This window comes from Paenibacillus germinis, assembly GCF_013141785.1.
Lineage (GTDB): Bacteria > Bacillota > Bacilli > Paenibacillales > NBRC-103111 > Paenibacillus_E > Paenibacillus_E phytorum.
Map to the genome: position 1 here is coordinate 173,015 of NZ_WHOC01000019.1, position 461,373 is coordinate 634,387.

Here is a 461,373-nt window from a genome sequence, read left to right on the forward strand (position 1 = left end):
CCTGCCGCCACGTGCGGAATGTGATGTTTACGATATTTGCCCAAATAGGTACCATCCGCATCGATCACAGCAGCCGTATTGTAGTACGAAGCGATGCCTTCTCGCTCATAAATGGGAAGGATGATGACAACTCCGAGCTCCTTCGCCAGTTCCTGAAAAAGCATAGTCGTTGGCCCCTTCGGTATTTCCTCTGTGGCATCGTACCACCTAGTTGTTTGCTCTGCGCAGAAATAAGGGCCGTAGAAAATTTCCTGCAAAGAAATAATTTGTGCGCCCTGCTGCGCCGCATGACGAACCAATGCGAGATGCTTTTGTATCGCCGCTTCTTTGTGCTTGGCCACAGTCTCATCCCCATGCACATCATGCGAGGCTTGAATGAGGCCAATTTTCACCTTGCTCATGGCTGAAAGCCTCCCTTTTCCGTGGCGACCCGTCGTGCGGTGCGGTATAAAAGCTCCGTGCCAAGCGTAATGTCCTCTGGACTAGCATATTCTTTGGGATTGTGACTGATGCCTTCCAGACATCGTACGAAAATCATCCCATAGTCGCACACATAAGACATGGTGAGCGAATCATGGAAAGGTCCGCTCATCAACTCTGGCGGGGTCAACCCCATCAGTGCTGCTTCCTGATGCAGGCTTTGCTTGATCCAATTCGCGCAGTAGCGGGGTTCGCTGTTCGTATCTTCTCGAATCGTATACGTGAGACCATGCTCGCGCGACACATTCTCGATCACACTGAGCAGCTCCGCTTCAACCGCATTGCGACGTCGTAAATCAATGTCCCGCAAGTCAATGGTGAAGGATACCTTCTCTGGGATGATATTGCGGGAGTCAGGAAACACCGAGAGCGAACCCACCGTACCAACAGTCGGTGCACCTGGCTCCTGCCGCACTAACTCATTGAGCGCCACAATGATTTTGGCACAGCCTAGAAGCGCGTCTTGGCGCATAGACATCGGCACCGAACCCGCGTGCCCTGCGAAGCCGATCATCTCCACGGTGAGCCATAATGGACCAGAGATTCCGCTGACGATACCAATCGGAGCATCGAGTGACTCCAGAACCGGACCTTGCTCGATGTGCAGCTCCAGAAAAGCACCAATCCGACCTTCTTGGTACACATAGCTCTCGAAGTCAGCAGGGTCGCATCCGAACTGAACCAAAGCTTCTCTGCGTGTGATGCCATTTTTGTCCGTACGCTCCAACTCATTTGCTTCAAGCTTTCCGGTCATTCCACGAACGCCGAACAGTCCTTTGTTGAAACGACAGCCCTCTTCATCGCAGAAAGCCACAACTTCAATATTACATTCTGGCGTTATCCCTTCCTCCACTAGCGTTTGGACCACTTCAATCGCACCAAGTACACCTATTGCACCATCAAATCTACCGCCATAAGGCTGTGAATCCACATGAGAGCCTAGCATGAGAATAGGCGCGTCCGGATTGCTCCCCTTAAGTACCCCAATTAAGTTGGCGAATGGATCGATTGAAGCTTCCATCCCAGCTTCTTGCATCCAGCTTTTCACTAGTTCCACGCCTTCTCGATCTTCTTTGGACAAAGCAAGCCTGCATACACCCGTTTCCCCGATTTTCCCGATTTGAGCGAGCTCCTGAATACGCTGTTGCAGTCGTGAAGCGTTAATTTGTATCTGAGATGCACTAGGCAAGACCTATCATCCTTTCTCCTGATTGGCATCAAACACTGCAAGCAAGGTCTCAATGATAAAAGCAACATCCTCATCTGTCGAAGATAACGGTGGACTCAGTGTGAGAATGTTTGCGAATCCGGGCACCGTATCCCCGTTCTTCCCTATAAGCAAACCCTTTTGCTTGCAGCCTATAATAATCTTCATCACACGGTCAGCAGTCGCCGGAACCTTCGACTCTCGATCCTCTACAAGCTCGATGCCCATGGCTGATCCAAAAATACGTATATCGCCAACATTCGGGTGGTCAAGCAGCGGTTCCAATTGATCTCTAAACATGTTTCCGATCTGAGCAGAACGTGACACTAGATTCTCTTTTTCCAAAATCTCCATATTTTTCATCGCAACGACGCATGAGACCGGATTACCACCGAAAGTATTGATATGTCTTAAATGGCTGGTCGCTTCTTTATCTTTGAACGATTCATACAATTCAGCCGAAACAGCGGTTGCAGAAAGCGGCGAGTACGCACTGGTCAAGCCTTTGGCCATCGTCACGATGTCAGGTCTCACCCCATAATTCAGATGACCGAACTTCTCACCGGATCGACCGAATCCACAAATCACTTCATCAACAATGAGCAGCACATCATGCTTATCACAAATGCTGCGCACCATGGGCAGGTACTCGTCCGGAGGAACAATCATCCCGCCTCCCGTAATCACTGGCTCCACGATTACGCCGGCAACAGAATCTGCTCCCTCCCAAACAATCGCATCCTCGATGGCTTTGGCGCATTGAAAACTGCACGAACCCTTCGTCTGGCCAAATGGACAACGATAACAATAAGGCGGGGGCACATGCTGAAAGCCTACACCAAGCGGTTCATATTTCAACTTACGCTGCGCTTGCCCTGTTGCCCCCAATGCCCCCATTGAATTGCCATGATAAGCGCGATGCCGCGAGATGAACTTATGTTTGGATGGCTTCCCGTTCTGATGATGGTATTGGCGAGCAATCTTGAAAGCCACTTCATTGGCATCTGACCCCGAATTCGAGTAAAAAATCCTATACTCGCCATCCAGCCACTCATTCAATTTCGCCGCTAATTCAATCGCGGGCACATGGGATTGAACGAGTGTGGCATAAGCAATTTTCATCATTTGCTCAGCGGCCGCTTCCGCAATTTCTTTTCTACCGTGACCCACATTAACGCACCATAATCCGGACATGCCATCCAAATAACGATTCCCATCTACATCTGTAACCCAGCTTCCCTCACCAGAAGCAAGTATCATCGGATTCTCGTTATGTGCAGACATGTGATGCCACACATATTTGCGATCCTTCTCAAGCAGGTCCTCCTTCGTCACCAGATCACTAACCTCGTTAGCGCTCATAAGCCCAGCTCCCCTCTCCTGATGATGTAAAGAAGGATCGCAGACTACAGTCATCCACGATCTGCCTTCCTTTCCAAAACTCACTTGCCTTGTAAAATCGTTTTATCAATAGCCGCAGTCAAATCGGCCGGTTTCTTAATCAAGCCATATTTCAGCGCAATATCCGCTGTTCGTGTCACTGATTCATCTACGAATGAACCGACTTGATCATTTTTAAATCCTTCTGGCCTCACAAGCTTCGCCATCTCCTTCAGCATCGTCGTTTGGTGCTGTTTGGTTGTACTGCCTGCCGTTACACTTTTCATCACGATATCGACGACTTCGTCCTGATGCTCAATCGCATAATTCCAGCCTTTCATCGTTGCTCTCACGGCTTTAACTGCGAGATCATGGTTCTTGTCGACCCAGTCCTTCTTCGCAATGAGCGTATCCTCCAGCATCGCAACACCGGCATCATCAAAGTTAAACACATTCAAATCTGTCTCTTTCACACCGCTCTCAAGCACAACATAGTACTCGTTATAAATCGTTGCTGTCGCCACATCCAACTGATCCCCAAAGAATTGATCCATCGTGAAGCCCTGTTTCACCAATTGAATGTCTTTCTTCGGATCAAGTCCGTTCTTCTCCATAAAAGCAAGCACTTGGAACTGCTGGCTGCCCATCCATGTACCGACCTTTTTGTCTTTCATTTTGGCTGGTGCATCGATACCCGTTGATTTTTTGGATAATAAACGGTACGAACTCTTCTGCGTCACTTGCGCTAATGAAACGAGAGGTAATCCATTGTCACGGTTAACTAACAGAGAGTCAAAGCTCGATACGCCGATATCGACAGCGCCATTTATAACTTGCTGCTCGATAATGACATCCGGTCCGCCCGGAACAATTTCAACATCGATCCCTTCATCCTTGTAAAAGCCTTTCTCTTTAGCGGCATAGATTCCGGCGAACTGCGCTTGCGGCACCCACTTCAACTGAATTTTGACCTTCTTAAGAGGCTCTGCCGAAGGAGACTTGGTTGCACCTGCTGCGGTAGAAGCAACTGGCGTTGTGGTTGCTGATTTGTCAGAAGCACAAGCTGTGACGAGAACTAAAACCATGAACATACTTAACATCAAAGCCAATTTGCCAGTAAGGATTCTCTTTTTCAAACGAACCAATCCTCTCCTATTTATTTCTATGTATGTAAAGATGGTGTCATCCCTTGATGCTCATGTTAAATATTCATTTTCGTTTAGCGATTGGAAATTGACCACGGTATAAAGCGTTTCTCTACAAGTTGAATGATCGTATATAAAACAATTCCCAGGATAGCTGCGATGACAATACAAGCCCAAGCTAAGGGCATATTAGCCAGACGGATTTGGTCTGAAAGTAAGTAGCCTAAGCCACGAGATGCAATGAAAAACTCCCCCACTATCGCACCGATGATGCTAGTTGACATGTTGATTTTGAGAGCTGAAAATATCGCCGGTAAAGCCTTAGGTAATCTTAATTTGAGAAAAAGCTGTCTGGTGCTAGCCGCGTATGAAGTCATTAACTCTAGGTAGGACGGCTCGATGGAACGCAGCCCTTTGTAGGTGCTGACCGCCATTGTAGCCATCGTCATAACCGAAACGATACCCATTCGGGAGGCGACACCGTCTCCCAACCAATTATTCATGATGGGCGCAAGGGCCACGATCGGCACCGCATTGAGTGAGGCCATAATCGAAATCGCACCGGCTCCCGCTTGAGGCCGAAAGGAAGCTGCGACTGCAGCAAGCCAGCCCAGCAGCGACCCAATGAGAAAGCCGCCGATGATTTCAACCCCCGTGTACAGTGTGTAAATGAGGAGGATATCACCATTCTCACGCATGGCTGTGAGGATATCCGAAGGAATAGGCAGTTGATAGCGTTCTAAACTGAATAAGGTGTGTATCCCTCTGAATTGCCAAAGCAGCAAGAATACGAGACCGAAAAAATACGGGAATAGCTTCATTGGCTGCGTGAAAATAACCGTGTAGCCTGCTCGTACTTTTCCAGTGGAAGCTCGGGTTGGTTCCTCCAAACTCTTTAGCGTCGACACTGCAGCTTGTTGGTCTTTACTTAAAATGACCTCCTTCATGAGCCTCCCCTTCTGCTTTCGCGGAAATCAGGCTGCCATGGTGTCAGCCATCTTTCTAGGAGAACTAGCATTAGAAAGGTGGTAAAGCCAATGGCAATCGAGACAAGCACCGTGCACCAGAACATATACACTTGTGCAGCTCCGTAATATAGTGAGCTAACCATTAACACGCCGATTCCATCGGGAGCTCCCATCAGCTCAACGATAATGGAAGCTGTGATCGCCAGCGGAGCTGAAATCTTGAGCCCGGCGAACAGCCCTGGCAGCGCTGATGGCAGCTTGAGCTTCAGGTAGCTGTGCCAGGTTGATGCAGCTATGGAGCGCATAAGCTCCAACTGTTCAGGCTGCACACTGCGCAGCCCGCGAAGCGAGTTGATGGTGACAGGAAAGAATGTCACATAACCTGCCATGATGATCCGCGAAAGACTCGGATCATGTAGGATGCCGTACAGGATCGGTGCAAGACCGATGATGGGCACCATTTGAGAAGCGACCATGTAGGGAGTTAGCGTGTGTTCAACCGTTTTGGAGAGGCTCATGGAAATGGCTAGTGCGGCACCGAACATGGCACCAATCAGGAAGCCAGTCATCGCATTGCCGAATGTTGTGAAGCCTTGCTTGATGAGGGTAGGAAGATTGTCTTGTAAGGAGGTTATCACCTTATGCAAATAAGGTAGTTTGGAGTCGGGTTGTGAAACTTGAATCACGTTATGGAGCAGCCAAGCTAACACTTCCCAGAGGAGGAGCAATGCCGCTATCCAGCAAGCAATAACAGCAGCTTGATGCCATTGTCTATCCAATTTGATCATCAAGGGCAACACTCTCCTCGTAGAAGCAATTTCGGATGGAAGCGGTCAATGTATGGAATCGCTTCGATTCTCGGGTTTGCAAAGTGCGATCCTCTCCCAAATCGACGTGGTGAACAGAATGTACGCGACCGGGATTTGCCGATAAAACAATGATTCGATTGGATAAAAATACAGCTTCCGGAATACTATGAGTGACGAAAACGATCGTTTTGTTCGTTTTTCTTTTAATTTCAAGCAATTCGAATTGCAGTTTCTCCTTTGTGAATTCATCAAGCGCCGAGAAAGGTTCATCCATAAACAAAATAGGCGGATCCAGCGATAAAGCTCGCGCAATAGCCACTCTCTGCTGCATGCCGCCACTTAACTGCCAAGGGTAATAATCTTTGAATTTCGTCAATCCTACGGTTTCGAGGAGTTGATCGACCATGCTTCGATACTCCGCGCGACTACGCCCCATTACCTCTAAGGGAAGCTCTACATTTTCACGTACGGTTCTCCATTCGAAGAGCGTGGGATTCTGGAACACAATGCCGAATTTCCTGCGCAAACGAACTTCCCGCGGATGCTCCTTTTGTATAATAATTTGCCCGCTCGAGGGTTGGAGCAGGTCAGCCATAAGCCTCAGCAGCGTTGATTTACCACAGCCGGAAGGCCCAAGTAAGGATACGAATTCATTCTGGGCTACATCGAACGAAATGTCTTGGAGTACAGTCACTTGCTTTCCTTTTTTTCCAAACACCATGCAGACGCCATCCACCGAAATTTCCACCTTCTGCTGGGAAAGATCTGAATTCATTGTGTCCCTCCTCATTTGAACTTGTAGCTGCGTTATATAAATGTAATATATGATCACTATATATGTTATATTATATAACTTCTACGACGATTTACATTATACAAAGTGTTTCAAAATTAGACTCTGCATTTGACATAGTGTAAAACAGCTAATAAAAAAACCGCAGCATTGATATAATTTGGATCCCCCTACTCGTCTTTTTATCATGCATGGGAAGCAAGATGTTCATTTTGATGCTCACAAATATATTTATTACATAATATATGTTATGTAAACAAAAGTCATGCGAACAGCCCCACCTCACGTATAACCATAATTTGCTCATATTCTCTATTTCTTCATTCTGATAGAATATTTAAGTGACTACATATAACATCTAGGAGGAAATTCATGAGAAAGTTTATTCTTACAACCGCAATGGCGACAAGTCTCTTAATCAGCGGAATCGCAAATGCGGCACCTTCGAATCAATACGTCGCTACGGATGCTGACACTTTCTGGTCCATTTCACAGAAGTTCAATGTTCCATTAGCTGATCTCATCGCAAATAATCCAAATGTTAATCAGCAAAATATCTACGCAGGTGTTGTAATTAATCTTCCTGTTAAGGCTGCTATTAAACAGAGCTGGGAAGTTAAAGCAGATGCCATCATTGCAACAGGAATGAAGCAGCTTGGCACGCCATATGTATTTGGCGGCAGCACACCATATGTTGCTTTTGATTGCTCTGGCTTTGTACAGTATGCGTTTAATCAACACGGATTTAACCTTCTTCATTCGTCAGTATTGTTGAGTCAATTAGGAACGCCAGTAGATAAAAGCGATCTGCGTAAAGGTGATCTTGTATTTCTACAAGGAACTTATACAAGCGGAGTCTCCCATGTAGGTATCTATCTTGGAAATAACAAAATTCTTCAAGCTGGTACGATGGGTACGAGGGAAGTAAAGATTAGCACTTTCTTTGGTACTCCCTACTATGATGCACATTATTGGGGTGCACGTCGTTTAATTAACTAATATGAGAAAAAAGCCGGTTTTACCGGCTTTTTTTCGTTCTAGACAAGTTGTAAAATGTACTCTAGGCTATTACCGTGGGTTCAAGCACAGTAAGCCTGTTATTGTAAGTATCAAGGTTTACGTTCGCTCCAATGGGGATTGCTGCTTTATAAATGCCATGAGCTGTACTTACATTGGTCATGAGAGGTTTTCCTAGAGGAGCAATTACCCCAGTAATAAGATCGTTATAAGTCGTAGAATAAGATATGGAGCAATTCGTGCATTGTCCCATGACCACACCGACGCAATCTTGAAATTTCCTTGCCATTATTAGATGAGTCAAATGTCGGTAAATCACATTCGTTGCTTCGTGCGTCTCTTCTATGACAAATATTTTACCGGTCGTATCAATTTCATATGGAGTTCCAAGGGTATCCACAAATGAAGTGAGATTTCCCCCTACGATCGGACCTCTAACATTCCCCTCAATCAGACTGGTCTGCTGCATTCCGGGTGGATTCTGTATCACCCTTGGACTACTGAGAGTTGATGTAGCCGAATAAAATTGGTTGAAGTTATACGTTGGTGTGCTCGTGCTAAAGTCAATTAACAATAGACTTTGAAAAGTAATTAAATTGGAAAATTGGTATAGGATATTTAATAAAATCGTGATATCACTGTATCCAGTTACGATTTTAGGATTGTTTTTTATGATCGTATAATTAAGGTATGGCAAAATATCTTTGACCCCTGTCCCTCCTCTTGTCGGTAATATCATCTTTACACTGCGATTTTCAAACATACTCATAAGGTCTTCAGCACGCTGCTGCGCTGTTGAGGCCACAATGCCACCATAACCATACGCATATTTCCCTATTACTACTTTGAATCCCATATTTTCAATTGTTTTTATTCTTTCATCAATGATTGTTGCGTCAAGCGGACTTCCTAAAGTAACAATTCCGATGGTATCACCCCTTTGTAAAATGGGGGGCCTTATAGCCATAAATATGCCTCCTACCAAAGAGAACTTATTCAAAATTTGGATCCTACTTTGTAATCTCTTTGTTGCCTTATATGCACCACCCGAACTAATTATTACAACTCCTGTTCTATATCCCCATCCCTACTGGAATAAAAGCCGAAACCCGGTTCATTGCATCTTGCTTTTGTTTATCTCCGACATGGGTGTAAATCTGCGTGGTTTGGATGCTCGCATGTCCAAGTAATTCCTGCAAAGTTCGGATATCCGTTCCTGCCAGAACCTGCATCGTGGCAAACGTATGCCGAAGCTTGTGACTTGATATCGACTTCCCTTGTAGTTCAGCATACTGCTTCTTCAGCACCTCGAAATGCTTCTCTGCAATCGTTTGAATCATACGAACACTAATTCGCCGACCAAATTGAGAAACAAAAAAAGGCTGCTCCACCGAGCTCCTTGTATCCATTCGTTCGATTAATGCTTTATTCAGAACTTTAACCAGTTCGGCAGGAAGAGGGATGACACGCCATTTCCGCCCTTTGCCAAACACCTGCAGCGTACTCGTTGAACGATTGAAATCAGCGATGTTTAGTCGATGCAGCTCACTTACACGCAAACCTGCATAACTCATCAATAGAAACATGGCCACATTCCGGATCTGATACTTCCCCTCGATCGATTGTAAAAACACAGCAAGCAGCTGCTCGCTGAGAAACATGGGAATTTGGTTTTTCTCGACTTTCGATTTTTTCACGTTTAGTGATGGATTGCTCTGCACAATTTGGAGTTCGATCAACGCCGCGAAAAATGTCCGAATCGAAGATAAATAGCGATTACGCGCGGCATCCCCTGCCCCGCCTTGTCGCATTTTCGTCAAGAAGCGCATGATATCAATGGCCACAATCGTTGGCAATGATTTCTCTACGCTGGAAAGGAATAACCGAACATCCCCTAAGTAAGCTTGTTGTGTTCGTTTCGTAAAGCCTTGATCTTTCATCCATGAGTCAAATAGCTCCAAATACTCATCATCATACTCGTACACTTGCCCCAATCCTATTCACTCCGTCCGTTACAATCTAAGTTGCGTTAAATATAGATTTAGTGCAATTTTTTTGACAGCAAAAAACGGTCAATTTGCGCTTATCCCGTATAAAGAACAGCAGAATAAGCCTATTAACCGTTTTTCCGGTTTTAGTCTCGTGGGTATTCGACTTTCATAATGTCCATGAACGGAACTTTATCAATTTCACCATTCACTTCCATATGTACTCTACCGGTACGAGAATCCATTGTCGCTATGAGCCCGCGAACACGTTCTTCACGTCCCCAAACCGTCAGAACAATCTCGGAGTTCTCCTGCTTCGCTTCGGACAGTTGATTACCGATCTCTTCCAATACAAATTCATCCCGCGTTGGTCTTTTTGCTACTTTTGCTTTCGCCATCTCTCGTTCCCCCTGGATTATAAATCACCTTGCCGGCGATAATATTTCTTTAACACGTCCAACCTGTCCATCTGCTAGTCTTACTTTAATCCCATGAGGATGGGTAGGTGAATTGGTTAATAAATCTTTGACGATTCCACGTGTTAACTTCCCGCTGCGTTGGTCTTGCTTCAAAACAATATTCACTTCAATACCTGGAATCACATCTTTACGATTTTGGCCATTCATGCTGTGTAAGTCGCCTGCTTTCTTTCAATTGTGTGCTTTATTATAACATAGTTTCCCCCCATTCCCCATCAAGTTGCATACATTTGCAAAACCCTTTACAACAGCTCACTAAATCAATACGATTAATCTACATAATAAATTCGAAGTCGCGAATACAGAGGGAGAACCACTTATGAGTCGCTCATGGCCGTTACCTAACAAGCCCTGGATCATGCACCAAATCTGGAATGATTTACTCTTTGCTCATTGGCCCATTCCCATCGAAACATTAAGACCACTCCTACCCGCCTATATCCCTATTGATACCTTTGACGGAACAGCATGGATTGGTGTTGTCCCCTTTCACATGTCAGGCGTTGCACCTAGAGGAATACCTCCATTACCCTACTTTTCAGCTTTTCCAGAAATTAATGTTAGGACCTACGTAACCATCAACGGTAAACCCGGCGTTTACTTTTTCAGTCTAGATGCGCATAACCGATTCGCTGTTGAAGCAGCACGCTTCGCTTTCCATCTCCCGTACTTTTATGCTCATATTCAAGTTCAACATCGACCAGATAACACCATATTCTACGAATGTTTACGAAAAGATAACCGTGCACGACAAGGTGAATTTACTGGTGAATACCGCCCGTCATCCGACATACAATTAATAAATCCTGAAACTCTAGAATATTGGCTAACAGAACGTTATTGCCTCTATTGCACAGATCGACGTGGTAATGTTTATCGAGGAGAAATCAATCATGACCCATGGCCCTTACAATCGGCTGAAGCTTCAATCAACGTCAATACCCTCCCTAACTCTTTTGGGATACAACTACCAAATACACCACCGCTTTTACATTATGCTAAGAAATTAAAGGTTAAAATCTGGGCGCTTGAGAAGCTTCGCCATACATAAAAAGACGATATTCTACTTAAAAGATGTCGAAAATATAATTAATGACATTAATATTTAATGTAACTAATTCATATAAAAACCACATTTTAACGCGCTATTTCTATCATTTCGTGCCTTTTCCTATTGAAAAAAGCTTATTTCAGTTAAAATAATGACAGAGATGGCATTCATTAACGAGAGGCTGTGATTCAAGGATGATGATCAGTGGAATTTCTATTTTCCTTTTATTTTATATCGGAGGCTTACATGTATTCTGGGCATTTGGCGGTCAATGGGGAAGCAGAGTTGTTATCCCTGCTACAAGCGGTTCAGGAGAACTGACGTTTAAACCTGGCTTAATAGCGACTTTAATCGTAGCCATTCTCTTGTTTAGCGCTGCACTGCTGCTGGCTATTCAAGGGCGCTTACTTCCAGCCCTCCCTTCGTCTCCATGGATTCAATGGGGCTGTTGGCTTTGTGTCTTCGTATTTGGACTCCGGGCAATTGGGGATTTCAAATATGTGGGTTTATTTAAAAGGGTCAAACAGACTAGTTTCGCTACATATGATACATTTTTGTTCACACCGCTTTGCCTATGGCTTTGCTTCACATTTTATTACACGCTCTTTTATAGCTAATTCGCTTTCTCAACGATACCATGGAGCTTACACGGAGGGAATACACGATATGCCAAGATTCATGGACTATATGATCAGTCCTTATCCGCTTCGGATCATTTCATTGCCCATTGATTCCAGTAAATTAAAGCTGCAATCCTTGATTATCCTCGCTGTTGGGCATCTCCCAGGCCGTATATCATTTCGAGCTCATGCTAAATTTACCAAGTGGGCCATTGTCTATATTGCTGGTGGAAAGGGCTCCTATCAAGTCGATGACGGCGCCGTTCAACACATTGAAAGCGGCAGTCTGTTTTTCCTTCGACCAGGAGCCGTATATAATTATGGACCGGATGCAGACGGTTATTGGGATGAGTATTACTTCACATTCGAGGGAAGCCGTATTGCGGAATGGCTCAGTAGTTGGCTTACACATGTGGATTTGGCGAAGCAGGTTGGGCATGAAGATGCCGCCCAGCATAATCGGATCGAACGCATCTTTATTCTAATGGAAAGCGGTATACCCGATAATATCGACCGTGCTGCGTTGCTGCTTGAATCCTTGCTTTTTGAATTTATTCTGAAAGATCAGGTACCGGCAGAAACGACAAAAACACAGCAATTGATCGATCTCATGGCCGATCTCGGTGATTCATTGTTCCAGCCTTTTGACGCGGCGCTAATCGCAAAACGACACCATATCTCGCTTTCTACGCTACGGAGGATCGTCAGCGAATATACCGGTTACCCACTTGGAGCCTATATTCACCGTTTGAAAATGGCTGCAGCGAAAAACATTCTGCTGAATTCAGACGATACCGTAAAGGAGATCGCAGATTCACTTGGTTATAAAGATGTTTTTTACTTCTCCCGGTTATTTAAGAAATACGTAGGTGTCTCTCCCCTTATTTATCGGAACAATATGCAGCTTTAAATTTGTTTACATAATCATAGTTATGTAAATATGATTTTTATATAAAATAATCGTGTTGTCCCAGTACGACTTGTTATATGACAGCATATGATAAAGTAGAAAGAAAATCTTCCTACGGGGAGGTGAATCTAAATGACACTTACACTTACGGGTTGGATGCTCTATTCGATGTGGGTAGTTCTGGGTTTTATGGGGCTTAGCTTTTTACTAGGCTTATATAAAGCACTCAAAGCTGGAAGCTTCTCCAGCACTCTGATTCTGACTTATCTGCAAGATATGCTGTTCTATGTTTTCCCTTTATTTTTAATTTCCAACATGTTGTCTCTTGATCCAACAGGCTTCGTATTATTAATTGCTTATTACCTCGGCGCACTTGGACTTGTTCTCAAGTATCTGGCAAATTTCAAAAAATAAAATGTATCCGCATTCAAAGAATGCTATTATATGAGCTCATTTAAACCACTAGAGCAAAAAGGCCGCCGACTTGTAACGGTGGCTTTTTCATTTGGGAGCACCTATTGATAAAAAACTGAGGCTCCGCCGCGGGCTGTAAGCGCCTTTTCGGCGCTTATTGAGTAGATTCTTATTTGTATAAAAAAAGCAGTTTGCACCATGGCAAACTGCTTCATATAAACATTTTAAAATCGAGGTAAATTAGATAAATTGTTGCTTGGATCGCCATCTGGATAAGATCTGAGCGTTTTTTGACCTTCCCGATTCCTCCCCGTATTCACATCTTCAATCAGTCCTGCTTCTGTCATAGCAATGGCATTAGCAATATCAACCACCCTGCCATCTTGGAATTGAACCGCGCTGATGCCGCCATCTCCATAATGGACGGATTGAATAATAGCTTTATTGGGGTCTATCGTGTGTGGACCTGCACCATACTGCGTTCCATCACGCATAAAAGTACCATATTGGGTTGGTTGGCCATTCGCACCATAGCCGGTATATCCCCCTTGAAAGCCTACATTTCTCGCATCCGCGTGGTTGATCCCCGTGTTTCGCTGACCATATTCGGCATTCATGTTGCCTGAAGAACCTGGAACCGGCATTCCACCTTGGGAAGCCTGTGTTCCATTGTTACGAGCTTGAGGAATAAATGACTGCTGCCCATATTGTCCAGTTTGCTGGTACATCTGTACGTTTGGAATCGGTTGACCATTCCATGCAAAATTCCCATTATGGGTAGGTTCAACAGCATTGCTATAATTTTGAGAGGGTTCAAGCTTTGTATTAGTCAACCCATACGGTTGATTCTGCATCATCTGTTGTTGCATTGGTTGTTGCACTGGTTGTTGCATCTGTTGCTGCATCTGTTGCTGCATCTGTTGTTGCACAGGTTGTTGCATCTGTTGTTGCATTGGTTGTTGTCCACGTCGGCGTCGCGCCATAGATATCAGCTCCTTTGTTATTTCTATAAAGCGGCTTCCACCTATAGCATGCGTCACCTATATGCAGCTTATCCCTTTTAATCCAATTAACGCCGAAGCCCCATCATATTGCCAGAGGCGTATCGCCTAAGTCCTGTGTAAAACAAATAGATGCCTCCCAAGCAAAGCAGACCTGTCACTGCTATGGCACCTGATATAAAAGGAATATCCACCTGACGTAACAACCCAATGGGTAAGTAACTGATGAACCCCGCCGGCAACACAGTAAAAAGTGCGATTTTGCCCATCCCTCGAAATATGCTCGTTGGATACGTGGTGAATGTCAGGAGCCCATTATATAGCTGAAAACTCAGCCCATCTGAACTCCCTAACCAGAACGCAGGACAGTTCACAATAACCGTGAAAAACAAGAAAATCAGCGTCGATAACAACATGGCTAGACCAAATTTTATGAAGCCTATCATCGATTTATCTCCAAATGCGGCGTAAATGATAAGTGCGAATAAGACGTCCCCAATTGCACTTACCGACATGCGGCTGATTAGAACATGAAGCAGCACTGGCTTAGGCTGTGTTAAATAAGTATCAAGCTGTCCGGTTGCGATCAGATTCGAAATTCGCATAGCGTTACCGAAAAAAGTAGCCATAACGCCGAAGCCGCCAGCCGCTACAGCCCATAGCATCATCACATCCTGCAGTTCCCATCCATTCAATACAGGAAATCGGCCAAAATAAAGTCCCCAGAACACAATCCAAACCACATTATTGATAATCATCATACCAGCTGTGAGAAAGAAGCTCATCCGAAACTCCATAGCGCCAGCGAGATTTAGTTTCCAGCATTGCCAGACGAAACGAAGTAAACGCCCGAATTTACCTGGTTGATCAAATTCACTAATAGGTGTCAATTTGCGGCTATCCACCATTAACATTGAGCTTTTTCACACCTTTCCTATAAACCAATGAGACAATTATGCCAATGATTACAACCCATAATAGCTGTGTACAGAGCATTCTTGGCAATTGAATAGCATCAAAGGTCACTGTTGTCTTGGCCGGGATGTAGACAATGGCTTGAAATGGCAGCCAACGCCCTACCCTCTGCAGCATGTCGGGAAATAGCTCCAAAGGCATCAGCATGCCGCCAATCGTAAATAAAAATTTGTTGTATACGAATTCCAATCCGCGTGTCTCCTCCACCCAGAAAGAGCTTAGCGCTAAAACCATATTCAACATGAAATTAACTGTGAACCCGCACAGTGCCACAATAGGCAACCATAGTAACCCATAACCAAAATTAGGCGGACCCATAATAAGAAATCCTAACAAACCGCCAAGCGCCGCGTTGACGAGAAAACGAATCGCAGCTTCACTCATATATTCGACATAGTGAAAGGCGACAAAATTGACAGGCCGTACAAATTTGAAAACGATATCCCCGCTTTTCACTTCTTCCTCAACGCGTGAGCAGAGACTTGGACAGGCGAGGATCATCGATTCCGTTATAACGAGATACCACATAATCTGCTTGAAGCTGAAGCCTGCTATGGTTTCCGTTCCCTCGCCATGAAACGTTGTCTGCCATAGTTGAAGAAAAATATAAAGAATCAACAGCAGAAACAACGAGCGGATAAGAAAATCGGCCACATAAGCAAGTTGATTGCGAAGTGTGATTTTGCCGATAAAGGCATATTTAACCGATTTTCTCCAATTGTTCATGTTCTTTCTCCTCCTTACCGAAGTTCCCATACATACGCGTGATGATGTCCTCCATCGGCGGATCTTCAACCGTAACGTCGATGATCCGGTGCTCAGCCATGATCTGGGATAGCGCTGCTTCAATCGTTGTTTGACCCATATCGACAGAAAGCGAAATTCTTACACCACTTCGTTCGAGTACCTTCACCCCGACAATTTCTATGGAATCCGGCTCCTCTCCCAATACAAGACGGACTGTTTTTTGTGTCAAAAACTGCTGCTTCATAACCTCGACACGGTCATCAAAGACGATCCGGCCATGATTGATAACAATCGCCCGGTCACATAGCCGCTCAATATCACCAGCATCATGTGACGTAAGAAAAACGGTTGTTCCTTCTTCACGTTTTAACTCTAAAATAAGCTCGCGTATTCGCTGTTTAACGACAACGTCTAGCCCGATTGTAGGTTCATCAAGGAACAGCACCTGCGGGCGGTGCATCAAGGAAGCAGCGATCTCACAGCGCATCCGTTCGCCTAGCGAGAGCTTCCTCACTGCCGTATGCAAATAGGGTCCAAGCTCAAATCTCTCTATGAGATCATCACGCCGGCGTACATACTCGCTGCGCCGCAGCTCGTAAATACGGCTCATTAACTCGAAGGTATCGATGGGAGGCAAATGATACCAAAGCTGCGACTTTTGCCCGAAGACAGAGCCTATTCTATAACTCAGCTTCGTCCGCTCCTTCCATGGACAGCAGCCTAGAACTTCAGCCTGACCTGTTGTTGGATGAAGGATGCCTGTCAGCATCTTAATCGTCGTGGATTTCCCGGCACCATTCGGTCCGAGAAAGGCAAGTGTTTCCCCCTGATCAACGGAGAACGTTATGCCCTCTACGGCTGACTTGTCTACATATTCCGGCATTAACAATGCCCGAACACTCGCCATAAAGCCTTCTTCTTTTTTCTTGAGTCGAAAGGATTTCCCCAATTGTTCCACACGGATCGATGTCATCTCTATTCCCTCCACTTTTAATTCGGTAAAGCAAAAAAGACCTCGGTCCGTTTCGCCTAAACAGGCGGAACTTTCCGAAGGTCTTTTATCCCTTACGGTGTAACACGTTATGTATCCGTGTCGGCTTCGCTCGGTTCGCCACCTTTGTAGGTTCGGATCCCTAGAAGCCCTTCCGTTTATTTTCCACATATTAACACATGATGTCATGTACAGACAACACTTTTTTTGCGATCTCTCTAAGCAAAAAAAGCCTGTTGCAAATGCACAGACTTTTTACGCTAACTCTCTTACGTTGCGCTATTGGGATTGATGAGACTGCGAAGAATGTTGAGAATGCTGAGATTGTTGAGATTGTTGTTGAGATTGTTGTTGAGATTGCTGAGATTGTTGAGATTGTTGAGATTGCTGCGATTCTTGTGTCGTTTGTAATTCTTGTTTTAAATCTTCCGTCTTTTGCTGGGCTTGTTGGATTTGTCCCTGAAGATCTTGCAGCTGTTGTTCTGCTTCGGTCAGTGCAGCTTCAGTCGCCTGTGAATAAATCTCCTGAGCAACTTGCAGCGTTTGTTCAGCAGCTTGCTCTGCTTTTTGGGCAGCTTCTTTTATTTGCTCAAAGCCTTGTTGATTTTGTTGCGGCGTTTGTTGTTGTTGCATTGAGATACCCCCAGCTGAATTTTTCATACCCGATTAATTTTAGTAAATGTTCCTTTTTTTATTCCTATTGAATATACTCGCCTTTCATCGTCAAAATATCAGACAGCACAGAAGTCGGAATAATAAACTCTACAACGCCCATATAACCAGGAGAGACCTCGTATTTCTGGAAAGAGATAACGAGTTGACCATTCGTATTAATGTAAAAGTTTTGATCCTTCGTGATGGTTTTAAAGTATGAATTTACCTTATTAGAAACACCTTCAACCCAATAAATCTTCTGCGGGTCCCGCTTCATCTGTTCCTTCATTTGCTCCTTAACATTTTCACTAATAACACGGATATATGCTTCATCTTTAAACAAACTTGGCAAAGTGATCAGCAATTGTTTCTTCTTGTCGATTGTGTCGTATTTGAATGTTGTTGAGGAGGATCCGACCGTATTTACCACGTATCTTCCCACTGAAAGGATGTGATCGTTATCAGTTTTGATGACATAACCGCTTTCTACACCTACATGACCACCGCCATTTTCCTTCAAACTTTCCATCTCAATCATGAAATCAGCATATAACTTCTTGCCTTCTTCCAGATATTTGTTATTCAGAGTATTTTCCAAGGTTTTATTATCCAGATTCGTGATTGCAGGAACTTCTAAATTAGCTTTATAGGTTCCATCATTAAACTTATATTCTCTAAAAGTTAGCACTTTAACGAGATCACCAACGAGAGGCACCTCAGACAATGCATGGGCCAGTGTAGGACTAGTATTGATACCTGTGACAAATACGATAGCCGCTGCCGCAGCTGCAAATCCCCATTTAACATTGCTTTTTCTTTTCTTATTTTGTTTAATGGCTTGGTTTACGATAAAATCCAGTTCTTTTGGGATCGGAATATCCATATAGTGTTGTTTCATTTGTTCTATTTTCTCATTCAATTTAGTTGACCTCCTCTAACTTATCGTCGACCATTTTAATCCGAAGTAATCGAAGAGCTTGATACAATCGTGTTTTTATCGTACTGCTGTTTTCTTGTAAAACCTCAGCGATTTCATCAATCTTCAAATCCTCAAAAAATCTTAGTACGATCACACTTCGATAGATTGTGGGCAAATCATCCATTGCCCTTTCCAGATCGATGTTAGGATAGGCATCTTCACTGCCTTGCACATATGATTCCATCGTGATTTCATCAACGACTTGAATTTTCTTATGCTTTCTCAAGAAATCTAATGAAGTATTTACAACAATTCTGTAAAACCAGCTTTTTAAGGATGCGGTGTCTTTCAATGAGCCTGCTGAAGCAAAAGCCTTATGAATGGCGTCTTGAACGACATCGAGGGCATCATCCGAATTTTTCACGTAACTGTAAGCTAATCGATAAACATTTTCTTTATGTTCCGTAATGCATGCAATAAGCAACTTTTCTAACTTGCCATTCATCGTCATGAGTTTAAAAGACGCTCCTTTTTCTACGCGCGTATAAGAATTGGTCTTGTATATGCTAGGACGTGCGAGTGCGTAGAATAGTTTGGTACACTACATATTAGCACATGGCCATATGCTTCGAATCGACCTTCTTCTACCAATTTCCCTTACCCACTGCTATACTAAAAGCAAGAAGAAGCTAGTGAGGTGACATTTACCTATGAATATCATTAAAGTCAAAGATCGTCTTGAATTAGAAAAAAGAATCCCTACCATGCCGTGGTATATTGAAAAATTTATCAATTATAAGCTGCCAGACCTCTCTCCATCTTCATTACTTGAGTATGTGCGTGATTACGAAATCTTTCTATCCTGGCTGCTAGCCGAAGGATTAAGTTCTGCTACCTCTATGAACCAAGTTCCTCTGGAGGATTTGGAGAAATTACATATGGATAGCGTTGACAACTTTCGCATGTTCCTAGCAACTCGTAAAGCTCAGGCTAATGTGAAAACGACGATTAACCGCAAGCTTTCCGCTTTGCGTTCCTTATTCCATTATTTAAGTCAAATTGCCGAGGACGATAATTTCTACCCGCTTCTGAAGCGGAATGTGATGGCCAAAGTGGAGATCAAACGCTCACATAGGCCCAAGGACAGTGCCGCTAAACTCGAGGGCAAGCTGCTTCAAGAAGAGGAGATTGCCCAATTTATTGCGTATGTGCAGCATGGCTATGAGCACGATGTAGCTACCAATAAGCAAGCTCTCTACTCCTACGAGTTGAACAAAATAAGAGATACTTGCATCATTACACTCATACTTAATTCGGGGCTACGTGTATCGGAAGTATTCAATCTGAACGTCGATGATATTGACCTCAAGAAGAAGCTTACCTACGTATATCGCAAAGGTAAAAATGATGACACGTTCAAAACTCCCGTATACTTCCGTAATGAAGCTATTCAAGCTCTAACGGACTATATCGCCATCCGCTCAACTCGCTATAAGCCGCTCAAAAAGGAAAAAGCCCTCTTCCTTGCCATCGCAAATGGCAAAAAAGAGGGCGAACGTATGACGAAACGGGCTATCCAAGAACTCGTTATCAAGTACGCTAAGCGCTTCGGCAAGCCCTACCTGTCTGTTCACAAGCTGCGGCACTCGTTCGCCACAGATTATTACTTACAGAATGACTTGTACAAAACACAAGAGCAGCTCGGACATGCTTCCCCTGAAACAACGCAAATCTATGCGCATCTCACCGATAAAACAATGTCCGAAGCGATTGACAAACGACTGGAATCCTGAAGATTACTTCAGGATTTCTTCAATTTTAGCCAATTCTTCTGGCGTGAATTCTAGGTTTTTAAGTGCAGCTACGTTCTCTTCAATTTGAGACACACGACTTGCACCAATCAACGCTGACGTTACTCGCTCGCCGCGGAGAACCCAAGCTAGCGACATTTGCGCTAAGCTTTGGCCACGACTACTCGCTATCTCATTCAGTTGATTAATTTGAGCAAGTTTCTCTTCTGTAATATCTTTCGTGTTCAGGAATTGACTCTTCCCACCTGCGCGAGAATCACTTGGCACCCCACTCACGTACTTGTTCGTCAATAGGCCTTGTGCAAGCGGACAAAATGCTATGCTGCCTACGCCAAACTCATCCAGCACATCCTGCAAACCATTCTCAATCCAACGATTCAACATGCTGTAGGATGGTTGATGAATCAGCAGCGGTGTTCCCAGACCATTCAGAATGGTTACCGCTTCTTTCGTTTGCTCTGCTGTGTAATTGGAAAGTCCTATGTACAACGCTTTACCTTGACGAACAATTAAATCCAGGGCAGCCATTGTCTCTTCGAATGGCGTATTCGGATCCGGTCTGTGTGAATAGAAAATATCTACATATTCCAATCCCATTCTTTTCAAACTTTGATCCAAGCTGGAGACTAGATATTTCTTGGAACCCCACTCTCCATAAGGACCTTCCCACATGTGATAACCAGCCTTTGTTGAGATGATCAACTCATCGCGGTACGCGGCCAAGTCGCTTTTCAACACCTTACCAAACATTTCCTCAGCTGACCCTGGTGGCGGCCCATAGTTATTAGCCAAATCAAAATGGGTAATCCCTAAGTCAAAAGAGCGAAGCAGCATAGCCCTCCCATTCTCATGGAGATCTAATCCACCGAAATTGTGCCACAAACCTAATGAAATGGCCGGGAGCTTAAGTCCCGATTTGCCTGAACGATTATATTTCATTTCTGCATAACGCGTTGAGCTTGCTTGATAGACCATGTTTGTCCTCCTCAGAGTTATCGTAGATAACTTACTTCGTAAGCTTCCACTTGTGTTATCGTAGAAAACTTACTTCGTAAGTTTCTACCAAAGTTTCACCAGTAAACTGACTTCTTAAGTACTAGTATAGGTTAACCGAGACAACAAAAAAAGAACTGAAAAAAACGTGTCTTACTTACCTCAAGGTTAGTCATGCATTTATTTTACCTACAATCAGAAATAAAACTGCCGAATTCCTTCGACAGTTATTTCAAATTTATTTACATTTGCCACAGCCGCAATGACATTTACGTTTTGATTTGTGAGCCATTTTTCCTTTTGATTTCACAGTGGACTTTGCACTTCCGCGCAATCCACCACACCTCAGACAATCCGCAATACATTGATTTCGCCCAACTACAAATAATCGCGTACACACATTACGGCAAAAACGACCACAGTTAGGCATAGCAAGAACATTGCCCAGATAAACACCTTTAGGCATACCTAAACACCACCTTTTCAATTGGTGCTATATGGTATTCCATCCAGAGAACTATCGCTTGTACGATTACCCCATCTTCACGCATGCTATTTGAGCAAAGTAAGCACAAGCTCCGAGCCATTCATTTGCAGCCACTTCGTTTTGTCAAATGTGTTATGAATAATATCAACGAGCACCCCTTGAGCATCCACACCATCTAAATATCTTCCCAGAAAATGGATAAATACATCCAACCGACGAAGCTCGATCAGAAGAGGCAACAATACAATTTCTTCCTCTCTCAAATGAATCGATTGGCCATACCCCTTATAAAAGGCAGTACAATTGCGTCGCAATTCTTCTAACGGTAGAGTGGGATCGATAAGATCTGATAAGCAGACCGCTAGCTCCATCACTCGAACATCTAGCGTTACGAATTCAAAATCAAGTACGGCCGTAATTTGACCATCGGCATTAACCAGCATATTAGACCCGTTGATATCACCATGAACGAGTTGATGTGGAAGCTTCCGAAGATCAGGAATTGCCTTATAAAAAGCAGCAAATCGTCCAAATATATAGGAAAGCTCATCGCGCTGCTTCCTGAATGGTTCTGGTGGATGAAGACAGAACTCTTGAATCGCATCTGGCGTGCAGCGGGGATGGATATGTTCAATTTCATAGTAAGGTGGGTAGACAGGTTCAAGTTCCATGGAAATCGCAGCCAGAGCAGATGACAGCTTTCCGACAGCTACTCCGAATTGCTGCAGTTGATGCGTATTCCCCCAAGTAGGATTGCAGCCATCTGTGTACGTAAATAAGGCAGCCAGTTTGCCTTCCTTAGCGTCTAATCGAACAACAGTTCCCCCAGCTGGTAGCTCTACGGGCACAGGCACACGAAAGGGAAGCTTATCTTTTTCTTTATCTAAAGCCAAAAGAACACTATGCTCGAAAATTATTTTGTCCATGTCACGATGAGTTTCGTACAATCGAAGAACATAGGAAGTACCTTCCACGTCTACGAACCGAGTTGTATTATTCATACCTCCCGCGCCAACACGCATGGACCATGTTTGAGCTGGAAACCAGTATGTTGGCAGTGAGGTTAATTGCTCCTCTTGATCTTTGACACGCATAATTGCATTCCTCAACTCCTCTTTCTAAACCTGATTGTCACCTTCTACCGCAAATTCAAAATCCTCTACGTCATAAGCTTCGACTGGAATTCCTGCTTGAACCATACGTTCAATGAAATCTAGCTGGTCAGTTAGCAGAGCAGCCTGTTCTTTGATCGACGTCAGAATTAATTCGGTTTCAATCGGGTCGAAATTGTCCCCATACTCTTCATTGTCAATCGCAAATACAACCATCAAGGTGACATGCTCATTAATTGGCAAAGGTGGGCTTTTCCGCCATGGAACAGTTAATGCTTTTTCAATTTTTTTCTTATTAAACGCTTCTTCGAAGAAAGCAATCAGCTCACCAATCATTTGCTTAACGAAACCATCGTCTTCTTCCTCTAACATAATCGGCTCAGAGCCTGTCTGAAGCTCGTATAACTCCTGAATGCTGGTATAAGGTATCACATAAGTAACAGGCTGCCCAGGCAGCATTAATTGACCATGCACCGCTAGCATAACGGCTTCTATTATAAATGTTTTGCTCATCTTGTTCTCCCCTTTCTCTCTAACCTTGTAAAAGCATTATTTCGCTAAGAAGCTGAGGAATCCTCTTTTCACAACCTTCTTGGGCCAAACAAAACCGTCAGTTCTTATGATCGAGGTGACCAATTCGAACTAACGGTTTCTATTTCTCTTATAGGATGCCATCGATGACCTCATGATTCTCATAAATTGGCTGATACGGCTTCTTCGAAAAACGATTGGCATAGGCCGAAGCTACATAACAATCTGGTTTAATAACAGGAACCATACCGACAGATTCCACTCTACGCACCATTTCTTGGACGAATTTAGCTGTCCTGTTCTTATTTTCATCGTCACCGGCATCAATATGAATAAACATGTCGAAGGAAGCACCTTGATACAGATGTGGAAGAATAATGTTTTCCATATCCTGACGCTTAGACTCATCAAAATACATGGCAATCTCTTCACTCAAAGCAGTTTCCATCGAAAGCTTTTCCTTAATCGAATGTAGGGCCCGATGAACGATGACTTGACGATAACACGCCCACGCTCCTTTTCCTAACCGCTGGATAACTACACCGGTAATGAATTTCGTATGACCTGTGTGTACCTGACAATCCGTACCAATAATAAATTTGTAGGTTGCTACGGGGTCGTGACGCATGAATTGTAGAATACGATCGTGTACGGTATCTAGGTTAAGTCCTCTTTCCGTTGTGTTCCGAAATTCCAGTGGATGGGTCGTCGTCAAAGGTTTCAAAGATAAGGTTCTTCCTTTCTCCTTAGAATGAGGAAGAAGCGGATGCTGAAGCTGCATCCGCCCCTATCTATAGTATATGGCAAAATTCCTCTGATCGAACCATCACTTATCGTAAAACACTGCCGCCGAACAAAAATCGATTTTCCCATTGCTTCCCATCGATCGTATCCGTACGAACTCCACCGGATTCGATCGAATACGTATGCAGTATATTCCCATTTCCTAAATAAAGTCCAACATGCGTGATCGGTTCTGTAAGAACGTTCACGTTATCATAATCTGATGCTTTACTCCCTTTGTAGCTGCTGAAGAACATCAGATCTCCACGTTTCAAACTTGCCCAATCCTTCCTAACAGGACCTAACGATTTAACATAGTTGCCTTGTGCTTGTGAATCGCTAGGTACGGAGAATCGTAGAGCATCCCAGAACATCGTTTGAATGAAATCCGAGCAATCGAAGGTCGTGGTATCGTTGCGTTCAGAACCAAATTCATAAGGAGTGCCTAAGTAAACTTGGCCAGCTGCAATAACGGCTTCAATTTTTTCGGCGAGAGGTAGATTGGGTTTGATGACTGAGAAATCAGTGCTTATGTATTTACTATTTGTGCTTACATACCCGCTAGTTCCATTAGCGTCTTGAATTTTATACCAGCTGTCATTGACTTTTGCTGTTACGAGGATGTCCTCCCCTCTACTAAGCATCCGAATAACCTTGGAACCGGACTCAGATGCTGGAAGTGTGCGAAAGTTTACGCCATAGATGATTTCCGCATTGCTAGTTATTTTTATGTATTTGCTATTCGTTGAAACATAGCCGCTCACACCGTGAGCATCTTTAATTTGATACCAATTCGTCGTTACATAATCCGTGACGGTGACAATTTCGTTTGCTTTCAATAAACGTATAACATTGCTTGAAGTACTAGCTTGATCCCTGAAACTTACCCCCGAAACAATTTGTGCCTTTGTCGTTATCCCCTCATTTGCCTGAATGGCTGCAGGGACTACAAAAGTAAGCGCTAAAACAAGCATTCCGATAACCATTGTCCATTTTCTCATCGTGTCTTCCTCCATAGGTTGATTTCGCTCTAGATGTATCTGATTCACTGACGAAATGGATAATTTGAACTTGACACCTCCTCTATATCGTAAAAAGAATGACCCGTTTGCCTCAGCTGGGTCATCCTCTTCTTGTAGAAGGTTCCCATCGCATTTGGCGGCTGGCTAGCACTGTGCCTATGGCTCGAGAGCCCCTGTAGCTTTGCGTCCCAAACTTTCGATCGGTTTGCCATTTCGTTGTGATGTTAATTTTTTCTTTCGCATCCTTATTATAGTTTGAGGGGATTCTTCACGAATATAGGCGAAAGGTTGCGTTTCTTGTCGTACTCATAGTGGCTGCGTACCTATTGACGTCACGGTTTATTTTTCCAGTTTACGGACTTCCGGTTTTCGTGTTTGAGGCCAAAACACTTGCAAATTAGGGTCATTTTTCAACTTCACATTGCAGAGCTTCATTTCCCCTTCCTCGAGCTCAGTCACATGCCATGCATCCGGCTCCATTCCCTCCATGCTGTGCAGAAAAGCAGGAATTTGCTGCTCAGCCTCTTCTAATTCCGGCCAAAATTTAACGCCATAATAGGCTAAACCGTAGTGATTGACAAGTGTACATGTGAAAATCTGCTGCGATATTTTGTGCTGCAACACATAGGGCATCTTTCATTCCTCCGATAAAAAGGCACGTTCACCACAGAGGTGAATGTGCCTTCATTTTTATGATGACGACTTATAAATAAGCATTCTCATGCTTGGCTTTTAACATATTCCAACGACGTTCGACTTCCGTTTCGAATGATTTCAGGGAACCCTCATATTCAGGCTTCGTCATATGCTTCGTTTTCCCCATCGTCTTGAGCCAATCCGATAGTGGAATCTTCTTGCTCTTATCCTCCGGATTATACGTGATTGACGTAACCCCGTGCTCCACTTCATAGAGCGGGAAGAAGCAGGAATCTACCGCAGCTCCGACGATATTGGAGCCCTCCTGGTCATCAGACAGCCAATTGAGCGGACAGGCAATGAGAATTTTCCCATACACCAATCCCTCATTTTGGGCGTACCATTGTGCTTTCGCGGCCTTCTTCACAAGATCCTGCGGATACGCTTCCGACCCCGTAAATACATATGGAATATGGGTAGCGGCCATAATTTGGGCTGTATCCTTGTGATGGAACACTTTACCACCCTGATGCTTCCCAACGTTCGATGTCGATGTACGATGACCCATCGGCGTCGAATAAGACAACTGAGCTCCCGTATTCATGTACCCCTCGTTATCGTACTCGAGAATAATCATTTTATGATTGCGCAAAGCCGCCCCGATAGCAGGCCCCATGCCGATATCCATCCCGCCATCACCAGTGATCATCACGAAGGTGAAATCGTCCTTCAAACCCAAATGGTCGAGTTCGCCACGACGCTTGCGCTCCCAGAACATCTCCACAACTCCTGAGAGGGTCGCTGCGCCGTTCTGGAACAGGTTATGAATATATGTCGCTTTGTGAGCCGAATACGGATAACCCGTCGTTACAACCATCGCACAGCCTGTATGGAAGATCGAGACAATATCGCCTTCAATTCCTTTGAAAAACAGCTCCAAGCCGGAGAAAATACCGCAGCCTGGACATGCGCCATGCCCCGGAGCAATACGCTTCGGTTTCTTCGTCAATGCACGTAATGGCGGGATACGAACATTCAGCTTGCCCGTGTTCTCATCCGGCGTTACCGTTATGAGTCCCGTCTTCAAATCCTCATACTTCATCGGCGTCAACACCCTCTTCGGCGCTTTCGAAGGATCACCTGGCGTGTGGCCGTAGTAATCGAAGGGAACTTCCACCTTGCCGCTTTGTACAGCGTCAATGGCAAATTGGAACAAACTATGCCCGTCTTCGGCATAAAAGTCCTTGCCACCTAAGCCGTAGATTCGGCTTATGACAAGCGTATCTCTGTTCCCATGTGTGAACAGCGCCGCTTTAATTTCGTTGACCATATTGCCGCCATGGCCGCCATAAGAATCCGCGCGATCGCCAACAGTGATCGCCTTCACATTCTGCAAAGCTTCAGCAATCTGCTTTGCTGGGAATGGACGGATGATGTTCGGCGCGATCGATCCGGCTTTAATGCCCTTCTCGCGGAGTTGGTCGACGACGTCTTTGATGATTTCGGAAGCCGAATTCATCAAGAACACGGCGACTTCCGCGTCCTCCATCCGATATAACTCAAGAATCGGATAATCACGGCCTGTCAAATCAGCGTATTCCTGCCGTATACGATCATAAACACCTTCAGCGTTGTACATGGCCATGGACTGCTGGTAGCAGTTATTAATATAATCCGGCTCGTTCATATAAGGACCTACGGTAATCGGATTATTACGATCTAGCGTATCCGGGAAGCCCTGTGGCTTCTCACCTACGAAAGCATGCACATCCTCACGATGCGCGAACGTTTGTACTCTACGCTTTTGGTGGGACGTGAAATAACCGTCCGAAGCAACCAAAACCGGCAATCGAACTTCCGGATCTTCAGCCAGCTTTAAAGCTATGATATTCATGTCATAGACCGCTTGCGGGTCTCGACACATCACAATCGGCCATCCCGTATTTAAAGCATAGTACAAGTCAGAGTGATCCCCATGAATATTCAGCGGTCCGGATACAGAGCGGCATACCAAGTTCATCACCATGGGAAAGCGTGTCCCGGATTGAACCGGCATTTGTTCCAACATGTACAAATAACCGTTGGCGCTTGTCGCGTTAAATACGCGGCCGCCAGCAGTTGATGCGCCATAACATATGCCTGCCGAACCATGTTCACCGTCTGCTGGAATGAGCACGATGTCATGTTGTCCGTTGGACTTCATAAGATCTAGAAATTGGGCAACCTCCGTAGATGGAGATATCGGAAAGTATCCCATAACATGATAATTAATTTGATGAGCTGCATATGCCGCCATCTCGTTACCTGATTCATATACAATGCGCTGTTCGACCTTGGCTTGCCCTAATTCCTTCTTGATATCAATGGACATGCGAGTAGTTCCACCCTTCTCCCATAAATACTCTCTAAGAGTTTACAGCTAGATTGAATCGATGAGGCATGCGATTTAAGTCCGCATAACCATCTTCTTCCCGCTCACTAACGAGCGCTTCGGTCGGACAAGCCTGTACACATTTAAGGCAACCTTTACAATATTGATAGTCGATCCCCTGTAAGAACATTTGAGGACGCCCCTTCTTGTCGGGGAGTTCATCCCAAACGAAACAGAAATCCGGACACACATTATCGCACGAGGCACAGTGAATACATTTATCTTCATGGAAATGCGGCATCATCCCCGCACGTGAAATGCTTAAATCTTTCAGAATGCTGTTCCCAGGATTCGTAATGACACCACCAATGGACTGCGTTTCATAGCCAAGGACTGGCGTATCGAAACGAACGAAATCGGGCATCGTCTCCCCTTCTGGAAGCGCATACGTTTGGAACTTAACTTCATTGTATCCGCGGTCAAACGTTCGTAGGGCTGGTGCAACAGCAAGCGGATATTTCTTTTCTAACGATTTACGAATAACGCCTCTCATGACATCTGGATCAAGGAAATCACACAACCGGAATAGCGCACCAAGCATCGCCATATTCACGCGATTCTTCTCTTCTAATGAGATTCCAATTGCATCGATAACGGCAATGGTACCGCCTCGGAGCTTCATCTTTTCCTTCAACTCATCCGGTGTTTTTGTCGAATTCACAAGTACTGTACTATCTTCATAGATGCCACTGATAACGTTTACAGTTTTGGAAAGCGATTCGTGAAAAACACCCACAACATGCGGTCGTTCGACCGGTGAAGTATCCCGAATTCTCGTATCCATGTCACAAAACCTTATATGTGCTTTCACTGCCGATCCTTTCTTCTCTGAACCATAGGAAGAAAAGCTAACCCCGTTCAAACCCACCCCAACGACTCCCGCTTCCGCCAGCATCTTACCCGCTAGATTCGCGCCGAGTCCACCGATGGATTCCAGTCTAATCTCAAAAAAACCGAGATCGTTCAATTTAGGTAAAGTTACCATGCCAGGTCTCCTTTCAAAAATGAACTGCATAAAGAATGAATAGTATGAATAGTAAATCTACTCTCATTGTAACAAGAAATCTCTGGTAATCAACCTTTTTTTGAAGGGGCCATTCATAGTAAATAATCAATAATGAGGCCGCACCCTCCCAAATAGTAACTTCTCGGCCCTGTATTCTCGTCTTGAGCAGAATTATCTTTCTCGGCATCCTCACAATCCTCACATACGTCCACATAATCATCATCAATCGGATTAAAGACAACACCGCAAACCTGTGAGCACGACCGCATCCTCATCTCTCCTTGTTTGACAACCAAATTAGATTGTAAACGCTTGCATCTTCGTGTTTCTTTATTATACAGCGGTTTATAGGAATAACACCATAAGTCTTTATCAAATCTTTAGCATTCGAAATGCCCCATTTCCCTTGATAAGGTCAGTTTTTGTGAGATAATGTAGAAATAAAAAAGATACTGTCGGACAGCGGAAAGGATGGCATTTCATTTGCTCCATTCAATCATTTCCAATGAACTACATGGTCTCTTCTACATCATGAGTGCTATATTAATCCATCTAGTTCTTACCCCTATTTTCATTTACAAAGAATATCAGCGTAGATTTCTATTCGCAATTATTTTAGTCGTACTCATCTTTTTGTACTGGAAATTTGAAGACATTGATCCCTTAATTTATTCCCTCCATTTGTTTCCGATCAGCTTGATTGCAGTGATTCTGTTTATCGGATTTATACCAGCTTTTATTACCTGGACCTTATTTAACATAGGTTGTATGGTCGTCCTGAATTACTATTGGCAACCCGCTCTAATAAGCAGTGCTGTTTTATTAGTACTAGGTGGAATTCTCTTCAGAAATATAACAAATCAACCTACACTTAAGATGAAATTAACTTATGCAACGGGTATGCTGCTCGTGTACGAAGTATTGTATGCGCTATTATCGCTGAACATACAATCTCCTATTACTTTGTATGCTGCATACACCGTATTTTTTTCCTTTTTCTCTCTTTGGATGATTACATACTTACAATTTTTTGTGAAAAAGCATGAGATTCACAAACAGAGACTTGTCGCATTGGAAAAGGATCGAATGCTCGGCCAGTTTGCAGCCACCATTTCTCATGAAATACGTAATCCTCTCACGTCTACAAGAGGCTTTCTTCAGTTGCTGGATCAGAAAGAGCTATCCTTCAACGATCACAAACGGTATGTCGACCTTGCGTTGTCGGGTGTGGATCAAGCAAACGCCATCCTGGGTGATTACTTAAACTATGCCAAGCCGTCATCTAACTTACAAGAACAACTAGAACTCAAAGAAGAGATAGAAGCCATGCTGCGTTTCATCACGCCATTTGCTACAGATCACCAGGTCGCTATCCATATTAATCATGAAAATGAAGATCCCCTTTACATCCTAGGAGAATCCAAAAAGCTGCGCCAATGCTTGATGAATCTTGTTAAAAATGCGATTGAGTCCATGCCAAATGGCGGTAAAATTTCATTAAGCACCTGTAAGCTGCCTAATGCTGTACAAATTTTTATTTCTGATACTGGTGTTGGAATGAGTAAACAGCAATTAAATTCGCTCGGTATGCCTTTCTACACAACCAAAGAACAAGGCACTGGACTTGGGCTCGTCGTGGTCATGAGTATTATCAAAATGATGAACGGAAAAATCTCCTTCTCCAGCAATTTAAACCAAGGCACGCAATGCTCCATTTTATTTCAGCAAAAGTGATCACTCAGCGCCCTCCATTAACATACTTGATGATCTGTGCTATTCTGTTAAGACAAGTGATCATCATGACTGGTAAGGAGGGCTTTATTATGAATTCAGATTTCATTCCGATTAAATCACTTGAGGGCGACTTGAAAATGTCGCATAAGAAGAGGGATTTCGGTCTTACTGTCTCTTCCAAAGAGTTGATCCTTCACAAACCTCACATTAATTATTATTTCAAGTTGGAACATATAATTAGCATTATTCCATACGATCATTCAGCTCTCAAAGCCGTCACCTTCGTAAACTCGCGATCAGCCAATCAAGAATTCACCCATGTAGCACCTGGTTCTGATTACTTCCGCATTTATGTCCAAGCAGCTACCGTCCATAACCGCAGCGGACTGTTCGAAATAGGGCCAACCGATGTCATTATTCCCATCGCTCAAAGCCATATCTGAATATATGCAGCGCATCGGTATAACTATATTTTAGAACTCCTCCACAACAAAAAAGCAAGGGTGAAAAGAAAAGAATCTTTTCTCACCCTTGCTTTTTTTATTTCATAAGAGATTATCTTACAGCTTTTCTTTCTCGATGATAAAGGCTAGTAAGCGTTCGCAGCTCTCTTCGACCATCTCGTACACCTCTTGAAAATTACCCGTGTAATAAGGGTCTGGAACATCTTTAATGGAGCGATCAGGTGCAAAATCCAGCAATTTATGAATAGTAGCTCGTTTCTCACCTTCAACGAAATCAGGAGCAAACGATGCCAGATTAGTTACATTGCTCGCATCCATCGCAATGATATATGTATATTGAATAAAGTCATCGGACCTAACTTGCCTTGCTTTTAGACCCTCATGTTTAATCTGATACTGATCCAATATGTCCCTAGTACCTTGATGTGGGGGATGTCCAATGTGCCAGTCACCAGTTCCGGCAGAATCAATAGCAATTACAGCATCGAGACCCGCTTCTTTAACTTGATGACGAAAAACCGCTTCAGCCATGGGGGACCGACAAATATTTCCTAAGCAAACGAATAAGACCTGGATCATACTTCACCAAAGATGAGCTTTTTTTCACGCATGGTGAGCGACCTTGCCGGAATATCCAGCACAATTTTACCTTCAGAAAGTCCCCAAATACGTGTGGCAAATCTCTCCGCAAGTTCAACTTGGTGTAGAGTAGCAATGACGCTCATATTTCGATCTTTGCAAAGTGATTTCAAATCCTGCAAGATATATTCCGTAGATTTCGGATCAAGACCAGACACAGGTTCATCGGCGACAAGCACCTTTGGTCCTAGTATAAGCGCTTTAGCAATAGCAACGCGCTGCTGTTCACCACCGCTTAGTTGACCAACCTTCTTCTCTCCCTTATCAAGCAACCCCACTTTTTCCAAATAATCCATGCTGTCCACATGCTCATCTCTTGAAGTCATGCCGGTCAAAATACGCAAAGGTGTTTGATAGACACGACCCATCATGACATTCTTGACAGCGCTTTTATTTCGATTCAAAGCAGGCTTTTCTTCAAGAAATGCAAAATCTCTACCTAATTTGAAGCGTTCGAATGGACCTGGCTTCGAGATATCATTGGAGTTATAAATTAGCTGACCGCTAGTCCATTTCTCTTGATGACTTATACAGCGCAATAATGTGGTTTTCCCACTTCCGCTGCTCCCAATAACCGCAATGAATTCGCCTTCATCTACTTGAAAGCTCACTTGTGAAAGTACCTCATTGTCCGGAGGATATACTTTACTTAAATTACGAACTGTAAGCATGGCAATGTCTCCTTCGAGTAAGTCTATTCTTCGTCTTTCCGATAGAAAGACTCATTTCATATGCTGATCTTTTGGGAAAAAATCGCCACTCATTTCAAGCGATAAGCCTGAGTAGAGGGCGATTTTCTATTTCCCAAAGGATGTTATCTTAATCGCAAGATGTCGGAGCTTCCGCCGCGCCTGCTTCTACATTAATTTTATCCGAAATCGTATCACGAATGACCGACATAACAAGCTGCAATAAATAGTTGATGTCCTCTTGTGTTTGCTTGAATTCATTCACAATCGGAATCTCATCTAATTGATCCTGCAGCACTTCAATCTCATTCTCAATTTTCTCGATCATTTTAGCATTTTGGAAAGTCTCGAAAGCAACGACTTCCTTCTGTTTCTTTTTGATCGCACCAATTAGCACTTGAATATCTGGATTCGTAGCGATTTGCTTCTCAGCTTTTTGATAAAACTGTACCTCATTCGAAGTCGTTAACAATTCAGCCAATTCCTTGGCTTTGGATAAAATATCTTCGCGTACGATCATTTCCGTATTTGTAAATTCCTCTACTTTAAAAGCATGAGGCTCATTATCGTTATGTTTGTGATCACATTGAGACACTTCTAAACACGCTCCTATCAGTTTCAGCTTCAAATTAAATGGACATTTTCATGGGTTTGTGTACAATCTCACCCTTCAAAATCCAAGTCTGTGCATGCGTCACTTCCACTTCAACCATTTGACCAACTAAAGACTTGTCGCCAGTAAAATGGATCAATTTATTCGTCCGCGTGCGACCAGCTAGTACATCAGCATTATTCTTACTTTCGCCTTCAACAAGCACTTCAACGGTCTGTCCTAACAATCTCTCATTGCTCGCTTTACTGTGTTTATTTACTAGCTCATTCAAGCGATAAAGACGTTGTTTCTTTACTTCCATCGGTACATTGTCTTCCATATCGGCAGCAGGCGTACCTTCTCGCGGCGAATAAATAAATGTAAACGCGAAATCGAAGCCTACTTCCTCATAAAGAGACATGGTCTCATCAAACTGCTCATCCGTTTCACCTGGAAAACCAACAATAATATCTGTTGTCAGAACGACATCGGGCATCGTTTCTTTAATTTTACTGGCCAATTGTAAATAATGATCTCTGGTATATTTTCTGCTCATTCTTTTCAGAACCTCGGTATTGCCCGATTGAACAGGTAGATGTATATGCTCTACAAGATTACCGCGTTTACCTAACACTTCAATCAAGCGATCATCAAAATCTCTTGGATGCGATGTAGTAAAGCGAATACGTGGCACATCAATTTTACGAATATCGTCCATCAAATCAGCGAATGAATACGTAATATCCTCAAAATCTTTACCATAGGCATTGACATTCTGGCCAAGCAGCGTAATTTCCTGAAACCCTTGACGAGCCAAGTCTCTAACTTCAGCAAGCACGTCTTGTGGTCGGCGACTTCTCTCTTTACCCCGCGTATAAGGAACAATACAGTATGTACAGAACTTATCGCAACCGAACATGATGTTCACCCAAGCACGGATTCCTTCACGTTTTTTTGGTAAATTCTCAACGATATCGCCTTCTTTGGACCATACCTCAACGACCATTTCCTTGTTATAAAAGGCATCCTTCAATAAGGTAGGAAGTCGATGAATATTGTGCGTTCCGAATATCAAATCTACAAAAGCATGCTTTTGCATAATTCGATTCACGACCGCTTCTTCCTGCGACATACAACCACAAACACCAAGAACAAGGCCTGGTTTCTGTGCTTTCAGTGCCTTTAAATGGCCGAGCTCACCGAACACCTTGTCTTCGGCATTCTCCCGAATCGCACAAGTGTTGAGCAGTATAACATCTGCTTGGTACTTGTCCTCTGTCGTTTGATAGCCCATTTGCTCGAGTAAACCCTTCATTACTTCTGTATCATGCTCATTCATCTGACATCCGTAAGTGCGAATCAAATAATATTTATCTTTGCCGAACTCCTGCATGTCCTCAGGAATGGTGAAGTCATAGTGTACGGCTATCTCTTCTTTTCCGCGCTTCTTTGCATCTGTCAGTGAAGGAGGCTGAAAATATTGGGAATAATCCTTGTCGGATTTCACTTGGTTAGCCACTTTCTTTCCTCCTAAAAGTTTTGCTTTAGCAAAACTAACTTCGTAAGCATAAGCAGAGTTTTCGTAGAAAACTTTCTTCGTAAGCGTTAACTGAGTTTTGCTGGTAAACTGACGCAACTTTTATTATAGCATCTCAAGCCTACATAGTACAAAAGGAAATTAACATATATATGAATATTTACTTACAGAATTAATCGATTAGTTCAGCTAAATCGCCAGTTTTCACACCAGCAGCATTCCCCTCATCCGTGTCAATGTGCATGTCTAATGCATAATGATCAGATACACGCGCAATGACATTTTCGAAAATCAATGGCCGTTCTCCATTCACTTTGACACGCAGAAGCTGTTTATCTTGAATGCCCCATTTCTCAGCATCCGAAGTATGAAAGTGAATATGTCTTGCCGCGACAATTACGCCATGCTCCAAATCCACCTCTCCCTTTGGACCAATGACACGGAGGCCAGGAGAGTGTTCTATCTGTCCGGATTCACGTACCGGCGGGTTTATCCCTAAAGAAAAAGCATCCGTTCGTGATACCTCGATTTGTGTACTTGGACGGGCGGGTCCAAGAATACGCACTTTCTCGATCTTACATTTTGGTCCAACAATCGCAACCGTTTCTTGCGCAGCAAATTGTCCTGGTTGTGAGAGATCCTTAAACGTCGTCAATTCATATCCCTGACCAAATAAAATATCGATATGAGCGGGAGATAGATGTATATGTCTAGCTGAAACCCCTACAGGGACTGTTTTCATAGTAACCATCCTTTACCTTTTGTGATAGTAGCCAGTATTGCCGCTCAGCAAAAAAGGCATACGGAAAATCTCCATATGCCCTCAAGGTGTAACTATTATTTGAATTCAGTAAGCATTTTGCTGAAATCAGCTTCTGAAAGCTTAAGGTCTTGTTTCGAAAGTCCTTCTTTAGCAAAGCTTGGAATGGAATCTTCATAGCTCTTTTTCTTTTTGTTTTGATAGATAATACCAGTCAACATGGAGTTTGTTTCCATGATTTTGGTCATTGCCAACACACGGTTCGTATAATCATAATCCGGAATTTCATCCAGATCCACGATATTCTCTTTGAACCAGTCATACGTGTTTACTTTATTGAAAGTTACACATGGGCTAAATACGTTAATCAAAGAGAAACCTTTATGATTCAAACCAGCTTCGATAACAGCCGTTAACTGTTTCAAGTTACTGGAGAACGATTGTGCTACGAAAGAAGCACCGGCAGCCATCGCAACTTCTAAAGGTGAGATCGCAGACTCAATTGTACCTGATGGAACGCTTTTCGTTTTGAAACCTTCCGCACTACGTGGGGATGCTTGACCTTTTGTCAAACCGTAGATTTGGTTATCCATAACGATGTACGTTACATCAATGTTACGACGAATCGCATGTACAGTATGTCCCATACCGATTGCGAAGCCGTCGCCGTCACCGCCTGAAGCGATAACAGTCAAATCGCGGTTAGCCATTTTCACACCTTGTGCGATTGGCAAAGATCTACCGTGAATACCGTGGAAACCATAAGCATTGATGTAACCAGAGATACGACCGGAACAGCCGATACCGGATACGATTGCTAAACCTTCAGGCTCTAAACCAACATTAGCTGCTGCACGCTGAATTGCCGCTTGTACGGAGAAGTCTCCGCAACCTGGACACCAGTTTGGCTTTACATTGTTACGAAAGTCTTTTAATGTTGCCATGCTAAAGTCAACTCCTTACATTTTTGTTCAATTTCCGCTGGCAAGAACGGGTTACCGTTGTATTTAAGTACGTTTTTAATTTTATCTGCATGACCAACATGCAGTTTAATTTGATCTGCTAATTGTCCAGTTGCGTTGTTTTCAACAACGATTACTGTTTTCGCTTTTTCAACAAGAGGTCTAAGTTGCTCTGCAGGGAAAGGATGAATCAAACGCACTGTAGCGTGATTTGTCTTAATTCCTTCCAGTTCAACGCGGCTTCTTGCTTCATCAATCGTTCCACCGGTGGAACCCATTCCGATAATCAGAAGATCAGGATTCTCATGAGGAGCATCGAATTTAATAGCATCTGTTACTTGAATGTGTTTCAGCTTCTCAAGACGCTTATCCATCATACGTTGACGGTTTTCAGTGCTTTCCGAAGGACGACCGGTTTGGTCATGCTCTACACCTGTAACATGGTGAATACCATTCTTCACGCCAGGAATCACACGCGGTGAAACACCGTTCTCAGTGAACTCATAACGTTTGAACAATTGATTCGCTTCTTGTTCAGGAGCTTCTGATACTAGCGCGCCGCGGTCAATCACAATGCGGTTGTAATCTAGCATCTCTGCAGATTGTTTACCCAGGGAAAGCTGTAGGTCTGTCATCAGAATGACTGGAACTTGATATTTCTCAGCAAGGTTGAAAGCTTCAATCGTATCATAGAAGCATTCTTCAATCGTGCTTGGGGATAGAACGATTTTCGGGATTTCACCGTGAGTACCGTATACCATGGCATTCAAGTCGGATTGCTCTTGTTTCGTTGGAAGACCCGTACTTGGACCACCACGTTGTGTATCTACGATAACAACAGGCGTTTCAGTCATACCCGCCAGACCAATAGCTTCCATCATTAAAGATAGACCAGGACCAGCAGAAGCTGTTAGTGCACGAGCACCAGCGTAGTTAGCACCGATAGCCATTGTACATGCTGCAATTTCATCTTCCGTTTGGATAACAGTTCCACCCAATTTAGGAAGTGCTTTTTGCAAGTATTCCATAACTTCAGATGCTGGTGTAATTGGGTAAGCTGGCATAAAGCGGCAACCTGCTGCTACTGCTCCAAGAGCGATGGCATCATTACCGATCATGAACAATTTTTGTTGTCCGTCAGCAGGCTCAAGTTGGAAGTCAGCGATAGGTCCGCCAGCGAGTTCAAGTACAGATTCCGCACCTTTACGAACTGCTTCAATATTCTTCTCAACAACAGCTGCGCCTTTACGGCCAAATTCTTCTTCAACAGCTTTATTAAACACGTCAATCGGCAAGCCAAGTAGAGCCCATGAAGCGCCTGACGCGGCCATGTTCTTAAATAAGGAAGTTCCTAGTTCTTCTGCAATCGCAGTAATTGGAACTGGAAACAAACGTGCTTTAATTCCTTCAGGTAAAACGGGGTTAAACTTAGCATCTGCAACGATAACACCGTTATCACGAAGTTCGTGTGCATTGAAATCGATACTCTCTTGGTCGAAAGCGACCAGAATGTCCAAATCGTCTGAAATTGCGCGAATCGGTTTAGTGCTGATGCGAATCTTGTTATTTGTATGTCCCCCCTTAATCCGTGAAGAGAAATGACGGTACCCATACAAATAGTAACCGAGACGGTTCAATGCAGTAGAGAAAATGCGGTCTGTACTTTCGACCCCTTCACCCTGCTGACCTCCGATTTTCCAAGATAACTGACTAATCACCGTACGTCCACTCCTTTTGATTGTAGCTGCATGAAGATCTAAAAAAGCTAATTTGTAGAAATTTAAGATGACGCTATAAAAATTTTCTTTCACTTGTCATCCAAATTCTATGCCTTTACAGAGCAAATTGCAAGGGGTTTAAACGATTCTAAAACATAGAGTTTTTAGATCGAATCCATATCAATATTAGAATGATTCCCAACTTTCATTTCGGAAGATTGGTGAGCATGAAATTCCGCCAATTTCCATAGAGGAACGCCTCCACTTGTGTTTCCTTATAGTTTTTACATAAAGCTTCTATTATATTTCCGTACTGACCTACATGTCTCAAATCTTTCATCCATTGCTCAATCCCATCAAAATCCGATCCAAAGCCAATATTCCCTTCCCCACCCAATGAACAAACATGATCAATATGCTTTAGCAGTGCCGTAATGGGAACAGCTAAATTAGCGCAATCAACAAAGTAAGGAACAAACGTAATCCCGATCAGTCCTTGACACTGGATGATAGCTTTGATTTGATCATCTGATAAATTTCTTGGATGAGGACAAACTTTTTGAGCATTCGAATGGGATGCAATAAATGGTTTAGCATATACCTCAACCAATTCCCAGAACGCCGTAACTGATAAATGTGATACATCTGCTATTATACCCATAGTTTCTAATTCTTTTAACATCAGCTTGCCTTTTCTTGTAAAACCACTTTTACGCGGCTCCATAACACCATCTGCAGCCCAATTTGCATAGTTCCAAGTCAGACCAATACTTCTCACACCAAGATGGTGAAGAATCCTTAAATGGGTCATGTTACCAGCTAAAGCATCTAAGCCTTCAAGAGTGAGGATAGCTCCAATCTGTTCCTCCGCTTCAACAGCACGCCAGTCTTCTACATTCTGAATTAATTTCATTCCTGGATGACGAACAATTTTCCGATGAAATAAATCAACCATTTGCAAAATATGATCGAATGTAGGCTGCTGAATGGAGTCCGATAAATAGATGGCAAAACACTGAACTTTCACACCCGCTTGCTTAAGCCTTGGATAACTAACATCCAACTCCTGTTCTTCCTTATCGAAGTCCAGCTTGGGGTTCATATACAATTTCGTAAGCGCATCGCAGTGACCATCCATTATTCTCATCCTAGCAGCCTCCTATACACCATCTTCTAGACAACACAAAAACCCCTAAGCAGAGGTTTGATAGGCATTGTGAAAAACCTGTCTACTAGGTAAACAGGCTAGGTATTTTAGTATGGTACGGTTTATTACCTTGGCTCTACAATAAGTTTAATGGCCGTCCGATCTTCCCCGTCAATCACGATGTCTGTGAAGGCTGGTACACAAATTAAGTCAACTCCACTGGGCGCGACAAATCCTCTTGCGATAGCTACTGCTTTAATGGCTTGGTTTAAGGCGCCTGCACCTATAGCTTGGAGCTCAGCAGCTCCACGCTCACGCAAAACACCTGCCAATGCACCTGCTACGGAGTTTGGATTGGACTTTGCTGAAACTTTTAATACATCCATGAATAGTACCTCCTCGGGAATGATGGATAGATTCCATTACCCATCATATTCTCAAGGTTGAACAAACATGCTATCGTATCCAATTTAAATGTTCGCAAAATTTGGAATTATCTGCTAATCCATGAAAACTTGATCTTCATCATAACGGATAAGGTTAATTCCTTTTGCCAAACCTGTCTGATCGTTCAATTCAATCACAACAGCATGGAAATGCCATTTGCCTTCATCCGTTACGAATCGAACTGGAAGCTGTGTTTTGAACTTTTGCAGTACAGCATTACGTTCAACGCCTAGAATACCATCACGCGGCCCTACCATTCCTACATCGGTTACATAAGCTGTTCCTTGCGGCAAAACACGGTTATCATTCGTTTGTACATGTGTATGAGTACCGACAACTGCTGACACTTTACCATCCAAATGCCAACCCATCGCAATTTTCTCAGAGGTTGCTTCCGCATGGAAATCGACAAATACAAATTTATGTTTCTTCTTATCCGCTTCAAGAATTTCGTCCACTTTACGAAATGGGCAATCAATCGGCGGTAAGAATGTGCGTCCTTGCAAATTAATAATCAGTAATTCCTGATCTTTGACCTTAATGACCGTATGTCCTCTACCCGGTGTTCCAGGAGGAAAGTTAGCGGGTCGAACCATCTTCTCGTCACGATCAATGAAATCAAATATCTCTTTCTGGTCCCATGTATGATTACCCATCGTCAGAGCCTGAATGCCCATCTCATAGATTTCTTTAGCAATAGCCGATGTAATACCTTTCCCTGCAGCAGCATTCTCACCATTAGCAATGAACACTGCGTGAGGATGAGCTTGTTTTAATCTAGGCATAATATTCTTTAATGCTTTTCTTCCGACAGATCCTACAATATCTCCAATAAATACAATTTTCATAACAAATTAATAGCTCCTTTATAAACACTAGATGCAACGGCGTAAACGATGAATTCAATGACCAGCCTGAAAATAAGGAAAAGTGGCTATATCAGCCACTTTTCGCATTTGTATCTTATTTAGCGTATTCAACTGCCCTTGTTTCACGAATGACCGTAACCTTAATATGTCCTGGATAATCGAGTTCACTCTCGATTTTCTTCGTAATATCGCGGGCTAGACGGAACGCCTCGGTATCATCCACTTTCTCCGGCTGAACCATTACGCGTACTTCGCGACCTGCTTGAATGGCGTATGATTTCTCAACACCTTCGAAGGATTCCGAAATTTCTTCAAGCTTCTCCAGACGTTTAATATACGTTTCGAGCGTCTCTCTTCGTGCTCCAGGTCTTGCTGCGGATAAAGCATCTGCAGCTCCTACTAACATCGCAATAACAGAGGTTGCTTCCACGTCACCGTGATGCGAAGCAATACTATTAATAACGACTGGATGCTCCTTGTACTTCTTACCAATCTCAACACCGATTTCCACATGAGATCCTTCAACCTCGTGGTCTAGCGCCTTACCGATGTCATGAAGCAGCCCGGCACGTTTCGCCAAAGTTACGTCTACCCCGAGCTCCCCGGCCATCAGACCAGCCAGATAAGCTACTTCCATGGAATGTTTCAACACGTTTTGACCGTAACTTGTTCTGAATTTTAAGCGACCCAAAATTTTGATCAAGTCAGGATGTAATCCGTGTACACCAACCTCAAACGTCGCTTGCTCCCCATATTCGCGGATACGTTCGTCCACTTCTTTACGGGATTTCTCAACCATCTCTTCAATGCGTGCTGGATGAATACGTCCATCAGCAACAAGCTTTTCTAAAGATGTACGAGCAATTTCGCGTCGGATTGGATCAAATCCTGATAAAATAACTGCTTCTGGCGTATCATCAATAATAAGGTCGATACCCGTCAATGTTTCCAGAGCGCGAATATTACGTCCTTCACGACCGATGATTCGGCCTTTCATTTCTTCATTTGGCAGTGATACAACTGAAACGGTTGTTTCAGCAACATGATCTGCAGCACAACGTTGAATGGCGAGCGTGATGATTTCACGGGCCTTTTTATCGCCTTCTTCTTTGGCTTGCTGTTCGATTTCTTTAATAAGCTGTGCGGTTTCGTGACGAACTTCCTGTTCTACATTTGTAAGAATGATACTCTTAGCTTCATCCATTGTAAGACCAGAAATTCGCTCTAACTCCGAAACTTGGCTTTTATAAAGCTGATCAATTTGTGATTGTGTATCCTCGATCCGCTTCTCTTTGTTGGCAACTTGCTCTTCTTTACGCTCGAGAGATTCTAATTTTTTATCCAGCGATTCCTCTTTTTGCAACAATCGTCTTTCTTGTCGTTGAATTTCATTTCGACGTTCACGAATGTCTTTTTCAGCTTCGGACCTCAGTTTATGCACTTCGTCCTTTGCTTCCAGAACCGTTTCTTTTTTCAGTGCTTCTGCTTCCTTCTTGGCAGATTCTCTAATCTGTTCAGCGGCTGTTTCAGCACTGGAAATTTTCGCTTCTGCAAGAGATTTACGGATAAAATAACCAATCCCTAAGCATGCAGCTCCAACAATGAGAATGATCGCGATCCAGATGAATGGCATCATCTTGTTCACCTCCTCGTTGGTTTCTCCAAGGTGTTAGCCTGGGATTCCCTTCGGTTGTTTAATCCGATTTTTAATTGTTTGACTAGTCATACATACCCTACTTAATAAAGAGTATGGCTTTTAAATGAATGCGCACCGTGCGTTAGAGGCACTATAGTGCTAATAATCCATAATCAACAGTGTAAAAATTGGCGGTTTCTACATCTGTCCCCTCAAAATCAATGAATTGAGTATGATTTTGAATACATTATGAAAATATACACTGTTATTTTATCTTTTGTCGAAGAAGCTTGTCAAGCGAATGTCCCTGAGATGACGGAATAAGTATTTCCAGCACTCGTAAAACATTTAATGCCGTTAACTAAATAGACATATAATTAATGACATTAACAATCAAATGGGTCATCTGAGATTTCAAATTCCTCTTCACTCGATTCACTGCTTAATACCCCCAAAACCTTGTTGACAATAGAGCCTGTATAACCTCTCCGCATTAGAAAAGCTCCCGTCTTTCTTTTACGATCCATTGTCTTGCCTGAGGTTTGTTTCCATTTCGTTTGGCCCAACTTCATCGCCCCCGTATACTCATCATCGGGATTGATAGTCTCCATAGCATTTTTGACCAATTCTTTATCAATGCCTCTTTGTTGGAGCTCCTGTCGTATGAGATTGCGACCTTTTCGTTGCGAAATAATGCGATTATCTGTCCACATTTTCGCAAATTCTTCATCATTGATATAATTTTGCTGGACTAGCTTCTCACATGCCCATGCAATAATAGGTACTTCAAATCCTTTCTCTTTCAGCTTACGTTTTACTTCACTTAATGAATGTGGTCGTCTGCCTATCATGCTTATTGCCTTTATATAAGCCATATTCTGTTCCTCATCAAGCGTTATACTTTCGATTTCTTGAAGATGTATGGTTTCCCCTTTATTTAACCGATGCTTGATTAAAATGTCTTCATGAACTGAGAATGCGTATTCTTCATTTAAAAATATATTGTATCGATGCTTACCACGCTTCTGTTTCTCAACCTTGGTAATGATTAATAATGGTTGTTGCTCTTCACTATTCAAAACTAACCAACTCCTTCAATGAAGAAAGCACCTTAACACTAGGTTTAAGGTGCTTTCTTGTATGCTCATTTAAACTTATTCGAAATCTGGTTCCAATTCATCGTCTTCTTCGTCAACATTAAGAGGGATTGCTTTGATTAAATTACTGTTCTCTCGAATCCGCAATTCAATCGTTTCCGCAATACTTTTATTATCTTTCAAAAACTGCTTCGAATTCTCACGGCCTTGACCAAGACGCTCACCTTCATACGAATACCAAGCTCCGCTTTTATTAACGATATCCATCTCTGTTCCGATATCTATAATACTGCCTTCGCGTGAAATTCCTTCACCGTACATAATATCCACTTCCGCTTGTTTGAACGGCGGAGCTACTTTATTCTTAACGACTTTAATTCTTGTGCGGTTACCAACCATATCATTACCCTGTTTGATAGTTTCCACACGACGAACATCTAGTCGAACGGATGAGTAGAACTTAAGTGCACGGCCACCAGGTGTTGTCTCTGGGTTACCGAACATAACGCCAACTTTTTCGCGTAATTGGTTAATGAAAATCGCGATAACTTTGGACTTGTTAATCGCACCAGACAGCTTACGAAGTGCTTGGGACATCAAGCGAGCCTGCAGACCTACGTGAGAATCACCCATATCGCCTTCAATCTCTGCTTTAGGCACTAATGCCGCTACAGAGTCAATAACAATAATATCTACAGCACCACTTCGTACTAGTGCTTCAGCGATCTCAAGTGCTTGTTCACCGGTATCCGGCTGAGAGAGTAGAAGCTCATCTATATTAATACCAAGCTTGCTTGCATAAGAAGGATCCAATGCGTGCTCCGCATCGATAAAAGCAGCTTGTCCACCATTCTTCTGTACTTCTGCGATAGCATGTAGAGCTACCGTAGTTTTACCGGAAGACTCAGGTCCGTATACTTCAATAATTCTTCCGCGTGGAAACCCACCTATTCCAAGAGCGATATCAAGCGCAAGAGAGCCGGATGAAATCGTTTCAACTTGCATATGTGTAGATTCTCCAAGCTTCATAATGGAGCCTTTTCCGAACTGTTTCTCAATTTGACGTAAAGCATTATCAAGTGCTGCGCGACGATCTGACAAAACACTCACTTCCTTCTTCTATCATTATAGGTATATGATAACTTGTTTTCAGGTGTTTGCCAAGCATTTTTTCGAACATACATTCGACTTTTTAGCGAACAAACAAAAAACCGCAACAAAGTTATCGCTTTGCTACGGTTCTTCCGTTAACACTTAGTCTCATTATATGCGAACTCTAGCTATCTTTCAACTGTTTCCATAAATGATAGAGTGCGCTTTTGGCCGCTCTTTGCTTGATGGACTCCCGATTACCAGATAGCTGCAAAGTAATAACCCTTGTTGCTGCTTCTTTTTGAGCAAAACCTATATAAACAAGCCCTACTGGCTTGCCTTCAGACGGACTTGGGCCTGCTACACCCGTGACTGATAGTCCAAAGTCACTTCCGGCCAAAGTAATCAATTGCTCCGCTAAGAGGGTCGCTGTCTCGCTGCTAACAGCACCTGGAGAACCCTCCCCTTCCAGCACTTCCATTGGAACACCGAGGAGCTTATGCTTCAAGGCATTAGAATAACAAATAATTCCTCCAAGAAATGATTGGGAACTCCCCGGCACTGCTGTAATCAAATCACTTAGCAAGCCGCCAGTGCAGCTTTCGGCCACAGCAAGTGTCTGGTTCTTCTCGCCAAGCAATTGCAGCACAATCGTTTCGATAGGAACATCTTCGTCGGCATAGAGATGCTCTCCTAATCGCTTTCTAATCTCTAGTTCAGTCACTTGAAGTTTCCGTTCGCCATCCGAAGCTGTCTGTGCACGTGTTGTTAAGCGAATCGTCACTTCGCTTTCTTTGGCATATGGAGCAATCGTTGGGTCCGTTTGAGCTTCGATTAGATCAAGTAATTGATGTTCTAAGTTAGATTCACCAATGCCGGCAAATTTGAGCATTTTGGAATAAAGCGGAACCTCATCAGTCATCCTTGTACGAAGCCAAGGAGCCGCATACTTGGTGAACATCGGCTTCATTTCTTTTGGCGGGCCTGGTAGAAGAATAAAATGTGTCCCTTCGTATGTAAATGCAACACCTACGGCAAGCCCTGTTTCGTTATGTAAAGGATCGCTCCCCTCAATCATCATCGCTTGACGTCTGTTGCTTTCCACCATATGGATCCCGCGTGACTGGAACATATCTGTAATTGTTTTCATTGAAGGCTCATGCACAATCAATTCACGGCCTACAAACGCAGCAAGAACATCCTTGGTCAGATCATCCTGCGTAGGTCCAAGACCCCCTGTACATATAACGACATCAGCCCTTGAAACGGCTAATTTGAAGCTATCTAGCAATCTCTGTTTATTATCACCAACGACCGTTTGGAAATACATATCTACGCCAAGCGCAGCACATTCTCTGGAGAGAAATTGTGCATTCGTATTTACAATTTGGCCTAGTAAAAGTTCCGTTCCAACAGCGATAATTTCTGCTTTCATCTCGAATTCCCTCCTTAAAATGAGAAAACCTCTATCGAGGCCATTCAAAGATGAGCGACCGCGTTTAGAGGTAGGTTTTATCGCCAATAAGAAAGCGGTTTTCGGGAACCGAAAACTTATACCTTCTTATGTGGTAGAAAAAACCAATAGGATGCCCTATTATGCTTTTTCTGAAAAATCTATGACATGCTTATTCTTTACAAAGTACTCTACACCTGAATACACGGTAATAATTGCAGCTACCCAACTAGCTATAACATCAAAAGGGAAGTGCAGAAACGTAAAAGGAAAATTATTGATAAGTAGTGCAATGATGGCTGTAATCTGAGCTGCCGTCTTCGCTTTTCCCCATTTGCTAGCGGCCATCACAGTGCCTTCCAATAGAGCAATTTGGCGAAGTCCTGTGACAGCCCACTCTCTACTGATAATGACAATGACAATCCAAGCATCTACTTTACCCATTTCCACTAATGAGACGAGCACAGCAGTAACAAGCAGCTTATCCGCTAAAGGATCAAGCAGCTTGCCCAAGTTGGTTACAAGATTACGTTTTCTGGCAATGTAACCATCTAAACTGTCTGTACTCGCTGCAATAATGAAAATTAAAGCAGCAATAATCTGATTATACGTTATGCTAAATTCCTCTATCCGTATATGAGGGAATTTCACCTTAATCAACAGAAAAAACATGATAATAGGTACTAATAAAATCCTCGCCACGGTGATGCGATTAGCTAGGTTCATGCAATTACCTCCCCGGATAAGTCAAACTCATAAGAGTGGGTAATACGAACTTTAGCTAGCTCACCAATGTTAAGCTTTGCATTGGACACGAATACTTCTCCATCAATCTCAGGAGCATCAAATTGGGAGCGTCCAATGTATACATCACTTCTGCCATCGTATCTTTCGATAAGCACGTCAATTTCCTGTCCGATGCGGCGTCCGCCACGCAGATTCGAGATTTCACGCTGAATTTCCATAATCGCGTTCGCGCGATACTCTTTAACATCATCAGGAACTTGATCCGGCAAACGTGCTGCTGGCGTATCATCTTCCTTGGAATAGGCAAAAACACCAAGACGATCAAACTGAATGTCGCGAACAAATTGTTTCAAGTTTTCAAAATCTTGTTCAGTTTCGCCTGGGAAACCTACAATGAGTGATGTACGCAGGGCGACATCTGGAATAGCTTCACGAATTTTACGAACAAGTTCGCGCGTATCCTTCTGACGGCCAGGTCTACGCATCCGTTTGAGAATAGAATCTTCACTGTGCTGAAGTGGCATATCGATATACTTACATACCTTCGGATTTGATGCCATGACAGCAATCAATTCATCGCTAAAGAACCCAGGGTAAGCATAGTGCAGTCGCACCCACTCGATGCCTTCCACTTCACTAACCTTATTAAGCAAAGTAGGCAGCATGAAACCATCATAAAGATCTGTTCCATAATTCGTGGAATCCTGTGCGATTAGGCTAATTTCTTTAACGCCTTGTGCAGCAAGATTAGCTACTTCCGCAACGATGGACTCCATACTTCTACTTTTGAAGTTGCCTCGCATAATAGGAATACTACAGAATGTACATGCGTTATCGCAGCCTTCTGCAATTTTTACATAAGCTGTATATCGAGGAGTAGTCATAAGTCTTGGCAGGTCCGCATCATAATTAAACACCGGATTCCCAACAAGAACCGGTTTCTTTCCGCGAAGCGCTTCATCTACGATATGGTTGATTTTATCGAAATCTCCGGTACCCACGATGCCATCAATCTCAGGCATTTCTTCCATCAACTGCTTTTTGTAGCGTTGAGTCAAACAGCCGGATACGATAAGCGCTTTGAGATTCGCTGTTTGCTTTAGTTCTGCCATATCCAAAATTGTATTAACGGATTCTTCTTTTGCTGCATCAATGAACCCGCAAGTGTTCACGATAATGACAGTGGCATCTTCCTTGTTCTCAACAAGTTGAAAACCACGGCCATGAATTAATCCTGACATAATCTCGGAATCGACCAAATTCTTTTCGCATCCAAGAGTAACTACTTTAACCTTTTCTGTCATGAAAGAAACAACCTCCAATAGTCCTAAAAAACACTCCCTACCAGTATAATACAAGCCCTATAGGGTGTCAAAATGTAAAAACCCCCTACATGTAGGGGGCTACTCTCCAAAGAACATCGTATGTATGCCTATTTCAAGTTTACAAATTGCAAATCAAGAGGAATTTCCGCCTTACGCAGCAAGGCAATAACGGCTTGTAAATCATCTCGACTCTTCCCGGTTACCCGAATTTGATCCCCTTGGATTTGCGTCTTAACTTTAAGTTTGGAGTCACGAATTAGAATGTTAATTTTCTTCGAGTTCTCCTGATCGACACCTTGCTTCATGCTAATTTTCTGCCTTACGGTGGATCCAGCCGCTGGTTCTACTTTACTGTACTCGAGATTCTTAATCGAGATACCGCGCTTCGTCATTTTGGCGTGCATAATATCAAGGACATTCTGAAGCTTAAACTCATCATCTGAGGTGACAACAAGCTGGTCCTTATCCAATTTAATGCTGCTTTTACTACCTTTAAAGTCAAAGCGGGTAAGGATCTCTTTCTCCGCCTGCTGTATGGCGTTATTTAGTTCCTGCATATCCACCTTGGATACGATATCAAACGAGCATTCTGAACTCATCTTAGACAAAACATCCTTTCCATCAAATTACAATAGCATTATAGCAAGAAGCCGTAAAAAAAGAAACATCCTAAGCCCTCTCGGCCTAGGATACTCTTGGTATTATTCATTACCCGGGAAAGCGCAGGAAACGTCAAAATGCTAGTTTTTTTGCAAATTGAGCTGTACCCTCTTGGGGTTTGGAGTATCCCCGACAGGAACGATCGTACCATTCACAGTAAGCTCCAAAGCACTGGCTGCACCTACATTTAAATAGGCAGAACCGGTTAAATCAAAAGAGTCCGTATCACCGGCTTTGTAAAGTTTCTGTCTAAGCATTTCTTTACCGCCTGCCTCTGTAAGAGAATCCACACGAATCCAACAGGAACCTGTTATTTTCATCTGAATATTCAGATTGGAAGCACCGGTTATCGTGTAATTATCTACACCTTTCTCGCTGCTGCTAAACTTTACCTGAACAGATGGCGTTGGTGTCGGCACCGGTGTTGGAGTAGGAGTTGCAAGAGGCGCCACTTTACCGTCACCGGACGCATTCATTGTCGTACTTGGAGCAGTGCCAGTCGCAGGATTCGTAGAATCTGTGATTCTCGGAGATTGCGTTTGAGAAGGATTTTCATCCGCTGGCGTTCCCTTATAATTCTTGTATGTATAGTAATATACGATACCGAATATAAGCAGAATGAAACAGACAAACATCGTACCAGAAGCCCAGCGGCTCAATTTCTCGGTATTACGGACACTCGTTCTATTTTTACGAATCGTTTCTACAACTGGTTTCTCTACAGCTGGAGAGGGATTCGTCGTTTGATACATGCCCAGAACTTCAGTAGGGTCAAGTCCAACTGCTTCAGCGTAGCTTTTAATAAAGGCACGTACATAGAAGCTGCCAGGCAGAACCTTGTAGTTTCCTTCTTCAATCGCTTCCAAGTATCGTTTACGAATTTTCGTAACTTCTTGAAGATCGTCAAGCGAGATTTTTTTTTCCAGACGTGTTTTGCGTAAAATGTATCCTAGATCAGACATATGGTCACCTCCCCGCGGGATCTTCTTTATTTAATGACGTTACAGACTTTAAAAAGGTTCGGACGTATACGTAAATGAATCATAATTAATTTCTTCATCCGGGCTATTTCGCAGCTCAATAATATAATCGAAGTGATTATATGTGTATTCCGACTCCCGAATAAATATATCCGGATGCTCGATAACCTTAGTAGAAGGCATACCCATAATGTCCTGCAAAAGGCTGTAATGCTTCTCATTTGAACGTATAGTGGAAACAATTCCATCAATAATATATACATTATTTGGAGTCATTTCATCTTCCGATAGTTGACTGCGTACGGTTTGTCTGAGTAACGTAGAGGAAACGAAAGTCCAACGCTTGTTTGCGCATACACTTCCTGCAATAATCGATTCCGTTTTACCAACACGCGGCATTCCGCGAAGACCTACAACTTGGTTCCCTTCTCGCTTGAAAATCTCACCAAGGAAGTCAACTAAAAGCCCCAATTCATCACGAGTAAAACGGAATGTTTTGCGATCATCCGAATCGCGTTCAATATACCGACCATGACGGACAGCCAAAATATCAACAAGCTTTGGGGGTCTAAGAGCGGTAATAGTAATATTATCTACTTTTCTTAACATTTTACCCATTAAGTCAATTTTTTCTTCATCATTGGTTTGTAGAAGCATACCACGGGTACGATCTTCTACCCCATTAATGGTCACAATATTAATATCCAGCATCCCCATCAAGGAAGCAATATCCCCTAATAAGCCGGGACGGTTTTTGTGAATTTTGTACTCCATATACCATTCTTTAACGTCCAATCATTCCACCCCATCGCAATATCTGTAACGAACAAGTCGATACCTATTCAAGTAATTTCTACAATTTCCGTCAATGTCCTTCTTTTATCGCGTAAAAATACACAAATTTATTTCATTTTTAGTTCTTTAAGCTCTTGTTCGTTGTAAATCGTGCCACCTTTTTTCCATGAGCTGTTTTTCATCATAGCGAGACGATTGTCCAAAATTTGTGCCCAGTTAAGTTCAGCCGATACAGCTCCTGAAATATCCACAACCGATACTCCGATAGACTTAGCTTTCTGCACTTGTGCCTCATCTACTGGTGTATAGAAAATAATCGTGTTGGAGTGATGCTGCCTCGTTTGGAACGATAACTGCTGGAACCACTGTTCATTATTATCGAGTAAAACGATATGATCCGCCTCCTCCGAAGGTGCCCATGCAGAAGGTATAGGACGATCACTTCGAGTCACCCACTCCACGACAACGTTTTCTGCTAATAGGTCTTGGATCCATTTATTTTTCAAGGTCTCAATCTGTTGCGAATCAATTTGTAAGAACGAAGCTTGCTCGTTTACCTGACTTGTGATTCCTTTGACATCAAGTTGACTTTGTAATAATGTCCATTTACCCGTCGAAAGTCCTTGTCCAATCACCCCATTAGCAGAAGGAAACAGTTCATTACCAATGACATATATGTAATCATAATTGCTTGCTTTCAACTTTGCTATAACGCTTTCATCCAGTTGATTCAAATCCTTGATCCAATCAAAGGCTATAAAATTAGCATCTCTCCACTGCTGAAGCGCATTTCCTACCGACTGCTTAGCTGGCGCAGACATACTAGCTCCTGTCAGCATTAGCACAGATAATTTATTATCCAACAATTCCTGCTTAATGGTTGGAATTCCACGATTTCCACACCCTGCTACGATAAAAGATAAGAGCAATAATGCAAGCGCAAAACGTTTGATTGCCATGAAGTTACAATTCCTTTCATCCTTATAAAGCGTGCAAAAGCCTCCGAAAGAGGAGGCTTTCACATTGTACCCTATTGAATTGTAAAACGGTTATTAACCTTTGTCTACTAATTTTACCATGAGGCCGGCAAGTGTGCGCTTTTCTTGCTCATCCCCTGCATCCCACAGCTCTTTGAGCACTCGCTCTTGTTCATTTTCGGGGTCCACTTTATTTGCCAGAAATTCACCGATTTGAAAAGCGAGCTTAGAAATCGTTTCCTCACTCATCCCCGCATGTCCAGCCTGACTCACACGTTCAGCCAAAAACTCTTTCCACTTATCAAATACCTTAAGTACAGTAGCCATTGTAAGAAGCCTCCTTTGAGTTATGAGAAATGGTCATTACATACGTAATATTCGCTTCTCAGCTTAAAATTATGCGCGAGGCTTCCTACACTGTACTCAGGTTAACCATCCACCATTTGGACTTATGATTTGACCCGTAATATAACCGGATTCAGGCAGTGCTAGAAAGTATACAAGAGAAGCAACTTCATCAGGCAAAGCAAAACGGCCTACCGGAATTTCATTGGCGATCGCTTCTCGCTCCTCAGGTTGAAATCCTGCCATCATTTCGGTATGTACCGCACCAGGCGCTACGGCATTCACCGTCACACCAGAAGGAGCCAGCTCCTTCGCTAACGCCTTCGTGAAGGCGTTCAACCCACCTTTGGCTGTTGAGTATACAACCTCACAGGAGGCACCTGAGATGCCCCATATAGAGGATACGTTAATAATGCGGCCATACTTTTGTTTGACCATTGCCGTCATGAAAGTTTGTGTACAAAGAAAGGCGCCTTTAAGATTAACATTCATTACCAGGTCCCAATCTTCTTCGCTAACATCAGAAAGCATACCAAAGTGAGAAATCCCCGCATTGTTGACGATAATATCAGGGACCATGCCTCTTTGTTCCAGCTTTTCTTGCATTTTATTGATTTGCTCACGAGATTTTACATCCGCTGATACGGTTAACACTTTGGCGCCATGCTTCATGCAGGATCTGGCCACTTCATTAGCAGCTTCGTGTGATTCACGGTAGTGAATAACAACGTTCATGCCTACCGCGGCAAAACGCTCAGCAATCGCAGCACCAATTCCCCGGCTAGCTCCTGTTATAAGAACTGTTTGTTCACTGAATGGCTTAGGGAACGTCACGACGGCTTACGACTTTGCACAATCGAAATAGCAAGTCTGCTCCAGTCAAAATGCTCGCGGAACCGACGGTTCACGTCTTCAAGTGTAATTTGCTCGTAAACAGGTAATATATCGAATAAATCAATATCTTTGAAACGGTATTTAGTGAATTCATTCGCAATGGATTCCGGTGAGTTCATCATCCGTAGGAAATTACCAATTTTCTTCTTTCGACTCCGCTCGAAGGTGACTTCATCTAGTCCTGGATCCTTACGTTTCTCAACCTCTTCGCGTATGCGCGCTACAAGTTGGTCCGGATCTTTGGTATCTCCGCCAAGAATGGAGAAAGCATAACCCTCACTGCAATTATATTCATGACCAAAATTATCAGAAATCAATTGCTCATCATATAGTTCCTGATAAATATCAGAGCTAGAACTGAACAAAACATCTAACATTAATTTCGTAGTCAATTCTCTAACTAGTAAGTCTTTCCCACTTAAAGAAGGCGCAGGCTCCTTGAATCCGATTAAGCATTTTGGCATTGAAACAGGAAGTAATGTTACTCTGCGCGCTTCCTTCACTTCTAATGGCTCATCTGGGAAAAATCGTTGGATATTTCCTTGAGGCGGAAAAGTTTTGGCAGCTTGATTCTCTTTAACTAACGAAATAACCTCTTCTGGATCTACGCCTCCAACCACAAACAGGCTCATATTGCTGGGGTGATAGAATGTGTTGTAGCACTCATACAAGGTTTCTTTTGAGATTTCGGCAATGGACTCTACTGTACCAGCGATATCGATATGGATGGGATGCTTAGCATATAAGGATTCAATTAATCCATAATAGCTTCTCCAATCCGCATTATCTTCGTACATTTTGATCTCTTGACCAATAATGCCTTTTTCCTTTTCTACATTTTCATCTGTAAAATAAGGGTTTTGCACAAAATTAATTAATGTCGTTAAATTCGTTAAATAGTGATCCGTGGATGAAAATAAGTACGCTGTCCGATCAAAGCTTGTAAAAGCGTTAGCCGAAGCGCCGTTTGAAGCGAAAGTAGCGAAAATATCACCTTCAGGCTCTTCAAACATTTTGTGCTCCAGAAAATGAGCAATGCCATCCGGAACTTGTATTGCCTCTTTCCCTTCAACTTGAAAAAAGTTGTCAACAGATCCGAATTGCGTCGTGAACGTCGCATAGGTTTTCTGGAAACCATCTTTGGGTAGTACAAACACATGTAGCCCATTATCAAGCTTCTCGTGATAAATGGTTTCACCAAGGTGTGGATAAGGAATAACCTGCATCTTCTACTCTCCCTTCTGGTCCCGCAAAAAGTATATCGTATCCAGTTGAACACGCTTAGCAGCTTCTGCAATAGCCGTAATATCTACCTGCTCCACAGATTCAATCAAGCCTGAAACCGTACGTTCTTTTCCAGATAAAATAGCATTAAAGTCAAATGAAATTAATTCAAATGCGGAATCCTGAATTTCGCGCAGTTGATTGGCAATCATGGCTCGGGTTTGATTCCATTCAATATCACTGATCTCACCTTGCTCCATGGCAGTCAACTGCTTTTTTATGATATCAACCGCTTTCTCATAATTCGCCATTTCAATCCCCGATTGAATCGTCAGAATGCCTTTGTGACCATCAAACCGAGAAGAGGCATAATAGGCCAGACTCGCTTTCTCACGAACATTCGTAAACAATTTGGAGTGCGGGTAACCTCCGAGAACGCCATTATACATAAGAGCTACTGGGTACTGCTCATCTCGATACGAAATATTGGTACGCAATCCCATGTTCAGTTTCCCTTGATTAACATCCAGACGTTCAACGATTGTCTTCACATCACCTGATGCCCCCCGCGGGGCAGATGTTATATAGCCGACATCCTCTTTGCGTTCAATGGAGAATGCCTGCTTTACAATGCCCTCTACTTCAGAAAGAGTCGTATTTCCAACGACATAAATATCGATTGGTGCGGTTTGAAGCCAATGTTTATATTGTTCGTACAGTTGCTCAGCATTGATGGGGTCCAAATCATCGATTTTACCCAAAGGGTGAAGCCGATAAGGATCATCACTGCACATTTCTTCGATACAGCGTTCAGCTGCGTACCGAATTTTATCGTTAATGACTGATTCTATACGCTTCTGGAGAGTCTGCTTCTCAGCATCGACGTATTTGTTACGAAAATGCCCTTCTTCTAGGGCTGGCTTTGTCAAAGTTTCTCCAACGAAATCAAGTCCCTGCTTTAATAAAGATTGGGCTGATTTCACGAATCGGTCATTGATGATATCCATACGTAACTGAACAATTTGGTAATCGCCTCGTTTATAAATATCAAAGCCGAATCCTGCACCATATAAATCATCTAAATATTCTCGAAATTGCTTCGTTTCTGGGCGTAATTCCGTACCTCTACGAAGTACAAATGGTGTTAATGCGGTACTCGTGACCGTATCTTCCTCTAGAGGACGGCCTATGTACACTGAAATGGCAAACGTTTTAAACCGATCTGTCGGCAGCACATGTAAACGTATATGATTCCATGTAGTGCGCTCAAATTGTATATGCTTCAAAGGTCGGTCTCCCTTCTTTGTCCGTGATATAAATCCATTATATTCCTATACGAAGAGGAGAAGCAACCAAAGCTGGCTCCTTCTCCTTGTCCATGTCTAAATTATTTACAGAAGATATGCTTCCCAATAGTTTTGACTTGCGTCCTGCTCCAAATCCATTTGGATGTTGCCGTTACCGGGTTGAAATAATAGATGCACCCACCCGAAGGATCCCATCCATTCAGTGCATCTTTTACGGCCTTTTGCGATGATTCGTCAGGTGTTAACCATATTTGGCCATCCGCTACGGCTGTGAAAGCACCAGGCTGAAAGATAACACCAGAAACCGTATTTGGAAAACTAGCTGACTTCACTCGATTCAAAATGACGGCTGCAACGGCTACTTGGCCAATATAAGGCTCTCCGCGAGCCTCCCCATGCACCGCATTCGCCATAATCTTCAGATCCTGTTCAGACAAGCCCAGGTTATTCGAAGGCAGCAAATTGGCTGGTTTTTGATTTGAAGAAGCCGTTTCTTTGCCTGCATTGCTTTGTCTTCCTGTTGTTGGTGCTGTAGGCCTCCAATTCTTCGTAGCTTCCCACAGTTTAAGCTTGGTCTTGGGACCTACAACGCCATCTACTTTCATCCCAAACTCACCTTGGAATCGCTTCACTGCTAATAAAGTTTTATACCCATAATCTCCGTCTATACTGCCGCTATAGAAGCCAATGAACTTCAATCTGCCTTGCAGCTCGTTAACATCAGCTCCTGTGGCTCCATAACGCACTTCATTTTTACTAAACGTTTCTTCTGCAGGTGGATTGAACTTTCCCTTCAACTGAAAAGCGACAACTAGTACGAAAACAATACAAAATGTAAGTACAATTAATCGTTTATTCATTCCCCTTCTCAACCTCACTTTTCAAATTACAGCCTTTTCTTGCTTATTATGAGAAAGGGACTCTTTGTTTATACAAAAAAAAAAACACTCTCCTGAGGAGAGTGCTTGTACAATCGTCTTTTTATGTTAGGAACTGATCCGATTATGATGGTATTGTTCAATCGACATCAGCACCTCTCGAGGCTTACTGCCTTCGTAAGGGCCAACGACCCCTTTGGCTTCCATAGAGTCAACCAGCCTTGCTGCACGTGTATAACCGACTCTCATACGTCGTTGCAGCAGGGAAACAGAGGCTTGCTTGGCTTCCAATACAATTTGAACAGCTTGGTCGTACAGCTCGTCTTCAAATTCATTATGCTGCTCCGGCATTTCTTCCACATGCGGAACCATTTCTTCTTGGTAATTCGCCTGCTCCTGTGTGCGTACAAAGCCAACCACATGTTCAACTTCTTGGTCAGATAAAAAGGCACCCTGGATACGAACAGGTTTGGACGCGCCTACTGGTAAATAAAGCATATCCCCTCGACCTAACAGCTTCTCGGCTCCGACCATGTCCAAAATGGTCCTTGAGTCAACTTGAGACGAAACACCAAACGCAATACGCGATGGAATATTGGCTTTAATCACGCCAGTAATAACATCAACGGACGGTCGTTGAGTAGCAATAATTAAATGAATACCCGCAGCACGGGCCATTTGAGCAAGGCGGGTGATAGAATCTTCCACATCGTTAGCAGCAACCATCATTAAATCGGCTAACTCGTCCACGATAACCACGTAATATGGCAGAGGGACTGCTGTACCGCTTTCTGTTAACATCGCGTTGTAGCCCTCAATATTTCGCGTTCCGCTTTTCGAGAATAGTTCATAACGCTTTTCCATCTCTACGACGACTTTCTTAAGTGCTAACGAAGCTCGTCGAGGATCAGTTACAACTGGTGCCAGTAGATGTGGAATCCCATTATAGACATTCAATTCAACCATCTTCGGATCGATCATAAGAAACTTCACTTCATTAGGCTTAGCTTTATACAAAATGCTTGTAATAATCCCATTAATACAGACGGATTTACCTGAACCGGTGGCTCCTGCTACAAGTAAGTGAGGCATTCTTGCCAAATTTCCGACGATTGGTTGTCCAGAAATATCACGTCCAAGTACAACCGATAGCCGTGAGCTGGATTCTTGAAAAGCGGATGTTTCCATGACCTCACGCATGGTCACGATCGAAACCTCCAGATTCGGCACCTCAATGCCGATCGCAGCTTTACCAGGAATCGGAGCTTCCATCCGAATATCCTTGGCGGCAAGCGCCAACGCGATATCATCGGTCAAGGAGACGATTCGGCTGACCTTCACACCCACGTCAGGCTGTATCTCATAGCGTGTCACGGCAGGGCCTCTGACGACCTCTAGCACCTTGGCACGAACCCCAAAGCTCTCCAAGGTGGCTTCGAGCTTCCTTGCATTCGCTTTATAGTCGGCCATCTCACTGCCTTTGCCAACAGCAGGCTTCGCTAATAAATCAAGGGAAGGCATTTCATATGGCCGTGTTTGAACAATTGGCACATTCTCCTGAAATTCCAGCGTAACTGGCTCATCATCCGCATCAACAGCCCCTGCTCCCTGAACTTTAGAGGTCGGCGTTGTAGAGGAAGCTGCAGGATGTTTGACTGCCTGCTGAGCTTCTTGGAAAACCTGCTCTTGAAAATCACGAATAATAGGTGTGATTGGTTGATCTGAGGAGGGTGAATCTGATTCAGCAGCTTGCTTCGCGCCTGACTTATAAAGAACTTGCTCGGTTTCATCTACTGCATCTAAATCATTTAATTCATCTGCATTTGAATTATTCTCGACTGCAGCCTTTTTCCGACTTTCCTTATTAGGACGAAGCAGCTCCATGAAAAGTGGTGTCTTCTTCGCCCGTTTAACAGGCTGAAAGACTTCCTCATCGAATTCATCATCAACAGGAACATAAGAGGATTTCTTCGCCTTAGTTGCACTAGAACCTGCGGAGACTGTTTGGGGCTGACGTGCCTCGCGATCCTGCAGCCACTCTTTCATTCTATCTTTAAAATTTTGGCCAACATTACTGAATCGACCCTTCACGATATTGCCAACGTCTACGTAAGAAATACCTGTTGCCAGAATAAAGCCCATGACGAACAGCGCATATTGGATTAATCTCGCGCCCAAATAGTCGAACAGAAAGTAAAGGACACTGTACAGCATAGCGCCAATCATGCCGCCGCCAATACCATGCTCGAGTGCCGCTTTGCCTGCTTCTGTTGGTTTCAGACCATCTAACATGGCATTCCATGTTGATCCAATGACTTTACCAGACGTGAAACCGCCATCAGGATATAATTGAGCGAACAAATCAATATGATTTTTTATTAGCAGTCCAAGAATGAACAGCAGTATCCCTGCTTTCTTGGGCGTAACCATCTGTGGCCAGGCTCTCTTGATCATCGCATATAAGGCCACATATATGAAAATCAGAGGTATAAGTGAATACCACGTTCCCACAAAAAATCGAAAAAGGTAAATCAACGAATTCCCGACATGCCCTTGATGAGCAAGTGCAATGACCGAGAAGATTAGAATGAGAATACCATATAACTCGAATAACAAGCTTGTTTTTAGAGCCTTACCTTTTTTCTTGCGTTTCGCCACGCTTGCCACCCCCAAGTCCACATTATACCATATTTGACTTGGGGGATGATACAGGAAGAGCAAGCTAGAAAGTTAAAGTTGCCTCTACTACAGGACTATATGAAATAATAGTTCCAGGGGCATATTGATTATTCAAATAATCCTGAGGATTACAACTAAACAGCCTAACAATTCGTGCCTGAAAGCCACTAATCGGTTCAATTTGCATTTTAACTCCACCCTGATCGATTTCGATAAACTTGGGTTCGTAAGTCTCCATTCCTTCAAAAATCACATCCATCGGTATAACCGAGTAATGTATCATTGTACAATGCCTCCGCTCGCCGCTGCTTTCTTAATCTCTATTCGCTGATTAAGCTCTCGGATTGCATCACCGATACCGCCTACTTGATCTATCAAGCCATATTTAACGGCGTCTATACCAATGACCGTAGTCCCAATATCCCTTGTCAACTCGCCAGTCTTAAACATCAACTCTTTAAACTTTTCTTCTGTTACATTAGAGTGCTTCGTTACAAACCGCACAACACGTTCCTGCATTTTATCCAAATATTCAAATGTTTGTGGGACTCCAATAATTAAACCATTTAATCGAATTGGGTGAATCGTCATTGTTGCTGTTTCAGCAATAATCGAGTAGTCCGCTGATACTGCGATGGGAACACCAATGCTGTGCCCGCCACCTAGTACCAAAGCAATGGATGGTTTCGATAAAGTTGCAACCATCTCCGCGATGGCAAGTCCTGCTTCTACATCTCCCCCTACTGTATTTAAAATAATCATAACGCCTTCAATCTTCGGATTTTGTTCTGCGGCGACTAATTGCGGAATTAGGTGCTCATATTTGGTCGTTTTATTCTGGGGAGGGAGAACGATATGTCCTTCCACTTGTCCAATAATGGTGAGGCAGAAAATATTAGATTCGCCAGAAAGCGTATTAGTTTGACCTAACTGTTGAATGTTTTCGAGGACTGCGTTCTTCTTACCTTCTTCCGTTTCCGGTTCTTGTTGTTTCGGTCCTGTGGGTGCTGCCACTGAAAATCCCCCTTCGAGTTTTGCTTTTGCAAAAACAGCTTTGTAAGCTTAAACTGCATTGTGCTAGCAAACTTTGCATGTACTGTTCATAATCTCCCATAGTATGAATAAATTTGCGTACTTTCATGCATTCTCACCCTACGAACTATAAGAAAAAAAGCTCCCTCCAGTGATGGAGAGAGCTTTACTATTGCATAGGTTCAAGTGACTTGTTCGAGCCTAGACTTCCATGATAATAGGAAGGATCATCGGTCTTCTTCTGGTTTGTTCATATAAAAAGCGTCCGAGAACATCTTTCACGTTTGTTTTTAAAGATGCCCATTCATTTACATTTTCATTCATTAATTTCGTTAACGTATTCGTTACGATACGATTGGCTTCTTCCAAGAGACCCTCAGATTCACGTACATACACGAACCCGCGAGAAATAATATCTGGTCCAGATAAAATTTTGCCATCTTGTTTGCTGAGTGTAACTACGACCACAAGGATTCCGTCCTGAGACAGTAATTTACGGTCACGCAACACAATGTTGCCTACATCTCCAACACCCAGTCCATCAATCAGAATGTTGCCGCTTTGAACTTTAGATCCTTTGCGAGCAACGCCATTTTGAATTTCTACTGTGTCACCGATATCGCACATAAATATATCTTCTTTAGGAATGCCGACAGACTCGGCTAGGATGCCATGTTGACGCAGCATGCGATATTCGCCATGAATCGGAATAAAGTACTTAGGCTTCATAAGATTGAGCATTAACTTCAATTCTTCTTGACTACCGTGACCTGATACGTGTACGCCAGTAACAGAACCTGGACCGTAAATCACATTAGCGCCAATACGGAATAACTCATCTACGGTACGGCCTACATAGCGCTCATTCCCTGGAATTGGAGTTGCCGCAATAATGACCGTATCCCCAGGTAAAATATCGATTTTACGATGAGTTGAACGTGCCATTCTTGTAAGAGCAGACATTGGCTCTCCTTGGCTTCCTGTGGAAAGAATGACAACGCGATCAGCGGCAAGCTTGTTAACTTCCTCTGGCTCAATTAGCATGCCATCCGGAATGTGCAAGTACCCTAACTCGCTAGCGATCGAAACCACGTTAACCATACTGCGACCGATTACTGTTACTTTGCGATTTGTTGCTGCGGCTGCATCAAACACCTGTTGAACACGGTGAATGTTGGATGCAAATGTCGCAATAACAACTCTTTGCTTAGCTTTACGGAACACTTCTTCAATCTCAACCCCAACACTGCGCTCAGAGCCTGTGTAACCAGGACGTTCTGCATTTGTGCTGTCAGAAAGCAAGGCAAGTACGCCTTTCTTCCCAATTTCTGCCATACGATGCAAGTCCGCATATTGATCATTTACAGGAGTTTGATCGAACTTAAAGTCTCCTGTATGAACAACAACACCTTCTGGTGTATCTAAAGCGACACCCACAGAATCAGGAATACTATGATTGGTTTTGAAGAATGTTGCTGTAAGAACGCCTAAGGATAGAACGGATTCCGAATTAATGAGGATCCGGTTCGTAGTACCGAGTAAATTTGCTTCCTTCAGCTTAGCTTCGATAAGTCCCATTGTAAGCTTAGTTGCATAAAGTGGAACGTTAAGATGCTTAAGTACATAAGGTAAGCCGCCAATATGATCTTCGTGGCCGTGAGTGATGATAATGCCGCGTACTTTATCCCGATTCTCCGTTAGATATCCAATGTCTGGAATGACGATGTCGATTCCAAGCATGTCCTCCTCTGGAAATTTCAAACCACTATCAATGACGATGATATCGTTCGCATACTGAACGCAATACATATTTTTTCCGATTTCGCCCACGCCGCCAAGAGCGAAGATCAAAAGTTTATCAATATTTTTTTTGGACAAGAATATACCTCCTTCTAAGATTGGACGACGAATTTTAAATGAAAAAACCGAACTAGTCACTTGCAACCATTATACATGAAAAAAAACAACAAATACAAGTTAATACCTATTACTTTAGATTCCCCAAAAAAAGAAAACCGATGCCGGAAGCACCGATTCATTAGGCGTTATCATACAAAAAGTGATTGGATGAATTGTCCTTCTTGCTCGGATACACGAACTAACGGAAGTCTTACGCCTCCAGTTTGAATGCCTTTCAATGCGAGAGCATGCTTAATTGGAGCAGGACTCGGCACACGGAAAATGCCAGTAAAAACAGGATGAAGCTTACGATGAAGTTCTGCCGCTTGCTGAGTGTTACCTTCTAAATAATACTTTATCATAGATTGCATTTCTTTTCCAATCACATGACTAGCAACACTAATAATTCCCTGACATCCTACCGCTAAAGCAGGCAGCGCACTGCTGTCATCCCCACTGTACACTAGGAAATTAGGAGCTGCATCATTAAGTATACGTGTCAATTGATCCGTGTTAGCGCAATCTTTGGTAGCCACGATATTCGGAATTTGGGATAGACGAATAGTTGTCTCCGCATCCAAATTCACACCTGTGCGTCCCGGTACATTATAAAGCATAATCGATACCTGAACAGACTCAGCTACTGCTTTAAAATGCTGGTACAACCCTTCTTGGGAAGGGCGGTTATAATAAGGAGCTACGATCAGTAAAGCATCGACTCCAAGTTTCTCAACTTTTTGGGAAAAATGAATGGTGTGCGCAGTGTCATTACTTCCTGTACCTGCAATGATCTTGCATCGCCCACCAGCATAACGAACGGATAGTTCGATAAGTTTCAGCTTCTCATCGTCTGTTAATGTTGGTGCCTCACCAGTCGTGCCACAAATAACAAGGCTATCCGACTGCTGCTCTTCGATCAAATAGTTAATTAATGGTTCCACTTGCTCCCAGTTCACTTGTAAATTCTCGTCAAAAGGAGTGACCATAGCTGTAATTACTCTTCCAAAATCCAACGTTATACCTCCTCAATCTCACATTTTCACTTATATAAATTAAATTTATGATGTAGTGCCCTAACAGATTTAATCATATCAACACCATGGACAAGCACCCAAATCGTTGTATTTGAATCGGCTGATTGAAGGATACGTATGTCCTCCACCGTTAATGCCTCAACAATTTGCGCCATAATACCTGGTACTCCGTTCATACCGCCACCGATCACCGAAACTTTCGCACATCCACTCACGGCTTTAGGATCATAGCCTTGACCTCTGAGCAGTTTTAGAGCGCGTTCCGCTTCATGATCGAACACCGTATAAACGACTCCCGATGGATTGACGTTTATAAAATCAACACTAATCTGATGCAGCGCCATCGTTTTAAATACACGAAGCTGAAGATCGAATTGACCTTCAACCGCAGCAACATGAATTTGAGTAATGTTCGTAAAATGGGCAATTCCCGTAACGAATCGATCCCTCACTTGACTCATATCCGTAGGGATACTGTCTGAAGCTGTAACCAACGTTCCTTCTTCTTTGGAAAACGTAGATCGGACGCGAATCGGAATATTAGCCTGCATGGCTACTTCTACCGCGCGTGGATGTATAACCTTAGCACCATTATGTGCCATATTGCAGATTTCAGCGAAGCTAACACGAACTAGCGGTTTAGCATCCTCAACGATCCGTGGATCCGCTGTCAATATTCCGTTGACATCCGTGAAAATATCTACAATTTCTGCTTTAAGGGCAGCCCCAAGAGCAGTAGCCGATGTATCACTACCACCGCGCCCTAATGTTGTTAGTTCGTCTTGACTTGTTTTACCTTGAAATCCGGTAACAATGACTACCATATCTTGTTCCAGCAATTCAAGGATCCTGTTAGGCTGCATAGCTACTATCTGGGCATTACCGTGAACATCATTCGTAAGAATACCAGCTTGCCCACCTGTCAAAACCGTAGAACGAATACCTGTTGCTTGTAATAAGCTGCACAAATGTACCGCAGAAATTAACTCTCCGCAGCCCATTAACATATCGAGTTCCCGCGCTGGCAGCCCATCCCCGTTCTTTCGAACGAGGTCTAAGAGCGTGTCAGTCGCATAAGGTTCTCCTTTTCTTCCCATCGCGGATACAACAACAACCAATTTATAATGATTGATAAGTGCGTCTTGAATGTGTCCAATAACGTGTTCTCTGGCATGAGCGGTGGAAAGCGAAGTGCCTCCAAATTTTTGTACAAGGATTCGCATGAGTTTCCCCCATATTCACTGCACGATAATAATCGCAGTCATTGTTGCTGATTATTGTTCTATAGCAATATATTCAGCAATTTGTACAGCATTCCATGCAGCGCCTTTTAGCAAGTTGTCAGAAACAATCCACATATTTAGCGCTTTTGGATTGCTCAAATCACGGCGTACACGACCAACGAAAGTTTCCAGTTTACCCGCTGCATCTGTAGCAAGGGGGTATTGCTGCTCAGCCGGATTGTCAACAAGAACAATACCAGGGGCATTTGCAAGTAACGTCTTCACTTCTTCTACGTCGAAATCTTCTTTTAATTCAACATAGACAGACTCAGAATGACCATAAACAACCGGAATACGGACACATGTAGCTGTAACTTCAATGGACTCATCGCCCATTATTTTTTTCGTTTCAAGAATCATTTTCATTTCTTCATTCGTAAAACCGTTATCGAGGAACTTATCGATTTGCGGAATCGCATTGAAAGCGATCTGATGTTTCACTGGCAAAGAACCAACCGGCAAAATATCCGGATTCGCATCATTTCCTTCAAGCACTTCTTTCGATTGTCTCAACATTTCGTTAATCGCTTTAGCACCAGCTCCAGAAACAGCTTGGTATGTTGACACGATGATACGGGAAATCCCATAACGGTCATATAGAGGCTTAAGTGCAGCTACCATTTGGATCGTAGAACAATTCGGATTGGCAATAATGCCTTTGTGCTCGTTAATTTTATCAACATTTACCTCAGGCACCACAAGAGGTGTTTCAGGATCCATTCGGTATGCACTCGTATTATCGATACAGATCGTACCCGCCTTAACCGCGTGAGGAGCTAATGCCTTCGTAACATCGCCTCCAGCACTAAATAAAGCAATATCAACGCCTTCGAAGCTTTCTGGTGTCGCTTCTTGAACGGTTACTTCTTGACCTTTGAAAGAAAGCTTAACGCCCGCTGAACGAGCGGAAGAGAGTAATTTCAATTCCTTGATGGGGAAATTCCGTTCTTCCAATAGACGGATTATTTGTTCTCCTACTGCGCCTGTAGCGCCTACGACTGCAACGTTAAAAAGCTTCTGGTTCGACATGAGCTGGACTCTCCCCTTCAAGTTGTTATATATGAATTAGTATAGAAATCTCTCAATAATCATGGGCTGCAATTGCTTACCTTCAAGAGCAGCTTCACAGGCTTCCATAATCAAGTCCATCCGAGCTACCAACGAATTTGGCTTCGCTCCAGGTGCATCTTGACCATAGGGCACAAAATAAATGTTTTTGGTAATGAGAAGCTTTGCGATATTCATCGCGTTCAAACCCAGCCCATCATTGGTCGAAATCGCTAAAACTAGCGGCCGCAAATTTCTCATTTGTGCTTTTGCAGCCATAAGTACTGGACTCTCTGTCATTGCGTTTGCTAGCTTGCTAGTCGTGTTCCCTGTGCATGGCGCAATAACCATCACATCAAGCAGCTTGGATGGACCTAGTGGCTCTGCGGCTACAATAGTAGATATAATTTCGTTCCCTGTTATATCCTTTATCTGTTGCTGCCAATCATCTGATTTACCAAAACGTGTGTCGGTGGTCATGACTGTATTCGATACAATCGGAATGACACGTGCACCTGCATCTACAAATCTCTTAATCTGCGGCATGACTTCTTCCAACGTACAGTGAGAACCAGTTAAAGCATATCCGACTGTTTTCCCTTGCCAATTCATTCCACATCGCTCCTGTCTTTGAAGTCTTCCACGATCAGCTGACTAAGTGTGTTTGCCATGATGCGGCCAGCTGTTTTGGGGGCGACGATGCCAGGTAAACCGGGCGCTAGCATCGCTTTGATGCCTCTTTTCTCGGCAAATCGGAAGTCCGTTCCGCCGGGTTTAGAAGCCAAATCGATGATGAGCGCGCGATGTGGGATATTAGTAATAACTTGCGCTGTGACTATCATAGTCGGAATTGTATTAAAAAGCAAGTCAATATTCCCCACTTCCGGGTACAGATCCTTTGTATAAAAAGGCTGAAAACCCATCTCCCACGCCCTTGCAAAATGCTCCGGTTTCCTCACGCCAACCTTCACGGTTGCCCCTAATCCCTGTAACGTTTTGGCCATTGTAAAACCTGTACGACCAAAACCTAAAACCATACTAACTGAACCATGGATGGTAATATCGGTGTTCTGGATCGCCATCATTAGCGCTCCCTCAGCTGTCGGAATGGAGTTATAAATCGCTATATCATCACGCTCGAATAACTCCACTACCTCAATCCCATGTGCCGCACAAAGCTTTTTTAGAAAGCTTTTGGCCATTCCTGTATACACTTTGGCATGCTTTGGCAGTGAAGACATAAGATCATCTGTCAGTCTCATCTCTTCACTCGAGAATATAGATTCCACTTGTCCCGAATCATCCGTACCTACAGCAGGTAAAATAAGTACATCTACGGTTTGAAACAGCACGGGATCGAGTTTAGCATTTGAAACACCGCTAAATTGCCTCCCTAAATTGTCAAAGCCGATTAATGTCACCGTAGCATCAAGTTCAGTAAATTTCTGAATTACTTCAAGCTGCCGGGCGTCTCCACCCATAATAGCAACCGAAATCCCAGTGAGCATTCTTACACCCCTTTCTCGGTCCGTTTCGATACGTTATAGTATGCGTTCGCCTAAGGATGGGTGACTTTCCGTGCTCAGTTCCTTGGAAAACAAAAAGAACCCCTTCAATTAGAAAGGGGTTCTGGTATTTATGCTTACGTATGTAGTAGAGCTGTTACCGTCCAGTATGGCCGAAACCGCCTGATCCTCGCTCCGTCTCCGTTAATTCCGAAACCTCATTGAGCTGGATCTGTGGGACAAGCTGGAAAACCATCTGCGCAATTCGCTCATTCCGCTGAATGGTGAACGGTTCCTGCCCATGGTTAATCAGCAGCACTTTCACTTCTCCGCGGTAGTCGGCATCAATCGTTCCCGGTGAATTCAGTGTAGTAATGCCATGCTTGTAGGCAAGCCCGCTCCTCGGCCGGATCTGAGCTTCAAGCTCAGGCGGCATACTTAGTGCAAAGCCTGTCGGGATGAGTTGACGCTCACCTGGACCTAGCACTATCGGCTCGCTCACTGCAGCATGAAGGTCGAAGCCGCTGGCAGCGGCGGACATTTTCTGAGGCAGAAGGATATCCTCCTGTCCGGATACCCGTTTAATTTGAACGTCAAAGTTATAGAGAGACAAGCTGATCCCTCCTGAAGCCGTTAATTACATCATCCGAATTTCCTACCATAGATAGAGCAAAAGGTGTCCCGAATAGCGTTTTCGTCAATTGACGAATATTCTCCATCTGAACGCTTTCAATTCGCTCAATCATTTCGTCGAGACTGTAATGCTTACCAGTCATCAGCTCATTTTTCCCGAATCGGTTCATACGGCTGCTGGTACTCTCCAAACTAAGGATCAAGCTGCCTTTCAGCTGCTCTTTTCCTTTCTTTAGTTCAGAATCCGTCATTCCATTCACTGCTATATCATGCAGCAGCTCCATAGTCACTTTGAGCACTTCTTCCGTCTGCTTCGGCGCTGTGCCAGTATAAATCGTGAACATGCCGCTGTCGATATGCGAAGAATGGTACGAATAAACGGAATAAGCGAGACCGCGTTTCTCGCGAATCTCCTGGAACAATCTAGAACTCATTCCACCGCCAATGGCATTATTGAGCAGTACCATCGGATATAGATTCTCTTCTTGAAGCGAAAGACCAGGAAGCGATAGACAGATGTGATTTTGCTCCGTTTTTTTCGCATGGAAAATCAGTTCTCCAAGGAAATCCGGTGCGTCATAACTTGTTTCCATGCCCGTTTGAGCGAATTCCCCGAAATGCTTCTCAATAAGCTCGCGTACGCTATCATCAATATTGCCAGCAATACTAAGAACCGTATTTTCGGTATTATAATATTGCTTCATATAGTTACGCAGATCTTCGGATTTCATTTTCGATAAATTGTCCTGGGTTCCGAGGATCGTATACCCCAGCGGATGTGAGCCATAAGAAGCTTTGGCCAATAAATCATGAACCAGATCGTCCGGTGTATCTTCATACATAGAGATCTCTTCATAAATGACGTTCTTCTCTTTTTCTAACTCACTCTCATCAAATGCAGAATGGAAAAACATGTCCGAAAGCATATCCATGGCAAGAGGCAAATGATCATCGAGAACCTTTGCATAATAGCATGTGTACTCTTTGGAGGTGAATGCATTCACATTTCCTCCGATTCCATCAAATATCTCCGCGATATCTTTGGCTGTATGGCGTTCTGTCCCCTTGAACAACATGTGTTCAATAAAATGCGAAATGCCGTTATTATCTTGAGACTCATTACGCGAGCCCGTCTTCACCCAGATCCCGAACGTAACCGATCGAAACGTAGGAATTTGTTCCATGACGACTCTCAAGCCATTATGTAAGCGATATTTGATCACCAAGGTTCCTCCTCGAATTGTAGCACCTAAAGTCCTTTTCCCCAATTATACTTACTCAGTCTAACAAAAATGTGCCAACGACTCAAATTTGCAGCTGATTCATCGATTAATTCGCGATTTGACCTGCTTCAGGAACACGTTTAGAGGATAAAAGCTCAGATACGGTGCCAATCGTCAGCCCTTTATTTTTAATGATACGAATCATACCTTGCAGTGCTTCCTTGGATGAGGTCGTTGGATGCATCAAAATAAGTGATCCAGGCTCGACACTTGTCGATAACCGTTGAAGGATTCGCTCAGACCCTGGATTTTTCCAATCTACCGTATCGAAAGTCCAAAGTACAGTTTGCAGACTGAACTCCGATGCTACTTGAACCGTTTCTTGGTTAAAATAACCCGAAGGAGGCGCAAACAGCATGTTCTTTACACCAAGCTGCTGCTTCAACAGATCCTCTGTTTTAGAAATTTCCTCAACAGCTTTACTGCGCGTTATACTTCTCATATCCTTGTGTGAATAAGCGTGATTAGATAATTCATGCCCTTCGGTTTGGATCTTTTTGGCCATTTCTACGTTTTTCTTCAACCACGAGCCATCCAGAAAGAAAGTCGCATGTATATTTTCTTTGCGGAGAGTGTCTAGCATACTAGGCAAATACTCATTTCCCCAAGCAACATTGATCATGAAAGAAACCATTGGCTTCTTCGGATTCCCTTTATATATCGGATTCGGACCGAGATCGTTTAATTGAATACTAGGTTGCACTTCTTTCATTACATAATTGATTTTATTCGGCGTTAAGTGATGCTCTGCAAGCTTGAGCGTCTCCTCAATATCGACTTCTAATCCATTGTAACCGGGAATAGCTTTCCAAACGGGATCAATTTTAGCATTAATGGGGGGAATCTTTCGTTTTTCAGCTTCTTTCATGATCGTTTCTAGTAAAATGCTTTGCTTTGACTTCTTTTGTTCCGTTGAATTTAAAGTGGTAGAGGCAAAGACAGGGAGTGCTTCTTCATCCATCCAATTAGTATCTGCTAGAATTTGATTATTCTTAACTGCATTGATGTAAGTTCCTACGCTAGGGATTGCATCCAATGTAAGCAAAACCATAGCAAAAAAACTTCCAAGAAGAAGCCATTTTTTGTGGAGCATACACAGATCCCCCTTCCTTATTTCCTGATTTTATGCAGGAAAGGACAAGAGTAGAACGAGGCATGTCCAGGTATGTCTAGATAGCAAAAAAGAGGCAGATTGATCTGACTCTTTATCCAAACTATTTAAAAGGGACTTCACAAGTCACGCGGCTTAGGTTTGAGCCGAGACTTGCGAAGTTAATGTCGCTTTGCGAGAAAGATTAACTCTTCCTTGTTGGTCAATTTCGGTTACTTTGACGGTGATTTGATCGCCAATGTTCACTACGTCTTCCACTTTCGCTACACGCTCTGTGGAGATTTGTGAAATATGAACCAAACCTTCTTTACCAGGCAAAATTTCTACGAATGCTCCGAATTTCTCAACGCGTTTTACGGTACCCAGGTAAGTTTCACCCACAATAACCTCGCGTACGATGCCTTCGATAATAGAACGTGCTTTTTCGTTCATCTCTTGGTTGGATGATGCGATGAATACACGGCCATCTTGTTCGATATCAATTTTCACGCCAGTTTCTTCAATAATTTTATTGATGATTTTACCACCGGCACCAATGACATCACGGATTTTGTCCGGATTGATGTTCATCGTAAGAATTTTAGGCGCGTATTTGGAAAGAGTCTTCTTAGGTTCAGAAATACGAGATACCATTTTACCTAAAATGTGCAAACGACCTTCTTTGGCTTGCTGCAAAGATTGTTGCAGGATGCTGCGATCAATCCCATCAATCTTGATATCCATTTGCAGGGCTGTAATACCCTCAGACGTTCCCGCAACTTTAAAGTCCATATCGCCAAGATGATCTTCCATACCCTGAATATCGGATAAAATGGAGAAATGATCTCCGTCTTTGATCAGACCCATTGCAATACCAGCTACCGGAGCTTTAATCGGAACACCAGCGTCCATAAGAGCAAGTGTACTTGCACAAATACTCGCTTGGGATGTTGAACCGTTCGATTCCAATACTTCAGACACAAGACGAATTGTGTAAGGGAATTCAACTTCATTCGGGATGATCGGCTCAAGAGCTCTCTCTCCTAATGCACCATGTCCGATTTCACGGCGACCCGGTGGACGAAGCGGTCTTGCTTCCCCAACGGAAAACGGAGGGAAATTGTAGTGATGCATGAAACGTTTGGTTTCTGTAAGATCCAAGCCATCCAATATTTGAACATCGCCTAAAGCGCCTAATGTACAGATACTAAGTGCTTGTGTTTGTCCACGTGTGAACAAGCCTGAACCGTGAGTACGCGGTAACAAATCAATATCACAATCAATTGGACGAATTTCTTCTGGTTTACGTCCATCTGGTCTCACTTTATCATGTGTGATCAAACGACGTACTTCTTCTTTAACGATATCATAAAGCGTTTCTTTCACATCACCTAGTAAGCCAGGAGTTTCTGCATACAAGGCTGTAAAATGTTCCACAGCTTCGGCATTCACAACATCGATTGCTTCTTGTCTAGCATGCTTCTCAGGAATTTTAATCGCATCAACTAGTCTAGCTTGAGCAAATTCACGAACAGCACTATTTACCTCGGCATCAACCGTATGAAGTTTGACCTCCATTTTTGGTTTGCCTGCTTGTTCAACTAATTCTTCAATTACCGCAACAATCTTACGGATTTCATCGTGTCCAAACATGATAGCTTCGAGTACAACTTCCTCTGAAACTTCATTCGCACCAGCTTCTACCATCATTATCGCATCTTTAGTGCCGGCAACTGTCAAGTGAAGATCACTTTTCTCTGCTGTTTCACCCGTCGGGTTAATAACGAATTGCCCATCTACTCGTCCAACAATCACGCCACCAACTGGCCCATTGAAAGGAACATCAGAGATTGCTAGTGCAGCAGAAGTACCAATCATTGCTGCCATTTCTGGCGGACACTCTTGGTCTACGCTCATTACGATAGAAACGATTTGCACGTCATTACGGAAGCCTTCAGGGAAAAGAGGGCGAATCGGACGATCCGTTAAACGGCTCGCTAAGATTGCTTTCTCACTTGGACGTCCTTCACGTTTAATAAAACCACCTGGAATTTTACCAACGGAATATAATCTTTCTTCATAATTAACCGTTAACGGAAAGAAATCCAGATCTTTCGGTCCGCTTGAAGCTGTTACTGTACTCAGCACAACCGTATCGCCATAACGTACAGTTACAGCTGCATTGGCTTGTTTGGCCAGTCTTCCCGTTTCAAGAATGAACGGTTTGCCGCCAAGTTCCATTTGTACCCTTTTCTCCATAACATCCTCCTAAGGAATTGTTCTATTCAATTCATATGTGTTTGATAAACATGCACAGAAAGTAAGGTACAGAAACCTTTAATATTATGCTCCATATGTACTAAAAAATTGCTTAACGCTGGAGTCATCCACTATTTCTGCGTAATGTCTAGTATTTCCTTCTTTTTCCGTTTTAAAAATACAAGAAAAAGCAACCTCGTTGCTTTTCTTCGCCAAAGCTTTATCAAGCCCAGCAAAGGAGCAACAGGTTGCTTCTCATTGTCGGTTTTATCGACGCAAACCAAGCTTTTCGATCAAAGCACTGTAACGGCTCACATCTTTGTTCTTCACGTATGCTAGCAGCTTACGGCGTTGACCAACCATTTTGAGCAAACCACGGCGGGAGTGATGATCTTTCTTGTGAGTCCGCAGATGATTTGTCAGGTTGACAATGTTTTCTGTAAGGATTGCTACTTGTACCTCAGGTGAACCCGTATCGGTATCATGTACCTTGTGAGTTTGAATCAGTTGTGTTTTACGCTCTTGAGTTAATGCCATGATTGTTCATCTCCTAAATTCTATTGTATCCCCGCTAGCCTAGAAATCGCCGATGATAGCGCATGTCCAAGCTAAGGTTCATGCCAGAAGGTATAGATCCTTTTGGCAACGTTATTCAGTATATCATAATCGCACAGTAGAAGTAAATGCTTGTTTCAACTGTAACGTTATAATTTGTTCTTGGCCGTTTCGACATCAAGTTTAATTTGAGTAACCAAATCGTCTAGGGATGAGAATTTCCGCTCTGGTCGAAGGAAAGCTATGAGTTCAACATTCATATGCTCACCGTAAATTTGTTCGGAGAAATCAAATAAATGAGCTTCAAATGAGGGCTTCAATTCTCCGGTTGTGAAGGTAGGCTTTACACCAATATTCATAACCCCTTTATAGGTTTCCCCTTTAACAGAAGCTTTAATCGCATAAACACCATTGGTAGGGATGACGTAAGACTCATCCAGTTGAATATTCGCGGTAGGAAAGCCAAGTGTTCTCCCACGCTTCTCTCCATCCACAACGATGCCGCTAATACTATAGGGACGCCCAAGAAGTCTGGTAACTGTGTCTATGTCCCCTTGCTGCAATGATTCACGAATGAGTGTACTGCTAACTTTTTCGCCATCCATATGAAAGGGTCTCACCACTTCTACAGAAAATTTCCCATGACTCAACTCACAAAGCGAATCCGGGGTACCTTTACCTTGAAAACCAAACGTAAAATCAAAACCACAAATGACACTTTCAACACCAAGTCGATCCAATACTTGATCCACGAAATGTTCCGGGGATAACCGCATTAAAGAGGCATCAAAAGTAACAACATAGGTATGATTTACACCCAGCGATTCAAACATCTTCATTTTCTTACTCATCGGAGTTATAAGATCCGTATATCTATCTTGACCCATTACTGCTCTAGGATGTGGGTGAAAGGTCATAATAGCCGCCTTCAGCCCAAGATTCTTAGCCGTGCGTAGGGCTCGTCCGATGACTTCCTGATGTCCCAAATGTACACCATCGAAATCACCAATTGCCACCACTTGATCTCCTACTATTAGGTCCAAATCATCCATATTAATGGGATATGATATTGGTATTATGCGCATAAGTTCATTTCACCTACCCATTTCAACCTGTCCCGTGACGTTATAATTAGAGGAACACTTTGGCTGGGATCAGGACTTGGCTAGCGCTGTTCCATTCATACAAACCAAGAAACCGTTCATCAGGCGAATAAGCCCTGAAAATGGTTTGTGATGCATCTGCATGAGCCGTCCGATTCGCAGTCATTGCTATTTTCTTCCCCTGTAGTGCATGTACAGCTTCCCCGGCAGATAGTTCAATGAATGGGATATGTGAAATCGCCTGATCCATAGGAATCATATGCGCCTGCAGTAATCCTTGAACCTTCATTTGTTCAATCTGTTCAAATGTTAAGCACTGCTCTTGGCGAATACTGCCCGTCGATGTACGAATTAGACTTTTCATCACCGCTGGGTATCCGAGAGCCTTGCCAATATCCACACACAAGGTTCTTATATAGGTTCCTTTGGAGCAAGAAGCACGAAATTGAATCTCTGGATGCTTTTGCTCAAGGTCCATATGAAGAATGTCTAGCTTATGAATCGTCACTTTACGTGACTTACGCTCTACTTCTTTGCCTTCACGGGCTAATTCATAGAGTCGTTTCCCATCAATCTTCACTGCTGAGAACATCGGTGGAACCTGTTCGATTTCTCCGACAAAAGAATGAAGAACCTGACGGACTCTCATTTCATCCAAAGTCACATCTGGAACTTCTTCCAACACAGTACCCGTCATATCCTCCGTATCGGTAGAAAGACCAATTCGGAGCTCAGCTTCATATTCCTTAGGCAGCTCCTGAATGTACTCAACCATTCGAGTAGCTCTACCTATACATAATGGCAAAACCCCGGTTACTTGCGGGTCAAGCGTTCCCGTGTGGCCGATGCGTTTGATCCCAAGGATACCTCTAACTTTGGCTACAACATCATGAGAAGTGAAGCCCGCTGGTTTCCATACAGGCAAAATGCCTTCTAACGTCATATGAGTTCGTTCCCTACTTCCTGAACCATTTTGGCTACTGCTTCCTCAAGCGTACCTTGGATTGTACAGCCTGATGCACGAACATGGCCGCCACCGCCAAGTGATTGCGCAATCGCAGCAACGTCAACAAGTCCTGATGAGCGGAGACTTACTTTAATTACACCGACTGCTTTCTCTTTAAATAGCATGCCCACTTCCACACCTTCCACATTACGCGGATAGTTGACAAGCCCATCCAGATCGTCGCTCGAGGCACCAGTTAACTCTAAATCAGCCAGAGAAACAGCAAGCCATGCTAATTTACGATCATTGGCAAATGAAAGTGTTGATAAAGCTTTCTGAAGAAGTACGATTTGCGAATAAGTGACTCTTTCCAGCACTTGTTCAGCTATGACAGAGCCCTCAACACCAAGTGATAACAGTGTTGCTCCAATCTGCATAACCTCAGGTGAGGTATTCGAATACCGAAAACCACCTGTGTCTGTCAGCAAGCCAGTGTAGATGCAATCAGCAAACTCTAAATTCGGTACAAGCTTCATATGTATAGCTAAATCATATAAAATTTGAACGGTTGCAGCGGCATCATGTTTTATCAAATGGCACGAACCAAATCTATCGTTCGTTGGATGATGATCAACATTGAGCAGCCGTGCTTGGTCATCAAAAAGAGTGCTGATCCTACCCATTCTGGAGAAATCAGCACAATCTACACTTATGATGGTTTGATAAAGTCTTGCTGGAACTTTCTTGCCAAAATCAAGAACTTGATCACTTCCCCATAAATAGGAAAATTTAGAGGGCATAGCGCCCTCATTGATCATTGTAAAGGATTTTCCCAGTTGTTTTAGAATCCAACCGGTTGCATACGTAGAACTGGCGGCATCCCCATCCGGTTGGATGTGAGATACCACCAGGAAATCATCATGCTGCTCGATAAACGTAGCTGCTGCTGCCAGCTGCTGGCTGTATTCGGTGGCATGGTTCATTCCACTGCTCATACGCTTGTATTTCCTTCCTGATTAAGCTTGTGCAATAAGTTATCGATGTGACTTCCATAATCAATAGAAGCATCGAACTTAAATTGCAGTTCTGGAATCTTACGTAAACGAATTCGTTTGCCTAATTCCGAACGAATATATCCGGAACCTACAGAAAGCGCCTTAAGTGTTGCTGCTTTCTCTTCTTCTGTGCCCATCACGCTAAGAAACACGCGAGCTAAGGATAAATCATTCGTTACTTCTACACCCGTAACGGTCAAGAAACCAATACGAGGATCTTTCAATTCGGACTGAACGATCTGGCTTAATTCTTTCTTGATTTGTTCGCCAACTCGACCTACACGAACTCTAGCCATTTGTCATCACCTCTCAACGGACTCCATGATGAAGGCTTCAATAATGTCGCCCTCTTTAATATCATGATAACGCTCAAGAGATATACCACACTCATAACCTTGTGCCACTTCTTTTTGGTCATCCTTGAATCGTTTCAGGGAGTCAATTTTACCTTCGTGTACGACAATACCACTGCGGATCAAGCGAGTTTGTGCATTACGAGCAATCTTGCCTGAGATAATCATACATCCAGCAATTGTACCTGAACCCGTAATTTTGAACACATTACGAACTTCTGCTTGACCAAGTACAACTTCTTTAAAGATAGGATCCAGCATGCCCTTCATAGCTTGCTCGATTTCTTCAATTACGTTGTAAATAATGTTATGCAGACGGATATCAACTTTCTCTTGATCTGCTGTTGCTTTCGCAGCAGGTTCAGGACGAACATTGAAACCGATAATAATCGCATTAGATGCAGAAGCCAGAATAATATCAGACTCCGTAACAGCACCAACACCGTTGTGAAGAATTTTAACGCGAACACCTTCCACTTCGATCTTCTCAAGTGAGCTTTTCAGGGCTTCTACAGAACCTTGAACGTCACCTTTGATGATTACATTCAGCTCTTTGATCTCGCCGTCTTTAATGTGTTTAAAGAGGTCATCCAACGTGACGCGTGAATTCGCCGTCATCTCGGATTGTCGAAGTGCAATGGAACGACGATCTGCAATGTCTCTAGCCTTACGCTCATCTTCATAAGCAAGGAATGGATCCCCAGCTTGCGGAACTTCTGTAAGACCCGTGATTTCAACTGGTGTTGAAGGACCCGCTTCTTTCAAACGTTTACCTTTATCATTCACCATCGCTCTTACGCGGCCGAAGCACACGCCAGCTACGAAGCTATCTCCGACTTTCAATGTACCATGTTGAATCAGGATTCTGGCAACTGGACCACGACCTTTATCCAACTCGGCTTCGATTACAGTCGCTCTAGCACGTTTGTTCGGATTAGCTTTATACTCTTGAACTTCCGCAACAAGCAGAATCATCTCAAGCAGATTTTCAAGTCCAATCCGTTGTTTCGCGGAAATTTCACAGAAAATCGTATCTCCGCCCCACTCTTCCGGAACCAACTCATAAGCAGTAAGTGCTTGCTTGATTTGATCTGGATTTGCGCCTTCTTTATCAATCTTGTTAACTGCTACAATGATCGGAACACCTGCCGCTTTAGCATGGTTAATAGCTTCAACGGTTTGTGGCATTACGCCGTCATCAGCAGCAACAACGATAATTGTAATATCGGTTACTTGTGCACCGCGGGCACGCATGGTTGTAAAAGCTTCGTGACCAGGCGTATCCAAGAAAGTGATTTTCTTTTGGTTAACTTCAACTTGATAAGCACCGATGTGCTGCGTAATACCGCCTGCTTCACCCTCGGTTACACTTGTTTTACGAATAGCATCAAGTAAAGTCGTTTTACCATGATCGACGTGACCCATGATCGTAACAACTGGCGGACGCTCAATCAGATCAGCCTCATCGTCAATTTCTTCGAAAGTCTCGAAATTATCTTCTTCGACTTTAATCTTAATTTCAACTTCAACACCAAACTCGGATGCAATCAATTGAATAGCTTCCAAATCAAGCTCTTGGTTGATTGTTGCCATTGTGCCCAAGAACAAAAGCTTTTTAATAACTTCAGAAGCATCTTTGTGAAGTAATTTCGCTGTTTCACCAACAGTCATACTGCCACGAACGATGATTTTCTTAGGTGTATTGTCAATTTTCTCTTTTTTAACAGTTTCCTGTTGGTATCTGCCTCTATTGTTACCGCGTTGATTGCCTCTGTTTTGTCCACCAGGCCCACGATTTCCGCCGGAACGGTTATCATCAAAACGCTTAGGTGTTGGTTTAGATTTCTTAGTTGTAATAACACCCGCTTTAGCTGCTGCATCATCCAATTCAGCTGCTGTTGCTCCTACGTGGAACTGCGGCTTAGCTTCTTGAATGACAGGTCTTCCGCTTTGATTATTGTTGCGGTTATCAAACGGTTTAGACTGACGGTTTGGACCAGCACTACGGTTCGGGCCTGCATTTTGCGGACGACCGCTATTCGCGCTTTGTCCACCACCAGCTCCCGGTCCACCAGTCCCCTGACTTGGACGAGATCCTGCATAGTTACTATTGCTGCGTGGAGCTCCGCCTTGGCCTTGACCTTGACCTTGGCTGTAGCCTTGACCGCCGCTTGGACGTTGGCTATTATAGCCGCCAGTAGAGCCACCAGGACGCTGTCCACCTGGATTGGAACCTTGATACCCCGTACGTTGTCCACCTTGGCCCCCGCCTTGACCACTTGGACGCTGTCCACCTGGATTGGAACCTTGATAACCCGTACGTTGTCCACCTTGGCTTGAACCTTGGCCGCTAGGACGCTGCCCGCCTGGATTGGAACCTTGATAACCTGTACGTTGTCCACCTTGGCCTTGACTGTTTGGACGTTGGCCGCCTTGCGATGATCCTTGACCACTTGGGCGTTGATCGCGCCCAGACTGAGCTGGACGACTAGCCGTATTAGGCGTAGATTGTCCTTGAGGTGCTGTTACAGCACCATTTGTAGTCGTGCTGTTCGTTGGTTCTGAAGCAACAGGCTTCGAAGCCGGTGTTGCTGCACCTTTATTCTCTTGTGCTGGAGCCTGCGTTGCAGGATTCTGATTCGTCGTAGATGAACTCACATTTCCTCCGTCCGTAGCTGCTCGTTTGGCAGCCGCATTGGCTTTAATATCACGAAAAAACTTTTCTACACTGCTCACTGCGTCATTTTCCATTACACTCATATGATTGTTAACGGGAATATTCAGACGTTTGAGGATGGTTATAATTTCTTTGCTGCTCATATTGAGTTGTTTTGCGTATTCGTAAACGCGAGTCTTATCTTTATTGTCTTGTTTATTGGTCAATATGTTTCACCTCCGCAGGATTATCTTGACTCTTCTGCAGCATCTGCGCGAAGCCTCCGTCCAATACACCTATGGTGACACGCATTTCTTTCCCAATGCTGCGGCCCAATTCATACTTCGTACCTATTTCCATGAGTTTAATCCCATAGAATTGGCATTTGTCTTGAAATTTCTTACGTGTATTAGCGGATGCATCCTCCGCCATAATGACAAGTTTGGCTTCTCCCGAGCGAATCGCTTTAAACACACCTTCATCACCGGTAACTAGCTTCCCTGCTCGCATCGCCAAACCCAATTGGGATAGAAATTTAGGATTCATCCTCAGACTCCTCCTCTTTTGAAGAGAGGAACTCATCTTCAACACGAATGAAATCTTGCTCCAATTGGTCATAAATATCGGCACCAACGGCATGCTTCAGTGCTCTATCCAGGGCTTTACTTTTCTTTGCCAATTTAAAACAAGACACTTTACCGCACAGGTAGGCACCGCGCCCAGACTTTTTCCCTTTAAGATCAATGAGAATTTCATCTTCAGGCGTTTTGACGATGCGGATCAAGTCCCTCTTCGGCATCATTTCCTGGCAGGCCACGCATTTTCTCAGAGGGATTTTTCTCTGCTTCATTCCGATCACCCCTTGCTCCAAACAAAAACTTAATCGACACTCACAGAATCTTGATGCATTTCTTCTGAATAAGTTTTCACTCTGCCATATTCCTGTTCGGCTTGTGTTTCACTTTTGATGTCTATTTTCCAACCTGTTAATTTGGCTGCAAGACGAGCATTTTGCCCTTTGATTCCAATAGCCAAAGAAAGCTGATAGTCAGGTACAATGACACGCGCCATTTTTTCATTTTCATGAATTTGCACTTCAAGCACTTTGGAAGGGCTAAGCGCATTGGCTACGTATTCTTCCACGCTTTCCATCCAGCGAACGATGTCAATTTTCTCGCCGCGCAGTTCGCTTACAATCGTTTGAACACGTAATCCTTTAGGCCCTACACAGGATCCTACTGGATCAACTTCAGCGTTGCGAGAATGAACGGCAATTTTGGATCGGAAACCGGCTTCACGCGCTACCGAACGAATTTCGACCACACCATCAAAGATTTCAGGCACTTCCAGTTCAAAAAGACGCTTCAAAAGCCCTGGATGTGTTCTAGATAAAATGATTTGCGGTCCTTTCGTCGTATTTTCCACTTTCGTGATATACGCTTTAATCCGATCGCCCTGTTTGAACTTATCTGTAGGCATCAATTCAGTCAAAGGCAGCACTGCCTCAACTTTACCAAGGTCCACATAAATGTTACGTTGATCTTGACGTTGAAGGATACCTGTAACGATATCTTCTTCTTTGTCGATAAAAGCATTATAAATTAAGCCACGCTCGGCTTCACGAATACGCTGAGTCACCACTTGTTTGGCAGTTTGAGCAGCAATACGTCCGAAATCACGAGGAGTCACTTCAATTTCAACGATATCTTCCAATTGGTAATTCGGATTAATTTCACGAGAAGCGTGAAGTGAAATTTCCAATCTTGGATCTAATACTTCCTCAGTTACGGTTTTACGGGCATAAACCTTGATGAGGCCAGTATGGCGATTGATATCAACTCGCACGTTCTGTGCGGTGTTGAAATTACGTTTATAACTTGAAATCATCGCTGCTTCAATCGCATCGATAAGTAACTCCTTTGAGATACCCTTCTCACGTTCAATTTCCGACAGCGCTTCGATAAAATCCGTGTTCATTTGAACTGAGTCCCCCCTTTCAATAAGTAACGGTCACTAAAAAACGATAGCTAGACGAGCGCTTGCTACTTTAGCGAACGGGATAATTATTTTCTTTTTGCCAATTTCAATAACGAGCTCTTCCTCGTCAAAGGAAAGCAGCAAACCTTCAAATTCCTTGGAACCGTCTATCGGTTCATAGGTGGTAACAAATACATGACTATTCACAGCCTTGTGATAATCTTGAGTCTTCTTAAGCGGACGTTCCGCGCCTGGTGAAGATACTTCCAAGAAATAGGCATCAGCGATGGGATCTTTTTCATCCAATTGAACACTTAAGTATTCACTGATGCGGCCGCAATCATCTATATCAATTCCGCCTTCCTTGTCTGCATAGACACGAAGGAACCAGTTGCTGCCCTCTTTGACATATTCAATATCCACGAGTTCAAATCCATTTTGTTCAATGAAATCCTTCAGCATGTCCTCAATGACGGATTTGATTTGCGCTTGTGTAGCCACAGATAAATGTACCTCCTAAATTGACTTTCCTTTATCTTATTCCGAAAAGTCCTATATCAAAATGTAAAGAGTGGGTTTCCCCACTCTTTAATCACAAGATGATATCCTCATTATTGCCAATAAAAATTATACCATAACCATTCTTTGCATTACAATAGCAAACTTGTTAATCATTTTCACTTGACAGCTAAAAGTTTTCTTTAGAAAACTTACTTCGGAAGCATTACCTTTTGAGTTTTTCTTTAGAAAACTTGCTTCAGAAGCTTAGAATAAGGACAATTGATTCGATTCCGGCAGTCCGCGGAAACATCCCATCGAGCTGAGCATCTCAATGACCGTCTTTGAGGCCTTGGAGCGATTCTGGAAATCTTCGATGGAGAGGAAGTCCCCTTCCTCTTTGGCAGCGGCAATATTTTTGGCTGCGTTATCTCCGATACCTGACATTGCCGCAAATGGCGGGATAAGTGACGTACCATCGATAATAAACCGCGTCGCATCCGAACGATAGATATCAATCGGTTTGAAACTGAAGCCACGGGACGTCATTTCGAGTGACATCTCCAGAATGGAAACCATCGCTTTTTCTTTCGGCAGCGCCTGGAAGCCTTTCTCTTCAATCTCAATTAACTTTTTAAGAATGGCATCATATCCTTGGCACAGAAGCTCCAAATCAAAGTCAGCCGCACGAACACTAAAATAGGTCGCATAGTAGGATATAGGATGATAAACCTTAAAGTAAGCTGTACGAACAGCAGAGATAACATAAGCAGCAGCATGCGCCTTTGGAAACATATATTCAATCCGTTCACAAGATTCAATATACCAAGCTGGCACATTACAGCGTTTCATCTCATCTTTCCATTCATCTGTAAGCCCCTTACCTTTACGAACACTCTCGGTAATTTTGAAAGCAAGACCTGCATCCATTCCCGCCTTATAAATCAAGAAGAGCATGATATCATCACGACAGCCAATAACAGTCTTAATGTTACATATCCCTTTTTTAATTAACTCTTGTGCGTTACCCAACCAAACACCCGTTCCATGTGACAAACCGGAGATTTGCAATAAGTCAGCAAAGGAGCTTGGCTGCGTTTCATGAAGCATCTGACGAACGAACTTGGTTCCCATTTCCGGTACACCATAAGTAGCTACTGGGGATCGGATTTGATCCGGTCTGACCCCAATCGCTTCCGTCGAGTTGAAGATACTCATCGCTTTTGCATCATTCATCGGAATTGTCGTTGGATCAATACCTGTTAAATCTTGCAGCATCCGCATCATCGTCGGGTCGTCGTGTCCGAGAATATCAAGTTTCAGCAAATTGGCGTCAAAGGCATGATAATCAAAATGGGTCGTTTTCCATTCCGAATTCTTATCATCTGCTGGGTATTGTACGGGTGTGATATCATCTACTTCCATATAATCCGGTACAACAACAATACCGCCGGGATGCTGACCTGTACTTCTTTTCACACCTGTACAGCCCGCAGCTAATCGGCTAATCTCAGCACCGCGCCATTTCTGGCCTTGTTCTTCTTCATACTTCTTGACGAATCCGAATGCCGTCTTCTCGGCGACAGTACCGATGGTGCCCGCACGGAATACATTCTTCTCACCAAAAATTTCTTTCGTAAAATTATGCGCAATCGGTTGATAAACGCCAGAGAAGTTCAAATCGATATCGGGAACCTTGTCCCCTTTAAAGCCAAGAAACGTCTCAAACGGAATGTCGTGACCGTCACCTTTTAAATTACCCCCGCAATTCGGGCAAACTTTATTCGGAAGATCGAACCCACTCGGAACGCTTCCGTCCAGGAACCACTCACTATGCTGACAAGAAACACATATATAATGAGGGGGCAGCGGATTAACCTCAGAAATGCCTAACATCATCGCAACGACGGAAGAACCAACGGAACCCCTTGAACCTACGAGATATCCGTCCGCATTCGACTTTTTCACAAGACGTTCGGAAATCAAATAGTTGGCAGAGAAACCGAACTTAATAATCGGAACAAGCTCTTTCTCAAGTCGGGCTATAATGACTTCCGGAAGTTCATCCCCATACATTTTCTTCGCTGTTTCGTAACAGGTGGTACGAATTTCTTCGTCGGCACCTTCGATGATGGGTGTGAACAGCTTATCCGGGAATAGTTCAATGACTTCGAACCGATCTGCCAGGTCATTCGTACTGCGCACGACAACTTCAAGTGCTTTTTCTTCACCAAGAAACTTGAATTCTTCTAGCATCTCTTTGGTCGTACGGAAATGAGCATCTGGTTTTTTCATGGCTTTAAGTGGACTAAACCCGGTAATTCCATTAATGGCAATATCTCTGCATACTTTCTCACGAGGATTCAGATAATGCGCATTCCCTGTAGCAATAACCGGTTTGCCGGTCTTATAACCAATTTCACAAACACGTCGTACAGCATTTTCTAAATCTTCGACGCTCCCAACAAGGCCCTTCTCTACCAGATGCATGTTATAGCTCACAGGTTGAATCTCGAGAATGTCATAGAACTCAGCCACTTGCTCGGCTTCTTCGATTGATTTATTTAGAACGGCCTCAAAGAATTCACCTTTTTCACAGCCAGACGTGATAAGAAGACCTTCTCTGTGCTCTACTAGAACACTTTTGGGAATCGTTGCGGAGCGCTGTAAATACGTTGTATGGGATAAGGATATAAGTTTGAATAAGTTCTTCTTCCCAACGGCATTTAACGCGTAAACACAACAATGGAAAGGACGCTGATTAGATAAATCTTTTCCTACATAATCATTCAATTTAGCAAGATTCGTTATTTGTCGATCATTAGCCTCGTTAATTAAATGATATAAAACAAAACCTAAGGCAATAGAGTCATCAATCGCTCGGTGATGGTTGTCCAAGCCTACTTTAAATTTATCCGACAATGTATTCAATCGATGGTTCTTCATTGATGGGAATAAAAATCTAGCAAGCTCTAGGGTATCCAGTACGGAGTTCGTAACCTCTGGCAATCCCATACGTTTCAAATTCGCTTGAAGGAAACCCATATCAAATCGAGCATTATGGGCTACGAGAACACAATCACCAACAAACTCAACAAACTTAGGTAGCTCATCCTCGATATCAGGCGCATCTTTTACCATATCATCGTTAATGTTCGTCAATTGTTGAATGTTATATGGAATTTTCTCGTGGGGGTTAATGAACGTTGCAAACCGATCAATTTCTTTACCGTCCTGCATTTTAACACCTGCAAGCTCGATAATTCGGTTATTGGTAACAGAAAGCCCCGTTGTCTCTACGTCGAATATCACATATGTTGCTTGCTTCAGATCCATATCTCTACCATTCATCACAATAGGAACAGAGTCATTCACAACGTTTGCTTCCACACCATAAATCACTTTAATTCCGTGCTTTTTGGCTGCTTTACCTGCATCAGGGAAACATTGTATGTTACTATGATCAGTAACCGCGATGGCTTTATGCCCCCATTTAGCAGCCATTTTCACATATTGATCAATAGGTGTCAAAGCATCCATGGTACTCATTGTCGTGTGTAAATGAAACTCAACACGCTTCTCAGCTGCATCGTCCATGCGATCCCTGGGAGCCATAACTTCGTTCAGGTCATTCGGAATCATGACAAGTTCAGGAATTTGCATGAAACGATCGTACTCGACCTTCCCTCTCGCTCTAATCCATGTTCCATTTGCAAGAAGGCTCATAATTTTCACATCATCTTTGGTTTTCGCAAATACTTTCATCGCCAAAGAATCTGTAAAATCGGTCAGGTTAAATGTAAATAACGTGTTTCCATTTCTCAATTCCTTGACATCTAGTCCAAATACGGTACCCTGAACCGTCAGTTTCTTCTCTTCTTCTTGAATGTTCTTGAGTGGCGTCGGCACCTCTTTGATATCAATACCCATGACAAGCTTGAGATCCGTATCTGGTAATGAGGATTCTTCTTCTTCCATGTCGATGGACATCATGATCTCTTGGGTAATGGTCTTCTCGCCTTGCTCGCGCTTCTTCGCAAATTTCTCGTACTCAGCTTCGATCTCGGTAGAATCACTAACCGCATACTTTACGATTAATTCGGTTTGAAAAAAGTTATGAAAAAAGTTCCGTATGAACATATCTACATTTTTCTTTTTAGCAAGTTCAAGTCCGATCTGATCAAGCATAATGAGCGTTAGTGTATGACCTTGTACCTCAAACCTTGATTTCGACATCCAACCGTTAATTGATGCTACTTCACGCTGCAGCCACTCCATAAATAGGCTCCAGTATTCCTCCACCAAAGCAGCGGGATCAGCTTGCTCATATTTCCAAATAAAACGAATCTTCGCAATCTGAGCGAACTTCTCTTGAATCATTTTACAAAAAGAGCGGTAAACGTTCTGAGGCACTATTTCATTTTTCACCAAATAAAAGGTCCAGTCGCGATTTTTACGACTAATTTCTACTTGCTCGATGTAGCCTTCCGCAAAAAATGACCGCACGATATCGGCTGGAATCTCGGCTTGCTGCATCAAAAGCTCAAAGCGATTCCGTTTATCAGCCAAATTACTCATGAACAGCCTCCCCATAAAAATACCAAGGGCAATGGAATTGTTGCTTCCATTTGCCCTTGATTGTAATTAATAGCTTCGGCCAAAAACGACCGTATGTTTAGCAGTATCACCGCAAACCAGACAAGTTGACTTCGTTTCTGAAGGTGTGAATGGAATGTTACGGCTAGTCGCACCTGTTTCTTGCTTCACTTGCTCTTCACAAGCGTTAGAGCCGCACCAGCCAGCTAAAGCAAACCCGCGTTTGGTCTCCAAGAATGTTTTGAACTCATCAATGGAATCCACCGCTATGTAATGCTCGTCACGGAACTGCTTCGCTTTATCATACATCTGCTGATGAATCTCAGCAAGTAAATTTTGAATTTCTTCGACAAAATTCGCTTGTTGAACTATTTTCTTCTCCCCGCTTACTCGAGAAACGAGAACAACTTGTCCATTTTCCATGTCACGAGGACCTAATTCAACACGGATTGGTACACCGCGCATTTCATATTCATTAAATTTCCAACCCGGGCTTTGGTCAGCTCGGTCATCCACTTTAACTCGAACGCCTGCTTTCTTAAGCTCTGCATACAATTCATCTACCCGTCCAATAACTTGTTCCCGCGTTTTTGGAGGACCAATCGGAATCATGATGACTTGAGTTGGGGCAACTTTAGGCGGCAATACCAACCCACGATCATCGCCATGAACCATGATAAGTGCACCGATGAGTCGAGTACTAACTCCCCATGAAGTCGTATGAGCAAATTGATGCTGATTTTCACGGTCCAAGAACTTGATATCGAAAGCGACTGCAAAATTCGTGCCCAGATAGTGTGAGGTGCCAGCTTGCACAGCTTTCCCATCTTTCATCATCGCCTCAATAGAGAACGTATCGATAGCACCCGCGAATTTCTCAGAAGGAGTCTTCTGCCCAACAATAACAGGGATTGCTAAGAAATCTTCCGCAAATTGGCGGTATACATCCAGCATCTGCATCGTTTCACGGCGAGCATCCTGCTCATCTTCATGAGCGGTATGGCCTTCCTGCCACAAGAACTCCGTAGTCCGAAGGAAAGGCAATGTGCGCTTCTCCCATCGAACTACGTTAGCCCATTGATTAATTAAAAGGGGAAGATCGCGATAGGAGTTGATCCATTCCGAATACATGTGACCAATCATCGTTTCCGAAGTTGGACGAATAGCTAGACGTTCTTCGAGCTTCTCTCCGCCTGCTTCAGTGACCCAAGGCAGCTCTGGATTAAAGCCTTCTACGTGTTCTTTTTCCTTCTGGAAAAAACTCTCTGGAATAAATAAAGGAAAATAAGCGTTTCGGTGACCCGTTTCTTTGAATTTACTATCGAGTTCACGTTGAATGTTTTCCCATATTTCATAGCCATCCGGTTTAAACACGATACAGCCGCGCACTGGCGAATAGCTCATCAAATCAGCTTTCTTGATCACATCTATGTACCAACGGGAGAAATCCTCTCCCTGTGGTGTAATCTCTTTAACAAACTGTTTATCGTTTGACATAAACCCTCCTACAATATTAGGACTATCCCTTAATTAATCTTAAAATATCATTGTAAGTAACTGCCACCATGAGCAGCATTAGCAGTGCAAAACCAACAAAGTGAACCATACTTTCTCGATTCGGATCAATTGGCTTCCCGCGTAATGCTTCTAGACCCATAAATAGAAGTCGGCTTCCATCTAAAGCTGGAATAGGCAAGAGATTAAATATACCTAGATACAAGCTTAATGTAGCTGCCCATGAGATTAAGTAAGTTATTCCCATTTTGGCAAATTCAGCTGAAACTTGAGCAGTCCGGACAGGTCCGCCAAGATCATCAAGTTTAAACTGCAGCATAACAAGCTTCTGTAATCCAGTCACAATACCTATCGTTGTTCCAACGACTTGTTCGTATGTGCCAGTTAACACTTCGCTAAAGGTTGCACTTCTGCGATCCCCAGAAATGACTACGCCGAGCTTACCAGCCCCTGCCTCCATTTCAGGTGTAACCTGAAGAGTAATTGGATTACCTGAACGATCCACAACCCAGGTCATCGGCTTTCCAGCAGATGATTGAATCGAAGTGACAAGCTTCTCGCGGTCATCACCAATCGGCTGATTATCAATCGATATGATGATATCCCCTTTATGTAGACCCGACTTCTCGCCTGCTTTACCAGCAAGCACAGAATCTAACTTAACGTTCGTAAAAACGCCCGACATAATAACAACGATAAAGAACAACACAATCGCAAGTATGAAGTTCATCACAGGCCCCATCACAATAGCAATTGCACGCTGGCCAACCGTTTTCGAGCCAAACTGCCGATCATATGGAGCAATCTGAGTTTCTGTCCCTTTGGTCACCATCATAGCTTGTGGATCAATGGGATAAGTAACGCTTTCTCCGTCAACATCAAGTGATACTCGAAGCGCTCTTTCTAAATCAATTTGTTCCACGACACCAATGATAACATTCGAGCGTCGATCTAGTTGATCAAGATAAAGGGATGACACTTGATTTTGTTTATTTAATTTAACGGCAACCGTTTGTCCAGGGTTCACTTGGACAATTTCCGGATCTTCCCCTGCCATGCGAACGAATCCACCAATTGGCAAAATGCGCAAGGTATAGCGAGTTTCCCCTTTTTTATATGAGAAAATTTTGGGTCCAAAGCCGATTGCAAATTCTCGAACTAAGATGCCTGCACGTTTCGCAAAGTAAAAATGACCCCATTCATGAATCGTAACGAGAACGAAAAACAACAAAATAACCTTCAATCCAACTTCTATGGCTGACAAGTCGTATTTCCTCCTTCGAGTTTTCTTCAGAAAACTTACCTATGTTTGCAAAAACCATAACGTTTTCGTTTGAAAACCTGCCTTCTAAGCATCCACTTATGGACAGCATGTTCTTAGATTAACATTATTGAACTGCTGAATACAAGCTATGCCCTTTAAGCACAGTATACGAGCTGAGAGTTTGAATTAGACTTTACTTTATAAAGCGCCTAGGTGATAGATTGAAAAAAGAGCCGAGCCAACCTCGCTGACCTAAGCTCTCATGAAATTAAAATACGATGGATGATGCAAAGGCTCTTGCCCAAATATCCTGCTCATGAATGACGTCTAGATGAGGGGTTGAATGGGATTCGTGTTTCTGCAAAACAAGTTCAATGATCTGTTCAATTTGCAAGAACGTAATCTCACCTTTGAGGAAGCGTGCAACAGCGATTTCGTTCGCTGCATTATAAACTGTAGGTGTAGTACCTCCCTGCTTGCCGCTCTCAAAGGCCATTCGTAAACACGGATACCGATTGTAATCCATTTCACGGAAATGAAGCTTTCCGATGGCAGCCAAATCTAGCCGATTGGTCGGCGTCGGATATCTGTCTGGGTAGGTCAATGCGTATTGGATAGGAACTCGCATATCCGGATTACCAAGCTGAGCAATTACACTATTGTCAACAAATTCTACAAAGGAATGAATGACACTTTCAGGATGAATGAGGACATCTATTTGGTCATAGGAGAGATCAAATAACCAATGAGCCTCAATGACCTCAAGACCTTTATTGACCATCGTTGCTGAATCTATCGTAATCTTGGCTCCCATCGACCAATTCGGATGTTGCAGGGCTTGTTCGACCGTTACTCCCTCTAACTCTTCACGCGATCGATCCCGAAAGGAACCACCAGAAGCCGTAAGCGTTATTTTCGCAATTTGCGATCGATTCTCACCATTCAAACATTGAAATATAGCCGAATGCTCACTATCAATAGGCAGCAACGACACGCCTTTTCGACGAATTGCATCCTTTACAATATGGCCTGCACTCACTAACGTCTCCTTATTAGCGAGTCCGATGTGTTTGCCAGCTTCAATCGCGGCCATTGTAGGCTTAAGTCCCTGACTCCCTACCAAAGCTGTTACAACCAAGTCTGCATCTGTTGATGCAGCAACTTCCATTAATCCTTCTTCACCATATAACACCTTGGTCGATGACGAAACATTCTTGGAAACTTCCTCGGCAAGCTCCTTGGTCGCTACTGATACTACTTTTGGGTGAAACTTTTTAACTTGTTCAATCAATAATTGGCTATTATAACCGCCAGATAATGCTTCAATCTGAAATTTCTCTGAGGCATGCTGGACAATATCTAGGGTTTGTGTACCAATAGACCCTGTTGAACCCAGAATGGCAATTCGTTTCATCATATTCCACCTCGCCTATGACTATTAGTGAGTAAGAATTCCAAGCCAATGAATAAATGGAAATACGATAAGCCAACTATCCATCCGATCGAGTACTCCACCGTGCCCCGGAAGTAAGGTTCCCGTATCTTTAATACCCTTTACTCGCTTATAAGCCGACTGTATTAAATCTCCGACTTGTCCAACAACAGCAATTACGAATCCTAGCACCAATGCCCTGCCAAACCCAAGCAAATCCGGTGCATACAAGGCGAATCCTAGTGCGGCAATCATCGAAATAACGACGCCACCTACAGCTCCCTCAATTGACTTCTTAGGACTGATTTGAGGCCATAGAAGATGTTTGCCCAGCTTCGAACCGACAAAATAAGCTCCTGAATCCGAAGCCCAAATACATACAAACACAACGATTGACCAAAATAAGCCATGCTCCATTAAGCGCGAAGCAATCATATAATTGAATCCAAAACCTATGTAAATGACACCAAGTAAAATAACAGAAACCTGATCGATTGTGATCGTATTTTTTGAAGCGACTGTAATGAAAAGCAAGACAAACATGGTCAGCCAAATAATGGCGGTCAAAGAAACGGGAAGTGAACCACCAAACGCCTCCCACGGCACCGTTAAGTATAACAAGGAGATTAAACCAACAACCGCTGTTAATTTATACTTCGTGTAGCCATTCATTTGCATATATTCACGAAAGCCGATAATAGACAGTAACACGATTAACCCAGCGTACCAATAACCACCCAATACTAATAACGTAATGAAAACGATCCCGGCAATGACTCCCGTGACGATCCTTTGCTTCAAGTTGAATCCCCCTAGATGAACACGCGCCGGAAACATACGAAGTGATTAGATACCTCCGTATCTTCTCCCGCGGCGCTGATATTCTGCAATTGCTTGCATAAATAATGATTCCGTGAATTCCGGCCAATAAGCCTCCGTAAACCAAAGCTCCGAATATGCTAATTGCCAAAGAAGAAAATTGCTTAGTCTGAGCTCACCACTTGTTCGAATTAACAAGTCTGGATCTGGTAAATCCGAAGTTAACATATAGGAAGAAAAACTTGCCTCATCCAAATCTTCTATTTGTAGTTTGCCATTTTGAACATCACGAATCATATCTTGAACACCAGCAATCATTTCTTTACGCCCACCATAATTTAAGGCAAAGTTCAGAATGAGTCCTGTATTATCTTTCGTCCGTTCGATAGCTCCCTCAATCGCTTTGAGTGTGTAATCAGGTAAGCCTTCTTTCCAACCCGTCATTCGGATACGAACATTGTTTTCGATCAGCTCTTCAATTTCTAAAGGAAAAAATTCTTGAGGAAGTTTCATCAGAAATTCTACTTCTTCCTTCGGTCTTTTCCAATTTTCCGTTGAAAAAGCATACATCGTTAGCACCTTAACACCGATCTCATTTGCAGCCATCGTAATTTTCTTAACATTTTTCATGCCGGAATGATGCCCTGCTACGCGAGGTAAGCCTCTTTGCTTAGCCCAACGACCGTTTCCGTCCATAATGATAGCGACATGTGCTGGCACTTTATCTAATTCGATAGCTGGTATAGCTGAAGAAACAGACTTTACATTGATTCCTAACCATTTCTTAATTAGCTTGAGCACAGTTGTTCCTCCCAACTAGGGAAAGATGAAAAACCCCCAGCGAATACCCGGGGGCATATCTATCTTATACTTCCATGATTTCTTTTTCTTTAGCAGCCAAAACTTTCTCAACTTCAGCTACGAATTTATCAGTAAACTTTTGGATATCTTCTTGATGTTTGCGGGACTCGTCTTCAGATATCCCAGCTTTTTCTAACTTTTTGATCTCATCGTTGGCATCACGACGGATGTTACGAATAGCAATCTTTGCTTCTTCGCCAAATTTCTTCGTCATTTTCACAAGATCGCTACGACGCTCTTCGGTTAAAGCCGGAATAACAATTCGAATAACCAACCCGTCGTTAGATGGCGTTAATCCTAAGTCAGACTTCATAATCGCTTTCTCAATCGATGTCATCGAACTTTTGTCCCATGGTTGAATGAGTAAAGTACGTGAATCAGGTGTTGTTAAATTCGCAAGTTGATTCACAGGTGTCATCGCTCCGTAATATTCCACTTGGATGCGATCTAATAAAGATGGCGTAGCACGGCCTGCACGAAGAGAAGTTAAGTCTCTTCTTAATGCGCCTATTGCTTTATCCATCCGATCTTCTGCATTCTTTTTTACTGATTGTGGCATGGTTTAGACACTCCCTTTAACTGTAGTCCCAATTTTCTCGCCAAGGACCACTCGTTTGATATTCCCTTTTTCTGTGATATTGAACACCACTAACGGGATGTTGTTATCCATACAAAGGGAAGATGCTGTGGAATCCATGACACCAAGATTGTTACTGATAACTTCCATATAGGTTAACGTCTCGAATTTCTTCGCTGTTGGATCTTTGAATGGATCTGCTGAATAAACGCCATCCACTTTATTTTTGGCCATGAGAATAACTTCTGCTTCAATTTCAGCTGCTCTTAAAGCCGCTGTTGTATCCGTTGAGAAGTATGGATTCCCTGTACCTGCCGCGAAAATAACAACTCTACCCTTTTCAAGGTGACGCATTGCTCTTCTACGGATGTATGGTTCAGCCACTTGCTGCATAGTAATGGAAGATTGAACTCTTGTAGGCACATCAAGATTCTCAAGTGCATCCTGCAGAGCCAAAGAATTCATGACAGTTGCAAGCATACCCATGTAATCTGCTGTCGCACGATCCATACCCTTCTCACTACCTGCAATACCACGCCAAATGTTTCCACCGCCCACTACAATAGCGACTTCTACATTTAACTCCACAACATCCTTCACCTGTTGGGCAATGGAAGTAATGACTTCCGAATCAATGCCATAACCCTGCTGTCCTGCCAAAGCTTCGCCGCTCAATTTTAGCACTATTCTTTTATAAAAAGGTTGACCCAACTTGTATAACCTCCGTTTCAATGCTTGAACAGATCTCTTATTGGCTAAAAAAGAAGGAACACCAAGTGTTCCATCTTTTTTAAATGCCTATTATAGTTTAACTTGGGACATAACTTCTTCCGCAAAGTTCTCTTGTTTTTTCTCAAGACCTTCACCAAGGCCGAAACGTACGAAACGACGAATGGAGATGTTCTCGCCGATTGCTGCGATTTTTTCATTCAACAATTGGTCGATTGTTTTGTCTGGATCTTTAACGAATTGTTGCTCCATCAAGCAGAACTCTTCGTAATATTTACCGATACGTCCTTCAACCATTTTGTCAATGATTTTCTCTGGTTTGCCTTCATTCAAAGCTTGGTTGCGAAGAATTTCTTTTTCTTTCTCCAAAGCTTCTGTTGGCACTTCTTCACGACGTACATAAGTCGGGTTAGCCGCTGCGATATGCATTGCGATGTCTCTGCAGAAAGTACGGAATTGCTCTGTTTTACCAACAAAGTCAGTTTCACAGTTGATCTCAACAAGTACGCCTACTTTACCGCCAGCGTGAATGTAAGATTCTACTGCGCCTTCTGTAGCAATACGGCCTGCTTTGTTAGCTGCAGCAGAAAGACCTTTCTCGCGAAGCAATTCGCCTGCTTTGGTGATATCACCGTTTGCTTCTTCAAGCGCTTTCTTACAATCCAACATCCCTGCGCCTGTTTTTTCACGTAACTCTTTCACTTGTGCTGCTGTAACTGCCATTGAAAGAAACCTCCCGATAGTTGTTATTGGTATGTAATACCTATTGATTCTTTAAAAAAAGGGTGGTGACAGGCTGTTACACCTTCCAACCACCCTTTTCACATTCCTATAGATTAAGCTGTTGTTTGCTCGCCTTGGTGTGCTTCGATAACCGCATCAGCAATTTTAGCTGTTAATAGTTTAACGGCACGAATCGCATCATCGTTACCTGGAATCACGTAATCAATTTCGTCCGGATCGCAGTTTGTATCAACGATACCAACGATTGGGATACCCAATTTGCGAGCTTCCGCAACAGCAATACGCTCTTTGCGTGGGTCGATAATGAAAAGTGCACTAGGCAGACCTTTCATGTTCTTGATTCCGCCCAAGAATTTCTCAAGACGATCTTTCTCTTTACGGAGAATGATAACTTCTTTCTTAGGAAGAACTTCGAAAGTACCGTCCTCTTCCCATCTTTCAAGAGTTTTCAAACGGTCAATACGCTTTTGAATCGTTTGGAAGTTTGTTAGTGTACCACCCAACCAACGTTGGTTGATGAAGTACATTCCGCAACGTTCTGCTTCTTCAGCAACGGAATCTTGTGCTTGTTTTTTCGTTCCTACGAAAAGAATCGTACCATTATCTTCTGAAACGGATTTAACAAAGTTGTAAGCTTCTTCAACTTTTTTAACCGTTTTTTGTAGATCGATAATGTAAATACCGTTTCTTTCTGTAAAGATGTATTTGTCCATTTTCGGGTTCCAACGACGTGTTTGGTGACCGAAATGTACGCCAGCTTCTAAAAGCTGTTTCATGGAGATAACTGCCATCCCCAATCCCTCCTCTAAAATGGTTTATTTGGTATCCGCCGCCTGTCGCATCTTTGCATAAAACTTACCGAAGTAAGCACCATTATGCAAATTGACGGGCGTGAGTTTTTAACACCGTGAATAAATATACCACAACTGAAATGCCTATGCAACCTTTTGTCATGATAGTCATTTTGTCCTACAAAAGGCATGTATATGTACAGAAACAACAAAAACAGACCTCATAATTAAGATCCATTTGTCGGACTACCTATTGAACTGTAATTAAATTGGTCACGACTTTGGGGATATCCGTAAAACCTTCGAAAACATGGTAACCGATTTGAATTTTGGTGTTGCCACCTTGTTTTTCAAGCTCCGTAATAAAAGCTTTACGATCGGTAATAATGCCAGATTTCACGAGAAGTTCACTGACAGCTGTCGCATCAAGATTTGGCTGTACATATATAATTATTTTCTGAGTAAGTTCAGGTGTATTTGCTTTGGGTTGTTCCTGAGGTTTAGCTGCCGCCAATTTGTCTGTTTCCTCTTTGACCTTTTTTAATACGGCTCCATCGAACTCAGTTTGCGTAAATACTTTTGTATTCTTATCGAAAACTTGGTAGTATTTCGTAGCTTCGACCTTTAACTTCTGAGGATCCATTTCATCCAATGCAATGCCCGTTTGACTAGGTGCACTAGCCCGCACAGACATAATTTGCAGAAGTAGGGCTCCTACGATAATTCCAGTCCCTATTCCAAAAACGTACGACCTATTTTTAAACACGGGCCCTTTCCTCCTGTCTGGATAATTGAAGGATTAGACTGACCTCGCCTTTATTCATGCCTAGCTTCTTAGCAATGGCTTCGACGCCTTTTCCTTGATCATGAAGTGAAAATAGCTCACTGTATCTGCTCTTCATGCTCAATCCAGTGTAGATGGGTTCTTCAACTACCGATTCTTTAGAAGGCGCAACAAGTTCAGATGAGGTGACTTGAACAGAATGTGCTGGATTAGCATTAGGAATTTTCGAGATAACAGCATGCTGATCATCAGAAAGCACGTCAGGTACCGCATTTGTTCTTTGATTCACTTGATGATTGACATGCACTTTCGTTAATTCCTGCGACAGTTCATGCTTTTGCTTTTCTAATGATTCCAGTCTGCCTGCAAGCTTAGCAAGCTCTATCTCGTAATCTTGTTTCGTTTTGGAGAACAGATTGAGCAGCGTTTGATTTTGTTCATCCATCTCAGCAGCGAAATGCTCGATGGTTTCCTCGATCTCTTGGACTACGTTCGTCTTATTGGACGCTGACGCTTGCTCCTTCGGCAGGAATCGTGCATAAACAATCAAGACAAGTCCTAGAAGTACGACATACATCCACGGCTGCATAGCCATTGGGTTCACCTTTTTCTATATGTGAGATAACTAGTTATAAAGATAAATCAATATGATGCCCTTTATACGGATGCTCTGGCTGATGACTGCCTTCAAGAGAAGCGGAAACTGTTTTAACTTTGTTCTTTGCCTTACCCCTATTAGACTGTTGACGCTGGTCACCATGATCCTTGATATCTGTACGAACGCTCTCTTCAAGCTTGCTGCTACGATGGCGATCCTTCTCCGTTGTTTGAGCAGCTTGATTCTCCAAGATCGTTTCGTCCTGCCGCGGTTTTTGCATAAGCTGATTTTGACGGATGCCCGCTTCATCGTTTTTGTGTACGGCGAACTGTAAATCGATGGCTTTAAAACTCATCGCTTACCCTCTCCTTCACTCACACATAGGCACTCATAGAAATATCGCCTTCACTTAAACGGAACGTCATGCGGTTTGTTGGATCTTTGACAAATTTAGTATACCGACCAATAACAATCTTCGTTCCACCATAAATGGTAGACAATACTTCTACTTTCGCTTTTTCGGAGTCCTCTAATGATTTCTCAATCTCAAGAATACGCTCTTTAATGGCATTTTGCTCTTCTAAAGCTTGCTTTTTCGTATGAGTCAACTTGATTCGCATGGCCACTTTATCCGGGCTTAGTTGACCTGCTGCTGCTAATTGATTTAATAACGTAAGCGCTTTATCCGTTTTATCCATATTTTCCATGTATACCTTCAGTTGGTTGCGTAGATCAATCATTTCATTACGAAGCTCTGGTAAAACGCCAACTTCAACAATTGTATTCGTTGACATCGAATTCCCTATCGTTCTCGCAGTAACACGCTCCCCGGCTTGTATGGTGCCTCCAACAATGAGTCCTTTGGAACCATTACAATTTACAGCTTTGCCTGCTCTAATCGTTGAATGCATGATACTCTGAGAAACCGTTAATTCACCAGTAACTTCAACAATAGCATCCTGAATGAAGGAACTTTTTACATTCTTCCCTGCTTTAACATGTGCTTTATTCTGCCCTACAATGCCTGCACTAATTTCAATAGAACCTTCAGCTTCAAGTTCAGCCGCTTCCACGCCACCAGTGACACGAATATCCCCAGCTGCACGTATTTTAAAACCAGGTAGAACATTTCCTCGAATAACTACTGTACCGATAAAATCAATATTCCCAATATTATAATCAACATTTCCATTCACTTCATAGACAGGAAACACATTAATTTTGTCACGATCAGTTCTTACTACCATACCATCAATTGTAGAATAAAGGCCCATTTGTTCAGCGTCCGTTACCACATTCTTGCCTAATTTAAATCTAGCTTCTTTCCCCGCTTTAGTAAAAAGGGTCTCACCTGTAACGGCTCTTCCCGGTGTGCCTTCCGTTGCCAGAAAACGTTGTCCGATAAGCTGTCCTTTTCTTACATTATGAAGAGATACAACTTCTTTATAATTTACCCTGCCGTCATCCAGCTCTAGCGGTTTCTTTTCATCTTCATCAAAATCAAAAATAAATTTAATATAGCCGCTCTGGCCTTCTATTGCCTTCGTCCCCGTTGCAATCGCTACTTTTTGATGATAAAAAGGTTTCGGATTTGCAGCTATTTGAGCAAGTAAAGGTCGATTTAAACCGTGAACGATGTGATTCGTTTGAACTAACTCTTCCAATTGTCCTGCGGTTACTTGAAAGTCGTTATCAGCATTGTTAATTAACAAATAAGCTGTTAATTTGTCATCCGAGATGGAAATACTAATGTAAAAATCCAAAGGCATGTTCCTCTCAAGCATAGACAAACCACCTTTCATTTCCTTCTGATTGTATGTTAAGTATCTTGAAATAATTGCGTCTTAAATCGACCAAGTACACCTTTAAGCCGAAGAATTGCTTTCGAATGTAATTGTGAAATACGAGAAGGAGATAAACACATAACCTCAGCAATTTCACTTAAGGAGAGCTCTTCGAAATAGAATAACGAGACAACCGTTCTCTCTTTATCCGTTAATCTTTCAATAGCCTTCGCCAAAGACTCCTTCAAATAAAACTCATTTACTTGAAACTCCGGGTTCTTGGCCTTTTCGTCAACAAGTAATGAGAGACGCGTTTCCGAATCTTCCTCTCGGATGGGATCATCAATCGAACAAACGGTTGTAATCGAAATATCCTGAAGCATCTGCTGAAAATCTTGCTCACTAATTTGCAAATAGTTGCTGATCTCTGCATCCGTAACGGAACGTAGATACTGCTGCTCTAGCTTCTGGTAAGCATCTTCGACCTTCTTGGCTTTTTCTCTCACAGAGCGAGGTACCCAATCCCCTTGTCGAAGTCCATCAATAATAGAACCACGAATTCTCCAAGAAGCATAAGTTTCGAATTGTAGTCCGCGTGAATAGTCAAATTTCTCCACAGCATCGATAAGGCCCATCACACCAAAGCTCGATAGATCCTCTCTCGAAACACTTTTGGGAAGTCCTATTGCCATACGTCCGGAAACATAATCAACTAAGGGCAGGTAACTCTCGATAAGCGACTGCTTAGCGGGAACCCAGCCCTGCTCCTTCCATTGCTTCCATAAATCGATATTGACTAGTTGTGATTGCTTTTGTTCGATCATGATTTATGTTTCACCATCCTTAGTCTTCAGACATTCGCCTTAAGGCACCCGCCAGTTGTTCAGGGTCCAAATTATTCTTGGTGACTAGCTTAGGTGGATTCAGTGGTGAAAATTGCGCTTCGTTAGATAGTAAAGAGTTATTACTGCCCAGGTTAGCCTTCATCAGCTCACGTGTTTCCTCATCCTCATCTGGTGTAGTCAAATCCAATGATTGACCAACGGACGATTCTGTCGTGTGATTCGCATAAGATGCTCCGCCTGCAGAATGTTCAGCTCCTATCATTACACCCAACACCCATCTAAAACCAAATGTCAGAACGAATAAAATAAGAAAGCTGTATGTACTTTTAAGACAAGTAGAAAGTAATAAATTATTGCCGATCGATAAGGCAAATGTAAATAAGCCCGCCAATGATGCTACGATGACATTAATTCGAATGGTTCCAATCATCATCAAATTTCCTTTACTCCTAATTGGACACTTCGAATAAACAGGATGCCGGTTTCACTATGGAATTCTATCGTTCGACCGTAATTAGCCCCAGTATCCTCAGCACGAATCGGAATTTTGTATTTATTCAACATTTCCTTACAAGATTCTACATTTCTTGGACCAATTCTCATCGTATCATTATTTCCAGCAAATGCAAACATTTGAGCACCGCCAGCAAGCTTAGCTTCTAGCCTATTCACAGCAGCTCCTAGCTTTTCCATTCTGGAAATTAACTCAGGAATAGCCGTGTCCGCGTATTTAGCAATGTTCAGCGAGCCTTCACGAGCTATCTCGGAGGAAGGCAGCATCACATGAGCCATACCTGCCACTTTTACGCGACTATCATATAATGTTACACCCACACACGAACCCAGCCCTGTTGTCTTCAATACACCTGCCTGATGAGCAACATTCAGGTCAGCCATTCCTACTTTAATTAAATTATCTAACGTCATGGAGACTCTACCCCTAATGCCGAAAATATTTTGCCAAACGATTCCGGATCAGGAATTAAGAAGAAATGTCCTTGTACTTCATTTTCCCCTTCCATAAATTTGGTATCAATGAGAAGTGCTTGATCTCCCATCTGACCAAATTGCAATAATCCATAGCTTAGAATAGCACCGGCCATGTCAATTGCTAATGCAGGGACAGTAGGCTGCATATTCAAGTTCGTAAAATCAGCAAGAGAGGATAAATACGAACCGGCTAGAATATTCCCGATTTCATTTAATGCAGATAATTCCAGTTCTGAATACTCTTCTTGATCTTCGATATGTAACCCTATCAAATCCCTTAGCATATTTTTAGCGGCATCTAAATCAAGAATAAAAAACATATTTCCAGGCGCGTCTCCATCCACACGCAAGAAGATAGCAAGAACTACCGTCTCCGCTCCGCCAACACTTTCGCAGATTTCTTCGAAAGGAAGCATTCTAACCTTTGGAACAAGCATATCAATCGGCTTATCAAGCAAGGTAGATAGTGCGGTAGCAGCGTGCCCCGCACCTATGTTACCTACTTCCTTGAGAACGTCCATTTGAAAATCCTCTAAACGACTAAACACATCCACAAGCTATTCCTCTACTCTTTCTAGCTGTTGAAGTTCATCGCGATCCAAGACTTGCTCTAAATTCAGTAAAACAAGCAATCTTTGTTCGCCGACACGTGCGATACCGTCCAGATACTTGGCTTTGATACCGCCCACAATTTCTGGTGGATTATCAATATTATCTGTGTCCAGATCAATAACATCATTCGCTGAATCTACGATAAGACCAACTTCAAAGTCACCGGCAGATACGATGATAATACGAGTAGCATCTGAGTTAACTTGCTCTTCAAGTCCGAATCTTGAACGAAGATCAATAATAGGAATAACAACACCGCGAAGATTAATAACGCCTTTAATAAATGCCGGCGCTTTAGGTACGCGCGTCATTGGCTGCATTCTTTCGATCGTTCTAACTTTCTCAACTTCCACGCCGTACTCTTCCGTTCCAAGTGCGAAGACGATTACCTTTTTCTCTTCTCCCATTGTGAAACCCTCCTTAAAAGTATGTAATTATTTAATCAATGCATTCGGATCAATGATCAATGCGACTTGTCCATCTCCTAGAATCGTTGCACCGGATATTGCAAATAGTCCGGATAAATATTTACCTAATGTTTTGAGAACGATTTCTTGCTGACCAATAAATTCGTCTACCATCAAGGCAACCTGTTTGTCCCCTTTGCGCACAACAACTATCTCAGTCTCTTCCTCAAGATCCTCATTGAAATCTGGTACATTAAACAATGTACTGAGCGATACAAGAGGAATAACCGTATTACGATACTCCACCATTTTGTTTCCATGAATGTTACGAATCTGATTCTTCTGAATAGCTGAAGTTTCAACAATGGACGACAACGGTATCGCATATTTTTCGCTGCCAAGACGCACAAGCATGGCAGAAATAATAGATAGCGTCAATGGTAATTGGACAGAGAACTTACTTCCAAAGCCTGGTTTGGAATCAACTTGAACATGTCCACCCAACATTTGAATCTTCGTCTTCACAACGTCAAGCCCAACGCCACGTCCAGAAATATCAGAAATTTTCTCAGCCGTACTAAAACCAGATGCGAACAACAAGTTGTATACTTCCAAATCACTTAACTTCGCTGCTTGTTCTGCTGTTACAAGGCCATTCTTGAGTGCAGTTTTCAATACTTTTTCTCTATAAATCCCTTTACCATCTTCTTCAATTTCTATAAAGACATGATTTCCACTATGGAAAGCACGCAGCTGAATGGTACCTTGCTCATTTTTGCCAGCAGCCAATCGATCGCTGATTGACTCAATACCATGATCCACAGCATTACGAAGTAAATGGACAAGTGGGTCACCGATTTCATCAATTACGGTTCGATCTAATTCCGTTTCTGCACCTGTGATGACTAAATCTACTTTCTTATCTAGCGATTTAGCCAAGTCTCTTATCATCCGTGGGAAGCGATTGAATACAGAATCCACAGGAACCATCCGGAGCTTCAATACGATATTTTGCAAATCGCTACTGACCCTAGACATATGTTCAACTGTTTCAGTCAGATCATTACGTTTAACCTCGCTAGCGAGTTGTTCTAATCTTACGCGATCAATTAATAGTTCGCTGAACAGATTCATGAGTGCATCTAAGCGTTCAATATCAACACGAATTGTACGACTTGCAACAGGAGCCCCACCGGCCGCTGGTTTAGCAACAGCTGTAACTGGCTCAGCATTATGTATGGGTTCAACAGATACAGCTGGTGTGATCGCTTCTGCTACCGCTGCAGCTATTTCTTGTCTTGCCGCCTCAACTTCATTTCTTGGACGGGATAATTCGGCAAGTGATTCTGAATCAACTGTGATAATAACTGCAGATTGTATCTCGGAAACGTTCAAAATTTCTCTTTCTAACGTTACTTGATCAACCTTAGAAATAAAATAAAGTGAGAAAGAACGATCAAATTTCTCTTGTTCGATTTCTTGTACGGATGGCGTCGCTTTTACGATTTCACCCATTCTCTCCAGTGCATCGAATACCATATATGCCCTTGCTGCCTTAAGTACACAATTCTCATTCACACTTACTTCGATATAGAATACAAGGAATCCCGAGTCAATCGATTGTTGAAGAATAGAAAATTGAAACTCATCAACTTCGATCCCTTTTGCTGGTTCCTTCGCAGTTGTCAATGCTGGAGCTTGTGCGGTTTTATAGTCACCTGTCACGATGGAACGAAGAGAAACGACGATTGGTGAAACATCCGCTTTCCCAGTACCACCTTGAATAATATCTTCGACCATGGATTCCAATGAATCAAGACTTTTGAAAATGCAGTCAAAAATGAATGGGTTCATTTCAATTTTGCTGTTACGTACCAAATCCAACACATTTTCCATCTCGTGCGTTAGGGCAGCGATATCCTCGAAGCCCATTGTTGCGGACATCCCTTTCAACGTATGAGCAGAGCGGAAAATGTTATGAACAATACTAATATCCTGAGGATTGCTTTCTAAATTCAGTAAGTTCTCATTCAAAGATTGCAAATGCTCTTTCGATTCATCGATAAACATGGATAAATATTGACTAAGTTCCAAAACCACACACCTCCATTAGAATCATTATGTAACCTGCTTGCTAAATTTCATTTAATTAAGTACGCATTGAGCTAATCGAGTTGCAATATCCTGCAGTGGCAATACATGCATCGCAGCTTGGATCTCTACAGCAGCTCTAGGCATACCGTATACGACACAGGTTTCTTCGCACTCTGCAATGGTTGTTGATACACCAGATTGCTTTAATGAGAGCATGCCTTTAGCTCCATCGCTGCCCATGCCTGTCATCAGGACGATGTGCCGCTTCAACTCACTCATACCAAGCAAGGACTCAAACATGACATCCACTGAGGGGCGGTGGCCAGAACGAGGTTCTTCCTTGTTCAAGCGAATTTTGTGCGTTTTGTCCGTATCTTTGTAGATGACCATATGCCATCCTCCCGGTGCTACATAAGCTGTTGCCGTTTGGAGCACATCCCCTTCCGCAGCCTCGACTACCTGTATCTGAGAAATGTCATTCAGACGTTGGGCTAATGATTTGGTGAAATTAGGTGGCATATGTTGAACAATTAAGATCGGCGCAGGAAAACCTGCAGGAATATGAGAGATCACCTGATGTAAGGCACGAGGCCCTCCTGTAGAAGTACCTATGGCTACTAGATGATCGAAATACGTTGAACCAGTCTTTACTGCAAGTTTAGTATCGGGTGCTTTCATCAAACTGGCGTTACTTTTGGGTATTAACGGTTGAGTAACCCGCGGAGACACAGGCTGCTGCGGTACCGGTCTTAACCTCGTTCGAACTGCCATATGCAGCTTCTCATGTAGAAGTTGTTTAACTTTATACAGGTCAAGGGATATGGAGCCTGACGGCTTTCGAATAAAGTCGACAGCTCCCCACTCGAGTGCTTTAATCGTTTCAGAAGCGCCCTCCTGGGTTAAGGAGCTTAACATAATGATGGGCGTAGGTTGTTCTGCCATGATTCGCTGTAAAGCATCCAAACCGTTCATTATTGGCATTTCCACATCCATCGTAACGGCATCGGGGCGTAATAGCTTCACTTGTTCAATAGCTTCTTGACCATTTTTTGCTGTTCCTATGACTTTGTACTGAGGATTATCTGAAATCAAATCGCTTATAATTTTTCGCATAAAGACGGAGTCGTCTACGACAAGAATGTTATATGGTGCCAAGCTGCTTCCCTCCCTCTTATGAGCATATTCGACACGATTTGCGAAAATCCTATTTTAAAAGTTTCATCATTTTATTTAAAAAACCCTTGACACCGGATGTTGGTGTGTCAATTACTCGATAACCATTCAAATAATTATCGACTAATAATTGAAGACTTCGTGATGCTGCTGAATTCGGAAAAGCAACAGTAAAAGGTATCTGTTTTTTAACCGCCTTAGATACAGCCGCATCATCGTCAACGAATCCTAAGGTAGGGATATGGATATCCAGAAATTGTTTAGCTACTAAAGAAATTTTATCGGCCGTGTGCTTGCCTTCTTTTGCATCGGTTACTCGGTTGATAACTAGTTTAAAAGAAACGTCATGTCCCATTGAGTTAACCATTTTTATAATGGCATAAGCATCCGTTATGGACGTAGGCTCAGGCGTTGTGACAACAAACGCTTCTTCGGCGGCAAGGATAAATTTCAACGTTTCTTTGGACAATCCGGCCCCAGTGTCAAAAATGATAAAATCAACATACCCGTTGAGCTGCATGACTTGCTCGGCAAAGTAGTTCAGTTCTTCATCGGTTAAGCGAAGTAAATCGTTAAATCCAGATCCACCAGCAATAAAATCTAAATCATTATAGCCTTTCTGGATAATTTCCCAGATCGTTTTTTCCTTTTTCAACAAGTGATACAAATTGTATTTGGAGGAAATCCCCATCAGCACATCAATGTTGGCAAGCCCAATGTCTGCATCAAAAACAAGAACCTTATAACCTTGGGACTGAAGCGTTAAAGCAAAGTTTAGCGTAAAATTTGATTTACCTACGCCTCCCTTTCCGCTAGTCACGGTAATAATCCTGGTTGCTTTTGTGCCTCTGTCATTCTGTATCTGTACCAGGTTCCGCAACCCTTCTGCTTGATCCTTCATGCTCTAGGTTCCTCCAATAACAAATCGATGATTTGCCACTCATTCATTTCCGTAATATCATCAGGTACGCTTTGACCGTTCGTAACATACGAAAGCTGCAGTGAGAACTCGTGAACAACATTTACAATAGCACCGTAGGAATCTGTTTCATCCATCTTGGTGAATAATACTTTGTCTAGCTTAAATTTATTAAAATTGTTCGTGATCGCTCTCATGTCACGGTACTTTGTTGTTAAGCTCAGAACCAGAATGGTCTCACTATTTCCTTGTGTCTTAAGCAAAGAGTTAAGCTCCGAAACATACATTTCATTCCGAAAATTTCGTCCAGCCGTATCCATGAAAATAACGTCACATTCTTCTAGATTATGAAATGCTTTCGCTAAATCTTGCGGTGAGAAAACAACTTCAAGGGGTACATTCAAGATGGTTCCATATGTTTTCAACTGCTCAATTGCTGCAATTCTATATGTGTCCGAAGTAATAAAACCAACCTTACGTTGATACTTCAACACTTGCTCCGCTGCTAATTTTGCTATGGTTGTCGTTTTTCCAACTCCTGTTGGACCTACGAAATGTACCACGCGTGTTTGTGGTGAAATTTGTTTGCTGCGATTGGACTGTAGTACCTGCCCCAGCTTGGATCGCACAACTTGAAGAGCTGACTCATCCGATACAGGCTCATCTGCAAGCTGAAAATCGGCCACTACTTCATCCATAATTTGACGAACTAACGTAGGATCTACTTCTTGGTCAAATAATCGTTGTTCAATCTTCTGTAAAGGTTCAGGGAGACTCGACACGTCGGATGCGTGAGTAAGCTTTCTCATCATTTCCTTCATTTGTTTGAGCTCCTCTAGGAGGTGCTCATCTTTGAGACTGACTCTATTAGGTGCATTTACCGAAACAGGTGAGTAAGACTGCTGTGATGTATATGCTTGCTGCGTCTCAACGCCTGCGCTAACGGCAACTGGTACTTTTTTAGCTGAAATGGGAGCGATCACGTCTGGGACTTCAGGGAAATCTGAAAGATGCGTTTGGGCTCTTGCAGGTTGATCTTGACCCATGACTTTCTGTTGTTGAGGCTGAGGCGCAAACCGCTGAGCGGCCCCCCCTGAATTCGTGTTTGCTCCATCAATTGCAGCGATAACTTCAATCTTTTTTTTACCGAATAGACCAAGAAAACCACCTGTGCGAATTTCCTTGGTATTGAGGATTACCGCATCCTTGCCTAAATCCGTGCGAATTTTTTGCAAAGCGTCCGGCATGGAATCGACAACATATCTTTTTACTCTCATAAATTGACTACCCCCATACTCTGAATTTCAACGCTAGGCTCTAATTCGCTGTAGGATAATACAGGTATATCTTGCAAAGTTCTCTCAAGCAATTGTCTTAAATACATCCGAATCGTTGGTGAGGTTAAAATAACAGGCTGTTGTCCGGATTGAATCAATTTAGTCACTTGCTCGCTGACGCGATGATAAATGATTTGTGAAGAGGAAGGGTCAAGTGCTAAGTAACTTCCTTGATCTGATTGCTGAACAGAATCGGCAATTTTCTTTTCCACAGAAGGACCAACCGTAATCACTTTTAAGGAATCACCTAGAGATGTAAACTGTTGAGTGATTTGTCTCGATAATGATTGTCTAACGTATTCAGTCAGTATTTCAGGATCCTTTGTATAAGTGCCATAATCCGCCAGAGTTTCCAAAATCGTTACCAAATCACGTACAGAAATTTTCTCGCGCAGTAACTTTGCCAACACCTTCTGAACGTCCCCAACGGACAATACGGAAGGAATAAGATCATCAACAAGTGCTGGATAAGACTCGCGAACATTCTCAATAAGTGCTTTGGTTTCTTGACGACCCAGAAGTTCATGTGTATGTTTCTTAATAATTTCGGTTAAATGCGTAGCCACTACGGAAGGAGGATCAACGACAGTGTAACCAGATAGCTCTGCTCTTTCTTTGGTCACTTCATCTATCCATATAGCAGGCAATCCAAAGGCAGGCTCGGTCGTTTCTATACCTGCTATTGAATCATCATCAATACCAGGACTCATGGCTAGGTAGTGATTAAGAAGTAGTTCGCCGCGTGCAACCGTATTGCCTTTTATTTTGATGATATACTCATTCGGCCGTAGTTGAATATTGTCACGGATGCGAATAACGGGTACGACAACCCCAAGCTCAAGCGCACACTGTCGGCGAATCAAGATAATCCGATCTAGTAAATCTCCGCCTTGTTGAGTATCAGCAAGAGGTATTAAACCATAACCAAACTCAAACTCAATGGGATCGACTTGTAGCAAGGAAATGACACTTTCAGGACTCCGCACTTCCTCAATTTGCTGCTCCTCCACCAATTGTTCTTCTTTTATCGCTTCGCGCTCTAGATTCTTTTGCATTCTAAATGCTGCGAAAATTAGCAATCCGGCAATCGGGAATGTAGTAAACCAATGAATTGGAGTGAATATGCCAAGCACCATAAGAGTCCCAGCAACAATATAAAGAAGCTTAGGTTGTGCTGTTAATTGTTTCGTAATATCGTGGCCTAAATTACCTTCAGATGATGCTCGTGTTACGATAATACCAGCAGCCGTTGAAATCAACAGGGCTGGAATTTGGCTGACGAGTCCATCACCAATGGTTAATATCGAGAATGTTTCAAGTGCCTGAGAAAAAGGCATCCCTTTCATGGTCATCCCAATAATGAAGCCACCTATCAAATTGATGACGAGAATGATAATGCCGGCGATGGCATCCCCTTTTACGAATTTACTCGCACCATCCATTGCTCCATAGAAATCAGCTTCTCGTTCAATCTTTTGTCTACGCTCACGAGCTTGCACCTCGTTGATTAAACCTGCATTCAAATCTGCGTCAATACTCATTTGTTTTCCTGGCATCGCATCGAGTGTAAATCTCGCTGCAACCTCGGCAACGCGCTCAGAACCTTTGGTAATTACGATGAATTGTACCAAGACAAGGATGAGAAACACGACGAATCCCACGACGATATTGCCTTGAGCAACGAAAGAACCAAAAGTTCTGACCACGTCGCCTGCTTCTGCATGCGACAAAATGTTCCGCGTGGTTGAGACGTTTAACGCCAACCGAAACAATGTCGTAATCAGGAGTAAAGAAGGGAAGATTGAGAACTGAAGTGCTTCTTTTGTATTCATTGCAACCAAAATAATCATTAAGGCAATCGATATATTAATAATTAAAAGAAAATCCAGCAAAGGGATTGGAACCGGTACAATCATCATTAATACAATACCGATAATGCCTATAAGAACCAATAAATCCTTGATCTTCATCTGATTGTACCTCCCTCCTCATTAGTTCGTTTTGCCCTTCACTTTATATACATAAGCCAATACTTCTGCGACAGCCTGGAACAGCTCAGCGGGAATAGAGTCACCAATTTCCACCTGTGCAAAGATCGCTCGAGCAAGCGGTTTATTTTCCATCGTCATAATACCGTTTTTCTTCGCAACTTCTTTAATCTTTAGAGCAACATAATCCGCTCCCTTAGCAATAACTGTCGGGGCTTGCATATTGTTCGAATCATATTTCAAAGCAACCGCAAAGTGGGTTGGATTGGTAATAATAACATCTGCTTTTGGGACTTCTTGCATCATGCGCTGCATGGCCATCTGACGCTGCTTCGCACGGATCTTTCCTTTGATAAGTGGATCCCCTTCACTCTTCTTATACTCATCCTTAATATCCTGTTTGGACATTTTGAGACTTTTCTCGTACTCATACTTTTGATATATGAAATCAAAAATGGCAAGGACAATTAAAATCGCTCCAATTTTGATCCCTAGTTTTAACGTGACTGAGGCAATAAATGAAAATGTACTCTCCAGAGGAGCATGACCAAGACCTAGCAGTTTAGCTTTTTCCCCCATTAATGTCGTATACACGACATAACCGATAATTAACATCTTCATTGTCGATTTAAGAAAATCCATGACGGTTCGCAGTGAAAAAATTCGTTTGAAACCCTCGATCGGATTGATCTTGTTAAACTTCATCATCAGGGGGTCGCCAATGAACATAAAGCCAATTTGTGCATAATTTCCAATAAAGGCTACTAAAACTACAAGGATGAAAATAGGAGCTAAAATGATTAACCCTTGTTGGACTAAATCTACGAATAATACCTGAACGTTTGCGGCTGTAATGTCTATAGTCAGTTGATTCTCATAGACGTTGCGAAAGATGTTTACCAACTTCTCTTTCATATAACCACCGAACATGAGGAATGATAGAAATGAAAAGAGTAATATAAATGCCGCAGGTAAATCCATACTCTTCGCAACTTGACCCTTTTTACGAGCATCTTGCCTTTTCTTTGCTGTCGCAGGTTCCGTCTTTTCCCCAGCAAACCATTGTAAATCGAGCTTCAATCGAAATGTTTGGGACACGGCTTACCTCCTACTTAGGTGATGGTTGCTGTGTGCCGCTAATCAGTTGAAGCAACTTCTCCATGTAATCAAAAATTGTTGCAAATAAATGTTGAAATTGTGATATTAATTCAGGGAAAAGAATGACAAGCAGGAAAAAACCAAGAATCATTTTCAAAGGTGCGCCAATAACAAAAATATTGAATTGCGGAGCCACTCTCGTTAAGAGCCCTAGTCCTAAATCTGTCAAAAAAAGGGCTGCTATGATAGGAGCAGCGAGTTGAAACGAGAGATAAAACATTTTAGATAGCGATTGAAATAAGAAATTCGAAATTTGTCCATCATAGATGCGTGAGAACAGTTGATTGTCCAGTGGTATCCAGCGGTAACTGTCAATAATTGCTCTGATCAAAAAATGGTGTCCATCAAAAGAAAGAAAAAGCAGCACGGCGACCATGTATTTAAGGTTACCTAACATTGGGGTTGAGGCCCCCGTTAGAGGATCAATCACACTCGCCATACTGAAGCCGATTTGCATATCCATAAAAGAGCCGGCTGTCTGGACAACCGTAAAAAAGATATAGGCGAGAAAACCAAGTAAAACGCCAACAAGCATTTCACGAATAATCAATAGAATGTATTCACCATCCATGGGAATGGGTTTATCCAACCCCATAGTCGCAAAAATGATTAACGAGATGAATACTGATAGACCGATTTTGAACATCATCGGAACATTTCTTGAAGAAAGAATGGGGACTACGACAAAGAACGATGTAATTCGACAAAAAATAAGCAGAAAGATAGGGATAACTTGGAAAAAGTATGTCATATCGCTCACAACCTATCCAACGAATTTGTAAAGGTTGTTGAGTAAATTAAAGGTAAAGTCAACCAGTGTATTCATGATCCAAGGTCCAAATATTAAAATAGACAGCAGAACCGCAACGATTTTGGGAACAAACGCTAGTGTTTGTTCTTGAATCTGCGTTGTAGCTTGAAAAATACTTATGATCAGACCAACGACAAGCCCAATAATAAGCATGGGCGCACTTGCTTTAAGCACGGTATAAACAGCCTCACCAGCAATCCGTATTACAAATTCCGATCCCATTTAGAAACCTCCGATATCTTGATCCTCAACCATAGCTTAGGAGTAATGATCTCACCACAAGATACCAACCATCTACAAGTATGAAAAGTAGAATTTTAAAAGGGAGTGAAATCATAACAGGCGGTAACATCATCATTCCCATTGCCATTAAGGTACTGGATACAACCATATCTATAACCAGAAACGGGATGAAAATCATGAACCCCATCTGGAAAGCTGATTTCAGTTCACTTATTGCGTATGCCGGAACTAATGAAGTAATCGGTATATCTTCTACGCCTGTAGGTGCTTTAGCTTTGGTGTAGTCTAAGAACAACTTTAGATCTTTCTGACGTGTATGCTTGAACATAAACTTCTTCATTGGTAAGGATGCTTTCTCAAAAGCCTGGGTCTGATTAATTTCACCCTTCAGATAAGGCTGCAGCGCTGTCTGATTAACCTCTCCCAAAGTAGGAGACATAATAAAAAAGGTTAAAAACAGAGCTAGTCCGATTAAAACCTGATTAGGCGGCATCTGCTGGGTTCCAAGTGATGTACGAACGAATCCAAGCACGATGACAATTCTTGTGAAACTAGTCATTAAAATAAGAAAAGATGGTGCAAGACTTAATACGGTTAATAAGAGCAATAACGTAACTGTGTTAGAAGATCCACCGGCAGTGCCACTAGTCCCAATATTCACATTTAACCCAGGTATCGGATTGGTTGGAACTGTTTCAGCAGCAGAAGCTGTCAGTGATAAGAGGAACACTGAAATCATGACAATCAGAAGCGTAAGAACTAATTTATTTCTTTTCATTCATCATTCAACCGATCTGTTTGTTTTTGATCAGAAAGCCATTCGTGAGCATCTTTATTACGGTTAGATACTCGCTGCAGCCTATCGTGAAATACTTGTTGAAAGGATGAAGTAATTTCTACTTCTTCCTCGATCTCTTTCTTTCTAACAGGAAGTTTGCTTATCCATTTGCTTATTGCACCAAAGCCCACCCGATCATCCTGAGAAGAAGTAAGCAATTCCGAGATATACGCAACTTCATCGGCGTCATTGATCTTATCCAACAACTGAATGTTCTCACCGACGCCAACCACGAAGAGCGAATGACCAATTTCAACAATCTGAATAGATTTATTTTGCCCGAGGGGAACTCCACCTAAAGAACGTATTGAGTTCCCGAACATAGTACCTTTATTTTTCTTAGCTATGTACTTCATAAGCACAAAGAATAAGAGAATAATTAATATAAGAAAGAAAATGACTTTAACAATCATGCCAAACGAATTAAATGAGTCGGTAGTCGGAAATTCCGATGTTGGAAGACCTTGTCCCGGCTCTGTTTCAGCAAAACTAATGGATTTGGTATATAACATTGTGACTACACTTAAAATTGCAGTAATCAGTCGTTTCGATTGGAGTCTTCTCATAGTCACAACCCTTTCGGTTTATGTAAGACTCAACCGAACGTAGACGGCTTAACCTAGAGTCTTTTTAATCGCTTCGATAACACGGTCTGCTTGGAATGGTTTCACGATAAAGTCTTTTGCCCCTGCTTGAATGGCATCAATAACCATGGCTTGCTGCCCCATCGCGGAACACATAATGACCTTTGCAGTAGGTTCAATTTTTTTGATTTCTTTCAATGCTTGAATACCATCCATCTCAGGCATCGTAATATCCATAGTAATTAAATCAGGTTTCAATTCCTTGTATTTTTCGATGGCTTGAGCACCATCATTCGCTTCTCCACAAACCTCATAACCATTTTTAGATAAAATATCACGAATCATCATTCTCATAAATGCAGCATCATCAACAATTAGAATACGGTTAGCCATGAGTAAAATCCCCCTAAATTTAAATTATTGTAACTTTTGAATTCGTTCCCACTGGTTAACAATGTCTGTAACACGGACCCCAAAGTTTTCATCAATGACGACAACTTCACCTTTGGCAATCAACTTATTATTTACTAAGATATCTACAGGCTCACCTGCCAGCTTATCCAATTCAATGATCGATCCCTGGGAAAGTTCTAAGATGTCTTTAATCACCTTATGCGTCCTGCCTAATTCTACAGTCACCTTAAGAGGTATATCCAGTAGTAAATTAAGATTTGTATCATCAGCCTGTCCCAACGAACCTGATTGTAAATTTCCGAATTGTACGGGTTGAACATTTACATTCCGATTCGGCATTCCACCATAAGCTGCCGGAGGCGGCTGATACATGGGTTGCTGTGGCGGGTACATAGGCTGTTGTGGTGGATACATCGGCTGTCCCATTGGTGGCTGTTGATACATCGGTTGTTCATACACAGGCTGCTGTTGTTGATACATTGGCTGCTCGTATATCGGACTAGGAGCTGCTGGAGGCGGTGTATGAGCTTCCTGTGCAGGTACTTGTGACGGTACTGATGACGGAGCCGGTGCTTGAGCCGCAGGTGCAGCTTCCATTGAAGAGTCAGAATCACCACCCATGAGAATCGATACCATTTCTTTGGCGAATGGAACAGGTAATAATTGCATGATGTTAGAATCAATAAGATCGCCAATGGCTAGTCGGAACGATATCTTTATAAATACGTCCTCGTCGGGTAGTTTTCCTTCTCCTTTCGACAAATTTAATATGTCGATTCCTGGAGGAGAGATATTGACAAATCGATTAAAGATAGTAGACATGGACGTAGCAGAAGATCCCATCATCTGATTCATGGCTTCTTGTACTGCGCTGATGTGAATTTCACTAAGATTTTCATCACCGCCAGTACCATCCCCGCCCATCATTAAGTCAGCAATGACCTGGGCATCACGTGTTTTAATGACAAGTAGATTAATACCATCAAAACCATCAACATAATTCACATGAACGGCAACATGAGGTCTTGGAAACTGCTCTTCCAATTCTTCTTTGCCAATAATTGAAACCTTTGGTGTCGTAATGTCTACTTTCTTTCCAAGCAATGTCGAAAGCGCTGTGGCCGCACTACCAAAAGTGATATTACCAATTTCACCAAGTGCATCCTGTTCTAGGGGAGATAAGTAGTCTTCAACTTTAGGAGGCCCATTATAAGAAGAGGCCGAACTATCGTCCGATGACTGTCTCAACAAAGCATCGATCTCTTCCTGGGACAAATAATCTCTGTTATTCGTCATAATCTTCTTCTCCTTCGTTTACGATTTCTGTAATTTGTACAGCCATCTTCCCTTTTAAGGTACCGGGGCTTCCGAGATATTTCAGCTTCTCGCCCACTTTGACTTGAAGCGAATCTTCGACGGATTTATGCAGTGGGATTACATCGCCAGGCACTAAGCCAAGGAAATCACGTATTGAAATTTCGGACGATCCCAATTCTGCAATGAGAGGCAGCTTGGTTTTTTCCAAGCGCGATTGAAGTGCTTCCACTTCTTCAGGTGCTCTCGTCTTCTTCTGGGAGACAAACCAGTGATGCACAGAAAGTCGAGGCATAATGGGTTCGATGACCACGTGAGGGATACACAAGTTGATCATCCCTGTTGTATCACCGATTTTGGTACTAAGTGATATTAGTGCAATAGTTTCATTAGGTGAAACAATCTGCATGAACTGCGGATTTGTTTCAAGGGCCTCTAAACGAGGTTGAATATCAATGACAGTCTTCCATGCCTCTTGTAAACTATCGAATGCTCTGCTAAAAATACGTTCCATCACAATCGTTTCAATTTCAGTTAAAGCATTAATTTTGGTTGGGGTCGTACCCGCACCACCTAACAAACGATCCAACATAGCAAATGCGACATTGGGATGAACCTCAAGCACCATTCGACCCTCTAAAGGCTCCGCTTCAAAGATGTTCAAAATGGTCATTTTCGGGATCGAACGAATAAATTCGTCGTAGGGCAGTTGTTCAACCTGGACAACACTAATCTGTACGAACGTACGGAGTTGAGCAGAAAAATACGTTGTCAAAAAACGTGCAAAGTTTTCATGAATCCGGGTTAAGCTACGAATATGATCCTTTGAGAAACGTACTGCTCTCTTAAAGTCATAGGCCCTTACCTTCTTCTGCGTTTCCTCTTTTTTAAGTTCATCCGCATCCATTTCGCCTGAGGACAAAGCAGCTAGCAAGGCATCGATCTCATTTTGCGACAGAACATCAACCATTCGAGTCACCTCCTTTAAGCAAAATCAAAAGCGAGTTATTGAAGTACTTTATCGGTTATCCATATTTGCTTAATTTTACCCTCATGTAACAAGGGGTTAAGCTTGTTCATTAACGTAGAAGTTAAACTATCTGAACCTTTACTACCTTCAATTTGTTCCTTTGTCAAATCCCCTAACGCTTGTACAATTGTGCCTTTAACAGCAGATTCTAGTAAACTGTCAAATTCTGTTTTAGTCTTCGAGTTCTCTAACTCAAAAGCGAAGCTGATTTTAATGAAATTTTGACTTCCAGATAAGTTGGTCAAAATATCTTTAATAATAGCAGTGTTTGCTTTTACAGCCTCAGCCGATGGCGCTTTCGTTGGCTTCACGCTTGCAACAGCTTCCTGAGCTTGTACCGCAGGGTCTTTGGATTGATTATTTTTCTCCATAAAGTTCCACAATACGAAGGCAGCCGTCAAAATCAGAGTAATTGCAATTAGAATGGAGACAATGAGTATGAAAATTTTGTTCTTAAACACTTACGAACCCTCCGCATCCCTGGACTTTATTGTCGCTCGCACTGAGCCAATCTCCTGCATGTAGGTCCGCACTAAGCTTACCACAACCTCTGCCTTTTCGAGTACTGTGATTTTCTTACCTGTTGTCAACGTGATCATAGTGTCTGGAGTCTCTTCAATAAGTTCGATCAGTATGGCATTCAGGATAATGGCTTTACCGTTTAAACGAGTGAGAGAAATCATGTTTCTCCTCCTGTATCAGGATAAGGGGAGACTAGCTCCCCTCTTTCACATCACCTTAAGATTAACGTTTAAGATTAACGACTTCTTGTAGCACTTCATCCGAAGTCGTGATAATCCGAGAATTCGCTTGGAAACCACGTTGAGCAATAATCATTTCGGTGAATTCACCTGTTAAGTCAACGTTCGACATTTCCAATTGTCCTGAGATCAGTGTCCCTGTTCCCGTTTCTGGATTACCTGGTGCACCAACATCAATTGTCGCTGGGTCTGGGTTCGCATTAGCTGTCATGCGATACAAATTCCCACCAATTTTCTCAAGACCAGAAGGGTTAATTACTTTAACGACGCCAACTTTCTGACCTGTAGTAACCGTTGCTCCTGTATTGTTAACACCAATAATATCTCCGTTTTGTGCTATTGAGAATGAAACAATATCATCAGGAAGCACTATCGGACCAGCACCTTCAGCACCCATAACATGAAGTCCTTCAGCATTAACAAGATTTCTGGTAGCATCTAAAGTAAAATTACCTGATCTTGTCAAGTATGGCGCGTCAACCTGCTCCGTTGTCCCAACAGCAAAGAATCCGTCACCGTTTATACGTAAATCAGTAGTCACATTCGTTGTCATTGCACTTCCAGCCGTATGTATTGTATCAATAGCAGCCAAACTAACACCTAATCCTACTTGCTGAGCATTGACACCACCGCGGTTCTCATCGGCAGCACTAACACCAGCAACGGTTTGACTAAGAATATCTTTGAACATAACACGGCTGCCTTTGAATCCGATGGTATTTACGTTTGCGATATTATTGCCGATAACATCTAATTTCGTTTGAAAACCACGCATACCTGAAACGCCTGAGTACAAAGATCTTAACATCTAATATGCCTCCTAATCGGATTAAAAATAAAATGAGCTGCTTCAATCGCTCCACAGCCCCAGGCTTCCTGCACGGTCGAGCCTGATGGTTAAGAAATAATAATGGCACTATCTATTTGCGTAAAAACATGTTCATTCATTGCGTTTCCATCAAGCGCCGTCACAACAGTTCGGTTAGGAACATTAACAATTAAAGCATTGCCACCCAGAATCATAAGCGCATCCTTAGCACCTTTTGCAGCAGCCTTGTCGATTGCTTTGTTAAGCTTATCCAATTGCTCTGGCTTTAATTGAATGTCTCTCTCTTTCAGTCTAACCTCTGCATGATGACTGAAACGAACAAATTGCTCCTGAAGAAGTTTCTGAAAAGTTGGAATACCGGAATTGGATGCCGGCTGCTGTACAGGTGTTCGTCTCGTAGACGCAGGAGAAACCGCATTAGGATAAAGCTGCCCTATGGATATTCTCTCTGTCATTTGGTTTCTCCAACATTCTCAATTTTCTTGAGCTTGTCAAGAGAAATTTCCTCTCCCTTCACATTGGCGTATTGATTTCCGTCTTTGAATGTAATGGAATCAATAACACCCGACTTTTCGACAGATGCTCCAGATGAGTCGATATCCGTCCATGTGATCGATTTCCCAATCAATCCTGAAACAAAACCAAGAGATTGACGCATTAGCTTCATTTCACCGGCCATATTCGTAAGTTGCTCTACGGATGTGAATTGCGCCATTTGTGCAATAAACTCTTTATCTTGCAAAGGTTGCGTTGGGTCTTGATTTTGAAGTTGAGTAATCAAGATTTTAAGGAAATCATCTTTGCCTAATGTATTGTTGTCTTTATCTTTGCTTTTTGCATTTTTGCCGGCATTGATCAAATCGGCAACATTACCTGAAATCGGGGCTGTAGCCACACTTTCACCTCCAACTACTTCACATTGATTGCTTATTAGGCAATAACATCGAAGGAGTTTCCATTAACTGCAGTTCGTATTTGAGCTACATTTTCTATTTCTTGATTAAAATCAAGTGATTCTTCATCGTAGTTACTTGATCCATTTTTACTTTGACGCTGAGATTGACCAAATGTTTGCTGTTGACGTTGATCTTGGAACATACTGGATTGCATGTTTTGATTTTGAGTGACCTCAAGCTTCTCAACTTGCAAACCTTGTATTTGAAGTGCTTGTCTTAGCTGTGGAAGCTGACTTTCCAACATCTGTTTACCAGCTAAGGAATCTGCTGCAAATTGTGCAATCAGTTGTCCATCCTGCATCGAAATTCTTACATCAATATGACCGAGATTTTTAGGGAATAAAGATAGTTTAGCTTCAGAAAAACCGCCAGCCATCGTAATCTTCATATTCTTCAAAACATGCTCTGTCATTTCTTCTGTAAAATTCGCTGCATTAATCGTTGTTGTTGGCACTTTATCAACTGCAATTGAGGCCTGTTGTGATTTCTGCAGATCACCTATCGTAACAATGGTATTCGTTGCAGTAGCGGTTTCAGTTGGCAAATCAACTAGATCTACTAATGACTCTTCGGATGTTGTAGTTGACTCGATAACTGGTGCGTGAAGTACATTCTTGATTGCTAAAAGCTCAAGTTTTGACTTTGTTGGTTGCACAAGTGTAAATGAATATCCATCTATCTTCTGCTCAACACCAAACTTTTTCGTCTGTTTAACATGACTAGCTCTGTCAACAGATGGGGTATCACTTTTACTTCCTTCTACCAAACCTTCAATGGCCTTAGACGTATTCGTTGTTGCAGCAGTTATTGATGATGGTCCCTTCAGAGTCGCCATCAGTTCTGGAAGCAAAGGCCCAATCGTGCTAAGTAAATCCTCGTTCAAAAACTTCAAAATAGGATTGTCAGGCTGCTGTTTAGTCAGAGTTGTCAGTGTAAGCAAAGTATTCTGAGCCTGTAAGTTTAATGTATCTGCAGGCTGAAGATTCAATCCATTCGGTAGTGCGAAAGCCGCGTTAGATTGAGCATCGCTAAGTGTACTTAACAATTGCTCAGCATCTTCAAACCACTTTTTTACATTGGGATCTTGTAATAATTGTTCAGCTAGCGCAGGATTACTGTTCATTGCCTCCAAAAGCATTTCTGGTAGAGGTTGATCTTCAGTCCCTTGTTCGACCTGCTGTACAGCGGCACCTTGAAGGGGCATTACCAAGCTTTGAAGCATTTGAAGCAGCATGTTCAGAGAAAGGGCTGGATCGGAAGCATTTACATCAGCAGAAGCACTCTCTTGTACAATTTGACCATCTAATACTTGATTAAAAGAAGTATCTTTGGTAGCCGTTTCAGTCGCACTTGCTTTACCTGTTGCTGTTGAAGCCGTATTTCCAGTAGGTACTGTTGGCATTTGTACGTCCATTTTTTTCACCTCCCTCCGTGAAATCAATGACATTACTGAACAAGTTTAGCTGTAATTGAGGCTGCGATTTCTTTATTTGCGTCTGACAAAGAAGACATTACTTTAGAACGAGAAGCGTTATCCATCCCACTGAGAATAGCTAACACTTTATCAGGATTAGATTTATTCATTTCCAGTAAAACATTTGAAGCACTCTTTGGCGTCATGTTGGCAAAAGTTTGCCCTAAATCTGTTTTACTTACGGATGTTGCAGCCTTGGTCGAGTCTTTTGCTCCATTCGTTGCCAATCTCTCTTGCAAGGCAGCGATTTGTTTATCGCGAGCTGGAACAACATCCTTAACCCCAATAGATGCCTCAGCCGCTTTAGTCGGATCCATTTTTTCAAGAATTGCTCCACGGCTATCTGCTTTCATCATTGAAAAGACTAGTACCATTTCTTTAGGTGTCAATGCTTCAATGATAGGGGCCGCTTTACTTGGATTCATTTTAGAATACATACTCGCAAGTTGAATAATTTGATTGTTGTATTCTTCTTCGGTTTGCGTCTTATTCTTCAGCTTCTCTTCCAGTTCAGTTAACTTCGCCTGAGCATCTTTCAATGAAAGATCCTTCTGTTCGGTTGTCGAATCAGCTTTCTGCAAAGCCGTTTGAAGTTCAGCAATTCTTGTGTTTAGCTTCGTAATCTCTTCATCTTTATTCTTGATGCTTTGCTCAGTAGTCGGTACTTTACCATCACTAGTCACTACTGCTTTTTCTTTGGGAGCAGGGACGATTGTCCCAATGACCGGTGTATTGTGCAGCGCCTTTTGTATACTGCTTTTGATATCATAATCAAATATTGACAAGAGTACGAAAAGCAAAACTGCCGTAAACACAAAGGGGATGACAAACCATATCAGAAATCGTTCCAGTGCACTATAAGATGCACCCTCTATGCCTGTATCGGCCATCTCCTCTTCCCTCCTTTACCTTCTTCAATACGTTAGTCGTCTGAAACGGTTGGTGGCCATTTCGTCTAGAGCTTCTTGCTCTTTTTTGGCGACAAAAGATTGAAATTGGTTGTAAGCCTTCTCTCTTGCCTTCGACCAAACTTTCTCATCAATCATTCTTTCCGAAAGATGTTCCTGCTTTTTGTACACGACATGCTGTGCTTGCTGCACATCCAAATGCTTGCGTGCGATCTGTTGATCAACATGATTCATGTAGTTTTGCATTAACAGCATCTTGGATATGGATACCGAACCGCTAGATACATTTGCCATTTCGTTATGCAGGCTATCTTTTTGCTCAAACAATCCATGCAAGCTCGTTTCTTCGTTCCTTAGTTGCCCCATTGCCTCAGACAGTATCCACTCTGCCTGTGTTCGTTCATTGTTTTTCAAATCGACAATTTGCTGGAAAGAATAACGAAAATTCATTCAGGAGCCTCATCCCTTATAAAATTCATGAATCAAACGTTCTTGAGCTTCTTCAAACGTCAACTTCTCAGAGGTTTTTTGCTTTGTGAAATCCCATATTGCCTCGATATTATCCATAGCGATATCAATATTTGGGTTAGAACCTTTTTGGTATGCCCCTATATTGATAAGATCTTCCGAATCTTTATATATAGAGAGAAGACGCTTCAATTGATCAGCTGCTTCCATGTGTTCAGTAGGAACAATTTCTTTCATGACTCGGCTTACGCTGGATAAAACATCGATGGCTGGGTAATGACCCTTATTAGCAATGCTGCGATTAAGGACAATATGTCCATCCAAAATACCTCGCACTGCATCAGCGATAGGCTCATTCATGTCATCCCCATCTACAAGCACGGTATAAAATGCGGTAATGGAGCCCTTTGGCCCGGTACCTGAACGCTCTAAAAGCCGTGGTAGCATGGCAAAAACCGAAGGCGTATAACCACGTGTGGCTGGAGGTTCTCCAACAGCAAGTCCGACTTCACGCTGCGCCATAGCAAAACGAGTGACTGAATCCATCATCATCATGACATTTAAGCCGCGATCTCGAAAATACTCGGCAATACTAGTTGCAATCATCGCGCCTTTGATTCGGATCAGAGCTGGTTGATCAGATGTTGCAACAATAACAACGGATCTAGCAAGTCCTTCAGGACCTAAATCTCTTTCGATAAAGTCTAGAACCTCTCTGCCACGCTCACCAATAAGAGCAATGACATTGACATCTGCGGATGTATTACGGGCAATCATTCCCATCAATGTACTTTTACCTACACCAGAACCTGCGAAAATACCGACACGCTGACCCTTACCAATTGTTAATAAGCCATCAATACAGCGAACACCAACCGAAATTGGATTCAGAACGCGTGGACGTGTTAGCGGGTTACCGGGTACATTATTCGTTGAATATTGCGCCATTCTAGAAGGAAGGAATGAACCATCTAAGGGTTGTCCCAAACCATCTAATACCTTTCCAAGCAGCTCATGGCCAACTTGGACAGTAAGCGGCTTTCCGGTACCTACGACATCGCATCCAGGACCTATTGCATCCAAATCACCGAGCGGCATCAGGACTACTTTATTGCTGCGAAATCCAACGACCTCAGCCTTTAGCGGCTTGTTAGACTTGTGCGGATATATGTAGCAAAGATCGCCAATGCTCACATCAGGTCCTTCTGACTCAACTGTCAGCCCTATCACCTGCGTCACTTTACCGTTCACACGAATCGGATCAATTGTATGTAGATGTTCCTTGTATTTATCAGCATTTGGCAGCTTGCTGCTCATAACTCAGATACCTCACTTTGAGTTGCCAATTGTCTTAGCGCCGACTTAATCTCTTTTAACTGAGTATCAATTCTGGCATCAATGCTTCCAAATGAGGAACGTATCACACAGCCACGGTCTTGTACCGTAGAGTCCGGGATAATTTGTAGTTCTGCTTGTGAATCAATAGAAGTTAGTAACTCTTCGCGTGCATCTTGGATATACGCAAACTGTGAAGGCGCTACGCAAAGCGCGATGATTCCTTTTTCTCGCCTACGTGAAAGTACCATCTGAATTAAATCAATTACCCATTCTGGATTTAAAGTTAACTGACGCCCAATTACTTTTTCAGCGATGGAAGTGCTAAGTTCAATTAAGAAAGGTTCTGATTCTTGAATGATTTGCTGCTTAAGCTTGTAAGCTTGTTCCAAAATGGATCGAGCTTCTGATAACATCTCACCGTATTCTTGACGGAGATTATCTTCGGCTTGAACAATCCCTTGTTCGTATCCCTCTTCAAATCCTGATTGCCTGGATATCGCGATGTGCTCTTCATCTTCAGCACGGCGGCTCTCCCACCAACTCGTGATTTCTGCATGCGTTTGTTCACGAAGTGCAGAACACTCTTGCATAGCCTGATCGATTTGTTCATGGGCAAAAGTCTCAGCGTCTTGAAGGATCTGCTCCTTCATACTTGTGGCTTCTGTCAGTTCTTGCTGCTGCTCAGGAGTCAATTGATTGGCTTCATCAGTTAACATACCTGCGCGTAATAATTCAAGAGGTGAAATCGTTTCTACTAATTTCTTATCATCTAACGGAAAGTAAGCAAATGATTTAATGACATTAGACAATAATATCATCTCCTCCACCACGTGCGATGATGATTTCACCAGATTCTTCTAAACGACGAATCGTTGCAACAATTCGGGTCTGAGCTTCTTCAACATCACGTAAACGTACGGGTCCCATAAATTCCATTTCTTCCTTAAAGGTATCCGCCATACGTTTGGACATATTCTTGAATAATGCATCGCGAACTTCTTCGCTTGCAACTTTAAGGGCAAGCTGTAAGTCAGCATTCTCAATGTCGCGAATAATTCGCTGAATGGAACGATTGTCGATATTGACAATATCTTCGAAGACAAACATCCGCTTCTTAATTTCTTCCGCAAGTTCCGGATCCTGAATTTCGAGGGAATCAAGAATGGTACGCTCTGTACCCCGATCGACACCATTCAGAATTTGAACGATGGAAGCAATACCACCTGCATTTGTGTAATCCTGAGTTACAGTTGAAGATAGCTTTTGTTCAAGAACGCGTTCTACCTGACTAATGACTTCAGGTGAGGTGCTATCCATTAGTGCAATACGCTTAGCAACATCAGCTTGCTTTTCCTGTGGTAATGACGACAAGATGATCGATGCTTGATCTGCTTGCAAATAGGACAATACCAAAGCGATTGTCTGAGAATTCTCATTTTGAATGAAGTTAAGAATTTGAGCAGGATCTGCTTTTCTTGCAAAATCGAAAGGTCTCACTTGCAGAGTTGCAGTCAGACGATTGATAATATCAAGCGCTTTTTGTGATCCCAATGCTTTTTCCAAAATATCCTTGGCGTAAGCAATACCACCTTGAGAAATAAACTCTTGGGCTAAGCAAATCTGATGAAATTCAGATAAAATAGCTTCTTTTTCATAAGAATCTACTTTTCTAACATTTGCAATCTCTAGCGTTAACTGCTCAATTTCTTCTTCTCGCAAGTGTTTAAATATTTGAGCAGACACCTCAGGGCCTAAACTGATCAAAAGAATGGCTGCCTTTTGTCGTCCGGTTAACCCTTGCAGAGCAGCTTTGGCCATACAAGTGCACCTCTATTCGTCTACTAACCAAGTACGAAGCAAATTGACAAAGTCTTCTGGTCGCTTTTTGGCTAGAGTTTCTAGCTGCTTGCGTACTTGATTGTCATTAGTAACATTTTCGATATCAATCGTCGGAAGCTCTGCCTTACCTGCTGCAATATTCATTTCTTGTTCCAATTGTTGCTGCGCAGCTTTTCTACGTTTTCTAATTGCAAACCCTGCAATTAATCCAATTGCAAGCGCCGCTAAAGCTAAACCTGCATAAGTTAAGTATGTTGTCGTTTTCGAAGCGAGAGTGTCCGTTGGTCTAGCGAATGAATGTGCGAATACTGTAACTTTTTTCTGTAAATCTTCGTCTGTATATGTAACCTTGTTATCAGCTAAAGCAGTTCTTACAATGTTTACAAGTGCACTTTGGACCGCAGCCTTGGTCTCAGCCGTCAATGAGTTCGGATCATCTTTAACTGGAGGCTCAATCCCTACATTAATACTTAAATCTTTCACCACATACGGTGTAGAGATAATATCGTTAGTAATTCGATTGACTTCATAATTGACAGTCTTATTATTTTTCTCTGAGTTAGACTTGCCTGAGCTGGCCGCTCCCGGATAGCCTGGAACATCTGTAGTCCCTGTACCTGGTACACCACCTGTATCAGCCCCATTGTTTTGATACGACTCACTTGCTTCCTGCAGTGAAATTTCCAACCCTTTTTGATCCACTTGATTCGGAGCGCTGACAAGCTGCTCTTTACTTTTCTTTTGATCAAAATTCATTGTTGAGAATACACTTACATTCACTTTGTCACGGCCAAACATCGTACCCAGCATCGTATTGATATTCTTTTGCAAATCATTTCGGAACTGGTTATTAATATCCGCTTGACTAGTGACTAAACTCGTGGATGACGCTCCGCCTACCTTCGAAGATACAAGACTCTGTCCATACTGGTCTGAGATCGTAATATTCTCTAGAGGGAGATTCTTAACACTGTGCGATACTAAATTATAAATCGTATCAACCTTTGCTTGATCTAATGTATAGCCCTGTTTGGTTTGCACGACAACAGATGCCGTTGCTTTTTCTTGCTGTTGCTGTAAGAAAGGTCCTTCTTCTGGAAGTGAGATGAGAACTTTAGAACTAGCGATTGCTTGATTAGAATTAATCAACTGTTGAAGCTCGCCTTGTATCGCGTTCAAGTATTTCACTTTGAATTCGTTGTCTGTAATACCAAATGAGCTGCTGTCACTAAATGCACCAAAGCCTAATGAGCCGTTCTTATTTAAACCTTGAGACTCAACACCAAGCTTTACATTTGCTACTTCGCTTGTTGGTACTTCGATACTTTTACCATCAGCACTAAGATGATACGGAATCTTTGCTGTATCTAGATATGATTTAATGGCTGAAGCATCACTTGGCTGCAATTCTGTAAAAGCGAGTGAATACTCCGTTTTTGATAAATTAAAACTTATAATTGCCGCAGTAAGAATCAGTAGGACTACCGTTGCTATAAAAGTGATTTTCGTAGTTCTACTATAACGATTCCAATATTGCTTCACCTTTTCCCAGTACTGGAGCAGGTTCTCGTTCACTCTGTCACCTCATCGAACCAAAATTTAGCAGCATCTAAGTCAATCACAGCTGCATTCTCATCATTTCTTGGTAAGCTTCAAGAACTTTATTTCTGACTTGTACAGTCAACTCAAGTCCTAGCGATGCTTTCTCAGAGGCTATTGTCAGTTGATGAACATCGGAAAGCTCACCTTTAATGAAACTCTGATTCAAGTTGTCTACTTGATTTTGTTGTGTGTTTAAGTTTGTCATTGCGTCATTCAGGAACGAACCGAATCTTTTACCAAGGTCAGCAGCCCCTTCACCGGAGTTATCCTTTGGTTGAATGGAACTCATGATGTTTAATGGACTGTAACTTATTTTGTCAATCATGATGCAACCTCCTGTAGTGGTTATCTACCAATCTCCAAAGCTTTGGTTATCATTGATTTACTTGCATTAAGGGCGGTTACATTCGCTTCATAAGATCTAGTAGCAGAAATCATATCGACCATTTCTTTAAGTACATCGACATTAGGCATGTAAACGAATCCATTCCCATCCGCATCTGGATGAGTTGGGTTATAGACCTGCTTCAAAGGTGACTTATCTTCAAAAATCTTATTCACCCGCACACCTTCACCTGTACCATCAGCCATTGCCGAATTAAGCGACTGCGCAAAGCTGGGCTGAGGTTTCGTTTCAAAAGCAACTAACTTCCTTGTATAGGGAACCCATTTCCCATCTACGAACTTAGCACGTGTTGTATCCGCATTCGCTATATTAGAAGAGACAACATCCATTCTTAATCGCTGAGCAGTCAGTGCCGATGAACTGATGTCAAATCCATTGGTTAACCTCATTGGTTATTACTTCCCTCCTAAGACTGTGCGCATTTTTTTGAATTCACTGTTCATTTGCTGAATCATTGCATTGTATTTAAGTTGGTTTTTGGCCATTAACGACATTTCATAATCCATATCGACATTATTCATATTGTTGTTAATCGCTGTCGATTCATCTGTTTTTATTTCTGAATTTGGCAGATTTGTAGATTTCCCTATTATGAAATGCCTAGGGTCTGTCCGATAACCTTCTATAGGAGGTGTTGATGAATTCATCTGACCTTGTAAAAGTTCTTCGAACACGACATCCGAACGCTTAAAGAAGGGTGTATCCGCATTGGCTACGTTGTTTGCTACAACCTTTTGTCTTAGAGTCGATGCATCAAGCGATCGCTCCATCAAGTTCCAACTTGGTTTGTCTAACAAAGACATTTCGATACCCCCGACTATAGAATATTTGACATATACTTCAACATTGTATTTATCGATTCCTTCTTATTTCGACATTATTTTCATAAAATAATTTGAAATGGTCCTTATTGTAGAAATATGTAAAACATTCGCCTGACCTTTCTTATCATCTAAGATATTACGATAACTTACAATAAGAAAAAAGCCCTATCTTTTACAAGACAGGGCTTTTCTATGTGTTTATCTACAATTTTGTTTTTAATTGCTCGATACTTTGTATTAATTGCTCATTTAAAATACGGATATAAGTGCCCTTCATACCAAGCGAGCGAGTTTCAATAACTCCGGCACTTTCCAGTTTGCGAAGTGCATTAACAATAACTGAACGAGTAATGCCTACCCGATCGGCAATTTTGCTCGCTACCAAAAGACCTTCCTTACCGTCCAATTCTTCAAAAATGTGTTCCACGGCTTCCATTTCACTGAAAGATAAGGAACCAATCGCAACTTGAACGACCGCTTTGCTTCTAGCTTCTTCTTCTATTTCTTCGGCACGTTCTCTTAATATTTCCATCGCGATAACGGTAGATCCATATTCAGCCAGAACTAAGTCATCATCAATGAAAGTTCCTTCACTACGACTTAAAATAAGCGTTCCCAAACGAGAGCCACCACCAATAATTGGTACTAAAGTAGTATGCGTATATGGAAACATATCTTTCATTTGCTCCGTGTAATAAAAATACGGACTGTCAGGTTCTGCTGTTGATGATGTTTCCTCAATCTTCAAGAGCAGATTGTTGGACTCCATCGGAAATCTGCGTTCAATTAATATTGTCTGATTCATTTCCGGTGAAACAGGATCATTCGTTACCGCATATCCTAAAATTTTGCCTTTGCGGCTAACGACGTAGATATTCGCAATAACAATATCACGCAGAACCTCGGCCATATCCATAAAGCTAACTGCATTGCCAGCTTCTTTTTGCAGCAAGCGATTTAGCCTTCTTGTTTTATTTAATAAACTCATTTAACTGCCTCCTACTTACATAACCATGCGATAGTTCTTTATTATAAGATATATTGACTCAAATCTCTGTTTTGAACAATATCACTAAGCTTCTCACGGACATATTCCGGGTTAATGACAATGGACTCCAATGTAATCTCAGGCGCTTCAAAGGATAAATCCTCCAGCAATTTTTCTAAAATAGTGTGTAATCGCCGAGCACCAATATTCTCCGTATTCTGATTAACTTCAACCGCGATACGAGCAATTTCATAAATAGCTTCGTCCGCAAACTCAACCGTTATACCTTCCGTTTGCAACAAGGCTGTATATTGTTTTGTTAATGCATTTTTGGGTTCTTTTAAAATAGAAACAAAGTCTTCCAAGGTCAAGTTACTTAATTCTACTCGAATTGGGAACCTTCCTTGAAGCTCTGGAATTAAATCAGAAGGCTTAGCTATATGGAAAGCACCTGCACCAATAAATAAGACATAGTCCGTCTTCACTGGACCATATTTGGTTACAACCGTCGAACCCTCTACAATAGGCAAAATATCTCGTTGAACACCTTCCCGAGAGATGTCCGGTCCGCTACCGCCGCGGCTATTACTAGCGATCTTATCGATTTCATCAATAAAAATAATACCGGATTGTTCGGCGCGGTTAACAGATTCCTGGATCACTTCATCCATGTCAATCAATCTTTGCGCTTCTTCTTGAGCTAGCACTTTCCTAGCTTCCTTTACAAGCAACTTACGTTTCTTCATTTTTTTCGGGAGAAGATTGCCGAACATCTCCTGCATATTCATACCAGCTTGTTCATTGCCTTGACCAGCCAGCATATCCATCATCGATGGTGAGGAGTCTTCAACCTCAATTTCTACGACTTCATTTTCTAATTTACCATTAGTCAATTGCTCTGCGATTTGAGCCCTTTTGGCGGCAAGTGAAGGATCTGGAGCACTTTCTTCTTGATCCGGTTGGTTTTGCCCTCCAAACAGCATTTCAAGAGGGTTACGCTGTGTTTTGGCGCGCGTAGGACTTGGCGCCAGCAAAGTAACAAGACGCTCGTTAGCGAGCTTCTCAGCACGGTCTTTAACCTTCTCCATCCGCTCAGCCTTTACCATACGCACGGATGTTTCGATCAGATCACGTACCATTGACTCCACATCGCGACCAACATAGCCGACTTCTGTGAATTTGGTGGCCTCTATCTTAATAAATGGTGCGCCAACCAACTTAGCTAGTCTGCGTGCAATTTCAGTCTTACCAACGCCGGTAGGCCCGATCATGAGTATATTCTTCGGAACAATTTCATCCCGCATAGCCTCATCCACGAGGTTTCTCCGATAACGGTTTCGCAGCGCAATAGCAACCGATTTCTTCGCTTTTTTCTGACCTACTATGTATCGATCCAATTCTTGGACAATTTGTTTAGGTGTAAGGGAGCTGTTTGCCATTTTGTACCCTCCTAAAAGTTTTGCTTTAGCAAAACTAACATCGTAAGCATTAACTTTTCAATCGTTAACTATTCAATTTCTTCCACAATAATATTATGATTCGTAAACACACATATTTCAGCTGCTGTTGTTAGGGCAGCGTGGGCTATTTCCTTAGCACTTAGCGACGATGCATGGCGATGCAATGCTCTTCCTGCAGCTAGTGCAAAGCTGCCACCAGAGCCAATAGCCAAAATACCGTCATCAGGCTCAATAACTTCACCATTTCCCGAGAGCAGCAGTAAACCTGTTGAATCCATCACGATCATCATTGCTTCAAGCCTCCGCAGAACACGATCCTGACGCCAGTCCTTCGTTAGTTCTACCGCAGCACGCTGTAAATTACCATGGTGTTCCTCCAGCTTGCCTTCGAATTTCTCGAAAAGTGTAATCGCATCGGCAACAGAACCAGCAAACCCAGCGATGACCTTCCCTCTATGTAAACGCCGAACTTTTTTGGCCGTGCTTTTCATAATCATGCTGTTGCCAAATGTCACTTGCCCATCTCCAGCAATAGCTCCCTTACCTTGATGACGAATCGCAAAGATTGTTGTCGCATGAAACGTAGCTTGATTAGGATCCATCTCTTCTCACCTCTCAAATGGAATCATACACCATGAAAGTTACTCTATACGTTGGTTTCGGTCTCATAAATGAGATAAACCTCTAGCGAGGTCAATTCGAGAAATGACCGCATCTAGAGGTAAATGTATGAGGAAACGAATGAAAAATGCTACAAAACATAATTATAGTAACATAGCAAAGAGTCCAATTACAACCTACTCTGCATATGTTTTCTTAAAATTCTGAATACTCTCCAAAGCTCGATTAGCCAGCTTTTCGTATTTTTCTTTTTTATTGCGAATTCGTTCGGGTAATTGTGGAAGCAAACCAAAATTAGCATTCATCGGCTGAAAATGTTTAAAGTCAGCTGTCGTGATGTATTGTGCCATGCTACCCAGAGTCGTTTCCTCCGGAACAACCAAACATGGCTGCCCTTTAGCTAAACGCCCCGCATTCATTCCAGCTATCAGACCAGAAGCAGCAGATTCCACATATCCTTCTACACCCGTCATTTGACCTGCAAAAAACAGATCTTCACGACGTTTAAATTGATAAGTAGGTTCCAGAAGCTTCGGAGAGTTGATAAACGTGTTACGATGCATAACACCATAGCGTACGAACTCCGCTTGCTCTAACCCTGGAATCAAGGATAATACACGTTTCTGCTCTCCCCATTTTAAATGGGTTTGGAAACCGACTAAGTTATACAAAGTTCCCGCTGCATTATCCTGACGGAGTTGAACGACTGCATGCGGCATCTTACCTGTATGCGGATTTATTAAACCTACTGGTTTCATTGGCCCAAACAGTACCGTTTGTCTACCGCGTTTCGCCATAACTTCTAAAGGCATGCAACCTTCGAAATAAATTTCTTTCTCGAATTCCTTCAATTCAGCAACTTCAGCAGTTATTAAAGCTTCATAGAAAACATTGAACTCTTCTTCTGTCATAGGACAGTTAAGGTAAGCTGCTTCTCCTTTGTCATAACGGGAAGCCAAGTACACCTTATTCATATCAATGGAGTCCTTCTCCACGATCGGAGCTGCTGCATCATAAAAGTACAAATATTCCTCACCCATTAGCTCTTTGAGGCCTGCAGAAAGATCAGGTGATGTTAATGGACCTGAGGCAACAACTGTTATGCCTTCAGGCAAGGTTTGAACTTCCTCATTGCGAACCTCTATAAGCGGATGGTTGCGGAGCGTAGATGTAACTGCTTGAGAGAACCCATCGCGGTCAACAGCTAATGCGCCTCCTGCCGGTACAGCGTGCTCATCTGCACAAGATAGTATGAGCGAGTCCATACGTCTCATTTCTTCTTTTAGTACTCCGACAGCGTTGGTAAGGCCATTCGAACGTAGTGAGTTACTACAGACTAGCTCTGCAAATTGATCTGTTATATGTGCTGGAGTTTTACGGACATTACGCATTTCGTATAAAGTAACAGGCACGCCCTGACGGGCAATTTGCCAGGCGGCTTCACTTCCAGCCAATCCTGCACCGATGACTGTTACTCTTGGATATTCTGGCAAAATGGGACACCTCTAATCTTTCATATCATCTGAATTATCGTCATTAACTTCTTCTTTATGATCACATTGCGTACATTGTATATTCACGCCATTCTTGCTTCTTTTCTCGATCATCATCGAGCTGCAGACAGGACATGGCTTATTGACTGGTTTATCCCATGAGACAAAATCACAAGTAGGATACTGGTCGCAACCATAGAAAACTCGCCCCTTTTTGCTTCTGCGTTCGACAATTTTCCCGGTATGACAAGTTGGACATGTAACACCAATATCTTTAATGATCGGTTTCGTATTGCGGCAATCCGGGAATCCAGAACATGCTAGAAACTTACCGAAACGCCCCATTTTATAGACAAGATGTTTACCGCATTTCTCGCAAATCTCATCCGAAATCTCATCCTGGATTTCGATTTCCTTCATTTCTTCTTCAGCGAATATAAGTCGCTTTTCAAAGGATGTGTAGAACGTATCCAGAACTCGAACCCAGTCCTCTTTTCCCTCTTCGACAAAGTCTAGCTCTTCTTCCATATGAGCCGTGAACTCGATATCGAGAATTTCAGGAAAAAACTCCTGCATCAATTGAATAACTAATTCACCAAGCTCCGTAGGTACAAATTTCTTCTCTTCGATTGCAACATACCCACGTTTCTGAATCGTCTCAAGAGTCGGTGCATACGTACTCGGACGCCCAATGCCCATTTCCTCTAACGCCCTAACTAAACGCGCTTCAGTATACCTTGGAGGCGGTTGAGTAAAGTGCTGCTTCGGATCCACGCTTTGCTTCTGCAAGGAATCACCCTTAGTCAGAGGCGGCAGCAATTTGTCCTCTTCTGTCGTCCCGTCATCATTGCTCTCGACATAAACTTTCATAAATCCAGCAAATTTCATCTTGGAACCATTCGCTCTAAATACAGTTTCACCAGCTGTCAAATCAATGGTCATCGTATCCAAGACGGCTGAAGCCATTTGACTTGCTACGAAACGATCCCAGACTAGCTTGTACAGACGATATTGATCTTTACTGAGAAATGCCTTCATTTGATCAGGTTCTCGAAGAACAGATGTAGGTCGAATACCTTCATGCGCGTCTTGCGCGTTAGCATTTTTCTTCGTGTACTGGCGTGGTGTCTCCGGATAGAAGGCAGGGCCAAATTTATTAAAAATAAAATCTTTGGCTTCTTCTTGGGCAACCGGCGAAATACGGGTTGAATCGGTACGCATGTAGGTAATTAAACCAACCGTGCCTTCTTTTCCTAAGTCTATTCCTTCATATAACTGCTGTGCCACTGACATGGTCTTCGAAGCACGGAAATTAAGTTTCCTCGCCGCTTCCTGCTGCATAGAACTTGTAATGAAAGGAGGAGAAGGATTACGTTGACGTTCTTTCTCTTTCACTTCTTTCACTGTAAAAGCTTCACTGCCCATCGCAGCTAGAATCAGATCGACATCCTCTTGCGAATGCAATTCCTTTTTCTCACCGTTAATGCTGTGATATTTTGCTTCGAACACGGTTTTACCCGCATCCAAAACAACGGTAATCGACCAATACTCTTCAGGTTCGAAGGCCTTGATCTCATTCTCTCTGTCTTGTATCAATTTAACCGCAACCGATTGTACACGGCCTGCAGATAATCCTTTTTTTACTTTCTTCCAAAGTAAAGGACTGATTTTATAACCAACGAGTCGGTCCAATATGCGTCGAGCTTGCTGTGCGTTAACGAGATCTTGATTAATTCGACGCGGAGTTTTAAAGGCATCCTTAACCGCATCCTTCGTTATTTCGTTAAATACAACACGGCAGAGTTCTTCGGGACCTACATCCAAATAATGAGCTAAGTGCCAGGCAATAGCTTCGCCTTCGCGATCCGGATCCGCCGCCAGATATATTTTTTTCACTTTTTTACTCGCATCTTTTAATTCTTTCAGTATAGAACCTTTACCGCGGATTGTTATGTATTTAGGCTCAAAGTTACGATCCACTTCTACGCCAATTTGGCTTTTCGGAAGGTCGCGAATATGACCCATTGAGGCTTTTACGATAAATTTACTTCCCAAATATTTGCCAATGGTTTTGGCTTTTGCTGGTGACTCAACTATGACTAAAGAATCCGCCATGGATCGTCCTTCCTCCCCTCTTGGTTTCAAGGTAAAGTCTATTGGCGAGAAGAAAAGCTTCGTATTAGCCTATGCTAGTATGTAAGTAGAACCCGGAAGCTGTTTAATCGCCTTTTTCATTACCAAAGATAACAGAACTGCATGCAAATGTCCAAACGTAAATTGACCGTCCTCTAACAGAGTATCAATCGAGACTGGCTCATTCGACAACTTTCGAACGATTTCGCCTTCCTCATCCGTAAGCGAAAATGCCGGCAAAGGCTTCTTCATTGCACCCTGATCTTCCTCGCTTAACATTTGTTTATACTCTTCTACAATCTCCTCAACACGGGTAACCAATTTAGCACCATCCTTTAGAAGCTTGTGGACACCACTACTTTGGTTAGAGTCAATAGGACCGGGAACGGCGAATACATCTCTTGATTCATCCACGGCAAACTCAACTGTAATCAGTGATCCACTATCTTCAGCTGCTTCCACAACCGTAACTCCTAATGACAATCCTGCTATGATTCGATTCCTCTGCGGAAACATACCTGGCCTCATACCCGTGCCTATAGGATATTCCGAAATGATGACACCCTCTTGTTCTATATTTCGATATAATAATGCATTCTCACGCGGATAAATTTGATTAATCGCACATCCAAGAACAGCAACCGTTTTGGATTTACCTTGCAATGCACCAATATGGGCCTTACTGTCAATTCCCCTTGCCAGTCCACTTACGATACTGAATCCCGCTCTAGAAAGGGCTGCTGCCCACTCCTCAGCAATCTTCTTTCCATAAAGCGTAGGGGTACGTGTTCCTACCATACCGAGGAGACGCCCATTCAATAATGACACATTTCCTTTTACATATAACACCCATGGAGGCTGCGCAATTTCTTTAAGAATCGAAGGGTAGTCTTCATCTAAAAGTGTAAGAATTTGAATGGATTGCTTCTTATATAACTGAAGCTTTTGCTCAATAAAAGACGGTGTAAACCGCGTGGCGATTTGTTCAGCAATGGAAGCTCGGATACCTTTGGAAGCAATTGCTGCAGCCGAAAGCTCTAACAGCACGTGAGGATCTGGAAAGCGGGTCAGTAGTTGAAGAATCGTTTTCCAACCAACACCCTCAAGCTCGTGAAGTCCAAACAAAATAAAACGATTATCCATAAGTATATACACTCCCTTCTCGAATAACAAATAACTGCAAAGCCAAGAAAAACAAAAAACCTCCCAAATCCCTGAATCAGGGAGATGGAAGGTTGCTTACCTTCGTTAGAAGAAAACTATTTTTTTGTAATAACTTTATCCAGCATGCCTTTTTCTTCAAGCACACTAACAAGTGTAGAGCCCATCTCGGATGGTGTAGCCGCTACTCGGATACCACATCTTTCCATCGTTGCAACTTTCTCAGCAGCTGTACCTTTACCACCGGAAATAATAGCGCCAGCATGGCCCATACGTTTTCCTGGAGGAGCTGTTTTACCGCCGATAAACCCTACAACTGGCTTTGTCATGTTCGCAGCAACCCACTCAGCCGCTTCTTCTTCTGCCGTACCGCCGATTTCACCAATCATGATGACAGCATACGTATCTGGATCATCGTTAAAACGTTTAAGGATATCGATGAACTCGGAACCTTTAACAGGATCTCCACCGATACCTACAGCAGAGGATTGTCCAATACCGCGAGTTGTCAATTGGTGAACTGCTTCATAAGTTAGTGTCCCGGAACGGGAAACTACACCTACGTGACCTGGCGTATGAATGTAACCCGGCATAATACCGATTTTGCACTCGCCTGGTGTAATAACGCCCGGGCAGTTAGGTCCGATTAGAACGGTTTTCTTGCCTTCCAGGTAACGTTTCACGTTAACCATGTCAAGAACAGGAATACCTTCTGTGATACAGATAACCAGATCAAGTTCAGCTTCGATAGCTTCAATGATCGACTCTGCAGCGAAAGCTGGTGGTACATAGATAACGGATGCCGTAGCACCAGTTGCATTTTTAGCTTCGATAACGGTGTTGAAAACTGGAAGCTGAACTAGCTCACCGTTTTCCAATGTGATATCTACTTTTGTTCCGCCTTTACCTGGGGTTACGCCACCAACCATTTGTGTGCCGTATTCTAGGCCGCCTTTGGTATGAAACAAACCCGTAGCGCCGGTAATCCCTTGAGTAATGACTTTTGTATGTTTATTAACCAAAATACTCATGATCTTTTGTTCACATCCCCTATATTATTTGAAACCGCTCGGGTTTAAATTTTCCACATAAGAAAGATAAGTTTTCGGTCCCGAAAACCACTTTATTATTGGCGATAAAACCTACATCTAAACGCGGTCGCTCATCTTTGAATTACCTCGATAGAGGTTTTCTCATTTTACTAAAGCAACGATTTTTTGTGCGCCATCTGCCATGGAATCAGCAGCCACAATGTTCAAGCCGGATTCGTTAAGAATCTTTTTACCAAGTTCAACGTTTGTTCCTTCAAGACGAACAACAAGCGGACGGGAAAGTCCAAGCTCTCTAGCAGCAGCTACAACACCATCAGCAATAACATCACAACGCATGATGCCACCGAAGATGTTAACGAAGATCCCTTTAACTTGCTCATCGGACAAGATAATTTTGAAAGCTTCTGTTACTTTCTCTTTCGTAGCACCGCCCCCTACGTCTAGGAAGTTAGCCGGGTCTCCGCCGTAGTGCTTGATAATGTCCATAGTGGCCATAGCAAGTCCTGCGCCGTTAACCATACAACCGATGTTTCCATCAAGAGCAATGTAGCTCAGATCAAATTTAGAAGCTTGAATTTCTTTCGCATCTTCTTCTTCAAGGTCACGAAGTTCAACGATATCCTTGTGACGGAAAAGAGCGTTGGAATCAAAGTTTAATTTGGCATCAAGAGCCATAACGTCGCCAGAACCAGTAACAACTAAAGGGTTGATTTCTGCAATGGAAGCGTCTTTCTCTACAAATGCTTTATAAAGAGCTAGCATGAATTTTACCGCTTTGTTAACAAGCTCATTAGGAATGTTGATGGAGTATGCAAGTCTGCGAGCTTGGAAAGCTTGAAGACCGATCGCAGGATCCACAACTTCTTTGAAGATTTTCTCAGGAGAATGCTCAGCAACCTCTTCAATCTCCGTACCGCCCTCTTCAGATGCCATCAAAACGACGCTACCTGTTGCACGGTCAACAACAACACCAACATAATATTCTTTCTTAATGTCACAGCCTTCTTCGATCAAGAGGCGTTTAACTTCTTTGCCTTCAGGACCAGTTTGGTGAGTGACAAGAACTTTACCCAGAATTTCGCTTGCATATGTACGAACTTCATCGAGGCTTTTGGCTACCTTAACGCCGCCTGCTTTCCCGCGACCTCCGGCATGAATTTGCGCCTTTACAACAACGACGGATGTTCCGAGTTCTTTCGCTGCTTCAACAGCTTCGTCAACGGTAAAAGCAACTTTTCCGTTAGGAACGTTGACTCCGTACTGTCTCAGGACTTCTTTGCCTTGATACTCATGGATATTCATTTCCTAAAATCCTCCTATCAGTATGGACTTTCTAAACGTGCTATACAGGGAAAAAGTGTAATTTCCTATTTGTGTAGTGCACGAAATAAATCTTGCTGCCGGAATTAGTATCACACTTCTTCACAAGCCCTAACCATTGTATCACTAATTTTCGACAGTTTCCTTATTTTTTTCGTTAATGCGTTCAAACTTTCCTTTCAGGCTGAAAAACTTTAGCTATCACTTTCAACCAAGGATAAACGACTCCACCGTCCTTCTGGGACGAGCGCGTTTGTCAAGGTAGATGCGAAGCAAAAGTATAAAACTTATACTTTCTTATCTACATAAAAAAAGACGCATTTTCAATTGCTGAAAAATACGTCTAACTTCGACTTTTTTAGTAGAGCGGCGTTGTTGGTGTATTCATTCGCGGTTCACGCTCCGCTTGTTTAATGAAGCGAAGCTCATTACCCGTAAAACTGCACACCAAGCATTGAATCGTAGGTTCTGGCTCTGGAATTGCGTCAGGATCCTTGAATTCTGTAATATTTCCTGATAGAGCGTCCTTCAAAAACGACTGAGAATAGCTAGTAATTACACTGAACTTGATACGATTGGAACGACAATTGGGACAAAAATACGGTTTCTCCTGCATATCATCACCTCTAGTTCCAGTATGTGCAAGCCGTGCATTTTTAAAACGTACGACGTGATCATTTCCGGATTGCGTAATTTTACCATTATCGTATACAATAAGGGCAAAGTATAAAACGGATCAATAAGGAAGCACCTTTTATCCCACTTTATGACAGCTCGAAACAGCTGCGTAACTATGGAGAGGAAGGTGTTTTTTCATGTATGGCAAAGTCATGAGCGCTTGCTTGCAGGGCATAGAAGGTCAAACGATCGAAGTAGAGGTCGATATCTCAAGTGGCTTACCTCAAATTAACTTGGTTGGTCTCCCCGACTCAGCCATTCGGGAATCTGTCGAAAGAGTGCGCTCCTCCATTAAAAACTGTGGCTACACATTCCCTATGGATCGAATTACAGTCAATCTCGCGCCAGCAGACTTACGCAAAGAAGGCTCATCTTTTGACTTAGCCATTGCGGTAGGAATTCTGATAACAACTGGTCAGGTGCCAATGGATAGCTTTATGAACACTTTGTTTCTAGGTGAACTTGCATTGGATGGTTCCCTTCGCCCCATACCGGGCGTTCTTTCTATGGCGCATGCCGCGAAAAAGCTAGGGATAAAACGTGTCTGCCTTCCCCTCGCGAATGCTCCAGAAGCTGCTTTAATAGAAGGTATTGAGGTGTGCGCGATAACTAACCTTTCTGATTTCAAGTCCTGGAACAAGCAATCTAATCACGAATTTATATTTAATGGCATTAATTATAAACATAGTGAACTTTCGACAATTTCTGCCGAAGAACACAACTTTGTCGAAGATTATGCCGATGTCAACGGACAGCATCAAGTGAAGCGTGCCATGATGATCGCTGCAGCAGGGATGCATAATCTTTTATTAATCGGTCCTCCCGGAACCGGGAAAACGATGCTTGTGAAGCGCATGCCCTCGATTTTGCCACCTATGTCAGACAAAGAAGCATTAGAAGTTACGAAGATATACAGTGCCTCAGGAAAGCTTGTTGATCGCTCATCTCTCATGCGTACAAGATCCTTCAGAGCCCCGCATCATACGATTTCACCCGCCGGACTTGTCGGAGGCGGAACAATACCCAAACCTGGAGAAGTTAGCTTATCTCATCGAGGCATTCTTTTTCTTGATGAACTGCCGGAATTCACGAGAACTGCCCTCGAAGTACTTAGACAGCCGCTTGAGGATCGTCATGTTACAATTGCAAGAGCAAGAGCGGTTTACACATTTCCCTCTCACTTTATATTGGCTGCCGCCATGAATCCATGTCCTTGCGGGTATTATGGAGCCGAAACAGAAGCTAATGCTTGCATCTGCAGTCCAGCAAAAATTGTTCATTATCGTTCTAAGATATCAGGTCCCTTGCTTGATCGCATCGATCTTCATGTCGAAGTACCTAAACCAAGTTACACACAACTAAAGGAACGAACCAATCACTTGTCCTCAAAAGAAATGTTAATCCAAGTTATGCGCGCACATCAAAGACAACAACAACGCTATGCAGGATCTGGCATCCAATACAATAATGAATTGAGCGGTAAGCGGATGAGACAAATTTGTCATCTAACACCAGAAGGTGATCAACTGCTCAGTGCCTCTTTTGAAGCTTTGGGACTTAGCGCAAGAGCCCATGATCGCATTCTAAGGCTAGCCCTAACCATCGCTGATCTTGAGGAATGTGACAGTATCCAGCCGCAGCATCTAGCAGAGGCGATCCAATACCGTAATTTGGACAAAAAGCAGCGGATCGAAGAGATTGAAATCTAATGTTATAAAAGATTGATAACATCTAAATATGTTATTACCTCAAAAAAAGAGCCATTTGATGCGTTGTCATATCGACAGACGACTCTCAAAAGGCTCCTTGTATGTGTTCTATATGAGGTGCTGCTCCATCCACGGATAGTTCTACAGTGATCACATCAAATTGAATGGACTGCTCATATTTTTGAAATCGATGCAAGTAAAATTGTGCTGTCTCTTTGACTTTCAACTGCTTGCGATAATCGACGGATTCTTTGGCTGAACCAAAACGACCTGAAGGGCGCCTTGTTCTGACCTCAACAAAAATTAACTTATTGGCTTTCTCTGCAATAATATCAAGCTCGCCAGTACGACAGCGCCAATTACGTTCCACAATTCGGTAATCACGCTCACTTAGAAATACTTCAGCCAACTCCTCGCCAAGCTTTCCCAACTGCTTCCGGTCATCTTTACGAAGTTCCGTCATCCATTATTCCTCGACGATCTCATTCGGTTATCTGAACGATAGATAAAACTTAATACCTCAGCGACCAATTGATACAGTTCCGGGGGAATTTCTTGATCCAAATCCAGCTTAGACAACACTTCAACCAAAGAGGAATCCTCTTGAATGGGGATTCCATTCTCTTTGGCTTTCTGAAGAATAGCTTCTGCCATGTGCCCTTTCCCTTTCGCAATGAGGGTTGGGGCTTTTTGTGCTTCAGGTGAGTAACGAAGCGCCACAGCCTTCTTAAGAGGAGTCGGTTGCGACTCCACAGATGCATTCCTTTGCTTAGTCATGCTCGGAAATCCACCCCTTTGTAGGCTTTTGGCTGATAGAGCGCTCGAAGATCTACTCTACCATCAGATGCCCCTTGCTTGGAAGCTTCATTCTCCACAACAGGCGGTTGTGGATATGGCGAGCATTTTAATGAGATAAATTGATAACCTGCTTTATGCATGGCTGCTGTTATTTCTTCTTTGGACTCCTCCATTAAGGGAGCTAACGCAGGATGATCATTATGAATGTTCAAAGATACGATTTTATTGACGACATGCACATCGAGCAAAGTATTGCCCATCACTTTCATTTGCAGGTCGAACAGTAAACGACAATTGCTAGCGTCTACTTCCCCGCGCTTTCCTTTGCGGGATTGGATGTGAATGGCGGCAGATTGCTGGCCAGTGCCATCCATGAAGGGGACAAACAACGTCATATGTGCAAACATAGAACTCTTGTCACCAGTCAACATTAGCTGTTGTCCTGTAATTTGCCCAAGGGCTTGCTGCGCCGCCTCTTTGAGCGGCGCTGGAGTGTCATCAGAGGCTGTAAGCTGCAGCAGCAGACTCTTCAGTGTGTCAGCAGCAGGCTTGAAGGAGTCGTCCTGCTGGGATGCTGTGGCGATCAGATTAGGCAGCTGATCGTCAGTGTTGTTGTGCCCCCGTAGGATAGCGTCTGCGCGCTCATCTAGCTTCACTGCTAGATGAGACTCGTGTTCCACGCCTACTGCTTTGAGCATGCGGCTGATCCAGTTTGGCTCTGGATCAGCCTCGGGCACGCTTGCCGCAGCGCTGCGCTGCTGCGCCTCTGGTGGAGCCGCCTTCTGCTTCGCAGGCGGCTCTTGATTCACGGGCGAACCCGCCGCGGGCGGTTCGCCTTTTACAGGCTCAGCGCTGCGCGCCTGAGCCTCAGTCGAGGCCGCCTCCGCTGCGCGGGCGGCCATGGGCACCGCCGCCGGCTGCGCCGAAGCGGCGGTAGCGGTCTCCGCGCGTGGCGCAGCCGCCGCAGGAAGCTCCGCGCCCGCAGCAGCAGCTGCAGCGGGCGGAGCCGTAACGGCAGCGGCCGCAGGCGCGCTGCCGGGCACTACTGCAGGCGGCGACCCTGCGGGAGCCGCCTTAGCCCCGCCGCCAGCCTGCGGAGCAGCTGGCGTAACGGCATCCGCGGCCGGAGCCTCCGGCAGCCGCGCAGAAGGCCACGTAGCTGCGGCGGAAGCCCGCAGCTCCCTGAGCAGCAATACCACCTGCTTCGCCGTATCAGCCGCCGAATGTGCCGGATCTTGCTCAAGCATAGCTGTCGCCTGCTGCTCTAGCTGCTCAAGCACCTTACCGACAGGCGGCCCCGTCGTAACCTGTCTCAAAGCCCCCACAGTCGCCTCTGTGAGCGGCAACCCCTTTTTATAGGCAAGTACAGCCGCCTGTGCCCATTCTTCCTTATTGACACCCTCAGGCATGCTGCGCATGACAGCCTCAAAAGCCTTCACATTCTCCTTCGATACCGGAACGCCCTCCTGCTGCATCTGCTGCACCATTTGACGATTTCCAACCGTATCTTTTATCGTGAATGCCTTTAACAGCTCACTAAGCGAATCCTCCGTAATTTGTACATCTGATGCCGTTAGTGGCTTGAGCAGGATTTGACCACCACTGGATTCGGGCTGTACTTGCAGCATTGTAACATCCCCTTGCTTAAGGGGCGTTTCCAACTTGGCACGCACCTGCACGCCGCCAATATTAATCAACGCTTCTTGGTCACTGAGCAATTGAAGCACAACACCTTTAACAATTTGTCCTACTTTTAATTCAAGCACCTTACTTTCAGATGCTGTTAAATCACCGACTAAACTGCGAATTAAACCACTAATATTCATGGCGCTCACCTCAAATCTTCCTAAACACTTATGTATATTATCGGCGGCTTGTTGCCTTTTCGTTACAATAAGAAGTTAAATGAGATCCAATTCCAGCTGTTCAGACTCCAGCACAATCTCTTTCTCTTCCAATTGCGCCATCACTTTACGTATAAATAATTTCCGGTGCAGCGGTGTAGGACCATATCGCAAGAGCATCTCTCTATGGTGCTTTGTTGCATATCCTTTATGTATAGCAAGTCCATATTCGGGAAACTGCTCATCCCAATCCACACACATACGATCTCGGGTAACCTTAGCAATAATCGATGCGGCTGCAATAGATTGACTAAGTGCATCTCCATGAATGATCGCCGATTGTTCTATGTCTACATCAATGTTCTCCGCATCCACAAGGAGAAAATCAGGTGCTATGTTTAACTGCTCCACTGCTTGCTTCATAGCAAGCCTGGCCGCCTGTTTTATATTGATCGCTTCAATTCTATCCACATCCACAATGCCTACACCAACAGCTAAAGCCTCAGCCACGATTTGATCATAGAAAATATCTCGCTTCTTTTCAGAAAGCTTCTTGGAGTCGTCCACACCCTCCAGCACATATCCCATCGGAAGTATAACCGCGGCTGCAACGACATCCCCAAATAAACAACCTCTTCCTACCTCATCAATACCCGCAATTAGAGTAAAACCTTGCCCCCACAGTTGTTTTTCATGCTCTAGCAATGGATTTCGCCCCTTTCCATCTCCTGATTATAAAGGATTGGCACTTCATCAAGCCACACCCATTTTTTTCAATAATCTCTGTATAAAAAGAAAAAGCCACCCCCGGACCCGCTTGATCAGCTAAGCCCAAAAGTGACCGTTCCTTTATCTTTACTTATCTTTTATCTAAAGGCTTTTCCAAAGAAATCCGCCCCATCTTGCCCGCCCTAAGCTCACGAATAATGATTAAAGAGGCTTTGTCCAAATCCACTTTACCCCCGCTCACAATCGCTCCACGCTTACGACCGATAGCTTCCATGACTTTGACCATTTCCTGTATGTCGTCCAAATCCTCAGGAAGGTCTTGAACCCCAAATCGTTCTTGAATACCGGCCCCATAATTCTGAACCATGTATTTAACGACAAAGAGTGCAATCTCATCTAAATGAAGCAGCTCTTCTTTAATGGCGCCCGTTGCTGCCAATCTCATTCCAACCATTTGGTCTTCGAATTTTGGCCACAAAATACCTGGTGTATCGAGCAAGTCCATTTCGGTTCCAACTTTAATCCATTGCTGCCCCTTCGTAACCCCAGGCTTATCTCCGGTTGCTGCAATCTTCTTACCTGCCAGCTGATTAATCAGCGTCGATTTCCCAACGTTCGGGATACCCACAATGAGCGCCCTTACGGCACGTGGATTAATCCCCTTGCTAAGCTGCCGTTCAATTTTATGTGCCCAAAGCTGCTTAACTCGCGGCAAAATTTCTTTGACGTGCGTTCCGGTTGCTGCATCAATCGGCAATGCTGGTAGACCCTGATCAGCAAAATACTTAACCCAGTCTGCCGTCACTTGCGGATCTGCCAAGTCATTCTTGTTAAGCAGAACCAAGCGCGGTTTACCTTTTAAAATCTCATCTACCATCGGGTTCCGACTAGAGAGCGGTATGCGGGCATCCAAGAGCTCGATTACAACATCAATCAGCTTAAGCTTTTCTTCAATCTGTCTTCGAGCCTTGGTCATGTGACCGGGAAACCATTGAATGGTCATTCTACTTCACCTCAAAAATGTATGAAACTAATTTTGCTCACTGGCCAAAAAATGACTTCGGCGCGACCTACGATTTTGTTGTAAGGTATGAAGCCAATCGCTCGGCTGTCTTTGGAGTTACCACGGTTATCTCCCATTGCGAATATTTCACCTTCAGGCACTTTTTTCTCCTGAAAATCGGATAACGTATTATAGGCACGTCCTTCTTTATTCGCCTGCTCGATCGCTTCCTTGATGTAAGGCTGATCAATCTCTTGACCATTAATGAACACTTTGTCACCCGTAACTTTAACGGTCTCACCAGGAAGACCAATTACGCGTTTAATGTAATCCTTACCTTCCGGTGCATGGAAAACGATGACTTCTCCGCGTTTAGGTGAGCGAATATCATAAACAATTTTATTGACAATGAGTCGTTCACCTGTTGAAAAGTTCGGACGCATGGAATCTCCATCAACAATAAAAGGAGAGAATAGGAACCAACGAATGATAATCACGAGCACTCCAGCGATTACTAATGCTTTAATCCATTCCCATGTTTCACTTTTTGCAGTTTTAGCGGGAGACGTTTCCGTAGTTGTTTCCGGCTCTATGTAAGGCTGTTCTTGATTTTTGTGTTCCATCACTGATTGCCTCTTTTCCAGTTTTGGTTTATATCTATTATGTACCATGAAAATGAAAAGGAGACTTGCCTGAACAAGCCCCCCGTTTTCTTATCGAATTTCTTTAATTCTTGCTGCTTTACCACGAAGACCACGCAGATAATAAAGTTTCGCACGACGAACTTTACCACGGCGAGCCACTTCAATCTTGTCAATCTTCGGAGAATGGAATGGGAAAGTTCTTTCCACACCCACACCGTAAGAAATTTTACGAACTGTAAACGTTTCGCTAATTCCACCGCCGTGGCGTTTAATAACAACACCTTCGAACAGCTGAATACGCTCACGTGTACCCTCGATAACTTTTACGTGTACTTTAAGTGTGTCTCCTGGACGGAAATTAGGAATATCCGTACGGAGTTGCTCTTTCGTAATCTCTTGAATAAGATTCATAGTTGACTCCCTCCTTCCACACAGGTGTTCATTCCGCTTATTGGCATAGTCGTTCTTAGTTGTTATGCGTAGAGGACCACCAGACTCGAACTGTTGAAAAATTCACAACAGAATATATATTATCATAGACAGGAAAGAAATTCAATAGAGAAGTTTCTGGGGGTTTACTCCTCCTGTTTCCGCCTGTTCCATTCAACCACCCAAGCTTTTTCCTCTTTGGATAGTTCTCTTCCTTCAAGCAAGTCAGGACGGCGCTCTAACGTTCGGAACAGAGACTCCTTGCGGCGCCAACGCTTCACATTTTCATGATGCCCTGATAACAGCATCTCAGGTACGTCCCAGTCCCTAAACTTTGCTGGCCTCGTGTAGTGAGGATACTCTAGCAAGCCTGTGGAAAACGAATCTGTCACCGCTGACATCTCATTGCCGAGCACACCAGGCAGCAGCCTCACTACGCTGTCTATAACGACCATAGCGGGTAACTCGCCGCCTGTTAATACATAATCACCGATGGACAGCTCATCCGTCACTAGATACTGCCTAATGCGCTCATCATAGCCTTCATAATGACCACATATGAACACGAGATGCTGTTCATTAGACAGCTCCTCCGCTTTCTTCTGTGTGAACGTCTCCCCCTGTGGGCACATGAGAATCACTCGCGGCTTCACCGGGTCTTGTCCATCTTCTTGATGTACGGGCAGATTCTCAACAGCAGCAAATATCGGCTCTGGCTTTAAAACCATCCCTCCGCCGCCGCCGTATGGATAATCATCTACTGTATTATGCTTATTATTGGAATAATCTCGAAAATTAACCGTGTTGAGAGCAACAATTCCCTTGTCACGTGCTTTCCCTAAAATACTGGACGAAAACACACCCTCGAACATTTCCGGGAACAGAGTCAATACATCGATTCTCATTCCATTAATCCTTCCATCAGATGAATACGAATCGTCTTGTTGACAATGTCCACATCGAGTATCACATCATCGATGACTGGAAGTAGCAACTGTTTGCCTTTCGGCAAAGAAACGACCCATACGTCATTAGCTCCCGGTGTCAACACCTCAGAAACAAGCCCTAACTCCTGGCCTTCTTCCGTAACGACCTTACAACCAATGATCTCGTGATAATAATATTCTCCCTCTTCAAGAGGCTGTTGCTCCTTAGCTTCAATCTTGAGAAGCGAGCCTTTGAATTTCTCAACATCATTAATGTTAGAGAACTGGTCAAACTGCAAGATAAACATATTTTTATGTAAGCGGGAGGTTTGCACCGTCACCGGCGTTTGCTTATTTTGAGAATCTACAATAATCAATGCGTTTCCTTTATCAAAACGCTCAGGAAAATCAGTTTCCGGAACCACTTTTAGCTCTCCACGAATACCATGGCTATTCACAATTCGACCAACTGTCACAAGTTTTTCGCTCATATGCGCTTGCCCAACCTCCACATTAATTTACCTTCAAAACCATACAAGAAAAAGGTTAGGAACTAAATCCTAACCTAGTTTCTTATGAAACGATTTCAACGGCTACCCGTTTCGTCTCTTTCACTGCTGCCGACGTGACAACTGTGCGGAGCGACTTCGCGATCTTGCCTTGCTTGCCAATCACTTTACCGACATCGTCGGGGTGGACAGAAAGCCTGTACTCGATCTTGTCATCTTTCTCCACCACAGCGACACGTACTTCTTCCGGATGATCAACAAGAGCCTTAGCAATTACGGTGATAAGATCCTTCATGAACCCACCCTCCGAAAGATAACAGATTACTTCTGTAATTTCAGCTCGTGAAACTTAGTCATCAGACCTGCTTTTGAGAACAGGCTGCGAACTGTATCGGACGGTTGAGCGCCAGTTTGAAGCCATTTCAGCGCTTTCTCCTCATCAAGAGTTACAGCTGCTGGTTCAGCAATTGGGTTATAAGTACCGATTTCTTCGATAAAACGACCATCACGCGGGGAACGGGAATCCGAAACCACCACACGGTAAAAAGGAGCTTTATGAGCGCCTACACGTTTAAGACGAATACGTACTGCCATGAAAAATCACCTCCTACTTAGAATAAAATGCTTATTTAAAAGGGGAATTTAAATCCCTTGCCTAACTTCTTCATTCCTTTGGCACCTTTAGGTCCCATCATGCCGGAAAACTGCTTCATCATTTTACGCATATCGTCAAACTGCTTGATGAAACGGTTGACCTCTTGCACCGAGTTGCCACTGCCTTGAGCAATCCGTTTGCGACGGTTCGCATTGAGAAGTTCCGGCTTTCGTTTCTCTTCGGTTGTCATCGACTTCACAATAGCTTCAACACGTGCCATTTGTTTGTCGTCAACTTTCATATCTTTCATGCCCTTGATCTTATTAGCTCCTGGAAGCATCTCAAGAATTTGATCTAGAGGTCCCATCTTCTTCACTTGCTCCATTTGATCAAGGAAATCCTCGAAGGTGAATTCGGCGTTGCGCATTTTGCGCTCCATCTCTTTCGCCTTATCCATGTCAATACCGGCTTGCGCCTTCTCAATCAAGGTAAGCATATCGCCCATACCAAGAATTCTTGAGGCCATACGATCAGGGAAGAATGGTTCTAGTGCATCCATTTTCTCACCGCTAGCCACAAACTTAATTGGGCATCCTGTCACCGCTTTAACCGATAACGCCGCGCCACCGCGGGTATCGCCATCCAGCTTGGTCAGTACAACACCTGTAAGTTCAAGCTGTTGATGAAAGCTTTCTGCAACATTGACTGCATCCTGCCCGGTCATTGCATCGACAACGAGCAATATTTCATCCGGTTCAACAGCAGTTCGAACATTTTTCAGCTCGTCCATCAGGTTTTCATCAATGTGCAAACGACCTGCGGTATCGATAATGACATAGTCATTACCATTATCTTTGGCATGCTGAAGTCCTGCTTTCGCAATATCAACAGGATTTACTTGATCCCCAAGTGAAAATACCGGAACATTGAGCTGTTCTCCAAGAACCTGCAGCTGTTTGATGGCAGCCGGACGATAAATGTCACAGGCTACAAGAAGCGGTCTATGGTTTTGTTTAATGAGCATCTTCGCTAGCTTACCAGAGGTTGTTGTCTTACCTGCCCCTTGCAAGCCTGCCATCATGATGATCGTTGGCGGTCGATTCGAACGAGCTAATTTACTTTGTGTACCGCCCATAAGTGCGGTTAGCTCTTTGTTAACGATATCGATAACGACCATGCCTGGCGTGAAGGATTTCAATACTTCCTGTCCAATGGACTGTTCCTTCACCTTAGCAATAAAGTCTTTGACTACTTTAAAGTTAACGTCCGCTTCAAGCAGCGCCAATCGTACTTCGCGAAGCGCTTCGCCTACATCTTCTTCCGTCAGCTTACCTTTGCTTCTCAGCTTACCGAAAACATTCTGCAACCGGTTTGCCAATCCTTCAAATGCCATGCGCTTCACCTCCTGCTTCTGGACTTTCTATGTTTTAATCGATCCCTACTATTGTATCAAAAAGTTCCGTTGTTTTCCTCTTTAGCTCCGGTTCGCAAACCTCAAGCACCTGAACCAGCTCCGCACGCAGCTTCATGCGTTGTTCGTGCTTATGTATAAGATGCAATTTACTCTCATAATCCTGAAGAGTTGACTCTGCACGTTTAATATGTTCATAAACCGCCTGGCGGCTAATTTCAAAATTCTCAGCGATTTCTCCGAGTGAGTAATCATCATGAAAATACAGTTGGAGGAACGTTCTCTGTTTATCGGTCAACAGCGGTTCATAGAAATCAAATAGCAAGTTAACGCGATTCGTTTTCTCAAGCATTTGATCGATAGACATGATCCACCTCCGTAAAGGTTGCACGCTTGACAGCAGCACAACAGAACCTATCATACTGAATTCCAAGATGAATGTCAAGCATTTGACCTTGTCAGTAATGAACAAAAAAATCCCCCTCTAACCAACAAACGGCTGAGGAGAATTTTTCACGTATCAGAGAACAAAAAGATTAAGCATTCTCTTCTTTATGCTCACCGATCCATTTGCCAAAGAGGGCATGAACGAATTGCTCGGAATCAAAAGGTTGAAGATCATCCATTTTCTCACCGAGGCCAACGAATTTCACAGGAAGTGATAACTCTTGACGGATCGCTACAACGATTCCGCCTTTGGCCGTACCATCGAGCTTGGAAAGCACCAACCCAGTTAGACCTGTTTTGTCACCGAAAAGCTTTGCCTGGCTCAGTGCATTTTGTCCCGTAGTAGCATCTAAAACGAGAATGACCTCATGGGGAGCATCTGGAACTTCACGCTGGATAACGCGATAGATTTTATTCAGTTCCTCCATCAAATTCACTTTGTTTTGCAAACGACCCGCTGTATCGCATAACAAGATGTCTACACCACGCGTTTTCGCTGCCTGCACCGCATCAAACATGACGGCGGCAGGGTCGGAGCCTGATTGCTGTTTAATCACATCAACACCAACACGCTCGCCCCAAGTTTCCAACTGCTCAATTGCACCGGCACGAAATGTATCGCCTGCAGCCATTAACACTTTTTTCCCTTGAGATTTAAACATGTGTGCCATTTTACCGATTGTCGTTGTCTTCCCTACGCCATTCACACCAACAAATAAAATGACAGATAATCCATTTGGATTTAACTTCAGTCCTGCATCAGCGTCACCCTTTAAGAGCTCAATCAACTTTTCGGAAAGGATCGGCTGAAGCTCCGCGGGATCTTCAATTTTGCGTTTCTTCACCTCGGCGCGAAGCTCATCGATTAGCTTAAGTACTGTATTTACACCTACATCAGCGCCAATTAGAATTTCTTCAAGCTCTTCATAAAAGTCTTCATCGATCTTCTTGCGGCGGCTAAATAAATCATCCACACGATCGACGAAGGCGTCTCTTGTTTTCGTTAGTCCTTCTCTGAACTTATTCGTTACCGCTTCGGCCTTACTGGAAATACTTTCCTTTAATCGTTTAAAAAAGCTCATGGTTCCTCCTAATAAAATAACATTCAACCTAATTATGATGCAGACATGGCGGCTTCTTCATCCTCTAAACGAACGGAAACGAGCTTGGAAACACCGCCCTCTTGCATCGTTACCCCATACAGCACATCCGCTTCCTCCATCGTCCCCTTACGGTGCGTAACCACGATAAATTGCGTCATTTCAGAGAACTCACGCAAGTATTCGGCAAAACGAGATACGTTCGCTTCGTCCAAAGCAGCTTCTACCTCATCTAGTACGCAGAACGGAACCGGTTTTACGCGGATAATCGAGAATAGCAGCGCAATCGCTGTGAGAGCGCGCTCTCCACCGGAAAGAAGCTGAAGATTTTGCAGCTTTTTGCCAGGCGGTTGTGCAACGATCTCAATACCTGTATCCAGCATATTCTCCGGCTCAGATAGAATCAAATCCGCACGGCCACCGCCAAACAATTTAGCAAATACGACACCAAAGTGCGAGCGGATCGCATCAAAGGTGGTCTTAAATCGTTTGGACATTTCTTGATCCATTTCACGGATGACCTGATAAAGCGTCGTTTTGGCTTCGATCAAGTCATTTTTCTGGGAGTCTAAGAATTCATAGCGCTCAGAGACCCGCGCATATTCCTCAATAGCACCGAGGTTTACTTCACCAAGCGAAGCGATTTCGCGTTTAAGTTCACGCACTTTGCCCTGTGTACCTTGGATATCCTCAGGAACTGGATAGCGCTCTTTTGCTAACTCATAGCTAAGCTCATATTCTTCCCCTAGCTTCTTCAGCAGGTTTTCTAGCTCAACATCCAATCGAGTCACGCGAACCTCAGTTTGATGCAGACTCTCTTCAACCTGTTTCAACTGAATACGTTGCGTCCGGGTTTCATTCTCTTCTTGCTCGAGCTTATGTAACCAATCCGTTCGCTCAGCACGTTTGAAATCAATGTTTTCTGAGCATTGCTGCTTCTTGATTTTGAGATCATTAAGTAATTCAACTTGAAGTACAGTCTCTTGATCAAGCGCTGCCATATCTTGCACCAACTGCTCAAGTAGACCGCGGTTCATTTCCATTTCCCGCTCAGCTTCGCCGAGATCCTGCTGAAGTCGACGCTGTTGATCTTGGAGTGACTGTTTCTCTTGCGAAATGGAAGCCACCTTGACTTTCAAATCCGTCAACTGGCTTTGCAGTTCTTCCTTTTCCGACTCACTCGCTTTACGGGAGTGCTCGGCATCGCGAATCGCTTTCTGTAAAGAAGCTTCTTCTTCCTGCAGTTCAGCCAGCGCTGCTTCGGACTCGACTTTCTTCCGTCCAAGATCGGCCTTCTCTTCAAGCAGCGAACCTCGATCTTGACTATCCAGCGTTAGCTGTTCTTCAACCGTACGGCTTTCGGACTCAAGTGGATTCAATTCTGCCCTAATTTGCTGCTCGGTGATACGTTTTTGCTCACCCTGCTGACGGAGCTGTTCGATCGTCATCATATCATCCGTAATCTCGCGCTTCATCACGCTGGATTGGCTGCGCAAACCGCTGAGCTGCTGCTCAGAAGTTTTAATCTCCTGATCCAGCTCCTCAATTTGACGTTGACGTCCAAGTAGATTCGTTGATTTCTTCTGCAAGCTTCCGCCTGTCATCGAACCACCAGGGTTCACAACGTCACCTTCCAGCGTCACAACCCGATAGCGATACTGTGCTTTAGCAGCAATATGATTCGCATCTTCTAGACTCTGCGCCACAACAACATTCCCAAGCAGGCTTGAGAAGATGTTCTGGTAGGTGGACTCAAATGAAACAAGATCAACCGCAAGGCCGACAAAACCTTTGGAAGATTTCAAAGAACTAAGCTCACTATCGGAAATCGAGCGTCCGCGAATAACATTCATAGGCAGGAACGTAGCTCGTCCCATTTGACGTCGCTTCAAGAAGGCAATGGCTTCACGCCCATCCGCTTCGGTCTCGACAACGATATTTTGCAAGGCGCCGCCGAGCGCCGTCTCAATCGCAATCTCAACGTCTGCAGGCACCTTAACAAGCTCGGCTACAGCCCCGCGAATACCACGCAAATCCTTACGGCTCTTCGCTTTAAGAACTTCTTTAACACCCTGCATGAAGCCATCGTAATCGTTGGCCATCTCTTTCATCGTGTCGCGGCGGGAGGTCAACGCATCCAGCTTCTGCTCCCATTTGCGGACCATGCCTTGTGCTTCATCGAGCAACCCTTGCTTGCTTTTTAAGCTTTGGGTTAACTGCACATACCTTTGTCTTTCATTCTCAATTTCATTAACCGTTTGTTCTAATTTAGCCGTCAATTCTTGCTTACGGATCGAAATCTTCTCGCGCTGTTCCGCCCATTTCTGACGTTCTTCATCAAGCCTTTCCAAACGACGACCAATACTTTCCGTTTGCTGCTCAGCGTAACGAATCTCATTCCTCGCCTGAGCCATTCGGTTCAGCGTTTCCAGCAATTCGCCTTTCAACTGATCTTCAGGCGAAGAGCTAATACCGCCATTAACCCCAAGTAACCGCTGTTCTTCTGCGGTCAGCTTCGCTTGAAACTCAAATAGCTGGGCGCCAATTTGGATGATTTTCTCTCGCTGCTGGCTGAGCTCATCTTCTTTATCTATTTTACGCTGCTCTTGCATAGCGATTGTAGTGCTTAGCTGTTGATGATTAGCCACGTAATTCTTATTACGCTCTTTGAGCACTTCGCCATGCCCTTCGCACTTCTCGAATTCTTCGCTCAGCTGGAGCAAACTTTCTTGAAGCTTTTCCAGCTCCTCCTCTAACCTGCGAGTTTCCCATCGATGCTTCTCCAAATGCGCATCATGCTGATTCACAATCGTCGAAAGCTCTGTTTGTTCCTTAACTAGCTTCTCTAGCAGCTGCTTCGCATCATTCCATGAAATGTAAATCTGATCAATCTGATGTACATACATCGCAATCTCGCTGCTTTTGAGCGTCTCCCGAAGCTCTTTATAACGAATCGCCTTCTCAGACTGCTCGCGAAGCGGTTCAATTTGATCCTCAAGCTCAGAAACCAAGTCGTGAATCCGCAGCAAATTTTGCTCGGTGTCACTCAATTTCTTCTCAGCTTCACGTTTACGCGATTTATATTTAACAATCCCCGAAGCCTCTTCAAAGATCCCTCGACGATCTTCGGATTTCGTACTTAGAATTTCTTCAATACGACCTTGTCCAATAATCGAATAAGCTTCTTTCCCTATCCCCGTATCCATGAACAATTCCGTTATATCTTTCAAGCGGCAGGGCTGCTTATTAATTAAATACTCACTTTCCCCACTGCGATGCACTCTGCGAGTAACCGTCACTTCATTGAAATCAAGTGGAAGCGATTGCGACGTATTATCAAGCGTCAAAGAGACTTCCCCATAATTGACAGCTCGGCGCGCATCACTGCCTGCAAAAATAACATCTTCCATTTTACCGCCACGTAAGGACTTTGCACTTTGCTCACCTAATACCCAGCGGATACCGTCCGAAATATTACTTTTTCCACTGCCATTAGGGCCTACAACCGCGGTAATACCGCGTACAAATTCTAGTTCCGTACGGTCTGCGAAAGACTTAAACCCGGATAATTCAATCCGTTTCAAAAACATGGTCTCACCTCAAAAATTATTGTAACATATCCCTTATAAAAATAAGAGAAAAAAACAAAAAGGCGGCCGCAGCCGCCCCTTTAAGCCATATGCATTACCGCTGAACGGTCACATTCAATTTCGACAAAGCCCCCGCAGCAGCCTGCTGTTCCGCTTCTTTCTTGGAACGTCCTGCTCCGGTTCCCAGAAGGTCGGCATCCATGTGCACTTCAGCTACAAACTCACGTTCATGAGCTGGCCCACGTTCATTCACAATGCGGTATTCCAATGAACCCATATTGTGATGTTGGGTATGCTCCTGCAGTAGAGTCTTGTAATCGATAATTAGCAGCTTACCTTCACTAGAGATTTTTGCGAAAACGTGCTTTTTGAGAAAACCTTTTACGATATCCAAGCCTTGATCAAGATATAAAGCTCCAACAAAGGACTCGAAAACGTCGGCAAGGAGCGCTGGGCGTGACCGCCCTCCAGTTAACTCTTCCCCTTTACCGAGTAAAACAAAAGCACCGAAATCCAAATCTTCAGCAAACGTAACGAGTGACGGCTCACAAACGATAGACGCCCTAAGCTTAGTCAATTCACCTTCTGAACGCCCTGGATAAGAATCATATAAAAATTCCGAAACCGTTAGTTCAAGGACAGCATCCCCTAGAAACTCCAGACGCTCGTTATCTTTATGCCCAGCAATACGGTGTTCATTGACATAAGAAGAATGGGTAAAAGCTTGCTGAAGCAGCTCTTTTTTCCGAAATGTAATCCCAATTCGCTGCTGCAGTTCTTTAATATCACGGTTCATCGCCTTTATTCACCACCCAGAGAGAATGATATTCCGTTATCTTTCTTCGTAGGAAGGCAAATTATGCTTCAAACCTTTTCAAGATAATCGTTGCATTATGTCCACCAAAGCCAAACGAGTTCGACATCGCAATGTCAACCTTCGCCGCGCGGGCTGTGTTTGGCACATAATCCAAATCACACTCAGGGTCTTGGTTGACCAAATTGATTGTTGGTGCAATCAAACTATTAGAAATGGTTAAACCACAGATAACGGCTTCTACACCACCTGCAGCGCCAAGTAAATGGCCCGTCATTGATTTCGTCGAGCTAACAGCTACTTTGTAGGCGTGTTCGCCTAAAGCTTTCTTAATAGCCGTAGTTTCCGATCTATCTCCTACTGAAGTAGAAGTTCCATGAGCATTAATGTAAGAAATCGACTCTGGGCTAATGCCCGCGTCTTTAATTGCTTTGACCATACAACGTGCTGCCCCATCCGGATCTGGATCTGTCATGTGATAAGCATCACCGCTCATCCCATAACCAATCACTTCGGCATAAATGCGTGCCCCACGCTTCTGCGCATGTTCAAGCGATTCCAAAATCATCACGCCTGCTCCTTCGCCCATGACAAAACCATCGCGGTCTGTATCAAACGGGCGGCTAGCCAAGTGAGGCTCTTCATTACGAGTTGACATGGCACGCAATGCACAGAAGCCAGCCACACCAATTGGTGTAATTGTTGCTTCAGCACCACCGCAGATCATTACGTCAGCATCACCACGTTGAATCATTTTGAACGAATCACCAATGGAGTGTGTACCTGTCGCACAGGCCGTAACAGCCGTGGAGTTCGGTCCTTTTGCCCCTGTAATCATTGAAACTTGACCAGACGCCATATTCGCAATCATCATCGGAATAAAGAAGGGAGATACACGTTTCGGCCCCTTTTCCAAAAGAATTCTATGCTGTTCTTCCCACGTGTTCAAACCACCAATTCCTGATCCAACCGATACACCCACGCGTTCAGGATCCGTATCTTCCTTCACATTCAAGTTCGCGTCTTTTAGCGCATTAATCGCACCAGCTACAGCGAATTGAACGAAACGGTCCATCCGACGTGAATCCTTACGATCTACATAATTCTCAATATTAAAGTCTTTAACCTCAGCAGCAATACGAGTTGGATACTCGCTTACATCAAAATTCTCGATCAAACTGATTCCGGATTTGCCAGAAGTCAGATTGGCCCAAAACGTTTCTAAATCTTGACCAAGGGCAGTAACTACGCCCATACCTGTAATTACAACTCTGTTCATTTGTACCACCTTCTATGTAGTAAAGCATCATTTTTTATTGTTTGAAAATGGAGAGAAAGTCCCGTCTTGATTAGAAACGGGACTCGGTAGACTATTACGTATGAGATTTTATGTAATTCGTAACTTCTCCTACAGTCGTAATCTTCTCAGCATCTTCATCTGAAATTTCTAAATCGAACTCATCTTCTAATTCCATTACTAATTCAACTACATCGAGAGAATCAGCACCTAGATCTTCTTTGAAAGATGCTTCGAGGGTGACTTCAGCTTCATCAACCCCTAGACGATCGACAACAATTCGTTTAACACGATCCAATACGTCGGACATCCGGTTCACCTCCTCTTTGGTATTATACGAGAATCTCTGACAGATTGCCAGTAGTCAATTTTGAGATTCTCTTTCTGGTAAAACTTACATGTACATGCCGCCATCCACGTGGAGTGTTTGGCCTGTCATGTAGGACGCATCGTCTGATGCTAGGAAGCGAACAACCTTTGCAATTTCCTCAGGTTGGCCAAGGCGCTCCAGTGGAATTTGCTTCAGCATTTGCTCTCGCATCTCGGATGACAACTTGTCCGTCATATCGGTTTCAATGAAACCTGGCGCTACAGCATTCACCGTAATGCCTCGAGAAGATAGTTCTCTCGCAGTCGCTTTGGTTAAGCCAATAACGCCTGCTTTTGCTGCTACATAGTTGGCCTGACCCGGGTTACCGAGCACACCCACTACAGAAGATATATTAATAATTCGACCGAAACGCTGTTTCATCATCGGGCGAGTAACGGCTTTTACACAGTTGAACACACCCTTGAGATTCGTAGCGATGACTTGATCGAACTCTTCTTCCTTCATCCGCATGATTAAATTGTCTCTTGTTATGCCAGCATTATTCACAAGAATATCAATTTTACCAAAACTTTCTAGCGTTTGCTTCACTAAATCATCAGCTTCTTGAAAACTGCTTACGTCAGCACGCAGCTTAATAGCTTTACGTCCCATCGCTTCAATCTGTGCTACAACTTCTCCAGCAGCGGCTTCACTTCCTGCATAGTTCACAACAACATCGGCCCCATGTTCAGCCAAATGCAAAGCAATCGCTCGGCCAATACCTCGAGATGCCCCCGTTACCAGTGCCACCTTACCCGTTAACATGATTGTGTACCTCCTGCATGTACTTCTCCAAAGCTTCTAGACTACCGATCGAAACGGTTTTCACCGTTTTGTCTACCTTTTTGATCAGACCTGCGAGAACCGTTCCCGAGCCAAGCTCAATAAACGTATCGACGCCTTGGCCGATCAGATAAACAATAGTGTCCTCCCACAATACTGGAGAGTACACTTGTTCTACGAGCAGCCCGCGAATATCGTCAGGCTGCGTGACAGGACGAGCCGTTACGTTGGCCACAACGGGCACGGCTGCATCACTCATCTCGATCGACGCAAGCACCTTTGCGAGGCGCTGCGAAGCTGGCTTCATGAGTGAAGAGTGAAAAGGCCCGCTCACCTCGAGCGGTATTGCACGCTTCGCTCCGGCTTCTTTGCAGCGTTCAACAACCGCTGCAACGCCCTCTTTACTGCCCGAGACGACGATCTGTCCCGGGCAGTTCACATTGGCGAGCTCCACGACGGAGCCGCCGCTTGTGATAGCCGCGCATAGCTCCGCAAGCGCTTCTCGCTCGGCTCCCAGCACGGCTGCCATGGCACCCAGGCCGCCAGGGACGGCCTGTTCCATGAACTCGCCGCGGGCCCGTACGGTGCGAACCGCGTCTTCGAACGCCAGCACGCCCGCTGCGACCAGCGCGCTGTATTCACCCAGACTATGTCCAGCGACATAGTCTGGCTTAATGCCAGCAGCCTTGAACGCTTCCAGACAAGCGATGCTTGTTGTCAGCAGTGCAGGCTGCGTGTTATACGTGATCTTCAATTGGTCCTCTGGACCTTGGAAGATCAGATCAGATAACGAAAAGCCTAGCGCTTCGTTAGCGCGCTCAAAATATGCTCTGGCAGCAGGATGATTCGTGTATAAATCTTGACCCATACCCACGGACTGCGAGCCTTGACCAGGAAATACAAATGCTATTTTACCCATACGAGAAAAGGATCCCCTTCCGCGATAATTTTCAGTAATTAATTATATGTTTTTACTTAAAATTCCATTTATTTGTCGGGCGACTATTTTTCTACCACCCTTATTGACACTATCCCCTTGGCTCAGTTCTTCAGTTCTTCAGTTCTTCAGTTCTTCAGTTCTTCAGTTCTTCAGTTCTTCAGTTCATTATTAACTTTAACTGCGCCTACTCAATTTGTTTACTGAGTTTAGGGGATATTGCTGATAGACTCACACTGAAAACTTTTATCAGCTGCAAGTCTTTCAGTCGATCGTGCATTTTTCCAGCTGAACCCTCGGGTTTAGCTGAAAAGAAGAAAGAATTGTCTTTTTCTAAACTCCTGAGCCTTGGGGATAGTGCCTATAAACATCACTCGGAAAACTTTTACCAGCTGCAAGTCTTTTAACCAATTGTGCATTTATCCAGCGTACCCCTCGGGTTCAGAAGAACACAAGAAAGAATGGTCTTTTCCTAATCGACTGAGCCTTAGGGATAGTGCAGATAGTAAAAGAAGACTACCAAACCAAAGCAGCTGCGCCCCATGTTAGGCCGCCGCCGAAGCCGACTAGCACGAGACGGTCGCCTTCATTCAATCTGCCCTGCTCAACTGCTTCAGCGAGAGCTACCGGGATAGATGCTGCGGACATGTTGCCGTACTTGTCTAGGTTGATCATGCATTTGTCGTCAGTCAGTTCTAGACGATTTAGAGAAGCTTGAATGATTCTCATATTCGCTTGGTGCGGTACGAGCAGATCGATGTCTGTTTTTTCCCAGCCTGCTTTGCGCAGCGCTTCATCAGCGGCATTGCCCATGATCCGGACGGCAAATTTGAAGACTTCAGCTCCGGCCATATAGATGTAGTGCAAACGTTGGTCAATGGAGGCTTGTGAGGAAGGATTGCGTGACCCTCCACCTTCAATTTTTAGGAGTGGACCTCCTGTGCCGTCAGCGCCTAACTCAAACGATTTGAAACCTCTATGTTCAGGCACTTCCCCAATAACAACGGCTCCAGCGCCATCGCCAAAAAGAATGCATGTGTTTCGGTCTGTATAGTCAGTAATTTTGGATAAACAATCAGCGCCAATGATAAGTGCATGTTTATATGTACCTGTGGCAATGAAATTAGAGGCATTAGCTAGTCCATATACAAAGCCTGAACAAGCTGCCGACAAGTCAAAAGCTGCTGCTTTTTTGGCTCCCAGCTTCTCTTGGAGAATACATGCCGTTGAAGGGAATGCCATATCAGGTGTAATCGTCGCTACTATAATTAAATCAAGTTGGTCCGCCGTAATCCCTGCATTAGTTAGAGCAATCAGTGCAGCTTCATAACAAAGATCAGAAGTAGCTTGTCCTTCGGCGGCTATTCTTCTCTCACGAATACCCGTTCTAGTCACGATCCACTCATCATTCGTTTCGACCATGGTTTCCAATTCTTGATTTGTTAAAATTCGTTCTGGTACATATTTACCCGTTCCGAGTACCCCAACTGGTATTAAGTTCATGTTGTTATATCTCTCTTCCCGTGGCTAATTTCGGCAGATATCGTGCCAACCAAATCATTTTGTAAGGCAACTCTCGCTTGACGAACTGCATTCTTGATGGCATTTGCATCGGAGGAACCATGGCTTTTTAGGACTAATCCATCAATACCCAAAAACGGGGCTGCCCCATGTTCGTTATAATCCAACTTTTTGCGAAATTTTGTAAGTCCTGGTTTCAAGACAGCCGCTGCAAGTTTAGTGAAAAAGGTTTTGGTGAACTCTTGTTTAATTGCTGAGAAAATGGTAGACGCAGCGCCTTCTAATGATTTCAGCATGATATTTCCCGCGAATCCATCGCACACGATGACATCGCATTTGGCACGAAGCACTTGTGAAGATTCGACATTACCCACAAAATGAATAGGGGCTTGTTCCATTAAAGGATATGCCGCTTTCGTTAATTCATTCCCTTTGGTCGCTTCTGTACCCACATTCAGCAGGCCTACACGAGGCTTGACGATACCATGTACTTTGGAGCGATAAATACTGCCCATAATGGCGTATTGGATCAGTTGTTCGGCTGTTGCATCCATATTAGCTCCCAGATCGAGCGCAAGAACACCGTTTCCATCCATAGTTGGAATCATAGGCGCCAGTGCAGGACGTTCAATCCCTGGAATTCTTCCTACGACTAGCAATCCAGTCGTCATCAAAGCACCTGTATTTCCTGCGGAAATCATGGCTTCCGCTTTCTTCTCACGTACCAGCCTTCCTGCTACCACCATGGAAGCGTCTTTTTTGCGTCGAACGGCCTTAACGGGCTCATCCTCTGCTTCAATGACTTCTTCCGTATGATGGATAGTTAAGTTCGCTGGCCTTTCTGTGAGGTGCGCTTCAATCGCGGCGCTGTTACCGACCAGAATGATATGAACATCCTTCCATTCTTTGGCCGCTGCGAGTGCACCTTCCACTACGATTTTAGGGGCATTGTCGCCACCCATTGCATCAATCGCGATTCGCATGCAGCTTGTCCTCCCTATCAAGATGTTGCTCTTTCTTCGAATGAAAGATCACAAAGTTGCCTCGAAAAACCGTTTCATCGCCAACATATGAAAACACCTCGACTCTTGCTTTCCCTTTGGAAACGGAACGCACATAGGCTTTGGCGATACATTTCTCTCCGAGCTTTACAGAACGAATAAAACGAATGTCTGCAGAAGCTGTTAAAGCTATGGGATCGTCGATGACGGCAACCGCCAGGGAGTTCGCTTGCGAGAAAATATGATGTCCTCTTGCAATTTTGGTTCTTGAGAAAACATGATCTTCTTTAATTTCAAAAATCGAGATACCGCTTTGATCCAGCTGTAAATCAATCACTTCTCCAATAATTTCATCAATTGGCAGTGAGCGCACATGATCGTACGTTTTGACCGCCATATGCTTCATTCGTTCCCGCAGCTCAGGAATGCCGAGTTCCAACCGATCCAAGCGGACGGTTTGGATACTGACCTGAAACGTTCGCATCAGTTCCTCGTCTGTCATAAAAGGATTAGCTTCAATGGCTTGAAGCAATTGCTGCTGCCTTTGTCGTTTAGGAAGGCGTTCGATGGCGAGCACCACCTTATCTCGTGAGATCTCATCTTATTACCAGATACTAAACTGTAGTATATTAAATTTATAGCCAAAAAGAAAGCAAAAAAAATAGCACCTCACACTAGGATGAAGTACTATGTCCAATCTTATGCTTTTACGATCTCTCTACCTTTGTAAGTTCCGCAAGACTTGCACACACGGTGTGCTAGCTTCAGTTCTCCACATTGTTCACATTTCACCATGCCTGGAACTTCCAATTTAAAGTGAGTACGGCGCTTGTCGCGACGAGTTTTGGACGTTCTTCTTTGAGGTACTGCCATATTCAAAACACCTCCTTATACGAATTTCAACGATGCCTTATTCTTTGTTAAAAAAGTCCGCGAGACCTGCAAGCCTAGGATCAATTTTCTCCTGCTTACAGCCGCAATCACGTTGATTGCGATTCTCTCCGCACACGGGACAGAGACCTTTGCACGCTTCGTCACAAAGTGGTATGTACGGTAAACCGACCACTACATTCTCTACAACGTAAGGCTCCAAATCGACTTTATCTCCAACCACTAAATGAATATCCTCGTCTAGATCCGGATCTTCTTCTTCTGGTTTTTGCATGAAGACTTCCTCAAAAGGAAGTTCGATTGTTTGGTTAGTGTGCGATAAGCATCGTGAACAGCTTAACTCCAAGTCTAGCGTTAACGTACCGTTAACTTTTGCTACTCCATCTTCATAAACAGCTTGAAGATCGACGTGTACGGGACCATGACCAAGGATATCTTGACGTCCTTCAAAAGGATCTGTCAAGGTCAATTCTTCGGTCATATGAACCTGCCCTTTAAGAGATAGCTCTCTAAAACCAATTTGCATGTTTTTTCACCCCAAACAAACAAAGATTATTATATCCAGTTTGTATGCCTTTTGTCAATTTAAATTATATTGTTTTTACTAGATCTAGCTTATTTCGGAGGCAATGCTGCTAGAAATTTGAGCGCATCTTCCATGGTGCCGATTTCGACAATTTTCATCTTAGTCTTAATCTGATTGGCTCTCTCGACAGCTGCTGTGTAATTCTCGATTTTGGTACCATCTTTGTAAATCACATCTTTGGGTGCAAAGAAATAATCGGCCTTCTCCCGATCCGCGGCAATGATCTTATGCTGTATACCGCCAATTGGACCTACAGTGCCATCGCTTTCAATTGTCCCTGTCCCGGCAATTCGATAACCCTTGGTAATATCATCTGCCACGAGTTGATTGTAAATCTCTAAGGAGAACATTAATCCCGCTGAAGGACCGCCAATCTCACCAGCCTTAATGGATACTTGTTGATCCTCATGGTCTGCTTTTACAGCCTGCATATCCGCCGGTACAACACCGATGCCTGCCCGCGGCTCGCCCTGCTCCCCTTCTTGCTTAGGAAGCGCACCAAGCGTCAGCGTAGCTTGTTGTTCGACTTTTTTCCTCGAATACGTAATAACAATTGTCTCTCCAGCTTTTTTACCTTTAAGTGAGTCCAGTAAATCTTGGGCGACCTTCACTTCTTTATCTCCAGCTTTTAAAAGCACATCTCCAGGTTTGAGAACTTTTTCTCCCGATAAGCCAGGCAGCGTCTGGAGTACCATAACCCCTTCATGATTGATATGAAAGGGAATTTCCGCTTGCTTATAAGCCGCTTGGATAGCACTCGCTTGGGATGTCAACATAACATACTCTTGGCGCTGTGAATACTCTTGTTCCGACTCACCTTTACGCAAAACGCTCGTTTTCGGCTGAATCTCTTCATAAGGATTTACGAGACCGATTAAATAATTGACCATGTTGGCATCGGCAACTCGTACAGTAGTTAGCATTAGCGTCCCCTTTTCGGGATCAGAGCCTCTGGGGATCGTCACCATCGGTTTAATTTCTTCCGCTGTTCCTGGCATAAATATAAAAAAAGGAAGTCTTACAAAAAACAATAAATAAACAATGACAACTCCGACAATCGCGGAGATTAAATAGCGCCTAGTCGCCGATCTTTTCGGATGTCGATACGAATCATTCGACCATGTACGAATCGTACTCTCTTCTTCGTTCTCCATGCAGGTTCCCCTTCCTGATGCCTTATACAAGTGGTGTCTCTTGCTTTGCCTCCAAGCGAAAGCTTGGTCTAAACCCGCATGCTCTAGCGTACAATTGAAGCATGTTTAAAGGACGAGGTGATATTATGCAGCCTAAGAATGCAAGATCCAACTCCAAACTCACAACGCTGGTACTAGGGTCTTTGGCTGCCCTTGTAGTCGTTTCTATCATTTTATTCCCGGACAAGGCATTTCAGTCTTCGCTCGAAGGACTTACAATTTGGTGGAAACTTGTATTTCCAGCATTGATGCCTTTTCTCATTTTGACTGAGCTGTTAATCGGTTTTGGTATTATTCAAGGGATAGGCATTCTTTTAGAGCCGCTGATGAGGATTGTATTCCGTCTTCCCGGTGTAAGTGGGTGGGCGCTAGCATCAGGTCTTATAGTAGGATTTCCTACTGGAGCCAAAATTACAGCTACCCTGAGGGAAAAAAACCTCATCTCCCAAACAGAAACAGAACGATTAACGGCACTGTCCCATTTGTGCAGCCCCTTATTCCTAATTATGGTCGTAGGCGTCGGCTTTCTGCACAGCGCTAAGCTGGGCTTCATACTTGCAGTAGTTCATTATGCCTCGGCTATTTTCACTGGATTTTTGATGCGAAATTCCAAAAAATCAAAGCAACCTTTAGCCGACTCCCATGAACTCCAAATAGCCACTTTGCGGCCTACAAATCAAGTATCCGCTTCCGTTTGGAAACTCTCCTTATCAACGATGCGCCAAGCTTACCTACACGATGGACGTCCCTTCGGTAAGCTGCTCGGGGATGCGGTAGCCTCTTCCGTGCAATCCTTAATGCTAATTGGTGGTTATATGATGATATTTTCTGTACTAATTAATGTAGTTAACATAACTCATCTTACGGACGTATTTCGACCCATCACACACTATTTACTGAGTTTTATGAATGTCCACACCGATACCACACCTCAGTGGCTTAAGGGGTTTCTGGAAATTCATCTGGGTGCCTATGCTTTTAGCCAAGCACAAGGCCTTTCCTTACTTCCGCAAATGGCGCTCCTAAGCGCTTTTCTTGGCTGGGGAGGCTTATCTGCTCACGCGCAAGTAGCTGGCTTTCATCAAAAAACAGATGCTCGTTATCTATTCTTCTTCCAGGCCCGTGCTCTGCATGCTGTACTTGCTTTGGCATTAACCGTTCTCCTTTGGAAACCGCTTCAGCTGCTTTTGATGGATTCTGAGCCTAGTTTTCTTTGGTTAGACAAAGCCAAAAGCGAGTATCCTACGGCTGCCTTTCCACTGAACGGCGAATCGGCATGGGGCCTGTGGGGACCTATGCTGACGCAGTTCCTTCTATTATTCACTTTGATGATAATTATTTCAACGGTCCTGAGAACTTTCAAAAAGAAAGCTATTGATTCGTAATTCCATTAGATTCGAGGGAATTTCTTTTTCAGTGCTTCTTCCACCTCAGCAGGAACTAGATCTTCCACTGGTCCGTGAAACTTAGCAATCTCTTTCACAATACTTGAGCTCAAGTACGAGAACTGAGGCTTCGAAGTCATAAAGAAAGTTTCTACATCAGGATTCAGCTTGTGATTCGTAGAAGCCATTTGCAATTCATACTCAAAGTCAGAAACCGCTCGAAGCCCACGAACAATTAGACGTACATTGCGAGCTTTCATATAATTGACCATCAAATCTCTAAAACCATCTACCTCTACATTCGGCAGATCCTTGGTCACCTTCCTAATGAGCTCCATCCGTTCTTCCAATGTGAACAATGGATTCTTGGAAGTGTTATTCAGTACAGCTACAATCAACTTATCAAACACCTTTGCCGCTCTATGTATAATGTCAAGATGGCCGTGTGTAACAGGATCAAAACTGCCTGGATAAACGGCAACTGTAATTCCGTGTTCTTGCCTCATCATGCTGTTCATCTCCTTAAAAAATGCTCATATTTATTCTGCTGATCCTTTGTAAATCGTGACAGCGGTATCTCCGTAATCGGATCTTCGCTGCTGCTTAAATCCACCGATGGTATCTTCGAGGACATCCTTAGCATCGTGTTCCACAACGATCGTAGCATTCAACTGAACAATCGACTGCTCTTCCATCGTGCTTATCAACTCCGCGATAAATTTCATTTTGTACGGAGGATCGAGGAAAACGAGCTCAAATTGCTGCTCCCGCTTCGCTAATGCTTTCAACGCCCGAGTAGCATCCGTTCGGTAGATCTCAGCTTGGTCCTTGAGACCTGCGGTTACTAAATTATGCCCAATCGTGTCGATGCTTTTCTTCTCGATATCAATGAAGACAGCCTTATCCATCCCGCGGCTTAGAGCTTCAATCCCGAGTCCGCCTGTACCAGCGAATAGATCAAGCACTTGTCCTCCTTCAAAATAAGGACCAATCATACTGAAGATCGCTTCTTTCACTTTATCCGTTGTCGGCCGCGTGCTGGTACCGGGTACAGCTTTTAACGACCTGCCTTTGGCGGTGCCTGAAATCACTCTCATCTTACGTATTTCCCTTCTAGCTGGCTCATTCTTTTGCTATCGTACCACAAGCTCTAATCGGACACAAAAATTTTATCCCTGTGATGTATAAATTTCCCGTAAAACGGTCATCCTTGAACTATCGACATCAGAGAATGTCGTAGACAACCGCGGAGAAGACTTACGTTTCCCCATAAGCTCTTCGTCCGGTTTCTCCTCTCCCATGAGGCGATCGCGCAAGCGGTCGCCGTTATTATTTTATGGCACAAATTCTAAAAACCCTAATTTTTATAAGGGTTTTTTTGTGTATAACAGGCATGATTTATCATAAAATACAGCTGTTCTAAAAAGATAAATCGATAGTTTATTCGGAATCCTTCGTACCGTTGGCGTCCTCCGGCAGCTGTTCTTGAGAAACTTTGGCTAATGAATCGATAACCGACTGAGGTTTTACCTCAGTTGGCTCTGGACGACTGCGGTTATACAGCCGTACATAGATCTGCTCAATCTCCTCGCCCGTTAGATCGCCTTGCTTTAGCAGCTCCGATGCAATGGCGTGGACGAAGTCGACGTGTTCCTTTACTAAATTCTTTACTTGGAGCATCTGATCTTTCAGAAGCTCGTTAATCTTTGGCCGGAGTGCCTTGAGTGCATCGGCCCGAGAGCCCGTCGCAAGCCAACTGAACAGCTCATCGCCCATACCGACCATACCGAGGTAGGCGCCGGCCAACTCCGTAGCCTGCTGCAGGTCTGAGGTGACACCGTTTAATTTCTTCCCTAAGTACTCCTCTTCCACCGCCCGTGCTGCCAGACAAACTTGGATCTCCGCTAAAATCTCACTATCGCTTCGGTTATACCGTTCATGCGTCGGCTTGGTGGCAGCAAGACCGAGCGCGCCGCCCCGACGGATGATCGTCACTTTCCAGACCCGGTCGTGGGGCTTCAGCAGGTACTGGGCCACCGCATGGCCAGCCTCATGGTAGGCGACATTCCGCTTCTCGTCGTCTCTCATGGAACGGAGCGGCTGTTTGAGTCCCCACTCATAGGTCTCCATTGCAGCCCGGAAGTCCTCGTAACTGGCTTCCTGGGCTCCCCTTTGGTGGGCGATAACAAGCGATTCATTGACGATGTGTTTGATCTGCGCAGGGCTGTAGCCGACCGTATCGAGTGCCGCCGCTTCCGGAGTTAGCGTAGAGTCCCGTTTCACCTTCCGGAGATAGTATTGGAAGACGTCCACCCGACCATCATAATCGGGGGTATCGACCCAGAGCTGCCTATCGAAGCGGCCGGGCCGGAGCAGTGCGGGGTCGAGTACATCGGGCAGATTGGTCGCAGCGACAGTAAGTACCGCTGGCCGCTCTGCCTTTTTGCGCCGCAGCCCCAGTGAGCGAAGCATCTTGGAAATCTTGGAGTTGTCGATGTTCGGCGGATCCATCTGCAAGAGCAGCTCGTTGAGCAAGCCAGAGCCGCCGCCCATGCCAAACATTCCTCCACCTGCTCCCGCTCCCGCCTGTCGACTCATCCCAATGGCGTCAATTTCGTCGATAAAGATAATGCAGGCTCCGTACACAGTCGCCAGCTTCCGTGTCTTCTTGTAGAGGCGCATCACCTTCAGGTTGCCGACGCCGAAGAACATGTTTTGGAAGCTAGGTGCCGAAGCATAAGCAAAAGGCACCTGTGCTTCGTTAGCGATCACCTGAGCCAGGTAGGACTTACCGGTGCCGGGAGGTCCGCAGAGAAGCAAGCCTCTGATCGCCTCACCACCCATTTCCTTGAACTCCTTTACGCCTTTGAGCAGGGTGACGATCCGTTTGGCATTCTCAACGATTTCGGGGTTACCTCGGTAGTCATCCCAAGTAGCCCCGGTCTCGCCGGGAAGAATCCAATACGTGCGTCCCCGGGCCAGGAACCAAAAAAGGGCTACGAACTGGACGATCATGAACATTATGGCAAAGAGCAGCTGCATCACAATACCGATAATAGTCAATGCGATATTCCAAGATGTCGGCCCCCCTGCCCATATCAGCACGCCGGTTAAGACGAGTGCTGCGAACCACAGGATGAACGTTCGCCACTTGATCCACTGATATCTCTTCATGGACTCACTTCCTTTAAGACGGTTTGTATTATTCTATGAAAACCATAGGCCCCCCATGATGGAAGGCCACAGTCTTGTTATCGGAATTTTCTTTTAATGTCCAATAAATACTTGAGAATTACAGCGATACCACCAACGAAATAAAAAATCACAAGAGTCCACCCCGTAGGATCAGTTGGAATCAAGGATAAAACAATCTCTAATGGCAGGACATAATATAGAACATCCTTCAAATAACCTAATACAAAAGTTGGATCAAAAGAGCCTTTCCAAAAGGATTGGAAAAAGGCGATTAGAAAATCAATGATCATTAATCCAAATATGGCCCACATGGTGTACATCATCCAGTCTGCAAGTGTAAATGTCATTTATCATCACCACCTTCCTACATACTATGCTAGGAATACTGACATGATACAGTTTTTCATCAATTTGCCCATTCACTTTACGTGTCTCAAATAGAGACTTACAAGAAGTTTTTGAATTAAGAAAAAATAAACGACACCACTAGGGTGTCGTTTATTTTAGTCCTTCACTTATTTACCTGATTTCACCAAATAATTTAGAAGTCCAGCATATAATTCCTGATCTTCTTTTCCAGACTTACTCCTATTCACAGGCTACGCCATCATTATCCCGGTCTAACTTACTGCTGTACCCAGGATCACCTCGATGAAGTGGAGCTTTGCCGGCTGCTTTAACAGCTGTACAGTTTGGATAGCTAACGTTACTATTTGATGTAGATGCAGGTGCTTTTGAAGGCTGTGTTTCTTTCGCAGGTTCCTCTGCTTTCTTCATTACCTCTGGGTGATATCCGTCATCTTTGGCGTAGTTCTCTATGCTCCAGATGCCAGTTCCCGCCTGCTGTGCTTTCTTTTGAATTTCTCTGAATTTATCAACATATTTCACATCGGGTTGGTAGATGGCTACTCGGGCTAATCCCTTTTCAAGAAGCTGCTCGTTTACCATTTTATCATCGAACCAAACATACATAAGCAGCCTGCCGTATTTATCACGTTCTGAGACGTCTTTTTCAAGTTTTACTTCTTTACCTTCAAGCATATCGGTTGTAAATTTCGAAGCCTCCGGGCCGTAAGGTTCTACAGGCTTAGAAGGATGCTTGGTTTCAGGTGTGTCAACCAGGACGAAACGAACCGTTTCCTTTTTGTCTCCAATTAACACATCAATTGTGTCTCCATCGACTACTTTGGTTACTTTTGCCGTTAAGTACTTGCTAGCTTCTGCTACAGGAGCAGCTGCCGGCTGTGTAGTTGCTATTGCTTGCCCCGCCGGTGGACTCTCTTTACTCTTTTTTAGCTCTTCTATTTCTGCAGCTTGCTTGGCGATTAGCTCATCCTTTTTCTGTGAATCCGAGGAATCCTTAACGGTGCTGGTTGCAGTCAACGTCTTATTTTCTTTTTTATCAGAAAAAGCGCCTATTAAAATAATTACGGCCCAAACGGCAACACCGCCAATAATAAGTTTGTTTTTAGTTCTTTTCATTAGAAAAAAAATGCCGATGTATGGAGCTACTAAACAAAGAAGAACTAAAAACCAAGTTGTCTGATACCACTTTTGCCGAGACATGGATGCGCACCTACCTATACTATTTTTAATTAGTTATTTATTCTATCACACTAAATTCGACCTGAAATTAAAACCTTGTCTTCCCTCTTACATGCTTCATGTGATATGATAGAACAGGAACATACATTCTCTTTATTTCGCATTCATCTTACAGTCAGAAAAGAAGGTATCCTATGCAAGATCACACAATTTTTGAGCGTTTGCGTAACAAATATGCGGATGAAGACAGGGCCAAGCTGGTCATGCTGCAATTAAGAACATTAATGCAGCAGAAGAAAAAGAAGAAATGGTATCAAAAATGGAAGACGCCGACAAAAACCCAGCCATCGAGTTGGAACGAATAACAGGCATGAATTTAATTTGCAGAAAATCAGGAACATAAATAGAAGCTTTCCTTTCGTAGTAAAACTACGGAGGAGAGCTTCTTCGCCTTTAGTTACTTCTTTTTCGTGAATAATACAATACACCGAGATAATGCGCTCCTGTAAATAGGGTGAGAATTCCAAAGAACAACAGGAACCCTCCTTCACGATCACGGAAGAAAAATTGCAGTACGAAAAGCGCAAGGGATATTTCACTCCAAAGAAGCGTTCTTCTTTTGAGCTGGGTTAGATCCGCAGTAGATCTGCTTATTTTGCGAAGATTCATGAATGTAAGACCAGCGAGTACGATTACGCCAATGACGATCACGAGAATGTAACTTGAATTGCCTGACATGTGACTCCCCCTATTTCCGATGGTTCAACTTTATCTTCTATTAGTAGTAAGAACATTATATCTAAGATACATGGAATACGACTAGATGTCTATTTCGAATTGTCCTTTTAAAAAAGGATTTCAGCTTCTTCCGTGGAACATATTTGAATGTGTTGTCTAAATCTAACAGCGAGGTGCTTACACCATGTCTACCCTATCATTTAAAGAATTAGAAGAGTCTGATATCCCCCTTCTGATGGATATCTACAATCATTTTGTCGTACATACGACTGTTTCTTTTCATACGGAGCCTGTAGAGATATCAGAATTTACTGAGAGTGTTAGGCATCCAAACCCGCGTTACCAAACGTATGTGATAACATTGGATGGGGTCCTTCAAGGATATGTACAAGTCATGCCGCACAAGAAAAAGCAAGCCTATGATACCACAGGGGAAGTGACAATCTATTTGCATCCGGAATGCGTGGGCAAAGGGTTGGGCTCAGCAGCCATTCAGTACATCGAAACAGTCGCCAAAGAGCGCGGCTTCCACGCTCTGATCTCCACCATTTGCGCGAATAATATACCTAGTATTCATATGTTTACGAAAAATGGCTATACACAGTGCGCACATTACCGTGAGGTTGGCTTTAAATGGGGCCAATTTCTCGATATCGTTACCTATCAGAAAATCATATAAGAGGTTTATGGCGTTAGTAAACTCCAGTTTAAACCCCCGTCGGTCGTCCGCCACAAGTCCCTAGCATCCAAAAGCCAGCCACTTGTCGCTGTAGGAAAACTTAGGTGTAAACTCGCAGCTAGCGGCTCGAACGTGCTAGGAAATTCGTGCTGACTCCACGTTTCGCCTCCATTATTTGTCCGAAGGAATTGCCATGTTTTCGCACTACTTTGTGGACTCGCATGCAAGAGAATGAACCCATTCTGTGAATCAGTAAAAGAAATGGCCTGTGGCGTCAGGAAACTCGGCAGCCTGCCTGTTTCTTGCCATGTCTCTCCGTCTGTCATGTGATACAATATCGACACTTCTTTATCCTTCTTACCGGGCCCAATAAACCAACCCTCTATGGCTGAACGGAACGTAAACACGCCCTTCTCTTCTATTGGCATTGAGATGCGGCTTGACGCTGACCAAGTCAAACCCCCATCTTGTGTGCGAAGGAGCATCATGTCTTTACCACTCTGGAACGCAATCAACCCTTGATGTCGGTCAAAAAAGCGAAAAAACGGCTCTTCTCCCCTAGTTTCAAATCTAAGTAAGTCCTGCGCGATTACCTCCCACGTTCGACCACCATCTAAGGTTAATCGAAGTTCTGATTTTTTATCAGAAGATTCACTGGTAAGCAGCCAACCCGTTTGAGAATCAAAAAATGAAATCGCGATCGGTATGTTTGTTTGAGGCAATCTACTCAGAGCCCGCCAGGTCATCCCACCGTCGCTGGATTTCAAGAATTGAAGATCACGGGCGCCAGAAGCGACACCATAGCCATGAAGTTCATCCACGAATGAAATCGCTTTGTTTGGTGTTACATGTATTGGTTGAACTTGATCTTGAATACCAATTTTTTCACCTGCTACGACCGAAAAACCATTGTCACGTTTTTGAGTTAGTGTAGTCATTAGATTGGGAGACGGAGTTGAGGCTTCCTCATGAAAGCAACCTGCGCACAGCAGAAAAACCAGCAGTACAACTAATTTGTTGTAGCTTATCAAGGCTTTCATGACTCATTCCTCTCCTTTCTTGTTGCTAACTCTGCTTTGGGTATATGTAAAGACGGTCCATAATCCAAAATAGTTCATGTCCATTTAATGGAGCCACAGCGTACGGGATATTTCCTACAGATTGTAGGGTCAGTTTGATTCCGTTATTTTCACTGGATAGGATGTCCCTTCTTGACAAAAGCTAGAGCATATTCATAATGCTCGGAGGGGATTGCCATGACCAAATGGCTTTGGTCCATCGCCATCGTAGGCTTGTTAGCGACAGGCTGCGGTGTGTCAAAAAACAAGCCTTATTACGATCAACGCTCTACACAAAATTCTCATGTAGAAGAACAAGATTTACCAACAGATTCTAGTGCCAGCAACAATGAAATTGATACAGAGCCTCTTGTGAGTCCGAGGAGCATGAATAGTCCACTCTCTGCTGGAACACCCACCACTTCAGCTCAACCTGAAGCAACGCCTGCTGCTTTAACACCCAAACCTTCGCCCAAACCTAGCCCAAAAAAAGCAGCAGTACATCCAGAATCATCTAAGAAACCTTCCGTTCCTGTTCAAAAAAATCAAGGCCAAGCTAGAATATCTCAGAAAAAACTTACGCTCTCTCAACTGGTCGTGAAATATCCAGACACCTTCAAGGTACGCGGCTCTGCTCAGGAAAAGAAAGTAGCGCTAACCTTCGACGACGGGCCTGACACCAGATTTACGCCAAAAGTACTTGATGCGCTTAAGGCCAGCCAAGTTAAAGCAACCTTTTTCGTACTTGGTTCTCAAGCTAACTCCCACCCTGATATGATTAGACGGATTGTCAAAGAAGGCCATGTCATTGGGAATCATTCCTACAGTCATGCGAACCTGCCGAAGTTGACTGTGGACAAATTCCAGAGTCAAATTATGAGCACGGAAAGCGTGCTGCAAGGCTTAATCGGCTACGCACCTAAGCTAATCCGCCCGCCGTACGGCGCGATAAATGAAGAACAGGTCAGATGGATCGCTGACCACCATTATTTGATCGTGAATTGGAATGTCGATTCCCTCGACTGGAAATCGCTGAACTCCGATCAGGTGCTGAACAATATCATGCAGCAAACGAAGCCTGGTTCTATCATCCTTCAGCACTCCGGAGGTGCTGATAGCCAGGATTTGTCGGGGACGGTACAGGCCATTGGACCGCTAATTAGTAAGCTCAAAGCAGCTGGTTACACGTTTGTAACCGTACCTGAGCTGCTTCACGTGGCAAAAAGCAAATAAGCCGGAAAGCGCATCCTGAGGTGCGCACCCGGCTTATTCTTTTTGTTCGCTTATCCTTGCAGCTCCGAGAGCCTCTTCTTGATGTTTCGGATGATCTGAAGCTGCGCAGGGGCGTTCTCGGGGCTCCACGCCCCCTCGCTCATGAGCTGCGCCAGCGTTAACTCCAGCTGGCGTCGTTCGTTGGCTCGCGCCAGCTGCTCCGGCGAGCTCTCACTCGCCAAGCTCGCCTCCGCATACTCATCGTAAGTGCCGGAGAAAGCGATTGGGCTGCGCTCCGCGCTCAGCCACAATAGCTTCGTCGCCAGCTTACGAATGAAGAAGCGGTCATGCGAGACGATGACCATGGCGCCGGGATAGCGGAGCAGCGCCTGTTCAATCCTTTCCCGCGAATCAATATCCAAATAATTCGTCGGCTCATCCAGCACCAGCAAGTTCGCGCCGCTGAAGTAAAGCTTGAGGAAGGCGAGCCTGCAGCGCTCGCCCATGCTTAAATCACCGATGCGCTTGCGCACCTCTTCGCCTGAGAAGAGGAAGCAGCCCAGAATCGTGCGGGCTTGGGTCTGCGTCATGGCAGGCAGCGTCAGCAGGCTGTCTAGCAGTGTCACGCCGTCGTCGAGATGTTCGAGCTCCTGCGAGAAGTAGCCGATCGACGTCTGCGGGTGCTGCCGCACCTTGCCGGCAGCGGGCTGCAGTTCACCGACGAGCAGCTTGAGCAGCGTCGTTTTACCTGAGCCGTTGGGGCCTAGCACGGCCAAACGGTCGCCGCGGTCTACGCTGAGGCTCAGCTCAGCGAACAACTCGCGTTCGCCGTAGCGGAACGCGGCCCGCTCCAAGCGCACAAGCGAGCGTGAAGCAAAGTCGCTCGCGCTCAGCTTCACCTTCAGGTGCGCCGCTTCCCGCGGCTTCTCCACGCGGTTTCCCTCTAGGCGCTCCAGCTCCTTCATCTTCGCGTTCATCCGCGAGACATGCGCGCCGGCTCGCCCCTGAAAGTACCCGCGCTGTATCGGCACCTCTGCCATCTGGGCGTTTTTCTCGCCCTGATGGAACCACTGCCGATACGTGCGAATACTCTCCTCCAGCTGCTCTCGTAGAAGCTGCTGCTTGCGATAGAGCTGCTCCTGCGTACGCAGCTCGAGTTCTTTTTGGCGTGTATACTCTGTATACCCGCCTCGGTATTTTCGACAGCCTGTCGGCGTCAGCTCGACCAGGCAAGTCGCCACTCGATCCATGAAATGGCGATCGTGGGAAACGAACACGACGGTGCCCGGATAGGCTCGAAGCCACACTTCGAGCCATTCCAGCGACGCCGCGTCGAGGTGGTTGGTGGGCTCGTCGAGCAGCAGCAGCTGCGGCTCGCGCACCATCAGACGCGCCAACTGGGCGCGCGTCTTCTGCCCGCCGCTCAGCTGGCCGAGCGGCTGATCCCACAGCTCGCGGCCGAGACCGAGCTGCAGCAACTTGCGCTCCACTTGGGTTTCCCAGTGGTAGCCGTCCAGCCCCATGTATCGCTCTGCCGCCTCCTGATAGTCGGCTAACAGGCTCTCCATGCAAGGAGCAGCCGCATCCTGCATCTGCGCCTCCAGCTCCTTCAAGCGACGCTTCGCAGCGTAGTGCTCTGGGCAGCCTTCCTCAACATAGGCGTGTGTAAACACCGCCTCATCAGCCTCTGTCTGCTGCCCCATCCAGCCCCACTGATCGAGCGGCAGCCTGCGTTCCACGCTGCCTTTATCCAGCTCCAGCGTGCCTGCCAACAGGCGAAGCAGCGTCGTCTTTCCTATGCCATTGCGGCCATAGATCGCGATCCGCTCCCCTGCATTCACTTCCAATTCCACTTGTTCAAAAAGTGGTTTCCCCGCATATTCCTTCATCACATTCATTGCTTTTATTAGTAAAGTCATAGACTCATTTCCTCCTTTAAATTCAAATACAAAAAACCGCAAGCAATCGCCTACGGCCAGGAAGAACAAGTCATGATTTTGGTATGCAAAGAACAGCAACTCCAGAAGGAGTCAGCCCCTTTAGACATACGTATCCCACTCGCTCTACCTGCACAATCGTAGAGTCTGCCAATCAACGAACATTTTCGTTTTAGCAGAAAAAGTTAGGCTACATACTTCATCGTCAAAGGGTACCTCCGAGTTCTTCAAGATGGCTTTATTATAACATAACCTCCTAAGCACTCAAGGGAGAAAATTATTATAAACCATCTTGCAGCCTGCCCTTTTTTATACTACAATTCAATTCGTAATAATTACTTTTTAATCCCATGACGAAGGAGTCCTTGTTTTGAGCAAAGTTCCCGTTATCGTACTGAGTGGATTTCTAGGCAGCGGCAAAACAACACTGCTCATCCGCATGCTTCAAGAAGCTGCCTCCTTTAACCTGGGCCCGGCTGTTCTTATGAATGAACTTGGAAAACAAGATGTAGACGGCCATCTCCTCCAAGAAGCCTCACCTGATGTTAACATGGCCAAACTGCTCGATGGCTGCATCTGCTGCAGTAAGAAAAATGATATTAGTGATTCCATTAAACAACTGTTAATGCGCAAGCCTGACGTCATTCTCATTGAATTAACAGGTGTTGCCAACCCAGAGGAAATCGTCGATGCATTGACTGAGCCTGCACTACTTCCTCATGTGAAACTACATAAAGTCATTACCATACTTGATGCTGAAAACGTGCTTGAATATAACAGTATTTTCGCCTCGGACCGAGAGCTTGTCCATACACTTCGCAGACAGATGGAAGTTGCGGATCTTCTTATTCTGAACAAAATCGACTTAATCTCTGATAAACAACAGAGGTCCATCGAAAAAACAATTCGCAAATTCAATGAACGTTCCTTAATACTGCCAACCGCACATAGTCAATTTGATTTAGAACTTATTTTCGGCACTCTCAGTCCACAAGGATCGCAATCCACCTTCTCGCCGAATTTCAATAAAAAGTTTCAATTTCAAGCTATTAAAACGGCACAGCCGTCAAGCGAGACATCCAAACATACTCCATCTTTTTCACGTATTCAGACAATAACAATCCCTATGGATGATGACCTTGCTTTGTCACAGCGCTTTGTGGAACGTTATTTAGCAAAATGGGGCTCCCTACTACTTCGCGCGAAAGGTTATTTGATTATTGGCGCTAAACACGAATCCTTTGTTATGCAATTCGCGGGCAAACGCGCGAACTGGCAGCCGACCACTTTCCAAGGAACGCCTTATCTCGTTCTCATCGGTATGGATCTGGATGCGACAACTCTCGAAGATGACTGGCAAAAGCGATTAACGGAATCTCAACTATAAAGAATGCATACCAAAAAGCAGTTCCGCTGAGTTCACCTCAAGCAGACTGCTTTTACTTTTCCACGACTTTTTTAGTGCAGCTCAGAAGGTTGAGATATGCCCGACTTACAATCTGAGCAATATCCAAATATCTCAAAACGATGGCTTTGAATTTCAAAACTCTCCGGTAGATCCTTCACAAGCTTCATCGGACAGAACTCGAAGGTGACCGTCTTTTCACAACTGATACAAATCATATGGTGATGATGATGAGACAAACAACTCGCCTTGAATTTCAAGCCATCCGCCAAGTGAAACTGCTCCAGTACACCCATCTCACTCAACAATCGAAGATTACGGTAGACAGTATCAAAACTCACACCAGGATATTTAACTTTCATGTATTCATAAACGTCTTTTGGCGACAAATAACTTCCGGATTCAGCGAATAACGTTGCCAAACTCCTGCGCTGCTCTGTAATTCTCCATCCTTGCTGAGCCATCGCCCTTAGCATCTCGTCAATCGTATGCGTATGAGTGCCCACCTGCATTACCCCTCTGTCATAAATTGTTCTATTAACATAGTGCAGCAAATGGACCTCTTGCGTCAAGTAGTCGCACATCTCGTCCTTAACAAAGTTGTCCTATTCCCCTTTCATTCATCATAGGTTACAATAGTAATAATTATGATTAAGGAGCCTTCATCAATGCCCACTACTGTGTTTCGAGCGAGCATGCATGTTATATTCGCTATCTGTTTCCTTTTAATTGTGCTTATCCTTTTAAACAACGACATGCTTACACTCTCCCTGCTAACAACAGAACGCATTCAAGCTTTCAAAACCATGTTCATCAGCATCCTCCTAGAAGCTATTCCCTTCATTTTACTAGGTGTATTGCTTTCATCCTTGCTCCAAACGTTCGTATCCGAGCAAACCATACGCCGTTTCATTCCTAAGAACCCTATTCTTGGTATCCTGTTCGCCTGCGTTTTAGGCATCCTATTCCCAATGTGCGAATGCGGCATGATTCCTGTCGTTCGCAGACTAATTCTCAAAGGAATGCCCGTCTATATCGCAGTCGTTTTCATCGTAACCGGACCCATTATTAACCCTATTGTATTCGCAGCTACATTCATGGCTTTCCGAAATCACCCTGCTATCGCCTATTCCCGCATGGGGCTGGCTTTTGCTGTCGCCATAATAATCGGACTGATCCTCTACCGTTTTATCAAAAGCAATCCGCTGCGTATAAGCCGCGCCAACTTTTCCAGCCAAGAATCGTTGGAGGGTCATCAGCATCAAGGCGGTGGCCTATCCAGTAAGTTAAACACATTTTTCGTTCACGCTTCTGATGAGTTTTTCGAAATGGGTAAATATCTCGTCTTCGGCTCCCTGCTCACCGCACTGATTCAAGTTTTTATGCAGCGCGAAAGCCTGCTTGCCATTGGTCAGGGCCCTATCAGTTCCCACTTTTTTATGATGGGCTTCGCCTATATTCTTTCTCTATGTTCCACATCAGACGCTTTTGTCGCCTCATCTTTTCAAACGTCTTTTACATCCGGTTCACTGCTTACATTCCTGGTCTTCGGCCCTATGCTTGATTTCAAAAGCACACTTATGATGCTTTCCGTTTTCAAATCCAAATTCGTACTCCTGCTTTCGGTATTAATTCTTATCACCGTGTTGGGTTGTTCACTGCTTTTGGAACGCTTTTCTAACTTTTAAAGTCATACAATCTAGGAGGAATTGACTTGAGCGAAGTCCGATTAATTAGCTTTCATTATTTCTTTCGTACGATAATTTTGCTTGGTTTTTCCAGCTATATCGTAATCCTCACCAAGACAGATGCCCTTCAATACTACATAGCTCCGCGTATGATGATTTATGTCAAAATCGCCTCCGTTATCCTTTACATCATCGCCTGCTTTCAAGGCTATATGGCACTGCGTGCTTACTGGGGCAAACCAGTTTCCTGCGAATGTGAACAACCAGTTTCTCGCTCAACCTTGCGCAATACAGTTGCTTACGGACTGCTGATTCTGCCGTTGTTAATCGGCTTTCTGCTGCCTAATACAGCATTAAGTAGTGCTATGGTAGCTGCCAAAGGGATGAATCTCTCTGCTGCTAAATCTAGTATAGCCAAACAAAATACAGACCTGATCACCGACAATGGCGCCTCAACAGGAGTGAATACGTCCAACCAGTCAACTGCGGCTGCTCCAAGTCCCACAACAGTTCCACCTGTGAACAATAGCACAGCTATCAGCCCTATTCCTGCTTCTAGTGCCGAGACTCCCACAATTGCTAAATCTGATGCCGAACTCCAAAAGATGTTCCACGCTGATAACGAGTGGGATGAAGATTTTTCCAAAATCGGCATGATCCTCTACAAAAAAGACACCATCGTCGTAAAGCCAGAAATCTACATGGAAATCCTTTCGTCCATTGACCTTTTCAAAAACAACTTCATAGGCAAAAAAATCGAACTCACCGGCTTCGTCTACCGCGAAGAGAACATGTCAAAAAGCCAATTCGTCGTCGGACGCTTTGCTGTAAGCTGCTGTTCCGCTGATGCTACCCCTTACGGAGTCATGATTGACTTCCCGACCGCTCAAAGCTACCCCAAAGACATGTGGGTCAAAGTCACAGGAACCATCCAAAACGGCAGCTACAACGGAAACGACATCTTCACCATCAAAGCAACCCAAATCGAAAAAACCGCAACCCCCGACTCACCGTATATATACCCAAACTTCGAACCGCTCAAAGAGCTTAACTAGTCAGCACAACTAACGACAACCAAACCAAAAAACCGTCAGGACCACTCTTCATGATCCTTGACGGTTTTTTCTTCACCTCGCGGGCGGTTGTCCTATTAATATTCAATGTTCCTGTTCCTGTTAGATTAAGTTCTTAATTCTAATTGCTCTATTGTTCTTTACTTAACCAACATGCATTCAGCCCTAACCCATACCTCTACTTCTCACTTCTTACTTCTTACTTCTTACTTCTTACTTCTTACTTCTTACCTTACTCTTAGCAACTAATTTCCATAAAAAGGAAATCCATTCAACTATACATCAACTTCAAACTCGTTTATAGACACTATCCCCATCACTCATTATGTTTATATATCCACCGAATTCTTTGTTCTAAATCGGCGCTCAGATCCGATAGAATTTATGACTCTCATACTTTGAAATATTATTTTAATCACCGACTTCTTGTATTCTTTCAAAAACAAGTCCTTCCACGAACCATAATCCTCATTTTGATCATATACCCAAACCATAAGATTAAACTCTTTTTGCTGAGACTTTCATTTAAATCTCCTGACTAACTTCCATAATCCCCTGTACCCGTTTTCCGCCTATTTTATGACTAATTGTTACTGCACAATGCCCTGATTAATAATTTCACCCTCATACTTAAAAATACAAAAGAAAGTAGAAATTAGAGTTGATATAAGAACAAATATTCGATATAATAAAATAGAACAAATGTTCTATAATTAATCGAATTGAGGTGTCTTATTGGGGACGAACTTTCATTTACCAAGCACCCTAGAGCAGTTTCAGCAGCAATTCCCCACTGAAGAAACCTGTATAGATTTCTTTTTCTCAACGAAATGGCCCTCCGGTTTTTCTTGTCCTCACTGTGGGCATTCGCATGCCTATATAACAAGTACACGCCGACTCCCTCTTTATGAATGTCTTCAATGCCATCACCAAACATCCCTTACAGCTGGAACTATAATGGCAGGCAGTCGCACGTCTTTACATAAATGGCTCACAGCTATTTTTCTGATATCGCGCACGGAGCAGGGCACGAATGCTGTTGCGCTCTCCAAAATTATTAGTGTCACCTACAAAACAGCCTGGCTCATTCTCCACAAAATTCGTCACGCCATAAGTACAGCAGACCAACGCACATTGCTCTCGGGTATCGTTCAAGTAAACTCAGCTGTTTATGGAAAACCATATAATCCTTACTACCGCAACCATCCACAAGAACACTATCTTCTAGCAGGATCCTCCCTTAGCATTCAGGGCGAACCTTCCTATATCAAACTCAAACTTGTCCCTAAAATACATGTAAAGAAAAGCTTTTTCAACGCTCCGCGACATTGGATTTCACCCAACAACATATAGAATCACATACAAGCAGCATTGAATTTATTACTGGACGCTTTAGTTCCAAGAGATTTCGTACTCTCCTTGCAATCGCTGCACAGGCCGGTAAATCTATTAACAACACTTTCCATGGTATTGGCCAAAAGTATCTACAACATTACCTGGATGAGTTTTGCTATAAGGTAAATCTCACTTTACACGAAGCACCCATCTTTCAGCATTTGACCCACTTATGTACAGTACCTCATGCCAAGTTAATCTCTTTCAATCCCGAAAACACGCCTATGTCCGCCTAACAGCAAGAGTATAACAATGTATCCTTAAGCTGTCCTATCTTGAAAGATAATTAGTTTTGCACTAACCCCCAAGCTATTTGAGGTAATGTTCACTAGGCTTTTTGGTGATATACCAAAGCAGAATACATAAGGGAGTTTTTAGTTATTACTATATCCTTACTACTTTACTGTAGCCTGAGTCAAAGGGATAGTGGGGATAGCGGGCATACTTAGTAGGTGAGAAGTAATAGGATACTACTCAAGCGTTAGGCAATTAATGATAAATTATTTAAATAATGGTCTAAGCACTCTCTTCTCTTCCATCTTTCTCACTCTCTTTTTACTTTTTTTATTCTTATTTACTCTTCCATCTTTTCCTCTCGCTCTCTTATTAACTTTTCTTTTCTTTCCTCTTCATTCCATCCTCTCCATTCACTCTCTTATTTACTCTTATTTACTCTTATTTACTCTCGCTTACTCTCCTTACTATCCTTTATTTCCCTTTACCTCCTTCCTTCAACACCTGAGCCAAGGGGATAGTGATCATAGTCCTCCGTTAGAAAATAGGTATGACCCACGTAACAAGTAACCCTAATCACACGCTTCCCTACTATCTGAGCCAAAGGGATAGTGGCTACAGTATCCCCTTAGGCTATATCCAACCCTTTTGTTACTAAGACTATATAAAAAAGAATCCTCAGCTTGATCGCTGGGACTCTTTTGGCATTGAATTGCTTATTTAGCAGCTACCTCGGATAGGGATTCCAGTTTTAGCAATTCTGTTCGGACTGCGTCTTTGGAGAAATTCTCTCCTATAAATACGGCAACGTCCGGCACATCGCCTTTGGGAGTGATTTTGACGAAATCCATTTCTCTGTAGGCGTACTGGAATAAGAACCGACTTGAGGTATCGGAAAAACTGAGAATCCCTTTAGCACGGTAAACCTCTTGCGGTAGCTTACTGACAAATTCTTCGAATGCGTTGCTATCTACTGCCCGCTCAAAAAAGTGCGTATACGCCATCACATGATTGTGAGAATGATGATGGTGATTGTCGTTCGCATGATCATGGTCGGTGTCATTATGTTTTGCGTTAAGATGTTGTTTCTGCCCTTGCTCTTCTTCCAGCATTTCGATGAGTCTCATGTCGATTTGGCTGAACACGGTGTAGTGTACAGATGCATATGGATTCCATTCGCGTACAAGTGCATCTACTTCCTGAAGCGCCGCTTCCTGTAATAGGTCTGCCTTGTTCAGTAAAAGTAAGTTCGCACAACGGATTTGTTCCTGCATAAGCCGGTAGGTCTTGCCTCGGCTTGTCCGGCTTAGCTCCAGCAGTTGCGGTGCATCTACTACGGTGATGACTGCTTTGAGCTCCACTGGGAGTATAAGCGAAGCATCTGTTACTTCATCAATGATTTCCATTGGATTAGCGATACCTGTGGATTCTATGAAAATCAGGTCAGGCTGTTCCTCAGTTACAAGTTCTTTGAGCGCAGTCGCAAGATCACCTCGGCTCGAACAACAAATGCAGCCGCCCAGCAGCTCGGACATCGGTACTTCATTGGCAATTAACTGCCCATCCAGGTTAACTTCACCAATCTCATTCATGATGACCGCGGGTTTACGTCCCGCTTCGGTAAAATGATCAATTGCCTTCGTTAATAAGGTTGTTTTTCCGCTTCCGAGGAACCCGGATAATACATACACGGTAACTCTTTGGTGTGTTGCCATACTCATTCTACCTCCGCCAAGCAGTATGATTGCAAATGCTTCTAACCTGCTCATAATTGATTTCTCTTCTATTATTCGTAATTATTACCTTTAAGTCAAGAGGAGACAACATTTCCGTAGACTTGGGCATGTTGATTCCTTGATTATGTTTCTGTTATTTCAGAGGACTTTTGCTTCACTTCGAATTTTGTAAAAAGGATCGGCCATTTCCCTACAAGCTGGACAAGAAAGGGAAATAGCTTGACCCACAACAGGCTGTTTACCCGATCGGTTGGCTTGAGCGGAAGCTCTAATCGATCGTAGAGGATTGTAGCAGCTTCTTCGACAAGTGCTAGCGCCAGGTCCGTGGGAGCAGCTGCGTTGACTGCTTCCAAACGCGGAAGATAGTGCTGACTGATGGATTCCGATAATTGATGCTCAGACAAGTTGTTTGAACCCATTACTTCCCCCATCCCTAAGCTGACGAGACGTGCAACGTCTGCATCGAAAGCATGAGGAATGCAGTAAATTTCTAACGCTAAAGCTGCTATGTATATCTCCCTTAATAACTCGTCTTCTTTAGACTCGGATAAAATGGGCTCTTTTAGGTAGGCCGCAACGACCGGTTTGATTGTATCCCAGCTATTTTCTATGCTTTTCATTGTAAACTGCATCATAGCTGCAGCTAGTTCTATGGGTGTAATTTGTTTTCTTTCTGCCTCTTGCATGCTGCTTAACCCTCTTCTCTCTCGTTACTTTTAAAATGAATGGTGAGTTCAATAATTTCTGAGCGGCTGCCTAGACGAATAGGCGGTCCCCATGTACCAAAACCTGAGGAAACAATAGCATGAAGGTTACCTTTGCGCAAGTAGCCCCAATCAAGCTCAAAGAGCCTTCTTGTTATAAGGTGATTAGGTGCCATTTGGCCTCTATGCGTATGACCTGATAGCATCACATCTGCACCAGCATCGGCTGCTTTGTCTAGGTGGTAGGGCTGATGATCCATCACGATTATAGGCTGTCTGAGATCTGTGCCCTCCAGCAATGTAGCCAGCGCCTTACGTCCATCAGGCGTTCGCTCGGCCGCTTTGTCTTTTCTCCCAACGATGTAAAGACGTTCCTTGATATGAACGGTTTCGTCCATGAGCACACGAATGCCGATCTGCTTCATTTGCTCCACGAAGGCAGGAATATGTCCGCCAATGTACTCATGATTACCGAGCACAGCATAAATCCCTAGTGGAGCTTGCAGTTCTCGCATGGTTTTACCCATATTATAGCGGATAAATGGCTTAATATCATCGTCAATGACATCCCCCGGCAAAAGAATCAAGTCCGGTTTTAAGCCATTGACTTGCTCTACAAGCTTACGCAGATGGCGGTTTCCGACAATTGAGCCCAGATGGATGTCGGAGGCTACTGCGATGCGAAGCTGCTCCCAGTCTCCCGCTTTTTTGGGAACTGTAATGTCATATCTGCGTATAATAGGGCTTCGCGCATTATAAGAACCACGAATCATAGCGATGAGTATAATCCCTACATTTATCCAACCGAGAATCGGAACGTATGTACTTGAAGGAATGGATGCCAGATGGAATGCACCTATCGCCAAATCAGTAAACGGCAGCAGCAGAACTCCAAATTGCATGATGGCAAACCAGTAGGAGCCGATAATTTTTAATAGTCGGGACACGCCGGCAGGCAGCACCCGCGAGCTTACCCATGTTAATAAATACGATAAGGCGACAACCCAGAAAACAATCCAATATAGCCCAGGATGAAACCAAGAACCTAGTTGGTCCGATAAAAAGACACTGCCGTGCCAACCAATGTAGCCATTCACACCAAATACAATAGCAAATATGAGTGTGATGCTTATTGCCATGCGAGTTTTCATGTCGTTAACTCTCCCATTCTGCTCTTACAATTCCTCCTCTAAAGGAGGAGGCTTAACGGCTCGATACATAGCTCATCGTCGTTACGCACATTGCCCACTCGGCTCGATACGGGGTAAGCAAACATTTGATCAGACGGATACGGTTGCAATAATGGTCGTAGCGTGTTGGTGTTGGTGATGCTGCGATCCAACCAAACTGCCTCCATCTCTCTCGGCAAAATGACCGGCATACGCTCATGAATATCCGTCATCATTTCGTTCGCTTCTGTTGTAACGACGGTGCATGTAGAAATGCGCGTGCCATCCGGAGATGTCCACGTGTCGTACAGTCCTGCCATACTAAAAATGTCCTTGCTGCGCAGCATAATACGCATCGGCTGCTTATGCTTACCCGTCCCTTTCCAGTCGTAGAAGGAATCGGCCGGAATCAGGCAGCGCTTACGCTCAAACGGCTTGCGGAAGGCCGGCTTGTCCGCGATCGTCTCAGCTCGTGCATTGAGCATCTGGTAACCTAGTTTCTCATCCTTCGCCCACTCTGGAACGAGCCCCCAGCGCAGCTCACCAAGTTTATTCTTCTCCCCGTCATGGACGATAGCCATGACTTGCTGTCCAGGTGCTACATTATATCTGGGGCTGTATCTTCCAGAATATTTGTAATAAATATCATAATGAAGCATAAGCTCCTCTAGCGTCACAGTGATCGTATAGCGTCCGCACATTAGTGCACATCTTCTCCTTTGCACGATTCTCCCACATGAGAACTAATTCTTTTAGCTGCTGCAACATTCTTCCTCCATTATGAGAAAAAGAATTACTCACGTCAATTCGCGAAAGCCCGAGGAAGATTTCTCCACGGGCTTTCATTCTTCTGGTTATTTTTCATTTGCTACTCGGCCGATAATTTCTTTTATATATTTTTTCAACTGGACACTGATTTCCGAACGCATAACATCACGAGTCATCCCAAAACGATCCTCATAACCTCGACATAGAAAACGGTGATACACGACCAATTCCGCATGTTCGTCACTAATGATTTTTATGTTACGCTTAGTCAATTCACGCCGTATATCATACATGTCACTGCTTATTTTGTTCATGACCACTTGACCACTTGCTAGATAAAGCTGCTTTAAAAGGTTAGGACTACTCTTAATGTCATCTACGCTCTTTTGTACTATCGTAAGCATGTGGGGTAATAAGATGTAGTCACGAATCATATTGAGCTCCTCTGATGTGGGGCGAGACGTTTTTTTGGGATCATTTCGACTTTCATATTCCTCTTGATGTTCGGTGAGTAGCATCTTTGATTTCCAACGCTCATTACCGTCTAGTTTGCTCATTTGTAATGACCTCCGATCTGTTCCGCTCGTTCTCGTGCTACTCCGGCCGTTAATAAAGAGGATGCCCGCATAATAGCGGCGCTGCCAAATCGATCTTTGATTTCATCAGTCGCTTTTTCCAAGCCGTATGCTTTCTCACGGTCCTCGAATAGAGTAAGCTGGTAAACGCTATCGTCCACCAATTGTGTGAGTGATATATGCAAGTGACTTACGGGCATTCCACTCCAATATTTATGAAATATCCCGAGCACTGCTGCCGCTACTTCATGAGAGAGCGAAGTAGCTTGCTGCAGTGTTACCTGCCGACTAAACCCTGTAGACCGTACCCCATCGGTCTCCGCTGCACCAACGGTCACCACATGGCCCATGTATCTATGTCTCCTACTGCGGCGACAGACCTCCACGACCAACTCTAAAAGCACAACCTCAATATCTTCAAGCTTACGATAAAGGCTGCTTCGCAGCGCCTTACCATGGCTAATAGATTTCAGTTTGTTACGAATACTCGGTACGACCGGGCTAGGATCGATGCCCCGCGCCGTCTGCCAATAGTACTCCGCTTGAATATCGCTTTGCTTTCCCATCTCCCAACGCATGCGTCGTTTGAAATCGGCCAAATCCAATCGTGCTATGTCACCAATCGTGTTAATCCCATTCTTATAAAATGACGAGTCATTCGCGATGCGACCATAAACATTTGGTGTACGGGCAGCGGCCACAAATCAGATTCAATATTGTCAAAGCCTAGTTTGAAGATACCTTCAGGCCTTTTTTTCGCGAAATTGTCCGTTGCCATCTTGGCCAATATTTTTGTTGGTCCGATTCCGCAGCGAGTCCAGACCCCAGTTGATAGCAGCACGCGAGATTGAATTTGCAGTGCGATCTCTTCCGGAGAACCAAAACATGAAGTAGAGCCGGTAACATCGAGAAATTGTTCATCTATGCTGTACGGCTCAACCTGATCAGTAAAAGACTCAAAGATCTCAGTAATGAATAGGGATATGGTAATGTAGGTTTGCATCCGCGGTCGAATGATGTTCAAATTCGGGCATTTAGCAAGCGCCTCACCTACCCTTTCAGCCGTTGTCACTCCATGAAACTTGGCGACTGGGCAAGCCGCGAGAATGATGCCTGATCGGCGTGAAGGATCGCCTACGGCTACCGGTTTATCTTTTAGCTCAGGATGAGCGGCCTTTTCGATTGAAGCGTAGAATGATTGGCCGTCGACCAGAAAAATCGTCCTTTCAGGCATAGCGCTTCACTTCCTGTATAGCCATGATCCGATCGATCCGAAAAACACGAGGCGCTTTTGCGGTAAAACAAAATGCTTTAATCATGTCCACTTTTACGTAATCAACACGTATATGTCGCTTAGTCCCGCCGTGGCGATCTTTGCTCACCGCAATCCCCCCGCATATTCATGAGCGTGGTCATAAGCTCAGCCTTGACCAAGCTGCGAAGCATCGTGAAATGATGAATGTAGCCTCGGACTTTGTACTCTACGTTAATGCCTAAGGCATTCATTTCGGTATGGATAACTTTAATATCTCGTTTCTTCATCTGGCTCTTAATACTTTGCAATTCCGGATAAATAGCCATTTCAACCTCTCTGAGATAAAAAAGAATATGATTGTACACGATTTTGTCTTTATAAACCTTGAGCTCCTCCATGTCCCTTGCCAGCATATCGAGCAAAATGGGCAGCAGCGTGTATTCTTTGATAATGTGAACATCCTCTTCTGTCTCAATTCTTGAACCAACACTCATATTCTCACCACCATATGCGAACATATATTCGTGTTACTTATTATATACCGAACATGTATTCGTTATGCAAGTAAATTTTTCTGGAAACAAAAAAAGCCACTTAATGGGGTATCTTCAACCCTGTAAGCGGCTCAGCTCATTTTACTTAGTTTATCGAAACATGGACCATAGTTTAATCAGGTGAAAGGCATTGTTAGGATCAATCTTTTGGGCTAGGATAAACTCGAGAATTTGGTTCGTTTGGCTTCCGCTTAGCTTCTCACCGAGAATGCCGGCGGCAAGTCCTATTAAGCGCGTAACCTTGGTATGATTTTGTAAATCAGCCTTCGTAACACCCTGCAGCAGCATTTTAATGCGTTCCTTGATCTCTGGATTTTTCATCTTGAACTTTACGCGCTCTACGAGCGCAGGATCGATGCCATAATGGTGATAGCTCATGTTCGCACCTCCGATAACCTGTCATGCTCCTATCTTATGAGTAAACGCATGCAAACTTGACTAGGACTCCTGTATAAAACAAGAAAACAGCTGCCGCTGCCGGCAACTGTCTCCTATTTTTTGCTATTGCTACATATAAATCGCGACCATGATGACACATAGGCTATTTAGCGCAACAAGCAGCGGCATGCCAATGACGAATGAGGTATGTTTCGTTTTATGGCGCCAAACCCGCATACCGAGCCAGCCGCCAATCCCGCCACCGAGAGCAGCCAGTATAAAAAGACGTTTTTCAGGTACTCTACGCCCGCCTTTTTTGGCTTGTCCCTTGTCATGTCCCATTTCTATGAACGTAATGATATTCATCAGCAGTAAATAACAGAGGAAATAAGTCAAAGTTCCATACACCTTCGTTTCCAAAAAAATAGTAAGCCTCTACTATCATCTTAAAAGCGAATGCGGGCACGGTCAAATGTTAATTTATTTCCTTCTAGAGTAACTCCAACTCCACAACGGTAGCTCTTTGATCCGGCAGCGGATAGCTGGAGTGCTCAGGTCTAGCGAAACTAATGAACGCATCATCCGGATACTGAGCGGCATTCCAAGGACGACTTAGGAATAGCTCGGAACCGTCAGATAGCAGCCTTGCTTTCTTCACCTTACCAGCCAACCCGTTCAAGTTAATGGGACCTACACTTTCCTCAAACAAGTGGGCATACAGCAGATTGCCCTTTTGCGTATACCTGCCCCACTCAGGTTTCGGTAAGTAGGCTTGCCCGCAGCCGTAAATGCTGTCCCCATTTTTCTGAACCCAATTGCCGATCTCTGCCAAAATGTCCAGCGACTCCTTCGGAATCTCTCCGAGCGCATTCGGACCCACATTCAAGAGCAGATTCCCATTTTTGCTGACACACTCTATCAGCTTCCGGATAAGGGTAGTTGAGGATTTATATTGGAAATCTTGGGCTGCGTATCCCCAGTTATTATTCAGAGTGATACAAGCTTCCCATGGAAGCGAATTGCCCTCGTCATCCGTCACGCCTTGCGGCGGAATGATCTGTTCCGGTGAAGCAAAGTCTCCCGAATAGCTGAGCGGATTTTTAGTGAAAATAGTTCCGCCTTCTTCACCGCTTGCGTCCAATCGGTTGTCTACGATGATATGTGGTTGCAGAGATCGAATCATCGCCATCAGCTCGGTTGCTTTCCACGTCTCACCCTTCATGCGATCATAGGAGAAGTCGAACCACATAACATCCAACTTACCATAGTTCGTCAGCAGCTCTCTTACTTGGCCATGCATGTACTGAAGGTACCGATCGAACGTCTCCGGATTTCTTGTGTAATTCTCATTATCTCGCATCGGATGAATGCGATCCCCATAAGCCGGATAATCTTCATGATGCCAATCGATTAACGAATAATAGAGCCCCACCTTTAAGCCTTCCGCCCGAAACGCTTCAATAAATTCGCGAACCAAATCTCGCCCGGCCCGTGTATTCGTTGACTTATACTCAGTGAGAGCGCTATCAAATAAACAAAACCCGTCATGATGCTTCGCCGTCAATACCGCATATTTCATACCCGCTTGCTTCGCCGCACGCGCCCACGCCTTAGGATCATAACGGACAGGATCGAATTCATCATAATACGTTTGATAGTCCTCTACCGAAATACGCTCGACGCTGCGCACCCATTCTCCTCTAGCTGGAATGGCATACAGTCCCCAATGAATAAACATACCGAATCGATCCTGCAGAAACCACTGCGTACGCTCTGTTCGTTCTTGAATAATCGGATGATTGCTTGTCATCAGGTACACACCTTTCGTAATTAAATGCGTGTTTAAAAAGTCCACTTTCAGAACCGAGAAGGCCCCGACGAAGTCCTTTTAAACAACCTCTTAAAACTTCACAGCTTTAGTCTACCAAGCCTGTGCTATAATAGACAGGTACGAAACTAACCTTAATCAAGATATAATTAACATTCTCAGGTGAACATGATGATGAATACGCAGCAAATTACATTCCTATCGGACCTTCTGCAGAACCTACAGATCCACATTTTAGAAGCTCATCTTACGCAGTGTACCACCTCGTGGAAGGAGCTTAATTTTACACCAGAGCATAATAAGCTATATTGGATTCTGGAAGGCGAAGGCTGGGTTAAGGTTGACCATCAAGAGCTTAATCCTATGCCCGGTCAGCTATGTCTGCTTCCTGCCCACGCGCTCCATTCTTATTCCACGATCAGCGATCGTCCTTATTTAAAATATTGGTGCCACTTCACGGCACATATCGGTTCTTTTGATTTATTTCAATGGCTGGATATTCCTTTGTTCATCCAAATTCGCAATGTCGAACAGATGACGGCATGGTTTCAGGAGCTTGCCACCTTGCATCATGAACCGTCACTAACTTCGCGTTTACGGGAAAAAGCGATCCTACTGCAAATCGTATCCAGCTATTTGGAAGCGGTTCCTGTACAGGTACTGCAAAAACGTACCGATGAAATGGACCGACTCGGCCAATTACGGCAATTCATTGAGCAGAATCTTCATAAGAGCATCACTGTGGAACAAATGGCCAAGTCCGTTCACCTGCACCCCAATTACTTGATCAAATATTTTAAAAAGCACTTTGGCATGCCCCCAGTCAAGTACATGCAGCGCAAGCGCATCGACAAGGCCAAATTTCTGCTCACGACTACGTCGCTCAGTATGAAAGAAATTGCCGAGCAGACTGGTTATGAGGATACGAACCATTTCGCGAAAAGCTTCCGCAAAGATACCGGCTTTCCACCTACGGAATATCGGATGAATGTGCGGGGTAAAGGATAAAACAGTAAAAAAAACGCTAGGATCAGCGACTGACAGTATCATCAGTCCATCCTAGCGTTTTTATTTATTTTAGTTATAAGATTAGTCCAACACTTCGCTGTCAAAAATATGAGAGCGCTGCAAGTAGGCCCTCAGCGGCATGAATGAGGCGCCCGTCCAGAAGGACGAGTCACCGACAAGCTCAGCCGCATCATCGCGTGCCTGCTCCATGACTTCGAAGTCCGCCATCATGTCGGCGATCCGGAACTCCGGCAGCCCGCTCTGCTTCGTGCCGAAGAAGTCCCCCGGCCCGCGCAGCTCTAGATCGCGCCGGGCAATCTCGAAGCCGTCGGTCGTTTCGGTCATCGCCTTCATGCGCTCTTTGCCGACCTCGGTCTTCGGGTCGGCGATGAGCACACAGAAGGACTGGTGCTCGCCGCGGCCCACCCGCCCGCGCAGCTGATGCAGCTGCGACAGGCCGAAACGGTCGGCGTCGTAGATCACCATCAGCGTGGCGTTCGGCACGTCCACGCCAACCTCGATGACCGTGGTCGACACGAGTGCCTCCACGGTGCCTTCCTTGAATGCGCGCATGATCGCTTCCTTCTCTTGCGCGCTCATTCGCCCGTGCAGCAGGCCGATCCGCATGTGCGGGAAATGCTGCTGCAGCTGAATGTGGACGTCGATGGCATTCTGCACGTCCAGCTTGTCCGACTCTTCGATGAGCGGACAAATGATATAGGCCTGCCGCCCTGCGGCGACCTCGCGCTGGATGAAGCCGAGCACACGCTCCAGCATCGCGTGCTGAACTGCGTACGTCTTGATCGGCTTACGCCCCTTCGGCAGCTCACGCAGCGTCGAAACGTCCATGTCGCCGAAGGCCGTAATCGCCAGTGTACGCGGAATTGGCGTCGCCGTCATCGTCAGCACGTCAGGGTTCATGCCCTTACGCCGCAGGATACTGCGCTGGTTCACCCCGAAGCGGTGCTGCTCGTCCGTCACGACAAGCCCCAGCTGGCGGAAGTAGACGTCCTCTTGAATGAGGGCATGCGTGCCGACCAGCACATCGATCATGCCCATCTGCAAGGAGGCCAGCAGATCCCGCCGCTGCCGATCGGTGGAGCTGCCTGTCAGCAGCGCAACCTGCAGCCCGTAGGGCTCGAACAAGCTGTCCAGCGAGCGCTTGTGCTGCTCAGCCAGAATCTCCGTCGGCACCATCAGCGCGCCTTGGTAGCCGGCCTTCACCGTCGCGTAGAGGCCTATGGCCGCGACGATCGTCTTCCCCGCACCGACATCGCCTTGCAGCAGTCGGTTCATGGCGTACGGCTCCTGCATATCGTGCAGGAGCTCGCCAACGACCTTCTTCTGCGACTCCGTCAGCTGGAAGGGGAGCGCGCGCACGAAGGCGCGGACAGCAGGCAAGTCCACCTGCTGCTGAAGCCCGTCCGCGCGGCTGCGCGTCACGGCGCGGTAGGCCTGCAGCTTGAGCTGGAATAGGAACAGCTCCTCATACACCATGCGCCTGCGCGCCTGCTTGCCTTCCTCCACACCGCTCGGCGTGTGGATGACAGCTAGCGCCTTGCTGCGCAACATAAACCCATACCTGCCGGTAATGCCAGCCGGCAGCACTTCACTGATCATGGCGCTGTACTGCGTCAGCGCCTGCTGAATGACCTTACGCATCCACTTCTGCGTAACAGAGCCTACAACCGAATACACCGGCTGTATGGTGCCGGTATTGGAATCGCCTTGTCCGGGAAACTCCGAATCGGACACGCTCATTTGTCTGCGCTTGCCATCCCATTTGCCGGTGAGTATAATCTCCTGCTGCGGCCGCAAGCGGTCCTTCAAGAAGTGGCGGTTAAACCACACCGCCGTCAGCAGGAACTCATCGACCATCACCTTGCAGGATAGTCGGGACTTGCCGCTGTAGCGCTGCAGCACCGGCTCTCCGATGATATAACCCTTCACAGTGACGCGGTCGCCGTCCTTCACACTAGCTAAATCACGTACCGTGTAATCCTCATACCGAAACGGCACATATTCCAGTAAATCCATAACCGTAAAAATGCCCATGGAATTGAGCTCAAGTGCCTTCTGAGCGCCCACTCCATGGACTTCGCGTACTTCGAATTGATTCAAATCCATATCTTACACCGTACTCACGAACGCTGCGATGGTGCCTGGTCCAGCGTGTGCGCCAATAACAGGTCCCAATGTAATGTAGTCAACATGCTCCACAACAAATTGCTGCATGATGGCTGCGCGCAGCTGCTCCGCACCTTCCAAATTGTTTGCATGAGCAATGTGTAAACTACGGATTGTCTTACCCGATACATCCGTCGCCAATAGCTCTAGGATTCTAGCAACCGCTTTTTTGTGACCGCGAACTTTATCAATCGCAGCTACTTCGCCCGCTCGATCCAGAGAAAGAATGGGCTTTATGTTTAGCAAAGAACCGAAAAGAGCAGATGCTTTGCCGATTCTTCCACCTTTTTGCAAAAATTCTAGCGTATCTACGAGGAAGTATATGTAAAAGTTCTCTCTCATCGTTCGTACAAGCTCTAAAATCTCATCGACACTTTGCCCCGCCTTAGCTGCTCGGGCAGCAGCTACAGCAAGAGCGCCAATCCCATAGGAAGCCGAGCAGGAATCGAACACATGAACCTTGCCTGACGAGTCCTCCAGCATCGTGGAAGCCAGCAGCGCTGATTGATACGTTCCGCTCAACACAGATGCCAAATGAATCGAAATAACCTCCGTATTGGGCTCTTCAAGCAGTCGCTGATACAAGTCCAAAAACTCCGCAGGAGACGGCTGTGACGTTCTGGGAAAGTGAGGTGACGAGGTCAGTTTCGGATAAAACTCCTCAGACTGCAGCGTCACCGTATCTAAATATTCTTCATCTCCAAAATGAATCTTGAGAGGCACCATCTCGATGTTAAGTTCTTGTCTGAGTGCCAAAGGTATGTCGGCCGTGCTGTCCGTTACGATACGAATGTTTGTCAACAGGGCTCACTCCATTTCACGAATTTACTCCACGGCTATTCAACGGAAAACAGGTACGCATACAAAGGCTGTCCGCCAGGATGGAGCTCAATTTCTATTTCGGGATAAGCCGCTTGAATGAACGCCTCCAGCTCCTCCGTCTCTGCATCGACCGCATCTTCTCCGGTGAGGATAGTGACAATTTCGCTGCTTTCTTCAATCATTTCCTCCAGCAGCTTCTTACAAGCATCCAGGAGACTCGGCTGTGAAGATACAATGCGCCCATCTTGAATGCCAATAAAATGACCCTGTTTGATGTCAATACCGTCCATGTTCGTATCGCGCACAGCGTAAGTAACTTGGCCCGATTTTACACGTCGAAGTGATTCACTCATGGCTTCCGTATTTGTTTTGGCATCCGCCTTCTCTTGGAACGCCAGAATGGCTGCAAGACCCTGCGGAATCGATTTAGATGGGATCACAATCAACGTTTTGTTGTCTACCAGTTGGGTAGCTTGCTGCGCAGCCAAAATAATGTTGGAATTGTTAGGCAGCACATAAATGGTGTCTGCATCAATACTGTTAACCGCATTCACAATATCTTCAGTGCTTGGGTTCATCGTTTGTCCACCAGACAGAACGACATCGACGCCTACACTAGACAAAATATCGGTAATGCCATCACCTAGAGCAACTGCAACGAAACCATACGGCTTGCTTGGCGTTACAGCTGTGGCCGTGGTAGAAACAGGAGCTTCGTACCCTTCGGACATATCTTCCAATATATGTGAATGCTGATCGCGCATATTTTCAATTTTGATACGGCTCAGAGCACCGTAATTCATGGCTTGGTTCATTACTTCCCCCGGGTATTCAGCGTGAATATGAACCTTCACCAACTCGTCATCGGCTACAACCAGCAGCGAATCCCCCAACTTGCTCAGTTGATCACGGAACGTGCCTTCATCGAAAACTAGTCCTTTGACCTTGCCTGGAGCAATCGTCAGCATAAATTCCGTGCAGTATCCGAATTCGATGTCTTCCGTGGCCAAATGTGCCTGTGCGGGAAGATGTGCGTGCACTTCCTTAGCTAGATTCATACCGGGAACGAGTGAAACCCCACCAAGTGTTGTATCCATCGTTGCATAGTCATCGTTCACTTGAACCAGACCGCCGCTTAACGCCGCTACAAAGCCTTCATAGACACATACAAGCCCTTGTCCGCCTGCATCTACCACACCGACCTGTTTGAGCACAGCAAGCTGCTCAGGCGTTCTAGCGAGGGCTTCCTTCGCTTTGCCCAGAACCTCCTGCATGAGATCAAGCAGGTCGCTTCCACGTCGATACTGTGCGGCATGCTTTGCTGCTTCTTTCGATACCGTCAAAATCGTTCCTTCTACCGGCTTCACAACAGCTTTGTAAGCTGTCTCAACGCCTTGCAGCAGTGCGCCCGCGAATTGCTGTACATTTACATGCTCAAGATCATGCACATGCTTCGCGAATCCGCGAAACAGCTGTGACAAAATAACCCCTGAGTTGCCTCTTGCGCCCATCAGTAACCCTTTGGACAATGCATCAGCTGCTTTCCCAATATGGGAGGATGGCTTCTTTTTAAGTTCCTCACAACCCGCAGTGAGTGTCAAATTCATGTTGGTGCCGGTATCTCCGTCGGGTACAGGAAAAACGTTCAATCCATTAACCTTATCTACATTTCTGCGAAGGTTATCCGCACCCGCCAAGACCATGGCAGTGAAGTCATTTCCATTTATTGAAATAAAGCGCTTACTCAAAGTGATTCCCCTTCCTGGTTATCGGGCTTTTACTTGGCTACACGAACGCCTTGAACAAAAATGTTCACATCGTCCACATGAAGACCTACAACGTCATTCAAAATATATTTGACTTTCGTTTGGACATTACCTGCGACTACGGATATTTTCGTTCCATAGCTGACAATAATATAAAGATCAATTTCGAGTCGCCCGTTTTCATGGCGAACTTCGACGCCGCGGCTTAAATTGTCCCGGCCTAGCAATTCCGCTATTCCGTCTTTCAATTGCTTTCTCGTCGCCATGCCAACAAGTCCATAACAATCTAACGCAGCGGATCCCGCCAGTGTTGAAATCACTTCATTGGTAATATACACTTTTCCGTACTCGGTTGTGAGTTCAATTGGCATTATCTAACAACTCCTTCAAGTTTCGCTTTAGCAAGACTACCTTTGTAAGCATTCCCTTTCCTGCTTTGGCTTTAGCCAATTCGACTTTACTAAGTCAATTACTATGTACTTGGAATGTGGGCTAATCTTCATTGTACTATAACATACTGAATAAATAAACGGCAAAAGTGCAGGTAATTCGTTGACTAGGCTCCTTTTGCTATGCTATTATATTTAAGTGTGTTTTTGCTGGTTATATTATGAATCGCAACAAACCAAACAATGTCTAAAATTATGGAAAGCTGTCATGTCAAGCTTAGGCTTGCCACCCAGGCTGCTTTGTATACTGCCCAAGGAGGTGTCAAACATGTCCCGCAAATGTTTCATTACAGGTAAAAGTCCTTCTTCAGGAAATCACGTGTCCCACGCTAACAATAAAAACAAGCGTACTTGGGGAGTTAACGTTCAAAAGGTTCGCATCCTCGTTGATGGCAAACCAAAACGGGTTTACGTAAGTACTCGTGCGTTGAAATCCGGAAAAGTGGCTCGCGTTTAATTAGTAGCTGCGCATACTTACACTTTCTATGTGAAAGACAAAAAGCACCTTATCGGTGCTTTTTTTGCATTTCTGGGGAAATGGAGTAAGTATGTGTTGGCCTAGTTTTTACTAAACGTATTAAGTACGGCTTTCACGAATCCACCCAAAAATCTTGGTAGTTTGATTGTGTAGAACTTCATTCTCTACCCCTCCTTAGAGTTTTCGTCAGAAAACTGACTTCATGAGCATTCGCTTAGAGTTTTCGTGAGATAAACCTCTACCGAGGTCTTACGAAGATGAGCGACCGCGCTTAGAGGAAGGCAGAAAACTGACTTCATGAGCACAGACTTCAAGTTTTCAGAAGAAACTTACGTCGTAAGCATATGCTTCACAAGTTGCATGACTGCTCCTTAGCATCGTTACAACAGTATATGCCCGGACCGTAAAAAAGTGCCTTCTATTTTTACTTTCTCCCACAATTCGCTCGCTTCCAGAAAACAAAAAAAGCTACAAGAGCGCTTCACTCTTGTAACTATATGTATGCGGCTATGGTGCAGTTATGCCCAGCTGCGTGTAAAGCGCATAAATTAAACTGAAAATAAAATAGAAGAGAACAGAAATAACGATGAACCAAATGCGAAACCCAATTTGCTCAAACCGGCGGAAGAATCGCATCCCTACATACAGGGCGCCAAGCGAGAATATATATTTCGAGATATCGTGAATATTTGAAAAACACGCCAATAGAATTGCGCAAAGCAGACTATACATCAATAACCAGAGAAATCTCATCGTCCTTCGTTCCCCCTCTACCCGCGTATTCGCCTGATAGCCTCGGCACGATCGGACTGCCCGAACACAGCATTGCCGGCAACCAACACATCGGCTCCAGCTTCCGCCACCTGGCGAGCCGTCACCTCGTTAATACCGCCGTCCACTTCAATATGTAGCCCTTTCAGTCCCTTAGCATTCGCTTGCTCACGCAGTGCGCGAATTTTGCTCAGCATGCCAGGAATGAAAGCCTGTCCGCCGAATCCAGGATTGACCGTCATAATAAGCACAAGATCCAGCTGTTCATCGAGTACATGCTCAATTAGCGAAATCGGGGTTGCAGGATTCAGCACAACCCCCGCTTTAACCCCGCTTTGCTTAATAAGATGAAGTGTCCGGTGCAGATGCGTACAAGCCTCCACATGGACGGATATCATATCGGCACCCGCTTTGACAAAATCAGGTATATAGCGATCTGGCTGCTCAATCATCAAATGAACATCAATCGGCAGCTTCGTCATTGGGCGTATCGCTTCAACAACAAGTGGACCAATTGTGATATTCGGCACGAAATGGCCGTCCATGACATCCACATGGATCCAATCGGCTCCGCCAAGCTCCGCTTCCTTAATCTCTTCCCCAAGTTTAGCGAAGTTGGCTGATAAAATAGAAGGTGCTACGTATACCATCCGTCCTAATACCTCCTCTTCCGATCCTTGATTTCAGTTAAAAACAACAAGTAATGATCAAAACGAGAAGCTGCAATAACTCCCTCCGCTACCGCATCACGAACCTTGCAATCCGGCTCATGCAGATGCAAACAGCCTCTGAACCTGCAGCCCTCCGCTATCGCGGCAAACTCCTTAAAGCAGCCGCTAAGACCCTCTGCTTCAACTTCCATGAAGTCTAACTGGCTGAATCCCGGCGTATCAGCTACAAGGCCACCATTCGTGAGTGGCAGCAGCTCAACATGACGAGTTGTATGCTTTCCTCTGCCTAATCTCTGAGAAATGGCATTCGTCTCCAGATTAAGACCACTAATCATTGCGTTAAGTAGAGAAGACTTACCCACACCGGATTGTCCAGCAAAAACACTGACGGCTCCGTCCAAATGATGCAGAATCGCTTCCACGCCTTCTTGCAGCTTAGAACTCGTCTTCACTACCGTATAACCGATTCCCTCATAGAGCTTCGTAATCCGCTCCAGCTCGGCAACCGTCATTTCTTTGGGAACGGAAGAATCATCATCTTCGGTCAATAAATCACTCTTGGTGAAACATAACAAAACATCAATGCCCGTATTTTCAATATGGACCAGAAATTTATCTAACAGCTGCAAATTGAGAACAGGCTCTGTCACCGAAAAAACGAGCACAACCACGTTTACATTGGCAATTGGAGGCCGTATGAGCTCCGAAGTGCGGGGAAGGATTTCAGTAACGGTCCCCTCCCCATTCTCCGTTTCCGCATACATAACACGGTCTCCTACAAGAGGAGTTATGTTTCTATTTTTGAAAACGCCTCTTCCGCGGCAAGTAACCGTCTTGGCTTCACGGAGATCCGCCTCCTCAGGCAACACATAATAATAGCCGCTCAGCGCTTTTACGATATATCCTTGCGGCATTAAGGTGTGCCTCCAGCAGGTGGTTTAGAACCGCCAGTTTGACCTTGCCCATTGCCGCCAACCGGAATAGCCGGACCATTGCTTTGCTGTTTAGGCGAAGGCGATGGTGACGCAGAAGGACTAGGCGAAACTGTCTTTCCATTTTTTTGATCCAAGTAGTCTTGATACGTGCGAGTAATGGAGTTGACCAAGTTATCTCCTTCTTTAATCAAGATGACAGCTTTCTTATCTGGAGAAACAATGACTTTGACATCCATGTTCTGAGGTTTCGATACTTTTTCCGTTTTGTATTCGAAGTTCTCATACTGGGCATCACTTACGACAATTTTAAACTCGGAATCTTTGCCCTCCGTGGTTGGCTTCACAGCAATGCTTACCGTCAATTGTCCGGCATCCTCCGGCAATCCGTCACTAATCACCAAGGAAATCTCGGCACCGACGGAGACATCCTGATTTTTTGTAAAAGGGAACTGTTGAATGACCTTGCCTTTGGCGATCTTGTAGCTCTTCTCGCGCGTAATCCCGTTCACAGGAAGCTTCAAATTAAGTTTAGTAATCGTCGCCTTAGCATCTGCTTCCGTCATTCCGATGAGATCCGGCATTTTGAACGTTTCCTTGGCTTTGCTTACGGTAAAAGCAATGACCGCTTTATCAAGCTCAAACTCTTCGCCAGCCAGAGGGGATTGCTTCAAAATGATATCTGGCGTACCATCAGTCGTCTCTTGTGTAATCGTAATCTGCTCATCCTTGATGCCAAGGGCTTGCAGCTTCAGCTTAACATCCTTAAATGGTTGCCCTGCATAATTATCCATCTTGATTTTGGGCGTACCCTTACTTACATACAGGGTCACTTTGTTGCCCACATTCATTCTCAACCCCGTAGGATCTTGACGAATAACGATGTCTTTAGCCAGCTTGCTGTCCAAATCATATTCAACCGTCGAGCCCAATCTCACTGCCGTTAATTCAGCTTGAGCTTGAATCAACGGTTTGCCTGCCACATTGGGAACCTCGACGGTTTCAATCGCGAACATCCCTTTCACGTACCCGACCATATACCACATAGCGCCGAGCACCATTAACAAAACGACAATCCAAATGAGCGGCTTAATCCACCCTTTCCCTTTGGAAGGAGCTGGCTCTTCCCGCCAGGCAGGTTTCTCAGGCTCGTCATCATCCTCGAATTGTCCGAGTTGGTCGGCGCGAATCGCAGGCATCACTAGGGTACGCTCTTCGTCCATCCCATCCGCATCCCAGAAAACCACCTTTGCTTCATTCCGGCGATCCGGATTCAAACAGGTATCGAGATCTGCCATCATTAGCTTCGCTGACTGGTAGCGTTCTTCAGGCTTTTTGCGCATGGCTCTCAAAATAATGTTTTCCACGCTTTGCGGAATGAGAGGGTTCACCTTACGCGGTTCTTCCACATCTTCCTGTAAATGCTTCAAAGCCACAGAAATCGGGCTCTCACCGAGAAAAGGCAGCCGAGCTGTCAGCATTTGATACATCACGATACCAAGAGAATACAAATCGGATTTCTCCCCTGTATTCGTCCCTTTGGCATGTTCCGGTGAGAAATAGTGCACAGAACCGACAACCGATCCGGTTTGTGTGATGGTGGAAGACGTGGCAGCCCGTGCGATACCGAAATCCGTCACTTTAACACGGCCGTTTTTGCCGATCAAAATATTGTGCGGTTTGATATCCCGATGAATGATTTCATTGTGATGGGCGTGATCGAGGGCATCTGCAATTTGACTCGCGTAGTGAACCGCATCTTCCACCTGCAGCGGTGCTCTCTCTTTGATAACATCATTCAAAGTCGTGCCTTCTATGTATTCCATCACAATATAATGCACGTCTTCTTCTTGTCCGACGTCATAAATACTGACGACATTAGGATGAGAAAGTGAAGCGGCTGCTTGAGCTTCTCTACGGAAACGACGAATGAATTCTTCATCGTGCACATACTGCTGGCGCAGTACTTTCACAGCCACTTTACGATTTAATAAAAGATCATGCCCTTTGTAGACTAAAGCCATGCCGCCTCCGCCGATGCGATCTAAGATTTCATAGCGGCCTCCAAGCTTTCTACCGATCAATTCCCATCACCCCTTTTTTCGTCCGAATCATGATCGTGCGCAAGTAAAACGACCGTTACATTATCGTCTCCACCTTCATCAAGCGCGCTTTGAATCAACTGTTCCGCTGCATCTTCCATACGTTCATGTGATTTGACAATTCGTAAAATGTCGCCAGAATCCACCAATCCGCTTAAACCATCCGTACAGATCAGAACGATATCACCCGGACGCCACGCGTACTCATAGAGATCCACCTCTACGCCTGGCTCTGTGCCAAGTGCACGAGTGATCCAGTTACGTCTAGGGTGATGATCGGCCTCTTCGATGGTAATCTGCCCGTTCTTCACAAGCTCATACACCAAAGAATGATCTTCCGTTAGTTGTGTGATCGATTCACCGGTGATCTTGTAAGCGCGACTGTCACCGATATGTCCAATAATAAGAAGCTCTTGCGAAGCAATAATGGCAACAACTGTCGTGCCCATACCATGATAACTTTCTTGCCCTGAGGCGAATTCATAAATTTTCTCATTCGCCTTTTCAATGGCTTCCTTCAGCACTTGCTTACAAGCTTCCACAGACATTCCCCAATGGATCGATTGCAGCTCATCTGCAATCATATCGATGGCCATTTGGCTGGCGATATCACCAGCTTGATGTCCCCCCATGCCATCAGCCACAATAGCCAAAGATAGGCCATTGAGATCATGATGGATGGCGGCTCGGTCCTCATTCACTAAACGGACTTTGCCAATATCGGTACGGCTTACCATCTTCATCCGGATTTCACCTCATTACTTGTTCTCCATATGCTTCGCGCGCAGTTGTCCGCAGGCAGCAGCAATGTCACTACCTTGTTCACGACGTATGGTGGCATTAATTTTGCCCTTCTCAAGAATACGTTGGAAGGTGAAAATATCATCCCTAGGCGTACGCTTGAAATCCCGTTCGGCCACGAAATTCACTGGAATCAGGTTCACGTGGCTAAGCGGCATATCCTTCAGCACTTGCGCTAGTTCCTCTGCGTGTTCAGGCTGGTCATTCACTTCGCCCATAAGGGCATATTCAAACGTAATTCGTCTGCCGGTTTTGGCAATGTAATACTTACACGCTTCAATTAAATCTACGAATGGGAATCTACGATTGACAGGCATCAGCTTGGATCTGAGCGTATCATTCGGCGCATGAATAGATATCGCCAGATTGACTTGCAAATTCTCATCAGCGAATTTGTAAATGTTCGGCACAATCCCACTCGTCGATACCGTGATATGACGTTGCCCAATGTTCAGACCTTTCGGGTGAATCATGACACGAAGGAAATTCATTGTCGCTTCATAATTTTCAAAAGGCTCGCCAATACCCATAATGACGATGGAAGAGATTCGTTCCTCTGTCTCATCCAGCAATTTCTGGGCTTTAACAACTTGGGCCACAATCTCACCCGGTCTCAAATCCCGCTTCAAACCGCCCAACGTAGATGCACAAAACGTACACCCTACCCGGCACCCTACCTGCGTTGTTACGCAAATACTGTTGCCGTAGTTGTGCTTCATGACAACTGTTTCAATGGCATTCTTGTCTTCCAATTCAAATAAAAACTTGACCGTACCGTCCTGCGACTGATACTTGGCAATTTCGGAAAGCGTGACAAACTCAAACTGATCCTTCAGTTTGTCACGCAGCGACTTCGGCAAGTTCGACATCTCATCGAAGCTGAATACCCGCTTAATATAAAGCCAATCGAAAATTTGCCCGGCACGAAAAGAAGACTCGCCGTTCTCTTTCACCCAGCTTTGCCATTCATCCCAATTCAAATCATATACAAACGGTTTATCTTTCTCATAAGGCTTATTTCCCACATTTATCACAACCTGTTGTTATTTGTCCTGATTTTTTGCTAATCGTATGTTATTTTATCACAAAGCGAGAACGAACACACGTCCCCGTGGTTAGCAGCTGCGGCGATAGGGCATTTACGTGGCCGAGTAACCGTCAACACCAACCCAGACTACCCAAGCATTACCTGCAAAAAGTGCAGCTAAATCGAATACTTAGCCCTTTTTGAGGAAATTAACTGTAAAAAGTGCAGTTGATTTAGATGAAATCAGCTTCATTTCCTCGATTAGGTCATTTTTGCTGTACAAAATGCAGTTTGTACCCAAGTAAATACAGTTAAACCCAGAGAACCGTTGCTCAGCCTCCGGCCGACAAGCTATACACGTTTGCGTAGCCTTGCTATAAAGAAACCGTCCGAATGAAACTGCTGCGGCAGGATTTGCACCATACCGGTTGCAGCAGCCGCAGGGTCAATGCTTGCGAAAACATCCGCCGGCAGCGGCGCTAGCTCAAACTCGCTATGCTCGGCGAGGAAGCGCTCAACCATGCCTACGTTCTCCGCATGCTCAATCGTGCACGTGCTGTAGACCAGCACGCCGCCCGGCTTGAGCAGCCTATGCACTTTGCTCAGAATAGCATGCTGCAGCTCGCTAATCGCGTCAATCTCCGCCTCTTGCTTCGCCCACTTAAGGTCGGGCTTGCGGCGAATGACCCCTAGACCCGAGCAGGGCGCATCGAGCAGGATGCGGTCAAATGACTCCGCCGCAAAATGTTCGTCCAACTTCGCAGCATCCATCACCAGCGTCTGGATCGACGACAGTCCCAGACGCTCCGCTTGATCTGCGATCAGCTTCTGCTTGTGCTCATGCAGATCACAAGCCCAGATCTTGCCCACATCGTCCATCTTCTCGGCGATGTGCGCGGTCTTGCCGCCAGGGGCGGCGCAGCAGTCCAGCACCGTCATGCCTGGACGCGGATCCAGAGCTTCGGCGACGAGCATCGAGCTCTCGTCTTGAATCGAGAAGTCCCCATGCTGGAAGCCGGGGACTAACGCCATGTTCCCGGCCCCCTGCACAAGGATGCCGGCCGGGGCCAGCTCTGACGCTTCCGCGCTGAGGCCGCTGCCTTGAAGCTGCTCCAGCAGCTCCAAGCGACTGCGGCGCCTCGCGTTCGCGCGAATGCTGACGTGCGGCGGCTCATTGTTCGCCGCACAGATCTGTTCCGTCAGCTCGGCTCCCAGCTGACGGATCCACCGGCGCACGAGCCATTCCGGATGGGAATGGCTCAGCGCGATGCGCTTCACGTCGCCGAGTGCAGCCGGCAGCGTGAGCTCGGCTTTGCTGCGGATAACCGCGCGCAACACGCCGTTGACCATGCCCGAGATGCCTTGATGGCCTCGGCGCTTCGCGATATTGACCGCTTCGCTCACGACCGCATGGTCGGGGATGCGGTCCAAATAATGCAGCTGATAGAAGCTCAGCCGCAGCAAACATCTCACCCAGGGCTCGAGCTTCGCGAGCCCCTTGCTGACGAAACGCTCCAAGAAGAAATCGATCGTATTTTTCCGTCCGATGGTCCCATAAACAAGCTCCGTCGCCAGTCCCGCATCCGCCCGCTCAAGAGCATGCTTTTGCAATACCTGGTTCAGCAGCAAATTGCTGTACGATTGATTTTCTTCAACCCGAATTAAAACATCCAGCGCCGCATCACGAGCAGAATGCTTAACAGCGCTGCTCTTCGCAGCGCCTGAGGATGATTTTGGAGCAGAGGGCTTGCCGGCCCCCTGCGATTTTATTAGTCCGTTTTGCGGACGATTTGGTTTTTGCGTTGACAAATCGAATACCTCATTTTTAAGTTGAATAGAAAGTATACGGTGTATACTTTAGCTTCGCATCAACCTTGACAAACGCGTTCGCCCTAAAGGGACGACGAGTCGTTTATCCTTGGTTGCTTTAATTACTCTGTCCGAATACCGTACCAGCTGGGATTTGCACACCTCGTACGAACTCTGACACGGGCATCGCCTTTTTGCCTGAAGGTTGGATCTCAGTCAGCCACAGCGTACCTTCACCCGTCATCACTTCAATGCCCTGCTCACTACTGCCAAGTACAGTTCCAGGAACAGGTGCTTCACCGCTGATTTCGGAGAAGCTTCGGCTTCTTGGCTCCGAAGAACTTTTCGGATTCGCGCTAGCCCATACTTTCATAACTTCCCCATTCCAGAGCGTGTAAGCGCCAGGGAAAGGGTTTAAGCCGCGTACTTGATTCCAAAGCTGGGCGGCAGAACGCGACCAATCGATCAATTCGTCCTCCCTGCGGATATTCGGAGAATAAATGGCATCTGCCTCATTTTGTGGGGCAGCCTGGATACGTCCTGCCAGTAAATCAGGCAATGTACGCTTAAGTAGATCAGCACCGGCTATGCTTAGCTTATCAAATAATGAACCCGTCGTATCCGTATCTTCGATCGGAAGCTCCACCTTTGAAATCATATCGCCAGTATCAAGACCTACGGCCATGTACATAATCGTAACGCCAGTTACGTCCTCACCCCGAATCACAGCGTGATGAATCGGCGCTCCGCCTCGATATTTGGGCAGCAGCGAAGCATGGATGTTAATACACCCGTACTGCGGCAGATCCAAAACCGCTTTGGGCAAAATCTGTCCGTAAGCGGCTGTTACAATCAAATCCGGTTTTAATTGTCTCAAAAGCTCAACCGAATCAGCTTGACGCAATTTCTCCGGCTGAAGCACCGGAATCCCATGCTTTTCGGCTTCCACCTTAACCGGAGGAGGCGTCAGGACGCGCTTGCGACCTTTCGGCCGATCTGGCTGCGTGACAACCGTCGTTACGTTATAGCCTTCCTCCAAGAGCAGACGCAAGGAGGGTACTGCGAAATCCGGCGTGCCCATAAAAATAATGTTCACTCGGAATCTTCCTCTTCTTCAGCCGTGTACGTTTTGGTTGCAAGATCAGTAAACAGAACACCGTTCAAGTGATCAATTTCATGAAAAATGCAGCGAGCCAGTAAATCCGTACCCGTCACTTCAATCGGATTTCCATCACGATCTTGACCTTTGGCCGTAACATGGAGCGGCCGAAGCACATCGCCACGAAGTCCGGGAATACTTAAGCAGCCTTCCGGCCCCATTTGTTCACCACTGGAAGTGACAACCTCAGGATTTACCATTTCAATCAATCCGCCGTGTTCTTCTCCGCAATCCATAACGATAACGCGTTTAAGAATACCGATTTGCGGGGCAGCAAGGCCCACGCCCTCCGCTTCATACATCGTGTCTGCCATATCATTTAGCAGTTTATGCAGATTAGAATTAAATTTCGTAACCGTGACGGCTTTCTCACGCAGCACTGGATCTGGATCTTTAACAATAATACGAATAGCCATAATGTGCACCTACCTTTGAAGTCTTCTCTATTTGGGGTTCATTACATCAAATATTGCGGGTCAACATCCACGCTAATCATCAGCTTTTCTTTCGCTGAGCGCTCTTCAAACCAAGCTACTGCTTTAGCAACGATCTCTGCAGCCTGATCTTCCCCCCGATATTTTACCACGCATTGGAATCGATATCTATCTTTGATTCGTGAAATCGGCGATGCAACAGGTCCTAACACGTCCATTTGAAACGATTGATCCGTGGACAACGTATTCGTAAACAGATCAACCTGCTGGGCCCGATACGTAAAAGCGATCTCTTTCAATCTCGTTACAAAAGCCTCCGCAGAACGTACCAGGAGCGGAACCTGCTCATGTGAAAAAGTGACCAGAATCAAACGCTGATAAGGCGGATAGCCTAAATTTGCACGTATATCAAGCTCATGGTTCGCAAAAGCGATATAATCGTGCTTGCTTGCATACTGCACACTATAATGTTCGGGCGTGTATGTCTGGACGAACACTTCCCCTTGCTTTTCATGACGCCCTGCCCGGCCTGCAACCTGTGTTAGCAACTGAAAAGTCCGCTCCGCTGAACGGAAATCCGGCAGATTAAGCACCGTGTCCGCTGCGATAACCCCCACTAAGGTCACGTCGGGAAAATCCAGCCCTTTGGCTACCATCTGCGTGCCAAGCAGCACATCCGCCTGCTTCTCGCGAAACATCGTCAGCCATTTTTCATGCGAACCTTTCTCCGTCGTAGTATCGACATCCATGCGGATGACCCGAATCCCAGGGAAAATCTTACTAAGCTCCTCTTCAACACGCTGTGTTCCTGTACCAAAATGTCGAATATGCTCCGACTGACAGCTAGGACACTGCGTAACCTCTCGCTCCGCATAGCCGCAATAATGACAGCGTAGCATGCGCGAGCTTTGATGATAGGTAAGTGAAATATCACAATGCGGACATTGCGAGACGAAACCGCAAGTACGGCACATAACGAACGTCGCATACCCGCGCCGATTCAGCAGTAAAACAATCTGTTCTTTCTTTTGTAACCGATCTTCGATCGCTTTATACAAGGAGCGGCTGAACATAGAACGATTTCCATTTTTCAGCTCCTCACGCATATCGACAATTGCTACTGGAGGCATCGGACGGCTGGCCACGCGTTCCCGCATTGTCAACAACCGAAAGGGAGGTTTATCCCTGTCACGGCGTCGCCTTGTCTTCTCGATACTTTCAAGAGAGGGAGTTGCGGAACCGAGCACAACGACGGCGTTTTGCTGCTTCGCTCTTTGAACCGCGACATCACGGGTGTGATATTTGGGACTCTCCTCTTGCTTATAGGAAGATTCGTGTTCTTCATCAATAATAATAAGGCCAATTCTCGTAAAAGGAGCAAAAATCGCCGAACGAGCGCCGATTACAACCTTCACTTGCTTACGCATAATTTTACGCCATTCGTCGTACCGTTCGCCATTCGATAACCGACTGTGCAGGACGGCGACCAAATCGCCAAACCGCCCTTTAAATCGTTCTACCATCTGCGGCGTCAGTGAAATTTCAGGAACGAGAACAATCGCTTCTTTATCCATATCCAAGCACTGCTGAATGGATTGTAAATACACTTCGGTTTTACCGCTACCCGTAACCCCATGCAGCAGAAATACCTCATTGCGTTCCTCCGCAACTGCATCCCTAATTTCCGCGAAGACACTGCTCTGTTCTTCCGTTAAGGGAAGCGGCTTCGTCCGCGTGAAAGCACGACCCGCATAGGGGTCGCGCATCACTTCGACCTCACGCAGCTCAATCCATCCGCGATCCGCCAAGCTTTTGACCGTGCTAGCGCCGACCTCCACCGTTTCCATCAGCTCCGTAAGCCGAATCGCGTGTGGATGCTCCATCAAATAACGCAGCACATCCTGCTGTTTGTTAGCTCTGGCAGGAAGCTCGGCCAAAGCCTCTTCCAGTCCGCTACCTCCAGCTGGAGGGAAAACAGTCAACGCCTTCTTGGTGTTCATTCGGTCTTTGACCACTTGTACTTCCGTTAAGATACCTGCGCTCAGCAGTTGTTTAATGAGGGCGCCGTCACTTGCAAAACGCTCCATCAAAGCATCCATCGAGACTGAGCCTTTGGACTTTACAAAGCTAACAATCTCTTGGAGATCCGACATGTCCAGCAGCGATTGCTCACCAGACTCCTCCCCAACCCCAATCGCACGTTCATATTTCGCTTTAAGCGCAGCAGGCAGCATCGCCTGGAGTGCCGTAACTTCATGGCACAAGTACATGCGGCTGACCCACCTCCCCAGACTCACAAGTTCTTCCGTAAGTGGAGGAACCAAGTCCAGGACGTTCTGAATCGGCTTAATGCGATTTACATCCACCTGCGTTTCCTCATGCAGTTCAACGACAAAGCCTTGCAGCACCCGAGGGCCGAAAGGCACGCCAACGCGACTGCCCACTTCAACCCATTTGCTCAGGGATGCGGGTACTTCATAGTCGAATGCCCGGTTCGTTTGTTTCGCTGGGACATCGACAATGACTTTGGCGTACATCAGGATTCCCCCGCTGCGGTATGCATACGATCCGCCGCAAGCTCGAGCAGTCTACGTGCCACATCTTTCTTACTCTGTATAGGTAGGGCCTCTACGAGCCCATTACGATCATAGAACCGGACCACATTCGTATCTCCGCTAAAGCCCGCACCCTCCTGTGACACATCATTACCAACGATGAGATCACAGTTTTTACGGTTCAGCTTGTCCATCGCATGCTCGTCCAAACGTTCCGTCTCCGCAGCAAACCCAATGATGAACTGATGCTTTTTGAGCGTACCGATTTCCTGTAAAATATCCGGATTTTTAACCAGCTCTAAAGTTAGCGAATCCGACTTCTTTTTGATCTTTTGCTCTGAAACAACCGATGGACGGTAATCGGCAACCGCAGCAGCCTTAACAATGAGGTTACTTTCGTCTAGACGAGCTAGCACTGCCTCTCTCATATCCAAAGCAGATTGAACATTGATTAGCTGAACGCCCTCAGGAGCGGATAAAGCGGATGGCCCTGATATCAACGTCACCTTGGCCCCCATACGCACCGCTTCTTCAGCGATAGCGTAGCCCATTTTGCCGGAGGAGTCATTCGTAATATACCGTACCGGATCAATGCGTTCAACAGTGCCTCCGGCAGTCACAAGGACACGTTGTCCTTCTAAACGCCTAGGCTCCCCCTTAAAATGCAGCTCAATCGCAGCAAGAATCTCCTCAGGTTCAGCAAGCCGTCCTTTTCCCACATAACCGCAAGCCAATTGCCCTTCTCCCGGTTCAATAAACCGCACGCCGCGGCTCAACAGTGTCTGCATATTATGCTGTACAGCTGGATTCGCATACATATGCACGTTCATTGCAGGCGCTACCCATATCGGTGCCATGGTTGCAAGCAGTGTCGTACTGAGCATATCATCGCCAAGACCAAGCGCTAGCTTGCCAATCATATTCGCCGTTGCAGGCGCAACAAGCACGAGGTCAGCACTATCCGCCAAATTGATATGCGATACAACCGAAGGGTCTTTCTCATCAAAGGTATCCACAAAAACATGATGACGAGACAGCGTTTGAAACGTTAACGGCGCTACAAATTCAACAGCCGATTTGGTCATGATAACACGCACAATTGCACCAGCTTGTGTCAGTTTACTCGTTAACGCAGCAGCCTTATAAGCGGCAATGCCTCCGCACACGCCGAGCACAATCGTTTTGCCATGCAGTACACTCATAGGTATCCCCTTTCTACGCACAATTTGAGAAAAAAATAACAACCACTAGGGTTGTTGGGTAAACCAATTTATTTCTTCTGATATTTCTCAGTCTCTGTCGACTCAATTTTCTCATAACCGATATAGTTACCGTATAGCTCTTCTAACGCAACACCAACATGTTTGTGGGCCTTTTGGCCTTTCAAATTTGATTTAGCGCCATCACGCAAGGATCTTGCTCTTTTGGAAGCAGCTACAACTAGTGAATACTTGCTATCCACGATATCAAGCAGTTTATCAATTGAAGGGTATAGCATTCAATTCACCTCATCCATCCATTGTACGATTTTTGGATACATCCGATCTTTTTTGCAATGTTCTGCTAAGAGAATCGCTTGTATTTTGGAACAAGCCGTTTCTACATGGTCATTCACAATCGCATAGTCATAGTGCTCCATCAAGCGAATTTCGTCCATAGCTACCGACATGCGGCTGCGAATGACTTCATCCGTTTCCGTCCCACGCGTTACAATGCGATTCTCAAGCTCATCTAGAGAAGGCGGCAGCAAGAAAATGAAAACACCTTCGGAAAACTTTTGTTTAACTTGCAGAGCACCCTGCACTTCGATTTCCAAGATGACATCTTGACCGGAGCGCAGCGTTTCCTCAACAAAACGTCTCGGAGTGCCGTAGAAGTTACCTACATATTCGGCCCATTCCAACACTTCATCCGTTTCGATCATCTGTTGAAATTGCTCTCGTGTTTTGAAAAAATAGTTTACACCATCTACTTCCCCTTGTCGAGGAGAACGGGTAGTGGCCGATACCGAGTAGACGATATCCGGTGAACACTTGCGCAGCGCGGCGCAAACGGTACCCTTACCGACACCGGAAGGACCGGATAAAACAATCAGAATGCCTCTCTCACGCTCAAGGGTATTCGTATTACTCGTCATGATCATCGTCCTTGTTGGATAGTCTATGCGCTACCGTCTCTGGTTGTACTGCCGACAAAATCACATGGTCGCTGTCAGTGATAATAACGGCACGGGTTCTTCTACCATATGTAGCGTCAATCAGCATGTGACGATCACGCGCTTCTTGAATAATCCTCTTGATCGGAGCCGATTCCGGACTTACGATCGAGATAATGCGGTTCGCCGATACGATGTTGCCGAACCCGATATTAATTAATTTGATAGCCATTACGACTTCCTCCTCGCGAAGCTCCATGCCGCTTCACTCGATATTCTGTATTTGTTCGCGCATCTTCTCAAGCTCTGCTTTCATCGTAATCACTCTAGCCGTAGGCTCCGAGTGATTGGACTTGGATCCGATCGTGTTCACTTCTCGATTCATTTCTTGAATCAAGAAATCCAACTTTCGTCCAACAGGCTCTTTCTCTGTAAGCAATTGATCACATTGCTCAAAATGACTTTTCAGTCGAGTTAATTCCTCATCCACATTCGAACGATCTGCGAATATCGCAATTTCTGTTGCTAGGCGCTGCTCTTCCACAGGCGTTTGCTCCTGAAGAAGTGACTGAATTCTGTTCGTCATCTTAGCCGCATAGTCTTGAACCACCTGAGGTGCTAAAGCTACCAATTCGACATGAATTCGCTTCAGTTCCGCCAAGCGCTCACGAATATCTTGCTCCAGAAACGCTCCTTCCCGCAGCCGCATGTCGGATAATCTGGCAACGGCCTCCTGCAAGCAGGCGCATAGTTCCTGTTCAATCTCTTCATCAGGTTCCTTACGCGACTCCTTCATCTGAATGAGATCCGGAAGTTTCAATAAATCTTTGAGCTCGACCTGCTCGGCATACCCATAGCGCTCCCTCAACTGCTCCGCAGCCTGCAAATAGGCATCTGCCAAAGCGAAGTTAACCGTTACACTCTTCGGGGAAGCCGTTTCACGTTCCGCCGTGACGAAGACGTCTACCCGTCCTCTCTTCACCGCTTGCAGCACCGTTTTCTTCAAAGCGTCTTCAAAAGCCGCCCATTCCTTCGGCAATCGGATCGACACTTCACTATACCTATGATTGACCGATTTCACATCGATAAACACGTTGTATCCCGCAAAAGAACGATTCGCTTGTCCGAATCCGGTCATACTGCAAATCATCCTTATCACATCCATTAACCTATTTTAATTCATTTTGAAAGTGGGTACAAGTGGAAATCATGCCGATTCGACTTTTCCCATACATACTTCGTCAGGTCTACGCACATCTCATAGGCCAGAAAAGGGGTCATCAGATAGATGCCATTAAAGAAAGGCATTGCTGCATCCAGCAGCTCTTTGGCAATCTCAACGCCCATTGCCCGTCCTTCCGGACCCTTGAGTCCATTCATGCGTTCTCTCACTTCATCGGATAACCGAATACCTGGAACTTCATTGTGCAGATATTCAGCGTTCCCTCCGCTAGCTAGCGGAGCAATACCTATGAAAATCGGTATATTTAAATGCCTCGTCGCTTCATAAATTTGTTCAATCAGCTTGGCGTCGTAGACGGGCTGCGTCATGATGTAATCGGCGCCTGCTTCAATTTTGCGTTCCAAGCGCTGAACCGCTTTATCCAGATGCTTCACATTCGGATTAAAAGCAGCCCCTACAACGAAGTTGGCCTTCTGCTTAAGCGGCTTACCCGAGAAAGCAATGCCCTCGTTAAGCTGCTTAATCATCCGAATAATCTCGAATGAGGTCAGATCGTAAACGGAGCTGGACCCAGGGAGATCGCCGAATTTGGCGGGATCGCCGGTCACGGCCAGCACGTGGTCGATGCCCAGCGCGTGAAGACCCATCAGATGGGACTGTGTCCCAATCATGTTGCGGTCGCGGCACGCGATGTGGATCAGCGGACGCGCGCTTAAGCGTTCCTGCACGAGGTAACCGAGGGCCAGATTGCTCATGCGCGTCACGGCCAGTGAATTGTCGGCCATCGTAATGGCGTCGACATGTGCATCCTGCAGGGCCTTCGACCCCTGCATAAATTTCTCGATGTCGAGATCCCTTGGGGGATCCAGCTCGACAATGACGGTTTTGCGCTGCTTCACGATTTCGAGCAGCGAAGGTTTGCCTGCCGGCGGCGCAGGCTTCGCCGGGGCGGGCTCGCTCACGCGCACAGCTCGCGCGGAGGCCAACGTACCAGGCGCTGCCGGGACATAGCCTTGCAGCGCCTTGGCGACGGCGGCGATATGCTCCGGCGTGGTGCCGCAGCAGCCGCCGATGATGCGTGCGCCGAGGTCAGCGAAGCGCAGCGCGCTCTCGGCGAAGTACTGAGGCGTCGCCGCATAGGTGTAGTGACCGTCGACGTAGTCAGGCAGCCCCGCGTTCGGGAACGCGGAGAATGGGATGCCGGCGATAGGAGTTAGCTTCTCCATCGAACGGAGAATCCCATTCGGACCGACACGGCAGTTGAAGCCGATGACGTCAGCCCCGCCGTCGCGTAACCGCCCGAACGCTTCCTGCAGCGGAACGCCGTCTTGTGTGCTGCCGGTGCCTTCGTTAGCAAACTGACAAATGACAGGCAGCTCACTCATGCTGCGAATGATACGCAGCGCGAGCTGCAGCTCTTCCAAATCATAGAAGGTCTCAAGCAATAGCCCGTCCACTGGCGAATCCAGTAAGATGCTAATCTGCTCACGCAATGATTCCTCAACATCCGTCGTACGAACGTTTTTGCGCTTGCCCGCACGAATAGATCCAATAGCCCCAACGACATATGCTTCGTCACCAACCGCTTTTCTGGCTAGCTCAACACCTGCGCGGTTTATCGCTTCAACATCGCCTTCTAGTCCGTACTTGGATAATTTTTCGCGATTAGCCGAGAATGTATTCGTTTCAATAAGACGCGCACCTGCCTCAAAATAACGGCGGTGCACGTCAGCAACCGTTTCCGGTCTAAGCAAATTCAATTCTTCATAAGAAATGCCGACAGGAAATCCCATCTGATATAAATAAGTCCCCATAGCGCCGTCACCGACCAAAATATCCCGCTGCAGCGCCGTACGAAGATCCAATTTCATGATAAATTCCCCACCTACTAAAAATGTAATTAAGTTAAACCGTGCCCGTAAACACTTCTTCCGCAGGTCCGGTCATATAAACATGGTTGTCCGCTTCATTCCATTCGATAAACAACTCTCCGCCTTTGAGCGAAACAGTCGCTTCACGGTCCGTTAAACCGTTTAACACAGAGGATACAAGCGTTGCACAAGCGCCAGTTCCGCAAGCAAGTGTAGGACCTGCTCCTCTTTCCCAAACGCGCATATCCGTGTAAGCACGATTTTTCACCGTTGCGAATTCGACATTGATTTTACGTGGGAACATCGGATGCGCTTCAAGCTTCGGCCCCCATGTGGCAAGATCGAAATTCACAGCATCCTCGACATAGATAACACAGTGCGGGTTCCCCATTGAAACAGCTGTAAAACGAAACTCTTTCCCGTCAACTTCAATCGGGTAATTGATAACTTTAGCTTCATCTACCGTAGTCGGGACTTGAAGGCCGTTCAGGATCGGTTGACCCATATCCACGCGAACAGTCCGAACTTTGCCATCTTGTACGTTTAATTGCACCTTTTGTACGCCTGCGCCAAGTGTTTCAACGGTAATCTCCGTTTTATCAATTAGCTTATGATCGTATACATATTTAGAAACGCAGCGGATGGCATTGCCGCATTGTTCAGGCTCAGATCCGTCGGAGTTAATAATGCGCATTTTGAAATCAGCATTGTCAGAAGGAAGAATATAGACGATGCCGTCAGCTCCAATACTAAAGAAACGATTGCACAGCTGGATCGCACGCCGATCTGCATCAGCAGGAAGTTCTTTCTCACCAGCTACTACGATAAAATCGTTGCCTAGACCATGCATTTTTGTAAAATTCATTGTTAATAGCACTCCCAGTATGCGGTTTAGCCATTATCATAGCGTAAAACCGTCCAAATGCATAGTCCTTTCCCCTATTCAGAGCGATTCTCTCGCTTATTCACCATTTCATGAGCCAAGGGGAGAGTACCAATAGATTCCTAGTATAAGAATTAGTTTAATTGAGGAACGACATTGATTATTTCTTCACACCTAAATATTTTATTTTTTCACTATAACCTTTTAAAATTATATTTACAGGTTATAAAATTACCTTTATACTATAAATTATAACCTGATAATTTATAGTATAAAGGTTACATAAAAGGGAAAGCCCCTACAAACCGAGAGGAATGATATTTTCATGATAATTCAGAAGCTTCCATGGGCCGGCTTACGTGTGCAAGGGGAAACAACAAATGTGGTGATCGACCCTCTTTTCCATTTTCCAAGTAAATTCAACCTGCCACATGAAACTTTCTATCCACTTCATGAATTCGGTCCTGTCGATGCCGTCTTGATCACGCACCATCACGGTGACCATTTCGACCCTAAGGCCATATCCGCTTTCTACGGCGACGATATTCCAGTCTACTTCCCTAAAGAGTCAGCAGAGCTTGCGAGAGAAACATCTCTAAACAACATACATGAAGCAGCTTTAGGCGAATCGTTCTCGATCGGTGATCTTACAATAACTGCAACCTATTCGGTTGATGGCATTGGAGACCCACAAGTCGCTTGGATTGTAAAAAGCGGCGAAAAAAAACTCATTCACTGCGGGGATACTTTATGGCACGGTTATTGGTGGAAAATAGCGAAGACTTACGGCCCCTTCGATGCGGCCTGTCTTCCCGTGAATGCAGCTGTGTTGGAACTTCCAGGAATGACACCTAGCGGACAACCGATTACCCTATCTCCCGAGCAAGCGGTATCAGCAGCAACAGTTCTTGGCGCATCCACATTAGTGCCTATCCATTACACAGCTATTCATCACCCGCCTCTCTATACAGAAACTCCTAACATACTTGTCCGCTTGCAGGTAGCAAACGCTGATAATAAACTGAATTTGGCTATTCTAGCTTCAAAAGAAACGCTCTCTCTATAGCCAGACTTAATCTCAATTTGGAGCTGAATTTTTATGGATACATCGTTATTTGTCTTAGGCGGTGCCACTTGGATCAACTTACTGAACACAGTGGTCATGCGCAATAAACAACCGACCGATCTTCTGGCTGATCCTGTAATTACAATGTCATGGCTTGAGGAGAATGGCTTGTTGTTACCTGGCATGCATTCTCCCTCAGACCCAGCAAATGATGACCGAATACGAACCCGGCTTGTAATTTTACGAGAGATTTTCACACAAGTCTTAAACGATTTAAAGCGCCAGGGCACCCTCTCAGCTTCCGTATATGATGAGATAAAGAAATGTACGGAATCCCTGGATGTTAAACTGACAACGAGCTTCGAGGGCGCTAAGCTTGTATTGATGTACGAAGGTAAAACCCCTTTGGATCAAATTGCTTATACAATTATCCATTCGGCATTCGATACGCTAAGCAGCATCTCGCCGGACAGAATCCGAAAATGCGAGCATAAGGATTGCATCCTTCATTTCGTTGATGTCTCTAAAAGCGGGCAAAGGCGCTGGTGCAGCATGGAACAATGCGGCAATCGTCATAAAGCGGCGCAGTTCTACGAAAAGAAAAAAACGAAGAAAACCTAATTCGAGGAGGGAATTACAATGCTTTCGGAGGGCAGCTTGTTTGTAGACGAAGCTTAGATTCTTCGGGTCATGGATACCATGATCAACTAGCTAGCTTTCAAAGCAAAAAGCCGCCTCACGGCAGCTTTCTTGCACTTTATAGTCATTTCATATTCATCTAAAACTCGGTTTGGAAGAATTATACGAAACAGAACGTGAATTCTTGTTGTTGCGTTTAGGCGACAGCACACTGCCCAACCCCATTAAGAAGGTCGGAATGCCAGCGGCGATCAGAACCAGAATCCAATCCTTCCAACCAAGTGGAACCGTTTTGAAAATAGGTTGAAGAGCTTCCACATACATAACAGCCAGCATCAATATAAGCGAGGAAAGCACTGCGAGAACAAGGTAACGATTTTGAAAAGGATTACGGTGGAAAATAGAGCGTGAACTGCGGCAATCAAATACGTGAATGAGTTGAGCCATGACCAAAGTGGCAAATGCAACGCTTTGCGCTTTCAGTAAGGTATCAGCATCAGATGGGTTGACTCGTAATACGAGCCAGAAAGCACCCAAGGTGCAAACGCCGATAAGAATACCTCTAGAAATAATTTTCCAACCTAATCGTCTTGCGAAAATATTTTCTTTCGCCGAGCGCGGCTTGTGCTGCATCAAATCCTTCTCCGCTTGATCCACACCGAGCGCCATAGCAGGAAGGCCGTCGGTGACAAGATTCACCCATAGAATTTGAATGGGTACAAGCGGCAAAGGCAGACCGGCCATCATCGCAATGAACATCGTCATAATTTCGCCCACATTAGAAGCAAGCAGATATCGAATGAATTTACGAATATTTTCATAAATACCGCGTCCTTCTTCAATCGCCGCAACGATCGTGGAGAAGTTATCATCGCTTAGAATTAAAGAGGAAGCTTCCTTGGATACATCCGTCCCTGTAATCCCCATTGCAATGCCGATATCCGCAGCTTTGATCGCTGGCGCATCGTTCACGCCATCCCCCGTCATAGCGACAACATGTCCTTTGCGCTGCAAAGCTTTGACGATACGCAGTTTATGCTCAGGGGATACCCTCGCATATACGTAGGTATCATTCACTTTAGCATCCAGTTCATCGTCCGAGAGCCCTGCAATCTGCTGACCACTCATGCTGACCCCATTCGCTGGAATCATGCCGAGCTGCTTAGCAATCGCCTCAGCTGTCGTCTGATGGTCACCTGTAATCATGACCGTTTTGATGCCTGCTTTACGGCATTTCGAGATAGCTTCACGCACTTCTTTGCGCGGTGGATCGATCATGCCGGTTAATCCAACAAAGATCAAACTGTTTTCCACATCTTCATAATCCTCGTATCGGTCACTGCTCTTAAGTTCTTTGTAAGCAATCCCCAATACCCGCAGAGCGGATTTGGCCATGCCTTCATTCGCAGAAATCACTTTCTGTTTAAGGGTAGATGTGAACGGAATCACCTTTCCATCCCAAAGAATGTAGCTGCAGTGCTGGATTAGAACATCAGGAGCTCCCTTCGTGCAAGCCATCCGACCATGCTCAGAAGTGACAAGCACAGACATCCGCTTACGCTCAGAATCAAAAGGAAATTCAGCGATACGCTTATATTTCTCACTTAGCGATTCCTGGGTAATGCCACTCTTCGCACTCAGGACAACTAATGCACCTTCGGTTGGATCCCCTTTTATGTTCCAAACAGAGACAACGCCATCATTGCCATCCTTGCCCTTCTTCCGTTTCAACTCCTGCTTTTCCTCGTACAAAGTTGCATTATTACAAAGCACGGACACATGAAGCAGCCTACTAAGTGAAGGGTTCTTAAGCGCATCGGTATTTTGTCCACTTAATTGGATATCCCCAACCGGCGTATAACCGTCACCCGTCACTTCCAACACGTCACCGCCCACCCATAAGTGGGTAACCGTCATTTTATTCTGAGTCAGCGTTCCTGTTTTGTCGGAACAGATGACCGAGGCACAACCTAAGGTTTCTACGGAAGGCAATTTTCTAACAATGGCTTTACGCTTAATCATTCGTTGTACACCGAGTGCAAGCGCAATGGTTACTATAGCCGGAAGTCCTTCCGGAATAGCGGCGACGGCTAAGCTGACACCGGCCAGGAACATCGCATAAGGTGGTTGTCCATGCATAATACCTGCGATAACAACGAGGACAGTCAATGCAATCGCGACAATGATCAGAATCTTCCCAAGCTGTTCCAAACGATGCTGAAGCGGCGTCTCCATAGATTCTGTATTTTGAATCAGATCAGCGATTTTCCCCATCTCCGTGCTCATCCCGACACGAACAACAATGGCTTTGGCTGTTCCACGCGATACCATCGTACCCATGAAACCCAGATTACGCTGATCCCCAAGAGGTACTTCATCGTTAGATATAGCCGATGTTATTTTACCGACGGCTACCGACTCCCCTGTTAAGGCTGACTCCTCGATATATAAGCCATTCGTTTCCAGAAACCGCACATCTGCCGGCACCCGGTCGCCACTTTCGAGCAAAATAATATCGCCTGGGACCAAATCACGAGCTGGTATTTGATGAACTGCGCCTTCTCTCCACACATTTGCGTTAGGGGCTGACAATTCTTTAAGTGCGCGCAATGAACGTTCCGCCCGAAATTCCTGTGTAAAGCCAAGAATGCCATTCATCACAATAATAACGATAATAGTAATGGCATCTAAATATTCACCCAACAAGCCGGAAATCAAGGTTGCCCCCAATAAGACCAGCACCATGAAATCTTTGAATTGATTCAAAAGCAGTGTAATCGGAGAAACACGCTTCCCTTCGGAAAGCTCGTTTCGACCAACTTCCGCCTGTCGCTTCCAAGCTTCCTCCCAGGGCAATCCTTGCTGCATGCTCACCTGCTGTGACTGCAGGACTTCTTCCGATGTCAACTGGTACCACTTATTCTGACTCATCTGCCCTTCTCCCTCCCACTTCCACATAATCTCGCCATTAACTCATAAGTAAATGTATTCAGACAAGCAGGAAAATATCCCTGAAATCATCTTTCTTGCCGACTAACACTTAAGTTTTTGTGAAAAGTATGGCATCATAGAGGTTAGCAAAGTTTTTAACCGAGGAGCTAATTGCGATTTCAACCCACATTGCAATTAGCTCCCTAGAATGGAGTTGTATGTATCATGGCTTTAGACGGACTAGTCCTTCATGCAATTGTTCACGAACTGCAAGCGTGTGTAGGAGGCCGAATCAATAAAATTCACCAGCCCACCGAAAATGACGTTATTATGCATATCCGGGCACAAGGGAAAAATGTAAAACTTCTTCTTTCAGCAAACCCTACCTATCCGAGGGTCCAAATCACCGAGCAGTCTTCTTTAAATCCAATGGATGCTCCTATGTTCTGTATGCTGCTTCGCAAGCACTGTGAGAGCGGTGTTATTGAATCCGTGGAACAAATCGGTATGGAGCGTGTCATTCGCTTGCAAATTCGTCATCGCGATGAATTAGGAGATATGAGCACCAAACAGATTATTGTGGAAATCATGGGCCGACACAGCAATATTATTCTCCTGGACCCGGCAACGGAATCGATTCTAGACGGCATCCATCACGTAACGCCTGCCATTAGTTCTTATCGGATTGTTATGCCGGGTAGCAAGTATGTCACGCCCCCTGAGCAGGATAAACAAAATCCGCTTGAGGCCGATGCCTCATCGTTCTTGCAGGCTATTCATCAAGATTCCGGTGAAGAAGAGTCCACGAAAAAACCTGAACAAAAATTAGTTGCTGCATTCAGTGGGCTAAGTCCTTTGATCGCCAAAGAAATCGTATTCCGCAGCCGCCAAGGCGGGAACAACGAACAAGAAGATGACCTAGCGGCCTTGTGGACAGCTTTCGATGGTGTCATGACGGCTGTACGTCAGCATCGCTACGAACCCGTCATTGTAGAGCAAGAAGGTACCGGTAAATTGTTCTTTGCCATGACACCTTTAACACACATTACCGGCATTTCCACGTCCTATGCGACACCGAGCGATTGTTTAGAGCACTTTTATGGCGACAAAGCGGAAAGAGATACAGTCAAACAACGGGTGGCTGATTTGCTCCGTTTTTTGCATAATGAAGCGAATAAAAATGTTAAAAAGTTGGAAAAACTTCAAGAAACCGTTGATGACTCCAAAGATGCCGACAAATATCGGATTCTCGGTGAGCTGTTGACAGCCTCCCTTCACCTGATCAAAAGAGGGGATCGCGAGGTCGAGATCATCAACTACTATGATGAGGACCAAGCTTTGATAAAAATAAAGCTGGATCCGCTATGGAACCCCTCTGAAAATGCCCAGCGGTATTTTAAAAAGTACACAAAAATGAAAAACAGCACGGCGATTGTCGAGGAACAAATTGCACAAACTCATCAAGAGATTACGTACTTAAACTCCTTACTGCAGCAGCTTAGTGTCGCTTCTTTAACCGATATCGAAGAGATCCGCGATGAGCTTATGGAGCAAGGTTATGTACGGGACCGCAATAAAAAACAGCGTAAAAAGAAAAAGAAAGATAAGCCGGCTTTGGCCTGCTACCTTTCCAGTGAAGGTGTCCCGATCTATGTTGGTAAAAATAATACGCAGAACGAATATTTAACAAATCGACTAGCCTCTTCGATGGATACATGGCTGCATACGAAGGATATTCCTGGCTCCCATGTCGTTATTCGCAGCGATAGCTTTTCAGAGACTACCCTGCTGGAGGCAGCCCAATTGGCCGCGTATTTTAGTCAAGCCAAACATTCAAGCCAGGTCCCTGTTGACTATACGGCCATTAAACATGTCCATAAACCAAATGGGTCCAAACCCGGATTTGTCATCTATGTGAATCAGAAGACGCTATTTGTTACGCCGGATGAGAACATGATTAAGCAGATGAACGTAACGATAAAATAAAATTTCCTTTGAAGAATAAAGAACCTAGCGACTTAACACGCTAGGTTCTTTCGTTTCATATTTTCATGAAATAACCATGTCCAACATGGCTGTTTTTCTGCCGATCGACACATAGGTAAACCCGAGTCTGCTCATCTCTTCCGGTTCAAACATATTCCGTCCATCCACGATGAGGGGTTCCTTCACAAGGCTTCTAACCAGACGCCAGTTCATGCGGCGAATATCATCCCACTCCGTGGTGATAACCACGGCGTCAGCCTCATGGAGGGTAAGATAAGGATCGGTGAACAGGTTCACTTCGGGAAGGAGCCGAGCAGCATGCCCTGTAGATACAGGGTCATAAGCGTTAACTATGGCACCCCGCTCTTTAAGTGCGGCAATAATATCGAGCGCTGGAGCATCACGCAAATCGTCTGTATTCGGCTTAAAAGCCAAACCCATGACAGCGATTCGCTTCCCGGTCAAATTGCCGACTGCACGTTCAATTTTATGTACAAAACGTTCTCGCTGCAGGTGATTCACTTCAATCACGGAACGTAATATTTTGAAATCATAATCGACGTTCTGAGCAAGCTTAAGCTGCGCTTTCGTATCCTTAGGGAAGCAGGAGCCCCCGTATCCAATACCTGCGTTCAGAAAATGAGGACCAATGCGGCGATCCAGCCCCATGCCTTTAGCCACAAGGCCAACATTAGCACCCACTTTCTCACAAACATGAGCCATTTCGTTAATAAATGAAATTTTGGCAGCAAGAAATGCGTTGGAGGCGTATTTGATAAGCTCAGCGCTTTCGCGGTCTGTCAGAAGCAGCTCGGTTCGTAAAGGAGCGTGCAGGGCAGCAATTCGGGCTCCTGCTTCAAGGTGATCCGCACCAATAACGACACGATCCGGATGAAAGGTATCCTCAATGGCAGAGCCTTCTCGAAGAAATTCAGGGTTAGAAACGACATGCATGTCTAAATGAGCAGCAGCTAACGATTTCAACTGCTCTTCTACCCAGCGACCAGTTCCTACCGGTACGGTACTTTTCATCACGATGATCTTGGAAGTCGTGGAATAGGTGGCAATACTTGCAATGACACTGTTAACTTGGCTCATATCCACATCGCCATTGTCTTCTGTTGGTGTTCCAACAGCAATGAAGATGATATCGGATAAGAATATGGCATCACTGATTTGCGAAGTAAATGATAGGCGGTTAGCTCGCAGATTGGACATGACTAGCTCCTTCAGACCAGGTTCATAGATTGGAATATCCCCTTGCTGCAAGCGAGCTATTTTTCCTTCGTCACGATCAGCGCAAATAACCTGATGCCCCATCTCCGCAAAGCAAGTACCCGATACCAGTCCGACATATCCCGTTCCAATAACCGCAATTCGCTGCACCTTTACCATTCCATCCAACCTCCCAAGTTCAATCGCGTTTCTCTATTTCAATTCCAACTGACGAATCAGAGATAATAGATAGGCTTTTACTTGGTCCTGTAAATCCGGACGCTGCAAGGCAAGTTCGATGGTCGCTTCAATGTATCCCATCTTATCGCCAACGTCGTAGCGCTTAGCTTGCATCAGATAGGCAGCCATTTGCTGCTGTCTGTTGAGTACACGCAAAGCGTCGGTCAATTGAATTTCGCCGCCGCGGCCAGGCTCTTGTCTCTCCAAAATACCGAAAATTTCCGGCATGATGATATACCGCCCAATAACGGCTAAATTCGAAGGTGCCTGATCACGGTCCGGCTTCTCAACTAGATCTTCGATCAACTGGTAGTTACCTAAGCTACTTGAGGGAGAGACGATACCATACTTACTTACATCTTCCCATGGCACTTCTTGCACAGCAATGACGGACGTTTCGGATTGTTCGTAGATGTCCATCATTTGCTTAAGTCCTGGCGGCGAGGATTGAAGAATATCATCGCCAAGCAGAACCGCGAATGGCTCATCACCAATAAATTTGCGGGCGCACAGAATCGCGTGACCAAGTCCAAGAGGCTGTTTTTGCCGAATATAGTGAACATCAGCCAGATTCGAAACGGATTGCACGATTTCGAGAAGCTGCGTACTGCCTTTTTCCTCCAACATCATCTCAAGTTCGACCGATTTGTCAAAATGATCTTCAATGGCACGCTTATTGCGTCCAGTGACAATAATAATATCTTCAATGCCAGATTCAATCGCTTCTTCCACGATATATTGAATGGCCGGTTTATCAACGATAGGCAACATCTCTTTGGGCTGCGCCTTTGTAGCTGGCAGGAATCGAGTTCCCAAACCTGCTGCAGGGATAATAGCTTTGCGAATTTTCTTCATGAACGCTGCTCCTTCTCTAGCTTGAGGCTTTGTAAAACATCGATTCCTATTCGCCTCGAACCGATAGGTGCGTGGAATACGACACCGCCTCGTTCACCGTGGAAATCGGAACCAGCCGTTATGAGAAGTCCGGAGCGCTGTGCAAGGCTAAGATATTTCGCCTCATCTTCCGGCGTATGGTCGGAGTGATAGACTTCAATACCATCCAAGCCTTGATGAACAATTGCCTCTACAAGGGCATCATCATGGTAAATACCTGGGTGTGCGAGGACAGCCTTTCCTCCTGCTTCTTGGATCCACCCAATCGCCTTAGCTGGTACGATCCTTGGCGGGTTCGCATAAGCGGCAGCACCAGTTCCTAAATAGCGGTCAAAAGCCTCGCTAATTGAGCTCACATAGCCTTTGTTTAGCAGTACCGCAGCGATGTGAGGCCTTCCAACTGTGTCGCCTTTACTCTTAATATTTTCTACTTCCCGCAGCACTTCCGCCATTGTGATGTCTAGTCCGAGCTGCTGCAAGCGCTCAATAATCATATTATTGCGGGTATCTCTCGTTTCTCGCAAAGATGATAGTCTCTGAAGAAATTGCTCATTATGAATGTCCATATAATAACCTAGTACGTGGATATCCTGACCATTAGCAACCGTGGAGATTTCAACGCCTGGCACGACCTCAATACCGAGCTCACGCCCCGCTAAGAGCGCCTCTGCGACACCGGAGACCGTATCGTGGTCAGTGATCGCAATAGCGCCTAGTCCGGCGTCAAACGCCATTTGAACGTTAGCCGCAGGGCTTTGAGTCCCATCTGACGCTGTCGTATGTGTATGTAAATCCGCTTCGATTCTTGCAGACATTTTCTATTACCTTCCTTCATCGTAAATGACATTTATGAACTCATCATTAAGCGAACTGTAGATTTATGTAAAACATTAAAGAAAGCGGCTCAAATCCTCTTGTCGCAAGAAAGTCATGAAGCTTACTGCCGATATAGGCAGCAGCGTAGAGTTCAAGTAAATAGCATAGAAGCTGCGTTCGAAGGCGATGTTCTCGATCTGCTTCACTTTAAAGAGGCCTAGCGTCACTTCATGCTTGACGGACGACTGGGAAAGAATAGATATACCCAAACCCGCTTCAACAGCAGATTTGATAGCACCAGTGCTGCCAAGTTCCATGACAATCTTCATGGAAGAGCAATCCATGTTGCAGCGCGCAAACTCCTCTTCCATCACTCTTCTCGTCCCGGATCCTTGTTCGCGAAGTACAAACGGATATTTCAACAGCTCCTCCAGTGTTACAACCTCCATATCGGCTAGCGGATGGTCCGCAGGCACGATGAGCTTAAGCTCATCACTAAGAATCGCTTCGGTATGGACATCCGGATGATGAATGGGCGCTTCTACAAGTCCGAAATTGAGCTGATGGCTCAGGACCTCGTCCAAAATCTGGGCCGTGTTCATCACTTTCATCGATACGGAGATGTTAGGATAGTCTTTGCTGAAAGGTCCAAGAAGACGAGGTAAAATGTATTCCCCCATCGTTAAGCTGGCGCCTAACTGCAGCCGTCCTTCAATCATTTTCGTAAATTTGGACATGGCAACATCCGTCTCACGAATAAGCTCAATGCTGTTTTTAGCAAAAGGCAGCAGAGCTCGTCCCGCTTCGGACAGCTCGATCTTTTTGGTGCTGCGGTGAAATAGCTTGACACCGAAATAATCTTCCAGTGATTGCACCTGCATGGTCACCGCAGGCTGTGTCATATGTAAGGCTCCCGCCGCATGAGAGAAGCTGCCTTTCTCCGCTACGGTAAAGAAAATATGTAGTTGATGAAAATTAAGTGCCATGTGAACCCGCCTCTCTTTGTTTCCATTATATGAAATCGCAAGCACACAGTCCATTAAGGCGCAAAAAAGAGTATGCCGCCATCGACACACTCCAACTAAGCAACCTATTCGGTTATCGACGCTTACGACTGTTCTTGATCAGTGTCATGCGACGTGAGTGTCTAAGCCAAGAATAATAGGACTTCAAATCACGAAGCTCCATTGTTTCTGACATTTTCCCAAGGAAAGTAACAATAATCATTTTGTGAAGCGGATTGCCCACGAGATCAGTCTCATGTTCCAAATGGGAGAACTCAGCAACAACGACAAGGTCATCATCAATGAGATAAACGTCTTCTTCATTGCGATAATAAGGGACGATGCTATCATTTTTAAGCTTTTCCCATAGAAAAGCGCAAATTTCCTCGAGTGAATTGTTTTCGCTAGAAACACGATCACTCCATCTCAGCTTCGCATGATTCGTGATCACGACATCCGCCACTTTCTTGTCACCCAGCTGTACGAAGAATGGTTCATAAGTACTCCATCTCCCCATCACCTTGTCTTTCATGATCACAACCCCTTTCCTACTAAAATGAGACCGTGTACCTATTCCCTATCTGACTGTAAGTTATATTTTACTTGATTATAACTTTTTTTCCCATGTAAGAATATATAAAATTATTAATAAATATTTGTGAAATCATGAAAAAATGCTTATTTTCTAAAAATTCAAAAAATAAAAAAAGCTTCTTACGAAGCTTTCGTTTTGCACTGCAGCCTCAAAGGGTGTAAAATCTAGTTTTGTCCGGCACATCACTACTGTATTCGGTTTTAATTTCGTTACGATAAGACTTCTCTACTTTTTTGACGTACGGGAGCTTCAAAAGGTTCCGTGTTGTCTCATCTACTTTGCTGGCATGTATATAAAGAACGGCATAATTCATTTTCTTGGATATGTAATGAAGGGAACCGAACCGTTCCAAGTTTCTCGCGGCTTTGATATCGTTTACCCAAATGATTAATCCGCTACGCTCGATCATCATGATTGCAACCTCTTTTCAATAATCCTAGTATGGAGTGAACCCACTGCATGAAGCCTTCTGACACCATTGTCCGCATATTCCGTGGAAGCATAACAGAAAGTATTCACCGCGTCCACCTCGCGGTCGTTAACGCAGGGGGGATGCTGCTGCATCAAGCAGGCGACCCGCAGCTGCTCACCTTCGCCCGTTCGACGGCGAAGCTCATTCAAGCATTGCCGGTGATAGAATCCGGCGCGGCTGATCATTTCGGCCTCACTGATGCCGAAATCGCCTTATGCTGCGCTTCCCACAACGGGGAAGCTGAGCACGTGAGCACTGCCCAGGGTATCCTGGGCAAGCTCGGTTACCATCATGAGCACCTGCAGTGCGGTGCACATGAACCTTACCACGCGCCGACCGCACAGGCGATGCGCGAGCGAGGAGAATCCCCGAGCACTTTGCACAATAATTGCTCGGGCAAACATTCGGGCATGCTAGCGCTTAGCGCACACCTTGGTGCATCGCCGGATACCTACATGAGCATCCAGCATCCTATCCAGCAGCTTATGCTCGATGCAGTGTGCGCCATGACCGGCGTGCCGAAGCCGCAAATGCAGCTCGGGATTGACGGTTGTGGGGTGCCTGTATTCGGCATGAGCATTGACCAACTGGCACTTGCCTTCGCCCGATTAGGCCGCCCTGACGAATTACCGCAAGTACGTGCAAACGCTTGCCAAAGAATTGTCGACGCGGTGCGAAAATATCCTCAATTCCTCGCGGGAAGCGACCGCTTCGATACGCGATTAATCGAGGTAACCAAAGGCCGTATCATCGGCAAGATGGGAGCCGAAGGCATCTTCGCCATCACGATTCCTGAGCAGGGACTAGGCTTCGTCTTAAAGATCGAAGACGGTAATGTCCGGGCCTTGTATCCCGCTGTCATCGAAGCTTTGAAGCAGCTAAGCTTGCTTTCGGAATCCGAAGTAGGCGAACTTGCATCGTATCATACCCCAACCATTCATAACTGGCAGAGAACCGAGGTCGGAATCATCCGCCCCGATTTCCAGCTTTAGTTCTTACCCGCAATTCCCGCTGCAGCTTCCACCGGAACTGCAGCCTTTGCCAGTTGGAAGTGGATTATTGCTTGGGACTTTAATTGTATCGGAGACCGCATGCGCGATCGTTGTGGAAACTGTAAACAACAAATCGTCCAAACGGTCTTCCGCTTCTTTAAACCTACGCACCGCTTCAACAGCATGCAGCTTTTCCTGAATCTCATTCACCGCGGCTAAGGCTTCGTGATAGCTTGGGTGGTAATGCCCAAAGCGCTCACATTCCTCGAAAGCATCTTTCTTTCTGGCGAAAACCGCTTTAAGATCCCGAACTTCCGCGCTGTTCTCCACAGCGATCTTCCAATATAAATAATCTGCCACTTCAGCAGAGGAATTAATCATATCACCCATGTCATAAGCCTGCATAAGAACGGCCGACATATCTATTGTTTCTGCTTCCATTATCTGTAACATAACTACGATCAACATCCTTCCTCTCAAAGAATAGATAACTTCTCTACTATACCACAGTTCCTCAAGAGTTTCTTCCTTTTCTCTTTACAGTGAAATCCTCGTCCAGTTGATCATTCACTCATTCTAACCTATGTATAAACACCTTCATCATTGATACCAGGCAAAATAAGCTTCATTTCCTCCCAATCCTCACTCGCCAAAGAAATCTCCTGATATTCCTCCAGTCCTTCCAATATCCAGCCCGACCGTTCTTCGCGGAGAATTCGAGGGATAATGAAGCGATTTCGTCCTTCTTTACGAAGCTGCAGAACGCTTTTCCATTCAATTGCTTTGCGGATCATCTCTTTGCGAGTAGAGCCGTGATACTCACGAAATTCCTTAATCCAGCTTACAGGAATATCCTGCATATCCGGATACAATTCGGCCCACTCCGGCAAATGGGCATCCATTTCATAGAGCTGGATGGTATCCCGTGAATAACAAAGGCCACCTGTCTGATTTTCGGACGAAATCAGGGGATTGGAAATCGCTGTATTCTCGTCTTTTCGGCTGCTTCTTGGATTGAAACCCATATTCTCTAAACACTTCGTAAGCACTGTAAGATGTTCACGCAAAATAATAAAGTCTGCTCGGCCAACGCGGTCCCCAAGAAGGGGTAGGCATTTCTCGTTTCTAAGCAAGGCCTCCGCAATATCCTCGGAACGGCAGCGAAGCAACGTTACTTCTTCGATATACAGCTTGCCAGCCTGCTCCCCCCATTGCTGTAAAGTAATCGTAATATGTGCGGGTACTTCGTAAAGAGCATTCTCGTGCAGCATCCGAATCATCTCTTCGCTGCTCACCCCCTTTTCCGAAGCACGGTAAAAGCTTTCTTTGGTTATGCGATAGGTACGAACAAGATCTGTCGCTTGGAGGTCAGCGAAAACCGCGATATCCCATTCTGTGCGAAGAGGTACGTCTGGGGGGAGCAACATTTCGAAATCCGGCTGCACATAAAGCGAGGGACGCGCCTCAATATGCGTTTCTGACGATCTGAGGTTACTTTCCCTATCGTGTAAGGCCTCTTGTATCGGCGTGATTATCCATCGAAACCATAGATGATCATCCTCGTCGGTACCCAACTCTATGAAACGGAAAACAGACAAAGGAGCCATCCATGTGGTCATGATAGACTTCCGAAGCGAGGATTCATCCATCACCTGCCCCCCGAAGGAACAACAAGAACGGATTCCTTTTATAAAAACGTCCATATCATACCACTGCCCGAACTCTCCTTTCTCCATCAATGATATGCCATGTTCAAGCCAGACAGGTGCAGGAACTAATAACTGACGCCAAATCTGATATAACTGCCCCTGCTGCCTATCATAGGAGTCTTGAAGCCATCTTAGACAGGCCTGCTGGTTGAAAAGGTAACAGTCACCTTGACTATGAATAGAAAGGAACCCCATGCGAATAGCCATTTCAATCATTAGCGCGGCAGGTTCATCATAAACGTCTCTAAATGCGTAAGTAAGCCCAGCTGAGCGTAAAATATCATTAGGCAAGGCTAGATGCTCCGTTAGCTTTTGCAGCTGCTTTTTATGTAAAGTTCCTTTGTTCGTGAGCGGTAGAGATGATTGTTGGTTACAAGCCACCAAAAAATGAAACAGCTGCTGTGCCAAGCCTCTAGGATGTATCAGTGCTGCTGCATCTGATGTGTTTAATTGCCCAGAGCTCCCGGCTTCCCACAGTTCAAGAGCCAAATCCTCTTTACCTGTTTGAAGCTGATCTGACGGAAATAATAACATCTGCCACGCTGCAAAAGCATCCTCAGGCAGAATAAAAAGCTGCTCCCCCCAAGCTTTGCGAAAAGCCGCAATAACACCTGCTTTTCTAAGCCCTAAAAGGCCTAGAGCCACTTGCGCACCCGCCATACGAAGAGCTGCCTGCTTTTCCAATGCTTCTCTTGTAAATGGTTCACAACCGAATGCGGATAATATGAGACGCAGAGTATGCTTTTCATCCAATGACAAATGACTGTTCAACTCAGCAAGGTACTTCCGATCCGTCATTAAATCAGGTAATGCCACTCCTTGTTCTAAGAAAGAAGAGCACCATTTTTGTTCAATAATGAACTCTCTCAGTTCTCGGGGCATTTTCCTATCCATATGTTCAAATCTCATCCTATGCTCCTTCTCGTCATTTCGCCGCTTGATTCCAACTCGTTATGCTATATTGATAGCCCTGTTCAACTAGAAACAGCTGCCTTTTCATCGCAAAATCCTGCTCCTTCGTATCCTCGCTAATCAGAGAATAGAAGACAGCTGCGTTCGTACCGCTGCTCTTAGGGCGAAGGATGCGTCCAAGCCGCTGTGCCTCTTCTTGCCGCGAACCATAGCTGCCCGACACCTGAATCGCTACGACGGCATCGGGTAGGTCCACAGCAAAATTGGCAACCTTGGATACAATAAGGAGGGGCACCTGACCCTTCTTGAATTGTTCGTATAGGTCCTCTCGAAGTTCATGCGCCACTCCACCGCTGATCATTGGCGCGCCGGTGTGGGCAGCGATAAGCTCCAACTGACTAATATATTGGCCAATAATTAACGTCTGTTCATTAGCATGAAGCTGCAGTAAGTGGTCTATAACGTCTAGCTTAGCAGCATTTTCTCCAGCAATCCTGAACTGCTGTCTAGCACCCGAAGCTCCATAACGATCCCGATCAAAAGTCGATAGAGACACTCGTACTTCTTTGCAGGCGACCTTGGCTATCCAGCCCTTTGACTCTAGTTCTTTCCAAGCCATATCATATTTCTTCGGTCCCACAAGTGAGAAAACGTCTTCTTCATGGCCGTCTTCCCTAATTAATGTAGCCGTTAACCCGAGTCTGCGGGTCGCTTGAATCTCAGCTGTTGCCCGAAAAACAGGAGCTGGCAGAAGATGAACTTCATCATATATAATCAACCCCCAGTCTCTCTGACTAAACAGCCGCATATGCGAGAATTCGTCTTCTTTCTTCCCTCGATGCGTCAAAATCTGATAAGTCGCAATCGTGATAGGCCTTACTTCCTTCGTAGTGCCGTTATATTCTCCTACCTGATCTTCCGCTAAACCCGTTTTGCTCAATATCTCACGCTTCCATTGCTTCACCGAAGTAACATTGGTTGTCAGAATCAATGTAGCGCAGTTGCATCTGGCCATCGCGGCTATGCCGACCACTGTCTTCCCTGCTCCACAGGGAAGTACCAACACACCGCTGCCGCCTTCTCCGACACGGTTAAAAGCATCTACAGCATGCTTTTGGTAATCCCGCAGTTGGAAAGGCGCTTCCATCGTCTCTTCATTCCGAAGCTGAATCGGAAGAAACTCACCGCTGCGATAAGCGGCCAAATCTTCTACAGGATACCCCAGCTTGATAAGTTCTTGCTTCAAGACACCACGTGAAATCGGAGAAATAGCAATAGCTCGCTCTCCGCGGGTATCCTCTAGGTACCTCTTCAACGAATCGTAGGCGCTAATTTCTTTTAACACGACCGTATCATCGCTAACTAAATAGAGCTCATTTCCGACATTCTCCATACGCAGTATGCCATACCGCTTCACATATTTACGTATGCTGCTTAGTACTCCGGTAGGGACACCAAATTTGGCATTTCGTTGTAAAAAGTCCGACATTTCCTCAATTGGCATGCCAGCAGCTGATGCATTCCACAGCGATAATGGCGTAATCCGATACGTGTGGAGATGCTCAGGGCTTTTGATAAGATCCGCGAAACGGGATATAGTCCCCCTTATAGCTTCAAATTCCGGGTGATTCGTCTCCACTAATATCGATAAATCACTCTGTACAATCAGAGGACGGGTAGGGTCCATGACAATCATGTGCTGCCTCCTTTTTTCCTAGTATGAAAGGAAAGCACTTGATTTAAACATCCCCACCATGCTAACGTCTAAAACATACTTAAGGAAATGCTTACGAAAACTCAGTAAATGCTTACGATGCAAGTTTTCCTAAAGGAAAACTCAGCATATGATTACGAAGAAAGTTTTCTTACGAAAACTCTTAGGAGGTGCTTCATGCACAAATGGATGATCTCTCTTGCTGCGCTGCTTAGTCTAGTTATCTTGATGACTGCTTGTGGGAGTAAACCCGCAGCTGTAGCTGGCAGAGAGCGTGTAAAAGTGGAACGTATTGTGGACGGTGACACGCTTGAGGTCACAATGAAGGGGAAGAAAGAGAAAGTTCGATTAATTGGTGTGGACACACCGGAGACGAAAAAACCTAATACGCCGGTTATGTTTTATGGGAAAGAAGCAAGTGCTTATACGAAGAAGCGATTGGAGAAGGAAACCGTTGAGCTTGAATTTGATGTAGATAAAAAGGATCAGTATGATCGCTTGCTTGTTTACGTATGGATCGGTGAAGAACTGTTTAACCGTACCCTAGTTCAAGAGGGGTATGCGCGGATCGCTACATATCCTCCGAACGTCAAGTACGTGGATGCCTTTAAGAAAGATCAAGAAACAGCCCGTAATAAAAAGAAAGGCTTATGGAAGGATTACGATAAAGCATTTGATACCAAAAAATAACCGATAACTACCAAGGCAAGTGCCGATAGCAAGCCAGCAATCGGGAGGAAACGAAAACCCCTTCTCTCCTTTTTTTCGTACCATTGGGCCCTTCTTGAGCGCTTTTCTATTTCTCTTATATGCTGCTCAAATCTTTTCTCTGATGCATGGACTGGGTCTTTCCTTGCTTCCCAAAATGACCATTACCGCTGAAACGCAAAACGGGCAGCTAGCGATATTACCGCTAGACTACCCGAATTTCAAGCTAAACGTACAGCTGTGTTACCATGTTACCATGGCAAAAGGCAATTATCGATGCCCATGAAGGCTTTTGTACAGTTAATGTGTAGATCTACTCCACACGGATTGCATTCGCCTGAGCAAGCAAGCACAGCTCTGCTGCTTTGAACGTATGCGCCTGTGTCATGGCATGCTCTGTACGATTCAGACAGTCCAAGATCAACTGACCGAAGAAAGGAAAGCCTACTTGTCCATGAAGGCTGTAGTGCTTTTCTCCTTGCTGGTTGACCAGGTATAACTGATCTCCCTGCGGATCGCGAGCGATGTCAATGTATTTACGCAGTTCGATATATCCTTCTGTTCCTAGAATAACCGTCCGACCATCTCCCCAAGTTCCCAGACCACTCGGAGTAAGCCAATCCACACGGAAATAGTTTGTCGCCCCGTTGTCCCCGATCAATGTAGCGTCACCGAAATCCTCCAGCTCCGGATAATCCTTCGCATGGTAATTCGCCACTTTGCTGCTAACAACGGTAGCATCCTTACACCCCGCGTAATGCAGAAACTGTTCGATTTGATGACTGCCAATATCACAGAGAATGCCGCCATAATTTTCCTTCTTGAAAAACCAATCCGGGCGATTCGATGCACCCAATCGGTGCGGCCCTAAACCAATGACCTGCACGACACGACCAATTGCACCCTCTTCAATAAGCTGACCCGCGAAAACAGCGCTTTCCACGTGGAGACGCTCACTGTAATATACTGCAAATTTGCGACCCGTCGCTTCAACAGTTGCCTTGGCTGCAGCCAGTTGATCTAACGTTGTGAAAGGAGCTTTATCTGTAAAATAATCTTTGCCATTCTCCATCGCTCGGACACCTAACGCTCCGCGTTCCGAAGGTACAGCAGCTGAAGCAATTAGCTTGACTTCCGCATCATCAAATATTTCTTGTTCAGATGCAGCCACTTTCACATGGGGATACTTCTCAACGAAAGCCTTTACCTTAGCAGCGTCTTGGTCATAAACCCATTTGAGCTCTGCTCCTGCTTCCTGCAAGCCATTGCACATACCATAGATATGACCGTGATCCAAGGCAATCGCTGCGAAAACGAACTCCCCTTTTTGAACGACAATGTTCGGCTTCCCTTTTGGTGCGTAATTCATTCCATCGCTTTTCTGCATGTCCCAATTCCTCCACTATCCTACCCATGTACGCAATAGCGCGGGGTGTTCATGTTATTAGACTACAAGTGTTTTAAAACCAGCCTCTTTATTGACAGTGGAATTTTTTATTTTATCTTGCAAATGCTGCTCGAACAGTTCTTCGTCAATCGGCAGGTCTACCCAATTGTCTGTCCACGTCGACAACAGCATGGCGTTGGAAAGCATCAGACCTTTGATTCCTTCTTCTCCTGGAGCAACTAATGGCGTGCCATGTAGAATGGCATCCACCCAGTTTTGCGTGATGCCTTTGTGGCCAGTTTCTTGCCCTTCAATTGGTATCTCGCACTTCCAGCACTCCGGTTGGCCAAATCCACCCGTGAAGGTTTCATTAAATTCTCGTTCGGATACACGCAAACGCCAGAAAGTTAGCTTGCCATCTTCGATCACAATTTTACCGCGATCACCGGACAACTCGAAGCGGTTCGTACCTGGTGCTTCGCCCGTCGTTGTAACGAATAAGCCCGTAGCGCCGTTCTCATACTCTACGAATGCGGTTACATCGTCCTCTACTTCGATATTGCGATGCTTTCCGAAATAACAGAACGCACGAACTCGTTTAGGCATCATATCGATCGTCCACTGCCACAAGTCAAGCTGATGCGGATCCTGGTTAATGAGTACACCGCCGCCTTCGCCTGCCCATGTAGCACGCCAGCCGCCTGAATCGTAGTAGCTTTGGGATCTGTACCAATTCGTAATAATCCAGTTCGTCCTGCGAATTTCACCAAGCTCTCCGGAAGAAACCAGATCTTTCAGCTTTTTATATAATGGATTTGTACGTTGATTGTACATCATACTGAATACTTTACCTGAAGCTTGCGCAGCTTCGTTCATTTGACGAACTTGTTTGGTGTAAACACCTGCTGGTTTCTCACACAACACATGGAGTCCGGCTTCAAATGCACGGGCAGCTACTTCTGGGTGGTCATAGTGTGGAGTCGCAATCAATACACCGTCAATTGTCCCCGAAGCAAGGAATGTATCGAGATTGTCGAATAATTGGACACCTTCACCTAGGTTTTCTTTCGCCCATTCCAATCGGTCCGCTCTGAACTCACAAATAGCGGTAAGCTGAGCACCCTTCACTTCATTGTTCACCAAATATTTGGCATGTCCGGTTCCCATATTGCCCAGACCAATAATACCAATCCTTACTTTCTCCATATGGTTATCACCTTTTTCTTGTTAGTTTCACAATTATTGAACACGTTATCAATGTAGCATATTTAGAAGACAGCATCTTGTCGCAGATTGACCACCTTATTGCGAACTTTGACAGTTACAAGATAGATAGAAATGAAAAAAAGACCAGTTTCCTGGTCTATTCTCTCATTTTTTACGAAAAAGCTGGCAGTTGGATAAGGACAGTGGTGCCAACGCCTAGCTTACTTTGATATTCTATATGTCCTTGATGTTCATCGATAATCGCGAAGCTTACCATTACGCCGAGCCCAGTCCCCTTCTCTTTCGTCGTATAAAAAGGTTCCCCTATGCGCGGCAGCCGCTCCTCCGATATACCCAGTCCCTGATCTGCGAAATAGAAAGCTACACCGCTCGCAACCTTCCTCACAGATACATTCAGGCAGCCTCCTGTTGGCATCGCCTCAATGGCATTTTTAATCATATTCACGAAAACCTGCTTCAATTGGTTTCGCTCACATTTAACCAGAGGAAGATTTGGTTCATAATCTAGTTCGATGATCACATTGCTCATGATTGCCTCTGTATTCAGCAGTTCAATAACCTCGCCAAGAATAGCTGTGGTATCATAAGGATGAAAAGCTACAGCCTGTGGCTTAGCAAGAATCAGAAGCTCTCCTAAGATCAGTTCGATACGATTAAATTCTTCTTGCATAATCTGAAAATACCGCAGTTTGCTTTCTTCGTTGGCATGACACATCAGCTTAGCAAATCCTTTGAGTGCCGTAAGCGGATTACGGATCTCATGCGCGATACCAGCTGCCAATTGTCCAGCGACATTCAATTTTTCCGTTTTGCGAAGAAGCTCTTCTGTCTGTTTCTGTATCGTGATATCCTGCACCGTTCCAAATAGACGCAGCGGTCTCCCCCACTCATCATAGGTCGTTTTGGCCATGGTATGAATCATTCGAACCTCAGTCTCATTCACAATAATTCGATATACCAAATCTAGTAGACCGCCATGCAGAGCTTCACGAATTGCCTCTTTCACTTTAACTGTATCTTCCGGATGAACCGCATTAAAAAAGGCTTCTATTGTATTCCCGAATAATTCACGGCGCATACGAAACAGCACAAACAACTCGTCTGACCAATACAAATCATTCCTGATCACATCCCAATCATAGTGACCCAATCCCGCGATTTCTTGCGCAATTTCCAAATTGGCTTTGCTTCTTTTAAGCTCAGTTTCAATTTGTTTATGTGATGTAATATCGTGAATGAGTCCCCGTAAAGCCGTACGACCGTTATCTCGGGTGACTCGCTCGATTTGAGATTTCAGATGGCGCACCTCTCCATCACTGCGAACAATCCTGTACTCGACTTCTGCGATTCCAACCTGAATAGCTGTCTCAAAAGCAAGGGCTACTTTATCGCGATCATCCGACACAATTTGCTTAATAGCTTCGTTTAATTCGATGGAATCTACGGGATCAAGACCATGGATACGGTACATTTCCTCGGACCACAAGCAATACTCATCGTTCAGATATCGTTCAAAGCTGCCAAATTGCCCCAGCCTTTGCGCTTGAACAAAACGCTCTTCGACCAGCTTACGTTCCGTAATATCGCGCCAAATGCCCAATATCTGACTTCTTCTGCCATCGTCATCTACCATCCATTTGAAATTTTTTTCAAACCACACGTACCAACCTTTTTTGTGTAGGAAACGACAGGTAATCATCCCCTGATCTGCATTAGCTGAATGGTTTTCATCATTAAAAATGTCTCTCAGAATCTCTATATCTTCTGAATGACAATACGTCAAGATACGAGTACCGACCATTTCACCAACCTCATAACCGAGCAGCGGATGAATAGCAGGGGATAGATATCGAAATTTACCATCTACTGAAGTCAGTGTGATTAAATCTTGAAAATTTTCTGTATATTTTAGATAATACTCACTTTCTAGCAATGAACTAATTTCAGCAAAATCCGGTTTACGGAGTGCAATATGCAAACACCCGCCAAATGGATATGCACTTACCTTAACCCACTGATTGGACGATTTTATGTATTCTTCAAAATGAACTTCTTCCTTATTTTTACGGGCTTTATGGAATTGATCGTAACAAGCGTACCGTATCGCAGCAGGAAATTCTGCCCAAGCGACTTTACCCAATAATTCATTAGGCCTACGATTTAAAATTTTTGCTGCATATTCGTTGATATATGTATAATGCCAACCTGCGTCTAGAATAATGACACCAATAAATGCGCTGTCTTCGACCCTATTCATTCTAAGATGTTAACCTCCCCTACCCTTTTCGCTACCATTATCTCTCATCACTTATCGGTAGTAAAGATAACAATTTTTCCTGACAAAAAAAGCAACCCTTCTCCATAGAATGGAAAACAGGTTGCTTATTATTATGCGTGGATCATGATTATCTACTGCCGACTAGTGTTTTGTCTGATGAAATTTTGCTAAGCGCTTCCCCTGCTTCATCCTCAAAGCTGCCTCGAACCGCTAAGTCACCGATGGCTACGATTCCGACAAGCTCGCCGTTCTCCACTACAGGTAAACGTCGAATTTGATCCTTAGCCATTATTTTGGCGGCTTCATCAACAGATGTATCCGGGGTTATTGTCGCGATATCCTTCGTAATTACTTTATCGACAGCAGTAGAACCAGAATGCTTTTCTGCGTATCCGCGAACAACAAGGTCACGGTCTGTTACAACACCAATGAGCTTCTTACCCTCAACAACGGCAACGAATCCGATATCGTGATTCTTCATTTTCAAAGCGATCTCGTAAACATTATCCTGCAGAGTAACGGTAACGCAATCTTTACTCATGATGTCCCTTACTGTTTTACCTGCCATGTCCCATAATCCCTCCTCGGAGTTAACTTACCTCTATAGCATTCTCCAAAGGAAGGACGGCATTCATGCCATATAATCCAAAGCCATTCCTAACAACAAATTTGCTGCATTTAGCATGGATTTCTCGTCAATATCGAACTTCGGATGATGGTGCGGATGTACGATGCCAGCTTCAACATTACCTGCACCAACGAACATAAAACAGCCTGGTCGGTGGTTCAAATAATAGGAAAAGTCCTCTCCGGCCATAATAAGTGGGGACTCGTGCACGGCTTCTGCCCCAAACAACTCGGTACCGACTTTGAAGAAGCGCTCTGCTTCTTTCCCGTCATTAACAACTGTAGGGTAACCTAATTTATAGTTTATCTTATAGGAAGCTTGATTCATCTCACAAGTGGTATGTACGATCCGTTCGAGGCGCTGCTTCACATCTTGTCTAAGTTCCGCATTGAAAGTGCGTACAGTGCCATTCAGCACACTCGTTTCGGCTATGACATTGAAGCTAGAGCCCCCGTGGAAGGATCCAACGCTAACCACACATGGTTCTATCGGATCTATTTGTCGACTCACGATCGCTTGAAGATTAACAACTAATTGAGAAGCTACATAAATGCTGTCAATGGTTTGATGAGGCAACCCCCCATGTCCACCTTTTCCTTGAATATGAATGGTGAATTCATCGGGTGCCGCCATTAAGGGACCCGCTTTGGAATAAAAATGGCCTACAGGAAATGGTGTCCATAGATGAACGCCGAACACGGCATCAACACCTTCAAGAGCTCCGTCTTGGATCATGGAATCAGCGCCACCAGGCGTAATTTCTTCAGCATGTTGGAACAGGAAAACCAGATTCCCTTTTAGTTGATCGCGATGCTGACTCGCCACCTTGGCAATACCAAGCAGTGTTGAAGTGTGTGCGTCGTGTCCACAAGCGTGCATAACGCCTTTCGTGAGCGAAGAGTACGCACAGTTCTTCTCATCTTGAATAGGCAGTGCATCCATGTCTGCTCGAAGCGCAACCGTAGGACCTTCACTGCTGCCGCGGAGCAGTCCGACAATACCATTGCCTCCTACATTTTTGCGAACTTCAATATCCCAACTTTGTAGATGATTCGCCACAAATTCAGCGGTGCGATATTCATGGAAAGATAGTTCGGGATTTTGATGTAAGTAGCGCCTCCAGGCAACCATTTCTTCATAATTCGCTTGTAAGCTTGCTTGAAAATCGTTCATAAGGAAAATCCTCCGCCCATCCTTGTTTCTTAACTTTTCACGCTTGCCGTGTCATTGAACCTATTCTACCAAATAAATGATCATGTTTCATCTGTAAAGTGCCATCAAATATTAGAAAATTGACGTTGTTATCGACTTGCAGAACCTTTGGAAACATACTATCATGAATAAAGAATGCATACGTACAATATGGAGGCGTTAAAATTGATTATTGAAGCAACTGGCCTAAAAGGCTTAAAAAGCGATTTGGCTCACCTGGATGAAGTAACGACTAAACTTGGTTTCGTGCGTTGGCAGTGGGAATACACGCGTGCTACTTATGATTTTAAAATGGAAGATAAAGCAAGTAAATCCGTGTATTTCTTACGTGTAAATGCTCGTGTAGAATCCGGTAAACTAGAATCTCCTTATGCAATTTTATTCCTAGAAGAAGCTTACATAGGTAAAGAAACGTTCCCGCATGGCTTGGATTACAATTCTCCTATCCCTGAGTCGGTTCTCAAAATTTCCAACCAAAAATTAGCTCAACTGCAGCAATTATTAGCAGACTAGGCGAGGAAACAGCATGAATCCCCCTCGAAGAGGAACGCCGGATTTTCTGCTGCTATTTTTAACCTTTGTACTTGTTTGCTTCGGTCTTGCCATGGTTTTCAGTGCAAGCTCAATGACGAGTGCTTATCGATGGGACGACCCATGGTATTTTACGAAGAAGCAATTGATAGCTGTTGGCTTAGGAAGTGTTGGCATGCTTTTCTGCATGAACCTCCATTACACCAAGCTGAAAAAGTTGGTTATTCCCGCTTTCTTTGTTATCGTTATGCTGCTCGTTCTCGTTATTTTCACATCAAAATCAAATGGTGCAGCCAGCTGGTTTAATGTAGGTAAATTTGGCATTCAGCCAACAGAATTCGCCAAACTCATCGTAATTCTTTACTTGGCTTCTCTCATTAGTAATAAAGAAGAGAAGTTCCGTAATTTTAAGAAGGGGCTGCTCCCTGCCTTGGTGATCGTCGGATTTGTCAGCATGCTCATCATGCTCCAGCCTGATTTGGGCTCCTGTATGATCCTGCTGGTTTGCTCTGCCATTGTCATCATTGTGGGTGGCTCCAACCTAAAGCATATTTTCCTTTTGGGGACAGGCCTTGCGGCGATCGGGACCATGGTTGTTACCCTTTACTTACTAAAAAATAACACAGCAGATACGTCAACCAGTTACCGTTTGAACCGTCTAACCTCATTTCTCGATCCATGGGCCGATACTTCGGATACTGGGTATCAGGTCGTCCAATCCTTATTCGCATTCGGACACGGCGGACTGACTGGTGCAGGATTCGGTCAAGGCATTCAGAAGCTGCATTATTTACCTGAAGCTCATAACGACTTCATTTTTGCAATCATTGGGGAAGAGTTTGGTTTTATTGGGAGTTCCATATTCATCCTTATCTTCCTGCTCTTTATATGGCGTGGCATCCTTGTCGCTGTTCGCAGTCCCGATTTGTTCGGTATGGTAGCAGGAGTTGGCATTATGAGCATTTTCGCCTTCCAAGCCGTCATTAATATCGGTGGCGTTACTGGATCCATTCCACTTACCGGTGTAACCTTGCCCTTTATTTCAGCAGGAGGTTCCTCCATGATGGTCTCTCTCATCAGTATGGGGATTCTGCTCAGTATTTCCCGGGAACAATCACACAAAGAAGAAGCAAAACCCAAAAAAAGACCCAATCGATTTCAGTGATATCGATTGAGTCTTTTTTCTATTTTACACGATGTGGATCGTCTGCTGTCTCTTCTTCCTTGAACGCGACGCCTTCCACCTTGACATTGACTTCCACCACGGTTAGCCCGGTCATATTTTCAACAGCTTCTCTCACGTTTTCTTGGAGATCCCTGCATACATCCTGAATACGGGAACCGTAATTGACGATAACACGTAGATCGATGGCTGCTTCCACTTGCCCGACCTCTACAGAAACCCCACGCTGAACATTCTTACCACTGAGTCGCTTAGCTAAGCCTTCCGAGATACCGCCTGACATGCCTGCTATGCCTGCTGTCTCCAGAGCTGCAAGTCCTGCAATTGTCGATACTACATCATCAGAAATACGAATTAAGCCGGTTTGATTGTCTTCGGACATACAGATCAACTCCTCATATTGGGATCATTGAGTGGAGCTCAAAGTCTCTTCACTCTGGTATAAATCTATTGTAATAAGTTCACTAGATGAAAGCAAGAACAGCGACAACGGACAAATCGAATTTACATTGGGTTCCAAAGTGGGTATATTAAAAGAAGTCAAAAAGTACCAATAAAAGAATGAGTCGGAGGGTTTACTTTGAAGGGAAAATTGTTTTACATCGGGTTAATTATTTCTTTCGTTACAACGGGTATCGCTCATTACATGCATCTAAATTCAACACTTCAATTCGTAATTGCTTGTATAGCTATCATTTTTGTAGCTGGATTTCTAGGTAAAGCGACAGAAAGTGTTGCCCACTATGCAGGTGAGCGTGTGGGAGGGTTCCTCAATGCAACGTTCGGTAACGCAGCCGAGTTAATTATTGCGTTCTTCTTAGTTCGAGACGGATTGTTCGATGTCGTCAAGGCAAGTCTCACTGGAGCCATCATCGGCAATCTGCTGCTTGTTCTGGGACTGAGTATATTTGCAGGTGGATTAAAGTTCAAAGAACAGTCATTTAACGTAAAACTTGCATCACACAATTCTTCCTTAATGATTCTTGGGGTTGTTGCGTTATTCATTCCAGCCATCTTCGCAGGCGGATTGACAACCAAAGAAACGTCAACAATGAGCATGATCGTCGCCATATTACTGATCGTCGCCTACTTGCTCTGGCTTCTATTCTCCATGGTTACACACAAAAGTGTACTTTCTGATGAAGCCATTGAACATGGTGAGGCAGCTTGGTCCAAAGGAACTTCCATTCTTTTTCTAATCCTAGCCACCGTCATGGTAGCTTTCACTAGTGAGTGGTTAGTTGGTACATTAGAAGAAGTTACCCATAGATTTGGATTATCCGAGCTGTTTGTAGGTGCATTCCTTATTGCCATTATTGGAAATGCCGCGGAGCATAGCGCCGCCGTGATGATGGCCATGAAAAATAAAATGGGCGCAGCCGTTGAAATAGCAATCGGCAGTTCGTTGCAGATCGCTTTATTCGTAGCTCCAGTGCTTGTACTTGTCAGTTTCTTCGTAAGTGGAACACCCATGAACATTGTCTTCACCACCTATGAACTTGCTGCAATCGGAGTCGCGGTCTTTATTACGAAGTCAATAACCCAAGATGGCTCGACCAACTGGTATGAAGGTCTCCTGCTGCTTGTGGTCTACATCATTCTAGGCGTCGTATTCTTCCTAGTCTAAATACGCAAACAAAGACAAAAAAAGTAACCCATTGAGAAGGGTTACTTTTTGTTATTCAACGCTTCATATAGCTGCGCAAGGTTACGTTCAAGCTTGCTGAGAATTTGTTTACCAGGTATTTCGGAAATAAGTCCCGCTCGAATGGCAAAATCAATTTCTCTAGAAAGTCCGTACATTTGCGTATCTAAAACTTCTTCATACAGTGGACATTGACGCGTAGTCAAATTCTCCATTTGTACTTCGATTAGTTTTTCGATTTTATCTGCATCTTCTTGGAGAAGATTAAGCGCTTTTTGATTCATGTCCAGCAATAGATCAGATGAAGACATTCCCAACTTCCCCCTATACGCATAGTCATCCGTCCTTATATGATCTATATTAAGCGAAATTGGATCAATATACAAGAGAAGGTACCCTCAGAGATTCTGAGAGTACCTTCTTTAAGCATGAACTCTATTCTTGAACAACGTTTACGCCCAAATTGTGCTTAGCGAATACTTCAGCCATAGCGATTTTCGCTTCTTCTGCATCCGGCCCATGAACATGGAGATCATAGTTGCTGGAGCTAAGCAATGTAGTAAACAAACCTAAGATACTTTTTACATCGATATACTTATTATCATATTGGAGAACGATTGACGATCTGAATTTATTAGCTGTTTGTGAAATTTCAACAATTGCGGCATTATTAGCACTTGGCATATTTCATTCCTCCATTTATTCGCATCTGAATTGGTCGCCTTGCTCCCTATATGATAACTTGGAAAGGTTACTTAACGCAACAAAAAATTTCCTTCATTCTCCAAGTAAAGCGCTTTACTTCGTCTTTGCTGCAATTGCTTTCTTCACGCCGTTCCCTACTAGAATCAAAAGAACGAAAATACCTAGCAACAAAAGTAGTCTTCCCTTATATTTCTGGAAATGAAATAAATCATGTGCAATCATTGATTCTAGAAATACGATCGGCAGTTTCCCCAGCAAGGTCCCCCATAGAAAATGAGTAAACCGCATTCGAGTTAGCCCTGCACCAAAATTAATCGCCGAGGAAGGTAAAATCGGAATCAATCTGCCTAGAAGGACATATAGGAATCCGCGCTTCTCCATCCGCTTACTAAACTGCGTCACTAATGGAAATCGCTCGAGCTTTTTCTCTACCCATGCATGTCCATAATAGCGAGCAAAATAAAAAGAAGCAACTGCTCCTAAACAAGACATTATGTAATTAACAAGAAACCCTATTTTAATACCGAAAATAGCAACATTCGTACCTGCTACAACAACAAAGGGAATAAACGGAAAGAACGTTTGAAAAAAAATTAAAGCCATTCCGATGATTTTACCAGGCCAACCAATGTCCCTTAAATGTTCAGATAGCTGTCGCATATTGCTGTGAGTAAGTTTAATGCCTGTAGGGTTATAAAATAAAAAGGCAATCAATGCAACGAGCAAAATACAAATAAAAAAAACTAGCAAAATGTGTTTTCTGTTTCTGTTTAACACCGACAAATTTCGACCATCCTTCCCTTAGACCAAACCATTGTAACATGTTACAGAAGGTTCAGGAAGAGAAAAGTGAGGAGTTATCTGGTAATACAACGGTGAAGTACCTTATCCTATTTCTATCCTTCATATAGTTTACCCTACCTATTCAAATTTATTAGATTAGACAACCTTTTTTCGACATTATTTGCAAGTTGAGCAACCAAGTTTATGATATGAAAGTGTTAAAGCGAAGAAAAGCACCTGTCCTTAGACAAGTGCTTTTTTGCTAACCGATTCGAATTTGGTTACGACCATTATTTTTGGCTTGATAGAGAGCCATATCTGCACGATAGAACAGCGATTCTACACTAATCTTATCTTCTTCCCAATTCCAATCCGAAACGCCACAGGAAACGGTTACTTGCGGATTAGTCTCCTCAAGAACACGAACACGAATACGTTCTGCGATTCGAATCGTTTGAGACTTTGCAACTTGGGGTAAATAGACCGCAAGCTCTTCCCCGCCCCATCTAGCTGCAATATCACTATCCCTAATACTAGTTTTAATAATTTGACTTACTTGGATCAAGATTTTATCGCCCACCTGATGACCGTAGGTATCATTAACCCGTTTGAAATTGTCTATATCAACGACAATAAGTGAACCGCAGAAGTCCTTCTTTTGCATCGAATTAGCCTGTTCGTCTAAATAATGACGTACATAAAGTCCTGTCAAATTATCTGTAATAACCATTCGTTTCACTTCAGCATGCAAGGAAGCATTCGTCATGGCAAGACCAATATGCCCCGAAAGAACCTGCAGCAATTTGTAGTTATCATAGGAAAAGAAGTTTGGCTTGCTGTGTACAACTAAAATAACGCCCTCAACTTGTCCATTCACGAGAATTGGTGAACCAATAAGCGATCTGGAGTTGGTTAACTGCATCAGCTTTGACGCAACCTTATTATTGCTCCAATAGTCTGAAATAATAATCGGTTCTTTGGAGGTATAGACGACACCAGAAAAGCCTTGATCTACGGTAAAGGTCTCATGAAACATCGCTGGCAAATTAGTCGCTTGTACGATTAAATTCTCACTATTTTTATCCGCTTGCAGAATACAACTATAATCCGCGCCGAAAATACTTAAAATCTCGCTCGATGCTGAATTAAAGATTTCGTTTAAACGCAAGCTCTGATTTAATTGCTTGGTGATTTCATTAATAAGCCGAAGCTCGTTAATCATTAAATTGGACTGTTCATATAATTTAGCGTTTTCAAAAGCAGACCCAGCTGTATCGGCAAGCAATGATATGAATTGCAAATCCGAAGCGTGAATCAAATTACTGTTAGACGTCATATATAACACGCCATATACACCCTGTTTGCCTGATAACGGAGCAGCGATATGACCTGTACTTGGGCCACTATCCTCGGATGAAGGTTCAAATATCACATGCCCTTCCATAAAAGCACGTGTTCGAATGTCATCCTCCGTACTATGGAAATTCAAAGGCTTCACAGATAGATTCGTAGAGTCATTATCTTGTGAAAGCAATAAATCTACTTGTATATTGGGATAAACGCTATGCATGCACTCAATGACTTCGGTCAATACCGAATCGACATCGATTTTGGCATGTAGCTTCTTAGAAGCCTCAAATAAAATATCATGCTTCTTAAACTCAAGTTCCCTATTTAGATGCTGCATAAACAACTGGTCGTACTTACGACGATCCTCTACGCTCTGCACACTACCTTGGAAAGATAGGGAAAGTATATAGAACAATTGTGCAAGTTCGTCTGCTTCTTCAAGTGTATGGGAAAATAGTCCCAAATATAAAATTGGAGCCCCTTGTGGATCTAGGACTGGAATCGAAGCAGCAAAAACGGTCTTCAGTTCTTTTGCGCTCATTTCTTCGCTAGTCATTATATGCATTTTTGGATTTTCAGCACATCGTGCCAACGGATTGTCATTGCGTTCTGCATAGCTCCATGATGCTCCTACCTGCAGCAATGCATCAGTAAGAAGTGTATCATGGGAGCAAGCCTTAACCACTTTCAGATCCGTATCCACACATAGCAGTGCGGTTTGAGGCGGTAGCATCGCTTGCCCGAATTGGTGAATCCACTCATCGAAAGCATCTAGCACTACATGATGACAATTGAATTCCCAATAGGAAAAGTTGCTAGAAAGAACAAGTCCTTGCCGAAGAAACTCTTCGAAGTGTTCTGCACGACTATGTTGTTTCATACTACGAAGTGGTTCACTCATAGGCTCTCCTTCACCAACAAACTGTAGTCCTATTGATCCAGGCTAAATCTTACCTCATTTATCATACTATTTTTCTGTGCTTATTGCACGAAATTTTAGAATCACTTTAAAGGATTGAGACTTGACACATGCCCCTGTTTTTAATAAAATTAGAAGTCGAGTAACAACATGATTTCGGTGAATGCCATTTGTGATCACCCTCACTGCTTTTGCTCCTGCCAAGACAGCGGCTGAACTACTCTTGTCAGGGAATCACAATATGATTCGTAAGCAAAACCAGGCACTTGTCTTCACCCTGACATCTAGATGCTATCTACTAAACTAATTGTTGAAAAGAAGGAGTTTTTCCTAAATGTCACGTTATACAGGACCTAAATTTAAATTAAGCCGTCGTGTTGGTATTTCTTTGAGTGGTAACGGTAAAGACTTGAAACGCCCATTCCCTCCAGGTCAACATGGCCCAGGACAACGTAAAAAAATGAGCGGCTATGGCGTTCAATTAAATGAAAAACAAAAACTTCGTCACATGTACGGTTTGAACGAGAAGCAATTCCGCAACTTGTTCGATAAAGCTTCCAAACTAAAAGGTATTTCCGGTGAGAACTTCATGATCTTGCTTGAAAGCCGTTTGGACAACTTGGTTTACCGTCTTGGTCTTTCCAACTCCCGCGCAGGCGCGCGTCAACTAGTTGCTCACGGTCACGTAACTGTGAACGGCAAAAAAGTAGATATCGCTTCTTACATCGTATCTACAGGTGACGTTATCGCTCTTCGTGAAAGAAGCAAAGGTCTTTCCGCAGTGAAAGAAGCTCTTGCTAACCGTAACTACCTGCCAACTTACCTTGAGTTCAACGACGCAAGCGTAGAAGGCAAGTACATTCGTTTGCCAGAACGTTCTGAGCTTCCACAAGAAATTGACGAGAAACAAATCGTCGAGTTCTACAGCCGTTAATAAAAGCAAGCCCCTCAGGGATTTCCCTAAGGGGCTTTTTTTCTTTAAGCAAACTGTACAAGGTAATAATTCTTTTTACCGCGGCGAATAATGATGTAAGACTCTCCGAGTCTACCCAAATCTCTAGTAACTGCTTCGAATTGCGTCACTTTAACGCCATTGACCGTGACAGCACCACTCTCAATATCTTGACGTGCTTGGCGTTTGGACGGAGCCGCTCCTACGGAAATCAGTAAATCAACCAACGCAATATCATCTTGATCTATGGTTGCAGATGGAACATCCTTGAACGCTTCTTCAATCTCCGTACGTGAAAGCTCCTGAATATTACCACTGAATAAAGCTGTTGTAATGTTAAGAGCACTTTCTAACGCTTCTCCACCGTGTACAAGCTTCGTAACTTCGCGGGCAAGTAATTTCTGAGCCTCCCTCTTCTCAGGCAGAGCTTGCACTTCTTCCTCGAGACGTTCGATTTCCTCATGCGAAACAAAAGTAAAATATTTCAGGAAACGGATGACGTCATTGTCGGCTGTACCCAACCAGAACTGGTAAAACTGATAAGGAGACGTTTTGCTAGCATCCAACCAAATAGCTCCGCCTTCTGTCTTCCCGAACTTTTGACCATCACTTTTTGTCACAAGCGGCAAGGTTACCCCGTAGGCACGTTTATCTGTGGACTTACCGATAAGCTCAAGACCAGCCGTAATATTACCCCATTGGTCACTTCCGCCAATTTGCACAGAGCAATTTTTCGTTTCATTGAGCTTCAGGAAATCGTATGATTGCAGAATCATATAGCTGAACTCCGTGAAGGAAATCCCTTTGGAGATCCGTGAATCAACAGAATCTTTTGCCAACATGTAATTAACGGTAAAGTTTTTGCCTACATCACGAAGGAATTCGATGACATTCAGCGATCCTAACCAATCGTAATTGTTGACAAGTTCTGCACTATTTTCAATTTCAGTGGAGAAGTCGAGAAACCGAGATAACTGATTTTTGATGCTTTGTGACCAAGCCTCGACAACTTCAGGCCCATTGAGTGTTCGCTCATTGGCTTTTCCGCTAGGATCACCAATCAGCCCTGTTCCCCCGCCAACGAGCGCCAAAGGAACGTGACCAGCGAGCTGAAAGCGTCTCAGAGTAAGAATAGGCAGCAAGCTACCGATGTGTAAGCTGTCCGCGGTCGGGTCAAAGCCGCAATAAAGCGTAACACGCTCCTCGCTAAGCTTTTTGTCCAAGCCCTCCCGATCCGTAATTTGATGAAGCAGTCCGCGAAACTCCAAATCCTTCAAAATATCCATGTTCATCCATCTCCTTTTTCTTTAAACATACAAAAAAAGCCTTCTTATCCACAAAGGGACGAGAAGACTTGACTCGCGGTACCACCCTAATTAAAACAGTAGTTACGTACATCTATAACAGGTGTTATGTGCACGGCTAGCTATTTTCACTCAAGAACCTTTAACGGGGTTTAATCGGCAAATACTACTTGTGCAGCTCATGAAAGCTGCAGGTTCCCATTCACTGCTCAAGACCGTAATTCACTAACCTGCAGGTACCGGTTCGCACCATCCACCGGCTCTCTGAAAGCATCCACAAGCTACCTACTGCTGATCTTTCAACGCATTTGATAAAAATTTATCACATGTTTCTGGGTGTTGTCAAACCATGTCGGCATCGTTTCTTCGCTTCATCATTACCGCAAAAGGTGCAGTTATGGTATACTATTAGGGTTCATGTAAGGAGGATATTGGAACTTATGCGCAATTTTTTCGCGAAATGGAATCGCCCTTGGGTGAGAACTACATTCAAAGTAACTTGGATTACCTTAAAATGGACCATCATTAGTGCCTTTTTGGCGGGAATTGTCGGTGGATCTGCCGCATTCGGGTATGTCAGTGCCCTAGTCAAAAAAGATCCTGTACGCACCGAAGAGGCCATACGTCAGCAGATGCAGGAAAATGCTGTCACAGGCTTCGCTTACTTCAATGATGATGCCGTCATTGGTCAATTGCGAACTGAGGAAGACCGTCGTCTCGCTCAGCTTGATGACATTCCGCAACTTCTGTTAGATGCAGTCCTCGCCATTGAAGACAAAGACTTCTACAACCATCGCGGTATCGATATCCGCGGGCTTTATCGGGCAGTAACTCAGAAACTGCTGAACGAGGAAGTTCAAACAGGTGGAAGCACAATTACGCAACAGCTTGCCAGACGGGTATTTCTTACACTAGACCGTGATGATGGCCGTAAAGCAAGAGAGCTGCTGTTAGCGCTCCGGATGGAACGCCTAATGTCCAAGGATGAAATTTTGCTCGCTTATTTGAACAAAATTCCTTATGGCAATGGCGCGACAGGCTATAATCTATATGGGATTAAAGCAGCTGCCAAAGGTCTCTTCAACATCGACGATCTGGATAAGTTAAACGTTGCTCAAGCCGCTTACTTAGCCGGTCTACCGCAATCCCCATCGCAGTACTCTGCATTCACGAGCAAGCCTGACTTTGATGAAGATGGTTTCAAAAAGGCGGTTACGCGTGAACAATTAGTACTCAAACGGATGCTGGAAGAAAAGAAAATTACGAATGAACAGTACCAAGAAGCACTTAAGTTTGATCTCAAAGCTTCCATGCCCCCTGCGGCTCAGAAGGCTTACACGACTTATCCTTACCTAATGATTGAAACGGAAAAAGAAGCTGCCGAAATTTTGTTGAAGATCCAGAAGCCTGAGCTTGATCCTAAGAAAAACCAGGCCGCTTATAATGAAGCGTTAAAAGGCATACATACTCAACTCTTACGTGGTGGCTATCAAATCTATACAACTATAGATAAGACCATTTATGATTCCATGCATGAAATATCAAGTAACGATAAAAACTTCGCCCCTACGGATGATAAAAAAGGCATGGAACAAGTTGGGGCCATCATGATCGATTCTAAATCCGGAGCTATCAAAGGGATGATTGAGGGCCGCAATTTCTTCGAAGAGCAGCTCAATCATGCCACACAAGCATTCAGACAGCCTGGATCAACTATGAAGCCCATTGCCGCCTATATACCAGCCTTAGAGAAAGGGGCCATTCAACCCGCTAGTATCGTGGATGATATCCCTATTATTCTAAAAGACGGTGTCAAAGGCTTTCATCTTCCAGAAAACTGGGATCACAAGTTTCACGGGTTAATGACAGCAAGAAGAGCTTTAAACCAGTCTTACAATATCCCTGCCATTGATATATTTCTGAATAAAGTTGGTATTAATGATTCTTGGGATTTTGCAAAAAAACTCGGTATCACGTCGATTCAAAAAGAAGATTATTATGCCCAGACCGGCGTAATCGGCGGACTAAGCCGAGGAACTTCGGTGAGGGAACTGACCGGCGCTTATGCATCTATTCCGAATAAAGGCTCATTCAATGAGACGTTTATGATTCGCGAAATCAAAGATTCAAATGGCAAAACGATTTATACACATGATATAAAGGCAACCCCTGTCTATTCCCCACAAAGTGCGTATCTGATTACAGATATGATGAAAACGGTGGTTAGCCAAGGGACAGCAACTGATTTGATGAAAAAGTATAAATCATATGGCAAAATTGAGATTTCTGGCAAAACTGGCTCAACGCAAGATGATGCCGATGCTTGGTTTATGGGCTTTACCCCTGATATTACCGTTGGTGTGTGGATTGGTTATGACCAACCGATTAATAAATTGTCTTCCAAAACATTGCAGACGAATCACGCCAAGGATATATGGGCTCTCATTATGAACCGAACAATCGAGCAGAAACCAGATCTCTTTCCTACCAAAACATTCGCCAAACCGGATGGTATTGTCTCGGCAACCGTATCCAGTTTATCCGGTAAGCTGCCAAGCGAATTAACGTCGAAGTCCGAATTTCTAGTTACTGATATATTCAACAAGAAATATGTACCTACTGAAGTCGACAATGTGATGGTACGGATGAAAATCAGTTCATTTGGCGGACTGAATTACATGGCGCAAGACAATACGCCAGCAGATTTCGTACAAGAGAAAACGGTCATTAAAAGACAAAAATCGATCAGTCAATTGCTCAAAGAAATCGAAGTAGCCATGAGTAAACTTCCTGAAAAGAGCCGTAAGCCGATCGATAATTATAAGCCAACAGATTATGACGATGACGCACCATCCGAAGTTGACCCTCGGGTTGATGACGGTAAAGAGCCCGCTGCACCAACGAACGTTGTAACAACCAAGTCCGGTGACACGGCAACCATTGCCTTCCAGGCTAGTCCGAATCCTGATATCGTCGGCTATCGCATATATCGCTCTGATAACCGCGGCAAGTTCCAGCTCATGGGCGGCAAAGTTGTCTTGGCAGGCGCTGAGACGAAATTTATTGATCAAATCCCCGGATCTAGCTTAATCGGTTATTATGTGACAGCAGTCGATGTAGCGGGGAAAGAATCGGTACCTAGCCGCTCCTCTTTTACAGATGGAAGCTCGCTAGATTCATTGTTCGTACCTTCTGTCGAAGGAAATCAAATTCCAGGAGCTACTAACCCTCCATCAGGCTCTAATGGTGAAATCGGTGAACCCATTGGAACCGACAACGGTAACAATGGAAGCACAAAGGACCTACCTGCCGCACCAACCGGCATTAAAGCCAAAGCTGATGGAGCAGGTGTAATGTTAACCTGGAAAGCCAATGCGTCCAAGGATAAAGTAAAGAAGTATATTGTTTATTTTAGTGACAAAGAAAAAGGAACGTTTAAGAAGCTTGGTTCTGTTGATGATGCGACCGAATTTCATTATTACGCAGCAGCTTACAATGGTTATTACAAAGTAACTGCTGTCAACGATGCGGGCGAGTCAAAGCCTTCCGCTTCTATCGCCTACAACAACTAATCATTAAGTAGAAAGACCCGGGTACCCGGGTCTTTTTTTATTTCAAAAGCTGCTATATACGCAATAAAAAGCCTTCCTTACACCATAGATCTGGTGCAAAGAAGGCTTGATTGCCTTAGTCTTCGATCGTCGATAAGTCGCCTGTTGGCAAATTGAGCTCCCAAGCTTTAAGAACACGGCGCATAATTTTACCACTGCGTGTCTTAGGCAGCTTGTCTTTAAATTCAATTTCACGAGGAGCTGCGTGGGCAGAAAGCCCTTCTTTAACAAATTTGGAAATATCCGCTTTGAGCTCATCTGACGGTGTGTAGCCTTCACGCAGGGCGATAAACGCTTTAATAATCTCTCCACGCATTGGGTCAGGCTTACCAATAACCCCAGCTTCTGCAACCGCAGGATGCTCAACAAGCTTACTCTCCACCTCGAAAGGACCTACCCGTTCGCCTGCTGTGTTAATCACATCATCCACTCGACCTTGGAACCAGAAGTAGCCCTCTTCATCCTGATAAGCCGAATCACCGGAAACGTACCAACCTGTCAAACGGAAATATTCTTCGTATTTAGAAGGGTTATTCCAAATTTTGCGCATCATCGAAGGCCACGGCGTTTTGATAGCTAGGTTCCCCATCCGATTAGGAGGCAAAATGTTCCCTGCATCATCAATAATAGCCGCTTCGACACCCGGAATTGGACGCCCCATTGAACCAGGCTTAATCGTCATGGATGGATAGTTACAGATGAGTTGTCCACCTGTTTCTGTCATCCACCAAGTGTCATGTATACGTTGGTTATAAACTTTCAGCCCCCAACGTACAACTTCGGGATTTAACGGTTCGCCTACGCTAAGTACGTGACGAAGCGATGACAGATCAAACCCAGTAGCTACATCATCACCGGCACCCATCAACATACGGAAAGCAGTTGGCGCACTATACCAAACGGTTACTTTATATTTCTGAAGCGTATTGTACCAATCTTGGGGACTGAAGCGACCACCGCGAATGACATTCGTTGCACCATTTAACCATGGAGCAAAGATCCCATAGGAGGTTCCCGTTACCCAACCTGGATCCGCTGTACACCAGTAAATATCATCTTCTTGAAGATCTAATACAATCTTACCCGTATAATAATGTTGAAGCATGGCGTTTTGAACGTGATAAACACCCTTCGGTTTACCTGTTGAGCCAGACGTATAATGGATAATTAATCCATCTTCACGATCTAGCCACTCAATGTCAAGTTCGGTTGAAGCGCTTTCCATCTCTTTGTAATAATCAACTTGTCCCTCAGCTAGCTCCACATTTTCACCAACGATAATGACATGCTTCAAATGTGGAAGTTCATTATAAGGAACACGCGATAATAAACTTGGTGTCGTAATAATGGCTACGGCTTCACTATCTTCCAAACGGTCTCTGACTGCTGTTTCCATGAAAGCCTCAAATAATGGCCCAACAACAGCACCAACTTTAAGGGTTCCAAGTAAGGAATAGTAAAGTTCCGGTGTACGTGGCATGAAAATAAAGACGCGCTCGCCTTTACCAACACCAAGTCCTCGAAGTACATTACCAAACTGATTAGATTTCGTTTTCATTTGTCCATAAGTGATTGCTTCTTCTCGCTGACTATCGCTGTAATAAAGTGCGATTTTATCCTTTTTGGATGATTCAGCATGACGGTCAATCGCTTCATATGCCATGTTAACTTTACCTGTTTCATACCAGGAAAAGCTCTTCTCGATGTCTTTCCAGTCAAATGTCGCATGCGTTTGTTCATAATTGATCATGTTAGGATTAGTGGATACAGCTTCAATGAGTTCAACTTTCATTTGATCCATGTACGTAAAACCCTCCTCACGTGGTAAACCGCTTTCACTTTACTGATTAATTCAAGCAAAATGTGATCGATTTTTGACATATTCTATTATATCATAATAGGAAATATTCGCCTACGTTAAAAATTCGTCTTTTAATTCAAACCAAAGTTTGGTATAAGAATACTATGACCTAACGGAAAAGGAAACGTTCATCATGCTTTTTTTTAAAAGGAGAGCTAAGGTTATGCAGCATATCAAAATATACCACTCACACAGCTTGCGCGCAGCTCCCGATCAACCCGAAATTATCATAGAAGGTCCTGTTTCAGCAGAAACCTTGCAGGAGCTTGTTATGCATACCAAATTAGATGCGTTTCGCAGACCTAAGGAGCAGTTAGAGGCACTAGTCGAAATTGCACAATTACCTGAAGGACGTATCATCATAGCAAGAGACGGCTCCACGATTGTCGGCTATGTCACCTTCCACTATCCAGACGAGATTGAGCGTTGGTCACAGGGGCATATGCAGGATTTAATTGAACTGGGCGCTATAGAAGTTGCAGACGACTACAGATCCATTGGATTAGGGAAAAAGATGATTCGACTCGCTTTCGAAGATGAGCAGATGGAGAATATCATCTGTTTCACCACAGAGTATTATTGGCATTGGGACTTAGAAACAAGCAAATTAACGGTCTGGGAATACCGTCAAATGATGGAGAGGCTCATGAAAAGCATCGACATGATCTGGTTCGCTACGGACGACCCAGAAATATGCTCACATCCAGCCAACTGTCTTATGGTAAGAATCGGCAAAAAGGTGCCGATCGCTTCCGTTGAGCAGTTTGATCGCATTCGTTTTCAGCAGCGTTTCATGTATTAATTTCTAAGTAATCGTGGGATTTCTAGAGCTTCAAGCGAAATTGTTAGTCCATTCGGGGGAATTAGGGATATGAACAAGAAGGCAAATCCTGTCTTTATCTATGATGATCAAGAAATTCAATATAAATTTAATGAAAACCACCCGTTCAATCAAGATCGACTTACGATGACGGTGGATCTGCTGCGAAAAGCCGGCGCGCTCCCTGACAGCGCGCTGCGGGCTCCTCGCTCCGCGACAGATAGCGAACTGCTGCGGGTTCACTCACCCGCTTACATCGAAGCGGTGAAAGCGCTTAGCTGTTCCGTGCCGGAGGAGCATTGGGTCCGAGAAGCAACGCGCTTCGGACTTGACACCGACGATACGCCTTACTTCGCCGGGATGCATGAAACCACGGCGAAGGTCGTGGGCGGCTCCATCACCGCAGTCGAGCTGGTGATGTCCGGTAAGGCTCCGCACGCCCTTCACCTGGGCGGCGGATTGCACCACGCCCTACAAAGCAAGGGCGCAGGCTTCTGCGTCTACAACGACGCTTCAGCGGCGATTGCGCACGCAAAAGAGATGTACGGCGCAAAAGTGCTGTACATCGACACAGATGTGCATCATGGAGATGGCGTGCAGTGGGGCTTCTACGCCGATCCTCAGGTATGCACACTTTCTATCCACGAGACGGGGAAATATTTATTCCCCGGCACGGGTGCCGTGAACGAACGCGGCGAAGGCGACGCTTTCGGTACGAACATAAACATGCCTGTGGAGCCCTACACCGAGGATGAGTCGTGGCTGGAGTGCTTCAGCGAGGTGCTTACCGAGACGATTCGAAGCTTTCAGCCAGACGTCATTATCTCGCAGCATGGGTGCGATGCCCATGCTTTCGACCCGCTCGCGCATGTCCATTGCTCCATGCGCGTGTACAAGGCTATGCCCGAGCTGATTCACTCCCTTGCGCACCAGTGGTGCGAAGGGCGGTGGATAGCGCTCGGGGGCGGCGGGTACGACATCTGGCGTGTCGTACCACGGGCTTGGAGCCTGCTCTGGCTCGTCATGAGCGAGCAGGCGATCTTAGATCAGCTGGAGGCTCAGCCCCAGCTGAAGCTGCCACAGGCGTGGCTGGACGCCTGGCAGAGCAAGAGCCCTGTCCAGCTGGTGGATACGTGGCTGGACCCCGTAGATGCTTGGGCGCCGATTCCAAGGCGCCAAGCGATTGCCGAGAAGAACCGGCAAACGAAGGAACTCGCCATGATGTATTTGAAGTAGAAAAAAAGCTCAGAACCGCCATTTCGGCGAAATTCTGAGCTTTTTTATTCCTGCCTTTTTTATACCTCTTATAGATGCTTCACGATATCCTCAACCATTTTGTACGAATTCTCAGATGCCTGGACTGTAAACTCAGCAAAATTAACGTGAGCTGAACCATCTGCTTTATCGGACATCGATCGCAGCACGACATAAGGAGTGGCATTCATCGAGCAAACTTGAGCAACCGAAGCCCCTTCCATTTCAACACAAACGCCGCCAAGCTCTTCATACAGGCTAGCAACAACCTCCCTGCTTGCAATAAACTGGTCCCCAGAGAGTACTCTCCCCTTTTTAACCTTGCCTGCAAACAGTTTTTCACCTGATGCAACAGCTAACTTAACAAGCTTGCTATCCGCTTCGAAGGTGGATTTCGCTTCATAAGGGATGACGCCACGTGAAAACCCAAGTGCTGTAACATCCATATCATGCTGCATGCATTCACTCGATATCACGAGATCCCCGATATTCAGCTCTGGATCTAATGCTCCCGCTACTCCTGTAAAAATAACAGCTTCGACGCCGAAGTTATCAATTAAAATTTGGGTTGTCACAGCCGCATTCACTTTCCCTACACCTGTCCGGCACACAACAACTTGCTTGTCAAAATACGTACCTTCACGAAACGTAATACCAGCTTTGATCGTTTCACGTACATCGGTCATATGTGAAACTAGCAGCTCTATTTCTTCGTTCATCGCTCCGATTAGAGCAATTTTATTCCATGTCATTTCATTATCCTCTTTCCCTTATCAACATGAGAAAACCTCTACCGAGATCACCCCCAAAGGAATGACCTCGCTTAGAGGTTTGATTTGATTAAGATTGTGTAACGGAGTTGCGGTAAATAATTTCGTGCGGTAGGATAACCTGCATGTTATCTGTTGACTCTTTATTCATCAACTTCGTTAGAAGACGCATCGACACTGCGCCGATATCATACATCGGTTGGGCTACTGTCGTTAAAGTCGGTCTAACCATGGAAGCCATGCGAATATTGTCCACGCTAATGACGGCGATATCTTGCGGCACTCTGAGTCCATTGTCTTGAATCGTATGAATGGCGCCAATCGCCATCTCGTCTGTTGCGGAGAAGATCGCTGTTGGTCTTGGTGAAAGCTCCAAGAAATAGTTCACAGCGTCTACACTAGACTCATAACGATAGTTCCCAATGCGAACATATTCATCACGCAGTGGAATACCTGCTTCATCCAATGCTTTTTTGTAACCTTGATAACGCGCAAATCCATTCGCTGGATCATGCAGCGTTCCGGATATCATCGCAATGTCACGATGACCGGCTTCAATAAGCACATTCACAGCATCGAAAGCAGCTCTCTCATGATCGATATCCACAGATGCCATGGCTTGGTTCTCATCCTTCGTGCCGCACAAAACGACAGGTACGGAAGACGTGCGGAATGCCTGTGTATGTTCCTCAGTTACTACGCCACCCATGAAGAGCAATCCATCAACCTGCTTCTCAAGCAAAGTGTTAATAACACGAATTTCTTTTTCTTTCTTCTTGTCCGCATTACACAAAATAATATTGTAATGGTACATATTTGCAATATCCTCAATCCCACGTGCTACTTCAGCAAAAATGGAATTGGAAATATCAGGGATGACAACACCAACAGTCGTTGTCTTCTTACTAGCTAAACCCCTTGCTACCGCATTAGGGCGGTAACCGAGCCGCTCAATGGCTTCAAAAACCTTCTTGCGTGTTTGTGGCTTAACGTTAGGATTGTTGTTTACAACCCTAGAAACGGTTGCCATCGAAACTCCTGCTTCTCTTGCTACATCATAAATGGTTACGGTCACGGTTACTCTCTCCATTTTCAAAAGTATTCTGCGATCCTAGTATATTATCGTTATGATACGACAAATTAATCCATCTTGCAATGTATATTGAAAATGCTTTGAAAATAATTTCAATGTTTTTTCAAAAGATGTACACATTCTGCATGGATAAACGATTCCATCGTCCTTTAGGGACGAGTGAGTTTGTCAAGGTTGATGCGAAGCTAAAGTATAACTTATACTTTCATATCAACTATAAAAGCCAACCCCCATTGGGATTGGCCACATACTGCTTATGTCGATATTGCACTCTGTGTGATTTGCGATAACCGCTTGCGAATTTCTTCGGTCCATGGCTCATCACCCAGCGATTGTGCTAGCAATAAGATGTCCAAAAGTTCATTGATACGTTCTTCAACGATCTTTTCCATGGAATCATTCATATGCTCTTTTTCCGTCACCTTCAGCAGCAGAAAAGCAACTTCCGAAAGCTCATGAAAAAAGAGCTGCTGCTTCTCAGGCTTACTCCCCAGCCTACCGATTAAACCGGTAAGTTCGGGTTTAACATGAGGAACAACTTCACTGCGACCACATGCTTCACATGAGTAAATAGGTACATTCTCAATGTCGACTTTGTTTTGATAAATAACCGTACGCAGACGAAGGTTCATCGTGCGTCCGCACTTACAATACTTTTGCATTCTAACACTCCTTCACTGGCGGGCGGCATGTACATGAGTTGCTTGTACTATGATATTCTACGATTTTAATCGATTTCCTGCCGAATGAAGAGTAGTAGTTTTTGCCACCTCTGGTAGTAGAATGTTACTTTACCTGTTGTTTATTAAATTGAATAAGCTCATCCACAAATCGCTTAGAAAATGCAGGAAGATCTGGCGGACGGCGCCCAGAAATGATATTGCGATCGACAACTACTTCTTCGTCCAACCAAGTTGCTCCCGCATTTTCGAGATCATCTCGAATGCCAGGCGTAGAAGTCATCGTGTACCCCTTTACGATTTTCGCCGAAATCAGCACCCAACCTGCATGACAAATTTGAGCAATCGGTTTTACTGCCGCGTGAAACTCCTGCGTTAGACGAATTACGTCCGGATAACGACGTAGTTTATCAGGCGCCCATCCCCCTGGAACATAAAGGCCGATGTAATCGGAAGACTTTACTTCATCAAAGGCGTAATCAGTCGTAATGGGTACACCATATTTACCGTGATACACGGTTCCAGCCTTAGGACCAACAATATCCACTACGACCCCAGATTCACGTAAACGTAATACAGGATACCACATTTCCAAGTCTTCAAATTCTTCATCAACAAAAGCTAGTACTTTCGTTCCTGTCAATTCCATGCTAATTTCCTCCTACGATGGATTCTGTTTGTTCAGTTTGAGCAAGCAGTTCTATGATTTCATCACTTGTTTTGCAAACTAGAATTTCATTGACTAACTGTTTGCACTTCTTAGCGTCACTGCTTAGTAAACGGTGTTTCACTTGTAATAGTGTCTGCACGGAAATACTTAGTTCTTCTATTCCCAATCCCAGCCATATCGGAAGCGCTCGGATGTCACCCGCCATTTCACCGCAAACACCTACGGGAATTCCTACACTTTTGGCCGAATCGATCACATGTTTGAGAAGCCTAATAACTGCCGGATGATAGGGATTATATAAATGCGCGATGTTTTCATTCATCCTGTCCACTGCTAATACATATTGAACAAGATCGTTCGTTCCAATGCTCATAAAATTCACTTCACTTGCAAGGACATCTGCGATGAGAGCTGCAGCGGGCACTTCAATCGTTAATCCAACTTCGATATTTGCATTATAGGGCAAGCCTTGTGCATGCAATTCCGCCTTGGCCTTCTCGAGCAGAGCTTTAGCCTGACGCACCTCATCCAGGGAAGTGACCATAGGATACATTATTTTCACGTTACCGTAATGGCTGGCCCTTAGAATCGCTCTAAGCTGTGTCATAAATAGGTCTTTACGGTCCAGCGAGATACGAATCGCCCGATACCCCAGAAATGGATTATCTTCTTTTGCAAGCGGCAAATAATCAAGCTTTTTATCACCGCCAATATCGAGAGTTCGGATTACAATGGGGCGACCTTTCAGCTGCCTTGCGGCATGACGATAAACTTCATACTGCTCGTCTTCGCTGGGTAACGAATCGCGGTCCATGTAAAGATATTCCGTCCGGAACAAACCTACCCCAGAAGCCCCGTTACGTAAAACCTGATCGATCTCCAGCACAGAATTGATATTGGCATGTAAATTCACATAGCTCTTGTCCAACGTTACTGGTGCAACATCAGCTATCTCTTGCAAGCTTTCTTTGAACTCGAGCCAATTCTTTTTGCGTGCTTGATACCGCTCAATCGTTATTTTATCAGGATTGATGTATAAGGTACCCTCTTGTCCATCAATAATTAGGAAATCGCCATTTTGAATGGGTCGCAGAAGCTTCCCTTCCAAACCCAGCACATACGGAACGGACATTGCTCTTGCCATGATGGATACGTGCGAATGCGTGCCACCGAGAATCGTTAGCAGACCAAGCACATTAGCCGGGTCCAAATGAGCCAATTGAGACGGTGTTAGCTCTTTGGCGACCAATATGTAAGGATGATCGATTGGCGGTACCGTTGAGCTAGTATCTCCGAGCAAGTGCTTCAGAAGCCGGTTTCCGACATCTTTAATATCAAGCGCTCGTTCCTTCATATATTCGTCGTCAATGAGATTGAACATATCGACAAATTTATCGATAACTTCTTTTACAGCGACTTCTGCCGCCTTGTACTGCAGCTCAATAATCCCTTGAATTTCGTTCATAAAAATGGGATCTTCCAAAATCGCCAAATGTGCATCAAAAATATAGGCTTGATCTTGTCCAACAACATCCTTAATCTCTTGCTTAATGATCTCTAGCTCATCTTTGGAAGATCGGATACCATCATACAAACGTTCAAATTCATAAGACAAATCGGTGACATCAATCATTTTCTCAGGAAAATCCCACTCCCAAGTAGGTATGACAAAAGCCTGACCCATCGCGATCCCTGAAGACGCTCCTATTCCTCTGATCATCCATTCGTCCCCCCCGTTTGTTTAGTAGGCTTTAGGACAACCGACATCACAGAACCTTGGCCTTTTTTGACAGCTTTAAATGGAGCAAAGCTCCAAGATTTAACAAGATCGGGATTCGTAATAATCATCGGTGTCGCCATCGATGAAGCGAATTTTTTGACTTTATTGTAGTTAAACTTAATTAGCAGTTGCCCCGGTTCCACGTGATCGCCTTCTTTTACTACCGCATTAAAACATTTACCCGGCAAACTAGACGTATCGATGCCAATATGCAGCAGGACCTCCAAACCTTCCTCGGTCAAGATGCCTAGGGCATGCATAGTCGGATAAATGTGCATAATGGTCCCGGCAACAGGAGAAACCAGTTCTCCTTTCTCGGGAATAAAAGCAACGCCGTTTCCTACCAAGCGCGAAGCAAAAATACGATCAGGCACTTCTTCAATGGGGATCATGCGTCCTTGCATTGGCGAAGTAAATAACACCACATGAATATCCTTGCGCAATACTTTCATAATCTCTTCACGAATTAGCTCTGAGAATGTTCCGAACACGACCTGAACATTGCCTCCTCCAAGACGGATGACGCCTGCTGCTCCTAAGTGTCGTAATGCCGTGATGTCCATCAAACGATCATTGACAAGTGTAAGACGCAATCTGGTAATGCAGGCTTCAATCTTCTTAATATTGTCTTTCCCACCGAGTGCTTGCAAAATAAGTGGAGATCGATATGGAATATCGCCTGCCCACTCTTCAAGTGAGGAGCCTTCTTCTCTACCTGGTGTAGGAATCTGGAACCGCCGTATAGCCCAGCGGAACATGAAATAGTAGAGAAGCCCATAAACGATACCAATCGGTATGAGCAATAAACCATTATGCGATAAGTGCAAATTAATGACGTAGTCGATGGCCCCGGCCGAATAAGAAAAACCGTGATGAATATTTAATTCATAAGCCAACCACATGGCTGCTCCAGACAAAATCGCATGAATAACAAATAAATACGGAGCAACGAACAGAAAGGCAAATTCAATAGGCTCAGTGACGCCTGTTAAAAAAGAAGCTAGCGCTGCTGTCAAGAATGTCGCCTTAATCTTCGGCTTCAAATCTTCCCGTGCTTCCCCAATAATCGCAAAAGCGATTGCTGGGAGGGCAAACATCATAATGGGATATAATCCGGCCATATACATACCCGCCGTTGGATCTCCGGCAAAATACCTAGGTAAGTCCCCATAAGCCATATGTCCCGTTGGCGTCTGATAAGCACCTACTTGAAACCAGAAAAAGTTATTCAAAATATGATGCAAACCCGACGGTACGAGAAGACGATGCGCGATACCATAAACAAAGGCACCTAAACCGCCTAATCCAAGCAGCCAATTGGAGAGCTTACCCATCCCCATTTCTAAGTAGGGGCCAATAGTGATCATAATATAAGACACTACAAGCGTGGACAGCCCCATAATAAGCGGAACTATTCGGGGGCCACCGAAAAATTGTATGTATTCCGGAAGCTTAATCTCCTTACAGCGATGATAAATAATAGCAGCCAGTAATCCAATTAATATCCCACCTGGTACACCCAGTTGAAATTGAGTCCCCAGTTCATGTTCAATTAGTCTTGTGAACATAAAATAGCCCAGCATGGCTGATAAACCAGCAATCCCAGCACTTTCTGTAAGGCCTAGCGCTACACCAACAGCGAATATGATTGGTATATAATCGAAGACCGTATTCCCAGCCAACAGCAGCATATCCCCTAAGCTAGATGCGTGAATGACATCCCAAGGTAGATCCCCTAGACGAAGCAACACAGCAGCGATAGGAAGCGCAATGGTAGGCAGCATTAATGAGCGGCCAAGCTGTTGTAAGTTCCCCATCCAGTTCAAACGTATGCTACCTCCTAAGAGTTTTGCTTTAGCAAAACTGACATCGTAAGCATAAGCTCAGCGTTTTCGAAGAAAACTTGCTTCGTAAGCATAAGCCCTCTCTTTCAAATCGTAAAGCTTGTTAGCCTGTTTGTCAAAACAAAATAAGCAGGTCGGCGTTCGACCTGCTCGTAAACTCATTCGAAACGGTTCCCCTATTAAAACGAGGGATTGGAGCCGAATTGTTGCCCCATGCCTGAATTATTAAATCCGGTATTAAAGGATTGAAGCGATTGTTGTGGATTGTTTTGTTGCATGCTTTGTTGTGATCCATAGCCACTTTGGAAGGATTGCTGAGAAGGAGTCGAGAAATCACTACGCAACGCATCATGCCCTGGTTGATTCCCATGATAGTTCGCCGTATGGAACGCGTTTGGTGAAACGTAAGCTTGTCCATATGGTTGTTGATTCGACTGTGTAGAACTACCGAATTGACTAGAAACAAATGGTTGTTGAGCAGATGCATAACCAAATTGTTGGGATTGGTTAGAAGCAAATTGGTTGCTCATTGGGGTATAAGAAGAATATCCGCTTTGGAAGTTAGATTGTTGTTGTTGAGCTGGCGTCGAAGAATCGCCACGTTTGTAAGCATCATGGCCTGGTTGATTTCCGCGATAATTCGCAGTGTGAAAAGACTCTGGAGAAGCTGCTTGAGATACTTGAGAATTCATTTGGTTGAATCCTTGATTGAACCCTTGGTTGAATCCTTGGCTGGCTTGGTTGGATGGACCAGCGCTAGATTGATTATAGAAAGATTGTACAGCCCCAATCGGTTGGTACTGCTTTTGGTAACCTTGGTATTGCGCATTATTCCCCTGAAAACCTTGTGAAGATTGATAACCTTGGGAAGCATTCCCAAAGCTGTTGTTTTTGTTGTACATGTGTAAATCCTCCTCAGACTCTCATTATTTTTGGACACCTTTTTTGGGGCCTTTTTTATTCTCTCCGCTTGTTGATTTTTTATTTATGGAAGCCATTGGGATGATCCTCTGAAAATTGACTATGAATTACCGGCTATGCCATAATCCTTTTGTATCCCATTCTCTTTGTAGGAGGAGTTACCGTAATGACATACGACGTTATAATTATTGGAGCAGGCCCAGCAGGATCTAGTGCAGCCTTATTCACCGCAAAAGCAGGTAAAAAGACGCTTGTCATTGACAACAATCAAAGTGTCACCAAACGAGCGTGGGTCGAGAATCATTATGGCGTAGAAGCGATAGCGGGTCCTGATTTAGTCGAAATCGGGAAGAAACAAGCAGCTAAATTCGGGACTGAATTCGTACAAGGCAAAGCGGAACAATTGACGAAAAGCGAAGAAGGCTTCCAAGTAACGACTGACAACGGAGCTTACGAAGGAAAACATGTTATTCTTGCAACAGGACTGTCCGTTGAACTTGCAGAAGCTTCAGGCATTCAGACGAGGCCTGGAACAGAACCACGTATCAAAACTGTCGTTGATGCTGATGCACAAGGTAGTACCAGCCTTAAGGGTGTCTGGGCAGCAGGTACTACAGCTGGAGTTAGTATGCATACAATTGTTACTGCCGGTGATGGTGCTAAAGTCGCAATTAATGTCATTAGTGAATTAAATGGTGCGCGGTACGTCGACCATGATATATTAAAAGCTTAGTTCCTAACATACAGAAAACCGCTTCTCCCTTACCTATTGGGTAAGAGAAAGCGGTTTTTAGTTTTGTCCTAAGTGCGGTGATTTTAGTTATTTCGAGGATTTAGAATCGCATCTTCCACTTTAATACAGCGGTCCATAATGACTTCTAACCCAGCTTCACTAGCAATACGTGCAGCTTCTTCATTCACAATATCGAGCTGGAGCCAGAAAACCTTCGCTTTAATTTTAACGGCTTCTTCTGCGACAGGAACCACTTGGTCAGCACGGCGAAACACATTGACGATATCCACGGGTTCAGGAATATCAGATAAAGAAGCGTAGCATTTCTCACCCAGTATTTCAGTAGCGTTCGGATTGACAGGAATGATCCGGTATCCTCTGCTTTGCATTGCCGCGGAAACCATATACGATGTACGATCTGGTTTATCAGACAAACCCACTACGGCAATATTACCAGCACTCGCTAGGATTTCCTTGATGTGCTCTCTAGACGGATTTTCAAAAGTCGTCATCAGTTTCCCTCCTATTTTTTCAGGTACGTGAGACCTTGTTTCCCCATTGCGGTCCAACTGTCGATAAACTGATTTTTGTTTACCTGCACTTGCTTTTTCCCGCTTAATGGATCATTCAAGTATACATTATTCTCATCATATCCTACCAATAATACAGCATGTTCAGCATATGTCGTCTTGATAGGTCCCATAGGTGTATCCCAAGTTACCCATTTGTAAGGTATGTTGAAATCAATTGTTGTCCAAATAATAACCGGAATATCATTCGCAATCTGCTGCTCATACAGCTCAAAGGACTCGCCCGTAATGTCAATGGCTTGAGGTATATATGATTTCAGCAGTGGAAATAGACCGGCATGATAGATGCCAAAACCTCTCTTCTTCCGGGTAACATCGCCTACGAAACCTAAGTTCGGATTTCCCCAATATGCAATTGAACCGTCCGCATTTAAGGTGGCTGGTGTGTCATCCTTAGGCATTTCTGCAGCAAGTTCCATTTTGCTTTTTGAAATCCCATGATACTGCAGCAGCATCGTTAAACTTGTTATTTCACAACCTGCTGGCAATTCGGGTAGTTGTGCAAAAACAGGCGCATCAATCATTGCTGATTTTTTTATCTCGATAGCTGGCGGCGGAGAAGCAACCTCATTTACTTTCACGGATGCTGTAGGCTTGGCTGCAAGTATCGCAGGACTGGACGCAAAAAACGCTGGTTCTTTACCAGTCGCTTTGGCATAAAGCAATACAGCAAATACACTGCTTGCAAACACAAGCCCAGCAACGAGGAAGAAACCGAACGTCACTTTTAAACCCTGCCAAATAATCGTCATGCTGACTCACCCATTCGTTGTTTTGGGAATCTATGTCTCACTCACAAGTTCAACTTGAGCACCAATGGAACGTAAATGGTCAAAATACTGCGGGTAGGATTTGGCGACATGATGGGCATCATGAATAATCAAACCCTTCTCTGAACGAAGACCAACAACAGTTAAAGCCATAATGACTCTGTGATCGAAATGAGCATTAATTTCGACCCCGCCTGTGACACCTTGTGGTTTACCATGTACGATAATTTCACTTTGGCGTTCTTCTACATCAGCACCGGCTTTACGCAGCTCGTTCAAATAATCGGTGATACGGTCGCACTCTTTATAACGTAAATTTTCAACATTGTAGAAACGAGAAGTACCTTCTGCAAATACAGCTGCTGCAACCATAGCAAGCACGGCATCTGTAAAATGATCACCATCGAACTCACCAGCAATTAGCTTTTGGTTGCCTTTCACATGCACAACACCATTGTCATGAGTTAAATTGACACCCATTGCTCGCAGAACATCCACACAAGCCTTCTCACCCTGCTTGCTATTCTCTTCAAGACGAAGAACGCGTACATCTGAATTCGTTACAGCCGCAGCTGCTAGAATCGCAGCAGAGCCCGGGTAATCGCCTTGAATGACATATTCTTTGGCTTGATAGGATTGTCTACCTGGAATGCGGTAGTGCATAAGGTCTTCGCTAGCGTGCACAATAATACCAGCCTGCTCTAAAACTTCCAGTGTTTGACCTACAATGATTTTGGATTTCAAATCGTGCAGCACTTCAATCTCGCTATCCTCTTCTAGCAGAGGTGTCATAAATAAAAGTGAGCTTAGGAACTGTGAGCTGACATTACCGGAAACAGTGAGCTTACCACCGCGCGGTTGTCCTCCTTTAATAGTTATCGGCAGACGTCCGTTAGAATGTTGTACTTCCACACCCATTTGTTGCAAAGTATCAATGAGATCATCATGCGGGCGCTTGCCCAGAGATTCAGGATACGTGTTTACGAATGTCACATCGGGACAAAAAGCGGCTGTAGACATCAAAAAGCGAAGTACTGCGCCGGCATTCCCTACATTAAGCTCAGAAACATGCTTGGGATTCTTACCAAAACCCGTAATAACGATTTTCTCATCATCTTCTTCAATAATAGCGCCCAAATCACGGACACAACGTCTCATGGCATCACTATCTTCACTATGTGCCGGATAATAGATGGTGCTCGTCCCGTCGGCAAGTGCTCCAATTAGCAAATAGCGGGTAGTGTAGTTTTTGGAGGAGAGAGCGTTTATTTCCCCTTGTAGATGGGCGGTTGGTTTCACGATGGCTTTCATGTCGTTGATATCTCCTTCATAAGTGTTTATATGTAATATCCGAGGAAAGTCAGAAGAATTCCACCGGTATAACTAAGCAGTGTATAGAGGATCCATGCTTGCCACAGTCCAGCGCGGAGCTGTTTAATGCTCTCGAGATTCAATGTTGAAAATGTAGTGAAAGCACCCATAAAACCCGTGCCTATCAACAGTTTCCAATCGTCAAATGAATGATATCTCATCAACAGGCCAAGCAAAAAACAACCCAAAAGATTTATTGTCAGTGTACCATACGGAATAGAACTTGGGAACCTGTTTGCCATGTATGTCCCTAGTTGAAATCGGCAAATTGCGCCAAAGAATCCTCCAAAACCTACCAGGCAAATGGACCATAACCATGTCATCATGAACGACGAACTCCTCTTCGAACAGACTCGCCTATACGAACACCCATCCATGTAGCACCGAGTCCTCCCCATAAACTTCCCAAAACATAAAGAGCGGCAAGGATCATTTGCCCATGGTTTAGCATGCTCATGGTTTCATAGCTGAAAGTAGAGAACGTAGTAAAAGATCCAATAAAACCAGTTGATATAGGTAGTCGAAGTCTAGTAGGTATGGGAAGCTTTTCGGCGAACATTATAAAACCAAGTATCAGACAGCCAGTTAAATTACAAGAAAAAGTTCCCCAAGGAAAAACGGAAGCCGTCGTTGGATTCCATAAGGCGGAGAGCCCAAATCGAGCAATGGCGCCTAAAATCCCGGCTAAACCAATGTAAAGCATGGTTACACAACTCCTATTATTAACCGTAGGTTTGACATCTCGACTTTTTGTTTCTATCATTACTTGTAATGGGGCTTCTTCCCAATCATATCAAGCATGGAGGTCCGAAATGGATACGATTTTACCATCCGAAATTAAAGAAAGACTGGACCGCGGCGAACAGCTTGCGATTGTCGATGTTCGCGAAGATGAAGAAGTAGCTGCCGGTATCATTCCAGGAGCTAAACATATTCCGCTAGCTCAATTGCCAGATCGCCTCAGCGAAATCCCTCAAGTCGAAGAGCTCATTCTCGTTTGCCGCAGCGGAAACCGCAGTGGGCGCGCAATTAGCTTCTTAGAGGCGCAAGGCTATAAAGGTCTTAAAAACATGACAGGCGGCATGCTGGAGTGGGAGGACTAAGCTTCTAAGCTTGTCCCCTCCTCCTAGATTTCAGCTTGCTGGATAATAAGTGCTGTAATTTCGTCCGTTGTTAATTGCGTAGTATCAATAACCGCATGCGCGAAATCATAGGCATACTTACGTTGATCAAGCAGCAGGTGAACGCGCTCCTCTAAATTCCCCTGCAGCAAAGGACGACTGGTATCGCTGCTCACTCTTTGAATGATGATCTCTGGTGATGCTTTCAGCGCTACTACAAAGCCATTCTGCAGCATACAAGCTCGGTTACTCTCGGCCAGCACTGCGCCACCGCCTGTAGCCACAACTTGTCCTTTACGAGCTAATATATGTTCCAGCGCCTTACTTTCCAAAGCGCGAAAATGCGATTCTCCATGAATACGAAACAAGTCAGAAATGCTTGTCTGATGCTCTTCTTCCAGAGCCGCGTCTGAATCTTGAAAGATCCATCCCAGCTGCTCTGCCAGCTGCTTTCCTACGGTTGATTTGCCTGTCCCCATAAATCCTACAAGTACAATATTGCTTGCTGTCACATTAATCCCCTTTTCCCATATGCTGATCATACAAACTTTCCCAACATCATAACATAGCCAAATCGACATGAATACAATCCACCAAAAAATCATATAGTAGTGTGAATAAATTCCAGCACAAACAGTTAAGATTTTAAGAGAGACCATATGCCGACAAGGAGAGATGGAGCTTTGAACCCAACTGTTGCCTACCAAAACCGCACAAAAGGCAAACTGGAGCAAATTTTGCACCCAAGCTATACGCTTTGCAAAGAGGATGTTGTGTGGATACTGGAGTTTATTAAGAAAAAAGTGGCTGAAGAAGACCCGCTTATGCAAGGTCTTACTCAACCACGATTATTAAGAAATTTTCGCTATTTTGCCGAAGTCTCCCTGATGCTCATTCACAGACGGAACGGCTTTGATCAAGAGGCCGATCGTTTGAAAATGTGGCTGCGTGAAGCGGCATACGGTTTGCAGGAAGAGGCTTAAAAGCCTTATCCTCTTAGTTTTCCATCCAATTGAAGTGGAAGGAACCTTCTTTGTCCACACGTTGGAACGTGTGTGCACCAAAATAATCGCGCTGCGCTTGCAGCAAGTTAGCCGGCAATCTTTCCGTACGGTAGCTATCGTAGTAAGCTAGTGCCGATGCGAAAGACGGAACAGCAATACCGCGAGTAACCGCTTCTGCAATGACTTGTCTCCATGATTGTTGATAGTTGTCTACAACACCGTTGAAGTAAGAATCAAGCAGCAGGTTTTTGAGTCCAGGAGCGCGGTCATAGGCTTCCATAATATTTTGCAGGAATCTAGCACGAATGATGCAGCCGCCTCGGAAGATCTTGGCGATGTTGCCATATTTCAGATCCCAGTTATATTCCTCAGAAGCTGCTCTCATTTGAGCGAAGCCTTGAGCATAAGAACAAATTTTACTTGCGTAAAGCGCTTGGCGAACAGCCTCGATAAACGCTTTGCGATCGCCTGTAAAGGCTGGAGCATCAGGTCCTTTGAGCACTTTGCTTGCCGCTACGCGTTCTTCCTTCATCGCGGAGATGAAACGGGAGAATACGGATTCTGTAATAATGGAAAGCGGTACGCCAAGATCCAGAGCACTTTGACTGGTCCATTTTCCTGTACCTTTTTGACCAGCGGAATCCAGAATAACGTCAACCATAGGCTTGCCGGTTTCAGCATCATATTTGGTGAAAATATCACGTGTAATTTCGATCAAGTAGCTGTCGAGCTCGCCGTTGTTCCACTCTGTGAAGATCTCATGAAGCTCTTCTACGCTTACGTTCAGAACATCCTTCAACAATTGGTAGGCTTCACAAATAAGCTGCATATCGCCATACTCAATGCCGTTATGCACCATTTTCACGTAGTGACCAGCGCCATCAGGTCCGATATAAGTACAGCAAGCATCGTCGCCTACTTTAGCAGAAATCGCAGTAAGAATAGGCTCAACGAGTTTATAAGCGTCTTCTTGTCCGCCTGGCATAATCGCTGGGCCTTTAAGCGCGCCTTCTTCACCGCCGGAAACACCTGTACCAACGAAGCGAATACCTTGCTCTGCTAACTCTTTATTACGGCGCTGCGTATCTGGGAAGAATGCATTGCCTCCATCGATCAGGATATCGCCTTTGTCCAAATAAGGAACAAGTTGGTTAATGGTATCGTCAGTAGGACCGCCCGCTTTAACCATAATCAAAATTTTGCGTGGAACTTCGAGCGATTGCACGAACTCTTCAATGCTGTATGTACCTACTAATTGTTTGCCTGGGGCTTCTTGCAGAAGCTCTTTTGTTTTTTCAGCAGAACGGTTAAAAACGGATACAGTGAATCCTCTGCTCTCGATGTTTAAAGCCAAGTTTTTACCCATAACCGCTAGACCGACTACACCAATTTGTTGTTTAGACATCTCTCTCATACACCCTTCCGATATATAAATATTTAAATCGTCATCGCGCCAAAACCGCCATCCACTCTTAAAACAGAACCTGTAACAAAGCTAGAAGCTTGTTCAGAAGCAAGGAACACAGCAGCACCCTGAAGCTCAGACGCTTCGCCGAATCGATTCATAGGCGTATGACGCATAATGGACTCGACACGTTCCGGCGACAGAATCTTACGATTCTGCTCCGCTGGGAAGAAACCAGGAATAATCGCGTTAACACGGACGCGGCTCGGAGCGAATTCACGGGCTAGATTCTGCGTGATGTTATTGACAGCTGCTTTGGAAGCGGAGTAAGTGAATACACGGGAAAGCGGCGGATCTGACGAAACGGATGAAATATTAATAATACTTCCTCCCTCTCCTCGATCAACCATGTATTTCCCAAACACTTGGCAGGCTAACACGACGCTTTTCAAATTAACCTCCATAATAGAATCCCATTCTTCCATGGAAATGTCAAAGAAAGGCGTGGCACTATTTTTGCCAGGGCAGTTCATTAGAATATCCGCACTGCCAGACCAAGCGATAACTTCTTTGAGAAGAAGCTCCAAATCTTCCCGCCTCGTAGCATCAGCTTGAAAGGTATGTGCTTCCCCGCCAATGGCTTCAATGCTCTGACAAACGTGATCACTTTTCTCTTGATTACGACCGACAATGGCTACTTTCGCTCCATGTCCAGCCAAGGCAAGAGCCATAGAGCCTCCAAGTGTGCTGTTACCGCCAATAATAACTGCTGTTTTCCCTGTAAGATTGAATAAATTCATTGTCTTCATCCCCTCCGGCATTTTGCATGGCAAACCTTCATAATAAGCCTAAGCTAATTTATTATTGAGGGCTCCGTAGGTGCTGTTGTTGAAAGGCGGTAATCGCATCGAATTGATCTTTTAACTGATGATATACGCTTGTATAAATAGATGTCAATTGTTGATAGATGCGATAATCGTTTTCATTCACCTCGTGAGCCTTTCCTACCTGAATCCATTGATGAGCGTGAGATAGATCTTCGATTTCCCCCATTGCTAGCAAACCCAGTAAAGCAGCGCCAATCCCTGAGCTTTCAATCGAATCCGGCACAGTGACGGATGTGCCGAGCATATCTGTCATCATTTGGCGCCAAAACTCAGATCGGGCAAATCCACCGGAAGCGCGAATCACAGTGGCAGGTCCCATAATCCGTTCCAAGGAAGCGCTAACTGCTTGGATCGAGAACATGACGCCTTCGAGCGCTGCACGAATCATATGCTTCTTCTGATGGCTGAGTGAAAGCCCGAAGTAAACACCGCGCGCATTCGCGTTCCAATAAGGCGCACGTTCCCCGGAAAGCAGCGGCAGGAACAGCAAGCCATCAGAGCCCGCAGCAACTTGTGACGCTATCTCCGTCAAATAATCATAGGGATCGATTCCCTGGCGGCGGGCTTCTTCTGCTTCCGCCGTAGCGATCTGGTCTCTCACCCAACGGAAAACGATGCCACCGTTGTTGATCGGTCCGCCGACGACCCAGAAGTTTTCTGTTAGCGCATAGCAGAACAGCTTGCCTTCGGGGTCGGTTTGCGGCTTGGTGACGACGCTGCGCACGGCACCGCTGGTGCCGATGGTGACTGCGACGACACCTGGCTCGAAAGCGCCTACGCCGAGATTCGCGAGGACGCCATCGGATGCGCCGATAATGAACGGAGTGTTCTCGGCCAAGCCCATCGCAGAGGCGAACTCGGCGCTGAGCCCTTCTATGCGGTGCGTTGTAGGCACCAGCTTAGAAAGCTGCTCCGGCGTCACACCGGCCTGCCCCAGCGCTTCTGCATCCCAATCGAGCTTCTCCAGATTGAATAGCCCTGTTGCACTGGCAAGTGAATGGTCAATGAGATATTGACCAAATAGCTTCGCGAAGACGTACTCCTTGATGCCAATGAACTTGTAAGTTTTCTTGACGAGCCCTGGTTCGTTGTCACGGAACCACATCAATTTGAGAAGTGGTGACATCGGGTGAATCGGCGTTCCTGTCCGCGAGTAAATCTGTTGACCTAGGCCGCTGCGCTTAAGCTCTTCCGCATAATGCGCACTTCGATTATCCGCCCAGGTGATGCAAGCGGTCAGTGGCTTCGTCTGCTCGTCAACAGCAATGAGGCTGTGCATAGCTGAGCTGAAGGAGACACAGAGTACTTGGTCAGCTGTGATATTGATCCTGCGAACAACAGCGCCAATTCCTTGCACAACGGCGCTGAAGATTTGTTCCGGGTCTTGTTCGGCCCGATCAGCGGCCGGTGTGAAGAGCGGATATTCGATCGAGTGTGAAGCTAGTACTCGACCATCCAGATCGATCACGAGCGTCTTCGTGCTCGTTGTCCCAATATCCGCCGCGACAATGTAAGGCTTATCTCTGACTGAATCAACTGTCATTTGCTAATATTCCCCTCTGTATCAAATGAAAGTTCATAGGGTTCTGATAGAATTTCAATATCCGGATGCTGACGAGCTGCATCTAGCAAATTCATGGAAATCTCAATTTCGCCCAGGTGAAGTGTATCTTGAATCCGAACTAGCTTGCAGGTCGTATAATCTAGAATATTACACGTTTTAACAGCTGCCTTGATTGCGTAGATATCGTTCTCCAGCGTTGTTGCGATCTTGGTAGGCGCACATACGGTTGAAGTTAGGCCGTTCGCGTAAGTGAACTCCAAATTTGTTTTATCCACTAGTCTTTGTGTAGTGAAATCAGCCGTTCCTACACCGTTTGCGTTACCCTTCGTTTCTGGAGTTAAGTCCAGTACAACCATTTTGGCAACATCTGGGCCGCCATGCGCGTATGGTGTTGGGTAGCGGCCGGTAACATTCGGATCCATGCCATCTCCGCTAATATTTTTGCCAATATAATCAATAACAAGGACATCGATTTCGTCGAATAAAATCTTCGGCAGACGCGATTTCGCTTCAATCAGCAGTTGTTCCTCCCGCGCTTCAATTTCAGCTGCAGGCAGCACTTCCACTTGGCATGTCTCATCATAGGCATTTTCTACTAGCGCGACGCCGAACACGATCGGCAGCTTCTCGATCATCAAATTGGCCATTGCCGGCACATTCTCCGCCATATACTTGAAACCAAGCTGGTGACAGGCTTCAGCGCCTTTTTGTTTACCCAGCCCGATAGCGATCATCTTCATGATCCCGCTCTCAATACGGCCACGAAACGCCGTATGCGGCTTCACACGGTTAATAACGACGATAGCATCTGCCTCTGAAGCAATGCGATCTACATAAACCGGCAAACCGTTAGGCAGTTGGTCGATCTTCACGACTTCCATCGAAGAACGAATCGGTGCTCCCATCGAGGCTTCCGTAATGCCAAAATGCAGCAATACTTCCGTCTGTCCTTCAGCTGTAGCACCACCGTGACTTCCCATACAAGGTACGATGAACGGGAACGCACCTCTATCTTTAATGGCGTCAATGGTCGTTTTGGTGAAGCCTGCAATATTAGCGATCCCCCTGCTTCCCACAGCAACAGCAACCTGCTGACCGGGATGTATGCTTTCCATAACCCCACTGCTGGCAAGCTTATTCACTAATTCCAATTCTGGATTTTCCAAAATGGTACGATCAAACTTCTGCCGAATCTTAACCATTTGTGGAATCGGAATATCATTTAATAACTCCCTCAGAATGCTCATCGACTAATCCCTCTCTCCTTATGGTGTCAATAATCGTACGGATTCCCGCACGATCAACTCTGTTTTCAATAACAACTGCTCCGTTTCGTGCTGCTTATTTTCTATATTTCCAAGAAGCCGCAAAGCGCCTTCTCTGCTAATTTGCTCAATCGGTCTGCGAACGGTTGTCAGTGCTGGAGTTACGTAGGCTGCGAATACCGTGTCGTCAAAGCCTACCACTGAGACATCGTTAGGCACGTTCATCCCGGCTTCCGACACCGCTTTCATCGCCCCAAGCGCCATTTCATCATTACAGCAAAATACGGCCGTCGGTCTTTCATCCAGCGTCAGAAATTGCTGCATGGCCTTATGCCCGCTCTCCAGATCGTACAATCCCGGCATGCGATATGCGGGGGGAACGGTAATCTTGTAATGCTTCATGGCTCGTTCGAAGCCGTCTTTCCGATTCTGCGCGGATTTAAATCCTTTACGCCCCTCAATGAGTGCAATACGCTTATGTCCCTGCTCTATTAAATGTGAGGCTGCCAGAAATGCGCCTTGCTCCTCATCTGAGAGAACATTCAGCACGCCTGAAGTTTCAACAGGGCGATTCAGCACAACTTGCGGGATACCTTTACTGGCAATATGGTCAATGATGGCTTGATCGTCATCACTCTGACTGACAACAACAATACCGTCGAAGCTTTTCCGCGTAATCGAGTGAAAGCTGGTGTAATCGTCAATCCCTTTAACGATCAATTGGTAACGATCCTGTATGACACTGTTGACACCACGGATAGCTTCATAGAAGAAGCCGGCGGAAGTTCCTTTACTTAGTGTAGTAAAGAACAGCCCTAAGTTATACGAACGATCCAGCACCAAACTCTTCGCGCTGTAATTAGGCGTGTAATCCATCTGTTCAGCGATGATTCGGATGCGCTCCTTCGTCTCCTCCTGAATGAGCGGACTGTTGTTCAGTGCTCTGGAAACCGTTGTATGAGACACACCTGCAAGCTTGGCAATATCTTTAATGGTAACGCTCATACCCTCACCTCATTCAAAGCATATCACATCTATGCACACGTTAACAATAGTCATTTTTGCAGCAAAAAAACTCCCTTCTCAGGGAGCGTCCTCTTCTTATATTATTTGAAAAAAGCCGGTAGATACGCTTTATTCTTCTCCAGCATTTCTTCCATAAGCGTCTTGGCTACTGCTACTGACGGCACTAATGGATGATGAACCAGTGCTTGTAGAACGAGATCTCTACTGCCTGTAACGGCAGCTTCAATGGTGAGCCGCTCATATGTTTTAACGGCATGAATAAGGCCTTTGACATGTTCAGGAACTTTGGTCAAGCCCATTGGAATAGGGCCACCCGCTGTAATGACACAATTCACTTCAATACAAGCATCTTTCGGCAAAAAGTCGATGATGTTATCGTTCATAACGTTCAGCGTTTGGATATCCCGCTTGTCATTGTAAATGGAATCCATCAGATTGACAGCTGCCTCGGAATAATAAGCGCCCCCGCGTTTCTCCAGCTGTTTAGGCTTCTCCTGCAAGTCAGGATCTTGATACAGCTCGAACAATTCATCCTCTACGCGTTTCACAACTTCCGCCCTAGTACCATTTTCTTTGAGTGACGCCAACTGTTCTTCAAGCATGATATCCGTCATGTAAAAATATTTCAAATAATAGGAAGGCAGAGATTGCAGGGAACGTAAGAAATCCGCATCCCATTCGCTTGCCGGTACGTTTTTGCCGCTATATTCTTCTTTGCGATCCAGCAATTCAGCTAATTTATCTTCGCCTCTGATTTCAGCGCGCGTTACCCAGTGTAGATGGTTTAACCCAACGAACTCGGTGTAGATCTGTTCAGGAGCAGCATCATACTTGTTCATTAACCATTTGTGCAAACCGATCGGCGCATTGCAAAGGCCAATACTTTTCACTTTGGAGTACTTATGAATCGCCTCAGTCACCATACCTGCTGGATTAGTAAAGTTCAACAGCCACGCATTAGGGCTCAGTTCTTCAATATCCTTACAAATATCAAGCAGTACAGGAATCGTGCGAAGTGCTTTCATCATCCCGCCCGGGCCGGTCGTTTCCTGACCAATAACACCGTATTTGTTAGGAATATGCTCATCCCATTTACGGGCTTCCAAAAGTCCTACGCGTATTTGTGTACTTACGAAATCGGCATTTTCGATCGCTTTTCTGCGGTCCAAGGTTAAGTGAACTTCTATCGGCAACCCAGACTTTTCAATCATTCTTTTAGCCAAATTACCGACGATTTCCAGCTTGTGCTTACCTTCTTCCACATCCACAAACCAAAGCTCTCTTACAGGCAGCTGGGCATATCTTAGGATAAAACCTTCAACGATCTCCGGCGTATAAGATGAACCTCCGCCAATGATGGCAATTTTCAAAGCATCTCTCATTGTACTCACATCCTAGTCTTATCTAATAATTGTATGGTTTGATAATCAGAAACGGTCCGGAGCTTCTCATACACATCTATGGTAACGGGGTTACCTGCGGCTTCCATCGCCATCCAAACAGCGCCAACCACAGGTTCAACGTTCAATTTCACAATTGTGGCATTGGATGCGACTTCGCTTACTGCCTTTTCAATATAAGAATGAATAAATGGCCCGTCACCTCTTGCTATGACACTACCCGCAAGCACAACTTGAAAAGTCTCTTGCTCCATCTTTAAACGTTTAATTACAGCTGCGGCTGACTTGCCAAGCTCTTCCCCTTGCACCCTGAGAATGCGGCAGGCGACCTCATCACCCTGCTCTGCGGCTTGGAACAATAGCTTGGTCGTATGGAGCGGCACGGATTTGTTGTTATCCAGAAAATCATCAAACATATCCTGCACCGAATTGTAGCCAAGAAACTTGATCAGCAGCTCAGTCAGCATAGTGGGTTGCTCCCTGCCATCCCATGACCGAATAACAGAACGAAAAGCCTCGACAGCGAGTGTGCCTCCCCCGCCAAAATCACCAAACTGATAGGTGAAGCCTCCGCATTGAAAAAACTCACCCTGCTTGTTCTTGCCGGCACTGTTCGTTCCGCTTCCGCAGATTAGAACAACGCCAAAAGGCTGTGTCGTACCAGCACGCAATGCAATCATGGTATCACAATCAATCCCATAATTCGTGAATCCCAGTCCGCCAATTAGTGGGCGAAGAATCGTATTATCAATCGGTCGATCTGCGCCAGCAAGGCCGAAAAAAGCATATTCAATGTCACTGTGTGTAAGCCCCGCCTGCTGTAGCGCCATTGCTACCGAGTTTGAAATATTTCCGAGTGCTTGTTCTACACCAAGTTGATGATTGCCATTGCCGCTGTGCCCTTTACCGATTATTTGTCCCTGTTCATCTGTTACGAGCGTGTAGGTTTTACTCCCACCTGCGTCAACACCCAAAAAATATTTCATGCTTTCAACTCCTGTATATATCCATCATCTCTAGTTTCGTTTACTTGTGGTGGATTCACGAATGATTAATTCCGGTTCCAATTGCACCGTTATATTGCGTTTGGCTGTACCATCAATCCACTTAAGCAAAATATCGACGCCATGTTGCCCCATTTTGTCCGCCGGTTGACGAACGGTTGTTAACCTGGGGCGGAATTCCTCCGAGAAAATCTGATCATCAAAACCAACAATTGACATATCACGCGGTATTTTGTAACCCTCATTTTTGAGTGCGTCCATCACACCAAAAGCCGTCAGATCATCTGCGGCAAATACCGCACTCGGAAGTTTTCCCGACTGAATCCAGCGACTTGCCGCTTGATAACCGGAGGTGATGCTGAAATTACCTTTTTCAATCCAAGAAGGATCCAAGCCTGCCTCCTGCATCGCACTGACGAAACCGCGCCGCCGCTCGCTGCTGCTTAAGTAAGGTTCAAGCCCGGAAATATGAGCAATCTCCGTGTGGCCTAGGTCTATTAAATGTTTCGTGGCTTCGTAGCCACCTTTATAATTATCAATGATTACAGAGGATATGGATGGGTGAATATGCTGATTATCCAGCATAACGAAAGGAATCTTCTTCTTTTTCAATTCCATAACATAATCATCCTCATGAACCGGCGAGAGCATAATAACACCGTCCACACGGTCCTCTTGGAACATGGAATTATCGAAAGATGCGAACACGTCTGTTGATATCGAAAGCGCTAAGAAGTAACCTTTATCAGCAAGCCGATCGTTAATCTCTTTGACTACTGCATCCAAGAAAGAATCATTTAAAGTCGTAATGCCAAGTCCAATGATACCCGTCTTACCACGAGCCAAGCTTCGTGCAGCTGCATTCGGATGGTAGTCTAACTCTTTCATCGCTTGCAGTACTTTTTGGCGATTTTTTTCACGTACAGTGCCTGCTTGATTAATGACTCGCGAAACGGTGACAACCGACAAACCGCTTCTCTTGGCGACGTCAAAGATGCTTACTTTCATATAAAACAACTCCTGTAGCTCTATAATTGCAGTAATCAAGTCGATTTACAGCATGTTTCCAAAGTACCACAATTAGCGATTCAAATATACAGAAGGAATGCAAATGCAATACGGCTCGCAGCATTCCCCCAGCCTGAGATCACCAGCTATTTATTCACACGTTCCAACAACTTGGTTAATTTATCTTGAATGCCAGGTAAAGCTTCTTCAACTTTCTTGTCGCCATTTTCAACGCTAGCCAGCTCGTTTATGAATAGCTCATTAATCTGCGAGTAGTTCGAAATCATATGGTTGTAAGATTCGAAGCCATTTTTGTACGCACCCTCATACACTTTTTTAATTTGTTTGGGGTCGATGCCTTCGAAGTTCGCATAGTACTTCTCTGCTGCCTTTTGGTTGACAGGCGGATTGCCGCCGCTCAGTTCAATGGATTTCTCCTGCACATCAGTCGCAATTAAGTATTTGATCCATTCGTATGCTTCTTTTGGGTGCTTGGAATCCTTCAGAACGAACAGAGGATCGACGTACAGAACACTACGCACCTTCTCGTTAGGACCTTGCGGCACTGCAGCAACACCGACTTTAAAACTAAATTCACTAGATGCCGCCAAGCTCCAAGAGCCGACTACAGACATACCGATTTTACCTGAAAGGAACGGATCACCAAATTGACCGGATACCGACTTGGAAAACGCCGGCGTCGGAGACACCTTTTTATCCCAAATCAACCCATAAATCTTCTTGTAAGCCTCAATGACTTCAGGTTTGTTCAAATTGATGGCGGAAGGCTTCCCACCGTTCTTCCAAGTATCGTCGGAGTAGACGTTGGCTCCAAAATATTGCGGTTTCTGATCACGCTCGCCCCAACCGAAATCCAAACCATATTGGGCCTTGTTCATATCCTTCGAATCCACAGTCAATTTGGCTGCATACTCCACCATTTTGTCATATGTCCAGCTCTTATCGTTGTAATCCGTTGGCGGATAGGCCAGCCCGGCTTTGTCAAATAAGTCTTTGTTATAGAGCATGACGGTGACATAGCTATTCAGTGGAATGCCATATGATTTACCGTCAACTTTGTAAATGTTCATCACGTCATCTGGAATGTTATATTCGGAAGCTTTGAATCCATCTGCCTGCATAATCGAGCTGAGGTCAGCGATCATTCCTTTGTTGTAATACTCCATAAATCCGCCATAGCCCCAGTGAGATGTGACGTCAGGTGAATTATTCGCAGCGATGGAGGATTGAAGCTTGGAATCAAATTGCTCGTAAGGCGTTTTCGTCACTTTGACCTTAATGTTCGGATGCTTCTTCTCAAAGTCTGGAACCAATTTCTCCACAAAAGTACGATCCGGCGAGTCGATTGTGTAATGCGTGATGGTGACTTGCTCATTGCTCTTCACATTAGTGTTTGCATCTGAACAAGCGGACAGCACCGATACACTTGCTAACGTAAGACTTAATGCGTAGATAGTTTTTCTTTTTCCCTGTTTCATCCTTTTTCCTCCCCATGTTAACCATTTATCATACTGAAGTATTACTTAATACCAGTAAGCACAATACCTTCTACAAATCGTTTCTGAGCAAACGTAAATAGTGTGATAATCGGTAACATGGACAAAATGGAAGCTGCCATCAGCAAATTCCACGGCGCAATACGGAACTTGGAAGAAAGCATAGCAGCCATGCCGATAGGAAGCGTGAAATGCTCTTGCGAATCCAAGTATAGGACAGGTGCTAACAGATCATTCCATGACCAAATGAAGGTGAAAATAGATACAGTTGCTAATACAGGACCAGAGAGCGGTAACGTCAAGTTCCAGAACAAACGAAACTCGCTGCACCCGTCAATTCTTCCTGCATCGAACAATTCGTTCGGCAACGAATAAAAGAACTGCCTAAGCAGAAATATCATATACGCAGAGCCAAAAAATGCAGGTAATATGAGCGGCAGCAAGGAATCATGCAGGCCCAATTGACGAAATAACAGAAATTGCGGAATCATAATGGCCGGATATGGCAGCATCATTGTGCTCAGTAAGAGCATGAAGAATAATGCTTTCAACCGAGTGTTATACCTCGAAAAACCAAATGCAACAAGACTGGATGATATCGCAGTCCCAATTACCGACAAGCCGGCAACTATGAAGCTATTCATATACTGCTGACCAAATTTCAAATCCTGATTCGTAAAAAGCGTCTTGAAATTGCCAAATGCAAATGTTTGCGGTATCCAAGTTGGAGGAAAGGTCAACATCTCTTTGGTTGTCTTGAGTGATGTCGAGACCATGAACCATAAAGGAGAGAGCATAATAAACGTCACGGCAATCAAAATCAAAAATCCAATGATTCGCAAGGGATCAAACATGACTTTCGTTTTATTCATTAATTCGTCCCTCCTTCATAGTGCACGAAACGTTTTGAACTTTTCATAATGAGGAAAGTGACGAACATAACGGCAATGAGCAGCAGCCACGACATCGCGGAGGCATATCCATAGCGGAAGTTTTTGAAGGCATTCACATAAATGTTATACACATAAAACCATGTGGAATAATTAGGGCCGCCTTGCGTCATCGTGTAGGCTTGCGTGAATACTTGGAAGGAATCGATCATTCCAATAATCAGTTGAAATAAGAATACGGGAGAAATAATGGGAAACGTTACATTCCAGAATGATCTCCAGCGTCCAGCCCCATCAAGCCTTGCTGCTTCTAACAAGCTCGTCGGAACACCTTGCAAACCGGCTAGGAAAATGAGCATTCCCGCTCCCATCCCCCAAAAAGACATGATAATTAACGCCCACATCGCATACTTTTGATCGAGAAGCCAGTGAATCGGCTCTATACCGAAAAAGGATAGCCCATAATTGAATAATCCGGCCTGCGGGTTAAACACCCAGAAAAACAACAACGACATGGAAACACCCGAAATCATGCTTGGAAAATACATCGCCGTCCGAAAAAAGCCACGGAGGGGTACTTTTTGATTAATGAGCAGAGCGAATACTAAAGAGAGCAATAACGTCAGCGGGACACTAAAAAACGTATATTGCAGCGTGACTTTAACCGAATTCCAGAACTGCTCGTCTTTGAAAAGTTCTGAATAATTCTTCAAGCCCACGAACACCGGATCATGAATGATATCGTAGTCGGTGAAGCTGTAATAGAGTGATGCCCCAATCGGAAATAAAGCAAATACAATGAAGCCGATGATCCAGGGTGAAACGAACAGGTAGAAATACTTGCTTTCTCGACGACTTCCTCTGCTTGTGCCCAGCGAAACCGCTCCTTCCACTGTTTTCTTTGTAGTGAATTCTCAGCACTTAAAGTTTAACCGCTTTAACTTTTATCGTTTACTTCCCCCTTCATATCAGAAAATAAATACATTTCAGGCTTGTTACATAAAGAGATCCCCTTCAAAAATTAAAGTGCTTTAACTTTCATGAATTGATTATATACGATGACGTTCGGGTTAACAAGCATAATTTTACAATAAATTTAAAGAGAGACCATATCTATAGTTAGATACAGACTCTCCCTTTATTTGATTCCAATATTCATTTTCACATCTCCAATAAGAGCATTTCTTGTCTCATTTCGATCAGCTTGGTTTTACTCTCCATGACCGCTTTGACATCGCCTGAAGCCATCGCATCATGCAGCGTAGCTAGTTCGTAATCCAGCTCCATACGCAAAATAGGAATCCGATCATCGGTTCGTTTGGATCGCAGCGCTTGCATGACTTCCTCTACGGTCACGGCAGGCTCCTTCTGATACAGCACTTTATGTTCGATACCGCTAATCTCGACCATTCGAATAATTTCACCGAACATAATATTCTCAATGAGAATTTGCCGATCCTTGAATCTTTTTACTACAGCATGACCACGTGTATCACCAATCAGCTTCTCCATCATTTCGGCTAGCTTCTCATCTTTGAAGGAATAATTGCCTACGATTTTATACTTTTCACCGATTCGTTCGAATTTCAGCTTAATCAGCTTGCGTCCTGTGCGAATGGAAATGATGAACTGCAGCTCGCTTTCGTTCCAATACAGAGAATAACCTTCCTGAATGAGTGCTTTAATGAAGTTCCGGATTAGCCGGCGATCAAATCGTAACTCTAGGTTGCAATACTCCACTTCATGACTCTTACTCACGGCAATCCCCTCCATAATTGGCGCTAATGATTTTGTTTAAATATTCAGACAACTTATCTGCTTACTCTTATCTTATTATGAATTCTATGTTTTAGCAACTTGGATTATTGACATTTTTTTAAGGAAAAACGTACAAAAAAAAAGCTGATGCCAGTATCCTATCGGCTTCAGCCCTAAATTGGAAGAAAACAGCCTCTGCCTATGCAGTACCTAATATAGGGATCTTTGAGCGTAGCTCAAAGTCTCTCCGCTGTGTTAATGCCATCCCCAGAAAAATCCATCGCGCTCCCAAGCCGCTTTACCGCCATGAAGTTTCTTAAAGATTTTCTTCACATCTTTGGAAATCGCTTGATTCCCATTTTCGTTCACATATATGAAGGATTCCCCAAAATGTTGAATTATATAGTCCACCGCTTCTTTCTGATGTAAAATACCCGCGGATTTCAACTGCTCCATCATCCATTCCGCAACTTCATTCGCCGTAACGGCCATTTGCATTCTCTCCCTTTATTCGTATGTTTCTGTGGCCTGTGCACAGGCGAGTGACGCTATTGTACCATTGTAACACAATCTTTTTGAAATCATCGTCCGAATAGGTACAGGAGCACAATCATCCTCTTAAATCCGAATAGCCCATTCATTCCTAGGGAGATCCCCATATGCTATCTCGTAAGACAAACGCATAGATTTTCGAATGGAAAGGGTGACATAAATGAGTTATGAAGCAGGCGTAGGTGTCGGTGGACATAGATCTTCTGCAGCCGTTTTGGTTCTTTTCATTTTGTTGGTAATTATTTCTAGTGCTTTCTTTATCTAATACATTTAAAAACGAAAGGGCTAATCTGCAGAAGCAGGTAGCCCTTTGATTTTTAATTAACTAACCTCAGCATCTCCCGGTCTAAGAATGACTGAACCGACACCCAAAAGAATCAGTCCAAACAAGGTGAGTACGCCCATGTGCATCCACATCTGGGACAGAGTCTGACCAGAAGCCATTCGCTGAATGGCCTCAATCACCCACTTTTGCGGAACGAAATTCGCAATCTTCTGCATCCAGTCCGGCATCAGGCTGATCGGCCAGAAACATCCACCGAGCATACAAGTTGGAGTAACAACGAGAGAATTAATCATGCCCATATTCGACGCATTTTTAACCATACTAGTTACCGCGCTGGCAATTCCCATGCTGGCTAATAAGAAAAACTCCAACAAAATAAACTGCGATACAAACGGAAGTCCATAATCATAATTCGTTACATAACGCGTAAATAAAAGAATGACAAGCACCTGCAGCGTCCCAACCAAGAAACTGCCTATGAAGTTCCCAAGTACAATTTCGAAAGAATGAATGGGTGCCGAATACGTTCTAGCCATGGTGCGTTGTCTTCGATCATCCATAATCACGGAAACGGTATTATTGATTAACCCCATCATAAACATCAGCATGAAACCAATTACTGTGTGCATATTCGGATTCACATACAAATTAAGATCAGTGACTTGTGCCTTCACCTGATGCTTCTCCATCTGTGAAATTGTCTTCTCCACTGCTTCACGAAGCGCTGCATCTTGGAGCCCTTGCTGGCTATGCAGTTCAATCGTTCCTTGATATCTAGATAGAATACTATCCAGATTGATTTTAAGCGTAATCGAAGCCTCATTGAGGTTTAGTTGATACATATCTATTGGCGCTGATGCACCTTTCATCAACATCTCGCTGAATCCTTCAGGAATGAGAAAGGCGCTGCTCACTTTTTGCTTCGTGACAACTTCTTTAAGAGCTGTTTCAGAAGCTTCTTCCTTGAGCCGATAATCTGGCAGCATCGAAATCTCTTGCAAGAGATGGGAACCCATCGCTCCCCGATCCAAATTGATATAAGCAATATCAACCCCGTGCTCACTCTGTTGACCAAGTACACCAATAATTAGCGAAACTGTTGCGGCTGGAATGACTAAATACATCAGAAAGCTTTTTTTCTGAAAAAGTGTACGACGCAGCATATTGAGCGCTATAAATAAGCTATTCATGATATCCCGCCTTCCGATAGACAATCAGGGTTAGAAGCAACAATCCCCCACTAATACAAGCTAAGATTGATATATGATGCCCTATAATTGAAGCGTCACTTCCGAGCATAATGCGAAACATACTCTGCATGGCCCAGTGATTGAGCGTAAACTCACCCATCCGCTGCAGAAGACCTTCTGGTAGAGGTGTGAAGCCTCCACTTAGGAAAGTCATGGCAAGAATGATCATTTGGAACGTCGTACTGATTGCTTTAGACGATTTCGCTGCCAGCATAATCAATATAGCTAGGCTCATCGAAGCGACGATAATCAATAAGCAAATCAGGAAGAGGTGGAAGAAGTCATTTCCCCAATCGACACCATAAAACAGAATGGTTGCACCAATAACGAGCGCTGCCTGGACGATCGAACTGAAGATACTTCCTATGATTTTACCCAATAAAATTTGATATTCATGAATGGGCATCGCATTTAATCGGGATAACGTGTGCCTTTCTTTCTCTCCTTGCAAACCCAATGCCGCCCCCATGCCCGAGTATAACAAAAACATGACTAGCATAGACGCTGTGTAATACTGCATTGCCGTATAGTTGGAATTAGAAGAAGTAAGCTTGCCTAGCCGTACATGCGAAGAAGCCTCCGATATCGGTTTGAATGAACCGTCACTACCTTGTTTCTGCAATAGCTCCGCAGCCCCGGGGCCTGCTGAAATAATCGCCGATTGCATGTAATTAACTTGATCCAAAAAGGAGCGAAGCGTCATCTTAGCGGTCAAATTCTGCCCATAATCCTGGCCTAGTATCATCTCCCACTCCGCTTCTTTTCCTTCAAGCACGCGGCTGCTAAAATCACTTGGAATAATGAGTGCAAAATCCGAATCCCCTGACTTGAGCCGTTTTACCGCTTCATCACGTGATTGAATGTTCAAAGGCTGTATGATCTTCATTATCTCCGGTGTACTGAGAAAGCTTTTAAACCCTGCGCTTAAGACTCCTGAATCAGACTGCACCACATCTACCTTAACGGGCTTCAGTGTACGATCTTCCATTTTAAAAGCGCCTGATAGCGCCGAACCCAAAATGAATATAAGTAAAAGCGGCATCAAAAACTGAATAATGAGTACATAACGCATGCGCATAAAACGCAATATTTCATACTTAGCAATAATCCAAATCGGCATGATGACCTCCTCCTAATCCCGTAAGGTTCTTCCGGTCAACGACAGAAATAATGCCTCAAGATCAGGCTCCACCTGCGTGAGCGATTGAATTTTCACTTCGTGTTTGGAAAGGATGAACAGGATATCCTGCAAAAAGGCTTGCGAGGAACCCACCAGCAGCTCAAGTGCCTGTTCTTGAATAGTGACTTGCTTAATCCGCGGATGATCCCTTAATTCTTTGACGGCTTCTTCCTTCAGGTTAGCTGCTTGAATGATAATTTTATTGTCCTGCTCAACTTTACCGCGCAATTCTTCTTGAGTCCCACAAGCAATGAGATGCCCATGATCCATGATGCCGACCCGTGTGGATATCGCAGACACTTCCTCCATGTAGTGTGAGGTATAAATGATCGTTGAGCCCATACGGTTAAGTGTCCTAACTGATTCCAGAATGTGGTTTCGGGACTGAGGATCGATGCCAACGGTAGGTTCATCCATAATAATCAGCTTTGGACGATGCATTATTGCACACGCAATATTCAACCTTCGCTTCATCCCGCCGGAAAAGGAACTTGGTCTATCACGAGCGCGATCCAATAATCCTACAAATTCTAGCGCTTCCTCCACTCTTTCTTTCAGCAGTTTACCTCTTAATCCATATAATTTTGCAAAAAAAGTGACATTTTCTCTTGCTGTTAGGTTTTCGAAGATTGCGAGCTCTTGTGGAACAAGACCAATTCTCCGTTTCACTTCAATGGTATCTTTCGCAACCGAGAGCCCATCAACAAACATTTCGCCTTGATCAATTTTGAGCAGGCCGCTCAGCATTTTGATCGTTGTGCTTTTCCCGGCCCCATTCGGGCCTAACAATCCGAAAATTTCACCTTCATGAATCGATAAATTCAAATGATCGACAGAAATTTGATTGCTATACTTTTTGACAACATTTTTTATTTGAACAAAGCTCACAAGATCCTCTCCCTTTTCCGTTTCCCCTTTTTCCAACAGGTGTTATTACAATCATTGTATCTCCAAGGAATCCCGTTAACAGGTAGAATAAGTCATTATTCAAAGGTGACAAAAGTCATTATCTGTCTATTAGACGTGTTAACCCACTTGGTTTGTATGGTATACTTTGCTAATACTTGCCCTGCAAAGGAAGGAAATCGATTGACACAATTACGCTCGTTAACCCGTTATTTACTCATTCTCATTCCAGCGATTGCCTCGATGTATCTCGAAAGCTATTCATCCAATGGCATGTATGTTTTCCTCATTCTTTTATTCATTTGGATCGCTGAACTGCGCAGAACGATATTCTCGAGATCAGCATGGATGCTTTTACTCGAAATCGGATTCAGTGGATGGATGTGTTATCACTATGACGGCATTTTGTTCATCACCTTTTACTCCACGCTCTTATCCTATATAACCACCGTAAATAGTCATATTCGTTACTATTTCGTGAGTATTCACTTGATTCTATTGAACATGTCCTTACATAGTCAGCCAAGCAGCTACTACCTTATTGCCAATCTCATCTTCTTGTCTCTGACGATGCTCCTGCTGCAGATGCTCCAGACTGAGCAAAACAAAGAGGAAATTGAGCTGCTCTACGATAGGCTTCGGAGGCAGCATTACGAGCTGGACGAAGCTCGCGTTCAGTTAATGGATTACGCCCGAAAAGTCGAAAACATCGCACAAACGGACGAACGCAATCGGATTTCCCGAGATATTCATGATGAATTGGGACATAAGCTGATCCGGCTCAAAATGATGATGGAAGCATCCTTGCAGATCCTTCCAACTCAACAGAAGAAAGGCGTAGACATGTTAATGTCGGTCCGTGACCAGTTAACAGAAAGCATGGAACTGCTGCGCTCAACCGTACGTAGACTGAAACCAGATGAAGAAACGTTGCAAACTTACTCGCTGGGGAAGCTCATTGAAGGACTGATAGCAGATAAAGGAATATCTATCGAAGTTGAGATGCAAGGTATGCCCTACGTGCTGTATCCGAGTCTAGAGTTCATTCTATACCGTAATGCGCAAGAAGCCATCACGAATGCCATTCGTCACGGGTCCGCAACCCAGATTCTAATTCAGTTAACGTATGAATCCAAACAGATTACAATGTGTATTTCGAATAACGGTAAACTGCCTAATGAGCGTAGTATGAACGGCCTCGGAATGTCAGGCATGGAAGAACGAAGCAAGCTCATTGGCGGTCAGCTTACTGTGTCGATCGAGGATCGATATACAGTGAAGACTGTCTTGCCCACTTTTCGCCAAATTGAATCTACCTAAGAAAGGGTTGAACACAGCATGATTCATGTGCTCATTACAGACGATGATCCATTCATCCGCGAAAGCTTACAATTAATCATTGGACTTGACGAAAATATTAGGGTCGTTGGCACGTGTACGCATGGAGACGAAGCTCTTGCTTTTATCCAGAACGGCGTCAAGGTTGATGTTGTCCTTATGGATATTCGAATGCCAATCTGTGACGGTGTACAAGGCACATTGAAGATTAAGCAAGCTTATCCGAATATTGCTGTGCTTATTCTGACCACATTCGACGATGATGAATTTATCGTTCAGGCCTTACGAAACGGAGCCAGCGGTTATCTGCTCAAAAATATTTCGCCGGATCGGATTATTCAGGGAATCAAGACGGTAGAACAAGGCAATCTACTTATTCATGCGGATATTGCCAAGAAATTGACGACTTTTATCAGCGCTAGTTCATCTCCAAACGTACCTGCACCCAAACCACTTAGTGGATATGGATTAACAGCCAGCGAACAAGCAGTCGTAGCAAAAATTGCTGAAGGTCTATCTAATAAAGAAATCGCCCAGGAGCTATTCCTGAGCGAAGGTACCGTTAAGAATTATATTACGGAAATTCTCAGCAAGCTGAACCTCCGAGATCGCACGCAAATTGCTATTTTCTATTTAAAAAAGCAATCTGGCACCAGTAGTTAATTATTTAACTCTCGTCACCTGGATGTCCTCTTTGGAGGAGCTTCCAACCACATAATCAGGCTTATTATTATTGCCATTTATTTGCGTTAGTTTAAGAGTTGTACGATAGAAATGCCCATTTTCCGTAAGTAAGTAGCTGTATGTATTCTCTTCAGGCAGCGCATCAATGATAATCGGATTCGTCATGTAAGGTACTTTATTGATCTCATAGTATCGGAAACCTTCCACGTATTCTCTGATTGTCTTGAGCTTGACTGGATCCTGCTCCCCTGTAATGACGATAGGTTCATTCATGAGATAGGAAATTTGCGGCGTTTCTTTCCAGCTCTTTTTCATTTCTTCTTCGCTGACATAGATATCCTCTGAATACTTTTCCTTCGCTTTCCGCAATCCGCCTGTAGAGACACCCATTCGGTCCAAATCTTTCAATCGGTAATACGTCTGATCCGTCATATTAACAAGAACCGGGTAAGTCCCTCCTAAATAATCCAAGTACTGTGGATATGGGTATTGCAGCACAATTTCTGTATAATTCGTTTCGTTACCTTCCGCAGGCTGCTGGGGATTAACACGGGAATTCAGATAGATTGTTTTCGTGCTATCCTTCCAATTGACAACCGCTCCTAGGTAAGTTCCTAGCTCCTTCACAGGCAAATAACTGGAATTATTATAAATTAAAGGCGGATTCGCCAGCTTCACTTCTTGCCCGTTCACGACGACTTTAAAATCATTTCTTAGGTAAGCATCAACGCGTTGCAGCACATCCTGTGCATAAACACCTGCTGTGAAACAAGTTCCCATTAAAGTACCAAGTACCGCAATTTTGGACCATTTTGACATACGCATAAGTATAAATTCTCCTGTCTTCCTAATTGATAGTTACCTCATATTTCGGCATGGTTCCACTTTTTTCCTGCTTTTCTGCCATAAAATCGGTCCAATGGCCTACTCCCTTTCTACGAAACTCGTAATCATTGCGGGAATACACGAATTGCTTTAGAATAATTGAAAACGTAATTGAAAAGAGGAATTAATCAGATGAGTTTCACTGGATTTGCACAGCATGATTTCGATACCTTTGCTATAGAAGGTCTCGATGGACGTATGGAAGCCATTCGAGAACGCATTCAGCCTAAATTTAAAGCATTAGGTGATTCTTTGACCCAGGATTTGTCCGTCCTTTCCGGTACAGAAATGTTCCTACATATCGCTAAACACTTAAGACGCAAAGTGAATCCTCCCGTTGATACTTGGTTGGCGATTTGTCCAAACAAACGAGGGTATAAACAGGTACCTCACTTCCAAGTCGGTCTATTTGATGATCGTGTTTTTATCTGGTTGGCACTTATTTATGAACTCCCGAATAAAAGTAACATTGCGACTACGTACATGAAAGAAATCGACCGTTTGCAAAGGGAAATTCCATCCGATTTCGTCCTTTCCTTCGACCATATGAAAAAAGACGTTACCTCCCTTGCCGATTTAGACCGCAGCGGCTGGAACGACGCACTAATTCGTTTCCGCGATGTCAAAAAAGCAGAGCTGCTTATCGGCCGCAACCTCAGTTTCAAGGATCCAGTGCTAGAGAAACCAGCTGAACTTGAGCTGCTTATTAAACAAACCTTCGAGAAGCTCATCCCTCTTTACAAGATGGCTGTGAACGCAAAGTAATTCGAATTTATGGAAATTTTTATGTGGGACTAATGTTCCTTTAAAGTAAAATTAACCCCTCCTGCACAGACTAAGCGCTGTAGTCCTAATCCAACAGGAAAGGAGGGATCCAACTAGTATGAACCCTACGTATATGAAAAAGCTAATGGTGAGCTCAATTGCTTTCACAATCGCTCTTGGCTGCAGTGCTCTTCCCTCCATAACGGCTGCCGCTCAATCTCCTTCTGAGGATCAGGAACAAACCATTCGTTTGCATCAGACCGATGAGAAGGAGCAAGGCGGTCATCGCCGAAAATGGCCAATTGTCGATGAGTCTGCTACTGTCATCGGCATTGACAAGGAAGTTCTCGTCAAAGCGCTGAAGAACGGCAAAAGCATCGTAGAAGCAGCTGCAGACAAAGGCATCAGTGAAGCCGACTTGACTGCCAAACTGCAGCAGCTTCGAACAGGCAAAATTGAAGCGGCCGTCAAAGATGGCAAGCTGACAGCAGATCAAGGCGAACACATGAAGATGAAGCTCAGTGAGCATTTGAAGTTCATCCTCAACGAGAAAAACCTGTTAGATGGTCATGATGGCCGTGGGAAGTGGCATAAGTTTGGACTGAAGCCAGATACAGAGAAGCTCGCTAAGACTCTCGGTTTAAGCACGGACGAGCTTCACGCCCAGCTCCGCTCAGGCAAATCACTGGCTGAGATTGCCCAGTCTAAGGGCATTTCGAAGGACAAGCTAGTAGCGTCCATTAAGGACCAGTTAACCCCATCTATTGAGAAATGGGTTGAACGGAAGAAAGACGCGAAAGTCAAAGACTGATAGTTGAAAGTGATAGCAAAAAGGCATTCCTCTGGGATGCCTTTTTGCTATTTGGGGTAAGGCGACGAAGCTCAGGAATGAATCCATATTCTCGGTTGATTGATGTTGTAAAAACAAACATGACGTCTACGACGCCACCCCCAAGAATGAAAATAATGTGCTTTTACGTTTTTATTTTCGTATAAAAGCGCATCAATTGGGCCTTAATCAGGCTATTTGGGAACAAATGAGCTCGAATTGTTGTACGAAATACAACAGTAGCAGGCTAAAACAGGTTGAGGAAGGTATATTGTTGCAGTAAATTAAAGTTGCTCGAATTGATGCATGTTCTAAGTATTGGTTGTGGTTGCCCGAATGGTGCGAGTGCTCAACATTGATAACCACTTTAGCCCATAACCCTTCACAATGTTGCTGAACGACTCTAATTCAAAATTTGGAGTCTCTTGGGTGTAGCTTGCTTTGTATCAACCTTTATGAACACTCTCATTTAAGGGCAGCGCAAGGCGTTTATTTTGTTGTTTGTTGAGCTGTAGTGCAACGTCAGGGTTTGTGATCCCCCCTTTTTTTATCCATTTAATAAATATCTTCAAAAATGAGTGATTACTCACTTCACAATGATCATAAGATAGCGTATGATGAGTGCATCAACAATAATGAGTGATTACTCACTTCTGAAAGAGGTGCAAGACTATGACAACGGACATATCTATTCAATTGCATGGTGTCAGCAAGCAATTTGACGAAAAGGTTGTTCTGAATGGCATTACTCTGGCTGTACCGAAGGCCCAGATTTTCGGATTGCTCGGCCCTTCCGGATCAGGGAAAACAACGCTTGTACGTATGATTGCTGGCATTGATGTTCCCACTTCTGGTACCGTTCATGTGCTTGGGCAGCAGATGCCCCAGTTAGCTATGCTATCGAAAATCGGCTACATGGCGCAATCGGATGCCCTATATGCAGAACTAACCGCTCAGGAGAATTTGGAGTTTTTCGCTTCTTTGTATGGGTTAACGGGTACAAAGCGCAAGCAGCGCATCCATGACGTCATGGAGCTTGTTGATCTAGGATCACATTTGAAGAAGCAGATTTCCAACTATTCCGGAGGAATGAAGCGCCGCTTATCGCTTGCTATATCTTTGCTGCATGAGCCAGGCATTCTAATTCTCGATGAGCCTACGGTGGGAATTGACCCTGTCTTAAGGAAATCAATTTGGCAAGAGTTGACGAATCTCAGCCAGCAGGGCACAACGATTCTTGTCACCACCCACGTGATGGATGAAGCTGACAAATGTCATCAGCTTGGGATGATCCGTGACGGCATACTCACTGCAGTAGGAACACCGGATGAGTTAAAACAAGCTACTTCCTCCGCAACGATTGAAGAAGCATTCCTTTATTATGGAGGTGTCAAGCAATGAGAATTCGCGCGATTGTGATCCGTATTTTACGCCAGTTCTTTCACGACAAACGAACTTTAATGATGATGCTTGTAGCTCCAATGTTAATTCTATTTATGATGTCATTAGTGTTTAACGGCAACACTTATGTCCCTAAACTAGGCGCTGTTAATGTCCCCGCTCCGCTCATTCAAAAACTGCAGGAGCTTAATGCTGAAGTAATAACCTACACGGCAGATGAAGCCCAAACTGAGCTAGACGCTGTGCATTTAGATGCCATCATTGCGATGAATGGGGCAGCACCGCAGGTGACCTTGGAAGGAAGTGACCCCAGTAAAAATAGAGCTGTGCTGTTCTTGCTTCAAAAAGCATTACAAAGCGCAGCGATCTCTAACGCTAACTCCAGCTCCAATTTACAAGCGCCAACCATCACCTATTTGCATGGCTCTGCCGATATGGCGGCTTTTGACAATTTCGGTCCTGTTCTCATTGGCTTTTTCGTCTTTTTCTTCGTCTTCCTGCTCTCTGGCGTTTCCTTCTTGAGAGAACGAACCGGCGGAACCTTAGAACGACTGTTGGCTACACCGCTTCGTCGGTGGGAAATCGTTGTCGGCTATATTCTTGGCTTCGGTATATTTACAACACTCCAAGCAACGCTCATTGCATGGTTCGCCACTAGCGTGCTGGGTCTAATGATGGTCGGATCTTTCTGGTATGTTTTGCTGATCACGGTCCTGCTTGCGCTGGCTGCCCTATCACTAGGAACGCTGATTTCTGCTTTCGCAAACAATGAATTCCAGATGATTCAGTTCATTCCGCTCATTATCGTACCCCAGGTATTCTTCTCAGGCTTATTCAGCCTCGATACGATGTCAGTATACCTTCGTTGGATCGGTGTCATCATGCCGCTTAAATACGGAGCAGATGCCCTAAGGAATATTATGATCCGCGGTGCAGGTTGGGATCGTATTTGGTTGGACGTTCTCGTGTTAGCAGCATTCACGATTTGCTTCATGATCTTAAACATAGTGGCACTCAGGAAGCACCGTAAGATATAATGTTAGGATGTCTTATGTTGCAAGACCAGTTTTGCTAAATGAAGAGGTGAACACATTGTCCCAAGTTGAACCATGGTTAACTGAGCTTCTGCGTCTAAATGACGAGGAAGAAAAGATGACCGATAAACAGATAAAAATTGTTCAAGCGGCCGTAGAGATTTTCTCTGAGAAAGGATTCGCAGGCTCCTCGACAAGTGAAATTGCCCAAAAAGCTGGCGTAGCGGAAGGTACCATATTCCGTCATTATAAAACGAAAAAAGAACTGCTGCTCTCGATCGTTGCCCCCATTATGACGAAGCTCATTGCACCGTTTGCAGTGAAAGATTTTACCAAAGTGTTGGAAGCTGATTATCCTGATGTTGAACAATTCTTACGAGCCATCACGGTGAACCGATTAGAATTCGCCCGTAAAAATTTTCCTGTTATCAAAATTTTCATGCATGAAATCCCTTTCCATACGGAACTGCGTGAAAAGTTTAAGGAAACCGTTGCCGTATTAGTGCTGGAAAAAGCTTATAAAGCCATACGTCATTTTCAGGCTGAGGGTCAATTAATCGAACTTCCCGAAGCTACGAGCATGCGACTCATTGCCTCTACAATCATTGGCTTCTTGATTACTCGATTTTTGTTTGCACCAGATTCAGAATGGGATGAATCCCAAGAAATCGAGTACACGATTAACTTCATCATGCACGGCTTATCGCCTCGCAAGCCATAACTTGCCGCTAAACAAAAAAAAGCTGCACACCAGTCTTCCCCCATTGGGAAGCTAGTGTACAGCTTTTTTTATCTGTCAGGCGGTTTGCTGTTGCGCCCGCGTCTGACGATCTACAAGCACGAAGCGCTGCAGCAACAGGATCGCTGCTAAGCAGAGCACGCCGCCGATAATGAACGGCAGCGAATGCGCGATAGCGAATACCGCTCCGCCGAGGAGCGGGCCTGCAATGCGGCCCAGACTGTCCATAGAGGAGCTGAGGCCCGTCGCAACGCCCTGACCTACTTTCGTTCGCTGTGTAATCAGCGACGTCACACACGGGCGTATGAGGGCGTTACCTGCGCCGAAGACCGATAAGTAAATCGCAGCGGTAACGACGCTGCTCGAGTACAGCAGCAGGAAGAACCCTGCAGCTGATAGCAATAGCCCGATGCCGATCACACGCTGCTCGGCTCCCTGTTTGACCAAACGGCGAACAACGCCGCCTTGGATTAAGGCGCCAACAATACCGCTTGCTAAGAACATCATGCCGATATCGAATGGCGTTGCGCCAATCTTGTCCATTTGATAATACTGTAGTGTCGCTTCCAACCCTGCCAATGTGAAAGATACGAAGAATGATAACACATAGAGGTACTTCGATGCCCCAGCGAAAGCTGTCCATCTAGATGGAGCTTTCTCCTTCACGGAGGTGCGTTTGTCTACGGACAGCGATTCTTTCAGTATAGCAAATGCAAAAACAAAGGAAGCTAGTGCGAGTCCAGAAGCTACAAAGAATGGAAGGTAAGTCCCCCAGCGGCTTAAAATACCGCCGATTGCTGGACCGAAGATAAAGCCTAACCCAATCGACATCCCCACCATACCCATGCCTTTTGTCCGATTCTCTGCGGTTGTAATATCAGCTACATACGCCACAGCACAAGCCGTTGCTGCTCCTGAAAATAATCCGCCTAGAATGCGGGATACGTACATGATCCACAGATTACCGTCGGCGAATCCAAATATCAAAAAGCTAACACTAAACCCAAGCAGACCAATTAAGATAATCGGTCTGCGTCCGATGCGATCCGATAGTCCTCCCCAAATGGGGGACATGAGAAAAGAAGCTGCGGAATAGACCGACAATAGCAGCGCGTTATGATATTCAGCGCCTGCACCTTTAACAACTTCCGGCAGTACAGGAATGATGATCCCGAAACCTACGAATATAGTCATCAACAACAGCATGATGATTCCAATCTGTTTATTCATGATGCTTATAATCCTCCAAACGAAACATTTTCCCTTATCGTACCATACCTTTTTTGGGGATGGAAATGAACATTTGAAGAACAAGCAGCAGTACCAGGACTAGGCCACTCATCAAGAATGGTGCATGATAGCCATACACATCCCAAAGCTTACCAGAAACGATCGGCCCAATGATCATCCCCAGTCCTTCTATGGTTAGGAAGAAGCCCCAAACTGCGCCTCGTTTCTCCGGTGGAATGGCTGATGCAATGAGCGCATTCCAAGAAGGAATAATGAAGGCATAGCCCGCCCCAAGAACGGCAACCAATGCATAAAGCAGCATCATTGACTTCGCGAAGGTAAACAACAAAAGTGCAGAAGCGCTTAGCATAAAACCTGCGACCAAAAATGGACGAATGCCTAGACGATCAACCAATTTCCCCATCGGAACTAAGAAAATGACAGTAACAGCTCCACCAGCAATTAGAAACATGCTGTATTGAAAAGATGTAAGCATCAATACCTCTTTGGCATAGAGTGTGAGAATGGGTGTCAGAATACCAAGAGCGAACGTTTGCAGGAACATCGCGGGGAATAACAGCGGGCTAACAGACATAGAGCGCCGTACTTCACTTAGATATGTTTTTATCCGCTCCAAGAGTGGTGCTACAGCAGCTCGGTTAGAAACCAGGGCTTTCTCCGCCCTGCCCTCTCCATCCGTTTTTGCCACGCCATTCTTTCTTGGAAGCATGAGCGCAACAATAACGACAACCGTCATACAGCCGATCAATAATCGAAATCCGGTGCCGTAGTTATTTTCTCCAACGAAAAAGTTAATCGCTACCGGTCCCAGTCCAACGCCCGAGAGCCAAGCCATATAGACAACGCTCATGATCGTGGCTTTACCATCATCGCCGGCCACTTCCGTCGTTCCTGTGATCACACAAGGCCATAATGGCGCCGTACCAAAGCCAAGAAGCGCACATCCTACGATCATCCAGATATACTGAGATGTCGTTGCAATTAGAATGACTGAAACAAATGTCAGCAGCACACCTGTAAGCATGGTTGTTCGGTAACCCAACTTGTCAATAATCCAGCCAACGGGTGTACGAAGCACATTATCACCAATATATTGAGCAGCTAGCGTCCAGCCGATAATAAATGCGGAAGCACCTAATGTCGTTTTCATATATACGGGTAAAATCGTTAAAAGTAAGGCTCCCTTCACAAATTCGACGACAAACATAATAATTAACAATTCGATCACAAATGGGGAAAACAAGCGATTATTCCGCCATTTTTGCATCCAAACCATAAGATTTCTCCTTATTTTGGCGTATTTTTACAAGTTGCTGTTAGTTTTACCTGAACTAGCACAAACTATTTTCAAAAAATTAGCTTGCATGAAATCTCTATTTTGATATACTCATTTTGTTTGTTGCAATGTTCGACAAGCAATCCACTATAGAAGGGAAGCGATAATCAGGTGGATCATACCCGTACCCCCCTGTTCACTGCACTGCTCACACATGCTGAGAAAAATCCAATTCAATTCCATATTCCAGGCCATAAAAAAGGAGTCGGCATGGACCCGGAGTTTCGTTCCTTTATTGGGGACAACGCGCTGTCTATCGACCTCATCAATATAGCACCGCTGGATGACCTACATCAACCAATGGGCGTGATTGAAGAAGCTCAGAAACTTGCTGCACACGCCTATGGAGCGGATCACACGTTCTTCTCCGTACAAGGGACAAGCGGCGCCATTATGACCATGATTATGACCGTTTGCTCGGAAGGCGATAAAATTATCGTTCCGCGGAATGTACATAAATCCGTATTGGCCGCGATTATTTTCGTAGGCGCTAAGCCCGTTTTCATCCAACCTGCTCGTGATAAGAACTTAGGTATTGATCACGGAATTCCGACACGTTCTGTTCGCCGCGCACTCGAAAAGCATCCGGATGCCAAAGCTGTTCTAGTTATCAATCCCACCTACTATGGCGTATGTACTAATCTTAAAGAGATTGTTGACCTTGTTCACAGCTATAACATGCCTGTCCTTGTGGATGAAGCACATGGCGTGCTCATTCATTTCCATGATAAATTGCCGATGTCTGCGATGGAAGCCGGAGCCGATATGGCCGCGACCAGCGTGCATAAGCTAGGTGGTTCCATGACACAAAGCTCAGTTCTTAACGTGAAAGGGAATCGTGTTAATCCAAAGCGGATCCAGACCATTATTTCGATGCTTACAACAACTTCAACTTCTTATATATTGTTAGCCTCATTAGATACTGCCCGCAGACATTTGGCGTTAAATGGCTATGCAATGGCCGAGCGCACGATAGAACTTGCTCAGTACACAAGAAAACAGATCAACGAAATCAGCAACCTCTACTGCTTCGGGGAAGAGATTTTGGGTGAAGAGGCGACTTACAACTATGATCCGACGAAAATATGCGTACACGTTCGCAAGCTTGGCATCACTGGCTTTGAAGTCGAGAACTGGTTGCGCGATCATTACAATATTGAAGTCGAGATGAGTGACATGTACAACATCCTGTGTCTAATAACGCCGGGTGATACCCAAGAGAACGTCGACACCCTATTGGATGCCTTACGCGAGCTCTCTCATATGAATGATGACGTTGTCGAAGTCAAGGAAGTCGTAATCAAAGTTCCTGCAATTCCGCAATTAACTTTGACACCACGGGATGCCTTCTATGGCGAAACCGAAATACTTCCATTCAAAGACGCTGCGGACCGCATCATTGCCGAATTCATATACGTGTACCCACCTGGCATTCCCATTTTGCTTCCAGGTGAAGTGATTACCCAAGAGCTTATTGATTACATTGTGGAGCATGTAGAAGTTGGGTTGCCTGTAAAAGGACCTGAGGACCGCAGTGTTCAAAATGTGAAGGTAATCGTAGAAACACAAGCGATTTTCTAGTATCCGCCTAGAGCGGTGTATATATTGTAAAACCGTTTACATGATGCTATGATGTTGGTGATGTTTAGCGAATGAGGTGAACAAGGAATGGCTCAAAGCGCTTATATTAAATTCGTAACAGGATCCACAGTTGCCGCACTCACCTTAGATGAACTAAAGGAAAGGCTGCTGCATTACCGTGATCAGCTCAGTCAGACAGCCAAGCAGCTTGGCTGGGAATATGACGAGGCCGGATTCCCTTATACCATTGAGACGAAGCCGGAAGGCGAAGGCAAATGGTTCTACCTGAAAGGTATCAATCCTCTATACAAATATATAGTGATTGGTGTTGGGAATGAGCAGATCCAAGAGAAAGAGCAGCATTATGTGCAAGTCGTGTTGCCCGACGACGCCACACATGGCGACAAAAGCAAGGGCAATGAATTCTGCAAATACCTTAGTAAACTGCTGAAAGCTGAACTTCATCTATTCAACGGCAGAATCATGTATTTCAATCCTAGAAAATGAATGTATGCAAACAGAAACCCCCTAACAGATTATTCTGCTAGGGGGTTCTTATGTATAGCTCTTATTCTTCGCCTTCTTGAGCTACGATCTCATTGTAAATAGTCACTACACGTTCCCACTCTTCTTCATCTTCAATGTTGACAAGGAAGGCATCGTCGTCCTCTTCTTCAACACGGAAAATAACACCGTCAGCTTCAGGATCGTTGCGATCGAGCAACACAGCATAAGCCTGTTCTTGAGATTGGAAGGTGTAAACCATCACCATCTCATGCTCTTCACCGTTCTCGTCCGTTACGATAAAAACATCTTCCCCTTGCTCGTGATCGTGGTCACAGTCCGGGCCGTGTACATGATCATGCTTATCATCGCTCACAGGCAGAACCTCATTTCGTCGAATAATTAGTTACTTAATTATCCTAACATTTTCATAATAAGAGGTCAAACCACTTTCGAGTTTGCTTTTCCTACTCGGATTGAATCTGCTTCTCAGATACGACTGAGTAGTCGTTAGAACCATCTTGCTTCATGGCAAATTTAACGACGTACGTACCCGCCTCGTTAAAGGAAACGCCATACAAAGGTACTTTCAACCAAAACGATTCTTTGGATTCCGAGATTGATTTTACAACCGGTGTAATAACGCTCTTCCCACTTGGTGATACAACAGAAACCCGCACAGAATTAATGCTTGTCTTCAAATTATCGACTTGAGCAAAAACGATAAAGTCTGCTTCCTTGCCCTTCTCTACAACACCAAAAGGAACGATAGCGGAGTCTTTGCGCACCTCAGTCGTAAAGAACATGTGCACATTTGGTTTGTATAAGTAGGCAGTCTTGTTCGAGTTATCCCATTTCACCAATGCTTGAAGCGCATCACTTACTGCGCGCAGCGGCAGAACGGTTTTACCATCAACAATAAGAGGCGGAACATCTGAATCCCCGAATTCCACCGTCTCTTCATTAACGATTAATCGGGCAATATTATTTCCTTTAAAATCCCCCCATATCGATGAAGCCACCACTGCAGCCGTACTTAGAACAAAAAACATCAGCATCAACGCTAAAATCCGTTGAACTTTCATTCGCGTAACCTCCAGCTCTTGTTAGTAATCTTTGTGTCTGCATCTTTATACTCCGATGATTAAGAAGAGTTGCGATGATTATTAAATTTTGATAAAAAATCCAGAACACGCTTTGTATAAGCCTCCGGCTGCATGTGATAGGAGCCGACATGCCCCGCTTTTTGTGTGACCCAAAGTTCAAATGCATCCGGGTGACGGCTCCACATTCCTTCACTGTTAGACCAAGGAATAGCCTCATCATCTCGACTATGAATAAATAGAATCGACCTAGGATAAATGTGATCTACCGCGGCAAGCGCATCAACGCGATGTGGGTTGATACCAATTAATCTAGGTAAAATAAGTAGAATTAAAGGTGTAAAAGGAATCCGCGGAAGATTAGACCATACAGGCAAATTGTCCCTCAAGTAAGGACTGAGCTGACTAAAGGCACTATCTGTGATGACCCCTAACACAGCCCTCTCTTCGGCTGCTGCTAAGATGGATGTACTTCCGCCCATTGAAAAGCCGATCAAGCAGATTTTACTTGGTTCGTGCTCCTGAACCCAGTCGATAGCACCGAGTACATCTTGCTTTTCCAAAAAACCTACCGTAGTTATTTTTCCTTCCGATTTCCCCGAGTTCCGAAAATCAAACATAAGCACATGATAGCCTGCTTCGACAATGGATTTAGCCAAAGCCAGCGCCGGAAGCCCTTTTTCCAGACGTGTTCCTGCATAACCATGAGACATAATAACGGTCATTGGATTAGCATCAGTTGGAGCATAAGGAGACTTCAAAAACCATCCATCTAATCGGACATCTCCAGATCGGCTTGGGAAACTAATATTCTCCATGTGCAAACCATAGTCGTCAGGCGAGGCATCAACCGGCTTACGTTGCGGATGTGTGAGCTGCCAACCTACATAGACCGATATACCTATTAGAGCTAGACAGACAAGAACAAACAAAATACTACTAACCATCCAAATCATGAAGGAATCAACACCTTTTAATTAGATAAAATATAGGGTTTACCCGCCTTAATTTATTCATTTTTGTATAGTATTGGCTCTATTCATTCAAAAGTGTCTGCACATAATGGTTGAAATTCCGCAACCTCCCATGCTACATTAGAAAAAGATGGTTTTTGTCGAACAATGGAGGCTGCTGAATGAGTTTGCAAATTCAAATGTTGGGAACCGGCAGTGCGTTTGCCAAAACATTTTACAATACAAGCGCATTAATCCGTTCAAATGAAATGAACATCCTAATCGACTGCGGGGCAACAACGCCAAGATCGCTTCATGAGATCGGTGTACAGCCTGACCAAATTGATGGTATCATCATTTCGCACATTCATGCCGATCATGTGGGCGGATTAGAAGAAATCGCCTTTCGATTGTTATACCAATATAAGAATAAGAAAACCAAACTTTTCCTAACAGAATCGCTAGCAGGGGTCCTTTGGGAAAACACGCTAAAAGGCGGCATGTATAATCCCGCAGACGGTTTCAGCAGACTTGAGGATTATTTCGAAGTCATCCTTATCGAAGAAAATGTACCTACTAGCATCCAACCTGGTCTGACCATTGAATTTATATCCACACTTCATATACCTCATAAGCTTAACTACTCACTTTTTATCAATGGCCGAACGTTCTATAGTGCTGATACCCAATTTAATGAGGAACTTCTCGTTCAAGAAATTGTTAACAAAAGAAACTGTCATACCATTTTACACGATTGTCAACTAAGCGGAAACGGTTTTATTCATGCTACATTGGAAGAATTACTTACCTTGCCTGACTATGTACAGGAACGAGTCTATCTGATGCATTATGACGATGATATGATGAATTTTGTTGGAAAAACAGGCAGCATGACTTTCATCCATCAACATGAAGTGATTGAAATTCCGGAATAATTATATTTTACGATCAAAACCTAGGGATGAATTGTCCTCAAGGTTTTTTTTTTTGAGAAGAAGCGTGATACTTTTCAATTTTGTTTACTATTGTTAGAAGGGATTTAGTTCATAGACAGAGAACATGTCACAATGATGTGAGAAACCTCTATGGAGGCCATGCAAAGATGAGCGACCGCGTTTAGTTACATTCAGGAGATGATATGGTGGTTATCAATTGGATTTTTTATGTCTATGCACTTGTTTTTTGTCTATACACAACTATTTTGCATACTGCACTTAACATACCCTTACTTTTAGTAGGAATGGTCCTTTACATCATCAGTCTTAGACTTCAAATGCAGTATGCAGCAATCCCTTGGCTTCGCCTACTTTTCATTGGTTTTTTACATTACATCGGACATTCAAATCTTTGTCTTCCTTTGTACATCCTAACACTTTCCTTCGATATTTATAAAGAAGAAAGTCGCAAAAAATCTTGGTTGTTAGCTGCGTCCTATGCTCTCGTTTATCTTTGCAATGTTTATCTAATTATTGATTTTTCTAATAAAAACATGCTATGGATTCATGCTCTTAATAGTATACTTGCTTTTACCGCGGTAGCCTTATTCACACGAGCAGCTTATTCTACCATTAGACAAGCAGATTCATTAAGAAATGAACGATATTTATCTGCACAAAAGGATTCGCTAACAGGATTATATAATTACGAAGAGTCACATCGCAGATTGGAACAATACATACAGCAAAAGCAAAGTCTTGTTCTTATTCTTATTGATTGTACGGATCTGAAGGCAATGAATACAACTCGCGGGTTTCAAGCGGGGAATTTCATTTTGAAGCAAATGGCAGACCTCCTGCAAATCTTGTTTAAAGACTCCCTCTTTATAGCAAGGTACGGTGGTGATGAGTTCGCTGTCGTCATGCCGCTTAATCCAGATCATGATTCAACCACTTCTTTCAAGCTAAAGCTTGATTCTGAACTCCCTAAATTGACTGGCATTCAGATCACGTATGGCATTGCTAATTATCCGCTAGAGGGTTTGACGAAGGATGATCTCATTTTATTAGCCGAGCATAACTTATTCATGAAGAAACGTGAATCATGGTTAAAGCGCGAAGAGCATATGCTCAGATCAGAAAAACTGAGAGTCGTCGGTGAGCTTGCATCCGGGATGGCTCATGAAATTCGAAATCCGTTGACAACAGTAAAGGGATTTCTGCAAATCTCCAAGGCAAACGGTTACAATATTGAAAATTGGTATACAATGATCATGGATGAAATTGATCGGATGAGTGACTTAACAGCAGAATTCCTCCAATTCTCAAAGCCCCATCGCATTGATTTCCAAGTCGATTCTCTCCATGAGTGTGTACTTAAGGTTATTGCCTTGATGGAATCAGAAGCTACTCGTTTCGGCCATGAAATTCATTATCAAGAATGGATGGATCCGATACTCGTATGGATGGACCAAGATAAAATGATTCAGCTATTGCTTAATATTATTAAAAATGCTTGCGAAGCCATGGAAGAAAACGGCATTATCCACATGCAATTAAGCCGCGATCCGAAGAACGCGACATTAATTATTGCAGATAACGGTCCAGGTATTCCAAGTGAACAGTTAGAGAAGATCTTCCATCCCTTCTTCACGACAAAAGCAGCCGGTACCGGACTTGGTTTATCTATTTGCTACAAAATCGTTCAAGATCACCAAGGGACCTTGGAAGTCGAGAGCGAACTAGGAAAGGGTACTCGGTTTATCATAACCTTCCCAATAGTTGACGAAAATTCACAGAATGAAAAAACCGCTTTTCTTTAAAGCGGTTTTTTCATTCTGACATGTAGGATGCCAGCGTCATAGAAAGGTTCATCCGAGATAACTTTATAGCCAAGTTGGCTATAAAAGCCCTCTGCTTGACATTGTGCGTCGAGGATCGCAGCTGAACAATGCTTTTCACGAGCTTGCTGCTCCATTGCAAGAATCAATTGTTTACCTAGGGATTGGCCCCTGTATTCTTTCAAAACCGCTACACGCTGCAGTTTAGCCGTTTGTGGTTGATATTCATACCAACGAGCTGCTGCAACAGGCTGATCTCCATCTAACATAAGAAAATGATGGCACGCTTCAGGTGATTCATCTTTTTCATCAATTTCCTCGTGCGCAGGTACTTGCTGTTCTTCAACGAACACTTTGAACCGAACTCCAAAACAGGCTTGTAACTGATCTTTCGTTGTGACTTGAATGATTTCCATGTGAACTTCTTCCTTTCTAAGAACATTTCTTGATCTTATCCCATTCAAGAAAAGTTGTCCACATGTACCGTTCATACTATTTCTTGTTTTCCAGCATATAACTAAAAGCACCTATGGCAATACCCAGAAGCGCTCCCCCCACAACTTCTCTTGGCAAATGACCTAATCGTTCCTTTAAGGCTTTACGTCTTCGTGCATGGTACAAACCTGGGTGCTGTTTAGCCAATCTCTCGACTTGCTCATCAAGGTCGTTCACTTCAACCGCAATCTCTCCAGCAGCCCGCCGGATCCCCATCGCATCATACATGACGACCGCTCCGAAAACCGAACTCACGGCAAAATCGATCGCAGAAAGGCCTCTTTTCATCGCTATATAGGTTGCAAGTGCAGATACCCCCGAGGAGTGCGAGCTTGGCATTCCTCCTGTTTGGGTCAGCTGTGACCAATCCCACTTTCTAGTTTTCAAATAGAAAAGTGGCAATTTCATTACTTGAGCAGAACCAATTCCAATCACTGCTGTTGTCAATGCTCGATTCATAACTTTCACCTCACTTCTAGCATCCATCACAGGTTTAGATTCTATTCGAAAAGTTTGATACAATAGAAATGTTGAAGAAAGTTTTCCTGCGGAAAACTCGGCCATGCTTACGAAGAAAGTTTTCCTACGGAAAACTCTAAGGAGTGTTAATGAATGAATATTGCTTTTTTCCTTTTGCCTAAATCTGAAGTTATAACAACGACATTGCAAGCAACGCTGCGTCAAACATTAGAACGTATGGAATATCACCGTTATACTGCTGTGCCTATTCTTTCCGATGATGGTCATTATGTAGGTACGGTTACCGAAGGAGATTTATTGTGGTTTCTCAAAAATTCAGACGGAATTGGCTTTGAAAATGCTCACCGTCATGTGCTGGCCGAGGTTCCTCTGCGTGTCCAAAATAAGCCAGTTCATATTCATGCCGAAATGGTCGATCTTATCGATTTGGCCAAAGTGCAGAACTTCGTGCCGATTGTAGATGATTCCGATAAATTTATCGGGATCGTTCGTAGGAGCGAGATTATCGAATACTGCGCGAAGCAGCTTGTGTTTAAAGCCCCCTCCGCTGCAGGAGAGAGGTAGTCCAGGCGCTATGAAGCAAGTAGATGACTTGTGTAATCAAATAGGCACTGCTCAGCATCAGAAATGGAAGCATACCGTACAAATAACGATCCACCGGAATAAATACCATATGGACACCTAAAAACAAGAGAAATGCCACTGTTAAATATTGAACCGAAGGCTTGCGAAAGCTGAAAATGATCATCGCTATGCTGCCTGCAGCAATTAAGAAAGTATGCAACTGAGTAAGTGCATTCGCATACCAAGCCGGTACGGAAAAAGGATAAGGTCCCACCCACATCGTTTTAAAAAACACGAGTAATTTCCCAATTGTCATCCATTTCATCCATAACAAAGGTTCCTGGGCCAAACCTTCTTTTATCCGTCTCATACCTTCAGCGAACTGATTATCTTTATCGATATGGTCCCAATCGATTGTACCTCGGAAATAGGGGTCCGTTCCTCCTAGGAACGGATTGCCCGCTTCCCCTTTGGCGATAAAAATAAAAGAATGAAAAGTCATCCAATTCCGAATCCACCAAGGCATCATCATACAGGCAAAAGACGCAGCTGCTAGTAATCCATAGGCTGCGTCTATTTTCTTCGCTTTCACCCAAAGAAACATATAGGGAACAACAGCTAGGGGAAGTATATTCGGACGAATAAGGACGCAAAGTCCAAGCAGCGCCCCCATCCAGAGATGATCCCGCCATTTGTTATCTTGTATGATGCGCACCTGCATGTAGAGCAAACCTGTAAAAACAGTCAAAAACGGAACCTCCGTCAAGATGAGTGAAGTTGACCAGACGTAAGAAGGATACACCGCGGCAAAAGCGCCGGCGATTAGCCCTGTTAAGGGGTTAAACAGCCTTTTTCCAATCAGAAATAGGAATACTATCGCTCCCAGTGAAATAAAGCAGTTCATGATACGAACGACCATTAATGCCGGCTCCAGCTGTTCATGGCCTGTAAGACTAAATACAGCCGCTAAGAGCAGCGGAAATCCGGGTGTCACGAGTGAGTTAGGCACCGTATCGCGATAGGCGAATATGCCTTTTTCTAGCAATTGAATCGCTGTCTTCGTGTACTCTAATTGATCCCACTCAAGTGGTGGGTATTCAGCTTCAAGCACATAATGAAGGCGTATATAAAGAGCTGCAACCATAAGCAGCAACAAGCCAAGCCAAACTCCGCGTTTCATAAGACCCTACTCTCCTTATTAGAACGAACCTATCTAGCCAACAGGAAGGCGCCTCCAACTAAGAAGAGCAGCCCTAACCATTGCGATGATGTAAACGATTCCTTTAATACCAACCAACCGAACAAAGCACCTAATACATACGCAATCGATTGGAGCGGATAAACACGGCTTAGATCGAATCGACTAAGAGCATAGAACCATATCAACGTAGCAATGCCATAAAGTAAGCATCCTACTAGAATATAAGGCTGCATTAATACGGTTGCTAAATTATCTATCCCTGTTAATGGCGTTCGATTGAGTGCTATTTTCCATACAATTTGACCACAGACCAAAAAACATACATTTAGGAATACAATGAGAATCGGAGCCATCGACAATATCATTCAGACCCCTTTCCTCGTAATTCTTCCTGCAGCAGCGCAACTTCTTGAATCAATCGGGTTAATTTGCGATGAAGCTTAGAGATAACTAGCGTCAAATGCATAATAAATACAAGTGAGAATAACAATCCCACCAGAAATAGCAACGAAGGTGCGTAGTAGATATGCATTCTATGCGATACCAAATCTAATAAGCTCGGAAACACACTAAACAATGCCATGATAAATCCTAGTACTAGCCAAAGAATGGCGTACTGCTCCTGCAGCTTTTGCCTACGAATAAGCTCTATGGAAATGAAAATAAACACCAAACAAAAAGTGATTGCCCAAACATACACATTCACGAATCATCAACTCACATTACGAATTCTTGTCATACATACAGCTAGAGATACTTTAACCATATAGTAAAGCGATTTCACAGGGGTAATGGACGATTGTCCCGCTTTCCTCGCATGCATTAAAACAGATACTTCTTTCACTCTGAATTGCTGCCGTTCCAGTAAAACTACAGCCTCTACTTCCGGATAATCCTCCGGGTAATATCTTGCAAACAACTCAATGATGGGACGGTTCACCGCTCTAAAGCCTGATGTAGGATCAGTGAAAGTCTTACCAATCATCCAACTTATCATCCATGTAAAAAAGAGAATCCCTAATCTTCGATTCCAAGCGGAACGATAGGCGGTCTTCACCAGAAACCGAGAACCGATGCAGCAATCAACATGCCCTGTCAAGATTGGCTCCATAATTTGAGTCAACGCTTCTGGATCATGTTGGCCATCTGCGTCGATCTGTATTGCGATATCGTAGCCATTCCTTGCAGCGTACATGTATCCCGTTTGCATAGCGCCTCCGATGCCCAGATTGACAGGTAAATCGATTACAGCCGCATGCTGTAACTCACGTGCAACCGCTGAGGTACGATCCGTTGAACCATCATTGACGATGACAATATCCATATCAGGCTGCTCTCGTTTTATGGAGGCCACTACGCCTGATATCGTTTTTTCTTCGTTATAAGCCGGAATGATGGCAAGTGTCTTCATTAGGTTATTCCTTCCCTCGCTAAGCTCATCCATCCTGAACCATTTCTATTCCCAAGCATACCCGCTTCTTCATCTGATTAAACCAAATGGCAAGAACGCAAATGGACAGGTCCCGACGTAACGAGATAAACTAAGAGGAAAACTTTGCTTGGAAAGGAAGGATATGAATCAATCGATTATGGAAGAGAATATAAAGAAACCATGGTGAACGAGGGTAGAATCGGGAATTATCGTTTCGGAATATTTATTCGATTTTTACCGCAAAAAAAAGAAAGGAGTTTGGATCCCATCCTTCCCATCATCGAAGCAATGAAGAAGCCGTTGCGAAAACTCTCGAAACCATGATCATAAACTTGCTGAAGAAGTTCCAAAAGCAAATGTGGACCCATTAGGCTTTGGATTGGATTATAGAGCGCATCACTATGGCACAGTAAAAGAAGAATGGAAAGCGTGGCAAGCTCTTATCCTGAGTTAGAGTTTAACGTGAATATACAGGTGAAACTTGATGGCGTGGGAGTCATTAAGTAATTAGGAAGTTTCAATCGATGTATCGATAATGCATGTACGCTCAACTTCATCTTGTTGTTCTTGTTGATCTCGAAGCTCTTGCCATTGTGTGGGCTGAATTCCAAGCTGACTCATGACGTGATTAATATCGATTTCTCTCACGATTCCAACACCCCATCCAGGTTTGTCTCTTTCTTTTTGTCTACACTTTACTTTATCGGTCATTCTGCCATCTGTAAATATGGACATATTGTCGAATCGCCTAAAAAATCAACAAACCTTTCATTAAGTTCACTTAATGAATTAAGTTAAAATTCGACAAAAAAGACAAAAGAGCTGCTTTCTGCGGCCCTTTTGTCTTTTCATAGACGTTTTCAACTATTGTACTTGCCCATTCGACGATGCTCTGGATGAAACAAATTCGCTAGCCCAATCTACCATACCATTCATTAAAGTCAGTATAAGATTGACCGCATCTTTCTCATTTAATGTACCGTTGGACTGACTGCTAACATATTGGGACGTTTTTTGTTCTAATTTTTCAACGAGATCCTTGATTTTCAATAAATCATTGGCTAAGTCCGTTACTTGCTGACCTTTCGCGTCACCTTGACCGGCCCTTTTACTTTGATTCTGATTCTGATCTTGGTCTTGATCCTGTGCCTGTTGATTAGAGTTAGAGTTTTGTTGATCACTGCTGCTATTATTAAACTGTTGCTGCCCCTGGCTTCCTTGTGAGCTTTGAGAGCTGTTAATCAACATCTTCTTTACTTGCTCTAGCTCGATGAGCACCATATCATTTTGTTTCGTTAGTTCATCCATTTGCAGCTTGAGATCCTGTGTTTTAATCATGTTGTCAGACAGCTCCTTCCATTATTTCACAGCACCACACGCAATTCGTTTTCCCGAATTACCGGATGGATCCGTCTTCAGATCATCTTCTTTCTCATGGATGACCAGACTAGTCCCCCCTTGTTTTAACAATGAATTCGGCTTGTCCGGAAGCAGCACTGCAGACTTTGTTATGGCATTGAACTTCCCATTTCCCTGTGCATCCACGACCAAATTGGGGAGATCCCCTGCATGGAATCCTTTCGGATTGTGAAAGCCATGTTCCTTCTTAAATGGATTGAAGTGGGCTCCTGCCGAATCAAAGTTAGGGGCTTCACAGACTGCTTTTTCGTGAAAGTGTAAGCCATGATTTCCTGGTGTCAGCCCGCTAACTTGGAGATCAATCTGAACGCCATCCTGAACAGATGTTAAATGGGCAGTCCCTATAGATTGGCCGCTCGAACCGATGAGTGAAACTTGCAGCTCAGATGGTGGTGATGCGGCTTCTGTCGTTACAGTGCTCTTCACACTTTGACAAGCGGTAAGTACTAGCAACCCCAGACTTAGAGTCATGATGATTTTAATTGATTTCATACAACAATATCCTCCCGGAAACTTGGCTTTTACATAATCTACCCTTAGGATGCACAACTGCATTACACTGTAACCGCATTAAAAGAACAATTTTTTCATAATTAGCGTTCTATAGCAAAAAGCCCGCAATCTATTGATTGCAGACTTAACCTTCATTTCATTTTCTCATTATAAGATCGTCATGAGTTTCGCAATTATTTGTAGATTCTCTAGCTTCCTCTTGTAAAAATGGAACTCAACTTTCGTATGCTCGACAGCGTCTTCCATCCGCAAAACTTGCTGCTGTAAATCTTTGGTGTATGGCCACATCTCCGCTTGCCGGTGAAGCTCGTTTTTCCCCGTAACCATTCCGTCCCCAATTACTTCACATTCTTTGGCTAGAAGCTGATGCTTAGCCCAGGCCAATTCCGATACCGCATCCACATAGATGGCTTCTGCTTGTTTAAGCAATTCCGGTACAAGTTGTAACTCCAAAATAACATCCGACCGATTCATTCGGATTCCTCCTAAGAGTTTTCGTAAGAAAACTAACTTCGTAAGCATAAGCTCAGTCTTAGCAAATCATGGACTTTTGCTGCTTCGCCTCATGTATATTCATAGAAAAAATAAAACATGCTTAATCGTGATATCAGGCGAAAACAAAGCATTTTCTAGCAGGATACGACTTATGTTGCTATACGAATTCCACAAGGAATGACAAACTGATTAAGGTTGCATTAAATCTATCATATCCCCCTCCCACCTACTTGTTTAGCTTACTAGAAGCAGCTATGATGATACTATACGTATCAGAGGAGGTGACAATGTATGAGCCAAGAGGAAGAAGTTGTATCCCAAAATGAAGAAGAAACCGCCCCAGAGTCCACCGAAGAAGTGGTGAACGAAGAGGTGTCTGAAGAAGTTGCAGAAGCTACGCAAGAAGCTGCTGCTGCGGAAGAAAGCACGGAATCCGAAGAGGAATAATCATCCTAATTATATATCCCCCCCAACCTATTGGTTGGGGGTTTATTGACGTTTGGAAGACGGTAAAAAAACTTGTAAATTTTTTAAAATTTCATGAATAAATAATCTGAACATTCAAATAATACTGGTGTACCAAAAAAAAGGAGATGATTATGAATGGCTAGAAACAACACTTTAGTCGTACAACAAGCAAAGGCAGCATTGGATCAACTGAAGTACGAAGTCGCTCAGGAAATTGGTGTCCCTCTCTCCCCTACTGGTTACAACGGTAATTTGGCAACACGTGATGCTGGTGCCATTGGTGGCAACATCACGAAGCGATTAGTGCAAATAGCTGAGCAACAACTTTCCAGCTTTAAACGCTAATCCTTTGATGTAGGAGCAAGCAAAAAAGACTGATTCACTCGATCCTCCTTAGAGTGAAAATCAGTCTTTTCTTTTTTTCCTTCGAAATGATCATCTATTCCTTCAATTTCCTCACCAGTTTCCACGGAAGTATTCTATTCTGAAATTAGTTCTAGTATGATTACGTTGTCCATTATCCGATAAAGGAGTGTTTACCTTGACTGAACAATATGAAATATTCCGTGATCCCTATCGTATGCTAATACTTTTGGCCACATTAGTTAGTGAACAAAAAGGCGAAAAAGCTCTCCAATTTGACAATGTACCGTATTTCGAGAATGATACATTCCTCATCCAGAACGAAAAGTTTGTATACAAAAAAATCCCCACCGAAATTACCTGGTTTCAATTCCTAGGAAGAGACATTGCTTGCAATAAAGACTATACCCGCGAAGAATATAACAAAATGTTCGTTGATTGCCTTGCTTCTTTATACAACATCACCTAATACATACACGGAGGCTGTAAAGAGCAGCCTCTTTTTATTGCATAGAGAACATAAAAAAACGCCATCTATCGGAATCATCCGACTAGAATAGCGCTCACTTTGAACCATTATTTCTTTTTCACTTCTTCAACAAACACGTCACTTGCGTCACGATTACTCCCAAGTTCGAGGATCGTATATTTCTTCTCGCCAATCATGATAACATCTTCGACTTCTGGAAGCGGATCCCCTAAATATACGGTGCCTAAGTATACATTACTGCTCTTCAAACGTAAATTCCATCGATGCTGTTGTTTCGTCATTTCCTTGTTCCTCCCAAGATCTACTGTCATCAAGTTACCATAAATCAAGACAAGATGAAAGCCCTACTATCAAACAAGCTCCTAAGTATGGTACAGTAGTGTCAAGATTGTCCGGAAGGGTTGACAACTACCATGACAGCACAAGGTGTTTCAAAGGAAGAACTTTCTAGCCTGCTCCTCAAAAATGACGAGGTATCTCACGGTTCACTCGCGAATTTATCCTATATTCCTAGGTCCAAAAAGAAACGCATGACGAATCCGTTTTTCCAAAAGCTGTTCCGTTATTGGCGTAAATAAGAATGAAAACCATCTGTTGACAATCACTTAAATCCTTGGTATATTACTAATTGTCTTCAAAAAACGACTTGTTAGCTCAGCTGGGAGAGCACTATCTTGACAGGGTAGGGGTCAGTGGTTCGAGCCCACTACAGGTCATACTAAGAAAACCCTTACTTCGTAAGGGTTTTCTTTCGTTTTTCACCCCAGCACACAAGGTAATAATATCTTATGCACTAATCCGAATGATCGTCTGATGTAGTTATGTGAAGTTAAAGATTAAAACAAGAAAAAAGGTACGATGAAACCGTACCATCACGACTGCTCCTCACTCACCACAACTGAATCTCGAATCTGTTCAAAAGAAACTGGCGTATAATCCCAATGCTCCACACTCACATTAAAGTAATGGCGTCCCTCGTATTTCTGGCTGTGAATGTGGCCGTGTACGTTGACGTAGGGCATTTGTTTATTCATATACATCGGCTCATGGGATAGGAAAAAGAAATTCTTATAAATGATCGGGTACTCGCTCACTTCGTCAAAACCGACTTCAAGCCACCAGGTTCTCGACCTCCCCCGATCGTGGTTACCTAGGATGAGGATTTTGTAACCATTTAGCTCTGAAACAATGGCTTTGGTTCGCTCTTTATTCAAGAAGGAAAAATCCCCTAGATGAAATACTTTGTCTTCTTTGTTGACGACAGCGTTCCATTTGGCAATCATGTTCGCGGTCATTTCGTCTGCATCGGCGAAAGGCCTAGCTTCGAAATCAATAATGGATGAATGACCAAAGTGATGGTCCGAAATAAAATAGGTATTAGCCATCGAACCCCACTCCTCTTCTACTACTTAAACTTCCACTTTTCCTCCACCATAATGACCACAGCAAGGTACATACAGGCAAAGCCCAAAGAAACGGCGCATAGCCGACATACGCTAACACGGGTACACCTACTATTGTTCCACAGACGATGGCAAGCATGTTCCACGGAATCATCGCAGCTAGAATAAGGCTTGAATCGGCCACAACTCGTGCAAGTTGACTGCGAGGAAATCTCTCTTCCCAAAAAGGCAGTAAACTCCGCCCCGTCATCATAATAGGCAATGTTTGCGTACACGAAACAAGGCCAAGTCCTAAGCCATACAGGGATGTTCGTACAGTCGCTGAAAGGAGTGAAGCTGACGTCTCCCCTAGCAGCTTTTGCATATAAGTCTCTAGGATACGATACCTTTCTAAAATGCCGCTGTAAGCACCTGCGAGTGCGATAAGAGCAATCAGTTCGATCATATTAGAAAGACCTTTAGTTTGCAGCGATTCAAAAATGCTAGATTGGTAGCCGAACCACATATCGTGCAACCATTCATTCCAAGTCATTTGTTGCAAGCTCATGCCAATTACGATCGCACAAGCAATCGACAAGAGGAAGCCATTTCTTGTTTTGAACCTTAAAAGGATTGAAATCAATAGTACAAGTACGGGCAGCAAGAGCCACAAGCTGTAGCTAAATCCCGAAGCAAACTGCTGATTGTGTAAGGAGATGTCACTACGATGCCATTCTCCATTAAAATCACAAACTAAGAAAAACCCAAGCGCGACACCTAGTGCACCAATTGTTGTGGGTAGTAAGGCTTTAAAAAGGGCCTGCATGGATACGCCTGTTGAAGAAGCCACAAGTCTGTTTGCACTGGAGAATGGTGAAGTCCGATCGCCAACGAAAGCACCCGACACGAGTGCACCAGCAACCATAGGAAGCGGGATTTGCAGCAGCAGCCCCAGACCAATTAATGGGATACCCACAGAACTTAGCGTTCCCGTGGAGGTGCCCAGCACCATTGAGATGCAAACGGAGAGTACAAATGAAAATGTTAGAAAAAAACTAGGATCAACTACACTCAGGCCCAAATCAATCATAAATGGGATCGTACCGCTCATTGTCCATGTAGGGATAACCACGCCCACTAGGGCAAGAATCCAAATGACTTCTTTGGTGTGTTTGACACCTTCCCACATACTTTTCAAGATGCCCCGAAATGTTGTTCCCGCTCTCCAAATGAGGGCTACCAAGGTCAAAAGCCCCAAAGAAAATCCAATCACTAAAGGAATATGTAGAAAATAAGCGACAGCAAGCCCTATAATCGTTATCGTGATAACTGCACTAAGTTGTCTAATCGTTAACATCGTTTAGGCTAACATCCCTTGAACCGTTCGTTTGGTTTCATGAATTGCTTCCTTCAAAGGCTTCGTCTCCCCTTGATATGGATGAACAGAACCAAAGGTGTGGTTGCCCTCAGGTATTCTAATCCATGCAATGGCGTCATTTTGCTCAACAAGCCTCTTGGAACCTCGGATTCCTCTCTCTCCATCTTCCGTCCCCTGAATAAGAGCGATTGGGAATTTAGCACCGCGAATCCTACCCACAATATCGAAGCGCTCACGATTATGCTCCATATCTTCTAAGATTTCGAGGTCCAGTGGCATGTTTTGCTTCGTGCGGCCGTTCAACGTGTACGTTCGCCCTGTTGCCCGCATCTCCGCTTTATTTTCCTCCGTAAATAAATCAACATTCGCAATCCCGTTCCAGCTTATCACACCGGAAATGTGTTCAGGATGATCAAGTGCATAGATTAAGCACACAGCCCCACCCCTGCTATGACCTAAAAGAAGAATGGGTTTCTGAGTGGCTACGCCTTCACGGTTACGAATATCATTCACAACAGCATTCAAATCTTCTAAATCTTTGGAATAAGTTTCTCGAGCAAACTTCTCAAGCTCGGTAAGCTCAAGTAAGTCAGCGCCCACGCCGTTGTGAGAAAAATTGATCGAAATCACATCAACCTCTTCGGCTAACGCCAGAGCCACATGCGGAAACATTCCCCAATCTTTGAAACCTTTGTACCCGTGACAAATAATTAATGTCCCTCTGGCCGGCTGTGATGCCGCTTCATAGAAGTCCCCTCTCACAACACGATCTGTCTCTATACAAAGTTCAAACGGTTTACCCGCGCTAGGTTTCATTCGTATTACCTTCCTTTCCAAATCGTGTTCTAAACGCTGCATACTTCTGTTATTTTATCACAAATCTAAATAGGACAGCATAAGCAGGACTACTGTTCATAAATTTATGACATTTTGTAAAAACTTGATTATGTGCTTTTAAAATTGAATGAGGAGGAAGCTAACCTATGCATCCATTCCGAGCAAACAGCTTGCTCCGAAAGCTGTTTTGCACGCTGTTGATTACAAACCTATTAACAGCTGCAGCAAGTATCAACACACAGGCTCATGGCAGTATGCCACAGTTTGAAGAAACCTCAAGTTCTGGGGAACTCCAGCTGGTCGTTAAAGTTTCACCTCATGCTGCTTATCAAACTGAAGCTATATTTGTAGATAAAAAATTACAACGAGAGCTAGTTGATGGAGGTACAGGAGCGCCATTCGTCGCTCCCCTTCCCCCGGATACCACGCTTTCCTTTGACAAAAAAGGTGTGCAACAACGCTATGGTGTTACTCCGAATGGTGAAGTGGTCGATCTCTCAGCGGGACTTACGATAAACATATCAAGTACCTCTCAAGAATCGCTGCGCTCGCAAGTTCAAGTAGTTAGAGCCAGGCATTATGGCGAAATACTTCCCTGGGAGGAGGCGAGTGAAGTCCTCCCCAAATACAGTAAATTCACCATCGTAGACGTGGAGAGTGGTCTCAGCTTTGAGGGGCAGCGCCGCGCGGGCTCCCATCATGCGGATGTACAGCCGCTGACCAAATCCGATTCCGCGACGCTCAAAACCATCTACGGCGGCGCCTGGAGCTGGGACCGCAAAGCGGTCCTCGTTAAGCTGAACGGCCGCACGCTGGCCGGATCCATGCACGGCATGCCGCATGGAGGGGATGGTATACCCGGAAATGACTTCAACGGTCATTTCTGTATTCACTTCCTCGGGAGCGTGACGCACGGCTCCCGCTCCGTCGACCCGGCGCACCAGGTCATGGTGCACCGAGCGGCTGGCTTGCTGACGGAATACATCAGCAAGCTCTCGCCCTGGGCGCTGATCGACGTGTGGATCAGCGCGGCGAACCAAGGTGACCTGCAGCTGCTGCAGGTCACCACAGGGCAAGAACAGGCGCTGCATGTGCGAAGCATGCGCCGCCTGTCCAAGCTCCCGGAGCGGGACGTGTCCCAGCTCCTGCAGCTTGACACCGCGGTTAACGTTTCGGCTACGCCGGTGCGTCCTTCCGCGGTTGTGAACAGGCGTGTGCTCTTTCATCTGGAAAGAGCTTCGCTTAATGAGCGCTGGTACATCCGCAGCGCTGTGATTCAATAAAAAAGCCCGGCATCTCAGAGCTAGTCGAGAGATGCCGGGCTTATCTTTATTTCACAGTAATTTTACCCTTCATGAAATTCTTATGAGGCTCACAGAAGTACGTGTACTCACCTGGCTTAGCAAACGTGACACTTTCCGATTCACCCATCGCCAGAAGCGCTGTTTGGAAACTGCCATCATCAGCGACTGCATTGTGTTTCACTTTATCCTTATTCGTAAAGATAACAGTGGAGCCTGCTTCAACAGTGATATCCCCTTCTTTGAAAGCAAAGCCCTCAATATTCACGTAATACGTTTTAGCTACCTCTTGTCCGGATCCCGAAGTCCCTCCGCTAACAAGATTAACCGTCCGCGTGTTTTCATCATACAAGACCTTAATCCCGAACACTTCAGCTAAAAAACGGGAGTGAACAAAGGTTGAGCTGTTAATTAATTGAGCAGGACCGACCATGGATACTTTGGTTCCGTCCACATTGGCTTCTGTGGATCCGATCATGAGCTTAACCGTCTTTGCGTCCTTCTTTACAGTGACCGTTTGTGTAGCAGCATCATATCCTACTTCTGATCCAATGCCTTCTGCAAAGGCACGGTACGGCACAAACAAGGAGTTATCAATGAGGTAGGACTCGTCGAGCTGCAAGGGTTTGCCATTCAAAGTGAGCTTCATATCGGATTTTACCTGCTGTTGTACGGATGCTTTCATATTCATGTCAGCAGCCATCCCATCGTGTCCAGGCTCATGTTCCTGAGCTGAAACCGATAAGATGCTTGTAGTCAGCAAACCGAAACTTAGTACAACCGCGAATAAGCTTTTTTTCATATTAAAAATCCTCCTTTGAATTTGTACATCTACTCTATTGAGTAAACGTATCAATGGAGGATTCGGTTTACTTTCGGGCGATTATTGTTCCGGTTGACCCGAAACTCTGCGCAGCTCATTGGCAAGTCGATGAAATTCTTCCCTAGCAGCAGTGGACGACGTCGCCTCATATCCGGCCGAAAGGAAAGGTATAATCACATTGGCATCTTTAGGAGACAGAGGATACGACACGGGGGGCTCAGGTGGTGCTATCGTATTCCACCAACCTTCATTTCCATACGAGTCATCGTAATCCACGCCAATCCCATGCTCAACTACATCGTTTAAGTATTGATAAATGTTTATGAAATTAGCCTTCTTACCACCACTCCAAGCATACGTTTGCCAAAAATGAGAGCAAGCTCCAGCGTTTCGGACGGCTTCCATCACAGTATAAGAACCATATACACCTGTCGTATACTCGGGTGTCGCCTCACTTGCTGCACGGATATAGGCAATAATGGTTGGCATTTGGGCACTTGAGGCATCAAAGTCGACAGCAAAGTAAATACAACTGCCAGGTGGTTGTCCTAGATTATGAGCAACCTGCACAGCCGTTGCCCCATCAGCCAAACCAGCGCTTCTTCCACCGAGAGCTCGGTTCGCCGTTGTTTCGAAAACGGATACGATTTGCAGACCTGCCTCGCTGATCGTTTCCGATTCACTTTTGGTTAACGCCTTGTAACCACTCGGAACGAGATATCTGGCCACAAACAAGTAGCCATCATTGACGAAAGCAGCGGCGGTTTGCGCCGTTAAAGGCGTTGAACAATCAAAACCTTTGGTCACTTTCTATCACCTATTTTCTACTAGTTTCATACATGATATGCGTAAAGAGGCTTGAACGCTACAAGGACAAGTTGAACGCCTATCCATGTAAATACAAAAAGGCTCTTTCCCATTAAAGAAAGAACCCGAAATTATTTCATCTAAGATGCTATTAATCTTCTATGCTATTAATCTTCTTCTTTTGTTCCAAATCTTTTTGCATTCCTAGCACGCGCACGTTCGATTTCAACCTCTCGATTACGAGGCTCAGCATTGGTTACCAACGAGTCCAACAGATTCCGGGCAACTAAACTAACATCCTTGACAGCTTGATTGAACGCCGCCTCATTCGCTTTTGAAGGTTCAGTAAAGCCCGAGATCTTTCTTACAAATTGCAACGAGGCCGCCTGAATTTCATCATCGGTAGCCAAAGGATCGAAATTGAATAGTGTCTTAATATTTCGGCACATAGCTTTCTCCTTTTGATATTGTTATAAAATTAATTTTACAATAACATTCGAAAATAAGCACACTATCCATCATCAATGCAAATGACCGTCGCATCTGGCGCATTTTACTCAATTATAGGAATAAATGAATAAAGGCCGACGAATATCGTCAGCCTCTATCCTATTTCAACTATTCAAACTTGGTATTATTGATAACCTCGGTAGGATGAACCATACGAATTGCCATAATTCGTTTGTTGTTGAGGTTGCTGCATATTTAAAGACTGAAAGCTTCTTTGAGCCGTTTGTTCAAGCTGTCTGCACAGCTGGGAAACGTGTTGTAATTGTTGAATAGCCATTTGGTGGCCTTGCAGCGCAGATTGAATAATTTGGACGGCTTTTTGTTCCCGTTGTGCTAATTCTTCAAGTCTCATTGCATTTTGCTGCTCTTGTTGAAGCAACTGTTGATACATCTGCGAGGATTGTTGCGTTTGGTTTATAAGTTGAGCAATGACCCCTTGTGTTTGTTGAAATTGGTTATTGGTATTTTGGTCTTGATACATTGTAAATCCTCCTCATTTTTGAGTTAAGCTTCACGTACTTTCTTTTCTTACTGTTGGCAACCTTGTATAAGATCTCTCTCCGGAGTGACTTTTATCCCCACTAAAAACAAAAAAACCTGATTTCTCAGGTTTCCATCGATGACTGATTCAGGTTGTTTCGTGCCTTATAACTTCTATTAGAAAGAACCTAATTTCTGCACTATTGGCTTGAATGAGTAGTAATAGTATTGGTTAAACCATTCATTCTTTTGAACAATTCCTTATTGCATTGATATAACTCTCTAAAGATAGCGTAATGCTCTTCATAGACGGATCTATTCTTCAAAATAGGCGTAATCGGTCTCTCGGCTTGCTTCACTACGATCTCACACGCTTCCTCTATAGATGCATATACGCCTGCCCCTACTCCTGCCATCATGGCCGCACCAATGCAGGCCTGCTCTTTCATAGTGGATGGATATAATTCACAATTCAGCACATCTGCAAGTATCTGCAGCCATACGGCACTTTTAGCTCCACCACCAGCCATCACGATTCGGTCGACTCTCACACCCAATGCCACCAATACCTCCAATCCATCGCGCAGCCCAAAAGCCACTCCCTCCATGACAGCCCGAACCAAATGGGCATCATTGTGCTTCAGCGTTAAACCGAACATGGCGCCTCTGGCAAAAGGGTCCATATGCGGAGTTCGCTCCCCAGTCAAGTAGGGTAGGAAAATAAGCCCTTCTGAGCCTGGGGGAACCTGAGCAGCACTTTCATCGAGTGACCTGCTGTCCTTATTTTGGAGAATGTTCTTTGTTAGCCATCTATGTGATAGGCCAGCACTCAGCATCGCCGCCATCATATACCATTTGCCCGGTGCTGCGTGGGTGAAGGTATGCGTTCGCAGCAAGGAATCATAGGTAGGCGTATCCACAGGGACAAACCATTGTCCTCCTGTGCCCAGCGTGCACGAAGCCTGCCCCTGATGTAATATCCCATTGCCAATAGCCTGCATGGGCTGATCTGCGCCGCCAAAGACAACAACAGTACCTGCAGGAATGGCACAATCGATTGCCGCCTCAGTTGTCAGTATTCCTGCAACCTCCCAAGGCTCACGAACGGTTGGCAGCAGTTCCGGATCAATTCCGAGTTGTCCCAACAGTTCACTGGACCAACACTTATTGGCTACATCATAAGCTAATGTGCCTGAGGCATCCGTTGACTCGGTTCCTACTTCGCCGGTTAGCCTGTACCTAATATAATCCTTCGGCAGCATGACTTTCCAAATCTTCGCATAGGTATCCGGCTCATTCTGCTTTAACCACAACAGCGATAAAAGCAGAAAGCCGGTCGCAGCCCGGTTCTGTACTAGCTTGCCAAGCTGCTCGATAGAATACATCGCCTCAAGCTGTTCCTTCTGTTCAATTGAACGCTGATCGCACCAAATAATCGCAGGCCGAAGCACCTGTCCGTCCATTCCGATTGCAACAAGCCCATGCATCTGTCCAGATAAGCCAATAGCGTAACGGTCACTGCAGCCTGCTCCTGCTAGCCTGACAGATTCAGATAAGGTTTTTCGTACCGCCTCCCACCAATGTTGAGGCTCTTGCTCCGCATAGCCGACTAAAGGCGAATGAATGTCATAGCTTTGCTGAGATAAGCCTACCATCCTTCCCGCGGGGTCCATTGCAGCCGTCTTCACGCTGGAAGTCCCTAGATCTATTCCGAGTAGTATTGTCATTCTACATCCCATCCATTTCTTAAGAGTTCAGCGTGTTTTTGCTGTCCAGCATGCTCATATTCTATCTGTGCCAGTACCGTGCTTGAACAATTCTTCGACATTTGAGGTCACTGTCCCTTTAGGAAAATTAGACTGGCCTGTAATAGTACATGCTAAAATGTAAAAAAGCCCCTCGATTTCATCGTGAAGAGATGAAATCGAGAAGCTTATTTGAGGGGATAAAATAATAAAAACCCTTATATACCAAGGGTTTCCGTACTATGGGCCCAGAGGGACTCGAACCCCCGACCAATCGGTTATGAGCCGACCGCTCTAACCAACTGAGCTATAGGCCCAAAGTAAAATTTGGTTGCGGGGGCAGGATTTGAACCTGCGGCCTTCGGGTTATGAGCCCGACGAGCTACCGGGCTGCTCCACCCCGCGTCATTAGCTGCCGCTCAACAGCGACAAAAATAAATATACACTAAATGCGCGGTCTAAGTCAAGCGTTAATTTCTAGGGCATTTCGTTTGAATTACGTGTTATAACGAACGCCAAATCGTCCTTTTTTGGACTTAAAAACTTCCACTTCTTGTGGGCATTCATAGCCGTAAATCCACCAGTCTTCTTCCATTCTTTTCGCCAGGCAGCCCGCTTGAAACTTGGAATCGTATAATTTGGCCCAATATATCCAGTTCATTGTATTCACTCCGTTATGTTCATTTCGTTAATCCTATCTTATCCAATAAAAGGCCCCCTTATGAGCACCCCTCCACTTAGCAATGTGTTACTCCTCAAAATAAAGCAAAAAACTACTTGGAGATGCTCTAGAGCATAGGTCCAAGTAGTTCATTGAATTAACTATTGTTTGAAAGTAGTCAACAACCGTTTAACGGATTCACCATATTCGTTCGTGAATGTCTCAAATACCTTGACTTGAATTGGGAAGTCTAGTTGGTTGGATTTCGCATTTAGGTTAATTGTGTTTGTTCCATTGTATAAACGTCCTTCGCCTGACAAGGCTTCAACTGATTTCCCAACAGGATTTCCTACATTATCGAATAATTCGAATGAGAGCTTACTGTTAAACTTATCTACTGTTACTTGCTTATCCGGCTTAATGTCCAGATCCAGCTTCAGCTTATAATCATAAGTCATATTACCTTGGAAAATAGCTGAAATTGTCCAATCTTTAATCGTAATACCATATGGGTACACATCCAGCGTTTTGCTCGTTGGATCATTCTTCTGAACAGGTACTTTCGCCGTCGCAAGCAGTGATTTATAAGTCGTATCGCCACTAACTTGTTGGCTGTATAGGTTCATTTTCAGGCCTTCACCCTTTTCAGATGCTGGAAGTGCATACGAATAACTAACCACATACGAGGCATTAGGAACAACACTTAGTGCTGTAGCTTCCTGTCTTCTTCCTCCATACGCATAACCATCTTTACTAACAAGCTCCGTTTGGATCGCCGGAATTGGAATTGGACGGTCACTGTTGTTCGTCAGTTTAAACTTCGCGACAGCCGTATTAAAGCCATCGTCTTCATTACTTGTTACATGTAATTCAACCAGCGAAACATCGACATTGGAAGGAACGAATTTGTTCGTAGAATCCAGTTTAACTGGTGTGCCTAAGGTATATTCTGGGGCTGGGATGACTCCCTGCGTCGCAGCTCCTATAGGAAGAAGTATATTGACACGTCCTACCCGGTAAGTGTCTTCGTGGAACTTACCATCACCCGTCGCAGTGGCAAAACTCTCTGGTGTCACTACATTCAAGCTAGTAAATTCCGTATCCAGATCAGTTGGAATGACAATATGGATATATTTTTTCTCACCTGGATCTAGCATGACGGAAGCTTCGGCGCGACTGCCGGAATAAACGTTATTTTCTGTTTTCCCATCAATCCCAAAGTTAGGTACGGTTTGACGTTCTTTGGTCGGATTTACAACTTGAATTTGCACAACTGTGGAAACGCCTTTGGCTGTAATTTCCTTATGAATGTCCACAGGTATGAATCCAAGGGATGAGCGCAATATAGGTAACGTAAAAGCTTCTCCCCATTTAAGAATAGCGGTTGGTTTCGTTATCGTGCTGTCACTGCCATTCCATACGATGCCAGAGTCAACTGCTACGGTAAGCAGTGTTGTTTCTTCTTTTGGATACACTTCAAGATCCACATCTACGAAGCTGAGGTCGGAAAGAGCAACATCGTCACTCCGTTCAACCGTCGTCAAATAGCTGAGCTCCTGCTGGCTCTTGGGTTGTATGGATTTAGGGTTTTTGGCACTTGGTTGCAGCGTATATTCGGTACCATCAGCCATCCGAACCCGCAGTTCAAAGTCAGGTACACGAGAGATTTTACCACTCGTATTTCTAATTCGAATGACGGCACCCAATTTCGTTGAATCCGACTCGTGCTCATTGAGCATGCTTTTAATTTCGACCTCAATTTTATCCTTCAGTGTATAGCTTATACTTGTATTTGCTGCAGCTGCTGCTGTCAAGTTCAGACCATCCGCAGCCCATGCAGGGAAAGATGCTGTAGTTAAAAGTGCTGCTGATAGAACAATGGTAGCTAGTGATCTCTTCATCGTCTTATTCACTTATTTCTCCTCCTCAAGCTTTTGTTAATTACCGACTTTTATTTTATCTTGATCTTTTAGTTGATGTTGACCGGATATAACAAGAATTTCGTCTTCTTTTACGCCAGAAATAACTTCCTGATTGGTCTCATTCAATCGACCAAGTTCAACTTTACGCTTCTGAACCGTTTCACCATTCACAACAAAGACAAAATTATTACTGCCTTCGCGAACGATGCTAAGACTTGGAACGACAGGTACATTTTGTTCATCATCTTTGGTAAGTTCTACTTGTGCCTTGGAGCCTGGTTTCAGCTTGCCATCCGGATTCGGAACCTCCAATTCCAGATCATAAGCTTTGGATTGTCCGTTAATCACATCCGATAAGTAAATCACTTTGGCTCCGGCCTTCGTCGTTACCCCTGGTATGTAGAAAGTCAATTCGCTCTTGCCTCTAACAAGGTTAGCCGATGCTTCGGTAAGCTGGGATTTGATTTTGACCGGATTCGTCTGTTGAACTTCCCCTACACGGCCGCCTGGCGCTAACGTTTGACCGACAGTCACATTGAGATCGGTCAACACGCCGGAAGCTGGTGCTTTTACTTCAAGATTGCTAAGAGTCCTCTCAATATTCCGTGCACTTACTTGCGCCGATTCTAAACTAGTCTCTACTTGTGCGAGCGAATTCGTCTCTTGCAATGTTTTCAGTGATCTACGTGCGCTTGCTAAATCTTTCTTTCTATTAATAAGCGCCGTTTCCGCCTGCTCTAATTGAGATTTCGTTGCTGTCCCAAGATCATATTCATTGCGCACCGTGTTGTAGGCTTTCTCTAGATCACTAACAGCAGTCTCCAACTTAGAAACGCCATCCTTGGCATCTTCAATCCCGTTGGAAGTCTTCTGTTTAGCCTCTGTAAGTCCTGCTTGCGCCCCTTTAATATTAACAGAATTCAAATCCTTCTGTATAAGAACATCCGTTGGATCCAGGCGGAAAAGCACTTCGCCCTTCTCTACGATATCTCCGCGTTTCTTCACGATTTCAATGACTTCGCCACCAGACTTCGCGACGATATCTAATTGAACGGATGATACGACGTCTCCGACTTGTTCAACAGGCTCACCAATCTTTTGCTTAGCAATTTTGGCCGTTTTCACTACCTTGACCCCTTGTTCGGCTGCAGCAGTTGTTGCTGCCGGGCTTGCTGCTGGTGATGCGGAACATCCTACGGCTATCGCCGCGCTGAGCGCGACGACACCGAATAATTTGGTACTCTGTTTAATCATAAACAACTGACGTTTCATATTCATTTTCTCCTTTTCCCCTGTTTAGCTTATTGGTGGGCAGATCCTGCTTGCTCGGATTGGATGGAATTCGATTTTCCTTTTCTCTTGAAGAGGCGACCTTCTCTTTTCTTAAATAAGATCTCATATATGATAGGCACGATTACGAGTGTTAGCAGAGTTGAAGTCGTAAGACCGCCAATAACTACAACAGCTAAACCTTTGGAAATGATCGTTCCTTTGGATAATCCAAGTCCTAAAGGCATCAGTGCAAGGATAGTAGCACCTGCCGTCATGATAATAGGTCTTAACCGCGTAATTCCAGCTTCAATAAGTGCGTCACGAATCGAATAATCTTGCTCTCTTAGCTGCTGTACGCGGTCTACGAGTACAATTGCGTTTGTTACAACGATACCGATCAGCATTAGGAAGCCGATGAGCGAAGTTACATTGATCGATTCGCCCGTTATTAGAAGTCCTAAGAGGCCCCCAATAGCTGCAAGCGGCAGTGAAAACAGAATGGCAAGCGGCGCTCTAGCGTTACCAAAGGCAATAACCATAACCATGTAAACAATGAAGATGGAAGCAATGATGGCCATAAACATTTGCATGAAGCTTTTTTGAATATCATCGGATACACCCTTCACTTCACGAGTGACGCCTGAAGGCAGTTCTAGCTTCGCCAGTTCTTCCGTAATTTTCTTGCTGACGCCGCCTTTATCCGTGGCATCAATTTTTGCTCTTACGCTGACGATTTGTTCTTGATCTTCACGACTAATGCTATTTGGCGCTTCAATCTGTTTGACTCGAGATACTTCATTTAATTGAATCGTTTGACCAGTAGGAGTCTTGATTAAGAAAGTACCCAGTTTATCCACAGAGTTTTTGTAAGCGGGATTCAACATAACCTTGGTTGCATAGGTGATGTTATTAAATTTCAGATCGCCCAGCTTCTCTTCTGCTATCCAGGCGTTGACGGATTGTAAAATTTGAGCACTAGAAAGTCCATACAAGCGTGCTTTGTTTTGATCTACAATAATCTCGACTTCGGTTTTGGAATCACTCAAGCTGTCTTTAATGTCGTTCAGCTCAGGGAACTCCTTCATTTTATCTTTAACCAGCTGCGATGCTTGCTTAAGATAAAGTTGGTCATCCCCTTTAAGGGAATACGAGAAATCAGATCCAGTTGAGGTAGGAGGCCCGCCGGTAAACAATTGTATATTCACATCGGATCCTGGTGGCATCAGTTTCAACATATCTTCCTTATACTTCTTGACACCTTCTGTCGCATCGGTTTCTGCGGTTAGCTCGAAAAACATCAGCGCTCTATAAGCATACCGATCACTGCTCTGGTTGTAACCTACAAGGGATTCAATGTACTTGAATGCAGGTTTGCCAACTTTGTCCATATGTGATTTCAAATCTTTTTCAAGTTCTTTGGACTTCTCATTCATCATTTCGATGGATGTTTCTCGCGGCATTTTAATCTCAATGACCCCTTGTTTAACGGCTTCACTATTCGGCATGAAAGCCACCGCTAAATTAGGCACTGTAATGACGATCGAGATGATAAGTGCAACGCCAGCCAACAATAAAGTTTTGATGCGGTTATTCAAGGACCATATGATCGCTTTTCTGTATTTCACACCCATAGGTCCCACGTGATTATCATCGTGATTTGTAAGCTTCTTACTTCTAAGCACCATCAGCTTCGCCAGCATCGGAATCACCGTTAATGCAACAATCAATGATGACATTAAAGCTACGACAAGTGTAATAGCAAAAGGACGGAATACTTCACCAACTACCCCACTTACGAATCCAATGGGTCCAAATACACCTACTGTTGTAATTGTAGAGGAAGTAATCGCACTTGAAACCTGTTTCGTTGCTAATTTAATAACAGATTCGTTACGCTCTTGAGCTTTTTGCAGCTGACTATAGATATTCTCAATAACGACGATACTGTCGTCCACGACCCGCCCGACGGCAATGGCCATTCCTCCTAACGTCATGATGTTAAGGGAAATGCCTAAAGGTCCCATAACTAATAACGTAACAAGAATCGAAAGAGGAATCGACACGAGTACGATGATCGTCATACGTATATTACGCAGGAAGAGCAAGATCATTAATGAGGCAAGCACTGCGCCTAATCCGCCTTCTTGCACCATGCCGTGGATGGAATCTTTAATATCGTTGGCTGAATTGTAAATTTTGTGGAATTTCACGCCAGGCAGCGTTTGTCCCCAGTCTGTCATAAGCTTATCTGCGCTATCTGCAAACTCTACAGCATTCGCTGCTTTCGTTTTGTAAAGCAGTACGCCGATGGCTGGTTGATCATCTAATCTTGCAATAAACTTGGACTCGCTGATAGCTTCAACTTTGGCAATTTGTTTGAGAAGAAGCGTATCGCCTGTTTTCGTTGTGATTTTCAAATTGTCCAAATTGTAAATCGTATCCATTTCACCTTTGACTCGAACCATTTGCGTGTTTCCATTGAAATCTACCGTTCCCGCAGGGCTAGATACCAATGAGGCTTTGATCAAACCGGAAACATCTGCTGGGGTTAGACCATAATTATTTATCGCAGGCGCATCCAGCTTAATGGTAAGTACGGCATCCTGATTGCCTACAGAGTCGACATGATCGATCCCTTTGAGACCATTAAAGCCAGGAAGAATCGTATCTTTGTAGGCTTTATCCAGCTCGGTTTGGTTCATTCCTGCCTCACCGTAAACCGCTAAATAATAGACCGGTTCAGAAGAAAAGCCTGCCGTTAATACTTTAGGCTTCTCAGAGCCTTGAGGCAGCTTAACATTGGAGATCAAGCTCTCCACATCTTTCTTAACATCTTCAGGCTTCTTGTCTTGTTCTAACTCCAGGATAATCTGTGAATAATTGTCCTGTGAGCTAGAGCTAAGGGTTTTGAGTCCATCTAGCCCTGCGACAGCCTTCTCTAGCGGCTTTGTAATTTCATCCAGCACATCCTTCGGAGGTGCTACGTATGTAGTGCTAATAATGACGACCGGAAATGTAATATCAGGCATACTTTCTACCTTTAGTGTGGTTGTAGAATACGTTCCTCCTACGACCAATAGCAGCATGATGATGAAAATTGCTGCCACATTTTTCATTGAAAACTCGGTTAACTTGGACATTCTCACTTCTCCCCTATCACCAGCTTTAATACCTACATCCTTAATGCTCACTCAATCATCATACTTGGAATTTCTTAACAAAACATAAACTAGGTTTGAAAATTTTATGTTTTTTCTCGGTCAGGATTTATTATAGCTCTTCATTTTGATAAAAACAGGTGAGTGAAGTCATATTCCAGTCATATATTGGTCATATGAGCAGCTGAACGCTTATGACTTCATGTGACCAAAATGAAAAAAGCGAAGGCTGAATGCCCTCGCTTCAAATAATGAATTAGTCCGTTGTGATAAACCAATCAGCTTTCTGTGTGGCCAGCAGCTTTCTCTGACCTTGAAACTCGTCATAGATACTTAGTGTATATTTCTGTAAGAATTTGGTGTTATAAATGAGGCCCGGATCAGGATTTGTAATCTTGAAATTCTCCCGCTTGCCAAGACGGATCTTCGAATCTTCATCTGCTGTTGAGTCACAGTTGATAACGTCAAAATCTTTGAAATCAAACTTTTTCTCAAATCGTTTAATCCCACCGCCATCTTCAAAAACAAGCAGCAAGTTATGGCCTTCGGTATTAATCTCTGTCAGTTTTTCTTTGGTTAACTCGTAGTTGAATTTAATAGTAAATACTTTATCCTCAATCGATGTCCCAATCTTATCAATCGTAATTGTATAGGGGAATAATTCAACATTTTTAAGCGTTGTCGCTACATTTGTTTTCTCATCAGGCAACCAGTAGGCAACTGGGTTCACATAGGAATCCGCTACGGCTTTCTCACCTTCCGACAGCTTCCCTTCGGTCACTGCTTCTCCAAGAAGTAAGCTCATATTCGCTGTCGTGTAACCTTTTGGCACAGAAGCCCATACATTTAATAGCGCTTTTCCTGTTGGACTAATCTTGTTCTTTACTTCAGCAATAGTTGCCGGGAAAACAGTTCCATCTGATGATCGGAAATTGGCGACGAACTTGGACACATTCGTGAAACGCTTCTCCAAATTGGTCGCTTCCACCATAGCGGAGTACATGATATTCGTTTTATCCTCGTATGTGGATACATTTCGAACTACATACTTCGCTTTACGCCCAATATCATTGGATGTATAGGACTGCCCCATACCGATGAAAGGAATGGCTTGAAGCTCCGCTTGTGTGGAAAACTCCAGCACATCCGTTGCTGCAGCATTGCCCGTACCAGTACCCGTTCCTGTCGGCGGCGTTTCTCCCTCATTCTCTTGAAGAACTAATTTAATTTGAGAAAACTCGTACGTATACGGCACTTTGCCTGCAATTTGCAAATTAACACTCGTTCCCGCTCCCAATCCAATTACTTTAGACGTCTGGATGAGTTTGGCATCAATTTTCACAGCGTCATCAAGCAGGAAATACCCTGATAATTTCGGGATAGGAAGTGACTCCTCACCTTTATTGCTAAGTGTCAAATCAGCGGATAATATGTCTTGATCTTCCCACGGCAAACGGTGCAGCCCATTAAGCTGAGTTGTATAAACCCCGGATTTACTTGTGAAGGAATACTCCTTACCTACAGAGCCGCCTTCTTGCTGCGTAACGGCAGGCAGCCCAAAATTCGCAACGGAAACATTCAATTTCAAGTCAGGAATTGTTTCTGCTACCGCCAACTGCCAAGCGTCCGCGCTAACTGCTACCGGAATGGAACCGGATAGTTGAATTTCTTTACTTTCCTTCGGATTGATCTTCAAATCTTTCAATCCTTTGGCTTCCAATGGATAAAGCAAACCCTCTTTCGTGCGAATTGAGAAGAGGTAAGAAGGGATCGTAACGGTATGATTGCCAGCATTCTCTAAAGTCACATATACGGTGGGAACGTGATATTTTTCATTCTTATTGCTGACAAACTTTTTAATTGAAGCTTTCACGTTGGTTCCATTTACAGAAATTGCTGCAGCACCATCTGAAGGCGTTACGTCTGTATAGGCATCTGGTACTGCGACTTCACCCAGAACACGCTCAAAATTGGACTGGCTAAAATCCCATTTGATAAATTGGACAACGAGATCTTGCAAGTTCGTGCTAGTGTTAACGGTCGCATAGAACGTTAAATCCGTCGTTGAACCGGGAGCAACCCGGTTCTTATCCTTATCTGCTGGCAGCAAGCGTGCTGAAAATTGATTGCCGGATTTGCTTTTCAACCGCACCCAATAATCTATAAATTGCAGCTCACTGCTCCCCTCATTGTGAATAGTAATGGTAAATGTCGCGAGCTTGCCGCTTTGATCAGGTAATACATGGATCTGTTTCAATTCAAAGTAACTACTGCCTGTGATGGAAACCTTGCCGATGGTCGCAGTAATAGCGGATGGGCTGCTATCCGCCCAAACGGGCGTTACAGCTCCGAGCGCCAATGCAGCAGATAAGGCAATGGTTGCCAAGCGATTATAGCGTATCTTGTTGTTCATGGTAGTGAGCTTCCTCCTTCATAATATCATCCTTTTAGAAATTCCATCCTGCTTTAGCCAGCAGGCACAGCCTGCTGTATCATCGGGTTCATAGGAGCATTCGGATTTTCCTTCATTTGTTTGAGCATCGCATCCCCCTGGGTTTGCCATTGCTTGAGCGCTTCGCGAGCTGTCGTTTTCCCTTGAAGGACACTCATAAACTGCGTACGACCAATTTCTTGTACCTGATAAATGTTAGGATTAGTGCGATAAATCTTGGTGTTATTATCCATTGGCGCTGGTGTCACATTGTAGAAAGCTTCCATGTGGAATTCCAACCCATCTTTGGGCTTCAAATATTTGGAGCGGGCAACCAAGTTATAGGAGCTATGAGATTTCAATTTTGCCCAGTCTTCGCCATTGATGAACTTTATGAACTTCCAAGCATCATCAGGGTTTTGCGCTTTGGCATTTATACCCATAATACCATCCATATAGATGGCTCCGCCAACACCTTTTGCTTCCGGGTGGGAAGGAATCGTTACGACATCCCATTCGATTGGTGTATAGCCTTTAAAATTGGCTGCATTTTTGTTCGCATTCGTGAGTTGTTGAATTTGACCATAATTGATAATCCCCATGGCTAACCGGCCTGACATGAAATCATCATACGCAAATGGATTATTTTGATCATACTGACGATTCATTGGCTTCGACGGATCCATCATTTCCGGGAATACCTTCTCTTTTTGCATCTGAGCCATTTTTGTCCAAACTTTTTCCCATTGGTCTGTATCCACCGTCATTTTCTCACCAGCATCATCGAACATTTTCAATTGCAGGGGTGCTGTGTACATTTGTAAACCATAGAACAAATCTCCGCCTTGAGATTGCGTATTAAAAGAGAAACCATTGATGCGGCTCTCCCCTTCCCCTTTAACAAGGCGTTTGGAAAGATCGAATGTCTCATCCCATGTCATCCCATCCTTCGGAAAATCGACACCCGCATCCGTGAACATCTTCTTATTATAAATGAGTGCCGAAGAGTTGAATGTCGGAGCAAGTGCGTAAAGCTTCCCTCCACCTGCATTTTTCATGCCATCCATCACTGCTGGTACGATCCCTGTGGTATCGAATTTATCTTTCGTTATTCGTGGATCAAGCTGTGTCAACAAGTTACTTTCAATGATATCCGGCAGTTGTTCATAACCAACCATAACCACATCCGGTGGATTATCACCCTGCATGATTTCTTTCAGCTTCTCCATAGGATCGGGCATTTTCTCTCCAGGTTGAATGTTGCCATTACGGAACCTCTCATCCATCGTCGAAACTATTTCAATCTTGATATTCGGATTGGCGAATTCAAATATTTCGGTGAATTGTTGTCTGAAATACTGGTCTTCACCTCCGTACATCATCGGTGTCGCGATCCTAAGCACGCGCTCCTGTTTATCATCGGCCTTTTCCCCTTTGGTACAAGCAACAGCTAATGGAGCTACCATAGCCAGCGTTAATGTTGTAGCAAGCATTTTACGCGATATCATTTTCATTTTGATTTTCCTCCAACGGTTTGTGAATTAGATTCAATTCGTTCGATACTTTCATTCGCAGATAAATCTTTCGGTGCTTTAATCATAATTTTCTCGCCGTCAAACTCCATCGTAGCTTTTCCGTCGATTTGCAGAGCGCTCAAGTAAGCCTTCGGAACCTGAAGTCGTCCCGCGCGGTCCAGTACCACATACTCCTCATGGTCTTCACCTGTGAGCCCTGTCGACGTACCATCAAGCGCTGAAATCGAAGGATTGCGAGCAATAAACTCCGAACTTGTCATGCCATCTCGAATGGCGACGACTCGCCCTACTTTGCCTGCCATGGACATATCATGGGTAACAATGACAATTGTCACTCCCAATTCCTTATTTAGCCGTTGGAAAATAGAAAGAATCATATCCGCCGTCTTCGTATCCACCGACCCTGTCGGTTCATCAGCGAGCAGCAAACGCGGACGGTTTGCAAGCGAAATCGCAATAGCCACGCGCTGCTGTTCACCACCGGATAGTTCTTGCAGCTTGTTATTCAAGCGGTGGCTGAGGCCTACCCATTCAAGCAGCTGTTTCGCGTAGGCAGGGTCATAGTTCCCGCTGAGCATCATGGGCATTTCCACATTCTCTAGCGCGGTAAGGTATGAGACGAGATTTCGCGCATTATTTTGCCAGATGAAGCCGACTGTATGTCGTTTGTAATCAACTAGCTGCTTATCGGTAATCTTCAGTAAATCCCAATCGCCAACTTTCACTTGACCCGCAGAAGGGCGATCAAGCCCTCCTAATATGTTCAGCAATGTGGACTTGCCGCTTCCGCTATTCCCGATGATGGCCATAAGCTCACCGGCGTCGATCTGAATGTTTAGCCCTTGCAAAGCGACAACTTCAATCTCGTCTGTTTTATAAATTTTGACTAAGCCCTCGCAAGTAATCACGCTATTTCTCCTCTCCCAGCTTCACAGCCTGATGAACGCGCAGCCTTCTAATGTGTAAGAACAGTAGCAGCGCCCCTGTTATCATCATGAAAGCAACCACGAAATATAGCTGATAGGTGTCTTTGGAATCGAAAACAACTCGGAACGGCGGCACCTGCGTCTTCACATTCTGGGAAGTTTGAAGGAAAGGCAGGAAGAAATAACTCGTTAATTTACCAATTCCGATGCCTAGCGCGATGGACAATCCAGCCGTAAAGCCTTGCTCGAGGAGCAGCATTCCTGTCAATTGTTTGCGGGAAAGCCCCATGGCGCGAAGCACCCCAAACTGTACAACTCTGCTAGATAAATTGAAGAACCAATACAGCATATAGCCGATTAAGGACACTATCACAGAGACGAGGAAGCCCAGGCTTAGAATACCAAAGACGCCGCCTCTTGCTGGTAACTTCTTCTGAATAATGAGCTCGTTACGAACATCCTTCACGGAAGCTAGTTCAATCCCCTTGGCCTGCAGGGCAGTAACAATCGGTGCAACTTTAGCGTCCGGTCTCATTTTGAGCCAAACTTCATAGGGAGTAATAGGTGCCTGATCGTATATGTAATCCAAATTAGCTATGAAAAATGGTGCCTGATCCGGATATTGACTTGGCCAATACGGTAGGATTCCAACAATCACAAACTCCACGGGCTGCTGACCGATGGTAATCGAAAGCAGATCTCCCGCTTTAAGCGCATATTTGCTTGCATAATTCGAAGGTATGATGACAGCTTGCTCATAGCTTCCTAGTAAATTCAGGTATTGATTCGGATGAGCTGGGAATAAATCGGGCCGGAACCAAGCTACTTTAGCAAAATCGGCATTATCGATCCCCATGATCATTCCCTGACCGGTTGATTTACCAGATACAACGACGTTTCCTTTCATCTGCAAAACTCTGGCCGCAGCCTGAACGCCATCTAGATCACGGAACATTTGAAAGGGCGGCTCGACGTAACGAATCTTGGAGGGTGTCTCCTCTCCCGGTTTCGGGCCACCTTGGCCTTCGCCTCCACCTGAGCCACCGCTGCCATTGCCAGCGTTATTACCTCCGGCACCAGCTGTCCCGCCTCCTTGAGCTCCACCGCCGCTTTTCCCTGCGTTCGGATCCTTCGGCAGATCGTCCGAGAAGCCTTCCCATACGGTTTGCAGCACAACATCGGTACCATATTGATACATGATCCGCTCCGTTGAGTTCAGATCAATCGTACGTGCAGCCGAAGAATTGTACACGCCGAGGCCGAGCGTAAGAATGAGCAGCAGCATAAGCGGGTAATAGGATTTGGCTGAGCGGGAAAGCTGAACTAGCGTCAAGTATAATGGCACAGGCAGGAATTTTCGCCCAAGCCAGCCGAACAATCGCAGCAGCCACGGAAAGATACGCAGAAAGAATAGTCCTAGTGCAAAGATCGAGAGTGCTGGAACGAAAAACAGCAGCGGATGCACCTGTAATTGATCGGTCGTTAGCCCAGTTTGTACGGATAATACTTGGCGTTGATCAAATAAGTAGAAGCCGTAGCCAACCAGTCCTAGCAGTACGATGTCGATGAACCACCGCTGCCATAGTGGCGAGCGATCTGATCTAGCGAGCTGCTGCTTATAGTTGACGATCGAAGATCTTGCAAAAAGAACAGCTGGAATCACACTGGCAAGAATTGCAATCAGAACAGCGAGCCCGCCGTAGAGCATCGCCTCATTTGTAAAGCTAACAGGAATCGATTTACGATCAACGAACGTTAGAAAACCGCTGGAAGAGCCGATACTTTTCGCCATGAACCAGCCCATAAAGGGTCCAATCAGCAGGGCAATCGCCCCAAGTAATAAACCTTCCAGAAAGTATATTCCTACAATTTGCTTCGTGCTGCCTCCACGGCTTCGCAGGATGGCAATCACACCACGCTGTCGATCAAGCGATTGTCTGGCATTCATTACAATGTAATAGAAAACCATCGCAATCATCGGGGCAGCTAATGTGAATAATAAAATCTGCATCTGCAAGCTTTGGGCTTTAAATTCAGTAAGAATCTGCTTAAATGAAACATCTACCTTTGTATTCTTGAGTTTTTGGAACAAATTGATATCCAGACGCTCTAAACGGTTCTCAAGTGGCGATAATTGACTGGTTTGGATATTGCGCAGATCGAATGCATAATACCAATTGGCTAGCTGAAGTGGAATCTTCTTCTCCGTCAACAACGTCTTCATGAAAACATCATCATGAATAATAAGTGCGTTTACTAACCCTTCTAAGCCTTGAAACCAATAAGCACTTGTTTCATTTTTGGGTTTGAAGGAACCAACAATCTTCACTTTTAACAATTGACTGCCGCCTGCACCTGCGACCGAATAACTGAATACATCCCCAACATGCAGATCGTTTCGAAACAAAGCTTCTTCTAAGACCACAGCTTCCAATATGCCATTCTGCACTTGCCCAGAAGCCATCTGGCCGATTGACCATTCAACCTGATCGGTTAACCCACTTAACGCCGTTAGTGTCATTTGTCGACGCTTACTAGGGTCTGCTTTTGTTCCATCTGCGGGAGTTAATTGCGCTCCTTTGACGGTATAGCTTCTAGCATAGGTCTGTAATGGAAAGCCAACATCTTTCCGAATTTCATCTTGGATATATACATTGACGTCATTGAGCTCTGTAAGCCCTGCACGTTCTGTCCCAACAGCTTGATAGCGCATGAGCAGTGAGCCTGCAGGAAGTCCCTCGCTTTTTTCTTCTAACGATTTGGCGACAACTCGCTTCAGCGACCCATCGGCATACATCGGAATGCTTGTGGTGAAAGCAACAGCCATCACTAATCCAAGCAAGGTGCTGAACGTTAGCCAGCGGGTATTCCACATTTTCCGAAATAAAAACCGCAGCATCGGCATGGACATTAGCGACCCACTACTTTCTGTCCAGCTGTGAGACCTTTTACAATCTCCGCATCCGTAGACGTCTGCTGACCGATTTCCACGTCCACTTCCTTCTTATTTCCTTGAGCATCAATGACTTGGACATAATTCCGGCCTGAATACGAGCGAAGAGCAGCCAAAGGAATCGTCGTGGCGTTTTCTTTTCTTTGTGTAATAATCGTGACACTTAGCGGTGTTCCTCGATTCAGCCCTTTCGGAAACTCACTAAGCTGAACGACCAAATAATTATCGATCGTATCCTGCTCACCTTGCCCACCTTGACCAGGAAACCCGCCGTTATTATTGTTGTTACCAGCTTGCGGATTCGGCAGCTGCTTCACTTTTCCTTTGTGCTGGCCGGCAGAATTAATATCCACCTGCACGTCCATGCCAATGGCTACTTTCTTCGCATCATCTGCACTAATACTTGCGGCCACGGTTAGTTCATTCAAATCGGCTAGGGTCGCAACGGATTCTCCGGATTTCACGGTATCGCCTTTCTTGGCTGTTACAGTGACGATGGTTCCGCTGAACGGAGCGAGCAACTGCGCTTTACCAACTTGTGTTTCAAGCTTGGTCAGCTCTTCACGCTTCAACTCAAAATCAATCTTTGCCTGCTCGATTTGCTCCGGCGACATTTCATCCGCTTTTCGCAGCGTTTCAATCATCGTAAGCTCATCCTTACGTGTTTGAAGCTTCTTCCGCTTCAAATCACTCGCCAAATCCGATACGTCGAGCTCCGCGATCGGCTGCCCCTTTTCAACAGAATCCCCGTTCTTAACAAGTATGGCACTGATCCGTTTGGCGGACATATCTTCGGAGAAAAACAGCTTCTCCTCTTGCAAAGCCATTAAACGCCCACTCCCTCTCACTTTCGTTTCAAGGGTTTCCGTTTTCACCGTAAATTCAGGCTTTTTGGAAAGCTTAGGTGGATTAATCGTCGGAAGCGATTCTTCTTCCTGCTCTTTAGGCAAAAGTGAACACCCAGAAGCAAGTAGTAATGTCGAACATACAAGCAGTGCAGCTAAAGGCTTCATCGTCCAATTACGTGACGAATCTTCCGTCCACCATTTCGTAAACATGATCGGCAACCTCCAAAATTGTAGGGTCATGTGTTGTCATACATATCGTGACTTGCTCCGCTTTCATGATGCTGCGGAAAACGGACATAATCTGCGCACCCATCTGAGAATCAAGCTCAGCTGTAGGCTCATCCGCCAAAATAAGGGCAGGCCGATGCGCAATCGCTTTCGCAATCGCGACACGCTGCTGCTCACCACCGGAAAGCTCATAAGGACGATGGTGCATCCGCTTGCCAAGCCCAACGAGTTCCAGGCAATGCTTCACTCGCTCTTTCCACTGGGAACGCGGAATCCCCGCCATTCGCAGCGCCAGCTCCACATTTTCCCATGCAGACAACAAGGGCATTAAAGCATAAGATTGAAAGATAAAACCAATTTCCTTGCGACGTATCAACGTCCGCTCATCGTCACTGCTGAGATGAAAGGCATGCTCTTGAAACAAAATCTCCCCCTCATTCGGCTGATCGAGTCCCCCGATTAAATTAAGCAGCGTTGTTTTCCCCGAGCCGGATCGGCCTTTGAGCATAACGAGCTGCAGCGGTTTGAGCTCCATCTCAATCCCTTTCAGTACCTCTAACTTCTGGCCTCCAACTTGAAAGGAGCGTTGTACACCACTGACCGTTAATAACGGTGAATGAAGTTGGCTGTGACGAGAGGATTGTTCATCAGAGTGCGGCTCCTCATCGATAGCTAAAGCGTCAATTGCGCTTCTTTTACGAAACCAGCTTGCCATTTGGTATGTCTTCCTTTCATTTCCAATCTGTATGTATGATAAAATAGACGGCACATCTTTCCAAAAAGTTTCATGAAACTGAAAATTTCCTGAATGCTTTTTGGGGACAAGTCCGATTGTATGAATCTATTAAAATATACTATGAAATGGTAAATTCATCCATACAACGAATTGCCTATTTTACATAACAATCACCCCATCTACAATATTTCCGAGTATATCAAAAACCCCACTTCTTCATTCTCAGTTTCCTCCTCCCATTCCTACATTTAGAATAGGGGAGACTGTTAAAAGAATAAGTAGGGTAAATATAAATTTTTCATTAAATGATCGGCATAATAGTTATCCGAGTCCTTCGGATGCCATTTGTTGCGGGAAACGGACTTCAAAAAGCGTACGAATTACACTGCTTTGGGCTGTAATTGTGCCTTGATGCTGCTCTACAATATTCTTCGCAATGGACAAACCAAGGCCAGTGCTACCCTCGCGATGAGTTCGCGCTTGATCTCCGGTAAAAAACATATCGAAGATATACGGCAGCTCTTCCGGGGGAATGCAATCCCCATAATTAACCACTTGAATCGCCACATCTTCTGCATCAAGATTGCAGTTAATGTCGATAAGCTGACCATCTTTTCCATAGCGAATGGCATTCGTCAGCAGATTTTCAAATACACGTGCCAACAGCTCACCGTCACCCCAAACCGTCAAATGCGGAGTCACATTCAACCGAGTTGTTAGGTTATTTTTCTCGAAAACAGGGTATAATTCCTCGTTTAATTGAATGAGAAGCTCGCTTATATCGATTGGTTTTTTTTCAATGGTAAGCTTTCCATAGTTCACTCGAGTGATTTCGAATAGTTCGTCAATGAGCTTTTCTAAACGTTGAGACTTGGTAAAAGCAATGCTCGTATAGTGCTTGATTTGTTCTGCAGTCAGTTGATCGTTCTGAAGAATGAAATCCAAATAACCTAAAACGGAAGTCAGCGGCGTACGCAAATCATGAGCCAAATTCAAGACCAATTGTTCCTTGCTGTTTTCAGCAAAATCTCCTCTCTCCAATGCTTGCTGCAATTTTTCACTTGCCAGATTAATATCTCTCGCAATATCCCCGAATTCATCATTGGATGGAATACGTATCCGACTGTTAAAGTCGCCATTCGCAAGCTGATTAATTCCGCTAGATATCTCATGAAAATAAGCCGCATATCTGTTGGTGAGGAGAAAGAAAAAGAAAATCGAGAGAGGAATGAAAATGAGCAAAAAGAAGTTAATATCCCCAATCTCTCTTATGAGAAAACGAATTTTAGTCAATGGATTTTCCATTTTGGTCGTATAATAATAGAGTTGGAGAGCTTTATAGAGCAAATAGGTAATGGTGGCGGAAAAAAGCATACTTAAACCAAAGAGTTGAATCATTTTAAATCGAAAGCTTCGGATTATTTCAGCCATTAAATGTATATCCCACCCCCCAAACTGTTTTGATCAGTTTATTTTTATGATCGTCTTCTCCAAGCTTTTTCCGTAAGGTACGAATATGTACCATGACCGTATTGCTGCCTTCATAATAAGCATCGCCCCAGACCTGTTGAAAGATATTTTCCGCGCTATAAACTTTCTTTGGATAACTGGCTAACAGATACAAAATATCAAACTCTTTTGGTGTTAATTCAATAGGCTTGCCGTAAACGAATACAGTTCGTGCTTCGGGATAGATGACCACTCCGCCTGCCTCCAAAGTAAGCTTGCCCGCTTGCTTTGGTTGATTAAACTGTGTGGAACGCCTCAGCTGAGCATTCACGCGAGCAACCAATTCCATCGGGTTGAACGGTTTGGTTACATAATCATCCGCTCCGCTTACTAGTCCTGTAATCTTATCGAGGTCCGTCGTTTTGGCGCTTAAAAAAATAATAGGCAGATGATACTCAGCTCGAATTTGCCTTGTTGCTTCATAGCCATTCAGTATAGGCATCATAATATCTAAAATCGCCAAATCAATAGAATGTGTTTGAATAGCAGAAATAGCTTCCTGCCCATTAGCTACTTTCACGCAGCGGTAACCCTCTTTTTCTAAATGTAACTCAATCAGATCGGCAATTTCCGGCTCATCATCCGCTATCAGAATTGTGATCGACTTCATTCGTACCACCCCTGTATAACCATAGTATTGCTTTTATTGTATCAGATGGAGCTACCTCTTGCTTGGTTAGCACTTAATGTTGTAGCTAACAAAGCGAATAATTTGAAAATTATGAAACCGATCAAGCCCCCGCTTGAATTGAGTATCAGATCATCTACATCATAACGTCCAATAGAGAAAAAGGCCTGCGCTAATTCCAGGATTAGACTTAAACCTAACGAAAGTAAGAACGCATCTATAATTGATACTTTTTTGTTTCTTAACATTAAACCAAGAAGAATTCCGTACGGCATGAATATCGCAAAATTCCCAACCAGGTTAATTAGACCATGACTCGAGATATCATGAATGGTTCTGGATATTTCTTTAAAGGGAATCAGATTACCTTCTTGAAGTTGCCTGCTCATATGATCCGTGTTCTTCAGACTTATCTTAAGCTGATGCCAGAGAAATGTCAGGTCGATTGATCTGAACTTAAATAGAATAATTTTGAATAAAGTGTACACATAAAGGGTAAACAGTACTTGAATTGTAATATCTTTCAACATTATTTTATGTTTCATACGTCATTCTCACCTTCTTGAGATTCATAAGCCCTGATCATGGATACATGGTCACTATGATTCCGTCCATATTGTTGCCTGATATCTGATAGCGTCCATTCGCTGGCACAAGGATCGTTGTGTTTTTGGAGACAGGATAGTAAGAGATCTCGTAGGTTTGATTATCTACAGTAGTCTTAATGGTCTTCTTTTCTTTCAAGAAATTCAAATATTGTTCCAGGACAAAATTCTTTTCCTGCATAATTGCGCTGTGCGGCAAACCAACATAGCGAAAATGCCAGGGCTCAGATTGTATACCTGTGATTGCCGTTTTGTCAGCCGGATAACGCAAGATAAACCCGTATCTCCATGCGTTTTTTTTCAGCCACTTTCCTTCAGGCGCTTTACTCATCTCCGTTTGCGTAGATCCAATATCAAGCGATAAACCTAAATTATGTTCGCTATTGCCTGCTGGCAACGCATAATCAGCACCCATTTGTTTATAAAGCTGGTTTTGTTCTTTATTGTCCCGATAACCGCTGCTGATTAAAAATCGGTTAACCCCATCATTTGCTGCGGCATCAATCATTTTTGAGAATTTTTGCACCAAACTCGGCGACAACTGAATCGTCTTATCCATCACAATGAATCCATTCACCAACTCCTTATGCTTAAACAGATTCACCGCTTCGGACTCTTCAGCCCCTGGAGGTACCGGATGATCCTTGTTGACCAACAATAAATTGCCTTTATAAATCTGATCTTTGGTTACTTTAAGCTCGTTCATTTGAGAAGTCACCTCTTGAGTTTGATTCTCTTCTTCCGGTGGTTTCTCGTTAACGACTTTCAGTTTGTGTTGACTAAATCCATAGCCGAGCAGTAAAAGTATAACAAGCCACAACACCCACTTCTTCATCCTTAGTTCCTCCTAACCATTCATTCACTCCTAGGATAAAGAAAACTAATTAATAAGAAATGGGGTTAAAAATAAAATTTTTCTTAAACTTGTACATCCCTCAAATAGGAAAAGACCGCTCATCGCCACCTTGATAGCGAATTACGGTCTTTATTCATTAAACATATTTCACAAATTCACCAATCGGTTTTCGATAACCGCGCGGCCGCTGGCTGGACGTGTCTTCTTTCCCAATCGTAATTAACATAACGGGAACAAAACGTTCCTCTAATTCAAGAGCCTCAATGAGCTTGTCTGCCTCAAAACCGATCATCGGACAAGTATCCCAACCTTGCTCTTTCGCTGTAAGCATAAATAACATGGCTGATAGACTTGCGTTACGAATCGCTTCATCTCGCTTGAACGGCTCTCCTCGTTCTTCATAGAAATGTGTCACTTGCTCCACTTCGGAATCTAACTCTTGTTTACTATAAAATCCTAAATGGAAAAGTCCTTCATTTATTCTTGCAGAATCCCTATATGCTTCCAAATCGCCAAGGACCACAATAACTGCGGACGAGCTTTGAATTTTATACTGCTTATAAGACGCATCATACACCTTTTGTTTCATCAAAGGGTCAGTGACAACAACATAATTAGCATGCTGTAAGTTATAAGCGGATGGAGCAAACTTAACAAGGGAAAAAATTTGTTCTAATTCTTTTTGTGAAATATCGATCCCTTGCTTGAATTTGCTTGCAGATCGTCTAGATTTTACAACCGATTCAAAATCATTCAACGTAAAGTCCCCCTAGTAATTATGTATGAGTACATGCTCAATACTTAATTCTATTAGAGTAATGACTGGATAGCAATATGATATGAATTATCAATATTACATTATTCGACATTTTTCTGTGAATTTCGCGAATTCTATTCCATAGCTGTATTGCGCAGTACCATATGAATATGGTCCTCCCATACACCATGAATTTGTAGATATTTGAGAGCCAAGCCCTCCTCATAAAAGCCCAACTTCTCTACGACCTTCAGAGACGCAGCGTTTCTAGGCATAATATTAGCTTCAATCCGATGTAGATTCATTACATCAAAAGCGTAGGCAATAATTGCTTTCAATCCCTCAGTCATTAGTCCCCGATTAAGGAGCTCCCCGTCCATTCGGTAGCCCAAATGGCAAGATTGAAAAGCACCTCTGATGATATTACTAAGCGCAATTGACCCCACAATTCGTTCTTCAAATAGCATCCATACCTTAAGCGTCTGGCCTTCCTCGATCTTAATTGCTTCTTGTTCCAACTGCTCAGCCTGATAATCCTTCGTGAAATACGTTTCATTACGTTCTAATTCCCACGGTTCGAGAAAAGTTCGATTACGAATCACATAATCAAGAACCAGATCTACAGAAGAACGATCCAATAAAACTAAAGACATTCGTTCGGTCTTAACCAAGAGTTCCATTAACTTCGCCCCTTCAAATAGCGGAATTTACCTATACAATAATACCCACTTCTATTTACATCGTGCAACTGTCTTATAAAATGTGTATCTGCATCACTAATTTGCAGGAATTTACTTGCATTTGGGGAACTTAAAAGAAGCACCGATATAAATGGCTTAAAAAGAAGGAGAAATTAAACATGATAGAAACGATCAAAACCTATTTGAATGAGCAAAGAAACCAACACATAGAGGAATTAATGCAGTTTTTGCGGATTCCAAGTATAAGTGCTGTCGCCGAACATCAACCAGACATGATTCGCTGTGCAGAATGGACGGCTCAGTCTTTGAAACAAGCCGGTCTTGAGAACATTGAAATTATGGCTACTGGGGGACATCCCGTTGTCTATGCAGATTGGTTGCATGCTCCGGGTAAACCAACTGTACTTGTATATGGACACTATGATGTTCAACCGGCCGAGCCGTTAGAGCTGTGGAACACTCCACCATTTGAGCCTGTGATTCAAGATGGCAAACTATTTGGCCGCGGAAGCACGGATGATAAAGGTCAACTGCTGCTTTACGCCAAAGTGATTGAGGCTTTTTTACGAACGCAAGGCAGCTTACCTGTTAATGTAAAGTTTTGTATTGAAGGCGAAGAAGAGATTGCGAGTAAGCACCTGCCAGCATTCGTGGAAAAGTATAAAGATAAATTACAAGCCGATACCATTGTCCTTTCCGATACTCAAATGCAAGGGCCAGGAAAACCTGCACTTATGTATGGTCTTCGCGGGCTAGCTGGGTTCGAAATTACGATTGATGGCGCAAATAGTGACCTTCATTCTGGCCTCTTCGGCGGCGCGGTTCAAAACCCGATTCACGCTTTATCGAAGCTGCTAAGTTCCTTCCATGATGCAAATGGTCGCGTAGCTGTGGAAGGCTTTTATGATCGAGTCATTGAGCTCTCGGACAAAGAGCGCGAAGCCTTTAAACAAGTAGAACCCGACGAGAACAAGGTTCGATCGGACTTACATGTTGAAACGTTATTTGGGGAAAATGGGTTCTCGTTCTATGAACAAACGACTTCCAGACCGACCCTGGAAATCACATCCGTAAGCGGCGGCTTTCAGGGTGAAGGCATTAAACCAATCATTCCTAATCGTGCTAGCGCTAAAATAGCTTGCCGTCTCGTTGCCGCACAAGTACCCGAGGAGATCATGGATGCGGTTGAAAATCATATCCGTGCCCTCTCCATGCCTGGCGTAAAAATGACCCTAGACCGCCAGCTGCGCGGAAACCCATTCATCACGCCAATTGATGAGCCTGTAATGGTAGCAGCTGCGGAAGCTTATGAGGATTCCTATGGCGTATGGCCTGTATATACTCGAAGCGGAGGTTCAATCCCCATTGTTGAAGTGTTGGGACGCGTTTTAGACGCACCCGTAGTGCTGCTTGGCTTTGGTCTACCAGGTGAAAATCTGCACGCGCCGAATGAGCATTTCCATTTGGTCAATTGGGACAAAGGGACAGAGACTATCAGCCGTTTCTGGCTGAAACTTGCCGAGATGAATAAGTAACCACTGAAAGGAATGAGCCTAATCATGAATACGAATCATCTAACGATCCGTGATGCCAGCTTGGAAGACTTAGCTGATATTGTACGAATTTATAATTCCACCATTGAAGGACGCATGGTTACAGCAGATACAGAACCCGTGACCACAGCCAGTCGCAAAGGCTGGTTCTATGAGCACTCTGCGGATTTCCGCCCTTTATGGGTATTGGAAAACGGCAGCGGCATTTGTGGCTGGCTCAGCTTTCAGTCCTTCTATGGCCGACCCGCCTATAACGCTACAGCGGAAGTCAGCATTTATGTCGATGAAGCTTTTCGCGGCCAAGGCATTGGTCGTTTCCTGATGGAGCACGCAATTGATGCTAGTCCAAAGCTGGGACTGAAGACACTGCTTGGCTTCATTTTCGGTCATAACGATCCCAGCCTCCACCTTTTCCGCAAATTCGGCTTCGTTAACTGGGCTCATCTGCCTGGCGTTGCTGAACTTGACGGAATCGAACGCGACCTCATCATTCTTGGTAAACGTGTAGGATAATATGTAAACAAAGAGCGCTTACCCCCTTATGCCAGCGATTTCAAATCGCCTTCTAAGAGGATAAGCGCTTTTTTTATCTTAAATGCCTTACCTCTAGCCTTTCTCGGTTTCCTCAATCAAAAGAGCTTCAACCTCAATCTCTATCAACAACAAAGGATCAATCAAAGCCTTCACTTCAACCATCGTTGCCACGGGCTGCACATCACGGAAAAACTCCCCATGTGCCCGGCCGAATTCCTGCCATAAGGAAATATCCGTTACAAACATCCGCGTTCGAATCACATCTGACATTTGCGCCCCGAGTTCTTGCAGCGCCTGCTCGATCGTCTGGAGGACGAATCGCGCTTGCTCATACGGATTACCTACGCCAACGACCTCTCCATCCCTCATTGCTGTTGTACCCGCAACCTCGATGCGGTTCCCCACCCGAATCGCTCGACAATAGCCTACAACAGGTTCCCAAGGTGAGCCTGTAAATACCCTAGTCCGATTCATAACTAACTCTCTCCTTCTCACTTTTGTAAATAAGCGGCTAACTTTTTCTGCAGGCCTTCTGTCACGGAAAGCAGCGGCAATCGAAGTGTTCCGGATTCAATAACACCTTGCTGCTCAAGCAGCCATTTGAGAGGTGCTGGATTTGGCTCTTCGAAAAGCAATCGAATGAGTGGTTGCAACTCATCGAATAGCTGTTTGCTCATCTCGTGTTGACCAGCTTCAAAATGCTGATAAAACGATACAAACCGCTCAGTCATTACATTCGCTGACGCGCTCATAACCCCTTTAGCACCGGAGCTAAGAGCCTCAAAAAGCAGAGAATCCTCCCCACAAAGGACGGGTTTCGAGCCTAGACGAGTAAGCTCAGACACCAATCGGGTGTTCGGCGTACTGTCTTTCATACCTATGACACCATCGAGTTCAAGTATCGTACGCACGGTATCAAGTTCCAACGTCACGCCTGTACGATACGGTATTTCATATAAAATGACTGGCACACCAACACTAGTAGCCCGGCGAAAATGTTCAATAATCCCTTGTTGACTCGGTCTATTATAGTAAGGCACTACGACTAAAACGGCGTCTGCCCCTAATTTTCCAGCTGCCTCCGTCTTTTTCACCGTAGACAACGTATCATTCGTTCCTGTACCGACAATGAGCGAAGAATCTACTTGCGCAGCCTCTCGAGCTGCTTGTGCCGTAGCGAACAAGATCGCCATTTCCTCATTTGTAATCGTCGGCGATTCTCCTGTCGTTCCATTGACGACCAATCCGTCTATCTCATCTTGAAATAAATTGTAAGCTAGATTATAAAAAGAGGCTGCATCCACCTCATACTCTTCATCAAATGGCGTAATAATGGGAACATAGATCCCATGTAAGTCTTTCTCTCTCAACATCTCAATCATCTCCCAGTCCTATTTCGTTTGTACATTCACTTTAGCATGGATCATTGGATCACAGTTAGCTATAATAAATGATAAGACTCATCAAAAATTTTGATAGTAAAGCGAGGGGTTCCTATGGATTTAACCTATTTCCGAACCTTTCGGGAGGTTGCCCGGAGAAAGAGCTTTACACGAGCTGCCGAAGAATTGGGCTATGCGCAATCGAGTATTACGATGCAAATTCAGAAACTGGAACGAGAGTACGGCGTCCCCCTTTTCGAAAGATACGGACGTCAGCTTAGGTTAACAGCACCTGGTGAAAGCTTGCTAAAGCTAGTCTTGCAAATGCTTGACCTCTATGATCAATCCAAAGAAATGATCACAAGCGAGGTCAGCGGAACACTGACAATCGGTACGATTAACTCACTCGCGGCATACTATTTACCACCCTATTTGCATGTGCTGAAACAGCAATTTCCTGGACTGAATATCCAGCTCTTCCCTGACAGTGAAGCTTCTCTCATTTCCAAAGTAAGAGATGGGGACTATGATATAGGGCTAATACTAGACCGTTATCCAGCAGACACCGCACTTGCATGCACGAAAGTCAGGGAAGAACCCTTAGTTTTGGTGGCACCGCTTGAGCACCCGCTAACGAAACGAGCACAAATACAGCTAACTGATTTTCAGCAAGCCGAATTTATCGTTACAGAAGAGGGCTGCATCTATCGAGGTATGTTTGAAAAATTACTAAAAGATCACGCAGTCCCGCTTCAAATTGGATTTGAGCTCGGTAATTTAGAAACAATCAAACACTGCGTCATGAATGGACTTGGTATCGCCCTGCTGCCCAAAATTGCCGTACAGAATGAACTGGAACAAGGGAAACTAGCCCATCTTCCTTTTTCACATTCGGACTTAAAATTGGACCTTCAACTGCTGCTGCACCCCAAAAAGTGGATGTCCCAGCCCTTGCAAACATTCATTCAACAACTGACCAAAGAATAGCCTCAGAAAATGATATAACTATTATTCAAAACTCCAAAATTCAATTTTTAAGTCATTCAGCTTTCGTGAGGGCAGATGGGCTATAGTGGTTACCATTGTAGTATTATCTAAAACAATTTAAACTCCCAATCGCTATTTCGCAACTTGAAGTTGCAGTTTGTACTACGCGGTACAATAAAAAGCCAATTTGTCCAAAGAAACCGCCGGATTGTTGTACAAGTACAACAGTTCGGCGGGCAAGGGATAATCTCTAGTCGGAATCGCACCATTCGGAGTACTTGGGCCAATCAAGTATCAACAACCACCACTACTTAGACATGCATCAATTTGGGCAACTTTAATTTCCATCTAGCAGTTGGGCATCCGCCACATGTTGGGTAACCGCCAATTGAAAATCCCCGAGTACACGATAGTCCAAGTTGTATTTTGTGCAACAATACACCCATCTCACGCCGGAGTAGCCTGCTATTGTTGTATTTCGTACAACAATTCGAGCTTATAACGCCTATTTCTGAGCGATTCCCGCCAAATTGTTGTACGCGGTACAACAAAAAGCCAATTTGTCCAAAAAAACCGCCGGATTGTTGCACAAAGTACAACAGTTCGGTGGGCAAGGATAATCTCTAGTCGGAATCGCACCATTCGGAGTACTCGGGCCACTCAAGTATCAACAACCACCACTACATAGACATGCATCAATTTGGGCAACTTTAATTTGCATCTAGCAGTTGTTACTCTATCTAAGCCCGTCCGCTCTACGCTGTAATTTCTTCCACAGATCAGAAAACAAACATCAGGAGGGAATAAGCTTTGCTTTACCCCCTAACCCAAAACATATAAATTCTTATAAGTAAAAAGAAGCTCTCCTTTTCGTAAAGGTAGAGCTTCTTCCGTTATGAACTTATATGCAAATGTCGAGATTGCCACCCAAATGCGGTGTCGCTGAAGCGGTAACCAGCTGTTGGGATTTAGCAAAATCCTGTACTAATGTACTAGATGAAGCTGCTTGCATATCACTTACTTTGCTTAAAAGCTGAATGCCAACGGCTTGCTTCAAAGCGTCTCCACCACTAATCGCAGTTAGAACACTATTGATATTCACGAGCACTCCTCCTCTCATCGTTCGGTAGCTGGCAAGCATACGGTATAACCGAGTAGCCCCTATAGCTTTGCGTCTGTCGCTTTCGCGTCATTTGCCATTTCGCAGATGTTAGGCAGTACCTAGCACTTATACAGTATAGGATATTCTTACACAATTCGTCAATCTTCGCATTTCAATTTAAGCAGATACAGTCCTAAACACCAAACGCAGCAGGATTCGATCTCCAAGAACGAAGCAATTCCATGTCTTCTTGTTTGATTTTCCCCTTCTCTAGAGCTACTTCAAGCAGTGTAGAGTAGTTGGAAAGTGTGTATAGTGGCATATCAGCAGCTTGGAACGCTTCTGTAGCTTTATCTAGCTGATAGGAGAAAATCGCCAGCACGCCCAACGCTACAGCACCAGCTTCTTTGACAGCAATAGCTGCTTTCAAAGAACTGCCACCCGTAGAGATAAGATCTTCAATCACGATCACCTTTTGTCCTGGTTTCACAGTGCCTTCAATCAAGTTCTCTTTGCCATGTCCTTTGGCTTTATCACGAATGTAGATCATCGGGAGACCTAGCTTTTGAGCAACCCAAGCGGCATGAGGAATACCCGCTGTTGCCGTACCAGCAACAACCTCTGCATCCGGGAATTTCTCTTGAATCAAAGCTGCGAAGCCGTCAGCGATCGCTTCGCGAATTGCCGGGTGTGACATCGTCAGACGATTGTCACAATAGATTGGTGATTTGAGGCCTGAAGTCCATGTAAAAGGCTGCTGCGGTCGAAGTGCTACCGCTTCTATATCTAATAATGACGCCGCAATATGCTGCGCAATTGTTTCGAGTTGACTCATGTTCCTACCACCGTTCCTTCCGTTGTTAGACAAAGCATGTTATACGATTGAATCGATAATCGCTTCAATTGCTGCTCTTGGATCCGCTGCGCCTGTGATCGGTCGACCGATCACGACGTAATCCGTCCCCTGCGCGAACGCTTCAGCCGGCGTCATGATTCGCGACTGGTCGCCTACGTCGGCTCCAGCAGGGCGAATGCCTGGCGTCACGGTGACGAACCCGTCACCGCACGCCGCCTTAATCGCAGTCACCTCAAGCGGTGACGCGACAACACCCTGAAGCCCCGCAGAATGCGCTAAGCGGGCATAACGAATGACGGCCTGCTCAACCGTACCGGTCAGGCCGATCTCGTCATTCAGCACCTGTACACTGGTGCTTGTTAATTGCGTCACGCCGATAACGATCGGACGTGCAGCTCCAACGACTTGCCCCTTGTCGACACCCTCCAAGGCGGCTTCCATCATTTGCTTGCCTCCGGCAGCATGGACATTGAACACGTCAACCCCAAGGCGCGTCACGCTTTCCGCGCCGCCTTTGACCGTGTTCGGAATGTCATGCATCTTCACATCGAGGAACACCTTGTAGCCGCGGTCCTTCAGACTCGCGACGAAGCCGGGACCCGCAGCATAGAACAACTGCATGCCCACCTTCACGTAGCAAGGGATGCCTTCGAGCTGCTTGAGCAGCCCTTCAGCACCTTCTGCGTTCGCATAATCCAAAGCGACCATAATGCGTCCTGTAACATCTGTGCGAGTTAGCGTACTCAAGTTCGTCACTCTCCTTAGAGTTTTGCTTTAGCAAAACTGACTTCGTAAGCATAGTCTTAGACATGAATTGGCATTGCACGTGAGGAGAAGTTGATTGCTTCAAGCATATTAACAAGCGCTCTTACTGTATCGAGTGATGTCATACAAACCACACCGTTCTCAACCGCTTCACGACGAATGCGGAAGCCGTCACGCTCTGGCTCTTTACCTTTAGTGAGAGTGTTCACAACGAACTGTGCATCTCCGCTGCGGATGAGATCCAGAATGTTAGGCGAACCTTCGCTCAGCTTGTTCACAGTCGTCACTGGAAGACCAGCTTGTTCGATTGCTGCTGCCGTTCCGCCTGTTGCAATGATTTTATATCCAAGACGATAGAAGCCCTTTAAGATTTCAATCGCTTCTTCTTTATCTTTGTCAGCTACTGTTACTACGACAGATCCTGCTGCAGGAATTTTCATCCCCGCTCCAATTAAGCCTTTGTAGAGTGCTTTGGCAAAATTGATATCGCGTCCCATAACCTCGCCCGTCGATTTCATCTCAGGTCCGAGAGTTGTATCTACACGGCGCAGCTTAGCGAAGGAAAACACTGGCACTTTAACCGATACGTACTTGTCTTCCGGCCATAAACCACCTTGGTAGCCCATATCAGCCAGCTTTTGTCCCATAATGACGCGTGTAGCCACGTTGGCCATCGGAATGTTCGTTACTTTGCTCAAGAAAGGCACGGTTCTAGAAGAACGCGGGTTAACCTCGATCACATACACTTGATCGTTATGAATAACGAACTGGATGTTGACCAGACCAACTACGTTCAGCTCAAGGCCGATTTTCGTTGTAATGTCGATAATTTGTTGTTTAATCTCATCCGAGATCGATTGCGGTGGATAAACCGCGATGGAGTCACCTGAGTGAACCCCTGCGCGTTCAACGTGTTCCATAATCCCTGGGATTAGAACCGTTTCTCTATCACAGATCGCATCAACCTCTACCTCTTTACCAAGCATGTAGCGGTCGATCAGAACCGGATGCTCTGGGTTGATTTTCACAGCATATTCCATGTAGCTTAACAATTCTTCATCGGAGTAGACGATTTCCATAGCGCGTCCACCAAGGACGTAAGATGGGCGAACGATAACCGGATAACCGAATTTCGCAGCAGTACCTACAGCTTGGTCAACCGATGTAACGGTGCCGCCTGGTGGTTGAGCAATCGAGAGCTTGCTGAGTAAAGCTTCGAATTTTTTGCGATCCTCTGCTGTATCGATACTTTCGAGATCAGAACCGAGAATACGTACGCCAGCTTTGTGTAAAGGTGCAGCCAAGTTAATCGCTGTTTGACCACCGAATTGAACGATAACCCCGATTGGGTTTTCACGTTCGATCACATTCATCACATCTTCAAAGAACAGAGGCTCGAAGTACAAGCGATCGGACGTATTGAAGTCTGTTGATACGGTCTCTGGGTTATTGTTGATGATAACCGCTTCGTATCCTGCTGCTTGGATCGCCCAAACCGCATGAACCGTGGAGTAATCGAACTCAATCCCTTGACCGATACGAATCGGACCGGAACCAAGCACAACTACTTTCTCTTTCGTTGTTTCCGTTACTTCATCTTCTTGCTCATAAGTCGAATAGTAGTATGGCGTTGAAGCTTCGAATTCCGCTGCGCAAGTATCTACCATTTTGTAAACCGGCTTGATATTTTGTTGTAGACGGTGAGTTCGGATGTCAGCTTCTTTGGTAAATGTCGAGCAGCCCGCAAGTGCGCGAATTTCGGCAATGGCACGATCTGTGAAGCCTTTACGTTTCGTTTCAAACAGCAGCTCATTCGTGAGTTCGCTAGCTGCAATCTCTTTCTCGTATTTAATCAGACCATCTAGTTTGTTCAAGAACCACCAGTCAATCTTCGTCAAATTCTGCAATTGTTCTACGGTGTAACCTCTGCGATACGCTTCTGCGATTAAGAACAGGCGCTCATCGTCAGGCTTTTGCAGGCGGAACTCGAGTGTTTCTTGATCTATCAGATCCGTCTCTTTTAAGAACAAACGGTGTACGCCGATTTCTAAGGAACGAACCGCTTTATGAATGGACTCTTCGAATGTACGGCCAATCGCCATAACTTCGCCAGTCGCTTTCATTTGCGTACCCAGCTTACGGTTTGCCGCAGTAAATTTATCGAACGGCCAACGTGGGATTTTGGAAACGATGTAATCTAGAGCTGGCTCAAAGCATGCATAGGTTTGGCCTGTTACTGGATTGACTAGCTCATCGAGCGTGTAGCCAATCGCAATTTTAGCCGCCATCTTCGCAATCGGATAGCCCGTTGCTTTGGATGCAAGCGCTGAAGAGCGGCTAACACGCGGGTTAACTTCGATTACATAGTATTGGAAGCTGTGCGGATCAAGCGCGTACTGTACGTTACAACCACCTTCGATGTTCAAGGCGCGAATGATTTTAAGCGAAGCCGAACGCAGCATTTGATACTCACGGTCCGACAAAGTTTGGCTTGGTGCTACAACGATACTATCTCCGGTATGTACACCCACTGGATCAAAGTTCTCCATGTTACATACCACAATGCAGTTATCGTTCGCGTCACGCATTACTTCGTACTCGACTTCTTTCATGCCCGCAATACTGCGCTCTACTAGACATTGGCCAATTGGGCTGTAGCGAATTCCGGAAGCAACGATTTCTGTCAATTCTTCCATCGTGTTACAGATACCGCCGCCCGTTCCACCTAATGTGTAGGCAGGACGAATGATGATTGGAAAGCCGATTTCGTTAGCAAAATCTACCGCTTGAGCAACTGTCGTTACGATTACGCTATCCGGTACAGGCTGCTCTAATTCTCTCATCAAGTCTCTGAAAAGGTCACGGTCCTCTGCTTTCTCAATCGCTGTAAGCTGTGTTCCCAGAAGCTTCACGTTCTCGCTTTCCAGAACACCCGCACGAGCTAGCTCAACGGCCATGTTCAGACCTGTTTGACCACCGAGTGTTGGAAGCAATCCATCTGGACGCTCTTGACGAATGATTTGCGTAACAAACTCAAGCGTGATCGGTTCGATATATACTTTATCCGCCATGTTCGTATCCGTCATGATCGTAGCAGGGTTGCTGTTGATCAGGATAACTTCCATGCCTTCTTCTTTAAGCGCTTGACAAGCTTGCGTACCTGCATAGTCAAATTCCGCTGCCTGACCGATGACGATAGGACCGGAACCGATAACAAGAATCTTTTTGAGTGTATTATTTTTTGGCATATTGCAGTTCCTCCTTCACAGATGTCGATGCCGTGGAAGCTTTCCACTGTGCAAGCATTTGCGCTTGGCGCGGCTGCTGTGGGTTATCGATTTTGTGCTGACGAATCAGCGAGATGAAATCATCGAACAAGTAGCTGGAGTCAAATGGCCCCGGTGCTGCCTCAGGGTGATATTGAACCGAGAAGGCAGGGTATTTCTTATGTTTCAAGCCTTCGATGGTGCGGTCATTATTGTTGATGTGCGTCACTTCAAGGTCAGTTCCTTGGACGGATTCTTCCTTAACCGTGTAGCCATGGTTTTGCGATGTAATGTAACAGCGTCCAGATACAAGGTCTTTAACCGGATGGTTACCGCCGCGGTGACCGAACTTCAGTTTATCCGTGTCTGCGCCGCATGCTAGTGCGAACAGCTGATGACCCAAGCAAATGCCGAAGAGCGGGATATCGCCGAGCAAACCTTTAATCATTTCGACAGCGTGAGGTACGTCTTTGGGATCCCCAGGGCCGTTAGACAGCAGTACACCGTCTGGCGCAAGGCGACGAATTTGTTCAGCTGTAGCATCTTGAGGTACAACAACAACGTCGCAGTCACGTTTGCTTAGATCGCGGATGATTCCGCTTTTAGCTCCGAAGTCTACGAGAACGATGCGTTCTTTGTGACCAGGTGCGCCGTATACACTTTTTGTGGATACACGAGCGACTTGATCCGTCATAAGTGCCGTTCCTCTTAGAATCTCAGTCAGCTCAGCAATGGATTTAGTGGATGTTGTCAAAAGGCTTTTCATAACGCCGTGATGACGGATTTTACGAGTTAACATGCGTGTATCGATGCCGCTGATCCCAACGATGCCGTATTCTTTCAGCAGGCTACCCAGCGTATATTGCGCTCTCCAGTTACTAGGAATCTCTTCATGCTCACGAACAACAAAGCCATGGATGAAAGGACGTACGGATTCAAAATCATCCCGAATCACACCGTAGTTCCCCACCAATGGATACGTCATTGTCACGATTTGACCGCAGTAGGAAGGATCAGAAAGCACCTCCTGATAACCCGTAATTCCTGTATTGAATACTACCTCGCCGACGGATTCACCTTCACTACCGAACGATTTTCCTGTAAAAAGAGTGCCGTCTTCCAGCAACAATCTTGCCTGCATGTTCTTTCAACTCCTTCGCTATTGTCAACGATTCTCACGAACCGTAGATGTCATGCCTACGATTTCCATTTTATTGCATAAGATTTGCATAAAAAGCAATCATTCTGTATAAATATACACGAATTTTCGATCTGCGTATAGATCTTAATGCGGATTTACGCTTGATTCCAGCGTCATTTAAGAACGATTTATGACCAAACCACTTTACCGGAAGCGATTGTAACAACCGGCCAGCCTTGCAGCTTCCAGCCGATGAAAGGCGTGTTTTTGCTGCGTGAAACGATCTCTTCTTTAAGAACTTCGCGCTCTGTATCCAAATCCACGATGGTGATATCAGCTGCGCTGCCTACTTCCAGTGTTCCGTATGGAAGACCGAATACGTCGGCAGGTTTTTTCGTCATACGATCCACGAGGAAGCCTAATGACCATTTGCCTGTCAGTACAAATTTCGTGTATAGCAGGGAGAACGCTGTTTCGAAGCCGAGTATGCCGAATGGAGCCAGCATCATGCCCTTCTCTTTCTCTTCTTCGGAGTGTGGCGCGTGATCCGTTACGATAATGTCGATCGTGCCGTCTTCCAAAGCTTGGGTGACAGCCTGCACATCGCGCGGCGTGCGCAGCGGCGGGTTCATCTTCCAGTTGGCGTCGAGTCCTGGAATGTCTTCATCCGACAGCACGAGGTGATGCGGACATACTTCGGCAGTCACTTTAATGCCGAACTGCTTTGCATGTCGGATCAAGCGAACCGACTGCTCGGTGCTTACGTGGCACACGTGGTAGTGAACTCCCGTCGCTTCGGCTAGCAGCACGTCGCGACCCACATGAATCGCCTCGGACTCGTTCGGGATTCCCTTCAGTCCGTGCTTCTTCGCGAACGCGCCTTCGCTTACCGGCGCACCGACCACAAGCGTGTCATCCTCGCAATGCGCGATGATTGGCATACCGATCGATGCTGCCAACGCCATAGCATCTTTCATCATTTGCGCGCTTTGCACACCGACACCGTCATCCGTGTAGCCGATGACGCCCGCTTCTTTCAGCGCAGCGAAATCGGTCAACTCGCGGCCGAGCTCGTTCTTCGTAATCGTGCCGTATGGTAGAACACGGACGACACCTTCCGTTGCAGCTTTATCCAATATGTAGTTCACCGTTTCAACGGTATCGATCACAGGTCTTGTGTTCGGCATGCAAGCGATGGTTGTGAAGCCGCCTCTTGCTGCGGAACGTGTTCCGGTCGCGATATTTTCTTTATGTTCAAAACCAGGCTCTCTCAGATGGACATGCATATCGATGAATCCTGGAGTCACTAGCTTACCTGCTGCATCAATGACTTCATGGCCTTCGGTTTGTGGAGCCGAACCTTCTACTGCATCTATAACCTTTGCAATTTTATCGTTCTCTACCAAAATGTGTTTCTTCGCTTGTACATTATTTACATCGACGGTAAGTCCGTTTAATATCCAAATGCCCATTGTGTTATTGTCCTCCTAGTATTCGTTTGGGGCCCCCGCAAAGTAATCGGAATCAACTTCAGAGCTTGGCTTCACTTTGTGGGGTAATTTATGATAAAGCTCGTTCGATGACCGCCATACGAATCGGAACACCATGAGCAATTTGTGTGAAAATTTTGGATTTCTCGTGTTCAACCAGCTCATCATCAAGTTCTACATTTCGATTGACCGGAGCTGGATGCATGATGATTGCATGAGGTGCCATGCGGCTTGCACGCTCTGCCGTTAGCCCGTATTGCTCGCGATATTCCTCTGCTGAGCGAATGATTCCTTTGTCGTGCCGTTCAAGCTGCACACGCAGCATCATGACCACGTCAGCTTTCAGTGCTTCCTCGAAAGACACATATGGAGCAAACTCAGCCAGCTCCGGAGCTTGCATGCTTTCCGGCGCGCAAAACTGCACTTTTGCTCCCAGGGCGATGAGTCCCCATAAGTTAGAGCGAGCGACGCGGCTGTGTAGGATATCTCCGATGATGGAGACCGTCAAACCTTTGATGGCGCCGAACTGTTTGCGCATCGTGTAGAAGTCGAGTAACGCCTGCGTTGGATGCTCGTTATTGCCGTCCCCCGCGTTAATGAGCGGGATTTTGATTTTCTCAGCCAGCTCTTGCAGGACACCGTTTGGCTTCAAACGTATGACACCGGCATCAATGCCCATGGACTCAAGTGTACGGACTGTATCGTAGATGGACTCCCCTTTTTGAACACTGGATTCCGCAGCGGAGAAATTGAGTACGTCGGCTCCGAGCCGCTTTTGCGCCAGTTCAAAGGAGAACCGAGTTCTTGTACTATTTTCAAAAAACAAGTTGGAAACGAATTTGCCTTGAAATTGATTCGTCACCTTCGAAGGATATTGTTCCCAGTAGGCAGCACGATCAAGTATGCTCGTTATCTCCCCTGCGCTTACCCCTTTTAATCCTAGAAAATGCTTGGTTTGTGTACTCACTATGCTCACTCCTGTTTCCCCCTCTGTTGAAGTATAATGACGCCATCTTTATCATCGATTTCCGTAAGCAGCACTTCAATACTTTCACTTTTGGAGGTAGGTACGTTCTTTCCTACATAATCAGGGCGAATGGGCAATTCACGATGCCCCCTGTCTACTAGTACGGCTAGCTGAATCATTTGCGGTCTGCCCAGATCGATCAAAGCATCCATGGCTGCCCTCACCGTTCTTCCGGTGTAAAGCACATCATCGAACAGGATGATTTTGCGGTCTTGAATTTGGATCTTGCCGCCTTCCTGCACATTTTCTACTGATTTCACCTTAACGCGATCATCACGATAAGAAGTGATATCAATCTCACCCACAGGAATCGGCACACCTTCAATTTCAAGAATTCGCTCTGCTACACGACTGGCCAAGTAAATACCACGGGTCCGAATCCCAATCAAGGTACAATTCTCTACCCCTTTATTCTTTTCCAGTATCTCGTGCGCAATCCGTGTTAGCGCCCTGCGAATTCCCATTTCATCAATAATCGTGTGTTCGGCCGTTTCATTCATCTTTTTCGCCTCCTAAGAGTTTTGCTTTAGCAAAACTGACATCGTAAGCATTGGCAGGTTTTCTGTTAGCAAAACCAAAAAACTCCTTGCCCATTTATTGGCAAGGAGTTACGAGTGCATAAAGATACAGAGCGGGGCATAAGGATGCGCACATCCCCAAGCTTAGTCATACACTGAATCCGCGACTCAGTATATCCCGTCTTTTCTCATCGACTACCTTGCCAGCCTCTCTGGACTGTTTTTAAAGGTACATATTTAATTAAAAGAATTATCCCACTTTCGACACGATAAGTCAATATCTATTTCAAGAACTTGCTTTGAGCTAGCCCTCAGCCATGTGTTATAATTTACATATGAGAAAACCTCTATCGAGGCCATTCGAAGATGAGCGACCGCGTTTAGAGGTAGGTTTTATCGCCAATAAGAAAGCGGTTTTCGGGAACCGAAAACTTATACTTTTCTTATGTGGGAAAACGCGAGCTTTGCCCGTTTTCTTGCGAAAATCCAGCAACGCTTATGAAGCCCATTTTGCTTGGGCAAAACGCTAAGGAGGAACCTATGTTCAAATTGTTTCGGCTTCTGAAACCGTACAAAGCTTCTGTGGTTGCGATTATTACCTTGATGCTCTTGCAATCACTGGCGCAGTTGTACCTGCCCACACTGCTCGCTGACATTGTCGATGTCGGAGTTGTGAAAGGAGATATTCCTTATATTCTCCGGTTTGGCGCTTACATGCTTTTAGTAGCAATGGGCGCAATGGTTTGTGTCATCATCGCGAGCTACCTGTTGGCACGAACGGCGACAGGATTCGGCAGGGATTTACGACGAACGCTTTTTACCCATGTTGAAAGCTTCTCCTTGCACGAATTCGATAAACTCGGCACTTCCTCCCTCATTACGAGAACCACGAATGACATCGCTCAAGTTCAGCAAGTGATTGTCATGATGCGGATGTTCATCGGCGCACCTACGATGCTAGTCGGCGGAGTCATCATGGCCACTTATAAGGACGCTCATCTCGCCATTGTATTAATTTCCATCATTCCGATTCTTGCAATTGCTATTATAGGGATCATGCGAAAAGGACTTCCCTTATTCAAAGCATTACAGGTCAAAATCGATGGCATCAATCTCGTGCTGCGTGAAAATTTAACCGGAATCCGTGTCATTCGCGCTTTTAACCGTTCCGAACATGAAAAGCGTAAATTCGAAAAAGCAAACCTGGATTACACGAAAACAGCCGTAAAAGTAAATGTAATCATGGCTACGATGATGCCCATCATGATGCTTGTATTTAATCTTGGGGTTGTTGTCATTCTTTGGTACGGCGGAGTTCGCATTGATGCCAATCAAATGCAGATTGGTGACTTGATGGCCTTCATCCAATATGCCATGCAGATTATGTTTTCTATGTTCATGATGACGATGATTTTCATGATGATCCCACGTGCATCGGCTTCTGCTGTCCGTATTAATGAAGTTTTAGCCCTCCAATCCAACATACATAGCGCCGAAATGGCAAAATCTCTTGACTCCAATCAAGCTGCTGTTGAATTTAAGCATGTATCCTTTAGTTATCCCGGGGCCGAGCAACCAGCAATCCGTGATCTATCCTTCCGTGCAGAGCCTGGTGAGGTAACAGCAATTATTGGAGGAACCGGATCAGGTAAGACGACCCTCATTCATTTACTTTTGCGCTTTTATGATGTAGAGTCCGGCAGTATCATCTTAGATGGCCATCAGCTGCCTACTTTGAAGTTAGAAAGTCTAAGACAGCAGATCGGTTATGTTCCACAAAAAGCGGCACTTTTCTCAGGAACAGTTGCTGATAACATACGTTTTGGACGTGAGACGGCAACTGATGAGGAAATTATGCATGCTGCAACCACCGCGCAAGCAGCAGATTTCATCGCCGAGATGAAAGAAGGCTATCAAGCTGTACTCGCCCAAGGTGGAACGAACTTATCCGGTGGCCAGAAGCAGCGGCTTGCCATTGCTCGTGCACTTGTTCGTAAACCGAACATCTATGTATTTGATGATAGCTTCTCTGCCCTTGACTTCAAAACAGATGCTAAACTACGTTCAGCTCTCAAAACCGAAACCGAGCAAGCAACGATGATTATCGTCGCCCAACGTGTCAGTACAATTATGGATGCTAACCGAATTATCGTACTGGAAGAAGGACAAATTGCAGGGATAGGCACCCATTCAGATCTGATGAAAACATGTGCTGTGTATCAAGAAATTGTTGCTTCTCAGCTGTCAGAGGAGGAAATTGCATGAGTGACAAACCAAAAGAGAAAGCTCCTTCTCAAGCGGGGGTAAATCCCGGTCACTTTGGCCGAGGCGGCATGGGTGGCATGGGAATGCCAGTTCAAAAGGCGAAGGATTTCAAGGGAACTATACGACGGTTGTCGAGGTATATGAGTCCTTTCCGTGTATCTATCCTATTTGTTTTTATCGCGGCTGTTCTCAGCACACTCTTCAGTATTATTAGTCCCAAACTCATGGGTAACGCAACAACCATATTGTATGAAGGCTCTATCGCGAAGTTCAAGGGTGTTGCCGGCGCCAAAATCGACTTCGATGCCATTTTCCAAATTGTTATTATTCTTGCAGCACTCTACATACTAAGCGCCATACTCACCTTCATCCAACAGTGGATTATGGTTGGTGTCACACAAAAAATAGTATTTAATCTTCGTAGAGATATTAGTGAGAAGCTCACCCGAGTACCTCTCTCCTTATTCGACTCACGCAGTCATGGGGACACCATGAGCCGAGCTACTAACGACGTAGATACGATCAGTTCTACCATGCAGCAAAGCTTGACGCAGTTGATAACTTCAATCGTGACCTTGGTCGGGATCATTATTATGATGCTAACCATTAGTCCTTTGTTAACCTTGGCCACCATCATAACCTTACCGCTCAGCATTTTGGGAACGAAGATGATTGCATCACGGTCTCAGAAGTATTTTAAAGGACAACAGAAAACACTCGGTGAACTTAATGGTCACGTGGAAGAAATGTACACAGGACATACCATTGTCAAAGCTTTCGGCCGTGAGCAGAAATCGGTTGAGCAATTCAATGAAATTAATGAACGCTTGTATCATTCAGGCTGGCGTGCCCAGTTTATCTCAGGAATGATCTTCCCCCTTATGTCCTTTATCGGGAATATCGGCTACGTATTGGTCAGTGTGATTGGTGGCATCATGGTAACAAATGGGGCTATTAAAATCGGAGATATTCTAGCGTTTATTCAATATTCAGGGCAATTTGGGATGCCCATCGCACAGGTGGCTAATATAGCCAACGTGATTCAATCCACAATCGCCGCCGCGGAACGTATCTTTGAGTTGTTAGATGAGCCTGAGGAAGTACAGGAAATCACCCATGTAAAAATGACCCAAAATGTCCAAGGTCATGTTCAATTTAAACAGGTAACCTTTGCTTACAAAGAGGATACCCCGTTAATTCAAGATATGAATATCCAAGTAGCGCCAGGACAAACGGTTGCCATTGTTGGCCCCACAGGTGCTGGTAAAACAACGATTGTCAATCTACTGATGCGTTTCTACGAATTAAAGGGTGGTACAATCTCCATTGATGCTGTTGACACACGAGAAATGTCTCGCAGTCATCTACGCGGACTGTTCGGTATGGTGCTGCAAGACACATGGCTGTTCAATGGAACGATTCGCGAGAATATCGCTTACGGACGTGATGGTGCCACTGAAGACGAGATCGTTAGTGCTGCTCGCGCGGCCTATGCTGATCATTTCATTCGAACCTTGCCGGAAGGTTACGATACCAAGCTGAATGAAGAAGCATCCAACCTTTCACATGGGCAAAAGCAGCTTCTCACCATCGCACGCGCCATACTTGCCGATCCAACCATTTTGATTCTTGATGAAGCGACGAGCAGCGTAGATACACGCACGGAGGTGTCCATCCAAAAGGCGATGAGTAACCTAATGGAAGGGCGCACAAGCTTCGTCATTGCACATCGTCTTTCTACCATACGAGATGCCGATCTTATTCTTGTTATGAATCATGGTTCTGTTATTGAACAAGGAACACATGAACAGCTATTGGAACAGCACGGCTTTTATGCAGATCTGTACAATAGTCAGTTCGCTCAAAAAGCTCTTTGAATACACATTGGCTGAAATGCCCCCTTTCTGATAATATAGGAGAGTCAATCTAAATTTTAAGGAGATGTCACCATGACCGAGATGAATACGTTAGAAATTATTCAATTTATTAAAGAAAGCAAGAAAAAAACGCCTGTTAAAGTATACGTAAAAGGAAACCTTGAAGGTATTAACTTTGGCGAAGGCAGCCAATCCTTTATATCCGGCGGAAGCGGAGTTGTTTTTGGCGAATGGAGCGAAATTCAGCCTGTTCTTGAAGCAAACAAAGCACAAATCGAGGATTTCGTCGTTGAAGCGGATCGTCGCAACTCTGCGATTCCTATGCTTGATCTCAAGCCAATCAATGCGCGCATTGAACCAGGTGCGATCATTCGTGATAAAGTACATATCGGAGACAACGCCGTCATCATGATGGGCGCTCTCATTAATATTGGTGCTTCTGTTGGCGATGGTACTATGATCGACATGAATGCTGTTCTTGGCGGTAGAGCACAAGTAGGCAAAATGTGTCACATCGGCGCTGGTGCAGTCGTTGCAGGCGTAATTGAGCCACCTTCCGCACAGCCTTGTGTGATTGAAGATGATGTGCTTGTTGGAGCGAATGCAGTTATCTTAGAAGGTGTTCGCATCGGAAAAGGATCTGTTGTTGCTGCCGGCGCTATCGTTACACAAGACGTTGAAGAATATACGGTTGTAGCAGGAGCACCTGCACGAGTGATCAAGAAAGTGGACGATAAAACGAAGTCCAAAACAGAAATTTTACAAGATCTGCGCACCCTGTAAGGTGTTCTGGAGGAATTCACCATGCTTAGCCCCTTTATAGAGCTGCGCCGTCAGCTTCACCAAATTCCGGAGCCGGGCTTTCAAGAGTTCAAGACGCAACAGCTTCTCCTTGACCATCTTGCTAAGCTTCCTCAGGATAGAATGACGATTCGCACTTGGCGCACTGGCATTTTGGTTTACATCAAAGGTACGAACCCTACCAAACGCTTCGGATATCGAGCGGATATGGACGGACTGCCCATCACGGAAGAGACCTCTCTTCCGTTTCCTTCCCAACATCCAGGTTACATGCATGCATGCGGACATGATTTTCACATGTCGATTGGGATGGGCGTTGTCACCCATTTCGTTCAGCAGCCAATGAAGGATGACCTGATTGTGTTGTTCCAGCCAGCTGAAGAAGGTCCAGGCGGCGCATTGCCCATGCTTGCTGCTAAAGAATTACAGGATTGGAAGCCCGACCAGATGGTTGCACTCCATATTGCTCCTGAGTATCCAGTAGGCACGATTGCCACTAGGCCGGAGATCTTGTTTGCCAACACATCTGAGTTGTTCATTGACCTGTTAGGCAAAGGCGGACATGCCGCTTACCCACACCAAGCAAACGATATGATCATAGCGGCGACACAAATGGTTGGTCAACTGCAAACCATTGTTTCCCGTAATGTGAATCCGCTTGATTCGGCCGTCATTACCATTGGTAAAATGGAAGCTGGAACAAAGCAAAACATTATCGCCGAAAAAGCCCGGTTGGAAGGCACGATTCGCACCCTTTCCGCTGATTCTATGAACAAGATCAAGAAACGTATCGAAGCTGTATCGGCAGGAATCGAAAGTTCCTTCGAGTGTCAAGTCTCCATTGATTATGGCTCCAATTACCGCCAAGTGTTCAATGATCCTGCTTTGACCGTGGAATTCATGGACTGGCTGCGCGGTAATGATAATGTGCAGCTTGTGGAGTGTACTGAAGCGATGACAGGCGAAGACTTCGGCTACTTTTTGGAGCAAATACCTGGCTTCATGTTCTGGTTAGGGGTAGACACCCCTCATGGGTTGCATAATGCAAAGCTTGATCCTAACGAGAGCGCTATTGATGTAGCCATAGATACCATTACAGCCTATTTACGGTTTAAATCTAATTAAAAGCAAAGAAAAACCTCCAACCCACTTTCAGTGGAATTGGAGGTTTTTTCGTATTGTCATAACCGTAAAATCGACTTATCAATTAGTTTACGATTAACTATTTCACACTAGCTTACTGACAAAGCGCTCAAGACGATCAAGTGACTCTTCCAATACTTCTTGCGAATAAGCATAAGAAATACGGATATAGCCTTCTCCGTAAGAAGTGAAAGCATCTCCTGGAACAACTGCTACATGTTCCTCATGAAGCAGCCTCATGGTAAAGTCCTGAGAGCTCAATCCGAATTTAACAATGGATGGGAACAAATAAAACGCCCCATTCGGCTTGTCCAATTCGAAGCCCATAGCAAGCAAACGATCATAAACATAATCCCTACGAACTTCATAGGCATTGCGCATTGGCAAAGCATCATCCACACCAACTGTCAAAGCCTCTAATGCCGCATACTGGCTTACAGAGCTTGCACAAGTCACATTATACTGATGCACCTTGACCATATGCTCCGTAATGTAAGCCGGGGCTAATGTGAATCCAACTCGCCAGCCTGTCATAGCGTGGGATTTGGAGAGGCCATTAATGACAATCGTTTTCTCGTGGAGCTTGCCAATCGTTGCAATAGACTGATGACGAACACCGTAAACAAGCTCACTGTAAATTTCATCGGATAAAATAAACAATTCCCGATCTTCTAATAATTGAGCCAAATCGGCCAATTCCTGCTCCGAGAGTACTTGGCCTGTAGGATTAGACGGGTAACATAAGATAACACAGCGCGTGTTAGCTGTTAGATATGGCTCAAGTAACTCTGCCGTTAATTTCAAGCCATTCGGTCTGGTATCGACGTAGACAGGGACTCCCCCTGCCAATCTGATTAATGGCTCGTACCCAGGGTAAATTGGTGCGGGAATGATAACTTCTGCACCAGGTGTAAGAATGGTACGTAACGTAATGTCTACCGCTTGACTCGCTCCAGCTGTCACGATAATTTCATCAGCCGCGCGATATTGTTGGCCGTACTTTTTGTGAACGAAGCTGGATACAGCTTCTCGCAGTTCCAATAGTCCGGGATTTTGCGTATAAACCGTTTTATTTTGATCCAAAGCCCGTTGTCCAGCTTCAATAATATGCCGCGGCGTCGGGAAATCAGGCTGTCCAATCGTTAACGTCAATGCGCCTGGAATGGTGCTGACGAGATTCGATATTTTGCGTATGCCTGAAATTTGAATGTCTTTCACTTGTGGATTAATCAGATGCTCCATGTGATTCACTCCTCTCCCACTCTGAAGAACCCTAGGATGTTCGAATTGTTTGCAGAAGGTTTTCCATATCAGCTGGAATCGGTGCTTCAAATTGCATCAATTCCCCTGTACGCGGATGCTTAAAGCCCAGAATGGCAGCGTGCAGCGCTTGGCCATCCATCAGCATCCCTTTACTCTTGCCATACATCGGATCCCCAACAAGAGGGTGACCAATGAATTTCATATGCACACGAATTTGGTGGGTTCTTCCCGTTTCCAGCTTCAGCTCCACCAAGGTAAAATCGCCAAAGCGTTCGATAACTACGAAATGAGTCACCGCTTGCTTACTGTTTTTCTCCGTTACCGTATACATCTTGCGATCATTTGAATCCCGACCAATTGGAGCGTCAATTGTACCTTGATCATGCTGTAGGTTCCCATGTACCAAAGCGATATATTTGCGATTGACCGTATGAGCCTTTAACTGTTCTGCTAAGCTAGCGTGTGCTTTATCGTTCTTTGCTGACATGATAAGACCGGATGTGTCCTTATCAATCCGATGCACGATTCCAGGACGCAGCTCTCCGTTGATGCCAGATAGATCCTTGCAATGGTACATCAATGCGTTAACCAATGTACCTGAGTAATGGCCAGGTGCTGGATGAACGACAAGTCCCCTCTGTTTATTGATCACGATGACATCGGCATCTTCATATACCACATTCAAGGGAATGTTTTCCGCAGCAAGCTCTACACCCTGGGGTTCAGGAATGCGCAAAGAAATAACATCTTGGTCAGACAGCTTATAGTTTGGTTTTATGGCTTTCCCATTCACTTTAACATGCCCGTCTTTGACCCATTGCTGAACGAGTGTTCTTGACACATCTTCTTCCAATGCTTCCGTAATGAATTTATCAATACGTTCACTGACGTACTGCCCTTCAACCGTCCATTCAACGACATCATTTGTCGCGGCCTCAGATGAGGTCTGATTTGTGTTCATTCGTTGCTCCTTTTTTCTCTTTTCTCCAAGTAAGTAACGATTCTAAGAAAATCAAGATGACTCCGATCACGATGGCCGAATCAGCTAAATTGAAAATCGGATAAATATAATAAATGGCTTTGCCGAACAGGCTAAAATCAAAGGTAAACTGCAGGAAATCAACAACTTCACCGAATAATGCTCGATCAATGAAATTACCGATTGCTCCTCCTAGCAGAAGACTAAGCGCAAAAGATAACAAAACTTTTCTTTCACGGATCGTCCGACGCATGTACCAGAGAATACCAATTACAACAATAAGCGTAATCACGATGAAAAACCATCTTTGGTTTTGCAAAATGCCAAAGGCCGCGCCCCTATTACGATGCGACGTCAGAATGAAGAAATCACCTAGCACTGGACGCTCCTCGCCAAGCGGAATCCGTTTCACGATAAACCATTTGGATACTTGATCCAAAATAAATACGATGAGCGCATAAAAATAATATTTCATTATCTTTTCCTCCTAAGAGTTTTCGTAAGCTTAAACAAGTTCCTTATTTTCAAGGAATTACCTCACTAAAAAAAGCTGTCACTCGGCATTATAACGGTATGCATCAGCTGTTAGAAAGGAGCTGTACTTTCGACCTATGAGCCATTTATCCGAGGAGCAATTAAGAGAATTATATTTGCAATTATTGGAGGAAAAGGTTTATCTCGAAAAACATTTTGCCATGAATGATAATTATGGCCTGTCCAATTCTTTTAAAGATAGTACGGGAGAGCTCTCCATGTACGACAATCATCCAGGAGATATCGCCACAGAAATTTACGAACGAGAAAAAGATATTTCTCTCAACGAACATGCTGAATTTCATTTAAATCAAGTCAATGAAGCCTTAGCTCGCATGGAGAGTGGAGAATACGGTATATGTGTGTTCAGCAAACAACCGATTCCCTTTGAGCGCCTTCAAGCTATCCCTACAACCATTTACAGTTTAGAACACGTTCCTGATCCTGACCGATCATTCAGAAGACCTGTTGAAGAACAAGTACTCTACCCACCTTTTGGCCGAACCAGCTTTGACGAACGTGACGATGAGACCGAATTCGATGGTGAAGATGCCTGGCAAATCGTTGAAAGTTGGGGCACCTCAAATTCGCCTGCCTTTGCTGAAGATCCCAACGTGGATCACTATAATGAAATGTATGTGGAAGCCGATGAGCACGTTGGTTATGTTGAGTCTTTTGAGAGCTTTGTTGCGACAGACCTGTATGGTGAACATGTCACTATTGTTAGAGGCAAGGCCTATAATGATTATATTCATAAAGGCGAGGGCGATCCTCTACTCGAACCAGAAAACCTTTCCTACTCGGAGGATGAGCAGCTCTAGAAAAAACAGGACAAACGAGCTTCGCATAAAGCGAAAGCTCGTTTGCTTCCTCTACTCGTGGTAATGAGCCGAAACAACATCATTACATCTGGTACAAAGTGTCGGATGTTCGTTACTTTGCCCCACCTCAGGAGTCACTATCCAACAGCGCTCGCACTTCTCACCTTCAGCTACTGTGATAGCAATGGCCGCGTCCTTCGATTGATATAGCCCAGCAGGAGCCTCCGTCCCAGGTTTATGCACGCTCACAGCAGATACGATGAACAACTGATCCAACTGCTCCAATTGCATAAGTAAGTCGTAAGTAGCTTCATTCGGATATAGATGTACAGCAGCTCCTAATGAGTTACCGATGACCTTCTCTTTACGTGCCTCTTCGAGAGCTTTCAAAACTTCATCTCTAACATCCAGGAAGCTATTCCATTTATTTTCCAATTCTTCCTTGTATAAACTTGAATCGACTTTGGGTAATTCTGCTAACTGCACACTGCTGAGTTCAACTCCAGGAATGTACTTCCATACTTCATCCGCTGTATGTGGAAGAATGGGTGAAATCAGCTTCGTAATCGCAGTTAAGGAAGCATATAATACGGTTTGCGAAGCTTTCCGAGCAGGATCATGAGGCGCGTTTGCATACAAACGGTCCTTGATAATATCCAAGTAGAATGAGCTCATTTCAACCGCACAGAAATGATGAATCGTTTGGTAAACGACATGGAATTCATACGCTTCATAAGCCTTCACTACCTTCTCAATCATCCGATTCAAGCGAATCAATGCATAACGATCGAGCTCTGACAAACTCTCCGTTGCAACACGATCTGTTTCAGGATTGAAATGGCTCATGTTACCTAACAAGAAACGCATCGTGTTGCGAATTTTACGGTATACTTCCGTCGTTTGGTTCAAGATATTATCCGAGATCCGGTGATCCGATTGATAATCGACTGAGGATACCCACAAACGCAGGATATCGGCGCCTAGCTTACCACACACCACATTCGGATCAATCGTGTTTCCGATCGACTTGGACATTTTCCGTCCTTCTCCATCCAGCGTAAAGCCATGGCTGAGAACGCCTTTATAAGGTGCTTTCTCTCTTGTGGCAACACCTGTAATGAGAGAGGAGTTGAACCAACCACGGTACTGGTCAGAACCTTCTAAGTACAGATCCGCAGGCCACTGCAGCTCAGGACGGGATTCTAACACAGCCACATGGCTGGAACCAGAATCAAACCATACGTCCATGATATCCGTTTCCTTACGGAACTCACCATGTCCACATTTGGAGCAGCTAGTTCCCTGAGGCAGGAGATCCTTCTCATCCTTGATAAACCAAGTATTTGAGCCTTCTTGCTCAAATAACTGAGCCACATGTTCAATGGTTTGTTCATTGACAAGCGGTTCGTTACAGCTGCGGCAGTAGAAGATCGGAATAGGAACACCCCATGCACGCTGCCTCGAGATACACCAGTCTCCACGATCTGCAATCATGTTATGCAGGCGGATTTCGCCCCACTCTGGCGTCCACTTCACTTGCTTGATTTCATCCAGCATCTCTTGTCTGAATTTATCAATAGATGCGAACCACTGCTCTGTTGCTCGATAAATAACAGGCTTCTTCGTGCGCCAATCATGGGCGTATTGATGCTGAATTTCTCCAGCTTTAAGCAATAGACCTGATTCTTGCAGCTTTTCGATAATCAGCTTGCCGCCTTTTTCGTAGAACATGCCTTCAAAGCCCGGTGCTTCAGCAGTGAAATGCCCTTGATCATCCACAGGACATAGCACTCCGATGTTATAACGCTGTCCAATTGCGAAATCGTCTTCCCCGTGTCCAGGAGCTGTATGTACACAACCTGTACCCGCTTCTAGTGTCACATGTTCGCCAACCATAACAAGCGATTCACGGTCATAGAACGGATGCTGGCACGTAACGAACTCGAGTTCGCTGCCTTTTACCGTCGACAACACTTCGTAATCGGTCCAGCCAATTTCCTTAGCTGCAGCAGCAAGCAAGCCCTGTGCAAGTACATATTTCTTCCCACCGGCCCCAACAACAGCATAGTCGAACTCAGGATGAAGTGAAATGCCCAGGTTTGCAGGCAGCGTCCATGCTGTTGTCGTCCAGATCACAATAGCAGCATCCTGCGGCAGCTTGCCTTTGCCGTCTTTAACAGGAAACGCCACATAAATGGAAGTGGAGGTTTTTTCTTTGTACTCAATCTCAGCTTCTGCAAGTGCGCTCTCGGAAGATGGGGACCAATAGACTGGCTTCAAGCCTTTGTAGACAAAGCCTTTTTGTACCATTTTACCGAACACTCGAATTTGCTGAGCTTCATAATTCGGCTGCAGCGTGATATACGGATTCTTCCAGTCACCACGGATACCCAGACGCTGGAATTGGCTCTTCTGTTTCTCAACAGTCTGTAGGGCATACTCTTTGCAATATTCACGGAACTCAGGGACGGTCATTTTTTTACGATCGACTTTCCCACTGTTCGTAATCACCTGCTCAATCGGCAATCCGTGTGTATCCCAGCCTGGAACATAAGGTGCATCGAAGCCTTGTAATGTTTTGAATCGCACGACAATATCTTTCAATACCTTGTTTAACGCATGTCCAATATGAATATCGCCGTTCGCGTAAGGAGGACCATCATGCAGAATGAATTTTGTTCTGCCTTTACGACTCTCCTGCACTTTGGCATAGATGTCCTCAGCTTCCCAATGCTCTTGCATTTTCGGTTCCACCTGCGGCAAATTGCCTCTCATCGGAAACTCCGTTTGTAGTAAATTTAATGTTTTGCCATAATCCATTGCAACCACTCCATTCCTGCCTCAAACTTTATGTTGTCAGAAAAACAAAAAAAGCCTCTCATCCCCAGAAGGGACGAGAAACTCTAGCTCGCGGTACCACCCTCGTTAAAAAGCAAAATGAACTTACACCCTGAGGTGTGACGAACATAAGCTTAATCACTCGATCATGTGTAACGGCATGACCCGATTCTCTCTACTCGCTTCAAGAGACGCTCCTGGGGGATATTCGGTACGCTGCAGAGATTAGGCTCACACCAATACCCTAATTCGCTGACACTGCTAATTCGACCTACTCGTTCCAGTCATAGCTTTACTGAGATACATTTAACAGGAGTATAACCAATTCGTTAGGCATAGTCAATATGACAGTCACCTAATCATCGATTCCTACTCTTCTTTATTTTCAAACTGCATACTTTGCCAGCCTTCCGTGTTGAGCAGCTCTAATTGTGCTTCAAGCAACGTCCGGAAGCGTGTGCGATAAATGGAGGCTTGTTTCTTCAATTCTTCAATCTCCAAAGCAACCTTGCGTGAACGCGTCAAGGATTCATTAATAATCCGATCTGCATTCTTCTCAGCTTCCTTCAAGATCAGCTGCGCTTCTTTCTTGGCGTTGCTTCTCACTTCATCCGCAGCTTCTTGAGCAACGATGATCGTTTTGCTAAGTGATTCCTCAATATTCGTGAAATGGTCCAAACGTTCCTGCAGTGTCACCGTTTGATTGTGCAAATCTTTATTCTCACGAATCAATGCCTCGTAATCCTTAATGACTTGATCCAGGAATTCATTCACTTGATCTTCATCATAACCGCGGAACGAGCGGGAAAACTCCTTATTATGTATGTCTAGCGGTGTTAATGGCATCAGTGCCCCTCCTTAGCGTTTTGCGCAGCAAAACTGACTTCGTAAGCATAAGCTAAGCTTTCTTCCATGAAAGCTAGTTTGAACCCACATCTATACTGAATCAGTTCGACAGAAAATAAGCAATTCCTGCAAAGTTCGTGGATAAATTATCCACGTTCATGCAAATTTGCCGATCTTCACACGAATACGTCCTTTTTTCGTTACGCCTTCCACTTCAAGCACCTTGAATCTACCAAATCCTTGCAAAGACACCATATCCCCCTCTTTAAGAGGCTTACTAGGATCTTCCTCAAGCTTCCAATTGACGCGGCAGCGGCCAGCTTGAATGGGAACCAATATTTTAGCTCGGCTAAGCCTGAATGCATCGCTCACAATCCCGTCCATACGCATTGATGCAACAGACAGGTTCAGCTCGTCCAATTGTACTTGAGCGAGTTCCAGTTTATCTAACGAAAGCAACTCTGTTTGCACATGAACCCTATGTACCTGGGACAAATTCAAATGTAGGTAATCCGCAGCATCCTGGGTAACCAAACAATGGCAGCCGCCCTCTATAACATGAATATCGCCAACCTTGTCTCGCTTCATGCCGAGTCCAAGAATGGCGCCCATGTAATCTCCATGTTCTAATGTTAGAAATTTGCCGTCTCCGGAAGAAACGGACAAGACCGCCATGGCCATATCTTCCCCATCCAAAGATCGGTAATCAGGGGCAATAAGAGCCCTTCTTCGTTCGGCGGTCGAGTATCCGCCATCTAGACGGCAGTGTACATCTGGGTGTCGATTAACGAGTGATGTCAGTATAAAAGCTTGTCTGGGATCTAGAAAATCCGTTAGCTTCACAGCATGCTGCTCAGCTGCCCGTTCCACCCAATCCCAGGCTTTGTCGACAAAATGGTGCTCATCCGAATGAAAATGACCGTAGAGTTCTTTTGGCAATGTTAGAACAACCCCACAATGAAATCGAGCACAGCTATAATCCCCATAACCACAAATCGCAGTGCGATTAAGGCCACAATTGGCGAAAGATCAATGAACCCTATGCTAGGAATAATTTTTCGGAAAGGGCTTAAATACGGTTCAACCAATTTCCCAAGGAGTCCTCCAACGAAGCTATCACGTGCATTAGGAAACCAAGAGAGGATCAAATAACCAATAATCATGAAATAATAAATTTCCATCAAAATACTAAGATAATAGTGAACGTAATTCACGTATGCATCCACCTCTGTGTTAGGATATGCGCCTATTCTTCACCCATCATCTCGGAGATGTGACCATGAATATCAACTGAATCTGGTGTACAGAGGAAGATATTTGGTCCTAGTTTGGATATAGACCCACTCAAAGCATATACCGTCCCGCTTAAGAAATCTACGATACGTATGGCTTGATCACCACGAACTCGCTGCAAATTGACGATCACAGCTCTTCTGGAGCGAAGATGATCTGCAATATCCTGCGTCTCTTCATAGGTTCGAGGTTCACTTAGCACGACACGTGCATTTTTCTGTGAATGAATGCTGACGACATTCGCCTTATTTTTATTACGTAATTCATAAGGATTGGTTTCAGGTTCTTCTGTGGCTTCCACAATACGCTCCCGCTCCACAACCTCTTCCTCTTCTTGCAGCCCAAGAAAATTCATAAATCGGTTATAAACACCCACTATAGTTCCCTCCTTATCATGTTCTTAAATCAGGTTAACTAAAGTTCTTTCCCTACCAAAACAGTACCCAAACGAACCCAAGTTGCACCTTCTTCAATCGCTACTTCAAAGTCCCCGGACATCCCCATGGATAACTCTGTTATCTCGTATGGGAAAATATTCCGATCATTCAGACGGTCTCGCAACTCTCTCAATCCACGGAAGACAGGTCTTGTTGCATCGGCCTCCATCTCGTAAGGAGCCATGGTCATCAAACCAGTGATATGTATATGTTTTAGCCCACTAACTTCTGTAGCAAAATCGAAGAAATGCTCAGGTGCAATACCGTACTTTGACTCTTCGCCGGAAACGTTCACTTGCAATAAACAATTCACTTCAATTCCTAAAGCTGCAGCCTGCTTGTCCAGTTCTTTGGCCAGAGATATCCGATCCAACGAGTGAATGTAGGCGAATTTGCCAATGACGTCCTTTACTTTATTCGTTTGCAAATGTCCAATGAAATGCCATGTTCCCCGTTCGTGGAGCGCTTCCCACTTCGGCTTGACATCCTGCCAACGATTCTCACCAATGTGCAGAAGTCCTGCATCCAATACGCTTTTGGTCGTCTCTAAGGAAACATATTTCGTTACAGCAATAATCTTAACTTCGTTCTCTTCCCGTCCTGACCGCTTACATGCTGCGGCGACACGGGCTTCAACCTCATCTTTACGGGCTAGTAAACTCACTTATGCAGACACCTCAATTCAACGCTGCGCTTGCATCAATCTCATCAAAGAAGACCAATCCAAGCAATCATTCTACCTGTAGAACCGCCTTCTTTTCGATGTGAAAAAAAGAGATCAGTGCTACAACTCGTACATAACTGTGATACTTCGATATGGGACGACAAAATTCCTGCTTGCAATAACAATTTTCGGTTCAATTCTTGCAAATTCAGCATATACTTGCCATTTCCTTTGTCGACCATAACAGCTTGACGCTCTTCTGATGATGCATTGATATCCATAAGTACATGGTTCACACGATTAGCTACAGTCTCATCAACCTCATAACAGCAGGCTCTTATGGATGGACCAATTGCCGCGCGAATGTCTGTGGCCTGACTACCAAAAGTATGTGTCATTAAGGATATCGTAGCCATGGAAATGTTTAACACCGTGCCTTTCCAACCTGCATGAGCCAGACCGGCAACACGTTTGACAGGATCGTAGAAAAATAACGGTACACAATCTGCAAATTGCGCACAAAGAACGATTCCTTTCTCATTTGTAATGAAGCCGTCCTTCGCTTGAATGGCCGTTTCCCTGGATGCTCTGCCCATACCTTTTTCCTGTAGGCTTACTATAGTGACTTCATTACCATGTACCTGTTCTGCATACGTGAATGCTTCAAACGGCTGTCCTACGGCCTCAGCGATCAACTCACGATTCCTAACCACATGCTCTGGTACATCGTTCACATGCAGTCCGCTATTGAGCGTCGCATACGGTGACTGACTCACTCCTCCATGGCGGGATGTAAAACCAACGGTTAATTCGCAGTACTGCTCCATCCAGCTTGCTATCGTAAATAGGACTGGCCCATCTTCTTTCGCTTGTTTCACAAATGGTTCCACGGTCGTTTCTCTCCCCACACTTGGATCTTTACTCCTTTTACTTTAGCACAAAATAAAAAGACACACGATGTTTGCTTCGCCTGCCCATGATGCAGCAGCCTTCGCTCGTGTGCCTTCCGTCAATTACGGAATTGCTGATTGAACTCATAAACACCTTCGTTATCATCCGTTTGACGATAAGGCCGGACATCTTCTAATTTCACAAGAACGACATCTGCACCGATTTTCACAATATGCTTCCAAGGTATAATGACATCTGTCCCTGAACCGAACAATCCGAAAAATCGGCTTTGATTAGGTACAACTATCGATTCGATACGACCCTGACGCAGATCAAGCTCCAAATCACTGATTTGCCCGAGCTTTTTACCGTCAACAATATTGATTACATCCTTCGTCTGGAAATCAGATATTTTCATGAGGCTATTCACCACGAATCTCATTAGGATTTTTAACTGATTTTGTACTAGTATATGTGCGGTGTGGGCAAAATGTCCTGAAAACCAAAAAAAGACCTTCACGGCTTGTCACAGCCGATCCAGTCTTTATGTTAATTACGATTTCACATGTTTCTGCATCTGACAGATGGCCGATTTCTCAAGCCTGGAAACCTGAGCTTGGGAAATGCCGATCTCATCGGCAACCTCCATCTGCGTTTTCCCTTCAAAAAATCGCATGGAGAGAATCATCTTCTCCCTAGCATTTAGTTTACGCATAGCTTCACGAAGTGCAATTCCTTCAATCCACGACATGTCCTTATTGCGCTCATCACTGATCTGGTCCATGACATAGATGGGATCTCCGCCATCATGATAAATCGGTTCGAATAACGATACCGGGTCCTGAATGGCATCAAGCGCGAATACGACATCCTCCTTAGGCACATTAAGGGCCTCGGAGATTTCGTAAATCGTAGGCTCGCGTGAATTCTGATTCGTCAAGCTGTCTCTGACTTGTAAAGCTTTGTAAGCAATATCTCTTAAGGAACGAGAAACGCGAATCGGGTTATTATCTCGTAAGTAGCGGCGAATCTCACCTATAATCATCGGTACAGCATAGGTCGAGAACTTGACGTTTTGACTTAAATCAAAGTTATCAATGGCTTTCATCAAACCAATACAGCCAACTTGGAAGAGATCGTCCACATACTCTCCGCGATTGTTGAACCGCTGGATTACACTTAGAACTAACCTTAGGTTCCCATTGACCAATTTCTCTCTTGCAGCTCGCTCCTGTTTCGTCTGCAAATCAGAAAACAGTTCACGCATTTCAGCATTGGTCAGAACAGGCAGTTTGGCGGTATCAACACCACATATCTCAACTTTATTTCGGGTCACCGTGATTACCTCCCAAGGAGAAACATTACTGTTAATTATCCCCGTGAGCGGTTGATTTATTCCTGTCCTATCCCTGATCGAGCTACTTGACAAAAGGGTTTCGACTCGCTCCCTCCCGTGACTGCTGAACAATTTCGACATGACCCGTCAAAAAATATTTTTCAGACCATCTTATTAAATTCTTTACGAAGCCTTTTAATAATGCGCTTTTCCAATCTGGAGATATACGATTGTGAAATACCCAGTAAGTCAGCGACGTCCTTTTGCGTTTTTTCCTCCCCATCTTGCAGGCCGAAACGGAGCTCCATGATGATGCGTTCCCGCTCTGTTAACTTATCAAGTGCTTTATGCAGCAGCTTTCGATCTACCTGTTCTTCAATATTTCTGTAAATGGTATCATTTTCGGTCCCCAAAACATCAGATAACAGAAGTTCATTTCCGTCCCAATCAATATTAAGCGGTTCATCGAAAGAAACTTCCGTACGTATTTTACTGTTTCGTCGTAAATACATGAGAATTTCATTTTCAATACAACGGGAAGCATATGTAGCTAGCTTGATCTTTTTCTCTGGGTCAAAGGTGTTCACCGCTTTTATTAGGCCGATGGCACCGATAGAAACCAAATCCTCGATATTGATGCCAGTATTTTCGAACTTTCTAGCTATATAGACAACCAATCTCAGGTTGCGCTCAATCAGCATAGCTCGCACTGCGGCATCCCCGGACGGTAACTTTTCCAATAAGTACTCTTCTTCTTCTCTCGTAAGTGGGGGCGGTAACGCTTCACTGCCGCCAATGTAATAGATTTCTTCGCCTTTGAGACCTAATAGCATTAAAATACGATAATACGCTAGTTGAAAAAGCATTTTCCACTTCAAGAACATGTTAGTTTCCTCCTAAGAGTTTTGCGTATGCAAAACTGACTTCGTAAGCATATGTAGAGTTTTGCTGCTAGCAAAACAAATTTCCTAAACCGAAGAAGTGGTTTACGTTACTTATTACTCACCCTCCATTTTGAAAACGCTATCCTGCTGAAATCAATGCTGGATGGATAATCGCTTGATAAGTGCCGTCACTGCAAAGCTTTCCTCCATCGAGTCCGATAAGCACCTTAGACGCTTCAATTTGCAAATGATTATGGGTGATCACCACCTTATCCGGTTTAATGGCCAGCATGAATTGGGTATTCCGATTAACGCCACGGTAGGGCACGAGACGCAAGCGATCTTGCCAAACAAATTCCTCCACACCCAAACCACTTATGATCTGATCAACATCTGCTGATCTAATCCTTTGGAGCCATTCTACAGGCAATACATCCCCCCACTCAGACACTTCCATTACCATTACAGGGGTTCGAGTTAACGGGTCATACAATTGATTTCCCGTATCTATTAAACCTTTGCAAGAGGCTGTATAATCACCCACATGAATCGTTACTTCTGCCAAATAAGATGTCAACACCTCACGCTGCTTCGAACTCTGAAACACCGTTCTGAACCACCATAGCAAAGGAAGCAGCAACATGAGCACAAACAGGATGCCTCCAACCTGCATCTGAAACATGGCCACGCCTGTTTGCGTAAACACAATCCCATCCATCACATCGGATGAGGATGCCAGTACATAATGAATGCCGAACATACCACCGGCTACAGCAAAATTCACTAAAAGGAACGTTCCGATGTTTCTCAATAAATTTTGTAAGGAGCCAAACCCAAAAGCAGTCATAATCATACCGACACAGAACATACATTTCACAGAAAATGTAAAAAGAAACAACGGCACTGGCAAGAACATAATGACCACATAGGAAGCTCCCAAAACCGACGAACCTACGATTCTCCACCACTTGAACGATATTTTCCGCGTTTTAGCCGTTACGATAAGCATGGCCGCATCCATCAGAAAGTTCAGCAGGAAAATGAGATCCGCATAGACGACCACAATTTCCTCACCTCCAAGACGGATGCTTTTATAGTAATTTTTCTGACGAAACTTTAAGGTTCTAAATCAGTATAGGGGAATCTAAATTCAAAGTCTGTCTAAACTTGCTAGTAGGATGATACTTTTTTTGTCAGTTGACGCGGCCTATCACGAGCTAGAAAAGCCCTAAGAATAACAAAAAACCGAAGCCTCTACATCATGTAGGGCTTCGGTCTCTTTACAATTATTGTGTAATTATTTGTCGGTATTCCGTCCGCGATTACGCAGAAACGTCGGAATATCTAATTGGTCGTTAGAAGGTTGAGAACCAAAAGGTTTCAAGTTGTTCAACCGATTGTCTGGAGCAGGAGTTTCTGGTTGACCCGTGCCAGGACGTTTGATGGGTTGATGAACAGGCGCTGCCTTATGCTCGAAACCAGTTGCAATAACCGTAACGAGAATTTCATCCTTGAGTTTGTCATCAATAACAGCTCCGAAAATCATGTTCACTTCGATATCAGATGCAGATGCAACGATATCAGCTGCTTCATTGACTTCGTACAAGCTAAGATTCACGCCACCCGTAATGTTCATCAGAACCCCACGAGCTCCTTCAATGGAAGTTTCCAACAAAGGACTGGAGATCGCTTTTTTGGCTGCTTCAGCTGCACGATTCTCACCTGTTGCCACACCGATACCCATGAGGGCCGAGCCGCGTTCTGTCATAATCGTTTTGACATCCGCAAAATCCAGATTGATTAGTCCAGGTACTGCGATTAAGTCAGAAATCCCTTGTACACCTTGACGAAGTACGTTATCCGCTTCGCGGAAGGCTTCAAGCATAGGAGTCTTCTTATCTACTATCTCTAAAAGACGATCATTCGGGATAATAATAAGTGTGTCTACCTTTTCTTTCAATGCTGCAATACCTTGCTCCGCTTGTAAAGAGCGTTTGCGTCCTTCGAACGTGAACGGACGAGTAACTACACCTACCGTTAATGCGCCTACTTCTTTAGCGATCTCGGCAATAACCGGTGCAGCTCCAGTACCCGTACCGCCACCCATACCGGCTGTAACGAATACCATGTCTGCGCCGCGAAGCGTATTCAGAATTGTCTCCCTTGACTCTTCTGCTGCTTTCTTACCTACTTCAGGGTTCGCACCTGCACCAAGACCGCGTGTCAGTTTATCCCCGATTTGTAATTTATGCACAGACTTAGCTAAGTGTAAAGCTTGAGCATCTGTATTGACGGTGATAAACTCAACGCCCTTAACGCCGTTCTCGATCATTCGGTTTACTGCATTGCTTCCGCCGCCACCAACACCGATGACTTTTATTTGAGCCAATTGGTCTAAATCCATATCAAATTCAAACATGTGAGTCATATCCCCCTAACTTTGCGTTCACTATATAAATTCACTGAAAAAATTTTTTACCCGTTCAAGAAAACCTGGTTTAGTACTATCGGAGGATTTTTTTGCTGTTGTCTTCGTTACTACTTTCTTCGAGAAACCCGAATTCCGATTTTTCATATATTTGGATACGAATTGAATGATACCAACGCCACTAGTGTAGGAAGGATCACGTACTCCAATGAAATCCGGAACAGCGATACGTACAGATGTTGCAAGTTCAGCTTGTGCGACCGCAAGTATGCCTGGCATACAAACGGTTCCGCCTGTAAGCACATAACCACCAGCTAAATCACCATATCCCAAACGATGAACTTCCGCACGGATCATTTGGAAAATTTCTTCAACGCGGGGTTCAATGATATTCGCGAGGTCTACTTGCGAAAACTCTTTTTCCACATTGCTTCCCATTCTCGTAACCTTAAATACTTGATCGGGCGCTGAATCATCTACAGAAGCACAACCGTATTTCAGCTTTATTTTCTCTGCGATTTCGAGCTGAGTCCGGAGTCCAATTGCGATATCATTACTGATGTACTCGCCACCGATTTGAATCGTCGACGTAGCCACAAGATTACCTTGTTCAAATACGGCAATCGTTGCTGCCCCTGCTCCTACATCAACCAGAACTGTTCCAACAGCTTTCTCATCCTTCGATAAGGCTAACTGTCCAGATGCTAGCGACATTAAGATGAGGCCTGCAACCTTCAGTTCGGATTTTTCCACAACACGGATTAAATTATGTATCCCTGTCTTCGCTCCAGTGATAATTGTTGCTTCCACTTCTAAGCGAACACCAATCATGCCACGAGGATCATTAATGCCTTCTTGTCCATCAACTAAATATTGCTTTGGTACAACTCCAATAATTTCACGTTCGGGAGGTAATGCGATGACTCTAGCCGCCTGAATAACACGATCGATATCCTCTTCTCCGATTTCTCGGTCTTCATTAGAAACAGCGACAACACCATGACTAGATTGAAGAGCAATATGATTACCTGAAATTCCTACGTAAACCTCGGAAATTTGTACGCCGACCATTCGTTCAGCATGATCAACGGCGCTGCGAATTGAATTCACAGTTTGATCGATATCAACGATTGCGCCTTTACGAATACCCTCTGACTCGGCAGATCCCACACCTATTATATTAATGGTTCCGTTTACGACTTCCCCAATAATAGCTCGAACCTTGGATGTACCGATGTCTAAACTAACAATGATGTCATTGTTGCTCAAGCCCCTGGCACCTCCTGTAACTTGGGTAATAAAGTGAATTCCTCACAAATACTTCTATACGTATTCCACACAACCGCCATATTCCCTCTTTTTTCTACATTTTTTTTGCTAGTAAAAAAAGTCATTTACATATCTAGTCTTAATGATGAGAAAACGATATAGATCCTGTCTAGTAATCACTTAAAAAAATCTTAGGTACTGATAGATTCCTATTTAACCATAAATCTAATTTTAACATTTTTTTAAGTGATTGAGTAGCCCATTAAACGTTTTTTTGTCAGGAAGGACGCGCGGTTTCCTTTGGTGGCGATTTGGGCGTCGCTTTTGGAGTCGGCTTCGGGCTTGTCTTACCCCCATCTTTGATCGAATCAGGTGTAGGACTCGGCGAATTGCCCCCAGACTTCTGACCGGATGCATTGTTCGAATCATTTTTGGACTCTTCATTCGGTTCGAAAGGAGCGTGATACTCTACTTCTAGCATTTTGATAACACCACTCGTAATATGATCTTCTTGTAAGCTTGCTATATAGGCAGGCAAATTGTCAATTTTCTCAGGTAAATAGGCAATGGTTGTATACACTTCGAATTGAGATCTTGTATACAGTTTGATCTTGTCAGGGTATGGCTCTGACGGGTCCGGTTTAATTTCGGAAATGTCAGAAAGCGCACTCTCCGGGATTTCACCAAGCACTTTGCAAAGTGCGGCCTTATTCGGATCGCCATCCGTCCATCCAGTCAATATAGGCATGTCCAACGGAATGCTTCCTGCAGAAAGCTCCACGACAGCACCATCAGCGAGCACAGCCTGCTTCTTACCATCTGCTCCAATTTGGAACGCCACTTTAGGGAATTCTTCAACAGTAATACGGATAATGCCTGGAAAATGCTTCTTCACTACTGCTGTTTTGATCATGGGCATCTTGGCAATGCGCTGCTGGATAGCCTGTGAGCTAACGGCAAAGAAACGATCACCTACGGCAATTTGACTTGCTTGTCCAATTGTTTCTGATGCCATAAGTTCATTTCCTTCAACTTCAATGGCACTAATTCGGCTAAGGGAAGATTGAAAAAACAAAATGATAAGAACTGTGATGAAAAAAATGAACAAGAAAATGAGCAGCTTCCGATTCGTACGCGCACGCGGCTTAGGAACAGGCAGAGTGGGTACTTTGCGGTCTTCAGACAAGATGGGCACCACCTATTATTTTCGTATGACAAACAAATGAAAACCGTGTATCCCCACCTGCATGCAGGAAGGGATCCGCGGAAGTCATTCAAACATTCTACTCGCTTGGGACGGGTGCTTGGCGATGCACGGAGGCTCCCAACATGGAAAGCATATGTTCAATTCTATCATAGCCTCTATCAATATGATGAATTTGCTCAACGATCGTTGTGCCATGCGCAGCCAGACCAGCAATGACAAGTGCTGCACCGGCTCGCAAATCAGTCGCTTCAACTGTAGCTCCATATAACCTCGGAACCCCTCGTATATAGGCTGAGCTCATATCTACACGGATGTCCGCTCCCATACGGGAAAGTTCATCAACGTGCTTAAATCTACCTTCGAATATCGTTTCTTTCATTACGCTTAGTCCATCTGCTAGAGATAACAGCACCATGACTTGCGATTGAAGATCCGTTGGAAAGGACGGATGCGGTGAAGTAACAATTCGCTCGACCGCCTTCGGTCTTGTCGGACAGCTTACATGTATTATATCACCGTCCGTGATGATTTGAACACCTGCGCGCTTGAGGACATGAATAACCGAGGTTAAATGAGCAGGGTTCACCTTTTCGAGTGTAATGCTTCCTTTGGTCGCAGCTGCTGCCACAAGGAATGTTCCAGCTACAATGCGATCAGGTATGATGCGATATGAACAAGGAGATAATGACTCCACTCCGCGAATCGTTATGGTGTCCGTACCTGCGCCAATGATATCAGCGCCCATTGTGTTCAGGAAGTTTTGCAAATCCTGAATCTCAGGTTCACGGGCAGCATTGTAAATCGTTGTGATGCCCTCTGCCTTAACAGCAGCCATCATAATATTTTCTGTTGCACCAACGCTTGGGAAGTCTAGTACAATCTCGCTGCCTTGCAATGAATCTGCGGTGCAAACAATTTTGTTAGCGAATTCTTCGATGTTGGCTCCGAGAGCCTGCAAACCTTTAAGGTGCAAATCGATTTTACGTTCACCGATCGCGCAGCCACCCGGTTGATAGACCGTAACACTGCCGAATCTAGCGAGTAGCGGACCCATTAGAAAGATGGAAGAACGCATCTGCCCCATCAATTCTTCTGGGATATGAGAGGAATGAGCTGTGGATGTTGTGATAGATACCGTATCCCCTTGCTGCTCAGCACGACAGCCCAGCGCGCTAAGAATGCGCAGCATGGTGTCGATATCGAGCAAATTAGGAACATTATGCAGAGTATGAGTGCCGCTAGCCAGGATGCAAGCTGCTAAAATTGGTAATGCGGCGTTTTTCGCGCCGTGTATCTGGATGGCTCCCGTAAGAGGTCTTCCACCTTCGATAACGAGCTTCTCCAAAGTTCCACCTCCGATTTACCTCTCACCCATCATCAGAACTTCCGGTACTAGCGATATGCCGTACTGATTCTGTACGATTAGCTGTACCTCGCCTATGAGAGTGAGAACGTCCTCGGCTGTAGCATCTCCGGTATTAACAATGAAATTGGCGTGAAGCTTAGAAATTTCAGCTCCACCGACACGTTTGCCTTTCAGGCCAGCTTCTTCGATGAGCTTAGCTGCGAATCCCCCTTCGGGGTTGCGAAATACACTCCCAGCGCAAGCTAATTGAAGCGGTTGCGTGCGGAGGCGCCTATCCCGGTAAGCCGCCATGGCTCCCGCTATTTCTTTGCGCTCTCCTACCTGTAATTCAAAGACAGCTTCCGTTACAATGCCGGGCATTGTTTGCAGAATGGAATGTCGATAGGCATACTGCAAATCCTCCGCCTGCATAGTGACCAATTCCCCTGTGTCCAGGATGACTTCAGCCTGCTTGAGTATGCGTGACACATCGGACCCATGAGCCCCTGCATTCATGTAGACGGCGCCTCCCACAGAACCGGGAATGCCAGAAGCAAACTCCAGTCCGGTTAAACCCTCCTTGGCCGCTAGTACGGACAATTTAATGAACGAATAGGAACCACCTGCGTAGACCATCGCACCATCAAAGCGAAGCGTTTCTAACGCATTGCCAAGTTTAATAACGACCCCTCTAATGCCTTTATCACTTACAAGCAGGTTGGATCCTCTTCCGATGACCGTCCATGGAACACCGCGTTCATATAAAAATTGGATGGCAGCAGCTACCTGCTCTTTCGTTTGGGGGATAACGAGGCAATCAGCCGGACCGCCGATTTTCCATGTCGTATAAGGGGCTAGTCGTTCATTCGTTCGAATCTCGCCAATATTTGCTGCCTGTAAGTCGGATATTAACTGTTGCATGGGAAAACCTCCTTCACAGAACGTAGGGCGAAATTATCTTGAAAAGCAGCTTCAAGCTTCATAATTTCATAATACGGACCGAGTCGAAGATGGCCGGTCTTCGTTGTTTGGCGCCATATTAAGCCTTAGGTGTCTGTCACGGTTATAGTGTAGTTTATGTAAAATCGGATAGAGTGTGACAATCGCCTATTCGGTTTAGCAAAATCAAGTCGATAAGCTAAAGGTTTCAATCAGTTTTACGATCGATGCAACCGCATCGCTTTCTTTGCGTGATTGCATCGCTGCCTTGTAGGTCTCTCGATTCGTATGAAGAGCTTCCACACGCTCTGCGAGCGTATCAGCTGTTAACGCCTCTTCTTGTAGAACGTCCGCGTAGCCAGCTTTCTGAAATGACTCCGCATTTAGAATCTGGTCTCCCCGGCTTGCCTGCAGAGATAAAGGAATAAGCAGCATCGGCTTTTCCATGACTAAAAATTCATAAATAGATGTGGCACCAGCCCGGGAAATAACAAGCTCTGTCATTGCCAAAATATCGGGGAGCTCCTCATTCAAATATTCAAATTGTTTATAACCCCGGGTATTGGCAAGCTCTGACGCAATATTGCCTTTTCCACATAGGTGTACAATCTGAAACTGAGCTAGTAATCGCCCTAGGTTGCCTCTGACGGCTTGATTAATCACTTGTGAGCCTAGGCTGCCGCCCATTACCAAAATGACCGGTTTCTGCGAATGAAAATCACATAGCTGGTAAGCGCGAGACGCTTTACCGCTTAGAATGTGTTCACGAATCGGTAAACCTGTCAGCTCAACCTTGTCTCTTTGAACATGCTGTAAGGACTCCGGAAAGGTAACGCAAACCTTGGTTGCAAAAGGAATTGAAATTTTGTTCGCAAGCCCTGGCGTTATATCGGACTCATGAATAATCACCGGGATCTTGTTCATCCGACTGCCAAGCACGACCGGGACGGAAACGAACCCGCCCTTCGAAAAGACGATGGCGGGCTTCAAACGACGGAGCAATCTATAAGACTCATAGACGCCTTTCATCACTCTGAAAGGGTCTTTGAAATTTTTCAGATCAAAATATCGACGTAATTTCCCAGACGAAATCGAATAAAAAGGTACCCCTTCGCGTTCAATGATGTCTTTCTCGATGCCCGTAGCTGAACCTATGTATTTAATTTCCCAACCTAATTGCGCAAGCTTATGCATCAGCGCTATGTTAGGTGTAACATGTCCTGCGGAGCCTCCTCCGGTAAAGACAATCGTTTTCATTCCCCTGTCACCTCGAATAGCGGGATATATTGAGCAGGATGCCGACCGATGTCAGCATAAGCGTCAATGAAGACCCTCCTGCACTTATGAATGGCAAAGTAATGCCGGTTACCGGGAACATCCCAATAACAACACCAATATTAATAATGACTTGAACGGCAATCATACCGATAATGCCTACAGCGATCAAACTGGCAAACGTATCCGGCGCTGTAATAGCTGCCCGCATTCCGCGCCATACAAGAATCGTAAAGAGCAGCAGCACAAGCGTACCGCCGATAAATCCAAGTTCCTCAGCAATAATGGAGAAAATGAAATCCGTTTGCGGCTCTGGCAAATAGCTATACTTCTGACGGCTCATACCTAGACCAAGCCCTACAAGACCACCTGGTCCAATAGCATATAGCGATTGAATCGACTGATATCCTGCACCTAAGGGATCCTGCCACGGATCCAAGAATGCTGTAATTCGCTTCAAACGGTATGGGGCAGCGATGACGAGCCCGATAAAACCCGCAACCCCTATCATACCCAGATACGAGAGATGAAGCAATCTCGCCCCCGATGTGTAGATGATGAGCAGCGAGGCTCCGACGAGAACAGCACCAGTTCCAAGGTCAGGCTGCAGCATAATGAGACCGAACGCTAAGCCCATGATGCCAAGCGGTGGCAATAAGCCTTTTCTGAATAATGTTATTTTCGCTTGGTTTTCGGATAACATGTTGGATAGAAAGAGAATCATCCCAATTTTCATAAATTCGGACGGCTGAATACCGAAGGCACCTATACCTAACCAGCTTCTAGCCCCACCACGAACAACCCCGATGCCGGGAATCAGAACAATAATCAACATGGCAAAGCAAATAAAAAGCGCTACTCGGGCAAACCTTTTCCAAACCAAATAATCAACATTCATCGTAAAAAACATGGCGATAACACCCAAAACAGCAAATATAAATTGACGTTTCAAGTAGTACAGGGAATCGCCAAATTCACGAAACGCAAGAACACTGCTAGCGCTGTAAACCATAATAACGCCGATTGTCAAAAGCAACAAGGTTGGAACAATAATCCAAATGTCAGGAGCGGACCGTGCTTTACCCATAACAGACACCTCTTCGTGTGTTGTGGGCGTCATCCTTGATACATATCAGCAAGCAGCGACAGTATCGCCAACCAAACAGCATATGTGGATAAGCCCTATTTAAAGGTTATGCACGGACTCCTTAAACATGCGTCCCCTGTCCTCATAGGAGGGGAACATATCCCAGCTTGCACAAGCAGGTGAAAGTAGAACAATATCTCCGGGTTCACTCATTTGCCAGGCAAGCTGAACGGCTTGCGACACCGCGTCCGCTGCATCCTTAGCAGTATCGACGGTTTGAATGCGGCTAATCCCTGCCAGCTCGGCAATATGCGTAATTTTCTCTTTCGTTTGACCTAAAGCAACGATACCTTTAATCCGCTCACGAAAAGTAGGCAGAAGTTCCATATAATCCGACCCGCGATCCAAGCCTCCTGCAATCAGAACAACACGCTGGTTGAACGCCTCAATCGACTTTATCGAAGCCGCTGCATTCGTCGCTTTGGAATTGTTATAGAAGGTCACATCCTTCAGCTCTCTAACGAGCTCCAGACGGTGTTCTACGCCTTGGAAGCTTCTGAGCACATCTGCTATGGCTTCCAGCTGAACACCCGTGGTAATGGCTGCTGCCGCCGCTGCTAGCGCGTTCTCAACGTTAAAGCTGCCCGGGATACCCATTTCACTTGCCGGCATAATCGGCTGCACTTGGCCTAATCCATTTGCATAAACAATGGCCTCAGTCTCTACATCGAAGTAGACGCCAAAAGCGAGCTTCTCTTTCATAGAAAAAGGGAATAGCTTAGCCTTCAGACTAGGAATTAAAGACTGGCACACCTCATCATCCCAATTCAAGATTGCTGTATCTTCTTCGGTTTGATTCGCAAATAACTTAGCTTTCGAAACGATATAGTCATCCATTGAACCATGATAATCCAGATGAGTTTCGTACACATTTAACAAAAGTGCAATCGTTGGTCGGAACAAACTCGTTCCTTTCAGTTGAAAGCTGCTAAGCTCAACAACCATCCAGTTATCAGCTGTAACTTCAGGCGCAGCCTCGGTTAATGCGCGCCCGATATTACCCGCTACAACGGGAGATAATCCAGCTGCGTCCAGCATTAAACCAATCAATGTTGTCGTCGTGGTCTTGCCATTCGAACCTGTTATACCAATAATTGGAGCTTCACAGAATTGATAAGCAACCTCAACCTCTGTCACGACTTCGATTCCGAGCTCTTGTGCTTTGCGAATAGGCTCTACCGTATACGGAATTCCTGGGTTCTTCACAACGAGAGAAACACCTGCATGCACCAAGGACTCCGGATGAAAGCCGCATACAACAGAAATACCCAGAGCCTCTAATTCATCGGCTTCAGGGCATGCGCTTCGCTCTTTTTTGTCATTGACCGTTACCAAGGCTCCTTTTTGATGAAAAAGCTTAGCCGCAGCGACACCGCTGCGAGCCAAGCCCAAAATAATGACTTCAAGTCCACGATAATCCCGCGGATGATTCATGCTCTACAACACCTCATTCATATATAATCCGAGTACAGCAAGTACGAGACCTACGACCCAGAATGTGATAACAACACGCCATTCCGACCAACCAACCAATTCGAAGTGGTGATGGATCGGACTCATTTTGAAAACACGCTTACCTCTCGTCTTGAAAGAAACGACTTGGATCACAACAGAAAGAATTTCAACCAAGAACACACCGCCAACAATGGCAAGAAGCAGCTCAGCTTTGGTCAAAATGGCAACAGCCACAAGGCCGCCACCAATCCCGAGCGATCCTGTGTCACCCATAAACACTTTGGCTGGATGAGCATTAAAGACGAGAAAACCGAGTACGGCCCCAACCATAGCTGCCGAAAAAATAGCCGCTTCCGGCTGTGTATTATTCATAGCAATAACCGTATAAGCACCAAATGCAATGGCACTTGTCCCTGCAAGCAGACCATCGAGACCATCTGTAAAATTCACCGCATTCGATGCACCCAACATAAGAATGGCCATTAACGGAAAGTACAACCAACCTGGGTTGAAGTGGAACGCCACAAATGGAATATATAAGTCCGTGCTATGTCCTTGCATGACAAGCAGGTAACAGACGATGGCAGAGATCAAGAGCTGACCGAACAGCTTTTGTTTCGCTGTAAGACCAAGTGATCGCTTGAAAATAATTTTAATATAATCGTCGAGAAAACCAACTAACCCATAGCCTAATGAGGCTATTAACAGGATTAGAAGATCCGTATTTTTATCGGCAAAACGAAGCGTAGCAAGGGCCAGCGCGAGCAAAATAATGACCCCGCCCATCGTCGGTGTCCCTTGTTTTTTCAGATGCCCTTGCGGGCCATCCTCACGAATTTGTTGTCCGAATTTCATACGCCGCAAAATGGGTATAAAAAGCGGTCCCATAATAAGCGAAAGCACAAAAGCTACGCCCATCGTTAATAAAATTGCGTTTTCCACATTGGTTCCCCCTGCTCGTTTTCGTCTTTCGAAAACGATCTACTGTTTCATCCTATAATTAATTACATACGCCATCTAGGCGAGTAAGGCATTAACCACATGCTCGAGACGCATGCCTCGCGAGCCTTTCACAAGCACAAGGTCCTCGGGTTGTGCGATTGCGGCGAGCTCTGCCGCGAGCTGCTCTTTGTCATCGAAGGCGCGCACGCACGCCTTCGGGAATTGCTGAGCCGCTTCATCCGCGATGAAGCGGCCAAGACGGCCGAACGTGAAGACATAGTCTACACGTTCTGGAGACAGCATCGCACCAATGCCGCGATGGAACTGCTCTTCGTGCTCGCCAAGCTCCAGCATGTCGCCGAGCACGAGGAACTTGCGACCGAAGCCGCTCAGCTGCTCGGTCAAGTCAATCGCAGCCCGCATGGATGCCGGGCTGGCGTTATACGCATCGTTAAGCACAGTCAGCCCTGAGGCTGCTGTCAGCTTCTCGATGCGCATGCTTGTCATCTGCAGCGAGCGAAGCCCTGCTGCTATTCCCTCAGGCGAGACGCCGAAGGCTTCGCCGATGGCTATGGCTGCTAACGCATTAATTACATTATGCGTACCGAGCAAGGGAATGAACAATTCCGGGTACCCCGGAGAATTGATCTGGAAGTGCGCCCCGTCCGCATCCATCCGGATGTCGGTCGGGAACAGATCATTACCCGCGCCGCTGCCGAAGCGAATGCGGCGCAGCCCGCCGACGCCTCGCTCCGCGAGGGCCTGTTCAATCAATGGCTCGTCGCCGTTGTAGACGAACAACCCACCGCTGGGCATTCCGCTAACGATCTCGGCCTTAGCCCGAGCGATTTCTTCCCGCGAGCCAAGCTGAAGCATGTGCGATTCACCGATCATTGTAATAATCGTCGCTTCCGGCTCAGCCAGATTGGACAGCAGCTCGATCTCGCCACGTCCACTCATCCCCATCTCGACTACGGCGAATTGCGTAGTTTCCTCAAGCTCGAGCAGCGTGAGCGGTAAACCAATATGATTATTCAGGTTTCCCTTTGTTTTATGCACTTGAAACGTACTACCCAAAACGGCTGCAACTAAGTCTTTGGTTGTTGTTTTGCCATTACTCCCAGTAATGCCAACAATGCGAACCGGCAGCTGCTTGCGATAAGACTTAGCCAACTGCTGCAGGGCTGTTAGCGTATCCTTGACGCGAATGATGGGCATGCCTTCTGGGGGGTGAGGATGGTCATCTTGCCATAAGGCAGCCGCAGCACCCTTGCTGTAAGCCTCTGCGGCATATGCGTGACCATCATAATGATCCCCGATCAGCGGCACAAACAGACTTCCTGGTCGAATTGTTCGTGTGTCGGTAGATATGCCTATTATTGGAATGTCCCTTGCCGTTGACGCCCAGGACACCCGCACTCTCTCATCGCCTAGCATGTCTGTCATTTGTTCCAGTGTGCGCTCTATCATCGTTCTCTCCCCCTAATCGCAGCCTTAGCCACCAATCGATCATCGAAATCATGCTTGACCCCCATGACATCCTGATACGTTTCGTGGCCTTTTCCCGCTATCAATATTACATCCTTAGGGCCTGCCCCTTCAATAGCCTTTTGTATCGCTTTTTTGCGATCCACGATTAATTCATACTTTTCCTTCGGGTAATTCACCTCTTTTAGACCAGGAACAATATCATCAAGAATGGCATCTGGATTTTCCGTACGCGGATTATCTGATGTCACATATAAAAAGTCACTATATTTAGCTGTAACCTTACCCATAAGTGGGCGTTTCGTTCGATCACGGTCACCACCGCAGCCAAACACAGTGATTACCTTACCTTCTGCAAAGTCACGTACAGTAGACAGGGCATTCTCTAGTCCATCTGGGGTATGTGCATAATCAACCAAGACTAAGTAATCCTGTCCTTCATTTACAACCTCCATGCGTCCATCTACTACCGTAATATCTTCTAAACTATTCCGGATCGCTTCAAGGGGAATCCCTTCAGCAAGTGCCGCAGCAATGGACCCAAGCGCATTGTACACGTTAAATTTACCAACCAACTTCATTCTGAAAAAAGCCTCTCCTGCAAAGGAAACAAGCTTAAATTCCGTTCCTTGGGCAGTAATTCGAATATTTGTCGCCCTTACATCACAATCGTTCTCTATACCATATGTAATAATTTGCGCGGCTGTCAGCTTACTGAACGTTTGGGAAGCAGCATCATCTGCATTTAGAATAGCATACTGGCGCTCCTTGAGATCGGCTGAGAAACCATTCCCCAATCTTGAGAAGAGCAGTCCTTTTGCCGCTGCGTAAGCATCCATTGTTTTGTGATAATCTAAATGATCTTGTGTTAAATTCGTAAAAATACCCGAACGGAAATGAATGCCCTTCACTCGACCTAATTCCAAGGCATGACTGGACACTTCCATAATGCAATAATCCGTCTTCTGTTCACACATCATGCGGAAGCTGCGCTGTAGATCGACGGCTTCTTGTGTTGTGCGCTCCATTTCCGTATACGTATCGCCGATTTTCATTTGAATCGTTCCCATAAGTCCCGTCGTAAAGCCTTGATCCCGCAATATTTTCTCAATTAAATAGGTCGATGTCGTTTTGCCATTCGTACCCGTAATACCAATTAATTTCAGTTCTTTGCTGGGATAGCCATAGAAATGGGCTGATAATGCTGCCATTGCATATCTCGCATCTTTCACAACAAGCTGAGGAATTGGCAAGTCAAGTACTCTTTCCGTTACAAGCGCAGAAGCCCCAAGCGCAATCGCTTTTGGGGCATAATCGTGACCATCTGCTGTCAGTCCAGGGATACATAGAAATAAATCCCCTGTTTTTATTTTACGAGAGTCTGCTTCAATCCCAGTAATCTCTGTTTCAGCATCTCCATGTATGTGGGTAATGAGCAGTGCGGAAGCAAGCTCCTGAAGTTTCATGAGCAACCCTCTCCTTAACGTTATTGCTACCTATTATTGACAATTTTATGCTTATGGAAAAGCCAAACATGTCTTACTCGCAAATCTTTTTTTCCAGTCAACTAAACCACATTATTGCGGTGGCGCATTGTTTGAGAGAAAAATGCGTATTGTAGAGCCTTGATCTACTCGTGAACCCGGCTTCGGCGCTTGACTGATCACATATTTGCCATTGCCAGACTTAGCCAGCCTAAAATTCATGTTCAGATCTTCTAATATATCATCAACTGAAGCTCCAACCAAGTCCGGCACCTCAACAATCGGTATTTCACCATAGCGATAGTCTTTATCAAGCTGGTTTTTATCTGGTTCGACTTTCATATATCGCAAAGCATCAGCCATCATATTCTTCACAAGCGGAGCTGCAATCAGACCTCCAAATTGAATCCCTTGAGGATCATCCACAGCTGCATAGATGACAATCTTCGGATTATCAGCTGGCGCGAAGCCAATGAAGGAGACAATATGCTCATCCGGCGAATAACGTCCGTTAATGACCTTCTGCGCTGTTCCCGTCTTCCCACCTACGCGATAGCCGTCGATAAACGCATTGCGCCCTGTGCCTTTGGCAACTACGCTTTCAAGCGCTTCGCGTACTTGCTTCGATGTCTCCTCTGAGATGACATTGCGCACAAGCTCGGGCTCTACAACATCAACAACCTCACCCGTATCCGGATTTGTAAACGATTTTGCCACATACGGCTTAAAAAGTTTTCCTCCGTTAATAGCCGCAGAGACAGCCGTAATTTGCTGAATCGGAGTGACCGATACCCCTTGACCGAATGCCGTCGTCGCTAGCTCAACAGGACCCACCTGAGACGGCTTAAACATAATACCATTTTCTTCGCCGCCGAGGTCAATTCCCGTCTTCTTCCCAAAGCCAAACTTTGAAATGTAATCAAACAACTTTTCCTTGCCTAATCGCTGTCCCATAACGACGAATCCGGGGTTACAGGAATTTTGGACGACTTGCAGCATCGTTTCACTGCCATGACCTCCGCGTTTCCAACAGCGGAGTCTAGCCCCTCCGACCTCAATAAATCCGGGATCGTAAAACTGCTCATTTTTTAAATCAACCTTTTTTTCCTCAAGTGCTGCAGCTAGCGTAATAATTTTGAAAGTAGAACCCGGCTCATATGTTTTCCAAATCGGTAAGTTCCTGTTATAGGTTTCAGCCGGAAAATCCTTATAATTGCCTGGTTCATAAGTCGGCCTGCTGCCCATGGCAAGAATTTCTCCATTATTTGGATCCATCATGATGGCAATAACATTTTGCGCCTTATACTGTACCATAGCCTGATCCAATTCTCTTTCCAGCACCGATTGCAAGTGACTGTCAATTGTCAGCTTCATATTGAGGCCGTCTTTTGGCTTCGTATAGGTATCCGTTGTCCCTTCCAACGTTCTTCCTGCTGCATCAGTCATATAAGATATGCTTCCGGCTATTCCAGTCAATTGGCTGTTATATTTTGCCTCAATGCCTGTCAGGCCTTTATCTAATCCAGCAAAACCAAGAATATGGGCAGCTAACGAGCCAAAAGGATAATATCTTTTGTTATCTTCTGCTACTACAATACCAGGAAGATTTAGATTTCGTACTTCTTGCGCTTTTTCAATCGTTATTTTGCGTCCAGATGGCTTGATATCGTTTTGAGATGTTTTCTTTGTAATCTGTTTATAAATGTCATCTTCATTCCCTTGCAGCACTTCGGCAAGTTTGGCTGCAGTGCTTCGGGCGTCTTGAATTTGAACAGGAATAGCCACTATCGTAGGTGTACTCATACTGTAGGTCATCGTTATCCCATTGCGATCTTGAATCTCGCCTCGCTTGGGCGCAAATTCAATTTTTCTCCGCCAACTATCCTCTGCTTTATTCGCCAAGTCTTGTCCAATCCATAGCTGGACATAAGCTAGACGGAGAATAAGTGCTGTAAAGATGACAGTGCCAATAATGAGCGCAGTAAACAATCTGCGACGAACGGTAACGTTAGAAACACGCATGAACGTTCAGTCTCCCTTCCCAATAAGTCAACATCATTCCTAACATGACTATTCGGGACAAACAGGGGTTAGAACAAGCTCTCCGTTAAGGTGTCTTTTTAGCCGTAGATCGCTGCGCTTCTGTTTTCGTATTTGACGCCGGCGTTGGCGAAGGTGTAGGTGTTGATGAACTTGCAGTTGAAGATTTATCGCTTAATGGCTTGAGCTGCAACGTCACACTTCTCCCCTCACCTTCTCCTGTTGTGGCCTGATCCGAGACATATCCTTCACCGGCGGTTTGACAGTCTACTTTAAAGAAGGAACAGGTTTCAACGGCATCTCGAAGTGATCTACCTACCAAGTTAGGCAGCGGCATTTCGTCAACAGTTTGCATCGCAACATATATTCGTTGTGTAGATAAGATTTCAGTACCTGCTTTCGGAAATTGATCCACAACCTTGGCTCCCTTACCGAAAACTTCAAGTGACAAACCGATCTCCTTTGCTGTAGCCTTGGCGCTTTCTGCTGTCACATCTGCAAAATTAGGCACCGTTAGCTTATTCGCTGGCTTCGTTACCATTTTCGATTGCTTATTCGATGCAACGCCCATATACTGCAGCGATTCACCAACAATTTCTTTAAAAGCAGGAGCTAGTACCTGCCCTCCTAAGTGATAATTGCCGCCTAAGTCAGGTTGATCGGCGATCAATGTAACTAGGATACGAGGATTTTCAGCAGGAGCGTACCCAATAAAGGAAATAACCCACGAATCCGTGGAATAGGTCTTTTCACCGGGAAGGACTAAGTTAGCTGTTCCTGTCTTACCTGCGATACGGTAGTCCTCCATAAATGCAAGCTTACCTGTACCAATATCTTGGTCAGATACAACTTGTTCTAAATATCCGGTCACCAGATTAGCTGTCTTTTCACTTACGACTTGCCTAACGACTTGTGGCGCAAAAGACTGAATGCTTTTCCCTGTTTTCGGATCGACAATATCCTTAACAATGTGAGGCCACATCAATTTGCCACCGTTGGCCATCGCAGCATAAGCAGCTGTTTGTTGAATGGCTGTCACAACGACCTTTCCTTGTCCATAAGTAGCGGTTGCAAATTCAGATGGATATTTCATATCTATTAAACCGGAAACTTCATTCGGCATATCAATATTCGTTTTTTGATCGAACCCAAATTTCTTAATGTAATCTTTCAGCTTAGGTGAAGTTAATTTTTCTATACCCAATTTGACGAAAGCAACGTTACTAGAGCGCTTAAGACCATCCAAGAAGGAGATTTTCCCCCAACCAACCCGATTATGATCATGGAGTTCTCTATCCTCTACCCGAATCATACCTGATTGGTACATTTCATTCGGATTAAATAGACCCTCTTCTACTGTAGCAGCTAATGTCACTAGCTTAAAAGTAGAGCCAGGCTCATAGCGAGAGGCTACCGCATTATTTTTGAAATCACTTTGATCTTTAATCGTCCAATAGGTATTGGGGTTAAAGGTAGGCGTATTGGCCATTCCCAGAATTTCCATGGTTTGTGGATCAACAGCAATCGCCGTTAGGCTCTTCGGGTGCCACTTGTCATTTACTTTTTCAAGCGCGCTCTCCAAATAAAATTGGATATTTTTATCAATTGTGAGTCGCACATTGTTCCCATCTTGCGCTGGTTTGAAATTGATCTTGGAATCAGGAAGTTCAACACCTTTCCCGTCCTTCTCATAGCTTAACATTCCAGGAACACCCTTAAGGGTTTGGTCAAGTTTAAGTTCTAAACCTATTGCTGCTTCGCCTTCTTTATTCGTATACCCTAGAATGTGGGAGGCTAGCGTTTCACCTGGATAATAGCGTTTCTTGTCTTCTAAAATAGTAATTCCTACGTTAGCTTTTGCACTTAACTTGAGTTTTGTTTGAAGCTCTGAAATTAACGTACGAACTTGATCTGCCTTCTCTTTCTCAATCTTCCAACCTTCATTTCTAATCTCTGTATAAACAGCAAAATCCGTACCATCTGGCTTCATTTTCGTTGCCCGCTCACGGATTTTATTGACAAGCGTAGGCTTCGTTACATCCGACTCTTTCAAAATTTCCGCTAATCCTTGTGTAACATTCTCAGCGATATGATAGCCATCAATCATTTTGGGATTAAGTGCAATGGTATACGACGTTGCTTCAACGGCAAGTACTTTGTTATTTCTGTCCAGTATACTTCCTCTAACAGGGGTTAATACCTTATCTGTTTCCCATTTCTTCTCGGCTTCCCCTAGCAACCATGAAGCTTCTACCACTTGAATCCAATAGACTTTAGAAATGAGGACAACAAAAAGAAGGGTGAAGAACCCTCCAATTAGCAAAGATCGCAGCTTAATTTTTTTTGTCATATCGAATACCTGCCCATTACGGTTTAGAAACTACTTTATTATTTTTGCTACTGCTTGTATTTGATTTTGTTTTCTCTGGAGTGACTAAACTTACTTTCTTTTCATCTCCTAAATTAAAACCAAGCCGAACAGCCTCACCCTTCATACGTTCAGGACTTTGCAGTTTCTCTACTTCTTGCTTCAAAGCACTGTTCTGAGCTTGCATCTCACGAATTTCACTTTGCATTTTCAAAATATTGGCATTCATCTGATAAATAGCCGCGTAACGCCAGATAATAACTCCCGCTACAATGACACAAAGGATTACTGTGAACAAATAGAGCATCTTCTCCTGTGTCGGCAACGTTTTATTGCGATAAACAACCTTTGTTGTTTCTTTTATCTTCACTTTTGGTGCTGGGGCTGAACGTTTTGGATCGAGAGCCAAATTGCCTTGGATGTAAGATGGCATGTTTTATTTCCTCCCTTGTGTTTATTTGGGGCCCCCCCCAAAGTAATAGGAATAAGCTTCAGAGCTTGTCTTCACTTTGTGGGGTAATTTAAAGCTTTTCAGCGATTCGCAGCTTCGCGGATCTTGCCCTTTGATTGACTTCAAGCTCATGTTCGCTTGGTGAAATTGGTTTTCGTGTTACTAATTTTACAACTCCGGTCTTCTTGCACACGCAATAGGGAAGATCCGAAGGACAGGTGCATTTTTCAACGTTTTTCACAAAAAATTGTTTGCATATGCGATCTTCCAGTGAATGGAAGGTAATTACAGCAACTCGGCCTTGTGGGGCAAGGCAACGGAGTGATTGCTCCAGTGCTTCTTCAAAAGCTCCTAATTCATCATTTACCGCTATACGCAGCGCTTGGAAACTTCGCTTCGCGGGGTGACCGCCGGTCCTTCTCGCTGCAGCGGGAATACCTTCCTTGATAAGCTCCACCAGCTCACCTGTGGTTTCAATGGTTTGTTTGGTCCGAGCTTCCACAATGACGCCTGCAATCCGCCTGGAAAACTTTTCTTCCCCATACTCAAACAAAATTCGCGCAATTTGGTCTGCTGGCCACTCATTGACAATCGTTTTGGCAGTTAATTCCGTCGAACGATCCATCCTCATGTCAAGCTCTGCATCGTGGTTGTAGCTGAAACCGCGATCCCCATCATCAAGTTGTGGAGATGACACGCCAAGATCGAAGAGAATCCCATCCACCTGCGGCAAGCCATCCCGTAGCGCTCTAGGCTCATTCTGGAGCACCTTCTCCAGCTCTCTGAAATTGCTTTTCACGATTTTCACTCGATCCAGGTAGGGCGCTAGCACGGTTTGAGCATTAGCTAAAGCAACATCATCCTGGTCTAGTGCAATCAGTAAGCCATTTGGACCTAACTTAGAAGCAATCAGGGAACTATGCCCTGCTCCTCCCATCGTACAATCCACGTAAACCCCATCCGGCTTTATATGTAAACCTTCAACAGATTCTTCCTTAAGTACCGTCACATGATGAAACACTTGGTGTCCTCCTAAGAGCTTTGCTTTAGCAAAGCTTTCTACGTAAGCATTAGCTAAGTTTTGCCTTGGCAAAACTAACTTCGTAAGCATAATCTGAGCTTTGCTTTAGCAAAGCTTTCTACGTAAACCTCTATAAATCAAAATTAAAATCGACGAGTTTCTCAGCTATTTCATTGAACGACTGTTCGGATTCATTGGCATAGCTTTCCCAAATTTGCTTGCTCCAAATCTCAACTCGGTTGGAAACACCGATAACCACACAATCCTTTTCAAGTTTGGCATGATCCACGAGGTTGCCTGGAATGTTCGCTCTACCTTGTTTATCGAGGTCACACTCCGTTGCACCGGAGAAGAAAAACCGGGTGAAGGCACGCGCATCTGATTTCATTAGCGGCAGTGCTTTGAGCTTCTGCTCGAGTATCGCCCATTCCGATTGCGGATAAACGAATAAGCACTGATCCAGACCGCGGGTGATGACAAATGAGTCGCCGAGGGCTTCGCGAAACTTGGCCGGGATGATCATTCGGCCTTTCTCGTCGATGCTATGTTGATATTCACCCATGAACATAGCATGTCGCCCCCTTTTCCTCCACTTTGTACCACTTTCCACCACATTTGAATCAATATTCGCTAAAAATAAAAGAAATCCTGCTTTGAGAGCAGGATTTTCAAAATTATTTTCAATTTTAGGTCTATTCTGCGTCTTTTGTTCCTTGTTTCTCATCTTCAAGTGCGTTTAAAGAAGCATTTTGATCTTTGAGTTGTAATCGCATCTCTTGCAGTTGTTTATTTCTTTTGCGTCTGAATACCCAGATCGGTACGCCAATCAATAGGCCAATGATGAGAATCGGAAATGCAGCTGCAAGGAAAACGAGAATACCTTGCATAACAGCAACTAGTACATTTAGGCTAGAATTCCATGCTTTTTGAATGCGATCCTCTAGTGTTAACTTATGAGGATCAGATAGCAGCGGCTTATTACCCGTTTGCTGGTACATACGAAGCTCAATCGTCGAGAACGAGACATTTTGATCCAAATACCTTATCCGACCTTTTATCTGTTCAATCGCTTCTTGTACCTTGGATAGTTCGTTTGAGAAAGCAAGCAGCTCATCTGTTTTTGAAGCCTTCTCCATAAAGCCTAATAATCTCGTTTCAACCATTTGTTTTGCTTTGAGGCGTGAATTAAGATCCACATACTCCTCCGTCACGTCTTGTCCCTGTACGTTCCTTTGAAGTGATGGACTCATCTTCTCTAAGCCATCTAGCAAGGAGACAAACCCGTTTGCTGCGACTTTGATTGTATATGTCCCGCCCCGTTCCCCCGTATTTGCATTCTCCGAGAATTGCAGAATGTAAGCCCCACTAAGCGCTACCAGGTCACGGAGGGCTGTCTGAGCTTTGCTGTAGTCCTCTACAGGCATAACCAAGTTAGCACGGTAGATTAACTTACGATTAAACCCCGCTGCTTCATCGCTTCCCGTTGCTGGCATGACCGTGATCGGCGCGTTTTTTACGTCAGTAGGCGCTATTTCTGCCGTTCCCTCTTTCCCTTTGGATGAGGCATCTGCGCTGCTTGTTTTCCCTCCAGCAGCTGCAGCAGGAGCCGCGGACTTAGCGTCAATTGACTTTGCAGATTCTGCCTTCAAAGTGTCGCTTGTCGCAGCCATTTTCATTTCTTTCGATGATGATGCTGACGACTCGTCCTTTGCAGCGCTACAGCCTGATAATATACTAATTACTAGCATACACGTCGCTAGCAGGAAAGAAATTTTCCGTACTAGCCTATTCCTTTTTGTTTTATTAGCCGCAATACTGCTGTGCATGAACCTACCGTTCTCTTTGCTTTTAATGACCCCCATCTTGCCATCCCCTCGCTACCAAATATAGGTTATACACCCTATAAACGGGGGTTAAGTTGGAAAGGTTGCAAGTCACTGAGTCAATTCAACAAATAATTACTTGATAAATTCAACCCTATATTGAACACTCAAGAAGATTCTGTCGAGGGACCTCGCAGAGCTTCTCACGCATTTACGCGCCACTTTCGAGCTCATCTCAGCAGCCACCTAGCGAAAACTCGGTTTCTGAGCCTATTTGCCACACCGCAGCCAATAGCAAATCCTTTGTACCGCAATCGCTGCGAAAAAAGTAAAAAGCCTTCCAGTCCACTTTAAAAGTGGTCTGAAAGGCTCTTCAAGGCTTTTGAGGGTTCTCAAAAGCTCCCTAAAATCTTAATGCTCCGCCCAGCTATCCAGGTACATCTTCTGCTCTTCTGTCAACGAGTCAATACTAGTACCAAGAGATTCCAACTTGAATCGAGCAACTTGCTCATCCAGCACATAAGGTACATTGACAACAGTTTTGCCTAATTTCTTGTACTCATCATTTACATATTTAAGTGACATAGCTTGCAGCGCAAATGTCATATCCATAATTTCAGCCGGATGACCATCGCCTGCTGCTAAGTTAACCAGACGTCCTTCAGCAAGTATGTATACTTTACGACCGTCCGTCAGTTGGTATTCTTCAATATTGCGTCTTACTGTACGCTTAGAAGAAGACATTGCTTCAAGTTCCGGTTTGTTTACTTCAACGTCAAAGTGGCCTGCATTCGATAGAATCGCGCCATCTTTCATTACTTTGTAGTGCTCTCCGCGGATCACATCACGATTACCCGTAACCGTTACGAAGAAATCGCCCAATTTCGCCGCTTCCAGCATTGGCATTACAGCAAAGCCATCCATGTAGGCTTCGACACCTTTAATTGCATCAATTTCTGTCACGATTACATTCGCGCCCAAACCTTTAGCACGCATTGCCACACCTTTACCACACCAGCCATAACCAACAACAACAACTGTTTTACCAGCTACAACCAAGTTGGTTGTTCGGTTGATGCCATCCCAAACGGATTGACCCGTACCATAACGATTATCGAACAAGTATTTACAGAAAGCATCGTTAACTGCGACCATTGGGAATTCAAGTTTACCTTCTTTCTCCATCGCTTTCAGACGAAGAATACCAGTTGTTGTTTCTTCAGCTCCGCCGCGAACTTGTACAGCCAAATCTTTACGTTCAGAATGAAGAATAGAAACCAAATCGCCACCATCATCAATGATCAGGTCAGGCTTCGTTTCGAGCGCTTTAATCAGTAGCTCTTTATATTCTTCCGGACTCGGATTGTATTTCGCAAAAACAGTGATACCATCCTCAACAAGTGCTGCACAAACGTCATCTTGTGTAGATAGCGGATTGCTGCCCGTAATCGTTACTTCAGCTCCACCGGCTTTTACTACTTTGGCTAAATAAGCTGTTTTCGCTTCTAAATGCAAGGAAATAGCCACTTTCAATCCTTTAAAAGGCTGTTCCTTCTCAAATTGCTCACGAATACGATTCAAAACAGGCATGTGCGCCTGGACCCAATCAATTTTCAAATGACCTTCCGGTGCTAGGGTTATATCAGCAACAATACTCTTTTCTACAGTTGTCATGTTCGTTTCCTCCTACAAATAATAAATACGATGCAAACCGTCAACAGGAATCGGCGTCTCAATTAAATCTCGAAGCCATTCATTCCCATACCGATTCATATAAGCACACCCATTATACACTCTTTCTTGCGGCTTGGCGAACGGTAATATCGTTAGTCTTATGCGTTCTAATTGTCGCAACGCCGCATCGAATTGCGTCTTATATGCTTCTCCTGCTTTATTACGTAAGAATTCGATTTGCTCGAGGATTTTCACCAAATTTGTTTCTCCCAGCTTTTTAACCCCGGGGTTGATCGCAGCTAGAGATTCCACAAGAGGTGCGTAGTTCACACTGAATTCCGATTTTATAGCATCGAACCGCTCATTTAATTGCAATGTATCTTGCGCATCCAGCCATTCTTGCTTCTTGTTCTCAAAGCGCTCAAGCACGTCCTCAAATGTAAAACCATATTTGTTCATTTGCTTCTGAACTGTACCCTCGATCAAAGTAAACTCCATGCGCGGTGCAATGATCGGCATTTTCATGCCAAACTGTTCGAACGCATGCTTCGTCAGCGACCAATAAGCAATCTCACCAGGTCCTAACACAGTAGCGAGAACAGGGAATAGAAATTCTTGCATTAGAGGCCGCGACATCACGTTGTTGCTCAAATTCTCAGGTGTTGTTAATGCTAAATCTTGAAGCTGCTGTTTAGTATAACTGTGGTCCTTCTTCTTATCTGTAAATAGTTCACCTTCACGATGCAAGAGCAGCCGCTGTCCATCTGCAAATATAAACAAATTAGCTCCGTCGCTGCTTATTTCAGCTTGACTCTCATATCCCGCTTGCTGGGCTTCATCCTGACTCTTCTGTAACGATCCCGAGTATGCTTCATTCTGAAGGATTAGCTTCTCAAACATGGACGATTCCAAAGCTCGTAAGGAAGGTTCATCGGAGTCTATAAGAACAAGCCCGTATTCCCCAAAGAGGATAGCCATCCAGCGAGCAAAAGCATCGGATAATGTTGCCCCATCCTCTGTTGTTACCTCCAGCTTAGCGAATAGCGAAGCTTTAAACTCTGTATCCATCAGGGATTGATCTAACGCCGCCAATGCCTCTTTCCATGCTTCAGGTTCAAGAGGCAGCCTACTGACGGATGTACGTCGTCCTGTCGGATGATCAACCTTGATTTTCTCAATTTGCTGAGCATTCGATAACGTATAAGTATGGTTCACTTCATCGAAGTCATGATCCTCACCGGCGATCCAAAAAATCGGCACAACCGGACGTTGTAATTTCCCACTCCATTCACGAGCCAGTTGAACAATGCTTATGGCTTTGTACAGAACAAGCAGAGAACCGCCAAACAACCCGGCTTGCTGGCCCCCCACAATCGCAAGTGTATCCTTATCAGCCAGTGACGAGATATGATCAAATGCAGCCTGTGTATTTCCTATTCTCTCGTTATATTTTTCCAAGACTTGCACCAAGCGCCTTCGATCAACTTGCGGTGAAGTCTTTACTTCGTCTAACCATTGAACCCGGGACCGCCAGTCCTCCAAGTTTCCGAAGTGGTAAGGAAATAAAGCTTTAGCTTTATCTGTCTGAGCTATGTAATCTTCCGCTAACTTCTGATTTTTCTTCCAATGAAAAGTTTCCATTTGCATATGCGACTAGTGTCTCCTCTTCATACCAAATAAAACGACTATTCTTTGATTGTACACGTAAGGTTCGCAATCGTCAAAACTGTATTTTTAATAATTACAATTGAACATTAAAAAGCCGCCCCCAACGGGGGCGGCTGAACAATCTTAATACAAATGACAAGCTACGAAGTGATTTGGTTCCACTTCTTTTGATGGTGGCATCGACTCCGCACACTGCGGCATTGCTTGCGGACAGCGCGTACGGAACGGACATCCACTAGGCGGATTAAGCGGACTTGGTACATCACCTTGAAGAATGATGCGCTCACGTGTACGCTCAATTTCCGGATCTGGGATCGGAATCGCAGAAAGCAACGACTGTGTGTAAGGATGAAGCGGCTTCGCGTAAAGAGCATCAGACGTCGTCACCTCAACGAGGTTACCCAGGTACATAACACCGATACGATCAGAAATATGCTTAACCATCGCCAAATCATGCGCGATAAACAAGTAAGTCAAGCCCATTTCCTTCTGTAATCTCTTGAACAAGTTAACAACCTGTGCTTGTACGGAAACGTCCAATGCAGAGATCGGCTCATCCGCAATAATAAATTTCGGCTCAATCGCTAGCGCACGGGCAATCCCGATACGTTGACGCTGACCACCAGAAAATTCATGCGGGAAACGGTTGGCATGCTCATCGTTCAAACCAACGGCGCGAAGCAATTCCATCACGCGTTCTTTACGTTTAGGACCTTTGTACAAACCATGAATATCAATACCTTCAGCAATGATATTTCCAACCGTCATACGAGGGTTCAAAGAAGCGTAAGGATCTTGGAATACCATTTGCATATTCCGATTAAAGTCTTTCAGCTTCTTCCCCTTCAACTTATGAACATCTTCACCGTCGAAAATAACTTCACCTTCTGTTGCATCATAAAGCTTGATAATCGTTCTACCCGCTGTCGATTTCCCACATCCGGATTCCCCTACGAGACCAAATGTTTCACCCCGGTTAATTTCTATAGAGAAATTGTCAACAGCTTTCAATATTTTACCGTTGCCAAGATTAAAATGCTTCTTCATGTTACGAATTTGTAAGATCGGTTGATTAGATTTAGACATGTTGATGACCCCCCACTCCTACAGGACGTTCAACCTTCGGTGCATCTGGGTGCAGCAACCAGCAAGCGGCACTGTGTGTCTCAGAAAGCGACGTATGCTCTGGATCTTCTTCCAAACAATGATTCATAGCATATGGACATCTGGCTGCAAAAGCACACCCTTTTGGAGGTGCGAATAGATCTGGTGGCGTACCTGGAATAGGTACAAGCTCTTCATTACTATTCGTATCCAAACGCGGCACCGAACGAAGCAAGCCCCATGTATATGGATGCTGCGGCTCGTAGAAAATTTCATCTACTGTACCTTGCTCAATAATTTTCCCAGCGTACATAACGACAACACGTTGAGCCATATCAGCCACGACACCAAGGTCATGCGTAATTAAGATAATAGATGAGTCCGTTTTAACAGAGATCGTCTTCATCAAATCAATGATTTGCGCCTGGATCGTCACATCAAGAGCTGTTGTTGGCTCATCTGCGATAAGGAGCTTAGGCGAACAAGCAAGTGCGATTGCAATCATAACACGCTGACGCATACCACCGGAGAGCTCATGCGGATATTGATGAATTCGGCCTTCTGGGGAATTAATCCCTACAAGCTTGAGAATTTCAATTGCTTTCTCTGTTGCAGCCTTTTTGCTTAAGCCTTCATGCTTGATCAAACCTTCTGTGATTTGATCGCCGACTTTCATCGTCGGATTCAAAGAAGTCATCGGATCCTGGAAAATCATACCCATTTCGGATCCACGAATTTTCTCCATTTGTTTGTTGGAAAGCTTGGTAATATCCAATTTCCCGTCAAACATGATAGAACCGCTTTTTATATAGCTAGGCGGAGTAGGAATTAAACGCATGAGCGTTTGTGCCGTAACGGACTTACCGCAGCCGGATTCACCTACAATCGCCAACACTTCACCTTTTTTCAAAGAAAAAGATACGCCGCGAACAGCTTGAACTTCCCCCGCATATGTCCGGAAAGAAACTCTCAAATCTTTTACTTCAAGTAAATTGTTATTGGTGCTCATCATTATTCACCCCTTCTTACTTGCGCATTTTTGGATCAAGCGCATCACGAAGCCCGTCGCCGAGTAAATTGAAGCTTAACAAAATTAAGCTGAAAATAATAGTCGGGAAAATAAGGCGATGCGGATATAACCGGATATAGTTGGCGCCGTCAGATAGCAAGTTACCCAGCGATGCGAGCGGCGGTTTAACACCAAGACCAATGAAGCTAAGGAACGCTTCAGTAAAGATAGCAGCCGGGACAACAAATGTAATTTGCACGATGATGATACCTAACGCATTAGGAATCAAGCTGCGCATAATAATTCTCATTGGAGATGCACCAAGTGTACGAGATGCAAGCACAAACTCTTGCTCTTTCAACGTTAGCATTTGACCACGCACCAACCGTGCCATTGGTACCCATCCCGTTATGGCCATAGCCAAAATAATAGATGGAATACCAGAACCGATAACCATAATGAGTAGAATGGCGATTAGCAAGAAAGGAATCGCATATACGATTTCAATCGTACGCTGCATCACTTCATCGACTTTCCCGCCATAGTAGGCAGAAATACCACCATAAATAACACCAATAACTAAATCAATTATAGCTGCGATAATCCCAATGAATAATGAGATACGTGTTCCCCACCATACACGGGTCCACAAATCGCGGCCGAAGTCGTCTGTACCGAACCAGTGTTCTCCACTTGGCCCCACATTTTTTACTTTTAAGTTTTGCGTCTGATAATCGTAGCTTGAAACAAAAGGCACAATAATCGCAAACACGATCAAAGCAACCAATATAATTAAGCCAGCCATAGCCAGTCTATTTTTCTTAAGTCGTCTCCAAGCGTCCTGCCAATAATTGAGCGAAGGTCTAACAATTTTTTCGCCAGTTAAAGATTTATTTGAAACGGGAGCAAACTTGTAGTTATTCTCTGTTGATTGATTTGGAGTTTGCATTGATTATTTCCCGCCTTTCCCAAGACGAATTCTAGGGTCTACAAAGCCATACACTACGTCTGTGATAAATATTACTAAGATAAGAATACTTGAGTAGAAAATGGTTAATCCAGAAATCATTGTGTAGTCATTAGAATAAACCGATGTTACAAAGTGTTTACCCAAACCTGGCACAGAGAAAATTTGTTCAACAACTAGCGTTCCAGTGATGACGTTTACAAATATTGGACCTATTATTGTGATAACCGGTAAAATAGCATTTCTTATCGTATGCTTAACAACAACTGTAAAATTGGTTAAACCTTTGGATTTAGCTGTCTTAATGTAATCTTGATTCAGAACGTCCAACATGGATGTACGCATCAAACGTGCCAAGATAGCAATGGTTCCAAATGACAGCGCAAGCGATGGTAAAATACGATAACTTGGACCTTTCCATAATCCTGCAGGGAGAATGCCCCATTTAACGCCGATATAATATGAAAGCAATGGACCAAGAACAAATGATGGGATAGATACACCCAGAATCGCAATAAACATTGCTGTGTAATCGCCTGCTTTATTATGCTTCAAAGAGGCAATAATTCCTAAAGCAAGACCTACAACTATAGCAATAACAATTGAGATCAACCCAAGTTCTAGTGAAGAAGGAAATGCTTGTTTGATAATATCAGTAACTTTGTGAGCAGGGAATTGATAGGAAGCTCCTAGATCGCCATGGATGATATTGTTCATGAAAGTCAGGTACTGTTCCCATAATGGCTTATCTAAACCGTATTGCTTCATCAGCATCTCTTTCGTCGCTTTAGGAATCCGTTCAGAGCCTTCTCCTAGTGGATTACCTGGTAAGTTTTTCATCAATACGAATGTAAATGATGCAATAAGCCATAACGTAATAAGCGCATATAAGAAACGGCGAAGAATGAACTTAACCATATTGCTCCTCCTTTATTAAAATTAACTGCTTAGAAATTTAGAAGAGGCCGCTCCCACGAGGTGCGAACGGCCCCTTCTTGTTACAACTTAGTATAAAACATAGATTACTTAATAGTAACCCATTTCAGTTCCCATTCTTGGCCGAATGATGGAAGAATCAAACCGTTAACTGTCGGTTTTTTCAAGTAAGCGCGAGTACGGAAGTAAAGTGGTGTTACACCTTGATCATCCATCAAGATTTTCTCAGCTTCAACCAATGCTTTGGAACGCTTGGTAGCATCTGTTTCTGTTTGAGCTTGCTTAACTAAAGCATCATATTGCGTGTTGCTGTAGTCGCCTTCATCAAACTCTCCGCCAGTTACCCACATATCCAAGAACGTCATTGGATCGTTGTAATCTGCGCCCCATAGGGAAAGAACCATTTCGAAGTCTTTTTTGGAAGACAACTCGATACGAAGTGCATGTGGAACTGGGTTCGCTTCTGCTTCGTATCCAAGGTTTTGTTTCCATTGCGCAAGGATGAACTCAAGTGATTTTTTCGCAGTTTCCGTATCATCAGCGTTTACTTTCATTTTTGGAAGAGCTGTCAAGCCAGCTTCTTTCAGACCTTCAGCAAGCAATTGTTTCGCTTTGGCTGCATCGAACTTCGGTTGAGTTTCGCCAGCAGTTTTACGGAATTCGCCACCAGCACCATCAGAAGTACCTCCAGGAACTAAACCTGTGGATGCTACAGAACCGTTAGCAAGAACTGTATCAACATAAGCTTGGCGATCAATTGCCATACCTAAAGCTTGACGGATTTTCTTGTTAGCCAGTGCTGGAACTTTTTTCGTTTGGTACATGATGTAAGAGTTAGTCAACTCAGGCTTAGGCACGTTGTCCGGTTTACCTGCATAAAGTTTTAGCTGATCGCGATTGATTTCAGCCAAATCAGCTGCATCTGTTTCATATAGGTTAAGTCCTGTGTTTGTATCTTTAACGATGTTGATCGTAGCTTTTGAAAGCTTAACGTTAGCAGCATCCCAATATTTTTCGTTTTTAACAAGTTCAAGTGTTTGACCATGATCCCATTTGCTTAAAGTAAACGGACCAGCACCAATAACTTTGTCAACTTCAGCGCCATATTTGTCACCAGCTTTAGTAACGAAATCTTCTCTTTGCGGGAAGAAAGTTGCGAAAGCAAGCAATTGAGTGAAGAAAGCAACTGGTTTTTCAAGTTTAATTTCAAGTTGTTTATCGCTGATTGCTTTTACGCCAAGAGCATCTTGAGCTTTTTTCACATCTTCAGGAGTTTTAGCTTTCGTTACAGCTTCTCCGCCTTTGATCCAAGCAACGATAAAACTATATTGCCCTTTAGTAGCTGGATCTAATGTACGTTTGAAGGAATAAACGAAATCTTGTGCTTTAACTGGCTGACCATCCGACCAGTTCGCGTTGTCACGAATGTCGATCGTATACGTTAGTCCATCAGCAGAAATTTTAGGAGCATCTTTTGCAAGTCCAGGAGTCGCTTTGCCGTCTTTGTCAGTACGATAAAGACCTTCGTTAAATGCGCTTAAGAATGTGAAAGCAGCATTAGCTGTTGCTTTGGAGTTATCCATAACAGGTGGCTCTGCTGTAAAGTTGATTTTAATTTCTTGCGGTTTGTTAGAGGCAGGAGCAGCTGTACCTTTAGTATCCCCAGTAGGAGATGCAGATGGTTCCTCTTTTTTGGCACAACCTATTGCCACACTACCCATAAGCGTTAATGCTACTGCTGTAGAAACCCATTTCGTCGCTTTCATATAAACTCCTCCTTTAAAATATGTATCTAAACATCTATGGTTAGGTGTTTTGATAGTTTCACTAACATGAACCTTACACCTTGTACCCAAAAATAAATGAAACCGCTTCACACATGTCAGTATATCTGACTCGAACCTCTGGTAAAAAAATTTACTAGACTCTACGCAAGGAATTATAACATATTACTATGCTTTGTCCAGAACTAATTTTACTTTAATTCACCTTTGATAAAATTTTAATTCACCCATGTTAAAATAATATGAAGAAAAAGGTCCTTTACGGTTTCTAATTATACAACCATCGGTCAATAAAATCTAGACGGATTTCATTGTTATTTTCTACAATTCTCAAATAAATATTACAAACATATGCTAAAAATTAATTTATTCACATTATTTCCACAAAATTGTGTTGCCTAGGTAGAAAATATATAATTTTTCCCGATATGCAGGAAAAACAGCAGGATGTAAAGAGCTGATAGACCCAGAAAACTAAGTCTCCATACTACCCTGCTTACCTTTAATAATTCGGTTTTCCCCTTCAAATGCGTCTGATAACCACCGATGATCCCAAAAGCGATGAGCAGCACGAGCGCAATTAGCCAGAAACCAAAATTCGTATGAAATAATTGATTCCACATCAAAGAAACAGAGCCTAGCAGAAATAACGTCGTCACGTCCATGGTAAGTCTTGTTGTCATCTTCTTATCTCTAAGAAAAACAAAGACTAGAAACCACATAAGGATAAACGTAATAAACGGCGCCACTGCTAAGACCGCATATATCGTAGATATCCAACTGGCTAGCACATTCATCATTAAGAATCACCTACTTATTCTAGGGCTTTCACTAATTGGTACACGGTTTGGTGAGTCGGAATCTCAAGTTTTAATTCTTTTGCCATTTTTACTAGGCTTCCGTTAATATGATCAATCTCGGTTCGTCGGGACTGTTCAATATCCTGAAGCATAGATGAATGGTTTAAGCTAGTGGCTTCACAGACGCTAAGCAGCGTGTCCCATAGCTCATCAGGCAGTAAAATCCCCTTGGCGGTCGCCACCATACGAGTTTCTTGATAAAGGTCATTCATGAGTGAGCGCGTCCAGGGTGAAAGCAGCAGATCTCCGTTCTTTACACGTAAAATTGCTGTAAGCGGATTAATTACTGCATTTATCGTCAGCTTGCTCCAAATCCTTACATCCATGTTCTTCGACATCTTTGTATGAAATCCTGCCTTCTCAAGCATCTCAACTAACAAAATATGTATTGAATCTACAAAATGATCAGAATCTTCAGATGTTCCTATATAACTGATACCATGGCCTGTGTGAGTAACCGCCGTTAAGCCCTCTCGTCTAGCCCCTTCCGTCGTCACAGCGAGCAGCAAGCGATCCCGCCCCAACTCCTCACTTAACCTCTCTTCGTGCCCTATTCCATTCTGGAAACTTATTAAGTAGGTGTCTTTTGACATTAGAGACTTCAAATTGTTGATTAGTTCTTGTGTAATTGCAGGCTGTTTGACCATGAGAAATATGTAATCAAAATGATGTAAAGACGATTTAGCCGTTTCTGCCTCTTCTATATAATAGCGGAAATCTATGACCCCACCATGAGTAGTCCTAATTGCTTCTGCAGTTCCAACCAACTCGATCCCCTTCTGATCTAGCTTATCTGCTTGTTCTATCGTTCTTGCAATGACAGTCATATGTTCACAAAAAGCAGACAACTTAGCAGCAAATAGCAGTCCTAAGGAGCCTGCACCTATAATCATAATGCGCATCTCATGTCCCCCCCTTTACATACAATTCCCATTATACAACAAAAAAGCCCCAGTCCAAGGGCTCTCCTTGTTCTGAAGCTTCTATATGTAAGGACCGACGGAAACTCATTCTACTCTTTCCAGGTTACCATTCGCATCCATCTTGAACCGTGGCTTCTCCTCTTCCTCTTCTTCAACAAGGAAGGCCATTTTCCTAGCACGATCCATAATTTGAATCAATGCTTTATAATCATCATTCACAACACGATAATCCGTCTCAACCTCATTAACTTGTTTATTCAACTTGTTGTTTTCTCTGCCAAGTCTATCTAGTTCGTCCTCTTTGTCTTGCAGCTCTTTTTCCAAATTTTTAATATGACGATTCATATCTTGGTACGTGTTTCTCCATTGTCTTAGAAACCGGATCACAGCATCAATTGATAATGTCTCTTCCGTGAATGTCTCTACTTTGCCCGTAGACAACTCAGGTCCATCCAGCAATCCAATGGAAGAAGAACCAGAAATCGAGACGGCCGCATGCTTTTTGAGCTGAGTTCTCTTCTGGCGCTGCGCTTTAGCAATCTGAATGGCCGCTTCATATTTTTTCCTTACAAAACTGTTCCATCGAAATCCACATGCTGCTGCTGTACGCCCTATGCGCTCTCCAACCTCTTCGAATGCAGATAATTGTGTACTTCCCTCTCGTATGTGACGCAGTGTCACTTCCGCTAAGATTAAGTCGTCTTCATCGCTCCAAGCATCTTGTCTAATTGCTGACATATGGTCAAACCTCCTAACATAATATAGGGATCTTTGGCGTAGACAAAGTCTCACCTATTGGGGATGCATCATAATAAAGAATCAATTCGTAGAGAGCAGGGATAAATTGATTCGTGCCATTATTATTATTTCTATGCCCATACTAGAGTTCATAGAATCTATTTGATACTAAATGGTATTGCCAAATTTTTTGTCACTCATACATGGGATCCCGATAAAAAGGCATACTACTACTATCTGATGAAATGTTTTCAATTTCGTCACCGTTTGACGGTTTACACCGCTCATTTCAAACGGTATAATGTGTTGTAGTTAAAGTGCAACGTGGTATGAGAGGGGGATGTTACGAGAATGGATCGCATGTTTCGGGTTCTAGGTTTTTGGACACTTGTTATCGCACTAATGAGCTTAGCTGGCGATATGATACCTATGTCTCTGATTTTCTTTTTTCAAACTGCCGTATTCGTCATTCTAGGCTATATGCGCTTGTCAGAACGAACTTACATATTGTTGTTCTGGGGATATATGATTATTTCCTTCAGCGGATTTACGTATTGGTCATTTTTCAAAATGTCTGTCTAAACCCCACAACAATAACAACAAGCAAAAAGGTGAACCGACTGTTTCTCAGCGGTTCACCTTTTTTTCATTGATACGAGAATGCTTACTTGCGACGAACACTTTGAACAGCTCACTCATTTGATCGCTTAGGAGTAACTGCCTAATTGAGCGGTTCCGCTTGGACACTTCACTGAAAGGGTTCGTATCATAGTGGTCTTGAAGCCTTTGTAATATCCCTTGCTCCACCAGAAACTCCCTTTGTGTCTGAAGTTGGCAGTCAGTAAATCCACTCTGCCTCGCAGCTAATTGGCAAGAAGTGAAATTAACATGCGATGTCATATCCTGCTCACCCTGGTGGATGAAGGGGTCATCCTGAGCTTGATGTTTGCGATAGCACATTAATGTTCCATTATAGCGGTGAGGAGCGAATAGTTCTTCTGCTGTATCGCCATAATCAATGATCATGCAGCTCCCGGTTCGGATCCGTTCAGCTACACGTGAGACCCAACTCTCAGCTTCAAGGTTTATCTCCCCTATTTGACCATCCAACCATTGAACTTTGGAACGTTCTAGAAAATCTAATATACGTTGCGAGCTAATAGGACGCCAAATTTCTTGAAAAATTTGCTCCTCCTCTTGCCATTTCACATAGGACTCCTGAAAAAGCAAATCTTTATAGCGAATTCGGTGGATTGGGAAAGCATCCAATAGTTCATTCGCAAGAACATAAATCTGATCCTCCGGCGTCTGAGCCAACCATTCTGCTTCACTTGTGAATTGAATAACTTGGTCATACCCTTCAAGCATTGATCGCTGCTGCTGACGATGGTAAGCACTTGATTCAATGATTGTATAGGTTAAACGAGCATAAACGGCGGGTTCATTTCGCTTTATTTCGCCCAATATATGAAGAGCCATTCGCCCGTTACCCCCTCCCCATTCAACGACATGAACGGGTTCTGTATGAGGACTTTCAATATTCAGCTGCTTACAAATAAATGATGCTACCATTTCCCCCATCACTGAACCAATGGAGGAACTTGTATAGAAATCTCCCTGTTTACCGATTTTCGGCCTCTCATTGCGATAATACCCATACGGTTCGCTGTAAAGACAAATTTCCATATAGTCTCTGAAGGTGATGGCTTGAAAATCTGCTGACTGAATGGCCTCTTTTAAGGCTGTCACAACACTTGGGTGTCCGAGCTGATGATTCAATGAAGAACCCTCCAATTCTTTACTTAAAGACAAAACATAAGGAAACCATTATAATGAAGAAGGATTTATGGAAGGAGAGACAGAAAAGCATGTCAAAGAAGTGGATTACCTTAACAGCGGTAACGGCGATCAGCCTAATATCGTTGACAGCTTGTACAGACAACACGAAGGTCAAAGAAGCACTCGAACAATCACTAAATAAACAAAAAGAGATGAAATCTTACACCTTCGATGGGAGCACAACATTAGCCATAAGCGATGGATTGATGAAATCGTCCAACCCTTTAACTAACGGGCTGTTATCTTTGGTCAGAGAAAGCACAATCGATTGGAAGGGCATTAGCAATGTGGAGCCACTTCAGTTCCAGACGGACTTGAAAATAACACCTAAGGGCTCTACATCCCCTTTTGAGATTCCAATTCTCATTAAAGATAGCAAATTGTATTTTAATATGCCAGCATTAAATAAAACACCTGACGAGTACTATGCAATCGATCTACAAAAAATGAGTCAGAACAGTACTAGTCCCTTAACCGTAGACGCCTTGAAAAATACTTCTCAATTGTCAACGACACTTGGTAATCTTATATTTAGCGGGATTGATCCAAAATGGTATAAAGAAGCTAAGGAACCGGTTAAGCTGAAAGACGGCTCTTCCGCCAAATCCATTAGCGTCGAACTCACCAGTAAAAATGAAAAAGAATTGAATACCCTGATGCAAACAAAACTTCCAGAGTTTTTTGGGTACTTACAAAGTAATGGATTCCTTACAGCCGATAAAGCCGAACAACTCAAAAAAAATCAAGCAAATAACTTACAGCTCAAAGCTCCGGGTAAAATGGTAGTCGCCATTGATGATACTGGCTTTATTCGTGACCAAACAATTGATGTAGGATTCACAGTAACAGTTGATGGCAAAGCACAGGATAACCATATCCTTCTTCACCAAACCTACGACGCTATCAATCAAGCTTCTCCGTTAACGAAAGAAATACCGAAAAACGTTAAAAGCTTCGATGAAATCCTTAAATTAATTACACCGGCAAAAAAATAGATATAAGGCAAAATACTTACCTCTTCCCCAGAGGTAAGTATTTTTTTGTGCTTCATTTAATAGAAATATGATAATCTGTTCTTAGGGGGAGAATTCGTTCAATGACATATAAATTCGTAGCTATGATGTTGTCTATTCTATTGCTTACTCAAATAACACTACCACTTCATACAATCTCAGCCGAGGAAAAGACCCCTACACAAGACGAAGCCAAGGATCTCGTCCAAAAAGGGCTTACCATTTTCGAAATCGACAAAGAAGTGGGCCGATTAAATGAACAAGATGCAAGCATCGTTGCTCAAATCAAACAAAATGAACTAGATATCATCAAGCAGAACAGCAATGTTGAAAACACCCGAAAACACGCAGGAAAAGTGCTGAGAGCTTATTATACAGGGGATCGAGATTCGATCTGGATGCTGCTGTTTACCGTTAGTTCCTTTACGGATGCATTGCGAATGTTTGAGTATCTGCAAATGATTATTAGTAATGATCATCGCGCCTTATCAGCTTTCACCGAATCGTTTAAGAAATTGAAAAGCCTGCGAACCGAACTTGATTCTTCGCGCGTCGAGCTCCAGAAAACGAAAGAGAAATTCCTCACACAGCGTGAGAGACTCGTAAAGCTTCAAGAAGAGCTGGACAAACAACTAGCCGTCAGTGCACAAGCACAAGTCATAGAAGCCCAAATAAAAAGCTTAAATGAGCAATGGAAACAAGAAGGTATCCCATTATTCCGCGAGTACTTAAATAGTCTATCATCCGCTTTTCGAGAGCTGCCACAGTATGTAACGAAAGAAAATAAATTCATGGACTTATCTTCCATCAAAAACCCGGTCATAACGATTAGTGATACGGATTTCAATGCTTACCTTCATTCAAAAAATGAACTTTTACAGAATTTGAATTTTGAATTTGCCGATGGGTCGATCATTGCAAAAGGTAAAAAAGATCAAGTGCAAATCGCGTTGGAAGGAATGTTTTTATTGAAAGAACATCCCGACATGAATGAAGTCCGCTTCGTTGTGGATAAACTTGAATTCAATGGCTTCCAGCTGCCTGACACCACAATTGAAGACTTTATGAAAGAATTCCAGCTTGGTTTCATCCCGAAAAAAATCGTCAATTATCTCGATGTCGTTAGTGTAGAGACGAAGAACGGTATCGCAGTTGTAAAACTCAAATTATCCCTGTAAAGTATCATAGGATAACGAAGTAAAGTGAGGACTACGAATGGAACCGAAAATTGGTCTGATGATGGATCTGCCCGAAGGAAAAATACCTGGATTTTACGCGCAAATCGTTAAAGCTCTCGCAGGTAAAGTTGAATTATTTGACCGCGACAAAGAAATGCTTATTGTCAGCAATGAAGAGCAACAGCTTGCAGCGCTCGATGTTATGTCTCATTTCAATATTGAGACGAACCTGATGCAGCTTCGGCTGCTGCCGGATGACGCTGAATTGACTGATCTATTTAGCGATTATGGTTTTACAAGCCGCGCAGAGCACAATTATTTATACGATAAGCTTGTCGTACAATTCCGATTTACGGCAGATAGCCCCCAAGCTGAAGTCGACCAAGCTGCCCTTCAGATCGAAGAGCACTTGCTCGCTCAGTACCAAGCTCAGGATCGTACTGTGTACATCGTGGATCGGCAGCTCGAAGAGCTCATGCAGGGTATTGCCAAAGCTTATCGATGCCGCATCGAGATGCTGCCTTAGAACTAACAAAGAAGCCCACATCCCCTTATCGGAGGTGTGGGCTTCTTTGAATTTATCAGAGCAGATCGGCTGCTAATTGCGCTAAATGCGAGCGTTCGCCACGTTCCAGTGTGATATGCCCACTAATACCTTCCTGCTTGAAGCGTTCAACCACATAAGTTAATCCATTACTCGATGCATCGAGATATGGATGATCGATTTGGTCTGGATCACCTAGAAGCACAATTTTACTGCCCTCTCCCACGCGGGAAACGATCGTTTTCACCTCATGCTTAGATAAGTTCTGCGCCTCATCAATAATGATGAATTGGCCAGGAATCGAACGTCCGCGGATGTACGTCAGAGCTTCGACTTGAATACTACCGAGACCCGCTAGTATTTTTTCAATGTCTCCCGGTTTTTTGGTATCGAATAAATATTCCAAATTATCATAGATCGGCTGCATCCAGGGACGCAGCTTTTCATCTTTTTCACCAGGCAGATAACCAATATCCTTGCCCATTGGAACAACAGGTCGAGCAATTAGCAATTTTTTATATTTACGATCATCCTCAATCTTCATAAGGCCCGCTGCTAACGTGAGCAGCGTCTTACCTGTACCCGCTTTCCCAGTCAGGGTGACGAGCGGGATGTCGTCATTGAGCAGGAGCTCAAGAGCCATTCGTTGCTGCGCATTACGCGCGGCAATCCCCCAAATGGGATCATTACTCATGTAGAGCGGCTCCAGCTTTTTGGCATCGGGCGTCACTTTCAATAAAGCCGATTTGGAAGAACCCAGCTCATCCCGCAAAATGACAAATTCGTGAGGATGCAGCATATAGCCCAAATTAAGCGATGTCACTGTCAAGAAACGATAAGAATAAAACTCATCAATGATAGAAGGATGTACAAATAGCGTTATATATCCCGTGTACATATCCGTTTGTGCAACAATGCGATCGGTTAAATAATCTTGTGCAGGTATACCGAGGACATCTGCTTTAATACGAACTAATGTATCTTTACTCACGATAACGACAGGTCTCGGAAATTCATTAGCCTGCTCTTCTAGATGATAGTTGAGCGCGACCGCGAGAATTCGGTTATCGTTCGTTAATTCTGCAAATGTATCCTGCAGCTTCGCAAAGCTGCGATGGTTGAGTTCCACTTTAATGCTGCCGCCACGATCGAGTGTGATGCCATCGGACAAGTTACCTTTGGTCCTTAGTCCATCCAGCAACCTCGAAACATGTCTCGCATTACGGCCAATTTCGTCCGCATTTCGTTTCTTAGAATCGATTTCCTCCAACACCACGGCGGGTATGACTACTTCATTATCTTCGAACGCGAATAATGCATTAGGGTCCTGAAGCAGAACATTGGTATCCAACACGTAAATTTTTTTCATTGGTGTGTCCCCTCCCAGATTTGGCGTTAGATCATTGGTTATATGAAATACATACAACCTAGCTGTGCCGGACAAACTAAACGCGAGATTCAGGAAAGAAAGGAACGATTCAAGTGAGACTATTGTGCGTAGTTATAGTAATACTGACCCTCGCGGCTGGCTGTAGTCAAGCGCCGAAAAGTGGTGCCCCCTCTCAATATCCGAATCAAAATCAAGTAAAAGTTCAACAAATCGCCCCACAAAAGCTCGAGATAAAAGATTCTAAGGCAGTTGCAGAACATTTGGAAAACTTAGCCACAAGCGTCCCTCAGGTTGAAAGCGCACACTGCGTTGTCTTCGGTAATACCGCAGTTGTAGGCATCAACATTAAGAAAGATTTGGATCGAGCCAAAGTCGGCACCGTTAAGTACTCGGTAGCTGAAGCGCTCAAGAAAGATCCGTACGGAGTTAATGCCATTGTTACCGCAGATTTGGACTTAGATCAACGCTTACGCAACATTCGGGATAACATCCAAGCAGGAAGACCGATTACCGGATTCGCTGAGCAAATGGCAGATATCATGGGCCGTGTAATGCCTCAGCTGCCGCGCGATATTCGCAATATGCCAGACAATGCGGGACCTAAAGGTGCGAATCAGGCGGAAATTCCGAACCCTTAATCCACTGAAGATAACAAAAAGCCTGACTGCATACGCAGATCTAGGCTTTTTTTATCGCATCAAAAACTCGGCCGACTGGATTTACAGTGACTCGGCTTACACAAGTTTTCTCATATTCAGGCTCGGTCATCATTTGGGCGCGATCCATCCATTGCTTCGGTAAAGCTGTGTTGTGTTCAGCCATATCGCTTGCGCCTCCTACTAGGTGGTTGAAAACGCTCCTTACACTTACAGTATAGCATAGCCGGTGGCAAGCGTTCCACCCTTATGTATCTATTTTCAAATCATGAGAACACTCCTTTTTCAGCCAGATATACCTTAGTGTACGTCGGTTTAAAAAAGTTATGTCGTCAACATGAACGTCTATTGATTATTGTAAATCGGATTCGAATTAATATCATCAAGCAGCTTTTCCGCCGATTCACGATCAAAACTTTGTTTACTCTTGATACTTTCTTGTTCATAGGCGATGTGAATTTTCATCCGATCCGATTCGTCCACAATTTCCATATGACTGACCCCATGATCTTCACGCAAAATAAGCGCAAAAAAATCAAGCGTCTCTTTGGCCGCTTCGTCATCCGGCCTTGCTTGACTTACAATATGCATTTGCAGCCAATTAAAAAAGGCGTCTTGCAGTTTCATTTTAACGCCCATCCTCTCTAAGTAAAATAACATCGCAGCCTAATTCCAGCCAACGAAGCCATTGATTTTTCCAAATGATATGCTGGGCATCTAAAGCGCTGTCATCAAGCGATGACACCAATTCCAAAGCTTCCTTTCGATTCAGGAGACGATCTAGAAAGGCTTCTGCACAATGAGATAAATGAAAAGGGTCACCATTAAATACAACGGCGTCAGAATGCGCTAAATCAAGTTCTACGAGCTCTGAACCACATATCTCTTCATCGTCACTTAACAACAGACTAGCTTTAAACATAGATAGTAATCTGGGGTGTCTCCCATTCGCCAATTCACGGAAAGTTTCCAGCTTTGTGAGCGGAGAGCAGTCCAAGCGATCAGCCCCCAACACCAGAGGAGAATAGCCCACAATCGGTGTTAACCAGTATCGAGTCATTCGCCCCTCCTAAAAGTTTTCGTGAGAAAACTAGCTTCGTAAGCTTAACTTGAGTTTTACTTTAGCAAAACTAACATCGTAAGCATATTCCTTATTAAGTTGGTCTATTGCCGCTTCTTTTCTCGATGAAATAACGAATTCGCACCAGAAACATTAACGATATGGCAACAGTCAGGCAGAGTACGATAGGTAGTCCTACAATTTGAAAAACAAGTAGCATAACCGATCCAATGGCCAGCAGGACATAGATGATAGCTGTCTTGAGAACCGGCAATTTGCGCGTCTTGAAAACTTTGTTATACACATAAGACATAAATATAAAGATTAACAGATAAGTGATGTACAGGTGATTTCCAAACCACTCGTTCAAGGCAGTCAAAACATACACTCCATTTCATTCAAAAAGTAAAGTCAATTATCATTATCCCTCATAATTACAAATAAATAAAGGGAAATGCGGCATTGCAGCCCACATTTCCCATATTTAGAACACTTTGTGAATTACACGTTAGCTTCAGCTGTTTTGCGGTGTTTCTCAGCACGCTCGCGCTCGCTTTTGTTCAAAATCTTTTTACGAATACGAACGGATTTCGGTGTGATTTCACAATATTCATCATCGTTCAAATACTCAAGCGCTTGCTCCAAAGAGTACATGCGAGGAGTTTTCATTTTTACAGTTTCTTCTTTGTTCGCGGAACGGATGTTGTTTACCGCTTTTTCTTTACAGATGTTAACGATGATATCATTGTCGCGCGTATGCTCACCAACGACCATGCCTTCGTAAACTTCCGTTTGTGGATGAACGAACAAGATACCGCGATCTTCAACGGAAAGGATTCCATATAAAGTAGATACGCCAGATTCGCTGGAAACAAGTACGCCTTCGTGACGTCCGCCAACACCAGCTCCTTGGTATGGACCATAGCTGTCAAAAGCATGGTTCATAATACCGTAGCCGCGAGTCAACGTTAAGAAGTTCGTTCTGTAACCGATCAAACCACGTGCAGGGATTAAAAACTCAAGACGAACGTTACCGCTGCCGTTGTTGATCATGTTGACCATCTCGGCTTTACGGGAACCTAAGCTCTCCATAACGGAACCCATGCTGTCTTCTGGAACGTCGATGATTAAACGCTCAATCGGCTCCATTTTTTGACCGTCGATTTGACGAATGATAACTTCTGGTTTGGAAACTTGCAATTCAAAGCCTTCACGGCGCATGTTTTCAATCAAAATACCTAAGTGAAGCTCACCGCGGCCTGATACTACGAAAGCATCCGGGCTATCCGTATCTTCAACGCGCAAACTAACGTCTGTTTCAAGTTCTTTGTAAAGACGCTCGCGAATTTTACGGGATGTTACCCATTTCCCTTCGCGCCCTGCGAATGGTGAGTTATTTACGATAAATGTCATTTGCAGCGTTGGCTCATCAATTTTCAAGACTGGCAATGCTTCCGGATTCGCAGGATCTGCTACCGTTTCACCAATATTGATATCTTTGATACCTGCAATGGCAATAATGTCCCCTGCAGCTGCTTCTTCGATCTCAATACGTTTCAAGCCTGTGAAGCCGAAAAGTTTCTCGATTCTTGCTTGCTTCTGACCGCCTTCACGCGTCATAACAGCAACAGTCTGACCTTGACGGATTTTACCACGGTTCACACGGCCTACGCCGATACGACCCAAGTACTCATTGTAATCCATCAATGTAACAAGGAACTGAAGCGGTTGATCCACATCTTCTGTTGGAGCTGGGATGTGACTAACAATCGTTTCATAAATAGCTTCCATGTTGTCATCTTGTTTCTCAGCATCAAGACTTGATGTACCTTGTAATGCGGAAGCATATACAACGTGGAAATCAAGCTGCTCATCCGTAGCACCTAGTTCAATGAAAAGATCAAGAACTTCGTCAACAACTTCTTGAGGACGAGCGTTTGGACGGTCAATTTTGTTAACAACAACAACTGGAGAAAGGTTGCTTTCTAATGCTTTACGTAGAACGAACTTCGTTTGCGGCATGGTGCCTTCGAAAGCATCAACAACCAACAAAACGCCGTCTACCATTTTCATGATACGCTCTACTTCACCACCGAAATCGGCATGTCCAGGTGTATCCACAATGTTAATCAGGTAGTCTTTATAATTAATTGCTGTATTTTTTGCAAGAATGGTAATACCGCGTTCTCTCTCGAGATCGTTGGAGTCCATCGCTCTTTCTTGAATAGCCTCGTTATCGCGGAATGTTCCGGATTGTTGAAGTAATTTATCTACGAGTGTCGTTTTACCGTGGTCAACGTGTGCGATAATTGCAATATTGCGAATCTTGTCTCTTGCGTGCATGAATGTCAAACCCTCTCTACCCTATAATTTTCGTCTCTGTTCATAAAACAAGCGTCGGACGAAAGCGCCGACGCTTGACATTTACACTTATTATACGCAGTTTCTCGACATTATGCAAGGTAAATGCGGCTCTACATAAAACTTTTACAAGTAAATGCCTGAAATTACCACACATTTCGCTTGCGGAAAATCATGACAAGTCCAGCTACCACAAGGATCAAAGCGATTACATAGATCCCTAAATGAATTAGTAGAGTTAACCCGAAAAATACAGCTGAAATGATTCCCAGCACCATAGCACCTATCAAAACACCACGATCACTTCCACGATCGAAAAGGTGCATCTCATACAATCCGATGGCTACACCAAGAATGAATCCCGGCCATAAATAGCTCATTGAACCCCAACCAAATATATTGCAGTAAAAGAACATTATTGCGTAAGTCGTTAATATACCTCCAGGTACAAGAACGCCTGCGGGCAGTGACCGATTAAAAAAGAATACGTGGAACAGCAGCCCAGGAATGAGTAAGACTAGCGGCCAAAAGAACGAAAGAAGAACATGGAAAAAACCTAATTTACCAAGAAGCAATAGGGCGGCCAGGCCAATTAACAGGATACCAATGGAGTAGCTATTTCTAGCCATTCAAATCCCCTCCTAATTCACTTGTCACTAAGGGATCAACTTCGACACCCTTCAACAAATAGTTTATCGTACCTGGCGAGAAATTGCTAGGTGCTTGGCGCTATTTGCGGCCTCGCCGTTTGGCTTCGAGCAAACGGCTCATGCTGTCCGGCGGCGCACTACTCGCCGCTGGGGGTGAGGGCTCCGGAGCCGCTTCGCGCTGCTCCGCGGGAGGCCGCGGCGGCGCAGCCACGGCCGGGGGTGGAGCGCTGCCTACGGCAGAGCGCTCGGTCTTGCGCTGCAGCTTGTGCTCCGCAAGCTGCTTGCGCCCCTGGAGACGCGCCAGCGGCGTCTCCGCCTGCTGTGGCGGGCCAGCTGGAGCGGCCCGCCCCCAAGCGAACGCCCGGGCCCACATGCCGGGCGGCAGAGCCAAGCGCCGCGCTGCGATGTCCATCAGCAGCAGCGCGAGCGCCGCCATCAGCAGGTACTCGCTGATGGGAGTCAGTCGCTTCTGGGCGGCAGAAGCGAAGGCGAAGGCTTCCTCCGGATGCTCTAGCGAGAGCATCCGTCCGCCTGTAAGCTCAGCAAGCTGCTGGAGCTTGCTGAGGCCTTGTCCGTCCGTGATCCGATATTCTGGAGAATAAGGAATCACGAAGCCGGACGTTGAGCTGCCGACGACCCGCTTCTCGGTCCCCTCTTCGCTGCCGGCAGCGAGCAGTTTAGTCTTGGCGATATAAACGCCAGACTTATCCACAGATACCTGTGCTGAATATTCACCAGGTGCTGTGGATGTAAAATGGATTTCTTGGGATCCGAGAGATTCATCCGTAACGATAGCTCGAAGTTCACCTTGTTCACCATGTGAACCTTCAAGTATGTTATTTCCACTTTTGGCCTCTAAGGTCAACTCTTGACCGACCAAATGCCCATTAAGCTCAAGTGGAGACGATTGAAATTGCGGAAACGTCCACTTTATCATTCCAGTAAGCACTTGTGAAAAGGCAGGCCACGTTACCCAGTTCGCTGACCACGCTCCTGTCACATCACTTGTCCATGCGACAGTTCGCCCAGAACCATACTGCCATCTCGCTAGAATAGGATCAGGTTCCAGGCTTGTGAGTACCACCTCAGCGGCCTCTTTAGGGGTTGTGGCAATGTATCCGTTTAGCGAAGGCAGCCCTTGCCCCAAAAAGCTACGCCAGTCTGTCCCTCCCGCTAAAGCCGGTACGAAAGGTTGGTTAACCACATAAGTTCGTGATATCAGCACCGCTTCTCGGCTAAAAATCGCCGGGATTGTCGTCTGATCCACAGCCGCGTAATACCTCCCCTTCGCCAAATCCGCTAGCTGCTTCAGCAGCGATTGATCCGCATCGGTTCCGATGGCCACAGTGGACATCGTGATATTCTCTTTTTGCATATCGGCGGTCAATGCTTCATAGCTCTGAGTCGTGGAGGACTGTCCGTCTGTCAACAAAATAATATGCTTTCGCTGGGCTTCCACCTTGGAAAGCTTGGCGAATGCTTCCTCTACTGCTGTATAAATCTCCGTTCCGCCATCAGCGGGTATTGCATTAATCTTTTGGATGACGCCTGATTTATCACTTAGCTTTTGCGGTTCTACATACCAATGCGGGGAAGAATCGAATCCAAGTACCCCAAGAGTATCTTTTTCCCTGAGTAAGTCGACTGTCCGCGACGCTGCTTCCTGAGCCAGCTTCATTTTTTCACCTGACATACTGCCCGATTTATCCATAACAAGTACAATGCCGAGTGACGGTATCTCCCGCTTCCCGCGCAGGTCCATATACACTGGGAGAACACGCTCGATAGGCGTTTTGAAATAACCTCCCAATCCATAGCTGTTATCTCCCCCAAGCATAACCAACCCAACACTGTAATCTCGGACAGCCTGCTCTATCATTTCCATTTTCAATTGTGGTATTTGAGTAGCAGCAACATTGTTTAAAATAATACTTTCATAACCGGTATACGTTACAAAATCATTGGAAAGCAGCTCAGGTGCAATCGTTTCAAAGGGGATAAGTGCGGATTGCAGCGCCCCCTCCACATTTTTGGAGATACCTGCTTTCCCTTCAACAATAAGTACTTTCGGAGGACCTTCTACTTTACTAAATGCATAATGCGCATTATTGGCCGACTGCTCATCCCCTTCCAAGTACACTTCCGCTCGATACCGATGAAAACCCGGTTCCTTGGCAAGCGATTGAAAGGCGATTCTGTTTTCCCCCTTATTCAGTTGAACCGATCCAGCTGTCATTTCTCGATTGTCTTCAAAAACCCTTAATTGAGCCGCCTCTGTACTTGTAGAACGGATGACTACCTCCACCGTATAGGCTTCTGCTTGATACAATTTATCTGGAACTCGAATTGCTTCAACAGAGGCGTCTTTGTGCTCTTTGGCAGCGAGAGGGACAACATCTACTTGGATACCGCGGTCGCGCAGCAGCTTACCTTGACGCAACAGGTCACCCACATTTTCTTCACCATCTGACATCAAAATAATGCGCCCGGATTTTCCGTTCATAAGTAAACCTGAAGCAAGCTGCAAGCCCGAGGCAATATCGGAAAATTGCGTGTTCGTTTGGGCTGTAAACTGAAATCCATTCATCTCTCTGGCATCCATGGACTTCTCTATCGAAGCTTTAAGTGCCATCGAAACGACCCCCGCCTCGTCCTTCTCAGAAGATCGTGCTTTGACTGCTTCGCGAATCCACTGAGCTTCCTTCAATTCTTCCTTCACACTGTCTGATCGATCTATCGTGAATACGATGCTTTTGTTATTTAGCTTTGTATAAAGTTGGGTTTCCGCAAGGGCGAAGATCAGAAGAATGATTACAGAGGCTCGCAGAGAAACAACAAGCTTCTTTCGCCCGCCTTGAAGACGGTGTAAGCTTTTCCACAGCCAGCCCGCATAAAAAGGAAGAAGTAGAATCAGCAGCAAGACGGGCCAATATTCAAACTGAATGCCCACGTCGATACACCTCCCATTCCAGAACTAGCAGCATAAGCAAGATCACGATAAGCCAAGGAATTAACATCGTTTTACCTAATGAGATATCTTTACCTCGATCTACATCGGCATCGACTTCACCTGGTTTGAAGACCAGCTTGTTTTCTATTTTCCCATTCACATTGGATTCCCTGGCATCCATGACAACTTCAAGCAGACGAGTTTGTACGATTTGTCCACCAGTATTGTATTCAACAAATTCATAAAGACCTGGAAGCTTAGGCGCAGTTTGCATACTGGATAACGTGTCTCCATTTCGCTCTGCCTCTTCCTCTTTAACACCTTCCATGGTTGTTTTCCAGATCGCCTTCGTCGCTTCCGGATGAAGAACAATTTCTTTTCGATCCCCAGCTGTCATACGACCAAGATTGCCACCATGGTGCTGGGTCAACCAAGAAACAGCATTTTGAACGAGAATGGGAAATTCCGAGCGCAGCGCAAGATCCGATTGCTCAAGCGAGAACGTAAATGTCAGATTTGGTATACCTTCTTCTGTACCTGCAAGAACAAGTGGTACGGATGTTGAAGAAATGATGACTTTCTCCCATGGCTTTAGCGGTCTAGTCTGAGCCATAGCAACGTTCACGTCCTGCAGTCGAATGTAACGCGAGATGGGGTGATCCATTATCGAAAAAGATGATGCTGAAATCGCTTGTTTAGGCTCTAAGTCAGACTTTGCAGCGGAAGCAAACCGCCAAACTGGTTTGGACGAAAGTAAACGCTGCCAGACATCTGATTTTAATGCTGATTCAGTCACACCATCTACAATAATTAGGTCAGGAGTAAGCCCTAAGGGTGGTGGATAGGTTCCGTCATTGCTTTTTTGTACATGAAGAATATCCGTCTTTGCCAATGTGAGTGCTTTTTCTAAGAAAAGGTTGCCTTCGCCAACATAAGCGGCTTGGACTCGACCAGTCCCTTCAGGAAAGGCATAAGCTGTATTATCAGCTTCCAAACCATCTTTTCCTTCAAGCTGCAGCTTGTACACATCAGCCCGAGCCAGCTTATCTACGTAGATCGATTTTTGTTCGCCTCCCTTAAGGTTTAGGGAATCCGTTCGAACTGCTTGCGAATCTGCGTAAAGCACTGCTTTTACAGAAACACTTGTAGCCCCCCAATTTTTCAATACGGCAACAGCCTTAAATTCCGCTGCATCCTGAACTTCTTTAACACCGAATTGAGTAATCGCCACATTCACAGGTTGTTTGGTGACTTCATCACCTGCTCGTCTCTGAATCTCAGGCTCCTGGATGCTGACTGGGATTGAAAAGGTAATCCCTTCGGCGTTATCGACCCACTGACTGTCCGTATAAATGCGTACTTCCCAATCGAATTCTTCCCTCGTTAGAGCAGAGGCTAAAGACAAGGCTTCCTGTACATTCGTTTTGCCGTAAAAGGGAGCAACCTTATTCAAAGCGGCTTGTAGTGAGGACAGATTTGATTCTCGTTGTAAAAGCAATTCTGGTTGATCCTTCATGACTAAAAGCGAATAGCTACGATTCTGGGCTTCTTCACGTGCGTAAGTTAAGATACCTTGTTTTGCTTCTTCTAATCTTGTCCCATGATCCGTTGATGTTTGCATACTCGCTGAAGCATCTAACACGAAAAAAATATGTGATTTCGCTGTTTGCTGACCACGGATAAAAGGCTGCATCAAGGCAAGCACTAGTAATGACGCTGCAAGCAGCTGAAGCAGGAGTAATAATTGTCGGCTTAGACGCTGCCATGGCCGATTGGCCTCCTGCTCACGAAGAACACGCCGCCAGAGCATATGACTAGATACTTCTGTATCGATATAACGTCGTTTTAACAAATAAAGCACCAGGATAAAGGGGATTGAAAGCGAGAACCATAACCCGCTTAACGATGCGAATTGCATAAGCACTCACCTTTCCAAGAGCGAAGGACATCGCTTTATCTTGCGTTCAAATTCTTTAGCATGGGTATACTACTACGCGTGCAGCCCGTTTTTCCTCTGTCAAACAGGTTTGCTTATGGACAACATGGGAGGTAACATGGAACCGTTATTTGTAGATGAAAAGAAGCGAAAACCGCTTTGGACCAAAGCTTTTCTGATTACATCTCTATCCAACTTACTGCTTTTCTTTAGTTTTCAAATGCTCATACCAACGATACCTACACATGTGTCGCAATTAGGCGGAAATGATATTCAAGTCGGTCTCGTCATTGGCATTTTCACAATTTCGTCACTGCTTACCCGCCCTTTTGCTGGGCGAGCACTAGATTTGTTCGGAAGAAAACATGTACTTCTGGTTGGACTCGCAATCTGCGCGCTAACCATTGCCGGTTACACCTATATGGCTGCTGTTACGCTTATTCTTGCTGCACGCTTTGTTCATGGGATCGGTTGGGGTATGTCCACAACCTCCTTAGGAACGGTTATAGCCGACATCATTCCAGCTGAGCGCCGTGGAGAAGGTATGGGTTATTACGGGTTGTCCAACACGTTCGCTATGGCGCTTGCACCACTTACAGGACTGTGGTTGATGCAAACCTATGGCTTCCCCCGCGTGCTTTTAATCTCAACATGTTTAGCACTGCTTTCCTTGTTTAGTTCTCTTTTTATTACTTATACCAAGCCGATGCCTGTCGAAAAGTCGGCTCAGAGGCCGAAGCTTATGGATCGTTTATGGGAACGAACCGCGATGCTTCCCTCCGGTTTATTGCTATGTACAGCAATTTGTTATGGAGGAATTGTGACCTTTATTACGTTGTTCGGCCACGAAGCCGGCATTTCGAATGTCGGTTGGTTCTTCCTATGCAATGCCTCCATGGTGCTCATAGTAAGGCCAATTACCGGTATGCTTTTTGATCGAAAAGGACCCGAATGGGTACTCCTGCCCGGCGCTCTCTTTACTCTTGCTGGTCTCCTGCTTCTTTCTTATGCTCACTCAGAGGCCAGTTTGGCCTCAGCTGCGATATGCTATGGCATAGGTTTCGGATCTTTGCAGCCGGCGCTGCAGGCCTGGACCATCGCACGTGCTGCGCCGAATCGCCGCGGTGCAGCCAACGGAACCTTCTTCTCAGCCAATGATCTCGGCATTGGGTTAGGAGCGATGGTTTTGGGAGCTCTCGCTAACATAAGCGGGAGTTATGCGTTGATGTACCGTTACTCGACTGTGCTTATTCTTGTTTTCATCCTTATTTATGGTTGGTGCTTTTGGCAAGCTCGCCGAGGCGTTCAGGTGGCACAGCGTTAACATGCATAGCCGTCTGTTGACTGAGATATGCTCGCATATATGGGAGTATCCAAGTTGCGTCAACGAACCAACCCGCTGCGACGAAGCTCACCGAGTAGAAAATCACCAGGAGGAACATTGGTTATGGCTAGCAAATAAGTAATACCCCGTTCATAACAAAATGCCCTAAGTGTTTGTGTATATTGCAAAGCAGCTTCTCTGTAGGCTTGCAGCACTTTACTGCTCATCGCTACTTCCCTGGCTGCTCCAGACTCACTGTCAATTAAGCGCAACTCTCCTGTAAGGTCTGGGTTAAGCTCCTCGGAGGCAAGGATTTGGACGGCAACAACTTCTTGCTTCGCTGCAAGCAAGTACTTTAACGATTCTTCAATGCCCTGTTCGTACAAAAAATCCGAAAATAACCAAGTCATCCCCGCCTGCCGCGGTAAAATGGATGGATTTCGAAAAACGGCCCCAATATCCCCGGTCCCCTCCGTTTGACAACTTGCCAAGAATTCAAAAAGCTTTAAAGAGCTGCCTTTTCCACGAAGTAGTTTCTGTTGCTTGGTCATCTGAGTTGTAAAAGCGGCGGCACTTACACGGTCAAAACGGTTCAATGACATATAACCAATTCCTGCAGCCAACTGCCTGGCATACTCCCATTTGGAGAGCCGAAGGCTATCTGCCCCCTCTCCTCTGCCAAAATCCATCGATTTGGATGCGTCTAACCACAAATTGACCTGCAGCTCCTGTTCATCCATAAAAAGCTTGATGAACGGCTTTCCCGTTCTACCAAAAGCATGCCAATCTAGCTGCCGAGTATCATCACCAGGCGTATATAAACGATAATCTGCAAACTCCATAGAAGAACCCATATCTCTTGATCGCCTTTTCCCCTGCATCGTCCCTCGTATTCGTTTTTTTGCAGCTATACTCATTTGATCCAGACGACGCATAAGCGTGGGGTCAAGTAAATTTACTCCGCTGCTCATCGCCTATTCTCCATGGAACTGATAATTGCTTGAATGATCTTATCTGGTGAAATCCCGATTGCTTGACCTTCAAAATTGAGAAAAAGACGATGTCGCAATGCGGGAATGGCTACCACATGCAAATCCTGTTTAGAAACATGAAAACGACCCGCTAGGAAGGCTCTCACTTTCGCAACCCCTATCATGGACTGAACGCCCCTGGGACCTGAGCCAAAACGAATATATTGTTTGACCTCTTCGGGCGCCGTCGCTTCTTCAGGATGCGTATTCATCAGCAATTGAACCGCATAATCAAGTACGTCTTCAGCGACAAGAATTTCTTTTAACCCCAGTTGAATATCCCGTAAAAGAGCGCCATCCGCCACTTTTTCAGCTTGCTGCTGGTTAGCTGATGTTGTGCGCAGGACAATTTCTTTCAACTCGCTTTTAGTTGGATAGGTTACGTTAATTTTTAGAAGAAATCGATCAAGCTGTGCTTCCGGCAGCGGATACGTACCTTCCTGCTCTAACGGATTTTGCGTAGCTAAGACGAAAAAGGGTGATGGCAGATGGTAGGTTTCTGAACCAACGGTGACTGTTTTTTCCTGCATCGCTTCAAGGAGGGCACTCTGAGTCTTCGGTGTTGCGCGATTAATCTCATCAGCGAGCACAACATGGCCGAATAGAGGACCTTTTTGAAATTTATAGGACGTCTCGCCTTTCGTTCCAAACTGAATGACATTCGTCCCCGTAATATCTGCCGGCATCAAATCAGGCGTAAATTGAATACGCGCAAAGCTAAGGTCTACGGTATCTGCGATCGTTTTTATGAGCATCGTTTTGCCAAGACCGGGAATCCCCTCAATGAGAGCATGTCCTCCTGCCAATATGCACCATAGCAACTGCTCCACAACCTCATGCTGGCCAACGATGACACGACCGATCTGTTCTTTCATCTGGCTGACTGCTGATCCCCACGCATCTAATTGCTCTTTCGAATCGACCATCTATTACCGCTCCCCCTTCATCGTTCATTCCTCTTAACGCTGTGGTTGAATTTCAAGGAAATAGTCTCTTACTAAATTTTGCATATGTTGTGGAAGTTCGGAACGATTCAATGCACTAGAAGCCTCTGCCGCGTAATCAGCATAAACATCTTCATATGGCCGAGATGCACCGTCCAACGCCGGCGCTAAGCCGCCTTGACTCACTTCTCCGCCGCTGCCACGCGTTGGCCCTCCGTCGACGTACGTGCCGCCGGTACCTGAGCGCTCGCGAGGCGTCGCCACGAGTCCTCGCGAGCCCGCGCCGGTGCCGCCCTGTGTGCCGCCTGCTCCGCTGCCACTGCCTGCACCACCCGCATTCGCGCCGCCGGGGCCAGTACCACCCGCACCTGCGCCACCGGGGCTGCTATTGCCGTTGCCGCCGCTAGCAGGCGCACCGCCTGCACTTGCTCCTGCACCTGCTGTGCCGGGCGCCGGGCTCGCGCCCGCACTCCCCGCAGCTGGCGACGCGCTCGGCGCAGCAGCGCCAGCCGCGGCAAGCTGCTCCGCGCGGCCGCCAGGCGCCCACGCTTGCCCGGGCTGTGTGCCGCTCGCAGCAAGCTCGCGTGCCTGCGGCAGCGCACCCGCGGCGAGGCTCGCCGCGGCCTCAGCAGCCTGCACCTGCTGCTGCGCTAGAGCTTGCTGCGCAGCGCTTGCAGCGGCAAGACCCGCTTGCAGCTGTGCCAGAGCTACAGCTGCGTCTTCGCCGCTTCGCAGCACGCTGGCGGCCTGCTGCAGATGCCCGCGAAGCTGCTGCTCAGCTTCTGGCGACGCGGCCGCAGCGGAGGCCGCGAGACGCTCCAGCTCACTTGCGAGCTGCTGCTTCTGCTGCGGCGTCATCTTCTGCACCTGCTCGCCAAGCTTCAGTGCCTCGCGCTGAATACTCTCCGAGCTCTTCTGCTCGAGCGCTTTGCCTAATTCACGAAGCGCTTCCGTTCGCTGCATCGACTCTGCCCATTGCTCGGAGCGTTGTTTTTGCTTTTCCATATCCCCAATACTCGTTTCCATCTTCTTCAATGATTTTTCCAGTTCATCCAAGGCCTTGGCCGATGTCGGAGTTTGACTTAATCTACGCTCCAGCTCTTTTAAATCCTCTGTCATCTGCTTTATGACTGGAAGAGGAGACGGCTTCGCTGCCAGTTGCTTAACAAGTTCATCCACCTGTTTTTTCTGCGCTTCTACCCATGCTTTGTCTTTTACCGCATCACGTAGAATCACATCTTTAGGATTAGGCAGAAGGAACAACAGAACCAGTACTATCAACGCGCAGGCTCCGGGCAACCATCTATTTCTCGGAACCCTCATGGAAACAACCTTACTCAACTTTTCCTCTACAAAAAGATTCCCTTTCTCAAGGGCATCCTGCCTTTGCAGAGAAGCTACCAATGAAGATTGATCCTGATGAATGAGAGCTGTTAATATCCGATCTTCCAACCCATTTCGATCAAGTAGTCTTGCCGCATCCAGATCCGTAGGTCGACGAAACATCAACCAAATGAGCCCAATCCCAACAATAGCTACCAAGCTGAGCAACGCGCCATAACGATACCCACTAATCAGGAAGAGGCGTCCACACACCATCCACATGCAAGCAAGCTCTATACCCATTGTCAAACTACGAATGAAATAATCCAGTCCCTTTGCTTTTAACAACCGCATTCGTACAGGCTCTAGCAGCATATCCAACGATGCAAATTTCAAATGCTGACAGCTCCTCTCTGATCATTAACTTTACTTTTCAATGAATTTCTTCCTCATTTGATTCTTATCAAATGCTATTTCTTCCGTTTCATAATCGGCCTTAAATACCTCACACTAAGCCAGATCAGGATAATTAGGAGAACCGTGTAGCTGCCAACGAAAATATGCCACATTTGCAGCAGCTTATGCCCTTTAAACAATTCCTTGGCAAAATCAGGAACCATCAAACTTGCAAGGACAGCCATCGGGTTAAAACTCAGGAAATAACCAAGTATTTCTTCATTCATCCCTTGCCTTCCTAAATTACCGAAGAAAAGGCCAGCAAGAGCTGTAAACCCAAAAACAAAAAGTACAAAACCATAGGTCGCTATCACGGAGATAACCGTCTTCTTTAGAATTGTTGAAAAGAAAATCCCAACAGAACCAAAGAGAATCATAACGAATACATAAAAAACAAATACAGAGAGAACTTGTTTGGGAGAGACGCCCCCGTATAAGAAAACAATACTGTACAGCGGCATCGTAGCCACTACCGTCAGCAGCATGAAACTAAGGGAAGCGAACAGCTTGCTAAGAATAATCGTTCCCGAGCTCTGCTGCGTCGTAAGCAGCATGTTTAATGTCTGTTTTTCACGTTCTCCGCTTACAACCCCAGCTGTTAAGCCTGGCGTCATAAAAGCGATCAGGACAAGCTGCGCTCCACTTAAAAAGTAAAATAGTTCACTGCTTCTCGCTGCATTAAGCACCCCTGCCTGCTGGTTACTCATGTTTATATAAGCAAATCCGAGGGCAAACAAGCCGATGGCTAGCAGATAAACCAGGATTGCGATCGGAGATCGAATGGTCCGCATGCGCAAGCGAAATTCTTTTTCCATGACAGGATTAATCCAATTTAACTTGCTGTTCATCGTGTGCTCCACCTCCTTTCGTTATTTCCAGGAATACATCTTCCAAATTCGTCAAAGCTTCACTGAACGAAAGGAGAGGAAAGCCTTTCTCAACTAATCGGGCAAGTAAAAGAGACTGATCCTCATCCGTCCCGCCAAAGTGAACGTGCAAACCTTTCTCATCGTTAAACACCATTGTGACATGAGGCTGTTGTTCAAGGTACACCAATGCTTCTCCCGTCCTATTCACCATACGTACTTGAAGTACACGATTGGCTTTCATCCTGCTTTGAATCTCGGATACTTTCCCTTTTGCGATTAGCTTCCCATATTCAATAACCCCGATTTCATCAACCATTTCAGCCAGCTCTGGCAAAATATGCGATGAAATAATGATGGTTTTACCCATGGCTTTGAGCTCTTTAAGTATTTCTCTCATTTCGATTCGTGCTCTTGGATCAAGTCCTGAAGCTGGTTCATCGAGAATAAGTACCTCCGGCTCATGAACCAAGCATCTAGCTAAGCAAAGACGCTGCTTCATACCTCTTGACAATGAGTCCACATAGAAGTCTGCTTTTTCCGATAAATTGACAAGGTCAAGGAGCTGAGGAATCAGCTTCAATCGTTCGGATCTAGGTATACCATAGCTTGCGCCATAGAAATCCAGATACTCCATAGCTTTGAAATTGTCATACACGCCAAAAAAATCCGGCATGTACCCAATCAACTTTCGAACCTCTTTCGGCTTCTCCATAACATCATATCCACCAACCGTGGCTGTACCCGATGTGGGGCTTAAAAGAGTCGCAAGGATGGACATCGTTGTCGATTTACCCGCTCCATTGGGGCCTACAAAACCAAATACGGTTCCTTTATCGATTTGCATGGTCAACGAATCAAGTGCTGTGAAGTTACCGTATCTTTTCGTTAAATCCGTAGTCGTAATCATCGTTTCACCGATCCTTCCAGAGAAACGGCAGGGATTCGGAACATGGTATGATTTTGTACCGTGGTTACTTTCATGCGAATCGATTTCCCCTCTAGCAAATATGGCTGCAGCTTGTCTCCCTCCCAGGATTGGAATGATTTCAAGGTGAATGGCTCCCAGGCCTTGGTCTGTGAATTCCATAAATCCAAGGTTACATCCGGATTGGGATCGCCCGTCATTTCCATCGTTTGATAACTGGCACCTGCAATGAACGGCAATTGATAATTGAGCGTAACATCTCCGCTGCCCATTTCCATGAAAGGACCATTTTGAATTTGAATGGAGCTCATTTTCAAATGATTATCGATCAATTCAGGTACCATCGTCGTGCTTGGAATGATAATTTTACCGTCAGGTGTCACATAATCAATCTTCATGTCCTGGGCTATAAGCGTTAACTGCTCAGCAGGTATGCTGCCGCTTGAAGATAGGTTTAATGATGTCTGTTCCTTTAACCACCCGATAATCATCGGATCAAACCCTCCTGAAAACGTGGACTTGCGATGTAAATACGCACTTAACATGGAACGCTGATACAAGCCCGTATCATAACTGTTATTCGTGCTCGGATGTGGATAAGCTAGCTGCGCAACATCGTAACCATTGGAAATTCCGAAACCATTCGCCGAATCAAAACTGGCTGAAGCTCCGGCTTTTACAGAACCGATTTTGATAAACGAATGATTCACCAGCACGGCTACATCTGTCAAATCCTTCTTGGTATTGTTCGTTATTTGCCCTTTTGCTCCTTTGGAAGATAACTCCGATATGCTGTAGTCAAACGTCCCTAACTGAACCGGCTGTTCCTCGTCCATTGTCAATTTGCTTATCGAAGAATATGGGATATCCTGTAATCCTACGATAGCTGTTTCCTGCTCTTGTCTAATCATAAGCTCACTTCGATCATGCAGTTGTAAGCTAGGATACACTTCTCCTTGCATAAAAGGAGATACGGCTGCTTTTCCAGGGAATTTAAGCTCCATACTGCCGCCCTTTGGTAAAAATACAGACAACGTGGACTGCTTGATCCCTGAGCCTGAGCCATTTAATGTAATTGTATTAAACGTTTGAGCCATTGTACTCCCACGATTGGATGCCCCAAATTGAAAGATTCCGATACTTGTCACGATAGCAGCAATTGGAATGACGAACCAAGCCCATTCTCTTCGATCTAGTCGACGCAAAATCATATATAATAACGGTCCAACAACAATCGCATATAGCAGTAAAACCAATGCAAGAATGGCCAATTTAGGCGGCTGCATGGATGGGAAGTATTCTAATGCCCGGTCCATCTCATAGTAGGGATCATTGCCGTACTTCTGGTTTAAATTAGAGGCATTCGCCTTTTCTAATGGTCCAGACAGCATTTGCTCCCATAATCTAGCATTCCCGTTCCATGAGGCAAGTGGATTTAGAGATAGATCATACGCCACGTAGGTCACGAACCCGCTCCCATACGCACCTCTCGCATACATTGGAAACGTTCCGTCGGTAACAACCGATTCTGCTCCTTTAACCAGCTTTGCTTGTGAAAGCGTGAGCGGCTGTGTGATGATCAGTTCCTTCTCCCCCACCTTAGCGAGCTCAGGAAGCTCCTTCACTGTCGTTGTACCTTGATATGTCACAGGTGACGCTTCTGCGAAAGGTGCAGCAGTCTTCGGATAGCCAGCACCGCCAGCTAAGAGGAGAGTTCCGCCCCTTTTTGTCCATTGCAGGATGGCTTGTACTTGCTCCCCAGTCAGTGTATCCGAGGCGAAATCATTCAAGGCAAGAACATCTAAACCATCTAAACCCAAAGCCTCACGCGGAATATCTGCTTGTTTAAGATGAAGAACATTGAGCTTCTTGCCGGACTGACCGAGCAGCGAAAGGAAGTTCAGTGTATCTACATCTCGGGCTAAAACGCCAACCTGTAAAGTCTCTTTTGGTAAAGGGAAGGCTTCCAGATAGGTCTTGCCGTCTAACGTTTTTCTCTTTCCGTTTTTTAGTGATTTTTCATAAAAGGCTATCGTATTATTGCTCTTTGTATACGCGTAACCAGGTAAGAGCATGGTTACCACTTTCGTGCTGCCTTTTGGAAGCTCGACATGCTCCACATAGCTAAAATCCTTGCTACGGTTCGGATTGGCTACCTGTACTACGAGATCGCCGGATAAGTCAGCTCCTTGATTATGCAGTGTCATTGTAACAGGCGTCCAACGCCCCTGCTTGACATTGGAAGCACCGAAGCCGACATCTGATTGGATCTCAATCATCGCTTCATCCGCACTAACTACACTTGAGATGGGAACCAAAGCTTGGAAACATAAAGCTAGGATCGAACACACTAGAAAACATGTGAGTCGAAATGTACGTGTCTTAAACGAACTTAATTTCACGGTGTGAACTCCCTTCTATTCATAACCTACTTCATAACTAGACGACAAAATTGGAAAAAAGTTTCAATTTCTAATATAAAAAACAAACCGCTTCGCTGATAACTTCAGCTTGGCGGTTTTCCAAATCCTCTATTCATTTCTTGCTTTGAATTGCAGTAATCGCACCCATTTGAAGGTTAAACCGATCATAATAACGAGCGAGGCTGCCACAATAGGGATCCATAAATGCAGCGATTCATAATCATGCAGCAGCCAATCAATCATTTTCTCATCTTTAACGAACATTTCCCCCGCTGTATATCCGAGAATGCCTGCCCCCATAAATACGAGAATTGGAAATCTATGCAACAGATCCATCACTAGCGTACTTCCCCATATAATGATGGGGATACTGAGACCTATACCAAGAATGATGACTGTATTGTTCCCATTCCCTTTAGCCGCAATGGCAAGAACATTATCCAAACTCATAACGAAATCCGCTACAACAATCGTCCATATCGCTTTACCAAGCGTAGAGGCTTCTTTCACATTAGCATGACTGTCATCATCCGTAAGTAGTTTTATTGCAATCCAGAACAACAGAATGGATCCCCCTGCTTGAATATAGGGAATATCGAGCAGACTTACTGCAACTAAAGTCAGGATCAACCGCAAGGCAATAGCCCCGAAAGCTCCCCACCATATCGCAAGCTTACGCTGGGCAAGCGGTAAATTTTTGCTCGCCAATGCAATGACAACGGCATTATCACCGCTAAGCACAATATTGATCAACATAATTTGCAAAAACAAAATGAGCGCATCAATCATGCTTTACAACCTCCCAAGATGCATGGCAAGCAGGTGACGATATCTGGGATTATAGCGGCGTATAAGTTAGAAGCGGAGAGGCTTTGAGCTATACTCAAAGATCTCTATATTAAGTAGGAGTCCGACACCTTCTTCATTTGTCCATGAACAATTTCAATGGTTTCTGTTTGTAAGACTGCTTTCTCAATTAATTCAGGTAAGAAGTCCATACTGTTCTCGATTTTCTCAACCATACGCAGGTTAGGATTGGTACTTGGGGATGGAGGAAGAAATAAGGAACAGCAATCCTCATAAGGCAAAATTGAGATCGGGAAAGTGCCTATGGATTCGGCTATTCGAATAATCTCTTGCTTGTCCATCATCATGAGCGGCTGTAACAGCGGCAGCGTTACAACACGCCCTATGACATTTAGGCTTGGCAGTGTTTGACTAGCCACCTGACCTAAGCTTTCACCGGTCACTAACGCACTTAGACCTTCTCGGTCTGCAATTTGTTCGGCAATACGATACATCGCTCTTCGTATAAGCGTTACTAATAAATTATCTTGATACTCACGGTGGATAGATGTCTGTACATCCGTAAATGGAACCAAATGAAGCTTCAGGGAATCCGTATAAGCAGAAAGTTGGTGTGCCAGTTCAATTACTTTATCCTTCGCACGCTCGCTGGTGTAAGGATAACTATGAAAGTGAATAGCCTCGATAGAAAGTCCCTTACGCATCGCTAACCAACCGGCAACCGGACTATCAATTCCCCCAGATAGCATTAACAGCGCTTTTCCGCTCGTTCCAGACGGGAATCCTCCTGCCCCCTCAATAACCTCTACATACATGAGTACTTGCTCTTCGCGAATCTCCACCCGAAGCTCAACCTCAGGATGATGAACATCCACCTGAAGACCCGGTGATGCTTGGAGCACATAGCCTCCAACCAAATAATTCATTCGTTGAGAATCATATGGAAATGATTTATTCACTCTGCGAACGGTCACTTTAAAGGTTGCTGGTTGTTTAGGCAATGCCTGCATCATACGCAGCGCCATCTCTTGAATGGCTTCGACCTCCATAGGCGCATGATAGGCAGGACTAAACGACGCAAGTCCAAAAACGCGTTGCAAAGCTGCTGAAGCTTCTTCATAAGCTGCTCCCCCTAGCTCCACATATACGCGTCCAAACTCGGGAATATACCTTAAATCAGGAAATGAGCCTAAAACTTTACGAATTTGAGTCATGACGCTTCGCTCAAAACGCTTCCGATTTTTTCCTTTGAGCATCATCTCGCCAAAACGCAAAATTAAACAATCTGGTTTCATCTTCGGTTCCCCCTTCTGACTGATGATTTGCTGAGCATGGGAGCAAGTTCCTTCACGACCTCCCGCAATGCGGTGACGAATAACGCTATCTCTTCTTCTTGATGTTCGTCAGAGAAGCTAACTCTAAGTCCACTGATAGCTCTCTCTCGACTACAACCTAAAGCTAGCATCACCGTGCTTGGATCTGATTCTTCTGAAGCACAGGCTGATTTCGTAGAAATGTAGATTTGCCGCTGCTCGAGAGCATGAACGACAACCTCAGCCTTCATTCCCACGAAGGCAAAGTGAACAATATGGGGAGCCATCTCCTCTTCCTGTTCGGATCCTGTTAGGGTAAGCTCAGGCATCGATGAGATACCATCCACAATCATACGTCTTAACCGATACTTATGTTCAGTTTTGCCTGTAAGATTGTCTACGGAAAGTCGGAGCGCTTTGGCCATTCCTACAATGAGTGGGACGTTTTCCGTACCGGAGCGAATGCCATATTCTTGACCGCCTCCTAGAAGTAGCGGCTTGAGCTGAACACCCTCTCTGCGGTACAGAAACCCTACTCCCTTAGGACCTCTGAATTTATGAGCAGATGCACTGCATAAGTCAACGCCCCACTCTTTAGGGTGAAAAGGAAGCTTTGCAATGCCTTGAACGGCATCAACATGAAATAACACCTTTGGATATTGAGCTAACCATCGGCCGATTTCTTGGATAGGCTGAATCGTACCTACTTCATTATTGACATACATCACACTGACAAGGATGGTATCTTCTGTTATTGCTGCTTGAAGGGCCTCTAGCTCAACACACCCCTTGCTATTCACAGGTAAATAAGTAACTCGAAAACCCTCACGCTCCAGTTCGAGAAAAACTTCCTTCACCGAGGAGTGTTCGATTTGCGTAGTAATGAGATGCTTTCCGCGGTTTTGATAGCTGTGAACGGCACCTTTAATCGCCAAATTATTACTTTCCGTTCCGCCAGACGTACATATAATTTCAGCAGGCAGCACACCTAATGCTCCTGCAATCACCTCTTTGGAGCTGTTTAGCAGCTTCTCCGCTTGTATCCCTAATCGATGAATCGAAGATGGATTTCCATAATGTTCCTTCATCACTTCGGCTATTGTATCAATGACTTCTTCATAAAGTGGCGTTGTCGCCGCGTAGTCCAAATAAAGCATTTTTGCTGATTCCCCTTTTTCACGCTCTTGCTGCCGCGCACAATCAATTTAAATTCCTTTCATCATTAAAGCCTAAAACAGGGCATAACTCAAGCATTCCCTTGGTAACACAAAAAGCCGACCTCCGCATAAACATGCGAAAATCAGCTTGTTAGCTAATGATTATAACGAAAAATTCTGTCTGTGACCCATCACCTTAGAGATGTAGCCTTGCGTTTCCCTTGGCAGTAAATGGAGTTTGTTAGCGAGATCCTGATCAGTTTTAATGCCTAATCGGTCAACACGTCCAGGCCCGGCATTGTAAGCAGCAAGAGCAACCCCTTCATTGCCGTTGTACTTCTTAATTAAGTTGCTAAGGAAATGAGTACCTGCATCCACATTTTGCTTAGGATCAAATGGGTTCGTTACACCGAAACCGCTGCCTGTCCCATCCATAAGCTGCATTAAACCTTTGGCACCTGCCGGCGATACGGCCTGATGATTGAATTCTGATTCTTGCTGAATAACTGCCTTGACTAGCGAGGTATCCACACCGTATTTATGACTTGCCTCTTGAATTAAACCGTCAAACTGTGAGACCGAGGATGCTTTGCTCACTGATTGTAGCGGTGTATAAGCTCTATTCAAAGCTCCTAAAGAACTTGGCATACTGTTTGTCGTATTACCTAGCATGGAAGATAAAGTGTCTTGGCTTGTAACGCCAGTTCCACCAGATTGTCCCATAATAGTGTCGAGCAGTGCACTAAAATCGCCTGAATCATCCATACTGGATGCTGCGGTTTCACCGGATAGTAAACTCATTTTACCCATCAACTGAAGCTGGAGCAATTCTTTCATTACTCTAGGATCAATGCTGTTCGTGCTGTTCATCCGTCAGACCTCGTTTCTATCCATTCATCGTTGTCTTCATTGTACACGTTTTGTGCCCTGACGACCATCCCCAATTTATAAGGAAACACAAAAAAGAGACCGTCATTTGACAGTCTCTCTTCCATCTCAAGAAATGTTTTGCTGCAGTAACTCACTCTCATCCGACAATTTTCTTACCATGACACGAGAAATCCGTAGATGATCTGTCTCTTCAACAATAAAAATAAACTCATCATTGTAACTTACTTGCTGGTTCTTGCTTGGCGGTATCTCTGTTTTCGAGTAAATCCATCCACCGATTGTATCATAATCATCCGACTCAATTTCAAGTCCGAAATACTCATTCACTTCATCAATTAGCAGCAATCCATCAATGGAATAGGTGTTTTCATCCTTGATTTCGATTGTAGGACGCTCTTCATCGAACTCATCTTGAATTTCTCCAACAATTTCTTCCATAATGTCTTCCAGTGTCACAAGACCTGATGTTCCACCATACTCATCAATGAGCAGTGCCATCTGGCTTTTTCTTTTCTGCATCATTTTTAACAAATCACTGATAAGAATCGAATCTGGAACCGTCGTTATCGGTCGGATAATTTTCTTGATCCCTTTCAAGTTCGCATCCGGCTTGAGTAAATCCTTGATGTGGACGAAGCCAATAATATTGTCTTTGTCCGGATCACATACCGGGTAGCGCGTACGCATTTCTTTAATGGCAATCGCAAGATTCTCAGAATAGGAAAGTCCGGCATACAAACATTCCATTTCTGTTCTTGGAATCATAATTTCCCTGGCAGTCGTCTCTGCAAATCCAAATATATTATCAACAAGCGTGAGCTCTGTATTATCTATAAGTCCGTTTTTGTGACTTTCTTTCATAAGGACACGAATTTCATCCTCCGTATGCGCCGATTCATGTTCAGTTGCAGGCTCGATTCCCGCACGTCGTAACATCCAGTTCGATATACCATTCAATAACCAAATAAACGGATACATCACTTTGTAGAAAAATACCATGGGCCCTGCAGATAGCAGAGTTATTTGTTCAGCTTTACGAATCGCATACGTCTTAGGGAACTGTTCGCCTAATGTAATATGCAATGTGGTCATTAAGGAGAAAGCAATAATGAAGGTAATCGTGTGGAACACCGAATCTGGCAAATTCAGAGGAGCGAATAACGGTTCCAGAATTTTGGCGAACGTCGGTTCCCCGACATAACCAAGTCCCAACGAAGTAAGTGTAATCCCGAGCTGACAAGCACCTAAGTAGGCGTCGAGATTATTCATGATTCCTTGTGCAAATTTCGCATTGCGGCGACCTTCTCCAACAAGCGAATCAATGCGACTACCTCTTACCTTGACCATCGCGAATTCAGCTGCGACAAAAAAACCATTTAATATGACCAGTCCAAACATTAACAGAAAACTGATTAACGTTCCGGGCAAAGGATCTTCCAATACCTTACCTATCCCCTATCAAGCACGATTACCGCACCAAGGAGAATAGGTACACCTCCCTTAATTTCGATTTGAATTTGAATTATCACTTTTCATTATATAATAATACTGTAATCATTCAAAGGTGCGAATATGACTCCTGAAGCCAAATAGTACGAGCAAATGGGAGTATACGCACTAAAACGATGCCTTAATGAGTCTCTACCCGCTATTTATCCCTTTGAAACGCGAATTTACCCGATTTTTCAAAGAAAAAACAAAAACAAGCCGATTGCTCGGCTTGCATGTAATCGATCATGCATAAAAGGGTACTAACAAAAAATAGGCGGCGACGGCAATAAAACCAAGCGCGATTGACCAAGACCCCAGTCTTTTATTCCCCATAAGAAACGCAATAACACCAAGCACAATACCCGAAACACCTAACAACACAGGCCATACAAAAAGAGAAGCCAAGGCAACGAACAAAGCGACATAGCCTACTGCTTTGTTACGTGTGACAGCCTCTACCAATTCCGCAACTTCTTCATCAGACACATCGGAGTGGGTTTCAAGCCTCTCTGGCTTATTGGTTTTATACTGTTCGGCATAGTTGATTCTTCGGATAGGTGCTGTAATTTCAGCTGCGTATTCTTCCTTATGGTTCAATCCGCTTTCAACGCGGAGCTGATCCTTTTGGAATCGCTCCTTGGTGGCATCATCCAGAGGGACATCGTCTTTATTCATGCTGCCTCCATGTTACGCACCTTAATGTTTTTTCTTAGCTTTGAAAGTGTGGCAGCAAGTATTAGCTACTTTGTTTGCTGCATCTTGATGATCCGTATCAAATGATTCCCCTGCAAACTCTTCATTGTAATTGGCGGCAGCATGCTGATCGACCTCAATCATAATCGTTCCTGCACTACAGTTGTTGCCTTGCGCCCAGTATTCGCAATTGGCAACTGCACATTTTACATCCGGCATAATCATCACCCCTTTAACAATTTGCCCGCTGTCAGGGTGAACTATGCTTATTTTAAGCTGTCAGAAAGCACCAAGAACATCGCTTGAGACCAAAGCAGCGGCAGTGCTGGCTCTCCCCATTTGGCAATCCATTCCGGGTGAGATGAGGGATCTCTAAGACTTTCAGCCACTTGTTCCGGCAATCGACCCAGCTTATCTGCTTTACTCATGACCCAATCTAAGCATCGCTGAGCCTCTTCACGATTACCAAGCTCTGCCTGGTACCATCCATACCATGCGGTTAGCAGCAGCCATTCTCCGCCCCCATAGTAGCGATCTTCGACATATCTTTGGATGCCTCCATGCTTTAGATCGGCTTCAATCGCTTGTACCGTCTTCAACATAATAGGATCATTAACCTCACAGACGCCGAACGGGACAGCAAGCCATAACAGACTTGCATCTACACCATTTAAAGCAGGCTGCCATACTTCTCCCAAGCAATGAATGGATTTAACGAAACGCCCCTCATAGATTGCGTGATCCATGATAAACTTTTTAATCAACGCCGCTTTCTCCAATAATGGAGCACGATTCTCTAGTTCACCAAGAGCCTTTAAACCTCCATAAACACAAGCTAATGTTGCCGGGTGAACATAATCAGGAAACTCTTCCCAACAATCAAAATTCGGAAAATGCCAGAACGTCATCAAATAATCAACTGTAATCTCAATTGTCTCCCGTAACTCATTCAATAGTTCGGAATGACCTGTTATACGGATATGCTCCGTAAGACCCCAAAGCCACGCTCCATAACCATCCAGTTGAAAATGTCCCCATTCTGATAAATCATCACGACCATCTAAATGATAACGTGTCCCAAAAAATTCAGAGCGGTCTATCCATTCTTTGGCTTCCTGTTTACGAATTAACGCATCCACACGCGGACGCTTGTCCTTCAAAACATGATGTACCCAGCGATAGAAAAGCTCAGCACTTTCAGTTTCCATAGAGCGATCCATCGCATTCGCGATAAAAGTTCCATCTCGGAGCCAACTGTAAGAGTAAGGTGGGAATAACGGTGAAGCTACGTAACCCCCGCTAGGGTGCTGATTCAGCTTGATTATCGAGATACTGCTGTTGATTAATTGCTCACGCTCCATGCACCAAGTCTCCTTTTAAAAGAAAAAGGATGCGCTTTTAGTCGCATCCCTTCTTGTATTTTGCCAATTCGATTAAAATTATACCTTTTCGCCTTGCATACGACGTTGAGTGATGTAGTCTGTTTCATAGTAAGACAGATCTTCACGAAGTTCTTCGAATACTTTGGACAGCTCAATCGTCAAATCACGCACTTCACGTGAAGGCTTTTTGCGGAAACGAATAGCATCTTGTCCCGTATAAGCGTAACGACCATCTTCGGAATAGCATTCATTTTTAGGGTAGAAAAATGTATTGACACATGTATGATAAACCTCATACAGTACTTTTTCCGAAAAATCCACATTAAAAGTAGGACGTCTCAAACTAACGCCCAATTTCTCATAAGCCACTTCACAAAATACGAGTAGATGGCGAGTATCCTGCAAATAACCGCGGTAAAACTCATCCATAGCAGGATCATTCTCCACATTTAACTGTGCGAGCGAATTTTGATTCAGAAACAGTTCCATTTTGGCAGTCGTTTCTTTTAACTTCGTACGCGTTGAATCACAAATATTTTTCACATTAAAAACAGCCATTTATGAAGACCTCCTATAATTGCGCTATTCCTATCCTACCATAAATTAACCCGAAGTGGTATATCTAAAACTCCAGTTTCCATGTATAAAACAATCCTCCACTCCTCACCCTAGTCAAAGGTAAATATCGTTTCGTCACCTGAAAATTAGTTAGTTAAAAAGGAGGGCCTGAGCATGTGGCGTTATCTATCATCTATGACTTTAGTTCTTGGTCTAGGCATTATCCTTTTCCCACACCATTCAAATAACGAGAACCAACCGGGACCCGAAGTGTACAGTACCACGTATGAAACAAAATCCAAGCTAGCTCTGTTGGAACAGGACGTGAAACTGACTGATGATCTATGTAGAAGCCAATGTTCCATCGATTATTCGCGAATGCTTAGCCAGATTGAAAACGGAGAGCCCGCGTTAAAAGTGCTTAGCGAAATGAAAACAGAACATGAAAAAATGGATGTGCTTATTTGGTCGAAACAAAGTCAACCACTGGAAAAAGGGATTACAGTAGGTGAAGTGCCAAGTTCTTACAAAGAACAGGCCACCTCCTATTTGAAAGAAGCTAAGGCAGCAGTTGATGAAGGTAAACATTATCAATCACCAAAATTCGGCGCGGCACAGCAAGTTTATTTCGTTCAGGGTACTCCTGCTACTAATAGAGACAGCTCGCTCGTAGGTGTTATTCATCAGGATGTTCTTTATCAAGTAACCGATCACCAATTGAAAAACTTGCGTCTAGAGCCTTATCCTAGCGAAAATCGTTGGAAAGTTGAGTCTGTGGATACGGACACTCTACAAGATAAAGTCGTCGATCATCCTGAGGATAATCAAGGAACAAGCCACTATCATCAAAATGAAGTTGTTGTCCGCTTCAAGCATGATCCTACAGATGCTCAGCTAACACAAATTAAAAACGAAATAAAAGCCATTTCAGCCCAAAAGCTTGGTTATACGTATGTATTTCGCACGCAGGGCATGGAAGCCAAAGCATTAATGGCTTATTTCAAGAAATGGGATGTCGTCTATGTGGAGCCTCATTTCCTCTACTTAACCAATGATTATTATGACGATCAAGAAGCTGCGAATAAAGATGATTCCAGTTCAACAGATACGGGAACTTCGACCTCAACAGATATAACCACTAATTTTATGCCAAATGATAATTTATACAGTAAGTATCAATGGAATCTGCCCCTTATCGAGACCGTTCAGGGCTGGCAATTAACGCGCGGTTCAAAAGATGTGATTGTTGCTGTTGTCGACACAGGAGTTGACTTGAAGCATCCTGATCTGAGTAATAAACTTTTACCTGGCTATAATGTTATTAGTGATAATGACAACCCGCAGGACGATGTTGGACATGGCACACATGTCACCGGTGTTATTTCTGCACTAGTTAACAACAATCTGGGTGTTGCAGGTATGACATGGTATAACAAAGTATTACCGGTCAAAGTTTTAGACCAAACAGGAGCAGGTAGTACCTATTCTGTCGCGCAAGGTATCATTTGGGCAGCCGATCATGGCGCTAAAGTTATGAATCTCAGCCTAGGTAATTACGCGGATTCAAGCTTTCTGCACGATGCCATCCGATATGCCTACAATAAAGATGTGGCACTCATCGCGGCGAGCGGCAATGACAATACAGAAAGACCTGGCTATCCAGCCGCTTATCCTGAAGTATTAGCTGTAGCCGCGAGTGATTCTCAAAATAACAAGGCACCCTTTTCGAATTATGGCGACTATATTGCCGTAACGGCTCCTGGTGTCAGTATCGCAAGTACGTACCCTAACAACCAATATGCCGCGTTATCGGGTACATCAATGGCTAGCCCTCATGTCACTGCTTTGGCAGCCTTGGTTCGTTCTACGAATCCTAGTTTGAAAAACACCGAGGTTTACGAAATCATTAGACAAACGGCTCAAGACCTCGGTACAAAAGGTAAAGACAAATATTTCGGCTTCGGATTAATAGATGTCGTGAAAGCTGTCAAAATGGCTGAACAGAGCTCAAATCAGGTTTCTTACTTCCCGCAAAGCCTTTCTCGTCAAATGCATCTCATTACGAAAAAGTATGCCTACTAAAGTAAAAGGTTGGTCAGCCCCTGCGCTGATCAACCTTTTTAATTATCTTGTGGGAGTTAAATAAGGGTCTCTAGGACTCTTATTCTGCATCTTTAGCCACTTTTTGTGGAAATAGAAGCTTCTGGAGACTCTAAATTTTCTTCTAGAAAAATTAAATACCCGCAAGGCCTAGGCCTTGCGGGTAACCGACAGTATGGAAAGTTTGCCGTAAGCCGGGTTCTGTACTTCCAGTGGTCATAGCGGGCGTCTGTCCCCTGCCACCATTGAAGTGACAATCATCTATCTAGGCCATACATTGCTGCACAGCTCAAGCGACCAACCCGAACGCGTCTCAGGCTAAGACTGCCACCTCGAAAGCGGCTTGCGTTCCTCTAGGTCTTGCTCCAAGTGGGGTTTACCAGGATCTATGTCACCATAGAACCTCGTGGTCTCTTACACCACGGTTCCACCCTTGCCTGTGAATCCCTTGCGGGAAACCATCGGCGGTCCATTTCTGTGGCCCTATCCTTCAACTCGCGTTGACTGGACGTTATCCAGCACCCTGCCTTATGGAGCCCGGACTTTCCTCTCGCTGTGGCTTACCCACAGCCAGCGATTGTCTGTCAAACTTTCCGATGCATTTGCTAGTATACTAGGAATGCCTTCGAAATACAACTGCTGTTCGTTTCCTCAAATACCATTTACAACTCAAACCCTTATCCCTACAGGAATTGGAATGGTTCTGTCCCCACCTCGGATGCCAGCACCTGTGTGTCCGTCTTGACCAACTGCGCAGCGAGATAATCGGCCACGCCGCGCTTCATGATCTTCTCGACGTTATGTCCAACGTCGATCAAAGTCAAACCCGCCGCAAGCGCGTCATGCGCGGTGTGATAGTCGATGTCGCCGGTGACCAGTACATCGGCGCCGGCGAACATGGCGTGCCGCATGTAGCGGCCGCCAGAGCCCCCCAGAACGGCCACCTTACGGATGGGCCTTTCCAAATCGCCGACGACGCGCACCGCCGGCACGTCGAACACCTGCTTCGCGAGCTCCGTCAGCTCACGGAGTGTCGTGGCCGCGGGCAGCTTGCCCACGCGGCCCAGACCGAACACTCTACCCTTGAGGTCCATCGGGTAGAGGTCATAGGCCACCTCTTCGTAGGGGTGGGCCTTCAATAGAGCCTGAACCGCCTTGCGCTGGACGCTGGCGGTTACGATGGTCTCTACGCGTACTTCCTGTACGCGTTCAAGCTTGCCTACTTCCCCGATAAACGGGTGCGTCCCTTCCTGCGGCAGGAACGTCCCCGTTCCGGGGATGTTGAAGCTGCAGTGGCTGTACTGCCCGATTCCACCCGCTCCCGCGGTGAAAAGGGCATCCAGCACAGCCTGATGATGCGTCTCAGGGACGAAAACAACCAGCTTCTGCAGCTTCTCCGTGTGCACATCCTCCAGATGGGTAAGCTCGGTCAAACCGAGCTTATCCGCCATCATATCGTTCACGCCGCCCTCAGCCACATCCAAATTCGTATGAGCGATATAGACAGCGATGTCGTGCTTAATTAATTTTTCATATAAACGACCAGCAGGCGTATCCGTTTGCAGATGAGCGAGCGGTCTGAAGATAATTGCATGATGAGCAATGATGAGATTAGCACCTTGTTGAATGGCTTCTTCAACTACTTCATCGGTGACATCCAAGGCTACGAGAACCTTCTGGATTTCCTTCTGTAAAGACCCTAGCTGTAAACCTATTTTATCATCAGGCATCGCATAATGCTTCGGTGCCAGCTGTTCAAACAGCTGGATTACGGTTTGACCTTTTGCAAACAAGCGAGTACCTCCTTTATTTCCTTCATTTCTTGACCGACCTGCTCCGCCTTCGCTACAGACGCTTCTGCTGAAGACAACTGGAGCTGCCCTTCAATCATGGCCAGCTTTTTCAGCTCGCTTTCCCATTTGGTAAACCATACATCTGGAGCTTCGCTGATGAAGTATGGCCCCATTTGAAGCAAGCGCTCCTTCGAAACCCTAACCCCACCTGGCAGTTCACGTTCAGCGTAAAGAACATCCAGAGTAAGTTTTTCCACATCCGGCACAGCTATGGCTTTCAATATCTCATAAATCTTGCCGTCTTCCTCTAGAATCGTTTCGGATTCTAGCTTCCAGCCCTGCTGTAGCAACCAACGCCGCACATGATCTTCACCAACATTGGGCTGCAAAATCAGATGAGTGACGCCTTGCAGCTTATGCTTACCAGCTTCCAAAATACTCGCCATCAAACTTCCGCCCATTCCGGCGATCGTAATGACATTCACTTCTCCAGCCTCAATAACGGCGAGTCCATCACCGGATCTTACACTGATTTTCTTGGACAATCCACTTTCAAGAACCTGCCGTGTTGCCGCTTCAAAAGGCCCTGGATTCACCTCTCCAGCCACAGCAAACAAAATAATACCCTGTTGTGCCAAATAGGTTGGCAATAGGGCATGATCGGAACCAATGTCCGCTACCTTTGATCCTAAAGGAACTCTGTCTGCAATCATTTGCAATCTTTTCGATAATTTCACCATATGTTACATTACCCACTCTACCCATTTTTTACGCAGCAAAAACAATGCCACGCCTGCAGAAACTAATTTGCCTGTAAACGATAATTGAATGAGACGAGAGCTCATATCCACATCTGTCAGAAACGTCATCGCTTCAGGAGCAAACCAAACGATACTCCCGACTAAGAGAAGCACACTAGCCGCTTGCTTATTCGTATGATGCGCAAGCCAAGCCATCCATATAAGTACAATACTAACCGGAATCCAACTAATTTCAAGTGAGAACCACCCAGGGCTATCCAGCTTGTGCAGCAATAGCCACCCATATGTGCCGACTAGCCCCAGCCACCCACATATTTGGAAAATGGCCATACGGCCAACTAACCCATTAAACAGCCAGACACTGCTACAAAAGGCTAAATATCCAACATATACATTTGCAGAACTCACAGCGTATAAATCTAATAAATACAAACCGACAAAAAGCAATGCAATCGAAGAAACACCACACAGCAAATAAGAAATAACAGGTGCTTTCTGATAATGCCGATATGCAAATCCATAACAAATGATGACAAAAAGCGTGGAAATTCCAATTTGCATTGGCAATCCAAAAGAGTTAAAATTAAGAGCAGATAAGGCCAGAGCGGCAATCACCGCGATGATGGTCAACCATATTTTCCAATTACTGTTTGCTACCGAGGATGCGGATACCCCCATTAATGAAGCAGGTTTAGGCGTTGATTCATCCACATACAAATTCATTAGGAAATCACAATAATGCTCAGGAAGCAATTTGCTTCTGCGCCAATGATGGATTTCCCTTACAATCACTTTTCGTTTCTCTGCATCCATTTATTCGCTCACCTTCCTAGCTACTTTATCGGTGAATTCATCCTCTGGCTTTAGTAGTAGTTTTTAAACTAAAAAAGACCCCGCCGAATTTGGCAGGGCCCTCTCACAGCGTCTTTATTCCAAGAAATCCTTTAATCGTTTGCTGCGGCTAGGATGTCTCAACTTCCGCAAAGCTTTAGCTTCGATCTGACGAATCCGTTCACGTGTAACACCGAATACTTTACCTACTTCTTCAAGCGTTCGTGTACGTCCATCATCTAAACCAAAACGTAAGCGAAGTACATTCTCTTCTCTTTCCGTCAACGTATCTAGTACGTCCTCAAGCTGTTCCTTCAGAAGCTCATACGCGGCAGCATCAGCTGGAGCCAATGCTTCTTGATCCTCAATGAAATCTCCCAAGTGGGAATCGTCTTCCTCACCAATCGGTGTTTCTAACGACACAGGCTCTTGTGCAATCTTCATGATTTCACGAACTTTATCTGTGCTCAAATCCATCTCTTTGGCAATTTCTTCCGGCGTAGGTTCACGCCCCAATTCTTGCAGCAATTGACGGGAAACACGGATAAGTTTATTAATCGTTTCGACCATATGTACCGGAATACGTATCGTTCTCGCTTGGTCAGCAATGGCACGGGTAATCGCCTGACGAATCCACCAAGTCGCATACGTACTAAACTTATATCCTTTGGTATGGTCAAACTTTTCCACAGCTTTAATAAGCCCCATATTACCTTCTTGAATCAAATCTAGGAACAGCATGCCTCGACCTACATATCTTTTGGCGATACTGACAACGAGTCTCAGGTTAGCTTCTGCTAAACGTCTCTTTGCTTCTTCGTCCCCATTTTCAATCCGTTTGGCTAACCCTACTTCATCTTCCGCAGAAAGAAGCGGTACTCGACCAATTTCTTTCAAATACATCCGAACTGGATCATTAATCTTAATCCCTGGCGGTAAGGCCAGATCATCATCGAAGTTAAATTCATCGCGCTCATTTTCTTCTGGATTCATGGAATCCTCATCGGATTCATTCCCTACGTCGATCCCCTGCTCCGAAAGCTGTTCGAAAAACTCATCGATTTGTTCAGGATCCTGATCAAAGGGAGCTAATTTCTCCATAATATCCTTGTAAGTTAGTGAGGACCGCTTTTTCCCCTGCTCAATAAGCTGGTCTTTCACCTGGTCCAGGGTCAATTCTGTCTCTAGTTCTGTACGCTGATCATTCGCCATGGTACGGACTCCCTCCTCCCTAGTCATTGCAGTAATTCTAAGTTGACTTCAATCGTTTTTCTAGGGCAATAATTTCAATAGCAATTTGTGCAGCTCTAAGATGGTCGCCCGCGCGTTCAGCGCGAACTCGTTCTTCTTTCTTACGTTCAACTTCTTCTTGCATTGGAACTTTGCGAATTTGGCGAATATAGTCGTCAATCACTTGTTCGTTAATTCCATGACCAGCACCCATCATAACAATGGAACTAGCCAAGCTCTCCAGCTGTTCGTCTTGCAGCATGGCAATGTATCGGCTTGCATCCGGCTCAGCATTCTGAGCGTAGTAAGCATATAAATAAGCAGCTAAGACTGCGTGAGCTTCAACATTGAATTGATCACCTAATTGTGCTTCCACTTGTGAGCAGACCTCACGGTCATGCATCATTACCGCCAATATTAACCGTTCTGCATTATGATAAGCGGGCAAAAGCGAAGGTGATTTTTTGGGTGTTCGTTCCACTGTTCTCCCATTATTCATAACATTATTCCACAGAATTGGTTTATTATCCCCCTCTGGTCGGTTTTTTTCCGATTGCAGTAAGATTTCGTGAAGGTCTAACTTCATCGCCTCATACGAAGATTCCGGGAATTCAGAAGCCAACTGTTTCAAATAATGTTCACGTTCCATCGGAGATTGAAGATGACTGATTAATTTCACAGCGGATTGCAGATAACGAAGTCTGTCACCGTCCTCGTGCAACTTAAAATTTTTGCGGATGTACAATAGCTTATATTTCATCGATGGTACGGCTGGCTCAATAATCTCCCGTACGAATCGGTCAAAACCATAGTTTCTTACATAATCATCTGGATCCTTGCCATCTGGCAGCATGGCTACCGTGACTCGGCTGCCTGTCTCTTCTAGAATAGGGATGCTTTTGAATGCAGCTGATTGTCCCGCGTTATCCCCGTCGTAACAAACGACGATTTGGTCAGCGTTTCGGTTCAACAGAGCGGCATGTTCCTTCGTTAATGCTGTCCCCATCGTAGCGACACCATTACTAATTCCCGCTTCCCATGCTTTTATGACATCCACATAGCCTTCAAATAGAACTGCTTGTTGAAGCTTACGCATATTGGGTCTAGCCAGATGTAGGTTGTACATTGTCCGACTTTTATTAAAAAGAATGGACTCCGGACTATTTAAATATTTGGGCTGCGCATCGCCCATCGATCTGCCTCCGAATGCGATAACTTTGCCAGTAGAGTCGCAAATAGGGAACATGATGCGTTCCCGGAACTTATCCACATAGCCGTTACCTTCATGCTTGGCAGAGATTAAACCGCCCTTCTCCATCAGGGCTAAGTCGAACTCTCGTTTATCTAGCTGTTGAACGAGTGTGTCCCACATGGCCGGTGCATAACCAATTTGGAAAGTATCGATCAGCTTATCCGATATTCCTCTTGAGGCCAAATACCCCTTAGCCACTTTGCCTTGTTCCGTGTTGCCAAGAATATAATGATACAATTTTGCGGTAAAATCATAAGCTTTTAACAAGGTTGCTTTCTCTTGCTGCTGCTCATTTTGCTCCTCTGTCGCTTCTTCCCAAGTGATTGGGATATCCGCTTCTTCAGCCAGCTTGCTAACGGCCTCGGCGAAACTAAGTCCTTCGATTTCCATTACGAATCGAATCAAATTCCCCCCCACATTACAACCAAAACAACGATAAATTTGTTTTTCTGGTGTGACAGTGAAAGAAGGACTTTTCTCAGAGTGGAACGGGCATAGCCCCTTCATATAATGCCCTTGCTTGCTCAAATGTACGTGCCTACCAATGACATCAACAATGTCATGGCGCTTAAGTACAGCCTCAATGACCTCTTCAGGTATGCGTCCGTACCTCATTTTTGTTCCACCTACAATTCAGGTCGCTTTTCCGACTAATTACTATTCGCTACTTGTTTTCGATTTCCTGCAAATATTTTAAAAGTTTTGTCAAACCATGTAGAAAATTTTGACGATCTGCCTCCGTAAAAGGTTTTGGCCCCTTCGAATGCTTTCCGCTTCTGCGCATTTTCGCCGATGCGTGGCGACGATCCAATAAGAAATCAATCGAACTATCGGTATATTCCTGCCCTCGATTCGTTAAGCAAATAGATCCCTTAGCCAATCCTAAGGCGGCGAGTCCAAAATCTTGTGTAACCAAAATATCACCTTGCTGAATCTGATTGGCAATATATAAATCGACAGATTGATCGGAACGGTCCACTTGAACGACCTTCACGCCAGGGTTCTCCTTCATCCGATGATCGAAAGAAGCAACTAGCATAACTTGTACACCAAACTGCCTACCAGCTTGCTCAATTTCGGATTTTACTGGACAAGCATCAGCATCAACGATAATACTTCTCGCTCGCATACAGTTCAGCCCCTGCTCTCTAGACGAAATCTCACCGTACTATTATATACGATGGACTTACAAAAAATCCTGCAAGGGAAAACATAAAACCTTACTGGACTCGTTCGATATGGTCCATGATTAAACTTGCTGTCTCCTCAACGGCACGGTTGGAAACATCAAAGATGACGCAACCAATTTTGCTCATAATTTTGTCAGCAAAAGCTAGTTCTATTTTAATACGTTCTACATTGGCGTAGGTTGCATTTTCTGCAAGCCCTAATGTTCGCAGCCGTTCTTGGCGTATGACATTCAATTTATCCGGGTCAATCCGCAGTCCAATGATCTTATCCTTTGGAACCGTATAAATCGCAGCAGGAGGCTGCATTTCAGGTACCAATGGAACATTAGCGACTTTAAATCTTTTGTGCGCCAAGTACATGGATAAGGGTGTTTTGGACGTACGAGAAACACCCAATAAGATAATGTCTGCTTTTTGTATGCCGCTAAAATCTCGACCATCATCATATTTGACCGCGAATTCAACCGCTTCAACTTTTTTGAAATAATCTTCATCAAGCGGGTGAATCATTCCCGGTTGTCTGCGAGGCTCTTGGTGTAGTGCTTGACCTAAGGTAGCAACAATTGGCCCAAGCAAGTCAATATGCGGGATATCGTACTCCTTCGCTTTGGCAATCAGATCGTCTCGCAATTCAGGAATAACTAAGGTAAACACGACAATTCCGCCATGTATTCTAATCGCATTGATGACTTTATCTATTCCTTCAAAATCATGGATAAATGGAGCTCTCATAATTTCAACGGGTACAGGATGAAACTGCATCGCAGCGGCTCGCACGACAGATTCTCCCGTTTCCCCAACTGAATCCGAAACAACATATACGCGAGTAGGTAGTGGGTGGTCCATTTCCCTAAGCCCCTTTCAGCAGGGACGAGGCCCTACATTAGTCATTTGTATGTAAAGTAGACGCAAACAGAACGAAAGCATGAGAAAAACCTCACCGATATGCGGACAGCACAAGGGCGAGGTGTTTTCCACCACATCATATCAAAGCCGAATTCACATGTCAAATTAGACATCAACACTATATATTATATTTTTCCATTTGCTCGATAAAGCCTCTGGATTTCCACTGAACACCAATATGGATATCCATATAAGCTCGCATACAGGTCTTCAACTGTGCTTTCGTTTCTTCCTTTACCTGCACGGCACCAAGTCTGCGCATATCCATGCTAGGAAATATTTTCAGAAGCTTAAGCGCTCCTTCACCGATAGGAATAGCCGCAGCATCTTTGTATCGACAGCGAGCACATAAAGTCCCGCCCATTGCAGGGCTAAAGGTTGTAATCCCCGATGTTTCTCCACAGGAGACACAAGCATTTGTCACAGGGAGATAACCGGCTAGATCAAACATCTTCATTTCATAGAGGTGAACGACGATCTGCATGTCCTTGCCCTCTTCAATAGCCATTAATCCAGCTTTCAGCTGCTCAAATATATAAGTGCTGCCCTCTTCGTCTCCAAGCATTCGATCTGTCATCTCTACCAAGTAGGAAGCATGTGCAGACATATGTAAATCTTCTCGTAAAGCATGATGTGCTTCGATTATCTCAGCACTATTCAGAGATCCCATCTGACCCCTTTGTTTGAAAAAAACAAAATCGCCGTACGTAAAAAGCTGCGTAACGGCGGCATGTCGACTTTTCACTTTCTTAGCACCCCGAGCCATGACACCAACCTTACCTAGCTCGGGAGTGAATAGACTAATGATCTTGTTTCCTTCTCCATAGTCCATACTACGGAGTACAATCCCCTGTACGCTGCGCAGCAAATGACTTCCCCCATGAATGCCGCTCTGGACTTACGAGCTAATGAATATGAATTTACATATTCAGACCTTCGAGCGGCTCTTCGTTACTTTGATCCTCTTCCTGTACATCGGTGTCCATACCCGGTTCTCCGGAAACTTGTTTGTACAGCAGATAGGCATCTACATCACCGGTCTTTGAAAAATACGTCCACGAAAAATCTTTCATGTTCAGCATCCTCCCCATTGAACGTGATGTTCTTAGGATGCGCAGAGGAAGCTTCTCTATGCGAAATAAAAACTGGAACTCTTAGGAAAAAACCTATTAGTCGTGGCGGAAGCCAAGATCACGCAGAACTCTGTCTTGATTTCTCCAGTCTTTTTTCACTTTAACCCACAGTTCCAAGAATGTTTTGGAGCCAAGCAGCGTCTCGATATCACGGCGAGCCTGCCGTCCAATTTCTTTGAGTAAACTTCCTTGCTTGCCAATGACGATACCTTTTTGCGAATCTCGCTCAACAAATATGACCGCAGAAATATGGACTACACCATTGGGCTCGACACGCATGTCTTCAATCTGAACGGCAATGGAATGCGGAATTTCTTCCCGCGTCAAATGCAAGATTTTCTCACGAACGAGTTCAGCACATACGAATTGTTCCGGGTGATCTGTAATTTGGTCGGCTGGGTAGTATTGCGGACCTTCCGGCAAATAACGAACAATTTGTTCCAACAGTGTTGTTACATTGTTACCCTTGAGAGCAGAAACCGGCACGATTTCAGCAAAGTTATACAAATCTTTGTAATTTGTAATAATCGCCAACAGTGCTTCAGGTTGAACAAGGTCAATTTTGTTTAATACCAGAATGACAGGCGTTTCAACATGCTTTAGCTGCTCGATAATATAACGGTCACCGCCGCCAATCCCTTCGGCAACATCAACCAAAAACAGCACCGCATCCACTTCCCCAAGCGTCCCATGCGCCACTTTACTCATGTAATCGCCTAATTTGGAAGTCGGTTTATGAATACCTGGCGTATCCAGGAAAACAATTTGGCCATTATTGGATGTATAAACCCCATGGATTTTGTTTCTTGTTGTCTGAGGCTTATCTGACATGATTGCAATTTTTTGCCCGATGATTTGGTTCATCAGCGTTGATTTCCCAACGTTCGGGCGTCCGATGATAGCGACAAAGCCTGATTTAAATTCTTTTTTAGCCACTTCTAGTTATCCTCCATTTATATGCAAATCTTTCGTTGTGAAAGCACCCGGCAATAAGGCCGACACGGTAGTTTCTGCAAAATCACCTTTCATATTACCAAGGTAAACTGGCATATCCGGTTCACATAGCTCCACCAATACCTGGCGGCACACACCACATGGGGAAATAGGACCTTCTGTGTCCCCCATCACCGCTATAGCTTGAAAGGAACCTGCCTTATGACCATCTGCGATGGCACGGAATAACGCAGTTCGCTCAGCGCAGTTGGTCGGTCCGTATGCAGCATTTTCTACGTTACAGCCATAGTGCACATGACCGTTTGCGTCAAGAAGCGCCGCACCAACTTGAAAATTCGAATAAGGTGTATAGGCTCTTTTCATCGCTTCTTTCGCGTGTTCAATGAGATCTTGTTGATTCATTGCCATCAACCTACTTTCATTTTATATTAACGTTATAGCATGTTAAGGCAGGAAAAAGCGAGGATTGTGACCATGATGCCAATGAGTGCTCCTAGAATTAGTGCTGGAAATGGTCTCTTCCTTTTGTCATATAACATAATAAAAATAAGTACAGAGAGTGTATATGCAAGCAGTGCAACTATCGTTTGCGAGACGAAAATCGTAATAACAGTAGCAATTGCGAAGGCAACAGCTGTCAACAAGCTAGGTCGTACCAGTTTCCCTTTATCCGAGAAACGTGTCTCAATTACGATGACCGTCAAAACAACAAGGGCAATAAGGACCCAAATCGTTCCCGCGGATACCGGAGTATCCTGCATTCTTGAATTTCGTAGCAAGTGATCGATAGGCTCATAGAATACAATCATGCCTACAATCACGGCAAAACCTGCGGACACCAATACGGACGCCGCGGCGACGTCCTTCGCAATTTTGGCTAACGGATGGCGTTCTGGCATAGCCAAATCCACGGTTTTCTCCACAGCCGTATTGATGAGCTCAGTAACAATCATTAGCGTTACCGCTAGCAGAATAAACAGAATGTCCGTTTTGGGAAGATGGATTAAAAGCGCTGCCAACAAAACGAGAAAAGCAACGCAAAAATGGAATTTCATATTGCGTTGCGTATCTAAGGCATATTTGATTCCTTCATAGGCATACCTGAAGCTCCTGCGCCATTTACGGAAGCCGTCCGACATTAGCGGGTCAAACCTGCCTTCTGCAAAATATCCTCCTGCTTAGCAAACATAATCTTCTCTTCCTCTTCACTTTGGTGATCATAGCCGATCAAGTGTAGGAACCCATGAACGAATAGAAATCCGAGCTCACGCTCAACGGAATGTCCATAATCTTCAGCCTGAGCGATGGCACGGGGAACCGAAATGATAATATCGCCTAAAGGCTCAATGAACCCTTCAGACACAGTCTCACCGTCTTGAAGATCATCTAAGTCGGCTTCACCATCATCCTCGTAGTTGATACGAATTTCATCATCTCCGAACTCGCTCATCGCAAACGAGAGGACATCGGTCGGTTTATCTAAGTCACGGTACTGTTTATTAAGCTCTTGAATCGCTTCATCGTCTACGAATGTAAGGGCAACTTCCCCCTCCGTAACGCCTTCAAGCTCGCCTGCTAAACGCAGCAACTCTTCAAGCTTTTCAATAAAAGCAGGCGTGATTTCTTTCACTTCTTGCTCACTACTCCACTCTAACGTTAAATCCATACTTGCCATTATGTGCCCTCCTTTAATTTGTCGTAGATATTATCAAGCCCCTGACTTCTTTGGAGCTAGTTCACTTGGATATTCGATCCTTGAGTGAAAGATCCCTAACAAGGTTTCGTTTAATGTTTTGGCAATCTTATCGAGTTCTTTGAGCGTGAGATCACACTCATTAAATTGTCCGTCATCCAAACGGGACTTAATAATTTTGTGCACCATTGAATCGATTTGCTCAAGCGTAGGATTACGCAGTGATCGAACAGCTGCCTCTACGCTATCCGCTATACCCACAATGGCTGCTTCTTTGGATTGCGCTTTGGGACCTGGGTAACGAAAATCCTCTTCACGGATTTCTTTCTCACTGCCCTCTTCTTCGGCTTGTTTCATCGCTTTATGATAGAAAAAGTGCAGCAGTGTCGTCCCATGATGCTGTTCAGCAATGTCTCTTATCGGCTTAGGCATTTTGAAATCTTTAAGCATTTCAACGCCATCACGAGGATGCGCTATGATGATGGACTTACTTAAATTCGGATCAATTCGATCATGCGGATTCTCAATATTCGTTTGATTTTCAATAAAGTAGCTTGGGCGCTTGGTCTTGCCGATATCATGATAATAAGAGCCAACTCGGCACAGCAGCCCATCGGCTCCGATGGATTCAGCTGCGGCCTCGGACAAATTACCTACCATGACACTGTGATGATAGGTCCCAGGTGTCTCCGTAAGCAGCTTACGCAGTAAAGGATGATTCGGATTTGAGAGTTCCACCAGTTTGAGCGGAGATAGAATCCCGAATGCGACCTCGAAAAAGGGCAGCAGCCCAATAACGAACACAACCGTTAATAATCCGCCAGCAGCCGCGAAAGAAAGCGACAGAAGGGCTTCTTTCTTCTGAAAATGATCTTCCATCAACAGCATCGATGTTATCGTTAACATGGAGAAGAAGGCAATCATGAGACCAGCCTTCAGGATGGTAGCCCGTTGGCTTGCCCTTTGAATCGTAAACACTGCACTATAACAAATAACCAAACTAACTAAGCCGTACTTGAAATCAAAAAGCAACACATGCTCTGTATTAAAAATTATGCTTGCCATTAAGGAAAATAAGACCGAAGAAATAAACGCTAGTGGAGCATCCAGTAAAATAGCAATCAGGATACTTCCTAATGCTGTCGGAGCCAGATAACCAATATAAGGATAGTCCAAATTTTGCACGAGAGAGACCATTTTCATTCCCATAACATTGATAAGAAAAATAAGAATGAGCATCACGAGTTGAGAATTATTATACTTGATCGGCAATGTGCTTTGTCGGACAAACATATAAATAGCAAAAGACATGAGCGCTGAAAGAACACTGAGCCCTAATTGAGGCAAATAGTTGGCTTTGTCCTTTAGTAGTTCTAGTTTATCCAGCCTAGCATATATCTCTTCCGTTATGACATCCCCGACGTTTACGAGGACATCATTCTTATTAATATATACCGGTTTCACGTTCTCTCTGGCTTGTCCTTTGGCATCCTCGGTTCCCTTTTGATCAAAAAACTTATTAGGCGTCAGGATGGCCCTAGAGATTTCCGTCACCATTTCGCGCGACGTGTTCTTCGCCAGATTCGACGTATTTACAAGTTCAGCTACTTTAGCCCTAGCCGTCTGTGCATCCAATACCTGATCATTCATCAATTTGCCTACAATGTCTTTGTTCACATCCCGCATGGCAGCCAAATCGTCCTTCGTCAATCTCGGAAGCTTGAAATAAGCTTCCTCTGGCAATGGATACTGCTGTTCTGCAAGCCCCTGCTGGATCTGTTCAAGCAATAAATCGTTATATTGACCGCTGTTACGAAGTGATTTAATCGATTGATTTTGCATATCGCTGATGAGCTGTGGAATTGCCCGACGATAAATATTAACTTTATCATCAAATTTCACTTCAACATCCTCATTGATTTGCAATAATTTGTCATAAATAGCATCAATAGTTGTGTCATTTTTGAGATTTACAATCTGATATACAGGTTGTACGCGCTTGGCAGCATCTTCTTTCGCTTGTTCAGTAGCAATTGCGTTTTCGATCTGTCTTGGAGCATAAATGGTTTTTTCGCTCGTCGTTCCTAACACAATATCATAAACTTGAGGTACAAGCTTGACGTAAAGGGACATATAAAAAATTAACGCCAGCAAGAGAAACAACAGTACCCGTATTCCTGTACTGTATTTCCATCCGTTCAGCTGGTAATGAAATTTGCCTTTCATTTGCACTTCATTTTTCTTCACGGAAGGTCATTCCTCTCTACCTAACAACCCTGCTCAGTTACTTATCATTTTCAGCATTGTACGCAACAATGATTTTCTGAACAAGTGAATGTCGAACCACATCCTGCTCATCAAAATAAATAAAGCCAAGTTCCTCGATATTACCGAGAATGCGGTTTGCTTCTACGAGACCGGACGATTTGCCGCGCGGCAAATCAATTTGCGTAACATCCCCGGTAATCACCATTTTGGAACCGAAACCAAGTCTTGTCAGAAACATTTTCATTTGTTCAGGTGTTGTATTTTGCGCCTCATCCAGAATGATGAAAGAATCATCTAACGTTCTCCCGCGCATATAAGCCAGTGGTGCAATCTCGATAAGTCCTCGTTCTAATGACTTGGCTACCTGCTCAGGTCCAAGAACATCATTAAGAGCATCATACAATGGGCGTAAATAGGGGTCAACTTTTTCCTGCAAGTCCCCCGGCAGAAAGCCCAGACTTTCCCCTGCCTCGACAGCAGGGCGCGTTAATACAATCCTTTTGACGGCCCCTTCCTTAAGCCTCGTCACGGCAAGCACAACAGCTAAATAGGTTTTACCTGTTCCTGCGGGACCAATACCAAAGACGATATCTTTCTTCTTAATCGTCTCGACATACTTCCGTTGTCCGATCGTTTTGACACGTATAGGCTTACCCTTATGTGTTGTTGTAATTTCACCTTTGAACAAATCAAGCAATTGGTCGGTTTTCATCTGCTTCGCAAGTTCAACCGCATACAAAACATCTCGCTCTGTCAACGTATAGTTATTACGGATGAGCTGTAGGAGAACCTCAAAAAGCTGCTGAAGTGAGTTCACTTCCGCAGCAGCCCCTTGTATCGTTATTTCGGCTTCACGCGTATAGATTTGTGCAGGAATCTCCCGTTCGATGACATGCAGAAATTTATCCTGCGGTCCGAACAAGGCTAGTCCTTCAACCGGATTTTTCAATGTAATTTTCACAGATTGCGCGTATTCTACCAACAGGCCTCATTCTCCTCGTATCACAATTGGTTGTTCTTCGGCGATATTTTCTTCGACTTCAAAATGCACGTCTATATAAATTTTACCATTCTCTGTTTTTTCATGCAAAATTTTTTCGCCGACAATTCTAGCATCTGTTCCTTCAGCTCCAAGTAATTTCGCTTTTGCCTGCTCTAAGCCCGCCTTTTTTGCAATCGCTGGATCAATAGGTTCCTCGACAATATGAACCTCCATCACCTTTTCATGAAGCCAACCGAACGGTAGTGAAAAAGACCGCCAAGCCAACGTTTTACGCTCTGGAATCGTTTCGAAATGTTCGAATTTCTGTTTACCATAACCGCTTACTTGCAGTGCTCTTGTCCCAAAAACAAGATAGTTGCGAGCCATAACTTCACCTGAATATACTCTATATGTTTTCGTTAGTGGAGTTTCGATTCGTGAAGTAAACCAAACGATACCCTTAACTTTACCACTTGCAACCACCACTTGGCTATTTTGTTCATCGCCAATGGTTCCAGAGATCAGCACGTCCCCTTTTCGCACATACGTATTCGGCTTCACCATTGGTTTGCCTTTATCAGATAAAATCTCGGTAACGAGCGCGTTTTTGGCAGCAACCAAATTCCGTGGATTCATAAGCGGTCCCTTATCAGGAATAGTTGCCTCGACAACCTTGATCGTGATATGAGTACCTCGAATTTCGACGCCAACCCAAGCCGCATTCGGCAGCATTCCTTGAATCTCGCGCGATAAATCCGCTTCTTTCTTCAGCTTAAATTTCCATTGGAACGTATGTATGCCCTGTTTGGATGCAGCTTGCAAAATCTCTGACTCAGAGATACGATCATTCCCTTCCACACTAACTTGCCATACGAGCGAAGTCAATAAGTATAGACCTATGATGAAAGCAGCCATTCCTGCAAA

General features: G+C 44.6%; 450 protein-coding genes, 3 tRNA genes, 1 other RNA gene, 2 pseudogenes, 2 riboswitches and 2 other annotated features (2 of these 460 only partly in view). Of the genes and pseudogenes, 70 read left to right on the forward strand and 386 right to left on the reverse strand.

The features are described 5' to 3' along the window. The 7 genes from GC102_RS03070 to GC102_RS03100 form a co-directional block, all read right to left on the reverse strand. Positions 1–401: the beginning of a nitrilase-related carbon-nitrogen hydrolase gene (locus tag GC102_RS03070; RefSeq protein WP_171688184.1), read on the reverse strand. The gene continues 481 nt to the left of window position 1, outside the view; the window shows 401 of its 882 coding nt (coding positions 1–401); the start codon lies at positions 399–401; the stop codon falls past the left edge of the window. Further along, on the reverse strand, positions 398–1,669 hold the full coding sequence (locus GC102_RS03075; RefSeq protein WP_171688185.1) for a M20 family metallo-hydrolase: 1,272 nt from the start codon (positions 1,667–1,669) through the stop codon (positions 398–400). Before GC102_RS03075 ends, GC102_RS03070 begins: the two co-directional genes overlap by 4 nt. A 6-nt stretch (positions 1,670–1,675) precedes the next feature. Continuing rightward, positions 1,676–3,049 (reverse strand): aspartate aminotransferase family protein, encoded by a 1,374-nt coding sequence (locus GC102_RS03080; RefSeq protein WP_171688186.1) that lies wholly within the window; start codon positions 3,047–3,049, stop codon positions 1,676–1,678. An 80-nt stretch (positions 3,050–3,129) separates the two neighbouring features. Then, on the reverse strand, positions 3,130–4,203 hold the full coding sequence (locus GC102_RS03085) for an ABC transporter substrate-binding protein (protein WP_246320711.1): 1,074 nt from the start codon (positions 4,201–4,203) through the stop codon (positions 3,130–3,132). An 83-nt stretch (positions 4,204–4,286) separates the two neighbouring features. Next, positions 4,287–5,159, reverse strand: a complete 873-nt coding sequence (locus GC102_RS03090) for an ABC transporter permease (RefSeq protein WP_171688187.1) — start codon at positions 5,157–5,159, stop codon at positions 4,287–4,289. Continuing rightward, positions 5,156–5,968, reverse strand: coding sequence for an ABC transporter permease (locus tag GC102_RS03095; protein ID WP_171688572.1), 813 nt, complete (start codon positions 5,966–5,968; stop codon positions 5,156–5,158). The genes GC102_RS03090 and GC102_RS03095 overlap by 4 nt, the downstream gene beginning before the upstream one ends. After that, positions 5,952–6,764: an ABC transporter ATP-binding protein gene (locus GC102_RS03100; protein WP_171688188.1), complete on the reverse strand. Its 813-nt coding sequence runs from the start codon at positions 6,762–6,764 to the stop codon at positions 5,952–5,954. Before GC102_RS03100 ends, GC102_RS03095 begins: the two co-directional genes overlap by 17 nt. A gap of 390 nt (positions 6,765–7,154) precedes the next feature. Here GC102_RS03100 and GC102_RS03105 point away from each other — a divergent pair, with 390 nt between their 5' ends. Then, a complete protein-coding gene (locus GC102_RS03105; protein ID WP_171688189.1) occupies positions 7,155–7,781 on the forward strand; it encodes a C40 family peptidase in 627 nt (208 codons plus the stop codon). A gap of 61 nt (positions 7,782–7,842) precedes the next feature. Here the strand turns inward: GC102_RS03105 and GC102_RS03110 are convergent, their stop codons facing one another. From GC102_RS03110 to GC102_RS03125, 4 genes are all read right to left on the reverse strand, one after another. Beyond that, positions 7,843–8,766 (reverse strand): S66 peptidase family protein, encoded by a 924-nt coding sequence (locus tag GC102_RS03110; RefSeq protein WP_171688190.1) that lies wholly within the window; start codon positions 8,764–8,766, stop codon positions 7,843–7,845. A gap of 106 nt (positions 8,767–8,872) precedes the next feature. Further along, positions 8,873–9,784 carry a tyrosine-type recombinase/integrase gene (locus tag GC102_RS03115; RefSeq protein ID WP_312883153.1) on the reverse strand — a complete coding sequence of 304 codons (912 nt, stop codon included), beginning with the start codon at positions 9,782–9,784 and terminating at the stop codon, positions 8,873–8,875. Positions 9,785–9,933: 149 nt separating this feature from the next. After that, positions 9,934–10,185: a YolD-like family protein gene (locus tag GC102_RS03120; protein WP_057301470.1), complete on the reverse strand. Its 252-nt coding sequence runs from the start codon at positions 10,183–10,185 to the stop codon at positions 9,934–9,936. A 24-nt stretch (positions 10,186–10,209) separates the two neighbouring features. Further along, on the reverse strand, positions 10,210–10,413 hold the full coding sequence (locus GC102_RS03125) for a YwbE family protein (protein ID WP_029195001.1): 204 nt from the start codon (positions 10,411–10,413) through the stop codon (positions 10,210–10,212). 172 nt (positions 10,414–10,585) lie between these two features. Between GC102_RS03125 and GC102_RS03130 the strand changes: the two genes are divergently transcribed. From GC102_RS03130 to GC102_RS03145, 4 genes are all read left to right on the forward strand, one after another. Next, positions 10,586–11,317 carry a YqjF family protein gene (locus tag GC102_RS03130; RefSeq protein WP_171688191.1) on the forward strand — a complete coding sequence of 244 codons (732 nt, stop codon included), beginning with the start codon at positions 10,586–10,588 and terminating at the stop codon, positions 11,315–11,317. A 194-nt stretch (positions 11,318–11,511) separates the two neighbouring features. Next, entirely contained in the window at positions 11,512–11,934 is a 423-nt protein-coding gene (locus tag GC102_RS03135) for a DUF3995 domain-containing protein (RefSeq protein WP_171688192.1), read from the forward strand. Positions 11,935–11,983: 49 nt separating this feature from the next. Next, complete coding sequence (locus GC102_RS03140) at positions 11,984–12,847, forward strand: helix-turn-helix transcriptional regulator (RefSeq protein ID WP_171688193.1); 864 nt, start codon at positions 11,984–11,986, stop codon at positions 12,845–12,847. A gap of 132 nt (positions 12,848–12,979) precedes the next feature. Beyond that, complete coding sequence (locus GC102_RS03145; protein ID WP_171688194.1) at positions 12,980–13,261, forward strand: hypothetical protein; 282 nt, start codon at positions 12,980–12,982, stop codon at positions 13,259–13,261. Between the two features lie 224 nt (positions 13,262–13,485). Here GC102_RS03145 and GC102_RS39280 read toward each other — a convergent pair whose 3' ends face one another. From GC102_RS39280 to sigV, 7 genes are all read right to left on the reverse strand, one after another. Further along, positions 13,486–14,244, reverse strand: coding sequence for a DUF3892 domain-containing protein (locus GC102_RS39280; RefSeq protein ID WP_246320712.1), 759 nt, complete (start codon positions 14,242–14,244; stop codon positions 13,486–13,488). Between the two features lie 86 nt (positions 14,245–14,330). Then, positions 14,331–15,176, reverse strand: a complete 846-nt coding sequence (locus GC102_RS03160) for an ABC transporter permease (protein ID WP_171688195.1) — start codon at positions 15,174–15,176, stop codon at positions 14,331–14,333. After that, the gene (locus GC102_RS03165) at positions 15,160–15,963 is read right to left on the reverse strand and encodes an ABC transporter permease (protein WP_171688196.1); all 804 of its coding nucleotides are present in this window, start codon (positions 15,961–15,963) and stop codon (positions 15,160–15,162) included. The genes GC102_RS03160 and GC102_RS03165 overlap by 17 nt, the downstream gene beginning before the upstream one ends. After that, on the reverse strand, positions 15,938–16,957 hold the full coding sequence (locus tag GC102_RS03170) for an ABC transporter ATP-binding protein (RefSeq protein ID WP_171688197.1): 1,020 nt from the start codon (positions 16,955–16,957) through the stop codon (positions 15,938–15,940). Before GC102_RS03170 ends, GC102_RS03165 begins: the two co-directional genes overlap by 26 nt. A 297-nt stretch (positions 16,958–17,254) precedes the next feature. Continuing rightward, positions 17,255–17,608 (reverse strand): hypothetical protein, encoded by a 354-nt coding sequence (locus tag GC102_RS03175; RefSeq protein ID WP_171688198.1) that lies wholly within the window; start codon positions 17,606–17,608, stop codon positions 17,255–17,257. Positions 17,609–17,672: 64 nt separating this feature from the next. Beyond that, a complete protein-coding gene (gene rsiV, locus GC102_RS03180) occupies positions 17,673–18,548 on the reverse strand; it encodes an anti-sigma-V factor RsiV (protein ID WP_216627926.1) in 876 nt (291 codons plus the stop codon). Between the two features lies 1 nt (position 18,549). Continuing rightward, the gene (sigV, locus tag GC102_RS03185; protein WP_171688575.1) at positions 18,550–19,053 is read right to left on the reverse strand and encodes an RNA polymerase sigma factor SigV; all 504 of its coding nucleotides are present in this window, start codon (positions 19,051–19,053) and stop codon (positions 18,550–18,552) included. Positions 19,054–19,258: 205 nt separating this feature from the next. On the opposite strand from sigV, the gene xerS reads away from it, so the two are divergent. Then, on the forward strand, positions 19,259–20,341 hold the full coding sequence (gene xerS / locus GC102_RS03190; protein WP_171688199.1) for a tyrosine recombinase XerS: 1,083 nt from the start codon (positions 19,259–19,261) through the stop codon (positions 20,339–20,341). Positions 20,342–20,344: 3 nt separating this feature from the next. On the opposite strand, the gene mgrA is transcribed toward xerS, so the two are convergent. The 9 genes from mgrA to GC102_RS03235 all read right to left on the reverse strand — a co-directional run bounded on the left by mgrA (position 20,345) and on the right by GC102_RS03235 (position 29,629). Next, positions 20,345–21,334: an L-glyceraldehyde 3-phosphate reductase gene (mgrA, locus tag GC102_RS03195; RefSeq protein WP_171688200.1), complete on the reverse strand. Its 990-nt coding sequence runs from the start codon at positions 21,332–21,334 to the stop codon at positions 20,345–20,347. Between the two features lie 570 nt (positions 21,335–21,904). Continuing rightward, positions 21,905–22,933 (reverse strand): phosphotransferase, encoded by a 1,029-nt coding sequence (locus tag GC102_RS03200; RefSeq protein WP_171688201.1) that lies wholly within the window; start codon positions 22,931–22,933, stop codon positions 21,905–21,907. 24 nt (positions 22,934–22,957) lie between these two features. Further along, entirely contained in the window at positions 22,958–23,464 is a 507-nt protein-coding gene (locus GC102_RS03205) for an ADP-heptose synthase (protein ID WP_171688202.1), read from the reverse strand. Between the two features lie 148 nt (positions 23,465–23,612). Beyond that, entirely contained in the window at positions 23,613–24,206 is a 594-nt protein-coding gene (locus GC102_RS03210; protein ID WP_246320713.1) for a ribonuclease H-like YkuK family protein, read from the reverse strand. Between the two features lie 106 nt (positions 24,207–24,312). Further along, complete coding sequence (locus GC102_RS03215) at positions 24,313–25,266, reverse strand: C40 family peptidase (protein WP_171688204.1); 954 nt, start codon at positions 25,264–25,266, stop codon at positions 24,313–24,315. Between the two features lie 153 nt (positions 25,267–25,419). Beyond that, positions 25,420–25,507: riboswitch (cyclic di-GMP riboswitch) on the reverse strand. A gap of 119 nt (positions 25,508–25,626) precedes the next feature. Beyond that, the gene (locus GC102_RS03220; RefSeq protein ID WP_171688205.1) at positions 25,627–25,920 is read right to left on the reverse strand and encodes a hypothetical protein; all 294 of its coding nucleotides are present in this window, start codon (positions 25,918–25,920) and stop codon (positions 25,627–25,629) included. A gap of 70 nt (positions 25,921–25,990) precedes the next feature. Continuing rightward, positions 25,991–28,294, reverse strand: a complete 2,304-nt coding sequence (locus tag GC102_RS03225; protein WP_171688206.1) for a thiamine pyrophosphate-dependent enzyme — start codon at positions 28,292–28,294, stop codon at positions 25,991–25,993. Between the two features lie 34 nt (positions 28,295–28,328). After that, on the reverse strand, positions 28,329–29,339 hold the full coding sequence (locus GC102_RS03230) for a 2-oxoacid:acceptor oxidoreductase family protein (RefSeq protein WP_171688207.1): 1,011 nt from the start codon (positions 29,337–29,339) through the stop codon (positions 28,329–28,331). Between the two features lie 113 nt (positions 29,340–29,452). Further along, on the reverse strand, positions 29,453–29,629 hold the full coding sequence (locus GC102_RS03235) for a hypothetical protein (RefSeq protein WP_171688208.1): 177 nt from the start codon (positions 29,627–29,629) through the stop codon (positions 29,453–29,455). A gap of 214 nt (positions 29,630–29,843) precedes the next feature. Between GC102_RS03235 and GC102_RS03240 the strand changes: the two genes are divergently transcribed. Both GC102_RS03240 and GC102_RS03245 read left to right on the forward strand, forming a co-directional pair. Continuing rightward, on the forward strand, positions 29,844–31,094 hold the full coding sequence (locus GC102_RS03240; RefSeq protein ID WP_171688209.1) for an ATP-binding protein: 1,251 nt from the start codon (positions 29,844–29,846) through the stop codon (positions 31,092–31,094). A gap of 89 nt (positions 31,095–31,183) precedes the next feature. Beyond that, positions 31,184–31,537, forward strand: coding sequence for a hypothetical protein (locus GC102_RS03245; RefSeq protein WP_171688210.1), 354 nt, complete (start codon positions 31,184–31,186; stop codon positions 31,535–31,537). A gap of 117 nt (positions 31,538–31,654) precedes the next feature. On the opposite strand, the gene GC102_RS03250 is transcribed toward GC102_RS03245, so the two are convergent. The 104 genes from GC102_RS03250 to GC102_RS03765 all read right to left on the reverse strand — a co-directional run bounded on the left by GC102_RS03250 (position 31,655) and on the right by GC102_RS03765 (position 136,715). Then, positions 31,655–32,137, reverse strand: a complete 483-nt coding sequence (locus GC102_RS03250) for a low molecular weight protein-tyrosine-phosphatase (RefSeq protein WP_171688211.1) — start codon at positions 32,135–32,137, stop codon at positions 31,655–31,657. Next, positions 32,134–32,868, reverse strand: coding sequence for a phosphonate ABC transporter ATP-binding protein (locus tag GC102_RS03255; protein WP_171648936.1), 735 nt, complete (start codon positions 32,866–32,868; stop codon positions 32,134–32,136). The genes GC102_RS03250 and GC102_RS03255 overlap by 4 nt, the downstream gene beginning before the upstream one ends. 148 nt (positions 32,869–33,016) lie before the next feature. Continuing rightward, positions 33,017–33,406, reverse strand: coding sequence for a YlbF/YmcA family competence regulator (locus GC102_RS03260; RefSeq protein WP_171688576.1), 390 nt, complete (start codon positions 33,404–33,406; stop codon positions 33,017–33,019). A gap of 109 nt (positions 33,407–33,515) precedes the next feature. Next, the gene (gene miaB, locus GC102_RS03265; RefSeq protein ID WP_312883175.1) at positions 33,516–34,985 is read right to left on the reverse strand and encodes a tRNA (N6-isopentenyl adenosine(37)-C2)-methylthiotransferase MiaB; all 1,470 of its coding nucleotides are present in this window, start codon (positions 34,983–34,985) and stop codon (positions 33,516–33,518) included. Positions 34,986–35,187: 202 nt separating this feature from the next. Next, positions 35,188–35,757: a phosphate propanoyltransferase gene (gene pduL, locus GC102_RS03270; protein WP_171688213.1), complete on the reverse strand. Its 570-nt coding sequence runs from the start codon at positions 35,755–35,757 to the stop codon at positions 35,188–35,190. Positions 35,758–35,852: 95 nt separating this feature from the next. Continuing rightward, positions 35,853–36,719 (reverse strand): 2-oxoacid:ferredoxin oxidoreductase subunit beta, encoded by an 867-nt coding sequence (locus tag GC102_RS03275; RefSeq protein ID WP_171688214.1) that lies wholly within the window; start codon positions 36,717–36,719, stop codon positions 35,853–35,855. Beyond that, positions 36,707–38,455, reverse strand: a complete 1,749-nt coding sequence (locus tag GC102_RS03280) for a 2-oxoacid:acceptor oxidoreductase subunit alpha (protein WP_171688215.1) — start codon at positions 38,453–38,455, stop codon at positions 36,707–36,709. The genes GC102_RS03275 and GC102_RS03280 overlap by 13 nt, the downstream gene beginning before the upstream one ends. Before the next feature lie 205 nt (positions 38,456–38,660). Next, complete coding sequence (locus tag GC102_RS03285) at positions 38,661–39,602, reverse strand: dipeptidase (RefSeq protein WP_171688216.1); 942 nt, start codon at positions 39,600–39,602, stop codon at positions 38,661–38,663. 125 nt (positions 39,603–39,727) lie between these two features. Continuing rightward, complete coding sequence (locus tag GC102_RS03290) at positions 39,728–39,988, reverse strand: stage V sporulation protein S (RefSeq protein ID WP_028558349.1); 261 nt, start codon at positions 39,986–39,988, stop codon at positions 39,728–39,730. A gap of 114 nt (positions 39,989–40,102) precedes the next feature. Beyond that, positions 40,103–40,897, reverse strand: a complete 795-nt coding sequence (locus tag GC102_RS03295) for a TIGR00282 family metallophosphoesterase (protein ID WP_057301498.1) — start codon at positions 40,895–40,897, stop codon at positions 40,103–40,105. Positions 40,898–41,012: 115 nt separating this feature from the next. Then, positions 41,013–42,554 (reverse strand): ribonuclease Y, encoded by a 1,542-nt coding sequence (gene rny, locus GC102_RS03300; protein WP_057301499.1) that lies wholly within the window; start codon positions 42,552–42,554, stop codon positions 41,013–41,015. A 386-nt stretch (positions 42,555–42,940) separates the two neighbouring features. After that, a complete protein-coding gene (locus tag GC102_RS03305; protein WP_171688217.1) occupies positions 42,941–43,633 on the reverse strand; it encodes a regulatory protein RecX in 693 nt (230 codons plus the stop codon). A 75-nt stretch (positions 43,634–43,708) separates the two neighbouring features. Continuing rightward, the gene (gene recA / locus GC102_RS03310) at positions 43,709–44,752 is read right to left on the reverse strand and encodes a recombinase RecA (RefSeq protein ID WP_171688218.1); all 1,044 of its coding nucleotides are present in this window, start codon (positions 44,750–44,752) and stop codon (positions 43,709–43,711) included. A gap of 175 nt (positions 44,753–44,927) precedes the next feature. After that, positions 44,928–46,178 (reverse strand): competence/damage-inducible protein A, encoded by a 1,251-nt coding sequence (locus tag GC102_RS03315; protein ID WP_171688219.1) that lies wholly within the window; start codon positions 46,176–46,178, stop codon positions 44,928–44,930. Positions 46,179–46,337: 159 nt separating this feature from the next. After that, a complete protein-coding gene (gene pgsA / locus GC102_RS03320; protein ID WP_056832796.1) occupies positions 46,338–46,922 on the reverse strand; it encodes a CDP-diacylglycerol--glycerol-3-phosphate 3-phosphatidyltransferase in 585 nt (194 codons plus the stop codon). Continuing rightward, a complete protein-coding gene (gene rimO, locus GC102_RS03325) occupies positions 46,919–48,247 on the reverse strand; it encodes a 30S ribosomal protein S12 methylthiotransferase RimO (protein WP_171688220.1) in 1,329 nt (442 codons plus the stop codon). Before rimO ends, pgsA begins: the two co-directional genes overlap by 4 nt. A 128-nt stretch (positions 48,248–48,375) precedes the next feature. Then, complete coding sequence (locus GC102_RS03330) at positions 48,376–48,867, reverse strand: YajQ family cyclic di-GMP-binding protein (RefSeq protein ID WP_047672977.1); 492 nt, start codon at positions 48,865–48,867, stop codon at positions 48,376–48,378. 141 nt (positions 48,868–49,008) lie between these two features. Beyond that, positions 49,009–49,890 carry a helix-turn-helix domain-containing protein gene (locus tag GC102_RS03335; protein ID WP_171688221.1) on the reverse strand — a complete coding sequence of 294 codons (882 nt, stop codon included), beginning with the start codon at positions 49,888–49,890 and terminating at the stop codon, positions 49,009–49,011. 48 nt (positions 49,891–49,938) lie between these two features. Then, positions 49,939–50,682, reverse strand: coding sequence for a DUF3388 domain-containing protein (locus GC102_RS03340; protein WP_373291262.1), 744 nt, complete (start codon positions 50,680–50,682; stop codon positions 49,939–49,941). 128 nt (positions 50,683–50,810) lie between these two features. Further along, entirely contained in the window at positions 50,811–51,662 is an 852-nt protein-coding gene (locus tag GC102_RS03345) for a hypothetical protein (protein ID WP_171688222.1), read from the reverse strand. Positions 51,663–51,755: 93 nt separating this feature from the next. After that, complete coding sequence (locus GC102_RS03350) at positions 51,756–52,007, reverse strand: DUF3243 domain-containing protein (RefSeq protein WP_171688223.1); 252 nt, start codon at positions 52,005–52,007, stop codon at positions 51,756–51,758. 96 nt (positions 52,008–52,103) lie between these two features. After that, positions 52,104–52,859: an elongation factor P 5-aminopentanone reductase gene (gene ymfI, locus GC102_RS03355; RefSeq protein ID WP_171688224.1), complete on the reverse strand. Its 756-nt coding sequence runs from the start codon at positions 52,857–52,859 to the stop codon at positions 52,104–52,106. Beyond that, complete coding sequence (yfmH, locus tag GC102_RS03360; protein WP_171688225.1) at positions 52,856–54,145, reverse strand: EF-P 5-aminopentanol modification-associated protein YfmH; 1,290 nt, start codon at positions 54,143–54,145, stop codon at positions 52,856–52,858. Before yfmH ends, ymfI begins: the two co-directional genes overlap by 4 nt. Positions 54,146–54,148: 3 nt before the next feature. Continuing rightward, positions 54,149–55,429: an EF-P 5-aminopentanol modification-associated protein YfmF gene (gene yfmF / locus GC102_RS03365; protein WP_171648917.1), complete on the reverse strand. Its 1,281-nt coding sequence runs from the start codon at positions 55,427–55,429 to the stop codon at positions 54,149–54,151. A gap of 101 nt (positions 55,430–55,530) precedes the next feature. After that, entirely contained in the window at positions 55,531–56,310 is a 780-nt protein-coding gene (gene sleB, locus GC102_RS03370; RefSeq protein ID WP_171688226.1) for a spore cortex-lytic enzyme, read from the reverse strand. 126 nt (positions 56,311–56,436) lie between these two features. Then, on the reverse strand, positions 56,437–58,986 hold the full coding sequence (locus tag GC102_RS03375; protein WP_312883155.1) for a DNA translocase FtsK: 2,550 nt from the start codon (positions 58,984–58,986) through the stop codon (positions 56,437–56,439). A 64-nt stretch (positions 58,987–59,050) separates the two neighbouring features. Then, positions 59,051–59,290, reverse strand: coding sequence for a YlzJ-like family protein (locus tag GC102_RS03380; RefSeq protein ID WP_171688227.1), 240 nt, complete (start codon positions 59,288–59,290; stop codon positions 59,051–59,053). After that, positions 59,287–60,021 (reverse strand): ClpP family protease, encoded by a 735-nt coding sequence (locus tag GC102_RS03385; protein WP_171648911.1) that lies wholly within the window; start codon positions 60,019–60,021, stop codon positions 59,287–59,289. Before GC102_RS03385 ends, GC102_RS03380 begins: the two co-directional genes overlap by 4 nt. A gap of 219 nt (positions 60,022–60,240) precedes the next feature. Continuing rightward, a complete protein-coding gene (locus GC102_RS03390) occupies positions 60,241–61,917 on the reverse strand; it encodes a ribonuclease J (protein WP_171648909.1) in 1,677 nt (558 codons plus the stop codon). A gap of 170 nt (positions 61,918–62,087) precedes the next feature. Continuing rightward, positions 62,088–62,951, reverse strand: coding sequence for a 4-hydroxy-tetrahydrodipicolinate synthase (dapA, locus tag GC102_RS03395; RefSeq protein ID WP_171688228.1), 864 nt, complete (start codon positions 62,949–62,951; stop codon positions 62,088–62,090). Between the two features lie 26 nt (positions 62,952–62,977). Further along, positions 62,978–64,195, reverse strand: a complete 1,218-nt coding sequence (gene dapG / locus GC102_RS03400; protein ID WP_171688229.1) for an aspartate kinase — start codon at positions 64,193–64,195, stop codon at positions 62,978–62,980. Between the two features lie 51 nt (positions 64,196–64,246). Beyond that, entirely contained in the window at positions 64,247–65,284 is a 1,038-nt protein-coding gene (locus GC102_RS03405; protein ID WP_171688230.1) for an aspartate-semialdehyde dehydrogenase, read from the reverse strand. Between the two features lie 36 nt (positions 65,285–65,320). After that, positions 65,321–65,914 carry a dipicolinate synthase subunit B gene (locus tag GC102_RS03410; protein WP_171648901.1) on the reverse strand — a complete coding sequence of 198 codons (594 nt, stop codon included), beginning with the start codon at positions 65,912–65,914 and terminating at the stop codon, positions 65,321–65,323. Further along, a complete protein-coding gene (dpsA, locus tag GC102_RS03415; protein ID WP_171648899.1) occupies positions 65,911–66,810 on the reverse strand; it encodes a dipicolinate synthase subunit DpsA in 900 nt (299 codons plus the stop codon). Before dpsA ends, GC102_RS03410 begins: the two co-directional genes overlap by 4 nt. A 154-nt stretch (positions 66,811–66,964) precedes the next feature. Beyond that, positions 66,965–67,420, reverse strand: coding sequence for a dUTP diphosphatase (dut, locus tag GC102_RS03420; RefSeq protein ID WP_171688231.1), 456 nt, complete (start codon positions 67,418–67,420; stop codon positions 66,965–66,967). Beyond that, positions 67,407–68,663 carry a M16 family metallopeptidase gene (locus GC102_RS03425; protein ID WP_171688232.1) on the reverse strand — a complete coding sequence of 419 codons (1,257 nt, stop codon included), beginning with the start codon at positions 68,661–68,663 and terminating at the stop codon, positions 67,407–67,409. The genes dut and GC102_RS03425 overlap by 14 nt, the downstream gene beginning before the upstream one ends. Before the next feature lie 106 nt (positions 68,664–68,769). Further along, entirely contained in the window at positions 68,770–69,816 is a 1,047-nt protein-coding gene (locus GC102_RS03430; RefSeq protein ID WP_246320714.1) for a polysaccharide deacetylase family protein, read from the reverse strand. 153 nt (positions 69,817–69,969) lie between these two features. Further along, a complete protein-coding gene (locus GC102_RS03435) occupies positions 69,970–72,072 on the reverse strand; it encodes a polyribonucleotide nucleotidyltransferase (protein ID WP_171688233.1) in 2,103 nt (700 codons plus the stop codon). 267 nt (positions 72,073–72,339) lie between these two features. After that, positions 72,340–72,609, reverse strand: coding sequence for a 30S ribosomal protein S15 (rpsO, locus tag GC102_RS03440; RefSeq protein ID WP_029195252.1), 270 nt, complete (start codon positions 72,607–72,609; stop codon positions 72,340–72,342). A gap of 167 nt (positions 72,610–72,776) precedes the next feature. Continuing rightward, entirely contained in the window at positions 72,777–73,712 is a 936-nt protein-coding gene (locus GC102_RS03445; RefSeq protein WP_171688234.1) for a bifunctional riboflavin kinase/FAD synthetase, read from the reverse strand. A gap of 46 nt (positions 73,713–73,758) precedes the next feature. After that, the gene (gene truB, locus GC102_RS03450; protein WP_171688235.1) at positions 73,759–74,673 is read right to left on the reverse strand and encodes a tRNA pseudouridine(55) synthase TruB; all 915 of its coding nucleotides are present in this window, start codon (positions 74,671–74,673) and stop codon (positions 73,759–73,761) included. Next, the gene (locus tag GC102_RS03455; protein ID WP_246320715.1) at positions 74,670–75,671 is read right to left on the reverse strand and encodes a DHH family phosphoesterase; all 1,002 of its coding nucleotides are present in this window, start codon (positions 75,669–75,671) and stop codon (positions 74,670–74,672) included. The genes truB and GC102_RS03455 overlap by 4 nt, the downstream gene beginning before the upstream one ends. Next, complete coding sequence (gene rbfA / locus GC102_RS03460; protein ID WP_171648889.1) at positions 75,668–76,027, reverse strand: 30S ribosome-binding factor RbfA; 360 nt, start codon at positions 76,025–76,027, stop codon at positions 75,668–75,670. The genes GC102_RS03455 and rbfA overlap by 4 nt, the downstream gene beginning before the upstream one ends. 6 nt (positions 76,028–76,033) lie before the next feature. Continuing rightward, positions 76,034–78,967 (reverse strand): translation initiation factor IF-2, encoded by a 2,934-nt coding sequence (gene infB / locus GC102_RS03465; RefSeq protein WP_171688236.1) that lies wholly within the window; start codon positions 78,965–78,967, stop codon positions 76,034–76,036. Beyond that, positions 78,957–79,286, reverse strand: coding sequence for a L7Ae/L30e/S12e/Gadd45 family ribosomal protein (locus GC102_RS03470; protein WP_171648885.1), 330 nt, complete (start codon positions 79,284–79,286; stop codon positions 78,957–78,959). Before GC102_RS03470 ends, infB begins: the two co-directional genes overlap by 11 nt. Next, the gene (gene rnpM, locus GC102_RS03475; RefSeq protein WP_029195245.1) at positions 79,276–79,590 is read right to left on the reverse strand and encodes an RNase P modulator RnpM; all 315 of its coding nucleotides are present in this window, start codon (positions 79,588–79,590) and stop codon (positions 79,276–79,278) included. The genes GC102_RS03470 and rnpM overlap by 11 nt, the downstream gene beginning before the upstream one ends. A 29-nt stretch (positions 79,591–79,619) precedes the next feature. Continuing rightward, entirely contained in the window at positions 79,620–80,717 is a 1,098-nt protein-coding gene (nusA, locus tag GC102_RS03480) for a transcription termination factor NusA (protein ID WP_047672911.1), read from the reverse strand. A gap of 36 nt (positions 80,718–80,753) precedes the next feature. Beyond that, a complete protein-coding gene (gene rimP / locus GC102_RS03485; protein WP_029195243.1) occupies positions 80,754–81,218 on the reverse strand; it encodes a ribosome maturation factor RimP in 465 nt (154 codons plus the stop codon). A 264-nt stretch (positions 81,219–81,482) separates the two neighbouring features. Further along, positions 81,483–85,793, reverse strand: a complete 4,311-nt coding sequence (locus GC102_RS03490) for a PolC-type DNA polymerase III (protein ID WP_171688237.1) — start codon at positions 85,791–85,793, stop codon at positions 81,483–81,485. A 66-nt stretch (positions 85,794–85,859) separates the two neighbouring features. Beyond that, a complete protein-coding gene (gene proS, locus GC102_RS03495) occupies positions 85,860–87,308 on the reverse strand; it encodes a proline--tRNA ligase (protein WP_171688238.1) in 1,449 nt (482 codons plus the stop codon). Between the two features lie 22 nt (positions 87,309–87,330). After that, on the reverse strand, positions 87,331–88,590 hold the full coding sequence (rseP, locus tag GC102_RS03500; protein WP_171688239.1) for an RIP metalloprotease RseP: 1,260 nt from the start codon (positions 88,588–88,590) through the stop codon (positions 87,331–87,333). 268 nt (positions 88,591–88,858) lie between these two features. Further along, positions 88,859–90,004 carry a 1-deoxy-D-xylulose-5-phosphate reductoisomerase gene (locus GC102_RS03505; RefSeq protein WP_171688581.1) on the reverse strand — a complete coding sequence of 382 codons (1,146 nt, stop codon included), beginning with the start codon at positions 90,002–90,004 and terminating at the stop codon, positions 88,859–88,861. A gap of 24 nt (positions 90,005–90,028) precedes the next feature. Beyond that, on the reverse strand, positions 90,029–90,823 hold the full coding sequence (locus tag GC102_RS03510; protein WP_171688240.1) for a phosphatidate cytidylyltransferase: 795 nt from the start codon (positions 90,821–90,823) through the stop codon (positions 90,029–90,031). Between the two features lie 45 nt (positions 90,824–90,868). Further along, positions 90,869–91,642: an undecaprenyl pyrophosphate synthase gene (gene uppS / locus GC102_RS03515; RefSeq protein WP_029195237.1), complete on the reverse strand. Its 774-nt coding sequence runs from the start codon at positions 91,640–91,642 to the stop codon at positions 90,869–90,871. 64 nt (positions 91,643–91,706) lie between these two features. Next, entirely contained in the window at positions 91,707–92,261 is a 555-nt protein-coding gene (gene frr / locus GC102_RS03520; protein ID WP_029195236.1) for a ribosome recycling factor, read from the reverse strand. A gap of 3 nt (positions 92,262–92,264) precedes the next feature. Beyond that, on the reverse strand, positions 92,265–92,990 hold the full coding sequence (gene pyrH, locus GC102_RS03525; protein WP_029195235.1) for a UMP kinase: 726 nt from the start codon (positions 92,988–92,990) through the stop codon (positions 92,265–92,267). Between the two features lie 90 nt (positions 92,991–93,080). Next, entirely contained in the window at positions 93,081–93,731 is a 651-nt protein-coding gene (gene tsf / locus GC102_RS03530) for a translation elongation factor Ts (protein ID WP_029195234.1), read from the reverse strand. 113 nt (positions 93,732–93,844) lie between these two features. Next, positions 93,845–94,543, reverse strand: a complete 699-nt coding sequence (gene rpsB, locus GC102_RS03535) for a 30S ribosomal protein S2 (protein WP_029195233.1) — start codon at positions 94,541–94,543, stop codon at positions 93,845–93,847. A gap of 250 nt (positions 94,544–94,793) precedes the next feature. After that, positions 94,794–95,309: a hypothetical protein gene (locus tag GC102_RS03540; protein WP_171688241.1), complete on the reverse strand. Its 516-nt coding sequence runs from the start codon at positions 95,307–95,309 to the stop codon at positions 94,794–94,796. Continuing rightward, positions 95,302–95,922 carry a hypothetical protein gene (locus GC102_RS03545; RefSeq protein WP_171688242.1) on the reverse strand — a complete coding sequence of 207 codons (621 nt, stop codon included), beginning with the start codon at positions 95,920–95,922 and terminating at the stop codon, positions 95,302–95,304. The genes GC102_RS03540 and GC102_RS03545 overlap by 8 nt, the downstream gene beginning before the upstream one ends. A 34-nt stretch (positions 95,923–95,956) precedes the next feature. Next, positions 95,957–96,280, reverse strand: a complete 324-nt coding sequence (locus tag GC102_RS03550) for a hypothetical protein (protein ID WP_171688243.1) — start codon at positions 96,278–96,280, stop codon at positions 95,957–95,959. Positions 96,281–96,299: 19 nt separating this feature from the next. Next, complete coding sequence (locus tag GC102_RS03555; protein WP_171688244.1) at positions 96,300–97,709, reverse strand: flagellar assembly protein A; 1,410 nt, start codon at positions 97,707–97,709, stop codon at positions 96,300–96,302. A 35-nt stretch (positions 97,710–97,744) separates the two neighbouring features. Beyond that, complete coding sequence (locus GC102_RS03560) at positions 97,745–98,533, reverse strand: FliA/WhiG family RNA polymerase sigma factor (RefSeq protein ID WP_171688245.1); 789 nt, start codon at positions 98,531–98,533, stop codon at positions 97,745–97,747. A gap of 19 nt (positions 98,534–98,552) precedes the next feature. After that, entirely contained in the window at positions 98,553–98,990 is a 438-nt protein-coding gene (locus tag GC102_RS03565; protein WP_171688246.1) for a hypothetical protein, read from the reverse strand. After that, positions 98,987–99,481 carry a chemotaxis protein CheD gene (locus GC102_RS03570; protein ID WP_171688247.1) on the reverse strand — a complete coding sequence of 165 codons (495 nt, stop codon included), beginning with the start codon at positions 99,479–99,481 and terminating at the stop codon, positions 98,987–98,989. Before GC102_RS03570 ends, GC102_RS03565 begins: the two co-directional genes overlap by 4 nt. Then, a complete protein-coding gene (locus tag GC102_RS03575) occupies positions 99,478–100,065 on the reverse strand; it encodes a chemotaxis protein CheC (protein ID WP_216625520.1) in 588 nt (195 codons plus the stop codon). The genes GC102_RS03570 and GC102_RS03575 overlap by 4 nt, the downstream gene beginning before the upstream one ends. Positions 100,066–100,101: 36 nt before the next feature. Beyond that, on the reverse strand, positions 100,102–100,563 hold the full coding sequence (locus GC102_RS03580; RefSeq protein ID WP_171648864.1) for a chemotaxis protein CheW: 462 nt from the start codon (positions 100,561–100,563) through the stop codon (positions 100,102–100,104). A gap of 27 nt (positions 100,564–100,590) precedes the next feature. Then, positions 100,591–102,657 (reverse strand): chemotaxis protein CheA, encoded by a 2,067-nt coding sequence (locus GC102_RS03585; RefSeq protein ID WP_171688248.1) that lies wholly within the window; start codon positions 102,655–102,657, stop codon positions 100,591–100,593. 51 nt (positions 102,658–102,708) lie between these two features. Then, a complete protein-coding gene (locus GC102_RS03590; RefSeq protein ID WP_171688249.1) occupies positions 102,709–103,812 on the reverse strand; it encodes a protein-glutamate methylesterase/protein-glutamine glutaminase in 1,104 nt (367 codons plus the stop codon). A 49-nt stretch (positions 103,813–103,861) separates the two neighbouring features. Next, entirely contained in the window at positions 103,862–104,731 is an 870-nt protein-coding gene (locus GC102_RS03595) for a MinD/ParA family protein (protein ID WP_171688250.1), read from the reverse strand. After that, positions 104,728–106,026 (reverse strand): flagellar biosynthesis GTPase FlhF, encoded by a 1,299-nt coding sequence (gene flhF, locus GC102_RS03600; RefSeq protein ID WP_171688251.1) that lies wholly within the window; start codon positions 106,024–106,026, stop codon positions 104,728–104,730. Before flhF ends, GC102_RS03595 begins: the two co-directional genes overlap by 4 nt. Next, positions 106,023–108,056 carry a flagellar biosynthesis protein FlhA gene (gene flhA, locus GC102_RS03605; protein WP_171648853.1) on the reverse strand — a complete coding sequence of 678 codons (2,034 nt, stop codon included), beginning with the start codon at positions 108,054–108,056 and terminating at the stop codon, positions 106,023–106,025. The genes flhF and flhA overlap by 4 nt, the downstream gene beginning before the upstream one ends. A gap of 21 nt (positions 108,057–108,077) precedes the next feature. Next, positions 108,078–109,172, reverse strand: coding sequence for a flagellar biosynthesis protein FlhB (gene flhB, locus GC102_RS03610; RefSeq protein ID WP_171688252.1), 1,095 nt, complete (start codon positions 109,170–109,172; stop codon positions 108,078–108,080). Between the two features lie 10 nt (positions 109,173–109,182). After that, positions 109,183–109,983: a flagellar biosynthetic protein FliR gene (gene fliR, locus GC102_RS03615; RefSeq protein ID WP_171688253.1), complete on the reverse strand. Its 801-nt coding sequence runs from the start codon at positions 109,981–109,983 to the stop codon at positions 109,183–109,185. A 12-nt stretch (positions 109,984–109,995) separates the two neighbouring features. Next, a complete protein-coding gene (fliQ, locus tag GC102_RS03620) occupies positions 109,996–110,265 on the reverse strand; it encodes a flagellar biosynthesis protein FliQ (RefSeq protein WP_029195371.1) in 270 nt (89 codons plus the stop codon). A gap of 25 nt (positions 110,266–110,290) precedes the next feature. Then, complete coding sequence (gene fliP / locus GC102_RS03625) at positions 110,291–111,064, reverse strand: flagellar type III secretion system pore protein FliP (protein WP_171688254.1); 774 nt, start codon at positions 111,062–111,064, stop codon at positions 110,291–110,293. Next, positions 111,061–111,690, reverse strand: coding sequence for a flagellar biosynthetic protein FliO (locus tag GC102_RS03630; protein ID WP_171688255.1), 630 nt, complete (start codon positions 111,688–111,690; stop codon positions 111,061–111,063). Before GC102_RS03630 ends, fliP begins: the two co-directional genes overlap by 4 nt. A 48-nt stretch (positions 111,691–111,738) precedes the next feature. Continuing rightward, on the reverse strand, positions 111,739–112,101 hold the full coding sequence (locus tag GC102_RS03635; protein ID WP_029195368.1) for a response regulator: 363 nt from the start codon (positions 112,099–112,101) through the stop codon (positions 111,739–111,741). A gap of 24 nt (positions 112,102–112,125) precedes the next feature. Then, a complete protein-coding gene (gene fliY, locus GC102_RS03640; protein WP_171688256.1) occupies positions 112,126–113,418 on the reverse strand; it encodes a flagellar motor switch phosphatase FliY in 1,293 nt (430 codons plus the stop codon). Then, a complete protein-coding gene (gene fliM, locus GC102_RS03645) occupies positions 113,408–114,406 on the reverse strand; it encodes a flagellar motor switch protein FliM (RefSeq protein ID WP_171688257.1) in 999 nt (332 codons plus the stop codon). The genes fliY and fliM overlap by 11 nt, the downstream gene beginning before the upstream one ends. 35 nt (positions 114,407–114,441) lie before the next feature. Further along, a complete protein-coding gene (locus GC102_RS03650; protein WP_171688258.1) occupies positions 114,442–114,927 on the reverse strand; it encodes a flagellar basal body-associated FliL family protein in 486 nt (161 codons plus the stop codon). After that, entirely contained in the window at positions 114,928–115,149 is a 222-nt protein-coding gene (locus tag GC102_RS03655) for a flagellar FlbD family protein (RefSeq protein ID WP_029195364.1), read from the reverse strand. It abuts the gene before it with no gap. A gap of 61 nt (positions 115,150–115,210) precedes the next feature. Next, positions 115,211–116,035, reverse strand: a complete 825-nt coding sequence (flgG, locus tag GC102_RS03660; RefSeq protein WP_171688259.1) for a flagellar basal body rod protein FlgG — start codon at positions 116,033–116,035, stop codon at positions 115,211–115,213. 89 nt (positions 116,036–116,124) lie between these two features. After that, positions 116,125–116,511 carry a TIGR02530 family flagellar biosynthesis protein gene (locus GC102_RS03665; protein WP_171648844.1) on the reverse strand — a complete coding sequence of 129 codons (387 nt, stop codon included), beginning with the start codon at positions 116,509–116,511 and terminating at the stop codon, positions 116,125–116,127. Further along, the gene (locus GC102_RS03670) at positions 116,508–116,951 is read right to left on the reverse strand and encodes a flagellar hook capping FlgD N-terminal domain-containing protein (RefSeq protein ID WP_376769344.1); all 444 of its coding nucleotides are present in this window, start codon (positions 116,949–116,951) and stop codon (positions 116,508–116,510) included. Before GC102_RS03670 ends, GC102_RS03665 begins: the two co-directional genes overlap by 4 nt. A 35-nt stretch (positions 116,952–116,986) precedes the next feature. Continuing rightward, a complete protein-coding gene (locus GC102_RS03675; RefSeq protein ID WP_171688260.1) occupies positions 116,987–118,426 on the reverse strand; it encodes a flagellar hook-length control protein FliK in 1,440 nt (479 codons plus the stop codon). A gap of 32 nt (positions 118,427–118,458) precedes the next feature. Then, on the reverse strand, positions 118,459–119,376 hold the full coding sequence (locus GC102_RS03680) for a hypothetical protein (RefSeq protein ID WP_171688261.1): 918 nt from the start codon (positions 119,374–119,376) through the stop codon (positions 118,459–118,461). Positions 119,377–119,400: 24 nt separating this feature from the next. Continuing rightward, the gene (fliJ, locus tag GC102_RS03685) at positions 119,401–119,844 is read right to left on the reverse strand and encodes a flagellar export protein FliJ (RefSeq protein WP_171688262.1); all 444 of its coding nucleotides are present in this window, start codon (positions 119,842–119,844) and stop codon (positions 119,401–119,403) included. Positions 119,845–119,853: 9 nt separating this feature from the next. Further along, complete coding sequence (fliI, locus tag GC102_RS03690) at positions 119,854–121,179, reverse strand: flagellar protein export ATPase FliI (protein ID WP_171688263.1); 1,326 nt, start codon at positions 121,177–121,179, stop codon at positions 119,854–119,856. After that, positions 121,176–122,009 carry a FliH/SctL family protein gene (locus GC102_RS03695; RefSeq protein WP_171688264.1) on the reverse strand — a complete coding sequence of 278 codons (834 nt, stop codon included), beginning with the start codon at positions 122,007–122,009 and terminating at the stop codon, positions 121,176–121,178. Before GC102_RS03695 ends, fliI begins: the two co-directional genes overlap by 4 nt. After that, positions 122,002–123,018, reverse strand: a complete 1,017-nt coding sequence (gene fliG, locus GC102_RS03700; RefSeq protein WP_171648839.1) for a flagellar motor switch protein FliG — start codon at positions 123,016–123,018, stop codon at positions 122,002–122,004. Before fliG ends, GC102_RS03695 begins: the two co-directional genes overlap by 8 nt. Positions 123,019–123,030: 12 nt before the next feature. After that, entirely contained in the window at positions 123,031–124,614 is a 1,584-nt protein-coding gene (fliF, locus tag GC102_RS03705; protein WP_171688265.1) for a flagellar basal-body MS-ring/collar protein FliF, read from the reverse strand. A 43-nt stretch (positions 124,615–124,657) separates the two neighbouring features. Next, positions 124,658–124,966, reverse strand: a complete 309-nt coding sequence (gene fliE, locus GC102_RS03710) for a flagellar hook-basal body complex protein FliE (RefSeq protein ID WP_171688266.1) — start codon at positions 124,964–124,966, stop codon at positions 124,658–124,660. Between the two features lie 20 nt (positions 124,967–124,986). Further along, positions 124,987–125,436 (reverse strand): flagellar basal body rod protein FlgC, encoded by a 450-nt coding sequence (gene flgC / locus GC102_RS03715; RefSeq protein ID WP_171688267.1) that lies wholly within the window; start codon positions 125,434–125,436, stop codon positions 124,987–124,989. A 6-nt stretch (positions 125,437–125,442) separates the two neighbouring features. Then, entirely contained in the window at positions 125,443–125,850 is a 408-nt protein-coding gene (gene flgB, locus GC102_RS03720) for a flagellar basal body rod protein FlgB (protein ID WP_171688268.1), read from the reverse strand. A 223-nt stretch (positions 125,851–126,073) separates the two neighbouring features. Continuing rightward, on the reverse strand, positions 126,074–126,859 hold the full coding sequence (gene codY, locus GC102_RS03725; RefSeq protein WP_029195350.1) for a GTP-sensing pleiotropic transcriptional regulator CodY: 786 nt from the start codon (positions 126,857–126,859) through the stop codon (positions 126,074–126,076). A 41-nt stretch (positions 126,860–126,900) separates the two neighbouring features. After that, the gene (gene hslU, locus GC102_RS03730; protein WP_171688269.1) at positions 126,901–128,298 is read right to left on the reverse strand and encodes an ATP-dependent protease ATPase subunit HslU; all 1,398 of its coding nucleotides are present in this window, start codon (positions 128,296–128,298) and stop codon (positions 126,901–126,903) included. Positions 128,299–128,366: 68 nt separating this feature from the next. After that, positions 128,367–128,921, reverse strand: a complete 555-nt coding sequence (hslV, locus tag GC102_RS03735) for an ATP-dependent protease subunit HslV (protein WP_047672807.1) — start codon at positions 128,919–128,921, stop codon at positions 128,367–128,369. A 195-nt stretch (positions 128,922–129,116) separates the two neighbouring features. Next, positions 129,117–130,433 (reverse strand): FADH(2)-oxidizing methylenetetrahydrofolate--tRNA-(uracil(54)-C(5))-methyltransferase TrmFO, encoded by a 1,317-nt coding sequence (gene trmFO, locus GC102_RS03740; RefSeq protein WP_171688270.1) that lies wholly within the window; start codon positions 130,431–130,433, stop codon positions 129,117–129,119. A 12-nt stretch (positions 130,434–130,445) separates the two neighbouring features. Continuing rightward, positions 130,446–132,548: a type I DNA topoisomerase gene (gene topA, locus GC102_RS03745; RefSeq protein WP_171688271.1), complete on the reverse strand. Its 2,103-nt coding sequence runs from the start codon at positions 132,546–132,548 to the stop codon at positions 130,446–130,448. Between the two features lie 69 nt (positions 132,549–132,617). Further along, a complete protein-coding gene (dprA, locus tag GC102_RS03750; RefSeq protein WP_171688272.1) occupies positions 132,618–133,709 on the reverse strand; it encodes a DNA-processing protein DprA in 1,092 nt (363 codons plus the stop codon). A 116-nt stretch (positions 133,710–133,825) separates the two neighbouring features. Then, positions 133,826–134,758: a succinate--CoA ligase subunit alpha gene (sucD, locus tag GC102_RS03755; protein ID WP_029195344.1), complete on the reverse strand. Its 933-nt coding sequence runs from the start codon at positions 134,756–134,758 to the stop codon at positions 133,826–133,828. 162 nt (positions 134,759–134,920) lie between these two features. Continuing rightward, positions 134,921–136,081, reverse strand: a complete 1,161-nt coding sequence (sucC, locus tag GC102_RS03760; protein ID WP_029195343.1) for an ADP-forming succinate--CoA ligase subunit beta — start codon at positions 136,079–136,081, stop codon at positions 134,921–134,923. Between the two features lie 376 nt (positions 136,082–136,457). After that, the gene (locus GC102_RS03765; RefSeq protein ID WP_047672798.1) at positions 136,458–136,715 is read right to left on the reverse strand and encodes a hypothetical protein; all 258 of its coding nucleotides are present in this window, start codon (positions 136,713–136,715) and stop codon (positions 136,458–136,460) included. A 199-nt stretch (positions 136,716–136,914) separates the two neighbouring features. On the opposite strand from GC102_RS03765, the gene GC102_RS03770 reads away from it, so the two are divergent. After that, a complete protein-coding gene (locus GC102_RS03770) occupies positions 136,915–138,486 on the forward strand; it encodes a YifB family Mg chelatase-like AAA ATPase (RefSeq protein WP_171688273.1) in 1,572 nt (523 codons plus the stop codon). Positions 138,487–138,571: 85 nt separating this feature from the next. Here GC102_RS03770 and GC102_RS03775 read toward each other — a convergent pair whose 3' ends face one another. From GC102_RS03775 to GC102_RS03900, 26 genes are all read right to left on the reverse strand, one after another. After that, complete coding sequence (locus GC102_RS03775; protein ID WP_171688274.1) at positions 138,572–138,949, reverse strand: YraN family protein; 378 nt, start codon at positions 138,947–138,949, stop codon at positions 138,572–138,574. Further along, complete coding sequence (locus tag GC102_RS03780; protein WP_171648817.1) at positions 138,946–139,263, reverse strand: EscU/YscU/HrcU family type III secretion system export apparatus switch protein; 318 nt, start codon at positions 139,261–139,263, stop codon at positions 138,946–138,948. The genes GC102_RS03775 and GC102_RS03780 overlap by 4 nt, the downstream gene beginning before the upstream one ends. After that, positions 139,260–141,110 (reverse strand): TP0910 N-terminal domain-containing protein, encoded by a 1,851-nt coding sequence (locus GC102_RS03785; protein WP_512698984.1) that lies wholly within the window; start codon positions 141,108–141,110, stop codon positions 139,260–139,262. The genes GC102_RS03780 and GC102_RS03785 overlap by 4 nt, the downstream gene beginning before the upstream one ends. 75 nt (positions 141,111–141,185) lie before the next feature. Beyond that, positions 141,186–141,833 carry a ribonuclease HII gene (gene rnhB, locus GC102_RS03790; protein WP_171688276.1) on the reverse strand — a complete coding sequence of 216 codons (648 nt, stop codon included), beginning with the start codon at positions 141,831–141,833 and terminating at the stop codon, positions 141,186–141,188. Positions 141,834–141,987: 154 nt separating this feature from the next. Next, positions 141,988–142,860 (reverse strand): ribosome biogenesis GTPase YlqF, encoded by an 873-nt coding sequence (gene ylqF, locus GC102_RS03795; RefSeq protein ID WP_171688277.1) that lies wholly within the window; start codon positions 142,858–142,860, stop codon positions 141,988–141,990. Between the two features lie 11 nt (positions 142,861–142,871). Further along, positions 142,872–143,483, reverse strand: a complete 612-nt coding sequence (lepB, locus tag GC102_RS03800) for a signal peptidase I (RefSeq protein WP_171688278.1) — start codon at positions 143,481–143,483, stop codon at positions 142,872–142,874. A gap of 90 nt (positions 143,484–143,573) precedes the next feature. Then, positions 143,574–143,915, reverse strand: a complete 342-nt coding sequence (gene rplS, locus GC102_RS03805; protein WP_028558249.1) for a 50S ribosomal protein L19 — start codon at positions 143,913–143,915, stop codon at positions 143,574–143,576. Between the two features lie 164 nt (positions 143,916–144,079). Beyond that, complete coding sequence (gene trmD / locus GC102_RS03810; RefSeq protein WP_171688279.1) at positions 144,080–144,838, reverse strand: tRNA (guanosine(37)-N1)-methyltransferase TrmD; 759 nt, start codon at positions 144,836–144,838, stop codon at positions 144,080–144,082. Further along, positions 144,835–145,350: a ribosome maturation factor RimM gene (rimM, locus tag GC102_RS03815; protein WP_171688280.1), complete on the reverse strand. Its 516-nt coding sequence runs from the start codon at positions 145,348–145,350 to the stop codon at positions 144,835–144,837. The genes trmD and rimM overlap by 4 nt, the downstream gene beginning before the upstream one ends. Positions 145,351–145,432: 82 nt before the next feature. After that, entirely contained in the window at positions 145,433–145,663 is a 231-nt protein-coding gene (locus GC102_RS03820) for a KH domain-containing protein (RefSeq protein ID WP_047672782.1), read from the reverse strand. Positions 145,664–145,689: 26 nt separating this feature from the next. Further along, positions 145,690–145,962 (reverse strand): 30S ribosomal protein S16, encoded by a 273-nt coding sequence (gene rpsP / locus GC102_RS03825; protein ID WP_029195333.1) that lies wholly within the window; start codon positions 145,960–145,962, stop codon positions 145,690–145,692. 35 nt (positions 145,963–145,997) lie between these two features. After that, a complete protein-coding gene (gene ffh, locus GC102_RS03830; RefSeq protein ID WP_171648803.1) occupies positions 145,998–147,356 on the reverse strand; it encodes a signal recognition particle protein in 1,359 nt (452 codons plus the stop codon). Between the two features lie 34 nt (positions 147,357–147,390). After that, positions 147,391–147,741 (reverse strand): putative DNA-binding protein, encoded by a 351-nt coding sequence (locus GC102_RS03835; protein WP_171688281.1) that lies wholly within the window; start codon positions 147,739–147,741, stop codon positions 147,391–147,393. Between the two features lie 169 nt (positions 147,742–147,910). Beyond that, positions 147,911–148,903 (reverse strand): signal recognition particle-docking protein FtsY, encoded by a 993-nt coding sequence (gene ftsY, locus GC102_RS03840; protein ID WP_171688282.1) that lies wholly within the window; start codon positions 148,901–148,903, stop codon positions 147,911–147,913. A 32-nt stretch (positions 148,904–148,935) separates the two neighbouring features. Further along, the gene (gene smc, locus GC102_RS03845) at positions 148,936–152,511 is read right to left on the reverse strand and encodes a chromosome segregation protein SMC (RefSeq protein WP_171688283.1); all 3,576 of its coding nucleotides are present in this window, start codon (positions 152,509–152,511) and stop codon (positions 148,936–148,938) included. 94 nt (positions 152,512–152,605) lie between these two features. Next, positions 152,606–153,307, reverse strand: a complete 702-nt coding sequence (rnc, locus tag GC102_RS03850) for a ribonuclease III (RefSeq protein WP_171688284.1) — start codon at positions 153,305–153,307, stop codon at positions 152,606–152,608. A gap of 61 nt (positions 153,308–153,368) precedes the next feature. Continuing rightward, positions 153,369–154,604 (reverse strand): beta-ketoacyl-ACP synthase II, encoded by a 1,236-nt coding sequence (fabF, locus tag GC102_RS03855; protein WP_171688285.1) that lies wholly within the window; start codon positions 154,602–154,604, stop codon positions 153,369–153,371. A 94-nt stretch (positions 154,605–154,698) separates the two neighbouring features. Further along, entirely contained in the window at positions 154,699–154,932 is a 234-nt protein-coding gene (acpP, locus tag GC102_RS03860) for an acyl carrier protein (RefSeq protein ID WP_028558238.1), read from the reverse strand. 84 nt (positions 154,933–155,016) lie between these two features. Beyond that, positions 155,017–155,757, reverse strand: coding sequence for a 3-oxoacyl-[acyl-carrier-protein] reductase (gene fabG, locus GC102_RS03865; RefSeq protein ID WP_029195326.1), 741 nt, complete (start codon positions 155,755–155,757; stop codon positions 155,017–155,019). Next, positions 155,744–156,694: an ACP S-malonyltransferase gene (gene fabD, locus GC102_RS03870; RefSeq protein WP_171688286.1), complete on the reverse strand. Its 951-nt coding sequence runs from the start codon at positions 156,692–156,694 to the stop codon at positions 155,744–155,746. Before fabD ends, fabG begins: the two co-directional genes overlap by 14 nt. A 534-nt stretch (positions 156,695–157,228) precedes the next feature. Beyond that, positions 157,229–158,215, reverse strand: a complete 987-nt coding sequence (locus tag GC102_RS03875; protein ID WP_216625518.1) for a beta-ketoacyl-ACP synthase III — start codon at positions 158,213–158,215, stop codon at positions 157,229–157,231. Beyond that, on the reverse strand, positions 158,212–159,216 hold the full coding sequence (gene plsX / locus GC102_RS03880; protein ID WP_171688287.1) for a phosphate acyltransferase PlsX: 1,005 nt from the start codon (positions 159,214–159,216) through the stop codon (positions 158,212–158,214). The genes GC102_RS03875 and plsX overlap by 4 nt, the downstream gene beginning before the upstream one ends. Beyond that, positions 159,200–159,814 carry a transcription factor FapR gene (gene fapR, locus GC102_RS03885; RefSeq protein ID WP_047672754.1) on the reverse strand — a complete coding sequence of 205 codons (615 nt, stop codon included), beginning with the start codon at positions 159,812–159,814 and terminating at the stop codon, positions 159,200–159,202. Before fapR ends, plsX begins: the two co-directional genes overlap by 17 nt. A 119-nt stretch (positions 159,815–159,933) precedes the next feature. Continuing rightward, the gene (rpmF, locus tag GC102_RS03890; RefSeq protein ID WP_029195321.1) at positions 159,934–160,107 is read right to left on the reverse strand and encodes a 50S ribosomal protein L32; all 174 of its coding nucleotides are present in this window, start codon (positions 160,105–160,107) and stop codon (positions 159,934–159,936) included. A gap of 37 nt (positions 160,108–160,144) precedes the next feature. Next, positions 160,145–160,651, reverse strand: coding sequence for a YceD family protein (locus GC102_RS03895; protein WP_171688288.1), 507 nt, complete (start codon positions 160,649–160,651; stop codon positions 160,145–160,147). A gap of 89 nt (positions 160,652–160,740) precedes the next feature. Continuing rightward, on the reverse strand, positions 160,741–161,865 hold the full coding sequence (locus GC102_RS03900; protein WP_171688289.1) for a SepM family pheromone-processing serine protease: 1,125 nt from the start codon (positions 161,863–161,865) through the stop codon (positions 160,741–160,743). Between the two features lie 125 nt (positions 161,866–161,990). Between GC102_RS03900 and GC102_RS03905 the strand changes: the two genes are divergently transcribed. Further along, on the forward strand, positions 161,991–163,289 hold the full coding sequence (locus GC102_RS03905) for a nucleoside recognition domain-containing protein (RefSeq protein WP_171688290.1): 1,299 nt from the start codon (positions 161,991–161,993) through the stop codon (positions 163,287–163,289). Positions 163,290–163,294: 5 nt separating this feature from the next. Here the strand turns inward: GC102_RS03905 and coaD are convergent, their stop codons facing one another. The 5 genes from coaD to GC102_RS03930 form a co-directional block, all read right to left on the reverse strand. After that, positions 163,295–163,798: a pantetheine-phosphate adenylyltransferase gene (gene coaD, locus GC102_RS03910; RefSeq protein ID WP_029195317.1), complete on the reverse strand. Its 504-nt coding sequence runs from the start codon at positions 163,796–163,798 to the stop codon at positions 163,295–163,297. Between the two features lie 30 nt (positions 163,799–163,828). Then, positions 163,829–164,386 (reverse strand): 16S rRNA (guanine(966)-N(2))-methyltransferase RsmD, encoded by a 558-nt coding sequence (gene rsmD / locus GC102_RS03915; protein ID WP_171688291.1) that lies wholly within the window; start codon positions 164,384–164,386, stop codon positions 163,829–163,831. A 343-nt stretch (positions 164,387–164,729) separates the two neighbouring features. Then, positions 164,730–166,463, reverse strand: a complete 1,734-nt coding sequence (locus tag GC102_RS03920) for an AAA family ATPase (protein WP_171688292.1) — start codon at positions 166,461–166,463, stop codon at positions 164,730–164,732. 77 nt (positions 166,464–166,540) lie between these two features. Further along, on the reverse strand, positions 166,541–166,831 hold the full coding sequence (locus tag GC102_RS03925) for a hypothetical protein (protein ID WP_171688293.1): 291 nt from the start codon (positions 166,829–166,831) through the stop codon (positions 166,541–166,543). A 241-nt stretch (positions 166,832–167,072) separates the two neighbouring features. Beyond that, positions 167,073–168,050 carry a thermonuclease family protein gene (locus GC102_RS03930; protein WP_246320716.1) on the reverse strand — a complete coding sequence of 326 codons (978 nt, stop codon included), beginning with the start codon at positions 168,048–168,050 and terminating at the stop codon, positions 167,073–167,075. A gap of 173 nt (positions 168,051–168,223) precedes the next feature. Here GC102_RS03930 and GC102_RS03935 point away from each other — a divergent pair, with 173 nt between their 5' ends. Next, positions 168,224–168,394: a hypothetical protein gene (locus GC102_RS03935; RefSeq protein WP_171648775.1), complete on the forward strand. Its 171-nt coding sequence runs from the start codon at positions 168,224–168,226 to the stop codon at positions 168,392–168,394. An 88-nt stretch (positions 168,395–168,482) separates the two neighbouring features. Here GC102_RS03935 and GC102_RS03940 read toward each other — a convergent pair whose 3' ends face one another. Next, positions 168,483–168,767, reverse strand: a complete 285-nt coding sequence (locus GC102_RS03940; protein WP_047672726.1) for a hypothetical protein — start codon at positions 168,765–168,767, stop codon at positions 168,483–168,485. Positions 168,768–168,951: 184 nt separating this feature from the next. On the opposite strand from GC102_RS03940, the gene GC102_RS03945 reads away from it, so the two are divergent. Beyond that, positions 168,952–169,446 carry a GNAT family N-acetyltransferase gene (locus GC102_RS03945; protein WP_171688294.1) on the forward strand — a complete coding sequence of 165 codons (495 nt, stop codon included), beginning with the start codon at positions 168,952–168,954 and terminating at the stop codon, positions 169,444–169,446. Positions 169,447–169,451: 5 nt separating this feature from the next. Here GC102_RS03945 and GC102_RS03950 read toward each other — a convergent pair whose 3' ends face one another. Next, on the reverse strand, positions 169,452–170,486 hold the full coding sequence (locus tag GC102_RS03950) for a WD40/YVTN/BNR-like repeat-containing protein (RefSeq protein WP_171688295.1): 1,035 nt from the start codon (positions 170,484–170,486) through the stop codon (positions 169,452–169,454). Between the two features lie 216 nt (positions 170,487–170,702). On the opposite strand from GC102_RS03950, the gene GC102_RS03955 reads away from it, so the two are divergent. After that, positions 170,703–171,737: a polysaccharide deacetylase family protein gene (locus tag GC102_RS03955; protein WP_171688296.1), complete on the forward strand. Its 1,035-nt coding sequence runs from the start codon at positions 170,703–170,705 to the stop codon at positions 171,735–171,737. Positions 171,738–171,787: 50 nt separating this feature from the next. On the opposite strand, the gene abc-f is transcribed toward GC102_RS03955, so the two are convergent. Next, a complete protein-coding gene (abc-f, locus tag GC102_RS03960) occupies positions 171,788–173,635 on the reverse strand; it encodes a ribosomal protection-like ABC-F family protein (protein ID WP_171688297.1) in 1,848 nt (615 codons plus the stop codon). 388 nt (positions 173,636–174,023) lie between these two features. On the opposite strand from abc-f, the gene GC102_RS03965 reads away from it, so the two are divergent. After that, positions 174,024–175,040, forward strand: a complete 1,017-nt coding sequence (locus GC102_RS03965) for a CobW family GTP-binding protein (protein ID WP_171648763.1) — start codon at positions 174,024–174,026, stop codon at positions 175,038–175,040. Positions 175,041–175,111: 71 nt separating this feature from the next. Here GC102_RS03965 and GC102_RS03970 read toward each other — a convergent pair whose 3' ends face one another. Next, positions 175,112–175,570 carry a Fur family transcriptional regulator gene (locus GC102_RS03970; protein ID WP_171649081.1) on the reverse strand — a complete coding sequence of 153 codons (459 nt, stop codon included), beginning with the start codon at positions 175,568–175,570 and terminating at the stop codon, positions 175,112–175,114. A 156-nt stretch (positions 175,571–175,726) separates the two neighbouring features. Here GC102_RS03970 and GC102_RS03975 point away from each other — a divergent pair, with 156 nt between their 5' ends. From GC102_RS03975 to GC102_RS40520, 5 genes and pseudogenes are all read left to right on the forward strand, one after another. Next, on the forward strand, positions 175,727–176,746 hold the full coding sequence (locus GC102_RS03975) for a permease (RefSeq protein ID WP_171648761.1): 1,020 nt from the start codon (positions 175,727–175,729) through the stop codon (positions 176,744–176,746). Between the two features lie 26 nt (positions 176,747–176,772). Continuing rightward, on the forward strand, positions 176,773–177,801 hold the full coding sequence (locus GC102_RS03980; protein WP_171648759.1) for a TIGR03943 family putative permease subunit: 1,029 nt from the start codon (positions 176,773–176,775) through the stop codon (positions 177,799–177,801). A gap of 753 nt (positions 177,802–178,554) precedes the next feature. Next, positions 178,555–178,692: pseudogene (locus tag GC102_RS40515) on the forward strand (transposase family protein); the annotation flags it as partial. A gap of 84 nt (positions 178,693–178,776) precedes the next feature. Continuing rightward, entirely contained in the window at positions 178,777–179,172 is a 396-nt protein-coding gene (locus tag GC102_RS39285) for a hypothetical protein (RefSeq protein WP_246320717.1), read from the forward strand. Next, positions 179,148–179,450 (forward strand): transposase, encoded by a 303-nt coding sequence (locus GC102_RS40520; protein ID WP_376769345.1) that lies wholly within the window; start codon positions 179,148–179,150, stop codon positions 179,448–179,450. Before GC102_RS39285 ends, GC102_RS40520 begins: the two co-directional genes overlap by 25 nt. A 714-nt stretch (positions 179,451–180,164) precedes the next feature. Here the strand turns inward: GC102_RS40520 and GC102_RS03990 are convergent. The 11 genes and pseudogenes from GC102_RS03990 to GC102_RS04040 form a co-directional block, all read right to left on the reverse strand. Further along, positions 180,165–181,217: a CobW family GTP-binding protein gene (locus GC102_RS03990; protein WP_312883158.1), complete on the reverse strand. Its 1,053-nt coding sequence runs from the start codon at positions 181,215–181,217 to the stop codon at positions 180,165–180,167. A gap of 89 nt (positions 181,218–181,306) precedes the next feature. Then, entirely contained in the window at positions 181,307–181,870 is a 564-nt protein-coding gene (locus GC102_RS03995) for a hypothetical protein (protein ID WP_171688299.1), read from the reverse strand. Positions 181,871–181,875: 5 nt separating this feature from the next. After that, positions 181,876–183,039: a metallophosphoesterase gene (locus GC102_RS04000; RefSeq protein ID WP_171688300.1), complete on the reverse strand. Its 1,164-nt coding sequence runs from the start codon at positions 183,037–183,039 to the stop codon at positions 181,876–181,878. A gap of 38 nt (positions 183,040–183,077) precedes the next feature. Continuing rightward, positions 183,078–183,758, reverse strand: a complete 681-nt coding sequence (locus GC102_RS04005; protein WP_171688301.1) for an SOS response-associated peptidase — start codon at positions 183,756–183,758, stop codon at positions 183,078–183,080. A gap of 153 nt (positions 183,759–183,911) precedes the next feature. Further along, positions 183,912–184,382 (reverse strand): YhjD family protein, encoded by a 471-nt coding sequence (locus GC102_RS04010; protein WP_171688302.1) that lies wholly within the window; start codon positions 184,380–184,382, stop codon positions 183,912–183,914. Then, positions 184,379–185,634 (reverse strand): annotated as a pseudogene (locus GC102_RS04015) (DNA polymerase IV). The gene GC102_RS04010 and the pseudogene GC102_RS04015 overlap by 4 nt, the downstream one beginning before the upstream one ends. Beyond that, positions 185,627–185,782 carry a hypothetical protein gene (locus tag GC102_RS04020; RefSeq protein ID WP_171688303.1) on the reverse strand — a complete coding sequence of 52 codons (156 nt, stop codon included), beginning with the start codon at positions 185,780–185,782 and terminating at the stop codon, positions 185,627–185,629. The pseudogene GC102_RS04015 and the gene GC102_RS04020 overlap by 8 nt, the downstream one beginning before the upstream one ends. Next, a complete protein-coding gene (locus tag GC102_RS04025) occupies positions 185,754–186,149 on the reverse strand; it encodes a YhjD family protein (protein ID WP_171688304.1) in 396 nt (131 codons plus the stop codon). The genes GC102_RS04020 and GC102_RS04025 overlap by 29 nt, the downstream gene beginning before the upstream one ends. Before the next feature lie 150 nt (positions 186,150–186,299). After that, positions 186,300–186,587, reverse strand: coding sequence for a stage VI sporulation protein F (locus tag GC102_RS04030; RefSeq protein ID WP_171688305.1), 288 nt, complete (start codon positions 186,585–186,587; stop codon positions 186,300–186,302). A 129-nt stretch (positions 186,588–186,716) separates the two neighbouring features. Next, complete coding sequence (locus tag GC102_RS04035; protein ID WP_246320718.1) at positions 186,717–187,007, reverse strand: DUF1294 domain-containing protein; 291 nt, start codon at positions 187,005–187,007, stop codon at positions 186,717–186,719. A 70-nt stretch (positions 187,008–187,077) separates the two neighbouring features. Then, positions 187,078–188,397 carry an alpha-L-fucosidase gene (locus tag GC102_RS04040; RefSeq protein ID WP_171688306.1) on the reverse strand — a complete coding sequence of 440 codons (1,320 nt, stop codon included), beginning with the start codon at positions 188,395–188,397 and terminating at the stop codon, positions 187,078–187,080. A gap of 186 nt (positions 188,398–188,583) precedes the next feature. On the opposite strand from GC102_RS04040, the gene GC102_RS04045 reads away from it, so the two are divergent. Next, positions 188,584–189,423: a helix-turn-helix domain-containing protein gene (locus GC102_RS04045; RefSeq protein WP_171688307.1), complete on the forward strand. Its 840-nt coding sequence runs from the start codon at positions 188,584–188,586 to the stop codon at positions 189,421–189,423. 81 nt (positions 189,424–189,504) lie between these two features. Here the strand turns inward: GC102_RS04045 and recG are convergent, their stop codons facing one another. The 4 genes from recG to GC102_RS04065 are packed head-to-tail and all read right to left on the reverse strand — an operon-like array spanning position 189,505 to position 194,569. Further along, a complete protein-coding gene (gene recG, locus GC102_RS04050; protein WP_171688308.1) occupies positions 189,505–191,550 on the reverse strand; it encodes an ATP-dependent DNA helicase RecG in 2,046 nt (681 codons plus the stop codon). A gap of 3 nt (positions 191,551–191,553) precedes the next feature. Next, on the reverse strand, positions 191,554–192,411 hold the full coding sequence (locus GC102_RS04055; protein ID WP_171688309.1) for a fatty acid kinase binding subunit FakB: 858 nt from the start codon (positions 192,409–192,411) through the stop codon (positions 191,554–191,556). Between the two features lie 35 nt (positions 192,412–192,446). After that, positions 192,447–194,180, reverse strand: coding sequence for a fatty acid kinase ATP-binding subunit FakA (locus GC102_RS04060; RefSeq protein WP_171688310.1), 1,734 nt, complete (start codon positions 194,178–194,180; stop codon positions 192,447–192,449). A 29-nt stretch (positions 194,181–194,209) separates the two neighbouring features. Beyond that, the gene (locus GC102_RS04065; protein ID WP_057303556.1) at positions 194,210–194,569 is read right to left on the reverse strand and encodes an Asp23/Gls24 family envelope stress response protein; all 360 of its coding nucleotides are present in this window, start codon (positions 194,567–194,569) and stop codon (positions 194,210–194,212) included. 346 nt (positions 194,570–194,915) lie between these two features. On the opposite strand from GC102_RS04065, the gene rpmB reads away from it, so the two are divergent. Then, positions 194,916–195,104, forward strand: coding sequence for a 50S ribosomal protein L28 (rpmB, locus tag GC102_RS04070; protein WP_029197753.1), 189 nt, complete (start codon positions 194,916–194,918; stop codon positions 195,102–195,104). A gap of 101 nt (positions 195,105–195,205) precedes the next feature. Here the strand turns inward: rpmB and spoVM are convergent, their stop codons facing one another. The 18 genes from spoVM to dapF all read right to left on the reverse strand — a co-directional run bounded on the left by spoVM (position 195,206) and on the right by dapF (position 213,460). After that, the gene (gene spoVM / locus GC102_RS04075; protein ID WP_036634233.1) at positions 195,206–195,286 is read right to left on the reverse strand and encodes a stage V sporulation protein SpoVM; all 81 of its coding nucleotides are present in this window, start codon (positions 195,284–195,286) and stop codon (positions 195,206–195,208) included. 346 nt (positions 195,287–195,632) lie between these two features. Then, a complete protein-coding gene (locus tag GC102_RS04080) occupies positions 195,633–195,878 on the reverse strand; it encodes a hypothetical protein (RefSeq protein WP_171648733.1) in 246 nt (81 codons plus the stop codon). 17 nt (positions 195,879–195,895) lie between these two features. Beyond that, on the reverse strand, positions 195,896–196,546 hold the full coding sequence (gene rpe, locus GC102_RS04085; RefSeq protein WP_171688311.1) for a ribulose-phosphate 3-epimerase: 651 nt from the start codon (positions 196,544–196,546) through the stop codon (positions 195,896–195,898). Between the two features lie 5 nt (positions 196,547–196,551). After that, on the reverse strand, positions 196,552–197,481 hold the full coding sequence (gene rsgA / locus GC102_RS04090) for a ribosome small subunit-dependent GTPase A (RefSeq protein ID WP_171688312.1): 930 nt from the start codon (positions 197,479–197,481) through the stop codon (positions 196,552–196,554). Further along, on the reverse strand, positions 197,481–199,583 hold the full coding sequence (pknB, locus tag GC102_RS04095) for a Stk1 family PASTA domain-containing Ser/Thr kinase (RefSeq protein WP_171688313.1): 2,103 nt from the start codon (positions 199,581–199,583) through the stop codon (positions 197,481–197,483). The genes rsgA and pknB overlap by 1 nt, the downstream gene beginning before the upstream one ends. Further along, positions 199,580–200,344 carry a Stp1/IreP family PP2C-type Ser/Thr phosphatase gene (locus GC102_RS04100; RefSeq protein WP_171688314.1) on the reverse strand — a complete coding sequence of 255 codons (765 nt, stop codon included), beginning with the start codon at positions 200,342–200,344 and terminating at the stop codon, positions 199,580–199,582. Before GC102_RS04100 ends, pknB begins: the two co-directional genes overlap by 4 nt. Before the next feature lie 15 nt (positions 200,345–200,359). Continuing rightward, positions 200,360–201,427, reverse strand: a complete 1,068-nt coding sequence (gene rlmN / locus GC102_RS04105; protein WP_029197747.1) for a dual-specificity RNA methyltransferase RlmN — start codon at positions 201,425–201,427, stop codon at positions 200,360–200,362. A gap of 353 nt (positions 201,428–201,780) precedes the next feature. Further along, positions 201,781–203,238 (reverse strand): 16S rRNA (cytosine(967)-C(5))-methyltransferase RsmB, encoded by a 1,458-nt coding sequence (gene rsmB, locus GC102_RS04110; RefSeq protein WP_171688315.1) that lies wholly within the window; start codon positions 203,236–203,238, stop codon positions 201,781–201,783. A gap of 118 nt (positions 203,239–203,356) precedes the next feature. Beyond that, the gene (gene fmt / locus GC102_RS04115; protein ID WP_312883159.1) at positions 203,357–204,334 is read right to left on the reverse strand and encodes a methionyl-tRNA formyltransferase; all 978 of its coding nucleotides are present in this window, start codon (positions 204,332–204,334) and stop codon (positions 203,357–203,359) included. After that, a complete protein-coding gene (def, locus tag GC102_RS04120) occupies positions 204,331–204,813 on the reverse strand; it encodes a peptide deformylase (RefSeq protein WP_171648721.1) in 483 nt (160 codons plus the stop codon). Before def ends, fmt begins: the two co-directional genes overlap by 4 nt. A gap of 41 nt (positions 204,814–204,854) precedes the next feature. Beyond that, positions 204,855–207,368: a primosomal protein N' gene (gene priA / locus GC102_RS04125; RefSeq protein WP_171688316.1), complete on the reverse strand. Its 2,514-nt coding sequence runs from the start codon at positions 207,366–207,368 to the stop codon at positions 204,855–204,857. Beyond that, positions 207,368–208,588 (reverse strand): bifunctional phosphopantothenoylcysteine decarboxylase/phosphopantothenate--cysteine ligase CoaBC, encoded by a 1,221-nt coding sequence (coaBC, locus tag GC102_RS04130; protein ID WP_171688317.1) that lies wholly within the window; start codon positions 208,586–208,588, stop codon positions 207,368–207,370. Before coaBC ends, priA begins: the two co-directional genes overlap by 1 nt. Before the next feature lie 68 nt (positions 208,589–208,656). Continuing rightward, a complete protein-coding gene (gene rpoZ, locus GC102_RS04135) occupies positions 208,657–208,884 on the reverse strand; it encodes a DNA-directed RNA polymerase subunit omega (protein ID WP_047672652.1) in 228 nt (75 codons plus the stop codon). Further along, a complete protein-coding gene (gene gmk, locus GC102_RS04140) occupies positions 208,885–209,523 on the reverse strand; it encodes a guanylate kinase (protein WP_057303546.1) in 639 nt (212 codons plus the stop codon). After that, complete coding sequence (gene remA, locus GC102_RS04145; protein ID WP_009672664.1) at positions 209,513–209,773, reverse strand: extracellular matrix/biofilm regulator RemA; 261 nt, start codon at positions 209,771–209,773, stop codon at positions 209,513–209,515. Before remA ends, gmk begins: the two co-directional genes overlap by 11 nt. A 33-nt stretch (positions 209,774–209,806) precedes the next feature. Then, positions 209,807–210,679 carry a YicC/YloC family endoribonuclease gene (locus tag GC102_RS04150; RefSeq protein WP_312883160.1) on the reverse strand — a complete coding sequence of 291 codons (873 nt, stop codon included), beginning with the start codon at positions 210,677–210,679 and terminating at the stop codon, positions 209,807–209,809. Positions 210,680–210,720: 41 nt separating this feature from the next. Next, positions 210,721–212,595, reverse strand: coding sequence for a bifunctional homocysteine S-methyltransferase/methylenetetrahydrofolate reductase (locus GC102_RS04155; protein ID WP_171688319.1), 1,875 nt, complete (start codon positions 212,593–212,595; stop codon positions 210,721–210,723). Between the two features lie 34 nt (positions 212,596–212,629). Then, positions 212,630–213,460 (reverse strand): diaminopimelate epimerase, encoded by an 831-nt coding sequence (gene dapF, locus GC102_RS04160; protein WP_171688320.1) that lies wholly within the window; start codon positions 213,458–213,460, stop codon positions 212,630–212,632. A gap of 343 nt (positions 213,461–213,803) precedes the next feature. On the opposite strand from dapF, the gene GC102_RS04165 reads away from it, so the two are divergent. Continuing rightward, positions 213,804–214,544 carry an MBL fold metallo-hydrolase gene (locus tag GC102_RS04165; protein WP_171688321.1) on the forward strand — a complete coding sequence of 247 codons (741 nt, stop codon included), beginning with the start codon at positions 213,804–213,806 and terminating at the stop codon, positions 214,542–214,544. 33 nt (positions 214,545–214,577) lie between these two features. Then, complete coding sequence (locus GC102_RS04170; protein ID WP_171688322.1) at positions 214,578–215,165, forward strand: CGNR zinc finger domain-containing protein; 588 nt, start codon at positions 214,578–214,580, stop codon at positions 215,163–215,165. A 153-nt stretch (positions 215,166–215,318) separates the two neighbouring features. On the opposite strand, the gene GC102_RS04175 is transcribed toward GC102_RS04170, so the two are convergent. Then, positions 215,319–218,114, reverse strand: coding sequence for a calcium-translocating P-type ATPase, SERCA-type (locus tag GC102_RS04175; RefSeq protein ID WP_171688323.1), 2,796 nt, complete (start codon positions 218,112–218,114; stop codon positions 215,319–215,321). A gap of 225 nt (positions 218,115–218,339) precedes the next feature. Here GC102_RS04175 and GC102_RS04180 point away from each other — a divergent pair, with 225 nt between their 5' ends. Further along, positions 218,340–220,100: an Rqc2 family fibronectin-binding protein gene (locus tag GC102_RS04180; RefSeq protein ID WP_171688324.1), complete on the forward strand. Its 1,761-nt coding sequence runs from the start codon at positions 218,340–218,342 to the stop codon at positions 220,098–220,100. Between the two features lie 63 nt (positions 220,101–220,163). On the opposite strand, the gene GC102_RS04185 is transcribed toward GC102_RS04180, so the two are convergent. The 6 genes from GC102_RS04185 to GC102_RS04210 all read right to left on the reverse strand — a co-directional run bounded on the left by GC102_RS04185 (position 220,164) and on the right by GC102_RS04210 (position 225,276). Beyond that, the gene (locus GC102_RS04185; protein WP_171688586.1) at positions 220,164–221,486 is read right to left on the reverse strand and encodes a UDP-glucose dehydrogenase family protein; all 1,323 of its coding nucleotides are present in this window, start codon (positions 221,484–221,486) and stop codon (positions 220,164–220,166) included. A 42-nt stretch (positions 221,487–221,528) separates the two neighbouring features. Continuing rightward, entirely contained in the window at positions 221,529–222,410 is an 882-nt protein-coding gene (galU, locus tag GC102_RS04190) for a UTP--glucose-1-phosphate uridylyltransferase GalU (RefSeq protein WP_171648697.1), read from the reverse strand. Next, positions 222,407–223,264, reverse strand: a complete 858-nt coding sequence (locus tag GC102_RS04195) for a PHP domain-containing protein (protein ID WP_171688325.1) — start codon at positions 223,262–223,264, stop codon at positions 222,407–222,409. Before GC102_RS04195 ends, galU begins: the two co-directional genes overlap by 4 nt. Positions 223,265–223,339: 75 nt before the next feature. Continuing rightward, on the reverse strand, positions 223,340–224,251 hold the full coding sequence (locus tag GC102_RS04200; protein ID WP_171648691.1) for a selenium metabolism-associated LysR family transcriptional regulator: 912 nt from the start codon (positions 224,249–224,251) through the stop codon (positions 223,340–223,342). A 112-nt stretch (positions 224,252–224,363) separates the two neighbouring features. Beyond that, the gene (locus GC102_RS04205) at positions 224,364–224,801 is read right to left on the reverse strand and encodes a hypothetical protein (RefSeq protein WP_029195611.1); all 438 of its coding nucleotides are present in this window, start codon (positions 224,799–224,801) and stop codon (positions 224,364–224,366) included. A 211-nt stretch (positions 224,802–225,012) separates the two neighbouring features. Further along, entirely contained in the window at positions 225,013–225,276 is a 264-nt protein-coding gene (locus tag GC102_RS04210) for a YlbG family protein (RefSeq protein WP_029195610.1), read from the reverse strand. Positions 225,277–225,323: 47 nt separating this feature from the next. On the opposite strand from GC102_RS04210, the gene GC102_RS04215 reads away from it, so the two are divergent. Further along, complete coding sequence (locus GC102_RS04215) at positions 225,324–226,328, forward strand: asparaginase (RefSeq protein ID WP_171688326.1); 1,005 nt, start codon at positions 225,324–225,326, stop codon at positions 226,326–226,328. A 3-nt stretch (positions 226,329–226,331) separates the two neighbouring features. On the opposite strand, the gene GC102_RS04220 is transcribed toward GC102_RS04215, so the two are convergent. From GC102_RS04220 to GC102_RS04230, 3 genes are all read right to left on the reverse strand, one after another. Beyond that, complete coding sequence (locus tag GC102_RS04220) at positions 226,332–226,781, reverse strand: YlbF/YmcA family competence regulator (RefSeq protein ID WP_171688327.1); 450 nt, start codon at positions 226,779–226,781, stop codon at positions 226,332–226,334. A gap of 128 nt (positions 226,782–226,909) precedes the next feature. Further along, positions 226,910–228,946, reverse strand: a complete 2,037-nt coding sequence (locus GC102_RS04225; protein ID WP_171688328.1) for a helicase-associated domain-containing protein — start codon at positions 228,944–228,946, stop codon at positions 226,910–226,912. 16 nt (positions 228,947–228,962) lie between these two features. Next, on the reverse strand, positions 228,963–230,645 hold the full coding sequence (locus GC102_RS04230) for a DNA repair helicase XPB (RefSeq protein ID WP_246320719.1): 1,683 nt from the start codon (positions 230,643–230,645) through the stop codon (positions 228,963–228,965). A gap of 195 nt (positions 230,646–230,840) precedes the next feature. Here GC102_RS04230 and GC102_RS04235 point away from each other — a divergent pair, with 195 nt between their 5' ends. After that, positions 230,841–231,353, forward strand: coding sequence for a thermonuclease family protein (locus GC102_RS04235; RefSeq protein ID WP_171688329.1), 513 nt, complete (start codon positions 230,841–230,843; stop codon positions 231,351–231,353). A 331-nt stretch (positions 231,354–231,684) separates the two neighbouring features. On the opposite strand, the gene GC102_RS04240 is transcribed toward GC102_RS04235, so the two are convergent. The 5 genes from GC102_RS04240 to GC102_RS04260 all read right to left on the reverse strand — a co-directional run bounded on the left by GC102_RS04240 (position 231,685) and on the right by GC102_RS04260 (position 238,064). Further along, a complete protein-coding gene (locus tag GC102_RS04240) occupies positions 231,685–232,758 on the reverse strand; it encodes a Gfo/Idh/MocA family protein (RefSeq protein WP_047672606.1) in 1,074 nt (357 codons plus the stop codon). A gap of 57 nt (positions 232,759–232,815) precedes the next feature. Next, a complete protein-coding gene (locus tag GC102_RS04245; RefSeq protein ID WP_171688330.1) occupies positions 232,816–233,964 on the reverse strand; it encodes a Gfo/Idh/MocA family protein in 1,149 nt (382 codons plus the stop codon). Positions 233,965–234,136: 172 nt separating this feature from the next. After that, a complete protein-coding gene (locus GC102_RS04250) occupies positions 234,137–236,242 on the reverse strand; it encodes a PAS domain-containing sensor histidine kinase (protein ID WP_171688331.1) in 2,106 nt (701 codons plus the stop codon). A 148-nt stretch (positions 236,243–236,390) separates the two neighbouring features. After that, positions 236,391–236,831 (reverse strand): CBS domain-containing protein, encoded by a 441-nt coding sequence (locus GC102_RS04255; RefSeq protein WP_171688332.1) that lies wholly within the window; start codon positions 236,829–236,831, stop codon positions 236,391–236,393. 63 nt (positions 236,832–236,894) lie between these two features. Further along, positions 236,895–238,064: a M20 family metallopeptidase gene (locus GC102_RS04260; protein ID WP_171688333.1), complete on the reverse strand. Its 1,170-nt coding sequence runs from the start codon at positions 238,062–238,064 to the stop codon at positions 236,895–236,897. A 204-nt stretch (positions 238,065–238,268) separates the two neighbouring features. Between GC102_RS04260 and GC102_RS04265 the strand changes: the two genes are divergently transcribed. Both GC102_RS04265 and ftsW read left to right on the forward strand, forming a co-directional pair. After that, the gene (locus GC102_RS04265) at positions 238,269–238,616 is read left to right on the forward strand and encodes a YugN family protein (RefSeq protein ID WP_171648669.1); all 348 of its coding nucleotides are present in this window, start codon (positions 238,269–238,271) and stop codon (positions 238,614–238,616) included. Between the two features lie 13 nt (positions 238,617–238,629). Beyond that, positions 238,630–239,799 (forward strand): putative lipid II flippase FtsW, encoded by a 1,170-nt coding sequence (ftsW, locus tag GC102_RS04270; RefSeq protein WP_171688334.1) that lies wholly within the window; start codon positions 238,630–238,632, stop codon positions 239,797–239,799. A 19-nt stretch (positions 239,800–239,818) separates the two neighbouring features. Here the strand turns inward: ftsW and GC102_RS04275 are convergent, their stop codons facing one another. Beyond that, the gene (locus GC102_RS04275) at positions 239,819–240,199 is read right to left on the reverse strand and encodes an Asp23/Gls24 family envelope stress response protein (RefSeq protein WP_029195598.1); all 381 of its coding nucleotides are present in this window, start codon (positions 240,197–240,199) and stop codon (positions 239,819–239,821) included. 198 nt (positions 240,200–240,397) lie between these two features. On the opposite strand from GC102_RS04275, the gene cax reads away from it, so the two are divergent. After that, positions 240,398–241,444: a calcium/proton exchanger gene (gene cax, locus GC102_RS04280; protein WP_171688335.1), complete on the forward strand. Its 1,047-nt coding sequence runs from the start codon at positions 240,398–240,400 to the stop codon at positions 241,442–241,444. 41 nt (positions 241,445–241,485) lie between these two features. Here cax and GC102_RS04285 read toward each other — a convergent pair whose 3' ends face one another. The 4 genes from GC102_RS04285 to GC102_RS04300 all read right to left on the reverse strand — a co-directional run bounded on the left by GC102_RS04285 (position 241,486) and on the right by GC102_RS04300 (position 245,201). Further along, complete coding sequence (locus GC102_RS04285; RefSeq protein WP_029195596.1) at positions 241,486–241,773, reverse strand: Fpa/YlaN family protein; 288 nt, start codon at positions 241,771–241,773, stop codon at positions 241,486–241,488. 124 nt (positions 241,774–241,897) lie between these two features. Then, positions 241,898–242,146, reverse strand: coding sequence for an HPr family phosphocarrier protein (locus tag GC102_RS04290; protein ID WP_171648663.1), 249 nt, complete (start codon positions 242,144–242,146; stop codon positions 241,898–241,900). A 114-nt stretch (positions 242,147–242,260) separates the two neighbouring features. After that, positions 242,261–242,944: a TVP38/TMEM64 family protein gene (locus tag GC102_RS04295; protein ID WP_312883176.1), complete on the reverse strand. Its 684-nt coding sequence runs from the start codon at positions 242,942–242,944 to the stop codon at positions 242,261–242,263. A gap of 268 nt (positions 242,945–243,212) precedes the next feature. Beyond that, on the reverse strand, positions 243,213–245,201 hold the full coding sequence (locus tag GC102_RS04300; protein WP_246320720.1) for a sensor domain-containing diguanylate cyclase: 1,989 nt from the start codon (positions 245,199–245,201) through the stop codon (positions 243,213–243,215). A gap of 352 nt (positions 245,202–245,553) precedes the next feature. Between GC102_RS04300 and rpsD the strand changes: the two genes are divergently transcribed. Then, positions 245,554–246,153, forward strand: a complete 600-nt coding sequence (gene rpsD / locus GC102_RS04305) for a 30S ribosomal protein S4 (protein ID WP_057302933.1) — start codon at positions 245,554–245,556, stop codon at positions 246,151–246,153. A 44-nt stretch (positions 246,154–246,197) separates the two neighbouring features. Here rpsD and tyrS read toward each other — a convergent pair whose 3' ends face one another. Then, a complete protein-coding gene (tyrS, locus tag GC102_RS04310) occupies positions 246,198–247,457 on the reverse strand; it encodes a tyrosine--tRNA ligase (RefSeq protein ID WP_171688337.1) in 1,260 nt (419 codons plus the stop codon). Positions 247,458–247,508: 51 nt separating this feature from the next. Further along, positions 247,509–247,787 (reverse strand) — a binding site (T-box leader). Positions 247,788–247,915: 128 nt separating this feature from the next. Between tyrS and GC102_RS04315 the strand changes: the two genes are divergently transcribed. Then, positions 247,916–251,047, forward strand: a complete 3,132-nt coding sequence (locus GC102_RS04315; protein WP_171688338.1) for a transglycosylase domain-containing protein — start codon at positions 247,916–247,918, stop codon at positions 251,045–251,047. 115 nt (positions 251,048–251,162) lie between these two features. On the opposite strand, the gene acsA is transcribed toward GC102_RS04315, so the two are convergent. Next, positions 251,163–252,887: an acetate--CoA ligase gene (gene acsA / locus GC102_RS04320; RefSeq protein ID WP_171688339.1), complete on the reverse strand. Its 1,725-nt coding sequence runs from the start codon at positions 252,885–252,887 to the stop codon at positions 251,163–251,165. A 223-nt stretch (positions 252,888–253,110) separates the two neighbouring features. On the opposite strand from acsA, the gene GC102_RS04325 reads away from it, so the two are divergent. Continuing rightward, a complete protein-coding gene (locus GC102_RS04325) occupies positions 253,111–253,749 on the forward strand; it encodes a GNAT family N-acetyltransferase (protein ID WP_171688340.1) in 639 nt (212 codons plus the stop codon). A 69-nt stretch (positions 253,750–253,818) separates the two neighbouring features. Further along, positions 253,819–255,003: an acetoin utilization protein AcuC gene (locus GC102_RS04330; RefSeq protein WP_171688341.1), complete on the forward strand. Its 1,185-nt coding sequence runs from the start codon at positions 253,819–253,821 to the stop codon at positions 255,001–255,003. 68 nt (positions 255,004–255,071) lie between these two features. Here GC102_RS04330 and GC102_RS04335 read toward each other — a convergent pair whose 3' ends face one another. The 7 genes from GC102_RS04335 to GC102_RS04365 form a co-directional block, all read right to left on the reverse strand. Then, on the reverse strand, positions 255,072–255,773 hold the full coding sequence (locus tag GC102_RS04335; RefSeq protein ID WP_171688342.1) for a 5'-methylthioadenosine/adenosylhomocysteine nucleosidase: 702 nt from the start codon (positions 255,771–255,773) through the stop codon (positions 255,072–255,074). Between the two features lie 88 nt (positions 255,774–255,861). After that, on the reverse strand, positions 255,862–256,866 hold the full coding sequence (gene ccpA, locus GC102_RS04340) for a catabolite control protein A (protein ID WP_171688343.1): 1,005 nt from the start codon (positions 256,864–256,866) through the stop codon (positions 255,862–255,864). 272 nt (positions 256,867–257,138) lie between these two features. Next, the gene (locus tag GC102_RS04345; RefSeq protein WP_029195585.1) at positions 257,139–257,546 is read right to left on the reverse strand and encodes a hypothetical protein; all 408 of its coding nucleotides are present in this window, start codon (positions 257,544–257,546) and stop codon (positions 257,139–257,141) included. 124 nt (positions 257,547–257,670) lie between these two features. Next, positions 257,671–258,213 carry a type 1 glutamine amidotransferase domain-containing protein gene (locus tag GC102_RS04350; RefSeq protein ID WP_171688344.1) on the reverse strand — a complete coding sequence of 181 codons (543 nt, stop codon included), beginning with the start codon at positions 258,211–258,213 and terminating at the stop codon, positions 257,671–257,673. Position 258,214: 1 nt separating this feature from the next. Next, positions 258,215–259,954: a phosphoenolpyruvate--protein phosphotransferase gene (ptsP, locus tag GC102_RS04355; RefSeq protein ID WP_171648643.1), complete on the reverse strand. Its 1,740-nt coding sequence runs from the start codon at positions 259,952–259,954 to the stop codon at positions 258,215–258,217. Further along, positions 259,951–261,840, reverse strand: coding sequence for a glucose PTS transporter subunit IIA (locus tag GC102_RS04360; protein WP_171648641.1), 1,890 nt, complete (start codon positions 261,838–261,840; stop codon positions 259,951–259,953). Before GC102_RS04360 ends, ptsP begins: the two co-directional genes overlap by 4 nt. A 197-nt stretch (positions 261,841–262,037) precedes the next feature. After that, a complete protein-coding gene (locus tag GC102_RS04365; protein ID WP_216627929.1) occupies positions 262,038–262,760 on the reverse strand; it encodes a hypothetical protein in 723 nt (240 codons plus the stop codon). Between the two features lie 185 nt (positions 262,761–262,945). Between GC102_RS04365 and GC102_RS04370 the strand changes: the two genes are divergently transcribed. Beyond that, a complete protein-coding gene (locus tag GC102_RS04370) occupies positions 262,946–263,512 on the forward strand; it encodes an NAD(P)/FAD-dependent oxidoreductase (RefSeq protein ID WP_171688345.1) in 567 nt (188 codons plus the stop codon). Between the two features lie 83 nt (positions 263,513–263,595). Here GC102_RS04370 and GC102_RS04375 read toward each other — a convergent pair whose 3' ends face one another. From GC102_RS04375 to crcB (GC102_RS04395), 5 genes are read right to left on the reverse strand one after another with little or no spacing between them, the layout of a single operon-like run. Next, a complete protein-coding gene (locus GC102_RS04375) occupies positions 263,596–264,024 on the reverse strand; it encodes a CoA-binding protein (protein ID WP_171688346.1) in 429 nt (142 codons plus the stop codon). Between the two features lie 11 nt (positions 264,025–264,035). Next, positions 264,036–264,854: a C39 family peptidase gene (locus tag GC102_RS04380; RefSeq protein WP_171688347.1), complete on the reverse strand. Its 819-nt coding sequence runs from the start codon at positions 264,852–264,854 to the stop codon at positions 264,036–264,038. Between the two features lie 30 nt (positions 264,855–264,884). Further along, complete coding sequence (aroA, locus tag GC102_RS04385; protein WP_171688348.1) at positions 264,885–266,183, reverse strand: 3-phosphoshikimate 1-carboxyvinyltransferase; 1,299 nt, start codon at positions 266,181–266,183, stop codon at positions 264,885–264,887. 26 nt (positions 266,184–266,209) lie between these two features. Next, positions 266,210–266,569, reverse strand: coding sequence for a fluoride efflux transporter CrcB (gene crcB, locus GC102_RS04390; RefSeq protein ID WP_171688349.1), 360 nt, complete (start codon positions 266,567–266,569; stop codon positions 266,210–266,212). Then, positions 266,566–266,946, reverse strand: a complete 381-nt coding sequence (gene crcB, locus GC102_RS04395; protein ID WP_171688350.1) for a fluoride efflux transporter CrcB — start codon at positions 266,944–266,946, stop codon at positions 266,566–266,568. The genes crcB (GC102_RS04390) and crcB (GC102_RS04395) overlap by 4 nt, the downstream gene beginning before the upstream one ends. Before the next feature lie 109 nt (positions 266,947–267,055). Here crcB (GC102_RS04395) and GC102_RS04400 point away from each other — a divergent pair, with 109 nt between their 5' ends. Then, the gene (locus tag GC102_RS04400; protein ID WP_171688351.1) at positions 267,056–267,346 is read left to right on the forward strand and encodes a rhodanese-like domain-containing protein; all 291 of its coding nucleotides are present in this window, start codon (positions 267,056–267,058) and stop codon (positions 267,344–267,346) included. A gap of 23 nt (positions 267,347–267,369) precedes the next feature. On the opposite strand, the gene GC102_RS04405 is transcribed toward GC102_RS04400, so the two are convergent. Beyond that, entirely contained in the window at positions 267,370–267,945 is a 576-nt protein-coding gene (locus tag GC102_RS04405) for a shikimate kinase (protein ID WP_246320721.1), read from the reverse strand. 78 nt (positions 267,946–268,023) lie between these two features. Between GC102_RS04405 and GC102_RS04410 the strand changes: the two genes are divergently transcribed. Beyond that, positions 268,024–268,347: a hypothetical protein gene (locus tag GC102_RS04410; protein WP_057302951.1), complete on the forward strand. Its 324-nt coding sequence runs from the start codon at positions 268,024–268,026 to the stop codon at positions 268,345–268,347. Between the two features lie 13 nt (positions 268,348–268,360). Here the strand turns inward: GC102_RS04410 and gnd are convergent, their stop codons facing one another. The 13 genes from gnd to GC102_RS04475 all read right to left on the reverse strand — a co-directional run bounded on the left by gnd (position 268,361) and on the right by GC102_RS04475 (position 282,584). Continuing rightward, complete coding sequence (gene gnd, locus GC102_RS04415) at positions 268,361–269,773, reverse strand: NADP-dependent phosphogluconate dehydrogenase (protein WP_171688352.1); 1,413 nt, start codon at positions 269,771–269,773, stop codon at positions 268,361–268,363. 32 nt (positions 269,774–269,805) lie between these two features. Further along, positions 269,806–270,573 (reverse strand): SDR family oxidoreductase, encoded by a 768-nt coding sequence (locus GC102_RS04420; RefSeq protein WP_171688353.1) that lies wholly within the window; start codon positions 270,571–270,573, stop codon positions 269,806–269,808. A gap of 61 nt (positions 270,574–270,634) precedes the next feature. Then, entirely contained in the window at positions 270,635–272,203 is a 1,569-nt protein-coding gene (gene gntK / locus GC102_RS04425; protein WP_171688354.1) for a gluconokinase, read from the reverse strand. Next, positions 272,200–273,471 (reverse strand): nickel pincer cofactor-dependent isomerase, group 22, encoded by a 1,272-nt coding sequence (locus GC102_RS04430; RefSeq protein ID WP_171688355.1) that lies wholly within the window; start codon positions 273,469–273,471, stop codon positions 272,200–272,202. Before GC102_RS04430 ends, gntK begins: the two co-directional genes overlap by 4 nt. Positions 273,472–273,489: 18 nt before the next feature. Then, entirely contained in the window at positions 273,490–274,494 is a 1,005-nt protein-coding gene (locus GC102_RS04435; RefSeq protein WP_171688356.1) for a LacI family DNA-binding transcriptional regulator, read from the reverse strand. Between the two features lie 101 nt (positions 274,495–274,595). Further along, on the reverse strand, positions 274,596–275,897 hold the full coding sequence (locus GC102_RS04440) for a 6-phospho-beta-glucosidase (protein ID WP_171688357.1): 1,302 nt from the start codon (positions 275,895–275,897) through the stop codon (positions 274,596–274,598). A gap of 5 nt (positions 275,898–275,902) precedes the next feature. Then, a complete protein-coding gene (locus GC102_RS04445; RefSeq protein WP_171688358.1) occupies positions 275,903–276,901 on the reverse strand; it encodes an N-acetylglucosamine kinase in 999 nt (332 codons plus the stop codon). 30 nt (positions 276,902–276,931) lie between these two features. Then, a complete protein-coding gene (locus GC102_RS04450) occupies positions 276,932–277,927 on the reverse strand; it encodes a LacI family DNA-binding transcriptional regulator (RefSeq protein WP_171688359.1) in 996 nt (331 codons plus the stop codon). Positions 277,928–278,073: 146 nt separating this feature from the next. Next, positions 278,074–279,426: an ABC transporter substrate-binding protein gene (locus GC102_RS04455; RefSeq protein WP_171688360.1), complete on the reverse strand. Its 1,353-nt coding sequence runs from the start codon at positions 279,424–279,426 to the stop codon at positions 278,074–278,076. A gap of 41 nt (positions 279,427–279,467) precedes the next feature. Next, positions 279,468–280,316, reverse strand: a complete 849-nt coding sequence (locus GC102_RS04460) for a carbohydrate ABC transporter permease (RefSeq protein WP_171688361.1) — start codon at positions 280,314–280,316, stop codon at positions 279,468–279,470. Next, positions 280,316–281,227 carry a carbohydrate ABC transporter permease gene (locus tag GC102_RS04465; RefSeq protein WP_312883162.1) on the reverse strand — a complete coding sequence of 304 codons (912 nt, stop codon included), beginning with the start codon at positions 281,225–281,227 and terminating at the stop codon, positions 280,316–280,318. Before GC102_RS04465 ends, GC102_RS04460 begins: the two co-directional genes overlap by 1 nt. 268 nt (positions 281,228–281,495) lie before the next feature. Then, positions 281,496–282,092 (reverse strand): YkzI domain-containing protein, encoded by a 597-nt coding sequence (locus tag GC102_RS04470; protein ID WP_171648607.1) that lies wholly within the window; start codon positions 282,090–282,092, stop codon positions 281,496–281,498. A gap of 255 nt (positions 282,093–282,347) precedes the next feature. Beyond that, positions 282,348–282,584, reverse strand: a complete 237-nt coding sequence (locus GC102_RS04475; RefSeq protein ID WP_056833181.1) for a DUF6953 family protein — start codon at positions 282,582–282,584, stop codon at positions 282,348–282,350. Between the two features lie 220 nt (positions 282,585–282,804). Between GC102_RS04475 and GC102_RS04480 the strand changes: the two genes are divergently transcribed. After that, complete coding sequence (locus GC102_RS04480) at positions 282,805–282,909, forward strand: YjcZ family sporulation protein (protein WP_171688362.1); 105 nt, start codon at positions 282,805–282,807, stop codon at positions 282,907–282,909. A gap of 56 nt (positions 282,910–282,965) precedes the next feature. Here GC102_RS04480 and GC102_RS04485 read toward each other — a convergent pair whose 3' ends face one another. From GC102_RS04485 to GC102_RS04495, 3 genes are read right to left on the reverse strand one after another with little or no spacing between them, the layout of a single operon-like run. After that, positions 282,966–284,120 (reverse strand): ABC transporter permease, encoded by a 1,155-nt coding sequence (locus tag GC102_RS04485; RefSeq protein WP_171688363.1) that lies wholly within the window; start codon positions 284,118–284,120, stop codon positions 282,966–282,968. Further along, on the reverse strand, positions 284,113–285,300 hold the full coding sequence (locus GC102_RS04490) for an ABC transporter permease (RefSeq protein ID WP_171688364.1): 1,188 nt from the start codon (positions 285,298–285,300) through the stop codon (positions 284,113–284,115). Before GC102_RS04490 ends, GC102_RS04485 begins: the two co-directional genes overlap by 8 nt. Positions 285,301–285,312: 12 nt before the next feature. Next, positions 285,313–286,248: an ABC transporter ATP-binding protein gene (locus GC102_RS04495; RefSeq protein WP_171688365.1), complete on the reverse strand. Its 936-nt coding sequence runs from the start codon at positions 286,246–286,248 to the stop codon at positions 285,313–285,315. A gap of 201 nt (positions 286,249–286,449) precedes the next feature. On the opposite strand from GC102_RS04495, the gene GC102_RS04500 reads away from it, so the two are divergent. Together GC102_RS04500 and GC102_RS04505 are read left to right on the forward strand one after the other, a co-directional pair. Continuing rightward, positions 286,450–287,586 (forward strand): sensor histidine kinase, encoded by a 1,137-nt coding sequence (locus GC102_RS04500; protein ID WP_171688366.1) that lies wholly within the window; start codon positions 286,450–286,452, stop codon positions 287,584–287,586. An 18-nt stretch (positions 287,587–287,604) separates the two neighbouring features. Beyond that, positions 287,605–288,267, forward strand: coding sequence for a response regulator transcription factor (locus GC102_RS04505; RefSeq protein WP_171688367.1), 663 nt, complete (start codon positions 287,605–287,607; stop codon positions 288,265–288,267). Here GC102_RS04505 and GC102_RS04510 read toward each other — a convergent pair whose 3' ends face one another. After that, a complete protein-coding gene (locus tag GC102_RS04510; protein ID WP_171688368.1) occupies positions 288,268–289,113 on the reverse strand; it encodes a stalk domain-containing protein in 846 nt (281 codons plus the stop codon). Positions 289,114–289,305: 192 nt separating this feature from the next. Between GC102_RS04510 and GC102_RS04515 the strand changes: the two genes are divergently transcribed. The 5 genes from GC102_RS04515 to GC102_RS04535 all read left to right on the forward strand — a co-directional run bounded on the left by GC102_RS04515 (position 289,306) and on the right by GC102_RS04535 (position 293,923). Then, on the forward strand, positions 289,306–289,938 hold the full coding sequence (locus tag GC102_RS04515) for a YktB family protein (protein ID WP_171688369.1): 633 nt from the start codon (positions 289,306–289,308) through the stop codon (positions 289,936–289,938). 118 nt (positions 289,939–290,056) lie between these two features. Further along, entirely contained in the window at positions 290,057–290,749 is a 693-nt protein-coding gene (locus tag GC102_RS04520; RefSeq protein WP_171688370.1) for a hypothetical protein, read from the forward strand. 690 nt (positions 290,750–291,439) lie between these two features. Then, the gene (locus GC102_RS04525) at positions 291,440–292,168 is read left to right on the forward strand and encodes an ABC transporter ATP-binding protein (RefSeq protein ID WP_171688371.1); all 729 of its coding nucleotides are present in this window, start codon (positions 291,440–291,442) and stop codon (positions 292,166–292,168) included. Next, positions 292,165–293,205 carry an ABC transporter permease gene (locus tag GC102_RS04530; RefSeq protein WP_171688372.1) on the forward strand — a complete coding sequence of 347 codons (1,041 nt, stop codon included), beginning with the start codon at positions 292,165–292,167 and terminating at the stop codon, positions 293,203–293,205. Before GC102_RS04525 ends, GC102_RS04530 begins: the two co-directional genes overlap by 4 nt. Positions 293,206–293,320: 115 nt before the next feature. Continuing rightward, positions 293,321–293,923, forward strand: coding sequence for a TetR/AcrR family transcriptional regulator (locus GC102_RS04535; RefSeq protein ID WP_246320738.1), 603 nt, complete (start codon positions 293,321–293,323; stop codon positions 293,921–293,923). A gap of 75 nt (positions 293,924–293,998) precedes the next feature. Here GC102_RS04535 and GC102_RS04540 read toward each other — a convergent pair whose 3' ends face one another. Then, positions 293,999–295,171: an MFS transporter gene (locus tag GC102_RS04540; RefSeq protein WP_171688374.1), complete on the reverse strand. Its 1,173-nt coding sequence runs from the start codon at positions 295,169–295,171 to the stop codon at positions 293,999–294,001. A 34-nt stretch (positions 295,172–295,205) separates the two neighbouring features. Next, the gene (locus tag GC102_RS04545; RefSeq protein ID WP_171688375.1) at positions 295,206–296,468 is read right to left on the reverse strand and encodes an MFS transporter; all 1,263 of its coding nucleotides are present in this window, start codon (positions 296,466–296,468) and stop codon (positions 295,206–295,208) included. Positions 296,469–296,639: 171 nt separating this feature from the next. On the opposite strand from GC102_RS04545, the gene GC102_RS04550 reads away from it, so the two are divergent. Together GC102_RS04550 and GC102_RS04555 are read left to right on the forward strand one after the other, a co-directional pair. Next, positions 296,640–298,109: an aminotransferase class I/II-fold pyridoxal phosphate-dependent enzyme gene (locus GC102_RS04550; protein ID WP_171688376.1), complete on the forward strand. Its 1,470-nt coding sequence runs from the start codon at positions 296,640–296,642 to the stop codon at positions 298,107–298,109. An 87-nt stretch (positions 298,110–298,196) separates the two neighbouring features. Beyond that, on the forward strand, positions 298,197–298,616 hold the full coding sequence (locus tag GC102_RS04555) for a DUF1885 family protein (protein WP_171688377.1): 420 nt from the start codon (positions 298,197–298,199) through the stop codon (positions 298,614–298,616). 61 nt (positions 298,617–298,677) lie between these two features. Here the strand turns inward: GC102_RS04555 and GC102_RS04560 are convergent, their stop codons facing one another. From GC102_RS04560 to GC102_RS04570, 3 genes are all read right to left on the reverse strand, one after another. Continuing rightward, positions 298,678–298,989: a DUF1292 domain-containing protein gene (locus tag GC102_RS04560; protein ID WP_047672482.1), complete on the reverse strand. Its 312-nt coding sequence runs from the start codon at positions 298,987–298,989 to the stop codon at positions 298,678–298,680. Between the two features lie 91 nt (positions 298,990–299,080). Further along, positions 299,081–299,698, reverse strand: coding sequence for a stalk domain-containing protein (locus tag GC102_RS04565; RefSeq protein WP_171688378.1), 618 nt, complete (start codon positions 299,696–299,698; stop codon positions 299,081–299,083). Between the two features lie 59 nt (positions 299,699–299,757). Continuing rightward, positions 299,758–300,672, reverse strand: a complete 915-nt coding sequence (locus GC102_RS04570; protein WP_171688379.1) for an alpha/beta hydrolase — start codon at positions 300,670–300,672, stop codon at positions 299,758–299,760. Between the two features lie 179 nt (positions 300,673–300,851). Here GC102_RS04570 and GC102_RS04575 point away from each other — a divergent pair, with 179 nt between their 5' ends. Further along, complete coding sequence (locus tag GC102_RS04575) at positions 300,852–301,604, forward strand: MBL fold metallo-hydrolase (protein ID WP_171688380.1); 753 nt, start codon at positions 300,852–300,854, stop codon at positions 301,602–301,604. 554 nt (positions 301,605–302,158) lie between these two features. Further along, a complete protein-coding gene (locus GC102_RS04580; RefSeq protein ID WP_281367625.1) occupies positions 302,159–303,427 on the forward strand; it encodes an ATP-binding protein in 1,269 nt (422 codons plus the stop codon). Here the strand turns inward: GC102_RS04580 and GC102_RS04585 are convergent. Then, complete coding sequence (locus tag GC102_RS04585) at positions 303,424–303,861, reverse strand: GNAT family N-acetyltransferase (RefSeq protein WP_171688382.1); 438 nt, start codon at positions 303,859–303,861, stop codon at positions 303,424–303,426. The two genes, GC102_RS04580 and GC102_RS04585, sit on opposite strands and share 4 nt — an antisense overlap. Positions 303,862–303,937: 76 nt before the next feature. Beyond that, positions 303,938–304,399, reverse strand: coding sequence for a divergent PAP2 family protein (locus tag GC102_RS04590; RefSeq protein ID WP_171688383.1), 462 nt, complete (start codon positions 304,397–304,399; stop codon positions 303,938–303,940). 153 nt (positions 304,400–304,552) lie between these two features. Here GC102_RS04590 and GC102_RS04595 point away from each other — a divergent pair, with 153 nt between their 5' ends. Continuing rightward, positions 304,553–304,984: a CBS domain-containing protein gene (locus tag GC102_RS04595; protein WP_171688384.1), complete on the forward strand. Its 432-nt coding sequence runs from the start codon at positions 304,553–304,555 to the stop codon at positions 304,982–304,984. Here the strand turns inward: GC102_RS04595 and GC102_RS04600 are convergent. The 8 genes from GC102_RS04600 to GC102_RS04635 form a co-directional block, all read right to left on the reverse strand. After that, positions 304,953–306,164, reverse strand: a complete 1,212-nt coding sequence (locus GC102_RS04600; RefSeq protein ID WP_171688385.1) for a glycosyltransferase family 39 protein — start codon at positions 306,162–306,164, stop codon at positions 304,953–304,955. The two genes, GC102_RS04595 and GC102_RS04600, sit on opposite strands and share 32 nt — an antisense overlap. A gap of 29 nt (positions 306,165–306,193) precedes the next feature. Next, complete coding sequence (locus tag GC102_RS04605; RefSeq protein WP_171688386.1) at positions 306,194–306,550, reverse strand: EamA family transporter; 357 nt, start codon at positions 306,548–306,550, stop codon at positions 306,194–306,196. Continuing rightward, positions 306,547–306,891, reverse strand: a complete 345-nt coding sequence (locus GC102_RS04610; protein WP_171688387.1) for a DUF2304 domain-containing protein — start codon at positions 306,889–306,891, stop codon at positions 306,547–306,549. Before GC102_RS04610 ends, GC102_RS04605 begins: the two co-directional genes overlap by 4 nt. Before the next feature lie 6 nt (positions 306,892–306,897). Continuing rightward, the gene (locus GC102_RS04615; RefSeq protein ID WP_171688388.1) at positions 306,898–307,596 is read right to left on the reverse strand and encodes a glycosyltransferase family 2 protein; all 699 of its coding nucleotides are present in this window, start codon (positions 307,594–307,596) and stop codon (positions 306,898–306,900) included. Between the two features lie 528 nt (positions 307,597–308,124). Beyond that, positions 308,125–308,352 carry a hypothetical protein gene (locus GC102_RS04620; RefSeq protein WP_171688389.1) on the reverse strand — a complete coding sequence of 76 codons (228 nt, stop codon included), beginning with the start codon at positions 308,350–308,352 and terminating at the stop codon, positions 308,125–308,127. Positions 308,353–308,481: 129 nt separating this feature from the next. Beyond that, complete coding sequence (locus tag GC102_RS04625; RefSeq protein ID WP_171688390.1) at positions 308,482–308,955, reverse strand: hypothetical protein; 474 nt, start codon at positions 308,953–308,955, stop codon at positions 308,482–308,484. A gap of 21 nt (positions 308,956–308,976) precedes the next feature. Next, complete coding sequence (locus GC102_RS04630) at positions 308,977–309,528, reverse strand: superoxide dismutase family protein (RefSeq protein WP_171688391.1); 552 nt, start codon at positions 309,526–309,528, stop codon at positions 308,977–308,979. A 168-nt stretch (positions 309,529–309,696) separates the two neighbouring features. Continuing rightward, positions 309,697–310,023: a hypothetical protein gene (locus GC102_RS04635; RefSeq protein ID WP_047672455.1), complete on the reverse strand. Its 327-nt coding sequence runs from the start codon at positions 310,021–310,023 to the stop codon at positions 309,697–309,699. Positions 310,024–310,335: 312 nt separating this feature from the next. Between GC102_RS04635 and GC102_RS04640 the strand changes: the two genes are divergently transcribed. The 3 genes from GC102_RS04640 to GC102_RS04650 all read left to right on the forward strand — a co-directional run bounded on the left by GC102_RS04640 (position 310,336) and on the right by GC102_RS04650 (position 311,344). Then, a complete protein-coding gene (locus tag GC102_RS04640; RefSeq protein WP_171688392.1) occupies positions 310,336–310,491 on the forward strand; it encodes a hypothetical protein in 156 nt (51 codons plus the stop codon). 156 nt (positions 310,492–310,647) lie between these two features. Then, positions 310,648–310,857, forward strand: a complete 210-nt coding sequence (locus tag GC102_RS04645; protein ID WP_029196083.1) for an alpha/beta-type small acid-soluble spore protein — start codon at positions 310,648–310,650, stop codon at positions 310,855–310,857. Positions 310,858–311,044: 187 nt separating this feature from the next. Continuing rightward, on the forward strand, positions 311,045–311,344 hold the full coding sequence (locus GC102_RS04650; RefSeq protein WP_312883164.1) for a hypothetical protein: 300 nt from the start codon (positions 311,045–311,047) through the stop codon (positions 311,342–311,344). Between the two features lie 107 nt (positions 311,345–311,451). Here the strand turns inward: GC102_RS04650 and GC102_RS04655 are convergent, their stop codons facing one another. Then, a complete protein-coding gene (locus GC102_RS04655) occupies positions 311,452–311,646 on the reverse strand; it encodes a hypothetical protein (RefSeq protein WP_029196081.1) in 195 nt (64 codons plus the stop codon). A 132-nt stretch (positions 311,647–311,778) separates the two neighbouring features. Here GC102_RS04655 and GC102_RS04660 point away from each other — a divergent pair, with 132 nt between their 5' ends. Both GC102_RS04660 and GC102_RS04665 read left to right on the forward strand, forming a co-directional pair. Then, positions 311,779–311,943: a hypothetical protein gene (locus GC102_RS04660; protein ID WP_171688393.1), complete on the forward strand. Its 165-nt coding sequence runs from the start codon at positions 311,779–311,781 to the stop codon at positions 311,941–311,943. Between the two features lie 65 nt (positions 311,944–312,008). Then, positions 312,009–312,081 (forward strand) — tRNA-Val (locus GC102_RS04665). 156 nt (positions 312,082–312,237) lie between these two features. Here GC102_RS04665 and GC102_RS04670 read toward each other — a convergent pair. From GC102_RS04670 to GC102_RS04680, 3 genes are read right to left on the reverse strand one after another with little or no spacing between them, the layout of a single operon-like run. Beyond that, a complete protein-coding gene (locus GC102_RS04670) occupies positions 312,238–312,750 on the reverse strand; it encodes a metallophosphoesterase (protein WP_171688394.1) in 513 nt (170 codons plus the stop codon). Next, entirely contained in the window at positions 312,743–314,104 is a 1,362-nt protein-coding gene (locus GC102_RS04675) for a Na+/H+ antiporter NhaC family protein (protein WP_171688395.1), read from the reverse strand. The genes GC102_RS04670 and GC102_RS04675 overlap by 8 nt, the downstream gene beginning before the upstream one ends. A gap of 3 nt (positions 314,105–314,107) precedes the next feature. Next, entirely contained in the window at positions 314,108–314,941 is an 834-nt protein-coding gene (locus GC102_RS04680; RefSeq protein WP_171688396.1) for an alpha/beta hydrolase family protein, read from the reverse strand. Positions 314,942–315,108: 167 nt separating this feature from the next. On the opposite strand from GC102_RS04680, the gene GC102_RS04685 reads away from it, so the two are divergent. After that, entirely contained in the window at positions 315,109–316,245 is a 1,137-nt protein-coding gene (locus GC102_RS04685; RefSeq protein ID WP_171688397.1) for a hypothetical protein, read from the forward strand. A 46-nt stretch (positions 316,246–316,291) separates the two neighbouring features. On the opposite strand, the gene GC102_RS04690 is transcribed toward GC102_RS04685, so the two are convergent. The 23 genes from GC102_RS04690 to GC102_RS04800 all read right to left on the reverse strand — a co-directional run bounded on the left by GC102_RS04690 (position 316,292) and on the right by GC102_RS04800 (position 342,333). Next, positions 316,292–317,065: a stalk domain-containing protein gene (locus GC102_RS04690; RefSeq protein WP_171688398.1), complete on the reverse strand. Its 774-nt coding sequence runs from the start codon at positions 317,063–317,065 to the stop codon at positions 316,292–316,294. A gap of 81 nt (positions 317,066–317,146) precedes the next feature. Then, positions 317,147–317,893 carry a DUF1906 domain-containing protein gene (locus tag GC102_RS04695; protein WP_171688399.1) on the reverse strand — a complete coding sequence of 249 codons (747 nt, stop codon included), beginning with the start codon at positions 317,891–317,893 and terminating at the stop codon, positions 317,147–317,149. A gap of 167 nt (positions 317,894–318,060) precedes the next feature. Continuing rightward, positions 318,061–318,342 carry a DUF2277 domain-containing protein gene (locus tag GC102_RS04700; protein ID WP_171688400.1) on the reverse strand — a complete coding sequence of 94 codons (282 nt, stop codon included), beginning with the start codon at positions 318,340–318,342 and terminating at the stop codon, positions 318,061–318,063. A 185-nt stretch (positions 318,343–318,527) separates the two neighbouring features. Beyond that, positions 318,528–318,884, reverse strand: coding sequence for a hypothetical protein (locus GC102_RS04705; protein ID WP_171688401.1), 357 nt, complete (start codon positions 318,882–318,884; stop codon positions 318,528–318,530). 199 nt (positions 318,885–319,083) lie between these two features. Continuing rightward, the gene (xylB, locus tag GC102_RS04710) at positions 319,084–320,610 is read right to left on the reverse strand and encodes a xylulokinase (protein ID WP_171688402.1); all 1,527 of its coding nucleotides are present in this window, start codon (positions 320,608–320,610) and stop codon (positions 319,084–319,086) included. A gap of 261 nt (positions 320,611–320,871) precedes the next feature. Next, a tRNA-Ile gene (locus GC102_RS04715) sits at positions 320,872–320,945 on the reverse strand. Between the two features lie 11 nt (positions 320,946–320,956). Further along, a tRNA-Met gene (locus tag GC102_RS04720) sits at positions 320,957–321,033 on the reverse strand. Positions 321,034–321,124: 91 nt separating this feature from the next. After that, positions 321,125–321,289, reverse strand: a complete 165-nt coding sequence (locus tag GC102_RS04725; protein ID WP_164484139.1) for a hypothetical protein — start codon at positions 321,287–321,289, stop codon at positions 321,125–321,127. A 161-nt stretch (positions 321,290–321,450) separates the two neighbouring features. Next, entirely contained in the window at positions 321,451–323,202 is a 1,752-nt protein-coding gene (locus GC102_RS04730; protein WP_171688403.1) for a hypothetical protein, read from the reverse strand. A 24-nt stretch (positions 323,203–323,226) separates the two neighbouring features. Next, positions 323,227–324,483, reverse strand: a complete 1,257-nt coding sequence (locus tag GC102_RS04735; protein ID WP_246320723.1) for an efflux RND transporter periplasmic adaptor subunit — start codon at positions 324,481–324,483, stop codon at positions 323,227–323,229. Positions 324,484–324,512: 29 nt separating this feature from the next. Then, positions 324,513–327,623: an efflux RND transporter permease subunit gene (locus GC102_RS04740; RefSeq protein WP_171688404.1), complete on the reverse strand. Its 3,111-nt coding sequence runs from the start codon at positions 327,621–327,623 to the stop codon at positions 324,513–324,515. 274 nt (positions 327,624–327,897) lie between these two features. Continuing rightward, complete coding sequence (locus GC102_RS04745; RefSeq protein WP_171688405.1) at positions 327,898–330,054, reverse strand: hypothetical protein; 2,157 nt, start codon at positions 330,052–330,054, stop codon at positions 327,898–327,900. 53 nt (positions 330,055–330,107) lie between these two features. After that, entirely contained in the window at positions 330,108–331,586 is a 1,479-nt protein-coding gene (locus tag GC102_RS04750) for an ABC transporter substrate-binding protein (protein ID WP_171688406.1), read from the reverse strand. Continuing rightward, positions 331,583–332,515, reverse strand: a complete 933-nt coding sequence (locus GC102_RS04755) for an ABC transporter ATP-binding protein (RefSeq protein ID WP_171648498.1) — start codon at positions 332,513–332,515, stop codon at positions 331,583–331,585. Before GC102_RS04755 ends, GC102_RS04750 begins: the two co-directional genes overlap by 4 nt. A gap of 1 nt (position 332,516) precedes the next feature. Further along, positions 332,517–335,444, reverse strand: a complete 2,928-nt coding sequence (locus GC102_RS04760) for an ABC transporter permease (protein WP_376769346.1) — start codon at positions 335,442–335,444, stop codon at positions 332,517–332,519. Then, positions 335,444–336,544: a permuted SH3 domain-containing protein gene (locus GC102_RS04765; RefSeq protein WP_171688407.1), complete on the reverse strand. Its 1,101-nt coding sequence runs from the start codon at positions 336,542–336,544 to the stop codon at positions 335,444–335,446. The genes GC102_RS04760 and GC102_RS04765 overlap by 1 nt, the downstream gene beginning before the upstream one ends. Then, positions 336,507–337,277, reverse strand: a complete 771-nt coding sequence (locus GC102_RS04770) for an ABC transporter ATP-binding protein (RefSeq protein WP_171688408.1) — start codon at positions 337,275–337,277, stop codon at positions 336,507–336,509. Before GC102_RS04770 ends, GC102_RS04765 begins: the two co-directional genes overlap by 38 nt. Positions 337,278–337,619: 342 nt before the next feature. Then, complete coding sequence (locus tag GC102_RS04775; protein WP_171688409.1) at positions 337,620–338,729, reverse strand: sensor histidine kinase; 1,110 nt, start codon at positions 338,727–338,729, stop codon at positions 337,620–337,622. Next, positions 338,722–339,417, reverse strand: coding sequence for a response regulator transcription factor (locus tag GC102_RS04780; RefSeq protein ID WP_171648490.1), 696 nt, complete (start codon positions 339,415–339,417; stop codon positions 338,722–338,724). The genes GC102_RS04775 and GC102_RS04780 overlap by 8 nt, the downstream gene beginning before the upstream one ends. Positions 339,418–339,458: 41 nt before the next feature. Beyond that, positions 339,459–339,980 (reverse strand): VanZ family protein, encoded by a 522-nt coding sequence (locus GC102_RS04785; RefSeq protein ID WP_171688410.1) that lies wholly within the window; start codon positions 339,978–339,980, stop codon positions 339,459–339,461. Between the two features lie 37 nt (positions 339,981–340,017). Continuing rightward, positions 340,018–340,875 (reverse strand): M15 family metallopeptidase, encoded by an 858-nt coding sequence (locus GC102_RS04790; RefSeq protein WP_171688411.1) that lies wholly within the window; start codon positions 340,873–340,875, stop codon positions 340,018–340,020. A 157-nt stretch (positions 340,876–341,032) separates the two neighbouring features. After that, complete coding sequence (locus GC102_RS04795; RefSeq protein ID WP_171688412.1) at positions 341,033–341,653, reverse strand: nitroreductase family protein; 621 nt, start codon at positions 341,651–341,653, stop codon at positions 341,033–341,035. Between the two features lie 134 nt (positions 341,654–341,787). After that, complete coding sequence (locus tag GC102_RS04800; protein WP_171688413.1) at positions 341,788–342,333, reverse strand: GNAT family N-acetyltransferase; 546 nt, start codon at positions 342,331–342,333, stop codon at positions 341,788–341,790. Between the two features lie 179 nt (positions 342,334–342,512). Between GC102_RS04800 and GC102_RS04805 the strand changes: the two genes are divergently transcribed. Then, the gene (locus GC102_RS04805; RefSeq protein WP_171688414.1) at positions 342,513–343,889 is read left to right on the forward strand and encodes a dipeptidase; all 1,377 of its coding nucleotides are present in this window, start codon (positions 342,513–342,515) and stop codon (positions 343,887–343,889) included. 24 nt (positions 343,890–343,913) lie between these two features. Next, positions 343,914–344,420 carry a GNAT family N-acetyltransferase gene (locus tag GC102_RS04810; protein WP_171688415.1) on the forward strand — a complete coding sequence of 169 codons (507 nt, stop codon included), beginning with the start codon at positions 343,914–343,916 and terminating at the stop codon, positions 344,418–344,420. Between the two features lie 93 nt (positions 344,421–344,513). On the opposite strand, the gene GC102_RS04815 is transcribed toward GC102_RS04810, so the two are convergent. Both GC102_RS04815 and dapA (GC102_RS04820) read right to left on the reverse strand, forming a co-directional pair. Continuing rightward, complete coding sequence (locus GC102_RS04815) at positions 344,514–344,915, reverse strand: RidA family protein (protein WP_171688416.1); 402 nt, start codon at positions 344,913–344,915, stop codon at positions 344,514–344,516. Between the two features lie 17 nt (positions 344,916–344,932). Further along, positions 344,933–345,814, reverse strand: coding sequence for a 4-hydroxy-tetrahydrodipicolinate synthase (dapA, locus tag GC102_RS04820; RefSeq protein ID WP_171688417.1), 882 nt, complete (start codon positions 345,812–345,814; stop codon positions 344,933–344,935). 123 nt (positions 345,815–345,937) lie between these two features. On the opposite strand from dapA (GC102_RS04820), the gene GC102_RS04825 reads away from it, so the two are divergent. Beyond that, positions 345,938–346,810 carry a LysR family transcriptional regulator gene (locus GC102_RS04825; RefSeq protein WP_171688418.1) on the forward strand — a complete coding sequence of 291 codons (873 nt, stop codon included), beginning with the start codon at positions 345,938–345,940 and terminating at the stop codon, positions 346,808–346,810. 901 nt (positions 346,811–347,711) lie between these two features. Here the strand turns inward: GC102_RS04825 and GC102_RS39955 are convergent. From GC102_RS39955 to pyrR, 8 genes are all read right to left on the reverse strand, one after another. Beyond that, on the reverse strand, positions 347,712–347,912 hold the full coding sequence (locus GC102_RS39955) for a putative motility protein (RefSeq protein ID WP_171688419.1): 201 nt from the start codon (positions 347,910–347,912) through the stop codon (positions 347,712–347,714). A 20-nt stretch (positions 347,913–347,932) separates the two neighbouring features. After that, a riboswitch (cyclic di-GMP riboswitch) is annotated at positions 347,933–348,018 on the reverse strand. Between the two features lie 87 nt (positions 348,019–348,105). After that, positions 348,106–348,747 (reverse strand): orotate phosphoribosyltransferase, encoded by a 642-nt coding sequence (gene pyrE / locus GC102_RS04835; RefSeq protein WP_056833288.1) that lies wholly within the window; start codon positions 348,745–348,747, stop codon positions 348,106–348,108. A 39-nt stretch (positions 348,748–348,786) separates the two neighbouring features. Continuing rightward, positions 348,787–349,476: an orotidine-5'-phosphate decarboxylase gene (pyrF, locus tag GC102_RS04840; protein ID WP_171688592.1), complete on the reverse strand. Its 690-nt coding sequence runs from the start codon at positions 349,474–349,476 to the stop codon at positions 348,787–348,789. A 95-nt stretch (positions 349,477–349,571) separates the two neighbouring features. Then, complete coding sequence (gene carB, locus GC102_RS04845; protein WP_171648469.1) at positions 349,572–352,781, reverse strand: carbamoyl-phosphate synthase large subunit; 3,210 nt, start codon at positions 352,779–352,781, stop codon at positions 349,572–349,574. Beyond that, positions 352,768–353,940: a glutamine-hydrolyzing carbamoyl-phosphate synthase small subunit gene (gene carA, locus GC102_RS04850; protein WP_171688420.1), complete on the reverse strand. Its 1,173-nt coding sequence runs from the start codon at positions 353,938–353,940 to the stop codon at positions 352,768–352,770. The genes carB and carA overlap by 14 nt, the downstream gene beginning before the upstream one ends. 188 nt (positions 353,941–354,128) lie before the next feature. Continuing rightward, a complete protein-coding gene (gene pyrC, locus GC102_RS04855; RefSeq protein WP_171688421.1) occupies positions 354,129–355,412 on the reverse strand; it encodes a dihydroorotase in 1,284 nt (427 codons plus the stop codon). Positions 355,413–355,500: 88 nt separating this feature from the next. Next, positions 355,501–356,406, reverse strand: coding sequence for an aspartate carbamoyltransferase catalytic subunit (locus GC102_RS04860; protein ID WP_047672396.1), 906 nt, complete (start codon positions 356,404–356,406; stop codon positions 355,501–355,503). Next, on the reverse strand, positions 356,403–356,957 hold the full coding sequence (pyrR, locus tag GC102_RS04865) for a bifunctional pyr operon transcriptional regulator/uracil phosphoribosyltransferase PyrR (RefSeq protein WP_171648445.1): 555 nt from the start codon (positions 356,955–356,957) through the stop codon (positions 356,403–356,405). Before pyrR ends, GC102_RS04860 begins: the two co-directional genes overlap by 4 nt. 558 nt (positions 356,958–357,515) lie before the next feature. Between pyrR and GC102_RS04870 the strand changes: the two genes are divergently transcribed. From GC102_RS04870 to GC102_RS04885, 4 genes are all read left to right on the forward strand, one after another. Then, positions 357,516–359,240 (forward strand): ABC transporter ATP-binding protein, encoded by a 1,725-nt coding sequence (locus GC102_RS04870; RefSeq protein WP_171688422.1) that lies wholly within the window; start codon positions 357,516–357,518, stop codon positions 359,238–359,240. Next, complete coding sequence (locus GC102_RS04875; RefSeq protein WP_171688423.1) at positions 359,237–361,117, forward strand: ABC transporter ATP-binding protein; 1,881 nt, start codon at positions 359,237–359,239, stop codon at positions 361,115–361,117. Before GC102_RS04870 ends, GC102_RS04875 begins: the two co-directional genes overlap by 4 nt. A 72-nt stretch (positions 361,118–361,189) precedes the next feature. Next, positions 361,190–361,900: a 2,3,4,5-tetrahydropyridine-2,6-dicarboxylate N-acetyltransferase gene (gene dapD / locus GC102_RS04880; protein WP_171688424.1), complete on the forward strand. Its 711-nt coding sequence runs from the start codon at positions 361,190–361,192 to the stop codon at positions 361,898–361,900. Positions 361,901–361,921: 21 nt separating this feature from the next. Next, positions 361,922–363,043, forward strand: coding sequence for an N-acetyldiaminopimelate deacetylase (locus tag GC102_RS04885; RefSeq protein ID WP_171688425.1), 1,122 nt, complete (start codon positions 361,922–361,924; stop codon positions 363,041–363,043). A 102-nt stretch (positions 363,044–363,145) separates the two neighbouring features. On the opposite strand, the gene GC102_RS04890 is transcribed toward GC102_RS04885, so the two are convergent. The 3 genes from GC102_RS04890 to lspA are packed head-to-tail and all read right to left on the reverse strand — an operon-like array spanning position 363,146 to position 365,778. Further along, positions 363,146–364,303 carry an aminotransferase A gene (locus GC102_RS04890; protein WP_171688426.1) on the reverse strand — a complete coding sequence of 386 codons (1,158 nt, stop codon included), beginning with the start codon at positions 364,301–364,303 and terminating at the stop codon, positions 363,146–363,148. 31 nt (positions 364,304–364,334) lie between these two features. Then, positions 364,335–365,285: an RluA family pseudouridine synthase gene (locus GC102_RS04895; RefSeq protein ID WP_171688427.1), complete on the reverse strand. Its 951-nt coding sequence runs from the start codon at positions 365,283–365,285 to the stop codon at positions 364,335–364,337. Beyond that, positions 365,260–365,778, reverse strand: coding sequence for a signal peptidase II (lspA, locus tag GC102_RS04900; RefSeq protein WP_057303035.1), 519 nt, complete (start codon positions 365,776–365,778; stop codon positions 365,260–365,262). Before lspA ends, GC102_RS04895 begins: the two co-directional genes overlap by 26 nt. Positions 365,779–365,914: 136 nt before the next feature. Here lspA and GC102_RS04905 point away from each other — a divergent pair, with 136 nt between their 5' ends. Beyond that, positions 365,915–366,658 carry a TraR/DksA C4-type zinc finger protein gene (locus GC102_RS04905; RefSeq protein ID WP_171688428.1) on the forward strand — a complete coding sequence of 248 codons (744 nt, stop codon included), beginning with the start codon at positions 365,915–365,917 and terminating at the stop codon, positions 366,656–366,658. Between the two features lie 51 nt (positions 366,659–366,709). On the opposite strand, the gene ileS is transcribed toward GC102_RS04905, so the two are convergent. The 38 genes from ileS to GC102_RS05095 form a co-directional block, all read right to left on the reverse strand. Then, on the reverse strand, positions 366,710–369,478 hold the full coding sequence (gene ileS, locus GC102_RS04910) for an isoleucine--tRNA ligase (RefSeq protein WP_171688429.1): 2,769 nt from the start codon (positions 369,476–369,478) through the stop codon (positions 366,710–366,712). Positions 369,479–369,544: 66 nt separating this feature from the next. Then, positions 369,545–369,793: a binding site (T-box leader), on the reverse strand. A gap of 72 nt (positions 369,794–369,865) precedes the next feature. Then, entirely contained in the window at positions 369,866–370,342 is a 477-nt protein-coding gene (locus GC102_RS04915) for a DivIVA domain-containing protein (protein WP_029196502.1), read from the reverse strand. Positions 370,343–370,498: 156 nt separating this feature from the next. Next, positions 370,499–371,281: a YlmH family RNA-binding protein gene (locus GC102_RS04920; RefSeq protein WP_171688430.1), complete on the reverse strand. Its 783-nt coding sequence runs from the start codon at positions 371,279–371,281 to the stop codon at positions 370,499–370,501. Positions 371,282–371,283: 2 nt separating this feature from the next. Then, positions 371,284–371,556, reverse strand: coding sequence for a YggT family protein (locus GC102_RS04925; RefSeq protein ID WP_235549210.1), 273 nt, complete (start codon positions 371,554–371,556; stop codon positions 371,284–371,286). 32 nt (positions 371,557–371,588) lie between these two features. Further along, positions 371,589–372,011: a cell division protein SepF gene (locus GC102_RS04930; protein ID WP_057303040.1), complete on the reverse strand. Its 423-nt coding sequence runs from the start codon at positions 372,009–372,011 to the stop codon at positions 371,589–371,591. 38 nt (positions 372,012–372,049) lie between these two features. Beyond that, entirely contained in the window at positions 372,050–372,736 is a 687-nt protein-coding gene (locus GC102_RS04935; protein ID WP_171688431.1) for a YggS family pyridoxal phosphate-dependent enzyme, read from the reverse strand. A 44-nt stretch (positions 372,737–372,780) separates the two neighbouring features. Further along, a complete protein-coding gene (gene pgeF / locus GC102_RS04940) occupies positions 372,781–373,626 on the reverse strand; it encodes a peptidoglycan editing factor PgeF (protein WP_171688432.1) in 846 nt (281 codons plus the stop codon). Positions 373,627–373,745: 119 nt separating this feature from the next. Further along, on the reverse strand, positions 373,746–374,045 hold the full coding sequence (locus tag GC102_RS04945; RefSeq protein ID WP_047672367.1) for a YlmC/YmxH family sporulation protein: 300 nt from the start codon (positions 374,043–374,045) through the stop codon (positions 373,746–373,748). A 135-nt stretch (positions 374,046–374,180) separates the two neighbouring features. Then, positions 374,181–374,963 (reverse strand): RNA polymerase sporulation sigma factor SigG, encoded by a 783-nt coding sequence (sigG, locus tag GC102_RS04950; RefSeq protein ID WP_057303043.1) that lies wholly within the window; start codon positions 374,961–374,963, stop codon positions 374,181–374,183. A 161-nt stretch (positions 374,964–375,124) separates the two neighbouring features. Further along, a complete protein-coding gene (sigE, locus tag GC102_RS04955) occupies positions 375,125–375,847 on the reverse strand; it encodes an RNA polymerase sporulation sigma factor SigE (protein ID WP_047672364.1) in 723 nt (240 codons plus the stop codon). Between the two features lie 139 nt (positions 375,848–375,986). Continuing rightward, positions 375,987–376,910, reverse strand: coding sequence for a sigma-E processing peptidase SpoIIGA (gene spoIIGA / locus GC102_RS04960; protein WP_171688433.1), 924 nt, complete (start codon positions 376,908–376,910; stop codon positions 375,987–375,989). Positions 376,911–377,144: 234 nt separating this feature from the next. After that, positions 377,145–378,266 carry a cell division protein FtsZ gene (gene ftsZ, locus GC102_RS04965; RefSeq protein WP_029196512.1) on the reverse strand — a complete coding sequence of 374 codons (1,122 nt, stop codon included), beginning with the start codon at positions 378,264–378,266 and terminating at the stop codon, positions 377,145–377,147. Positions 378,267–378,296: 30 nt separating this feature from the next. Continuing rightward, complete coding sequence (gene ftsA, locus GC102_RS04970) at positions 378,297–379,544, reverse strand: cell division protein FtsA (RefSeq protein WP_171688434.1); 1,248 nt, start codon at positions 379,542–379,544, stop codon at positions 378,297–378,299. A 277-nt stretch (positions 379,545–379,821) separates the two neighbouring features. Continuing rightward, positions 379,822–380,730 (reverse strand): cell division protein FtsQ/DivIB, encoded by a 909-nt coding sequence (locus GC102_RS04975; RefSeq protein WP_171688435.1) that lies wholly within the window; start codon positions 380,728–380,730, stop codon positions 379,822–379,824. 97 nt (positions 380,731–380,827) lie between these two features. Then, the gene (murA, locus tag GC102_RS04980) at positions 380,828–382,096 is read right to left on the reverse strand and encodes a UDP-N-acetylglucosamine 1-carboxyvinyltransferase (protein ID WP_171688436.1); all 1,269 of its coding nucleotides are present in this window, start codon (positions 382,094–382,096) and stop codon (positions 380,828–380,830) included. A gap of 15 nt (positions 382,097–382,111) precedes the next feature. Continuing rightward, a complete protein-coding gene (gene murB / locus GC102_RS04985; RefSeq protein WP_171648403.1) occupies positions 382,112–383,017 on the reverse strand; it encodes a UDP-N-acetylmuramate dehydrogenase in 906 nt (301 codons plus the stop codon). Between the two features lie 204 nt (positions 383,018–383,221). Beyond that, positions 383,222–384,292, reverse strand: coding sequence for an undecaprenyldiphospho-muramoylpentapeptide beta-N-acetylglucosaminyltransferase (gene murG, locus GC102_RS04990; RefSeq protein ID WP_171688437.1), 1,071 nt, complete (start codon positions 384,290–384,292; stop codon positions 383,222–383,224). A 7-nt stretch (positions 384,293–384,299) separates the two neighbouring features. Next, a complete protein-coding gene (gene spoVE, locus GC102_RS04995; RefSeq protein ID WP_171688438.1) occupies positions 384,300–385,397 on the reverse strand; it encodes a stage V sporulation protein E in 1,098 nt (365 codons plus the stop codon). A gap of 99 nt (positions 385,398–385,496) precedes the next feature. After that, positions 385,497–386,891 carry a UDP-N-acetylmuramoyl-L-alanine--D-glutamate ligase gene (murD, locus tag GC102_RS05000; RefSeq protein WP_171688439.1) on the reverse strand — a complete coding sequence of 465 codons (1,395 nt, stop codon included), beginning with the start codon at positions 386,889–386,891 and terminating at the stop codon, positions 385,497–385,499. Positions 386,892–386,894: 3 nt separating this feature from the next. Next, positions 386,895–387,830, reverse strand: a complete 936-nt coding sequence (gene mraY, locus GC102_RS05005; RefSeq protein ID WP_171688593.1) for a phospho-N-acetylmuramoyl-pentapeptide-transferase — start codon at positions 387,828–387,830, stop codon at positions 386,895–386,897. A gap of 99 nt (positions 387,831–387,929) precedes the next feature. Beyond that, the gene (locus GC102_RS05010) at positions 387,930–389,324 is read right to left on the reverse strand and encodes a UDP-N-acetylmuramoyl-tripeptide--D-alanyl-D-alanine ligase (protein WP_171688440.1); all 1,395 of its coding nucleotides are present in this window, start codon (positions 389,322–389,324) and stop codon (positions 387,930–387,932) included. Beyond that, positions 389,321–390,808, reverse strand: coding sequence for a UDP-N-acetylmuramoyl-L-alanyl-D-glutamate--2,6-diaminopimelate ligase (locus GC102_RS05015; RefSeq protein WP_171688441.1), 1,488 nt, complete (start codon positions 390,806–390,808; stop codon positions 389,321–389,323). Before GC102_RS05015 ends, GC102_RS05010 begins: the two co-directional genes overlap by 4 nt. A gap of 111 nt (positions 390,809–390,919) precedes the next feature. Then, positions 390,920–392,848, reverse strand: a complete 1,929-nt coding sequence (locus GC102_RS05020) for a stage V sporulation protein D (RefSeq protein WP_171688442.1) — start codon at positions 392,846–392,848, stop codon at positions 390,920–390,922. 85 nt (positions 392,849–392,933) lie between these two features. Then, on the reverse strand, positions 392,934–395,216 hold the full coding sequence (locus GC102_RS05025; protein ID WP_171688443.1) for a penicillin-binding transpeptidase domain-containing protein: 2,283 nt from the start codon (positions 395,214–395,216) through the stop codon (positions 392,934–392,936). Between the two features lie 16 nt (positions 395,217–395,232). Continuing rightward, positions 395,233–395,667 carry a septum formation initiator family protein gene (locus tag GC102_RS05030; protein ID WP_171648387.1) on the reverse strand — a complete coding sequence of 145 codons (435 nt, stop codon included), beginning with the start codon at positions 395,665–395,667 and terminating at the stop codon, positions 395,233–395,235. 88 nt (positions 395,668–395,755) lie between these two features. Next, the gene (gene rsmH, locus GC102_RS05035) at positions 395,756–396,706 is read right to left on the reverse strand and encodes a 16S rRNA (cytosine(1402)-N(4))-methyltransferase RsmH (protein WP_171688444.1); all 951 of its coding nucleotides are present in this window, start codon (positions 396,704–396,706) and stop codon (positions 395,756–395,758) included. Positions 396,707–396,836: 130 nt separating this feature from the next. Then, entirely contained in the window at positions 396,837–397,274 is a 438-nt protein-coding gene (gene mraZ, locus GC102_RS05040; protein ID WP_029196525.1) for a division/cell wall cluster transcriptional repressor MraZ, read from the reverse strand. A 124-nt stretch (positions 397,275–397,398) separates the two neighbouring features. Then, positions 397,399–398,568 carry a DUF4349 domain-containing protein gene (locus GC102_RS05045; RefSeq protein WP_171688445.1) on the reverse strand — a complete coding sequence of 390 codons (1,170 nt, stop codon included), beginning with the start codon at positions 398,566–398,568 and terminating at the stop codon, positions 397,399–397,401. 372 nt (positions 398,569–398,940) lie between these two features. Next, a complete protein-coding gene (locus tag GC102_RS05050) occupies positions 398,941–400,203 on the reverse strand; it encodes an adenosylhomocysteinase (RefSeq protein ID WP_047672343.1) in 1,263 nt (420 codons plus the stop codon). A gap of 12 nt (positions 400,204–400,215) precedes the next feature. Further along, positions 400,216–401,850: a bacillithiol biosynthesis cysteine-adding enzyme BshC gene (bshC, locus tag GC102_RS05055; protein ID WP_171688446.1), complete on the reverse strand. Its 1,635-nt coding sequence runs from the start codon at positions 401,848–401,850 to the stop codon at positions 400,216–400,218. 144 nt (positions 401,851–401,994) lie between these two features. Next, entirely contained in the window at positions 401,995–402,957 is a 963-nt protein-coding gene (locus tag GC102_RS05060) for an ABC transporter ATP-binding protein (protein WP_171688447.1), read from the reverse strand. Further along, complete coding sequence (locus GC102_RS05065; protein WP_281367623.1) at positions 402,950–403,987, reverse strand: ABC transporter ATP-binding protein; 1,038 nt, start codon at positions 403,985–403,987, stop codon at positions 402,950–402,952. The genes GC102_RS05060 and GC102_RS05065 overlap by 8 nt, the downstream gene beginning before the upstream one ends. A 13-nt stretch (positions 403,988–404,000) precedes the next feature. Then, positions 404,001–404,933: an ABC transporter permease gene (locus GC102_RS05070; RefSeq protein WP_171688448.1), complete on the reverse strand. Its 933-nt coding sequence runs from the start codon at positions 404,931–404,933 to the stop codon at positions 404,001–404,003. A 3-nt stretch (positions 404,934–404,936) separates the two neighbouring features. Beyond that, complete coding sequence (locus GC102_RS05075; protein WP_171688449.1) at positions 404,937–405,869, reverse strand: ABC transporter permease; 933 nt, start codon at positions 405,867–405,869, stop codon at positions 404,937–404,939. A gap of 104 nt (positions 405,870–405,973) precedes the next feature. Further along, on the reverse strand, positions 405,974–407,653 hold the full coding sequence (locus GC102_RS05080) for a peptide ABC transporter substrate-binding protein (protein WP_171688450.1): 1,680 nt from the start codon (positions 407,651–407,653) through the stop codon (positions 405,974–405,976). Between the two features lie 416 nt (positions 407,654–408,069). After that, a complete protein-coding gene (locus tag GC102_RS05085) occupies positions 408,070–408,471 on the reverse strand; it encodes a DUF3397 domain-containing protein (RefSeq protein WP_171688451.1) in 402 nt (133 codons plus the stop codon). A gap of 14 nt (positions 408,472–408,485) precedes the next feature. Beyond that, a complete protein-coding gene (locus GC102_RS05090; protein ID WP_171688452.1) occupies positions 408,486–409,433 on the reverse strand; it encodes a ketopantoate reductase family protein in 948 nt (315 codons plus the stop codon). Positions 409,434–409,538: 105 nt separating this feature from the next. Further along, positions 409,539–410,192, reverse strand: coding sequence for an RsfA family transcriptional regulator (locus GC102_RS05095; RefSeq protein WP_171648365.1), 654 nt, complete (start codon positions 410,190–410,192; stop codon positions 409,539–409,541). Positions 410,193–410,543: 351 nt separating this feature from the next. Here GC102_RS05095 and GC102_RS05100 point away from each other — a divergent pair, with 351 nt between their 5' ends. Continuing rightward, the gene (locus tag GC102_RS05100) at positions 410,544–410,774 is read left to right on the forward strand and encodes a DUF2626 domain-containing protein (RefSeq protein WP_029196536.1); all 231 of its coding nucleotides are present in this window, start codon (positions 410,544–410,546) and stop codon (positions 410,772–410,774) included. A 45-nt stretch (positions 410,775–410,819) separates the two neighbouring features. Here GC102_RS05100 and GC102_RS05105 read toward each other — a convergent pair whose 3' ends face one another. Continuing rightward, positions 410,820–411,971 (reverse strand): class I SAM-dependent methyltransferase, encoded by a 1,152-nt coding sequence (locus GC102_RS05105; RefSeq protein ID WP_171688453.1) that lies wholly within the window; start codon positions 411,969–411,971, stop codon positions 410,820–410,822. Between the two features lie 89 nt (positions 411,972–412,060). On the opposite strand from GC102_RS05105, the gene GC102_RS05110 reads away from it, so the two are divergent. From GC102_RS05110 to GC102_RS05120, 3 genes are all read left to right on the forward strand, one after another. After that, positions 412,061–413,026: a hypothetical protein gene (locus GC102_RS05110; RefSeq protein ID WP_171688454.1), complete on the forward strand. Its 966-nt coding sequence runs from the start codon at positions 412,061–412,063 to the stop codon at positions 413,024–413,026. 101 nt (positions 413,027–413,127) lie between these two features. Next, a complete protein-coding gene (locus GC102_RS05115; protein WP_171688455.1) occupies positions 413,128–414,222 on the forward strand; it encodes a coiled-coil domain-containing protein in 1,095 nt (364 codons plus the stop codon). Between the two features lie 37 nt (positions 414,223–414,259). Next, positions 414,260–414,748, forward strand: a complete 489-nt coding sequence (locus tag GC102_RS05120; RefSeq protein WP_171688456.1) for a hypothetical protein — start codon at positions 414,260–414,262, stop codon at positions 414,746–414,748. 55 nt (positions 414,749–414,803) lie between these two features. Here GC102_RS05120 and GC102_RS05125 read toward each other — a convergent pair whose 3' ends face one another. Further along, on the reverse strand, positions 414,804–416,135 hold the full coding sequence (locus tag GC102_RS05125; protein ID WP_171688457.1) for a PhoH family protein: 1,332 nt from the start codon (positions 416,133–416,135) through the stop codon (positions 414,804–414,806). A gap of 113 nt (positions 416,136–416,248) precedes the next feature. Here GC102_RS05125 and GC102_RS05130 point away from each other — a divergent pair, with 113 nt between their 5' ends. Continuing rightward, positions 416,249–416,794, forward strand: coding sequence for a YhcN/YlaJ family sporulation lipoprotein (locus tag GC102_RS05130; RefSeq protein ID WP_171688458.1), 546 nt, complete (start codon positions 416,249–416,251; stop codon positions 416,792–416,794). A 40-nt stretch (positions 416,795–416,834) separates the two neighbouring features. On the opposite strand, the gene GC102_RS05135 is transcribed toward GC102_RS05130, so the two are convergent. From GC102_RS05135 to GC102_RS05170, 8 genes are all read right to left on the reverse strand, one after another. Beyond that, entirely contained in the window at positions 416,835–416,978 is a 144-nt protein-coding gene (locus GC102_RS05135; protein WP_171688459.1) for a hypothetical protein, read from the reverse strand. A 179-nt stretch (positions 416,979–417,157) separates the two neighbouring features. Next, positions 417,158–417,439, reverse strand: coding sequence for a hypothetical protein (locus GC102_RS05140; RefSeq protein WP_171688460.1), 282 nt, complete (start codon positions 417,437–417,439; stop codon positions 417,158–417,160). A 1-nt stretch (position 417,440) separates the two neighbouring features. Then, positions 417,441–417,872: a hypothetical protein gene (locus tag GC102_RS05145; RefSeq protein ID WP_171688461.1), complete on the reverse strand. Its 432-nt coding sequence runs from the start codon at positions 417,870–417,872 to the stop codon at positions 417,441–417,443. A 94-nt stretch (positions 417,873–417,966) separates the two neighbouring features. Then, positions 417,967–418,242 carry a YlaH-like family protein gene (locus tag GC102_RS05150; protein ID WP_171649060.1) on the reverse strand — a complete coding sequence of 92 codons (276 nt, stop codon included), beginning with the start codon at positions 418,240–418,242 and terminating at the stop codon, positions 417,967–417,969. Positions 418,243–418,373: 131 nt separating this feature from the next. Then, entirely contained in the window at positions 418,374–420,215 is a 1,842-nt protein-coding gene (gene typA / locus GC102_RS05155; protein ID WP_171648346.1) for a translational GTPase TypA, read from the reverse strand. Positions 420,216–420,379: 164 nt separating this feature from the next. Further along, a complete protein-coding gene (locus GC102_RS05160; protein ID WP_171688462.1) occupies positions 420,380–420,862 on the reverse strand; it encodes a hypothetical protein in 483 nt (160 codons plus the stop codon). 100 nt (positions 420,863–420,962) lie between these two features. Next, positions 420,963–423,833, reverse strand: a complete 2,871-nt coding sequence (locus GC102_RS05165) for a VWA domain-containing protein (protein ID WP_171688463.1) — start codon at positions 423,831–423,833, stop codon at positions 420,963–420,965. Continuing rightward, positions 423,817–425,751 carry a vWA domain-containing protein gene (locus GC102_RS05170; RefSeq protein WP_171688464.1) on the reverse strand — a complete coding sequence of 645 codons (1,935 nt, stop codon included), beginning with the start codon at positions 425,749–425,751 and terminating at the stop codon, positions 423,817–423,819. The genes GC102_RS05165 and GC102_RS05170 overlap by 17 nt, the downstream gene beginning before the upstream one ends. Positions 425,752–425,887: 136 nt before the next feature. On the opposite strand from GC102_RS05170, the gene GC102_RS05175 reads away from it, so the two are divergent. Then, positions 425,888–427,093 carry an MFS transporter gene (locus GC102_RS05175; RefSeq protein ID WP_171688465.1) on the forward strand — a complete coding sequence of 402 codons (1,206 nt, stop codon included), beginning with the start codon at positions 425,888–425,890 and terminating at the stop codon, positions 427,091–427,093. A gap of 59 nt (positions 427,094–427,152) precedes the next feature. Here GC102_RS05175 and GC102_RS05180 read toward each other — a convergent pair whose 3' ends face one another. The 15 genes from GC102_RS05180 to GC102_RS05250 form a co-directional block, all read right to left on the reverse strand. Next, positions 427,153–428,064: a DUF58 domain-containing protein gene (locus GC102_RS05180; RefSeq protein WP_171688466.1), complete on the reverse strand. Its 912-nt coding sequence runs from the start codon at positions 428,062–428,064 to the stop codon at positions 427,153–427,155. Next, positions 428,061–429,050, reverse strand: a complete 990-nt coding sequence (locus tag GC102_RS05185) for an AAA family ATPase (protein WP_171688467.1) — start codon at positions 429,048–429,050, stop codon at positions 428,061–428,063. The genes GC102_RS05180 and GC102_RS05185 overlap by 4 nt, the downstream gene beginning before the upstream one ends. A gap of 33 nt (positions 429,051–429,083) precedes the next feature. Then, positions 429,084–430,787: a DUF8809 domain-containing protein gene (locus tag GC102_RS05190; RefSeq protein WP_171688468.1), complete on the reverse strand. Its 1,704-nt coding sequence runs from the start codon at positions 430,785–430,787 to the stop codon at positions 429,084–429,086. A 74-nt stretch (positions 430,788–430,861) separates the two neighbouring features. Beyond that, a complete protein-coding gene (locus GC102_RS05195) occupies positions 430,862–431,695 on the reverse strand; it encodes an ABC transporter permease (protein ID WP_171688469.1) in 834 nt (277 codons plus the stop codon). Next, entirely contained in the window at positions 431,670–432,623 is a 954-nt protein-coding gene (locus GC102_RS05200) for an ABC transporter ATP-binding protein (RefSeq protein ID WP_171688470.1), read from the reverse strand. Before GC102_RS05200 ends, GC102_RS05195 begins: the two co-directional genes overlap by 26 nt. Then, complete coding sequence (locus GC102_RS05205; protein ID WP_171688471.1) at positions 432,620–435,043, reverse strand: DUF8726 domain-containing protein; 2,424 nt, start codon at positions 435,041–435,043, stop codon at positions 432,620–432,622. Before GC102_RS05205 ends, GC102_RS05200 begins: the two co-directional genes overlap by 4 nt. A 129-nt stretch (positions 435,044–435,172) precedes the next feature. Beyond that, positions 435,173–435,853: a TerC family protein gene (locus GC102_RS05210; protein ID WP_171688472.1), complete on the reverse strand. Its 681-nt coding sequence runs from the start codon at positions 435,851–435,853 to the stop codon at positions 435,173–435,175. Between the two features lie 104 nt (positions 435,854–435,957). Continuing rightward, complete coding sequence (thiI, locus tag GC102_RS05215; RefSeq protein ID WP_171688473.1) at positions 435,958–437,166, reverse strand: tRNA uracil 4-sulfurtransferase ThiI; 1,209 nt, start codon at positions 437,164–437,166, stop codon at positions 435,958–435,960. Next, positions 437,163–438,341, reverse strand: a complete 1,179-nt coding sequence (locus tag GC102_RS05220) for a cysteine desulfurase family protein (RefSeq protein WP_171688474.1) — start codon at positions 438,339–438,341, stop codon at positions 437,163–437,165. Before GC102_RS05220 ends, thiI begins: the two co-directional genes overlap by 4 nt. A 162-nt stretch (positions 438,342–438,503) precedes the next feature. Next, complete coding sequence (locus GC102_RS05225) at positions 438,504–439,211, reverse strand: lytic transglycosylase domain-containing protein (protein ID WP_171688475.1); 708 nt, start codon at positions 439,209–439,211, stop codon at positions 438,504–438,506. 126 nt (positions 439,212–439,337) lie between these two features. Beyond that, the gene (locus GC102_RS05230) at positions 439,338–440,630 is read right to left on the reverse strand and encodes a hemolysin family protein (RefSeq protein WP_171688595.1); all 1,293 of its coding nucleotides are present in this window, start codon (positions 440,628–440,630) and stop codon (positions 439,338–439,340) included. Between the two features lie 336 nt (positions 440,631–440,966). Then, positions 440,967–441,398, reverse strand: coding sequence for a hypothetical protein (locus tag GC102_RS05235; protein WP_171688476.1), 432 nt, complete (start codon positions 441,396–441,398; stop codon positions 440,967–440,969). A gap of 21 nt (positions 441,399–441,419) precedes the next feature. Further along, complete coding sequence (locus tag GC102_RS05240; RefSeq protein ID WP_171688477.1) at positions 441,420–441,635, reverse strand: DUF1540 domain-containing protein; 216 nt, start codon at positions 441,633–441,635, stop codon at positions 441,420–441,422. Positions 441,636–441,682: 47 nt separating this feature from the next. Continuing rightward, positions 441,683–442,777: a glycoside hydrolase family 15 protein gene (locus GC102_RS05245; protein ID WP_171688478.1), complete on the reverse strand. Its 1,095-nt coding sequence runs from the start codon at positions 442,775–442,777 to the stop codon at positions 441,683–441,685. Between the two features lie 78 nt (positions 442,778–442,855). Next, positions 442,856–443,356, reverse strand: a complete 501-nt coding sequence (locus GC102_RS05250; protein WP_029195899.1) for a YpuI family protein — start codon at positions 443,354–443,356, stop codon at positions 442,856–442,858. A 174-nt stretch (positions 443,357–443,530) separates the two neighbouring features. Here GC102_RS05250 and GC102_RS05255 point away from each other — a divergent pair, with 174 nt between their 5' ends. After that, positions 443,531–445,438 (forward strand): S8 family peptidase, encoded by a 1,908-nt coding sequence (locus tag GC102_RS05255; RefSeq protein WP_171688479.1) that lies wholly within the window; start codon positions 443,531–443,533, stop codon positions 445,436–445,438. A gap of 193 nt (positions 445,439–445,631) precedes the next feature. Here GC102_RS05255 and rnpB read toward each other — a convergent pair. From rnpB to yqfD, 17 genes are all read right to left on the reverse strand, one after another. Continuing rightward, positions 445,632–446,049: RNase P RNA component class A (rnpB, locus tag GC102_RS05260), an RNA gene on the reverse strand. A gap of 90 nt (positions 446,050–446,139) precedes the next feature. Further along, positions 446,140–447,249 (reverse strand): Nif3-like dinuclear metal center hexameric protein, encoded by a 1,110-nt coding sequence (locus GC102_RS05265; protein ID WP_171688480.1) that lies wholly within the window; start codon positions 447,247–447,249, stop codon positions 446,140–446,142. Then, on the reverse strand, positions 447,225–447,989 hold the full coding sequence (locus GC102_RS05270; protein ID WP_171688481.1) for a tRNA (adenine(22)-N(1))-methyltransferase: 765 nt from the start codon (positions 447,987–447,989) through the stop codon (positions 447,225–447,227). Before GC102_RS05270 ends, GC102_RS05265 begins: the two co-directional genes overlap by 25 nt. 3 nt (positions 447,990–447,992) lie before the next feature. Then, on the reverse strand, positions 447,993–448,823 hold the full coding sequence (locus GC102_RS05275) for a hypothetical protein (protein WP_171688482.1): 831 nt from the start codon (positions 448,821–448,823) through the stop codon (positions 447,993–447,995). 114 nt (positions 448,824–448,937) lie between these two features. Next, on the reverse strand, positions 448,938–450,053 hold the full coding sequence (gene rpoD, locus GC102_RS05280; RefSeq protein WP_028558036.1) for an RNA polymerase sigma factor RpoD: 1,116 nt from the start codon (positions 450,051–450,053) through the stop codon (positions 448,938–448,940). 37 nt (positions 450,054–450,090) lie between these two features. Further along, a complete protein-coding gene (dnaG, locus tag GC102_RS05285) occupies positions 450,091–451,938 on the reverse strand; it encodes a DNA primase (protein WP_171688483.1) in 1,848 nt (615 codons plus the stop codon). 49 nt (positions 451,939–451,987) lie between these two features. Further along, positions 451,988–452,452, reverse strand: a complete 465-nt coding sequence (locus tag GC102_RS05290; protein WP_171688484.1) for a YaiI/YqxD family protein — start codon at positions 452,450–452,452, stop codon at positions 451,988–451,990. 91 nt (positions 452,453–452,543) lie between these two features. Next, positions 452,544–453,359 (reverse strand): pyruvate, water dikinase regulatory protein, encoded by an 816-nt coding sequence (locus tag GC102_RS05295; protein ID WP_171648292.1) that lies wholly within the window; start codon positions 453,357–453,359, stop codon positions 452,544–452,546. A 178-nt stretch (positions 453,360–453,537) separates the two neighbouring features. After that, complete coding sequence (gene recO / locus GC102_RS05300; RefSeq protein ID WP_171688485.1) at positions 453,538–454,287, reverse strand: DNA repair protein RecO; 750 nt, start codon at positions 454,285–454,287, stop codon at positions 453,538–453,540. Positions 454,288–454,339: 52 nt separating this feature from the next. Next, positions 454,340–454,492, reverse strand: a complete 153-nt coding sequence (locus GC102_RS05305) for a YqzL family protein (RefSeq protein ID WP_082562144.1) — start codon at positions 454,490–454,492, stop codon at positions 454,340–454,342. Positions 454,493–454,588: 96 nt separating this feature from the next. Further along, positions 454,589–455,488, reverse strand: coding sequence for a GTPase Era (gene era, locus GC102_RS05310; RefSeq protein WP_057303091.1), 900 nt, complete (start codon positions 455,486–455,488; stop codon positions 454,589–454,591). A 6-nt stretch (positions 455,489–455,494) separates the two neighbouring features. After that, positions 455,495–455,908: a cytidine deaminase gene (gene cdd / locus GC102_RS05315; protein ID WP_171688486.1), complete on the reverse strand. Its 414-nt coding sequence runs from the start codon at positions 455,906–455,908 to the stop codon at positions 455,495–455,497. A 32-nt stretch (positions 455,909–455,940) separates the two neighbouring features. Then, complete coding sequence (locus GC102_RS05320) at positions 455,941–456,645, reverse strand: diacylglycerol kinase (protein ID WP_171688487.1); 705 nt, start codon at positions 456,643–456,645, stop codon at positions 455,941–455,943. Continuing rightward, positions 456,645–457,172 (reverse strand): rRNA maturation RNase YbeY, encoded by a 528-nt coding sequence (ybeY, locus tag GC102_RS05325; protein WP_171688596.1) that lies wholly within the window; start codon positions 457,170–457,172, stop codon positions 456,645–456,647. The genes GC102_RS05320 and ybeY overlap by 1 nt, the downstream gene beginning before the upstream one ends. Before the next feature lie 42 nt (positions 457,173–457,214). After that, complete coding sequence (locus GC102_RS05330) at positions 457,215–459,425, reverse strand: HD family phosphohydrolase (RefSeq protein ID WP_171688597.1); 2,211 nt, start codon at positions 459,423–459,425, stop codon at positions 457,215–457,217. 58 nt (positions 459,426–459,483) lie between these two features. Then, positions 459,484–460,449 carry a PhoH family protein gene (locus GC102_RS05335; protein WP_171688488.1) on the reverse strand — a complete coding sequence of 322 codons (966 nt, stop codon included), beginning with the start codon at positions 460,447–460,449 and terminating at the stop codon, positions 459,484–459,486. 6 nt (positions 460,450–460,455) lie between these two features. Beyond that, on the reverse strand, positions 460,456–461,373 hold the 3' portion of the coding sequence (yqfD, locus tag GC102_RS05340) for a sporulation protein YqfD (RefSeq protein WP_171688489.1). It continues 276 nt past the right edge of the window; the window shows 918 of its 1,194 coding nt (coding positions 277–1,194); the start codon falls outside the window, past its right edge; the stop codon is at positions 460,456–460,458.

What these genes read in the sequence shown, in the direction of transcription:
- GC102_RS03435 (WP_171688233.1), bottom strand. Translation starts at nt 72,072, where the DNA reads ATGGAGAAAAGGGTACAAATGGAACTTGGCGGCAAACCGTTCATTCTT.
- sucC (WP_029195343.1), bottom strand. Translation starts at nt 136,081, where the DNA reads ATGAATATCCATGAGTATCAAGGCAAAGAAGTCCTGAGACAGTACGGA.
- proS (WP_171688238.1), bottom strand. Translation starts at nt 87,308, where the DNA reads ATGTCAAACGATAAACAGTTTGTTAAAGAGATTACACCACAGGGAGAG.
- plsX (WP_171688287.1), bottom strand. Translation starts at nt 159,216, where the DNA reads ATGCGAATCGCGATTGATGCAATGGGTGGCGACAATGCCCCTAAAATC.
- GC102_RS04420 (WP_171688353.1), bottom strand. Translation starts at nt 270,573, where the DNA reads ATGAATTTATTCAATCTTACAGGGAAAACAGCAGTTATTATTGGCGGT.
- GC102_RS04405 (WP_246320721.1), bottom strand. Translation starts at nt 267,945, where the DNA reads ATGTCGATTTGGCTATGTTATGATGTTGGGAAAGTTTGTATGATCAGC.
- fliE (WP_171688266.1), bottom strand. Translation starts at nt 124,966, where the DNA reads ATGATTGACAAAATAAGTTACAGTCCATTAAACATCATGAGTTCCATT.
- GC102_RS03285 (WP_171688216.1), bottom strand. Translation starts at nt 39,602, where the DNA reads ATGAGAATAATGGATGGTCACTGCGATGCGCTTACGAAATTGTATATG.
- GC102_RS04315 (WP_171688338.1), top strand. Translation starts at nt 247,916, where the DNA reads ATGCGCAATTTTTTCGCGAAATGGAATCGCCCTTGGGTGAGAACTACA.
- hslU (WP_171688269.1), bottom strand. Translation starts at nt 128,298, where the DNA reads ATGGCAAACAGCTCCCTTACACCTAAACAAATTGTCCAAGAATTGGAT.
- truB (WP_171688235.1), bottom strand. Translation starts at nt 74,673, where the DNA reads ATGACGTTAGAAGGCATTTTGCCTGTATGGAAACCAGCGGGCTTCACT.
- GC102_RS04675 (WP_171688395.1), bottom strand. Translation starts at nt 314,104, where the DNA reads ATGTTAACGATTAGACAACTTAGTGCAGTTATCACGATAACGATTATA.
- coaD (WP_029195317.1), bottom strand. Translation starts at nt 163,798, where the DNA reads ATGATGAGGCAAGAACACGGAATTACAGTTGCCGTTTATCCAGGCAGT.
- priA (WP_171688316.1), bottom strand. Translation starts at nt 207,368, where the DNA reads ATGTACGCCAAAGTCATTGTCGATGTCCCAGCGAAACAAACGAACCGG.
- GC102_RS04365 (WP_216627929.1), bottom strand. Translation starts at nt 262,760, where the DNA reads ATGTACAACAAAAACAACAGCTTTGGGAATGCTTCCCAAGGTTATCAA.
- GC102_RS03780 (WP_171648817.1), bottom strand. Translation starts at nt 139,263, where the DNA reads ATGACTAAGCAAAGGAATGCATCTGTGGAGTCGCAACCGACTCCTCTT.
- GC102_RS05210 (WP_171688472.1), bottom strand. Translation starts at nt 435,853, where the DNA reads ATGATTGATGCGCTCATTTTGTTTTTGCAAATTATGTTGATCAATATT.
- GC102_RS04205 (WP_029195611.1), bottom strand. Translation starts at nt 224,801, where the DNA reads ATGAAAGACAAGGTGATGGGGAGATGGAGTACTTATGAACCATTCTTC.
- xerS (WP_171688199.1), top strand. Translation starts at nt 19,259, where the DNA reads ATGAATATCATTAAAGTCAAAGATCGTCTTGAATTAGAAAAAAGAATC.
- sucD (WP_029195344.1), bottom strand. Translation starts at nt 134,758, where the DNA reads ATGAGTATTTTGGTTAATAAACATACAAAAGTCATTACTCAAGGGATT.
- GC102_RS05255 (WP_171688479.1), top strand. Translation starts at nt 443,531, where the DNA reads ATGTGGCGTTATCTATCATCTATGACTTTAGTTCTTGGTCTAGGCATT.
- GC102_RS03120 (WP_057301470.1), bottom strand. Translation starts at nt 10,185, where the DNA reads ATGGCGAAAGCAAAAGTAGCAAAAAGACCAACGCGGGATGAATTTGTA.
- GC102_RS04155 (WP_171688319.1), bottom strand. Translation starts at nt 212,595, where the DNA reads ATGAAATTGGATCTTCGTACGGCGCTGCAGCGGGATATTTTGGTCGGT.
- GC102_RS03575 (WP_216625520.1), bottom strand. Translation starts at nt 100,065, where the DNA reads ATGGACGTTCTCAAGGAAGTAGGTAACATAGGTGCGGGGCACGCTGCT.
- fliJ (WP_171688262.1), bottom strand. Translation starts at nt 119,844, where the DNA reads ATGAATTTTCGTTATTCTTTCCAGCAAATTGTCGATTTGAAAAACAAT.
- GC102_RS04215 (WP_171688326.1), top strand. Translation starts at nt 225,324, where the DNA reads ATGAAGCCTTCTGACACCATTGTCCGCATATTCCGTGGAAGCATAACA.
- GC102_RS04700 (WP_171688400.1), bottom strand. Translation starts at nt 318,342, where the DNA reads ATGTGCCGAAATATTAAGACACTATTCAATTTCGATCCTTTGGCTACC.
- GC102_RS04445 (WP_171688358.1), bottom strand. Translation starts at nt 276,901, where the DNA reads ATGAAATATTTTTTGGGTGTTGACGCAGGTGGGAGTAAAACCTACACG.
- GC102_RS03945 (WP_171688294.1), top strand. Translation starts at nt 168,952, where the DNA reads ATGTCTACCCTATCATTTAAAGAATTAGAAGAGTCTGATATCCCCCTT.
- rpmF (WP_029195321.1), bottom strand. Translation starts at nt 160,107, where the DNA reads ATGGCAGTACCTCAAAGAAGAACGTCCAAAACTCGTCGCGACAAGCGC.
- GC102_RS05135 (WP_171688459.1), bottom strand. Translation starts at nt 416,978, where the DNA reads ATGGCTGAACACAACACAGCTTTACCGAAGCAATGGATGGATCGCGCC.
- rnc (WP_171688284.1), bottom strand. Translation starts at nt 153,307, where the DNA reads ATGAACCGTGATATTAAAGAACTGCAGCAGCGAATTGGGATTACATTT.
- GC102_RS04595 (WP_171688384.1), top strand. Translation starts at nt 304,553, where the DNA reads ATGAATATTGCTTTTTTCCTTTTGCCTAAATCTGAAGTTATAACAACG.
- GC102_RS04460 (WP_171688361.1), bottom strand. Translation starts at nt 280,316, where the DNA reads ATGAATAAAACGAAAGTCATGTTTGATCCCTTGCGAATCATTGGATTT.
- carB (WP_171648469.1), bottom strand. Translation starts at nt 352,781, where the DNA reads ATGCCAAAAAATAATACACTCAAAAAGATTCTTGTTATCGGTTCCGGT.
- GC102_RS05060 (WP_171688447.1), bottom strand. Translation starts at nt 402,957, where the DNA reads ATGTCTAAATCTAATCAACCGATCTTACAAATTCGTAACATGAAGAAG.
- GC102_RS04655 (WP_029196081.1), bottom strand. Translation starts at nt 311,646, where the DNA reads ATGACGAAACAACAGCATCGATGGAATTTACGTTTGAAGAGCAGTAAT.
- GC102_RS03245 (WP_171688210.1), top strand. Translation starts at nt 31,184, where the DNA reads ATGAATTCAGATTTCATTCCGATTAAATCACTTGAGGGCGACTTGAAA.
- yfmH (WP_171688225.1), bottom strand. Translation starts at nt 54,145, where the DNA reads ATGCAGGTTATTCCTTATCCACACCTTGGTGAAACCATTTATCACGAG.
- GC102_RS03090 (WP_171688187.1), bottom strand. Translation starts at nt 5,159, where the DNA reads ATGAAGGAGGTCATTTTAAGTAAAGACCAACAAGCTGCAGTGTCGACG.
- GC102_RS04400 (WP_171688351.1), top strand. Translation starts at nt 267,056, where the DNA reads ATGGATACGATTTTACCATCCGAAATTAAAGAAAGACTGGACCGCGGC.
- ybeY (WP_171688596.1), bottom strand. Translation starts at nt 457,172, where the DNA reads ATGGATTTAACGTTAGAGTGGAGTAGTGAGCAAGAAGTGAAAGAAATC.
- gmk (WP_057303546.1), bottom strand. Translation starts at nt 209,523, where the DNA reads ATGACGAGTAATACGAATACCCTTGAGCGTGAGAGAGGCATTCTGATT.
- trmD (WP_171688279.1), bottom strand. Translation starts at nt 144,838, where the DNA reads ATGAGAATCGATGTATTGACTCTGTTCCCGGAAATGTTCGAGGGTGTG.
- GC102_RS04810 (WP_171688415.1), top strand. Translation starts at nt 343,914, where the DNA reads ATGAATACGAATCATCTAACGATCCGTGATGCCAGCTTGGAAGACTTA.
- GC102_RS04815 (WP_171688416.1), bottom strand. Translation starts at nt 344,915, where the DNA reads ATGAATCGGACTAGGGTATTTACAGGCTCACCTTGGGAACCTGTTGTA.
- GC102_RS03340 (WP_373291262.1), bottom strand. Translation starts at nt 50,682, where the DNA reads ATGGAGTACAAAATTCACAAAAACCGTCCCGGCTTATTAGGGGATATT.
- GC102_RS03235 (WP_171688208.1), bottom strand. Translation starts at nt 29,629, where the DNA reads ATGCGGTCGTGCTCACAGGTTTGCGGTGTTGTCTTTAATCCGATTGAT.
- GC102_RS04530 (WP_171688372.1), top strand. Translation starts at nt 292,165, where the DNA reads ATGAGAATTCGCGCGATTGTGATCCGTATTTTACGCCAGTTCTTTCAC.
- GC102_RS03105 (WP_171688189.1), top strand. Translation starts at nt 7,155, where the DNA reads ATGAGAAAGTTTATTCTTACAACCGCAATGGCGACAAGTCTCTTAATC.
- GC102_RS04370 (WP_171688345.1), top strand. Translation starts at nt 262,946, where the DNA reads ATGACATACGACGTTATAATTATTGGAGCAGGCCCAGCAGGATCTAGT.
- GC102_RS04080 (WP_171648733.1), bottom strand. Translation starts at nt 195,878, where the DNA reads ATGAGATTTCTCTGGTTATTGATGTATAGTCTGCTTTGCGCAATTCTA.
- GC102_RS03135 (WP_171688192.1), top strand. Translation starts at nt 11,512, where the DNA reads ATGATGATCAGTGGAATTTCTATTTTCCTTTTATTTTATATCGGAGGC.
- tyrS (WP_171688337.1), bottom strand. Translation starts at nt 247,457, where the DNA reads ATGGATATTTTGAAGGATTTGGAGTTTCGCGGACTGCTTCATCAAATT.
- dapF (WP_171688320.1), bottom strand. Translation starts at nt 213,460, where the DNA reads ATGAATTTTACAAAAATGCATGGTCTAGGCAACGATTTTATCGTAGTA.
- GC102_RS04520 (WP_171688370.1), top strand. Translation starts at nt 290,057, where the DNA reads ATGAACCCTACGTATATGAAAAAGCTAATGGTGAGCTCAATTGCTTTC.
- rpsO (WP_029195252.1), bottom strand. Translation starts at nt 72,609, where the DNA reads ATGGCATTAACTCAAGAGCGTAAAACACAACTGATTCAAACTCACAAG.
- GC102_RS04440 (WP_171688357.1), bottom strand. Translation starts at nt 275,897, where the DNA reads ATGAGAGATGCTTTGAAAATTGCCATCATTGGCGGAGGTTCATCTTAT.
- GC102_RS04350 (WP_171688344.1), bottom strand. Translation starts at nt 258,213, where the DNA reads ATGGAATTGACAGGAACGAAAGTACTAGCTTTTGTTGATGAAGAATTT.
- GC102_RS05195 (WP_171688469.1), bottom strand. Translation starts at nt 431,695, where the DNA reads ATGAACAGCAAGTTAAATTGGATTAATCCTGTCATGGAAAAAGAATTT.
- ftsZ (WP_029196512.1), bottom strand. Translation starts at nt 378,266, where the DNA reads ATGTTTGAATTTGATATGGATTTAGACCAATTGGCTCAAATAAAAGTC.
- GC102_RS04765 (WP_171688407.1), bottom strand. Translation starts at nt 336,544, where the DNA reads ATGTTTACGAAATGGTGGACGGAAGATTCGTCACGTAATTGGACGATG.
- GC102_RS04735 (WP_246320723.1), bottom strand. Translation starts at nt 324,483, where the DNA reads ATGAAACGTCAGTTGTTTATGATTAAACAGAGTACCAAATTATTCGGT.
- GC102_RS03955 (WP_171688296.1), top strand. Translation starts at nt 170,703, where the DNA reads ATGACCAAATGGCTTTGGTCCATCGCCATCGTAGGCTTGTTAGCGACA.
- GC102_RS04660 (WP_171688393.1), top strand. Translation starts at nt 311,779, where the DNA reads ATGACAGCACAAGGTGTTTCAAAGGAAGAACTTTCTAGCCTGCTCCTC.
- GC102_RS04100 (WP_171688314.1), bottom strand. Translation starts at nt 200,344, where the DNA reads ATGAAGATGGTAAGCCGTACCGATATTGGCAAAGTCCGTTTAGTGAAT.
- GC102_RS04625 (WP_171688390.1), bottom strand. Translation starts at nt 308,955, where the DNA reads ATGATTAAAACACAGGATCTCAAGCTGCAAATGGATGAACTAACGAAA.
- thiI (WP_171688473.1), bottom strand. Translation starts at nt 437,166, where the DNA reads ATGAAACCAGATTGTTTAATTTTGCGTTTTGGCGAGATGATGCTCAAA.
- pyrF (WP_171688592.1), bottom strand. Translation starts at nt 349,476, where the DNA reads ATGGTCGCTTTGGATTATGCGAACGCAGAAGGTGCTGAAGGGCTGCTC.
- GC102_RS04690 (WP_171688398.1), bottom strand. Translation starts at nt 317,065, where the DNA reads ATGAAAAAAAGCTTATTCGCGGTTGTACTAAGTTTCGGTTTGCTGACT.
- GC102_RS04785 (WP_171688410.1), bottom strand. Translation starts at nt 339,980, where the DNA reads ATGAAACATAAAATAATGTTGAAAGATATTACAATTCAAGTACTGTTT.
- galU (WP_171648697.1), bottom strand. Translation starts at nt 222,410, where the DNA reads ATGAAGAAAATTCGCAAAGCTATTATCCCTGCAGCAGGTTTGGGAACT.
- crcB (WP_171688350.1), bottom strand. Translation starts at nt 266,946, where the DNA reads ATGCTTTACATTGGTTTAGCCGGGATTTTAGGCGCCATTGCTCGATTT.
- rny (WP_057301499.1), bottom strand. Translation starts at nt 42,554, where the DNA reads ATGATGCCATTCATCTGGATCGCGATCATTCTCATTGTTGGAGCTGCA.
- sigV (WP_171688575.1), bottom strand. Translation starts at nt 19,053, where the DNA reads ATGAATGGCAAGTTAGAAAAGTTGCTTATTGCATGCATTACGGAACAT.
- GC102_RS04455 (WP_171688360.1), bottom strand. Translation starts at nt 279,426, where the DNA reads ATGAAACAGGGAAAAAGAAAAACTATCTACGCATTAAGTCTTACGTTA.
- rnpM (WP_029195245.1), bottom strand. Translation starts at nt 79,590, where the DNA reads ATGAAGCAGAGAAAAATCCCTCTGAGAAAATGCGTGGCCTGCCAGGAA.
- GC102_RS05065 (WP_281367623.1), bottom strand. Translation starts at nt 403,987, where the DNA reads ATGATGAGCACCAATAACAATTTACTTGAAGTAAAAGATTTGAGAGTT.
- GC102_RS03470 (WP_171648885.1), bottom strand. Translation starts at nt 79,286, where the DNA reads ATGAATCCTAAATTTCTATCCCAATTGGGTTTGGCGATGCGAGCAGGG.
- GC102_RS04750 (WP_171688406.1), bottom strand. Translation starts at nt 331,586, where the DNA reads ATGAAAATGATATCGCGTAAAATGCTTGCTACAACATTAACGCTGGCT.
- pduL (WP_171688213.1), bottom strand. Translation starts at nt 35,757, where the DNA reads ATGAAAACAGTCCCTGTAGGGGTTTCAGCTAGACATATACATCTATCT.
- GC102_RS04565 (WP_171688378.1), bottom strand. Translation starts at nt 299,698, where the DNA reads ATGAAAGTTCAACGGATTTTAGCGTTGATGCTGATGTTTTTTGTTCTA.
- GC102_RS03100 (WP_171688188.1), bottom strand. Translation starts at nt 6,764, where the DNA reads ATGAATTCAGATCTTTCCCAGCAGAAGGTGGAAATTTCGGTGGATGGC.
- fliM (WP_171688257.1), bottom strand. Translation starts at nt 114,406, where the DNA reads ATGGTTGATGTTCTGTCGCAAAATGAGATCGATGCCTTGCTAGCTGCT.
- sigE (WP_047672364.1), bottom strand. Translation starts at nt 375,847, where the DNA reads ATGTTCTTGAAGTGGAAAATGCTTTTTCAACTAGCGTATTATCGTATT.
- GC102_RS03820 (WP_047672782.1), bottom strand. Translation starts at nt 145,663, where the DNA reads ATGAAGGATCTTATCACCGTAATTGCTAAGGCTCTTGTTGATCATCCG.
- recG (WP_171688308.1), bottom strand. Translation starts at nt 191,550, where the DNA reads ATGGATTTGAATCAATTCGAAGTACGCGAAGTCCATGGAGTGGGCGCT.
- GC102_RS04945 (WP_047672367.1), bottom strand. Translation starts at nt 374,045, where the DNA reads ATGAAAATATCTGATTTCCAGACGAAGGATGTAATCAATATTGTTGAC.
- sleB (WP_171688226.1), bottom strand. Translation starts at nt 56,310, where the DNA reads ATGAATAAACGATTAATTGTACTTACATTTTGTATTGTTTTCGTACTA.
- GC102_RS04375 (WP_171688346.1), bottom strand. Translation starts at nt 264,024, where the DNA reads ATGACGACTTTTGAAAATCCGTCTAGAGAGCACATCAAGGAAATCCTA.
- ptsP (WP_171648643.1), bottom strand. Translation starts at nt 259,954, where the DNA reads ATGATCAGAGGAATAGGAGCGTCTTCAGGGATCGCGATGGGTCAGGCT.
- bshC (WP_171688446.1), bottom strand. Translation starts at nt 401,850, where the DNA reads ATGCAAATGGAAACTTTTCATTGGAAGAAAAATCAGAAGTTAGCGGAA.
- fliI (WP_171688263.1), bottom strand. Translation starts at nt 121,179, where the DNA reads ATGAGCAGCAAGCTGCCAAATGCTGATAAATACAAGGAACATCTACAT.
- GC102_RS03350 (WP_171688223.1), bottom strand. Translation starts at nt 52,007, where the DNA reads ATGGCTACTGTACTTAAGGTATTTGATAAGTGGAAAGAGTTTTTGGCT.
- GC102_RS05220 (WP_171688474.1), bottom strand. Translation starts at nt 438,341, where the DNA reads ATGCTTTATTTGGACTACGCGGCGACAACGCCACTTTATGAAGAAGTC.
- rpsP (WP_029195333.1), bottom strand. Translation starts at nt 145,962, where the DNA reads ATGGCAGTACGTATTCGTCTTAAACGTGTAGGCGCTCATAAAGCTCCT.
- murD (WP_171688439.1), bottom strand. Translation starts at nt 386,891, where the DNA reads ATGAATCATCCGCGGGATTATCGTGGACTTGAAGTCATTATTTTGGGC.
- GC102_RS04615 (WP_171688388.1), bottom strand. Translation starts at nt 307,596, where the DNA reads ATGAAGACACTTGCCATCATTCCGGCTTATAACGAAGAAAAAACGATA.
- GC102_RS04870 (WP_171688422.1), top strand. Translation starts at nt 357,516, where the DNA reads ATGTTCAAATTGTTTCGGCTTCTGAAACCGTACAAAGCTTCTGTGGTT.
- GC102_RS39280 (WP_246320712.1), bottom strand. Translation starts at nt 14,244, where the DNA reads ATGGCGCGACGCCGACGTGGACAACAACCAATGCAACAACAGATGCAA.
- GC102_RS04780 (WP_171648490.1), bottom strand. Translation starts at nt 339,417, where the DNA reads ATGAAGTCGATCACAATTCTGATAGCGGATGATGAGCCGGAAATTGCC.
- GC102_RS03110 (WP_171688190.1), bottom strand. Translation starts at nt 8,766, where the DNA reads ATGGCTATAAGGCCCCCCATTTTACAAAGGGGTGATACCATCGGAATT.
- GC102_RS03080 (WP_171688186.1), bottom strand. Translation starts at nt 3,049, where the DNA reads ATGAGCGCTAACGAGGTTAGTGATCTGGTGACGAAGGAGGACCTGCTT.
- GC102_RS03175 (WP_171688198.1), bottom strand. Translation starts at nt 17,608, where the DNA reads ATGCAACAACAACAAACGCCGCAACAAAATCAACAAGGCTTTGAGCAA.
- GC102_RS04575 (WP_171688380.1), top strand. Translation starts at nt 300,852, where the DNA reads ATGAGTTTGCAAATTCAAATGTTGGGAACCGGCAGTGCGTTTGCCAAA.
- topA (WP_171688271.1), bottom strand. Translation starts at nt 132,548, where the DNA reads ATGGCGGATTCTTTAGTCATAGTTGAGTCACCAGCAAAAGCCAAAACC.
- GC102_RS05330 (WP_171688597.1), bottom strand. Translation starts at nt 459,425, where the DNA reads ATGAAAGGCAAATTTCATTACCAGCTGAACGGATGGAAATACAGTACA.
- GC102_RS04685 (WP_171688397.1), top strand. Translation starts at nt 315,109, where the DNA reads ATGCATCCATTCCGAGCAAACAGCTTGCTCCGAAAGCTGTTTTGCACG.
- ftsW (WP_171688334.1), top strand. Translation starts at nt 238,630, where the DNA reads ATGAATCCCCCTCGAAGAGGAACGCCGGATTTTCTGCTGCTATTTTTA.
- GC102_RS03200 (WP_171688201.1), bottom strand. Translation starts at nt 22,933, where the DNA reads ATGCGTGTCAAAGATCAAGAGGAGCAATTAACCTCACTGCCAACATAC.
- GC102_RS04805 (WP_171688414.1), top strand. Translation starts at nt 342,513, where the DNA reads ATGATAGAAACGATCAAAACCTATTTGAATGAGCAAAGAAACCAACAC.
- lepB (WP_171688278.1), bottom strand. Translation starts at nt 143,483, where the DNA reads ATGGAACACAAAAATCAAGAACAGCCTTACATAGAGCCGGAAACAACT.
- GC102_RS03140 (WP_171688193.1), top strand. Translation starts at nt 11,984, where the DNA reads ATGCCAAGATTCATGGACTATATGATCAGTCCTTATCCGCTTCGGATC.
- GC102_RS04410 (WP_057302951.1), top strand. Translation starts at nt 268,024, where the DNA reads ATGCCGACAAGGAGAGATGGAGCTTTGAACCCAACTGTTGCCTACCAA.
- GC102_RS03290 (WP_028558349.1), bottom strand. Translation starts at nt 39,988, where the DNA reads ATGGATGTATTAAAAGTTTCAGCAAAGTCCAATCCAAACTCCGTAGCA.
- GC102_RS03900 (WP_171688289.1), bottom strand. Translation starts at nt 161,865, where the DNA reads ATGGAGAACGAAGAAGAGAGTACGATTCGTACATGGTCGAATGATTCG.
- remA (WP_009672664.1), bottom strand. Translation starts at nt 209,773, where the DNA reads ATGGCTATCAAATTAATTAATATCGGGTTCGGCAACATCGTATCGGCG.
- GC102_RS05095 (WP_171648365.1), bottom strand. Translation starts at nt 410,192, where the DNA reads ATGTCAGCAATTAGACAAGATGCTTGGAGCGATGAAGACGACTTAATC.
- GC102_RS04770 (WP_171688408.1), bottom strand. Translation starts at nt 337,277, where the DNA reads ATGGCAAGCTGGTTTCGTAAAAGAAGCGCAATTGACGCTTTAGCTATC.
- nusA (WP_047672911.1), bottom strand. Translation starts at nt 80,717, where the DNA reads ATGAACACGGATTTTATCGAAGCGCTGTCGGAAATTGAACGTGAGAAG.
- GC102_RS05170 (WP_171688464.1), bottom strand. Translation starts at nt 425,751, where the DNA reads ATGCAATTCGCATCGTTAAGCGGGTTATGGTTCTCGCTTTCAATCCCC.
- rpsB (WP_029195233.1), bottom strand. Translation starts at nt 94,543, where the DNA reads ATGGCAGTTATCTCCATGAAACAGCTTTTAGAAGCTGGCGTACATTTC.
- GC102_RS03220 (WP_171688205.1), bottom strand. Translation starts at nt 25,920, where the DNA reads ATGCCCTATGTGTTGCAGCACAAAATATCGCAGCAGATTTTCACATGT.
- GC102_RS03225 (WP_171688206.1), bottom strand. Translation starts at nt 28,294, where the DNA reads ATGTCCATTGATATCAAGAAGGAATTAGGGCAAGCCAAGGTCGAACAG.
- GC102_RS05240 (WP_171688477.1), bottom strand. Translation starts at nt 441,635, where the DNA reads ATGCCGGATGTAAAATGTGCAGTTGCCAATTGCGAATACTGGGCGCAA.
- GC102_RS03875 (WP_216625518.1), bottom strand. Translation starts at nt 158,215, where the DNA reads ATGAACTTAATACCAGTTGGGGTACTCGGAACGGGTAAATATGTACCA.
- fabF (WP_171688285.1), bottom strand. Translation starts at nt 154,604, where the DNA reads ATGAACAGAGTTGTAATTACAGGTATGGGCGTAGTTACTGCCCTTGGT.
- GC102_RS04290 (WP_171648663.1), bottom strand. Translation starts at nt 242,146, where the DNA reads ATGCCAAGTGCTAATAATGCCGCAATTGTTGAAATTTCACAAACAGCT.
- flhA (WP_171648853.1), bottom strand. Translation starts at nt 108,056, where the DNA reads ATGAAGATCAAGGATTTATTGGTTCTTATAGGCATTATCGGTATTGTA.
- GC102_RS04790 (WP_171688411.1), bottom strand. Translation starts at nt 340,875, where the DNA reads ATGAAGAAGTGGGTGTTGTGGCTTGTTATACTTTTACTGCTCGGCTAT.
- GC102_RS04490 (WP_171688364.1), bottom strand. Translation starts at nt 285,300, where the DNA reads ATGCCGATTTGGATTATTGCTAAGTATGAAATATTGCGTTTTATGCGC.
- GC102_RS03560 (WP_171688245.1), bottom strand. Translation starts at nt 98,533, where the DNA reads ATGATCGAACAAAAGCAATCACAACTAGTCAATATCGATTTATGGAAG.
- GC102_RS05305 (WP_082562144.1), bottom strand. Translation starts at nt 454,492, where the DNA reads ATGAAAGATTTTTCGTGGACGTATTTTTCAAAGACCGGTGATGTAGAT.
- spoVE (WP_171688438.1), bottom strand. Translation starts at nt 385,397, where the DNA reads ATGGGTAAAGCACGGTCCGCTCCTGACATTTGGATTATTGTTCCAACC.
- GC102_RS05320 (WP_171688487.1), bottom strand. Translation starts at nt 456,645, where the DNA reads ATGTCGGACGGCTTCCGTAAATGGCGCAGGAGCTTCAGGTATGCCTAT.
- GC102_RS04245 (WP_171688330.1), bottom strand. Translation starts at nt 233,964, where the DNA reads ATGGAGAAAGTAAGGATTGGTATTATTGGTCTGGGCAATATGGGAACC.
- GC102_RS05085 (WP_171688451.1), bottom strand. Translation starts at nt 408,471, where the DNA reads ATGATGAATGTGCTAGCCAGTTGGATATCTACGATATATGCGGTCTTA.
- GC102_RS04640 (WP_171688392.1), top strand. Translation starts at nt 310,336, where the DNA reads ATGAGCCAAGAGGAAGAAGTTGTATCCCAAAATGAAGAAGAAACCGCC.
- pgsA (WP_056832796.1), bottom strand. Translation starts at nt 46,922, where the DNA reads ATGAACCTAGCTAATCGCATCACCGTGGCGAGGATTTTATTAGTACCT.
- GC102_RS05120 (WP_171688456.1), top strand. Translation starts at nt 414,260, where the DNA reads ATGGAACCGAAAATTGGTCTGATGATGGATCTGCCCGAAGGAAAAATA.
- mraZ (WP_029196525.1), bottom strand. Translation starts at nt 397,274, where the DNA reads ATGTTCATGGGTGAATATCAACATAGCATCGACGAGAAAGGCCGAATG.
- GC102_RS05125 (WP_171688457.1), bottom strand. Translation starts at nt 416,135, where the DNA reads ATGAAAAAAATTTACGTGTTGGATACCAATGTTCTGCTTCAGGACCCT.
- fabG (WP_029195326.1), bottom strand. Translation starts at nt 155,757, where the DNA reads ATGTTAACGGGTAAGGTGGCACTGGTAACGGGGGCATCTCGAGGTATT.
- flhF (WP_171688251.1), bottom strand. Translation starts at nt 106,026, where the DNA reads ATGAGAGTAAAAAGATATGTTGTCGATTCCATGCCGGACGCTTTGCAA.
- ylqF (WP_171688277.1), bottom strand. Translation starts at nt 142,860, where the DNA reads ATGACCATTCAATGGTTTCCCGGTCACATGACCAAGGCTCGAAGACAG.
- GC102_RS04150 (WP_312883160.1), bottom strand. Translation starts at nt 210,679, where the DNA reads ATGACCGGATTCGGACAAGCGAATCGTTCTTTTGCGGGATACAACGTG.
- GC102_RS05025 (WP_171688443.1), bottom strand. Translation starts at nt 395,216, where the DNA reads ATGACAAAAAAAATTAAGCTGCGATCTTTGCTAATTGGAGGGTTCTTC.
- ileS (WP_171688429.1), bottom strand. Translation starts at nt 369,478, where the DNA reads ATGGATTATGGCAAAACATTAAATTTACTACAAACGGAGTTTCCGATG.
- smc (WP_171688283.1), bottom strand. Translation starts at nt 152,511, where the DNA reads ATGTTTTTGAAACGGATTGAATTATCCGGGTTTAAGTCTTTCGCAGAC.
- crcB (WP_171688349.1), bottom strand. Translation starts at nt 266,569, where the DNA reads ATGATGACATGGTTATGGTCCATTTGCCTGGTAGGTTTTGGAGGATTC.
- GC102_RS04170 (WP_171688322.1), top strand. Translation starts at nt 214,578, where the DNA reads ATGGATACATCGTTATTTGTCTTAGGCGGTGCCACTTGGATCAACTTA.
- fliY (WP_171688256.1), bottom strand. Translation starts at nt 113,418, where the DNA reads ATGACGAATAACAGAGATTATTTGTCCCAGGAAGAGATCGATGCTTTG.
- rsgA (WP_171688312.1), bottom strand. Translation starts at nt 197,481, where the DNA reads ATGCCGCAAGGATATATCGTAAAAGCGCTGAGCGGCTATTATTATGTG.
- GC102_RS05070 (WP_171688448.1), bottom strand. Translation starts at nt 404,933, where the DNA reads ATGCAAACTCCAAATCAATCAACAGAGAATAACTACAAGTTTGCTCCC.
- GC102_RS04195 (WP_171688325.1), bottom strand. Translation starts at nt 223,264, where the DNA reads ATGTCTGCAAGAATCGAAGCGGATTTACATACACATACGACAGCGTCA.
- GC102_RS04635 (WP_047672455.1), bottom strand. Translation starts at nt 310,023, where the DNA reads ATGAATCGGTCGGATGTTATTTTGGAGTTACAACTTGTACCGGAATTG.
- GC102_RS04300 (WP_246320720.1), bottom strand. Translation starts at nt 245,201, where the DNA reads ATGAGTGAACCACTTCGTAGTATGAAACAACATAGTCGTGCAGAACAC.
- mgrA (WP_171688200.1), bottom strand. Translation starts at nt 21,334, where the DNA reads ATGGTCTATCAAGCAAGCTCAACGCGTTATGCAGAAATGAAATATAAT.
- GC102_RS03335 (WP_171688221.1), bottom strand. Translation starts at nt 49,890, where the DNA reads ATGTCTGATCTAGGATACATTTTACGCAAAACACGTCTGGAAAAAAAA.
- GC102_RS03490 (WP_171688237.1), bottom strand. Translation starts at nt 85,793, where the DNA reads ATGAGTAATTTGGCTGATAAACGGAATCGCTTTGAGCTTTTGATGCAG.
- GC102_RS03455 (WP_246320715.1), bottom strand. Translation starts at nt 75,671, where the DNA reads ATGAGCAGTGGAATGAACCATGCCACCGAATACAGCCAGCAGCTGGCA.
- hslV (WP_047672807.1), bottom strand. Translation starts at nt 128,921, where the DNA reads ATGGATCCTAATCAAGCTACGTTTCATGCGACAACAATCTTTGCGATT.
- GC102_RS04225 (WP_171688328.1), bottom strand. Translation starts at nt 228,946, where the DNA reads ATGAGATTTGAACATATGGATAGGAAAATGCCCCGAGAACTGAGAGAG.
- GC102_RS04760 (WP_376769346.1), bottom strand. Translation starts at nt 335,444, where the DNA reads ATGTCCATGCCGATGCTGCGGTTTTTATTTCGGAAAATGTGGAATACC.
- GC102_RS04450 (WP_171688359.1), bottom strand. Translation starts at nt 277,927, where the DNA reads ATGAAAGTAAGCATCTTTGACGTCGCCAAGAGAAGCGGTTTGTCGGTT.
- typA (WP_171648346.1), bottom strand. Translation starts at nt 420,215, where the DNA reads ATGCACGCAAGAGACAAGATTCGCAATATTGCAATTATCGCACACGTT.
- fliP (WP_171688254.1), bottom strand. Translation starts at nt 111,064, where the DNA reads ATGAAAAGAAATAAATTAGTTCTTACGCTTCTGATTGTCATGATTTCA.
- GC102_RS04525 (WP_171688371.1), top strand. Translation starts at nt 291,440, where the DNA reads ATGACAACGGACATATCTATTCAATTGCATGGTGTCAGCAAGCAATTT.
- GC102_RS04040 (WP_171688306.1), bottom strand. Translation starts at nt 188,397, where the DNA reads ATGACAAGCAATCATCCGATTATTCAAGAACGAACAGAGCGTACGCAG.
- GC102_RS03630 (WP_171688255.1), bottom strand. Translation starts at nt 111,690, where the DNA reads ATGAGAAGACTCCAATCGAAACGACTGATTACTGCAATTTTAAGTGTA.
- GC102_RS04725 (WP_164484139.1), bottom strand. Translation starts at nt 321,289, where the DNA reads ATGAACTGGATATATTGGGCCAAATTATACGATTCCAAGTTTCAAGCG.
- dpsA (WP_171648899.1), bottom strand. Translation starts at nt 66,810, where the DNA reads ATGCTCACTGGGATTTCGGTTGCTATTATGGGTGGAGACGCCCGGCAG.
- GC102_RS04175 (WP_171688323.1), bottom strand. Translation starts at nt 218,114, where the DNA reads ATGAGTCAGAATAAGTGGTACCAGTTGACATCGGAAGAAGTCCTGCAG.
- GC102_RS03545 (WP_171688242.1), bottom strand. Translation starts at nt 95,922, where the DNA reads ATGGCTATGCAGCCGTGGATGTATGTCGTACTTCTAGGACTTGTCTTG.
- GC102_RS03380 (WP_171688227.1), bottom strand. Translation starts at nt 59,290, where the DNA reads ATGATACATTACTCGGTTATACCGATGGATGTGATTTTTGAAGGAATG.
- GC102_RS04180 (WP_171688324.1), top strand. Translation starts at nt 218,340, where the DNA reads ATGGCTTTAGACGGACTAGTCCTTCATGCAATTGTTCACGAACTGCAA.
- GC102_RS04745 (WP_171688405.1), bottom strand. Translation starts at nt 330,054, where the DNA reads ATGAACAACAAGATACGCTATAATCGCTTGGCAACCATTGCCTTATCT.
- GC102_RS03785 (WP_512698984.1), bottom strand. Translation starts at nt 141,110, where the DNA reads ATGAATATTAGTGGTTTAATTCGCAGTTTAGTCGGTGATTTAACAGCA.
- GC102_RS05290 (WP_171688484.1), bottom strand. Translation starts at nt 452,452, where the DNA reads ATGCGAGCGAGAAGTATTATCGTTGATGCTGATGCTTGTCCAGTAAAA.
- murB (WP_171648403.1), bottom strand. Translation starts at nt 383,017, where the DNA reads ATGCAACAGTTAATATCCGACTTACAGGCAGCAAATATTGGCGAGATT.
- GC102_RS03445 (WP_171688234.1), bottom strand. Translation starts at nt 73,712, where the DNA reads ATGCGCATAATACCAATATCATATCCCATTAATATGGATGATTTGGAC.
- dnaG (WP_171688483.1), bottom strand. Translation starts at nt 451,938, where the DNA reads ATGAGGTACGGACGCATACCTGAAGAGGTCATTGAGGCTGTACTTAAG.
- GC102_RS03570 (WP_171688247.1), bottom strand. Translation starts at nt 99,481, where the DNA reads ATGACGTTAGATAATTTAATTAAAGTAGGAATGGCTGACCTGAATGTT.
- xylB (WP_171688402.1), bottom strand. Translation starts at nt 320,610, where the DNA reads ATGACAATACTACTCGGAATAGATCTAGGGACTTCCAGCGTGAAGACG.
- GC102_RS03275 (WP_171688214.1), bottom strand. Translation starts at nt 36,719, where the DNA reads ATGGCAACATTAAAAGACTTTCGTAACAATGTAAAGCCAAACTGGTGT.
- rpoD (WP_028558036.1), bottom strand. Translation starts at nt 450,053, where the DNA reads ATGGCGAATGATCAGCGTACAGAACTAGAGACAGAATTGACCCTGGAC.
- coaBC (WP_171688317.1), bottom strand. Translation starts at nt 208,588, where the DNA reads ATGAGTGTACTGCATGGCAAAACGATTGTGCTCGGCGTGTGCGGAGGC.
- GC102_RS04275 (WP_029195598.1), bottom strand. Translation starts at nt 240,199, where the DNA reads ATGTCCGAAGACAATCAAACCGGCTTAATTCGTATTTCTGATGATGTA.
- GC102_RS04605 (WP_171688386.1), bottom strand. Translation starts at nt 306,550, where the DNA reads ATGATATTGTCGATGGCTCCGATTCTCATTGTATTCCTAAATGTATGT.
- GC102_RS04030 (WP_171688305.1), bottom strand. Translation starts at nt 186,587, where the DNA reads ATGAGCTATCACCATTATGGCATCGATCCTGCGCTCGTAGAGCGCGTA.
- gnd (WP_171688352.1), bottom strand. Translation starts at nt 269,773, where the DNA reads ATGTCTAAACAACAAATTGGTGTAGTCGGTCTAGCGGTTATGGGTAAA.
- dapG (WP_171688229.1), bottom strand. Translation starts at nt 64,195, where the DNA reads ATGCGAATCCTTGTACAAAAATTTGGAGGCACTTCGCTTTCCACCGCT.
- GC102_RS03775 (WP_171688274.1), bottom strand. Translation starts at nt 138,949, where the DNA reads ATGACGGAACTTCGTAAAGATGACCGGAAGCAGTTGGGAAAGCTTGGC.
- GC102_RS05245 (WP_171688478.1), bottom strand. Translation starts at nt 442,777, where the DNA reads ATGGAGCGTGAGCAATTAATCAACAGCAGTATCTCGATAATCAAGCTG.
- GC102_RS05110 (WP_171688454.1), top strand. Translation starts at nt 412,061, where the DNA reads ATGTCAAAGAAGTGGATTACCTTAACAGCGGTAACGGCGATCAGCCTA.
- tsf (WP_029195234.1), bottom strand. Translation starts at nt 93,731, where the DNA reads ATGGCAGTTACAGCAGCACAAGTGAAAGAGTTACGTGAAAAAACAGGC.
- GC102_RS03095 (WP_171688572.1), bottom strand. Translation starts at nt 5,968, where the DNA reads ATGATCAAATTGGATAGACAATGGCATCAAGCTGCTGTTATTGCTTGC.
- rpe (WP_171688311.1), bottom strand. Translation starts at nt 196,546, where the DNA reads ATGGTATACGTAGCACCTTCTATTTTATCAGCCAACTTCGCTAAACTT.
- GC102_RS04775 (WP_171688409.1), bottom strand. Translation starts at nt 338,729, where the DNA reads ATGGCTGAAATAATCCGAAGCTTTCGATTTAAAATGATTCAACTCTTT.
- GC102_RS03345 (WP_171688222.1), bottom strand. Translation starts at nt 51,662, where the DNA reads ATGGCAATCAAACGTTTTGCGCTTGCATTATTGCTCTTATCTTTTATC.
- GC102_RS03665 (WP_171648844.1), bottom strand. Translation starts at nt 116,511, where the DNA reads ATGACAGAGAGAATATCCATAGGGCAGCTTTATCCTAATGCGGTTTCT.
- fliR (WP_171688253.1), bottom strand. Translation starts at nt 109,983, where the DNA reads ATGACATACTTTTTCCAAGTTATCCCTATCTTTCTGCTTATTTTTTGT.
- GC102_RS04590 (WP_171688383.1), bottom strand. Translation starts at nt 304,399, where the DNA reads ATGAATCGAGCATTGACAACAGCAGTGATTGGAATTGGTTCTGCTCAA.
- GC102_RS03430 (WP_246320714.1), bottom strand. Translation starts at nt 69,816, where the DNA reads ATGCTCCACAAAAAATGGCTTCTTCTTGGAAGTTTTTTTGCTATGGTT.
- GC102_RS03635 (WP_029195368.1), bottom strand. Translation starts at nt 112,101, where the DNA reads ATGGCTAACCGTATTCTAATTGTTGATGATGCTGCATTTATGAGAATG.
- GC102_RS05015 (WP_171688441.1), bottom strand. Translation starts at nt 390,808, where the DNA reads ATGAAACTTCAGGAGCTTGCTTCCGCACTGCTCATTACCCACATACAT.
- ffh (WP_171648803.1), bottom strand. Translation starts at nt 147,356, where the DNA reads ATGGCATTTGAAGGATTGGCAAACCGGTTGCAGAATGTTTTCGGTAAG.
- GC102_RS05050 (WP_047672343.1), bottom strand. Translation starts at nt 400,203, where the DNA reads ATGACAACTGTAGAAAAGAGTATTGTTGCTGATATAACCCTAGCACCG.
- carA (WP_171688420.1), bottom strand. Translation starts at nt 353,940, where the DNA reads ATGCAGGCAAGATTGTTGCTGGAAGACGGCACTCTTTTTACAGGAAAA.
- GC102_RS05295 (WP_171648292.1), bottom strand. Translation starts at nt 453,359, where the DNA reads ATGGACCACCCACTACCTACTCGCGTATATGTTGTTTCGGATTCAGTT.
- GC102_RS04010 (WP_171688302.1), bottom strand. Translation starts at nt 184,382, where the DNA reads ATGAGCAAACTAGACGGTAATGAGCGTTGGAAATCAAAGATGCTACTC.
- GC102_RS04430 (WP_171688355.1), bottom strand. Translation starts at nt 273,471, where the DNA reads ATGAGCATTCTGAGGGAGTTATTAAATGATATTCCGATTCCACAAATG.
- GC102_RS03990 (WP_312883158.1), bottom strand. Translation starts at nt 181,217, where the DNA reads ATGAGCAGGTTAGAAGCATTTGCAATCATACTGCTTGGCGGAGGTAGA.
- GC102_RS03925 (WP_171688293.1), bottom strand. Translation starts at nt 166,831, where the DNA reads ATGACATTTACACTTGCAGACTGGATGATGTACACCATGTGGGCCATA.
- GC102_RS03770 (WP_171688273.1), top strand. Translation starts at nt 136,915, where the DNA reads ATGTATGGCAAAGTCATGAGCGCTTGCTTGCAGGGCATAGAAGGTCAA.
- GC102_RS03835 (WP_171688281.1), bottom strand. Translation starts at nt 147,741, where the DNA reads ATGTCTATCGATCAAATGCTTGAGAAAACGAATCGCGTTAACTTGCTA.
- GC102_RS03315 (WP_171688219.1), bottom strand. Translation starts at nt 46,178, where the DNA reads ATGAAAGCAGAAATTATCGCTGTTGGAACGGAACTTTTACTAGGCCAA.
- spoVM (WP_036634233.1), bottom strand. Translation starts at nt 195,286, where the DNA reads ATGAAGTTCTACACAATCAAACTACCAAGATTTTTGGGTGGATTCGTG.
- GC102_RS03230 (WP_171688207.1), bottom strand. Translation starts at nt 29,339, where the DNA reads ATGGTAACTTTACCTAAATTGAACGATCTCGGTTTTTTTGAGATTAGA.
- GC102_RS04045 (WP_171688307.1), top strand. Translation starts at nt 188,584, where the DNA reads ATGATGATGAATACGCAGCAAATTACATTCCTATCGGACCTTCTGCAG.
- rpmB (WP_029197753.1), top strand. Translation starts at nt 194,916, where the DNA reads ATGTCCCGCAAATGTTTCATTACAGGTAAAAGTCCTTCTTCAGGAAAT.
- GC102_RS03895 (WP_171688288.1), bottom strand. Translation starts at nt 160,651, where the DNA reads ATGCAAATTGGTTTTAGAGAGCTATCTCTTAAAGGGCAGGTTCATATG.
- mraY (WP_171688593.1), bottom strand. Translation starts at nt 387,830, where the DNA reads ATGGGCGTAGCTTTTGTGCTTTCGCTTATTATGGGACCGCTTTTTATA.
- GC102_RS04630 (WP_171688391.1), bottom strand. Translation starts at nt 309,528, where the DNA reads ATGAAATCAATTAAAATCATCATGACTCTAAGTCTGGGGTTGCTAGTA.
- GC102_RS04240 (WP_047672606.1), bottom strand. Translation starts at nt 232,758, where the DNA reads ATGCAGAAAAGCGATGGAATGAATTACGCACCAAAAGGGAAGCCGAAC.
- GC102_RS04570 (WP_171688379.1), bottom strand. Translation starts at nt 300,672, where the DNA reads ATGATTTGGATGGTTAGTAGTATTTTGTTTGTTCTTGTCTGTCTAGCT.
- GC102_RS04890 (WP_171688426.1), bottom strand. Translation starts at nt 364,303, where the DNA reads ATGGAGCATCTGATTAATCCACAAGTGAAAGACATTCAAATTTCAGGC.
- GC102_RS04325 (WP_171688340.1), top strand. Translation starts at nt 253,111, where the DNA reads ATGCAGCATATCAAAATATACCACTCACACAGCTTGCGCGCAGCTCCC.
- GC102_RS04250 (WP_171688331.1), bottom strand. Translation starts at nt 236,242, where the DNA reads ATGAATAGGGTCGAAGACAGCGCATTTATTGGTGTCATTATTCTAGAC.
- GC102_RS05200 (WP_171688470.1), bottom strand. Translation starts at nt 432,623, where the DNA reads ATGATTACGACTACGGATTTAACGAAAAGATACGGTAACTTCACAGCA.
- GC102_RS03145 (WP_171688194.1), top strand. Translation starts at nt 12,980, where the DNA reads ATGACACTTACACTTACGGGTTGGATGCTCTATTCGATGTGGGTAGTT.
- GC102_RS03995 (WP_171688299.1), bottom strand. Translation starts at nt 181,870, where the DNA reads ATGCAAGAGGCAGAAAGAAAACAAATTACACCCATAGAACTAGCTGCA.
- GC102_RS04230 (WP_246320719.1), bottom strand. Translation starts at nt 230,645, where the DNA reads ATGATTGTCATGGACCCTACCCGTCCTCTGATTGTACAGAGTGATTTA.
- GC102_RS03940 (WP_047672726.1), bottom strand. Translation starts at nt 168,767, where the DNA reads ATGTCAGGCAATTCAAGTTACATTCTCGTGATCGTCATTGGCGTAATC.
- GC102_RS04345 (WP_029195585.1), bottom strand. Translation starts at nt 257,546, where the DNA reads ATGCAAAAGTATTGTAAGTGCGGACGCACGATGAACCTTCGTCTGCGT.
- GC102_RS03215 (WP_171688204.1), bottom strand. Translation starts at nt 25,266, where the DNA reads ATGAGAAAATGGACAATGGTTATCGGAATGCTTGTTTTAGCGCTTACT.
- def (WP_171648721.1), bottom strand. Translation starts at nt 204,813, where the DNA reads ATGGCTATTCGTATTATTGTTAAAGATCCAGATCCAGTGCTGCGTGAG.
- GC102_RS04165 (WP_171688321.1), top strand. Translation starts at nt 213,804, where the DNA reads ATGATAATTCAGAAGCTTCCATGGGCCGGCTTACGTGTGCAAGGGGAA.
- GC102_RS05030 (WP_171648387.1), bottom strand. Translation starts at nt 395,667, where the DNA reads ATGCCATCTTACATCCAAGGCAATTTGGCTCTCGATCCAAAACGTTCA.
- GC102_RS05145 (WP_171688461.1), bottom strand. Translation starts at nt 417,872, where the DNA reads ATGACTCGATACTGGTTAACACCGATTGTGGGCTATTCTCCTCTGGTG.
- GC102_RS04515 (WP_171688369.1), top strand. Translation starts at nt 289,306, where the DNA reads ATGAGTTTCACTGGATTTGCACAGCATGATTTCGATACCTTTGCTATA.
- pyrC (WP_171688421.1), bottom strand. Translation starts at nt 355,412, where the DNA reads ATGGGCATTTGGATATTAAACGGACTTACCGTCGATGTAAATAATGTA.
- GC102_RS05090 (WP_171688452.1), bottom strand. Translation starts at nt 409,433, where the DNA reads ATGCGCATTATGATTATAGGTGCAGGCTCCTTAGGACTGCTATTTGCT.
- GC102_RS03165 (WP_171688196.1), bottom strand. Translation starts at nt 15,963, where the DNA reads ATGAACAATTGGAGAAAATCGGTTAAATATGCCTTTATCGGCAAAATC.
- GC102_RS03205 (WP_171688202.1), bottom strand. Translation starts at nt 23,464, where the DNA reads ATGAGCAAAACATTTATAATAGAAGCCGTTATGCTAGCGGTGCATGGT.
- GC102_RS04555 (WP_171688377.1), top strand. Translation starts at nt 298,197, where the DNA reads ATGGCTCAAAGCGCTTATATTAAATTCGTAACAGGATCCACAGTTGCC.
- GC102_RS03765 (WP_047672798.1), bottom strand. Translation starts at nt 136,715, where the DNA reads ATGCAGGAGAAACCGTATTTTTGTCCCAATTGTCGTTCCAATCGTATC.
- flgC (WP_171688267.1), bottom strand. Translation starts at nt 125,436, where the DNA reads ATGAGGTTAACCAATGGATTTGACATCAGTTCATCGGCACTGACTGCT.
- GC102_RS04585 (WP_171688382.1), bottom strand. Translation starts at nt 303,861, where the DNA reads ATGGAAATCATTCAAGTCACAACGAAAGATCAGTTACAAGCCTGTTTT.
- GC102_RS04885 (WP_171688425.1), top strand. Translation starts at nt 361,922, where the DNA reads ATGCTTAGCCCCTTTATAGAGCTGCGCCGTCAGCTTCACCAAATTCCG.
- GC102_RS04915 (WP_029196502.1), bottom strand. Translation starts at nt 370,342, where the DNA reads ATGCCATTAACACCGCTAGACATACATAATAAGGAGTTTTCCCGCTCG.
- GC102_RS04535 (WP_246320738.1), top strand. Translation starts at nt 293,321, where the DNA reads ATGACCGATAAACAGATAAAAATTGTTCAAGCGGCCGTAGAGATTTTC.
- dapD (WP_171688424.1), top strand. Translation starts at nt 361,190, where the DNA reads ATGACCGAGATGAATACGTTAGAAATTATTCAATTTATTAAAGAAAGC.
- dprA (WP_171688272.1), bottom strand. Translation starts at nt 133,709, where the DNA reads ATGGATAATCGTTTTATTTTGTTTGGACTTCACGAGCTTGAGGGTGTT.
- GC102_RS03655 (WP_029195364.1), bottom strand. Translation starts at nt 115,149, where the DNA reads ATGATTTCTCTCACTCGTTTAAACGGTAAAGCCATTATCCTGAATGCC.
- flgG (WP_171688259.1), bottom strand. Translation starts at nt 116,035, where the DNA reads ATGTTAAGATCTTTGTACTCAGGCGTTTCAGGTATGCGTGGTTTTCAA.
- rimM (WP_171688280.1), bottom strand. Translation starts at nt 145,350, where the DNA reads ATGAGCGAAAAACTTGTGACAGTTGGTCGAATTGTGAATAGCCATGGT.
- GC102_RS04705 (WP_171688401.1), bottom strand. Translation starts at nt 318,884, where the DNA reads ATGTATCAAGACCAAAATACCAATAACCAATTTCAACAAACACAAGGG.
- GC102_RS05185 (WP_171688467.1), bottom strand. Translation starts at nt 429,050, where the DNA reads ATGGTCGATTCGAAAGAGCAATTAGATGCGTGGGGATCAGCAGTCAGC.
- GC102_RS03505 (WP_171688581.1), bottom strand. Translation starts at nt 90,004, where the DNA reads ATGAAACGAATTGCCATTCTGGGTTCAACAGGGTCTATTGGTACACAA.
- fabD (WP_171688286.1), bottom strand. Translation starts at nt 156,694, where the DNA reads ATGGGTAAAATAGCATTTGTATTTCCTGGTCAAGGCTCGCAGTCCGTG.
- aroA (WP_171688348.1), bottom strand. Translation starts at nt 266,183, where the DNA reads ATGAAAGCCATCGTGAAACCAACCGCCCATCTACAAGGGGAAATAAAC.
- GC102_RS39285 (WP_246320717.1), top strand. Translation starts at nt 178,777, where the DNA reads ATGGCAGGCAGTCGCACGTCTTTACATAAATGGCTCACAGCTATTTTT.
- murG (WP_171688437.1), bottom strand. Translation starts at nt 384,292, where the DNA reads ATGAAAACGATTGTCTTTACCGGAGGAGGCTCCGCAGGACATGTTACA.
- GC102_RS04435 (WP_171688356.1), bottom strand. Translation starts at nt 274,494, where the DNA reads ATGAGCGTTACCATTAAAGATATTGCCAAGCTTGCAGGTGTGTCTCAT.
- GC102_RS05275 (WP_171688482.1), bottom strand. Translation starts at nt 448,823, where the DNA reads ATGGATGCAGAGAAACGAAAAGTGATTGTAAGGGAAATCCATCATTGG.
- GC102_RS05100 (WP_029196536.1), top strand. Translation starts at nt 410,544, where the DNA reads ATGGATCGCATGTTTCGGGTTCTAGGTTTTTGGACACTTGTTATCGCA.
- GC102_RS04825 (WP_171688418.1), top strand. Translation starts at nt 345,938, where the DNA reads ATGGATTTAACCTATTTCCGAACCTTTCGGGAGGTTGCCCGGAGAAAG.
- GC102_RS03975 (WP_171648761.1), top strand. Translation starts at nt 175,727, where the DNA reads ATGCCCACTACTGTGTTTCGAGCGAGCATGCATGTTATATTCGCTATC.
- GC102_RS03970 (WP_171649081.1), bottom strand. Translation starts at nt 175,570, where the DNA reads ATGCAGGTGGGCACTCATACGCATACGATTGACGAGATGCTAAGGGCG.
- GC102_RS03295 (WP_057301498.1), bottom strand. Translation starts at nt 40,897, where the DNA reads ATGAAAATTGTATTTATTGGAGATATTGTAGGATCTGTCGGAAGAAAA.
- GC102_RS05140 (WP_171688460.1), bottom strand. Translation starts at nt 417,439, where the DNA reads ATGAAACTGCAAGACGCCTTTTTTAATTGGCTGCAAATGCATATTGTA.
- acpP (WP_028558238.1), bottom strand. Translation starts at nt 154,932, where the DNA reads ATGTCCGACGTATTGGATCGTGTTAAACGAATTGTTGTCGATCGTCTA.
- rsmD (WP_171688291.1), bottom strand. Translation starts at nt 164,386, where the DNA reads ATGAGAGTGATTTCAGGCACCGCCAAAGGCAGGTCGTTAAAAGCTGTA.
- GC102_RS05235 (WP_171688476.1), bottom strand. Translation starts at nt 441,398, where the DNA reads ATGAATAAAGACGATGTCCCTCTGGATGATGCCACCAAGGAGCGATTC.
- rpoZ (WP_047672652.1), bottom strand. Translation starts at nt 208,884, where the DNA reads ATGCTATACCCTTCAATTGATAAACTGCTTGATATCGTGGATAGCAAG.
- GC102_RS04065 (WP_057303556.1), bottom strand. Translation starts at nt 194,569, where the DNA reads ATGCCAATTGAACTCACAACCGAGTACGGAAAAGTGTATATTACCAAT.
- GC102_RS03920 (WP_171688292.1), bottom strand. Translation starts at nt 166,463, where the DNA reads ATGAAGAGATATCAGTGGATCAAGTGGCGAACGTTCATCCTGTGGTTC.
- GC102_RS05225 (WP_171688475.1), bottom strand. Translation starts at nt 439,211, where the DNA reads ATGAACAGCACGAACAGCATTGATCCTAGAGTAATGAAAGAATTGCTC.
- GC102_RS04255 (WP_171688332.1), bottom strand. Translation starts at nt 236,831, where the DNA reads ATGGCAGGTAAAACAGTAAGGGACATCATGAGTAAAGATTGCGTTACC.
- GC102_RS04485 (WP_171688363.1), bottom strand. Translation starts at nt 284,120, where the DNA reads ATGAATAGCTTATTTATAGCGCTCAATATGCTGCGTCGTACACTTTTT.
- frr (WP_029195236.1), bottom strand. Translation starts at nt 92,261, where the DNA reads ATGCCACAATCAGTAAAAAAGAATGCAGAAGATCGGATGGATAAAGCA.
- GC102_RS04260 (WP_171688333.1), bottom strand. Translation starts at nt 238,064, where the DNA reads ATGAACGATTTTCAAGCAAGCTTACAAGCGAATTATGAAGAAATGGTT.
- GC102_RS04335 (WP_171688342.1), bottom strand. Translation starts at nt 255,773, where the DNA reads ATGACATGGAATAAAATTGCTCTAATCGGAGCGATGAACGAAGAAATA.
- GC102_RS05250 (WP_029195899.1), bottom strand. Translation starts at nt 443,356, where the DNA reads ATGGCTGTTTTTAATGTGAAAAATATTTGTGATTCAACGCGTACGAAG.
- dapA (WP_171688417.1), bottom strand. Translation starts at nt 345,814, where the DNA reads ATGTTGAGAGAGAAAGACTTACATGGGATCTATGTTCCCATTATTACG.
- GC102_RS04905 (WP_171688428.1), top strand. Translation starts at nt 365,915, where the DNA reads ATGAGCCATTTATCCGAGGAGCAATTAAGAGAATTATATTTGCAATTA.
- GC102_RS03125 (WP_029195001.1), bottom strand. Translation starts at nt 10,413, where the DNA reads ATGAATGGCCAAAATCGTAAAGATGTGATTCCAGGTATTGAAGTGAAT.
- GC102_RS04800 (WP_171688413.1), bottom strand. Translation starts at nt 342,333, where the DNA reads ATGGAACTCTTGGTTAAGACCGAACGAATGTCTTTAGTTTTATTGGAT.
- abc-f (WP_171688297.1), bottom strand. Translation starts at nt 173,635, where the DNA reads ATGACTTTACTAATAAAAGCAATGAATGTGATGAAGGAATATGCGGGG.
- cdd (WP_171688486.1), bottom strand. Translation starts at nt 455,908, where the DNA reads ATGAATCAACAAGATCTCATTGAACACGCGAAAGAAGCGATGAAAAGA.
- GC102_RS04545 (WP_171688375.1), bottom strand. Translation starts at nt 296,468, where the DNA reads ATGGTTTGGATGCAAAAATGGCGGAATAATCGCTTGTTTTCCCCATTT.
- flgB (WP_171688268.1), bottom strand. Translation starts at nt 125,850, where the DNA reads ATGTCTTTGTTAGACAAACCAAGTTGGAACTTGATGGAGCGATCGCTT.
- GC102_RS04235 (WP_171688329.1), top strand. Translation starts at nt 230,841, where the DNA reads ATGCACAAATGGATGATCTCTCTTGCTGCGCTGCTTAGTCTAGTTATC.
- GC102_RS03410 (WP_171648901.1), bottom strand. Translation starts at nt 65,914, where the DNA reads ATGAATTGGCAAGGGAAAACAGTCGGATATGCTTTAACTGGTTCTCAC.
- GC102_RS03330 (WP_047672977.1), bottom strand. Translation starts at nt 48,867, where the DNA reads ATGAGTTCAGAATGCTCGTTTGATATCGTATCCAAGGTGGATATGCAG.
- rpsD (WP_057302933.1), top strand. Translation starts at nt 245,554, where the DNA reads ATGTCACGTTATACAGGACCTAAATTTAAATTAAGCCGTCGTGTTGGT.
- GC102_RS04895 (WP_171688427.1), bottom strand. Translation starts at nt 365,285, where the DNA reads ATGAACACAAATCAGACCTCATCTGAGGCCGCGACAAATGATGTCGTT.
- GC102_RS04210 (WP_029195610.1), bottom strand. Translation starts at nt 225,276, where the DNA reads ATGATGATCGAGCGTAGCGGATTAATCATTTGGGTAAACGATATCAAA.
- GC102_RS04475 (WP_056833181.1), bottom strand. Translation starts at nt 282,584, where the DNA reads ATGGCCGTTACGGCGAATGAAGTTGCGGAATGGATGATGGAGCAGTTG.
- GC102_RS05080 (WP_171688450.1), bottom strand. Translation starts at nt 407,653, where the DNA reads ATGAAAGCGACGAAATGGGTTTCTACAGCAGTAGCATTAACGCTTATG.
- GC102_RS03595 (WP_171688250.1), bottom strand. Translation starts at nt 104,731, where the DNA reads ATGAAGGATCAAGCAGAAGGGTTGCGGAACCTGGTACAGATACAGAAT.
- GC102_RS03260 (WP_171688576.1), bottom strand. Translation starts at nt 33,406, where the DNA reads ATGATCGTACGCGAAGATATTTTATCCAAAGCCAAGGAATTGGCTGAA.
- GC102_RS03580 (WP_171648864.1), bottom strand. Translation starts at nt 100,563, where the DNA reads ATGGGAGAAGAGAAAAAGGTAATCGTCTTCGCACTTGGAACGGAAGAG.
- GC102_RS03680 (WP_171688261.1), bottom strand. Translation starts at nt 119,376, where the DNA reads ATGGCCGATACAGGCATAGAGGGTGCATCTTATAGTGCACTGGAACGA.
- GC102_RS04000 (WP_171688300.1), bottom strand. Translation starts at nt 183,039, where the DNA reads ATGAAAACTCGCATGGCAATAAGCATCACACTCATATTTGCTATTGTA.
- codY (WP_029195350.1), bottom strand. Translation starts at nt 126,859, where the DNA reads ATGAGTTTATTAAATAAAACAAGAAGGCTAAATCGCTTGCTGCAAAAA.
- GC102_RS04740 (WP_171688404.1), bottom strand. Translation starts at nt 327,623, where the DNA reads ATGTCCAAGTTAACCGAGTTTTCAATGAAAAATGTGGCAGCAATTTTC.
- GC102_RS04380 (WP_171688347.1), bottom strand. Translation starts at nt 264,854, where the DNA reads ATGACGATTATTTGGCAGGGTTTAAAAGTGACGTTCGGTTTCTTCCTC.
- GC102_RS03160 (WP_171688195.1), bottom strand. Translation starts at nt 15,176, where the DNA reads ATGTTAATGGTGGATAGCCGCAAATTGACACCTATTAGTGAATTTGAT.
- GC102_RS03935 (WP_171648775.1), top strand. Translation starts at nt 168,224, where the DNA reads ATGCAAGATCACACAATTTTTGAGCGTTTGCGTAACAAATATGCGGAT.
- GC102_RS05020 (WP_171688442.1), bottom strand. Translation starts at nt 392,848, where the DNA reads ATGCGTGTTTCTAACGTTACCGTTCGTCGCAGATTGTTTACTGCGCTC.
- fliQ (WP_029195371.1), bottom strand. Translation starts at nt 110,265, where the DNA reads ATGGGATCGGAATTTGTAATACGGATTGCTGGTGAGGCTGTTTATACC.
- lspA (WP_057303035.1), bottom strand. Translation starts at nt 365,778, where the DNA reads ATGAAATATTATTTTTATGCGCTCATCGTATTTATTTTGGATCAAGTA.
- GC102_RS04875 (WP_171688423.1), top strand. Translation starts at nt 359,237, where the DNA reads ATGAGTGACAAACCAAAAGAGAAAGCTCCTTCTCAAGCGGGGGTAAAT.
- GC102_RS03130 (WP_171688191.1), top strand. Translation starts at nt 10,586, where the DNA reads ATGAGTCGCTCATGGCCGTTACCTAACAAGCCCTGGATCATGCACCAA.
- GC102_RS04620 (WP_171688389.1), bottom strand. Translation starts at nt 308,352, where the DNA reads ATGTCCATATTTACAGATGGCAGAATGACCGATAAAGTAAAGTGTAGA.
- GC102_RS04510 (WP_171688368.1), bottom strand. Translation starts at nt 289,113, where the DNA reads ATGCGTATGTCAAAATGGTCCAAAATTGCGGTACTTGGTACTTTAATG.
- fliG (WP_171648839.1), bottom strand. Translation starts at nt 123,018, where the DNA reads ATGGCCAAAGCTGCTCTGCAAGGGTTAACCGGACGACAAAAGGCAGCC.
- GC102_RS04025 (WP_171688304.1), bottom strand. Translation starts at nt 186,149, where the DNA reads ATGAGTGTTGGTTCAAGAATTGAGACAGAAGAGGATGTTCACATTATC.
- GC102_RS04480 (WP_171688362.1), top strand. Translation starts at nt 282,805, where the DNA reads ATGAGTTATGAAGCAGGCGTAGGTGTCGGTGGACATAGATCTTCTGCA.
- GC102_RS04680 (WP_171688396.1), bottom strand. Translation starts at nt 314,941, where the DNA reads ATGAAACCTAGCGCGGGTAAACCGTTTGAACTTTGTATAGAGACAGAT.
- GC102_RS03930 (WP_246320716.1), bottom strand. Translation starts at nt 168,050, where the DNA reads ATGTCTCGGCAAAAGTGGTATCAGACAACTTGGTTTTTAGTTCTTCTT.
- GC102_RS05075 (WP_171688449.1), bottom strand. Translation starts at nt 405,869, where the DNA reads ATGGTTAAGTTCATTCTTCGCCGTTTCTTATATGCGCTTATTACGTTA.
- GC102_RS04220 (WP_171688327.1), bottom strand. Translation starts at nt 226,781, where the DNA reads ATGTTACAGATAATGGAAGCAGAAACAATAGATATGTCGGCCGTTCTT.
- GC102_RS04540 (WP_171688374.1), bottom strand. Translation starts at nt 295,171, where the DNA reads ATGAATAAACAGATTGGAATCATCATGCTGTTGTTGATGACTATATTC.
- GC102_RS05180 (WP_171688466.1), bottom strand. Translation starts at nt 428,064, where the DNA reads ATGAGCAGCGGAGTAAATTTACTTGACCCCACGCTTATGCGTCGTCTG.
- GC102_RS04285 (WP_029195596.1), bottom strand. Translation starts at nt 241,773, where the DNA reads ATGTCTTCATCTGATCTATTGCTGGACATGAATCAAAAAGCGCTTAAT.
- GC102_RS04670 (WP_171688394.1), bottom strand. Translation starts at nt 312,750, where the DNA reads ATGGCTAATACCTATTTTATTTCGGACCATCACTTTGGTCATTCATCC.
- GC102_RS04645 (WP_029196083.1), top strand. Translation starts at nt 310,648, where the DNA reads ATGGCTAGAAACAACACTTTAGTCGTACAACAAGCAAAGGCAGCATTG.
- GC102_RS05045 (WP_171688445.1), bottom strand. Translation starts at nt 398,568, where the DNA reads ATGGGGGTCATTAAAAGCAAAGAGAACGGTAGGTTCATGCACAGCAGT.
- GC102_RS05175 (WP_171688465.1), top strand. Translation starts at nt 425,888, where the DNA reads ATGGAACCGTTATTTGTAGATGAAAAGAAGCGAAAACCGCTTTGGACC.
- GC102_RS04200 (WP_171648691.1), bottom strand. Translation starts at nt 224,251, where the DNA reads ATGGCACTTAATTTTCATCAACTACATATTTTCTTTACCGTAGCGGAG.
- GC102_RS04600 (WP_171688385.1), bottom strand. Translation starts at nt 306,164, where the DNA reads ATGAAACGCGGAGTTTGGCTTGGCTTGTTGCTGCTTATGGTTGCAGCT.
- rplS (WP_028558249.1), bottom strand. Translation starts at nt 143,915, where the DNA reads ATGAATCTTATTCAAGAGATTACGAAAGAGCAACTCCGTACGGATATT.
- GC102_RS03905 (WP_171688290.1), top strand. Translation starts at nt 161,991, where the DNA reads ATGCAGCCTAAGAATGCAAGATCCAACTCCAAACTCACAACGCTGGTA.
- GC102_RS03950 (WP_171688295.1), bottom strand. Translation starts at nt 170,486, where the DNA reads ATGAAAGCCTTGATAAGCTACAACAAATTAGTTGTACTGCTGGTTTTT.
- GC102_RS03675 (WP_171688260.1), bottom strand. Translation starts at nt 118,426, where the DNA reads ATGGACGTACAAATGCCAACAGTACCTACTGGAAATACGGCTTCAACA.
- GC102_RS05230 (WP_171688595.1), bottom strand. Translation starts at nt 440,630, where the DNA reads ATGTTTGGACTGGTCATATTAAATGGTTTTTTTGTCGCAGCTGAATTC.
- GC102_RS03250 (WP_171688211.1), bottom strand. Translation starts at nt 32,137, where the DNA reads ATGATCCAGGTCTTATTCGTTTGCTTAGGAAATATTTGTCGGTCCCCC.
- GC102_RS03555 (WP_171688244.1), bottom strand. Translation starts at nt 97,709, where the DNA reads ATGCTTGAGAGGAACATGCCTTTGGATTTTTACATTAGTATTTCCATC.
- rimO (WP_171688220.1), bottom strand. Translation starts at nt 48,247, where the DNA reads ATGACAGAAAAGGTTAAAGTAGTTACTCTTGGATGCGAAAAGAATTTG.
- GC102_RS03255 (WP_171648936.1), bottom strand. Translation starts at nt 32,868, where the DNA reads ATGCTTACAGTTCGTAATTTAAGTAAAGTATATCCTCCGGACAATGAG.
- GC102_RS03170 (WP_171688197.1), bottom strand. Translation starts at nt 16,957, where the DNA reads ATGACATCGATCCGTGTGGAACAATTGGGGAAATCCTTTCGACTCAAG.
- ftsY (WP_171688282.1), bottom strand. Translation starts at nt 148,903, where the DNA reads ATGAGCTTTTTTAAACGATTAAAGGAAAGTATTTCCAGTAAGGCCGAA.
- rbfA (WP_171648889.1), bottom strand. Translation starts at nt 76,027, where the DNA reads ATGGCTAGAGTTCGTGTAGGTCGAGTTGGCGAACAAATCAAGAAAGAA.
- GC102_RS05010 (WP_171688440.1), bottom strand. Translation starts at nt 389,324, where the DNA reads ATGATAGAGCGCACACTGGAACAAATGACAGACATGCTAGGCGATGAG.
- GC102_RS04005 (WP_171688301.1), bottom strand. Translation starts at nt 183,758, where the DNA reads ATGTGCGGACGCTATACGATCACTGTGACGCTAGAGGAGCTTATGCTT.
- GC102_RS05270 (WP_171688481.1), bottom strand. Translation starts at nt 447,989, where the DNA reads ATGGTGAAATTATCGAAAAGATTGCAAATGATTGCAGACAGAGTTCCT.
- pyrE (WP_056833288.1), bottom strand. Translation starts at nt 348,747, where the DNA reads ATGAGTCAACTCGAAACAATTGCGCAGCATATTGCGGCGTCATTATTA.
- gntK (WP_171688354.1), bottom strand. Translation starts at nt 272,203, where the DNA reads ATGACAGTTGATTCAGTCAGAGATAAGCCTTACATTGTCGCGGCGGAT.
- GC102_RS05160 (WP_171688462.1), bottom strand. Translation starts at nt 420,862, where the DNA reads ATGGCTAGAAATAGCTACTCCATTGGTATCCTGTTAATTGGCCTGGCC.
- acsA (WP_171688339.1), bottom strand. Translation starts at nt 252,887, where the DNA reads ATGGATCAAATGAAAGTTGAACTCATTGAAGCTGTATCCACTAATCCT.
- GC102_RS03550 (WP_171688243.1), bottom strand. Translation starts at nt 96,280, where the DNA reads ATGAGTTTTAAAGCCATCGATTTACAGTTCGCCGTACACAAAAACGAT.
- GC102_RS04505 (WP_171688367.1), top strand. Translation starts at nt 287,605, where the DNA reads ATGATTCATGTGCTCATTACAGACGATGATCCATTCATCCGCGAAAGC.
- GC102_RS05115 (WP_171688455.1), top strand. Translation starts at nt 413,128, where the DNA reads ATGACATATAAATTCGTAGCTATGATGTTGTCTATTCTATTGCTTACT.
- GC102_RS04330 (WP_171688341.1), top strand. Translation starts at nt 253,819, where the DNA reads ATGAACAAGAAGGCAAATCCTGTCTTTATCTATGATGATCAAGAAATT.
- GC102_RS03405 (WP_171688230.1), bottom strand. Translation starts at nt 65,284, where the DNA reads ATGTCGAACCAGAAGCTTTTTAACGTTGCAGTCGTAGGCGCTACAGGC.
- GC102_RS04580 (WP_281367625.1), top strand. Translation starts at nt 302,159, where the DNA reads ATGCTATGGATTCATGCTCTTAATAGTATACTTGCTTTTACCGCGGTA.
- pyrR (WP_171648445.1), bottom strand. Translation starts at nt 356,957, where the DNA reads ATGAATGAAACGGCCGAACACACGATTATTGATGAAATGGGAATTCGC.